The organism is Candidatus Pristimantibacillus lignocellulolyticus (assembly GCA_023639215.1).
GTDB classification, from domain to species: Bacteria; Bacillota; Bacilli; order Paenibacillales; family Paenibacillaceae; genus Pristimantibacillus; species Pristimantibacillus lignocellulolyticus.
The window spans coordinates 2,042,672-2,504,044 of sequence record CP097899.1; the positions used below are offsets into that span (position 1 = coordinate 2,042,672).

Genomic DNA, 461,373 nt, shown 5'->3' on the forward strand with positions numbered 1-461,373 from the left:
CTCGCAACGATGTCGGGTTTCCACATTGCTGCGGACTCTGCTACAGAAATCGGTGTATTCGAGAAAATATTCGTGGATATCGGTGATAATCAGAGCATGGAGAATGCGTTGAGTACCTTCTCATCACATATGAAGAATATTTCCGAGATTATGCGTCAAGCAAATCGGAGCACACTGTTGCTATTCGATGAGATTGGCAGTGGCACGGAACCGAATGAAGGAGCAGCACTCGCAATCTCGATTTTAGAAGAATTTTATCATATGGGGTGTATTACGATAGCGTCTACGCATTATGGTGAGATCAAGCAGTTTTCAGAAATGCACAGTGACTTCATGAATGCAGCGATGGAATTCAATAACGAGACGCTAGAGCCGCAATATAAGCTTATTATTGGTCAATCCGGTGAGAGTAATGCGCTCTGGATTTCGAAGAAAATGAACTTGAAAGAGCAAGTTCTAGAGCGTGCGAAGTACTATATGGAGCAAAAGGACTATCGTATGGATCTCCTTCACGAGAGTAAAGTAACAAAACCAAAAGTTATAGAAGAGGTAGCTGACAGTTTGATCGAATATTTCATGGGAGATAAAGTAAGAATGCTAGAGAATAATGACTCGGCTCTCGTCTATAAAGGGAGAGATTCACGTAATAACTTGACCTTGTTCTATCAAGGGGGGTTACTGGAAGTACATGCGAAGCGAGTCATGTTAGAGCTTCGGGCAAGTGAGTTGTATCCAGAGGGGTATGACCTGAACACGTTATTCGTAAGTTATCAGGAGCGCAAATTCCAGCATGATATGGAAAGAGGATCGAAGAAAGCGTTGCGTCAAGTGCAGAAAGAGATTCGCAAACAGCGTGACTAAGCATGAATAAGAATGTTGCTAGCCGACCGATTTTCGGGATTACCTCCTGATTATTGCTCGGCCTTTTTTTAGCTAGCGACACTTGTGAAATTAGGCGTGATTTACATCTTTTGGGTAGGATCGTCCATGCATTAAGTAAAATTATCCATCTATTTATATGAATAAATCGAAGTTTATTCATATAAATAATTAACCTACCACTACAAGTTACCGTATTTAACATATTTAGATAATATCATCCATAAAGTTGTTTCTTTTATTGATTTATTAACATTTAATAATGGTATAGCATTAATTGATAGCGCTTTCACTACAAAGGGGGAGAGATAGCAGTACTTGAAGCGTTATCTGATTAAGAAGAAAGGAAGGAATAGAACATGTTGTTTGATAAGAAAAAAGTTTACAGACGCAATCTATTCTCCTAACAAATGAATCAATAATTTGGAAAAGTACATTTGCGAGCTCTTACTTGTCTTGTAAGTCAAAAAAATCCCCAATATAGGAGGAATAATTCAGTGAGGAAAAAAGGTAAAAAGATATCCAAATCATTGATTTGGGCGTTGGTTTTGTTGATTTCTTCAGGTCCGGTCATGAGTTCTACAGGAAGTGTAGCTTATGCTACAACAGGAGAAACTGGCAACTTGCCGATTGTGGAACAAGAGAAAACAATTGAAAGTATTACTGCGATTGCGGTTAACACTACTGTTGGTGAGCCACCGGTGCTTCCTGAAGTAGTGCAAGCAGTATACAATGATACAACCACTGCAGAGGTTGCAGTGAACTGGGACCAAATTGATGCTTCAAGCTATGCACAGGTAGGTACGTTTAACGTCGCGGGAAGCGTAACAGGCACGACTATTAAAGCTCAAGCTGCAATTACGGTTGTTGAACAAGTTGAAACTACAACAGACATCGATAGTTTTCTAGATGATCTGAAAAATAATGTTCCAAGCGGTCAAGTAGCGGTTTCTTATACGAATAATTATCAGTCTATGGAACCGGAAGCGATGACTTTTGTTAAAGGAAAAGGAACAGCTTCTGTAAATAATGGTTTAACCGTAGCATTTAGCGATGTAAGTGGTGGAGCTGTTGCAACATGGGATAAAGCTCCTTGGTTATCTGCGGGAATCATTGATACAACGTTGCGCTACACAAGTGGAACACAAGGCAATGTTGGATTTGTTATAGGTTCTAAAGATAGTCAAAAAGGTATCTCTATTCGCTATGATAGTGGTACAGACTGGGTCATTCAGAGTCCGGATGGTTCTGACCCCTATAAAGTATTCAAAGGACCAGAATTATTAGTAGATACAGATTACCGAATCCAAATCGGATTTAATGGAAAAAGGCTATTAATTATTGTAGACGGCGAGACTTACTTCGATGAGGTTACAGATTTGTTAAGTCAATCTACTGGAATTGGTCAGGTAGGTCTATATAAACGTTACGCGACTGGTAGTGTTACGATTAAGAATCTACGTATCGAAGGCGTAGGTACGAAGGAAAAACCTTCAAACGTTGTTGATTACATTCAAGATTACGAAGATCCTAACTATGTTCCTAATTGGTCAGGACTAAATGCTCAAGTCGTAACTGATCTTACAGGTAATAAAGTATTATCCCTAAAAAGAGGAACTGGCGAACGTGGTGTGGATTTGAATTCACCACAAATTCAAGAGGGTACGCTTTCGTTAGATTTCAAACTGGTTAATCCGGCTAAGTTAGGTAGCGGACAAGGATTTGCTTTTGGCTTTAGAATGAACGATACAGCAAGCATATTTAACGAAATTGGGGTTGACCCAAGCCAATGGATACCAGAGTCGAATACGGGTTGGGGCTCTAAGTTAAACATTCCTTATCCGATTCAAGGTAGATGGAACAATCTGATGTTCAATTTTAAAGGAAAAACGATCACAGTTTACATGAATAAGAAGGAAATTGGTGATATTCCTTTTGATAAGTTTTCAGACGTAGCAGGACGCTTTGGTCTTCGCATTCGAAGCTCTGTAGAATTGCATATCGATAATGTGCGATATACGAATCAAATTATTGAACCAAAACAAATTGTTCAATACAGTAACGACTTCCAGGACGGAATTACTGGAAACTGGAGTAACGGTGCTACATCATCGATTATTACAGAAGGTAACAACAAAATTTTGAAACTTTCGAATATCAATGAAAGTACGTTGAATATGGATGCGCCATTATTGCGCAGTGCTACTTATATGTTGTCCGTTAAACCTGAAACTAATCACATTGGTTTTGTTATCGGTAATGATGCTCAGGTTAAATATGATGGTGCAAAGTGGATTTTGAAAAAGGGTAACAACAGCATTGACTTTGTTGCATCTGGTAGTACGGATTCAAGTCCTAAAGCTTATAGTTGGAATAAGGTTGGTATCCAGTATTCTGACTCAGCTGTAACTCTTAGCATTAATGGCGCTGAATTAAGAGCAAGCTTACTTGCTGGCGAGCAATTCGGAGAAGGACGTTTTGGGGTAATGGCTCAAGGTTTTGTATACGTCGATAATATTCTGTTTACCGAAGAATTTATCGATATGGATACAACCTCTTCAAATGCTGGCAAAATGAGCTATGAAGAATATTACGAAGGTCAGTCATTGACTAACTGGGAAGGCTTTAATGGTGCGCCACAGATTACCGATGGATACTTGCAAGGGACAATTGATGCAGGGAAAACGGTCATCAATAAGGATGTAACAGCAGTACCAAACGGGATCTATCAATTGAAACTACGTGCAGATGAAACTGCAGGGGTTAAATTAGGAAATATCGCTATTTATGCAGCTAGTCCAGGACAATGGAAATATCAGCTTGATGGTAGCAATGATCTTGTTGATATTGGCAATGCTAGTTTAGTGGAATCAGGTAAAGACTACACGTTACGTGTGCAAATCATAGAAAAACAATTAAGTTTATATGTTAATGGTATTTTAGTTGGTAATGCATCTGTTGTAGACGGATACTTACCAGGGGAATTTGGAATTTATAATTCTAGTAACCGTGCCATTCAGGTTAAGATAGACGCACTAACTGCAGAAGAGATCCGAATCTATGAACCGGATTATACGACACATAACTGGGGACCTCTCGATAGCAGTCAACCATCAGTACTAAGTCATGGTGAAGGTGAAATTCAGTTGAGTATGCCAGGTGTTGTAGTAGCCGTGGATAAAAATAGCCTAACGTTCGTTGATCAGAAGGTTTCCTTTGATTTCAAAACGAATGTATCCGCTGGCTCAGATGGTGGACGTTATGGCTTTGTAGTAAGAGGATCGGCTGCTGACAATTATGTGTCAGTTGTGCATGATATTAATGGGAATTGGAAGTTAACAGCAAACGGCAATGAAGTTTTCTTCCCGAATACTTATGAGATGAAAGCAAATACGTTCTACCGTATCAATCTTCAAGTGGTAGGAAAAACTGTTAGTTTCACAATTACGGATGTCGATGGTGTGATAACGGATATGGGTTCAGTATCTGAAGAAGAAATGACCTTACAACCAGGATGGTTTGGACTTCGCTCTTGGTATGGATCTAAGGAGATGACGGTTAGCAATTTGAAAATCGTTGAATTGGAATCGTTGCCTAAGCTTCAAATTGCTTCCGAAGTAGATATGATTAACAAAGATGGTTTGGGAGTTACGGTATATAAAGATTTCCCAGGCATTGTCGAATATCAAGTCGGTGATCGTAAGCTTCAGGCTAACGTGGAGCAAACGAATAGTATAAAGATCAACAATACAGAATATGTACCACAAACCGTCTCTACCAAAGAGGGGGATAACAAATATCTGTATACGATGACAATTGATGAGATTGGCGTCGTAATTGATGCACATATTGAAGTGAAAGAGAACCATGTGGTTCGTTTTGCAATCGATAAAATTACAGAAAAACCAGACGGTGTTGTCGTTCGCTCGGTACAATTGAACAATTCCCTAATCCATGTAAATAGTTCTATGGATGACGCTACGTATGCGTGGAACAAATCCGATGGAGCATGGCACGGACTTACGGAAGATATCGTTGAAAATATGTCGCTGATGAAGCAGAGCGGTACTACTGGAGTTACCATGGCTATGGTCAGTGCAAATGGTTTGGGAGCATCGGTAGAGAACAACGTATACAGCGGTGGTAACAAATTGATTGTGGATACTGAGAAGAAACCACTTGTCAATAAAGTTACAGTGAAACCAGGAACTTGGACTTATCGTCATCTGCAAAGTAATGAAATTGAAGAGTTGCCTTGGTACGAAGTTGTCGTGACCGGAGACCAGAATAATGATGGTAAAACAGATTGGCAGGATGCGGCTGTCGCTTATCGAACATTTATTTTCGATGAACCGTTTGGCGCACAAGATATTAAGAATAACATGATGTACATTGCTTTCAACTTTGCAAGCCAAGCAAATGATCCGTTCTTGAACACATTGGATACGGGAAAGGTGCTATACAATTATACAGACGGATTTGGCCAAATGATTCTTCACAAAGGCTATCAAGCTGAAGGGCATGACGATGATATTCCTTCCTACTCTAATATTGGCGTAAGACAAGGTGGATTGAAAGATTTCAACTATTTGATCGATGAGGGGGATAAGTACAACCTCAATATAGGTGTCCATATTAATGCAACAGAATATCAACTTGATGCGAATGAGCTAAACTATTCTGACTTAAATGGTGCTGCAACTAATAGATTGTCAAAAGGTTGGGATTGGATCGACACGGCTTACTATGTGGATCAGACAAAGGACGTTTTAAGTGGTAATCTGAAGAAACGATTTGAAAATCTATATAATTTGACGAAAGATCCTACTAACCCGAATGATCCTGCTTTAGATTTCTATTATATCGATGTTTATACGGGTAACGATTATAATGCTCGTAAGTTATTACAATATGCTAATGATCTTGGACTAAAAATAGGAACAGAATTTGCCGGCCCATTAGAACCAGGCTCAACCTTTGTTCACTGGGGTCCGGACTTAGGATATCCGAATAAAGGAAATAAGAGTGTCCTTTCAAGAATGGTAAAAAATAATCTAGATATCTTTGTAGGAAATGCATTGTTTAAAGGTCAGAAAATACCTGTTGTAGCTACTTGGGGTGATTCCAAACCAGATATGCAACAAGGTGTAACTGTATTTTTCAACGAAGTATTACCGACTAAGTTTATGCAACATTATGGCGTTCTGAAATATGAAGAAGATCAAATTACTTTTGAAAACGACGTAGTTTCAAAAAGAAACAAAACGACAGGTATGATTGAACTGTCCAAAGACGGAAAATTAATCTCTTCTTGGGCAGATTCTGGAACGACTACTGATGAAGCAGTCCGTCATACGGGCGAAGCAAATTCTTTAATTCCTTGGACTTGGGATGTTAAGGATAATACAACTCTAGGTATCAATGACGGAGCGAAGCTATATCACTGGAATACAAAAGGAAATGTGACGACTTGGGAATTAACAGATGAGTTTAAAGATGTGAAAGAATTCAATATGTATGAGTTAACTCAACAAGGTAAAGTGCTTGTTGACAAACTTGTTGCTGAGAATGGATCACTAACGATTACCCAAGCTAAGAAAAATACGCCATATGTATTGTACGCAGCATCTGCTAATGCGGAAAATATAGTACCTGCTGCTGGAAACTGGGGAGAAGGCAGTTTAATTAAAGATTTCGCTTTCAACTCAGAGGCGTTCAATACTCCAGGTTCATGGACAGTTGATGATTCTAGTAACATTGCGATCAAGGTAGTACCAGGTGATGTTGAATATGATACAACTAAAGAAATGAAAAATTCGAACTGGAATAGATACGCAGAAGTTGGAAGTAAGGCAGGCGTATTGTCACAAGAAATTACTGGTTTACAGCCTGGTCAGGATTATACTGTCGGTGTATGGACGTTGACAGAGCCGGGAAGAGAATCTTCACTTCAAGTTACAGTCGATGGCAAAACCTATACAAGTGTTGTTTCAGGGATAGATGGTACTCATCAATCATCCTTTAAGTATGTTGGTACGAAATGGCAACGGATGAACGTTGAATTTAAGGTTCCAGCTGGAGTTACTACTGCATCAGTGAAGCTGGTAGCGGAAGCGGGAACAGGTACTGTACAATTTGATGATGCCCGTATTTGGGAACATGTCACAGTTGAAAAGGATCCTACAAATAAAGGTTATATTGTGTACGAGGATTTCGAAAATGTATATGAAGGTTGGGGACCGTTTGAATATGGCGGCGGATCATTACAAATTCATATTGCAAGCGACCGAAGCAATCCGAATGATAATAATCCAATCGTTTCGAGATCCGAAAACAAAATTGGTCCGGTAATGACTTGGGTTCTAAATGGAGAAAATTCGTTAAAGCTTAACGAAACAGATGTTGGTAAATTAATTAAAACGAATGAGTCCAGTGTGAAATTGGAACCTAATAATGATTATGATTTAGGATTTATTTATACGTCGGAAGCGTCCGCAACTTATGAAGTTTCGGTAAAATCACGCAGTACAGGAGACATTGTACTTCAAGAAACGCTTACTAAACATGCTAATCCAGGTAATAAAGCTGGAGAAAATGGTGGTTACATCCGATTCCAGCAAAACTTTACGACTGGGAATCAAGATGATTACCAAGTGATTTTCAAATTGGTATCAAAAACAACGGGTACAGCTACTTCGGATTATGCATTAATTCTAGATGACTTCTATATTAAAGCTGATGATGTAAATATCTCGAAGGAACTTCTAGAGCAATCCATTGCTGATGTTTTAGAATTGAACAGCTCGGATTATACATCTGAATCATGGGCAAATGTAGAAGCAGCTCTTGCTGAGGCTGAGGAAATCTTAAATGATGCTAAAGCTACAGTTATCTTGTTAGATCAAGCAAGATTAAATCTTGAACAGGCAATAAAAGGTCTTGTATTGGTAGCAACTATTGTGGAAATCGAGAAAGTAACGGTTGATACAGAAGTGGGCTCAGCACCGAAACTACCTAGCGAGGTAAATGTGACTCTAAGTAATGAAGTGACGAAGAAAGCTTCGGTTGTGTGGGAAACGATTGATTCTTCTAGCTATGCACAGATCGGTACTTTTGAGGTGAAAGGGTCAGTTGCTGGAACGGATATAAAAGCAATTGCAACTGTTAATGTTAAGGAGAAAGATAGCGGCAATCCGGGTCCGGGAACGAATCCAGGAACAACACCTACTCCGACTCCAACTCCGACACCGACTCCAGATCCAGGAACTGGAACCAATCCGGATCCGGAAACGGGTACACCAAAACAATTTGAAGATACTGTAAATCACTGGGCAAACAAAGAAATTAGTGATTTAGTGAGCAAGGGTATCATCAAGGGCAAAACAGATCAGAAATTTGAGCCTAATGCTACAGTAAACCGTGCTGAAATCGCAACTATGCTAGCACGAGCATTCGGTCTTGAGCCAAGTGGAGCAACAACATTTAATGATGTTCCAGAAGATAAGTGGTATAGCGATAGCATTATTGCCGCGACGGAGGCGGGATTGTTAAAAGGATACGGAGGTAATTTGTTCGGACCTACAAATTCTTTAACTCGTCAAGAAATGGCAGTAATTATCGTAAGAGCACTTGAAATGAAAGGGAAGTTGCCAGATGTATCAGATAATATCGATACTACAACACTTGCTAAATATAAAGACGCAGATCAAGCTGCGCTATGGTCTAAGCAAGCATTGGCTATTTCTATTGAACTCGGTCTAATTCAAGGAACTCCGGATATGAAACTTAATCCTAAAGATAATCTGACGCGTGCAGAGGCAGCAGTCTTATTTAGCAGATTATTGAAGTATTTGTCCTAATAGATTGTTTGCTAAGTACACTTAGTACAATCTCAATATGAAAAGCGAGCTTTGGATGCAAATCCAGAGCTCGTTTTTTTTCTCGGATTTTTCAACTTTTATCACCAAACGGCAAGAATGGTAGGGCAATTTTCATTTATAATAATGATATACTAGCCGTAATAAAATTTTTGTTATCGGAGAAGGAGAGGTACTGATTTTGAAGAATAATATCATTGAATACTGTTTAAATAAAAACGGAGCGATTAAGGAATATCCTTTCGGACCCGAACCAATGGTGATCAAAATTGCAGGCAAAATGTTCGCGCTTATTTTTGAGAATAAAGGGGAAGATTCATATATCAATTTAAAGTGCGACCCAGTGATTGCGGAAAATTTGAGAGAGCAACATGAGAATGTTAGACCAGGGTACCATATGAACAAGAAACATTGGAATACAATAACAATGGATGGTTCTTTACCAGAGTCAGATGTTTTTGCAATGATTGACCACTCTTACGATATGGTTGTCAAAAAACTTCCTAAGAACCTTCGAGAATCTATACTAGAAATGAACTAAAGAGCATCCTGAATATTCCCATTTATAATAAATGCATATAATATTTATTCTAACGAAAGTTACACGACGGATAATATGGAGGAAGAACAATGGAGATATTAGAACTACCAATTGAATTTGAATTTAATGGACAAAAAAATTGCATTTATCCTAGCTTAATTATATTGAATAATGAATTAACTTTAGTTGATACAGGATATACAAATTTTCTAACTTTAATTGAAAATGAGATAATGAAAAATGGATTTCAAATGAAGTGTTTGAAGAATATTATTATTACTCACTACGATGATGATCATATAGGTTCCTTATATGATTTCAAAGAAAAGTATCCTTGGATTAACATTATAGCTAGTGATATTGAATCGAAATATATTAGTGGTGAAATGAAGTCAGAGAGATTGGTTCAAGCAGAAGAAATGCTAGAAAATATGCCAAATGAAGAAATAGAATTTGGTAAATGGTTTGTACAGCAATTAAACAATTTGAAGCATGTTGCTATTGATACAAAGGTATGTGATGGTGATATGATTCTAGAAAATAAATGTAGAATTGTCGCAACGCCAGGGCACACTTCTGGGCATATTTCATTATATTTTCCAAGTATTAATAGTGTAATTACAGGTGATGCAGCTGTTCATGAGAATGATGAATTGGACATTGCTAATCCAGACTTTTGTTTAAATGTTGAGAGTGCTGAACTGTCTTTGAAAAAGCTTGAAAATCTTAAAGCTGAAACCTACTATTGTTATCATGGTGGAAAATACTTAATGCAAAATAATAATTAATGTAGGGGGAGAACAGAATGGAAGTTTTCGCAGAGTATTTAGAGAAAATTGATAACCCGCAACACCGTGAACGAATGGAAGAAATTTTCACGTGGGTGATGAATACATTTACAGAATTAGAACCGAAAATTGCATGGAATCAGCCTATGTTTACCGATCACGACACGTTTATTATTGGATTTAGCATATCTAAAAATCATATGTCTATTGCACCTGAAATTCCTGGAATTAATCAATTTTCAAACGAAATTGTACAGGCAGGTTATGATCACACCAAAAATTTGTTCCGCATCAAGTGGACAAGTCCGGTTGATTACACATTACTTAAGAAGATCATTGAGTTTAATATTATGGATAAGGCAGATTGTAAAACTTTTTGGCGTTAATAATTAATCTTATAAAACAACTTTTCTGTACATGAAAGGGGACATAACAAATGAGTCAAGAAGTAAAGGATTTTATTGAAGCATTAGAACCATGGCAGTGTGTACTATCTACTAATCTTCGTGATGTTGTAATTGAAGCGATACCTGATGCACAAGAACGTATGCAATATAAGAAACCCCACTTTTTGAAAAATGGAAAATACGCAGCTGTTATATCTACCTCCAAGGATGCGGTCAGTTTTACGATTTTTAATACATCTGAATTACAACTTCCAGAAGATCTGTTCAGTGGACCGGTGGAACGGAGGACTTTGAAGCTAAGAAAAGGAGACACGGTTGATGCTACTCAGTTAGTATCTTGGGTCAGACAAGCTTCAAGCTCACTTTAGTGTTATCGAAAACATACTTAAAGAACCATAGCGTTAACCCTGATTATGTTCTTATTGAAATACTTTAATAATTTGATAAGTTTCGAGTAAGCTCCTCCCCAGTTAACGCTGGTGGGGAGCTTATTTTTATATGTTATCGGATGATGTGGTAGCATTACTTTAGTAGTATAGGTTTTTTGGCAGAGTGATACTCTTATGTAGGGTATCAGATTCATATTTGAAGAAAATATTGAGACAGTTGGTTGTTGCGGGGTTGGTAACATCAAGTGCTTCTAAAGATGGCGGGTATCAATTAGCACGATCAATTAAAAAAAGTTTACTTATCTGGCCTATTAGAAGAGGGAAAGTTTGAAAACGGTTGGATAGAATGGGATAAGGAATAGATATGACCTATACTTTCACATTTAGACAGTTTGAAATGATGGGTTAACAGTATTAATAATTAACTTCATAAACATAAAAATCCGAACGTAGTTGTAACATTATAACTACGTTCGGATTTTTATGTTTCAGACGGTTCAATTCGGTGCAATCACTTCTTTGAATTTAAATATTCTAGAAATATTCAGTGAAACTAAGCCTTCTAGGGATGATGTGGAGTCAAAGTTTTGTAAATCATTGTAATAAAATTCATTCAATTGTTCACGAGTTATTCGAAGCGTTTGATCCCCAATATTATATTGAACCCAGTCTACATTCTGTACTAACGTTATTAAATAAGTAGTATTATAAACCATTTGTGTGAAGCCTTCATTTGTAGTTGGATTGACACTAGAAGAATTATAACTAACTAAGATACCGTAAGGCTCTTCTTCTGTAGCTAGTTCAAAAGAGGTCAGCGATCCACTCAGTGGTAAGCCATTAAGAATATGACTAACAGCACTATTGTCACCTACAAAGCTGTTCTTATATTGAAATAAATCAGTATTTTCTGTTGATTGATTATTGCTTTGCGAACAGCCACTAATCATGAATAGGCAGATACAAGCAATCCATATAAGTCTTGATGATTTTATATGCAAAGGTATTCCTCCAAGTATGTTTGATAAATATAAGTATACAACTTATTTTGGACAAACTTTCTTAGCAAATATGTGAAAATAGTGATTTTTATTTGATATTAACAACAAAATATTATACACTATTTATCATTCGATCAAACTAGTTTAATTAAACTAGTTTGAATGTACTGATTATATTTGAAGAAGAGAAGGGAATCATATTATGAAATTTACACAGTTCTTAAAAACAAAAGGTGCTATTGGATCGATCTTTATGGGGATTTTCTATGCGGTTGCAATGTTAGGAATTTTCTTGCCAGGTTATACGGCAATTCCAGTCAATATCGATCAATTACCTATTGCGATTATTAATGATGATAAAGGTGAATATGGTGAAATGATCGCAGATCAGTTGCAAACAAATTTGCCATTCCAAGAAATAAATACGTCTATAACAAACGATCAAGCAATAAAACAATTAGAAAAAAATGACTTAGCTTTAGTAGTACACATTCCTGATACATTCTCTGAGGATATGCAAAATGGGGAAGTATCATCAAGCATTGATTTCACAGTTAATGAAGCAGGGGCAACAGTTGTTTCGTCAACGATGACATCTGTTGTTAATGAAATCAACAATCAATTAAGCTCACAGTTCTCACAGCAAACTGCTCAAGGCATTCTAATGAACTTTAACGTGCCAGAAGCTCAAGCTGCGGAAATGGCAGAAATGATTGAATCTTCGTATGTTGGTAACTTGGTGAGCATTAATGAAATTCCTGATGGGATGCATAATAATATGCTACCAATGTTTTTAACAATGGCTGGTTATGTAGGAGCAATGATTGCAGCACTGCAATTAGTAGCGGCATTTAAGGAGAGTCGCGGGAAAGCAAGCAGAAAAAAATTATTCCTTTACGTACAATTAACAGCATTAATAATTGCTGTATTGTCCTCATTAGCTGCAATGGGGATAGCTTATCTCGTAAATCAACCAAGCGGAGAACTTTTCTTTAGTATGTTTGGTCAACAAATCTTAAACTATATCGTAGCCTTTAACTTTACTGCGATGTTTGTTTTCTTAATCGGTGAAGGTGGAATGATATTGAACATTCCAGTGCTATTAATGCAAACACTTGCGAATGGTGCCACAATCTCACGTGATATGATGTATGCACCGTATGAGTGGATGAGTTATATTTCACCAATGTACTATTCTGTACAAGCGTACTACGCAAACTTATTTGGCAGTAATAGTGCATCTCCGTATATATGGGGAATGGTAGCTGTCGGATTAGGTGCGATGTTAATTAATGCTCTCATCATTACATTTGTACACAAATCAGTGCCAAGGGTGAACGAAATAACTGCGAAAGAAACAAAGAATGATCCAAAGAATGTGAAGAATAGTACTGAAGTAATGGCTTAGTTTTGCTACAATGAAGGTAATACTTGCCGCGAGGTAGTTTTTTACCGAAGGAGCGTAAAACATGGCAATTCAAATTTTTATCTTGTGCAGACTTATAGAGGGTAACAACTATCCTTATAAATTAAAAAAACAGCTCTCAGAGACCATTCCACTTGCTCGACTCGGTGGATTAACAGAAAGCAAACTATATTATAATTTTGAATCCTTAGTAAAACAGGGGTTAATTGAGCCCGTAGAAATTATTAAAGAAGAACATCGACCAGATAAACAAGTATTCGCGATTACAACAAAAGGGCGAGAAGCACTACCGAAAAAGATTTATAAGTTGTTTGAAAGTGCACAAGTGATCAGTGAAATGGTGGTTGGGTTAGTCTACATTAATTACGTGGATCGGGATAAAGTAGTAGCAATACTTGAAAAGAAATTATCAAATTTCAAGGAACGTTGGGGACAAATTGCTAAATTAGCTTTATTGACACCAGTGGATCATGAAAAAGAAAAGATTTTAGACTTTGTTGGAGAATATGCTTCTAGTAGGTCAGATCATACCATTCATTGGCTAGAGCAGTTAATTAAACTGCTTCAACAAAGAGAGATATAGAAGAAACTACAAAGGGGCACTTAAAGATAATTTATCTTTGAGTGCCCTTTATTCATTAATCTTTACTTAGTTCACATTATCAGTAGCTACTTAATCAATTTCTATTAGTAAGCAGTCCAACCTGCATCAGCAGCAATTACCTGTCCATTCACGAAGCTTGACTCATCAGAGCCTAGGAAAAGTGCAAGTTGTGCAATTTCATCTGGTTGACCAACGCGAGGCATTGTGCCATTACCAGTCATTTGGCGACCTGCACCAAATTGAGAAACACCAGTCATAGAAGATTGAATATTCGTCATTACGCCACCTGGAGCAATTCCGTTACAACGGATACCAGAATTAGCATACATATAAGCAGTATTTTTCGTTAAGCCAGCAACGGCATGTTTGGAAGCAGTATATGCTGCACCTGCACGAGCTCCACGCAATCCACCAGCAGAAATGTTGTTTACGATAACGCCATGGCCTTGCTCTAAGAAAATGTTCGTAGCGATACGCATTGCACGCATAACACCAGTCGTATTTACAGCAAATACGCGATCCCATTTCTCATCACTAATTTCACCAACTGGTTCCATACCGTCCATAATACCAGCATTGTTTACAAGAATATCTAGTTTGCCAAATGCTTCTTGCGTTTCAGCAAACATACGCTCTAAGTCTGCTAATTCGGCTACATTTGATTGGTTAGCGATTGCAGAACCGCCATTAGCATTAATCGCTTCAGCTACTGCTTTAGCACCTTCAAAATTATAGTCAGAGACAACAACTTTAGCCCCTTCTTTTGCATAAAGCTCTGCGATAGCTTTACCCATACCTGATGCTGCACCTGTTACGATAGCTACTTTGTCTTGTAATCTCATAATATATTCCTCCTAAATTTTTTGTAGCTCCCGTGGATAACCTCTTAGTGACAAGAAGTTACTTCGAAAGCACAAACTAGAATGTAGTGTATGTTATTGTACATCTGTATAATAAAATTATAGTATATTAAAGTAAGCGTATTCAATATACAAAATCCCCTCAAATTGTATGATATCCAACAGAAACTTCAAATATGTTCGATAAAGGAGAGAGTATATGAATAAAAATGATTTACGCATTGTAAAAACAAAAATTAATATACATCAAGCATTACTCAATATATTGAAAAATAAAACATTAGCTCAAATAAAAGTAACCGAGCTTTGTAAAGAAGCAAGTATTAATCGTGGTACTTTTTATTTTCATTATGAGGAAATAGGAGATGTCTTTAAGGAACTATTTGAGAAAATCATGTTAGATTTGCAAGACTCTTATAATGAACCTTATCGACATATTACTGTTCTAAATGTTGAAAAGCTAGATCCTAAGACAGTAGGTATTTTTCAACATGTAAAAAAATATGAGCAATTTTACAGAATTGTATTATCACGTGAAGTATCGACTACGTACTATTACATGCTATTTGATGAAATTCGGTCTAATTTTATATCTGATAAAAATACGCAAGTTCATGGAAAAGTTAATGACTATTTCTATTCGTATACAGCCAATGCGTTTATTGGGCTTATCATTGAGTGGCATCGTCGTGATTTTAAGGAATCTGTTGAGGAAATGAATGTGCAGTTACTTAATATTGTTAACTTGAAAGTATAGAATTAAAGGTGCTAAATGCATCTGATCCGAACGATTATCTGGATATATTGTAATTTACTATAAAGATATTATGAATGGAGCATTTTATGAAATACGATATTATTATGTTCGACGCTGATGATACACTGTTTGACTTTAGTATATCGCAGGACAATGCACTACATCATACATTTTCCCAGTTCGACCTACCTACGGGTTTCGTCGATTATGAAGCGGATTATAGAGAGATTAGTAGAGTATTATGGAGAGAATTAGAGCAAGGACTTATTACGACAACAGAACTCGGAGTAGAGAGATTTAGACGGTTATTCTTTAAACATAACCTTGCTATTGATGCACATAAGTTCGGCACCGCTTATCTTAATAACTTGGGCAAAGAATCTCATCTTATAGAGGGTACAGAAGAACTATTTACACAATTACCGGCTTGTCGTCTAGTCATCATAACGAATGGGTTCACAGTGGTGCAGCGATCAAGAATTGCTAACTCTCCTATCCGTAATATGTTTGAGCATATTATTACTTCAGAAGAAGCGGGATACCAGAAGCCTGATGTAGCGATTTTTGATTATGTATTTGCTAAGCTTCAAATTACGGATAAGTCTAAAGTGTTAATTGTCGGTGATTCTTTAACATCCGATATTCAAGGGGGCATCAATTATGGAATTGATACATGTTGGTTCAATCCTAATAGCAAGGAAAACAAACTTGCAATTAAGCCGACATATGTAATTCATGAGCTTATGGAACTTGTGAAAATAGTTGAAGGCTGAACTTATATCGTTCCACCTGTTTGTTAAGACTACAATGGAATGATAGCAAGTAATTAGAATGATAAGAGGCTGTCCCAAAAGTCATAAAATGACTAAGGACAGCCCTATTTTCAGGTGATGGAAGTTAGATAGAGATTAAATCTTTAACCGAGAAATCAATTTTTATCGTATGATCGCAATGTGGATTGTTATATTTAATTTGAGCTGTTTTTTGCTCAATATTAAAGTACCATCCATATTGACTTTGCTTCCACTGATCTTCATCTAAATATCTTTGTATGATATGATTTCCAAGTGTAATTGTGACTGGACTAACGTCCTTACAAATGAATTGAATCTCATAGGTTTCAATTGAAGATATAAAGTCACCTTCAGATTGGAAGGAAATTGTAGACTCATTACCAACTTGTAAAGAAATATTCGTTTTAACATACTGTTTGTCTGTATAGGATAGTGACATTCCATCATCATCGTAGTAGACGAACGTTCCATCGTTGGAGCCTTCAATGAGTAACTTTAAATGGTTAATATTATCATGATGAATATTGTTAAGCTGATGAGCTAAAGGAATAATACCCCCACTGCGAATGAACATCGGGATGGAGTCAAGCTGAACAGGAATTTCAATAGTTTCGCCTCCAGCATATCTCTTCTTAGACTTCCACTCAATCCAATCAGAACCAGAAGGTAAGTAAATACGATGTGTAGTTACACCTGGATCAACAACATTGGCTACTAATATTGAAGATCCTAGCATAAATTCAAAGCTCTCATCCCATACTTGTGGATCATTTTCAAATTCATAAACAAGAGGTCGCATCATTGGAGATCCTATTGTAGATGATTCATATAGTAAGGAATAGAAGTACGGTACCAATTCATATCGAAGAGAAATAGCGTCTCTAATATATTTTGTATAGCTTGGATACATCCAAGGCTCGGTCACTGTATTATCTGTATTAGATGAATGGATAGAGAATCTAGGCTGAAAAATGCCATTTTGTACCCATCTGACAAATAGTTCTGGTTCAGGGGCTGGTCCATAGAAACCTCCAATATCACAGCCTTGATTAGCAACACCTGAAAGACCTAAACCTAAAATTAAAGGAATATTGAATTTTAGACTGTTCCAACTTGTTAAATTATCTCCAGCCCAGGTTTGAGCATATCTCTGAATACCTGCATATCCAGCGCGGTTTACAACATAGGGCCTAATATTCTTATCATGTTCTTGAATAGCCTCTACAGCAGTAAGTGCCATTAAATTGGGCATAACTGATGATAATGCAGATATAGGCTTTCCTAGACCTTCATAATGACACTGTGCGTTAGATTGCTGGATTTCATATTCATTATTATCATTCCAGATGGCAGTTACACCATGATCCAGTAATTGATGTTTTACATATCCCTTCCACTGCTCTCTGGCTTCTGGATTTGTAAAATCAACAAACGAAGCTGGTCCGCCCCAATAGCGGTCAATGACAGGCTGATCGTTATTTTCGTCCTTAACAAACAATTGTTTCTCCGCAAATTCTTTGTAGTGAGGGTGAGTTAATAGCATACCGGGCTTAATATTAGGAGATAGCGTCGCTCCATGCTGCTCAGTTGATTGAACAAATGCTGCAGGATCAGGGAAGCGATCATAATTCCAATTAAATACGTATCGTTTACCATCTTCACCTGTTGTGTACCCTGAGGACATAAAGAAGCCATCACACGGAATTCCTTCAGCTTTACATTTATCGAGAAAGCCAATAATAGCTTCATCTGAGCGCGTTTCTAGTTCGGTATAGAACATTGTTGAGCCTAAATATCCTAATGAATACTTTGGTGTTAATATACTTTTTCCTGTTAGATCAGTATACCTTTTCACAACTTCTTTAATGGTCGGACCGTTAATAAAGAAGTAATCTAATTCGCCACCTTCGGTGGAGTAATAAGAATATTTTGGCCAATAGCCACTACGTTCGGAGCCAACATCAAAGTTAGAATTATAGGTATTATGATAGAACATTCCTGATGCGGTACGTTGTTTACTATTAAACTTGATATAGAAGGGTATATGTTTATAAAGAGGATCAGTGCTTTCAGAATTGTAGCCAATCGTATCAACATTATGCATACGAAGTCTACGGTTTTTCTTATTCAATTGTCCACTTTTTTCACCGAATCCATAGTAATAATCATCATCTTGCAAGGAAGAATAGTGATATTTTCGACCCAATTCATCCTGAACATAGCTCTTATTAGCAATATCCTGATGTAGTAATTGACCATTCATATCCTCTATCACAATAGCAAAGGGTGCTTTGTATATTTTTACGACAAGCTTGTTAGAAGACCAGGTATAATATTCATCTAGTTCCTGTAAATCAATCAACAGGGGTGTTACTCTAGTTCTATCTTTAATTACATGGTCCATTTCATCTTCCCATGCTGTCATTATTAAAGAGTAAGACGAATCTTTAGCGAAATCTCTCTCAAAACTACAGCGAATACGTAAGATGTCGTCTGTTAATGCAAACATTTGAAACTTAGCGGCATCAGTTATTAATTCAATGAAATTCGAGTGGTTTTTTATCTCTAATAATATTGTGCTAACCTGCATTATGTTTGCTCCTCTCTTATCTTCTGAATTAACACATAGTTGTTATTTCATTCCAGAAGTAGCCATGCTATTTACTAAATGTTTTTGGAAAATTAGGAAGACAATTAATACTGGAATCATAGTAATGACAGACATGGCAAGCAAACTGCCCCAATCCACGTTAAACTCTCCGATAAAGTTAGACAAAGCAAGCTGAACAGTATATTTGCTCGGATCACTAATCGCAATTAACGGCCATAGGAAGTCATCCCATCTCCACATGAAAGAGAATATTGCAAGTGCTGCGAGTATCGGTTGACATAATGGCAAAATAATTCTCCAATAAATTTTCCACTCACCTGCTCCATCAATTCTTGCAGCTTCTAGTAACTCATTTGGAATAGTGAGTAAATATTGACGAAGCATGAATACGCCAGTTGGTGTTGCAGCGGGTGGGATAATTAAGGCTAGCAATGTATTATATAATCCTAGAAAACTTAATACCTTGAAAATAGGAATCATAATCACTTCGAGTGGAATCATCAAGGTGGAGATGAAAGCTAGTAATATGAAAGTACCACCTTTGAATTTATACTTTGCTAGGGCATATCCAGCCATCGAGTTAATAAGCAACAGTAATATAGTAGAAGTAATCGCTACAATCGCGCTGTTAAGAAAATATTTACCGAAATTACCTTTTTCGAAGGCGTTAACAAAATGCTCTAAAGTAAATTGTTGTGGTAGAAAAGTAGGTGGGAACTGATAGAGTTCCGTATTATTTTTAAATGAAGAAAGGAATATCCATAATACAGGAAATAACCAAAGGGCAGAAAAAGCAATTAATAGAACATAAGTTAGTGTTTTTTGGAATTTTGAAGGTGTCATTAATTTTCTCCTCCTTTAGTCAGTTTGAACTGTAGAACGGTGAATATTGTAATAATAATAAACAGTACTACGGACATAGCACTAGCTAATCCCAATTCTTGTTTAGCAAAGCCTGTTTCATAAATGTATTGGACGATATAAGTTGTAGCCTTGTTAGGACCGCCACCTGTTAAAGCGAACATAAGCGGATATGCTTTGAATGCTTCAATCATGGATAGCATAACGACAAGTAGAGTAGTAGGTTTTAACAACGGTAAAGTTATATGGAAAAAAGCTTTTACTTTAGATGCACCATCTAAATGAGCTGCTTCATAAAAGTCTTTAGGAATAGCAAGCAAGCCTGCTACAAATAGCACCATAAAAAATCCTAACCGTGACCACACTGCAGCGATAATAACAGCCACTTTAGCAAAAAAGGGATTAGCTAAAAATGTAATTTGTTCATAGTCAAATGCAACCATTACGGCATTGATAATGCCTAGTTCCCCAAAAATCCATCTCCATGTTAAACCAACAATAATAAAGGAAATCATGGTTGGCCAGTAGAAAATAGCACGGAAAAAACCTTTCATTATTACTTGTTGAACAAGTAGAATGGCAACTCCGAGTGAGCATGCATAAATTAACGGTACTACAATAATTGCGTAGGTTAAGGTTTTTCCTAAAGTTGACCAGAATTTATCATCAGTGAAAATATATGCATAATTGTCAAACCCGCTGAATTTCATAGGATTCAAACCATCGTAGTTATGAAATGAATAGATTACTCCAAGTAAGGTTGGAACTACTATAAATACAGTAAAGATCAATAAATTGGGCAGTACAAATAAATAAGGAGCGATTTGTAGTTTTCTCTTCTTTTTAGTGATTAGATTAGGTTGTGAAGCAATAGACTTAGTTGACACTTTACTCAAACCTCCTCATTATCAATGTTAGGGCTACATAGCGAAGGTAGCCCTAACACTTTTAACTTTTAACTTTTATTTTGCATTTGCAATCGCTTCGTTAATACGATCGTTAATGTCATTAAGCATTTCTTCTGCTGTTGCACCTTCAGCAAGAACCTCAACTAAACCATCTTTCAGATCAGAACTGAATTTAGGAACAATTGTTTGTTTTGACCAATCTTCTGCAGCAGCGGGAATCGTATTATTAAGCTCATCTGCAAATATAGCAAACATTTCTTTACCGAACGCATAGTCCAGATCAGCACTGTCTTTACGAGGGCTCATAAATAGTGATTCCTGATTGAATTTGGAATTAACTTCTTTACTTGAAAGATAAGCAATAAAGTTAGCTGCTTCTTCTTCAACACCTGACTTTTGGAAAGCCATTACAAATTTGCCGCCTGGTACGGAAGAACGGTTTTTTGCTATTGGCATATACGTAACGCCCCATTCAAAATCAGTAATATCTTTATAGTTACTTACCATCCAGTTACCAGAAAGGTGAGCAGCAACGGTTCCTGTGCGGAACAAATTGTTTGGATTTTCTCCACCTAGCCATATAGACTTAGGAATGATGCCATCATCATGCATTTTTTTGAAGTAATTAACAGCTTCAATACCGGCTTCGTTGTTAATCGTTCCTTCTGTTCCTTCAGAATTAATCATGCTACCGCCAAATTGATACAGTAGAGTAGACCAACGATGCGGTGTGAAATCCCACACTAGACCATATTTTGCGTCAGACTTTTCCATTACTTCTTTTAGTGAAGCATTGAATTCATCCCAAGTCCAAATATCGTCGCTAGAAGTAGGAACAGCTACACCTGCTTGATCAAACAACGTTTTATTATAGATAATTCCGTTTGCAGTAACATCCATTGGAGAAGCTACAACTTTATTATCGATCACATAATAAGGCTTAATCGAATCGATAAACTGTGATGTGAATGTGTCAACACCATCAAGCTGTTCACCTAAATCTACCGCGAAGTTGGAGAAGGAACCAATCTCAGTAGTACTGATACGTGCTAATGCTGGGGGTTTACCACCAGAAACCATTGTTTTTAACTTTGTAGATAGATCATTGTAAGCGACTTCAATTAGCTGAATATCAACATTAGTATTTTCTTTTTCATAGTCGGCAATAATATTCTCCATAACTTTGCCCTCATCACCATCTGAGAACCATACAAAATCTAACTTAACGTTCTTCTTAGACGAATCACTACTATTTCCTTCGGTGTTGTTAGTAGATCCACAACCAGCTACAACCAAACTTAGAACTAAAGTAAACACTAACAATATCAAGCCTTTTGAATTTAATTTCATAATTTTCATCCCCTTAATATGTTTTCACTAGCTTTTCGAAAAGTTTGTGGTGAGAAACCTGCATATTGTTTAAATGTTCTACTGAAATGAATGGTGGAATTGAATCCAATCAATTCACCTATTTGATTAATTGAACGTTGACTCTCTACTAATAATCGCTTGGCTTCATCTACACGTTTACGCATAATATAGCTGTTAATAGTGTAGCCTGTAACTTCCTTAAAGCAATGGCACATATAATATTTACTAAGATGTAGATTAACCGACATGGTATCCAAGCTTTCGTTCTCTTTGTAGATTTGATTCACATATTGCAAAATACGTTGAACCGTCATTTGACTGTTAGTTGGTTGAGATGATGATGTAATTTCTACAAGATATTTTGACTTACGATAGATATGAATTAGAAACTGAGTTAAAGATGATTTGAGCATGTAGTCATAGCCTACTAATTCTTTTTGATTTTCGTTATACAGTGTTTCGAAATATCTCTTGATCTCTTCTCTTTCTTCAGGTAACCATTGAATGCGTAAACCGTTAGGATTTTCAAATACTTTAAGTAGCTTTGAATACAGTTCAGCAGGTAATTCTTCTTCGATGAATGTGGGTAAGAAATTAATGTAGCTTCTTACGTACTTCACATCATTGGAGGGGTTAACCCTATGGATAGTTTCTCCACTAAATAGCAACATATCCCCTGGTAGTAAGTCATAGATAGTATCACCAATAATATAATTAGCTTGTCCTTGAATAAAGTAGAAGATTTCTAATCCTTTGTGTGTGTGCAAGGGCCACTGATATTGCCATTCATCGAAGTGTGATCGCACATAAATTTTGTTATTACTAAGAGCAATATTTGTTGGTGTATGAATCATTAAAGAAATTTGAATCCCCCCTGATTTTATGATGAATGCAAGAGATATATGGATTTTGTTAAGATTAATTAAAATATTAACACATATATTTGTAAGCGCATACACTAATATTGCTACTAACTTAACCAATATTGCTGAAAATATTCATGAAATACTAGGGCAATATTAATATGTAATCGTAGATGTTGTTTAAGCATCATGCAAAATACATCAGAGGACGAACTAAAGAGTCGCAACCTAAGATATCGTTAAACAGCGAAAAGCATCTATAGAAGACTCGTAGTTGACGAGTTTTCTATAGATGCTTTTTCGTTTATTATTCAACCGATTAATCGATCTTTCTTACAGCGAACCATAGTTCAACGTAGTTAATCTCATCTTTGCCACCATAGATTTCGAATTCCATGCCATCAACTTGTTCATAGCCCGCCGTAGGTAACCATTCTGAGTAGAATCGTCGGTATAACGTCTCGATGGCGGTATCAAATGTATCCCATGTGAATGGATCCGAAGGGAATATTGCCCAAGTATGAGATGGGATTGTGACTGTAGTATATCCCTCTGTGTTACTAGACGGATTGTTGAAGGCACAAAGCATATACGGGAAAGTATTATCATCAGTTTTTCTGTAGCTGCAGAGGGCATGCACCTTATATAGATCCTGACTTACAAAAGCAGGTAGGTCACCTGCATTAGCAGCAAGTCTCTCAACTTCACCATTTGCATGACTTTGCCCCCAGAACTGAGCAGGCGTATCTATTTCTTCGCTGCCTCCGCTTGCTTGAAACACTCTTTCCATGCCAAACACCTGAAAAGACTCCTTTGTCTCGATACGATAATTCATCGCTTCTGCTCCTTTAATCGTAATAAGGAAGGAGAGCCTAGGATAAGCTTTGAGCGCAATTCCATCTTGGCGGGCCTTTGTAGGAGTAACGCCATGCACTAATTGGAATGCTCGAGCGAAAGAAACCGGAGATTCGTAGCCATATTTCAGAGCTATATCGATTACTTTACTGTCATCACTATTTTGGAATTCAAGTGCAGCTAACGTAAGTCGTCTACGTCGAATATATTCCGCAAGTGTTACATTGGTAATGAATGAAAACATTCTTTGGAATTCATGCGAAGAACAGCAAGCTCTATGAGCAACTTCCATTAATTCAATCTCTCCACATAAATTCATCTCGATATAATCCATCGCCCGATTCATTCTCGTAAGCCAATCCATCCCATCCCCTCCTCTTAATAAAAGTATAAAGAAGCTAAAGCATCGTCTCGCAACTAATTGTGCACAACTAAGTTGTTATAGATTCTACTGTATTATTATCACCATATAATTTATTCAAATGGTCCACATGATTTACTCCCCACTCATGGATTGCCTGTAAAGCAGTACTCATGCTTTTTCCATATTGTGTAATAGAGTATTCAACCTTTGGCGGAATTTGGCGATACACTTCGCGATGTATGATATCGTGATATTCTAATTCTCTCAATTGTTGGGTTAGCATTTTTTTTGATATGTCGGGAATTGCTCGTTGCAATTCACTGAATCTCATTGTGCCATTGGAGAAAAGTTGATACAAAATAACAGGTTTCCACTTACCAACAAGAATCTCTAAGGCGGTTTCTACTTTACAAGTATCGGACATTTCATATCCTCCTACAATTTTTCTAAGCATACTAGTTAAGCTTCCACGTACAGAAAAATACATCGGAAGTATAAACATATGAAACGAATATTGAATCAAGAAAGTAGGTTACTTTTTGGAGACTAGGTGAATTTAAAGTGCCTACTTACAATAAATAAACTTTGAGATTATTATAATACCGTGAGGAAGATGAATACAAGAGAACGTTATATCAAATAGATCTCATGCATATATTTAGATGTTTAATATGGGTTTTGATCTATTAGCGAGTAAACATAGAATCAACAAAGGGAGGTATTATGTATGAATATTGCATTATGGATCGTACAAGGACTTTTAGCTTTAATGTTTATTGCGGCTGGTTCGATGAAAGCTTTCCAGTATGAAAAAGCAAAAACTTCTTTGCCTTGGGTGAAAGATTATTCCAGAGGTTATGTCGCATTTATAGGGATTTCAGAAGTACTGGGTGGAATTGGCTTGATCGTACCTTTTGCTACCGGAATAGCATCTGTGTTAACATCGATTGCAGCAATTTCGCTAGCATTTATCATGGTTTTGGCTGCGGTGTTCCATGCTAAACGTAAAGAATATCCAGGAATGGTTATGAACATGATATTACTTGCGTTAGCCGTATTTGTAGCAATCGGTCGTTTCTAATTAGTTGCTTCAATAGTAGAAGAAGACTGAAAAAGCATAACATTCCTGTGCAGAAGAAGTATCGTGGATTAGATCATGGCGTTTTCCCGATTATGATGCATGCTTTCCCCGAAGCTGATATTCCGATTGTACCTGTTTCAGTTAATCCATTTTTACCTGCTAGGGAGCAAATTGCGATTGGTGAAGCATTACAAGGATTAGATAAAGAAGGGATACTCGTCATAGGAAGTGGTTTTCTAAGCCATAATTTCAATGAATTCGACCGCGATAAGGATGCACCTATTAAACCGTGGGTATTAGAATTTAGAGATTGGATCGTAGAGAAAGTGATAGCTAGAGATATTGAGTCCTTAAGTCGTTATGAAGATCTCGCTCCTCATGCTAAGTTAGCGGTGCCACGTGCAGAGCATTTTGTGCCGCTATTGATTGCACTTGGAAGTAGTACTCCAGATGGAGAGATTAGCGTATTATTTGATACGATTGAACATGGTAGCGGAACTACGCTTAGTCTTCAGTTTTAAACCTAGTGAGAAGAGGGAATAATCCTGCTTCTCACTAGGTTTTTTTGTTGTATCTTCTAGAATAAAGTACTGAAATGCATTTACAAATCGGTTATATTAAAATATACGGTTATTATTTTCTAATGCATATATGAAAGCAGTGAATAATATGAAATTAAAGAAGTCTATAGTACTACTTTTTTTACTATCTATCATTTTGGTAGGTTGCGCATCTAAGGATAATCGAATAGTTTACAAAGGCGAGAGTGAGAACTGGCTAGGTTCGTATACTATCAGCCAATCACCTAATAATGAATATTTTAACGTAGAGTGGCAATTCATCTATATAGGAAAGAGTAAACCCAAAGATAGTCTAATGACCTATGAGATTACCAGTAAACATGTGAATATAAAAGATGATGTAAATTTATTAGGAGATAGAATTAGAAATTCAAGTTCAACTTATAGCTATGATGAAAATGAATTAATACATGTATTAATTAATATCGATGGTAAAGATGAGTCATTGATTCTCCAACACAAATAACATCTGCAATCTGTAGTCTGATTTACATTATGAAAATGATATTCAATAATTCTCGAAAACTTTGCTGCAAATATTTAGATGAAGAATGCTATGGTATGATAAATCTAACCAGAACTTACATAATAAAGGGGGAGCGGAATGACTCATATATTATACATAGAAGATGAACGAGAGATTGGTAGCTTAGTATCTCAGCAATTAGTTGATCGGGGTTATGAAGTGACGTGGTTACAATCAGGTGAAGGTGCAGAAGGTCATGTGAATCAAGTAGATATCGTTATTCTTGATGTAATGTTGCCAGGATTGGACGGTTTTTCAATTGGCAAACGATTGAAGAGGGCAAGCGATTCACTGCCTATTTTAATGCTTTCAGCTAGAACGGCGATGGAAGATAAGATCGAAGGACTCAGCTTTGCGGACGACTATATTACGAAGCCATTTCATTTGGATGAATTGGTTGCGCGGATTGAAGTGTTACTTCGTCGTTTTCAGAAGCAAGAGCTAACGTTGATCATTCAGCATTTACACATTAATACAAAAGATATAAGTATTACGAATACGATAACTAACGAAGAAATTCAATTGACAGGTAAGCAATTTTTGTTATTCCAATGCTTTATTCGTCATCTTAATCAGATATTGTCTAAAAACCAATTGTATGAACAAGTATGGGGCGAAACTTATATTGAGGGTGATAAAACGTTAATGGTACATATTCGCTACCTAAGAGAAAAAATCGAAGTAGATCCTTCAAACCCGACAATTATTGAAACAATTCGTGGTATTGGATATCGGGTGAAGCAATGAGAAAACTATTCGGATCACTACAAGCAAAATATATGTTGCTTATCATTACTGCACTTGCCATTGTACAATTTGCATATTTATTAAGTGCAATGCTTATGTCAGGCATACAAAATCAATTCGAGACTAATGATTCTGCTGCAGTTTACTATGATGAGGTAGAGCATAGCTGGCATAACGATATTACTCGACTTACAGAAATAAATAGCGAAGCAATGAGTCGGATGTTCGAGAAGTGGTCTATTACGTATCCAGAAAGCTCAATGTTTTGGGTAGATGAGCAGGGAAACTTAGCTAGTAGCTGGCAAGTTTCTTGGGATATACCTAGTTATTGGACAAGTTCGTATACGGTGTCCTTTATGAAAGAGCGCTATGGTGGTGATCCGTTTACTGTCGTTTCGGTAGTAGGAGATCAGGCTAAACGAGGATTTGCTGTATTAGAAATACCGCGCTCGGTATTCAACCCACCATTAATGAAAATATATGATCAGTATGGACAGTGGCTTATTATCGGTGTGGTCTTAATTATTACGCTGTTCATTGTCATCTCCTATTTGTTTTTCAGAAGTATTCGCAAACGATTACTACATTTGCAGAAGGCGATGAATAACCGTAATGGCGATGGACTCCCCATTCCAATTGCAATTAGTCGTACAGATGAGATTGGCCAACTGGAGAACGCATTTAACCATATGGTTACGGAACTTAATGAAAGTAAACTTCGCGAACAGGAAGAGGAACGCATTCGTCAGGAGCTTATTGCTAATTTATCACATGATCTGAGAACACCATTAACGAAAATTCAGTCCAATGCGTATTCATTAACAAAGTTAAATTTACCAGTTGAAAGTGAACAAGCAGTACACTCGCTGCAACGATCGGTTGAGCAAATCGATACATTAATAGAAAATTTAATGTCGTATACGCTTTTAATGAGCCATAAGTATCGATTAGAGATGAAGGATGTTATGATGATTCGTTTCTTACGGGAGCATCTAGCTACTTGGTATGCGACCTTTGAGAAAGCAGATTTTGAGATTGATGTTTCACTTGACGGAATGCCAGAGTTTGTCTGGAAGGTTGATCCGATATGGCTAGGGCGAATTATGGATAATCTATTTCAAAATGTACTACGACATGCGAGTAGTGGGCGATATATTGGTCTAAAGGTTGAATCAAAACATGGCTATGATGCAATTATTATTGTCGATCATGGTGGTGGTATGGATAGTCCGTCTAATGAAAGTGGAGCGGGAATTGGTCTGTCCATCGTAGATATGATGGTTAACGGCATGAATTTGGTATGGTCTATGCAGTCTGATGAGCAAGGATTAACAGTAGAGATACGTAGAACACACCAGTAGTTAATAGTGCTAATTAACTAATAGTGGGAGTGTGAAATGTGAAAAAAATATTATTGGTTTGTATTATGATAATGTTGATGCTAGCATCGGCTTGTGGAAATGTTGAAATGACATCAACTTCAAATACTTCCAGTGAGCCTAAACCTGAAACGGATGAGTCTATTATTCCAAAAAACACATCCGAATATTGCACTGTAGGACGTATAAATTTGGATAGTGAAACTGAAAAATATTTCTATGGAACTTGGAAAGTTGAGAAGCTTTTAGGATTTGCAAATTCATATAATGATGCTTCTGAATATCCAACAGGGCAAAAATTTATTGGAGATGAAATTATCATTAAAAAAGACTTTTTTTCATCAAAAGGACTTAAAAACTATAGTGATTATCAATATGAACAAAAAAATCCATTATATGAGATTACAGCGACATGTTATAACTCTGACTCTTTTTATAGATTATATAAAATAGATATCCCAGACTTAAATATAAATGATGTAATAAAAGCAATAGATATTAACATACCTGTAAGTCTAAGTTTTTTAGCTGTTAATAACGATAGGCTTATCCTGTTATCAGAGGCAACTATTTTTGAGCTTGAAAAAATTACTGATTAAATGAAAATGCCTGTGAATATAATTTTTCAAACAAGAAAGGTCACCCTTTAGGGTGCTGCACCCCAAAAGTTAGATTTTAACTTTAACTTTTAGGGGTCACTACCTAGGCTGACCTTTCTTGTTTATGTCGTAAAACGATTAAACAATACTTGATATTTGTGAGTATACATACTGCATTTTCAGCGAGTTAAATCTTGAAATTCATGGTGGTCCATCTATCCGAACATTAGAAAACTATATATTAATGCATTGAACTTCCCAAGTTCGCTTTTTATTCGAAGTCGAATAAGCTTCGAAGTCAATTATCGTAATCAAAGCCCACGTTTTAAACAAAATTTAACCTTTGGCAACACCTCCCTTTAACCTTGACTCTCTATACTCAAATATGAGGTGAGAGAAATGGAATATATTATAGAGACAAAGCGATTATCGAAATCATTTGGAAAAGAACGAGCAGTAAATAGTATAAACATGAGGATTAGACAAGGTGAAATCTATGGGTTTCTTGGTCCGAATGGTGCGGGTAAGACAACGACGATCAGGATGCTACTAGGGTTAATGAAGGCATCATCGGGAAGTATTCAAATTTTCGGCAAAGACATTACGAAAAATAAGCTGGAAATATTGCGAGACATTGGTTCACTAGTAGAGAACCCCTCATATTATCCACATTTGACTGCATATGAAAACTTGGAAGTCATACGTAAAGTAATCAATGTACCAAAAGCACGTATTGATGAAGTATTAGAAATAGTAAGGTTAACAGATGTGAAGCGCAAGAAGGTCAAAGGATTTTCACTTGGAATGAAGCAAAGATTGGGAATCGCAGCGGCCTTATTACATCAACCTAAACTATTAATTTTAGATGAGCCTACGAATGGTCTTGATCCAGCTGGTATTATTGAAATTCGTGAACTTATTAAAAGTTTACCCTCTCGTTATGGGATGACTGTACTTATCTCAAGTCACTTATTATCTGAAATTGACCAAATGGCGACTTCGGTAGGTGTTGTGTCTAAAGGTGAACTTGTATTTCAAGATTCAATTGGACAAATGCGTCAAATAGCTAAAGCGAAAATCATTATTCAATGCAGTGATGTTATGCAAGCAAGTCAACTGCTGAAAGGTATAGAAATTCCACTCGAAGTTGAAGAGGACAGCATTCATTTGCTTGAGCCAACGAATGAATGTGTAGCTAATGTAGTTAGCACCTTAGTTCATAAAGGGCACCAAATCTATCGTGTGGAGGAAGTAAAACGCTCACTAGAAGAAATCTTCCTGCAGATGACTGAAATGGGGCAGAGACGATGATAACCCAATTGTTAAGTGCCGAATGGCTGAAAATTAAGCGCAAAGGGTTATGGTTTCTAGCATTGTTGGGACCAGTTGGCGTTGTTGCTCTACAGATGGTCAATTACGGTGTACGTAAAGACTATTTGTTATCGCAAAGCGATGATGATTGGAGCTATTATCTATCTAATGTAGCAGGATTTACTCCTTTGGCGTTAGTATTAGGCCTTGTTATTCTTACTTCGTTTATGGCTAGTATCGAGAATGAAACAAACGCATGGAAACAGTGGATCGCACTGCCAATTTCAAAAATGAGCGTTTATGTTTCTAAATTTATTATTGTAGCTATTCTTTTATTTGTTTCGTCTTGCATCCTTGCTATCGTAACATTACTGTATGGCAGGACATTGGGGCTTGGTGAAAATATCCCATGGTTACAACTTCTATCGAATAGTTTCTACCCATATCTAGCATGTTTAGCTTTAGTTGGACTTCATCTGTGGTTCGCTGTCATTATACCGAATCAAGGCGTTACAATTTCTATTGGCATTATGGGTGTGATTATATGTATGATGTCTTATTATTTGCCTGATTGGGTCATATGGAAGTGGCCAACGTTAATGAATGATTGGAATAATCCATTGATTAATGTAGCTATTGGTGTAGGCACAGCAATCATTCTATTAGTTATCGGTATGTGGGATTTCAATAGAAGGGATGTGGCCTAAGTGGGAAGATTGCTACTAGCAGAATGGTATAAGTTAAGAAAGACAAATATTATTCCATTCATACTAATCGGGCCAGCACTTGTGTTAGCTATTGCATGTAATGTCGAGTTAGATATGGAAGGTACCGAGAATTTTCAATATATTTATACTTCAATGATGGTTAACTTAGTGTATGCTGTTATGTTTCTGCCGCTTATGACGGGTGTTCTAGCTACTATTATATGCAGATATGAACATCAGGCGGGAGGATGGAAGCAATTATTCGCTTTACCAACGACGAGAGGAAAAGTCTATGTTTCTAAATTCGTAATCATTATCAGCATTACCCTTATTATGCAGTTGCTCTACGCACTAGTATTGCTTTCTGTCGGGTTAATGAAAGGTTATGGTGAACCTTTCCCGATGGTGCTTATTGTGAAGAGTATATTTGGTGGCTGGGTAGCGACATTACCACTCATTGCTCTGCAATTATGGCTATCTACTTTATTCAAGTCGTTTGCTGCACCTTTTGCAGTCAATGTTATTTTTACTATTCCGACTATTCTCGTTATGAATTCAGCGAAAGTTGCTCCTTATTATCCTTGGGCACAGCCCTTTGCGATGATGTACATTGCCGAGGATAAGCAGGATGTGTTTTTCATCCCATGGGAGCAACTCTTAACTGTAGTAGGTGGGAGTTTTATACTTTTCTTTGTCCTGGGTTATATATATCTACAAAGAAAAGAAGTTTGAGAGGTAGTTCAAAACATGCACTCGTGATCACGATGATTATGCTAACGCAGCACATTCGACATCGAATATGCCCCCCCATCGAAAGCCTGCGTGTGCTCACGTACACAAAACGTACGCTGTGCTACTCGTTTCCGCTGTGGGTCATCTTCTTGGTGCTGACAAGCGGATGTTTTGAACTTTCATTGTAAGAGGTAGTTCAAAACATGCACTCGTGATCACGATGATTATGCTAACGCAGCATATTCGACATCGAATATGCCCCCCCATCGAAAGCCTGCGTGTGCTCACGTACACAAAACGTACGCTGTGCTACTCGTTTCCGCTGTGGGTCATCTTCTTGGTGCTGACAAGCGGATGTTTTGAACTTTCATTGTAAGAGGTAGTTCAAAATGGGGGCTTTGATAACGATGACTGGCTCCGAAGTGGATTCGACATCGAATATGAATTGAACATGGGAAGAGAAGTAGAAAGACAGGTAATCACGCAGGTGATTCCTTGTCTTTTTTTGCAGTATTTTGCGATATGATTCCACAGAGTTTCCAGTTTCGTCAATTTCCGGGGAAATAATGTAGATGATTTTTCTAGTAAGTGTTCTCTTATTTGTGCATAATTAAGTGAAATGAGTAGTGTGACAAAGAAGAGATTAACAAGATTACCTCTATATGAGAAGATAATATTTAATAGAAATGAGAGAAAATCATGAACAACATAACATTTGAACAGATACATATATTGGGGCATTTAATTAAAGAAAATGAAATTTACCGACAATACCATTACCCAGAAATGCTAAATCGCTATGATAGCAATTTTATAGAGTGGATGAAGATGCCGACATTAACACAATTTCAAGATGTTGAACAATCATTAAAAACTTTTCATCAAGCGAATAATCAGCAACATATTAAATTCATTTTCCCCGCCAATGAAAAGATCTCAGAAGAGATTACGAAGTACTTAACGACAGAAAGCTATACGATTGGCTTTTTAGAATTGTACGCGATTCAACCAAGTGTGTTCACAGTTGCGAAAAATGTAGCCATCGACGTTGAGCTCGTTACAGATTCTAATATAGAGCACTTTTTGAAGCTGCAATATGATGAAGATTTGAAGTATGGTGAGGGCTTTGCCAAAGATAAGCAGCATTTACTCCTACGTCAATTTCAAGATAGAAGTAAGCAGCAAATCATTGCATACTATGACGGTATCCCCTCTGGATCAGCCGAAATTATTGAACAAGCTGAAACGGTAGAAATTGATAATTTATTTGTAATCGGAGAGTTGCAGCGTAACGGCATCGGTGGTCAGATTCAGCGATTTGTGATGGATAAGTATGAACATAAAACTGTTATTCTACTTGCAGATGGTGAGGATACAGCGAGAGAAATGTATCAAAAGCAAAATTATGAATATCAAGGATTCCGATTCGAAGTGTTGAAAGTTGAAAATTAAAGGTTTTATTTTTAATTTATAGTTACAAGGAAACAATGACTATGATATGATATCGAAGGCTGTTCAAGATAAGCCATATATAATTCTAAATAACATATCATTTTAATTAAAGCCGGGGGCAACTATGACAACACATTCAAATCAATCGGTAAAAATCATGACAGCAGATCCAGGAGCAATTGGCCTATTTGGATTGGCAATCGTAACACTTGTTGCATCTTCGCAAAAGCTTGGAATAACTTCAGGACTCAGCTTCGTTATTCCATGGGCTATTTTTCTAGGTGCATTCGCCCAGCTCTTTGCAGCAATCCAAGATGCGAAACATAATAATACTTTTGGTATGACAGCTTTCGCAGCTTATGGCTTTTTTTGGCTTGGGGTGGGCAGTAGTTGGTTAATAAAGCTAGGAGCGTTCGGTCCAATATTAATGGGCGACGTAGATAGTAAACAATTAGGATTTGCGTTTCTGGGTTATCTAATTTTCACTTTATTTATGACGATCGGTGCGATGGAAACACATAAAGTACTCTTTATTATTTTTGTGTTAATTGATTTTCTTTTCATAGGATTGACACTTGATGCATTTGGAGTCGCACCTCATATATTCCATACGCTAGCGGCTTATGCTGAGCTTGGAATTGCTATCATGTCATTATATGGATGCGGTGCATCTGTACTAAATATTCATTTTGGACGTACGTTCCTTCCACTTGGTTCACCATTTGGTATTTTTAAAAAGTAAATAAGGTAGCTAATTTTGCTTAGCTACGTTAAAAAACCTCTTATGTCCACTAGTAGTAGACATAAGAGGTTCTTTTCTATATGTATAGCAAAAGATCACTTAGCTTAAGAACTTTACAGACCTATAGCAATAATAATAGTGAAACCATTAATAAGACCGTGTACGATAATTGCGGGCCAAATTGAACCAGTGCGTTCATAGATCCAAGCTAATACTAATCCGTCTAAAAAGTTTATTGGCATCGTGTTAGTTGTTGGATAATGAGCGATCATAAAAATAAATGCACTTACAATCAATCCTCCACCAAAGCCAATCCTATTTCGAAGCCAGCGATAAATAAAACCACGATAAAATATTTCCTCATAAATAGGAGAGATGACTGCTGCCGAGATCAAAGCAATAGCTATTGAGAATGGGCTAAGATTTTGCATAAGACTTTCAGTTTTACTATTCTCTGTTGGATTACCAAGATAGCTTGTAATAACTAATATTACAGTTCCAATAATCATTAGAAAAGCCGTGGTCAACAAAATAGTTTTCCAATGTGCCGTCGGAAAGCGACGTAATCCTAATTCACCCCAAGTTAGACGTTGAGGATAAATAGCAATAAAGTACACACCGAGCATTAAAACGATAGCTATCGTTAGTCCCGTTAACGTTCCAGAGTATAGCGTGTTATCAAACCAAACATTATATACGGATTGTATATAAGTTTTTACGAAAAACATTACAATAATAAATTCAAGAAAAATAACACAGGCGAAAGTTTTCCAGTTCCAAGGATCATCATTTCTCAGTTTTGTAGTTCGTTGGGGCAATAATGTCATCGTAAGTTCTCCTCTATTGTTCATGATATAATACGACTATACTAGGTGACGTAGGGGAACCTGCAAGCTAATTTTGGAGGTAAGTATGAATTACTGGACGACAGGGCAAGTTTCTAAGCAACATCATGTTTCGGTGCGTACACTTCGCTATTATGATCAAATTGGTTTGTTGCAGCCAAGCTATAAGAATGAGATTGGACGACGCTTTTATTCAGAAGAAGATTTGTTTACTTTAGAGAAGATAACAGTTCTAAAATCTCTATCACTATCACTAGAAGATATTCAATCCGTACTATTAAACTTTTCATATCGAGAGATTTTGGTGGCACATTATAATCATTTACAAGTTCAGTTAGCTGATCTACAGCAAAGCATTGCCAATACTACCTCGTTAATTAATATTGCTGATATAGAAGGTGAACTTAGCTGGCAACATATTTCACATCTCGTCGAGAAGAGTAAAGATAGAGAACATCGATGGACAGATTATTTCAGTAAAGATGAGAATATTATCCTTGAAAAAACATTACCGAGTATAGAGCAGAACAGTTTACAAATACAACAATACATAAGGCTTATTAAGCAGATTGAAAAATACATGGCATTAGGCATTCCTCCAGAAAGTAAAGAAGGACATGCTATTGCGGAAGAATTAGTAATGATGTCCGATGAAACCTTTGGGGGAGACCAAGAACTAATAGAAAAGTTTTGGGAGATACGTAAGAAACCAACCGAGGAGACAGGACTATATCCTGTGTCGCCTGATGTCATTGATTTCGTTGAACGTTGTATTGTAAATTGGACGGAGTTGCATCAACCATAGTAACTTCAACAGTAATAATCTGATGGAAGGTACCTAGCTACTTAATAAGTAAAAAATGATCTACTTCGGGTGTAATTTTTTATTCGGAAAGCAATAATGTATAATGAATTAATGATCGAAAATCAGCTTTTATAAGGAGTGGTGTATGATGGGTAGACTAACAGGTAAAGTTGCGATTATTACAGGTGGAGCACGCGGTATGGGTGAATCTCATGTAAGAAAATTTATTGCTGAAGGTGCAAAAGTAGTAATTACAGACCTAAATGAGGAAAGTGGTAACGCACTTGCAAATGAATTAGGTGAAAATGCTACATTCGTAAAACAAGATGTTACTAGTGCTGCTGATTGGGAGAAAGTTATTGCTGAAACTGAAAATGCTTTTGGTCCAGTAAATATTCTAGTTAACAATGCTGGTATTAGCATGAATGTTTCTATCGCAGACATGACAGAAGCACAATATCGCAAAATTGTGGATATTAATCAGGTTTCTGTTTTCCTAGGCATGAAAGCTGTTCTTCCTTCCATGCAAAAAACTGAGAATGGCTCCATTGTAAATATTTCATCAATGAATGGTCTAGTTGCTGGTGCAATTGGCTACACTGATACGAAGTTTGCGGTTCGTGGTATGTCCAAAGCTGCTGCAATTGAATTTGCTAACTATGGTATTCGTGTAAACTCTGTTCATCCAGGTGTTATTGAAACTCCAATGGTTACACAAGGTGATGCTGCAGAAGTGATTAAGGAATTTGCAAAACATATCCCATTGAAACGTGTTGCGCAATCAGAAGAAGTTTCTAACCTTGTATTATTCTTAGCTTCAGATGAATCGAGCTATTCAACTGGGTCAGAATTTGTCATTGATGGTGGCTTAACTGCGAGATAATCTTTGATTATCGAATAGTTAGTAATCGTTATATACTTAGATCACATATAGCCGAGTAATTTTCAGGTTCGTATCTGAAGATTACTCGGCTTTTCTTGTGTAATAGCAGATAGCACGGCATATAATAACTCAATTATACAAAAAACCTCGTAATAAAAGAGGGATATTTTGTTATATATAGAAGTGTATTGTAGTTACATGTTTCGGATTCATGTAAGCCAGAAGTATGGCTGATCATCCAAACGTCTAACTGAAAATAAGAATGTAGAGGAGGAGTTTTATATGAAAATGCAGAGTATGGTTATTTTAAATAGATGTGAGGAATTAGGGAAAATTCGAGGAGGATTAAGAAATGAAGCTAGAAGATTTGGGGTGGAATCCCTACTTTGAAAACCAAATAGCGGAGAAAAATTATTCGAGAAATCAGTTAGGTCGTGTCGTTGCTGAATATAAGCATTTGTATAAAGTCCATTCAGAGGATGGGGAATATCTTGCAGAAGTAACTGGCAAGTTACGTCATCAGGCGACTAATCGAGCAATGTTTCCTGCTGTTGGGGACTGGGTTGTTGTAAGAGAGCTTGTAGGTGAGTCGAAAAAGCTAATTCAAGAGATTCTACCTAGGCACAGTAAATTTTCACGAAAAGTAGCAGGTGGAGTTACTGAAGAGCAAATTGTAGCTGCTAATGTAGATACGCTGTTTCTTGTTAATGCGCTTAATCATGATTTTAATGTAAGAAGAATTGAACGTGCCCTTATTCTTGCATGGGAAGGCGGAGCACAGCCAGTTATTATATTAAGTAAGGGTGACCTATGTGATGATATAGCCTCCAAAATTAGTGAGGTAGAGTCTGTAGCTTTAGGTGTCCCTACTCATGTAATTACGGCAATTGAAGAGGATGGTTGTGAGGCAGTTCGTCAGTATATTCAGCCTGGTAAAACGATAGCATTGATCGGATCATCGGGAGTCGGAAAATCTACTTTGATCAATCGAATACTAGGTGAAGAAATTCAACGAGTCAATGAAGTACGCGAAGGCGATGACCGAGGCAAGCATACGACTACCCATCGACAACTGCTGCTTATTCCTGAAGGTGGAATAATTATGGATACACCAGGAATGAGAGAGCTACAGTTATGGGATGCAGATGATGGTGTTACAAGTACGTTTGAAGATGTTGATAATTTAATAGCACAATGTCGATTTAACGATTGTAACCACAATAATGAGCCTGGTTGTGCTATAAATGCAGCGCTATCCAGTGGTGAGTTAGCACAGAGTCGCTATAATAACTACTTGAAAATGAATCGAGAACTAGCGTATATCAATAGCAAAGCATCTGATAACTTAAAGCATGTACAGAAGTCAAAAGGGAAACAGATTAGTATGTTTTTGAAAAGTAAGAACAAGGAGATTTACTGAACGGATTAAGCATTAGGGAGGGGAAAAATATGAACCATAAAAGGTACATTGTTACTTCATTTATTGGATCGTTAATTTTATTACTCTCTTTTTTTCTTGGCATATTTACAATTGTTATTATGATATTTCCGTTCGTTTGGTTTTATATTTACCGTATGTTAGATAAAGTTGGACGATCTGATACGCAGTAGAGAACCAACCTTAACAAAAAAGTAATTAATGCGATCAACATAATAGATGTTAAAAAGAAGTGTATCCATGTTAATGTAATGCAGCCCAATTGTTAATACCGTTAACAATTGGGCTGCATTTTTTTATGATATAGGTAATGTAATCGTAGACGTTGTACCTTTTCCCAGTTCACTTTCAACAGTAATCGTTCCACCATGCATTTCAACAATCTTTTTCACGATGGAAAGACCTAATCCATTGCCACCTTTGGAGCGTTCTCTTGCATGGTCTGCTTTGTAAAAACGCTCGAAAATATGAAGTTGGTCTTGCTTTGCAATTCCAATTCCAGTATCTGTAATAAGGATAATAGCTTGCTCTTCTGCTTGTCTTAAAGAGATCGTTATCGTCCCGTCAGATGGAGTGAATTTGATACTATTATGAATAATGTTAGTCCATACTTGGCTCATTAGATCCTCATCAGCAATGATTGAGACTTTATCCAATGAGATATCTAATACTAAGTTTTTCTGTGTCCAATTCGGTTCGCATGCCAAAATAATCGATTTAATTTGCTGATTGAGAAAATAGTGCTTTTTCTCAAAGGGATGTTGATCAGATTCAAGTGAAGTTAGTTTCATTAGATTATCACTGAGTTTAGATAGTCGTCGGCTTTCTGTCTCAATAATATTGAGATAATGACTACTTTCTTCGGTAGAAAGGTTATTATGTTGTAATGCTTGGGCAAACCCCACAATAGAAGTCAGTGGTGACTGGATTTCATGAGAGACATTTGAAATGAACTCTTGACGTAAATCTTCCATTTGCTGTAATTGCTTCGTCATATGATTGAAATGGTCTACTAGTTGAGTTAATTCACTTCGTTGGTTGACCGAAAAATCTAAAGATACATTGAAATCGCCACTTGCTACTTTACGTAAAGCGACATTAATTTCTTGATAAATGTAACGATGCTTATTGCGTGTGAATAAGTGAATGATTCCACTGAGTATGAACATCACGAATATGCCGGTGATCGTCATTGCGACAAAGCGTACATAGTCTGACATCTCAATCTGAATTTGCTGAACTAATAGGTAAGCGATTGAAAAACTCGCGATAATAAGGGAAAAGAAGAAAATCTGCATGAGAATATGTTTAAGGACATTTAAGGTTTTCATCCGATCAACTCCAAGCGGTACCCTAATCCCCAAATCGTTGTAATTCGAAAGCGGAATTCTTCCTCAGGAAATCGATTTCTCACTCGTTTAATATGAACATCAACGGTACGTTCATCGCCTTCGTAATCATATCCCCAAATATCTTCAATCAAATCTTCTCGGGAAAAGGTTTTTCCTGGATAACTACCGAGCTTGAACAATAATTCGAATTCCTTCAATGGAATGGTATACTGCTGTTCACGAAAGGAAATCTCATGCGTTTTGCGATTCATGCTCAGTTCACCAATTTGTAGCGTTTGAGAGATGGTGAGATTATAACGTTTCAGCAAGGCTTTTACACGCATGACTAATTCGATAGGTTCAAAAGGTTTTACGAGATAATCATCAGCGCCAAGATTGAAGCCTTTTACTTTTTGTGAAGTCTCACCCTTCGCTGTCAGCATCAATATTGGAATATCGCTAAAGCCTCGAATCTCCTGACAAAGCTGCCAACCATCCATATTAGGCATCATAATATCAATAATCGCTAGATCGATCTTTTTCTTTTCAAGTACAGTCATCGCCTCAATACCATCAGCAGCTTCGTAAAGGTCAAACCCTTCTTTTTTCAGAAAGAACTTTAATAGTTCACGGATATGCGCATCATCGTCTACAATTAAAAGCTTTGGCATCCTTCTTCATTCCCTTTTGACCAATTAGGCTATTTCAAGTTTGTGCAATTGTTGATTAGCAAATTCACGGTATAAGTCATGTGATTCATATAATTGTTCATGCGTCCCACTACCAGTAATAACACCCTTATCAAGGAATATAATCTGATCAGAATCAACAACAGTGGATAGACGGTGAGCAATAACAATCGTTGTACGACCTTTCATCAAGTCGTTCAAAGCTTGTTGTACTACATTTTCTGACTTGCTATCTAGACTTGATGTTGCTTCATCGAGCATTAATATTTTTGGATTTCGTAGGAATGCACGTGCTATGGCAATACGTTGTCGTTGACCACCAGATAGTTTCATTCCTCTTTCTCCAACTTCGGTATGATAACCGTTCGGAAGCTCAGCAATAAATTGATCTGCATATGCCATTTGTGTAACTTTTTTAATTTCATCATCCGTCACTTCGCGTTCAATACCGTACGTAATATTATCTCTAATTGTTCCTGCCACAATAGGGCTTTCTTGTGAAACGTATCCGATCTGAGTTCTCCAAGATAATAGGGAGAAATCTTGAATTGACTTACCACCAATGGAAATTTTCCCGTCATCAGGACGGTAGAAACGTTCAAATAGCGAGAATAGTGTCGTTTTACCGCTACCACTTGGACCGACTATCGCAGTTACTTTACCTGCTTCTACGTTGAAGGAAATATCTTTCAATATGTGACTATCACTATTATAGCTATAATTAACATTTTCTACTTTAATGGTTTCATTCATATTACCCACTTCAGCTGTTGCATTAGGCTCTGCATCCGATTCTAAAATAGTGATAATTCGTTCCGTAGCACCTGTAGCTTTCTGGAATTGGGTGAAGAAAGAAGCCATTTGTCCCATCGGCATAATGATTTGGAAAAGATACATAATGAAAGCAACTAAAGCGCCAGCAGATAGTGCACCAGAAGAAACGCGCATCCCACCGTAACCTAATAGTATAACAAGTAATGTCATCATAACTAGACTCATAATTGGTCCGATAGTGGATTGAACTTTTGCTTCCTTTAGACCAAAGCGAAACAGATTTGTAATGCCTCTTTTACCATTGTTGTATTCGATATTTTCAGCATTTGAAGATTTTACAAGACGAATTTCAGACAATACTTGCGTAAGAACAGAAGTGAATTTTGCTGTCTCATCTTGTGTATCTTTTGAAATTTTGTACATCATTTTACCTAACGGTACTAAGATTAAAGCTGCTATAGGAATAGCGATGAACATCATTAATGTCATTTGCCAATCGAGTATGAAAAGTACGATAATCGCACCAATAATAGAAATAGTACCAGATACAAAGTTTGATAAATGTTGTGAAATTAATTCCTTTACGACAGCTGTATCATTAGTCATCCGGCTAACCGTTTCTCCTGATGCGTGCTCATCGAAATAGCTTATCGGAAGCACAAGCAGTTTCTTCCATAATCCATCTCGAATACCTGCAACGACGGATTGACCGATTCGATTCAATAAATAAATCGAGAACCCACCTGCTAATGCTTGTAAAAGAATTGCAACAGCTAACAGTGAAATACTACCAGCATTTAATGAGCTAATCGAAAAGTCGTTAATGAGATCTTTGGTGAATAGTGGTACTAATAATCCAACACCTGCAGTAGATAAACTTAATATTAGAGCAATGGATATTAATAATTTAGATGGCTTAGTTTGCCCGACTAACTGCAAAAATTGCTGCCATCCTTTTTGTTTTTTCTGTTGTGTCATAATATTACTTCCTCTCTTTTCGTTTACAACATGAAGTATAATAACAAGTTGTGAACTGAATATGAACTGGAATGTTCGTTAGTTCGACTATAAACTATAACCTTACGTCAAGCTCAAGTATAAAAGCAAAAGATATATTTTAAGGATTTTCATATGAAAATTCTAGGGCCCATTAGTGTATCTTATCATCCCTCTCTTGAAAAAGCGGCTGAAATGTGTATAATTTATCGTAAATGAATATTCAAAATGTTTTCTAGGGTTCCGCAGCAGTATATGTTGGTCTGGTCCGAGAGAAAACTCACAGCTATCGCTGTGTCACGGAAGGATAAAAGCCTGGGAGAAACTGTTTATACAGTTGTCTCCCGGGCTTTTTTTGTTTTGTGGGTAAAATAAAATCGGAGGTGTTCATACAATGAATTCGAATTGGGTTAAAGTGTTTATTGCTGCTTTTTTTGAAGTGTTTTGGGTTATCGGATTAAAACATGCACACGACTTTTGGACTTGGGCAGGTACAATTATTTCAATTGTTATTAGTTTTTATGTACTAATTATGGCAGGACGAAAACTTCCCGTGGGAACGGTATATGCAGTTTTTGTTGGTTTAGGTACAGCTGGAACGGCAATTTCTGAAGTTATTGTTTTTGGAGAACCATTCAAATTAAGCAAAATGCTACTAATCTTATTGTTACTAGTAGGTGTCATTGGTTTGAAAACAGTCACCAAAGATAATGTGCAGAAGGGAGCTGAAAACTAATGGCATGGGTATCGTTAATTTTAGCAGGATTATGTGAGATGTTCGGTGTTGCTATGATGAACAAATTAAACAAGGATAAAAACTGGCAATCATTCGTACTATTATTCGTTGGATTTGGTTCAAGTTTTCTGTTTCTCGCTTATGCAATGAAATATTTACCAATGGGGACTGCTTATGCCATTTGGACTGGTATTGGAGCTTCTGGAGGAGCAATTCTAGGTATGATGTTATATGGTGAATCCAAAGATTATAGAAGAATTATTTTTATAGCAATGATATTAGGTGCAGCAGTTGGGTTAAAGCTTGTCTCATAACCGTCAATGTTATAAATAAGATATTATGTACTGTAGATCAAGCTCATAATAAGATATCAACTGTTTACTTAGCATAGCTAAACGGACATTAGGTACGTTATTTCTCATTACGGGTCATTTTCTATACAATGGCAGACATTGAGTACCTTATATGCTTCACATTACCTTCAATTATCGTTTTTCGAGAAATTAAGGTCTCTGCTGTCCGCTTACACCAAAATAGATGCAGATATTGCTAATTAGCGTACCCTATGTCCGTCTATTTTCGTCGATATATATTTTTGCTGTTGGGCCATATATGTTTTTATATATAGCGTAAGCCCTATAGTATAATATAGGAAAAGCGAAACTAAATGGAGGCTTAGCTATGGCAGAACCACTTAAAAATATGTACAACGAAAACTTTTTGCAAGAGTTTGGTAGAGTTATTCAAGCGACCTATTCACCATTTTCAATTGATGCTTTTGTAGGTAATGTTTTGGTAGATGAGTGGGAAGGACTTGCACTGAAAGAAAGAATTCGTAAAATTACTTTATCACTTGGAACATGCTTACCGGAAACATATGCTGATGCCATTAACATATTGTTGGTTGTTAATAAATCATGTAGTGGCTTTCCTTATCTTATTCTTCCTGATTTCGTTGAAGTATATGGGCAAGACGTTGAGAATTGGGAGTTATCTATGTTGGCATTAGAGAAGTTCACTTCTCAATCTTCGGCAGAATTTGCAGTTAGACCATTTATTATACGTGATCCAGAGCGGATGATGAAACAGATGATGGAATGGTCCAATAGCGCTGATGAACATGTTAGAAGATTGGCAAGTGAGGGATGCAGACCAAGGCTTCCGTGGGGACAAGCACTCGTCATGTTCAAAAAAGATCCAGCGCCCGTTCTTGAAATACTGGAACAGTTAAAGAGTGATTCATCGCTCTATGTACGTAAAAGTGTCGCTAACAATTTGAATGATATTGCCAAAGATCATCCTCAGTTAGTTATTGAAATTGCTCGTCGATGGCTTGGACAAAATAAAGATACGGATTGGATCGTTAGACATAGTTGTAGAACTTTGATTCGAAAAGCTGATCCTGAAGTACTCTCTTTATTCGGATATGCTGAATCTTCCGATAAGTGTGCGCTCATCGAGGATGCTGTGCTTGTGGTAGATCGAGCTACGTTATCTATTGGCGAAGAGTGTGTATTAGGATATAAGCTGCTTGTAAGAGATGGTGATCCTGTTCGCATCAGAGTTGAGTACGGAATTGATTTTGTGAAATCAGGTGGAAAAGTATCTCGTAAACAATTTTTGTTATCTGATAAAACGGTAGTAGGAGGGACTCGTCTTCAGGCTAATAGAACTCATCGTTGGTCTGATCTAACTACACGACGTCATTATCCGGGTAAACATCGCATTGTGCTATTGGTTAACGGCTTAGAGGTTGCCGCAACTGAATTGCTACTTAAAGTGTAAATTAGTACGTAATTGTAATTCAATCTCAACAGACTAAGCAAAACCCTCAAATAGTAAACACTTTATTAAAAGTGAAGCTATCTGAGGGTTTTCTCTTTTTTGTAGCGTAAAATTGACATGCATATCACTCATCTCACAACGGCATAATACTTATGGAGGTGATATTAATGAGTAATACCAACGTGCTTACAATTGATGCCAAAACACTAGTTAAGGCTTGGCAAGATGCTCTTCCTGAATTTATTAAGCCATCAGGTGAATGTTCAATTCAAGCGGATGAAAAGTTTGCTGATACGTTATTGATTCACATTAAGGATGATGGTCGATCTCACTATTCCTTCGATTTTAGAGTGAAGTATGTCGATGATCGTGAGATTCATGTGGAATTCATTGATGTAGAAAAAGCGAATGTACATGCAGATGAGCAAACAGAAATTATTCAATCATTAGTTAAAGATTATACAAGACACATTCGTGAATGTGCACAGAGTTTGAAGGGAGTGACCAAACAATGACCAAATCCATCCCAGGAATAGATAAGAACTTGCAAAATGTTGTGAAAGAACTAGAAAAACCTGATCTAGATGCACATGGTAACCAACAATTAAATCAACAGCATATGGACAATTTGAATGGTGACTCGTTGCACTATAACAAAAAGGCATATGAAACGGAACAAAACGAATAGATGCAATTAATCGTTTGAAGGGAGAATTACGATGAATAAAGATAAAAACGCACCAGCAAATCCTCATTATGCGGACACTCATGCCAAACCATCTAATCCTGGTAATGAGCCACTTTCAGGATCTAAGAAAGTGAAAAATAAAAATCACTCTCACTCAGCTCCCTCAGAGGGTGCAGGACATCACTAATTTAGTCTTTGTCGTAGCGAAAGCAAAAAGCTAGAAATTCATAAGGTTTTAACAAGAAAACCGAACTATAACGAAATTACTTAAAGTATTTCGTATAATAGTTCGGTTTATTTATTAGCTGATAATCAATTGTGCCATCCTCATAAATAGTGAAAGGGGGTGAATGAAAGATACATATTGCAATAAGGGGAAAATTTGGTATAATAAAATTAACCGGTGGTCAATAAAGGAGTATATCTAGTGGCAGCACGAAAAAAAGTAGTAGAAGAACTCACGAAAGAAATCATTATTGCAGAAGCTAATCGACAATTCTTAAATAAAGATTATCATCACGTATCGATGAGAGCCATTGCGAAAGAACTTGATTGTAGTCATGGTGCAATATATTATCATTTTGCCAACAAGGCAGAATTATTTTATGCAGTCATTTCACAGTATTTTGATGAAGTGAATGCGTTATTGAAAAGTGCCTTCCTTGCAGAAGGAGATTCTCGATCTAAAACAATGGCAGTGTTTACTGGTTTTATTGAATTTGGTTTGAATCATCAGAGTCAGTATCAATTTATGTTTATGATGCGCAACAATGAAGTAGATCCTCTTGCGCAAAAAGCTGCTAATGAAAGCTATGAGCAATTTGCTCAAACGTTACAGCAAATTCATCAGCAGAAACTATCAATCGCTAAAATATATTCAGTATTTATTTCTTTACATGGTTTTGTTTCATTTTTTCATGGCGGAGTTGAAAATTATAATGAAGCCAAGGAAACTGCAATCATGCATTCCAAATTTTTATTAGATGCTCTAGAGTAGGTTCTAGAGCTATTATTTTCGTGATTATTGACCAGTGGTTAATTAAAGGGAAAGAGGTGTTTTCGATGATGAAGGTATTAGTAGCAGGAGCAACAGGTGGTATTGGTTATGCATTGGTCCAACAATTAACGAAGCAAAATATTGAAGTTGTAGCTTTTGCGCGTGGTGCGGATAAACTACAATCAATGTTTGGTCATAATACGCTTGTAACATGTGTAGCTGGAGATGTATTGAATGTACAAAATTTACTTGATGCATGTGTAGGGATTGATACGATGATTCATGCGGTAAGCTTCCCATATCAACAATGGAATGAAACGCATATTCCATGTTTAGTTAATATGTTAGAAGCTGCAAAGATAAGTGGAAGCAAATTTATCTTTGCTGATAACATCTATGCATACGGCAAACAACCTCAAGCAGTAGTTGAAGATATAATAAAAATGCCACATACGAAAAAAGGGAAACTTCGATTGCAAATGGAAATGTTGGTCCAAGAAAGTGGAATTCCTTATTTAATTGCACATGTACCAGATGTATTTGGGCCAAATGCGAAAAATACGATACTGTATGGCACATTGCAAGGAGCTGTCCAGAACAAAGCTGCTTATTTTGTAGGAAGAACGAATGTAACACGTGAGTTTGCTTACACTATTGATGTAGCAGAAAGTATAGTCACCCTTGCCCTTAATCCTACTTCATTCAATCAACATTGGAACATACCAGGTTGCCTGAAAGTAACAGGAGAAGAGCTAGCGGAATTACTACAACAATTAGTAGGATATCGTCCTAAGATTCGTGTGGCCACATCTACGCATGTTGCTTTTCTAGCATTGTTCTCCTCTTTTATGCGTGAGCAAAAAGAAATGATGTACCTAACAGAAACGCCTGTCATCCTGAACTCGGCGAAACTAGAAAAAGCACTAGGTACTCTTCCTTACACGAATCGGATGGAGAGTTTGAGGGTAACGATGGACTGGATAAAGAAAAACGCCTAATATATATATAAAGGTAGTTCAAAATGCGGACTTTGATAACGATGAGTATGCTGATGATGATTAATCGACGTCGAAGATGTCCCCCATCGAAAGCCTGCGTGTGCTCACGTACACAAAACGTACGCTGTGCTACTCGTTTTCGCTGTGGGCCATCTTCTTGGTTCTGAAAGCCCACATTTTGAACCTCCATTATAATATGTAGTTTAGAATGTGGACTTTGATATCTATGAGTTTGCTTCGTCGTATATTCGATAAATAATAATAAGTTACAGATAGAGGGATTAACGATGAATTGGATTAAGGTAGAAACGATGGAGCAATTGAATGAAGCGATTGCTATTAGATTTAAAGTGTTTGTTGATGAACAAGGTGTGGATGCTGAGATTGAGAAAGACCATTATGACAAAATTTCTGCACAGTGTACGCATGTTCTTGTGATGCATGATGGAGTACCAGTTGGTACTGGTAGAATTAGTGGCAAAGATGGTGTTGGTAAAATCCAACGTGTATGTGCACTTCAACAAGCAAGAGGATTAGGTGTAGGAAAGTGTATTATGGACGCGTTAGAAACGATTGCACGCGAAAAGCAGTTGAGTAGCGTTAAGTTAGGTGCGCAAGTACATGCTTTACCATTTTATGAGAAGCTAGGATACTCCGTTATATCGGACGTTTTTATTGAAGAAAATATCCCTCATGTAACGATGCAAAAAGAATTAAAATAGGTGATCGCACAAGATAACACTGTTAATTTACAATAGATAAAATTAGATATTAATGTAACTTTAGATGTAACTAAGAGGTGATCATATGTTTTTGCGTAGCCTTGAGATTATGAATAAAACGAATATCAATAACTATCCATTTACCATTCCAGCTATTAGAAGTTTAGGAGCACTACAATTTGAGAAAAACGTAACTTTCTTTGTAGGAGAGAATGGTTCAGGGAAGTCAACGATACTTGAAGCAATAGCGTACCAGTGTGGCTTCAATACGGCAGGTGGAAGCAAGAATAACAGCTATGAGGTAGATGCTTCACACTCTGTGTTGGGTGATCATATGCGGTTATCTTGGATGCCCAAAGTTACAAATGGTTTTTTTATGCGAGCAGAAACGTTCTACCATTTTGCTTCACACCTTGATACGATGCCGGAGAGTTTGCGACATTATGGTGGTCGCTCTTTACACGAACAATCACATGGAGAAGCATTTTTATCTCTATTCAGCCATCGATTTGGTAAACAGGCAATATATATATTGGATGAACCCGAAGCGGCTCTTTCACCTGCGAGACAGTTGGCACTATTACGAATTATTAGAGAGATGGAGAATGATACTCAGTTTATTATAGCTACACATTCTCCAATCTTACTTGGCTATCCCAATGCACAAATACTGAATTTTGATGCGCAACCTGTACAGAATATTCGATATGAAGATACGCTGCATTATATTATAACTAGACGTTTTCTTGAAAATAAAGATAAGGTATTAAGTGAAGTATTTGATGACTAATTCTCCAAGCTATAATTAATCAGATTCCCTAGATTATAAATAGCTTGAATTCAATATATAAGTATATTATTATATACTTATATAAAGGAGTGGGATGATGGATAACGTACTATTAGAGAAACAACTAAAAGCTGTAGCAGATATTAATCGTTTGACATTACTTAGTTGCTTAAAGAAAGGCGAAGTCTGTGTATGTGACTTGGTTCCCGTACTAGATATATCGCAACCAGCAGTAAGCCAACATTTGAAAAAGTTAAAAGAAGCAGGAATTATTACGGAAAGAAAGCTTGGCACATGGAAACATTATCGTCTGGTGGAAGAACAAACAATAGTTATGCAATCCATCTTATCTCAATTAGATGAAAGAGATGTATGTTCATGTGAGTCGGGGTGCGAAGCAAAGTGAGTAATAATGCAGGCAGTAAACAGTTGTCCGTATTGGATCGTTACTTAACGTTATGGATTTTCATAGCAATGGTCGTCGGTGTAATCATTAGTCTACTCGTACCGAATGTTAATCATTTATTGGATACGGTGACAGTAGGTTCAATAAATATCCCGCTAGCGATTGGACTTATGATCATGATGTATCCACCTCTTGCTAAAGTGAAGTATGAGGAAATGTGGAGAGTATTCAAGGATGTAAAGATACTTATTCTTTCCCTCGTTCAAAACTGGATATTAGGTCCATTTCTTATGTTTTTCTTAGCCATTCTTTTTTTACGTGACTATCCACAGTATATGGCGGGCCTAATTATGATTGGCTTGGCTAGATGTGTTGCGATGGTAATTGTATGGAATGATTTAGCCAAAGGAGATAGAGAATACGTTGCAGGTTTAGTCGCATTTAATTCGATATTTCAAATATTCTTCTATCCAATATTAGCGGTACTGTTTCTTAATGTGATGCCTGGATGGTTTGGAATAGATAACTTCTCCATTAGCATTTCAGTATGGGAAGTTGCGAAGAGTGTACTCATTTATTTGGGAATACCGTTCCTTGCCGGATTTCTAACTAGATATCTTTGCTTGAAGAAGATGACAGAAGAACAGTACAAATATAAAGTACTGAATAAAATCTCTCCTTTAACGTTATTATCTTTACTATTTACGATTGTGATGATGTTTTCGCTTAAAGGTGAAACGATTGTTGAACTACCGCTAGATGCTGTGCGGATTGCTATCCCACTTATTATATACTTTATTATTATGTTTGCAGTATCGTTCTTTTCATCCTGTAAAATAGGTGCTAATTATCGAGTCACGGCTGCTTTATCATTCACAGCTGCTAGTAATAATTTTGAATTAGCGATCGCAGTAACGATTGCAGTGTTCGGATTACATTCTGGAGCCGCATTCGCTGCAGTAATAGGACCGTTAGTTGAGGTACCGGTATTAATTTTACTTGTAGGTGTTGCGCTTCGCTGGAAACATAAATACTTTCAAACTGAACGATGAAAGGAGAATTAATATGAAAACATTATATTTTTTATGTACGGGTAATTCATGTCGTAGTCAGATGGCCGAAGGTTGGGCTAGAAAGTATTTACCAGCTGATTGGGTCGTTAAAAGCGCGGGTATTGAAGCTCATGGTGTTAATCCAAAAGCGATTAAAGCTATGAATGAAGTAGGTATTGATATTACGAGTCAAACTTCCAATACAATTAATGAAGAGATTTTAAAGGCTGCGACATTAGTCGTTACATTATGTGGTGATGCTGCTGATAAATGTCCTTTAACTCCAGCTAATGTTCAACGTGAACATTGGGGCTTTGATGATCCTGCCAAAGCTATCGGGACAGAAGAGGAGCAATGGAAAGTATTCCAATCAGTTAGAGATGCAATTGCTGAGAGAATACAACAATTTGTGTTAGAACTTAAGTCATAATGATGGTTTTATTACAATGATTGCTGTGAACTCAATGATATAGAGAAGGAGACTATTTATGAAAATAAAAATAAATAAGCCGATTAATCTATGTTGTTCATCGAATGTAAATGTAGCAACAAGTTGTTGTGATACATCCGAAGAGACATCTCCTCATAAAGATCTGCCTATTTTAATTGTTGGCGGTGGTCCTATTGGTTTAGCAGCTGCAGCCCAGTTAACGGTCAGACAACAAAACTTTATATTAATAGAAGCGGGTAATACGATTGCGCACAATGTGGAAACATGGCGTCATGTGCAATTATTTTCACCGTGGAAATATAATTTAGATGAAGCTGCAAAGATATTGCTGCAAGAAATGAATTGGAATGAGCCGTTAGAAGATGAGGTACCAACAGGCTCGCAATTAATTGAACAATACTTGACGCCATTATCGCAGCATAATCGTATTTCACCATATATTCAGACCAATTCTACAGTTATCTCCATAGCGAGAATGGATAACGATAGAATGAAGTCAATGGAACGAACTGTGCAACCATTTGAAGTCTATGTAGAGAACAACGGTAAGATTTCAAGTGTTGTTGCTAGAGCAGTCATCGATGCATCTGGCACATGGGGAAATCCTAATCCCGCAAAGTCGAATGGAGTATGGTTGCCATCGGAAAAGCAACTATTAGATGATATTGAGTATGGAATACCTAATATAGCGAAGGAAAAGTCATTGTATGCAGGTAGAAAAATTGCTGTTATAGGTAGTGGTCATTCTGCAATAAATTCACTGATTCAACTTTGTGAAGTAATTAAGGAGTATCCAGATACAGTGATATATTGGCTTATTCGCAAAGAAAAAGTTGAACATGCATATGGTGGAGAAGAAAAAGATGAATTAATGGAACGTGGTAACCTTGGCAAACAGATACATGAATTAATAGATAGTGGTAAAGTAGAAGTTGTTAACCCATTTTTTGTGAACCAAATTGAACGAAGCGAGAAAATAATGATACACGGCACTTGGAAGGATGAAGTGGCAATACTATCTGGATTTGACAGAGTAATAGTTAATACGGGAAGCAGACCTGATTATACTATGAATAGTGAATTAAGAATTGCCATTGATGCTGCTACGGAAAGTGTATCATCACTTGCTAATCTTATAGATCCTAATATGCATAGTTGCGGAACTGTACCAGCTCATGGAGAACAGTTACTACGTCATCCTGAGGATAACTTTTATATTGTGGGATCAAAAAGTTACGGTAGAGCACCTACTTTCTTGATGGCAACAGGCTATGAACAAGTCCGTTCTATTACTGCCTATTTATGTGGAGATATAGAGGGTTCACAGCAACTTCAATTGGAGTTACCAGCAACTGGAGTTTGTTGTCTAAATCCATAGTATAAATTTAGTAAAACACCAACTACTATAATAGTTGGTGTTTTGTTATGATAAGGATATTAAATGCCATTGACGAGTCTTTCGAGAAAGTCAGATAACACTGACCACAAGTTGGAAAGGAGTCTTCATGCATAGCTATAGTTTTCTTGAACATCTCATGTTTCCACGAACATCTCTTAATAGGCAGAAGCTCAAGCGAGAATTAAAAGGGAAGACGGTACTTATCACTGGAGCAAGTTCTGGAATTGGCGAGCAACTTGCTTATATGTTAGCTGATATAAAGGTTCAACTCATCCTTGTAGCTAGACGCGAAGATAAGCTTCAATCAATGAAGCGGAAAATTGAGATGAAAGAGGCTACGGTCAAAATATTGTCAGCAGATCTAAGAAATAAAGAAGATACTGAGCGGGTAATAACCGTTCTGAATCTGTTGCCAGATGGGCTGGATATCTTTATTAGTAATGCTGGACATTCGATTAGACGACCAATTCTTCAATCATTGAAACGATACCATGATTTTACGCGAACGATGGCAATCAATTATTTTGCTCCTGTGGAGCTCATACTATCGATTCAGCCGCTCCTTGAGCAGAAGCAAGGACATATTATTAATATTTCAACGATCAATACAATGTTGTACCCATTCCCTCACTGGGCGGCCTATCAATCATCAAAAGCTGCTTTTGACATCTGGCTAAGGTCTGCTGCTCCCGAACTCAACAACTGTGGGATTTCAACCACATCGATCTATCTTCCTTTAGTTAGAACACCTATGATAGTACCAACCGTATCTTATGAAAAGTCTCCTGCCATGTCTCCACAACATGCGGCAGCGATCATATGTAATTGTATGTATACAAAGAAGAAAACATATAAACCATGGTGGTTAATTATTGGACAGCTTTCCTCTGTTCTGTTTAGTAGATGGTTGGAAACTTACATTTCAATCAAGGTGAAGAAAAAAGGGGGATAGAACATGAGAATATATAAGCTTTTCTATATATTTTATAACATTAAACTTTTTTCCCCTGTAGCGATCTTTCGATTATTTAATAACATTAATAAATACGGTGTTAACCTAATAGCACTGCTTTCTTTCTCTGCAAAAACATACGGTGACAGAATGGCTATTGCCGATGAGCAAGAGACGTTAACGTATCATCAATTGTTCACTCAATCCAAGCAACTATCGTTAACTATGCGAGAATATTTTGAGCTTACAAAGGGCAAAAAGGTCGGTATTTTGTGTAGAAACCATACTTCATTAGTTAAAGCTATTTATGCAGTTTCATATTCAGGTGCCGATCTCTATCTATTAAATACAGACTTAAGTAAGGATCAGCTACATAATCTACTGGATCGTAAAGATTTTGACCTCCTTATCTATGATCACGAGTTTAGTTTAATCGTTGAACAATCCACATACAACAAAGCCAAACTGCTAAGTTATGATGAAAAATTACCAGCCATTAATAATTTACAGTCTAAGTATAATCACAATCATAATATCCGTACTAGCTCAGGTAAATTAGTCATATTAACTGGTGGAACGACAGGAAATGCGAAAGAAGCATTACATAAGCCATCCCTATTCAACTATTTAGACCCGTTTGTCGCGTTACTTTCAAGGCTGAAACTTATTAAGTACGATAATGTATATATTGCTACACCTATATTTCATGGATATGGAATAGCGATTTTGCTTATGTTTGGAGCTATAGGAAAGAAAGTCATTATCGAGCGTAAGTTCAATGCCGAGCGAGCATGTGAGTTAATTAGCAAGCAACAGGTACAAGTGATATCAGTTGTTCCACTTATGTTACATAAAATGTTGATGACTAACGCTGAGGCACTTAAATCTCTTACATGTATTGTGTCAGGCAGCGCAGAGCTTAATCCAAAGTTAGTCAAAGTAACGATTAATCAATTAGGAAATGTATTATACAATTTGTATGGAACCTCTGAAGCAGGCTTAACTGTTATTGCAAAGCCAGAGGATCTAGTCTATTCCCCTAATACGATAGGTAGGAAAATAGAGGGCGTTCCGTTGAAGATTTTAGATGAGCGATATAGGGAAGTGGCAACTGGTACAGTAGGACAACTGTGTATTCGTAATAAATTTAGTAGAGGAAGTGGCAATTCATCTTGGATTGAGACGGGTGATCTAGGTTATCAAGATGAGAGAGGTTATTACTTCTTAAGTGGCAGAGTAGACAGTATGATCGTTTCGGGGGGAGAGAATGTCTATCCATTTGAAGTAGAGCAAATCTTGCTTACGCACCCCGACGTAGAAACTGCGGCATTAGTTGGCATTAGCGACGAGCAATTTGGTCAACGGTTGAGGGCTTATGTTCAGTTGATCCCTTATGCTGCAATGACAACAGAGGAGTTACAAGTTTGGTTACGCTCGAGGTTAGCACGGTTTCAGATTCCGAAGGAAATTATCTTTGTTGAAGAAATGCCCTATACAGCTATTGGGAAGCTGGATAAAAAGCAATTGCAATAATAGATAAGATAAACTAAATAGTGATGTTGAAGAAAAGTCTATTCGCGGTCATATTATGATCCTGTAATAGACTTTTATTTTATCTTTATTTTATGGAAAATTAAAAATAACAAATTTTGATACTCATTTGATGGTTTTTTACTGTTATATATTATATATCTGTTATATAATAGATATAACAGATATACAATGAGGTGTTGTGATGTTCTCTTATTTTTATCTCAAATATAGGAATTGATTTTGGCTTATAAAGTTTATCTTGTTCGGATCGTTAGCGGTTTCCAAGTTGTAATATGCTGAGAAGAGCAGAAAATAGAACTTAAAAGAAGTAAACCATTAGTTGATTAAATCCACTGAAGTACACGAATACTCGTTAGTATTACATTAAGTAATGAACTAATATGTAAATAGAAGATTATGCTTCCGAAGTAACTTTTCGAGGAGTAGAAGTTGCAATAATTACACGAAAAGTTGTAGGAGGGATACGATGCAAAACTTTCAATTCTCCAGTATCTTTGTACAAAGAAGAAAAGAGATGGGCGTTACGCAACAACAGGTAGCGGGGTATGTCGGAGTATCAAAGGCTGCAGTTTCAAAGTGGGAGCAAGGATCAAGTTATCCCGATATTACCCTGCTTCCAAAGTTAGCGACGTATTTCAACATCTCCATTGATGCCTTACTTGGCTACGAACCGCAAATGACAAAGGAACATATCCAGAATGTATATGCACAATTGGCAAAGAAATTTAGCGAACAACCTTTTGAGCAGGTTCAGTTAGAAATAGAAGAATTACTTTCAGAATATTACGCATGTTTTCCATTAATATTACAGATGGCTCAACTGTACTTGAATTATTACCAGACTTCAGAAGATCCACCTAAGATATTAGAACGAGTTTTACTGCTATGTGAACGAGTTATTGCATTAAGTAACGATTATAAACTTGCACATGAAGCAGAAATGATCATGGCTTATGTGATGTTACTTACAGGCAAACCTGAAGAAGTACTTCTTATTTTAGGAGATGACGTTAGCGTGCACTATGGTAAAGAGCAGCTTATTGCTACAGCATTAGGTATGACTGGTCAAACCGAGAGAGCAAAAGAAATAATGCAAGTCAGTATGTATCAATATATGCTCGGTACAATTTCCAGCGCTACCGAAAGCTTATTAATGGAAACAGATAATATTAAACACTATGATGAAACGGTGCATCGGATTGAAGCGATGCTAGAGCTATTTCAAGTAAAACAGTTGAATATTAATGCTGGATTAGTTTTTTATTTGAAGGCGGCAATGGGTTATATTATGCAGCAGAGAAATGATAAAGCATTAGAGATGGTCAGAAAGTATTATCGAAGCTGTTGTGATATTGAGTTCCCACTTACACTCCGTGGAGATAAATATTATTACTTACTAGATGAATGGATTGATAGAAATATTAATCTAGGTTCACAAGCACCTCGTGATGAGATGTCCATTAAGAAAGATTTGCTTGGTAGTATAAGTAATTCACCTCTATTCGAAAGCTTGAAAGACGATGAGGAATTTACAGCGATAGTCGCTAATTTGAAGCATTATTTGAAACTATAAGTCAGGTTTAGAAAAGTTGATTATGCTTACGATGTGATTTTTCATTTGCGAGAAGATTATCTAGATGAAAATGAAAAGTTTAGGAGGAATTATTATGCAAGAACTTATGGATATCCCTTGGGCTCTGATTGCCCCAGTGCTTGTCATTCAGCTTATCCTTATGGTCGTTGCGCTTATTGATTTACTGAAAATTCATGCAACGAGAGGTCCGAAATGGTTATGGTTAGTGATCATTATTGTAGGAACTTTATTTGGATCTATTGCTTACTTTATCGTAGGGAGAAAACAATCATGAGTTTACTTCGAGTAGAAAACCTCACCAAAAATTATGGAATCAACACTGTAGTTAATAATGTTAGCTTTACGATAGAACCATTTACTTCAACGGCGCTTATTGGTCCGAACGGAGCGGGAAAAACAACGACAATGTCGATGATTACAGGATTATTGCATCCTAGCAGTGGGAAAGTAATGATTGAAGGCAGTAAAGATATCCGTGAAGCTATCGGATTTCTGCCACAATACCCGCAGTTTTATCCGTGGCTCTCAGCGCTAGAATATGTGGAAATGGTAGCCAATCTAAGTGGTGTAGCTGCGAAAGAAATTAGAGCTCGCAGTATGAAGACACTAGAGTATGTTGGACTTGGTAAAGTCGTTCACAAAAAGACATCAACATTTTCAGGAGGGATGAAGCAAAGATTAGGAATTGCACAAGCAATAGTACACGAACCTAAACTTCTCCTATTAGATGAACCTGTATCGGCTCTAGATCCGATTGGTAGACAGGAAGTTATGGATTTATTGAAGGAAATTCAGCAAGAAACGACGATTCTTTACTCTACGCATATATTGCATGATGCTGAGAAAATGACAGACCAAGTGCTGTTCTTGAAGGAAGGAAAGCTAGTTGAGCAAGGTTCTTTAACGGACATTCAACGAAAATATGCAGAGTCTAAATATTTGATACAGTTTGCTAGTGAGCAGTCAGCGACGTCGTTCTGCAAGAGTACGAATGGAGACTTAGAACAGCAAGGTGTGTACGTATATGTCAATGCCAGTGAACAATTCCCATCTATTTCAGCTGTCATGCAACAATTACTTACTACACAAACTGATATTGTAAAGGTCGAGCGTGTCGTAGCTAGCTTAGATCAAATCTTTATGAAGGTGGCTGGTGTAAGTGAGGCAATTTAATACGTTGTTGAAAAAGGAATTTTTAGATTGCTCGCGCAGCTTTAAGTTAATATGGATCCCACTCGTATTTATATTGCTAGGTGTAAGCGACCCATTAACGAATTATTATATGAGTGATATTTTAGCTGCGGTAGGAAATATGCCAGAAGGTTTTGAGATGATGTTTCCAGAGCTTAAACCAGCAGATTTATTAGCTGCTTCGACTGGACAGTTTCAACTCATTGGCTTAATAATACTAGTTGCTGTCTTTGTAGGATCAATTAGTAGAGAACGACAAAATGGTACTGCCACATTACTTTATGTACGTCCTATTTCAGCAACTGCGATCTATATGAGTAAATGGGTGATGGCTTCCGTTGTAGGTATGTTAAGCGCATTGCTAGGTTATGCTGGTAGTATGTACTATATTTCAATTTTATATGGGACGGTTGATTTAACTGATTTCATAGCTATGTTATGTACTTATTTTGTATGGATTATATTTGTTATGGCATTAACTGTAGCGTTAAGTGCAGCATTCCAAACGAGTATAGCTTTAGCGGTAGCGATTTTCGCTTTGCCAATTGGCCTTGTTATAGATTCAATAATCGGTGGCTTTTGGCATTCTACGCCATGGAAATTAGCTGCTTATGGTGTCGGTTTTGTTGCTGAAACGATAAATATGAGTTACTACTGGAAGACACTATCGATTACACTTATACTAACGGGTATTTTTGTTGTGGTAGGTATTTTTGCTACAAAACAAAATAGGCAGTTGACTAAAGTATAGTGAGAACTGTAGTGCTCAACGATATAGCATAAATTGAATACACATGGAATAAAACAAAGAAACTGACGTTGGTAATTCAACGTCAGTTTCTTTGTTTTATACGAATATCAGTCTAGAGCTATAAGTAGATTATAGCTGGTTACGATGTTGTGTTATTCCGACTTCGGAATGAAATTAAAAATCTCTCCTGTTTCAAACGATTCAATTAAGCGTAGTAGCCAATTGTAATAGTTCAATGCATCAACTATTTTTTCCTCATCGAGCGCAATAAGTTGGCATAATACTTGATCATCTGCTTCTTGCTGCTTTATATTTTTTATTTCAATTAAAGTTTTTTTCAATACGGAAGAATTCATCTCAACAGCTTTACGCCATTTGATGGAAAAGAAATCAGTGAAATTCTGATGCCAATCAGGTACCACCTCATAAAGATCTTTCCGCGAGCCTTTTCCCCATACTTTATTAATCATCTTCAAATCAGTAAGTGTACGCATTCCAGTACTAATAGATGTCTTGCTCATGCCCATAGCCTGGCTCATCTCATCCAATGTTACAGGAGAACGGTTGAAATACATATTCCCATATAAATGACCAATAGAAAGTGTAATACCATACAAATCCATATTTTTCCCTATAGATTCTATGACACGCTGTCTGATCTTATTGATATGCACTTGTTGTTCATCTGACAGCTGTTCTAAATCTTTCATAATAAATTGCCCTCCTGCGGACCAAAATAACATATAAGAAACACTTTAAGTACAAGTTCAAAAAAGTGGCTTTTAGAACCGAGTCTGTTCGAACTTCTGATACAACTTCTTATCAATTAGTTTTAGCATTATGTCCTTGAGAAGTAAAGAACCATTTTATAACCAAATTGTAAGGAATACAGAGCATACGGCAATAAAAGTTTGTAAAGTTAAAACTGTTCGTACGTTATTAGCTTATACAAGCTTTGACCAAGTATACGCACAACCAATACAATTATGAAACAAGAGGCGATCGATAAGATCATCAAGGGGGATACAATGTCAATAATTAAGGTGAACAAATTAACCAAAATTTTCGGTACTGATACGAAGCGGGCCGTTAAATTATTGAATGAGGGTTGGAGTAAAGACCGGATTTTTCGAGAAACGAAGCTAACTGTCGGAGTTAACCAAGCGAGCTTTGAGATAGAGCAAGGACAGATATTTGTTATTATGGGTTTGTCTGGTAGCGGAAAATCTACATTGGTTCGACTTCTTAATCGACTAATTGAGCCAACATCAGGTGAAGTTCTTTATAATGGAAAAGATATTTTGAAGATGAATGCAGAGCAATTGCGTCAATTTAGACGTAAAAGTATGGGAATGGTATTTCAGAAATTTGCATTGTTTCCACATCGCACCATTATTCAAAATGTAGAGTATGGCTTAGAAATTCAAGGGATTGCAAAAGCTGAGCGCCATGAAATGGCGATGAAAACATTAGAACTTGTAGGATTGAAGAGTTGGGCAAACAGTTATCCGGCAGCATTATCTGGAGGTATGCAACAACGTGTAGGATTAGCTCGTGGCTTGGCTAATGATCCTGAAATACTACTTATGGATGAAGCTTTCAGTGCACTTGACCCGCTTATTCGTAAAGATATGCAAGATGAACTTCTTGAGCTTCAATTGAAAATGAAAAAAACGATCATATTTATTACACATGATCTTGATGAAGCTTTAAGAATTGGAGATCAGATTGCATTAATGAAAGATGGGCAAATTGTACAGATTGGATCACCTGATGAAATTCTAATGAATCCAGCTAACGAATATGTAGAACGATTCGTTGAAGATGTCGATTTGTCAAAAGTACTTACAGCAGCACATATTATGCGTAAGCCAGAAACATTGAGTATCGACCGTGGACCTCGTGTGGCATTACAGATCATGCGTGATAGAGGGGTATCTAACCTTTATATTGTTGATAAAGGGTTGAAGCTGATCGGAGTTATTTCTGCTGAGGATGCTATAGAAGCAGTAAGAGAAGGGAAAACTCTTGAGTCTATTGTTCAACATGAAGTTCCAAAAGTTAGTCCGGATACGTTGTTGAATGATTTGTTCGAACTGATGGGTGGAACGAGATTACCCGTAGCTGTTGTTACAGATGATGGCAGGCTGAGAGGGATATTAATTAAGGGAGCTGTTCTGGCTGCACTTGCAGGTAGTATGGTTCCAGAGGCAGGTGAACAACAATGAATATTCCAAAAATCCCAGTAGGCGATTGGATAGAGACATTAGAAGCATGGTTACAACTACATTTCGGTTTTTTCTTTGATTTTGTCAAAACAGTTATCGGAGGAATCGTAAGTGGACTTGAATTAATATTACGAGAACCACCTGCGCTAATTATTATCGTAATAATTACTGCATTGGTGTGGTGGCTTGCCAAATGGAGACTCGGCGTATTTGCGCTAATCGGATTACTATTTATAGTCAATCTAGGTTATTGGGATCCTGCCATGCAAACATTAGCACTTGTACTTACCGCAGCACTGATTTCCATCTTGCTCGGTGTACCGATTGGTATTTTAAGTGCAAATTATAAAACAGTGAGAAAAATTATTACACCAATTCTTGATTTCATGCAGACGATGCCAGCATTCGTTTATCTGCTACCTGCGATTACATTCTTTTCAGTTGGTGTTGTTCCAGGTGTTATTTCCTCGATTATTTTCGCGATTCCACCGACCATTCGTTTAACGATATTAGGGATTAAACAGGTGCCTGAAGAACTTGTGGAAGCGGCAGATGCATTCGGTTCTACTTCTGCTCAAAAATTGTTTAAGCTACAATTGCCAATGGCACTTCCTACTATTATGGCAGGGATCAATCAGACCATCATGTTGTCGCTTTCGATGGTCGTTATTGCATCGATGATTGGAGCGCAAGGTATCGGTACAGTCGTATTCGCTGCAGTTACGCAAACGAAAACAGGAGTAGGATTTGAAGGTGGACTCGTTATCGTTATTCTAGCTATTTTGTTAGATCGCGTTACGCAAAATCTAATTAAGAAAAAATCTAAATAAGTTAAATTTTAATAAAAAAATCTAGTTTCAAAAAGCGAGCTTTTTGTACTTTATCTTAAAGGAGAACATAATGAAAAAGAATTTAAAATGGATAGTTACAGCAACAATGATTCTAGCTTTACTTGTAGGATGTAGTAATAATGGTGCTCAAACTGGAGATAATAAGAAAATTAAATTGGCTTATGTTGCTTGGGATTCAGAAATTGCCAGCACTTACGTAATAAAGGAAGTATTGGAACAGAAACTTGGTTATAAAGTAGATATGCTTCAGTTAGATGCAGGACCAATGTTTGCAGCAGTATCTGAAGGTAGTGCGGATGCGTCACTTTCAGCATGGCAGCCGATTACACATGCGGACTACATGGAGCGTTATGGAGCCAAACTAGTTGACCTGGGATCGAATTTAGAAGGAGCGACACTTGGATTAGCCGTTCCTACTTATATGGAAAATGTAAATAGTATTGAAGATCTAACGAACAATGAAATCGGCGCATTAGTTGATCATCAAATTATCGGGATTGAACCTGGTGCTGGTCTTATGATGGCATCCGAAAAAGCACTTGATGAATATGGCTTGCGCAAAGATTGGACATTACTTGCTAGCTCATCAGCTGCGATGGCTAAAGAGTTGCAGAATGCTTATGCTGCAGAAAAACCAATTGTTGTAACAAGCTGGACACCTCACTGGATGTTTGCCAAAATGGATTTAAAATTCCTTGCAGATCCTAAAGGTGTATACGGTGCTCAAGAAGATATTCATACGCTTACTCGTCAAAACTTAGAAACTGATAAGCCAGAAGCTTATCAATTGCTTAACAATTTCCACTGGACACCAGAAGAAATGGCAGAAGTTATGGTAGCAGTTATTGATGGTGCAACGCCAGAAGAAGCAGCAAAACAATGGGTAGAAGCCAATGAAACACGTGTTAATGAATGGCTTGCAAAGTAATTAGCGTTATCTAATCACATATAGTCTCTAAAACATTAGCCTCATGAAACTTAATTGTTTTATGGGGCTAATGTTTTATCTTTTTTTGGAATAACTGTAACATTATTAGAAGTTAATCGTGTTAAGCTATAGTTGAAGAAAAGGGGGCACTATGAACAAACGATATGCTTTGGATGAATTGTATCGGCGATACGTCAAATCCCTCTATTTTTATTTGTACAAATTATGCGGTTCCGCTAGCTTAGCAGAGGATTTAACGCAGGAAACATTCGTAAGGGCCACAATACATATTCATACTTACAAGGATGAAGAGGCAAGAGCATGGCTATTTAAAGTGGCGCGAAATGTATATCTTGACGAATGGCGCAAACAGCAAAGATATAGAAAAATACCGTTTCTCTCTTCATTTATTAAAAGAGAGGATTCGATCAGCCCTTATGGATTGCCAGAAAAGAGCTTACTAGAGAAGGAACTAGCGCAGCAACTTGAAGATTTATTACAATACTTACCTGAAAATTATCGATCCATTATATATCTCAGAGAGTATGAACAATTTAGTTATGCAGAAATTATGGATGCTCTGCAGATGTCCGAAGATCAAGTGAAAGTAACGTTACATAGAGCGAGAAAACGATTAGCCGGGCTCGCGATGCAGAAAGGGTGGGATTATGACAGAGTGGAATAATAAGTTAGAGAAAAAGATATTATTTAAATCTAGATTTACATTAACGTTGAAAATAGCGCGTATTTTAATAATTTTCTTTATTATTTACGGGATATGGAGCAGCGTAATTTATCTTATTGTAGATTTGAAAAACTACGCTAAAGAAAATCAGTATTTCACCCAGCTTGCGGTTGAGTGGCAAATGCCTAATGTTAAAGGAAACCAAGTCCACATGATTAATGATGAGAAGATCTCAAGGATGGGAACACAAACATTTTCGTACAGTTTATTAAAGCGTGTTGGTCATGAGGATATTGTTATTGGAGAAACTGAAGTAACGAAAAAACTATTAAGTAACTTATCTAAAGTAGAGCATTCAATTCCTAATCAGCACCCAAATAAGAGACTTCACTTTTCGTTACCAGAAGATCCACGTAATAATCAGAAATTAACGGGTAATGCTGATTCGAATGTGTGGGAAACATTAGAGATGTTACCAGAAGGAACAGTAGGAGAACTGGCATTCTCTACTAAAAGTTTTATGGATGCTACACAATTATTAGATTTAGTAGAGGATTATAATATCGATGTTTTATGGATGCCTCTTTATACAGGGGAACTTGTAGATTATGAGGTTGGTTACACGTCTAGCGATGATTTAATTATTATTAATGGAATAATTGGGTTAACGGGTGGATTTATAGCATCCGATGATTATATGTCTATGTCTTCGATAGAGATCATATCTTCAGAGTCAGTAGCGAAAAGTGAGCAAATGATGCTGTCCAATATGGAGAAGTTACTAGCTAAGAAAGAGAACTATTATCAAGACCTTCTAGGTTTTTATCATCTACCAGAAAAATATAAATACATTAAAGAAAAAGGATTTACAGTATATGGTGCAGTGGTGACAGGACCAGTGAAAGAATTATTGAAGCTACAGGATGCGACGTTTGTCCAAGGAGAACAGCTCGGAGAAGTTGAACTGTGGAATTGGGATTTATCAAGATAACAAATCACTACAGAAAAGGAACTATGATGATGAGAACTAGCATAATCTACATTATAAAATTATTCGTTGTTATCAGTTTGAGTATTATTGTTGTCTCTTGCTCAGCAAAAGCGGAGCATAATGAATTATCCTCTCCAATTGAACCGACACCGAGAATAACTGATGAGCCTTTCAGTGAAGAAACTAACGAAAGTAAATCTTCGCAACTTCACGAACAATCTACTAAGGAAGTGTTAACTGATCTAGAAGAGGCAGAACTAGACGATAAGTTAGATAATAAACCTGATTCAAAGTCAGAGGAAACAAACGATAAAGCTAACTCTGATGAAGAAAAATCAGAGGAAGACAGTGCAACCAGAGAAGAAATTTTCAGTGAAGTCGTTGTCAAACTACGTAACTTGCCTAAAGGCTTTGTCTACTTGGATGAAGTGATACCTACTGCCCAATTTGAAGTACGCTATTATAGTGATTATAACTTTGTAGGTACACAGATCGATGGATATTTAGCACCGCTAGCGATTGGCACAAGTGAGATGGCTGAAGCTCTATTGAAAGTGAGTAAAGAAGTAGAGCCGATGGGATATCGACTTCTTATCTACGATACGTATCGTCCTGCGAAAGCAGTTCAGCAATTTCTTGCTTGGTCTAAAGATACGGATGATATAAGTATGAAGGAAGAATTTTATCCTAATATCAATAAAGCTACTCTGTTCAAATCAGGATACTTATCGAGTAAGTCAGGGCATTCACGAGGCAGTACGGTAGATTTGACGCTAATCCATTCGGATACTGAGAAGGAAGTAGATATGGGTAGTCCTTATGATTTGCTTGATGAAATTTCACATTTCTCAACTAAGCTAATTACAGATGAACAGGCCGCTAATCGCCAATTGTTGCAAGATGTTATGGTGAAATATGGATTCAAGCCATATCGTAAAGAATGGTGGCATTATGTATTGAAGAATGAGCCTTATCCAAGCACATACTATGATTTCGATGTTCAGTAGAGGGTATAAAATCAATATTCTGTAGGTAGAACATATATGATGCGAATGGAGTTGAGCGAATTGGAACAACGATTGCAAGTGTGGACGATTACCATTGTTCTCGGTATTATCGTTTGCGTACTAATGGCTGCATGGAGTCCTTGGTTAACCCCAGCTATTTCGCAAAAGTTAGTCGTCAATAAGATTGAGAAGTTAACTGCAAATGTAAGTGACGGATGTGGTATTGGTTGTACCGACTGTGGTACTAACGAAGTGAAGAAGGTACCTTTCGGAAGCGAAGTTGTGGTGGAATATAATTGTGGAGGTCCTCTACCCATTGATGAACATAACCCCAACCGTACAACGATTGCATATGTATCATTCATTGGTTATGTCGATGCTAAAGAATTTGTGCATTAGTTGTCATCACTTGATTGGGACTCGGAAGACAAAAATGTTACAATAGCTATAATGTCTTATTGTCGCGTTATAACAACAAGGTAAATACATAGCTGAATAAGGAAGGTACTATTACAATGAAAATAAGTAAGAACAAACTTATCTTAACGATAATATTAGTGTTCACATTTATAGTGTTTGGGATCTTTATGCTTATCTTCTTTATGAACAGACCTACACTTGTATTAAGTGATATGGTCAGTTACGCCCCAACTTCAATTGAGATTAGTACAGTAGAAGATACAAATAACAGAGCTTCGATAACGGATAATGTTGAAATTGAAAAATTCCTTTACATGATAAAAGCTCAAACTTGGGATCACAAATCTGATATTACATATAATAGTGAATCAGAAGCTAATTTCATGTGTGTTCCATCGTATTACGTACAGATCAATAAGTATCAAGTCGAGTTGTTATGTAAAGATGAGATTCAAGGCTACGGTAAGATTGATTATAACGGTAAAGAGTATCTATACACGATCCCATTAGAAGTATATACGGAGATCGAAACTTTTCTAGACAGTCATAAGGAAGTCGCATCAGGGTAGCTATTACCCTATGCGTCTTTTTTTGTTAAAATAATTAATCTCATATCGTAAGTAAAATACATTATAATGATGTGAGATGCTTATACAATTACATAGCTAGCAACAGGTGCCATTGATGATCAAGAAGTTGATCTATCGATTGGTTAAAAGGGAAGTGGGTGTAATTCCCACGCGGTCCCGCCGCTGTGAAAGAGTAGTCTATACGATATACCACTGGGAAACTGGGAAGGTTGTATAGATGATGATACTTGAGCCAGAATACCTGCCTGATTGCTTTCACCGATTTTCTACGAAGGATAGGAGGGTGTTTAGTTTGCATGCAATAATTTGCATTCTACTTAAATAGATCTCTTAACGATTTTGTTAAGGGATTTTTTATTTTCCATATATGTAGTTAATTTCAGCAATAAGCGAGGGTATGTAAATTATGAAATATAGTACATTCTCAACTTATCACCCTATTATTAATTTCACCTATTTTGTAGCGGTATTGTTATTCAGTATGATTTTTATGCATCCCATATTTCAAATAATATCGCTTATAGGCGCGTTTGTTTATTCAATCTTATTGAATGGGAAAAAGGCAGTATTATTTAATTTTGTATATATGTTACCGCTAATGGTAGTGATGGCCATCCTTAACCCAACATTTAACCATCAAGGCGTAACGATCTTATTCTATCTTAATAATGGCAATCCCATCACTTTAGAGTCGATTCTATACGGGGTTGCTATGGCTTGTATGTTCATAACCGTAATCATCTGGTTCTCTTGTTACAACGCGGTGATGAGCTCGGATAAATTTATCTATTTATTTGGTAAAGTCATTCCTGCATGGTCACTTATTTTATCAATGTCTTTAAGATTTGTTCCACGCTATCGTGAACAGATTAAAATAATCTCTAATGCTCAAAAATGTATCGGAAGAGATATTTCGCAAGGGAATTTGCTGCAAAGAATAAGAAATGGATTAACGATTCTATCGATTATGACGACATGGGCGCTTGAAAATGCGATTGAAACAGCAGATTCTATGAAATCGCGCGGATATGGTTTGCCCAATCGAACTAGCTTTTCTATCTATCGTTTTGATCGAAGGGATCAGAAAGTATTGGTCATTATGCTGTTGCTTATTGCAATGGTGATGTTCGGGGCAGTGACAGGAGAAAATAGTATTCGTTATTTCCCATCTATTAAATGGAGTGAGATGACAGCAAGTAGCGTGATGATATATATATCGTATTCGTTGCTATGCTTCATTCCTGTCCTATTACATATTGCGGAGGAATGGAAATGGAATTATATCGAATCAAGGAACTAAATTTTTCATTCCCTGAAGGAAGTAAACAGATACTAGCGGATATTAATATGAATATCCAAGAAGGTGAATTTATCGTGTTATGTGGACAATCTGGATGTGGTAAAAGTACTTTTCTAAGACAGCTGAAACCAGTCCTAACCCCACATGGCAAACGTACTGGTGAAATTTTATATCGAGGCGATGTAATAATGGATATTGATCATCGTACTGTTACATCAGAGATCGGGTTTGTACAGCAAAATGTTGAGAATGGCATTGTGACAGATAAAGTATGGCATGAACTTGCTTTTGGTCTTGAGAGCTTAGGTTATGATCAGTCTACGATCCGCTTGCGTGTAGCGGAAATGGCTAGTTTCTTCGGTATCCAGCATTGGTTTCATAAGGAAGTATCTGAATTATCAGGCGGGCAAAAGCAGTTATTGAATCTAGCGTCTATTATGGCAATGCATCCTTCAGTTCTTATATTAGATGAACCAACATCTCAGCTGGATCCAATAGCAGCAACAGAGTTCTTAACGACATTAAAGAAAATCAATCAAGAGTTAGGAACAGCTATCGTCATCTCCGAGCATCGATTAGAGGAAGTAATGCCTTTAGCAGATCGCATTATAGTAATGGATCAAGGACAAATCATCGTTGATGATACTCCTCGCCAAGGAGGACATCGATTAGCAGCAATGAACCATCCCATGTTCGCATCCATGCCAACTCCGATGCAAATACAAACGGTTGTTGAGTCGCAAGCAGAACTATCTATGACTGTAAAGGAAGGTCGTCAGTGGCTAGATCGTTATGTAGCAACTCGAACTGGTGTTGATGGTAAGCGAGTCTCATTTGTGAAAAGTAATGAAAGTAATGCTCTAATCAATACAGATGAGAGTACTACTCAATTGAGTAAGAGCATGAATTCAAGTATGAGACAGATGAATAAGAATGAGAATAAGTATGAGACAAATAAAGGAATTAAGCGCAAAAGATTATTCAGTAAGGCAAGAGCTGATCAACAGCTTCCAGTTATTCAGTTCCAAGAGGTATGGTTCAAATACGACAAACATGGTTCAGATGTTATTAAGGACCTTTCTTTTTCAGTTAAGCAAGGTGAGTTTTTCTGTATTGTAGGTGGTAATGGTGCTGGAAAAACATCAACTTTATCACTAATTAGTGGCATTCATATGCCTTACCGAGGCAAAATTATGCTTAGCGGTAAAGACATTCGCAAATGGAGTGAACGGGACAAGTTCAACAATTATTTAGGAGTATTACCACAAAACCCACAGACGTTGTTTGTAAAGAAAACAGTTAAAGACGATTTGTATGAAATGTTACAGCAATCTTCATTGACAAAAGAGCAGCAGGAACAGAAGGTTAATGAGATTATTCAATTTGCCCAGCTAGAGCATTTACTATCTATGCATCCATTTGATCTAAGTGGAGGAGAGCAACAACGTGCTGCACTTGCAAAGGTTCTTTTATTAGAGCCAAAGATTTTACTGCTCGATGAACCAACTAAAGGCTTAGATCGTTTCTTCAAGACGAAGCTAGCACAATTCCTCAAAAAACTTAACGATCAAGGTGTAACGATCGTACTTGTGTCTCATGATATAGAGTTTTGTGCAGAGTATGGAGAAACTTGTGCTATGTTCTTCGATGGCAGTATGATTACAACGAATAAAGCGAAGCCGTTCTTTGCTGGAAATAGCTTCTATACGACAACGGCAAATCGCATGACAAGGCATGTGTGGGATGATGCTGTAACGATAGAGGATGTGATTATACGATGTCAAAGCTTAGTATAAACAATGAAAGTAAGCTTAACGAATCCGATCAACAGAAACTTAGGCTGAATGACCAAAGCAAGCTTAGTCGTAGAACATTGATCTCAGCTGCATTAATACTTATTATTATTCCAGCTACAATTATGCTCGGAGTGTACGTGCTAGATGATCGGAAATATTACTTTATTAGCTTACTCATTATTTTGTATACGATGTTGCCGTTTGCTTTACGCTTTGAAAAGCGCAAGCCACAAGCAAGAGAATTGATTGTTATCGCAGTACTGGTTGCTATTGCTGTAGCGGGAAGATCAGCTTTCTTTATGGTTCCCCAATTTAAGCCTGTAGTCGCGATTGTCATTATAGCAGCAGTATGTTTAGGCGCTGAAGTCGGCTTTCTTGTCGGAGCGACGGCTGGATTTGTCTCAAACTTTTTCTTTGGACAAGGTCCATGGACTCCTTGGCAAATGTTCTGCTTTGGCATTATCGGATTTATTGCGGGTTTACTATTCCAAAAAGGGATGTTACAGAAAAATAGGCTGTCGCTTTGTATATACGGTGGATTAGCAACTTTTATTATATACGGAGGAATTATTAACTTTGGATCATTACTGATGGGAACTTCACAGTTCTCATGGTCAGCATTAGCAACTCTTTATATATCTGGATTTTGGTTCGATCTTGTGCATGCCGCCGCGACTGTTATTTTTCTATTGTTATTATCAAGGCCGATGATTGAAAAGTTGGAGCGGATTAAAGTGAAATATGGATTAGTGGAATAAATGATTTATCTAGAAAAAAAGTAGCACTGATTATTCAGTAGCTACTTTTTTTTCTATTTGCTTAGCTTTGAATAGAAGATGTGCAGAACCCCATTGATGAATCGTATCAAGTATCGGATCAAGTGAACGCCCATACTCTGTTATTGAATACTCAACTTTAGGGGGTACTTGAGCATATACTTTTCGATGCACAATATATTCTTCTTCTAGATCGCGAAGCTGCTGAGTTAACATTTTCTGAGTAATACCTGGAAGATGACGACGCAATTCATTAAAGCGCATAGTTCCATGTTCAAGAAGTAATAATAATATTTTCGGCTTCCATTTACCGACAATGATTTCTAACGCATCGTCTACCTTGCAAGCTTCAATCAGTTTTTCCATGTGATCTTATCCCATCTTTCTAGTTATTTTACAGTATCTTTTAGTATACTATACTACTTCAAAGTGCGTACTATCTAATTGATTATACATGATGCATAATTGACCTAACAACAGGATGAAAGGAAGAGGAAAATGGAAAAATATCGTATTGATCGAAGCAAAGGAATTGAATTTGGTTTATACACATTAGGAGATCATATTCCGAATCCAGAGACGATGGAGCGTATCTCAGCAAAGCAACGTCTTGATGAGATTATCGAGCTTGCAAAACTTGCTGAAGAATTTGGTTTAGATGTATTTAGTGTAGGTGAAAGTCATCAAAAATATTTCGCTACTCAAGCGCATAGTGTTGTTCTAAGTGCCATTGCGCAAGCGACTAAAAATATAAAATTAACAAGTTCTTCAACGATTATAAGTACATCAGATCCAGTACGCGTATATGAAGATTTCTCAACGATTGATCTTATTTCAAATGGGCGTGTAGAGATTGTTGCTGGACGAGCATCACGAGTTGGCTTATTCGAACTTCTTGGATATGATTTGAAAGATTATGAAGGATTATTCGAAGAGAAGTTTGAGCTGTTAAAGCTGATTAATGAGAATAAGATTGTAAATTGGGAAGGAGAGTATCGCGCACCGTTAAAAAATGCGGAAGTATTACCTCGTCCACTGCATAACACGTTGCCTCTATGGAGAGCGGTAGGTGGAGCGCCGGGTAGTGCCATTCGTGCAGGGAAACAAGGCGTTCCAATGATGCTTGCAACATTAGGTGGTCCTTCATCGAACTTCAAAATAGCAGTTGATGCTTACCGGAAATCTTTAAGTGACTCTGGATTTGATCCAGCAGAATTCCCTGTTGCAACGACAGGATTATTTTTCACAGATAAAGATTCACAAGTAGCAATGCGTCAAGCGTATCCGGGGGTAAATCTAGGTTTGCAATTAGTAAATGGACATGGTTTCTCGAAGCAACATTTTGCTCAAGCACAAGATGTTCGTGATGCTTTAATGGTTGGTAGCCCACAGCAAATTATTGAAAAAATCTTATATCAGTATGAACTGTTTGGACATCAACGTTATATGGCACAAATGGATTTTGGCGGTGTACCATTCCCATTACTTGTGAAAAACCTTGAGCTAATTGCCTCAGAAATTTTACCTGCGGTTAGAAAGTATACAAAACAATAATTCGAAATTACTCATAACAAAAATAATAAACCAACAAAAAATAGGAGTTGTTACGATGAAAATAGTCGGATTGTCTGGTTCTATTGTTGGCTCGAAAACAAAAACGGCGATGCTTGTTTTTGAAAAAACACTTCGCGATAAATATCCGGACGCGGAGTGGACGCTTATTGATTTGGCGGATTACAATGTACAATTTAGTGATGGACGCAATTATTTGGAGTATGAGGGAGATACAGCGTTCGTTACGAGAACGTTGATGGATGCAGATACTATTGTTATAGGTACGCCGATTTTCCAAGCGTCACTTCCAGCTACCTTGAAAAACATTTTTGATCTATTACCGATTAATGCTTTTCGGGATAAAATAATAAGTTTTTTCGTTACAGCGGGATCCTCTAAACACTATCTAGTGGCTGAACAACACCTTAAGCCAATACTAGCTTATATGAAGGCTCAAATTGTACAGACGTATGTTTTCATAGAAGATCAAGACTATATGAAGAAAGAAATTGTTAATGATGACGTATTCCTGCGAATGGAACGACTAGTTGAAGATACAGCTAATCTGACAGCAACGTACAAAATCATTAGAAAGCAGCAAGAAGATCAATATGACTTCTAACGATTAGATAATAGTTAACAATGTAAACAACCACTATTTATGCTAAAATTAGCACAAATAGTGGTTGTTTTGTTGAAATGGTTAATTATTATACAGGTCATGTGTATAGTAATCTATAATGTATGGTAATGGTAATGATGCTAGAGAGGAGCAAATGTGTGAACAAGGAACAGCTAAAGTTGATGTGCCAAGCACATCCAGGAGTTACATATGATTATCAAATGGAGTGGCAAGCTGATCGATTTTTTATCGGTGGTAAGATGTATGCGATGATTGGAACAGATGCGAAGGATATTTCTATTATTACGATGAAATGTGATCCTGAACGTGCAGAAACTTTAAGGGAAACAGTAGAAGGAATAGTCCCAGGATACTACATGAATAAGACACATTGGAACTCGATATACTTTGATGCGAATGTATCATCTGAGATGATGGAAAGCTTGATTAAGCATGCGTACGAGCTAGTATTCAACAAGCTAACGAAAAAGCAAAAACAAGAGATTGTTGGCTAATAACTTAGACATTAACTAGCTATGGATACTGAGCCTCACTACATTAATTAGATTATAATCTAATTAATGTAGTGAGGCTTTTTTAGAATTTATCTATAAGATGATCTTAAAGTAGTGGCTTCTTGATAGATGATTCTAGGATAGAGTGAAATGAAGGGTAAAAACGCCCTTCATCGGGCGCAACTAGTGGGATAGAGTGTAATGAAGGGTATAAATGCCCTTCATCGGGAGCAACTAGTGGGATGGAGTGTAATGAAGGGTAAAAATGCCCTTCATCGGGAGCAACTAGTGGGCTGGAGTGTAATGAAGGGTAAAAATGCCCTTCATCGGGAGCAACTAGTGGGATGGAGTGTAATGAAGGGTAAAAATGCCCTTCATCGAGCGCAACTGATAGGTGGAAATACCGTTTGGAGACTCTTGTAATGGCAACTTAATATTTGTATTGTTTGTAATATAATGTAATTGAATTTGTTACTCGGACCACGTTACATGCGAACAGTAGCGACTGATTATAAAAATAATTTCGGATTATGTCACAATCGATGCATTCGAATTGTTATATAGGTGAAATGATTACACACGGAAAGGAGAGTACATAGCATGAGTGAGCAGAAGCAACAATTGAGTTCTGAACAGATAGAAAGTATTGTGCAGGTGGTACAAGCCGGAGATAAAGAACAGTACCGTTTGCTCGTGATTCATTTTCAGAGGCAAATTCATATTTACTGTTATCATATGTTGGGCGATGAGACGGATGCAGAGGATGCTGTGCAAGAGATTTTTATAAATGCATATCGCGGTCTTGAAAACTATCGTCCAACGATCTCATTTTCATCTTGGTTATACAAAATAGCACATCATCAATGTATTAACATCATTAAACAACGTCAACGCAAACAGGGATTGGTTGCTTTTCTTAAGCAGGAGAGTAAGCACGCAAATTTAGATTATAGCTCAAAGTTAGTTGAAGAAGTATTAGCACCTTTGTCAATACCAGATAGACAGTTACTGATACTTAAGACGGTTGAGGAGCGTAGTTTTGCAGATATTTCAGAGATTATGAACATATCGCAACAGAATTTAAGGAAAAAGTTCGAGCGGCTGAAGAAAAAAATTCAAGCAAGAAGTAAACGAAAGGGGTTATCGTATGAAAAACAAAACGTTCTCCTCATCGACAAAAACGTTGAATCAATTTAAAGTTGCTGCCGAGCATAGTACTCCGAAATACATTGATTTTTCTAATCGTGTAATGGAGCAGCTAGATAATGATGTCACCTCCCAAGGAGGGAGTGTACGGTCAATGTCAACATCTAGATACATAAGAAAACCTATCTTTATGATAGCTGCAACACTGATCATTATTATGCTTAGTGGCTTTGGTTATATGAAATTTGGTTGGGGGTTATCATTAACTGACCAAGAAGGCAATGCTGTGATGAATATTAGAACCGGAAGCGGAGAGGTGCGTGACGAGGAAAACAACATTGCAAATAAGGTAAAGAGTACACTTGCGGTTAATGAAGGGGCAATGATTGTTTATGGTAGAGAGGCTATTGATGCAGCAAAAAGTGGCGAAATACCGATCAATTACACCTCAGTAACAAAGGGAGAAATCTTTACTAATGTGAACAAGTTATACTCCCAATTACAAGGAGTAATGAAGGAAGTGACTTTACCAATGGAGATCAATGATGCAAAGTATGTAGAATCAGAGTTAGCATATTCTCCTATAAGCAAAATTAACCCAGTTGCTAGTCTTTGGCAAGAAGTGACGGATAAAGAAAGTCATATGTCATATGCCTATCAGTCGACTGAAATGACGGATCAAATTTTAACGTTACAGAACCGTTACGAACAAGGAAATACAGAGTATCTACTTGATATTAGTCCGAGTGATCAACCGACAGCTGATTTTTATGTGGATAAGGTATCGTCTTCAAATGTATATAGGTTGGCAGGAGTAGCAGTATATCGTACTTCTATTGATGGTAAGGAAATGTTGATCTGGAATCGTGTAGTTGATGGGGGTAGTTTGTTATATTGGCTTTCTAGTGATTCTGCTAACATCAAAAAAATGAAAGCATTCGCTGAAGAAGTGATTAAAAGTTACAGTAGCATCAAGTAAGTAAGGATATTGAGCTTCGCTCCAATAATTAGATTACAATCTAACTATTGGAGGGAGGTTTTTTTTGTGAATAGATCATTTTCATTAATGCCCTCTATTAACCGCATTCAGTAGCGGAGAGAACTAATCGTAAGTGGAAAGAGGACCAAGACGATTGAAACAACGGTATATTCTCGCAGTTTGATACTAGCACAACAACAATTAGTTCTTGGAGTGTCTTATTATTCTCGCTATATGATACTAATTAATTCAGAAATCATATACAATATTTACAAGGTGCATATAAAATAGTGTAAGGAATAAGTGTATGAGAGGTGAATGATGGAAAAGGGTTTTGAAGTATTTGATTATGTACATCTGAATTGGCTTATCGCTATCGTGATAATAAGTATATTAATTACCTTCATTTATACTCGATGCTCACCATTACAAAGAGACTGGATGCGTAAAGGGATTGGCTATACACTGCTCATTGCAGAGATATGTAAAGTCATCGTAGTGTTAGCTACCGGGCGGAATCTATTATATTATCTCCCCATTCATTTATGCGGTCTTGCGATTTTTCTTGTTTTATTGCATGCATATCGCAAAAGCACAATGATTGCTGAAATATTATTTAGCTTGACGATGCCCTCTGCTTTCATTGCACTCCTATTTCCTGGGTGGGCAAACGATCCTGTAATGAGCTTTCTTCACATCCATTCCTTTGTCTATCACGCTTTAATACTAACGTATCCGATTATGTTATTAGCTACTGGTGAAATGAAACCTAGAATTCGTAGATTATGGAAAGTTATATTGTTCCTCATTATAACTATTCCACCTGTGTATCTCTTTAACAAGATTTACGAGACGAATTATATGTTTTTAAACTGGCCAATTGCTAACTCACCACTTATGAGTATTCAGCAATTTTTTGGAGAGAGTAGATATATATTGGGTCTTGTGGTTGTCTTGCTTGCCGTGTGGATTATTCAATATAGTCTATGGGGGCTATGGATTGTAGCAAGAAAAGCAAAGTAATAATGCATGTTGCCTAGTAGACTCTGGATTACTTGGTTTGTAATATGGGTTAAAGCTCTAATTTTTCATAAGAGTGGAGCGTAATTTCATAAAAATCAAAAAAACTTTGAAACGAGATTGCCGATTTCTACGTATTAATTGAGTACATCAACAATGATGTTGAAATTTCAAATATAGTTAAGGAGGATGGGTAATGGGAAGGATACGCTTTACAACAACAGGCTAGCAAATATTAATGGGATATGTAACATACCGCATGATTTCGATATGAGCATTGACTATTTGCTAGGAATACTTGCAATACCCATTACGTTTATTCCTTAAGTAACATATGTCATCTGCAATATGATCGAATGAAGCAAGTAGGATCATCATATTGTGGGAGGTGGAGTCTTACTATTATAGTAAGACGAAGAATTGACTCTAATTAACATTACTATATTTATTGTGCTTATTATATTTACTGCATTTTTTGTGGCAACTGAATTTGCCATTGTTAAGGTTAGACAGTCGAGAATTGATCAGTTAGTCGCTGAAGGTAAAAAAGGTGCGGTTTCTGCTAAACATGTCGTTTCGCACTTGGATGAATATTTATCTGCCTGTCAATTAGGTATTACAGTTACAGCGTTAGGTATTGGTATGGTCGGAGAAAAGACCTTTGAATTTATATTACACCCTGCATTCGAAGCATTGGGGCTTTCAACGAACTTAATTCATGTATTTACTATCGGTACAGCATTTATGATGGCTACATTTTTACACGTAGTTGTTGGTGAACTTGCTCCCAAGACAGTAGCTATTCAGAAGGCAGAAGCAGTAACTTTGCTATTTGCTAGACCAATTATGATTTTCTACAAAATATTGTTCCCGTTTATTTGGTTCTTGAACGGTTCTGCACGTGTCCTTGTCGGGATTTTTGGTTTGAAACCAGCAAGTGAACATGAGGTTTCTCATACACAAGAAGAAATTCGTATGTTAATTGCTGAAAGTAATAAATCAGGTGAAATTAACAACAGCGAGATGAAATTTGTTAATAATGTATTTGAATTTGATGACACGTTAGCTCGTCAGATTATGATCCCTCGAACTGAAATCGTTGGATTCAATGTGAATACGAAGCATGAAGATGTTCTGAAGCGAGTTTCTCAAGAAAAATATACACGTTATCCTGTATACGACGGTGATCGTGATAATATTATCGGTTACTTCAATATTAAAGATCTACTTATTCAACGATTGAATAATCCAGCTATAGAATATAAATTAGCGCATTTTGTTAATCCAGTTATTAATGTCATTGAAGCTGCTCCTATTAAAGAAGTTCTGCAAAAAATGCAGAAGGAACGTATTCAAATGGCAATATTAGTGGATGAGTATGGCGGTACTTCTGGATTGATTACAATCGAAGATATTATTGAAGAATTGGTTGGGGAAATTAGAGATGAATTTGATGGTGATGAGATTTCTCATATACGTAAAGTAGATGAAGGTCACTATATTATAGATGCAAAAGTGCAACTTCATGAAGTTGGGGAATTACTAGAAATATCGTTAGAGAATGAAAACGTAGATACACTAGGCGGCTGGATTTATACCCAAAATGCTGATCTAGAGAAGGATATGATCATTACTCATGGAGGTTATCATTTCTCTATTAAACAGAAGCGAGGTCTCGTTCTGCAGTTTATTGAGGTGAAGAAGCAGTCAGCGTCAGAAGTAATTGAAGATTTAGTTGTGCAGAAGTAATATGAAATTACTCCAATCATGTTGATATTTATTGTCATTAACCATTGCGAGTATGCACTTTATCAATGAACTAAATAACATGAAGTAAACATTAAGGATTGAGTTCTGTCTTGTACAGAGCACAATCCTTTTTGTATTAAGTTTCTTTTATTGATATTTAAGAAAAGAGTCGATTATAATTGATAGTAATAATAACCATATTTGGTATATAAAATGGTTAGGTAGAGGTTGGTGACCATGAAAAAATGGGTTAATTCAGGGATCACTTTTTTGATTGGTGCAGTCATCGTCATATTCATTGCAGTAAATCTAATGGGTGTATTGTTCTTTGGTTTATTATGGTTAGATGATATTTTCTGAATGAATGTATTCCTATTATTGCTGGTGTAGAACGGAGAGTTAAGATGAAGTTAAGTCGCTATGTAGTGGGAACACTGCTATGTTTCATTCTGACATCTTGTAGTACACAATCATCAACTAATAATACATTTGTTGCAAGTATATATAACGTTAATCTGGATGACTCCTTACAAACATTGAAAGAGATTGTTGATCAATCAGATTACATCGTAATTGGAGAAATTATAGGTTCATTGATGAATGAAGAAACTATTGATCAAGTTTCAATTAAAGTACTTGATCAATATAAAGGAATGGAAGATAAAGTAGGTCAAGTGATGAACATTCATTCAACAAAAGTGTTATCACATGAAGGAATGGCGTATCTTCTATTTATTAGCGAAAATAAACTAAACGATAATGGAAATATACGATATGAATCTCATGCTCATCCTAATCCGATATTGAATAATAGATTCATTGACGGTCCCTTTAATAATATGTCATTCAAGGATATTAGAAGAGATGTTATTTGCTGTGTGGAGAGTGTATAATTGCATAATGTTTAGGTGAAATTAATGTTGGATTGCAAAGCTCTGCCTGCATAGAGATGGAGATTATTATGAATATAAGAACTGAGAATAAGAAGGATTTTAAAGAAGTCTATCACTTAAATTATTTAGCATTTGAACATAGAGAAGATGAATCAAAATTAGTTGAAAGAATTAGAAATTCTGATGAATTTGTTTCTGATCTTTCCATGGTGGCTGAAGTAGATAATGAAATCGTTGGTCATATTTTGTTAAGTAAGGCAGTAGTAGAAGATCAAGATCAACAAACCGTAGTTATTGCCCTAGCACCAATAGCAGTTAAGCCAGGTCACCAAGGGCAAGGGATCGGTAGAATGTTAATTGAAGAAGGAACAAGACGTTGTAGAGAGTTAGGTTATGGTCTTATTTTGTTGATCGGACATCCTACATACTACACAAAATTTGGATTCCAACCAGCCAGACAATTTGGACTAGAATTGAAACAATTCGAAGTGCCTGATGAAGTATTTATGGTATATGAAGTGTTGGATGGACAACTACAATTGACAAAAGGTGAATTGAAATACTCAGCAGCATTCTTTGGTTAAATTGAAGAGAGGATTAATATGACCAGCTCGTGAGTTCATATCATTTGATGATCATTTTATAGAGGTGGAATCGACAATGCGATTCCACTTTTTTTGTTTTAGAAACTAGTTATGTCCCAGTCTCTTTTTATATGCAATTCTAAACATTTCACTAGTTGTTTTATTTGATTTTTGACATGCTGCAATAAGTATTTGCCAGCATTCATATAATACATTATAATATAACCAACGGTTAGTAACCATTGGTTATAAGGGGCGATATAATATTGGAATCATCATTACAAGCAAGAGAACGCATATTAATTGCTGCGCAAAAGCTATTTGCTACAAAAGGATATGAGCAAGTAACAGTGCGTGAGATCGCAAAGGAAGCAAATTGCTCACATACAAGTATCTATCTCTACTATCAAGATAAGAGGGAGCTACTTGCGCAATTAGCGGAAGAACCGCTAACGAAGCTAATACAACAGTTTGAGTTTATTCTTTCTGGCGAAGACGATCTAGCTAGGCAAAAACTTGTTGAAATTGCAATAGTATATGTCAAGTTTGGCATGTTGCATCGTAATTTGTACCAGACCTTCATGACAATTGAGGCAGGGCGTGTAGATGAGCCAGGTTCAGATTGGAAGCTTAGTATGCTACGCCAGCGAATTTTTGCGCTATTACAGACTTCAGTTAGCTCGCTCTTTATTCAACCTGAGGAAGCACAAATATTAGCGTTTAGTAGAATCTTATTTTATCAATTACACGGTACCATTACGACATACGCTAACTCTGTAGAAGATATAGAGCTAATTGAAGAAAGGGTACTGCCACTTGTTGAGATGAGTGTTACTTATTTAATGAATGGAGTGAGTATATATGAAGATAAGTAAAATATCACCCCATATTTACAAGTTAGAAAAATGGTTAGTTATTAAAATAAGTATATGGTTAGTGGTAAGTGAAGAAGGGGTATATATTGTAGATACGGGCATTGCTTCAATGAGTAAAGCAATTTTAACAGAAGCAAGAAAGTTAGGTAAGATTAAAGCGATCTTGCTGACTCATGGACATTCTGATCATACCGGTGGTATTCACAATATTTTGAAGGAAGAGAAGATTCCCGTCTATGTTCATCAGGACGAGATCAAATATATGGAAGGGAAAGAACCTTTTCCAAGGAGAAAGAAACCAGAAGTTCTTGTCCCTCCGCAACTAGTACAGCCATTAGAGGAGAAGGACGGCCAGTTATTGCCTTTCGGTGATTTTATTCCTTATCATACGCCAGGGCATTCTCCGGGGCATGTTGTTTATTATCATGTTAAAGACAAGGTGCTTATTGCTGGAGATCTATTCACTTCCAAGCGAGGAGAGCTGGCAAAACCGATGGCCATGTTTACTGCAGATATGACAGAAGCGGTCAAGAGTAGTAGAATTATCGCGCAGTTAAAGCCGCAACTTGTGACAATTTGTCATAGTAATGATGTAAGTAATGCGGCATTGCAACTAGATTCATATATAGGTAAATATTCTAAAAAGTACACATAAGCATCAGTTGATTTCTCAGTAATAGTCTTATGATCGAGTAAATAGTATGCTTGGAAATTAACGATGTATATATATTTTCTTTTAAGCTAGACCTGCACTTATTGGGGTCTAGTTTTTTTGCTATCTGAGTCTAGATGTCCGCTACATTCAAAATAGTTGCAGTTTTATCTAATTAGTATATCGTAGGTCCGTTCAATTTTTATTATGATCTGGTTTAGGTTTCTAAATCCTTTTTGAAAAAACATGAAACCAAGTTGCTTTAAACTGGGTATTATTGTAACATATCTAATAATTTACCAAAACTATCCATAAATTGTTGCACTAGGTAAATTACTAGAATCAAAAAAAAGAGATAGATAGGGGAGATGAAACATGTCAGCAATTGAACATACTTTAACGGTTAACAATGTCACTAAAAGCTTTGGGGTAGGTACAGGACAAGTGAAAGCTTTACAAGGAGTTTCTTTAACGCTCCATAAGGGAGAATTCGTAGCTGTAATGGGTACTAGTGGTTCTGGGAAAAGCACACTATTAAACATTATTGCAGGGCTTGAGAAGCCTAATGAAGGAGAAGTTGCATTACATGGTATTGTTCATAAAGATATGTTCACCGAACCTGCTGCAACACAATTCCGTCGTGAAAATATTGGATTTATTTTTCAATCTTTCAATTTATTATACAATATTTCAGTAGAAGAAAATATTGCATTGCCATTATTGCTAGATGGTACTTCGAAAGAAATTATGGCAGTAAAGGTAGCAGCTATGCTAGAGAGAGTAGGGTTAACCACTTGGGCGAAGCAACGACCATTCCAACTTTCTGGCGGACAACAACAACGTGTAGCCATTGCTAGAGCATTGATTAGTGAGCCACCAATTCTACTAGCCGATGAACCTACAGGTAATCTTGATGTGAACACGTCTAAAGATATTATGCGTGTATTAGTAGAAATGAAGGAACAACTAGAACAGAGTATATTATTAGTGACGCATGACCCCTATATCGCTAGCTATGCTGATCGTGTCTTATTCTTTCATGATGGACATATTGTGGAACAATTTAGCTGTCAACATGATGACACGGATATCGGGCAATTACTTGCTATCTTCCAGAAGGTAATGGGTGTACGCCTATGATTAGTTCAATTAAAGGTCTTGCTTATCGATTTCTGATGGGTAATAAAACATCATCGCTATCATCTCTTCTAAGTATTGTTATATCTATTACGTTAATCATTTCTATGGTTATGTTTGTAACGAACGAGCGACAATCATTTCAAGATCAGATGAAAAACTTATATGGTGATATGGATATGTTAGTTGGTTATGATCTAGAGCATCATAAAATTATAGATGAGACAATGTTGAAGGAGATTCACAATGTCGACAACAATATGACGATTTCACCAGTATTACTTACTAATACGAAGGTAGAGTCGATTAAAGATTCGATCTATACTGTTGGGCTAATGAATGATGATCTAGTTAAAAGCAGATATAAGCTTAGTACTAATTTAGATAGTAATGGCGTTGCGATGAATGAGTCATTGACGACAGCATTGCAGCTAGAGATCGGTCATACGGTTAATATTGATGGACTTCAATTCAAGCTTCAAGTGATTACTGCTGATGTACCCGGTGCGAGGCTAGATATGGTTTTACTACCACATGAGGTTGTAAAAGATATGATCTACAATAAGCAAGGGGTAGTTAATGAAGCTAACTTTGTATTAGTACAATTAGCTCAGAAAAACTTATCTGACGTAGTATCTTCATTGAAGTCGATAGATTCCCAATTACGAATAGATGTTGTAGAGCAGGATGAATTTTACGAGCAAAATTTACAAGCGATGAATGTATTCATTATAGTGATGTCGCTACTTATTCTGCTCGTGTCCATATTGTTCATTATTTCTAACAGTGAAGCGTTTTTATACAAATATCGTAAGCAGATGGCGGTTATGCGTTGTATTGGTGCTACCAATAAACAATTGTTCAGACTTATCTGGCTACAGTTATCATTTATCGTTATTATCGGTGGTTTACTTGCATTCCTCTTAGCGTGGAGTATCCATATCTTTGCACCACAGTTAATTGGGAATATGTTCTCCTATGAATCTGAGGTTTCATTTCATATGGGTAAGGCATTAATAACGACGGTCGCTGCAATGATCTTTATTCAGCTATTCATGATTATTCCTGCGTATAGTAGCAATAAGATATTACCAATGCAGCTCATGTCCACTAATGAGCATAATGCCAGTAAATTATCTAAGCGCAGAATTAGCCTTATCGTATGGTTAGGTAGTGTGGCATTACTAATTTCCGGGTTTTTCTTCTCAGTACCCGAAAGTGAGTTAGTGAGATGGTATCTCTTTTTAACAATATTCATTACGATTAGTAGTTTTCGATTGTTCCCTGTCTATTTTATTAAATTAATAAATATTATTTCTCCCGTAGTAAGAAAACGGATAGGTAATCTCCCATATGTCTCCTTGCAAAATATTGTTCCGCAAATCAAGAAAAATACATTTGCTACGTTACTAATTAGTGTAATGGTTATGATCGTTTGTATTGGTTCTGTCTTTTTTGAGACTGTGACTAATGGTGGAGAGGAATATATTCGACAAACCTATGCTACGAACATTAATGTAAGCTTGCGAGACCAGTCGACACTCAAGATAGATCCAGAACAATTGAAGCGGGAAGTTACTTCATTGACGGGGATAGACGAAATTGTCGTAGTAAATAACTACAATAATTTTGAAGTAACCGGTAAGGAAGGGGTTCGACATAGTTTCGTCTATAAGGCCCTGGATCTACAGATGCTTGATCATATGAACATTATGGAAGTACCTAACCAGGAGCAATTACAATCACATGTTATTATTAGCGAGAATTTTGCTGCGAAAAATGGCTATAGAGTAGGAGATCTTATTGCAGCAGAAATGTACTTGAACGAGGAGCAAGGATATGAAGTAGTGGACAAAGTGATAGTAAGTGCAATTTATGAAAAGCTACCAGGCAGCTATGCTGATATGTATGTTGACTTAAGTGCAACATCTTTCATTCAACCACATACGCAATTCGATGAGTTATGGTTAAATGCTCAAGATGAAACGTTGGTGCTAGAACAGTTGCAGGAGCTACAGCAGATGTATCCAGCACAGCTACGCATGAATAGTTTAAGTAAAGAATTAGCGATATCGGATAAAATGAAAGATGAGCGCTGGTCAATGTTCGTTGCTACTTTAACGATTATGATGGTTTCCGTTATTATGGGAATATGTAATACGCTGTTCCAGAACATTCATAGTAACCGTCGAGAGTATGCAGTCATGAGAATTATTGCAGTGACGGAGCGAGGGATATCATTCATGATTACGCTACAATTTATGCTATATATTCTATTCGGAACTTTACTGGGACTCATTCTGGGGACACTTGTTGTTTCATCATTAAGTAGAATAGATGAAGGTGTGCAAATTTTAATCAATCTAAATTTAATTGCATGGAATATAGCAATTCTTATCGTAGTATGTATGCTCATGCTTATTCCTTTCATTCGTCATATTAGAAAGCAAAGCCTAATTAGCGAATTAAATAGTAACTAATTAAAAGGCAAGGAGGCTGGAGCTATAGGTTGACTATAGCATATAGCATCCTTGCCTTTATTGATTCATCTTTGCCGATAGTGGTGGTTGAAGATTTTAATGTGGTTACATGTTACTACTTTCAGATCCAATGCTACTTAACTTTGAGCAGTATATTTTTTCACAGCGGGAATAATATCACGACCAATAAGTTCAATGTTTTTCATTACTTTATCGAATGGTACACCACCGAAATCAATTTGCGCCATAAACCGTTGCTGACCGAATAGTTCATATTGATATAGTAATTTTTCAATAATTTGCTGCGGACTACCGACCATAAGCGCATCACGATAGTCGATTGCTTGATCGAATTGTTGCTTTGGATATCCACTTCTTCTAATAGAAGTAAAGCCGGCATTAATATACGGATAGTATTCATTCATCGCGTCTTGTGAAGTTTCTGCTGTATAAAAGAGGCTAGTTGTTGCGATGGGTAACTGACTAGCATCATGACCATTATTCGTTGCAGCTTCACGATATGCTTCAACGGAAGCTCTGAAATTAACGGCAGGACCTCCAAGTGTAGTAAGCATCATAGGTATTCCAGCTTCTCCAGCTTTAATTGCACTTGCAGGAGGACCGCCAACTGCTCTCCATATCGGAAGATGACCATTAACAGGCTGCGGTAAAATCTCGGCACGATGTAATGGTGCACGGAATTGGCCTTCCCAGCTAACAGGACCAGTTGCTTCATTCAATTTCACTAGCAATTTTAATTTCTCTTCGAATAGCTCCTCATAATCGTTCAAATCGTAGCCGAACAAATCGTAGGCTCCAACACGTGAGCCACGTCCAGCGACAATCTCTGTTCGACCACGAGAGATTAGATCCAATGTAGCAAAGTCTTCATATATACGAACAGGATCAGAGACACTTAATACAGTAGCTGAGCTTGAAATTTTGATTTTGCTCGTAGCTTGTGCAATTGCTCCAAGTACAACGGTATGAGCTTGCGTTGTAAAATATGTTTGATGACTCTCACCAACAGCAAACACATCAAGACCAGCATCCTCGGCAAGTTTACTTGCATCTATAATTTCATGTAGACGTTGCTGAGCACTAATAGGTTGATTGATCATGGAATGTGTCATATGATCCCCCAATGTGTAAAGGCCAAACTCCATGCCGCTTTTTGGTTCAATACGATATTTTTCCATAATAATAACCTCCTAAAACTTTTTATTAACTTCTAGACAAACTTCATTGTGAATAAAAAGTAGCTTCGAAAGCATAAACTAAAACTTTTTATTATCTACTTGATAAAACGAGACTCAATAAAGTGTGCGGTACGAGTACACCAGCGGTAGTCGTTTGGCCCTAAGCTTCAAATAAAGGTTCGAAAAGTGGGCTTTCAGAATCGAGAAGATGGAGTGCTACTTGAGAAAGGTGGAAGCGCAAGTGTACGTTATTGGTACATGCGAACCTACAATGTTTCTGCAAGAAACATACATCGGAAGCTTATACTAGACTTTCCAAGTTCACTTTATTTTCGATGTCGAGTACGCTACGTCAGCATATTCAACGTTATCAAAGCCCATTTTTTGAACTGCCTCTTATAGCGGTGATAATGATGCTTCTATTTCAGCGCGTCGCGCTTCAAGAAACGGTGGTAAGTCTAGATGTTTGCCAAGCTCTGAAATGTCTGAGTCCACCATAAAGCCGGGACCGTCCGTAGCAAGTTCAATCATAATGTTGTTGCGATCACGGAAATACACACTTGTAAAGTAGTAGCGCTCAACGACACCGGTAGTAGAATAGCCTAGACCTCTAATTACCTCATTCCATGCTGCAAGTTCCTGTTGATTAGCGACACGAATCGCAAGATGATGGACACTTCCTTTTCCGGGGCGTTCACGAGTTCCCTCTTCTTGAGTCAATACGATTTCTCCCCACTGTTCGCCTTTTATAGCTTGCAATATGGCACTTGACTCTGAGCTTGATTTAACTGTGTAACCAAAAGTATCTCGGAATAATTCTGTCGTTGCATTCAAGTTGCGAACGGATATACCAATGGGTCCCATTCCAAGAATATGATGCTCTTCTAGTACAGGGGAGTCAGCCCAATAACGCCAATGTTCAGGAACGTCTAATCCTTCATTACTCAATAGAACAAGGCGTAGTCCGTCAGGATCTTGGAAGTGCAGTGCATCATATCCGTTATAGGTCGTAATGGAGTCATGTGTTACTGCCATATCAGTTAGTCGTTGCTCCCAATACAACAGACTATTGTATGAAGGGACTAACAATCCGATCAAGTTAATTGCATTAGTGCCTGGTTGTGTATGTCCTGCCATCGGCATTTCGAAGAAAGTTAGTTCTGTACCTGGGCTTCCAATCTCATCGCCATAAAATAAATGATACATATCTGGTGAGTCTTGATTGACAGTTTTCTTTACTAAACGAAGTCCCAATATTCCTGTGTAGAACTGCATGTTTTTTGCTGCATTTTTAGTAAGCATAGACGTGTGATGATGACCCAGTATTTGTGTCATATAAATCGCTCCTTTAACTGTTTGTTATTCAATTGATTAGTCAAGTGATGGGTATAAAGCAACTACGATAATGGTGGTAATTGCTTATTTTCGCTATTTTTATGAACCTTCGTTAGAAGGGAATACAATGTTTTTAATTCTTCATCAGTTAATGCTTCTTTGAAAAAAGAAGTTTGAAAGGCAAGTTGTGCAGGCATAGCTATATCTAGAATATCCTTACCTTTATCACTTAATACAATCGTTTTTGTCTTCCAATCTTGCTTTCGAGTAATGTATCCATCTTGCTCCAAGCGAGCTAACATTCGAGACATTCCTCCTTGCGTAACAATGACCTTTTCAGCAAGCTCAGATTGAGTTAATGGTTGGAAGGTACGTATTTGCATAAGGACATCAAATTGAGCTGTAGTTAGCTGAAATCTTTTCAGAAAATCATTCGATAATTGATTACTCTGATTACTAAATCGCATTAACCTTAACCACGTTAACGACCCAAGAGTATGCTGATCCATATAATCACTCCTAAAACTTTTCATATCATCCAGTGTTACTTCAATGCAAATGAAAAGTTACCTCGGAAGCATAGGCCAAACTTTTCATATGATCCAGTGTTACTTTAATGCAAATGAAAAGTTACCTCGGAAGCATAGGCCAAACTTTTCATATGATCCAGTGTTACTTCAATGCAAATGAAAAGTTACCTTGGAAGCTTAGGCTAAAACTTTTCATTTCATCCGACTTACCTCTATGCAAATGAAAAGTTGCATCGGAAGTATTGGTTGTTTTTGTTCTTAATATCACTTTACTACGCAAGTGATAGAAAAGCAAGAAAAAAATCTTAAATTTAAGATATTTATTTACACGATTACTTTGTGATCCACGATGAAAGCTAAATACAACAATAATCGACACTCAGTAGAGTACTTCATTCCATATATTAGTTCAATTATCTAAAGATATTACAATTTTTAATGCAATTAAATGTAAAATGGTACGATAGTTACTTTTTTTGTGATAAAAAATACAACATAATGTAATAAATACTGGTTAAATTATGAAATAAAAAGGGAGTGGAAGAAACTAATATGTACAAAAAAGTAGAGAGCGAGCTCGAACTTGCGATGTTTAATGGCATTTGGACAACGGTATGGAGAGAAAAAGGATTTGATTTAGAGTTTAGTGATGAGATACTTGAACAAAATTTAATTTCGACAAAAAAAGGAGAATTTGTCGGAACTGCAGAAATAAAGCCATACATAGCTGATGAACACCACAAAATAAATCAAATCGTCCCTTTTCATAAACATCCATGGATCTCTGAATCTAATGGAGGCGTAGGGGAAATCGATAAAATTGCATTATTAAAAACATTTAGAGGTAGAGGAGAATATATTGCTCTAATTCTCTCATCTATTGTACATAGTTCAGCACAACTTCAATTAAAATATTTAATTTCATTAATGGAACCGATTTTCATGAGAGCCTTGCGAATTACTTTTAAGGTTCCTCAACAGCAAGTAGGAGCAAAGATGTTCTATAAAGGTGATTACGTTATTCCTGTTATCTTTGATATTGGTTATATCGTTGAACATACAGAAGAATTTTCGTGGTATGTTAATCCCGCGGTAATGGAACATAGTTATTAATTTGAGTAGAGGCGGATGAGAAATGAATCAAGGACTAACAGAATTAGACAAAAGGAATCGATTGTTAGTTGGTATTATGTGGGCGGTTCTTGCACTAGGAGTTGTCACTGATATTAGTATTGGACTAGGGTGGCAAATGATTTTACTACTTATTGTTATTGGTTCTATTATGAATACTATTGCAACAGTCATGACTTTTATTAAACCAATAAGTGCTTATGTAAAGTATGTTTTACCGTTTGGGCTTAGCTCAATTGTTACGGTATTAATCGTATCTGACCCCCAGCCTGTAATAAGTACTTATTTTCTTATATACGTAAATCTAGGGATAATGACGCTGTACTCTGACTACCGACCACTTATTCTGACAGGAGTTTTAGGTGGAGTAGTTACAACTTACATTTACTTAGATCCCGTGCTACAACAAAGATTATTTCCTAATGAATCATTACTATTCCTTTTTTTATATTTATTTTTTGCAACATTGGCTCTTTGTGCATCGGCACAATTTACACAACGATTGCAACGTGAAGTCATCAAAAATGAAGCAGAGGCTGTTCATGCAAAAAATTTAGCGGAGCAACTTATTGAGAAATTGAAAACTTCAATTTTGATGCTTAATGTATTTAGTTCCTCGCAGAAGGAGCAGGTTCAGACGGCTAGCTCTATTTCTAAGGAAGTAACGACGACTTTTGGAGAAATGACCGTATCTGTTGAACAGCAAACGAATCATATTTTATCAATCAATGACTCAACTCAACGAATTGATCTCGATATTAAGGAAATGGCTGAGAGCTCTGCATTAATGAAGGAGTATGCTCAAAACAACGCTAATTTAAATGAAAGTAATACGATAAAAATGCAACAAGTCAGTGATGAGATGAAGCAACTTCGTCAATCAACCGAGCACACATTAGTGGAAATGAAACAATTAAGAGCGAAAAATGAAAATGTTAGTGAAATTGTTAATACGATTAATGAGATTGCAAGACAGATTCATTTGTTAGCATTGAATGCTGCGATTGAAGCAGCTCGTGCCGGCGAACATGGCAAAGGATTTGCTGTCGTATCTGGTGAAGTAAGCAAGTTAGCAGATCATACAAGACTTTCGGTTGAAGAAATAAGTGAGCTACTATCGAACATTCATCAAAGTATTGATTCTGTATATCAATCTGTTGAGCAGGGAAATGATTCTGTTGTTAGAAGTAATGAATCTCTTCAAAGTGCGAATGAAGTGTTAGAACTAGTGCAAACAAATACAATACTTTCTACTGAACAAACGAATAAAGTAACAGAATCAACAAAGCGTCTTGGAGATCAATCCTCAGTGCTTGCACATAGTATGAATAGTATTTCTGCTACGACACAGCAAAATATGGCTGCTGTTGAAGAAGTTAATGCAAATATGGAATTACAATATGCTAACATGGAAAGTATGGTCGAACAATTTGAACAGCTAGATCAATTACTTCATGAGCTTAAAGAATTAGTTGAACGTAAATAATATTATCAATGACCACATACTAACTTTAATGGACTGGGAACAACCTACCTTAATGAGTATGTGGTCTTTTTTTCGGTGGTTGTAAGAGCGATAAGAGGACATATAATATGCAATAGTGACCAAAATAGGAAGTTGAGTATATTCGATTGAAATTCTGCAAAACCTACTTATAAGCTAATATGCACTATTCATATATAAATAGTTAGAATATTTCCAAGATTAAGTTAATATCCAAATTAATCAAATCAAGCAATAAGTTGATATTGAACTGCATTCTTAAGAGGACTACAATAGGGATGTGAACATTCGAAATGCCCAATACATCATAGGAGATGATCTACATGAAAGCATTAAGATGGCATAACACTAAAGATATCCGTTTGGAAAATATCGAAGAACCTGTTGCTAAAAAAGGCGAAGTGAAATTGAAAATACAATGGTGTGGGATTTGCGGTAGCGATTTGCATGAATATACTGCTGGTCCTATTTTTATACCTACTGATACTCCGCATCCTCTAACAGGAGATGCTGCACCAATCGTAATGGGTCATGAATTCTCTGGAAAAGTAGTTGAAGTTGGTGAAGGAGTTACTGATATTGAGATCGGTGACCGAGTCACAGTTGAGCCTATTTATTCATGTGGAAAATGTGAAGCATGTAAACAAGGTAAATATAATCTATGTTCTCTAATGGGCTTCTATGGATTAGCAGGTGGCGGAGGCGGTTTCTCTGAATATGCATCTGTTCCAGCTCATATGATTCACAAACTACCTGACAATGTATCTTTCGAACAAGGTGCACTTGTAGAGCCGTCAGCAGTTGCGCTTCACGCTGTGAAACAAAGTAAAGTCAAGGTTGGCGATAAAGTAGCAGTGTTCGGGACAGGTCCTATTGGTTTATTAGTTATTGAAGCATTGAAAGCTGCAGGTGCAGCTGAAATATACGCCGTTGAATTATCTTCTCAACGTCGTGAAAAAGCGAATGAACTAGGTGCGATTGCTTTGGATCCAAGTGAAAGTGATATCGTTGAAAAACTGCATCAGCTAACAAATGGTGGAGTTGATGTATCATTTGAAGTAACAAGTGTACCTCAAGTACTAGTTCAAGCAATCAATGCTACGAAATTCAATGGTGAAACCATGATCGTAAGCATTTTCGAGAAAGAAGCTTCCGTTCATCCACAAAATATTGTAATGAAGGAACGTACAGTTACAGGTATTATCGGTTACCGCGATGTCTTCCCTGCTGTTATTAGCTTGATGGCACAAGGATATTTCCCAGCGGATAAATTAGTAACGAAACGTATTTCACTTGATGAAGTCATTGATGAAGGTTTTGAAGGTTTATTGAAAGAGAGAAACCATATTAAAATTCTCGTCAAAGCGGAATAGTTCTAATACAGTTCAGAAAAAATGGGCTTTACTAGTTTGAAGCTTAACATAGAAACTTCTTCTGCCGAGTATTTATTGGATAGTGGCTTCGCCATAGCAGTCCGATAGATGCTCGGCTTTTTTGCGTTTAAGTATAAATACGATAGATATTATAATATATAACGATTATGTGTCTAATATGGAATCGGTCAATCCTTATGATATTATTAGGCGAAGCGCAGTATTTAGTTTGTAGATATTAAGGAAGTAACTGCGTAGCCATCGTATATTACGAAATATAGGTGAAGTAAGGATCGAAAGCCAGCGATGAGTACAGAGAAGTTATTAACGGAAGCTACTACATTTATTACAACAATGTATAACGAATTACGATATAGTCCTCAGCAATTAGAAGAACGATTGACATCTATTTCAGCAAGTATTTCACAGAACGGAAGTTATCTTCACACAGATGATGAACTCCAATATGGTTCGAGAGTGGCGTGGCGCAATAATAGTCGTTGTATCGGGAGATTGTTTTGGAAGTCACTTATTGTTGCAGACTGTAGGCATGTAAGTGATCCAGATCAAATTTTCGACGCGTTACTCAGTCATATTGAGCAAGCTACGAATGATGGTCGAGTGCAGCCGCTTATTACGATCTTCTCACAAAGCAGTGCTGAGCTTACTGTGAGAATATTGAACCATCAGCTCATTCGTTATGCTGGTTATCAGATTGGAGACCAGATCGTTGGAGATCCAGACTCTATAGCTTTTACAACGTTATGTATGGAACTTGGTTGGCGTGGCAAGGGGACTGCTTATGATGTGTTACCGCTCGTTATTCAAATCAATAGTGAGCAAACTTATTATCGTAGTATTCCTCATCAATATGTTAAAGAAGTTAAGATAGAGCACCCTAGTCTTCCTTGGTTTCATGAACTTCAATTACAATGGTACGCGATACCGATCGTGTCTGATATGGAATTAGAAATAGGTGGCATTCGTTACACAGCAGCCCCTTTTAACGGCTGGTATATGGGAACAGAAATTGCTACTCGTAATTTTGGCGACGTGCATCGCTATAATAAGTTACCGATCATTGCAAAAAGTATGGGGCTAGATGTAAGTAGTAATCTAACGTTGTGGAAAGATCGAGCGCTTGTGGAATTGAATGAAGCAGTAATCTATTCCTATAAGAAAAATAAAGTTAGTATTGTGGATCATCATACAGCATCAGAACAATTCCGATTGTTTTGTGAACAAGAACAACAGCAACAGCGCGAAGTGAATGCTCGTTGGTCATGGCTTATTCCTCCTATGTCTCCTACAACAACGGTAATATGGCATACACGATACAATGAAACCGATACGAATCCTAATTATTATCGTAAAGCACAATGTCCTTTTCACAAATCATAACAATAATGAAAAACAAGAAAAATTCCTCTATTGATAATATCGAGGAGTTTTTCTTGTTTTTAAAGTATTTTATTTATCACTAAATAGTATAATATACTAATTAATATTATATTTATGAAAAGAATGGTTTGTAATTTGTTATTTTTTGGTTTATAATACAATGAATTTATTGCTATTTTTATGGGGATAGACCGTGAAATTTACAAATATGTAAAGGGGATAAATCTAGATGCCTCCACAAACCTTAAACTCTCAAATGTATAATGAAATGATCAAATTAAGTTACCTAAAAAGATATGAAAATGTTGATACTAAAGAAGTATACGGCAGGATCTTTAAGAAATCAGCCCAATTGGAACAACAACTTAAAAAGGATTTATACGATTTTAATGAAGAAGAGCTAAGGTTATTCGTGATGCAAATATTGCAACCCAAAACGAAAGAGAGTTCACGTTCTATTTATTCGACGATATCATCATATTTAGAATGGTCGATTAGTGAAAATTATTCACAACATATCTCAAATCCATGGAAAAAACGTGGACAAGATTATATATACGGATTAGTTATGCATGTGAAAAATTACATGTCATATGATGAGAAACAACATATTTTAAGTAAATTAATTAATGCTCAAGATAAATTTATTATCGAAGCGCTATGGAATGGTGTGCAGGGAGATAAACTCATTGAGTTAGTTACATTAATGATGAATAATATTAACGTTGAATCACGTACCATTGAACTTATGAATGAGAATAAAGATAGAACTAGAGAATTAATAGCGTTTGATGATCAACTTTGTAATTTTGCCATCCAGGCAAACGCTCAGCGACTGTATATTAAGAAGAATGGTCAATGTAGCGAGAACACGATATCAGAAAGTGCTGAACTAGTAGAATCTAATTATATAATAAAACGCTCAAACACAAAACATAAAGGTGATAAATCTTATACGACTCATTATACTGTATACAATCGTATAGAGATGTTTCGTGAGTTGAGAGATATGGATAAATTCTCTAATGTGCTTGTCACAAAAAATATTGTTAGGAGCGGTATGATCTACCATGCTTTATTGTTGTACAAGCGTGATGGGGTATTAGGTCGAAATCAAATTGAGGAAATTTGTAATCGCTTCAATGTGAAATTCAAATGGTCGATGAAAGATTTCTTGAATATTGATCATCTTACTCAGTTATATCCTGAAGAAGTAAAAGAGTTAGCAACGGTATAATAATATCTCTTATAACAGTAGTACATAGTATTCAATATAGTTAGTAGATCACCGTTATCAATAAGCCAGTTACGTATCGTAATTGAACTTAATAATCGGTGATCTACTTTTTTTTGAGAAACCAACGTATGAGGCAATGGATGAATAATATTACTAAGTATATTTTTTGCAGTATTATAGGTATTCTATCTCGATCATAGTATCATTATATTGGGGGTGAATTAGAATATGTTGGTTGGATTAATACTATTCGTAGTTGCAGGCATTGCTGAAATCGGAGGTGGGTATTTAATCTGGCTATGGCTAAGAGAAGGTCGTCCTACTTACTTTGGAGTTCTTGGTGGACTTTCTTTAGCGTTATATGGAATCGTTGCAACATTTCAAAACTTCCCGACATTTGGACGAGTATATGCTGCTTATGGCGGTGTTTTTATTGTGCTATCTGTCTTATGGGGATGGGGAGTAGACAAGAAAATGCCGGATTTATATGACTGGTTAGGTGCAGCGATATGTGTCGTAGGCGTTAGCGTAATGTTGTTTGCACCAAGAGGGTGACAGTAACCAAGGTTCATATTCAATTAATATTAGAGCTAACTTATTTAACAAACTTATAAATATATTTAATTTTAAAAGAAGATTCTTTAGATTGTGGGGTACTCATGAGAGGAAAAAACAATATACACTGGTTGTAATCGGTTACATTACGGTAGTAAGTATGAACACGTCATCCATGGCATCTGCTAATGCCACGTATATGAAGATAGATCAGCATAGATTATTTTTGAGATGCTACTACTTTTAATTATAACTAGCATCTTAAGAAGCCCATAATAAGGTTTTAGGGGGTTACATATGTATAAAGTATTAATCGTAGATGATGAAATTTTCGTTCGTAAAGGTATTATAGGATTAATGGATTGGAATAAGCTGCAATATGAGATATGTGGTGAAGCGGAAAATGGTCTTCAAGCAGTGGAAATGATCGAACTGTTGAAACCAGATCTAGTTATTGCTGATATTCGTATGCCGATATTAGATGGCCTAGCTTTAATTAAAGAAGTTAAGGAAAGTGGTAAACACCAACCAGTATTTATTATTGTTAGTGGATATCATGATTTCTCTTATGCAAAGCAAGCCTTACGCTATCTGGTATCAGATTATATATTGAAACCCGTCGATGAGAAGGAATTAGAAGAGACATTGCGTCGCGTAGCTAGTACATTATCAAAAAAGAGATTAACGACATTGACAGGTGAAAAACCGATAATAGAATCAGTTATTGAGACGTTATTAAATATAGAGTGTAGCGAAGAAGATGCTAAACAACTAGCGGAAGCACTGGACATTCCAGTTATCGGAAATTATTGTTATGCTACCGTAGAAGTACATGATTCTCAGTTACGCAACGGTGACTATAATCATGTGCTTCTTAGTCAACTGGAAAATTTACTGTCCGACATTACAGAAAAAGTAGACTATCATATACCTATTCATACACAAGCGAAAAATCAATTCGGTTTGATTATTCATACCGATAAATTAAAACAAGCATTGATGTCATTTACTCCAGAAGATGCATTGCGATTGTTACAGTTAGCGATTGTGAAAGGGATGAAAGTTCCTATAACGATCTATGTAGGGATAGAAGTTGATCGTCTGAGTACAATTACAAACTCTGCGACTACTGCGAAAGAAGCAATAAAATATAAATTTGCGGAAGATGGCAAGAACGTTATTTTCTCTAATGAAGTTAGCCGAACGGCATTGTATTATTTTGATGTTGAGACGTCTATTCATAACAATTTACTTGAACAAATTGAAGAGAATAAACATGATGCATACGAACAAACGATTGATCAAATGTTTCATCAATTTAGAACTATGCGTTTCGCGCCTAGTGCAGTTGCGAATACGTTGACCCGTAGTACCATCGGAGTTATTAATATTGTTCGTCAAATGGAAGGCAAGGAAGAAGAACTTAAGTGGCTACCTGAAATGTTAGATTGGCAGAAAAAGTATAGCAGACTGTCTGAACTACAGGACGTTTTCCTTAGTTTTGTTAGGGAAGCTTCTCAATATATATTGGATCGGCGCGGGGAACAAGGGAAAGGTAGTATAGAGAAAATTAAGAAGTATATTGATAATCACTATACTGAAAATATTAATTTAAAAGGAATTGCAGCTAAGTTCTATATGAACTCAGTCTATCTCGGGCAATTATTCAGAAAATCTTATGGGGCGTATTTCAATGAATATTTACTCGGTATTCGCGTAGAAGAAGCGAAAAAATTACTAAGACAGACGGATTTAAGAATGTATGAGGTCGCAGAAAAAGTTGGATTCCAAAATGCAGATTATTTTGTAACTCAATTTGAAAAATTAGAAAAAATGACACCTACCGATTATCGTAACAAAATATTAGGCAAAAAATAACTAGGTGGAGATTACAGATGCGAAGATTTCATATTAATAATCTCAAGCTTAGAAACAAGCTTGTATTGATTTATATTCTATGTGTATTTATCCCGATTTTGTTTGCCAATGTGGTGTTTTACAATGTGACGACAAATAATATTAAGAATCAAAAAGCGGTAGATGCGGAAATCGCATTAGAGCAATTGAAGAATGAATTAAAAGTTGTGATTGAAGATGCGGCAGGTATCGCCTACCTGTATTATATTGATCCTGTTCTAAATAATCACTTGAATACAAAGTATAATTCATATGATCAATATATTGAGTCGTTAGCTTCGATAAAAAGCATATTCAATCGTTCAGATAAAGAATACCAGACAATTAGTTCGGCACTTATTATGACGAACAATACGTCTATATTGTCTTCAGGTAACATTGTTCTAATGGATGAAGATATATTACGCTCACAATGGTATGTGGAGTTTTCTGAAAATGTAAACTCATATTCATATTTTTATGTTACTGAAAAAAGTATTAGCATTATTCAAAATCTAGATTATGAACAAACGGGGACGTTTGAACATCTTATTAAAATTGATTTGAATATGGAATATGTTAAACAACTTATGGATCTCTCTAACTTCCAAGGTAATGTTTACTTTGCGAATGATGAAAACAATGTGCATTATAGCACTGACCCAGAGTTAGTATTGACGGAAGGTCCAGTCGTTTTGTCAGAAATTAAACAACCAGAGAAAGCACTTACGTTTCTCAAAACTTATACTAACAACCGCTATCTTGGAGGATGGTCATTGTTTGGCGTGATAGATGAAGAGAAAATATTGTCTGAAGTACGTCAATCAGCACAGTTTATTGTTATTTTAGCAATCATTAATTTTGTAGTGCCAACGATTATCATTACGATGATTTCAAGTTCAATTCATACTCGAGTGAAAAAAGTACTAAATCATATGAAAAAAGTGAAAGGGAAAAACTTTGAACAAATTCCTTATGATAGCGCTCGGGACGAAATAGGTGAATTATCAGTTGAGTTTAATCGAATGATTGACCGGATTGATAACTTAATTAATGATGTGTATGTTGCTGATATTCAGAAGAAAGATCTTGAGATTAGACAACGACAAGCACAGCTGCATGCTCTTCATAGTCAAATTAATCCTCACTTCTTATTCAATGCGTTAGAGACGATTCGAATGCGAAGTCTTATGAAGGGAGAATCAGAAACGGCTCGAACCATTCAAAATATGGGGAAAATATTTCGAAAGTCGATCTCTTGGAAAAGAAGCTTTGTTACGATTAGTGAAGAGATTGAACTTATTGAAAGTTTCCTGGAAATTCAGAAGTATCGCTTTGGGGATAAGTTACAGTTTCAAATTACAGTAGAAGATGCTTTAAAGGAACAAATAATTCCTAAAATGACATTTTTACCTTTTGTTGAAAATGCAAGCATTCATGGCATTGAAAGCAATCCTGGAATAGGCCTAATTACAATTCAAATTGCACATGAAGCTCAGTATATTGTTTTTGTCATTTCTGATAACGGTATGGGAATGACTGAGCAAAAGTTGAATGAATTAGAAACCTATTTCAGTGATGATGAGCAGATGGGTGATAATGTTGGAATGAAAAATGTATTTACTCGTCTGCGTATTGTATATGGGGATGAATTTACTTATAAGATGGAAAGTGAAGAAGGATCGGGAACACGTATTATGTTAAAACTTCCAATGAAAGAAATCGAATAAATAGTAAATACTATAATAATATTGATATTTTATACATGTAAATTTTATAAATACTAAAAAAAGCATAGATATTTACTTAAATAAGTAAATATCTATGCTTTTCAAAGAACGATGTAAAGTTTATTGGGTAACGAGATAAACATATTCGAATTATAATGAAAGTGCTTACAAAATATGATTGCTAGAAGGGGGAACAAAGTTATGACCCAAAGAAAGTGGTTAAAGACAGGTCTAGCAGTAGTAATGGCATCAGTAATGATTATTGCGGGCTGCGGAAGTAAGGATGCGAACAACAAAGGAGCGAACTCCTCAAATGCAGGAGATGATACAGCACCAGTAACGTTTACTTACTTCAGCTTTAGTAGTAACAAAGACATACTTGCTAGCGACACAACAATCGGTAAGAAATTACAAGAACAAACGAATGTGGATTGGAAGATGGAATTTGCGGTAGGAGATATAAGTACGAAATCTGGAGTAATGATTACAGGTGGCGATTATCCTGACGTTATCGTTCCAGAAGGTGAAATCGATAAATTAATTGATGCGGAAGCTTTCCAACCATTGAACGAGTTAATAGAAAAATATGCTCCTAACATTAAGCGTGTATACGGAGACTATATGGACAAGTTTACAGATGAAGATGGAAATATCTATGTTCTTCCATTCTCTGCTAACCAAGGCTACATTAGTGATCCTAATATTTCTCAAGGTGCTTTCTGGATTCAACGTGGTGTATTGAAAGAGTTCGGATACCCAGAGATTAAAACTTTAGATCAGTATTTTGATCTACTTGCTCAATACAAAGCGAAATATCCTACTGTGGATGGTAAAGACACTATCGGATTTATCACTTATGCAGGTGTGAAAGACAACTTCTTCACGATTACTAATGCTCCAATGCACTTAGCTGGTTACCCTAATGATGGTGGTGTAACTATTGACATGGAAACTCATGATGCAAAAGTATATGCGGCTAGTGATATTGAAAAACCTTGGTTACAAAAGCTGAATGAAATTAATGCTGCTGGATTATTTGATCCTGAAACATTTACAGCTAACAAAGACCAATACCTTGCGAAATTGACTTCTGGTCGTGTTCTAGGTTACTTCAACTACGGCTGGCAAGTTGATGATGCAACAAACAACTTGAAAACTGCAGGAAACGATGATCTTCGTTATGTAGCACTTCCAATCGTATATGATGAGTCCGTTACAGATCAATACATTGATCCACCAGCGTTTGTTAACAATCGTGGTATTGGTATTTCTGTAAGTGCAAAAGATCCAGTACGTATTATTAAATACTTCGATAATCTTCTAACAGAAGATAATCAAAAACTAGTTCAATGGGGTGAAGAAGGCGTTACTTACTCCGTTGATGAGAATGGTCGTTACGTAATGAATAACGAACAAATTGCAAACCGTAATGACAATGAATTCAAACGTAGCTATGGTTGGTCATATTTCGAGTACAACTGGCCTCGTTATGGTAATAGCTCTGTGTTCGAAAATGGTAACTCTTATAGCGTAGGTAATCAATCTGAAGTAGCGTTTGCAGGATATACAGAAGGTGACCAAGCGATTCTTAATGAATATGGCATTCAAACATTTGCAGAATCATTCTCAGCACCACAAGATCGTCCTTGGTACCCAGCATGGAGTATCAACAAAGAACAAGGATCTGCTGAACAGATCTTCGAACAAAAATCTGGAGATATTCAACAAAAATACTTCCCTAAAATTGTATTATCAACTCCAGATAAATTTGAATCTGTATGGAATGAATATGTTGCAGAAATCAATAAGCTTGATGTAGCTGGCTACGAAGCGTTTGTAACAAATAAAGTTAAAGAGCGTGTAGCTGGTAACTGGTAAGAAGATACAAATAGATGGAAAAGCGTAGATTAATCTTCGCTTTTCCCTTCTCATAACAGTAACTCATTAACTCACGCAACTTTGTTTTGCCGGAAGGGAGACTAATCAGGTGGAGAAACATACTCAACTAACTGTAACAGCTACTGGTAACTCGCGTTTTCAAAGATATATGAAAGCATTGTCTAAGCAAAAAATGCTAATGCTAATGTCTCTTCCTTTTCTTATCTGGGTGTTTATTTTCAAATATGTTCCACTTTGGGGCTGGACAATCTCATTCCAAAAATTCAGACCATCAAGAAGTTTGTTTGAGCAAGAATGGATCGGATTAGATAACTTTAAGTTTCTATTCCAAGAAGAAGCTTTCTATCGTGTATTACGAAATACACTAGTAATGAGTTCTATTAACTTAGTGTTAGGATTTGTAACAGCAATTGTTCTGGCATTATTACTTAATGAACTTAGAAGTATTATGTTCAAACGTACAGTACAAACCATTAGTTATTTACCTCATTTTATTTCTTGGGTCGTTGCGGCCAATATTGTTCAATCAGCATTAGCACCAGAAGGTATTATAAATATTTTAATGTTAAAAATGAATCTGATTGATCAACCTGTTTTGTGGCTAGGTAAAGGTGAATACTTCTGGGGTATTCTAGGAGCTACAGAGGTTTGGAAGAGTGTTGGCTGGAATACGATTATCTATCTGGCAGCAATTACGACGATAGATCCTTCACAATATGAAGCAGCGGAAATCGATGGTGCAAGTCGTTTTCAACGTATTTTGCATATTACACTTCCAGGCATGAAATCAGTTATTGTAATCTTGTTGATCATGAATCTTGGGCATATTCTGGAATCTGGATTTGAGCCACAGTATCTGCTAGGTAATGGTATGAACGTGGATTACTCCGAAAACCTTGATATATTCGTTTTGAAATACGGGATGAACATGGGTAACTACGGTCTAGCGACAGCAGCCGGTATGTTTAAAACCGTTGTCAGCTTCATATTCCTCATGGTAGCTAACTCGGTAGCGAAGAAGCTAGGCGAGAGTAGACTGTACTAATCATCACGTAAGGAGGCTATAACGATGGCAAAATCCAATTCATCACGTAAAGTGTACTCAACTGTACCTGATAAAATATTCGATACATTTAATATAATCTTTATGATAGCTATTATGATTGTTACACTCTATCCATTTTTAAATATGTTCGCACTATCCTTTAATGAGGCGAACGATTCTATTCGTGGGAGTATCTACATTTGGCCACGTGAATGGACTTGGGCAAACTATGAATATGTTTTCAATGAATCATCTATTTTTGGAGCGACATTAATATCTGCTGCACGGACTATTCTAGGTACAGTGACTTCCGTATTTGCAACAGCGATGCTTGCTTATACGATTAGCCGTCCAGAATATCTACTCCGTAAATTTGTAACGATTGTGTTCATTTTTACAATGTACTTCAGTGGTGGGCTAATTCCTAACTACCTATTAACGAAACAGTTAGGATTACTAGACTCCTTCTGGGTATATATCATTCCAGGTCTAGTCGGAGTGTTCAATATGATTGTTATTCGTTCCTTCATTGAAGGTTTGCCTGATGGTATTATGGAGTCAGCAAGAATTGATGGAGCAGGAGAATTTACAACATTTATGAAAATTGTTCTACCACTTACTGTTCCAGCATTAGCTACTGTTTCTTTATTCGTAGCGGTATACCAATGGAATTCATGGTTCGACGTATTCCTTTATAACTCATCAAATATAAATCTTAGTACATTACAATATGAGTTAATGAAAATACTTTCAACTTCAACGACATCAACAGGTACAACTGCAGGAGATGCCTTTGCTAATGCGCAAGGTAATGCAACAGCGGTAACTCCAACTTCTATTCGTGCAACGATGACGATTGTGGCAAGCTTACCGATTATTATCGTATATCCATTCCTGCAAAAGTATTTTGTGACGGGGATGACGGTCGGTGGCGTTAAAGGCTAATAGGAGCTGACTTTAATAACGATGACTAACAGAAAGTACAATAAACTCACATGTTGCACGTGTATGAATAAGAGGATATCATCAAAATAGATTAAAAATATACTAGAGCTGTGTCCGTCCGATAGATTTATTCGGACTTAAGACACAGCTTTTAGTACTAGAGAGGATGAATAGGATGAATAACAATGGTTACCACGCTTGGTTAAGATATGATGCAATTGAGGATCAACAATTAATAGAAACATACCGTAAGTTTGCAAATGAAATCATTATTGCGCAGCAAGATGGAGCAGGTCCTATTCAATCAGCAGTAGCAGAGTTACAATTAGCTATTCCAAAGCTTGTTGGTATTACACCAACAGTTACTGAAGGTCAAGCAGTTAATGACTCTTTTCTAGTTGTTGGTACTACGGATAGTTTATCGTACATTTCAGATAAGATTGTTGGACCAATTGCTGCATTAAGTAGTGACGAAGGTTATATTATTAAAACAATAAAGAGTGATCAATTATCGTATATTATTGTGGCTGGTACGACAGAAAAAGCGACTTTATACGGTGTTTTCCATTTACTTCGCTTGATGCAACAATGTGAAAGTGTTGAAGCATTGAATATTCAAGAAGCTCCAAAATATGAACTCCGCATGATTAATCATTGGGATAATATGGATGGTAGTATTGAACGTGGTTATGCCGGTCAATCTATTTTCTTCCGAGATAATGAGTTGTTGGTAGATTCACCTCGTGTTGTTGACTATGCTAGATTAATGGCTTCGATCGGAATTAACAGTATTGTCATTAATAACGTTAATGTTCATCGCCATGAAACATTTCTAATTACTCAGAAATTATTACCAAATGTTGCCCAATTCGCAGCAATTTTTCGTGCATACGGCATAAAATTATTTCTTAGTGTCAATTACGCCGCGACCATTGAACTTGGAGAAGTAGACACGGCTGATCCTTTAGATGAACGTGTTCTAGAATGGTGGAAACGAAAAGCAGCTGATGTATACGCAGCAATTCCGGACTTTGGTGGTTTTCTAGTGAAAGCGGATTCAGAGAATAGGCCTGGTCCATTCACATACGGAAGAGATCATGCAGACGGTGCGAATATGTTAGCTATGGCATTACAACCATTCGGTGGTTTAGTTCTATGGAGATGCTTCGTTTATGATTGTCATCAAGATTGGCGAGATCGTACAACGGATCGTGCGAGAGCAGCATATGATCATTTCAAACCACTTGATGGTCGTTTCTTAGATAATGTTATTTTGCAAATTAAAAACGGCCCGATGGATTTCCAGGTTCGAGAGCCAGTTTCACCACTTTTCGGTGCAATGGAAAAAACCAACCAAGTGATGGAATTCCAGATTACTCAAGAATATACAGGTCAACAACGTCATGTGTGTTACCTAATTCCACAATGGAAAGAGGTACTACAGTTCGATACTCATCATAAAGGTGAAGGTAGTACTATACAAGAAATTGCAGCAGGTAATGTTCATCCTTATTCACATAGTGGTATCGCTGCGGTAACTAATATTGGAGATGACGACAACTGGACTGGACATCATCTATCACAAGCTAATTTATATGGTTATGGCCGTCTATTATGGAATCCAGAACAATCTAGTGAACATATTGCCCAGGAGTGGACAGCATTAACTTTCGGTACGAATCGACAAGTACAACAAATGATCAACACATTCTTAATGGAATCTTGGTCTATCTATGAAAGCTATACTTCTCCACTAGGCGTAGGTTGGATGGTTACACCACATTATCATTATGGTCCAGATATCGATGGTTATGAATATTCCAAATGGGGAACTTATCACTTTGCCGATTATAAAGGGATCGGTGTAAATCGTACAGTTACCAATGGTACGGGGTATATTGGACAATATGAACATGCAAATGCACAAGTATATGAAGACATTAATACTTGTCCGGATGAGTTGCTATTGTTCTTCCACCATGTACCATATACTCATGTGCTTCACTCAGGTAAAACAGTTATTCAACACATTTACGATACGCATTTTGCAGGGGTAGAACGAGTCCAGTATTGGATTAATCAGTGGAATGAACTTAATAAAGTAGTTGATGGCGAGCGTTATGCACATATACTAGGTAGACTTGAAGTGCAACTAGAAAATGCGAAGCAATGGCGTGATATTGTAAATACTTATTTTTATCGTAAATCAGGTATTGAAGATGCAGCTGGTAGAACGATTTACTAAATAATAAAAAGTTAGAGGAGTGACTTACGTGAACAATATTCCAAAGCTTTGTGAAGTATATAATGAGTATTTTGATATTGGTGCAGCAGTGAACTTGGAGACTATTGAAGGTTCTAAGAAACTACTAGCTACACATTTTAATAGTATTACAGCAGAAAATGATATGAAATTTGTTAGTGTTCATCCTAAAGAGAATAGCTATACATTTGAAGCTGGAGATAAATTATTAGCATTTGCTAAACAGCATAGCATGAAGATGAGAGGTCATACTTTAGTTTGGCATAATCAGACGACGGATTGGGTTTTTGAGGGAGAGGATGGGGAACCGGTATCTCGCGAATTATTACTAGCCCGCATGAAATCTCACATTGATACTGTTGTGGGTAGATATAAAGGCAGTATCTATGCTTGGGATGTTGTTAATGAGGTTATTGAAGATAAGAGTGATGTGTGGCTTCGTGATTCCCGCTGGCTACAAATTATCGGTGAGGATTTCATCGAGTATGCCTTCCGCTATGCACATGAAGCTGATCCTGATGCGCTATTATTCTACAATGACTACAATGAGTGCAATCCGGAGAAGCGCGATAAAATAATTAAATTAATAAAATCGCTTCAAGAACGTGGCGTTCCAATTCATGGAGTTGGTTTACAAGGGCATTGGAATCTTTCAGGTCCAAGTATTGCGGAAATTCGTGAGGCAATTGAGAAGTATGCAGCTTTAGGTTTACAACTGCAAGTAACGGAGCTTGATATTTCTATATTCGATTATGAAGATCGACGGACCGACCTTAATGCTCCTACAGCAGAAATGTTAGAAAAACAAGCAGATCGCTATGAAGAAATATTTAATTTGTTCCGTGAATATAAAGATGTTATTACTGCTGTAACATTTTGGGGTGCAGGTGAAGATTACACTTGGCTTGATGATTTTCCAGTTAAAGGTCGTAAAAATTGGCCGTTTGTATTTGATGAAAACCATGAACCGAAATCATCTTTCTGGCGTTTAGTAGACCATTCCAAAAACTAAAAACTGTTCCAATCGGAGACCGCTCCGAAAACTAATAACTGTTCCAATCGGAGATCGCTCCGAAAACTAATAACTGTTCCAATCGCCGTTGTCCTCGGATTTATTGATATAGCATAAGAGGTATAAATCCGAGGACAAAAACGACCGCTACCGCTTTTCCACAAGTGATTAGTTTTCTCCGCTATGCAGAGGGTATTAGTGATTAGTTTTCTCCGCTACAGGTGGGAAAATGAATAAAAACAAAACATAAATCATGTAATTGCAATGGAGCTCATACGGGCTCCATTGCTCTACCTGTAATTCTTCCGATGGCATATCAAGAAGCAACGAAAAGTTAGGTAAAGCTTACGATGTAACTTTTCGTTAGCAAGGTCGCATATCAAGAAGCAACGAAAAGTTTTTAGGAGGATATAAATATGACGAGATCCATTCAATATACGAACCCTGTTCTTCCTGGGTTTTATCCCGACCCAAGTGCGATTCGTGTTGGTGAAGATTATTATATGGTAACAAGTACTTTTGAATACTTCCCGGGAGTGCCGATCTTCCATAGTAAAGATCTTGTAAACTGGACACAAATTGGCCATGTACTTACAAGAGAGAGTCAAGTCAATTTACTTGCTCGTAATAGCTCAGAGGGGATATATGCGCCCGTACTTCGTTATGACAATGGCTTGTTCTATATGATTACAACGGATGTATACGGCATAGGGAATTTCTTCGTAACAGCATCTGATCCTGCGGGTCCGTGGAGTGATCCAATCAATATACCTTATGGTAATATCGATCCTTCCTTATTCTTCGATGACGATGGTAAAGTGTATGTATCTGTTCAAGCTGGATTTGGTAAAACCTCTCATATTATTCAATATGAAATTGAGCGTGAAACGGGTAAGGCATTAACTGAGCCTGTTGTTGTATTTGAAGGTGATGAGGGCCCATGGGTTGAAGGACCTCATTTATATAAAATGAATGGCGTTTACTATATGATGACTGCTTCTGGTGGTACTGGCCCGATGCATCGTGAAATTATTGGTCGTAGCAATCAACCTTATGGCCCATTTGAAATGTTAGATCATCCGATTCTTACACATAATGCAATAAAAGATCATCCGATTCAGTATACTGGTCATGTTGAGTTAATAGATGATATTGATGGTAACTGGTGGGCGTTATTTCTAGCGGTTCGTCTGCGAAATGATCGAGGAAGTGTTTTAGGTCGTGAAACATATCTAGCACCAGTAACTTGGGTAGATGGCTGGCCGATGATCGATAATAATGAAGGACATGTAGGTTTAGATATGTCTATTACCGTCCCAACATTAACAGCGCGTGAAGATGTCGTTATGCAAACGGCACTAGATAAAATAGTAACTACATTCTCGGCGAAACAACCACTCGATATGAATTGGATATATACTCGAGTGTTACCTTCTGAATCTGTAGTTTCTTTAATAAGCAACGATGGATATCTAACATTAGTCGGTAATGAATATAGCTTGAGAGATGGACAAAGTAATTTGTTCGTTTGCCGTCGCCAACTTCATCATGCCATGCGTATTGAAACTTATGTGGAGTTTGCTCCAGTTGTTGATGGTGAACAAGCAGGTATTGCGGCGAGACTTAGTGATCATACGTTCTACTCAGTTGGAGTCAGTCAACGAAATGGGCAATTCGGAATATCTGCTATTACGATGAAAAATAAGGAAGAAGAAGTTGGATTCGTAGCTGTTGCCAAGCAACCAGGTATATGGTTAGCTGTTTCTTCTACTGAAAGGCAATACGATTTGCAATATTCACTTGATCGTAAGCAATGGCATACAATCGTAAGTGCTAATGCTAGTGATATTTCACCAGATTCTGATGGTTCATTCACCGGAGTATGTGTAGGAATGTTTGCTAATGGAACGAAGCAAGGTGAAGCTGCTCCAGCTAAATTTGAGTATTTCCATTACGAGGCACAATAACGAATTAAATAAAAAAAGGAGTATTCGTAACGTTACGAATACTCTTTTTGATATGTTCTATCTATTTCATAATAGTTAGAAAGGGTTAACGACGTGGAAGAAGACGTTCGGCGATGCCATTCTATAATAATAGCTACACCAGCCGGCACCTTTGTTGTTGAATTGATTCGAGGAGCTGTATACTAACCGCTCTTCCTCGAGTTCCTCAATTCTTTCAATTCTTCCATCTACATAATCGAGAAGTCTTAGTGCCGCTGTATCGAGTCGGTTCATAACTCCACCGTAGCGAATGTCGAGAACTTCCCAGCCGAATGGCTTGAACATGTGTAGCCATTGACTGCGATGGGCTCCACGTAATTCGCGAATAGACTCTGCAATTGCAGGGAGTACATCTGTCGCTACCTGCCTTAACGTCACAATATCATTGGAATCATATGCCTGTTTAAGTTGTATCCCGATCTCGCTCTTACGTTTTAGCACGCTACATAATTTCTCGGGTACTTCGAACAAGTAGTCCAGCTCAGCAGACTTATCACGTCTATTGTGTATATTTTGTTCCAGCTGCTCATAATGTTTAGCCATATCCAAACCTTCGATCTGTTTGTCGAAGAGTCCGAGTAGCACATCCTGATAAAGTAGAAATTTCGATGGATTACTCTGCACATGATTGTCAGGCTCAGCTCCTGGCGTTTCATCCAAATATTTAAGCTGTAGAAAAGCATCTGCTTCAATGCCGGTACACCATTTAACTCGCTTAGCTACACGTTCGCGATCCGGTTTCTCTTCTGAATAGGCATGCTCCGCATAGAGCTGCAAGCCAAGAAGCGCTGCGAATGGGTTGCCTTCATTTCCGTCATCGCCCCACATTGTGGCATATACCTCGCGGATTCCTTCTTGTTTGCACACTTGTAGCGCGGTGTCGGATGCAGTTAATGACAAACCATAATTGACACCGAATGTATTGAATATCCATACAGCACCGGCGAAAACTAGATTGCAACCGAGTGGACGATGCTTAGCAATAAGGTTTTCATACTCATGTGTTTTCGTATGTGCATAATCCCAATAAACCATGTCAACATTTTTAGGGATACGCTGTGCCATTTCCTCAGGAATCTTAGTCTCGCTATCGTAATATTCGTCGCCTTTGTCAGAAGCAAGTTTGAGAAACATATCACTCCACATCATTGGCTTTAAGCCGTGACGCTGCGTACAAGCAAGCACCTTCTCCAGATGTTCCGTCATAATATCGAAGCGGTTTCTATATCCGTTGCGATCCAAGTACTTTCCTCGGCCAAGCTCCTCGGCCTCATCCATACCAATATGAATTTTTCGGCTACGGAACGGAGCACTGATCGTCTCTATCATTCTCTCAATCAATTGATCTGTATGATCTTCCCCGACGAGTAGAGCTCCTTTAGTATCTTTATAATTCCATACAGGCTGCCACTTAAGGAACTCTTCGAGATGTGCCAGCGTTTGAATACTCGGAAATGCCTCAATGCCGAATTGATCAGCATAATCATCGATTTCCTTCAACTCTTCTTGCGTATATCGACCCCTCATATAGCCAAAATAAGGCTCATTTTCGATGGCATACGTGTCTTCCATATACAGCATTACAGTATTTAAGCCCATTAACGCCATTTTACGAAGCATAAATTTGAAGCTGTCTAATGTGAGCACTGCATTGCGGGAAAGATCGAACATCGGTCCAATTGTATCGAACTGTTGCTTCTCCCGAAGTTCGAACGACTCATCGCTATGACTATGCTCTAGTAGTAGACCGAGTCCGCGATAGAATTGATGCTTTTGCCCATATTGAATATAGGCTTTGCCCTGCGTCAAACCAACCATTAATTCGTCTTCGCTTGCCGACAGACTGACTTCAACAACTAATCCATCCTCAGCAAGAGTGTATTCAAGCTCTTGGGATAATGCCAGAATACCATCACGTAAAGCGTCTACATCTCCTGTAAAGTGCAAATTCATCGTATAACCTCCCAAAAATAAGTTTCATAATTAATAACTCGCAAATAACATTATAACGTTATAACGTATTTATTCATTTCTATGCTATCCTATCTATATAGTTAAATGCAATACATTTAAGTGAAATTTCTGTGTTTAGCCATTTGCTAGAGCTATTCGCTAGAGAGAGTTATCGTAGCATTCTTTACCAGCGATTATCGATTCGAAAAGGACTAGCTCATCTTAGTAGACAGTTATCCTCAATATTTAAACTAAGCCAGTAAAGTAAAACACCAGTTTATATAAATCATCATTGCAAAGTATCATTTATTGTTGATTAGGCAAATAGTATGTGCTGCGTATCTGCCCTACAATATTAATATCAACATAGTAGCAAGGGGGATACATATGTCGCAGGTAACAACTAAGCAACAGCATGCAACGTCACTTCAACAACAACCAAAACGCAAACCAAATATATTCATGCGCTTTTTCAAGCAATGGGATATTCAACTAATGGTGTGGCCAGGAATTTTGTTGATTTTTACAATTGCATACATACCTATGTACGGAGTTTTAACTAGTTTTATGGATTATAACATCTTTACTGGTGGAAATATTTGGGCCAATCCCTGGGTAGGATGGAAGCATTTTGAGATGTTTTTCAATTCACCGGAGTTTTACACTGTGATGCGAAATACAATCGTAATTAGTCTTTTAAAATTTTTCATTGGCTTTCCGGCACCTATTATATTGGCGCTTATGCTCAATGAAATTCGCCATATGATGTTCAAAAGAGTGGTGCAGACCATTACGTATTTACCGCACTTTTTATCTTGGGTTATTGTAGCAGGTCTTGCAGGATCATTGCTCTCTACAGATAACGGTAGCATTAATATATTGTTAAGTTCGATAGGTGCAATTAATGAGCCGATTAACTTTCTTTCAATACCAAAGTACTTCTGGACGATACTAATAACTACGAACGTATGGAAGGAAATTGGTTTTGGTTCTATCGTATATTTGGCAGCAATTGCCGGTGTTGATCAGCATATGTACGAGGCAGCTGATATAGACGGAGCAAGTAAGTTCAAACAAATATATCTCATTACTTTACCTACAATTATGCCAGTCGTCGTCATCTTCATGATTCTTTCAATTGGAAATCTACTAAGTGCTGGCTTTGAGGATATTTTACTACTAGCAACCAATCCAGTGCTGAGACCAATATCTGATGTTATTGATACATACGTCTACCGAGTAGGATTGTCGAATTACCGCTACTCCTACGCAACAGCGGTTGGTTTGTTCAAAGCTGTCATAAGTGTTGGATTGTTAACGATGGCTAATTATATCGCCCGCAGATCAGGAAACAGCTTGTGGTAGTATGCAAAATTGACAAACAGGGAGGCGAAACGCATTGGTGCGATTAGGCTTTAGTGACAAGTTTATGATGATTTCTATTTATGTATTTCTTACAGCATTATCTTTCAGCGCTCTTTATCCATTCTGGAACGCTTTGGTCGTTTCGTTCAATACGGGTGTTGATACTTCAATGGGTGGAGTTACTTTTTGGCCTAGAGCCTTTACACTTGAAAACTACGAGATTGTTTTTAATGACAGTAGACTTCTTAACGGGTTTTTCATCTCATTCTCTAGAACGATCGTAGGTACGGCTACATCGATACTTATGACTGCTATACTAGCTTACGGTATGACCAAGAAAAATCTGATAGGCCGTAATCAATACATGGTATTCTTTATTATTACAATGTATTTTAGTGGCGGACTGATCCCTACATTTCTATTAATGCGCTCCCTTGGTCTAATGAATAGCTTTTGGGTATTTATTATTCCAGGGCTAATCAGTGTATGGAATATGATTATATTCCGAACATTCTTTAAGAGTCTTCCGAATGGGCTAGAGGAATCTGCACAGATCGACGGATGCACGAACTGGGGAATATTATTCCGTATCATATTACCATTATCGGGGCCGGTTATTGCAACACTTGCTCTGTTCACAGCTGTGAATCATTGGAATGATTGGTTTTTACCGAGTATTTATATCACCAATGAAAAACTCTTACCGATTCAGACGATGCTGCGACAAATATTGAACGCTAACATCGTAACTGACCAGGTAGCACAGCTAGATTCAGCATCACAAGCACGTATGGAGGCGATGAGAACGGTCACTTCCAAATCGTTAACGATGGCGACGATGATGGTCGTCACGTTGCCTATCATTATGGTGTATCCATTTGTACAAAAGTATTTCGTGAAAGGCGTGCTAGTTGGCTCGCTAAAAGAGTAGTACTTCCGAACGGTTTAAGGCGATATCTGCTTTGGACATATAAAAAATTGATGAGAGGGGTAGTAAGACATGAAGAAAGTTAGAAAACCGATGTTACTAATGGTATTGGCTATATTTGCTCTAGCTACAGTATTGGCAGGTTGTGGAAATGGTTCAAACAGTGGGAACAATGAGCCAAAACCTACATCCACGAATAATACTCAGGCAGCGAACAATACGGCAGAGGAGCCAGCATCAGATGTATGGGAGCTAGGTTCAGAAGCATTAGAATTCAGTATGTATGGTCACTATGACTGGTATGATGTACCTGCATGGGATAGCACAGTTGCTGGTAGATGGATTAAAGAAAATAAACTTGTAAATATTATTCCGGTATCAGCTGGCGGAAAAGCTGAGGCAAAATTGAGCACAATGATCGCTTCTAATGAATTACCAGATGTAATCTGGGGTGAAAGAGGAGTAGATGTGAACAGACTTTATGAGGCTGGTCAGCTTGTAGCGTTCGATGATTATCTTGATAAATATCCGAATTTGAAAAAATGGATGGGCCCAGATTTGAACTTACTTCGTCACCCTGATGGGAAAATTTATCAGTTCCCGAACTGGTATACAGGGCAACCATCTGGTACATCAGGCTATGTAGTTAACAAGAAAATTTATGAAGAATTAGGTTCTCCAAAACTTGAAACAACGGATGACCTTTATAGTTACTTAACTGCAGTTAAAGCGAAATATGGCGACGCAATTATTCCATTCGAACCGCATCGTGCAGAGGATATGCAAGGTCTTGGCGTATTATATACGGCATTCGGTGAAAATGTTTCTTATAGTTATTTGAACCAAAATATTCGAGCAGTACCGGAAGGTGATAAATTAACTTCTATATTCACTAACGATGTATTCCGTGAAGCTCAGAAGTATATCGCTAAATTGTTTAGAGAACGTCTAATTACTCAGGATGCCTTCACTCAAACTATTGACCAAGTAGAAGAAAAGGTTATGCAAGGACGTGTAGCAGTATTTGCAGGATCTAGCCCTACTACGATTGCTTCACAAGCACATAATGAAATGGTTAAGACTGATCCCAATTCTGGTTATTTCATGATTTGGCCAATTCATAAAGAAGGTTTGGATAAAAATAAAATTTACCCAGGTTCATATACTAGCTTAGGCTGGAATGTTAGCGTTATTACAAAAGCAGCAGAAGATCCAGAGAAAATTTTTGCATTCTTAGATTGGTATACAGGACCTGAAGGACAATCGTTATTATTCTTTGGTCCAGAAGGTAAAAACTGGAATGGATTTGACGAAGATGGTCATCCAATCTTTACAGGAGATTATGATGCAGAAGAAGTAGCGAAATTGCAAAAAGATCATGATCCTATTATGTGGAATGGTAACACAGGCTACATTGACCCTGCAAAAATGAAATATCAAGCAACTCTTCCTCCTGTAGAGCAAGATTGGAATGCACGTTATCAAAGTGAAATCACTTGGAAAACGTCTTCTAATGCAACGGAGTTCATCAACATGATACCACAACCGGACAGTGAACTAGGAATTATTAAACAAAGTGTAGATGATATTTTCATAGAAGCATATGCGAAATCAGTTATGGCAGCTAGTGACGAAGAAGTAGATAAAATTCTTGATAAGGCTGAAGCAGATGCACAAAAAGTAGGTTACAGTAAACTTCTTGAGTTCCGTACTGAAAGATGGCTAGAAAACAAAAAGTTACTTGCAATAGATTAAAATATTAATATCCATTATGTTACTTAAAAGAGTATACTATCCATAGTATGCTCTTTTCTCCGATTAATACTAAAAAGGTATACCTGCGAACTAGCATATAGAGTCTGGAGATGAAGCGGATGTACAAAGTGTTGCTTGTTGATGATGAAATTCTTGATCTAAAGGGATTGCAAGCATTTATTCCTTGGACAGAACTTGGAATGGAAATCGTAGCGACGGCTACAAATGGGTTTGCCGCAAGCAAAGTTATTGAGAGAGAACAAATTGATATTTTAGTGACCGATGTTCGAATGCCTAATATGTCAGGATTGGAATTAGCGAGGGAAGCACTCGATAAACAAAAGAAGTTAAGAATAATATTTGTAAGTGGTTATCAAGACTTTAATTATATTAAGCAAGCGCTTTCATTAAATGCTTGCAGCTACGTGCTTAAGCCAATGGATGATAATGAGCTCATTGAATCGCTCCGGAAGCTTCGTATTGAGTTGGACGAGGAGAAGAAACTTGCTGAGGCAGAACAATTGTATAAAAGTATGGTACCAATTGTTAAAAATGAGTCATTATTTCAAATGCTTGAGGGCACTTTAGATGCTAAAACATTAGAAGTATTAATTCGGGAGTATAAGCTAAATGCGATGCAGTGGCCTGTTCAAGTCGTTATTGTTGAACGGGATGATTGGATTATGAAGAGATCACAGGAATTAACGGTTGACGAGTCAGAATTGTCAGGCCTATTTTGGGATGTTCTGTTTAAGATGTGTGCAGAGTATCAGATTGAACATATGTGTAAAATTACAGAAAAGAGGTTAGCTCTCTTTATTGATAGTACGTTTGATTTAAGTAACATACATACCTTATTTGAACAAGATAAGTTAAAGGGATCACTTACTGTTACGATAGGTATTGGAAATTCATTTGAAAACGTTCACTTATTGAAAGAATCTTACCAACAGGCGAATGCTGCACTAGACTACAAAATGTTTTACGGTAAAAATCGAGTGATTCATTATAACGAAATACAATCCACAGCAAATATGGATGTTCAAAATCTTGATATACAACTAGACGCTCTATTTGAAGCAATGACGAATTATGATCTAGTAAACGTTCATGATGAACTTAATGAGGTGTACATTTTAGCAACGCATTTGCGATCAAAGTTAACGATTCAAAATTTTACGGTTTTTTTGTTGATGAAGTTGGATTCCCATTTGCAAAAAATAAATGAGGATTTATTTCAAATGCTAAAATTAGATATTCATGGACTAGATATTATTATGAAGTATGAAACGTTAGATGAAATTCATTCTTGGCTACGGTATAAGGTCTATGAGCTATCAGAGTTGCTTCAATTAAAGAAGTATAAGAAGAATTGGAAGCTTGTGCAGACGATCATTGATGATGTGAAGATGCGACTACATGAGAATTTTACGTTGAAAGACGTAGCGGAAAAGTACTCGTTTACACCTAACTATTTGGGGCAGATATTCAAAGAAGAAACGTCCACAAATTTTACTGATTACGTAATGATGCTACGAATGGAGAAAGCTAGTGAATTGTTGTTGCAGACCAAACTTAAAGTATATGAGATAGCTAATTTGACGGGGCATCGTTATCTTCCTTATTTTAGTAGAACATTTAAAGACTATTACGGCAAAACACCATTAGAATACCGTAGAAGGTTGTAACTATGATGAAAAATAAGTATATGCCATTTGGTTATAAGTTGATGTTGTCCTATTGCTTTTTTATTATCATTCCTGTGATGTTAATTGGCTATTTTGCTGATTCTATATATGTGAAATCGATTCGGGAGCAGACAGAAAGTAACGTCAATGGTACGTTATCACAGATGGGCGACAATATATCCTTTAAGATGAAGGATATTATACGAGTTTCAGACCTGTTGTATTATGATCATGCGCTGGCAAGAAATCTTAAAAGTTATGAGGAAGGCTGGGTAAGCTATTCAGCAACTACCAGATATTTGCTTCCGAAGTTTCAATCGTCCATTGAAGCAACAAGCCTACAAATGTGGATATCTATTTATTTACATAATGAAACATTTCCTGAGATTTATCGATCTTATAATGGTGAAGATCCACTGAGAATAAGTGAAAGATGGTATGACTTATATCATATATCTAGAATTATGGATAAGCGCTGGTATAAACAATTTCCAGAGGAGGACTACGGAATTACGATGCAATGGAAGCAGGTTGATGATGACCCAGAATATGGGTATATATCGCTACTTCGAAGAATGGTTAATGTGCAATCTGTACCTTACCCTCAGGAGATTGGCTTCTTGAAACTTAGTGTTTATCTATCTGATTTATTCGAGAGTGTAGATCATAATAAAATCGGAAATGGAGCTACCATTTTTATTACCGACGCAAGTAATGAAATAATGATGTCCTCCGGTGAGTCTGAATATGAACAAGATGTGCTTTGGGATGAAGAGTTATATAAGGATTATCTAATTATGGAAGAGTTTATCCCAGAACTAGAATGGAAAATAACAGCAGTTATACCGAATCAGATATTCACGGATAAAATTAGTGAAGTTCGTCTAATAACCGTCTTAATCTGTTTATTGTTCATTGTTTTTTATTTTGTTTCGGGAGCTGTTCTTTCGCGATACTTTTCGAGAAGAGTCGGAAAGATTGTGTCCGTACTAGACTCATTCCAAGAAGGAAATTTCCATAAACGTATTAATTTTAAGGGAAATGATGAATTCACTCGGATTTCATTAGCTTTGAACGAGATGGGGCAAAATATCGGTGAATTGATTCATAAAGTATATGTTGCAGAGCTGGATAAGAAGGAAACTGAGCTTGATATGTTACAGGCTCAAATTAATCCGCATTTTTTATATAACACGCTATCTTCCATTAATCGTCTAGCAAAGTTTGGCGAGCTGGATAAGCTTCAACTTATGGTGATGGATTTAGCTAAGTTTTATCGATTATCATTGAATGAGGGCAGGATTGTTCTTCCAATCAGTGAAGAGTTAGAGCAAGCAAATGCGTATATCAATATACAGAAAATCAAATACGAAGATCGTATGGGGGTCATTTTCGATATCGATCCTGGGATTATGAAATACGATACGATTAAACTAATTATACAGCCCTTTATCGAGAATATATTGGAACATGCTTGGTGTGCGGACCACATCAATATTAGAATCGTGGGGACCCGCGATGGGGATACCATTCAGTTCAAAATTATAGATGATGGCGTCGGTATAAGTTCAGAATTGCTTGAGCAGATGGCGGATAGTAATGAAAGTGCAAATGTCGGTTATGGCATATACAACGTTAATCAACGCATTAAGCTTTTTTACGGACCTTCTTACGGAGTTCATATCTACAGTAAACTGGGAATTGGAACAACAGTCTGTATAAGGTTTCCGATAGTAGCCCCTAAAAATTCGAAGGTAAACGAATTGAGTATAACTAGAAGTGGCGGAAGTTTTCGCTCATGATCGACGAGGGTATTGGTGTATTACAAAGGGATAGTGCTATAATTCATAACTTGTATATTAGGATTAATAAATGTATTGCAACGCAAGTAGCCTACAACCGATGATAAGGTTGTAGGCTACTTGTCGTTAATCATAGATGTACTAACATTGCTTGTACCTTTAACTCGAAGTTCGTAACTATAAGTGCAAAAATCGTAACTCATCACTCATTATTCATCACTCGAAGTTCGTAATTCGTAACTTATGACTCGAGATCGTAGCATCTAGTTCGTATCACATAGCTCAAATCTACATGCTATAGATGCTGCTTAATATATTGAAAGCTTGCGACCAGATCATCATGGATGACGATATCGAATAGATAGTCTAGATCGGTAGCTTCATAGTTAATAATAGCCAACTTAGGTTGTGATGTGCGATTGGCGTAGAACGGTAATTCTTTAACAGGATATACTTGTAATGAGGATCCTAGTGTAAGGAATAGATTACATTGCTCACTCGCCTCATAAGCTTCAGGGAGATGACGAACGATACCACCGAATAGTACAACATCAGGTTTTAGTATGAAATTATCTTGCTCACAACGTGGAATCTTCTCAGCCATAACATAAGGCAGATCGTAACTACGCTTGCATTTCGGACAGTGGGCGTGATCTATTGAACCATGAGCTTCGAGTATATGCCCACTACCAGCTTTGCGATGTAACCCATCTACATTTTGCGTAATAATCGTAACCTTTTTCCCTAGAGCTTCGAGATCTGCTAGCATTGTATGTGCAGGATTAGGTTCATATTGCTGCATTCGGTCCATTAGAAAAATGTCTTTGAAGTTTGTCCAAAAGTCTTTAGGATGTGTTGCGTAATATCCTTCAGATAATAAATATTCAACGTTATTAACTTTGGAGTAAATTCCATTAGGTGACCGAAAGTCCGGAATTCCACTGGCAGTGCTAATACCTGCACCTGATAATACAGTTATATTATTAGCTTGTCTTATTTGCTGCACTAACTGATCTAGCATCGACATGATCTCACCTCCATAGAATGACTTAACGCTTAATCCTTCTCAATTATCGCTTAATTACTGCTTAGATAGTACTTAAACCTTCTCAATTACTACTTGATTACTGCTTAGTTTGAGCTAAATAACTTCTCAATTATTGCTAAATAACATCTTATTTACGACTTGATTACTGTTCAATTTCCGCTTAATTATTGCTCATCAAGTTGTCTAGATTTTCTTTCGCGTAATACTACGCTTAATATTGTACCTACAATTAGTGACCATAATGCAGATGAAACACTAAAGAAAGATATATTAGCTGCAGAAATAATGAATGCAAATACTACGGGGAAGCTATTTTTTGTATCTGCAAAAGCAGAACTTATACTATTTAGAAAGATACCTAGTAAAGAAAAACCAATAATAGTTGCAATAAAGTATTGTGGAAGTGATGTAATATAAGGGACTAACTTCCAAGCAAAAATACCGAAAATAATACAAATTACACTGGAAACAACACCTGCCCGATAACGTTGTTTATGTTCGCCACTTTCGTCACTACTACAGACCGTTGTCATCATGCCACCGGTATTAATGGAATGACTCATGAAAAAGCTACCTAATGCAGAAGCAATACCTGAATAAGAAATAATTCGATTTATCGGTGGATTATAACCTTGCTTGGTTAATGAGGCTAATGAAACTGCTAGATCATTGCTTAAAATGAGCACAGCAATTGGAATAGCTACAGAAACTAAACCTTGCCATGTAAATTCAGGAGTAATCCACAATGGTAATTCGTATGCAATTGGTGTTACTTGTGGAAATGTATAAGAGAATAATAATCCTATAAGACCAAATACAATAACACCAATAATAGGTGGAATAGCTTTGAAGAGCCTAGGTGCTACAAAATATCCGATCAAGGCAAGTAAACCGACAAGTGGATTTGCTTTGAATGAAGGAATTAGCTCTAATATATATTGCATAATGATACCTGCAAGCATCGCATCAATAATTGATCTAGGAATATGTTTGAATAGAACGTTGAAAATACCAGTCAGTCCGAGCACTGCAATAATTAGTCCTGCCATTAGGAAACTTGCAGTAAGCTGCGGCAATGTTAATTGTATAGAAGCGGTACTCAAAAAGGCGACGGTAGTAATGGAGTGCGCTCCGGCAATTGGTAACTTATATCGTAAAGCAAGAATTAAGTTGAATAATCCTGCTACAGCATACGCAACGAATAACCAAGAAAGTAACTCCCTTCCGTTTAAACCTAGATGGTTAGCACTGTGAATCGTTAATATTGCTCCACCTGTACACGCCATTAATGCGGAACTCATGCCTGTTGCTAGTTGTTGTTGGTTTACGATCATGCTAGTTCAAACTCCTTATTGTTGTAATACAAATTTAGTACTTATTTAGTATATCAAAATATACGCTGTATTTTTGTAAATATTATCGAAGCGTTTTCTTGTAGGTTGAGTATTATATAGTTACTTTTATGTGTTCAGTATAATTACTAAAAATTAATTATTATCACTCTATTTTTATGTAATAGCTCCTATTTCATTGTTTTAAGTAGTTTCTTCTAATGTGTTGTTGTACATCATATTATTTATATAATCACTTCTAAAGTATTGTTTAATGTCATTTATTATTGGACGCTCTTACTGTCTTACATTAATGTATTTTCATCTTGAGTAATATGAATGTTTAGTCTAAAATGTAAATAACTACATAATTTTAAAATGAATTGTGACAAAGCATGTCCCATTTTCCTGTTAGCAGGGGAATGGGACTTTTTAGTTTAAATTTAAGGGAGCTGTTGTGATGGGATTTTCCGAAGTACACGAGGAATGGATGAAGGATCATTTGAAGCAAAGAACAGGTGAGCGAAAGGATCGGTTGAAACGTGGTCATAGTTATGGAGAGATGTTATTTCTTGAGAAAGTATGGTGGCCGCTAGTAGGGAATTTTAAGGATTTACATCCTGAATATGAAGTTGCTGATTGGAGAGGTATGAAATTTTTTGTGGATCTGATGTTGTGCTTAGGCGATACTAGAATCGCTTTTGAAATTAAAGGTTATGGTCCGCATGTCGAACAGGCTGATCGCACGCGTTATCGCAGAGAGCTGAATCGTGAATTGTTTTTACAGGCAATCGGAGTAAAAGTAATATCAATTGCAGTAGATGAGTTAGAACATAATGCTGATCTAGTGAAAGGTTTTGTGAAAATGATCGTATTGCCTTATTTAAGTAGAAAGGAGGAGATGATGAAATATCATCGAATTGAGCAAGAAATTATGAAACTTGCTATAACTAGTAATAGAGTAGTGCGTCCATTTGAAGTTGTGAAGATGCTAGGTATATCTAGAAAGACGGCTATTAAATATTTAACTAGTCTATGCGACAAAGAAAAGTTGAAAGCAGTTGAAGGAGGAGTATCAAAAAGAATTCACAAATATGAGTTTATGGGCTCACCTTTTCTATATTAGATAATTCCCCTCATTACCTCGAAAAGATGAAGAAATGCAGAATGAAGGGTAAAAATCCCCCTCATTAGGTTCTGAGTATAGTCCATAAAAAAAGACGCCTTTCACACCACAATATAGTGGGTAAAGGCATCTTTTGGCAAAACTATTTACGCAATTGACAAGGCGGGTAACTCCATAAAACTTTACGACACATATCCCAAATCTGATTGCATGCTCGTTGTAATTCCCATACAGATAACCCTAGCATACGAACAATAATGCCTTTTTCTCTAGCCAAGCTTGCACCTGCAAGTATGCGACTATCCGCAAATGAAGGGAATAATTCTCGAATCAATTGTAGTAAACCATCATTAGCTTGTGGTGAAAATATCCAGAAAACTGCTTGGTGAGTATAATGCTCAAGTGCACCAACTTCTTGATGCCTATGAATAGCAGGAATCAATTGATAATGATCATAGGCAATACGACTACCGTTGCGATTAACTTCTGTCATTGCAGAGTAATGCTTATATTGAAATATCTCATCACGATGAGTTCTACCGGGTGTTGTAATTTCACAATAAAGTAGTGAAGCACCTGCCTCCAAGTGAAATGTCGTACTTGCATGTAAAATACTATCTTTATAAGGGATTGTAGGTTCAGGCATATACTCAAGAATAGCATTCTCACCAATATTAAATTGATAGTCTGTCTTTGCTCCATCTCCTAAAGCAGGATGTACTTTAGTAAAAGATTGATTAGTTACAATAAGATGACTATGTTCTTCAAGATCGATAGTTACATTATAATGATCGCCATCCATTAGTCCAGGTGATACATCCATCATAATTAATATGAGTCCATTGGTCGCTGGCTCGCCAAACGTTTTTGTAATTTTCAGAGGCGATTCATGATAACGATCCACCAGTACAGATTTCCCATCTACTTGTCGGCATAGAGCTCGTAGAACGGAAGATTTATTGGTGAGTAGATTGGTGTTCATCGTTATGGTGATGATGGACGCGATGATGTGAAGTATGAGGTAGTTGATGTTCTAGCCAGTGAATAATCTCACTTACACCAACTTCATCTCGTAAATTAGAAAGGATATACGGGCGCGTGCCACGCATCATTTCTGTGTCCGTTTTCATGACCTCAAGACTTGCGCCGACATATGGAGCCAGATCAATTTTATTAATAATAAGGAGATCAGAACGCATAATACCAGGTCCGCCTTTACGTGGAATTTTCTCCCCCTGTGCCACATCAATAATATAGATGAAACGATCAACAAGTTCAGGACTGAAAGCTGCCGCCAAATTATCGCCGCCACTTTCGATAAAGATAATTTCAAGATCAGGGAACCGTTGTTCAAGTTCCTCTACAGCTTCAAAGTTCATAGAAGCATCTTCGCGAATAGCAGTATGAGGACAGCCACCTGTTTCTACTCCAATAATTCTTTCTTCCGGCAAAGCATTTTCACGTATTAAAATTCGAGCATCCTCAGCTGTATAAATATCATTTGTAATAACTCCCAAACTGTAGTGCTCCCTCATTGCTTTAGACAGTTTCTCTACCAAAGCAGTCTTTCCCGATCCAACAGGACCACCGATACCAATTCGAATAGGTCGATCTAAAACAATAGCGGGTGCTTCCCACTGATCATGAGAATGATTAGCTCCTTGACACATAATAATTCCTCCTAAAATTTTTCATTATCAACTCGATACACTTCTAGTAAATGAAAAGTAGCATCGAAAGCATAAACCTAATTTTTCATTATCAACTCGATACACTTCTAGTAAATGAAAAGTAGCATCGAAAACATATCTTACAAACTTTACGCCGCATATCGTTGATGCCATTAGCGGTTAGCTATATAAATAGTTAGCAATGATAACTATTTATAACATCAAACATTGCAATATCATTTATGACATAAATAATCTTGAATATAATGTTTCATGTTCCATTGCCAAAATATCATGTACTGCTGAGAAGCTAAATGGCTTCGAAATACTATGCTTACATAATTCCGACCATTCCTCAGTGGCATATTGTTGCATGCGGCGAATTAATAACTGCCCATCGGTTTGCCCCATCGACATTAATCGAATGCCACTATTGACCATTGTTTGAATACTCGTGTATAGATAGCCGTGGACAGCAGTATCAACATCGATATCGAGATGCCAAGTTATCCATGTAAATACAACGGGAAATGTTCCATAACCTCCATGAAGAGTAAGGAGTTGTTCTAACTCATCTAATTTAGCTTCAGGATATAGAGATTTACCAAGTTTAATTAATCTTCTGCCCATTTTGTACATACCATCTCGAGTCTCTCGTGGGGAACGCTGGGTATGAAATATACTATCTAGCTGAGCTATTTGCTTGTCATCATACTCGTGAAGTGCTTTATAGATGCAACTAATTGTGATTGCATCCATAGGGACGATAGAGCTATGAATTTGCCCAGCGATATATTGTTCTAATTGTTGAAGTGTGGTGACATGATGTCGTTGTACAAAAGTTTCCAAACCGAACGAGTGTGAGAAACCACCGATCGGAATTGCGGAATCTAATAGTTGTACATAGGAGAGTAAGGAAGTAGGAGAGGGGATCATAGGCAACTCCCTTCCACTGAAAGTAGCATCAGTAAATTTAGAATAAGTAATAACGTTGAGCCATTGGTAATACTGAAGCTGGTTCGCAAGTAATGTGCTTACCATCAACTCGAACCTCATATGTCTCAGGGTTAACTTCAATATGCGGAGTTTCACCGTTATGGATCATATCTTTTTTGCTAATCGTTCTTGTGTTATGAACAGCTGCTATCTTTTTCTGTAGCCCTAGTTGTTCATGCACGCCAGCTTGAAATGCAGCTTGTGAGATAAAGGTGAAAGAGCCTTGTGCAACAGCTTTTCCAAATGAGCCGAACATCGAACGGCCAAATACAGGTTGTGGTGTTGGGATGGAAGCGTTAGGATCACCCATCTGTGAGTAAGTAATGAACCCGCCCTTTAAGATCATCTCAGGTTTAACTCCAAAGAAGGATGGTTGCCATAGCACGAGATCGGCCCATTTACCAACTTCAATAGAGCCTACTAGATCTGAGATTCCATGTGCAATGGCTGGATTAATCGTATATTTCGCAATATAACGCTTAATACGGAAGTTGTCGCTTAGTTCTTCCGATCCACGTTGTTGCTTCATTTTGTCAGCAGTTTGCCATGTGCGAGTAATAACTTCGCCTACACGTCCCATTGCTTGAGAATCAGAGCTAATAATGCTGAATACACCGAGATCATGCAAAATATCTTCAGCAGCAATCGTTTCTGGACGAATTCTAGAATCAGCAAACGCAACATCTTCAGGTATGGAACTATCTAGGTGGTGGCACACCATTAACATATCGAGATGCTCTTCAATCGTATTAATTGTAAATGGACGAGTAGGATTCGTTGATGATGGAATAACATTCATATGTCCAGCTGCAGTAATAATATCTGGAGCATGACCACCACCAGCACCCTCAGTATGATACGTATGAATGGTACGACCTTTTATTGCTGCAAGTGTATCTTCTACGAACCCAGATTCATTCAATGTATCCGTATGGATAGCGACTTGAATATCGTATTGATCAGCAACGGTTAGACAAGTATCAATTGAAGCGGGAGTAGTACCCCAATCTTCATGAAGCTTCAATCCGATGGCTCCTGCTTCAATTTGCTCGATTAGCGGAGCAGTAGTTGAACAGTTTCCTTTACCAAGTAAGCCGATATTCATAGGGAATGCTTCTACAGCTAAAAGCATACGATGAATATTCCATGCACCTGATGTACATGTTGTAGCATTAGTACCTGTAGCGGGACCAGTTCCTCCGCCAATCATCGTTGTAATTCCAGAGGCAAGAGCTGTTTCAATTTGCTGCGGGCAAATGAAATGAATATGAGTATCGATACCGCCAGCAGTTACAATTCTTCCTTCACCGGCAATAACTTCTGTCGATGCCCCAACAATTAATTGTGGATGTACACCGTCCATCGTATCAGGATTACCTGCTTTACCTATTCCGACAATCACACCATCTCTAATTCCAATATCTGCTTTAATAATCCCCCAATGATCAATAATGATGGCATTAGTAATAAGAAGATCAAGTGCTCCTTCAGCACGTGTAATACGCGCGGATTGCCCCATGCCATCTCGTATAACTTTTCCTCCACCAAATTTACATTCATCACCGTATACCGTGTAATCTTGCTCAATCGTTGCCCATAGTTCTGTATCAGCAAGTCTGACTGCATCTCCAGTCGTTGGCCCGAATATCGAAGCATATTGTGTTTTGGTCATTCTAGCCATGGAATGCTTTACCCTCCTTCCAGTGCGTAAGACGTTCCTCTATCTCGGAATCATCTTCAAAACGTACTGCTTTTCCGCTTGTTAGATGATTCAGTCCATATACTTCTCTTGTTCCACCTAGGGAAACGAGTTCAACAGGTTTTTCTTCACCTGGTTCGAATCGAACGGCGGTGCCCGCGGGTATATTCAGACGCATGCCAAAAGCTAATTTACGATCGAAAGCAAGTGATCGATTAACTTCATAGAAATGAAAATGAGAACCGATTTGAATCGGGCGATCTCCTTGGTTAATTACGATAAGAGAGATAGTGCTACGACCACTATTGATTTCTATATATCCTTCGGCTACGCGATACTCTCCAGGAATCATATCCGTCAGCCCCTTTCGTCGTTACTGTCTAATCGGTTCATGAATCGTCACTAACTTTGTACCATCAGGAAAAGTAGCTTCCACTTGAACCTCAGTGATCATTTCTGGAATACCTTCCATACATTGCGCTCTTGTTAATATGGTTCCCCCATATGACATTAGCTCGGCAACCGTTTTTCCTTCTCTGGCACCTTCCATAACCTCAGAAATAATAATCGACATCGCTTCAGGGTAGTTAAGTTTAATTCCTTTACTCATTCGCATGCGTGAAAGATCAGCTGCGTAACTAATAAGTAGCTTTTCTCTCTCCCGATCAGTTAGATGCATGGTTGGAAATCACCTCCATATGTGTAATCAAATAGTATTATATGTCAACCTATATAACATGAGCATATAGTAATGAATCAATCATTTGCACTTTTATACCTATTTTTGATATAAATAAATAATTATAACCTAAAATTAGTTTTTTATGTAAACTATATTGACGTGAAGGGAAAACGTTCCTATAATTGGAAATACGAACATTAAACGTAAAAAGAGAGAGAATGTTCGATAAACAAGCAATATTAAATGGGAAAAGGGAGTGGAGTAATGAAGAGAAGAACATGGATTAGTTTGATGGCGTTAGTAGTTGTAGCATGCATGGTTGTAACAGGTTGTGGTAACAATGGTGCTGTTGCGCCGACTTCCACACCAGAAACAACAGATTCAACTACAGAATCAGGGGATACGATTAAAGTAGGGATTCTTCATTCATTAAGTGGAACGATGGCTATTAGTGAAGTTTCAGTTAAAGATGCTGAAATGATGGCAATTAACGAAATTAACGCAGCTGGCGGTGTACTTGGGAAACAAATTGAGGCAGTAGTTGAAGACGGTGCTTCTGATTGGCCAACATTTGCTGAAAAAGCAAAAAAACTACTTCAACAAGATAAAGTAGCAACTGTTTTCGGTGGTTGGACATCGTCAAGTCGTAAAGCAATGTTACCAGTATTTGAAGAGCTAAATGGATTACTTTGGTACCCTGTACAGTATGAAGGTTTGGAATCTTCGCCAAATATATTCTACACAGGTGCTACAACGAATCAACAAATTGTGCCTGCTGTTGACTGGTTACTTGAAAACCGTGGTACGAGTTTCTTCTTATTAGGTTCGGATTATGTATTTCCACGTACAGCTAACAAAATTATTAAAGCACAACTAGAAGCTTCTGGTGGAGAAGTTGTAGCTGAAGAATATACACCGCTTGGACATACAGATTACAGTACAGTAATTAGTAAGATTAAAGAAGCAAAACCGGATATCGTGTTCAATACATTGAATGGCGATAGTAACGTGGCATTCTTCAAACAATTGAAAGATGCAGGTATTTCAGCAAGTGATCTAACAACATTATCTGTAAGTGTTGCTGAGGAAGAAATTCGCGGTATTGGTACTGATGTTCTTGCAGGTCATCTAGCAGCATGGAACTATTATCAAACAACGGATACACCTGAAAATACTAAATTCGTAGAGGCATATAAAGCTGCATACGGAGCAGATCGTGTAACGGCCGATCCAATAGAAGCTGGTTATATTGCTGTTTATTTATGGGCTGCTGCAGTAGAAAAGGCTGGTTCAACAGATGTGGATAAAGTAAGAGAAGCTGCTGCTGGTCTTGAATTTAATGCTCCTGAGGGTAAAGTTACAATCGACGGAGAAACTCAACATATTTACAAGAAAGTGCTAATTGGTGAAGTTCAACCGGATGGTATGTTCAAACAATTATATAGTACTGCTGATCCAGTAAAACCAGACCCATATTTGAAGGGTTATGATTGGGCAACAGGATTAGCTGAATAACGAAAAACATAATGTGGGAGGTGGATTCCGTTATTGTACGGCGGAATCTACTTTCCTCACAGTAAGCTACATTCTGTGACAAGTAAGAAACTTGGCATAGAATCGCGATATTAGTCTTTCAAGAACTTAATCATCCTCGCATATTCACTTGTCAGAACCAAGAAGATGAGTTGAAGCTAGAGAGTGAGGAGCAGAGCGTACGTAGTTGGTACGTGAGCACCAGAACGAACGATGAAACTCATATTCGCAGTCGAATAAACAACGAAGCATATTCATCGTTATCACAAGTGAATGAGAAATAAAGTTCAAATAACTCACTTATCAGCACCAAGAAGACGGCAAGAAGCTAGGAAAACGAGGAGCAGAGCGTACGTTACTGGTACACGAGCACCGCAGTCTTCCGATGAATGCCATATTCGAAGTCGAATAAGCTTCAATAGCAAAATCATCGTGATCACAAGTAAGTTGGTTGAACATCCTCTAAGGAAGGGAGTCGATGAATATGGAGGTTCAACTCCTACAACTCTTCAACGGCATAAGTGTCAGTTCAATATTATTATTAATCGCGTTAGGATTAGCGATTACATTTGGATTAATGAATGTCATTAATATGGCTCATGGTGAATTTATTATGATCGGAGCCTATGCCACATATGTTACGCAACAAATATTTTCAGCAATTTTCCCTGCTAGCTTCTTCGGTTACTATTTCATCATTTCAATTCCTATCGCATTTTTAATTGCCTTTATTTTTGGTTATGTGCTTGAAATTAGTTTAATTCGTTTCCTTTATGGTCGTCCACTAGATAGCTTATTAGCAACATGGGGAGTAGGTTTAGTGCTGCAACAATTAGCAAGATCTATATTCGGTGCACCGAATGTAGCAGTTGCGTCTCCAGAATGGTTGAATGGCGGTCTTGAAGTGATGAGCGGTATAGTTTTCCCTTATAAACGTATATTTATCATTGCGCTCGTTGTAGTTGTATTAGCTGCTATGTATTTGTTCATATATCGTAGTAACGCTGGAAGAAGAATGAGAGCAGTAATGCAAAATCGTGAAATGGCAGCTTGCCTCGGAGTTTCTACAAGACGCGTAGATTCAGTAACGTTTGCCATCGGTTCAGGAATCGCCGGGATCGCGGGTTGTGCTATTACTTTACTTGGTTCTATCGGACCATCACTCGGTACGTATTACATTATTGATGCATTCATGGTTGTAGTATTAGGTGGAGTAGGGAAATTAATTGGATCTGTTGTTGGTGCATTTGGAATTGGGATTACGGGCACGTTCTTTGAATATTGGACAAATGCCTCTATTGGAAAAGTTCTCGTATTTATTGTCATTATTGCATTTTTACAGTGGAAGCCAAAAGGGCTTGTTGCTATGAGAACGAGGTCTTTAGATTAGAGGGGGACTTGAATTGATCCTACAAAATATTAACTCACCACTGAGGAAGAAAATAATCCTTTCGGTAACCTATAGTATAGTTGTAGCTTTATTATTATTTGCTCCGCTTATGCTATCAGACTTTCGTCTTGGTTTACTGGCGAAATTTCTTGCCTTCGCTATTGTTGCGATTGGATTAGATCTAATATGGGGTTACACAGGGATATTGAGCTTAGGGCATGGTGTGTTTTTTGGTCTAGGTGCGTATTGCATGGCAATGTTTCTGAAATTAGAGGCAACTGGTGGGAAGTTACCAGATTTTATGAGTTGGAGCGGTTTGAATAAAATTCCATGGTTTTGGAAGCCGTTTGAACATGCAGCATTTGCTATTCCAGCAGGTATTCTAGTACCGATGGCAGTCGCCTTTATATTAGGTTTTTTTACTTTTCGAAATCGGATACGCGGTGTGTATTTTACGATATTAACTCAAGCACTAGTTATCATCATGACAACGTTATTTATTGGCCAACAGCAGTTCACTGGTGGAACGAATGGTATTACAGGTTTTCAGACAATATTTGGCTTCTCGTTAAAGGAGCAATCTACAAAAGTTGTATTGTATTGGGTAACGTTACTGATGCTGATCGTTGTATTTTTCATATGTCAGAAGCTAGTGAAAAGTCGTTCAGGCCGTGTGCTTAGAGCGGTGCGTGATGCAGAGAATCGTGCCAGATTTATCGGTTATAATCCTTCTAGTTACCAACTATTCGTATTTTGTGTATCAGCGGGAATTGCTGGGCTAGCAGGTATGTTATTCGTATTACATGTAGGCATTATCTCGCCTACAACGATGGGAATCATTCCTTCTATTGAAATTGTCTTATGGGTAGCATTAGGTGGTCGAGGTTCATTAATTGGTGCAGTTATAGGAGCTATCGTCATAAACGCGGCGAAGAGTGGGTTAAGTGAAACCTTCCCTGATACTTGGTTATTTTTCATGGGAGCACTATTTGTCATCGTAGTTGTATTTTTGCCAAAAGGGTTAGTTGGATTGGCTCAACAAATTGTTGGGAAAATAAAGAGGAGGCTTGGTAAAGATGACAACAGTACCTATTCTGTCTTGCGAGAAAGTGACAGTAGCGTTTGATGGTTTTAAAGCGGTTAATGGGATGAATCTAGAGTTGATGCCTGGTGAACTTAGATTTCTAATTGGTCCTAATGGTGCAGGTAAAACAACGATGTTAGATGTTATTTGTGGAAAAGTTAAACCGGCTTCTGGTAATCTCCGCTTTAACGGTGGTATTGATATCGGTAGGAAGAAAGAATATCAAATCGCAGAGTTAGGAATAGGACGTAAATTTCAAGCCCCGTCGATCTTTTTTGGTCTAACTGTATATGAAAATTTAGAATTAGCAATGAGTCAAAATCGTAGTGTAATAGCTACATTGAGAGCAAAGTTATCACAGGAAGACCATATTCGAATTGTGCGTCAACTCGATATGATTGGCCTTTCTCATCGTGCAACAGCGATTGCTGGAGGATTATCTCACGGACAGAAACAGTGGCTTGAAATTGGTATGATGCTAATGCAAGAACCTATGCTACTACTTTTAGATGAGCCCGTTGCTGGAATGACGGATACTGAAACGGAGAAGACAGGTGAGTTGCTCCAAGAAATAACGAAAGAACGGACAGTAGTCGTTGTTGAGCATGACATGGACTTTGTAAGAAGTTTTGCGACAAAGGTAACCGTTATGCATGAAGGAAAACTGCTGAAAGAAGGGACGATGAAGGAAGTTCAAAGTGATAATATCGTGTCAGAAGTATATTTAGGACACGGGAGGGATAGCCTTGCTGTCAGTTAAACAAATCGAGTCAGGTTATGGTGAGAGCATCATTTTGCGTGATGTTTCTATTGAAGTAAAACCAGGGCAGGTTGTATGTATTATGGGGCGTAATGGTGTAGGAAAATCTACATTAACAAAAACGATCATGGGTGCTTTAAAGTCAAGAACGGGTAGCATTTCGTACAACAATCAGGATATTACGAAACTTCCACCCTATGAACGCTCACGCTTAGGTATTGGATATGTTCCGCAAGGTCGGGAAATATTTGCTCAATTAACGGTGCAGGAAAATCTATTACTAGGACTAGAGGCTAATGGCTCGGTTAAGGATGGAGTGCCTCAGTCTGCGATTGAGAAGTTTCCCGTCTTACCATCGATGTACAGTAGAAAAGGTGGAGACTTAAGTGGTGGTCAGCAACAGCAATTAGCATTTGCACGCGCGCTTGCTTCAAAGCCAAAGTTATTGTTACTTGATGAACCTACTGAAGGAATTCAACCTTCGATCGTACAAGATATTCAAGATGTCATTCGAGGGATTAAATCTCAAGGGGACACCGCAATTTTACTTGTGGAGCAAAGTATTGATTTTGTTAAAAGTGTAGCGGATTACTACTACATTATTGAGAAAGGGTCAATTGTTTCCGAAGGTACAATCGATACGTTTGATGATGCTGTCGTTCGCCAACATCTTGTAGTGTAACTCACTTTTGCAATAAAGACGATTATAGAAAGGCACTCGGATCTTAGCATCGAGTGCTTTTTTGCTAGTAATAGTAAGCTATAATAGGCACACAGAGCTCTAAAAGTGTATTTTTATATGAACTACAAAGTACCGCATATAAAGAAACATGCGATAACGATTAATTTTCGAGCACAAGTATGAACAACAAAAAGACCGTCTTATATAAGACGGCCAGTTCATTATAAATACTACAGCTTAGTATGAGCTGCTGTACGAATTGATTTGATGTGAGAAAGGTAACGGATGTTACTTGCTTCTTTCATCAATGTAGCAGAGATACCTTTAAGTGGAGTTTTACTACCACCAACTGTTGCTACAGCGTCTCTACGACCAAGTGATGCAAGCGTACCTGAATCAACTGGGCTAAATTCGTCCATAGCTTTATCGTTAAAGTAAGCATATAGATTGAAACCTACAAGCTCACCCATTTGCCAAGCGTTTTGTGCAGTTGGAGCATAAGGACGTCCGCCTTCAGCTGGGAAAGCAAGAGCAGAGTCACCAACTACGAATACATCTTTGTGAGATTTAGATTGAAGGAATTCGTTAACAGCAGCTTTACCACGGTCACATTCAAGACCAGAATCAGCTACGATTGGAAGAGCAGCTACGCCACCAGTCCATACGAATGTATTAGCTTCAATGGTTTCACCAGTTTTAAGCTCGATTTTATTACCAACAACGCCTGTAACAGGAACGCCAGTAATAAAGTCAACACCACGTCTAGCCAAGCTTTCAGTAGCGCGCTCGATCAAATGATCAGGAAGAACTGGAAGGATTTTCGGCCCAGCTTCGATCAACTTGATTTTAAGATCTTTGAAGTTAACGCCGTATTTTTTAGCGATTTTAGGGAAGTTATCAACGATTTCACCAACAAGTTCAACACCTGTTAGACCGCCACCACCGATAACGATTGTTGCATCTGCTTGGTTTCTGTTTTTAGCGTAAGCTTTAATACGGTCTTCGATATGTTTGTTGATTTGATTTGCTTCATAAACAGACTTAAGAACCATACTGTTTTCTTCAAGACCAGGGATCCCGAAGTAACCAGTTTGGCTACCAAGACTTACAACTAGAGCATCATAAGATAGAGTCGTACCATCAGAAAGTTTAATTTCTTTGTTATCCACAGAGAAAGATTCAACTTTTGAAATTTTTAAGTTAACATCAAGACCTTCGAAAAGTTTCTTTAAAGGAATAGCCACTGCTTCTTCATTTAAAGTACCACCAGCTAGGCGGTGTAATTCTGTAATAATTTGATGAGTTGCGAATTGGTTGATTACCGTTACTTTTGCTTGACTTTTGTCCATGTATTTACGAACAGTTTGAGCAGTAAGTACGCCACCGTATCCTGCACCCAAAATAACAATGTGTTTAGACATAGCTAGTCCTCCGTCTCTTACTTTAGATTCATTCAATTATTTTTTGTTCGAACGCTCGTTACTTACTTCTAGGTATGCATTAACAAAACGGAACATTTTTTGTGCTTGAGGATCTTTAAGCATTTTCATAAGACCAAAAATACCGATCACTTCTTGACTTTTTGCAGCACGATCTTTAGCTTCAATAGCATCTAGAGCAACACTACGTACGCCCTCAACTACTGGACCAACGATTTCTGTTGTAGCACTAACGATGTCATTTCTGAAAATTTCATCTGTAGCTAAAGTTTTTGTAACATCGTAAGACTTTGTTAAACAAGTAACTAACTCAGTAATTTTCGGCAGTTGCTCTACTAATGTAGATAGTGATGCCTGTACTTCCGGTTGCAACAATTGCTCAAGTAGAGCTTGCTGTTGTTGACTCGGAGTTACCGCTTCAGCTTGCGCTTGTGTGTTTGTTTCTGACATATCCAGGTCTCCTTTGAATAAAACTACTTTTTGGCGAGTATTAATCGTCATAAAGCTATTTCAGATTTCTTGTTTTAATTATACTATGGGAGCAAATGAAAGTATTGTGATAAATTTCACCTAACTCGAAAGTATTTGACAAGATTGCTATTTGTAAGCAATCTAACAGATCCTAACTTTGCTCACACGAAATTAGCAAATGCCAAAATTGCAATTGCCTGAGACGAAAAATGAGTGAAAATAGAATCGAAATCCAAAAGGGCTTAAGTTGTTATTTTTATTATAGCCTAATATCTTCAAACCGTCTCTATTCTAACATAATATTTCTCGTTATTCCCTGAAAATCACGTAAACTGTTCTAAAAATATTCAAAAATTAATAAACTATACATTATTGTAAAAAATAAGACTTTTGACATGTCTAAAATTGTTGAAAAAAGAAATATTTTAGAATTTGTCTTGAACTTATATATAGCATGTACAAAACGATTAATTTTTATTTGTTAAACAAATAGAAAAAATCTAAGAGTGATAAATAACATACTTTAAATTATTAGTAAATGTGTTAATATTAAGTAAATAAGACTAAAGTATCAATTTCTCTGCGTTATACGTTTGTCCATTTTCATATTATGTTCTTGATGTTAGACTCAGAATATGATATGGAAACTCTGGTAGACAATGGTTGTAACGATTGTTTTTCAGAGTCAAATCACATGCGGAGAGGAGCTGTTCTTTGCTATGAATGTCAATGACAAACACTTAAAGATTACTAAACGAGTAAAGATCAGTTTTGTTGCTATGCTTAGTGTTATGATTTTGTTCTCATATTTACCGATAGGTGCTAGTTCATATGATCACTTCCCTGGTAAGGTGTATTATGTATCGACAAGTGGTTCGGATTCGAACATTGGTACGATAGACGAGCCATGGCGTACAATCCAGTATGCAGCAAATACACTGAAAGCAGGTGAAACTGTTCTTGTACGTGGTGGCAAGTATGAAGAAGCCATTACGATTACTAATTCTGGTTCAGCGAGTGCAGGGCATATTACGTTGCAGGCGTATCCAGGAGAACAACCAGTTATTGATGTGTCAACAATAAAGGACACTAGCCATATTGTTCATTTCACTAATTCTCACTATGTTGTATTCGATGGATTCGAGTTAACTGGACTTGTATCAGATAGTTCTTCGAAGTATTTAGCTGGAATAAAAGTAACGAAGAGTGGTTCCAATCTCTATATTATGAATAACCATGTTCATCATATTGCAAATAATAATATAAAAGGAAATGCGAACGGGATTATTGTATACGGAGACGGAACACAAGCAATGACGGATATTACGATATCAGGTAATAACCTTCATGACCTAACTCTTGGTTCAAGTGAAACATTAACGGTTGTTGGTAATGTGGATGGATTTACAATTTCAAACAATCGCATTTACAACGTGAACAATATTGGAATTGATGTGGCGGGTCATTATGGTACTTGTTCAAGCCCATGTATTGATCAGGCAAGAAATGGAGTAGTAAGCGACAATATCGTGCACAGCGTTGATACAATTACTAATCCAGTATATCGTGGGGTGCGAGCTGCAGCAGCAATTTATGTTGATGGCGGAACAAATACTATTATCGAACGAAACATTGTTTACAATAATAATTATGGAATTGAGATTGCGAGTGAGAAGTTTAATCAAACTACAAGTAATATCGTCGTAAGGAATAATTACATTTATAATAATCATCAATCTGGACTTATTATGGGGGGATCTTCTACAAAAAATGGTTCTGCTTCGAATAATATTATTATGAATAATACATTTTATTATAATAATACGCTGAAAACTGGTGATGGAGAAATTACATTCCAAAACCAAGTCGTAAATAATTCTTATTTTAATAATATATTTTATGCAGATTCAAAGACGCCATTTTTCTATGATAATCGAACCGGTAATAATGGGAATTTTGTTGATTCTAATATGTACTATGTGTATGGAGCAATTTCTAATCACTGGGCTGTGAATGGAACCTCATACAGTTCATTTGAAAAGTATGTAGCTGCAACAAAAAGAGATGTACATTCTATATTTGCTGATCCATTATTCACTGATGCCTCATCGGGGAATCTCTCTATCCAAGAAAATTCACCAGCAATTGATGCAGGTACCGTAGCATATGGTTCAGGTGGAAATCTTGATATTAGATCACAGCAGCGTATTGTTGGAGCAACCATTGATATGGGTGCATTCGAACACAATAAACAAATAATAGAATATCCAGAGATAACGCCAACACCAACCACCCCAGAAATAACACCAACGCCATCTTCTCCTGAGATAACACCAACACCAACTATTCCTGTAATAACACCGACACCAACTATTCCTGTTGATGGTACTAATATTACAATTGATGGATTAACTGAAGACTGGACTGCTTACTCGGAAATAGCAAACAGTTCATCCAATGTGAAAACATTAAAAGGAATTATTGCAAATGACACATTACATGTATTGATTACTGGAAACTTATTAAATGAGAAGGGTCAATTGTATATCGATACAGGTTCAAGTAATTCACAATCTTTCGCATCTCCTCATTGGAATAATCAGTTTGCATCGTACTTGCTAGAGAATGGATTACTATATCAATATACAGGAACAGGAAAAAATTGGAGTTGGAGCAAAGTTACCGACTACAAGAAAACTAATGTAGCAATTTACTCTTCAGTTGTTGAATTAGCAATTCCTTTAGAATTGCTTAACGCAAAGAATAGTAACAATATAAAAATCGGGTATATATGGAAAGATTCGTCGAGTAATCAGCTTCCATCAGGTGGGGGAATGGCAACGGTAACTACTTCGGATGTAATTCCGACACCAACACCGACACCAACGCGAACACCGACACCAACACCGACACCAACACCGACACCAACACCGACACCAACACCGACACCGACACCAACATCGACACCAACACCAACGCGAACACCGACGCCAACACCAACACCAACACCGATAGTTAATAAAATTACTGTGGATGGTAAAGTTAGTGACTGGTCAGACGTCAGTTCGATTGCTACAAGTAGTAATAATATGAAGAGTGTGAAGGTAACCAATGACAAGACTAATTTATATATCTTGTTAGAGGGAAGTAAGTTAGGTGGTAAGGATCAAATCTACTTTAACTCTGATAATGATAGTAAAACGGGTTATCTAACTTCAAAATGGAGCTCTTCTGGAGTAGATTACTTGCTTGAGGATGGAAGACTATATAGTTATAGCGGAGATGGTAAATCTTGGTCGTTTGCTTTAAGTGAAAACTTGATAACAAGTAAAACGTACTTTACCTCTGCAAAAATAATTGAAATAGCTATTCCGTTACACAGTCTCAACTTAAGTGCTACAGATAAGATTTATTTTGGAATTATGCTTGATGATAAAAATGCTCAAAAGCTTCCTACAAGTGGTGACATGATTAGCTATACTCTGCAATAGGTAAAAACTCCCTAGATCAAGTTCAGCCGATATGGTTCGGCAACTGATTCTAGGGATTTTTTCGGGTAACTTCCAACAAGTAGAGTCATGTTTAGGAATGCTCAGCAATAGAATAAATAAATAATCTCAATATCGAGTTCAACCATTAAGGTACGGTCACTAATGCTAGAAATTTTTAGGATAACAATAATATCTCTACATAAATTTAATGTACATCGTACGTACGAAGTATGCGAATATGCGAAGGAAAAAATTAAGTAAGTGTTTGCCGGAAATAATAGGGGAAGTGGTGATTAGTGTGAAAGTGTTAATTACAGGAGGATACGGCTTTATTGGTTCTCATACTGCCGATCGTTTCTTTAAGGAAGGTTATGAAGTTTTTATTATTGATAATCTAGTATCTGGAAAGAAAGAAAATGTGAAAATTAAGCATAAAAGTTACATACTTTCGGTTGATGATGCAAAGTGTGAGGAAGTGTTTAAAGCCAATCGTTTTGATGTTGTCGTTCATTTGGCAGCTCAAGTAAGTGTCAAGAAATCTCTAGTTGATCCTAAGCTAGATACTGAATCTAATGTATTAGGGTTTGTAAATATGTTAGACCTATCTACTAAATACAAAGTTAAATCATTTATCTATGCTTCATCTGCGGCTGTATATGGACCACAAAATCAACTACCTTTGTCAGAAGATTCACCTTGTAATCCGATCTCGCCGTATGGAATTAGTAAACTTACAAATGAGATGTACAGTACGAAGTGGAATGATCTATATGAATTAAATACAGTTGGATTTAGATTTTCAAATGTATATGGTCCAAGGCAAAATAGCAATGGAGAAGGTGGAGTTATTTCGATTTTTATGGATCGACTTACTCAAGATAAATCTATTATTGTTCATGGAGATGGTACTCAAACCAGAGATTTCATCTATGTTGAAGATGTAGTTGATGCGATGTATCGCAGTGTAAATAGTTCAATTAAGGGAGTCTATAATCTATCAACCAATATACAAACTTCTCTAACCGAAATTATTGAATCTCTCTTATCAATAAAACCAATAGAGAAAATTGAATATGTTAATAAGCGAGAGGGAGACATTGATCATTCCGTTCTAGATAATACTAAAATAATGAAAGATTTAGATTGGTCTCCACTATATTCAATGCAGGAAGGTCTTGAACGAACAGCGATTTACTTTTTGAAAAGGCATTCTGAGGAACTAGTAGCAGCTACGGTAGTTGAAAAAACTCCCCCTAGAATTGCTTTAAGTTCCTTCAAGAAAAAAATACTGCCTTATGCAGAAAATCTTTTAGCATTTATTCTTACTGCTTGGATTACGCTTAATTATGTACATAGTGCATACGGGGTAGTTGATGTAAGTATTTTTTATATCACGATAATCGGGATCCTTTATGGTAACAGACAGGCTGTCCTCTCCGTTGTGCTATCCATTGGATTATTTACATATCAGAAGTTAAATGACGGTAGAGATATGATATCACTTACATACGATACAGACTTTTTCTTTCAAATAGCCATTTACATTTTTATCGGTCTAGTAGTCGGCTATTCCATTGAAAGAAAAAATGCCCGTATTTCGCAGCAAGAACAAAAAATATCAGAAGTTAATGAACGGTATGAATTTTTAGAGCATGTTTATACTGAGGTTCGTGAAGTAAAGGATGAGTTACAGCTTAGAATCTTAAATTCTGGTGATAGTTACGGGAAAATTTATAATGCTACTAAAGAGCTTGAAAGTTTAGAGCCTGAATTAGTGTTTAATGCTGCTGTTAATGTAGTGAAATCGATCATGAAAGTAAATAAAGTTAACATTTACACGGTCAATAAACATCAAAGTTTTTTACGATTACTTGCGAATTCAGGTTATAACAATGAGCAAGTAGCAAAATCATTAAAAGTACAAGATCATCCATATTTATCTGCTCTATTATCGAATGGACAAATGTACATTAATAAGAATCTAACCGAAAATGCACCACTTATGATGGCACCAATTTTTCATAAAGACCGCATATCAGCAGTTATTACGATTGACGACATGTCTTTCGAAAGTTTTTCATTGTACCATCAGAACTTATTCCAAATTACTGTGAATTTAATTTCCTCTGCATTAAGTAAAGCTTTTACTTTCATAGATGCGACAGAAGGAAAACGTTATGTTTCAGGTACAAATATTCTTCACAGTGATGTGTTTGGCGAAATATTAGAATCAAAAGTGTTGGCGAAACAGCAAAATCACGTTCCATATTTATTGCTAAGAAGTAAATTACAAGGAGTATCTATTGAAGAAGCATCTCAACATATTGCTCCTTTATTACGTGAAACTGATTATATTGGCATGAATGAGAAACAGCAATTAATGGTGCTATTATCGAATACGAGTGAATTAGATGGAGAAATTGTTCTTCAGCGTTTATCTCATTCATCTATTACGTTCACAGCAGTGAGTGAGGAGTGAACAAAATGTACATACAATGGTATGGAATTTATCTCATTGTATCCTTAGCCGTCATCATCATTCTAAATTGGAAGAATAAACGTAATATTGCTTTGAAAATGATTGTTGTAACCTTTCTTCCTGTCGTTGGTTGGGTATTACCGATGGTATGGTCGCGCATTCGATCGGAAGATTCAAGTAAAGAGTTTAACGATTATATCGAACGGCAGCAAGAAGAACATAAAGTTAGAAGGATAGGCATATATAACGAAGTTGAAAAGTATAAAGAGCTTAATGTTATTCCGATTGAAGATGCCCTCGTTGTTAGTGAGCATCAAGAACGGAGACAAGTAATGATTGATGTTTTGAAGCAAGACACAATTAATTATATTGAAATACTGCAACGTGCAGTAAGTAATGAAGATACGGAAACCTCTCATTATGCAGTTAGTGCAATCGTGGAGCTAAAGCGTAAACTACAAATATCTATGCAAGAATTGACGGTCAAATATGAGAATGATCAGTCCAATTTACATGTTGTCATTGCTTATGTTGAAGTGTTACGTGAATTTATGAATAGTGGTTTCTTAGATCACAGAACGCTCCGAAAATATCAATTTACTTATTTATCCGTATTGAATCGTCTAATCGTTTTAGCATACGAAACAAAGTGGGCATATATCGCTAAAGTGAATATGGAAATTAAACTAGAACTATATGGTGATGCTGAGAAGACTGCACAACTATTCATTGAAAACTTTCCTGACAATGAAGATGCGTACTTATCATTATTGAAAGTTTACTTTGTTACAAGATCCAAACAAAAATTACATCTTACATTAGATAAGTTAAAAAATTCACCAGTGAGGTTGTCGAATCAAGCATTAACAACGGTAAGGTTCTGGTCTGAAGGGGCATAGTATGAATAAGTCTATTAGGTTTCGGCGTAATGTTTACATCATTCTAATTTGTATTCTATTATTTGCAATCATTTCACAGATCGCTCGATCAAGTTTGATCTTAAAGTTTACAACAAATAATAAATTTGTTGAAAGAACAGAATGGATCGAAATGATGAACAAAGCTCAAAACATTGAGACGGTGTCAAATTCATCAGACAATCATTGTATGGTTACTAATTCAGAAGATACATTGAGTAATGAAATGCAAAACAATTTTGAAGAAGTATATCGATATATTAAACAACCTTATACGATTCAAGATGTGAGCAAAGAAACGATCAAAATGTCATCATGTACAGCAGTTATTATGTTATCTTCATTGGAAAAAATGGGAGGTTACATAGAAGATATTGAAAATTATGTTGCTAATGGTGGACATTTCTTCCTTGCTAGAATGGATCATCCTGGTAATGTGTTGACGCAAATGTATCGTAAGCTAGGTATTAATAATTATTGGTTTGTTATTGGAAATAATGATATTCGATTTACTTCTAATCTATTAATTGGACAGAAGGATGTAGTATTCGAAGATGATTACTTTTACAACGATTCACTATCTTTGGAATTAGATTCTGCTAGTACTTTATTGGCTACAGGTAAAGACCAGACGCCTTTAATATGGGAAGTTGACTATGGAGAAGGATCATTCATGGTCTACAACGGTAATAATTTGGGAATGAAAACTAATCGTGGATTAGTTGTTGGAAGTATTAGTTTAATGATCCCCAATTATATCTATCCTATTTTTAATTCAAAGATATTTTATATCGATGATTATCCTGCACCTATGAGTCAAGAAACAGACCCTGTAATATTCGAAGAATATCGTAAAAACATTGCGTCATTCTTCAAAGATATTTGGTGGCCAGATATGATAAAAGCGGCGAGAAAGTATAATCTCAAATATACTGCCGTAGCCATTCAAGACTACAATGATGACGTTACATCTCCATTCGGAGCGATGCATAAAGATGATTTTACTAATCTTATTGTTTATGGCAGGGAAGTATTGAAAAGTGGTGGGGAAGTTGGAATACATGGTTATAATCATCAACCGCTACAATTTCGCGAAGACATAGCGGATTTTTATGATTATGAAGAATGGCAATCCATTGATGACATTGAAGCTTCAATTGAAGAAATAGTGGATTATTTAGAACAAGCATTTCCAAATTACTCACCGGTCAGTTATGTACCACCTTCTAATATCATTAGTGAAGAAGGTAGGAAAGCATTAGTAGAAAAGTGGCCAGATTTCAGAGTCATTTCTAGTTTATACGAAGAAGATCCGAAAGATTATGCTTATGTGCAAGAATATGAAATTGCTAGTGATGGTATTATCGAAATGCCTCGGGTAACATCTGGATATTCTGATGCGCCAGATACAAAATGGTTAGAAGCAAATGTAATGACATCATTAGGAATTATTTCTCACTTTATTCATCCGGATGATATTTTTGATACACATCGTAGCGGTGATAAAAATTGGCGTCAATTATATGAAGACTTTGAATCGATGTTACACAGAATGGAATCAACTTATCCATGGGTTCGTGCTCAAACTTCTAGTGAAGCAGCATTAAGTCTGGGGTATGTATTAACTAGTCAAATGACTAAAACCATTTCTGAACATCAAGTTGATGTTAGTATTGAAAATCAAGTCGTTACCCAATCTTTCATTCTGAGGACGGAAAAAAAGATTGGAAAACTCGTAGACTGTAATGTGAAAAAAATTGATGAAAATACTTATCTAGTTACGGCTGATTCAGAGCATTTCACAATTGAATTGAAGTAGGTGTATTTATGAGGATTTGTATAATTGCAGAAGGCTCATATCCTTATGTTACGGGCGGAGTTTCCAGCTGGATTCATGAAATCATAACGCAAATGTCAGAACACGAATTTGTTATTTATTCGATTGCGGCTCAACGCAGTCAAAAAGGAATTTTCAAATACAAACTTCCAGACAACGTTGTAGAAATGAAAGAAACATTTCTCGATGCTTACTTAACGGAAAAGGGAGATTGGGGAAAAAGATTTAAATTAACGGAACAACACCGTCAAAATTTTATGAAGTTGCTCGGTGATCATGGTGATATTGAGTGGGATGATTTATTTACATTGTTAAGAAATCGTCAGTTTAAACAAGTATCCGATTTTTTGGCAAGTAAAGACTTTTTCGATATTTTAGAAAAATTATGTCATGACAGATATCCCTTAGTTCCGTTTACAGAGATGTTTTGGACTGTTCGTTCAATGATCTTACCTTTATTCTTGACGATTAGAGATGAGCTACCTCAAGCGGATCTATATCATAGTGTTTCAACAGGGTATGCCGGGATTGTCGGAGCCGTTGCCAAACATGTTAATAATAAGCCGTTTATCCTTACTGAACACGGAATCTATTCTCGTGAGCGTGAAGAGGAAATTATTAAAGCAGATTGGGTTAAAGGATATTTCAAAGATATGTGGATTCAATATTTTTATCGACTATCCACATGTGCATATGAGAACGCTGATCGGGTAACTACATTATTTGGACGTAATAAAGAGATCGAGATTGAACTTGGTTGCGATGGGAAAAAGATAGAAATTATTCCTAATGGTGTAGAGTTTAAAAATTATATGGGATTAGATCAGACTAAGCCAAGCAATCAAATATACATCGGTGCAATTATTAGAGTTGTACCAATCAAAGATATTAAGACAATGATACAAAGCTTTGCGTTAATTAAAGAAGAAGTACCTAATGCGGTATTTTTCATTATGGGTTCTTATGAAGAAGATGAAGAGTACTATGAGGAATGTCTACAACTAGTTAAAGCATTAAAAGTTAAAGATGTGAAATTTACAGGAGCAGTAAACATTAAGGACTATATCGGTAAAATGGATGTTCTCATGCTAACTAGTATTAGTGAAGGACAACCGCTAGCTATATTGGAAGGAATGGCTGCAGGAAAACCTTTTGTAGCAACTAATGTTGGTAGTTGTAAAGAATTACTAGAAGGTCTTGATGATGGAATTGGACCAGCAGGTTTTGTTACACCAGTTATGCATTACGAATTACTTGCGCAAGCAACAATTAAATTATGTGTAAATGCGAAGTTAAGAACTGAGATGGGGCAAAATGCACTCAGAAGGGTTCAATTACATTATAAACAAGAAGAAGTAATTTCAAATTATCGTAGATTATACTTCGACTTTGGGGGGGATTTGAATGGCAGGGATCGGGTTCGAGCTGCGCAAACTCTTTCATAAAGAAGGGTTAATAAACAATGTTAAGGCGTACGCATATTCCTCACTGACAACAGTAGGTCCAATGATATTATGTATGTTACTCATTATTGGTTTGCAACGAGTAATGTCCTACAACGGAAGTAGTTATTTAGAATGGGAGTTATATATCGCTACAGTTTCTTATTGCTTTATATTTTCCATTGTAGTTACTTCTGGAATTTCAATGGTGTTAACAAGATATATTGCAGATATGTTATATCAACGGCAGTATTCAAAATTAATGTCATCCTATTATGGGTCATTAATGATAATGATCCCGGTATGTTCAGTGATAGCAGCTACATTCTTAAATGGTGTTGAAGCTGATTTCTTATATAAAGTAGCAGCATATTTCTTCTTTATGTTCCTGGTCATTATATGGATACAAGGTGTTTATTTATCTGCATTAAAAGATTACATTCGGATAGCAAGAGGATTCATTATTGGTGCAATACTTGCGTTAATTGTAGGATGGTTAGTTATGTATTTCTTCAATGTATCTACTGTAGTGGGTGCTTTAATTGGCTTAGACGTGGGCTTCTTAGTTATTGCTATATTATCAGGTATTCACTTTCAACAAAAGTTTCCAAAAGCGGATATGAAATCATACTTTGAATTTTTAACGTATTTGAAAAAACATCCTACACTATTTTTAGCAGGATGTTTCGTATACTCAGGAGTATATTTGCATAACTTTGTTTACTGGTTGAGTGATCAAGGGGCAGTAATTGGAGAGCAATTTAGAGTTTATATGTTCTATGATGTACCCGTCTTTTATGCGTTTTTATCGGTGATGCCAACACTTGTTACCTTTGTTGTATCAGTTGAGACATCGTTTTACGAAAAGTTTAAAGTATATTACTTAAATATTTTATCAGGTGGGACGATTCAAGATATTGCAGCAGCGAAAAAACAAATGCAAAAAACGTTGACGAGAGAGATTAGTTTCCTAATGGAAATTCAATTGTTGTTTACTATCGTTTCTATCGGTTTAGGTATAAAGTTTTTACCTGCGATTGGTTTTACGATGGAGCAACTAGATCTATTTATTATTTTAGCACTAGCATATTTCTTATTTATAATGTTATTCGTATTTATACATGTACTAATGTACTTTGATGATCAAAAGGGTGTGTTTTGGACGGGACTTATATTCTTTATACTAAATATCGTTTGCACATATGTAATGATGAGTATCGGATATGATGGACTTGGAATTTTTATAGCTTCCTTTATTTCTATTATTATTGTTATTTCTAGATTATTGTATGTGCTAAGAAATGTTGACTACTTTACATTTTGTTCGCAACCTATCCATACTGTTGAAACTAAACAAAAAAGTTCGGTTAAGCATAAGTCTGGGGTTTTGCTATCTAGTCTGATGATTTTTATAGTGGTATTGACTGGGTGTAGCTATTTGGAAATTGAAGAAGCTGATGTACAGGTACAAAGTACAGCAAACTTAGCTACGATACCTCAAGAGATCGATACCACTTTAGTTGAAGACAAACGCATTTATGAACGAGATGACGATGGATCACTTAAGACGTTATATATTACCGTATTACCTTACACAGAGCGTGATGGAGAATTTGATTGGTATGCACTAAATCGTCAAGAAGATAAAGCTACGGGTAGAGAGTTAAATGCTATTGTTCAAGAGGGATTAAGTGACGGTAAAGGGCCAAAAGCAGGTATGTTTGGCTATGGTACTTCTATAGCTAATGCATCGATTGGTGTAAGGGGAAACTCTGCTTGGAGTCGAGTGCAAAAATCATATAAAATCGATTTGTTTGATGAAGCAGGACAATACATGGATCAAGAGCGACTAAATCTTAATAAACATATTGATGACTTATCTAGATTACGCAATAAGCTAGCTTTTGACTTGATGGAAAAAATACCTAACATGACAAGTTTAAGAACACAATTCGTTCAAGTGTATATTAAGGATTTGTCGAATGGACAAACGAATGCATCATATGAAGATTATGGTTTATATACGCATGTTGAGCAGCCTAACAAGCAATTTCTGAAAGCACATCTCTTGGACCCTAATGCTAACTTGTATAAAGTTAAGTTTTTCGAGTTCAATCGTTATCCTGACAATATTAAAGATGTTACTGATCGAGATTATAATGTAGCCAAATTTGAAGAAATCTTTGAGATTAAAGGTAGAGAAGATCATGCAAGATTAATTGAAATGTTAGAGGCGGTAAATAATTATAGTATTCCAATTGAGGAAACGATAGATAAATATTTCGATTTGGATAATTTCCTAACTTGGACCGCTATGAATATTATGATGGACAATATGGATACGGATGCTAATAATTTCTTCTTATATTCACCATTGAACATAGACAAATGGTACTTCTTACCTTGGGACTATGATGGAGGATGGGAATTACAACGCAATCTCGATTTCATTAGACCATACCAGGCAGGTATTAGTAACTATTGGGGTGTAATTCTTCATAATCGATATTTCAGAGATGATGCTCATATTGAGTTGTTGAAAAACAAGATGGATGAATTAGCACAATATATTAATAGGGATACAATTCAGGCTCAGCTTGATAAATATCGAGGTGTTGTAGAACCGTTCTTATATCGATTGCCTGATATGAAGTATCTTCCGGCACAAAACTCTAATTTTGAAAATGAATTAGCTACCATTCTTGCTACTCCAGAAAGAGGAATAGAAAGGTTCTTAGCTGATCTAGAGAAGCCAAAGCCGTTCTATATGAATGATGTTGTTCAGAATGGACAAACTTTACACTTCGATTGGGGTGTATCATTTGATTTGCAGGATGATAAATTACTTTATACCCTTACGATTGCGACAGATAAATATATGGAAAATATAGTTCATGAGAAAAAGGGCATTAAAGAAATCCAATACGAACTGAAAGGTTTAGCCAAAGGGAATTATTTTTGGAGTGTAATCGTTGAAGATGAACATGGCAACAAGCAAGATTCATTTGAGATGTATATTGATTCTCAGGAAGAGCTCTTTTATGGTATAAGAGCATTTGAGGTGGAATAGTTGTTATTTAGAGGGAAAAGGTTACGCACAGAACAGAAATACTATTTACATTTACATGATTATATCTCTCTTAGAAGTAAGCTAGCAAAGCAACTTCAACTAGATTCTCATTCGATAGATGTTGATGGATATAATATCCGCAGTTTGTACTTTGATGATCCGAAAAAAACATCATTAGAAAGAAAAAATGACGGGATATTCAAGCGAGAAAAATTCCGTATAAGAATCTACAATGAATCTGATAATTTCATCGCTCTTGAACGTAAAACAAAGTTGGGAGACTATGTTTGTAAAGAGTCGAAACGAATAAGTAGAGCAGAATATGATCAGATTATGCTAGGAGAATACGAGTTTCTTAAGCAACCTAATGAACCACTAATGATGGACTTTTATGCTGCTATTAACACGTATGGCTATAAACCGATGTCAATCGTTGATTATTGGCGGGAAGCTTATATCTATGAATATGGTAATGTCAGAATTACTTTTGATAAGAGACTTGCTGCAGGTGTGAACACAGTAGATTTATTCGATCCGCAGTTAGCTTTAGACGAAGTAGTTACGACTTCGTCTACGATAATGGAAGTTAAGTATGATGAAATGCTCCCTGAGCGAGTGAGACAAATTATTGCTCCAGCGAGTCATATTCGGTCGAGTATTTCTAAATATGTTCTTTGTAGAGAGAAAATATTGCAGCATTATACGCAATAAATATATTCCATTACGCATAAGAGTCGGAGGAAGACAATGAATTTTAATGATATTATTAAGCAAAGTGTAATAACACTGGAGAATTTCCGAGCGGTATCTTATTTTGATATGGTATTAGGATTATTAATTTCATTTTTATTAGGTATGTTTATATACGCGATATATCGTAAATCTTTCCGCGGTGTCGTATATAGTTACAATTACAATGTATCATTCGTACTTATGACGATGATTACTGCACTTATTATTATGACGATTAGTACGAATATTGTATTATCATTAGGTATGGTTGGTGCACTAAGTATTGTTCGTTTCCGGACAGCAGTGAAAGATCCGCTTGATATCGTCTATATGTTCTGGGCGATCTCCGTCGGGATTGCTGTAGGTGCGAAAATATATCCGTTAGCGATTGGTGGATCATTAATTATCGGTCTTGTTATTTATTGGTTAAGCAAAAAGAAAATTCGTGAGGAAGCTTATCTATTAATTATTCGTCATTCTGAGGAAGCGACTTCTGAATTACGTATAGAAATGAGAAAGTTAAGTGGTAAGCTAAAGTCCAAAACAATACGTAAAGGCTATACCGAAGTCACTTATGAAATAAAGTTGAAGGACGATAACACATCATTTTTACAGGCAATTTCTGAAATTGAAGGTGTATCAGACGCTTCATTAGTGAACTATACAGGTGACTACGCTCAATAAAATAAGACTACTGAAACATTTCGACTTGCTAAAATTGAACTTGAACTTATATAAAAACTGTTTTGTGCAGCTCTAATCAGACGTGCGCAAAACGGTTTTTTATTATTAATTTACACAGATAAGACCATTGTATCGTTAATATCATATATAATAGACATATAACAAATGACAACAACGAACGGGGGAGCAATATGAAATTAATAGTTTCGGACATGGATGGTACATTGTTAAATCAAACTTGGCGCATTAGTGAGGAAAATAAACAGGCTATTTTAGAGGCGCAAAAGCAAGGTATTGAATTTGTAATAGCGACAGGAAGACCATACACTAATGTAACTGCCATTCTAGAAGAAGCGGGAATTTCTTGTCCTGTTATTAGTTTAAATGGAGCGGAAACTCGTGATGTAGAAGGTAATCTATTAGCTAGTCAGCCATTGTCAAAAGAACAAGTACGTATTGTTCATAATATATTATTAGAGGAAGATATGTATTATGAACTTATGACAAACAAAGGTGCATTTAGTCCGAGTGAAGATCGATGTAGAGCAATTTCCAGATACATCGCTTTACGTGAACTTCCAGATCTATCAGAAGAAGAACGTGAGAAGTTTGTGAATTCGATGTTCGATGAACGAGTTCGCAATGAAAATTGTAAATTTGTAGATTCATTTGAACCATTACTTGAAGATGATGATATTGTTATCTTGAAAATGTTTGCCTTAACAACGTATGAGGATCGACTGGTTAAAGCAGATGCTAGATTACGTAAATTAGATGGTCTAGCGATTACAAGTTCTGGTCATGAAAATTTAGAAGTGAATAATTTGAATGGTCATAAAGGCTATGCAGTATTACAGTATGCGAAGAGCAAAGGAATTGATGCATCCGAGATTATGGCAATGGGTGATAGCTATAATGATCTCACGATGTTAACATCAGTTGGTAGAGGCGTCGCAATGGCTAATGCTTCAGAACATATTCGTAATCAAGTTGCATTTACAACAAAGCGTAATACAGAATCAGGCGTTGCTCACGCTATCTATGAAATGCTAGCTAGTCGAGTACAAAATGTATAATTTGCTATTATAAATGATTAATTATTAAACATTAATTAAGATATAACAAAGGGTCAATCAGCATCTGCTGATTGACCCTTTTGTATGAGGAAATATAAGTTGTAACTATGGTACTTATTGGTCATCCGCACATTACTGTGAGGTATTCAAGAGAAATAGCGTACTAATGCCATTGCTATAACTCCAATTAGTACAGTTAGAGATAAGCTCCTGCTCCATATAGCTACAATAACAGTAGGGAGTAAGGCGTAAATGAAGGGTAGGTCAATGGAAATAGCAGAAATGCCAGTTCCATCAACTATCCATACATGCTCCACAATTAATGCCGTTAATATACATATCGGAATGTAACTTAACCATTTCATTATCACTTCGGGAAGTTCAACTTTTTTCACCAAAATAAATGGTACGATGCGCGGTATCCAAGTGACAATGGCACATCCAATAACAATCCATAAAAATGTTGTACTCATCGTTCAGTCAACACTCCGATCGTTGCCGCTAAAATTGTAGCGATAATAACCGCTAGATGTGAGGGAAGAAATAGCATCAGTATAAACATAAAAATAATAGTGTACCCAACAACGAATAACATAGGTTTCAACTTGGAAGATGCAACTTGCTGTAGTTGTAATATAAGCAATGCTACAAACATTGCAATTAATGCGAAATCTAGCCCCAATATTTCAGGATTACTAATCCATTGTCCTAAGCATGCTCCAACAACGCTGGAAATGATCCAACATAAATAAGCAGTAATATTAAGTCCGTCCATCCAGCTGGCTTGCATACGTTGTTGCCCCATCAGCTTTGTTGAAGCAACACCAAATGTTTCATCGGTTAATAAAGTACCGATTCCTATATTGCGCCATATAGAATACGACTTGAAAGCCGGAGCAACTGTTAGTCCCATAAGAAAATGTCGCAAATTTACAATGAATGTAGTAAAAATAACTACAGATAGCGGCGTATGTGCGACTAATAACGCGCAAATAATAAATTGCGCCGATCCAGCATATACGAATATGGAAAGTAACATAATTTCGAGTATCGAAAGATTTGATGCAGAACCGACAATACCGAAAGCTCCACCAATTCCGATATATCCAAGTAAAGTAGGTACGCAATCTTTAACACCTTGCCAAAACAACTGTTTCTCGGAAGGTGGATTTAGTGTTGTTTCATTAATCATAATTTGTTCAATGTTCCTTTACAAGTTGTTATAAATTATATTGTAATGAATTATGATAATACCGTCTATGCATTGTTATCTTGCGGTACGGGTCTTGTTGTTGAGAAAATAGCTAGTCCAAGTGCGATTGCCATCACAAAACAAGCAGCCCAACTGTTCGTCGTTACATCATCTGTGAAATCAATAAGAAAACCACCTAATGCAGAACCACCAGCAATTCCGAATTGTAATGCGGAGTTATGAATACTTTGCTGAATATCTCCTGTTTTTGGGCTCGTTTGAATTAGATAAGCTTGTTGTGGTGGTGATACTGCCCAAGACATAATTCCCCATATAATAAGTAATGGGATAAAAAGATAGAAGTTGTCACGCGTCAATGATATCAGCAATAATGTCACTAGAAATGTCGCAACAATCGTTACTACAGCCCGTCGTGGATTGATTTTATCAGATAATATGCCGCCTAAAAATCCACCAGCAATTGCAGAGAAACCGAACACGAAGTAGATCATACTAACCTGACTTGCATTCAATCCGTAGTATTGCTGAACGTAAGGAGTTAAGTATGCATAGAACAAGTAGTGACCGCCAATCGCAAACATCATCATCAGATGTCCGGATGCAATTTTGATCTGTTTAATGGCTAGGAATTGTTCGCGAATCGTAATAACTTTACCGCCAGGTACTTTCTCAATAAATAAAACAATAATAAAGAAGGCTATAACCGTTAAAATGGAAGCGATTAGAAAGATAATACGCCAACTCCAAAAATCACTTATTAAAACACCAACGGGAATACCTATAACGATGGATGAACTAATTCCCATTGATACAAAACCAATAGCTCTAGCTCGATAGTTCTCGGATACAACTTTAATTGATAATGTCAACGCTAGTACGATGACGAGTGAGCCAGATGCGGCATTAACAATGCGAGCAATAAGTAATATGAAGTAATTTGGCGCGAGAAAGGCAATCATTGTCCCAACAAAGAATATAGTTAACGAGATTAATAATAACTTTTTACGCTCGATTTTAGATGTTGCTGATAATAATAATGGACCTGCAATAGCAAATACAAGTGAAAAAACTGTAATAAGTAAGCCAGCGGAGGAAATACTAACATTTAGATCTTCTGAGATCTGAGGAAGAATACCTCCAATTATTAGTTCAACTAATCCAACTACAAAAGCTGCAATCGTTAGTGCGATAACCTTGATGTTCATGTAATACTCATTCCTTTTCATAATGCTGTTATAATTAAGGTTCTTCTCATGTTCCTTGTATATTATAGGCAATAACCTCAACTCACAAAAGGACATATGTCCTAATTTACTGTGGCAATTAATTTTATATTTTGAAGTTGAGTAAATCGTAACGATTATAAAGCAATGAAAGTTTTTGGAGGTAATACGTATGACTCATGATGAAGAACAATTACAAATTAAACAATGGCTAACTAACAATGATATAGTGGAGCTATTTCATGAAACAACTTTTGCACAGATGAGCTTGAGACAACTTCAGCCCGGTGAGTTGCTAGTTGAAAATGGAGATCAGGTGCAACATTTATATATTCAAGTTGAAGGTAAATTAAAAATATCGACAGCTTTGCCTAATGGACGCACATTGTTATTACGTTTTTGCCAACCGATCTCATTGATTGGTGATATAGAACTTATTAATGGAGAACAAGCAAAGGTATTTGTTGAAGCAATTAATACTTCGACGGTTATCGCCATCCCATACCGAGCACTTCAAGAGTATGAATTGAAGCATGCCCAATTTCTAAGATATTTACTAGATCACGTTTCTCATAAATTAAATAGTATTTCGTTATCGGCAAGTGTGAATGTACTTACTTCAGTAGAAAATCGTTTTGCAAGTTATTTGATTTCTATTGCACAAAATACAGAACATTTAAAGTTCAAACGCGGTGAATTAGAAACGACGAAACTAACTGAAATTGCTGAATTATTAGGAACAAGTTATCGACATTTGAATCGAGTTATTAAAAAGTTCGTTGATCAAAAATTAATTCAAAAAAATTATAATGGCATCGTCATTATCGATATGGAAGGTTTACAAAAATTAAGTAACGGAAGTCTATATCAATAGCTACTTATTCAATGAAATAGCTATTAATATTGCCTGATTTATGTGCTAAACTAATTAGAAGTTATAGTAAAGGGTAACGCTTTAATAATCACTTCCAAATAATGAGGAAGAAGTAGCTATTGCAATTCCGTTTAAATGTAACTATAATAATTACATTGAGGTGAGACAAATGGTAAATCATCGTATGTCTGTCGCAATCCATGTGATGACTCTCATTGCTCTTACGGAGCAAAAGGAATTACTGACATCCGAATGGATTGCTGGTAGTGTCAATACGAATCCAGTTGTCATTAGGAGAATTACATCCTCCCTTAAGAAGGCAGGTCTGTTGCGTTCCGGTCGAGGAACGAAGGGAATGTCTCTAACAAAAGCTGTAAATGATATTACGCTCTACGAAATCTATGCTGCGGTAACACCTGATCATGAATTATTTGCTATTCATAAGGATACCAATATAGATTGTCGTGTTGGACGTAAGATCGAGAGTAGCTTGGGTGAAGTCTATGCAGATTTGGGAAAAAAGCTTGAGGATGAATTATCGAAAGTGACATTGGGAATGATAACAGATCGAATCTAGTGAAAGCTGGACGATCTTTTTTTCTCGCATTAAATGTAACAATTACAGTTACTAATCATCCGTAAATCAGGCTATGCTTTCGACGTATTTTTTATTTTCAAGAAGTAACTCAAGTAGTTAATAAAAAAAGGTAATGCTTACGTAGCAACTTTTATGAACAAGAAGTTGTTATAGGAAGCACCTAAAAGTCTTAGGAGGAATTATAATGAAAATCGCAGTTATTGGAGCAAGTGGTAAAGCAGGGTCTAACATCGTGGAGGAAGCTTTAAGTCGTGGGCATGAAGTTACTGCAATCGTGCGTGATGCATCAAAAGTAAACAATAGTAAAGTAAACGTTATCGAAAAGGATATTCAAGCACTTACGACTGAAGATATTAAAGGTTTTGATGCGGTAGTTAATGCATTTGGTGCGCCATTTGGTTCAGAGCAGTTACATGTAGAACTTGGCCAACATCTAATTGAATTATTCCAAGGCGTATCAACTCGTCTAATTGTTGTAGGTGGTGCTGGAAGCTTGTATGTTGATCCTGAATTAACACTAAAAGTAATGGATACAGCTGATTTCCCTGAAATGTTCTATGCAACAGCAAGCAATCAAGGACGCAACTTAGAAGATCTGAAAGCCTCAAGCATTAACTGGACATTTTTAAGCCCTGGTGGTTTCTTCGATCCTGAAGGTAAACGTAGCGGTAGTTATAAAGTTGGTGGTGATCAGCTAATTCTGAATGATCAACAAGAAAGCTACATTAGCTATAGTGATTATGCTATTGCAATCGTTGATGAAATCGACAATGCTAACCATGTGAAAGCTCGCTTTAGCGTTGTTGGACCTCATTAATTAATATATATAGAGACCCATATTCAAATAAAACAATGGCCCTACTACGAAATGCGCAATGCATAAGTAGTGGGGCTATTGTTTTTGGTTCTGTAAATTCAAGAAGATATTTTGAGAATGTTGAAATATGTTATAATTTCGTCTATGAGTTCATCGTTTGTCTAATATATTACAAGAGTTTTGAGTTGAAATCCCTAGGGAACATCAAGCGTTTTATAAAAAAAGATTTGAAATATTATGAGTTTGGAGATACATTTCCAAGCTCATTTTTAATTTAATTAATAAATTTGCTATAACTAGTTTTGTTCATAATTGTGTTATATGGACTTTGTGACTAGGAATAACCTTCTATGTATCTTTCTTTACTTTATAACCTCATTATTATTTGTCGATTTAACTTTCGAATTAATAGTTTTAATGTCGACAGTTGTAAAAACTAGTAGAAAAGATCTATTAATCTAGTTGATGTAAAATGATTTATTAGGTAAATTATATATATTGTTGTAAAAATATCAATTTGTTTCCTTTGATCATGATTTACTATATTGATAATTATGATAGATTGCAAATTGTATATCATCTTGGGAGGAAAGTAATGAGGATTAAACCATTAGTAGCAAGTCTAATCATTCTAGCAATGCTGGCGCCGTTTCACTATGCTGATGCAGCGGATGTTGTGAAACAAAAAAAAGAATATACATATGAGATGGTGAAAAGAGATCTTATCGCGCTAGAGAAGAGTTACCCTGATCTTGTTGAACTGAAAACGATAGGGAAGACTGAGTATGGTAGAGAGATTTATGCGATATCGGTTGGAAAAGGCACACCAACAGCATTTGTTAATGCTTCTCATCATGCTAGAGAGCATTTCACAACTGCTATAGTGATGAATCAGATTCAAGATTTACTTACTCGTTCTGAGACAGAAGATAAAGTAAACACATTACTTGATCACGTCACGCTATGGTTTGTATCTATGGTGAATGCAGATGGAGTTACACTTGTTCAACAAGGTGTATCGGCATTCCCAGAAGCAGATAGAAAAGCGATACTTGCGATGAATGATGGGAAAACGGACTTTTCCAGATGGAAAGCTAATGCAAAGGGCATTGATCTTAATAGACAGTATCCGGCAGATTGGGCAAACATCAAGTCTAATCCCGGTAAAAAGTATTATGCAAACTATAAGGGAAGCTCACCATTACAAACAAAAGAAAATCAAGCAATTATGACTTTTACATACGAAATCAATCCTCAAATGACGATGTCCTATCATTCTTCTGGACAAGTGATCTACTGGAATTTTCATAATGACGAGAGCGTCATTGCTAGAGATACAAAATTAGCTAGACAATTAGCACAAATAACAGGATATAAATTAATGACGCCGACAACGAATCCCTCCGGAGGCGGATATTCAGATTGGTTTATTCAAACATTCAAACGTCCTGCTTATACGCCTGAACTAGCAACAAGTAGTGGCGAAAGACCTGTAAAATTGAATCAGTTTGCCGAAGAGTGGAAGCGTAACAAAGAAGTTCCAATATGGTTAGCCGAAAATGCTTATATATTATGGAGAGATGAAGTTCAAAGCAAATTAATAGAAGAAGAAGTAGAAATCACGTTAACAGAGAAAACAAAAATCTATCATTCAATGAATAAGAGTGACTCTGCTTATTCAACAATTTCACCAACAACGATTAAATCTACTGCTCATTGGGATAAATGGTATCTTGTTGAGACATGGTTAGGTGAAAAATACATCTATGTAGCTGATGCAGAAATTGTAACTCCAGTAAAGACGGTGAACATTACGAAATCTACTAAGATGCATGCAATTCCTTATGAAAATTCAAATGTGAAAGGTTACTTATCTCCACAAACTATCAAAGTGATTACACAAACAGGGAACTGGTCAAAAGTAAACACATGGCTAGGAGAAGTATGGATACAAGTTAAGTAATCGACAGTAGTAATAGTTAAGCAAAACAAAGGGATTTCATTATAAAATCCCTTTGTTTTGTATTATTAACATTTACATAATGAGATAAAAGTATTATAGTTAGTTAGGCTAACTAACTATAATATAATTGAAGATGATTCACACAATGAACGTAGTAAGTTAGAGACTAGCAATTATTGGAGGTGTATTCATTTGAAACAAAGTTTAATGTCTAATCTTCGTTTAGTTTCTCGTTTGTACATTAATGGTTTGACTGAGTTGTTAATTCCATATAATTTTACTCCACTTCAATGGGCACTATTACGCTATCTTGTAGAGAATGGGGAGTCCACCTATTCGGATGTAGCTACAAAATGGCAAATGGAAAATCCAACGATTACTCCAGTCGCTCACAATCTTGTTAAGCGTCAACTAATCGAAATTCAAACAGGATTAGATAAGCGTCAAAAATTAATGGTGGTTACTCCGCTGGGGCAAGAGCAATACGATAATATTCAACGTACAATTTATCCGTATCTTGAAGAAGTTTTTGAAGGAATAGATGAACAGCAACAACTAGTTTTAGAAGAAGTATTTGAAAATATGTATAAAAACATGACGAGAAGGGGTTAAGAAGTGGAGAAAGAGAAATTATGGACGAAACAGTTCATGATTGTATCGTTAATCAATTTTTTGGTTGTCTTAATGTTTTATTTGTTAATGGTAACAATCGCGTCCTATGCAAAAATAGAATACAACGCTTCAACAAGTACAGCAGGCCTTGTATCTAGTATATTTATTATTGGCTCATTGATTGGTCGATTATTTTCTGGCCGATTAATTGTCTCATTAGGATCAAAGAAAATTTTGTGGATAGGAATTATTTCGTTCCTTGGCACATCATGTCTATACTTTATTCATATAGGTATTGGTTTCTTAATGATCACACGCCTACTACAAGGTATTGCAGTTGGTATAGTAGGAACGGCATCAGGTACAGTAATTGCTCAAATTGTTCCTCGATCCCGTAAAGGTGAAGGGATTGGTTACTATAGTTTAAGTGCAATTCTTGCTACAGCAATTGGCCCATTGATCGGGATTTGGTTACTGAAGTTAGATAGCGGATTTACTTGGATGTTTGCCCTTAACGTTATCGTTTCAGTTATTTCAATAGTCATCATTATAATTTCGAAACTTGAGGTACCCGTTATTAAATTAACAAAAGGAACAAGTCATGGATCCACATCTTTTGTATCTAAATTTCTTGAGATGCGTGCAGTTCCGATTTCTTTTGTTGCTTTATTAGTTGGTTTCTCTTATTCAGGCGTGATGTCATTTCTTTCATTCTATGCGGAAGATATTAATTTGGTAGAAGCATCGGGTTACTTTTTCTTAGTATATGCACTTATTGTTATCTTCTCTAGACCAATCACGGGTAAAATTTTTGATGCTCGTGGAGCTAATATTATTGTATATCCATGTCTTGTATTATTTGCACTCGGAATGATCTTATTCAGTCAAGCAACAGTAGGGTGGGTACTTCTTGTTTCTGCAGTACTCATTGGGGTTGGATATGGTAATTTTAACTCGGTTGCTCAAGCCGTTGCAGTAAAAGTTACACCTAGTCATCGCGTAGGGTTAGCAACTTCAACCTATTTTATTTTGTATGATCTAGGTCTTGGCTTGGGACCATATATTTTAGGTTTCATCGTGCCATCAAGTGGATATCGTACAATCTTCTTGTCGATGGCTGTGCTTATTGTTATTTGTATACCGATCTATTACATCTTACACGGTCGTAAAGACAAATTTTTATTGCGTTAAAAATCATCGAAATTTTCGCTGGAAAGCAAGAAACAATCGTGGTATGATAAAAAGCCTGCTGTATGTATGTGGATGAATATCACATATGCACAAAGCAGGCTTTTGTTATCCCCGTAACCCACAGCTTACTCACATATTCACCTCTTAATAAGCCAAAAAAACATTATCCACATGTGTACAACTGAAAAAAGTAGTTATAACGCTGTGGATACTGAAAGCGTTTAATTATTTTGTGAATAACTCTAGGAATATATCGCTAATCCATAGTAAGATCATAGATATACCATCATCTATATGGAGGAATAAAGCTATGATATTAGAAAAAGGTCAGAAACTATTATTTATTGGTGATTCCATTACAGATTGTGATCGTTCAAAGCCTGAAGGTGAAGGTTTATTCCATGCGATAGGTCGCGGATATGTATCACTTGTGGATGGATTACTTCAGTCAACTTATCCAGAACTCGGGATAAGAGTTGTGAATAAAGGAACTAGTGGTAATACTGTTAGGGATTTGAAAGCACGATGGCAAGAAGATGTTATATTGCAAAAACCAGACTGGTTATCGATCATGATCGGTATTAATGATGTATGGAGACAATATGATACACCATTTATTACAGATTATCATGTCTATATTGATGAATACGAAGAAACATTACGTTCACTTATTATTGAAACAAAGCAAACGGTGCCGAATATCATTCTTATGACCCCTTTTTATATAGAACCGAATTTAAATGATGCGATGCGTGCAACAATGGATCAATATGGAGCTGTTGTTAAACGATTAGGTGTTGAACTATCGCTTCCTGTAGTAGATACGCAAGCAGCTTTTGAAGGAGTTCTTCAGCATTTATATCCAGCAACACTTGCATGGGATCGAGTACATCCAACCCCAGCCGGACATTTACTGTTGGCAAAGGCCTTCCTTAAAGAAGTCGGGTTTGTCTGGGACCGCTAAAGGGGTAGTTCAAAACGCAGACGTTGATAACGAAGTGATGTAACGTAGCTTATTCGACATCGAATATGAAGCGAACTTGGGAAGTCCGGTACGCATGTACCAATAACGTACATTTGCGTTTCCTCCTTCCGCAAGTAGCGCTCCATTTTCTTGGTTCTGACCGCCTACGTTTTGAACCTCTATTGGAAGGGAAGTTCAAAAAGCAGACTTATCCACAGTCGAATAATAATGAAAGAATCAAGTAATAAGCCTCTCGCGTTGTACATATCGCTTGAGGCTTATTTATTGTTGCTACCCTGTCAACAGCGATCTCATTCTATAACTAAGCATTTCGGAATAACATTAAAAGTGCAAGCTCGCTTCAAGTTCGATACTGAATAAGCTAGGTTAGCATAGTCAGTGTTATCAAAGTTCGCTCTTTGAACTACCAAGTTAAAATGAAAGTTCAAAAAGTGGGCTTTCAGAACCGAGAAGATGCCATGAAGCTAAGGAAGTGAAGCGCACAACGTACGTTATTGGTACGTGAGCACTGGAGCAACTGATGAATGGTAGCTTCGATGTCGAATATACGACAAAGCCAATCATCGTTATCAAAGTTCGCTTTTTGAACTACCAAGTTAAAATGAAAGTTCAAAAAGTGGGCTTTCAGAACCGAGAAGATGCCATGAAGCTAAGGAAGTGAAGCGCACAACGTACGTTATTGGTACGTGAGCACTGGAGCAACTGATGAATGGTAGCTTCGATGTCGAATATACGACAAAGCCAATCATCGTTATCAAAGTCCGCTTTTTGAACTACCTTGTATCATCTTATTACCCCAATACTCCATCGCCTCACACATATATTGTGCTAATCCTGCTCCGTAGCGGTCAATGTTATTAGTAAAACGTTCATCCATTACATACATTTGACCTAATCCGATAAAAGCATCATAGGAATACTTTCCGAAATTATTAAGCATATGGAACCATTCCGCTGTAAGTTGCTGAGTCTCTGGGCTATCCACAGCTGTTCCGATTCTACTCGCAAGCTTTTGATATAGTTGTTCCCATTGCTCGCTAATGTCTTGTTTTTGCTCAGGACTGAATGAATCCAGTTTCTTTTTACTTTGATCCACAGATTCATTACCCCATTTTTCTCTAGCTTCTTGCTCATAAGGGTTGTGATCCCATTGTAATCCTGCAAATTGTTCTTTCGCTGACATATCTCGTTCTCCTTTCAAATGAGCCATCGTGTGCTCAATGGTCGCAATCATTTTGTCATATTGACTACGTTTTACAATTAGACTTTTTCGTTGTAGCTCCAAAGCATCCAAGGTATCGAAGGTAGCGCTTTGGATCATTTCTTTAATATGCTTTAAGCTGAATCCTAGCTCTTTGAAAAACAATATATGCTGTAATGTTTGTAAATTATGAGGTGAGTACTGACGATAACCGGCAGCTGTAAGTTGATCAGGCTTCAACAATCCGATCTCGTCATAATGATGTAAAGTACGTATACTAATACCAACCAATTGAGATACTTCTTTAACGTTCATGATCTTCAGCTCCTTCGATAAGTTCACTATAAAGTATACCGTAACGTGAGGGTCAATCATAATTTAATAAAGAAGTTGGTTTTTGTACATAGAATATTAACATAGTTAATGATAAAATTAGGTATTATTTGGAAGAGGTGACTGGGATGTTATATATTGACCAACTCCATAAGAGCTATGGCCAACAAGAAGTTGTGAAAGGCATGTCATTACATATCGAAAAAGGAGAATCATACGGATTATTAGGTCCCAATGGGGCAGGGAAATCTACGACGATAAGTATGATTAGCGGGTTGTTAAAGCCAAGTAAAGGCAGTATTACGGTTGATGGTATTAATATGATCGATTCACCAAAGAAGGCACAACAGCTGCTGGGTGTAGTACCACAAGAAATTGCATTATATATGCCGATGACGGCTAAGGAAAACTTGATGTTCTGGGGTAGAATGTATGGATTGAAAGGTGAATTTTTGAAACAGCGTGTACAGGAAGTACTATCTATTATTGGATTAACTGATCGTGCCAATGATAAAGTAGGTACGTTCTCTGGTGGTATGAAACGCAGAGTTAACATTGGTGCAGCAATATTACATAATCCAAACCTACTTATTATGGATGAACCTACTGTTGGGATAGATCCTCAATCTCGCAATCATATTTTAGAAACGGTCAAAGCTTTGAATGAGCAAGGCATGACCATTATTTATACAAGTCATTACATGGAAGAAGTAGAGTTTCTATGTCATCGCATAGGTATTATGGATCAGGGTGAATTAATTGCTGAAGGTACAATTGAGCAATTACAGCAAGTAGTAGGTAATAAAACGTCACTTACGATTACGTTACAAGAACCGATTCAACAAATGGATCGGTTCATTCAATCGTTGGAACATATTTGTCCAGAGGAGAACTTCGCCGTTCAAGAGCACAAGTTAACCGCGATGAGTGCGGATGCGCAACGTATTATCGTTACAGTTTTACCGTTTCTTGCAGAGCAAGGCTTGTCAGTAACCGCTATTGATCTAGTTCAACCTAATCTAGAAAATGTATTTCTACATCTAACAAGGCGCAGTTTGCGCGATTAAGCTTTCGAAGTAACTTTTCATATCTAAAAAGTTAAGTCTTTGCTTTCGTAGCTACTTTTCATTCGCAAGAAGTTGTAATAAGGAGTTAATGAAAAGTTTTAGGAGGATTCAATATGCTAAGTATGTGGATTGTGCAGAAGGATTTACTTCTGCTCATACGCAATAAAAAGGCGCTTCTTACATTATTACTTATGCCCTTAATATTAATTGCCATATTAGGTTCCGCTTTCAGTAATATGTTTGCAAGTGATGAAGATGAAACAGTAGCCATGTTTCATATCGGGGTAGTGAATGAGGATGGCTCTGAACAGAGTAATCGATTCGTAGAAGATGTATTACAAAATCAATTGAGTAACTTTATGACAATTGAACAACTATCACGTGCAGAAATTAACGAAGCGATGGATAGTGAACGAATTAGCGTTACACTCCTTATTCCGAAAGGATTTGGCGATCAGCTAATAAATAATAATTTACCAGAGGTAGAGTTGATTTCTGCAGGGGATAGCAGTATTCAAACGTCTATTATAGAGAGTGCATTAATTCAATACCAACAAGTGAACGCTGGAGTTACTGCAACCGTTACTACATTGACGAATCATTACACAGAATTAGCACAAAGTGGTGAAGCGATTAATATGGAGAGGTATGATGCCAACTCCGAGATGATGACGTTAGCGGAGCCGATACATGAGGTTACCGTTTCTGGTACGGAGAAAACGATAGGATCATTCCAATATTACGCAGTAGCAATGGGTGTTATGTTTCTTACGATGACCGTTGTTACACTTGTAGGAACGATGATTGAGGAGAAAAATGATACCGTATATGCCCGTCAATTGACAACGAGATTAGTAGCAGGGCAGTATGTTATTGGTAAATTTATAGGTCTATTAATCATTAGCTTAGTTCAACTTAGTTTAATTGTAGGTGGTACGTCATTGCTCTATGGAGTCGATTGGGGTGACTCTATCGCTGCTATATTGTTAACGATGTTCAGCTTTACTTTAAGTACAACTGGTCTAGGAGTTCTCGTAGGTTCATTTATGAAAACTGAAGAGTCATTCGGTTCGATTGGTATGATAGGGACACAAATTATGTCTGCACTTGGTGGAAGTTTTGTACCAATCTACATGTTCCCTGATTGGATGGTGGCCATTTCTAAAGTGCTTCCTAATGCACTTGCGCTCCAAATGTTTATGGATATTATGACAGGTGAGGGCGTAGCAACGATAGCAAATGAAGCTATCATCGCCACTGGAGTAGGATTGCTATTACTTGCGCTGGCATGGATGCGTCTAGCTCGTAAAGGGGGCATCGCATAACATGAATAAGTGGATATATATTGTTATTTTTCGTATGCGTTATATGTTAAAGTCTCCAGCGAATATTGTTCTTTTATTTATTATGCCAATTGCATTCAGTCTCATTTATGGAAATTTGAATTTTGGTGAAGGTAGTACAGCCCCGCCGAAAGTAGCTATTGTCGTTGCGCAGAATGAATTAGGGCAGGAAACAGCGAAGTTATTATCGCTTAATCCGCAATATGATTGGGTAGTAACCCAGTTTGAAGAAGCTAGAGAACTTGTTGCAGAGCAGCAAGTAATCGCTGCGGTCATTGTTCCAGACGATTTGACTGTGCGATTAAGTGAGGGGAATGCCCTTTTTGATGTTATTGTTAATAAGAAGGTAGAGCAATATATTGCTTTAGCTAATATTGTTAGTAGTACGTCGAATAACTTGTACAATCTAAATGGAATATTGCAAGAAATTGATGAAACAGCATTAATAGAAGCTATTAGGACGATGAATAACCAGCACATAGTACAGGTGAATGAAGTCACATATGGACAATATGTTGCAGAGCAGAGTAGTGGTGGGAAAGAGGCGGCTAGCCTAACGTTAACTGAAGAGTCATTATCGATGAATGCGACGCTTGCTATTGGTTTCTCGATTATGTTTATGATGTTTGCATTATCAGGTTCAGCAGCGATCATTCATAATGAACGGAGAGACTACACTTGGCAACGTTTGACGACAACTCCAGCTACTGGTGGAAGTATTGTCGGAGGTTACATTACATCATTCTGGCTTATAGGATGGTTGCAATTCGCAATTATTATGATATTTATGTCAATCGTCTTTGGCACAAGTTGGGGTAATCTAATATTATTAATACCATTCGTGTCTATAATGATATTAACTATCGTTGCGTATAGTATGATGATGGCAACTGTGGTACGTTCCAAGAAACAAGCGGATGCTGTTAATTCAATTATTATCGTGAGCACATGTATGCTCGGTGGAGTATATTGGCCAGTCGAGATCATGCCTCAATTCATGCAATTTATCGCTAATTTTATACCACAATATTGGATGATCCAAGGATTAGAGAATATTATGCTTGATCAAACTAGCGGGTTAACTAGTTGGCAACCGTGGGCTGTACTATGTGGAATAAGTGGCGCATTTCTTGCTATCGCCATTAGGCAACTTACAAAGGAGCAAAGAGTTTAGATGAAGTTAATGATTGTAGAAGATGATCGGACGATAGCAGCAGGTTTGCAATATTCGTTAGAGCAGGAGCAATATGAAGTCGTAATCTGCCATGATGCTACTTCCGCTAAGCAAATGATAGAGGAGCAGTATCAGCAATTAGAGTTATATATTTTCGATCTTAATCTACCCGATGGCTCAGGCTACGACCTTTGCAAATTAGTGAAGAGTTTACATGATGCACCTGTTATTTTCCTATCTGCTATCGATGAAGAAGTGAATATTGTGATGGGATTAGATATGGGGGCGGATGACTATATTACGAAGCCATTCCGAGTACGTGAATTATTGTCTCGTATGAAATCTGTTATGCGAAGATATCAAGTGCAAGCCCCAGCTCGAAATATGACTACACTACAAAATATTACGATTAATACAGCTGAAGCGAAAGTTTATAAGAATGAGCAAGAACTTGTACTTACGGCACTTGAATATCGTTTATTGCTTATTTTCGCTAATCATCCGAATCAAATCTTATCACGATCACAGTTACTGGAGCAGATATGGGATGTAGCGGGAGACTTCGTAAACGATAATACGTTAACCGTATATATTAAGCGATTGCGAGAGAAATTAGAAGATGATGCAGCCGATCCAAAGTTAATCGTTACTATTCGTGGGCTCGGGTATAAGTGCATTGTAGATTAAATGGTATAGATCTTGCTTACGAAGTAACATTTAGTCTCCGATAAATTCGCTATAGATTAATTGTTTTAGATCATGCTTACGAAGTAACTTTTGATTTTCGAAAAACAATCGTAAATCAAAAGTTTTAGGATATGCTTACGAAGTCAATAATTATTTACGTAAAGACATCGTAAATAATTAGTTTAGGAGAATACAATGTTAAGGAACAAGGAATTTTCGATATTTATTATGGGGTCTATTGTAGCGACCCTAATTCTGTTAGCTATTGCCTACATCATTTCATGGGAAGCATTCATTATGGTTGCATCAACTGCGATCATTCTTGGCATAATCTTTGTTATCTATACAAGATGGAGATACGGGGAAATTGAGAAGTTATCTTCTTTCTTACGTGAAATTAGTAGTGGTAATTATGGACTTGATGTTCGAAATAATCGTGAAGGTGAACTAAGTATTTTACGAAATGAAATATTTAAAGTGACGGAGCGACTCTCTCATAATAGTGAATTTCTAAAGAGGGATAAGATAAGAATGGCTGATGCCATTGCAGATATATCACATCAGTTGAAAACACCACTTACCTCGATGCAAGTTATGCTTGATCTATTAGACCAACCTACTTTGCCTAGAGATAAGCATGAAGAGTTTCTACGTAGTTTACAATTACAGCTAGAACGAATGGACTGGCTTATTACATCGCTATTGAAGTTATCTAAGCTAGATGCTGGTACGATTGATTTCAGCAGGGAGCAGGTGAAGGTAAGTTCATTGATCAAGCATGCAATGGAACCTATTGCTATTCCACTTGAATTGAAGGAACTTCAAGTAGAGTTACATGGTGATCTCGAGGCTGTTTTTCATGTAGATCGCAAATGGACAACAGAAGCGCTCATCAATATACTGAAAAATGCTGTGGAGCATACGCCAGCTAATGGTCGTATTGATATATCTATATTGGATACTTACTTGTATACAGAGGTTAGTATAGCCGATAGCGGCGTCGGTGTAGCGAAAGAGGATCTTCCGCATCTATTCAAACGATTCTATAAAGGTAAGCATTCAGGAGAATCGAGTATTGGCATTGGATTAGCTTTATCCTACAGCATTCTTCAAGCTCAGAATGGGATTATAGAAGTTCAGAATGGATCTCGAATCGGTACAGTTTTCACTTTAAAATGGTATAAAGTAGAGAAGTCAACATCGTAGCTAATCGTCTTGATTACAAATAGATGTATTGAACTAACTTACAATGAAGGTTCAAAACATTCGCTTGTCAGCACCAAGAAGATGCACTCTAGCAAAAACGAGTAGCACAGTGTACGTAATTGGTACACGAGCACACGCAGGCTTTTGATGGAGGGCATATTCGACGTCGAATATGCTACAGCTCGTTACATCGTGATCACAAGTGGATGTTTTGAACTACCTCTTAAAGTGACGATATTGTCACTTTAGAGTCACCATCCCGTCATATGGCTTATCTATACTACAGTTAACAACCATATTACGGAGGGTATTATAAATGGAAATTTTAAGAGTAGAGCATTTAGCGAAAGTATACGGCAAGGGCGAGCAAGCTGTACACGCACTAAATGATGTAAGCTTCTCAGTTAATAAAGGTGAGTTTGTTGCGATCATTGGACCCTCAGGTTCGGGTAAATCAACATTACTGCATATGCTTGGTGGTGTAGATAACCCATCTAAGGGGAAGGTATTCGTTGACAATACGGATATGTATGCACTTAATGAAACACAACTTGCAGTATTCAGGCGTCGTCAGATCGGCTTGATCTATCAATTTTACAACTTGATTCCCGTGTTAACTGTTGAGGAAAATATAACATTACCGCTTTTGCTAGATGGTCACAAAGTGAATAAGAAGGAACTACAAGATATTGTGAAAACACTGAATCTTGAAGAGCGTCTTGATCATTTGCCGAATCAATTATCTGGTGGACAACAGCAGCGTGTATCGATCGGTAGATCACTCATTAACCATCCGTCCATCATTCTTGCTGATGAGCCAACCGGTAACTTGGATAGTAAGAACAGTAAAGAAATTATGGATATGCTTATTTTATTCAATAAGCTATATAAGCAAACATTAATTGTTATTACACATGATGAGCGTATTGCATTGCAAGCAGATCGTATCATTACAATTGAAGATGGCTTGCTTGCTAAGGACGAGGTGATTCGTCCGTGAATATCGTCAATAAGCTAACGTTAAGACATATGAAGCAAAATAAACGTCGTACACTAGTTACGATTATTGGCGTTATTATTTCTGTAGCAATGATTACAGCAGTAATGACATTAGGTATTTCCTTTCAAGACTTATTGAAACGTCAAGTGATGGCTGAATCAGGTGAATGGCATACTCTGTATCATAATGCCAATTCCGAGCAGATAGATGTTATCGCTAATGATGAAGCAACGAAAACATTAATGCTTTCTCAAACGAAAGGTTTCGTTTCGCTTGAGGATATGGGATTAAAGGGAATGTACAATAAGCCATACATTACGGTGAGAGCTTACGATAATAATGGATTAAGTAAATTTCCGATATCAGTGGTGGAAGGTAGACTTCCACAAAATGAGAAAGAAATCGTAGTGCCACAGCATTATTTGACAGATGTAACAGGTGCCGAAATAGCTCCTGGTGATGAAATCGAGCTTTCGATCGGTACAAGATACCTTAAAGAAGGTACTTGGCCTAAAATGGAAGAGCGTTCGAACTTTGGGGATGACACCGCTGCTTATATGACAGACAGTAATACGTTAGATGAATATCTCGAAGTCAATGAGACCAATAAGTATACAGTAGTTGGCATTATAGAGAAGCCCGTATGGGAAAATTCATGGCAGCCAGGTTATACGTTCATTACTTATATTGATCAAAGCCTGTTAGCGGCAGATGAGACAGCTAATGTAAGTGTTATTACTAAAAAAGTTGAAAATAGTGTTTATACAAACACAGAGGCATTGGCAAGTGAATTGGGTTTGAAGTATAACGTCAATTATGAGTTGTTAAGATATGATTTTGTAAGTTCAAACAATGGATTTATTGCAGCGATGTATTCGTTAACTGTTATTATTATGGCGATTGTTATCGTCGGCTCAGTATCGCTAATCTATAATGCTTTCGGAATATCGGTTGCAGATCGCTCGCGCTATCTTGGCATGTTAGCGAGTGTTGGAGCTACACGTAGACAAAAGCGGAATTCAGTATTTTTCGAAGGATTTGTTATTAGTGTTATTAGTATTCCAATTGGATTGCTTGGGGGCTTATTAGGTCTTACGATTACATTCTGGTCTATTAATTCGATGGTCAAAGATCTATTCGGCGTATCTGAAACACTATTAGTAAGGGTCACACCTCTTACAATTATTGTTTCGGTAGCTATTTCATTGCTAACGATATTCTTATCGACGTGGTGGCCTGCGAAGCGTGCATCGAAAGTATCGGCTATTGATGCAATTCGTCAGACACAGGACGTTAAGCTTTCGAAGAAAAAGGTTAAGACATCAAAACTTGTACGTAAAATGTTTGGTATTGAAGCAGAAATTGCTCTTAAAAACTTAAAACGTAATAAGCGTAGATACCAGATTACCGTCTTTTCACTAGTCATTAGTATCATCTTATTTCTAACCGTTTCTTTCTTCACGAATACAATGACACAATCAATGGATATTAGTAATGATGGAATTAATTACGATATTGTAGTTGGAAGTCATAATAGTGATTCTACTGAAGTAATTGATACCGTTATTCAATTAGAAGATGTTACAGCATATAATTATTTACATTCAACGTATGTTCAAACAGATATACCGCTAGATCAGCTTCCACCGGCTGTAGTTAAGATGGTTGAACAAGATCCTACAATGCTAACAAATGGTAAGTACCGTTTCCACATTGATCTATATGCAATGTCAGATGAAGCGTTAACTAAGTATGCACAAGACAATAGAATGGATGTCGATGCACTTTTCGATGAATCGAAACGCAATGCGATATTGATGAATGTGAATAACTACTATTCGCAGTTAGAACAGAAAAAGATAAGTGATGTACCGATCTTGAATGGTAAAGGAACTACGCTAGATCTTAATACCCAAGTTGAAATTGAAGAGAAGTTAGAGAACGGGGAATCTGAATATCACTCAGAAGAAGTTGCACTTCCGTCACTTCATATTGCAGAAGTCACTTCCGAATACCCAATGGGTATTTTGAAAAGTAACGGCGGACCCAATTCACTAACTTTACTAGTATCTCAAGGGGTTATGCAACAATTAGTTGGAGATCAAGAAGGAACTTATATACGTCATGAAGTTTACTTATCTAGCTCTGATCCAAAAGAAACAGAGAAGCAGATCTCAGAACTAGACAATATGGATGGTTATTATATTAGCAACGTGTATGAAAGTAGACAGAGAGATCAACAGATGGTTGTATTAATCGGTGTATTCACTTATGGATTCATCGCATTAATAACATTAATCTCGATAGCTAATATATTGAATACCATATCGACGGGTATTCAATTGCGTAAGCGTGAATTTGCAATGCTTCGCTCGATGGGGATGACCAAGAAGGGCTTCTACCGAATGATTAATTATGAGAGCATTTTCTATGGATTGAAGTCATTGTTATACGGCTTACCGCTAAGTTTACTTGTCATGTATCTAATTTATAGAAGTATGAGCAACGCAATAGACTATAGCTTCCAGCTTCCGTGGGTAAGTATTGCTATAGCCATTATCGCAGTATTTATTATCGTAAGCCTATCGATGCTATATTCCGGATCGAAAGTGAAAAAGGGCAGCATCGTTGAAGCGATTAAACAAGAAAATATGTAGAGAAATAAGAATGATGGGTAGTAGTGAGGAGAAAATCATGTCTACGAAGTCTAAGTTCTTAAGAAAATATGAGCATACCGTATATCGCATGGCTATGATTCTACTGAATGATGATAAGAAGGCGATCGAAGTATGTAAGAGGGTGCTGTGCCAGCTATGGCATGACGATGAGTTTTGCTCTATGGATGAACGCAAACAGCATAATCGGATGATCTGGCTTGTCAGTTGTGCTTCTTGAAGGTTTGATCAGATTGCATAATCTGAATCGCAATGCGTCATACTAAAGTGTATGTTCACTTGTAATTTTCTATAAGATTTAAGATTTAAAGGGTGTAGTTATATTATGAAGAAGCTTTTATTCATTACATTTGTTTCAATTATGCTTTTATCCGGTTGTAGTACAGAAGATGAATACATTTACTGGACAGAAAAAACTGATAATCAGATGCAATGTTTAGATGGATCAAATATAAAGTATGAAATTAGAGACGGAGAAATATGGGTCAAAGAAAAAGATACGTCTAATGTAGTTGTATTTTGTTCTTAATGTTATGAGTAATCTTGTCAACTGAAGCCCAAAATAAAGAAACAAATAAGGTGCTGTCCTGATCCTATGATCAAGATAGCACCTTATGTTATAACTAACACTTAAAATAGGGTTCATAAAGTGGGCTTTCCATTGTTATCAAATCCCGTTTTTTGAACTACTTTAGATGGAGGTTCAAAAAGCGGGAATTCAGAACCGAGAAGATGGTCCACAGTGAAAAACGAGTAGCACAGCGTACGCTTTTTGTACGTGAGCACACAGATTTTCGATGGGGGACATATTCAATGTCGAGTAACCTACGAAGAAACGCATCGTTATCAAAGTCCGCTTTTTGAACTACTTTAGATGGAGGTTCAAAAAGCGGAAATTCAGAACCGAGAAGATGGTCCACAGTGAAAAACGAGTAGCACAGCGTACGTTTTGTGTACGTGAGCACACACAGATTTTCGATGGGGGACATATTCGATGTCGAGTAACCTTCAAAGCAACGCATCGTTATCAAAGCCCGCTTTTTGAACTACCTTACATGCAAGCTTTACGCCAATTCGAACGATTGAACATCCCCTTTTCAACGGAAATGCTCGTCCAAAATTGACTTTTAAATTCTGGATGTATAAATTCAGGAGTTAAGTATGTCCATGACTGACCTAGAAGTGATAAAGCATCTTTGAAGCTGTATACAATAATATTGTTGGAATTTTGCTCAACATTATCGTTGGATCGACAGTATTGCCAGCTACCATTCTCCTCCTTACGTGCGAGAAGATTGATCTTACCAGCGGCTCCTTTAACGATTAGTATCGTTTGCCATTGCTCCATAATTGCTCGTACACTCCCTTCTAGAATTAGAGAACATAGTGTTATTATACATCATTTACCATATAGATTTCATCCGTTTGCTGCAATATGGTACGATAGACAAGAATAAATAGAAGATGAGGTACGCCTGATGAAAGAAAAACAAATGATTGAACAGTATTTTCAAGATCACAAAGAAGCGTTTGTAGAAAATATACGAAGACTTGTGCAAATTCGTAGTGTAAAGGGTGAAGCGAAGCCCAATATGCCATTTGGTGAGGGGCCTGCAAAAGCTTTAGATGAGACGCTATTAATAGCACAAGAGTTAGGGTTATTGATTAACAATGTTGATAACTATGCGGGAACAATTAGTATTAATGAGCAGGAAACAAAGCTTGGTATTCTTGGACATGTCGATGTTGTAGGTGAAGGCTCTAATTGGAGTTTTGATCCTTATGAAGGTATTGTTAAGGATGGTAAAATGTATGGACGCGGTACTTCAGATGATAAAGGACCTGTCATTGCGGCAATGTATGCTCTAGCAGCTATTAAAGATTTAGCTATTCCGTTAGCATATAATACGAAATTAATCGTTGGAACAGATGAAGAGTCTGGCTGCGAAGACATAGAATATTACTTTACGAAAGAGCAAGCTCCGCCCTATGTATTTACGCCAGATGCAGAGTTCCCTGTTATTAATATTGAAAAGGGTGCTATCCGTACTGCATTCCGAGCACAATTCCAACCATCGCTAACTTTGCCGCGAGTTCGTTCGGTGAATGGTGGCTACAAAGTCAACGTAGTTCCTCCAGAAGCAGATGCTGTTATAGAAGGATTGTCTGTTGATGAATTGCAACGTTATGCACAGGAAGTGACTACAGCAACACGCGTTCAATTTGAATGTACCGAGCAAAGCGAAGGGGTAATTGCCATTCATGCCGTTGGCGAAGGTGGTCATGCCTCTACACCAGAAAGTGCTAACAATGCGATTACTGCATTACTGACTTTAATTGCGGCATTGCCACTTAGTGAAAGTGAAGGGCATCATGTGCTGAAAGGGGTAAACGCTATCTTCCCACATGGTGATCATGTAGCAGAAGCCGCTGGACTTGCTATGAGTGATGCGGAATCTGGTGCACTTACGATGAACTTCTCGATCATTTCATATGATGAACAATCTTTTGAAGGATATTTCGATAGTCGTGTACCTTTGTGCGCAACAGAGGAAAATACATTTGACGTGTTAGAGCAAAAGTTTGCTCCTTACAAGCTTGTGCTAGAACGAGATAATTTCGAACCACCACATCATACACCTGCAGATTCACCATTCGTGAAAACTTTACTTCATGTTTATGAGCAATATACAGGGCTGCAAGGTGAATGTATTGCCATCGGTGGTGGTACCTATGTGCATGATATTGAAGGTGGAGTAGCTTTCGGTCCAACAATGCCAGGTATCGATACACGTATGCATAGTAATGATGAATTTATTATTGTGGATGATTTGTTGTTGGCAGCGCAAATCTATGCACAGGTGATCGTAGAAATCTGTGGAGAGCAGAGCACGTTCTAATTTGTTGAAGTGTTTATACACAATTCATCAACATGCTGTGTATAAACAACAACAAATATTATTTTTATCGCAATATATAGTGGAATATGCGGATTTGAATGGAAGTTATACAGTAGCTATGCACATCATGTGTATAGCTACTGTATTTTTGTATGCAAAGAATTGTGAGAAATAAGTTATTAACATAACATTTACATCGTTAAATAAACTTTCATTGAGCTGATGGGGAGGTTTTTAAATAATAAATGATATAATAAGATATCTAATCTTTTTGGAGAGGAATTTATGAGAACAAATTTATATTTTGTACGGCATGCTCACTCCATATATACCCCAGAAGAATTAACAAGATCATTATCGGAACGTGGCTTTAGTGATGCTAAAATAGTCAATCAAATATTACAAAAAGCGAATATTGACCATGTCATTTCCAGTCCGTACAAACGAGCATTTCAAACAGTCGAGGGTATTGCTAATTACATAGGTGAAGATATTGTGATTGAAAAGGATTTTAAAGAAAGAGTCCTCTCTGAAAGACCAGTAGACGATTTTAACTATGCCATTCAGCGAGTGTGGGAAGATTATAATTTTTCGTTTGAAGGCGGAGAATCGAATAAAAATGCCCAAATGCGAGGGGTGAGACTAACTTTACAGATCTTAGACAGGTTCAATACTAAGAATATTGTTATAGGAACACATGGTAATATTATGGTTTTAATAATGAATTATTTTGATCAAAAATACGATTATAATTTTTGGAAACATCTTGATATGCCAGACATATATAAATTATCTTTCGACGGAACTGATTTGAAAGAGGTTATTAGGTTGTGGGAAAGTGATTAAAGCAAATACCAATAAGTTAACGGGAAATCGTTAGCTGAAGAAAACCGCCCAACATAGGGCGGTTTTCTTCAGGTTGAAACTGTAATTAACAGTAACTACTAGGTTGTAACATTCGTTTTACTAGTATATAATTGTCAAGACAACTAATTATAGAACGGAGCTTAAATATGGAAATACAAGGTAAAGAACCGCTGATGTCAGTTGGATTTTTGCTCGGAGCAACATACCGCAAAGTTACAGCATTACTAATGCATCGTTTAAAAGATTTTGATATTACACCGGAGCAATGGTCAGTGCTGTACCATGTCGCTGATGATGAAGGAATGATACAGAAGGAAATTGCAGCCCGCACTTTTAAGGATAAACCAACAGTTACACGCATTTTACATCAGCTTGAGCATAAAGGATTCATCGTACGAAAAGAAGATAATGTGGATCGTCGATCCGTTCGGATCTATGCTACGGAGCAAGGTAGGCAACTCATTGCAGACACCACAGCAATTGAAGAAAGTATTTCTGATGAAGTAAGGGCTTGTATTGGTATAGAGTCTCACGATCAGTTGAAACAGTATTTAATGGAGCTAAATAGTTATTTCGACAAAGAATTAGAAACTGAAGTGTAGATAGAGACAGAATAAAATAGCAGTCAAAGATAGCGATTGAAGATGGAGCTGAGACAACATGAATGAAAAACAAACAACACTGAATAATGGAGCGATGGCAAGTGAAAAGCCACGCTTATGGACGAAGCAATTTATTACTTTATCATTAGCTTCATTTCTATTATTTCTTAATTTACAGATGTTATTATCATCCTTTTCTATGCATATTAAAGGAAATTTAAATGGTGGAGATATGCAGGTTAGTCTTGCAACAAGCGCATTTGCGATTACCGCCATTATTGCGAGGCTATTGACGGGACGTTGGATTAAACGCTGGTCGAAAGACATTGTACTTACAGTAGGGTTAATGGTTGCCGCCATTTCAACTGTTTTAAGTGCATTGCCTGAGTCAGTAGCGCCACTATTAGTGATGCGCGCAATATATGGATTTGGCTTCGGTGTGGGTAGCACTATTATTCCTACATTAGTCACGCAAATTATTCCGCCCAAACGAATGGGTGAAGGCATTGGTTATTTTGGACTTTCAACAAGTCTAGCTATGTCGATTGGTCCTGCCACAGGGATGAGTATTATGAAAGCTTCGGGTTTTACCACATTAGCGACAATTGGAGCGGGAGCAGTCGTATGTATGATTCCGATGCTATTTATAGCAGGTGTTTATAATCTTCGATCTAATAAAATAAATACGTTAACTGAGTTAGCGGAGGGTCAGAACAACAACCGATTTGAGAAGGTTCCTCTAAATAAAGTATCTTCACAACAAGTTGTTCATACACATGCACAGCAACAAGAGAAGAAAAGTAGTCTACGAGATATTATGATCTTCCCGATTTATTTCCCAGCAATACTTAATGTTTTATTATCCATAACTTACAGCGGTATATTAAGCTTTATTGCAGTATATGGTGAGCAGTTGAATTTATCACAAGTTGGACTATTTTTCTTGTTCAATGCGCTAACAATACTAATGGTGCGCCCGATCGCCGGTAAAATATTTGACCGCAAAGGTCCGATTATAGTACTCATTCCTGCAGCGATCTTCGTTATTGTAAGTATGATTGTACTATCTTATACAACATCAATGGGATTACTTATTGTATCTGCATTATTATATGGGGTAGGATTTGGTTCCATTCAACCGACACTACAAGCATGGATGTTGCGCTCTACTAGCAAAGAGGATTACGGTACAGTGAATGGTTTATTCTACAACGCAACGGATCTTGGGGTATCACTGGGAGCAATTATTCTTGGTATTATCGTTACGTTTACTTCCTATGAAATGATGTATCGATTATCATCGATTTGTATGATTCTATTTGTAATTGGTGTGATCATCTATGCAAAGAAGCGTAAAAAATCATAATAAATATTATGATGGAATATGTCCCTATATAAAGCGATTGACGAAACACAGTTGAGCAATCAGGGGTGACAAATTTTAGATAACACCTACTATAACGATTTAATAATCATACTGAAGCTAATTCAAATTAAAGTGTAAAATTAAGAACTAGAAATTGACCGTGCGAAGGACGATCTATTTCTAGTTCATCAACACGTTATAATTATATTATTTTACATTTATGAGTTGTTCTATAATATTCTCAATTTCTAAGATAGAATCAGTTGGTTCGAAGCGCTTAATTACCTTTCCATCTGCATTAACTAAAAATTTTGTTAAATTCCATCGAATATTGTGTCCTAGCAAATAATCTGGATACATACTGTTAATCTTATCTATTAGAAACGCTTCTTGAACATTTGATTGATCAATAGGGCGAGGATCGACCTCATGTTTTAAGAAATTGAACAGAGGGTGTGTTGTTTCACCATTCACATCCACAACATCGTACATTGGAAATTCGACACCAAAATTTAGTTGACATGAACGTGCTGATTCAGCACCATCTTCTGGATTTTGATTGCCAAATTGATTACTTGGAAAGCCCAGAATCGTAAAGTTATTATTATTATATTTTTTATAAATACGTTGTAACTCTTCAAACTGGTATGTAAAACCACACTTACTTGCTGTATTAACGATCAGCATAATCTGCCCCTTGTATGTTTGCATAGAAACAAGATCGCCATTAGATTTTCTAGCCAAATAATTATAGATACTCATATTAATTCTCCTTTTTTAATAAATAAGTAATAAATATAACAGCGTCCCATGCTATTTATTTTAACAATTATCCCCTAATTAATAAATGGTACGTACGAAGATTAGTAGAATGCAAAAGGGTAAGTACAATATAGCAATTAATATCCATTTTAACAATCTTATTAATATTAAGTACTGATTCATGTAAAGTTAAATAAAAGCAGTAGTAAAATTGATATGTTTTGTGATTGCCGTTATGATGTTCATTTGAATTAAGATGTAAATTTCCACCGTTTCCTCACAACCTTCTAAATCTCTTACCATATGAATATATTTTATTGTAAGAAATAGGAAATAGAGTGAGGGAGGAAATGGGGAAATGAAAGCTTATTCAACAAGTTTAACTTTACATACAGGTAAGGCGCCAAGAAGACAATTAGTGGACAATCTTATCGCTTTAATTATTGAGGTTAATGAACTTCTTCAGAAGGAAGAAGATCTGTCTCCTACTAATCAAGTCGTAACGAACATCATTAATCAACTTTCATTGCAGTTACGATCTCACTATTTACCAGAGGAAATAAAATTAATTCTAAGCAACGAGTATATTCTTTTGAATCACAAAAAATTGCAGGATAAGTTGTCAGAAGCCGAATTTTTAGTTGAGCTAAGTGTTTCTCGTGAAATAGTGAAATCGAAGAGTTCCGCCTCTGATGTCTTAACAAAGTTACCTACCTGGAGTATTTATAAGTCGTTAGTTAGTCAGGAACTGTCCATGCTTCGTCAGTTCATTAGACAGAATGGCCATGCAGAAAAGTTGCCGATAATATTTGTAGGTAGTGGGCCTATGCCGTTAAGTGCAATTATTTTACACTTATTAAGTGATGTAGAGGTTATTTGTCTAGAAATGGATTCTGTGGCGTATGAGGCGTCATGCTTTTTACTTGAGCGCTTGGGCTTAGCCGATAAAGTTACTGTTGTAATGGAGAATGGATCACAGTTCGATTATAGCTCTTATAGTCGGATTTTTGTGGCTAGTCTCGTTCATAATAAGCTGGAAGTCCTAGAACAAATTATTCATACTACTTCAGATCCTATAGTAGCGGTTCGTACTGCAGAAGGAATAAAGCAACTCATGTATGAAGCAATTGATGAATCACAGTTGAATAAGCAGGGCTGGCGGATTGTTGAACGAACATATCCTGAGGAAAATCTGGTCATCAATTCAACGTTGTTTCTTGAATATCATAATTGACAAATATAGTAAAGTGAAAATACAATAAAAGTTAAGATACAAATATGCATAGATGTACCATTATAAAAATGAAGTGCCAGAAAAATTCCGCAATACATAGATTTATATATTATGATCTTAAAGACGGTATACAGGCGTTATATTTAACTTTAACTGCATCGGTTCAGCATCTTTTACATTGGAGTAAGACTTTTCATAGGGTAGGTTGGAGTGGAATAGTAAGAAATATTATTCCACTCCCTTATCTAATTAACCTTTTATGAAAACGCATTCAATTATACAGAAAAATTTAACCACCCTTGAGAGGGGAGAGGATCTGATGTATACCGTTCTGCTTGTAGACGATGAACCACTTGTTTTGGAAGGTTTGAGGTTCATGATTAATTGGGAAAGTTATGGTTTTAGAGTCTGCGGTGAAGCAAGTGATGGAGAAGAAGCACTGGAACGAATTCAGGAACTTAACCCTGATCTGGTCGTTACTGATATTAGCATGCCGATTATGGATGGATTACAGTTAATCGAGTACTCTAAACAGGTGCTGAACACGAAGGGCCATTTTTTCATTCTAAGTGGGTATGACGATTTTACTTTCGCTCGTAAGGCACTCACTTATGGAGTGTTTAATTACTGGTTGAAGCCGATCGATGTTGAGGAAATTCATACATCACTACTGAAACTCCATATTGAATGGTCGCACCGCGACTACGGTGAAATAGTAAGCTCGCAGTCTACCAACTCTAATTTGGGAGCGGTTTGGAATATCCCTGAAGTAGTTGATCCATTATTTGAAGCTGAGGATCGATTGTTACTTGCTATTATCAATGGAAATGGGGCTGCAATTGATGAAGCGGCACAATTACTGTGTCGTCAACTAGAGCTTTCGTTTGCTGACGATAACAAGGGAAGTAAGGTTTTTTTGTCCAATGTGCTGTTGGAATTATCATGGAAAGTATTAGAAGGACAACGAACATTCCCAGATGAAGAGGGTAAACGAGGTCTTCCACTTCCAATGCTACCAAATAGTTTGGACCGTTGGCTAGACGTATTGACAACTTTTGCTCACAAAGTAGCGGAACAGTTAGCGTGGCAGAGGTCCGTGAACGGTACTGCATGGGAAGCAGCCCGCTTAATCCGTGAACGATACCACGAGCCTCTACAACTTCAGACCATCGCAAGAATACTTCATTTTCAACCTGCCTATTTGGGGCAATTGTTCAAAAAGCAGATGGGCATGTCTTTCCTTGACTACGTTCATCGCACACGAGTTGAGGAAGGTCGAAAGCTTCTTCGACGAGAGGATATGAAAATAGCTGACGTTGCACGGGCAGTTGGTTACACAGATCCGGAACAATTTGCTTCTAAATTTAAACAATTAATAAAGATGACTCCCTCTCAATACAGAAATAGCCAATTTTAAGGAGGCTTCCTCATGCGTAAGCAGAGTAACTGGCCAGGATTCGTTGATAACATTCCACTCAAATGGAAGTTTACACTGATCTACATGCTTTGCGTTTTGGTGCCGATCCTTACGATAAATGTCCTCTTCTTCCGACAAATGTCTGATAATATTCAAACACATGAACAAACCATCCTTCAACTAGCAATTGAGCGAGCGGCAAAGAATGTGACGGACATGATTGAAGGTGGTGTAACACTAAGTTATTCCGTTGCAACAGATCGTGTGTTATATGAGGTACTGGACAAGGATTACGATGACATTGTGAATTTTTATGATAGCTCTTATGAATTATTAACCGGTAAAATGAGACCATTTATATCCGCATACACCTATGTAGAAAATATCTCGGTATTTACAGAAAATCCAACGGTTGTAAGTGGCAACAATTACTTTAGACTTGATAAAGAGACAAAGCGCAGTCCTTGGTACGAGGTAGTATCTAGGTCAAGTTCCGACGTTAATGTCATAATGTATAAAGACGTCGATCCTATGAACGCTAAAGCAAGTAAAGAATATTTCAGTATCGTGCGAAAACTGAACGAGTATCCGATGCATGGGAAATATAATAAATATTTACGTATTGATCTTAAACTTAGTAGCTTTAATCAGATTCTTGAGCTAGAACAGCCGTATATGATGCTAAAGATGCTGAATCCGCAGGGAGAGGTATTGTTTTCCTCCTCCAAGTTTATGGCACTGAACGATTCAATTGACAGTAGTAACGACAATCGATTAATATTCCAGAATCCCTTAGGTAGTCTATCTTATATTAGTGGATGGAAGCTCGTTGGTGTTGCGGCAGAGGATCGATTTCAGACGGCTGTTCAGAGTTCTAAACGCTTCATCTGGATGCTAGCCGCGATCAGTACAATACTTCCAACTTGGCTTATTTTTGTAATGCTACGTTCTTACAATTATCGGATTCGTCGATTATCACGCCATATGGACAAAGCTACAAATGAAAAGTTTGATTTAATTCAGCTTCGCGAAGGCAAAGACGAAATCGGCGGTCTTATTCGAAGTTATAATAGGATGGCAGCCCAGATAGAGTCATTAATTAACGATGTATACAAGTTGAATATCCAACAAAAGGACATGCAATTAGAGCAGATTCGTGCTGAAATGAAGCTGCTTCAAAGTCAGGTAAATCCTCATTTTTTGTTCAACACTTTAAATGCTTTGCTCGTCGTTAGTTCTAAAAATAATTATACGGAAGTTACGGTTATTATTCGTAACTTGTCTCAGTTGTTTCGCAGAATGCTTAGCTGGTCTGATGAAACAGTTACCTTGCAAGATGAGCTACACTTTACGGGAATCTATTTAAATATTGAAAAGTTTAGATTTGCCGATAAATTTGACTATAGCTTTGATATTGAAGAGGAGGCCGCAAAATGCTTAGTGCCAAAAATGTGTATTCAGCCACTTGTCGAAAATGCTTGTAAACATGGTTTGCAGGCTGTAAAAGGACAGCGCCTTATACGGATTGAAGCTATGCGAAAGGATAAGTATTTGTATGTGCGGGTTATAGATAATGGTAAGGGTATAGATGAGGAACGATTAACAGAAATTCGCAGCATGATGAACGAAAGTCTTGATTCTGGTGAAAATATCGGAATGCGCAACGTTTATAGGCGATTACAGCTTCATTATACAGATCGAGTAGATTTTTATATTGATAGCCGTCCAGACGAAGGCACTAGTGTTAGTTTTCGCATTCCAGCTTTTACATAAGACGAAGGGAGCATAAGAAATGTATTCGGTGCTACTAGTAGATGATGAACCGTTGGCTATCGAAGGTCTACGAATGTTTGTGGATTGGGAAGGACATGGTTTCCGTATTTGCGGGATGTGCGAGAACGGCACAGAAGCTCTTGCAGTTGCACAAAAACTTATGCCAGATGTTATCGTGACGGATATCCGAATGCCACAAATGGACGGATTGGAGTTAATCGGGCAATTACAAGGGGAGCGTGGGGTGGATTCTACCGAATTTGTAGTGATTAGTGCCTACAGCGAATTTTCTTTTGCCAAACGCGCCATGCAGCTAGGAGTTCATAACTTTCTAATGAAACCGATTATAGAAGAAGATGCGGATGAGGTTTTATCACGAATCCGCATTAGACTAGATAAGAAGAGGGCTATTCAGAGAAAAGTGGAAGGAAATCAAGAGTCATCTTTGCCAGCATTAATGGTACAAAAGTTGAAGAAAGTACTACAAGCAGTTGAAGAAGTTGATTGGAAGCGAGCTACTCAAGAGATTGATAGCTTGTTCCAAGAGAAGGGGAGCCAGATATTAGAATGCTCTGAGATTTTTTTAGGCTCATTGAGTGTCCAATGCAGTAAGCTAATTTTTGAATGTGGTGGAGATCCAGCTTTATTGATTATTCCCAATTCTTACCCATCCCACCAAGAACAAACCCAATCCGAATTCGTGCAGAAACGAATTCATTCATATGTGGAACAAGCAATTAGAACATTACAATCGCTTCGCAAACAAAGACCCAGTACATTAACAGAAATCGATCGATACGTCTCTAATTATTATCGTAATCCACTATCAATTCGAGATGTAGCAACGAAATTTTATCTAAACCCAGTTTATCTAGGTAAAGCATACCAGGAAAAATTTGGTTGTAGCTTAATTGATAGAATGCACAATTTGCGAATTTCAGAGGCTTGTGAGAAGCTTCGGGGAACCAACGAGCCTATTTCCTCGATAGCTGCTCAGGTTGGTTATACACAATATCATTATTTTCTACGACATTTTGAACAGCGTATAGGGATGAAACCTATGGAATATAGAATTGCACAAGGGTAAATTATCAACCATACATCAGTCACTAAAACCTATTTTTGAGGGGGTTACCCATTTAATATGTGAATTGCAACCGCCATTAAGAAAGCGCTATCATTAATTCAATAAGACGATAGCGCGCAGTCTTACTTCATATTCGTTAAGGAGGATTTAACATGGGGGTTCGAAATAAAAAAACGGTCCATTGGTTGTTCATGTTGATTCTGACGTTTAGCATTGTTGCGTCAGGCTGTTCTAGTAACGGAAACGGAAACGGAAACAAAAAAGATGAGTCAACTAAACCAAAGGGCACAAATGTTTCCACAGATGAATCTAACTCATCTGAAGCAAAAGTAGAGCCGTTCACGATTTCTTTATTTACGGCTGCTACGGGACCGATCCCGACAGAAGACAATAAGATCTATCAAGAGATTAAAGAAAAGCTAGGGATCACAATTAAGGAAGAATATCTGGTTGGTGATATTGAACAGAAACTTGGCGTCATGATTGCCGGTGGTGATTATCCTGACATAATTACAGCCAATACAAAGTTAACTGCGGCTAAAGCAGTTATTCCACTAGAAGATCTAATTGAGGAACACGCACCAAATTTGAAGAAACATTTCGGGAAAGTTTGGGAACAATTGAAAGATCCAGCGGACGGTCATATCTACTGGCTGCCAAACTATGGAGTATATCAAGGCGAATTTAAGCCTACAGACTATATGGGACCAGCTTTCTATATCCAAAAGGCTGTTCTAAAAGAATATGGTTATCCACAACTTAAAACATTAGATGATTATTTTAAGTTGATAGAAGATTATGCAACTAAATACCCGGAAATAGACGGACAACCGACAATTGGGTATACATCACTTGCTTTTGATTGGCGTGACTGGGGTCTTCGTAACGCACCACAACACTTGGCAGGTCATCCAAACGATGGTGGTGTTCTAGTAGATCCAAATTCAAACGTTGCCACTTTATATTCTGCGACTGATACAGCTAAGCCATACTATAGTAAGCTGAATGAAATCAATGCTAAAGGCTTGATGGATAAAGAATCATTTGCACAAAATTACGACCAGTTTTTAGCTAAAGTTTCCAGCGGCCGCGTCCTTGGTATGTTTGAACAACGTTGGAACTTCGGGCAAGCTCATGATTCACTTGTATCTCAAGGAAAAACTGATCGAACTTATGTAGGTTTCCCACTTGTTTATGACGAGAGCATAACGGATTACTATCTTGACCGTCCGGTAATTAATTTAGGTAATGGTTTCGGTATTACAGTTAATGCTGAGAATCCAGAAAAAATCATTAAATTTATCGATACAATGTTGTCAGAGGATTGGCAAAAACGTCTTAACTGGGGTGAAGAAGGTGTCGATTATCTTGTAGGCGACAATGGCCTATACTACAGAACTCCAGAGATGCGCACGCAACAAGAGGATGTAACTTGGAAACAAAAATATAAAGCTGAATCACTATGGGGTTATCTACCTAAGTTAGAAGGTAACTACCCAGATGGTAATGCTGATGGTCCTGGTAATCAGCCGGACGAATTCTTCGCTAACTTGAAGGATATCGACAAAGAATTGTTAACAGCATACGGTTATAAAACGTGGACGGACTTCTTCTCGAGTCCACCAGATAATCGTGTTTCTTATCCTGCATGGAACATTGACCTTATTGAAGGTTCACCAGCAAAAGTTGCCAATCAAAAAATGAAAGATCTTGATTTTAAATACTTGCCAAAAGCGATTTTGAGTAAACCAAATCAATTCGAAGACGTTTGGGCGGAGTATGTAGAACAGATGGGTAAAGTAGATACGAATGCTTACTTAGATCGAGTTAATGAACAACTTGAATGGCGTAAAAATGCTTGGTCGAGTAAGTAGGATGACAGAGAGCGGAAGGTTGGAGCATTAGTTCCGGTCTTCCGCTCGTTTAAGACAGGAGGCGGAAATGATGCCGCAAAATACGATCCAAAAGGTTGAAAGCAAACCTCAGTCTGCTTTGCGAACTAGAGATTTTTGGAATAAGATAATCCGCCAGCGACAATTGATCATTATGTCTATTCCAATGGTGATATACGTTATAATTTTCGCCTATTCTCCACTTTGGGGCTGGCTAATGGCTTTTCAAGACTTTAAACCAATGACAGGAGTCTCAATTTTTGAACAAAAATGGGTTGGTTTTGATCAATTTAAATTTCTATTTATGGACGAAGGCTTTACCCGGGTACTTCGCAATACTATAGCAATGAGCTTAATCTCGCTTATCCTCGGGTTTGTAACAGCGATTGGTTTAGCGCTACTGCTGAATGAAATTAAGAAAACAGGCTTCAAGCGATTAATTCAAACCATATCATATCTTCCTCACTTCTTATCTTGGGTTATTGTAACGGGACTAGTCTCAATGTCTTTATCCACAGAAGATGGCATTATTAATATTTTACTCGTGAAGCTTCACATTATTGATCAACCGATTCTTTGGCTTGGTGAAGGTAAATACTTTTGGGGAATTGTTGGTCTGACCAACGTCTGGAAGGAAGTTGGATGGAATACAATCATCTACTTAGCGGCTATTGCATCCGTTGACCCATCCTTGTATGAAGCAGCAGAAATAGACGGTGCAGGGCGTTATCGCAAAATATGGAACATCACGTTACCCGGCATCAGATCAATTATCGTCATTCTGCTGATCATGAATGTCGGCTGGATGCTAAATGGCGGGGGCTTTGATATACAATACTTCCTCGGCAACGGACAAGTGCTTGATTGGTCGGAGACAATAGACATATTCGTCCTCAAGTACGGCCTCAAAATTGGAAACTACTCGCTCGGTGTCGCAGCTGGTATATTCAAAACGGTCGTCAGCATTATATTACTCTACTGCGCAAATATAATCGCCACGCGTCTTGGCGAAGAACGACTAATATAAGGGGGGCTCCGCATGCAAACAACGATCAAAAAATTTAAAACGGAGCCATTTCTGTTTCATACGTTTAACGTAATATTCATGCTGTTCGTCGCTGTAGTCACATTATATCCGTTTCTTAACACGTTGGCAGTCTCATTTAATGCGGGTCTCGACACTACGCGTGGCGGCATTTACGTGTGGCCGCGGGAATGGACTATTAAGAACTATCAAGCCGTATTCGCATCAGGAAAAGTGTACGATGCTTTCTGGGTATCTGTTGCACGTACACTGGTTGGTACGTTGGTTAGCGTTTTTCTTACTGCTATGCTGGCGTATACGATTAGCCGCAAGGAGTATATATTCCGCAAACCTATTACGTTAATTTTTATACTTACGATGTATTTCAGCGCTGGACTCATTCCTTCGTATTTTTTAATTAAGGATCTACATTTGTTAAATTCGTTTTGGGTTTATATTTTGTTCCCTGGAGCTGGGGCAGGGATGATTAGTGCATTTAACATGCTTGTCGTCCGTACCTATATTTACACATTACCGGAAAGCTTGATTGAATCAGCGAAGATAGATGGAGCGACCGACTTCCGCACATTCTTCAACATCATTATGCCGCTTTGTACGCCAGTGCTTGCGACGATCGCATTGTTTACAGCGGTTGGTCAATGGAATACATGGTTTGATACGTTTATCTTTGCATCGTCTAGACAGGAATTAAGCACTCTTCAATTCGAGCTAATGAGATTAATGTCATCAACAGTAAATTCCAATGCCAATCCTAACATATCGTCCACAGCTGCGAGGGATACGGCAACCATGATTACACCACTGTCAATTCGAGCCGCCATTACGATGGTTGCATCTGTTCCGATTCTTATCGTATATCCATTTCTACAAAGGCACTTTGTCTCGGGAATGCAGCTTGGCAGTGTAAAAGAGTAATATCTTTAATCCGTTGATGATGGCTGGAATAACTGTAATATTTATATTTTTAACTTGTTCTTCGACTGATGGATGTATACTTCCCTCCAGAGAACAGCCTCCTTTTAATTGAAAGGGGGCTGTTTTTATTGTTAGGGCTAATACACTCAGATGATATATACGTTTTTGATAAAGGTGAATGGAAAAACAGTTATCTAACGTATTAAGAGAATTAACATATACTGAAATAAATCGGTTCAATCGTCAGTAGGTGAAAAAAGTGAGTAGTTCTAAAAGTAAACAGAAAAGATATAGCGACAAGTTAAAAAAACAGAATAATATATCAAATAGAACTACAAATCTAAGTATCCCTCATAATTCAAACCGTTCAACTGGATCAAGTAACGCAAACACTATTGCGATTATAGGTGGTTGGGTTGAGGCAATAGGAAATATTGTAGCAGCAATTGGTGATACACCCGTTAAGAACATATCAGAAAATATAAAAACAGACTTACGGTTAGTCGGAAATGTTCTTCAAGCTGTAGGAAGTGCCTTATCTGCTGATAATGAGCTAATATTTATGGATATAGTAGGAGATATTCTACAGTCTGCTGGTAATGTAACGGTTGTACTGGGGATATTGGACGAAAATGAACAGTCGAGTCAACGCTTAGAGACGATAGGTAATGAACTGCAATTATTAGGTGCAGGCGTGTCTATTAACACACAAGAAAATCTAACCATTAGTCAATCATTAGACAATGTTGGAAATGTAGTTCAAGTCATTGGAAATGGTCTTCAGGTCTATGCAAATCCTGATACGGAAGAAGGAGTACTTGTAAATGCTATTGGTAGTTGGACTCAAGCGGTAGGTACGGTTATTTCGGCTCTTGCTGCAGATTACAACGATTAAGATACTCTCGAATCCTTGTGGCGAAAGATTATTCGATTGAAAAAACATATATGATGGTCATCAGATTTATTTAGGGAGAATCGGTATTAATGAAAGAAGTGAGCTTTGTAGCTCACTTCTTTTTGCGTTCATAATAATGATCTCATCATGTAATTTATACGAGATCATTCCATCTACTGCACGGTAAGAAGTTACGCCTAGTATTAAAAAACACACTATTTCCCGATAAAGTGTACACTATATAATATATCTACTTTAAAATTTTACTTTTTACAATATATAGTGTACATTATTAATTATAAAGTGTAACTCATTTAGGGGGCTATGATATGAAGTTGGAGAGAGAACTTGCATTGGAAATTGTCAGAGTAACTGAACTTGCCGCTCTTGCATCGGCACCGTGGATGGGTCTAGGTGATAAGAATAGCGCGGATGGGGCTGCTACTGAAGCTATGCGAACGATGTTCGAAACTGTAAGTATGCAGGGAACAGTAGTCATCGGTGAGGGAGAAATGGATGAAGCTCCAATGCTCTACATTGGAGAGAGGCTTGGTATGGGTAATGGTCCAGAACTTGATGTGGCAGTTGATCCTTTGGAAGGAACGGAATTAGTTGCTAAAGGATTAAATAATGCAATGTCGGTCGTTGCTATTGCGAATAAAGGTAGTCTCCTCAATGCACCTGATATGTATATGGAGAAACTAGCCGTTGGACCTTCCCTTGTAGGAAAACTTAGCTTGAATGATCCGATCGAAGTTACTATTCAGAAAGCGTCTCAATACTTATCTAAGTCTTATAGTGATATGACCGTGATGATTCTCGATCGAGAGAGACATCAAGAAATGATCGATACGGTGAGAAACCTTGGGGTAAGAATTAAATTTCTATCTGCAGGGGATGTTGCAGGTGCAATTGCTCCATCATTTGCTGAAACAGGAATTGATATGTATATCGGATCGGGTGGTGCTCCTGAAGGAGTTCTTGCAGCAGCTGCACTTAAATGTCTTGGTGGCGAGATTCAAGGTAGACTCATACCTGAAAATGAAGAGCAGGAGCAACGCTGCTTGGATATGGGATTATTAGATCCAAGGAAGTTGCTAACTATGGAAGATATGATTGGACACGGTGATGTTATCTTTGCAGCAACAGGAGTCACGCAAGGAGAATTTCTTGGAGGCGTTAGATATTTGCCTGATCAACGTGCGGAAACTTTTTCTATGGTGATGAGAGCCCAAACAAAAACAATAAGATTTATTCATTCCATACACAATTTAACGGGAAAACCATATTTTCAACAGTAAGTATAATGGGGGAATAACTATGGAACAAACTTTTGTAATGATAAAGCCAGATGGTGTGAAATTAGGACTCATAGGTACAATAATTCAACGTTTTGAGAACAAAAGACTACGATTAGTTCGCTCAGATTTGCGTAGTTTAACTGTAGAGCAAGCGAGGGAACATTATTGTGATCTAGCGCAGAAGCCTTTCTTTGAGGAACTAGTTACATTTATTACTTCGGGAGAAGTTGTTGCTATGGTATGGGAAGGACCCGCAGCCATAAAAGTCGCGCGTAATTTAATCGGAGCTACGAATCCTGTCGAATCTTTGCCAGGTACAATTAGAGGGGACTTTGCTCTCGAACTAAAAAGCAATATCATTCATGGATCCGATAGCGCGGAAAGTGCAGTTAGAGAAATTAGTTTGTTTTTTCCGTTGTTAAGTGAAAAACAAGCAGCAGTAAATTCAATCGCAAAAGTGGTATAATGGTGAAAACGACTCCTAGAGGACAAAGGAGGTTATTCTAATTCAGTTAACACAAAGACAAGTTGATATATTTGAATTTGTTAAGAAGCAATCTCCAGTGACAAGTGATCAGATCGCAGATTTTCTTAAAGTAAATCGTGCTACCATACGATCAGATCTTGCCGTTCTTGTTATGATTGGGTATTTGGAGGCAAAGCCGAAAGTAGGGTATTTCCCTGGGGCCGGTTTAAGAAGCCCAATAATAGGATTATCTAGGTTGGAAAACATTAAAGTAAGAGACGTACAGGGCGTTCCTATTGTCATTTCGATGAATGCGACTGTTCAAGATGCAGTAATACTATTCTTTCTAGAAAACGTTGAAAGTCTTATTGTTACCGATCAACGGGGATCGCTTGCTGGTATGGTCTCTCGCAAAGATTTGCTCAAAGTAACGCTCGGTAATCAATCTGCTCCTACTATGCCCGTTAGTTTAGTTATGACAAGGCAACCTAAAATCGTAACTGTAGGTCCCGACGAATCCGTACTATCTGCTGCTAAGAAGTTGATGCAACATGAAGTAGGTGTTCTACCGGTTGTTCATATTAAGTCAGGGGAAGATGGCTTAGAAATCATTGAGCCGGTGGGCGGAGTGAGCAAGACGACGATGACACAAGTGCTACTTAATTTGGCTACGGAAACTGTTGCAAAGGACGACATGTAAAATGAATAATGAATCGCAACATTTAATCTATATTTGCTCTGACTCGGTTGGAGAGACTACGGAAGCAGTAGCCAAAGCAACCATCAAACAGTTTCATACCAATCAAGTAAAATTGAAACGCTACTCTCACCTACAAGATGAAGATGAGATTCGTAATGTAGTGAGTGAAGCTGCAGCAAGCAACGCGTTAATTATGTATACACTCGTTCAACCTGAGTTAAGGGAAATGATGCGGCAGGAAGCAGTTCGACATAATATTGCTACAGTTGATATTATGGGACCTGCGATGCAAGGTTTTATTGATGCATTTCACGGATCACCTAGTCGGCTGCCGGGTCGTCTTCATACGCTTGATGAAGATTATTACCGCAGAATCGATGCAATAGAATATACAGTGCGCAACGATGACGGGAAAAATTTGAACGAACTTCTTCAAGCGGATATCGTGCTACTCGGTGTTTCTAGAACTTCAAAAACTCCGCTCAGCATTTACTTATCGCACAAAGGATATAAAACAGCGAATGTTCCTATCGTCCCAGAAGTGTTGCCTCCAGATTCATTGTCTCACATTGATTCGAAACGGTTATTTGGGCTTACAATGCATCCGGAACAGCTTATTCATATTCGCAAGGCAAGATTACAAACGTTGGGACTTCTTTCTGGTTCGTTATATACTCAAAGATCAAGAGTTGAACAAGAGTTGAACCATGCCAAGCAATTTATGGAGCAAATTGGATGCACAATCATTGATGTGACGAATCGAGCTATTGAAGAAACAGCCGGAATTATTCTTGAATCTATGCAATAACAATATTTATAAAATGCAAATATTGTGCATTGACAGTTTATAAGCATCCGTGTAGTATAACATTCAAATCCATATTATCGTAACGTGTTACCGCAAGGGCATTAGTTATGAAGAACTCGTTCTTCTTAACTGGTGCCATTTTTTGTTTTACGGACACAACGATACATACGGGTTATACATATAGTGTTTATAAATAAGGAGGGTAATAATGAAAAAAGGGATTGTGTTATTATTAATTTTCACAATGATCATTGGTAGTTTTGCTGGAATAAATAGACCAGTAGCTGCCGCTGCCGCCGCAACAGTGCCGTATACCATTTATCCAAATCCTCACGATGTTAACTACCATGATAAGCAGTTTGAAGTAAGTGAAACGATAAATATCGTATATGAATCGAAAGTAGATTCTTATACGAAAAAAAGAGTTGAAGAAGTATTAGCTGTTAAAAATATTAAATTCACCGAATCAAGTGGCATTGTTGAAGATAAAACAAACTTTCTAGTTGGTGTTAATGGGTCAAACGAATATGTAGATAATTATTTTGAAAGTAAGAAATTAAGAGATGCAACGATACTAGCAAAGCTTGATGCCAATATTATTTCTATCGATAATAATGTCATTGCTGTGCTCGGAAAAGATGTTGATTCTGCGTTTTATGGAGTTACGACTGTAAAACATATTTTCAAACAAATGAATGGTCGTACAATTGAAGCGCTAACCATTAAAGATTATGCAGATGTAAAAGGTAGAGGTTTCATTGAAGGGTATTATGGGGAACCTTGGTCGAATGAAGATCGTGCCGAATTAATGACCTTTGGTGGCGAGTTCAAAATGAATTCTTATATTTACGCGCCCAAGGATGATCCAAAACATAATAGCAAATGGAGAGAATTGTATACGGAAGATGAACTTTTGAAAATTAGCAAACTTGCTGAAGCGGGTAATGCTAGTAAAACTAGATTTGTGTATACACTTCATCCATTTATGAGTAATGCGATTCGATTTAATACTGAAGAAAATTATCAAGCGGATTTAACGATTATTAAAGCGAAATTTACCCAATTGTTAAATGCGGGTGTTAGAAAGTTTGGTATTCTGGCAGATGATGCAGGGGTTCCGGCACAAGGGGCTCAAACGTATGTGAAATTAATGATCGATCTATCTAATTGGTTAGTAGAACAACAATCAACATACGATGGATTAGTTACAGATATGATCTTCTGTCCTAATGATTACATGGGATGGGGAGATAGTGCTCAAATACAAACCTTAAAACAATTACCAAAGTCCGTTAGTATCGTTATGACTGGTGGTAAGGTTTGGGGAGAAGTTTCGAATAATTTTACTCAGCAATTTACAAATAATGCTGGAAGAGGACCGTACTTATGGATTAACTGGCCTTGTACGGATAACTCCAAAAAACACTTAATTATGGGCGGTAATGAAACATTTTTACAGCCTAATGTTGACCCTGCTAATATTGAAGGTATTGTATTGAATCCAATGCAGCAATCAGAAGCGAGTAAATCGGCTATTTTCGCTAATGCCGATTATGCATGGAATATTTGGGATAATACTGATCAAGCAAAACAAAATTGGTCTGACTCATTTGCATACATGGATCATCTTAATATTAATGAAACTCCAGCTTCGAACGCTCTTAGAGAGTTATCAAAGCACATGATCAATCAAAATATGGATAGTCGTGTGGCAGTATTGCAAGAATCAGTTGAATTGGCTCCAAAGTTAAATGAGTTTAAAGCATTATTAGGTAAGGGGAAAATTACGGATAAAGCTCAGGCATTAATTACTGAATTTGAAGTTATTCGTGATGCAGCAATAACCTATAAAGCCAATCCGGGTAATCCAAGAACAAGAGATCAGATTGTCTATTGGTTAGATAGTGCTGTAGATACTGCGGATGCAGCGATTTTCTTATTAAAGGCAGAGATTGCTCATGAAAGTGGAAATAGCTCATCTGTATGGGAAAACTATAGTCAAGGTCAAGCTGCTTACGATGCTTCACTAAAGCATCCGTTCCGCTATATTGATCACTATGAATACGCTGAAGTAGGGGTCCAACATCTCGTACCGTTTATCAAAACATTATTAAATGACGTTTCGATTAAGGTGCAATCGAGTGTAAATCCTGATAGTAACGTTGCAAGAGTAATTACCAATCGCACAGATACTCCTACTGGTAACATAGACAATATATTAGACAACACTGTGGGTACGGAAGTAATCTATAAAAATCCTAATACGATTATGACCGGCACATATATTGGAGTACGTTACGAAAAATCTCTAACATTCAATACGGTACGCTTTGAATTAGGCCATGCGTCTAACAATGCTGATACCTTTGGAGCAAGTAAAGCCCAATACACCATTGACGGGGTAAATTGGATTGATATTGAAGGTACTCAATATGGAAACATCAATAAAATTGTTTTAGAAAATTTAAACCTGAAAGCTAGAGGGATTCGATTAATCGCAACGAATGATCGCACAAATACTTGGTTTGGTATTAAAGATATTGTTGTTAACGAGACAAAGGTAGTAAATGAAACATTGCAATACACGCTAATGGTTCCGAGTCATTTTACAGTGTATCAAGGAACTGGAGCCAATCTATTCGATGGTAATGACTCCACCTTTATTTGGTATAACCCTTCAGGAACAATTAAAGATACATCTGTTGTTGGAGATTATATTGGTGTAGATTTGAAAAAGGAGATTGATTTAGGTAAAGTTTACTTTGCTGTAGGCAGAGATAATGGTGACAAGTGGACAGAGTACCAGTTAGAATATTCAACGGATAATGTGAATTACACCTTATACAAGAAGTATACAGGAAAGGCTTCAGGCCTAGATAAGGTTGAGGAAGATTTAACAGGTATTAAAGCAAGATATGTCCGTCTAAAAAATCTTAAAAATGTAAATGTATGGATTAAGTTTAGTGAAATTCGTGTTGAGGTTGCAAAATTGTCTTCCGAATATACGTATACGAATAACGATAATTATAAAAATATTGCATCACAGCACACACTAGAAAATACAAGCTTAGCTGTAACGACTAATATTACATTGAAACCACAACAATACGTAGGTGTAAAATTAGAACGGATTAAAGAACTCGATCATGTAACCGTAAGCACAACAAGTGACAAATTAACGTTACAGGCTTCTGCGAATGAGGTAGAATGGAACACTCCTATTGAGGGAGCCATTGTAAAATACGTTAGACTACTTAACAACACGGATGAAGATATTACATTCAATCTGAATGAATTTAGTGTTTCTTCTAAGGAAATTTATGGACCAAGTTTTGTAGGGACGGACATGGGAATCTCTGCTGCCTATGGAGCTGACGATTCAAGAAACGCGGGTACTCTGCTAGCTCCTTTTGATAAAAAGTTTGGTACAAAAGCGATCTTTACTGATTTTCAGAGAAAGGGACAGTATATCACTTACTCAGTAGGTGAACCGAGAATTTTTAATAGTTTACGTGTTTATAATGAGGAAAATAATATTAACTATATTCGAGACGCAAAAGTCCAACTGTCAATGGATAACAAAACTTGGACAGATGTCATTACTTTAGGTGATGGTTTGGATAATCTTGCAGGTGGTAAACCAAATTACGCTGACATGATTGCCGATGGCTACACACATGATTCTGCTAACCCAGGAAATTATTATTATGGGAATGATAATATAGGCGGTATTGAGGCCAAATATATTAGAATTGTGTATACAGCAGATTTTTTAGCAAGATTTGCTCATATTAATGAATTCGTCATTAATGGTGGCGAGTACGTTGAAACGGAGAACAATCCAACCTTTGTTGTTGATCCAATTGAGGAAGAAGGATTCGGACCTGGACGTTTAATTGATGGTAACCTTACGACTGCATTTAAACCGAATATGACTAATCGTACAGATGGATCATTGACTTATCGGTTGTCAGACAAAACAGATGTAGCGGTAATCACAATTGTTCAAGGTTCAAATGCCATCTCAAACGCTACCGTAAGTGGTCGGGTTGGTACAGACCAATGGGTTGATCTAGGTATTCTAGATAGAAGTTTAACGACTATTTATAATTCAACCTATGATCATATTTTTGAAATTAAGTTGTCTTGGGGAAATGTGCAACCCCTCATTTATGAAATGAATATTTCAACTAACAAAGAACTAATCCCTGCAGAGGCGGATAAAATAGCTCTGTTGGAAGCGATTACAGAAGCGGAAAAGAAAGTTCAGGCTGATTATACAGTTGAAAGTTGGAACATATTCAGCCAAGCATTAACGGTTGCTCAGGCAATGAATAAAAAGCAATATGCGACCCAAGTAGAAGTGGACTCTGCAGTATCAGCTCTGATAGAAGCGCAAAGTAAGCTTGTGGAAGTTGCAAGCGATTCGAAGGAAATAACGGCATTTAGCTTTATGGACTTGTCTCCGGCGGTGACAGGAACGATTAACGGATCAAATATTAATCTTACTGTTCCTTACGGTACAGATGTAAGTGCATTGATTGCTACATTCACAAGTACTGGAACTTTAATACAGGTAGATGGAGTAGATCAAGTAAGTGGGACAACAGCGAATAACTTCATTTCGCAGGTAGCGTATACAGTAACGGCACAAGATGGAACAACGCAAATATATACAGTGACTGTAACAGTAGCCCCAAGTAATGAGAAAGAAATAACGTCATTCAGCTTTGCGGGCTTGTCACCTGAGGTAATAGGAACCATTAATGGGTCAAATATTGATCTTATTGTTCCTTATGGCACAGATGTAAGTACACTGATCGCTACATTTACTAGTACTGGTTCCTCAATACAGGTGAATGGAACTGATCAAGTGAGCGGCACAACAGCGAATGACTTTACTACACCGGTCACGTACACGGTAACGGCACAAGATGGAACAACGCAATTCTATACAGTGAAAGTAACAGTAGTGACAAGTAATTCGAAGGAGATACTCGCTTTTAGCTTCAACGAATTATCACCTGCAGTGATTGGAAAGATTAACGGGTCAAATATTGATCTTACTGTTCCTCACGGCACAGATGTAAGTGCACTGATCGCTACATTTACTAGTACGGGATCGTTAGTGGAGGTAGCTGGAACAACGCAAGTAAGCGGAACAACGGCGAATGACTTTACTATACCGGTCACCTACACGATAACGGCGCAAGATGGAACAACTCAAACGTACTCAGTAAGCGTAATCGTAGCTGCAAGTAGTTCTAAGGAAATAACGGAATTCAGCTTTATGGGCTTGTCACCTGAGGTTACAGGAACGATTAATGGAACAAACATTGCATTGACTGTACCTAATGGTACTGATTTAAGTGAGTTGATCGCTACATTTACGAGTACGGGAACTACGGTGGAGGTAGATGGAATAACGCAAGTAAGCGGAACAACGGCGAATGACTTTACTACACCGGTAACGTACATCGTAACAGCGCAAGATGGAACAACGCAAACTTATATCGTGACAGTGGCGGTTACAGTGGCCCCAAGTAGTGAGAAGGCAATAACAGCCTTTAGCTTTAAGGGTTTGTCACCTGAGGTTACAGGAACGATTAACGGAACGAATATTGCATTAACTGTTCCATACGGTACAGATGTACGTGCATTGATCGCTACATTCTCTTGCACGGGAACTTCGGTACAGGTAGATGGAACTGAGCAACTGAGTGGAATAACGGCGAATAACTTTACTTTACCGGTAACATACACAGTAACAGCGAAAGATGGAACAACGCAAACTTATACTGTAACGGTGAAAGTAGCCGCTGGTTCTACCAATAATGTAGATCCGGAACCTGTGAAGAAAAATGATGGTAAGCTTACTCTCCTCATTGGTGGTACTGGAACAGCTAATCTTCATGATGAAATTAAAGTAAATGTTCCTGTAGGATCAATCAGTCAACCATTGCAGCTGACGATAGAGAAGATTCTTAATCCGTCTAACTTAATTAATGACAACGATGTATTGATCAGTCCGGTGTTTGAAATTGTTAAAAACTTCTCTGATGAATTCATAAAGCCGATTACGGTAACTGTTAAATTTGATCCGAGCAAACTTGGTGACAATCAAAAACCATCGATTGCTTATTACGACGAAGAGAAAAAGACATGGATTGCATTAGGTGGCACAGTATCTGGTGATGAAATTACAGTAGAGGTTAGTGACGTTGCAACACTTGCAGTATTCGGAGTGAATGAACCTGTCGTACCAAGTGTTGAATTAGCGGATATTCAAGGACATTGGGCAGAAGAAGCTATTAACAAAGCGATTGTCCAAGGTATTGTGAATGGTTATCCTGATGGCAGTTTCCGTCCAGAAGCTTCGATAACGCGACAAGAATTTATCGTGATGTTGGTTCATGCGTTGAAACTTGAGGGTGATCAATCGACACTTCTATTCAACGATAACACGAAAATTAGCGATTGGGCGAAAGACGAAATATCGCTTGCTGTTCAAGCGGGTATCGTAAATGGGTATGCAGATGGCACATTTAGACCAAACGCACAAATTAGTCGTGTCGAGATGAGTGCTTTGTTGGAAGCAGCTATGCGCATCGTATATGGAATGAATGTGGAAACGGAAAACGAATTGACTTTCACAGACAACGAGAATATTCCGGCATGGGCCAAAGAAGCAGTTGCAGTGGTAGCGAGCAACGGTTTAATGACGGGACGCGGCGACAACAACTTTGTTCCAAATGAGGCGACAACGCGAGCAGAAGCAATAACGGTAATTATGAGATTGTTGGAACTTGAAAAATAATTATAGCGTAGAAACGAAAACAACTCGGAAATCCTGTAAAAAGGTTATCCGAGTTGTTTTCGTTTGTAATAATTACATTAAAAGTAATCGCTAGCTTCATAAAGAAATGATTTTTTTCACTGTTCGAATACAAATCTTTGTTAATGTATTATGATAATTTATGATTATAGTTATAGTTAAAAACTATAACTAGATATGCTTTTTAAGTGTTACTTGTACATTACCTCTACATGCTACAATCATTGCATTACTAATTGACATGTACTAGATTGAGGAGGTTTTTTTTATGTGTAATAAATTTCAAATCGTAGGTAGCTTGTTACGTCCGGCTGATCTACTAGAATATAAAACGCAAATTGAGCATCGTGATGACATTAATTATCCATTTTATCAACAATTTGAAGGATATGAGCAATGCGAAGCAAAGGCAATCCAAGCTGTAGTAGATAAAGAAATTGAGAATGGTTTGTCGATTATTACGGATGGTGAATATTCCAAATCCATGTGGCATCTGGACTTTGTCTGGGGCCTCGAAGGGGTTAGCCGCTATATTGCGGATCATGGATATTTTTTCAGAGACACAGATGGAACTTCGAAATACGAGACACGAAAAGATATTGGTCTACGAATTACGGGTGAATTAAGCGGAAAAAATCACCACTTTATTAAAGTATTTAAAAAGCTACAAGCTGCTGCAGGCGACCATGAAACAAAGTTATGTGTTCCTTCTCCATCGCATATTTTTGGTGAATTGTCATGGTCGGATAATATTGGTGGTAAAGAAGCAGTTTATAAAGATAGACATGAGCTTAAAAACGGTCTGGTCAAGGCATATAAGGAATTTGTTGAGCAATTTGCTACTGCGGGAGGGAAAATTCTGCAATTCGACGATTGCTTGTGGGAGCTTTTTGCTGATGACAACCCGAACTCTCCATATACAGGTGAGAACATCAATCAAGAGGAAGTACAAGCTCTTGCTACAGAGTTTATTGATATTAACAATCTAGTAATAGATTTTGGTCATAGTTTAGGCTTGAAGATGTGGACGCATAACTGCCGTGGTAACTATGATTCCCGTAATATGGGTGGAGGCTCATATGCCAAAATTGCTAACCTCTTCTTAAAGCAGCTTAAATATGATCGCTTTTTCCTTGAATGGGACGATGAACGTGCAGGTTCACTTGAGGCGCTTGCTGTGTTTAAGGATAAGCCTGAAACGGAAATTGTACTTGGCTTGTTGTCCTCTAAAACTAATACTCTTGATGATGAAGCTCGTGTAATTAAAATGCTTGATGAAGCATCGAAAATTATTGATAAGGACAGATTATTGCTTTCTCATCAGTGCGGTTTTGCGTCATGTGATGGTGGTAATGAATTAACTGAGGCTGAGCAGTGGACGAAGATTAATCAAGGATTAAAAATTGCCCAGCAATATTGGGGGTAAATAATACTCATTCGGTATCATAACAGTGATTAGTTGCGAAGGTGATATAAAAGGATGGCTCGGAAGGTGGTTAATAAACCAAAGAGCCATCTTTTTCTTTTAAATGTATATGCATAAAAAATTGTATGTAATTTATATAGTGCGAATGATTTTGGCAAAATCATCAATAATAGTAAGAGAGCATTGATTAATGAGGATGTTTAAATAATGGAAGTAATATTAACTATATAAAATAATAATAAATTAGTTTATTAATGTATAATAGTAGTTTGATTAATTATTTAATTTGAAAATAACAATAAGAAGGAAATATAATTATATATTAATCGTAATTATTTGTTATACTAATTCATATTGAAATCATCGGAAATGGATGGCTTCATAAATAGATACATTGTAAACTAGGTAACTGGTGTGCTAGGAGGATAAAGTTGATTGAACTAGTTGACTTATACAAGCTGTACAAAACGAATAAAGGCACAGTCGTTGGCGTCGACAACGTCAATCTTCATATTGCAAAAGGTGAAATATTTGGAATCGTCGGTTATAGTGGCGCAGGTAAGAGCTCAGTACTGCGTTGTATCAACCTGCTTGAGACGCCAACATCTGGCAGAGTGTTGGTGAATGGCGTTGACCTCACCACTCTGAATAAAAATGAGCTGAGAGTCGCTCGGCAAAAGATCGGCATGATCTTTCAACATTTTTATCTTGTCGGAAGTAAAACCGTATTCGAGAATGTCGCGCTTGCTTTGGAAGCAGCGGACAAGCCAAAGTGGTCTATTCCAAGCAAAGTTACGGAGCTACTTCAGCTCGTTGGTCTAGGGGATAAGGCAGACAGCTATCCTGCTCAATTAAGTGGAGGTCAAAAACAGCGTGTTGGCATCGCACGATCGTTGGCGAACGATCCGCAAGTGCTGCTATGCGATGAAGCAACGTCAGCACTTGATCCGATGACGACACAGTCTATACTGTCACTACTTCGCGAAATTAATCGCAAACTTGGGCTTACTATTGTGCTCATCACACATGAGATGGAAGTTGTGAAGGAGTTATGTCACAGGGTTGCCATCATGCAAAATGGAAAAGTAATTGAAGACGGTAACGTATATGAGATTTTTGCTAATCCGGTACAGCCGCTGACTCAGGAATTTATCAATAGTGTTTTGGAATTTAAGTTACCAGCTAAACTTTGGGAGAAGCTTGACCCATCTGGAAAAGTATTAAAAGTATTGTTCCGTGACGATGCTGCCCAGCAGTCTATTATTTCAGATTTACTGAAGAAGAGTGGAATTCAAGCAAATATTTTGCATGGGAAAATCGAGTATATAGGCGAAAAACCTCTCGGAACTTTCATAATGGAAGTAACCGGAACCGATGAAGAAGTCGATTCGGCCATTCGGTATTTGAATGAACGATCTTGTATTGTGGAGGTGGTTCATCATGTCTAGCTCATTCATCGAAATACTTCCCGATATGGCAAAAGCATTTTATGAAACACTCTACATGGTTGGTATCTCCCTACTGATTGCTTTTGTTGCTGGTCTGCCGCTTGGTGTATTGTTATTTATAAGCAGTAAAGGTCTATTTTCAGAGAATCGTGTTATTAATATGATTTTGGGTGTAATTTCGAATATTGTACGCTCAATACCGTTCTTAATTTTGCTTGTGTTACTGTTGAAATTCACTCAATTTTTACTTGGAACTACAATTGGTCCAACAGCTGCAGCTGTTCCGCTCTCTGTTGCAGCGATTCCATTCTTTGCGCGTTTGGTAGAAAACTCGCTTAGAGAGGTCAATAAAGGAATCATTGAAGCTGCTATTGCAATGGGTGCAAGACCTTGGTTTATTATTCGCAAAGTATTGCTACCTGAAGCGAAGTCGGGAATTATTTCAGGTCTTACTATAACGGCAATCAGCTTGCTTGGTTTCTCTGCGATGGCAGGTACGGTTGGTGGCGGAGGAATTGGCGATCTCGCTATCCGATTCGGCTATTATCGATATGATAATGAAGTACTGTTCACAACAGTTATTCTTCTAATCGTAGTTGTTCAAATTATCCAAATCGTTGGTGATTGGGCATCTCGTAAAGTAGATAAACGTTAAGGTGAAATATTATTACAACTCAGAAAAGGGGATAATTACATTGAAAAAACAATTAACAATCGTTACGGTGTGCATCTTATTGATGTCATTGCTTGCCGCATGTGGTAGTAACAACACGCAAGAAGGAACGAGTTCTAACGAAGGTGCTGCTGGGGAGAAAAAAACGTTAAAAATTGGTGCAACTGCAGGTCCTTATAGTGATATGGTGAACAAAGCGATTAAGCCTCTTATGGAAGAGAAGGGCTACAAGATTGAGATCGTGGAATTTAATGATTATGTTCAGCCCAACAGATCGCTTGATAACGGGTCGATCGATGCTAACCTGTTCCAACACATTATTTATTTGAATAAGTTTGCCGAGGATAACAAGCTTGAACTTAGCGCTGTCACTAGTGTTCCAACTGCGCCAATGGGTTTGTATTCTAACACAATCAAATCTATTGATGATATTAAAGAGGGAAGTTCGCTTACGATAGCGAATGATCCTGCCAATCTTGCACGCTCACTACTGCTGCTTCAGGATATTGGGTTAGTTACAATCAAAGCAGATGCAGATCCGGCAACAATTTCCGATAAGGATATCGAAACTAATGTTAAAAATCTTAAAATAACTTCACTTGAAGCTGCTCAGCTTCCGCGTACACTGGACAGCTCTGATCTGTCTGTAGTAGCAGGAAACTTCGCACTAGCAGCGGGTATGGACCTGACTACTGCATTGCAACTTGAGAATATGGCTGAAAACTATCGTAACGTTGTAGCTGTTAGAACAAAAGATATCGAAAGCCAATTCGCTAAAGATTTGAAAGAAGTTATTGAATCTGCTGAGTTTGAGAAAACGATGGACGAGCAGTTCCAAGGCTTCTCTAAACCTGAATGGATGACAAAATAAAAGAATGAAAGCAGTAGCTTTTCATTACTTTTCATAGGTAAGGACAAGCAACCTGATGCTCAAGCATCAGGTTGTTTTTTGGTATTTTTATTTTTATAATCACGATAATACCAAAGTTATTGAATAAAACTATAAATTTCTTTTTAATACTTGAAAACGAAATCGAAATAATAAGGGTAATATATATGATTACTTTTTAATGGGAACAGAAGGGAGAAGGAGCTATTGAATGATAATCAAATTATTGAAAAAATAAAGCAAGGTGAACAGCAATATTTTAGAGTGCTTTATGATAGGTACTTTGAATATGCAGTGAGGGTTTCAACCATTATTTTACGAAATCAGCAATCGTCAGCGAAAGATGTTGTTCAGGAAGCATTTATAAGAGTTTATCGAAAGTTAAATCAATTTGACATGGATCGCGAATTTAAACCATGGTTTTATACGATATTACTAAATGAATGCAAACGAATAAGCCAAAAGAACAACGATTCGGAAGTTGCAGGCGAACAAGTGGTGGAGCCATTGTATCAAGATCGGCATCCTTTCATTGAATATGAATCTCTTTATATCGCGATTCAGCAGCTAGAAGAGCATAATCGAGTGCCAGTTATTTTGAAATATATGCATGATATGAAGGATCAGGAAATTGCAGATATATTACAGGAAAATGTAAATACGATTAAATCACGGCTATACAAGGCTCGTATAAAACTGAAAAATTTGTTGAAGCATGAATCTGGAGGTGCAGTTCAATGAAAGAAAAGCAATTAGATGAGATGATTACGAATGCTTTGTATAATCATTCAAATAGCGACTCGTTAGATAAAGAGGAAATATGGAAAAGTATTTCGCAAGAGCTACAATTAAAAGAAAGCTCTAATGAAGATACGGTTAGTGAAGAAGGCACAAGTCCGGTGCAACATACACCAAAACTTCTGAGTAAGGAGAAGTATATGAAAGAGTCTAACAACAGAAAAGGGAGTAAATGGGGTTGGATTATTACTCTTGTTGCAGCAGCGAGTATAGTTGGTGTGATGGTGACAACGAATACTGGTCAAGCTTTTGTTAATCAAATTAAGCAATATTTTGAGCCAGAGAAAAAAGTGATTGAAGAGTACGAGGGCATGCCCGAAGAAAAGGACATTGTATTGCAAAATACAGAATCGGGTTATGTTATCTATATAGATGAAGATAGATATAAGCTTGTTCAAGAGGAAAATCAGGACGTAATCATGCCGAAGATCCCGTTGGAAGAGCGATACCCTGAGGTTTCGATGAGTATTAAGCAAGTGGTAGGAGTGTTACCTGAGCAGATTATTGCGGAGCAGCAGCAGCTTTTGGCTGAGAAATATGATAAAGTTGAAGCACCAGTTCAAGTTACGGAGCCTCTTGAAGCGACACTAATAGCGGCAAAGGACGGTCAAAGCTGGGATAGTCCAGTAGTGAAAGTTTATGTACTTTCTAATGGTTACGGGGGAAGTTTTGTCATTACGGAAAAATACTTTCTTGAGGCATCAGAAGGCCATGGGGCAAGATTTTACTACATGCTAGAACAATTTACGCTTGTAGATCCGAAGCAATAAAAAACATCCTAATCTGAATATGAAATAATAATCTATGCAAGACTTTATACTATAAGTGAAAAATAATAGCAAAGTAGAAGGAGTGTTAATCATGGATTTTCAGATGGTTATGCAGGAACTTGAAGCTCTAGGTAAGGAACGAACGAAGAAAATTTACCAATCTAATGGGGCACAAGAACCGCTTTTTGGCGTAAATACAGGAGAAATGAAGCCTCTTTTTCGGAAAATAAAACTTAATCAACCTTTGGCTGAGCAGCTTTACGCTACAGGTAACTATGATGCCATGTACTTTGCAGGAATTATTGCTGAACCGAAGGCTATGACCGAAGCGGATTTTGAACGCTGGATTGATGCTGCTTATTTTTATATGATATCTGATTTTATCGTAGCGGTAACTTTGTCAGAAACAGATATTGCACAACAAGTTTCTGACAAGTGGATCGAAAGCGGTGAAGAACTGAAAATGTCGGCGGGATGGAGTTGTTACTGTTGGCTTTTAGGCAATCGCCCAGATCGTGAATTTTCCGAAAGTAAAATAGCTAAGTTGCTTGAATTGGCAAAAAACACGATACACGATGCACCCGAACGAGCGAAATCCTCCATAAATAATTTTATTTACACCGTAGGAGTATCTTATTTGCCGCTTCATGATTTGGCGTTCGAGACTGCGAAGATAGTGGGTCCTGTATCTATTAAGAGTGAGAAGAAAAAGGAAAACGTTCTAATCGCATCAGAACAAATTCAAAAGTTTATAGATAAAAGAGATCCTGGTTTCAAACGCAAACATGTAAGATGTTAGATACAGTAAGTCATACACAAACTTATAATGGAGAGGGTAGTTCCTTGATGACCAATATTAGAACCAATGCTAAGGTTGATGAATTTTTAAGTAAGTCTAAAAAGTGGAAGCAAGAATATGAGCAATTAAGAAATATCGTTCTTGACTGTGATTTGACCGAGGAATTCAAGTGGATGCATCCTTGTTATACGTTAAAAAATAAAAACATTGTGTTAATCCATGGATTTAAAGACTACTGTGCACTTCTGTTTCACAAAGGGGCCTTATTGAAAGATCCCCAACATATTCTAATTCAACAAACGGAGAATGTGCAAGCGGCGCGCCAGATTAGATTTACTAATGTTCAACAAATAGTAGAGATGGAGTCCATTTTAAAAGACTATATTATTGAAGCTATCGAAGTTGAAAAAGCTGGGTTAGAAGTAAAATTGAAAGAGACCGCAGAGTACACAGTTCCTGAAGAATTTCAAAATAAATTAAATGAAAAAGCTGACTTAAAAACTGCTTTTGAAGCATTGACGCCCGGGCGGCAAAGAGCTTACATTTATTATTTTTCTCAACCTAAACAATCAAAAACTCGTGTTTCTCGAGTTGAGAAATATATGCAACAAATTCTAGATGGAAAAGGATTAGATGATTAAGGCTTGTATGCTAACCTAGCATTAAATGATCGTATAGGGATACAATGATATTTATATAATTTGACGGAATAAAGGACTGCCTTGTGGTAGTCCTTTATTCCGTTATTGGGCGTTATAATGACATATCTAAATTTGAACTTAGCGAAAATATAGATGAGTTGTTTGAAAGATTCAAACGTGGAGATACATCACGACAAACTGAAGGTTCTGGACTTGGACTTGCTATTGCCAAATCAATCGTAGATCTTCATGAAGGTAGTCTTAATATTGAAACGGAAAGCGACCTATTTAAAGTCACTATTTCATTAAAACTAGCGATATAGCGATTAGATGGTGTGAATGAAAGTAGTATATAGTATTCTTAGAGGGAATGGCTTGTTTGAATGGTTAGCTCTGAGAAATAACAATGCTCTAATGATGTTTACTAAATTTTGAAATCTTACAAAAACGAGGGTGCATACTATGCCAAAAAACGATAATATGCTATCGATTCTATGGATGCTGAATACGGGGGTAAAAGTTACAGCAAAACAAATATCCGAAAAGTTAGAAATAAATATAAGGACAGTTTATCGTTATATTGATGCATTATGTGCGAGTGGAGTACCTATTATATCGGAAACAGGTCATAATGGTGGGTATAGCTTGATGAACAATTTTATTAGAGCGCCATTGCTATTTGAGATGGATGAAAAGAAGGCACTCCTTCATGCTGCAATTTTTGCAAAAGAGACCGGATACCCTTTAAGCGAGGCGTTAGATAATGCAACATCAAAATTAAAGATGTATTCTAATCAAGAACAGGAAAGTATTCTTAGTCGTCATTTGGCCGGTTTTGAAGTGATAAACCATAGGGGAGACTCTTCAGTTCAGCAAGTGTTATTGGAATTAGAACAGTCTGTTGCAAACCAATTTTCTGTAGAAATTGAATATCGCCCAAACCGTGAAGAACAACCGAAAAATAGGGTGATAGATCCTTATGGAATGGTTTACTGGAACAATAAATGGTATACTGTTGCATTTTGCCACCTAAGGAATGAGTTTCGTAGCTTTCGAGTAGATCGGATTTTGCAAATCAAACCTACTCAAATAATATTTGATCGTCCAGAGGCATTTTCGCCCCGAGAATTTTTTATGCAAAATCTGTTACCTGATTTGGCTGGTAACAACGGATTAACTTCTTTAATTATCCGAGGTAGATCAGAGGCATTGGATGGCTTATGCCTACATTGGTTTTTGGGACATCATCTGCAAGAACGAACATCCAATCAAGCAATCTTTTTACTTGACGATAAATCAATTCATACCTTTGTTCCTTATATTCTCCTATCCTACGGGAAATCCATTCATGTTGTTGAACCACAGAGTTTGAAGGAAAAAATTGTCTCTATTGCATCAGAATTAATACAATATTATCAATCTTAATAGCTTCACTGACAGTAGATGTCAGTGAAGCTATTTTATAATGAGGATAATCATAGATAACTGATGGATGCTTAGTGTCATCTGATGAAATTGAAAATAAGGAGAATGTGCGAATGAATAAGGTATATCTATATGTGTTTGACACAATGGCAGACTGGGAAATAGGTTACTTAACTGCCGAATTGAACTCGGGAAGATATTATAAAAAGGGTCTGGCCTCATCTAAAATAGTTACTGTAGGTATTGAAAAGACTGCTGTAATTACAATGGGTGGATTAACAATAATACCCGACATTACACTTGAGAATTGCAGTATTGAAGGTACGGATACATTAATTTTACCCGGAGGAAATACATGGATGGAAACTATTCATCAACCAATATTGAAAATCGCCCAGCGATGTTTAGCAGAAGGGGGAATAGTTGCAGCGATTTGTGGTGCTACAATCGGACTTGCTCAGATAGGATTGTTGAATTCACGTTCACATACAAGTAATGATCTGGAATATCTTAAAATGGTCTGTCCTACGTACACTGGCGAAAACTATTACAAGATGGACTCTGTTGTAACTGATGGTAAGCTGATCACTGCATCAGGAATAGCTCCACTAGAATTTTCTGTTCATGTCTTGAAAGCTTTGGATGTATTCACTTCAGAAACATTAGAATCTTGGTATAGTCTTAATAAGACGCAACAATCGCATTACTTCTATGAGCTTATGAATTCAATTCAATGAGTATAATACGGCAGCGGCATGGGACATGCCGCTGCCGTATTTTTTTGCCTGTTCATATTCCGTTCATATTGGCGTTACAAAGGGTACATATTCTTCAGGTAAAATCTCCTTAAAGACTTGTAGATAATAAATAGGTGATGTCAGGGGTAGATATGAGTGAAACTAAGTGAGGTAATAAAACGAAAAAAGGATATGACTATAGATAGGAAACAAACTCCAATCAAGAAAAAATTACTTATCTTTATATGGAGAGCAATAGTAGTAGTAGCTATATTAGTAGTCTTATTTTTAGCTATTGTTTTTATCGTTGATAAGGTAGCTACCAATTCGGAGCAGGGAGAAATAAATTCTTATGGTCAATTAGTGTCTGTAGACGGGAAAAAGATGAATGCATTTATTCAAGGAACAGGGGAAGAAACAATTGTACTCTTACCTGGTTTTGGAACAGCGGCACCAGCCCTTGATTTTAAGCCTTTAGTAGAAGAATTATCTCCATTCTATAAAGTTGTAGTTATTGAGCCTTTTGGTTATGGATTAAGTGATCTAACTGAAGTGGAACGAAGTACAGACAATATTGTAAGCGAAATTCATCAAGCATTGCAAAGTCTACAAATTGACCGTTATATTCTAATGGCTCACTCCATTTCAGGCCTTTACGGATTAGATTACGTGAACAAATATGAAAATGAAGTGAGTGCATTTGTTGGGCTTGATACCAGTGTTCCAACTATAAAAGAACAGAAGGTTGAACCTTCAACATTAAAAAAATTAAACCTACTCAAAAAATTAGGTTTCGCCAGATTGTTTGTGAAACTAGGCGATAACCCGTATGCTTCATTACCATATGATGATGAAACGAAAGAACAAATGAGAATGCTTGGTCTCAAAAATATGTTGAATCCAACCCAACTAAATGAAATTGAAAATATGTATTCTAATTTTAGTGAAGCTGAAAGTTTGACATTCCCAAAGAATCTTCCCCTTCTTTTCTTTATACAAGCGAATCATCCAGTAACTGATAGATGGATACCAGAGCATGAAGAGCAAATAAAAGATTCTGTTCATGGTAAAGTGATGACAGTGGAAGCAGATCATTATTTGTATCGTACGGAAGCAAAAGAAATTGCTGAAAATTTCAGAAACTTTATGAATGAAATAAAATAGTTTATTTAGTTAGTAATGCAAACTTGAGACCGTCCTTTTGGATGGTTTTTCTTTTTTTACTTTGATTAGATACAAGTGTGTACCCGTCTAAAGTCTAGTTAAAGTCTGGTCGAGGGTCTGTTTTGCTTTTTCTAATTCATGTTATAATATAGAAAAATATGGTTGTAAATAGGAGAAGAGATCATGAGATCGTATCAAACGATAAGTAAGTTATTACTGGTTGTTCTACTTGCAGTTGGGATGACAGGTTGCGGTTCATTTGCTACAAACGTTGGAAATGTTGTTATCGGTGAAGGTTCTGGTTCGGGCGAACTTATTAGTTTACAAAAAGAGTCATTCAAGGTTGATGATTTTGATAAAGTTCAGATCAATGTAGCTGCAATGGTAATATTTGTTACAAAAAGTACAACTGACAATGCAGAAGTGGAATTACTGGTTGACGATAAGATCGAAAGCAAATTTACATTAGAAGCTTCCATTAAATCTAGCAAATTAGATATTAATGTAAAGGAAAAAGAAAAAAACAAGAGCCTTATCAATGACACAAGAGGTGAAAGAAAGCTAAATATCTCGTTGCCGGATAAAGTGTATGATCAATTAACAATTAATAATAATTTTGGATTAGTAGATGTTAATGATTTAAATACGAAGAGTATAGATATTACTGTAGATGCGGGATCTATCCAGCTTAAAAGTGTAGTTGGTGAGATGAAACTTGAAGTTAATGCTGGTCAGATCGTAGTAGAAGGATTTAGTCTGGAAAACGATTTGACTGCAAAAACTGATGCAGGAGCAATTAGAATTGATTTGAATGAATCTCCGAAATCAGCTGAAATCAAGCTAGTAAGCGAAATTGGTTCAGTGTCGTCGAACTTGGAAGGAATCGACTATAGCGTGAATTCATCCAATAAAAAGACAGGAACAATTGGATCTAATGGTTATCTTATCAAGGCATCTACATCAGTGGGAGACATTCAAGTTAATGCAAAATAAGGATGAATACGATTCGTAATCCGCAATAAAGAAGGCGAATTTTCATTCGGAATCGAATGGAAATTCGCCTGTGTTTTTTAGATCTGTAATAACACTATTGAGTAGCCTCACTAACTTTGACATTATACGCAGTAAATTGTTGATCGCCGTTTGTAATAACATCCGTTGAAGTGTAGGTCCCTGTAATAATAGCATATCCAGGATAAAGATTAGCCACATCCGTTAATAAAATATATTCGTCACCATATTGAACAATTGCAGTACTTCCATCTGTAGTTATAATTTCACAATGGAATCGAACTTTTTGGTTTTTATAATTGATTAGCTCACTTAGATTAATTTCCGTATAGTCAGGTTTAATAGCTGTAAAATAATAATTGCCATTGGAGAAATCGTACCATGATAATTGCTCACTACCTTCTCCAGTAGCGTTATTAACAAGTAGTTTTCCTGCAGACTCAATCGTATAACTATCTGCTTCAAGATCTAATAGATTACTGAAAGTATTAGATGAATATTGATATGCGACATAATGATTTTTTCTACTTGAAGAACTTCCTTCTAATAGAAACACAGTTTCTCCACTTGGAGATAATTTATTTTCTGTTCTCAAAGTCTTGACAGAAAATCCAGCAGGAAGTGATATTTCCTGCTGAGAAACCGTAAGTTCATCATTCATGGTTACAAGGACAAGCTTGTTATTGTTAGCAGCAACAACATAAGCAACTGCATTAAACTGGTTTGTACCATTTATCATCTCTGAGAAGGTTTGACCTGCATAAGCTTTTTCAAGTAAGTAATTAGGGTCATTTTTCGCCCATTTTATTTGTACATCTTTCACTTGCTTGCTAGTGTCCTTGTATACATCTAATTGATTGTACAGTTCAATAGCATCTGCATAGTTACTTTCCTTTACTAGCTGTGCAGCCTTATCTATAAAGGATTGATGACTTTTCTGTATATATGGGATAACAGAATTACTACTATTAATTAATAAATTTGATGATTCATACTTTTTAGCTACGTTGAGGAATGAAGCGATATTATTATCATCTACCATTGCTGTTAAACGTGCTAGTGCAACCTGTTCAATAAGCTCTGGAATCCAGTAGGCTTTAATATTATGGTCCTTGTAGAAAGTATGTATATTTACCGATTGATCCTGAACGTTACTATAGTTTGCATCTTGAGCTATTAATTCAATTCTCATAGTATCATACGGAATAAGGATTTCGGCAATGCGCGCTAGTCGTGTATCTTCACCGCCCATATACTCGGAAGGCATCGTAAAATAGGTGATAATTAGTTCTTGATTCGTTTCTTTTTTACTTGTTAAGTCCGAAATATTTTTCTCTATTGATGTAATACGTGCTATGAATTTTTCGCTAAATGATTGCTCTAATCCGTATTGTTCATCTATGACATGAAATATATTTACAATATTCCCTGTCTTTTTTAAGGTAGCATTTTTGTAGGATCTGTATTCATTGTATGTCTTGATTAAGATTTCATTAGAAATTGATTTAGAAGCAATAGCCTCACGCATAGCTTGAAGAGAGGTTTGAATATCTGCGACTGGCTGCAGCTTTGTTAATGCTTCCGTCGTTTCTTTTTCTTTATATTGAATCCATCTATTTTCATTTGCCTCTGTGTAATAAGCAAAGGCATCTACGAGGTTATTATCGCTCATTAATAATTCAGCTTTATTGTAATTGTCTATTTTATTACCAGTAGCAATTAGCTTATACCCTATAATTATGAAGAGAATAATAACGATAATGGTACAAAGTAATTGATAGAGAAATGATTTTCTTATCGTTGTAATGTGCATATCTTTATCCCAGCCTTCCTACAAGATCCCTTGGAAATCAGGATCAAATCCGTACTGTACTCTAACTGTTTCTTTGCATTTCATTTTAAGAAGATGTAATTCTACTAATTCAGAATTTGAGATATTGCTTAGTAATTTACATAGTCTTAATAATCTATCTCTCGGCATAAATTGTACAAAGTCGAGGATAAATGATGAGAAGTGAGTGACATAATGTTTCATTTTAACAGTACATGAAGCGATGCTAACTAAAATATCATGACCATTTGGTAATGCTTCAATGATATGACGATAGTTTACGATATAGTGAATGGCATCTTCGCGAATGGCTTGTCGATTAACTTTTGAAACTTCGTATATATAATTGACAAGATCAGCATTATAACGATTCGGAATAATCGTATCAAGCTCAAGGTCCATATCGTTTCGAATAATAAAATGCTTAAGGCAATCAATTTTGAGGAGCTTAATTTCATCGATATGAAGCAGTGAGCCGATTTCTCGTAAATCCTCATACGCCAATTTTAGTTGATTTTGTTCCATAAGTTCTTCAGATTTTTGAACTTCTTGTTGCAAGTAATCGCGAATGATAGGACTCTCTTTCATAACAAGTTGCTGCAAACGAGAACTTTTTTCGGAGTTTCGATAGGTCCGCTGTAATATCATATATGCAATTGTAATGGATAGTCCAATAGCCCCTGTTAACAATAGTTGTAGAAGATCTTGTGAAAATACAACGGCAAGTGCCGCCAAGGCAATAACGACAAGTAGTTCAGTTCGTTTCATACGAGAGTTTAAGATGTGAGCATATTTCTCGAGTGAAATAGTACTGTTTTTTGCATGGCAATTATTACATTCTGACTCGGATAGAACGGAATAACCATTACAAGATTTACAGTATTGCAGTCGTTCAAATTGATAACTCACCGTTTTAGATTTCCGAAATTGAACTGGTAATTTGTTTTGCATTAGTGATCACCTTGTTTACTTAATATAGTTATTAACTCTTCATCTAATTGTTTTAATGATATTAATGACTTTTTGTGATTATGAAGTGAACGCCACTTCATAAATAGGAATAATAGACTAACAAATAACAACACATATGCTACCAAAAATGATCACTTCTTTCTATATATAGATTAATGTAGTATGTTTGATAAATAAAATAAGACATGGAAATTTTTTCTCAAAAAGGGTATCATTATCATAGGAATTATATCACAATTCGTAGTTTTGTCCCTTATTTTACATCATTTATATTTTAATAGATTAATTCATCAAATGGAGGATTCATATGAGGGTGCCACACAATAAATGGAGATTAGGTTTTCTAGGGAAGACAGTCATTCTAGCAATTATTTTTTCATTAGTGTTAAGTCATCAAATGATTTTTGCTGTAGGTAATTCGAATCAGAAGATTGATGTCATGCTAGTTATAGATTCTAGTACATCTATGAATAATAGCGATAAAAATAAAGTAGCAAATGAAGCGATGAAGCTCTTTGTTGATATGTCATCTATTCAAGGGGATCGTATAGGGGTAATTTCTTATACTGATCAGATCGAACGAGAAAAAGCCTTGTTGCAAATTGATACGGTTGAAGATAAACAGGATCTAAAGGATTTTATTGATGATATTAATCGTGGTCCATATACCGATCTTGCTATTGGTGTTGCAGAAGCGGTAAAGGTATTGGAAAAGAGCAATTCAAACAGTCATTTTCCAATGATTGTATTACTTGCTGATGGAAATAATTCATTGCCTGAGGGACGAAAGCAAGCTGATTCTGATAAGGAACTTCAAGCTGCCGTACAAAAGGCAACTGACAACAATATTCCCATTTATACTATTGGTCTAAATGCGGACGGTAAACTCAATAAAAAAGTTTTAGAAGATTTATCAGCTAAAACAAAAGGAAAGTCGTTCGTAACGAGCTCAGCTGAGGACTTACCACGTATTTTAAGTGAAATATTTGCAGATCACATGAAGTTAAAAGTTATCCCGTTAAATACAGTAGTAGGAAATGGTCAATTTCAAGAAATTAATATTGAAATTCCTAATAGTAATGTAATTGAAGCTAATATTTCCATGATGTCAGCTCAGAAAATTGAAGTTAAGCTGATTGATCCATCCGGTGCAGAGATTGCTTTACCTTCAGACGATGTTGTGTATTCAACTTCTAATGCATATACATTACTAAAACTTATTAATCCACAACAAGGCGATTGGAAGTTACAAGTGAAAGGTGTAAACGAAGATAAAATTGATATTAATCTTATTTTCAATTATGACTTACAAGTTGATGTGAGTATAGCACCAGAGCAAGCTACCTATGCGGTTGGTGATATCGTTGATATTAAAGCAACAATGTCTGCCAATGGTGGGCAGATTACTGATACTGAACAGTATAAAGATTTAAAAGCGACACTTGTTATAACAGATATGGATACTCAGCAGGTTCAAGAGACGGAGCTTACTAATGCTGCAACAAGCTTCACTGGACAATTTAAAATTCCAGATGCACATGACTATGAGTTAATGATTAAAATCGAGGATGCTAACTTTTACCGTGAAAGCGAGCTGTTAACCATTAGCGGTAAAGGAGCAGCACAGCAAGCAACAGCGACACCTGCCCCGACGACTACACCGAAGGGTTCAACAACTCCAAATGAGGAAGAAAAGGAATTTCCTTGGCTACTGCTTATTATCGGTGTTGCAGCATTAATAATCATTATTATTGCGGCAATCTTGATCGCAAAGTGGATAAAGGAGAAAAATCGCGGGTTCTATGGTCAGTTGGTCATAGAAGTCTATGATCTTGATACAAACGAACGAACTAGTCCGCAATATAAAAAGCTAAATTCATTTAAGGGAAGTTTTAAATTACATCATGTATTACAACTCGCTCCTGAATTTATTGAAACGGAGAAGATCATGTTCAAACAAGGGAATGACCTGATTTATGTCTATAATGCATCTGATTGTTCAATTGAGAAATCAGGGAGAGCATTTGATGCAACGAAAGGTAAAGAACTAAGAAAAAATGAGCGTATTATGATTACGCTGCAGCAGGTTAATAAATCAATTTCATTAGAATATATTGTGTAGTTTATATGTTTGCGAGGCTACTTATTATTTGCAGGTAGTAACAGAACACATGAGTAAAAAAAGTTTTGGGAGGGTTTTTTAGGGATGAAAGCAGCGATCAGAGAACATATCCAGCAATTAGATGTATCACAGGGTGGAGGTATTGTCAGCGATAAGATTCGAGTAGATACCATTGATAATCCCATGCTAGTTATTGGTCTTGGGGGTACAGGTATTGATGCTTTGCTACGATTGAAATACCAGATTAATCGTCGCTTTAAATTACCTGAGGACTCTATCTCCAAAAAACGCAAAGAAAAACCAGATAATGTGGAGTTTATTGCTTTTGAAACGAACGAACATGATCGCCACAAAAAATATAAAGGTATCGGTCTTGATCCATTATCAGAATTTGTATTGTTATCAAATTCTGAAATTGGAGGTTTGCTGCAGGATCGCACGACGCTAGAGTCTTACATTACCGATTGGTTGTCACCTGAACTGCTAATTACGGATGGTATAAGTGGAGCATCAGGTATTCGTCAGGCTGGACGTTTATTACTATTCACAAAAATCACGCAAGTTGTGCAAGCATTAGAGAAGAAAATTCAAGGATTGTCTTTAGGAACGAATAAGAAGTTAATGGTGTTTATGTTAACAGGTATTTCTGGGGGTACAGGAAGTGGCTGCTTCCTCGATATTTCCTACATTGTGCGTGCCATTATGGAGCGTGAGTATGGTGCGGCAGGTGTAGATAAAGTTAATATGCTCGGTTATATTTTTATGCCCGACGTGAATCTAGCTAATAAAAGTTTAACGGACCATACGAAGGAATATATTAAGAAAAATGGCTATGCAGCGTTGAAAGAGCTTGATTACTGGATGAATGTAGATGAAAGAAATGAACGATTTAAGCAACGATATGGTAATGCAATTACAGTAAATTCACCTATGCCACCATTCAATCTTGCTCATCTTATATCGGCAACTAATATTGATGGTAAACTGCTTGAAAATTCGTATGATTACTGCATGAACGTAACGGCGGAAAACATTACAAACTTTATGGCTAGCGAGGACAAACAATCAGGCGAAGAGTTTGCTATTCACGATTATATTAGTAATATTCGTACAAACATTAATCAGATGCCACGTCCTTTTACTGCTAACTATAAATATAATATTATTGGTGCTTCCTCAGCAGTTTTACCTATTGAGGAAATCACAACGTTTTTAGCGTATCGTTTATTCAAAAAGATGGAGAAAATGTTCGACAGCACTCCTAATCAAGAAGATGTTGCAACACTAATGCGTAAAATCGGTGTTGATATGGATGCAGTGACGAGAGAGTTTGAAAGTCGTGTACCAGAAGCTATTCCTGGTTATCAGAATAATGATCACTTTAGCTACGACAACGTCATAAAAGGTCAGATCATTAACGTTGATACAGAGCTAGAGCATAGCTATCTTTCTCGTGCGCGTGAACAATATGTTAAAACAAAAAAACAATATCCAGCGCAATTGCTTGAAAATTTCAATGAACAATTAGATCGTATATTCCAAAATCCTTCACAAGGTCCGTTTTTCGCATCACGGATTATTTTAACTAATAAGGGATATTGCATCATTAACCAAATTAAATCTTATATTGAATCCTTACAGGCACAACTAGCACGTATTCCGCAAGATATTGATCAAGCAAGAAATATTTCAAATCAAAAATTTGGAGATGCTCGCTCAGCACTTATTTCTAAACCAAAGAAAAAAGATGCCTTTATCGAAGCGAAAATTCAAGAGTATTTGTTACTTGCAGATGAAGCTCGTATGGAACAAATGATTGAGTTTTATGAGGACATGATTACAGCAATCAACAGTCAAAACTCACGTATTTATGAAATATTTACGGAGTTATTAAACGCGCTTAATACAATCTTTGAAAATAACGGTCAAATCCTATTAAACGGAGATGAACAGGTCGACCATAAAGGTAATAAAACATATTACTGGAACATCGTAAATGTACCAGATGTTGAAAAAATAGTAGGTAATATTATTGATGATAAAGGTGTAGAAGAGTTGATTCGTGATTTCACGAGCAGCTTGCTTAGCCAATCACATCAATGGATAAAAGAAGATGAAATTGATGTCATTGGCTCTATTTCTGAGTTTTTGACAGATCAATTTGGTGATTTGATTACGAAATCAATGGAAGATTTCCTATCGATTAAATACGGTAAGGACGAATCTATTGATAATATAGTTGAGCGTATTATTGCGAAGAAACTAGATGAGGAAGCAGTACCAGTGTTTCACTTGAGCAATAGCTCTGGTCACTTTAACTTCCCTCAATGGGGCTTTGTATCTGTTCCTGCAGATGCTGCTAATATTTTTAAAGGAATTAAAAAATATCAAGACATTGCGATTGGTCAGGCACGTTATACGATCAAAGAAAGTCAGGTTAAGAATAGAATATTCTGGTTGAATACACGTAATGGTATTCCATTGTTCTCATACACTCCGATTAGACAATATGAAGAGAGTTATGAGCGTACTATTTTGGATCAAGAGGGCATCGGTCGTCATCTTGTACAGACTCAACAGAAAAACTGGGCGTTCTTGCCATCTCCAATACCTGAGAAATCATGGGGTGAAATATACGAGAATCGTCGTTTGCGACAGTATAATCGTGACATTCGCGAGCTATTTGATAAAGCTATTCAATTTGGTTGTATCAAAGAAAAGGCAGACACAGAAGCAACGACCAATCGTTATAAAACATTTTTTACAGTACCGTTCAATGCAAATGAAATATTCGCAAAACATAGCTTGAATTTGAATTCCGGAACGATTAATTTCACACAATTGAATAGCTGTCTACAGGAGTTAAAAGGGCTGCTTGAAAACGGTCTTGAAATGGTAGAAAGCAAAGATATATTTGGAAGTATTAATGCGGATTTTGCGAAGGAAAATTTAATTCGTACACCTGATATTATTGAGCGTCTACGTCAAGAAGTACTGAAATATGAGCAAATTAAGGTGCAAATTAGTGAACTTGAGGAAATCAGCAATAAGCATTCTAATGATAGAAAGCAGCTAGATCTATTTATCGAAGTGCTTTATACACAAAGTATTTACAAGAGGGGTGCACAATACGTCTACGATCATGATGTGAACGAAGATTCTTGGGAGTCCATTGTAAATCTAATGCAAGTAAATAAGTTCGTTGAGTATGAAATATTTAAATTCGTTAATGCTCTTGATGACAAACGCAGAAGCTTGCTCATGAATAAGGCTGCGAAGCGTAGTAGAGTATTAACAGCAGATGCTGACATTACACCGCTGCTTACACGCTTAAGAGATTTGTTGGGATCAGCTAGTGAGAGTAAAGAAGCTTTAGATTATGATCGTCATGAACTTGCTGATGGTGAGGCGATTTACAGCTTCTATAAGCAGATATTCGATAAAGTTAACAATATGTTAAAAACATTAGAGTAGAGGGATCGGTATGCAACAACAATTATACGCCTATGCAAATGATTACGATTCACATGTAGATCATATCTCTGGAGATGTAGATGGTCAGCTAATTATTAATAACCCGTTACTGTACGTCTTTATTGGAGATATGTCTGCAGAGGCATTGGACACCGTTCATGAATTGAATAATAAGAAGTGGAATAATAGCAAAGGTGTATTTTACTTTCATATCTACCACCAGCGTACCGTGAACAAAGCTAATGTTCTTTCGCTACAGCTGAAGTTTTTAAGTAATCAAAAACAGAACATGAGACCAGCTGTCTATTCTGGCTTTTTCGATGATACTGAAACTCTAGTTAGACTAAATCAGCTAGCTAGAGAACTCAGTAATCAGATTGCTGAGCATGGTAATGTATATTCTAATTTTGAACGGCTGAATATGGCAGTAGTAACGAGAGTAGATGATCCTTGTAACATCCTTGTTCCGGAGATTACGTTGTTACTCCGTAATTTGCTCTCGGAGTCATTTAAGCTTATTCAGGTTGATATGTATGGCTTGATCAAAGAAAAACAAACAGATGAATTTGCAACGGCATTGTCAATGAGTTTTTTGAAAGAAGTAGATGCCTTCCATAGCAGAACATTTCAATACAAGAAAATGCTTCGAGTTACTTCTGATAATCTAGAGCTTCCAGTTGAATATGGACCAGCACCATTATTCGATTTGGTGTATTTGTTAAGTGACAAAAACATTAACGGTACGTTTCCAGAACAAAGCTTCGAACAAATTTATCACGCGATTTGCAGCATTAATCTATTGAAAAGCAGAAAGGTCATCGATCATATCGATACCAAATACGAAAGTTATAGCAATCAGCAATTCAGACAGCAAATTACTTCAGCTGAAAATGATCAGGTTGTGTATGCTAGTGCAGGTTTTTCTAAGGTGAACAAACCAAACCAAGCGATCGCACTAACGATTATTTATCATCTGTTTCAACATATTATGAATATTCTCCAAGAGCAGAGTAAGGTTGAGCTTCGTCGTACTCGTGATTTACTCTTGGTCAGCTCAGAGGCTTTAGAACATAAAGCCTCTGAACTCGTTTCGAGCAAGGATCGCATTTTACCGGATATGGGAGCTTTGTTAAGCAAAAATGTATCCTCAAGTAGACTTGAAGATTTATCGTTAAAAGAAATTGAGGTTCAGTTATTTGACAATCAAGCTCAGCAATTTTTTGACACCAATATTTCGGTTCCTGCATTTCAAAAGATAGAAAAGTTGAACATTGTTGCTGATTTGCAGCAAAGAATGAACAGTAAAGTGATTAATGATTCTAGGTATGGAATGTATTGCGCGTACTTATGGACCTCTGAGCAAGATGAATATTCTATCGTGAATGAGTTGCAGAGCATGAAGCAGCATTTACTGAAAAGAAAAGATGAGGAACAACAGGAGCTTGAACGTATTGAACATAGACGTTTGGATAAAAAGGGTAATATTCTTTCTGTTTTGTTAGGTAATACACGTGTGAAGCAAGCAATTAACCAAATTTTTGAGCAAGTCTATACGAAAAAACATGATCTGTTAGTGCTTGATATTCAGCTAGAACTCGTTAGACAATACGAAGCTGCTTTACAGGAACAGCATACTCGTTATAAGAAATATTTTGATACGCTGCAAGCGATAGAAAAGGGAATGAAGGATGTTTCGCGACAAAGTGTAAAGGATGCTAATGACTACTTGGATCGCAATATCCCGGAGTACTACAGTGACATTGTTCGGAAAATATCTCAGGAGCTTGAACAGAAAAAGGGCCAACATATATATTTTGAATCACAATATTTAGGAAATATTGTAGAACATCTTAATGAGCAAGGCATGTCATTTATTGAACGATTAATTCTCCTCTGTAAAAAGGAGATTTTTACAAGTAATCATTTGAATTTATCATTTGAAGATGAACTTTTGAATCGTGCTAATATCACTGTATCGTATGAGGACAAGGAGAAGGTGCTTTCCAAGGAAGAACTTTATCGTGACTTATACTTGGCATTAGAGGAGCAGTCCACTGTTCATATTCATGTTCATAATTATAAACAAAAGTACAAATACGAAGAAAAGTACTTCTTTGCAGATTTTGAGAGCGAATTTATTAAGTACTCCTTTCATGTGGATGAGAAGTCTCGTACCTATAAGCTAGGTTGTGTACATGAGAAGGATTCTTCAGTAATTGAAAAGCTAAATATGATGGGTGGATTTAAACTAGCAGATATTATGTACGTCATTAATGGCATGAAATACTATGATGCCTATTTGCAAAATGGTTATCAATTTCATAGCGAAGAAAAATAATAGCTACAAGTTAGAGAGGATGTCGGAGTATGTACAGAAAAAAAATTAATCCGCTGCTCATCTTATTTAGCATACTTGGTGGAGTACTAGGATTTATTTCGGGAGAGTTTATTCTATATTGGGGAGAAGGCCAACTTCACTATATTGTTCTTATGGGACTATATTTTGGTGTGCTAGCATTTTGGGTAGCACTGCTATGTCTAATCGCGGAGATGATTTCTCCACAATTGAATGGGCAATATTGGCGTGCCACTAATTCGGGCGATGGATGGAAGTTACTTGTACCAGGCTCACTTGTAATGCTATTACTAGCAGGTATGCTCTTTCAGTTTATTTACGGCTTATATCTAGGTAACAGCAAGCCTCCACAGGATATTATTATTGCTATTGATAACTCGGAAAGTATGCTTGAAACAGATCCTAATAAATTGAGTATTACTGCTATTCAGCAATTGTTTCAAGGTATGGAGACTGATAAGCGAGTCGCTATTTTAGAATTTAACGATAGCGTCAACGTGCTCCAACCGCTTACTGCAATTAATCAACAATCTGTTCGTGATGAAATAATTATGAATCTTCAAAATATGGATGCTCCTTATTTCGGGACTGATATTGGTCTTGCATTACAAGAAGCAATGAATCAAATTAATGAAGCTAGTCAAGATGGACGTAAAAGTATGGTTATTCTTATCTCTGATGGCTATAGTCCAGTTGAACTCAATACAGCTTTAGCTGAATATAAGGACCAAAACGTAGCGGTTAACACGATTGGGATGAATATGTCTTTGCGCGAAGGTAATGATTTGCTTAAAGCAATCGCATCAGATACTGGCGGAAAGTTTTACGAGGTTTCAAAAGCACAAAGTTTATCTCTTGTAATGGATGAAATCTATCGTGCAACGCAAACTTGGCATTTAGTTGGCGAAAGAACTGCTAATACATTAGATAGCTTGTACTATGGCTTAGTACGCGTAATTAGCATCTTATTAATCGGAGCATTAATGGGACTTTCATTAGGTATTATTTATAATAATCGCTATCTAGCAAAAAGCTTTATGATAGGTGGTGCAATTGGAGGATTGCTAGCGGGATTACTATTAGAATTCGGTATTAAGTCATTATTACCAGATCTATTAGTGAGAGCATTTGCCGATATTATTTTGGCACTTGTGCTAGCACTATCAACAGCTGTAATTGCTTATAAACAATCAAATTCTGACGTAAGCAATGGGATGTATCAATCACGAAATCAACAACGTAACTATCAACAAATGGGCGGCAGACCCGAACAGGTATATAAAGAGCTTCGATAGGGACTAGGAAGGTGAACAGCATGGATCGTAATTGGACGTATGTAACGGATATACCAGACAATTATCATATAACTGACTTGAAACATTATATTCAAGAAAATCAATGTACACTCACATGGAAATGGCCTGAAAACATTCAATATGTACTTATGGTCTGCACTGTTGATAGTCCACTAGAGGAAGAGCAGCAACAAGAAAGTAAAGTGTATACGAGAGAAGAATATAAAGCAAACAAAGGCTATAAGATACAGCTCCATAATATGGGGCGGTATCATATTCGAGTATGTGCTTATCGTCATATTGATGCTCAAAAATGTGTCTACGATCAACAGGATGATCGTAATAGTATAGCCTTTAATTGGGGTAAATCTATCGTTAAATATGCGATTAAATATGGTAGTACTTTTTTGAAAAAGACAAAGACCACCAAGATTGAGTTATATAGTGAAATGTTCATTACGAAGGAAATATTGTGCTATGTGAAAAAGGAAGGCTCAATTCCGGCATCGATTGACGATGGAATCTCCTATCCATTTATTCATGATATTTTGCCAGGTATGAACAAGTTACCGGAGATAGAGATTGGTAAGCAAGATCAGATTAGAATTTTTTTGAATGATAGTAAGAAATATGGCCATATCTTTACACTAGTACCAATGTGAAGGAGAGAAGTATGATGTTTCAATTCATAAAAGATTTGTTCAATAAGCCTTCTATAAAGGAAAAACCACCTTATTATTCAATCGTTTGTCCATATTGCTTTGAGAAATTTGAACCAAATGATGTCGTTTTTCGTGCGGCACATTCCAAGGAAGATCACCAGGATTATGCACTGCAAGAGGATGAGAAACTCAATAAATATCGTGAAAAATTTAATCTTTCACCAATTGATGAAATCGAAGCCATTATTCATCCGCAATCGATTCCGCAAGAAAATCTAATCATCTCGGAAAATGTATTAGTAGGTTTACAAGATAATTATGGGATTGTTACGAGGAAGAGACTATGCCCTAGCTGTCATAATGAGCTGCCGGTACCCTCTGGTAAAGTGCCGAGTAATATTATTTCAATTGTAGGTGCAACAGCTTCAGGGAAATCTGTCTATATTGCTTCGCTAATTCATACTTTGCAGCATACAACGTCGACTAATTTCGCTGCATCCTGTATTCCACTTAATGCTGAAATGAGTCGGAGATACCGACAACAATATGAAGAGCCAGTTTTTGATCGTGGCAGTATGATACCTTCTACTCAAAAGGAAGTTATGCAGGAGCCGCTTATTTTTCAATTTAAATTTATTAACGATGAGATCCCGCCGATTACACTTGTGTTCTTCGATGTTGCGGGTGAAGGTATGGTTGATGAGAGTTATATTGAACTATATGCTTCTCATATAAAAAATTCATCTGGCATTATCTTTATGGTCGATCCACTTCAAATTCGGTCGATTCGAGATCGTCTGTTACTTAATTTTGGGAATAGTTCTGAGGAGTTTGCTGGTAAATATGATGATTCTCAAGAAATAATTGTTACCTTAAATTCTACCTTTATCGCTCATTTAGATAAAGGAGTTACTGATATTCCGACCGCTATAGTTGTAGCAAAGAGCGATATGCTAGAGCTATTAAAGGAAGAGGATGGGCAATATATAGGAACTAATAGTAATGTATTTAATAATGTTGTGCATAACAAGGTATTTAATCTCGATGAATTTAATAATATTAATGGTGAAATTGCTAGATTTATAGAAAAAGTTGATCGTCCTTTCAAAAATGCAGTTGATGCGTATTTTAAGAAAACAGCATTTTTTGCAGTGTCCTCATTAGGAGCAAATCCAGCGGATAAACAATTAACTGGTGTAGTTAACCCTATTCGAGTAGATGAACCGTTCTTATGGCTACTCTATGAGTTTGGGTATATTGAGGGGAGTCGCTCATAATGAGTATGGCAAGAAAAGTTCAACAGCAATATTATACACGGGGCCGTGAAGGGGTTTTTCGCACGAATGAAGGGCTAGATACGGTAGCCAAATCTAGCAATCTCGATAACAATTTTATTAAAAAAACGTTACATCCTTTTTGTACCTACTTTCCACCTGCGGAGTTAAGTCAACGTGGTGAAAAAGATGTACAGAAGTATCCGGAATCGATAACTGTATTTCATTCAGATAATGGAGATATGGTTATTGGTCGAGCGATGTATTTAGCAGCTGACTTTACTGGTCAACGCGAGACGATGTTTGTACACAACTATATTGTGCCCAGGGAGTTAAAGGAGGCCTATATTGTTGATCCAATAGCTATTTTTCATAACAATCAATTTGCTAGTCATTATGATCATACATTAGGTAAAGAACTTCCTGAACTAGATAGATTACCATATGATACTAAGGCAAGCTACAGTGGCCAACAAGAGTTACTAACAAAGTTGAAAGTTAATGAAAAGATATTCAAACAGCTAATGCGTGCAACGATACTTTCTATTGCTAGCAATAAGAAGGTGTTTATAAGTTTAGATGTTGATATATCAGAAAGCTCTTATTATGCGAAGCGACTTGTAGAAGTTATATATTATAGCCTACCTTATGAGCTACGGAGACATTTTGGATTTTCAACTTATCAAAATGTTCCACAAGCAAAGAAATATATTAATGTAATGTTTGTAGAAAAAGATAGCTTTAGACAAGCTGATCGATCGATTGATAAAGAATTTATTTTTGATTTTGTTAACGAACGTTATTTGAATGTGGATGTCGTTGAAGAGGACAACCATTACCTCAATCTTATTTGGGCATGTTTAACTTATCCAGATGTGAATAAGTCTTATTTTCAATTTGCGGAAGAAGCTATTCAAGATTTGGATAGCAATAAAACGTTGGCCTATGCAACTTACTCACAGTTGGGAGCTATTTTTAGAGTTGAAAAAGGTACATTTGACCCTTATGCAAAAAACAAGGAGGGTATGCTTAATAGCATACTAAGCTTTGTGAATGAACAGAACTTCGCTAAGAAAACTAAGCTGCTTACTTTATTCAATAAGCTTGTACAGCAAGAGAAGAATGAACTCTTATCAGGTTCAGTGCTAAGCGTTGCTTACATCAAAGAGTTGCTAGTCTATTGTCAGTATGTAGAAAAAGATTATATTCACAGTTATATCTCGGTTATTGCGCTATCGCTCTATAATAACCGCAAGACAGGGAAAGATGGTAGCTACACCAAGCAAGTACTACTACAACTTCAGGATCGTCCTCACTTATTCCAAGAATTGATGGAGCATTTGTGTGGTAGCCATGAATATGAAAATATTGCTGAAGAGCTAATCATTGAACGTGCAGCTTCCATTGTTACGGTAAAAGCACTTAATGAAGAGATTAACTATTGGAGAAAACTATCTCCGAATATTATTACAAGATTTTTCTTTATTGAACAAATTAATCTTACCGTTATTAATCTCTTAAAAAAGGATAAGGCTTATATTAGCAGAGGTAACGAGATACTACACTTACTTCACAAAATTGTAGAACAAGATAATCGCTATGAGCAATTTTCAGAGCAAATTATCCAAACAGTACTTAATCAAGTATTTAATAGTATTAAACTTGGGGCATTAAAACTACAAGATATTGATGAATTGAAATCTATGATGCAGCAAGAGAAAAAGCAGGTAAATACTATACTTACTAATAATAGGGAGCTACAGCAACTGCAATCTGAGTTGGAGTTAGCATTCAGTATTTTACATTCTAGTCATCGTAATAGTGATGATTTTTATGAGGATTTGGATGAGCTATCACCGAGGTCTTTCGAATCGGTACAACTATTATTCAAAAATATAATTAAAGACAATCCGAGTAAGCGACTTTTTTCTTTGGTGAAGTACGCCTTCTATATTCAAGGCAATGGTAACTATAGAAACAGGAATGATTATGAATATCGGTATGATGAGTTACTTATCTTTGTAGATCACTTAACAAATGGTAAGGAACAGGTTATTGATTTTCTGATGTTCGATAGTGAACTTATTGGTAGTTCAAAAAAATATCAGAAATATGTTCGGTCATATTTCTCGAAAAAAAATAATAAAGTGCTAAAGGATTCAACTGTAAAGAAAAAAATGCTAACCGTAAGAAGCAAAAAATTCAAAGAATTCATTAAAGAGCTATCACTTGAGCAATCTAATGGACTTGTACGCTTCTTACACAAATACCGAAAAATGATTGCATTAGGTGCTGCCATTGTATTTGTTATGGCCATTATTGGGTTAGTTCTATTGTTTATGTTTAAGGATAATGGACCAGTAGTTAATGATCCATTACCAACGTTAGAACCCTCCCCAACACCAACGATAGAACAAACTCCATTACCAACATCAACTACAGATCCTATAGACGGAAGTAATGGCCTCACTCCTGAAACAAGTGGATTACCAGGAAATTCGCCATTGCCAGAGGTTAGCGGGTCAACGGATAGTACTGGAGTTGATAATACAGAAGATAACTCAGAAGAACCTATATCAGAACCTACACCAGTAACTTCAACTGAATCTGTTGACGATGCTATTAATGAAGCAAATAATCCATAATACAAGTGAAAATAAGCGTCATAATGAAAGGGTTAATGTTGAAATGAATAAACCTAAATGGATCGTTACGTTTTGCATAAGTGTAATGATGACGCTATCTATCGTATTATCTGGTTCCGCAGCCGCACAAGAAACTGGGCAGTATACGGATGTTCCGAAAAAGCACTGGGCGTATTCCACTATACAAAATATGAGCAAGCAAGGAATTGTTAATGGGTATTCAAATGGAACCTTTAAACCTAATGAATCATTAACACGGGAGCAATTTGCCAAAATGCTTGCATTGGCATTAGATTTAGAGCCGAGTAGTAACCAAAAAGCTACTTTTTCTGATGTAGACGTCAAGAGATGGTCTTACCCATACATTGAAGGGGTAAAGGATTATTTGCAAGGTTATTACGGACCTATTGGCAAGCCATTCTATAAACCAGCAGCTATTATAACAAGGGAAGAAGTTGCTGTTGCACTTGTTAAATCCATGAAATTAGAAGTGAATACTAAAACTGGAGATAGTGTAGTCCGCAGTAAATTTAAGGATTCGGATGCTATTTCAGCAGGGCTTGCTCCATATGTTGCTGCTGCGATTGAAAACAATCTAATAACGGGATATGAGGACAGAACATTTAGACCAAAAGGACAATTGGATCGTGCAGCAGCAGCTACGCTGTTAACTCGATTTTTGGACTCATCATTAGTTCCAGATTTACAGGACATTCATCTAGATATACAGGTTGCTAGTCAAACAGAGGTCAATACTGTGGTCGCAACAGGTACAATTGAGACAAAAGCAAAGTTGTATATCAATAATGTCGAAGTATCTGTATCAAAAGATAGCTTTAAACACACGTTCAATCTCAAAGATGGAGAAGGATTTTACGAATATGAGTTTAAGGTTGTCAAGCCAAATGGTAGGTATAAAGTGGTTACTAAAACGGTTGAACGTATAATACCTGCACCAACCATTACAGCAACAGTACCTGAAAAGACGGAAAGTCAGAGAATGACAATTACAGGTCAAATAAATGACCGTAATGATAGCGATCCAACACTTTACGTCAACAATTCGAGGGTATATCCTAACTCATCTGGAAGTTGGTCTTACACATTGGATTTAAGTGAAGGACAAAACGCTATTAAGATTACTGGATCGAATAAATTCGGTAAGAAAACAGAGATTACTAAAAAAGTAACATTTACTGCTGCTGCTCCGCTTATAACGATTAATGAGATTGTAGAAGTAGTGTTTGTTGATAAAATTACGATAACTGGTAAGGTTACGGATCTGAATGATAGTAATCCGACCATATATATTAATAATCAGAAACGGTACAACTACAACAATAGCATTAATGAGACAATTACACTTAAGGAAGGCGAGAATACAATCATCATTAGTGCTGAGAATAAATTCGGTAAGAAGTCTACAATTACTAAGAAGGTGAATTATTATATCACACCTCCCGAAATTACAGTGTCTAATTATGAAGCTATATCATACAAAGATAAAGCAACGATTACAATTAAAGTTACTGATAAGTACGATACATATCCGACTATAACTGTAAATGATCAGCGTATGTATTCTAGTACTATTTCGTATACACAATCATTAAAGGAAGGCGATAACTACATCGTCATTAGAGCTAAAAATAGTAAAGGTAAAGAAAGTGTCTATACAATTATGATCAGTTATGTGAAGCTTCCACCTACATTAACAGTTAGCACAGTTGAGGAAACTACTTACAAAAACAAGGTAACGATTACCGCTAGTGCTACTGATATCGTTGATATATCTCCATCGCTATACCTTAATGGAATTTATGTGGGCAGAAGTAGCTTTACTCAAACAGTTACATTAATCGAGGGGATTAATGTAATAAAAATCAAAGCAACAAATGCACAAGGAAAATCGGTGGAAGTTGAAAAGACAATTACTTATATTATTCCACCTCCAGAGGTTACTATTAGTGATGTTCCTGAAATAACTAATTCTGGGGAGATTACAATTACAGTAACTGCAGTCGATATAAATGATAGTAAACCATCGATCTATATAAATAACGCATCGGTAGGGAAAAGTGTAGTTACTCAAACGATTCGATTAAAGGAAGGCGAAAATATAATCGAGATTTTTGCTGCGAATAATAACGGTAAAAAATCAACCCCAATTGTAAAAAGGATAATGTACGTCATTGAATAGTCAACATCTCGAAAGCAACGCAAAGATGCCGCCTTTTGTGTAACCATCGCTATATCAGACGTTCCTGCATGAAGAACAATTCTGTTTTGATGCATAAATTTTTGGTCAGTTGGCATATTAATGTTGAGGTGATTATTATGGCAAAAGCCGGTATGAGACGTCCAGATCCAAGAGAAAACATCAGTACAGAAAGTAATAAGAGACAGAATTTACCGAGAAACGATATGGCACCTGTGCCTGAAATTCAAGGTAAAGCAAAAAGCGGTAAAGAAAAAGCCAATCGAGCTCCTGAATGATGTGCTAATTATACACTGATAACGAATTTCAAGGTTTTAGACTAAAATACCTAAATTGTTAAGTAGTTTACTTACTTACAATTTAGGTATTTTAGATTTGGTTAGAATCTCACATAATTTTCCAATAATAATATATAAATTAGAAGGGAATAGTGAACCCCTATGAGTGTGATTAGTTTTATACTTGTAGCCATTGTTGCTATAGAGCATGTGTACATCCTAATTTTGGAGATGTTTTTGTGGACTAAGCCAAGGGCGATGCGTGCTTTTGGTACAACAGAGCAATTTGCAGAACAGACAAAATCTTTGGCGGCGAATCAAGGACTTTATAATGGATTTCTTGCTGCAGGGTTGATATGGGGACTTCTTCATCCGAATTCTTCATTTGGAAGTCAGGTTCAATTGTTCTGTCTTGTTTGTGTGTTAATTGCCGCAATTTATGGAGGCTTAATTGCGAGAAGGTCAATTATTGTTATGCAAGGTCTTCCTGCACTTATTGCTATTCTGTTTGTTCTTATTAGTACATAAACGATATGTTTCTGATTCGTATAGAGATATGGCGCGATGTTTCCATCAACTAATGCGAAAATTGTAATTCGTCTTAAAGTTATACTATATTAAGCTAAGCTAATAGAAACTCTGAATCTAAGGAATGTGAAACACTATGAAAAATAAGAGAGATATACACGAAAGGTTGGCAGATAAAATCCAATATGGAACAGGATTTTTTGCGAATTTCTTGAAAGTGACATTTTTCCCGTTGGCCTTGGCTCTTATGATGTCTTTATCTCTACTATTTAATAATATAGCCAGAAAAATTCAATCAAGTACTTTTTCTGATAGTAATAGTCTTTTATTTGTACCAGGTGATGCAACTAATAGTGCGGAAGGTTTAGTATTTATCTCATCTATTCTTTATATATTTATATGGATGATTTTCAAATTTAATTTTGATTCTAGAAGAATGAAAATTATTTTTAATAGTATTGTATCGTTTATGTTAATAGGAAATATATTATTTACAATTAACGCATCTTATGATTATTATGACGTAACAAAAGACCAAATTTTAATAAGGGAAAATAAAAATAGTGTAGTTAACGCGTATAATATTAGTGATATATCCTTTGTTGAAGTTACTTACAGAATTTTTGATACTGTAAAAGGCCCCGATACATATCATTTTGTTTATAAGGTTTATATGAAAAATGGGATTGAATTTGATATGGTAGATAGTCCGGATTTTGAAAAAAATATAATTAATGTAGATACCATGCTTCAAGCTAATCATGTAGAGTTTATTAAGGCACATAACGCTAAATATTTCCTCTATAAAATATGTGAAGATTCATGTTCTGATGATATATTAAAAATATACGAGGTATCTGAGATCATAGTAGAATAAAGTCCTTCTGTTAGATCATTATTGGTCACGCTATACTAGGAATTAAGGTAGGTGATGATATGTCAGAAGTAACTGCTAATAAATGCCCAATATGCAGTAATGATAATAAATGTGGCAACCTTGCAAATGAGCTGAATGAAAAATGCTGGTGCAGCAAGGAGTATTTCTCAAAAGAGGTTCTAACAATGATTCCAGCTAATCAGTTGGGTAAATCATGTATTTGTAAAGATTGCCTTGATAAATATAATAATCTAAAAACGTAATCCTATAGTATTCTGTCTTAATCTAAAAGTTTGACAATTAAAGTCTAATAAGAGTAGGATAGTTTTATGACTATTCAACAATTATTAGATGAAGATGAAATACGGGTAAAAATTTTTAAGGCTCTTGCAGAGAAAAAACGAATTGAGATTATTCGTTATCTACTTGCCGAACCTAGCCGTAATAGTTGTGGGGAGATTGGAACGATAATGAATACGGATAAATCCAACATCACTTATCATCTGAAAATAATGAATGATGCTGGCCTCATCCGAGTCGTTCGTGAAGGGCAGAAAAAAATGATTTATTTGCGTGATGATGTATTTCAAGTGTATTTACCAGGTTTCTTGGACAGTCTATAAGATGTCAAGAAACCTAATTTTTGAGTTGATAGTTTGAAAGTGTTACAACTATCTCACAATACTTCAGATGCTACCATCATTTAATTGTTAATATTATAAAGAAAAGAGTGAACGTACATGATGAACAAAATGATAACGTTGCGATCTCGTCCTCAAGGATTGCCAACCAACGAAACATTCGAATTTAAAGAAATGCCTGTAAACCAACCGGAAGAGGGACAGATCGTCGTTCGATCTTTATACTTTTCCGTTGATCCATATATGCGAGGAAGAATGAATGAGGGTAAATCGTATATTCCACCCTATAAGTTAGGTGAAGCAATCGTCGGTGGTGTAGTTGGAGAAGTTATTGAATCTCGTTCTGATAAGTTTAGCACTGGCGATAAAGTAATGGGTTATTTAGGTTGGAAGTTATATAACGTTGTTGATATAGCGGAAGTTCGCCTAATTGATGAAAACCTAGCACCTTTATCTGCTTATTTAGGTGTCATTGGCATGACTGGCCTAACTGCTTATTTTGGGTTAATGGATATTGGTAAACCAAAAGCTGGAGAGACGGTAGTTATCTCCGGTGCAGCTGGGGCAGTAGGATCGATTGTAGGTCAAATTGCTAAAATACAAGGAGCTCGCGTTGTAGGTATTGCAGGTTCGCATGAGAAAACCAAACTACTCACTGACAAGCTTGGATTTGATGCAGCAGTTAACTATAAAACTTCTCCAGATCTGCAAGCTGCAATTGCGCAAGCTTGTCCAGATGGCGTTGATGTATATTTCGACAATGTTGGCGGAGATGTAACTGATGCAGTAATGAGCTTACTGAACGATTATGCGAGAATTCCACTCTGTGGTGCAATCTCCTCATACAATAAGGAGCCAGGAACTGATTTGAGACCTAGCATATTGACGCAGCTCATTAAAACTCGTTCGATGATTAAAGGTTTCGTGCTTAGTGACTACTCCGACCGTTTAGGTGAAGGTGCAGAGCATCTTGGTAAATGGCTGTTGGAAGGTAAGTTGAAATACGAGGAGACAATTATAGAAGGATTTGATCGTATTCCTGATGCGTTCCTACAGTTATTTCAGGGAACGAATGTAGGAAAAATGCTTGTTAAGGTGACTCCCGACCAAGGTTAACTTCAGAAAATTAACGAACAGCCTCTCGGAAATTAATTTCTGAAGGTAAATTAATTTAAGAGATAAGGAATGATTAACATGATTATTGTTCACGCGAATATTCAAGTAAAACCGGATCAAGAACAAGCCTTTTTGGAAGAAATGAGAATTCTTCTTCCGCTAACAAGAGCAGAAGAAGGCAATATAAGTTATGAATTAATGAAAAATACGGAGAAAGACCATCATTATAAAATGGTTGAGCTATGGAAAGATGTCGAGGCAACTGCTTCACATAATACAAGTACTCACTTTACCGCTTTTGTTCAAAAGGCATCAGCATTTATGGCTGCTCCTATGGATCTTCAAATATTCAGTGGTGAGGCCGTAAATCGAAGTTAGCTCTCGCTAATTTTGATAGGGTAATAATTGTCTCCATTGGGCATTTTGCTTGTCTATAAATTATGAACTAATAAGCGTCTATCATGAAAGACTTCATGATAGACGCTTATTTACTTAGCTATATAATGCTCTTGCTGCCAAACAAGTTATAAATAACTTTAGTGGAACATTCCATTTTTTAAACGGATAAAAATCCCAAATAAATACAATAAGTATAATAATATTAACATCATTATTGACTTGCAATAAGATAAATAGTATATTATTTGTGTAACCGGTTACCTATCTAGGGTGGAGTGATAGCATGGCTTCAATTAAAGACGTTGCAAAGATGGCAGGAGTATCAGTTGCAACAGTATCAAGAGTGCTGAATAACAAGGGATATGTTGGACAAGATACAAGGGAAAAAGTTGAAAGCTCGATTATAGAATTGAACTACAAGCCGAATGAAGTGGCGAGAAGTCTTTTTAAGAAGCAATCTAATACGATTGGCTTAATCGTACCTGATATTATGAACCCCTTTTTTCCAGAACTTGCAAGAGCTGTAGAAGATACAGCTATTAAGTTAGGCTACAATGTTATTCTATGTAATTCAGATGCAAATAGAGAAAAAGAACAAGCATACTTAGACGTTTTACAACAAAAATATGTTAACGGTATCATTGTTTCTTCAAATACAATGACTGCTGATCAGATTATTGAAATTAATATTCCAGTAGTCAGCATTGACCGCGAAATAAGCAAAGGTCTACCAACGATTGTTGTAGAGAATAAGAATGGTGCCATTGCTGCTACTCGCTTTTTAAAAAGCAAAGGATGTAAAAGAATCGCCCACATAAGAGGTACTTATGGGATTGTTAATGCGGAAGAACGTTGTGAAGGTTATAAAGAAGTCGTAGATCAGGAACTGTGGTTTGGAGAGAGCTACATTGTGAATGGTAACTATGAAATGCAATCTTCAATTAAAGCGACGTTAGAGCTTTTGAGTCAACATCCAGAAATAGACGGTATTTTTGCAGCTAATGATATTATGGCAATAGGTGCTATAAAAGCCGCCCATCAGCTTGGAATAAAAGTACCTGAAGAACTTTCAATTATTGGATTTGACGGAATCTCACTTTCTGCAGCGACTATTCCCGAACTAACAACTATTGTCCAGCCTATCTATGAGCTGGGAGAGAAAGCAACGACATTGCTAGTTAATCTAATGGAGCAGAAGGCAGTGGAGGAAACTTTTTTTAAATTTGATGTTGAACTTATAGAGAGAAATTCAACTTAAGGAGAATACTGGGATGGAGCAGAAACCTAAAATAACTGTTGTTGGAAGCATTAATATGGATTTGGTTACAATCACTTCTCAAGTTCCTAAGACAGGAGAGACACTTATTGGAGATCAGTTTCATATGAATCCTGGAGGAAAAGGAGCCAATCAAGCAGTAGCGGTTGCTAGACTTGGGGGACAAGTGAAATTAATAGGTTGCGTAGGCACGGATAGCTTTGGTAATGATATTCTCCAACATCTTCAAGAGCAAGGTGTTGATGTGAGTGATGTGGAACCGGTTACACATATGACTGGTACAGCATCTATCATCGTTGCTAACCAAGACAACAGTATAATAGTTGTGCCTGGAGCTAACAATAATGTAACAGCAGCATTCGTAGAATCAAAACGAGATATTATTGCGGATAGCGATATTCTAATTCTTCAGTTAGAAATACCGCTAGAAGGTGTCCAGAAAGCAATAGAGATTGCAAAGGAAAACGGTGTTAAAGTCATTCTTAATCCGGCGCCTATTCAAAATTTGCCATTACAAGTCATTCAAGATGTGGATTATATAACCCCGAATGAACATGAATATCTTCTTTTGAAAGAAGAAAGAAACGAAGATCTTTTTGCTGAGAAACTAATAATCACTAAAGGCAGTAAGGGAGTTTCTATTGTTGAAGATGGCAAGGAAATTATTATTCCTGCTTATAAAATGAATGTAGTGGATACTACTGGTGCTGGTGATTCATTTAATGGTGGCTTGGCCATTGCGTTAAGTAAAGGATTAGATATAAAAGACGCATGTAAATACGGAAATGCTGTAGCTGCATTATCCACTACAAAACTCGGCGCTCAAACGGGAATGCCTACTGGCGAAGAAGTTGAATCTTTTATTGGTAATCAGGGTCAGTTAGTTTAGAAATTGAGAAACTATATCTGATTAGTTTATATGAAATTTCATACGTTTACATTACAAGGAGGAAGAGAAACATGACAAAAAGACCTATTATTATTGACACAGATCCAGGAATTGATGATGCAGTTGCACTGGCGATAGCACTTTATAGCGACAAATTAGATGTTCGCTTAATAACGACTATTGCCGGAAACGTTGGACTTGATAAGGTTACAACTAATGCACTTAGATTACTGAAGTTTTTCAATAAAAATATACCGGTTGCCTTAGGAGCGGATAGACCTCTTATTAAAGAAGCTATTGATGCAAGTGATATACATGGTTCTACTGGAATGGATGGTTATGATTTTGAAGAGCCAACTGAGGATCTTGTATTGAAAGAGAATGCAGTAAATGCCATGTATCGCGTAATTATGGCAAGTGAAGAACCAATCACTATCGTTCCAATAGGTCCTCTTACTAATATTGCTCTCTTGTTATCTATGTATCCAGATGTGAAAACAAATATCGCAGAGATTGTACTAATGGGAGGCTCCACAACGCGAGGTAATTTTGGAGTTATGTCAGAATTCAACATTGCTGCAGATCCAGAAGCAGCAAAAATGGTATTCCAAAGTAATCTACCAATTGTTATGGTAGGTCTGGATGTTGGATTGAAAGCTTTAGTGTATCCAGAAGATAGTGCGAAATTGAAAGAAATGAATAAAACAGGAAACATGATTTATCAATTGTTTCAAAAATATAGAGGTGGCAGCCTGAAAACCGGATTGAAAATGTACGATAGTACTGCGATTGCTTATCTGCTGCAACCAGAAATGTTCCAAGTTGTAGATACTTATGTCGATGTCGAGTTAAGCGGTTCCATGACTATGGGATGTACTGTTGTAGACTTGAAAGGCTATTTGAAAAAGCCTAACAATGCCAAGGTTTGTGTTGATATTGATCCACAAATGTTTAAACAATGGTTCATGGAAAGCTTGAGTAAATGTAATTAGGCTGTATTCATAAGAATTGGGGAGGAAATTCAATTATGAATTCCAATATAGTAATGTATGCGTCTGCTATTATCGCAGTATTAATAGTCATTTATATGCTTATCAAAAAAATGGACATTAAAATTACACTATTTCTAATGGGTATTATACTCATATTAATAAGTGTTGGTATGGGGAAAGAAATAGCGGTAAAAGATTTTGTATCCACAGGATCGTTATGGTTAGATCCGCTCCAGGTTATTGTTACACAGTTTAAGCAAACATTTGGAGCAGCTGGTTTTATCGTCCTTATATTGGGTGGTTACACAGCTTATATGTCATCAATTGGTGCAAATGATGTAACGGTTAATGCTTTAACAAAACCAATTGCAAAAATCAAATCTGTTTATGTTTTAGTTCCAATCGTGTTTTTATTAGGAAATGCATTGTCTCTTGTAATTCCTAGTGCTTCAAATCTTGCAATTATTTTATTGGCTACTCTATATCCAATTTTAAGAAAAGCAGGGATGACTGCACTAACAGCTGCTGCGGTAATCGCTACATCAGCAACGATCGTTCCAACTCCATTAGGTAGCGATAATGTGGCGATAGCTGAGGAATTAGCTAAACATTCCTTATTCGCTGGAATGAACGTAACAGACTATGTATTTAATTATCACGCACTTGTATCAATTCCTACAATTATCTTTATAGCATTCGTTCATTACTTCTGGCAGAAGCGAATGGATAAAAAAGATAATCTACGTGGAATAGCTGGAAATGATAATGATAAAGTTGAAGTACATGAAACAGTTGAAGTTAACGGTGGTTTACTTTACAAAACGGTGTACGCACTTCTACCAGTATTTCCGATTATTCTTTTATTAGGTGCTTATGCGGTTCAACTTACTACAGGTACTACAATAGATATTAGTGTTGAGGTTGCTACATTAGTATCATTGGTACTTGCTATTGTATGTGAATTGATTAGACATAAAGGGAATAAGAGCGTTTTAGAGAAGACTGAAGCATTCTTTAAAGGAATGGGCGGAGCTATTCCAATTGTAGCCTTGTTAGTTGCTGCATCTGTGTTCGTAACTGGCTTAAAATCGATTGGTTTAGTAGATCAACTTCAAGCTTCAATGCAACAAATGCAAGGTAATGGGCTAGACTTTATTCTCCCTCTTATATTAGTTGGTTTAACCGCTCTTATTGTAATATTAAGCGGAAGTGGTACAGCACTAATTTTTGCAATGGTACCGCTAATCGTTCCATTGGCTGAAGCAGCTGGAATAAGTCCTATCGCAATTTCTGTTCCACTTGGTCTATCAGGAAATCTATTCCGCGCTGTTTCTCCTGTAGCAGCTGTTATTCTAATTGTTGCTGGAACAGTTAAAGCAGATCCTATAGCAATCGTGAAAAGAACTTCGGTTCCGATGATTGCTGGTGTAGTGTTTATGTTCATATTGTCTATGATTCTATTCCTATAATGCTAATCTGAGATCAACTCACGAAGCAAAGGGAATGATTAACTCTCTACGATCAATGACTGCTGAATTTTCAGCAGTCATTGATCGTTTTATTTTTATATGAATACTTTTCAAGTGTGATAGATATTTGATAGTAAAGACATGTTTGTGTTAAAATTAAGGAAAAATATGTAAAGTAATTAAGAGTGTCATAAAATCTAATTTTTGATGAAAATAATTGAGGGTGATCATATGCTATCAAGTCTATCTAATATAATTAGAGATAACTTTATACATAAAGTTACTTTGTTAGGAAAGTATACAGACAAAATCAACGTAAGTGAAACTCAGGACTATATTAGAGTGGATAGTGGACTGCCTTCAGATACATTCAATAACATTGTATTGCTTAAGCAAATTGCGCAACAATCTAAATCAACCATTATCCAAGAAGCGGTTCACTACTTTACTCAGAAGAAATTGCCAATGGCTCTGTGGTCATGGGAAGACGGTATTGACAATACTGTTGAATATCTACAAGATATAGGTCTAAAAAAAGCAGAAACTAATATCGCTATGTATGCAAATTTACATACATTACTTCCAAGTATTAATTATCTGGAAGAGTATATTATGACCGAGGTTTCCTCCTCTAAGGAAATCGAACAATACGCGGAAGTACTAGCATCATTATTTGGTGATTCTGAAGAAGCGACTCAAGTCCGTGCCTACTATAAATATTTAACTGAGTTACCTTCACTTCATCATACAGAGATAAAATTATATATTGGTGTTTTTCGAAATGAAGTGGTTTCAACAGGATCTCTACTAATCAATAACAACAGTGTAGGTATCTATGATATTGCAACACGACAAGAATTCAGAGGAAAAGGTTTTGGTTCAGCAATGTTTAATTTTCTAATTACAGAAGCCCAGAAGCTAAATACCAGCCATTGCGTACTTCAGGCTTCAACTGACGGGATCAATATTTATAAGAAGTCAGGATTTGAATCCATCTGTAATGTCAACGTGTATGAAAATCGACATCTGTTCGAATAGTTAATTGAAAATGGAGGTAGAATTATGTTTAGTTATTACAGTTCACTTTGTACTGAAGTCTATGATCTCACAAAACCGGTTGGGTATTCATTAGCTGGAGATATTGAGTATTATCAAGATCGCTTAAAAACATGTCAGGGGCGTATTCTTGAAGCTGGAGTTGGCTCTGGGCGTTGTATCATTCCACTTCTTGAAGCTGGACTTACAGTGGATGGCATCGATTATTCGCCAGAGATGTTGGATTCCTGTAGAGCACGTTTTGAAGAGAGAGGATTAACTGCTAACTTATATGAAGGTCAATTACAAGATTTTTCGTTACCGGTTACTTATGATGCGATTATTGTTCCGTCGGGCTCTTTTTGTTTGATCGAGAAGCTTGAAGATTCGCAGAGTACATTGAAATCTTTCTATAAGCACCTTGTTCCAGGAGGTAAACTAATTATTGATCTAGTCTATCCTCATGGATGGAAAACGGGAGAGATTACTACTTCCACTTTTTCGCTACCTAATGGCGATGGGATTACGATGGAAAACAAATCTGTTGAAATAGACTGGATAAATCAATGTACTGTATCTTATCTTAGATACGAGAAATGGCGACAAGGTAAATTAATCCAAAGCGAGTTACAACGGATGGCATTGCGTTGGTATGGAATTGAGGAAATGAAATTAATTCTAGAAAGTAACGGCTTTACGGATATAACATATTCTGCTGATTACGTTTTCCAAAGGGAACCTTCTCGTGGAAGTGACATTATTACAATCGAAGCGGTACGAAAGCAAGATATACAAACCGATTAATATTTCATTAAAAGGGGAGTTGAAAGAAAATAAAAATTCATGAAATCGTGAAAGATATATATTTATTGCCGTTAGGAAATGTAAATGCCTATTTGTTGAAAGATCCGAAAGATAAGCAGATAGTACTGATCGATACTGGTGCTCCAGGAAGTGCGTCAAAAATAAAAGAAGCTATAAACTCCATTGGTCATCAACTATCAGATTTGAAGGCGATTCTACTTACGCATTGTCATGGTGATCATGCCGGAAGCGTCGCAGTATTGAAGCGGGAAGCTCCACAAGTGAAAATTTATGCTAGCAAGTTTGAAGCTCCAATTGTAGAGGAAGGTTTGAAGCAAAGAGCAATGACACCTTCTCCAGGGATTATGAACAAGCTATTATTTAAGCTGTTTGTCACTGACCATCCAATTGAAGCAGTTCCGGTTGATGTGAAACTTAATGGAGGAGAGAGCATCGATGTTGCAGGAGGAATAAACGTAATTGAGATTCCAGGCCATAGTCTAGGGCAACTTGCTTTTTCATTACCGCAGCTTGGGGGAATTATGTTTGTCGCTGATGCAGCATCAAATATGCCGAGACTTGGTTGGAGTATAGGGCATGAAGATATAATTACGGCTAAACAAAGTCTAAAAAAGTTAGCAAATTTAGATTTCGAGATCGCTTGTTTTGGTCATGGTAAGCCTATTATGACGGGAGCATCGCAAAAATTTCGAAACAAATGGGATAATAAATGATCCTTACCTGAAATACTTCAGATTAAGGTTATAAGACAGATGAGCTATATTGCAGAATTATAGAAATGAAAATAATATTAAAGGCTAAAACATGGATCAATTACCCATATTTTAGCCTTTAATATTAGGTGCCCAAATTAGGTTTCCTTTGCATCCATATTCCTTCGGACAACGTATAACAGAGCAATATGAGGAGGCAGAATAATGATATCGACGGATACGAAGCAGCAGCTTGAGATAGAGATACAAGAAGTCCAAGCATGGGAGCAAGATCAGAAAGATTTATGGTTTTGGGAAAAGCTAGGCAGACTGCCCTTTATGCTACTAGATAAAGTAACACCCAAATTTATTCAGCAGAAGCTTGGACAAGCAGTTGAAGAAATAGGTGGATATGTGCAAAATGGTGGGAAATATCTAATCTCGGAGAAAAGTATACTAGAACAAGTTCAACAAAATGCAATAACTGCTATGCAATCTGAAAAAAGTGAAGTCGAATCAATTAATCGTACGGAACCTCTAACGCTAGATCAATGTGCCACTTTACCAATGGCAGTTATGAATAAGACAGCTGACCAACTATCGACGAGCCGTTCTTCTATGGCCATGATACAAGGCGCAACAACTGGAATTGGAGGGTTTCTTACTTTAGCGGTTGATATCCCTGCTATATTGGGTCTTTCATTAAAAATTATTCAAGAAATCGCGATTAGCTACGGCTTTGATCCAAAACAGAAGGAAGAACGGATATTTGCAGTTAAAGTTATGCAGTTCGCTTCTTCTGACATCGTAGGCAAAAAAGCTATTCTTGAAGATCTTGAGGGTTTTGGTAATGGGGAACGTAATCAGCAAATGATATCACAATTACAAGGTTGGCAAGAAGTTATTGCTCTTTATCGTGATAACTTCGGTTGGAAAAAATTATTTCAACTCATACCAGTTGCCGGAGTGTTGTTCGGTGCTTTCATAAACAAAGGAATGCTGAACGACGTCGCAGAAGCTGCTAAAATGTTATATCGTAAAAGAAGAGCGTTACAGAAGTTAGAAGCACTTGGCGAATAATTTGAAATTTTAATTAAGGGAGTTTAAAAGATGAATTATAAAATTGTTGAAAAAGAAGCTTTTTCTATTTTTGGTGTTGAATCCATTGTTACTACTGAAAATGGAGAGAATCTAAGGCAGATCCCTGAGATATGGACTAAGGCCTTTGCTGAAGGAACAATTGACCGGATTATCAATGAGTTAGATCAACCTATTTCAAGCACCGGGATTTCACCTGTTAATGCAGTCATGTGTTATCGTGAAACTGGTGGGATGACATTCCCTTATATGCTTTATGCTAATAATCCAATAGGAGGCGCACCAGAAGGATACACTACTGTTGAAATTCCTGCACTAACATGGGTAATCTTCACTACAGTCGAATATACGAAAGATCAAACGACAGAGCAGGTTCAATTGTTGTGGAAGCGGATATTTAGTGAATGGTTCCCGGTAGCGAGCTATGAGCAAGTTCATGGTCCTCAGTTTGAAGTATACGGTACAGCTGAGAGTGGTAGAGAGTATTGTGAAGTATGGATTCCTGTTGTTAAGAAATAACAATAAGTATAATAAATGCTTCGCTACTTGCGAGGCATTTATTTGTTTTTCTATGCATCATAATCCTTTAAGATGAATCTAAAAATATATTATTTCATTATGTTGCTATTATGACCGGATACTTCTATAAAGTGATAGGTGCTGTTGTATAGTAGTAATATGAACCATGAAATTATAATTCATATTCGCTAAGAATAAGCTTGCTGAGATTGGAGGAGAAATTATGAAGACCGTTGAAACTCAAATGTTTGAGTATGGACAAGTAGAAATAGATTACTTAAGTGAAGTAGATGAAGTATTGGGACAAGCAATGACGAGGATCGGTAGAATCGAGCGTGTTATTATCCCAGATTTGTTTGCTGCACTTGTCCACGCTATTGTAGGTCAGCTTATTTCTGTCAAGGCAGTCAACACCATTTGGGAAAGAATGCAGTCTCGTTTTGGGGAAATCACTGCTCACAACATTGCACTGCAACATGTTGACGATATTCAAAAATTTGGCATGACGATGAAGAAGGCAATCTACATTAAAGATATTTCATATGCTGTGTCTCAAGATATAATTCATTTGGAGGAGCTTCATCATTTATCAGATAAAGAAGTGATTACATTGCTAATGAAATTCAATGGAGTTGGGCAATGGACGGCTGAAATGATACTGATGAATTCAATGAAACGGCCAAACATCGTAAGTTGGGGTGATATTGCCATTCGACGTGGCATGATGAAATTATATGGTCTTCAAACGATTACGAAAGAGCAGTTTGAACAATACCGAGAAACGTATTCTCCGTTCGGTTCAGTGGCTTCAATCTACTTATGGCATATAGCAGCTGAATAGTCATGGTTAGAAGAGAAATAAATAACCATCACTTTACAATCAGGAGTTACAAGTGTAAACTATAATTGGAGTTACAAGTGTAACCTTTGAGGAGTGATAAAACTGAACAAATTAGTAGCTAAAATAACGGATTCTGAGGCTGAAATATTACGTGTTATATGGGAAGCGGATGGTGAACTTCCTATTGCTGAGATTAGAAAAAAGCTTGAGCAGACAAGTTCATGGGATAGCTCTACGATTAAAACATTACTTCGTAGACTTTGTGAAAAAGGGGTAGTTTTAGCGACGCAAAAGGAAGTGTTTTATTATAGGTCATTAATAAGTGAGGCAGAGTATAACGAATATAATACTCAGAGCTTAATTGACCGTTTATTTGCAGGTAGTGCTAAAAATCTTGTAGCCTCTCTTTTAGGTAGCAAGAAGCTTAATGAGAGGGATATTGAGGAGCTAAGATCTATGTTTAAGGTAGGTGGTAGAAATGAACGAGATAATTAAACTTATTCTATCACTTTCCTTATCGGGTAGTATTCTTGCTGTATTGGTATTTGTAATAAAGCCATTTATTAAGCACAGATTATCCAAGACTCTACAGTATTACATATGGTTTGTAGTATTGCTTCGGTTAATCATCCCATTTTCATTTGAAGGAAGTATTATTAATCAGTTGATGTATAGTGATAAAACTACTGAAATGATAAATACTCAAGGTACTGTTCAACAAGTTGATAGTAATAGCGTTAGTATATTAAGTTCATTATTTATCTCTAATCCTCAGGGTAATGTAGCTAACGGTGTCTATAACAATGATATTGACCATAGTCGATACTTTACGAATCTAGTTATTGAATCTATTTTTTATATTTGGCTATTAGGTATGATCTTTGCCCTTGCAATAAATATAATGGGATATGCTAAATTTTCTAAACAGCTCAAGCAAAGAAATATATTAGCTTCAGATGATGAGAATAAATTGTTAGCTACGTTAACTAAAGGAAAAACAAACGTCAAGCTTGTAAGAAATCGCTTTACAACAACTCCACTATTGATTGGAGTAATAAGACCTCAAATTATTATACCGGATTATAAATTTAGCAAACAGCAACTTGAAAATATTTTACTCCATGAACTTACCCACCTAAGAAGATATGATCTCGCTATGAAATGGCTAATAATGATCATTACATCCATCCACTGGTTCAACCCACTTATGTATATCATCAAAAAAGCAATTAATCGAGCTTGTGAAATGTCATGCGATGAGGCTGTAATAAAGAACCTAAATGCAGAGCAAAAACAAAACTATGGCGATACGTTAATTGATGTTGTTGCAGAGCAAAAGTATGCTGTTGGAGCTCTACAGGTAACAATGTGCGAAGAGAAAAAGCATTTAAAGGAACGATTGTTTGCGATAATGGCTTATAAAAAGAAGCCTAGATTGTTCATGTTCATTTCAATACTTATATTTCTAGTTGTTATAAGCAGTGCTGTCGTATTAGGAGCAAATGTTGGGGTGGTCGATGGTGAGATATCAGAAAGTAAACAGCTAGATCAGTATGTAGTATCCACTCCTGAACATTGGTCGATTCTATCACAACCTCAATCTTCTATGTCTTTTGAAGAGAATGGCAAGGTCGTAGGTGGACTTGATGTAACTCCATATTACCCAGATCAGCCTCTATCTCAGTTGCGAGCAAATCATACAGAAGTAATTGAGTCTCATTCATTAGAGGGATTTTTTACGAAAGTTATACAGGAGAGATTGCAACAGACACCTCCTGCAGCATCTGGTGATACAACAGTAACAGAAACACTACATTTTTACTTTATCATTGAGGATAAAAATAAGGCATATCATCTATACTTCAACGCACAAGATGTTGATGAACAAGTTGCTTTAAATATTGCTAAAAGTTTTACATTACATTCAAGCAACATCTCTCCATGATTATTATCTGTTGATTTCATAGTTCATGTGTTCATGTCACACTATAAATAATTTATATTGTTAATCAACAAATAGCTGAGCAAGCATATTAGCTCCGGCTATTTGATTGATTTGCATACTAATTAAAGTCGCTAACTTTAATTCCACAAGCCAGCCGCTTCCAGTTTCTTTTTACCTTTGAAGGCGAAGATGACGGCGATCACATTGATAATCATCATAATAGCAACGGCATATAAGATTGCTGTATAGCTACCAGTTAGCTGTGCAATATATCCGTAAGCAGGTAACGCGACCATACCTGCAATGGCTAAACCGATAACTGCAGTCGAGTAGATTTGGCCATATTCTTTATTTCCGAATAAAGCAGTAGTTAGCAAAGGTCCTAACGTCCCGATGGATGCAACGATGAAGCCAAAGATAGCAATAGCAATATTAAACACTATGGGTTTAGTTGCTACCGTTAAAAGCATCATAACAGGAACTAAACCTAAGATCATTGCAAAAATCGCGGTGTTTTTTGCGCCAATCTTATCGGTCAATATTCCGAATGTTAAAGCTCCGATTAACGTACCGATTTGCCACCCCCCCATAGCAGAACCTGCAAAGGAAATGTTATAACCCAAATTCATCGCAAAAGGTGCTACAAATTGACCAAAGCTCCCTATAGAAGTAACAAAGAAGAAGAAGATGAGTAAAGCGTAAAATGCCGAGGATTTTAGTGCAACAGATGCTTTAACTCCTTTAGCTTCTACTTGCTTATTATTCTTTTCATCATTGTTTTTTTCTTCAGCAATACCAAGAGGTTGAAGTCCTTTTTGTTGTGGTGCCATCCTAATCGTTAGTAGTACTGTTGGAATCACAATTGCCATAACAAGTACACCTAAAAAGATGTAAGTATATCTCCAACCATTACTTGCGATTAAGTTACCTGCCATAGGCTGAAGAATCGCTCCGAACAAGCCACCAGATGCAACCATAATCCCCATGGCTAAACCATTATGTTTTTTGAACCAGTTATTGATTAGTATAGGGCCTGCCATTTGAGCGACAAAGACAGAGCCGATCGACATTGGTATACAGAACAAATACCAACCCCATACCGAATTCATAAGACCAAACATAGCAAATGATCCAGCCTGTAGAATAATACCGATAATTAACACTAGCCGAATGTTATATTTACTCATCAATTTACCAGCGATAGGTAGGAAAACCATCGTCACTATCGATGAAATACTAAAGTAAAGTGTTAAGCTTCCCATCCCAATACCTAAATCTTGTGTAACGGGTGTTAGAAACAATCCTCCGGCAGTCATAATCCCACCTTTGGCTAAACCTACTATGAGAGCTACTCCTAGCAATACCCACCAAGCGTAATGAATTTTCTTTTTTTGATGCGACATGTTGTATTCCTCATTTCGACAATTATAGCGTTTACCTGGCTATACAAAGGTAACGAATGTAATTTTATTTCAGCACATAAGTAAAAGCATTCGTTATTATGTGTTAAAAACTTTAAATTTATAGCGATATGGTATATAATTTCTCGTTGTACTAAATTCGAAGTTAGCATAGCTTATAATTCCGTAGTACATAATACGGACATCTTGCTTTCTCAAAATTCATTCGGACATCAAAGGAGATTTTCATAATGGGAAGAGTTAAGGGTAAAGTAGCATTAATAACAGGTGGAGCTTCAGGAATTGGATTGTCTGCAGCTACACTACTAGCCCAAGAAGGTGCTAAAGTAGTTATTGCAGATTTCAATGTTGATGCAGCAGTAGAAGCAGCAACGAGTCTTAAAAGTCAGGGCTTTGAAGCTTCTGGAGTTTTTCTAGATGCAGGTAAAGAGGAGTCCATAAAAGAAGCCGTAGAGTTTACGGTTGCAACATACGGAACAATTAATGTACTTCATAATAACGTTGGATTAACGAACTTGCGTAAAGATTTAGACGTAATCAATATGGATCTGGAAGAATGGGATCATCTAATGGATGTGAACCTTAAGAGTGTACTACTTGGTAGCCGTTTCGCTCTTCCTCATATGATCAAAGCAGGTGGCGGTTCTATCATTAATACAGCATCAATGGCTGGATTTGCTGGAGATATAACTCGTACAGCATATGGTGCTTCCAAAGGTGCTGTGGTCAATCTAACAAAATATATCGCAGCTCAATATGGTAAACATAAAATCCGTTGTAATGGCGTAGCTCCTGGTCTAATCTTAACGCCAGCAGCAGAGAAAAATATGCCGCCAGCAGTATTAGAAATTTTCGCGAAGTTTAATGCGCTACCTTATCATGGAGAAGCAGATGACATTGGCTACACAGTATTGTTCCTAGCTTCTGATGAATCTAAATTTATTACTGGTCAGACGATTCAAGTCGAGGGCGGACACTATGGTAATAATCCAACTATTGCCGATTTCTCAGAATATATGTTCCAAGCTCAAGCAAATAAGTAACTATCCTTAGAAGCGAGTGAAATTGACTTGACGGAAGTTAATGCCTAATTTCAATTACAATTGAGTGAAGTATTAATAAATTTAAGGGGATGTCTCTTACCATCATTAGATTGATGATAAGGGATATCCCCTGTTTTAATTATTTTGACTCTATTAATAATACTTGGAGCTTCTCGACTCTAATCTAAGTCGTTAGTGATTTAATGCTAGATCTCTACGCTTGTTTACGATGACATAAGTGGCAAATAGCAACAGAATGATACCGGTAAATATAAATCCTTCAGTGATAGTTATTGGCAGCCAACCTAAAACGGACGAACCTACAACAACTCCTAAAGAGAACGCAGCGTAAAAATAACCATAAGCTTTTCCTCGTAATTCTGCTGGAGTAGCTTTAATTAACATCGTATTAATGGATGGGAACAAGAGGGCAAAGCCTATTCCATACAAACCTAATACGATATGGAGTACTAAATTCGTCGTTGATTGGCTAATAAGTAGCTGACTTACTCCCATTAAACCAATTCCCAAAGCCATCGTTTTTGATGGAGCAATCCGATCGAAAATACGGTTAGTAGGAAGTACAAAAATTAGCACGGCAACGATACCAAAAGTACTCATTAATGTGCCACTTAAACTTGATTCATATCCTAGTGATTGGACATGCAAAGGTAGTAAATAAGCGATAACACCTTGAGAGAACATTAAGAAAAATGCCCCTAAATATGCTTTGAGTACTCCTGAATTAAGAAGTGTGACTAATGATTGACTAACTGCCTCGTCATTGGTTTTTTTCAATAGCTTGTGATTTCGAAGTAAAATGGCAGCAAGTATGACTAATAAAAATCCAAACAAGGCGACACATGTAAAGACAAAAGGAACGGATGTTTTACTTGACAATATTCCGCTGAAAGCTGGACCTATAATAGCAGCTAGTCCGACAAAAGTACCTGTAAAGGCAACCTTTTTTCCTTGTTGCTCATTGATCGTACTATTCGCAGAGAATGTAAATGCAGCAGGAACAATGAGACCAGCAACAAAACCATGTATGATTCGAACAACGATTAATAACGCAGGTGAATCGACGAATCGATAAAGTAGTAATGCAGTACTCGTTAATAACAAACCCATTAGAAGTACTTTGAAAGGACCTACTTTATCAGTCATAACACCAGATAAAATATTACCGAACGTGTTAGTTAATGAGTATAAGCCAACGATAAAGCCTACAAGAAAAGTACTAGCTCCAACGGAAGTTGCAAATGTACTCATGACTGGCAGTTGAGCGAATAAATCGATGAAAGAAAAAAACACAATACTATACACAATTAGCGCATAGTTAAAAGGTTGAACACTATAATTGACTTGCGCTTTTTTTAGTTTCCAATCAAGTACAAAGTTTGCGAAAGGTATAAAAGCTGCGATTAGTGCTACAACAGGCCATAGTATGCTCCATTTCACTCGTACTGCAGCAAATAGTATAGTGAGTACATAGGTTATGAAAATTGCACCATGAATACTTCCCATAATTGTTACCGCTAGGTCTATTCCCCAAATATATTTCAACGGCATAGCAATACCTAATAATACTAACAATGAAATACCATCAAGAATACCTGTGATACGCAAAAAATAAATAGGATGTGATTTCAATTAATATGCTCCTTATATAGATTTAACTTCGTAATTCTATTCTAACATTTGATAAGGTATGTAGAATAGGGCGGATTAAAGTACTTTATTACCATATGCATGACATCTCTATGACATATCTGTGAATATGACGAAAGAATTATGAAAGTTTTTTTAATGGTAAATATAGTTTCCGTCGATCTGTTTTATAATGAGTGTTCAAATAAATTATTATATGTTAGCATTGAACTCGTCTTATCATTTTGTTGTTAGAAAAGATAGTCATATTGCATACTAGAAGTAATGGAGATGGAGGAAATAGAAGTGAAGTCCGAACGACATGAGATGAATACAGCACATACGGGCTTAAAGGTTACAGGGTGGTTACTACTTATAGGTATTATACTAATTGCAATGAATCTACGTGCTCCGATAACTTCGGTAGGCCCTTTAATATCAATTATTCGAGAAGACTTGAATATTTCGAATACATTAGCTGGCTTAATTACTACGCTCCCATTAATTGCGTTTGCTTCGTTATCTCCGTTAGCACCGAAGATGGCTCGCAAATATGGAATGGCTAACGTTTTGTTTGGAGCGTTAGTATTGTTAGTTATAGGTATTGGTTTACGCTCAGCGTGGAATATTGGTTCAATGTTAGTAGGTACTTTGATCTTGGGGCTTGCAATATCTATATGTAATGTATTAATGCCGAGTTTAATTAAAGAAAAATATCCTTTAAGGATCGGCGTAATGATCGGTATATATTCCGTGGCAATGAATCTAAGTGGAGCTATTGCCTCAGGTATTAGTGTGCCACTGGCAAATCAGTCTGGATTAAGCTGGAGGGGAGCATTGGGACTTTGGGGAATATTAGCATTGATTGCTGTGCTCTTCTGGATTCCGCAAATCGGGCGCCCTTCACTTAAGGTGAAAACAGCGAAAACTAGTGAACAGCGAACGAGTTTGTGGAAGTCTCCATTAGCTTGGTATGTGACTCTATTTATGGGATTACAATCGATGTTGTTCTACGTTATCGTTTCTTGGCTACCAGATATACTCAAAACACAGGGGATAAGTTCGGATGATGCAGGATGGACACTTTCTATAATGCAATTAGCATTACTACCTGTAACTTTTATCGTCCCTATAATAGCTGGGCGTATGAAAAATCAAATCACACTTACCGTAATTACCGCATTGTCTTTCTCTGTAGGAATTGGAGGTCTATTATCTGGAAATGATCTTGTTCTACTATGGGCCATTTGTATCGGAATTGGTTCAGGATGTGCCTTCAGTATTGCGATGACCTTATTTGGACTAAGAACGACTAATGCACATGATGCAGCTGAATTATCAGGTATGGCTCAATCGGTAGGATATCTGTTAGCGGCGATAGGGCCAATATTATTTGGAGCTTTACATGATTTGACGAATGGATGGAATGTACCACTAATAGTGCTACTAGTTGTAACGATGTTACTTCTTATTATTGGTGTTGCTGCAGGCCGCAATCGATTGATTGGAGATGAAAACTGATTTAACTGAGTGAGCTGTAATAGTTATAAGCATGAACAAGATCCCCACTCAAGTTACTTTGAGTGGGGATTTAATTACTTTCATTCATTTTTTAATCCTTCTTATCATTCATTTTGCCATGAACGAATATAAGTTACTTCATCTTACTCAATATATGCTTTATATAGATTATTATTTACTTGAATTGCGATTGCCTCTTCTATATTGATATTCTTTACTTTGAAAATTTTATTGGGACTTTTATATGGGTTTTGGTCTTCAGAGTAAGACACAATCGTCACAATTTTAGTGATTTTTCCTATTTGCTCTTCAACTTCGCTATTAGATAAAACTTCATCGGTCATAAGATAAGTTAAATTATCTATTTTAATGATAGCGGGTGTAAGATTAGTAAATTCAGCGTTGCTTAATTTATGCGTATGACATCCTGAAAGCAAAATGGAAACTAAAAATAAACCTATAGTTATAGCTCGTTTCATTTTTTTTCACTGGTTTCCTCCTTTTAGATGACTATATAAATCTCTAAGTTATCCACTTTGCATATTACTCCGTTACATAATTAGAACGAGCAAGACGGAATCCAAGGTCATCGATGTGAAAAGTGGGGTGGCTGCGACGACGGCATGTAGCCCCGCAACCTCTGGCTTCTTCTGCCCAGCTACCACCTCGGAAAATTCGATATGTGCCATATACGTTTTCATCATATACATCCCAGCACCATTCCCATGCGTTGCCTAGCATATCGTACAGTCCCCATATATTCGGCTCCTTAGTCCCTACTTCATGGATATGGTCTCCTGAATTATCCTTATACCACGCAATACGATCAAGCTCTCCGTATCTATATCCTGTAGTTTCTGCTTTGCAAGCATATTGCCATTCTGCTTCTGAAGGTAGGCGATAGCCGTTAGATTGCCAATCACATATAATAGTTTCACCATCATTACTAATGGAATAGCATTCTTTCAGTCCAGCGCCCTGTGACATTAGATTACAAAAAGCAATGGCATCATTCCATGAAATATTAACCATTGGATGTTGGGCTTTGTCTAGTTCAATAGGCGATCTTCCAGTAATAGTATTGTATAATTCTATCGTAACAGCATACGGGGCAAGTAAAAATGGTTTAATGTCTGATGTCCATATGCTCTTTGTTCTATCGTCTCTTAATACGATTTTTCCACTCGGAATATTCACCATGGGATAATTAGAGCTATCCATTGTATTTGACACTTTACCTTCCTCCTAATAAATTTTCTTTGGAGAACCATGTGTGGAATGATATTCGTAGTTTTGCAATCTTATTACCTAACTATTTTTCAATATTCGCTCTGCAATGGAAGGAAACAAGCGATTAATAATAATTAGTAATTTAACTTTACCAATTGGAACTTCTAATCGATTCCTTTTGAAGAATATAAAAAATTGCGTCGACAGATCATCTGGTGAAATTTTATTATTTCCTCTGCCTTTTGTCATATTGGTATCGACTACAGGCGGAATAATCTCAAATACTTTTATATTCGTATTTTCTAGTTGGTAGCGAAGAGCTTTCGTGAACATATGCAATGCAGCTTTAGTTGCGCAGTATACAGGGGCGGATTTTTTCGGAACTAGACCTAATCCTGAGGTAATGTTAACGATCGCGGATTCTCGCTGACGAGCAAGTAATGGAAGTAGTTTCGACACTAGCAGAACTGGTGCGTTCAAATTTATAGCAATTTCCTCATTAACTTGATGAGAAGTATCATTTCCATCGATAAATGAATAGTTAAATTGTATACCTGCATTATTAATGAGTATATTGAGTTCAGGATGATTGTCATATAACTGCTTGATGAGTTGATCCAATTCGTCTTCATTTCCTACATTACAAATATACGTTGTGATGCTCGGATGCTGTACTTTTAACTGGTTCAATTTTTGTTCATCTCTGCCGACCACGATAATATGATTACCATACTGAATAAACTTTTCTGTTAACGCTAGCCCAATGCCAGAGGCGCCACCAGTTATTAATATGGTATTACCTGTAAGCTTCAATAAAATCTCCCCCTTCTCCACTCAAATGTAGAGGATGGAGGAGATTTTCTCATTAACCTAGGTTAATTTTCTGCGAATTCTGCTTAATGCGACAGGGGTAATTCCTAGGTAAGAAGCAATATGGTATTGTGGGATGATTTTTTTCATTTGTCCGTATTCTTCGAGAAACAGCAAATATCTTGCTTCAGCAGAAAGCAGCAACAGTTCACGCTCCCGTGTTTCTTTCTTGATGTATAACTGTTCAATTAATTTCCGCCCTAGTCTTTCCCAACAAGCATGCCTTATATACAATGACTGAAGGTCTTTATAACGGATCGTTATTATCTCACTATTCATCAAAGCTTGAATGGAGAAATAAGAAGGGATATTCAATAATAAAGAGCTGTACGAAGCAATGAAATCATTGTTGGAGCAAAAGCTTTTATTGAATTCATCTCCATCAGGTGTCGTATAGTAAAATCGAAACAATCCGCTTACGCAAAAACCGATGGAGTCTGAAAATTCACCTGCTCTAATAAAATGATTGTTTTTAGTGATAGTTGAATGAACAGACAATTCTTTGAAAGCTAGTAATTCCTCGTCAGGGAGTGGTGAGATTTTTTTCAACTGTTGAAATATTGCATCCCACATAGGTTCCATCGTGAATTTACCCCATTCATAATAGAATATGATTTATCCTGCAAATGTATTGGCTGGTGTACCTTTAATACCGAGCTTTATACTGAAAAGACCGCCAGCGTCAGGCTGTTTCAAAAGTTCTTCTTCACTAAGACCAACACGAGCAGTAGTAATATATAATGTGTCTAGTTCAGTTCCGCCAAATGTACAAGAAGTGACTTGGGAAGCCGGAACAGAAACTGTTTGGATCATCTGACCATTCATAGGATTCCATCTTGACACACACCAGCCTCCCCAATGTGCTACCCATAACATTCCTTCTGCATCGATTGTCATCCCATCAGGAAAACCGAGATGCTCAGGAATTTGAACGACAACTCGTTGATTAGTTATATGTCCTGTTTCTAGATCATAATCAAAAGCAACTACATTGCTAGTTGGTGTATCAATAAAGTACATCGTATCGCCTTCAGCAGACCAAGCTAGTCCATTGGATATACTTACATCTGTTAGTAACGTCGTAACATGATATTCAGGATCCAAACTATATAGTGATCCTTTTGCTAATTGGTTAGACATGGACATCGTTCCTGCTAGATACCGACCTTTTGGATCACATTTACCATCATTGAAACGATTATCTATTAATGAGGCCTCAACTTCTGCAAGAAGTGTTAACTCCTTAGTTGTTACATCATAGCTATAGAAACCATCCTTTAGCGTTAATACGATATTGCCTGATTGTCTTGGGATAACAGAACTGATATACGGCGGAATAGCTATGACTTCATCATCCTGTGGATGCTTAGGATGATGAATATGCAAGTTATGTTCTAATATATCAATCCAATAAAGTTGAGCTGTTGCCCTGTTCCATACAGGCCCTTCACCTAGAGAAGCTTTTTTATTACTTACTAGTGACACATTCATCGAAGTACTCATCGTTAATTCCTCATTTCCAATTGAAATTTCTGGTTACATACAATTGTGCAATATTAAGCTAGAACATACAATACATTATTACAAGCTAGAAACGCTGTGAGCATCACCATGTCCTCGAATGAACCTCCTTAATAATAATAAAACAAATTTTATATATAAATGAAATTTATGGAACAAATTCAAAACTTGATTCGTCTAACCTATGTACTATATAAAAAGTTTGCCATAGCTACTTTTTATACAACAAAGTGATTTGGAAAGATGGATGAAAATGTTTAGGAGGGATATTGTGCAAGTAGTTAAAAGCAAAAAGATTTGGTGGATGATTTCACTTTCGATTATTGTAGTTGGATGTATCGTTTGGGTAGTTATTCAAAACGATAAGGACAATGTAGTTACTGGCGAAGTAGAAGCGATAGCACCAACCTCAGATGTACCTAAAGATGGTAACGAGCAGAATGACACCGTTATTAGTGAAGAAACATCGACACCTGCTGAAGTTGAACCGCAATATTTAACTATTACATTACAAGATGATCCATCATATGATCCAGAAAAAGTTGAGTCAATTACTGTACAGTATGGAAGCAACGAACCTTATACTGTACCTAAAAATAGAGAATATGTCATTCTACAGAGCTTGTATTGGCTCGATCTAATAGTTGCGAAGGCAGAAGATCAAACGATATCAGCAGATAATGTAATGATCCATATTAATAGCACTGACAGAAAAGTTGCTATTCCGTACGATATTAACAATAATACTTTCCAACTTGGAGACTTGCTGTACTACGCTACTGATGAAGTTGCGAAACTAATGTATGGACAATATAAGCAAGAATCAGAGCTGGCGAACATTGATCGAATTTATGCTATCGCAGCGGAAGAGTCCACAGAAAGTGGAGTAAGAGTCGATGAAAGCTTTCGATATGATTTTGATCAATTAACGATTGATGGAATGGATTTCAATGCGTGGAAACAGCACTTATCGAACGATTCTAATTATGTTAATGTAGCTAACTATTATGATAGTGGTACGTATAAAGTTTCTAGTATTCAATATTACGAAGATATTGCAGTAGTTTCAGAGCGAGAAGTTTTGTTTTTATCAGATAGCGTAGCAACAAAGGATGGTATTAAGATTGGGCTTTCGAAAGAAGAAGTGGTGACAACACTCGGCAAACCGAATTTGGAAAACGAGTCTGAGTGGAGTTATCTTATCGGTGACTATTTGAAATTCCATCTTTATTTTGAAAATAATAAAGTAGTATTGATTAGTCTTACATTGCCGTTGTAAACAATGTCTGGAAATATTTAACGATCTGAATAACTAATTGAATGTTAACAATAAACAAAACCCTCCGCTATTGAAGTGTATGCTTAGCCTTTAGATGTTTGACTGGCGGTAGGCGCACTTCAATTGGAGGGTTTATTTATTGACATGACCAATGTTAGTATACGCCCCAATTTTAGCTTATTTAATATGTTCAATAAAACTACTTGCTGCACTGGAAAGTGGCATATTACGCATAATCATTAGTCCTACTTGAGATGGTGGGAGCTCTACATCTAATCTAATCTCAAATAGCGAGCCATCTTCTAGTTCCTTAGAAACAAATTCTCTCGTTACATAAGAAATTCCAAGTCCTTTACGAGCAAACTCAATCAATAAATCAACACTACCTACTTCAATGGCAGGTTTGAGTTCATAACCGTATCCTTGCATTAATTCAGTAATCGCCATTCGTGCTCGGCTATTTCGTGAGAACAAAATGAGTGGATATTGGATGAGTTTATCTAGTGAAAGTACGACATCTTTAAGCTCTGCATAATGAGCCCCAGCAACAAAGCAATCTTGAAGTTGAATCCCTTCTTTTAATTCCAATTGCGGATCGACGATTGGCATACGAACAACCCCTAAGTCGATTTTACCTTCCTTCAAAAATGAAATAATTTCTGGCGTTGTTCCATGAATCAGTTGAAGTTTAACAGCAGGGAAATTCTGATGGAATTGTTCTAAGTATCGCAACAAATAATGTTTGAACAAAGAATCACTTCCACCAATCCGTAATTCTCCGCTCTCTAAATTTTTAAGTGCAGCTAATTTCTCTTCTGCTAACGTAATTAGAATTTGAGATTGTTCAATATAGGAGTAAAGGATGTGACCTTCTTGTGTCAGGGCAACACCTTTAGAATTTCGATAAAATAAGGTCATTCCAAAACTCTCTTCAAGTTGTTTGATCGCATGACTCACACTAGGTTGAGTAATATAAAGCGATTTTGCTGCCTTAGTTAAGCTACCTGTTTTCGCGGCCCAATAGAAAACTTTATATAGCTCATAATTGGTCATAGACATGGTCTATAGCTCCTGTCCAATATATTAATTACTTGTATAGGTGTTATTAGTATTATAGTAGAACTAATGGAGAGAAGATAGTAGATACTGCACCTAATATATAACGTTTGGAAGGAAAGATGATAATGGAAGCAACAACGTTTGTATTGTTTGGAGCAACAGGCGATTTAGCGAAAAGAAAAATCTACCCTGCCTTATATAATTTATATATCGATCAAAAATTACCACAATCTTTCGCTGTTGTAGGACTAGGTCGAAGAGAATTTTCAGATGAAGTATTTCAAGCAAGTGTAGAGAAATCAATTCGTGATTTTTCAAGACGTGAAGCCAGTGACGATGTTATCATGAACAGCTTTTTACAAGCATTCCGCTATTGTTCGCTAGATATTGGACATACAGAAGATTATGTCAAACTACTACACCTTATTGAAGAGCAAGAAAAAGATATGGGTAGTTCGCCTAATCGGATGTTCTATCTTTCTGTTGGACCTGAGTTTTTTGAACCAATTGCTGCGAACATCAAAGAGAGTGGACTTGGTACAACAAAAGGTTGGAAACGTCTGTTGATTGAAAAACCTTTTGGACATGATTTGCAATCTGCTCAACATTTGAATCAACAACTTAGCGATTCATTTGAAGAAAATGAAATTTATCGCATTGATCATTATCTTGGAAAACCGATGATCCAAAAGCTTGAAATCTTGCAACAAACGAATCCTGTACTTCAAGCACTATGGTCCAATCGCTACATCTCTAATGTCCAAATCACTGCTAGTGAAACGGTTGGCGTAGAAGAGCGCGCAGGTTATTATGACCATGTTGGTGCAATTAGAGATATGTTCCAAAACCATATGCTTCAAATATTAATGATGCTAACGCTACATCTGCCGCAGAACAGTACTTCAGAAGTTGTACGTTTTAAGAAGAAGACAATTATGGAGTCTCTTGAGCCTCTGTACAAAGAGAATGTGAAGTCTAATGTTATCCGTGGTCAGTATTCAGCAGGTTCAATCGCAGGTTCACCGGTCGTTGGATATACTTCTGAGGCTGGCATTCCGGCTACATCGATGAATGACACATTCATTGCTGCAAGATTAGAGATCGATAATTCATTCTGGCGTGGCGTGCCTTTCTATATTAGAACAGGTAAACGAATGAATGAAAAATTCACACGTATTATTATTGAATTCAAAGAAGCATTTCAACAAAGCACGACTACATCTGAAAACAATCAGGTTGCCAATCTGTTGATTTTTGAAATTAGTCCGAATGAAGGAATTACATTCCAACTAAATTCCAGAGATCCGAAGAACAAAGAACAATTTATTCCGATTAATATTGATTTCCATTCAAGCAGTAACGATGTTCCAGAAGCCTATGAGAATCTCATTCATGATGCATTCCAGGGAGACGGTACGTTCTTTGCTCACTGGGATGAAGTTGAATTGTCTTGGAAATGGGTTCAACCAATTCTAAACGCATTTGAAGAAAATCTTGTACCACTTACGTTTTATGCAGCAGGTTCTAATGGTCCAGTGGAATCCGATGAGCTATTAGCTAGAGACGGTAATCACTGGTGGTTAGATGCCAAAGCTGATCAAAAAATACAAGCAACAGAAGGAGAACATTATGTCTACTCAAAACATTGATCAATTATCTATCGACACACTTCGTACTTTATCTATTGATGCGATTAACGCTGCAAACTCAGGTCACCCAGGTCTTCCTATGGGAGCTGCACCAATGGCGTATGCGCTTTGGGCAAATCAAATGAATTACAATCCTGGTCATGCAAATTGGTTCAACCGCGATCGTTTCGTACTTTCTGCGGGTCACGGTTCAGCACTACTTTACAGCTTATTACATGTAGCTGGTTATGAAGTATCTATCGATGATTTGAAACAATTCCGTAAAATGAACAGTAAAACTCCAGGTCACCCAGAATTCGGTCATACAGATGGCGTTGATGCTACAACTGGTCCACTTGGTCAAGGTATTGCAATGGCAGTTGGTATGGCAATGGCTGAAGCTCACTTAGCTGCTAAGTTCAATCAAGAACAATTCCCAGTAGTGGATCATTACACGTATGCACTTGTTGGCGATGGTTGCTTAATGGAAGGTGTTGCTTATGAAGCAATGTCTATGGCAGGTCATATGAAACTTGATAAATTAGTCGTATTATACGATTCCAATGATATTTCTCTAGATGGAGATCTAGGTCTTTCCTTCGGCGAAAACATGCAAAAGAGAGCAGAATCTGCTCAGTGGCAATACTTGAGAGTTGAAGATGGTAACGACGTTGCTGCAATTACTTCAGCAATTGCAGAAGCGAAAGCTAATACTACTCAACCAACAATTATCGAAATTCGTACAATTATTGGTTATGGTAGCAAAAAAGTTCAAGGTACGAACAAAGCTCATGGTAATCCACTAGGTAAAGAAGAAGCAATTGCAACGAAAGCTGTATACGGTTGGGAACATGATGAGTTCACAGTACCAGCAGAAGTTAAAGCACACTTCGAGCAGTTGAAACAACAAGGTGCTGTTAAAGAACAACAATGGAATGAACTAGTTGCAACTTACACTGCAAAATATCCAGAGCTTGGTCAAGAACTTGCTCAAGTGATTGACGGTAAAGTAGCTATTGATGCATCTGACATCCTTACTTTTGATTCTTCTAAAGCAATTTCAACTCGTATCGCAAGTGGTCAAGCGATTAATCACTTTATCAAATCAGTACCGTCCATCTTTGGTGGTAGTGCAGATCTATCTGGTTCTACAATGACAGATATTAATGGTGAGCCAATCTTCGCAGTGGATTCTTATGTTGGTCGTAATGTGTACTTTGGTGTTCGTGAGCATGCGATGGGCGCAGCAGGTAACGGTATGGCATTACATGGCGGAGTAAAACCATTCGTAAGTACGTTCTTCGTATTCAGCGACTATCTTCGTCCAGCTATTCGTTTGGCATCACTACAAAAATTGCCTGTAACTTATGTATTTACACATGACTCTATTGCAGTAGGTGAAGATGGTCCTACACATGAGCCAATCGAGCAACTAGCAGCACTTCGTACTATTCCAGGACTAACGGTAATTCGTCCTTCAGATGCGAATGAAACAGCGAGCGCTTGGGCGTATGTCCTGCAACAACAAGATGGTCCGGTTGCTTTGATTCTTAGCCGTCAAAATCTTCCTGTATATGAAGCAACGAAAGCAAATATTGCAGATGTAGCTAAAGGTGCTTATGTTCTAGCTGAAACGAATGCAACGCCTGATGTTATTCTAATCGCTACAGGTTCTGAAGTTTCACTTGCAGTAAGTGCTAAAGCAGATCTAGAAAATGAGAATGTATCTGTTCGTGTCGTTGCAATGCCAAGCAGAGAGTTGTTCAATGCTCAATCTGATGAATATAAAGAATCAATTCTACCTACTGCGGTAACGAAACGTGTAGCTATTGAAGCGGGTATCTCTCTAGGCTGGGAGCGTTATACAGGAGCTAACGGTAGTATCATCTCCATTGATACGTACGGAGCTTCAGGTCCTGGTACAGAAGTTATGGAATATTTCGGATTCTCATCAAGCAATGTCGTTTCTGTAGCTAAGCAATTATTGAATAAATAAAAAATAATTATTGGGGGTAATTTAATATGAAATTTTTCATTGATACAGCTAATGTGGTAGATATCAAAAAAGCGCATAAAATCGGAATTATTTCTGGAGTAACTACGAATCCATCGCTAGTTGCCAAAGAAGGTGTCAAATTCGAAGATCGCATTGAAGAGATCCTGCAAGCTGTTCCTGATGTTGAATCTGTTTCTGCTGAAGTTACTCCTGATGCTGTTACAGCTGAAGAAATGATTGCACAAGCGAATGAATTAATTAAAATCAACAATAATGATCCAAATGTAACGATCAAACTTCCGATGACTCTAGCTGGTCTAGAAGCTTGCCGTTACCTGACTCAAAAAGGCGTTAAAACAAACGTTACTTTAATCTTCACAGTAAACCAAGCATTATTGGCTGCTCGTGCTGGTGCTACTTATGTATCTCCTTTCTTAGGTAGATTGGATGATATTTCTGAAGATGGCGTGCAATTGATTGTGAAAGTTGCGGAATTGTTCCGTATCCATAACTTAGATGCTCAAATCATTGCAGCATCTGTACGTCACCCAGACCATGTCACTCGCGTTGCTATGGCTGGTGCTCATATTGCTACTGTTCCATTCAATGTGATCGAGCAAATCTCCAAACATCCACTTACAGATCAAGGGATGGAAAAGTTCGCAGCTGACTGGAAAAACACAGTGCAGTAATAACGTAATTGAGCATTTTTGAAATGATATTTGAGATTACAGACTGTAAGTAAACTAGAACATATCTAGTTCACTTACAGTTTTTTTCATTCCACCAAAGTGGAGTAGAAGCGTCGAATGAAGAGTAAAATTCCCTTTCATTCCACCAAAGTGGGGTGAAAACGCCGAATGAAGAGTAAAAATGCCTTTCATTCCACCAAAATGGAGTAGAAGCGTCGAATGAAGAGTAAAATTCCCTTTCATTCCACCAAAGTGGAGTGAAAACGCCGAATGAAGAGTAAAATTCCCTTTCATTTCACCAAAGTGGAGTGAAAGCACCGAATGAAGAGTAAAATTCCCCTTCATTCCACCAAAGTGGAGTGAAAACGCCGAATGAAGAGTAAAATTCCCTTTCATCCCACCAAAGTGGAGTAGAAGCGTCGAATGAAGAGTAAAATTCCCTTTCATTCCACCAAAGTGGGGTGAAAACGCCGAATGAAGAGTAAAAATGCCTTTCATTCCTCCAAAGTGGAGGGAAAGCACCGAATGAAGAGTAAAAATGCCTTTCATTCCACCGAAGTGGAGTGAAAACGGCGAATGAAGAGTAAAAATGCCTTTCATCTCACCAAAGTGGAGGGAAAGCAACGAATAAAGAGTAAAAATGCCTTTCATTCCACCGAAGTGGAGTGAAAACGCCGAATGAAGAGTAAAAATGCCTTTCATTCCACCAAAGTGGAGTGAAAGCGTTGAATGAAGAGTAAAAATGCCTTTCATCTCACCAAAGTGGAGGGAAAGCAACGAATAAAGAGTAAAATTCCCTTTAACTTCACCAAAGTGAAGACGCTTCGTTCAGTAGATGTTTCCAAATTAAACTTTCATGAATTATTCAAAATGAAGAGATACTAATTGCAAAACAATGCACGCATTGCAAAACGGTACACAGACAAAATAAAGTGCATACACAAAAAACCACCATGTACCGAATGCGGCACATGGTGGTTACATGAGTAGTAGCAAGTAAGGAATTTACTCTCTACTGGATAGCTAAGTGGTTGCTTCTTTTGTTTTAATTTCTAACTCACAAACCTCGACCCATTTGTGTATCGATACAATTACATCTTTTAATGCGTGTCCACGAGCAGTTAACTCGTATTCAACTTTCTTATTAGAATCATCAATTAAGGTCTTATTTATTAACGCAGCATTTACTAATTCATTAAGTCGCTCGGTTAATAGTCGATCTGATATTCCATCAATGCTTGAATGAATCTCATTATAACGTTTGGGACCAGACATTAATGTGTATAGAATCATACCCATCCAGCGTCTACCGAGAAATTCGATTGTACTATGAAAATCACGACAGGTATGTTGACAATCAGACTGTTTCATTAAGAGACCTCCCCGAACATTGCTTTCATTTAGTTTAACACAAATTCGTCGATGGAACAGTTGTAATCGCTAAATGAAGTAGAGGAATTACTTTCATATTGACTAAGTAACTTACTTATGGTAAGTTTCTAATATAAACTTACTAATGGTAAGTAAAAGAGGAGAATACATTATGAACACGACAACTCAATCCGATATATATTCAGTTATGGAAGCTCGAAAATCTGTAAGAGTATATGATCCGGCGTTTAAGATCTCAAAAGAAGAAATAGAAACAATTATTAAAGAGGCTACAACAGCACCATCATCAAGCAATCTTCAAGCTTGGAGATTCCTTGTTATTCAAGATCAAGAAGTAAAGAAAGAATTAAGAGCCATTGCTAATAATCAAGAGCAAGTAGAAACATCTTCTGCTGTAATCGCAGTACTAGGCGATATTGAAATGTACAAAAAAGTTGAACAAATTTATACGCAAAATGTGGCAGAAGGCCATATGCCAGAGGCCAGCAAAGAAGTTATGATTGCAAGTACAAATCGTTTGTACCCTAATGTGTCAGACGAAGTAAGAAAAAACATTGCTACTTTTGATGCAGGACTTATTTCAATGCAATTAATGTTGATTGCAAAAGAAAAAGGTTTTGATACAGTAACAATGGGTGGGTTTGACAAAGATAAGTTCGCTCAAAGATTCGAATTGCCTAGCAATGTAGTTCCAATTGTACTAATTGCTATCGGTAAAGGTGCTGCACCTGCATATGGTTCATCTCGATTGCCATTAGAAGATATTTTAAGTTTTATCTAAATTATTAAGCACTAATATATTGTACTATCTTCGATTAAATTTAAAGCTGACTCTATTCGGATATAATAATATCCGTACGAGTCAGCTTTTAACTTTTACTTTTATTATTAAGTTAGTAGTGCCTCTGCAATTATCCGATCAAATCTTCTAACATCGATTCCCTTTTTCAAATTCACTTTAATATGACCAGCTTTTGTCCATAACTCAACTTCCGCATTGAAATCAAAAGTTCCAGCATTTTCAGTAGACCACATATCAATTGAAGAATAAGGTAGCGAATAAATTTCAACTTTCTTCCCAGTTATACCTTGGGCATCTCGTACAATTAAACGCTTGTTAGTGAATATTGCTGAATCTCTAATTGTCTTATAAGCTGCAACAGCGACTTCGCCATTAACTAGTAAAGCATTAACATCATTAGGAATAGGACACTCACTTACTAAAGTCCATGCTAATATTTGACCAGTTTCCAATCAAATGCACCACCTTGTATATTTAGGGTTTAACAATGATGTATATGATTACTTATGTGTATATAAGTTACCACATTTTTCAAATTCGTGCGATTATTAATTAGTAGTAATATTAATGTTGCTTATTAACCCTTGTGTTGATGTCGATAGGTGGTTGAATGCTTGATAAAACCGTATTAAGATCGAAAAGCTGCTCGATATGATATACACCTGCCGGAAATGATTGACTATAGACGGAAAGAGCGATAGAAGAGGCAACTTTAGCCGTTATTTCTGCTTCAATCGTTCCATCCAAGAAGCATTCGACATTTATATTTTGATCGTTTTTTCTGCCATATGCATCAACTTTAACAGCAAATTGATTACTTCCGAACTTCATCTTTTCAAACAATTTCACAGTTAGATTACGAAGGAAAGGATATTTTAATATTCGTAGTATGCCTAATTTTCCTAATCCACCTAATAATTTTGTGACAAATGAGGAGTCGAAGCAAAGTCGTGTAGATACTAGTGGAATATGAAGGGTTTCGGAAAGGGTATGTTGGTCAGAAAAGTTAAATCGATAGGCGTCTCTAGAACCTAATGCTTGACCAAAGTTAATCTTCTTTCCATCACTAAAACCTGATACGATCGTCTTTTGCTTACCATTCATTGTAGAAAAGGGGGCAGCCAAATTTTCAACGGTCCATTTAATGGCAGACTTGCCATGATGATCGCCTAGTCCCAGCATGATAGAGATGTCGATTTGATCAGTTTGGTCCAATTGTTGTGATGCGTGTTGAGCCATTAAATTGGTCATGCCCGGTGCTAGTCCAACACTTATTACTGCTGTAGAGTCATTGAAAGTAGCTGTATCTTGTAATGTTTGCAATTGCGATAGGAATGCATAGTGAGCAGATATATCAACATAGTGTATTCCCATTGCTAAGCAGGATCAAACAAATGTAAGATCTGTTTGATCTAAACACATAATTACTAAACGTACATCTTCCCAAATATTGAAATTCACTTCTTTATTTATATCTAATTGTAAGGGCAATACTCTACCATTTGTCGTCTCACAAAACTGTTGAGCACGTTCCATACTTCTACCTGCTGCAATTACTAGTCCTGGATGATGCTTCCCTAACTCGGTACATATGATTTGACCTACATGACCATAACCACCAACCACAATAATTTTGTTTTTCATAGTTGACCTCACTTCATTACTTAAAAATAGTATAGTAACTAAACTAAATGTCTAAAAAAATTAATCACGCATTACATTAATTAAAGTACCGATACATTTTTCGAAGATCTTTATCTCTTCTTCGCTTAATTGTTCTTGAAGTTGACTATAAAACTTTAGGTGTGCTGCTTCATGTGCGCGATAAGCTTCTTTTCCCTCGTCAGTAAGCGAAAGAACAGCTGCTCTAGAATCAGAATGATGCGGAGTACGTTTGACGAAAGCTTTATGTTCTAATTTTGCAACTAACTGTGTTACTGCGCCTTTCGTAATATTTAGTCGTGCAGCAAGCTCATTCATCAATAAATTTCCGTCTATGCCAATTGCATCGATGGTATGAATTTCACTAGGTGTTAACGGCCCTATGTTTCCAAAGTGGCGAGGTTGTCGTTCTAATTGTCGAAGCTGTAAAAATAATTTACCAAGTAATAAACTTCCTGTATGAGTGTGATTGTCCATAGATATAGTATAGCTACTAAACTATATCTCGTCAATCAATGTTAAGTTAGTTTCCTATATTCTCCTGAGGATTCAGATATTTACTGTGAAATGTGTCTATAAAGTTACTTCATCTACAAATAAACGTTAATATGCTGAAATATATGATATTTGTCAATAGTACAATGAAGTTCATCATGCTAGTATAAATCAAGCCGTAAAACAATAGGCTATTCCAACTTAAATAAATCCCAAAATATTACATCCATATATAGATTTGCGTATTCGAAAACAAAGGATAGATGGAGGTTTCATATGACTTATCAAATCGTTGTAGACTCTTGTTGCGATCTAACTAGTGAAATTAAGCAAGCGCTTAATATTAAAGTTGTACCGTTAAACTTATATCTTGGTGATAAAGAAATTATAGATGATGAAAAATTAGATATACCAAATTTCATCGAGGATATGAAAGCTTGTACGCAAAAGGTTGGTTCTGCTGCACCATCACCGTCGCTCTATCATGAATTATACGAGCAATCGCCTAAAACTTTCGTAGTTACGTTATCAAGTAAACTGTCTAGTTCCTATTCTAGTGCAACACTAGGAGCGGATATGCTAGAAAATAGTGCGAGTAACGTTCATGTATTTGATTCTAAAAGTGCCTCAGCAGGTGAAATGTTAATCGCTTTTCAAATTCGTGATCTTATCGATAGTGGCATTCAAGGTGATGAACTAATTGAACGTGTTGAGAAGTTTATTGATGAAATGAAAACATATTTTGTACTCGATAATGTTGATAATCTTATGAAAAATGGTCGATTAAGTAAGGTAAAGGGTAAAATTATTAGCATTTTGAATATTAAGCCGTTACTTGGTTCAGATGGCGAAGGTAATATCGCTCAATATTCAACTTGTAAAGGGCAAACAAAGATTGTCAAGAAATTAGCAGAAACAGTGACCGATAGTGGTAAAAACACTGAGGGATTACGTGCTGTTATTTCACATTGTAATAATGAGCCACTCGCACTTCGTCTAAAGCAGCAATTAGTTGAACAATTCCAATTCAAAGAGATTGTCATCGTACCGACAGGTGGAGTAAGTTCACTTTATGCAAATGACAAGGGTGTTATTTTAGCATATTAATGAATCAAAGATTAATTTATTGAAGGTTAGAACTTCTACTGTTGTATTGTTGAAAAATATATAGAGGAATCATCTCAACGTCATTTATCATCATGACGTTGGGATGATTCTTTTTTATGATTTGGTAAATGCTATGGTTTTATCTCATTGTTAACATTTAATGACGATCAAAACATCATTGTAGTATCTTTTTTTAGTTGGAATAAGATTAGTATTCAATGTATAGGGCAATATCTTGTATAATAGAGAGTAGCAAAGAAAGTGAGGCGTATTTATGAATCCGATTCAGGTTGAAGATATACAGAAACATATTGATGCTTTTCGAAATACTCCATTATTTATTCATTTGGAATTAACGACTGGAGCGTACGCTGCACATTTGGATGCAACAAAGCATCCTGCAGCTAATTTTATTCGTAATGCAGTTATTACTTATTCACATGGTTCAATCGAAGGAAAAGGTCCATATCGAGTGGGATTAAAGCTTGAGCATGGTTGGGTATATGCAGAAGGATTAACACATTTCGTAGATGATGAGCAAGGTAGATTAGTGCTGGCAGGCATTAATAATAATGATGGGAAGCTAGTCGTTGCCCTACAACTAAGCACAACACCTTTTTAAGTGGTAAGTTAAAAAGTCCACTTTTTGAACTTTCATAATAATAGGTAGCCGGAAAACTCAACTGTGATCACGATGATTATGCTAACGTAGTTTAGTCGATTTCGAATATGCCATTCATCTTTTACACCTAATAATAGGAGGTTTCACCATGCCAGAAAAAATATTGGTTGTTTTACCGCATCCTGATGATGAAGCATTCGGATTATCAGGTACTCTTGCGAAATTCATTGAAGAAGGCGCGCAAGTCACATATGCTTGTTTAACATTAGGTGAGATGGGACGAGGTCTCGGTAATCCCTTAATTGCTGATCGAATTAGCTTACCCCATTACCGCAAGCAAGAATTGATTGCATCTTGCAAGGCGATAGGATTTGAAGATGTACGTATGTTAGGATTTCTTGATAAAACAGTAGAGTTTGAGCCGAAGGAATTTATTGATTCGGTTATAAGAGAAATCTATAACGATGTACAACCAACATTAGTATTTACTTTCTTCCCTGGATTTAGTGTACATCCAGATCATGATGCTACAGGCGCTTCAGTTATACGTGTGCTGCAAAGTATACCGGCCAATGAACGTCCACCAGTATGGTGTCTTGCGTTTGCACATGATATGTATGATGTTAACGGGGAACCTGATATTACTGTAGATGTTTCATCCTATCTTAATCAGAAAAAAGAATCCATTGTAGCACATGCTACTCAGTTCCAAATCTCAGAGATGTTTGGTAATGGAGATATAAATTCGCCAGAAGTAAAATTGAAATTTGGTAAAGAGAACTTCTGGACATACCATTTCAATAATTAAAATAACGATATAGTTGGTATAAGAAGAGTCATCATACGATGACTCTTCTTATGTCCTTACAGCTAGGAGAGATAGTATTGGAACAACACATACAGGTAAGAAACCCTGTGCAAATTCAAGCATTTAAGTATCCGAATCGATTACATTATGAATGGCAAGCAGATTTAATAGAACTTAATGAACAGTATGCAATGGTAGCATGTCATGCTGGTCGAGCATTTCAACATCATACGAAACAGAAGCAATTTATTATGCCTTATCCATCTATTGAAATATTTTTTTTCAAGGAATGGTATACGTTTTCGGTGTCATTTCGCGAAAATGAAGAGATGATGCATTATTGTAATATCGCAATGCCTGCACAATACAAAGATAATATTATATCATTCATTGATCTAGATCTAGATTATTTGCAAGAGCCTCACGAGGATTGGAAAGTTGTAGATGAGGATGAGTTCGCTCATAATCAACAAATTTTTAAATATCCTGAACATTTAATTGCTGGAGCACGATTAGGTTTAGCAAAATTACAACAAATAGTCGAAACCAATCAATTCCCGTTCGACGGAAAAATAGATATCCAAAAGTATGAAAGCGTTTTATAATAGTGATAATTTAATAGTGGATTGACAGTAGTTATTATCGTACTATTAATATTTTTTCTATGAATACAAGCGGGACGTTATGCCAAAAAAGCGTATAGAAAAACAACGGAGGTGTAGTTATGCAATATGAAATTATTACGCCAGGCCCGCTACTCAATAATGATGGTATGTTGAACCAAAAGGGTTATAGTACCTCCTCAATATTAACGTATAATCGTGAGCACATTAATGCATTTCCTTGGCAAATTAAAGAATGGGATTTCTATCAAGTTAATAATGCGGATTATTGTATGCAAATGACGATTGGTCATGTTGGTTATGCGGGTCATGTTTCCGTAAAACTATTTGAATTTGCAACTGGTCTGCATTATGAAATAACTAAAATGTTAGTTCTTCCTTTCAATAGATTGAAGATGCCTCGCTCTGCGGAACTAGGTGATTTACATTATCGTAGCAAAGATGTAGAGATGCATTTCGAGGTCTATACTGGAGGAAGAAGGTTACGTTGTCGTTCAACAAGTAAGAAACATCCCACGATTGAGGTTGATGTTACATTGTCTCAGCCCGATCTAACTTCACTAGTCATTGCTACACCTTTTACCGAGAAGAACACACAATTCTACTACAATCATAAGACAAATTGTATGCCTGCGACAGGTACAGTCAAGATTGGAGACGGTGAGAAGGAGTACATTTTTGAACCTGATACGGCTTTTGGACTAATTGACTGGGGTAGAGGAGTATGGCCATTTAGTCATGAATGGATTTGGGGAAGTGGAAGTAGTTATCTGAATGGAAAGCGTTTTGGTTTCAATATCGGTTTTGGTTTTGGAGATACTTCGGCTGCTACTGAGAACATGCTTTTCTATGATGGCAAAGCACATAAAATAAGTAAGATTAATATTACTCTCAATGAGAATGGCTTTATGGCTCCTAAGAAGATTACGAGTGATGATGGTCGCTTTGAGATGATATTCACTCCGATATATGATCAGCAAACAGCTACAAAAATGTTATTTGTCGATAATAGATGTCATCAAGTATTTGCCAAATTTGATGGTAAAGTAGTTTTGGATGATGGGGAAGTATTGGAGATTAACAATCTTGTTGGCTTTGTCGAGCACGCGATTAATAATTGGTAGATTGTGTATGAGTGGAGTGCAGGAAGTGATGTGTAGCTTCGCGGAAAGAATAATTTAGGATCAAGCACGCTGAATTGTATCATAAACTAAGGGCATTTTTTTTACCTGTGTAAAGTCGATTTAAGACATAGATTCCCTATCCCCTAAATCTATCCAATGCTATGATTTTACATATCAGGTGCGCACATGATGGCAGTGAGTTGTAAATCAAGTGAAGGAGATGAGAAGATGGGTAAAGACAATTTTTTGCGATCCATGCTATCCGATAAGGTCAACATGACCCCCAATGGATTCGTGGCCGATCAATTAAGCCCCGAACAATTCAGGGATTGTCACGAGCTGATTTTTGACAGTCTATTTGAAATTCATACGTCTGTCATAACGGGAGTAGAGGGCTACGGACGGTTTAACGAGGATGGCACACCGGAATTTGAGAGTTGTAGGGATTTTCTGATCAACACGTTTACTGAGGAAAAAGAAGGGTATTGGTATAACTGGAGGGAAATGTTCGGAACGACGGTTTTGCAACGAGATTTCTTTGAGCAGTACTACAAGGAAATGGAAGCCCGAATTTCTTATTGCGAGGGCAGACGTTATTTAGTGAATAACTTTACGTTTTTCATCAACATCATTACGGATGAAAAAACTATGGTGGGGTTTCCCGACTGGAGCTACTCCGGCATTGGAGACTTCCTGGTTGACTTTGCAATTATGGACTTAAACAAGCCTTATCTTCAAATACCCGAGCTTCTCATGGAGTACTGCAAGAAGAGGAATATCATTATACCCGACTTTAAGGAAAGATTTTTATGTATGGCGTATTATAAAGGGATAGATGGATTGCGTTGGCACGCATCAATTGACGATACAGAATCGTGTACCTCTATGATGAAATCCATGAGTGAACTAAAAGATCGAATATATGGTTTGTAGACGGTGATGACATGAAATATGAGAATGGTAGTGACATCCTTCCAGTGGAACTATTGCGAGAGGTTCAAAAGTACGCCTCGGGTAAACTACTTTACATTCCCGCGGGAGAGGAAAAGAGAGCCTGGGGTGCAGCCTCCGGATACCGGGAGCAGTTGCAGAGAAGAAATCGCATGATTCGCAACATGTACGCCCATGGCCGTACTGTATCGGAACTTGCTGACGAATACTTCTTGTCTTTGGACTCGATTAAAAAAATCCTTTACTCAAAGAAGCAGAATGACTACGCAGCGTATGCACCGACTATTGAGTCTGCTGTGAAATACGCGAATGGTGGGATGCTTGAAGAGTGGATGTACTGCTACTGGCAGCTTTCTAAGGACGCAAAGGTTGAAAAAGAAAATGTCGTGGCAAATCGACTCTATTTTGGCATCGTAAAGCTTCCATTGCGTCTTATTCAAAAGGATGAGCTCGATATTGGTAACTCCAATGCGAATGCAACCGAAGAGCATGAAGCGCAGCCTCTTATCATTGAGTATCATCAAGGAAAATTCTATTGTACCGAACAGAAGGCGTTATTGTCGGGGTTGATCCAACGCAAGGTAAATTCGTATCCGACCATTATCGTGTTGCGGGAGGGTACAGATTATAAAAGGTTTATGAATCATTTTGGAACCGTATTATTTTTCGTCAAATAAAGCATAAAAGTGGTTGTCCCGCAAGGTACAGCCTAAAAACTTGCCGTTACAGACAGCACGCTAAACCGTACCCTAAATAAAGACAATTTTTCTGCTGACTTTTTCGTGCAGAAATTGCAAGGTATTCATTTTTAATTTTCGATAGTATTACCTTGAAGGGAGGGAATACGATGGATTGGTTGGACAGGATGAATAGTGCCATGGAATATATCGAAACAAATCTAGCTGACACAATTTCATTTGATGAAATAGCACAGAGAGCCTGTTGCTCTACCTATCATTTTCAAAGAATGTTTCCATTTATTACTGGCGTATCGCTATCGGAGTACATTCGACGTCGGTGGTTGACATTGGCGGCATTCGAAATGCAGACAACAGACTCAAAGGTTATTGATGTAGCTATGAAATATGGATATGATTCGCCGGAGGCGTTTGCACGGGCCTTTAAGAATCTTCATGGTATTATACCTATATCTGCGCGCGATACAGGCGTTTCTCTAAAAGCCTATCCTCGAATGTCCTTTCATATTTCAATAAAAGGGGATGTCGAAATGAATTACCGTATTGAGCAAAGAGGTTCTTTTGAGATGTTTGGAGTATATGGAATTATAAATGCAGATCAGAAAACAGCTTTCTCTGAAGTTCCTCAATTTCGTATAAAATGTGATGATGATGGCAGCGTTGATCTTATGAATGACATACTGGGACGTTTTGGTGACACCATGTTACACGCTGCCCTTTACGATCACACTAGAGAATCTTTCAAATATATGGTCTGTTATCATTTACCTAAAGGTCTTGAAATTCCGGAGAGATTTACAAAACTTTCTGTCCCAACATTAACGTGGGCGATTTTCCCAGAGCCGCAAGGTGATATGCAAAAACTATGGGAACGAATCTATTCTGAATGGTTTCCGACATCTGAATACGAACAGGTTGAGGGCCCTAGTTTCGAAATGTATTATGGAATGGCACGTCATGGGAATGGTTCAGGAGAAATATGGATACCAGTGAAGCAAAAATAACGCTCTTATGCGAAAAGTTAAAATAGGTGATACGCAAAAAGGAGTTCCTGCGGAGGTGCTGCACCCTGCGGAGAACTCCTTTTTGCATTTCTAATATAGATTAATTATCTGCATCGACGGGCCTAACTTTTTCGTCATCAATCGCTTGTTGATCATAAACGTCTTGCAAGTCATCCTGTACACTAATTGGAGCTAGTGGTGTTCCGTACCGATGTGCAGAACGAGTAACAAGATGTCCAGCGACTGGAGCCGTTAGAAATACGAATACAATAGCTAGCAATAGACGAATACTTGAAACGCCATGTGTGAAAAAGAAATAGATAAATGCAGCCGATAAGATTGACAATATCCCTAATGTCGCACTCTTGGTTGTTGCGTGTGCACGATTATATACATCCGGCAATCGTATGAGTCCGAATGAACTTAACAAACTCATCGATGTGCCAAACAATACAAGGATAATGACAATCCATTCAATCACTCCGTTTACGCCCAATGACGACACCCCTCTCCATATATCTGCTTAATGCTATCGTGCTTAGAAATGCGAGTATACCTATTAACAAGATCGTCTCAAAATAAGCATGAGAATTGAGATGGATCGATAATATAGCTACTATTCCTATAATGATATAGGCAATAGAGTCAAGTGCTAATATTCGATCATGTATCGTTGGTCCTTTAATAATTCGATATAGTGTAATGATAAGTGAGATAGAAAGTAGAAACATAGCAAGTAACATAATTTTATCAAACATTATCGCATCACCTCGATAATCGCATTTTCGAATTTCTTCTTAGTTTTTGTAATGTTATTATGAAAATCTTTTGCGTCCATCGCGTGGATATACATTACTTTTTGTTTTGGATCAACTTCCATTACGACAGAACCTGGTGTTAAAGTCAGTAATGAAATAAGTAAAGTGATCTCAAAATCAGTTTCTAAAATCGTTTCGGATTTGAATATTCCAGGTTCGATCGTTAATCTAGGTCGTAGAATTTCTTTAAGCACGACAATACTTGATTTGAATAATTCAACGACAAATAGTATTAACAACTTTATGACAGAATACAACTTTCTCCCATAGAAAGGAGTAGGAAAAAAGCGTCTCATGGTTAGGATGATGATAAAGCCAACTACGTAGCCGACTGCAAAAATAACGATATTCCAGCTTTCATTGAGTAACATCCAAATAAAAGCAATTAATAGGTTAATTAGTATCTGCGTTGTCATTGATTAACACTTCCCTTTTACTTAGGCTGGGGTCAAGGACTAATCTGCTGGAGTACAGCCTCGATATATATACTTGGATTAACCATTACTTCGGTAGCTTGCGATATAAATGTCATGATCCATTCTGCACCAATACCCATACCAGCAATACAGATGACAAGAATTGTACCAGGTAATAATGCATTGGTTCCAGTTGAATACTCTTGACCTTCGCTCATTAGAGTCTCCCCCCAGAAGCTATGGATAAATATTTTCATTACGGAGTAAAGCACGAGTAGACTTGTTAATAGACCAATGATTGATACGATCAATTCCCCTGCGCTTACTGCACCTTTCAAGATCATCACTTTACCTACAAACCCACCTAGTGGAGGAACGCCTGCTAAAGCTAATACACCAATAAAGAATAACCACCCAAGTAGTGGACGGAATAGTATTAAGCCACTAAATTCCTTAAGTTTGTCAGTGCCGAAGATGCTAATAATGGCACCACCAGTAATAAAGATTAATGCTTTAGATAGCATGTCATGAATGAGATAGAAGAGAGAACCACTCAATGATTGATCTGTAGCTATCGATACACCGAATAGGATAAACCCTACGGAAACGATGACATTATAGGATAATATCTTTTTAATTTCCCATTGTGAAACGGCTCCTAGAGCACCGAGTATCATTGTAATAGCGGCCATCCACATCATCGCCGTATGTGTAAACTCTTTATCATGGTAGAAGATAAGCGTGAATACACGAATGACAGTGTACACACCTACTTTAGTTAACAATGCAGCGAACAAAGCTGCGATCGGTGCAGGCGGAGCGCTATATGAACCAGGTAGCCAGAAGAACAGCAATAGTCCTGATTTCAATCCGAATACGGTTAAGAATAAGAAGCTTATTGCTGTAAGTAAGCCATCTTGGCCAGCCATTGCAACACGTTCAGATAAATGTGCCATATTCAGTGTTCCAGTTACAGAATACAAATACCCCGTTGCGATAACAAACAATGTAGAGGAAATAACATTAATAAGTACATATTTAATTGATTCTCTCAGTTGAATTTTTTTGCCTCCTAGTACGATAAGTACGTAAGATGCAATCAACATAACTTCAAAGAATACGAATAGGTTGAATAAATCTCCTGTTAAGAAACTGCCATTTACTCCCGAAAGTAAGACTAGAATCATCGGGTAGACGAAATGGCGTTTATGTCCCATCTCGAATGAGTTGAAGCCAAAAAGTAAACACATCAGTGTGACGAAACTGGCTACCGTAACAAGTAGTACAGCCAACATATCTCCAACTAGTACGATACCATAAGGTGCTGACCAACCGCCAAGCTCTAGCACGACAATACCTTGCTCAGAAACATGATAGACAGTGAAAGCAGATATCGCAATAACTACGAGTACACTTATGCCAGTTAACCATTGTTGCAACTTAATGTTCTCACGGAAAAATACGAGCACCATTGCCATTAGCAAAGGGATGAGAATAGGGTAGATAACAATATTACTCATGCGATTCTCCTTTCAGCTTTTTCATGTTGTCCGTTCCAAGCTCAATATAAGTTCGATAGCCGAGCACAAGTAATAAAGCAGTAAGTGCGAAGCTAATGACGATAGACGTCAATATAAGCGCTTGTGGGATTGGGTCAGTATAGATATCACCATTTTCACTTAATAAAGGCGCATTACCTTTCTTAAGCCCGTTAATAGCCATTAACATTAGATGGGTAGCATGACTGAACAACGTTACGCCTAGAATAATACGTAAAAAATTCTTATTCAAAATAAGATAAACAGCAATAGTGTAAAGTATCCCAGAAATAATAATAATAAATGTTTCCACTAGATATCATCCTCACTTATGCTCGTAATGATCGTCATTGTTGTACCTAAAACTGCTAAGTATACCCCTAGATCAAAGATCATAGCTGTAGCAAGTTCAGTTTTTCCGAGGAATGGTAAATCTACGTAAGTGTAGGCTTGCGAGAGAAATGGGATGTTTAACACTAGTGATGCGACTCCCGTTAATAGTGCAATTAGTACGCCTGTCGCTCCAAGTTTTTTGAAATCAACAGGAATAATGTCACGCACCGATTGGAGATCAAAGGCAATATAGAGCAATATTAAAGCAGAAGCAGTAATAAGCCCCCCAATAAAACCTCCACCTGGATTATTATGGCCTGCAAACAGTACATATATAGAGAAGGTCATAATGATAAATACGAGAATTTTCGTAGCTGTCTGCAAATAAACATCAGTGAATTTCATATTTTAATCATTCCTCCCTGCATGTCTTAGTTTGATCAGTGTATAGATTCCGATACCAGCTGAGAACAATACTACAATTTCAAGCATTGTATCGAAAGCGCGGAAGTCTACAAGAATCGAATTTACAATATTTTTTGCTCCCGCTAATTTATACGAATCATGGAAATACTCTGCGATAGGTACGAAAATGCGATGACCATAAGCAGATAGACCAATTAAAGTTAGCGTTGTTCCAACTCCTAAAGCAATAATTGCATTAGTAAGTTTGAATTTTAGAGAAGTGATACTTGTCTTCAGCTTCGGTAAGAAGTAGAAGCATAATAAGAACAATGTCGTGGAAATCGTCTCAACAACTAACTGTGTTAAGGCAAGATCAGGTGCTCTGAAGATGACAAAGAACAGAGACACTGTAAAGCCGATAACACCAATTCCCATAATAGACATTAGACGCGATGTGGAGAATAGAACAAAAACGGCCGCAGCAACCGTTGCTATACCTAATACGAATTCATACCATTCGATTGGTGAATCATTGGATGTATCGAGGTAGAACGAATTGGTTACTAGCAATGTTCCAAGTACTGTAATAATTAAGAAACAGAAAATATACGTTAGATAATGTGTTGTAGAGCCGGTCATATAACTACGAGTAACGGCAGTACCGAATTTCTCAAGGTTTATCATACCTTTATCATATATCTGATTCAGATTATATCGTTTGGACATTAAGGAGAAAATCGGTGTTTTCCATTTCTCTATACTCAAGAATAGCAATATTCCGATAATAATAAGTCCAATAGTCATAAATAACTCTAAATTAAGTCCATGCCAAGCTGTAATATGAGCATGCCAGTCGGGATGCTTCGCAAAAACAGTTGGTGCCATCCCTTTAACGGTCGGTTCCAAGATAGAAGTCACAACAAGACCAGGGAATAAGAATAAGGCAATAGCTAGTATAGATAGAGTTGCAGGAGATGCTAACATACCTACCGGAGCCTCATGAGGCACACGTTCTAACAGATTGGCATGATACGTACCTGTGAACGATTTGAAAATAATAATCATACAGTAGATAAAGGTGAAAATACTTGCAATCCATGCGACAACAGGAATGATGTTAACCCATGAACTGTTATTCTCAGATAAAGTAAGCATGCTCGTAAAGAACATCTCTTTACTAATAAATCCGCTGAATGGTGGTAAACCTGCCATAGAGAAGGCGCCTACCATCGTCAATGTAAATGATATTGGCATAAGATGCATAATACCACCTAGTTTACGAATATCACGTGTACCTGTTTCATGATCGAGAATACCTACCATCATGAACAGACTGCCTTTGAACACAGAGTGATTAATTAGGTGGAAGATCGCTGCAAGAAATGCCCCCATAAAGAGCAAACTTTCATTTTCGAACCTTATGTTCATCCCCATTGAGCCGACTCCGAGTAAACTCATAATTAATCCAAGTTGACTTATCGTTGAATAAGCAAGCAAAGCTTTTAAATCGTATTGCTTAAGGGCATTAAAAGAACCCCAGAATAGCGTAACAATACCTACAACTATTATTGTCCATGACCACTCAAGTAGTGCACCGAAAATCGGAGTCATACGTGCTACTAAGTAAACTCCTGCTTTGACCATCGTTGCTGAATGCAAGTATGCGCTAATTGGAGTAGGAGCTTCCATAGCATCTGGTAGCCAAATATGAAACGGAAACTGTGCTGATTTCGTAAATGCTCCTAGTAGTATAAAGAACATCGCTGGAATGAAAAGATAATGCGTTGATACCGAATCACCCATTGCAATAATTTCACGAATGCTGAAAGTGCCGGAGGCTACATATAGAATAATGAAGCCTAGAAGCATTGAAAAGCCACCAGTCATCGTAATATACATTGCTTTTTGAGCGCCGTATCTTGAACGTTGACGTTGATACCAATAAGCGATTAGTAAAAATGATGAAACGCTTGTTAGTTCCCAGAACGTATACAATACAAGCAGATTATCCGATAGCACTGAACCAAGCATAGCGCCCATGAATAACATGAGGTATGCATAGAATAAATGCAGACGCTCACGGTCTTTCGACAAGTAGAAGATTGAATATAGAACTACTAATGATCCAATACCTGTGATTAACAAGGCAAATAGCAAGGAGAGGCTATCTAAATAAAGTGTAAAATGGATATCGATTGAGGGAATCCATGGGACTGAAACCTTTATTGGTTCAATCGCGTCATAAATCGAGAAGTAACCTGCGAAATATACAAACAAAGCAACTGGAACAATTAACGCAATCCAGCCTGTATGTATAGCAGTTGTGTATTTGTATAATAATGGGATTATTACAACGAATACAAAGGGAAGTAAGATCGCTAGATGTAAAGTAGACAAAAAGGCTTCCTCCTTAAACTTTTTATTTTCTGCTCTCGACGTAACTTCTTAAAATAAAAAGTTACATCGCAAGCATAAGCTTAAACTTTTTATTTTCTGCTTTAGGCGCAACTTCTTGTAAATAAAACGTAGCATCGAAAGCAGAAGCTGAATTAATTTCTATTAATTATACAATAACCACGTTGACAAGAGCACCCCAGTTATGTAGGCTAAAGCTATTATTAAGATGAGGTGAATGAATAATCATGAAGACTGCAGGTATGGATGAATGCATACTGGTCTGTGTGTATTATGGGCCAAACGGTGAACGACTTATTCGGAGAGGCGGCAAAATTGCAGAAATGCTAAACTGTCCTCTATATGTGTTGACAGTAGACGCTCAACCAGAAAGTGAATGGGATATTGAAAAGATTCATTATATCTCCGCTTGGAAAAAGATAGCACAAGAGCATGGCGCAGAACAATTTATTATTAAATACAACGAAAAACGACCAGTTGCAAAAGTTATTGCGGAAGTTGCAAAAGACAAAAAAATTACTCAAGTAGTACTAGGTCAAACAGCACAAAATCGTTGGGAAGAGATTACTCGTGGTTCATTTATCAACGTATTGTTGAACGAAATTCCTTTCATAGATTTGCACATTATTTCCGTTTCTCGAGATGTTAAGAACCAAGATGAGTTCTACGAAAAAGGAATAAGAGCATATCTGACATGTGTTGAAGGTGAGTATAAACTTTGCTTCAATCATACACATTATGCAAAATACGAAGGCATCTTCTATAAAGAGGTTGGAACTGACTTTAATAATGGGGTGTTTAAGTTTTTGAAAGAAGATGACATGATTGAGGTACGTATTGTTGATGATTATGTGAAAAATATCAACGAACGAATTAATGTGTAAATAAGAACCCATTATAAAAAAATAGCGAAAAAGAGTTATCAACGCAGTAATACGTTGATAACTCTTTTTCGTTTCAAAAATTTTAAAGAATATTCTTAAAAGATCAGGGAAATCCTAGTGTTAGAAGTAATTAATTACGAAATAATTTGGTCTTAATTTGGAAAAAAGGAGTGAGATGTAAAAAAAACGATTGTCATATATTAATGTCTGTGATACCATATGTTTGCAAGTGAAATCGTTTTCGGTATCGTTTCCGATAAGCTTTCCGGAATGCGCTTTCACAATATGATTTTCATTTTAGAGGGGGATTTAGAATGAAGAAGTTAAACAGAGTTTTGAGTATTCTTTTGGTAATGTCATTAGTATTTATCGCAGCTTGCTCAAATAATGCAGGCAAGAATGAGCCAGGAACAGATACCAATCAAGGTAATGATGGTGCCAAATCAAACGAAACAATTTATTTTTTAAACTTCAAGCCAGAAATTGCTGAAGCATACAAAAAAATTGCTAAAGATTATGAAGCAGAAACTGGTGTTAAAGTTAAAGTTGAAACTGCAGCTTCTGGTACTTATGAAACAACTTTGAAATCAGAAATTGCAAAATCAGAAGCTCCAACAATTTTCCAAATTAACGGTCCTGTTGGATACGCAGCTTGGAAAGATTATACACTTGATTTGAAAGATACGAAATTATATAGCTACCTTTCTGATCAAAGCCTTGCAGTAACTGAAGGCGAAGGCGTATATGGTATCCCTTACGTAGTAGAAGGATATGGTATTATCTACAACAACGCAATTATGGAGAAATATTTCGCACTTGGTACGAAAGCAACGGCAGTATCTTCAATGGAAGAAGTAAATAACTTCGATACATTGAAATCAGTAGTTGAAGATATGCAAGCTAATGCTGATGCTCTTGGCATCAAAGGCGTATTCTCTTCTACTTCACTAGGTGCTGGTGAGCAATGGAGATGGCAAACACATCTTGCGAACATTCCTTTGTTCTATGAATTCAATGATATGCAAGGATTTGACAATGCTACAAGTGCAGGACTTTCTGCAAATGAAATTAAATTCACTTATGGCAACAACTTCAAAAACATTTTCGATCTATACATCAATAACTCTACTGTAAAACCTACGCTTCTAGGTAGTAAAACAGTTGCAGATTCTATGGCTGAATTCGCTCTTGGTCAATCTGCTATGGTTCAAAATGGTAACTGGGCTTGGAACCAAATTAATGAAGTTAGCGGTAACACTGTAAAATCTGAGGATATTAAATTCCTTCCAATCTACACTGGTGTAACTGGTGAGGAAAAACAAGGTTTAGCTGTTGGTACTGAAAACTACTTTGCAATTAACAGTAAAGTTTCTGAGTCTAAACAACAAGCTTCTATCGCATTCCTTGAATGGTTGTTCACAAGCGAAACTGGTAAAGCTGCAGTAACAAATGATCTTGGTTTCATCGCTCCATTCAATACATTCGAAGACAATGAAAAACCAGCAGATCCACTTGCTAAAGAAATTTTAGCTTGGATGGAAAAAGATACAACTTCTGTAGCTTGGACTTTTGCAGCATTCCCAAGTGAAGATTTCAAAAATGACTTCGGTGATGCATTACTACAATATGCTCAAGGTAACGAAACTTGGGATAAAGTATCATCTGTTGTCGTAGATTCTTGGAAAAGTGAAAAAGCTAAGTAAAGAATAAGCAGTTCAAGCAGATGTCACTATACGCAAGCTTAGTATAGTGACATCTGTTATTACACGAGATAGCAGAACAGGAGAGAACGCCATGCAGAAAATGATTCAGAAATATTTTGCTCTTTTTGCATTGCCGACATTAATTGCATTTACACTAGCTTTCGTCGTTCCGTTTATTATGGGTATATACTTGTCATTTACACAGTTTACAACAGTAAATGATGCTACATGGGTTGGATTAGACAACTATATTAAAGCATTTGCAGACAAGGACTTTCTTAATGCCTTATGGTTTACAGCTAGATTTACAATTGTGTCAGTAGTATCAATTAACGTCTTCGCATTTTTAATTGCTTTATTGCTAACAAAAAAAGTACTAGGAACGAATGTATTCCGGACAATTTTCTTCATGCCTAACCTAATAGGTGGTATCGTACTAGGTTATATCTGGCAACTAATATTTAACGGTATTTTGTACAAATTCGATGTTACACTTACTAACGATCCAGCATTTGGTTTTTGGGGATTAGTTATTCTTATGAATTGGCAACTAATCGGTTACATGATGATCATCTATATTGCTGGTATTCAAAACGTTCCTAAAGAACAGCTTGAAGCAGCAAAAATTGATGGTGCTACAAATGGGGTTATTCTTCGCAAAATTATTTTGCCACTTGTAATGCCTTCAATTACGATTTGTTTGTTCTTAAGTATTTCAAATTCATTCAAACTATTTGATCAGAACTTAGCGTTGACTGCAGGTGCTCCTTCCAAACAAACGGCAATGTTAGCCTTAGATATTTTCAACACATTCTATGGTAAAGCTGGCTTTGAAGGTGTAGGTCAAGCTAAAGCAGTAATGTTTTTCCTAATGGTAGGTATTATTGTTATCGTACAACTTGCGATTACTAGAAGAAAGGAGATCGAAAACTAATGGATGATACACAACAAAAGCGACCGTTTCTCTTTCTCTTTCTTGTTGTATTGGCAGTAGCATTTCTATCCCCAATACTTATCGTATTGATGAACTCCTTTAAAGGTAAATTTTTCATAAGCGATGCACCGTTTGTATTCCCAAACAGTGATACGTACATTGGACTCGAAAACTATACAAGTGGTATTCAAAAAATTAATTTCTTTTCAGCTTTTGGAATGTCCTTGTTTATAACAATATGCTCAGTTGCATTAATTGTATTTTTCACCTCAATGACGGGTTGGTATCTAACTCGTGTGAAAACTAAATGGGCTAGCGCATTATTCTACATGTTTGTCTTTTCTATGATCGTACCATTCCAAATGGTAATGTTTACAATGACTAAAACAGCTAACGTAATAGGCTTGGACAATCCTGTTGGAATTTTGATTATTTATTTAGGATTTGGCTCAGGACTTTCGGTCTTCTTGTTTAGCGGATTTGTCAAATCAATACCACTAGAGATTGAAGAAGCTGTAATGATTGATGGTGGAGGACCACCACAAATGTTCTTTAAAGTTATTTTTCCAATATTGAAACCAATTGCTATTACAGTTGCTATTCTTAATGTTATGTGGGTATGGAATGACTATTTACTTCCTTATCTAATTATCGGTACAGAGTATAAAACGATTCCGATTGCTGTTCAATATCTTAAAGGTGGATATGGATCGATTGATATGGGTGCAATGATGGCAATGCTAGTTCTAGCTATTATACCTATTGTCATTTTCTATTTATTCTGTCAGAAATACATTATTGAAGGCGTTGTCGCTGGTGCAGTAAAAGGTTAATTCTCAATGGATGACGAATAAGTAGTAGTGTAGATTTTTGTTTTTCATTAATCTACATTCAAATAAGGCATAAAGGAAGTATGATTATGGCTTCTCTTACTATTATTGATATTGCGAAAATATGTGGTGTAGGTGTAACCACCGTATCTAGAGCAATTAACAACCATCCTGATATTAGCGACGAAACAAAGGCAATGATTATGAAAGTTGTGAAAGAGAACAATTATGTTCCTAATAACAATGCTCGTAATTTGAAACGTACTGCATCAAAAACGATCGCTGTATTAATTAAAGGGATGAACAATCCTTTTTTCATTCAAATGATTGATTTATTTGAAAAAGGAATAAAAGATAAGAAGTATACATTTATTTTACACCGTGTATACGAACATCAAGACGAAATTGATGTGGCGAATGAGTTAGTTAAAGAAAAGAAACTAAAAGGTATCATTTTTCTTGGGGGCTATTTATCTCACTCTCAGGATAAATTAGAGCGACTAACTGTACCTTATGTGCTATGTACGGTCGGTTTATCTTCTGAATTTGATACGTATAATTACTCTTATGTGTCCATAGATGATTTTGCAGAAAGTTATAAAATGGTTGATTACTTGTGTAACCAAGGACATAAGCGCATTGCGCTTATCTCTGCTTCTATGGAAGATAGAAGTATTGGTCAATTGCGATACCAAGGGTATAAGCAAGCACTAGAAGATCATGGTTTAACCATTGATGAGCAACTAGTACGTCCAATGAAGGCACATCTAGAAAGTTATTCAATGGAGAATGGTTATGCAGTTACAAAGGAAATGTTAGAAGAAAACATTGATTTTACCGCATTATTTGCTATTTCCGATTCTATGGCAATAGGGGCAAGTAAAGCTTTGTTAGAAGCAGGTCGCTCTATTCCAGAGGATTGTTCAGTTGCAGGTTTCGATGGACTTGATATGTCGTACTATTATCATCCTTCGATTACAACGATCAGGCAACCGATAGCTAAAATGGCGGAAGAAACAATAAAAATCATGTTTGACCTTATTAACAAGAAAGTGACTCATACACAGCTTAAATTTCCTGCAGAATTAATAGTAAGGGATTCAACCGGAGTTATTCATACGTAAAAGCTATGACAGAGAACTAATTGATCTCATACTTATGTGGGTGATCATTCATTGCACCGAAGTGGAGTAGAACCGTGAGATGAAGGGCTAAACTGCCTCTCATTCCACCGGTACAAGTGGCGCCCCCTTTTCGATAGGATTTCGAGAAGGGGGCGCCACTTGTTTATCTACAACCAGAATTAATTATCGAAGTTTGTTCCACAAACTGCTCAGAAACTTTTAAAACAAAAAAAGAGCCCCGAAGGACTCTGTGTCGTTAAAATAATGGCGGAGCTGACGAGATTCGAACTCGCGGTCTCCTGCGTGACAGGCAGGCATGTTAGGCCTCTACACCACAGCTCCGTATATTAGATATCTCTTAGAGACAAGTAGTATCTTATCACGCAGGAGCTATATAAAGCAAGAGTTTTTTGAAATAAATAAAATTATTGTCGAATTTCACGCAATTGTGTCGTGAGCAATGGTACAACTTCAAATAAATCTCCAACAATACCATAATCTGCAATAGAGAAGATGGGTGCTTCACGATCCTTATTAATAGCTACGATGGTGCGTGATTGACTCATGCCTGCAAGATGTTGAATGGCTCCACTAATCCCGCAAGCGATATATAGCTTTGGAGTTACAACTTTTCCAGTTTGACCAATTTGTAGTGCATAGTCACAATAACCTGCATCGCAAGCTGCACGAGAAGCGCCAACTGCTCCACCTAGCTCATCAGCTAGTTGCTTTAATATCGCAAAACCTTCGGGCCCACGAACACCTCTACCACCAGCAACAATAATTTCTGCTTCTGTCAGATCAATCTCTTCATTGATGCGTTTAACTACGTGTTGAACGATTGATGATAGCTGTATTCCTTCGCAATTGACCTGATGTATGTGCTCGTCTGGATTAGTAATTTCTACAGGTTCAACTAATATAGCAGGGGCATTGTTATTGGGTCGAATGGAAAGGACGTAAGGGGCAACTCCTTGAAAGTGTCTACGCTCAAATGCTTTTCCCGCATAGATCGGGCGTACAAAGCTAGCTTTGTCTGCAGATGATTCTATGGTTGTAACATCTGCAATATAGCCGCTATGTAATGCTGCTGCTAGACGAGGTGCAAGTTCGCGACCATGAGACGTATGCCCAATAACGACATACTTAGGCTGCAATTCTCTTATGACATCAGTTAGGGCAGGAAGAACAACTGTAGCTTGATAGGGTTCAAAATGTGCGTGTTTAGCGATATGTACTTCATGAACACCATATTGCAGTAGCTCATTAGCGGAAGAAATTAAGCTATTATCGTTATCACTACCTGAAAGGAACGCATGAATTGTCCCTGATTGTCCATGCAATAACGTGATTGCAGCAGTAATAGCTTCTAATGTAACTCTGCGTAATGTTGTCCCTTTTCGTTCAGCGACAATAACAATGTGATCACTCATTAAGAATCCCCACCTTTCTGGATAATAGAACGTTCTAACAATTGTTCTAATAGAGAAGATGCTTGCTCCTGGGCTGTCCCTGTAATGAACTGCCCAGGAGGTCTAGCGTTAGGAGAAAGAACTTGATCACAACTTGTTGCGCTCGCTGCGATTCGCTCTAATGCATCAGATAGCAATAGATCAGAAGAGAATAATTCTGTTAATGGCTTTTTCTTGGCCTTCATAATACCTGGTAAAGACGGATAGCGAGGATCATTCAAACCTTGTTGTGCTGTAATAAGAGCAGGGAGAGGAAGAAGTACCGTTTCTGTATCGCCTTCGACATCACGTTCTATTCTGGCAAGATTTCCGTCCCATGGTGACTCTTCTATATGTAGTTCCTTAGCATGACCAAGTTGGATCTTAATAGCAGCTGAAGCATGAGGTAACTGGAGTAATTCGGCAACTTGTAAAGCGACGCTGCCACTACCGCTGTCGACGGCAAAAAGCCCTGCTAGTATCAGATCAACTTTCATCGGTCGTATAGTGGCTGCTAGCAGATGAGCAATGGAACTACTATGACTTAAGTTTGTATGATCAGCAATAAGAATTGCTTGATCTGCTCCTACTGCAAGTGCGGAGCGAAGTGCATGAGTACTGCGTTCAGGACCAACTGAAATTACGATAATTTCTGCATCATGCTGCTCCTTAATTCGTAAAGCTTCTTCGAGTGCATATTCATCATATGGATTAATAATGAACTTTGCACCTTCCTCATTAACCGCCCCATTAACAATATGAATCTTTTCTTCTGTATCAAATGTTTGTTTCAACAAGACAACAATTTTGAACATACGGATGCCCCTCTCATATCGTTGTAAATTAGCTCTTAAAATGTCATAACAAAGAAGCATTGATCCGTATCGTGCACATGCTAATAGGGGTAGCATGTGCAAAGTAGGAACATATGCCTTCATTGATATTGTTAATTAAGCAAGTGTTAGTGCTACAATATGAAAGTTTATTAGAAAATAGACCGTAGCTACATTTTTCTATTATCCGAAATGTACTGTTATGAAGAGGCTATGCTTCCAAGGGCAAATAAATATGTATAATGTTATCTTCTTTCTCCAAAGAATCAATACCAGTCCAATACTCGAAATCAAAAGATCTGAAGACGGCTATACCTTTTTCACGAATTGAATGATAGGTTTGCTCTATTTCAGATTCTGGTCCTTTGTGAGTAACCTTCACATATGTACCAGTTGGTATTATTCTTCGAACGAATCCTTCAGGAATAGAATCAAAATCTATAACCTCCACTGCAACAACACTTTCGAAAGGAACATCTGGAGTCCATTCTTGATCGGGGTAAATTTGGACTAAGTAAATTCCGTGATGATCTGAACGATTGATTATTTTATTAACATTCTCAATGAGCTTTTCGCGTAAATTTACGACGATTCCAGTTTCTATATCTTCATTTAACGATACCGTCACAGTGTAACCAACCAGCTTCGTTTCCGTTCGTTCTACGGTTTGCATGTTTTCTATTGTCATTTATGATCGGGCTCCTTATCAATAACGAATTTGAATAACTGTAGTTGTCTAGCAAATAATTACCTCCAAAGATTATCACTGGTACGAAGTGGTTGCAATGGATGACAGCATTCAAGAAGTAACCAGTTCTTTGCCTTTATTGAACGCATGTTAACTCTTTAGTTCACATATAAATAAACAGTGTCATTTAATAATCAATGTAAATTCAAACGCATTTTTGCACGTAAATAATTGAAATTTGAAGAAATCGATTGTCAGCACAAAGTGGATGCCATAAAGCTAGTGAAAAGGGGGATGGATATGGGAACTGGGGATTACATAAAGCTGTTCATTACGTTATGTGTAGCTGGAGCCTCTATATGGATGTTTGTTGAAATAGTCAAGCGCAGAATTCAATACATAAAACTAGCAACACCAGTGACATGGAATTTTAGACAATCAGCCTCAAAAGCAACAACTGAAATTATTACTCACAGTAAATTACTCCGAGACGTTCGTAGTGGGTTACTTCATATTATATATTTCTATGGATTTCTTTCACTACAACTCGGAGCACTCGACCTAATGCTAAAAGGTTTATTTGGCGTACCATTAATTCCTTGGATGCCGCTATATGGCTATTTCAGCTGGTTGCAAGAATGGATTGTAATAATTGTGTTAGTAGCTATTATATTAGGGGCATTTCGTCGTTATGGAGAGCGACTTCCACGTTTAAAACGTGGAGCCAAGCCTTCACTAGTCTATTGGTTCATTGGATTGCTTATGTTAAGTGTGTTGTTCTCATTGAGTTTTGAAAGAGTAGCACATCATGAAGCTTCTACAAGTACTGTAGCAAGTGCTAATTACGCTCCGATTAGTCATGTACTTGCTACAGGTTTCCAATCAATAGGAGTTGATCAAGGAAGTGAGATTGCAGTAATCGGATTTGAGATTAGTTGGTGGTTACATTTACTCATTCTATTGAGTTTCCTTATCTATGTCCCGCAGTCTAAACATTTTCATCTACTAGTAGCGCCGATTAATTTATGGTATCGACGTTCTGTTCCAATCGGACAATTAAGTCACATCGATCTTGAAAATGAGGAAGCAGAAAGTTTTGGCGTAGGTCACATTCATGCATTTAACCAGAAGCAAATGCTAGATTTATATGCCTGTGTAGAATGTGGCCGTTGTACTAATGTATGTCCTGCAACTAGTACTGGGAAAATATTATCTCCCATGCATATGATTATTAAACTTCGTGATCACGCCACCGAAAAGGGTGCAGCCATTACTTCCAAATCACCATGGCTTCCGCAAGGACTTTGGAAACAACCACCATGGGGAATGGGTGATCTTACGCAAGGAGCACATGTGATGAACATGATGTGCAGTACAAGTGATCAGCGACAATCACAAGAAAGCGATAGTCAGACCAATAATGCTCAAGCTCGTGTTACAACTATGCCAGATTATATCAAGTGGAAAGCAGATATTTCGGCAACCATGAACAAGCAAAGCAAAGCATGGCAATATGATGAGAGTCGTAATCCGCTACAATTAGATTTAATTGGAGATGTAATGACGGAAGAAGAACTATGGTCATGCACGACTTGTAGAAATTGCGAAGAACAATGCCCTGTAGGTAATGAGCATGTAGATAAAATTATCGACATGCGCAGACATCTGGTGTTGATGGAAGGTAGTATGCCTGCTGATGCACAACGTGCATTACAAAACATTGAAAGACAAAGTAATCCATGGGGGATAAGTCGAAGCGAACGGGCAGATTGGTTGAACGATTGTCAGAAAAAGACGGGGATAACCGTTGAGACCATGAAGGAGCGCCAAGCTTCTGCCACAGAAACAGATATACTGCTTTGGGTTGGTTCAATGGGTTCTTACGATAATCGTAGTCGCAAACTACTCTATGATCTGATTAGGCTACTAACCCATGCTCGTATCAACTTCGCTGTACTAGGTCTAGAAGAGAAAAGTTCAGGTGATACTGCTCGCAGAATAGGAAATGAGATGCTCTATCAAGAGCTTGCGCAGCGAAATATTGAAACGCTCCATCGTTATAATGTCCAACGTATCGTCACACCTTGTCCTCATACTTTCCACACGTTTAAGAAGGAATATCCCCAGCTAGGACTTGCACCACATATTGAAGTTTTTCACCATACAGAACTACTCGATCAATTAATTCAGCAAGGCAACTTAAAGCCGAATTATCGTCTAGATGAAACGATTACGTTACATGATTCTTGTTACTTAGGCCGCTATAACGGACTATATGATGCACCTAGGAGAATATTGCAAGCGATACCAGGTGTCATTCTGAAAGAGATGGAACGATCTAGAGAAAATGCGATGTGTTGTGGTGCTGGTGGTGGATTAATGTGGATGGAAGAACATAGTGGTACTCGCGTGAACTATGCTAGAGCAGCTCAAGCACTTCACGTACAACCAACAATGATAAGCTCGGCTTGCCCTTATTGTCTAACGATGCTAGAAGATGGTGTGAAGGCATTAGTGGAGGAAGGAAGTATTGCAACGAAAGATATTGCAGAAGTATTAGCTACTAGCGTATTAGGTGTGATGGATGCCGAATAACTAACAAAGCCAGTCATCTTTATCAAAGTCCGCTTTTTGAACTTCCTCTTTCGATAAAAGTTCAAAAAGTGGGCTTTCAGAATCGAGAAGATGAGGCGCTACTTGTGGGAGGAGGAAACGCAAGTGTACGTAATTGGTACACGCGTACCGCACTCCCCAAGTTCGCATCATCTTCGGTGTCGGATAACCTACAAAGCCAGTCAACGTTATCAAAGTCCGCTTTTTGAACTTCCTCTTTCGATAAAAGTTCAAAAAGTGGGCTTTCAGAACCGAGAAGATGAAGCGCTACTTGTGGGAGGAGGAAACGCAAGTGTACGTAATTGGTACACGCGTACCGCACTCCCCAAGTTCGCATCATCTTCGATGTCGGATAACCTACAAAGCCAGTCAACGTTATCAAAGTCCGCTTTTTGAACTTCCTCTTATGTGAAGGAACCATCATGAGATATGCCCCCCTCACATACATATAGTAATGAGGTCGCCGGCTAAGCTGGACTGTGATTACGATATGCTGCTTTGTAGCGTAATTGGCGGCGTAACAATTGAAGAAGGAAAGGAGTGGATCTGCTATGAGTTCATCCATTGTGAACAATGAGAAAATAGGTCAGAACATTCGCAAAGTAGCTGTAATCGGTTCAGGAGTTATGGGAGCTGGAATTGCTGCACACATGGCAAATAGCGGTTATTCGGTATGGTTATTGGATATTGTACCAACTACGTTAACAACAGATGAGCAACTACAAGGTTTGTCTTTACAATCTTCATCGGTACGTAATCGACTTGCTAATGCAGCGATTGGAGCTATGGTGAGACAAAAGCCTGCACCGCTCTATGACAATAGTTTTGTCAAAAATATTACAGCTGGTAATTTAAGTGATCATGCGAAGCAGTTAAGTGAAGTAGATTGGATTGTTGAAGCAGTAGTGGAACGACTTGATATTAAGCAACAAGTATTTACGCTTATCGATCAAACAAGACGAGTAGGCACACTTGTCAGTACAAATACATCAGGATTATCCGCTCATCAAATGGTTGAGCATTGTAGCAAAGATATGCGTGAACACTTTGCTGTGACGCATTTCTTCAATCCACCTCGTTATATGAATCTCGTAGAAGTGGTCCCGACCTCAGATACATTACCTCAAGTTGTAGATACTCTTCATTACTTATGTGAACAAAAGCTTGGTAAAGGAGTTGTACGTGCGAAAGATACCCCTAACTTTATTGCTAATCGCATAGGTACATATGGCATGCTCGTTACATTACAGTCAACAGCGCAATTTGGATTAACGATAGATGAAGTAGATGCACTAACTGGTATCGCGATGGGTCGCCCGAAGACTGCAACCTATCGGATGCTTGATCTTGTTGGTCTAGATACATTATTACATGTTGTAGATAACGTACACAGTCGAAGTAGTGATGAACAAGAGAAAAAAGTATTCACGAAGCCACCAATATTAGAGTCACTTGTTAAGAGAGGTGCTCTCGGTCAAAAGAGTGGTGAAGGTTTTTATCGCAAATCCAAAGCACCAACAGGCAAAAGCATTGTAGAATCACTGCAGCTAGATTCACTCACCTATGATATAGCAGAACCGATCGAGTCACCAGTAATCGAAGCAGCGAAGAAAGGTAAAGGTGCAGCAGGTAAAGTAAATGCTCTACTCCATGCTTACCCAGATCATGTTCATGCTCTTTTTGCGTGGAGTACAATAAAGCCCATTCTACTTTATTCCGCCAAATTATTAGGAGAAATTTCTGATTCTATTGTAGATATCGACAAGGCTATGAAGCTTGGTTTCAACTGGGAACTAGGTCCTTTTGAATTGTGGGATGCTATTGGAGTGCAAGCCTCAGTAGCACGTATGAAGGAGGAAGGCGAGAATATTCCACTATGGGTAGAAACATGGATCTCTAATGGTCTTACTCATTTCTACAAGCAGGATGCGGGCTATACCTGGTATGTTCATCAACAACAATTTGAGCAATTAGAGGAAGATCCTAATGTAATTTCACTTAGTAAGTGTAAGGAACGCGGAGCAACCATCTGGAGCAATTCTGGTGCAAGTCTTATCGACATTGGCGATGATGTTGTCACACTAGAATTTCACTCTAAAAGTAATGCGATTGGATCGGAAGTATTGAGTGCGATTCGCTATGCTAGCAATGAAGTATCTCGTAATTGGCGTGGGCTCGTACTTGCCAATGAAGGTAAAAACTTCTGTGTGGGCGCTAATATTATGCTACTACTTATGGAAGCTCAGAATGAAGAGTGGGATGAAGTAGAAGACATTATTCGTTTCTTCCAGCAAAGTATGCTCCAGTTGAAACGACTAGATCGACCAGTTGTTGCTGCTCCGCATCGTATGACATTGGGTGGAGGAGTAGAAGCTTGCTTGCCAGCAGATGTCATTATTGCTTCTCCTGAAACTTACTATGGGCTAGTAGAGACAGGAGTAGGCTTAATACCTGCAGGTGGTGGTAGCAAAGAAGCAGCGATATTTGCAATGAATCGAGCTGCAGCGGGAGCAGGACCTAATGGAATTAGCGAGCGAAAGTTACTGGCTGGAGACTTACAGCCTCATCTTAATCATATGTTTGAAACGATTGCTATGGCCAAGACATCCACAAGTGGTCATGAGATTGCTCGGTTAGGCTTTGCAAGACCACAGGATCGTGTCATTATGCGTCAGGAAAATCGAATTTCAGAAGCAAAAAAAGAAGTATTAAGACTAGATCGTGCAGGCTATGAAGCTCCGAAGGAACAGTTAGTAACAGTAGCAGGCAGGGAAGGTAAAGCAGTATTAAAACTTGCGATTCAGTCGATGAAGCTAGGTAAATACATTAGTAGCCACGATGAATTAATAGCTACTAAGTTAGCCCATATATTAAGTGGTGGCGATCTTTCATCTGGTGCGATTGTAAGTGAACAGTACTTACTCGATCTGGAATGCGAAGCATTCTTGAGTTTATGTGGTGAAGCGAAAACGCAGGCAAGAATGAGCCATATGTTAAAGACAGGTAAGCCACTTCGCAATTAAGAAAAATAGAGTTAGAAAGGAGTAACAGAGATGCCAAGCAAATATTTCGAGGATCAGGATACAGATGCGGTTATAGTGGCTGCAGTAAGGACGGCAGTTGGGAAAGCGCACAAAGGAAGTCTATCCGATACACGAGCCGAAGATCTGGGGAAAAGTGTTATCCAGGGGTTGCTTGATACAGTTCCGACCTTATCAAAGTCATTAATTGACGATGTCATCATTGGCTGTGCAATGCCGGAAGGTGAGCAAGGTTTGAATATGGCAAGAATTATAGCTCTTCATGCAGGTTTAGAACAATCTACACCTGCGGTAACAGTGAATCGATTTTGTGCTTCTGGCTTACAGGCTATTGCGTATGCCGCTGAGCGGATTAAGCTTGGCGAAGCAGAAGTTATATTGGCAGGTGGCGTAGAAAGCATGAGCCATGTGCCAATGACAGGATTTAGATTATCTCCGCATCCAGATATCGTTGATCGTATTCCTGAAGTGTACATGGGAATGGGGCATACAGCAGAAGAAGTAGCTCGAAGGTATGGGGTAAGTAGAGAAGATCAAGATGAATTTGCTACTGGTAGTCATCAGAAAGCGGCTTGGGCGATTGCTTCAGGTGCATTTGAAGATGAGATTGTACCGATCGAGATAACGCGATCCGTTCGTAATGAAAAGGGTGAATATCGCGATAAAAATTATGAATTCAAGCTCGATGAAGGCGTTCGAGCAACGACATCTCCTCAAGGATTAGCAGCATTGAAACCATCGTTCACCATTGGCGGATCAGTTACGGCAGGGAATTCTTCGCAAATGAGTGATGGTGCAGCTGCTGTATTAGTGATGAGTAGAAGTAAAGCAAATGAATTAGAACTGAAACCATTAGCAACTTTTCGTCACTATGCAGTAGCGGGTGTAGCACCAGAAGTGATGGGGATTGGTCCAATTGCAGCGATACCAAAACTACTGGAAAAGGCTAAAGTGACGATTGAAGATATTGATCTATTCGAGCTGAATGAAGCATTTGCTGCACAATGCATTCCGATTATTCGGGAATTATCTATTCCGATTGAAAGGGTAAATGTGAACGGGGGAGCTATTGCGCTCGGTCACCCGCTTGGTTGTACAGGGACGAAGCTGAGTGTAACTCTCATACATGAATTAGCACGTCGTGGAGGTGGCTTGGGTTTAGTCACAATGTGTGTCGGAGGGGGAATGGGGGCAGCTGGGTTGCTCGAAGTTTACTCCAACTGAACGTTTCGCTTGTGATCGCGATGATTATGCTAACGTTGTGTATTCGGCATCGAAGATCAATTCATCGCTTGCTTCACTGCTTCTTCATAAATGGATAATGTCATCTAAAAAGTTTTGGAGGTGATTAGAATGTCTACAACGAAGGCAACTTCTTTCGGTGGACGCTTTGTTATCGAGAATAGTGATCCTATGTTAACTACGATTCCAGAGGATTTTACAAGTGAACAAAGAATGATGTCTGAAGCGGCCCAGCAGTATATGGATGCTGAAATAACTCCGAATGATGTGGAGATTGAGGCACTTAATTATGAATTAACGGTTCAATTAATGCGTATTGCAGGAGAACAAGGGCTGTTAGGTGCCGATATTCCAGAGCAATACGGAGGTCTAGGTCTCGATAAAGTAAGTACAACATTACTAGCTGAAACGTTAGCCAAAAGTTCATCATTTGCACTGTCAGTAGGTGCTCATACTGGCATAGGAACACTGCCAATTGTCTTTTTTGGAACAACAGCTCAGAAAGAAAAGTATTTACCGCTACTTGCTACTGGAGAAAAGATTGCTGCTTACTGTCTAACAGAACCAGCTTCTGGCTCAGATGCACTAGGCGCCAAAACGAATGCGAAGTTAAGCGAAGATGGCAAACATTACGTATTGAACGGTTCAAAAATATTCATTACAAACGCGGGCTTTGCTGATGTATTTATCGTCTATGCCAAAATAGATAATGAACATTTTACGGCATTCATTGTAGAGCGTGAAATGGAAGGATTCAGTATTGGGCCAGAGGAACACAAGATGGGTATAAAAGGCTCATCCACATGTCCATTGTATTTTGAAGATGTCCATGTTCCTGTTGAAAATGTATTAGGTGAAATCGGAAAAGGTCATCTTATCGCATTTAATATATTAAATATTGGCAGGTTTAAACTCGGTGCAGCATGCCTTGGCACTGCGAAGGAAGCGATTCAGTTAGCTGCTTCTTATGCTAATGTTCGCAAGCAATTCAATCAGCCAATCTCTTCATATCCACTTATTGGTGCTAAATTAGCAGATATGAACATTGCCACCTTTGTAACAGAGAGTATGGTGTATCGAATTGCTGGCTGGATGGATGCGATGCTGTCTGAAATTGATCAAACATCTTCCCATGTCGCAACTGATAGCGGTAAGCTTGCAGCTAAAGCAATTGGTGAGTATGCGATGGAATATTCAATGATAAAGGTATTTGCATCGGAAGCTTTAGATTTTGTAAGTGATGAAGCTGTGCAGATTCATGGTGGCTATGGATTTATAAAAGAATACAAAGTTGAGCGAATTTATCGAGATTCAAGAATTAATCGCATATTTGAAGGAACAAATGAAATCAACCGCCTATTAATTCCGGGAACACTCATTAAGAAAGCAATGAAAAATGAGTTGCCGTTACTTGATAAAATTCAAGAGTTACAAGCGCAGTTATTAGAGCCTCAAACACCCCCTCAACTGGAAGGGAACTTAAGCTTAGAAGGTCACCGCATAGAGCAAGCGAAAAAGCTATTTTTGATGATTGGTGGCATTGCTGTTCAACGATACGGCGTAAAATTGGAAAGAGAGCAAGAAATATTAGAGTCACTAGCTAATATGATGATTTTAACGTTTGCAATGGAGAGCGCTTACTTAAGAGCTCAGAAACGAATATCACTGGGGTTGGATAACGATGAGTCTTCGACTGTAGCAATGATGACTCAAGTTTATGTGCAAGAAGCGATGGATCAGATCGAAGGTATTGCCAAAAAAGCACTTGTGCGTATGGAATCAGGGGACGCATTACGAATGCAATTATCGATTGTAAAGAAATTAACGAAAGCATCTCTCACAGATGTCATTACATTGAAACGAAAAATCGCTGCAAAGGTTATCGTAAGTGAGCAATATATTGTGTGAAGGAGTGATCTGGTATGGAATCACAAAATCCTCAACAATCAAATGTTCATGATGAGACGCAGAAAGAGAGCGAAATAGAGGTAACAAGCGAAGAAGTAGTTGACAGTAATGAAGTAGTCGAGGATACTTTCGCAGAAGCAGAAGCAGAAGCAGAAGCAGAAGCAGAAGCAGAAGCAGAAGCAGAAGCAGAAGCAGAAGCAGAAGCAGAAGCAGAAGCAGAAGCAGAAGCAGAAGCAGAAGCAGAAGCAGAAGCAGAAGCAGAAGCAGAAGCAGAAGCAGAAGCAGGGCAGTCGTCGCACAGAATATGGCATGAGCATTATCCGGATGATATTCGCACGACAATCGATTACCCTGAAGTTAATATTGCACAGTTTTTAATAGATTCAGCTACAAATTATCCGCATAAGTTAGCAGTCTATTTCTTGGGCAAGACGATGACTTATCAGCAACTCTATATTGCAGCAGATCGACTAGCTAGAGGATTAGGCAGACTTGGTATCCAGAAAGGTGACCGAGTTGCGATTATGTTACCTAACTGTCCTCAAGCTGTCATATCATATTACGGAGTACTTTTGGCAGGTGCAATCGTTGTTCAGACGAATCCTTTATATGTAGAGCGTGAACTGACCCATCAATTGCAAGATAGCGGAGCAGTTGCATTAATTACTGTGGATCTACTTTACCCAAGAGTTGAGCGAGTTCGTGGCAAAAATCCAGAGAACGGTCCATTATCAAAATTAAAAAGTGTAATAGTCACTTCGATTAAGGATGGATTACCTTTTCCTAAAAATTTTTTATATCCGATAAAACAACGTAAGGAAGGTTTTAAGTCGGTCATTCCATATGGTCAGGATGGTTACGTTGCTTGGAGTACATTGCAATCCAAGAAATCTTTATCATTCGAGAGACCTACATTAGCGGAGCATCATGAACTGGCTGCATTGCAATATACAGGAGGAACAACAGGTACTCCGAAAGGGGTTATGCTTACTCATCGCAATCTCGTTACTAATACATTACAAACGATGGAATGGTGTAGTCGAGTTAAAATTGGGGAAGAAAGATATTTAGCGGCATTACCACTATTTCATGTGTTCGGGTTAACGGTACTAATGAACATGTCGGTAAAAACAGCAGGGTGCCTAGTTTTATTACCGAAGTTTGATGTAAATGAAGTATTGAAAACAATCGATAAGATGAAGCCGACGATCTTTCCAGGTGCACCAACGATGTATGTTGCCTTAATACAAGCGGCAAGTAAACAATTATCTCCATTAGATCTTTCATCCATTGAAGTATGTATAAGTGGTTCTGCTGCATTGCCTCTAGAAGTGCAAGAACAATTTGAAAACTTAACAGGAGGTAGATTGATCGAAGGTTACGGTTTAACAGAGAGTTCACCAGTCACTCATGCTAATCCAATATGGGGTGATCGCAAGATCGGAACGATAGGTTTGCCATTTCCAGATACGGATGCTGCCATTATCTCTATTGAGACAGGTGAGCGATTGCCATGGGGTCAATTAGGCGAACTAATTGTTAAAGGTCCTCAAGTCATGAAAGGATATTGGAATAGACAAGAAGCAACCGATCAGGTACTTAACGATGGTTGGTTGAAAACAGGCGATCTAGCCATGATGGATGAAGATGGTTACTTTATTATTATGGATCGGATTAAAGATATTATTATCGCAAGTGGATTTAACATATACCCTCGTGAAATTGAAGAGGTGCTTTTCGAACATCCTGCAATTGCTGAAGCTTCTGTGATAGGAATTAAAGATGCTTACCGTGGAGAAACAGTGAAAGCATATATCGTGTTGAAGGATAACTATATGGTATCCGAAGAACAACTAGATTCATGGTGTAGAGAACGTTTAGCTGCTTTCAAGGTACCTCATCAATATGCGTTCAGAGATAGCTTACCAAAGACAATGGTCGGGAAAGTACTTAGGCGCAAGTTAGCCGAAGAGGAGCAACAACATGAATGAACAAACAAGATATGAACAATTACAAGAACTTGCTAAGTCGACTTTTTGGGGATATTTAGGTTGTGAATTAGTTGAAGCTAACGAGGAACACGTCATTATTTCACTTGAACTTGCCGATCATCATAAAAATTTAATGGGCATTGTACATGGAGGGGTAATGATGTCTATGTTGGATAATGCTATGGGATTAATTATTATGCTTGGAACAGGAGAAAACACGGTTACTGCAACAATGAACACTCATTTTTTATCTAATGTTGCAAATGGTAAAATTTACTGCAAAGCGGAACTTTTACATTCTACTAAGCGTACTAATACTATGACAGCATCTTTATATAATGAACATAATGAACTACTCGCGTGGGCAAGTGGTGCTTATAGACTCATGAAGTAATTGTGAAAATAATGTAAAATAATAATAGGAAAAGGAGGAGGTTGAGTTGTGGCAAAATGTAGCTGCGCTAGTATTATTAACTTTTGGTGTAGTTGTAGCAATAATAATTGTAATTATTTATTTGCGTATGTATAGAAAGCCAAGGGAATCGCAAGAAACAGGTCATGATTCGACCTCCTTTGAACATTCTAGTGATGATGAACAAGTCTAATGAAGAGAATAATATTAGCTTTTAAATATCAATAAAATATTCTAATCATTGAACTACTTCTATATTGTTATCTGAAATGTTATAATAGTAAGAAAATTGAAACATTTGACCTAATCGCCGTGGAATGAATGACACCTAAGGGGGAACAAGAGCCGGAACGAAGGCGACAACTTCCTGTTGTTGTTCTCGAGTAGTACTATAGGACCGACCATCCATTGTATAAGGGAGGAGATTTCATGGCAAAGCACAGCCAAAATGAAGTCAAGGAAAGCCTGAAGGAATTGACGAGAATTTTCCAACCTAAGGACCCAAGGAAATTTGTTAAAGAGTATGTCCGTAAGTATCGTATTACTGGCGGCTATGAAGATGAATTAACCTCATTAGTTGAGGATGAACTTGGAAGAATGAACTCTTCGGCAGTGTAGGTCAAATATATGAGAAAGAGTCTGATGAGCTTTATACTTCAGGCTCTTTTTTTGCGTTCACAATGTACATTGATATGAACGCCCATCGTAGGAGACTTTAGGACATGCTTCGACACGAAATGAGAATGAAGCGAAGGTTCGTGGAATATATTTAAGGGAAGAGACGTTGCGTTAAGTATGCTTCGCTTCGAGAACAAATTGCTGTTCCACTCGCCGTTGTCCTCGGATTTATTGTAATAAGTAAATTGGAATAAATCCGAGGACAAAAACGACCGCTATCGCTGTTCCACTAGCAATTAGCTCTCTCCGCTGCGAAGCAAAGTCAGTGGTGGTAGTTGAGAAAAGAATGAAAACAGAAAAAAGAGTTGTTGTTCATACGAGTACAAAGGGAGATAGTATCATGCTACGAATTAACTTTTCATACCGAAAAGTTTTAGGAGGGTGTTAATGATGCAGTCGATTGTTCCGAAGACGGACGCGGAGATTAGACGAATTGCGAGAGCAGGTAAAATCGTTGCAGGTTGTCATAAAGCATTGGCTGATAAATGTGTCCCAGGAGCAACAACAGAGTCGATTGATCGATTCGTCGATTGGTATATGGTTGAACATGGCGCATATCCTGCACAAAAGGGCCATAAAGGTTACCCATTTGCGAGTTGTACCTCAGTAAATGAAGTAGCCTGTCATGGATTTCCTAGTTCCTATAAGCTCAAAAAGGGAGATATTATTACTGTTGATATCGTTGCAGATTATAAAGGATGGAAGGCGGATTCGGCATGGACGTACATGATTGGAGAAGTTTCACCCCAAGTCAGGCAGTTAGTTAAAGCGTCAAAGGCTGCTTTTCGTGCAGGTCTTGCCCAAGCAGTAGTTGGCAATGATATTTCAGCTATAGGTTCTGCAATAGAACAACGAGCAGAAAAAGATGGATTTCATGTCATAGGTTCATTTATCGGGCATGGTATTGGTAAGGAGTTACATGAGCCTCCACATGTTCATCATGTACGAACCCGAGCATCTGGAATTAAGCTTGAAGAAGGGATGGTTATTACGATAGAGCCGATTCTATCTGTAGGATCACCGCAAATATATATTGCACATGATGGATGGACAGCAAGAACTGTTGATCATTCGTTAACCTCACAATTTGAGCATACGGTCGCCATTACGAAAGCTGGGCCGAAAATATTAACGAAGTTAGGTAGCACAAAACGTAAAACGTAATGTAATGGAAAATAGCATCAATACATTTCAAAAAAACGTCAATTAGCAAATATTAACCAGTGGGATCTTAAAATCTCACTGCTTAGTAGCTAATTGGCGTTTTTATAATGAAAAAGAGAACATAGCATAAATACGAGAAAAACAAATTAATTTAAATTAAGTTAATTTTATATATAATTACTATATATTGGAGTTTTAGGGTTTGAATGAATTTGATTATATTAAGCGAATAAAATGCCTTTAAGATAGGAGGAGAAGAGTCAATTGTTTATTATCAAAAGATACTCATTCAGTATTACATTATGTTTGTTAATAGCTGGTTGTAATGTAGAAGTTAATGAAGAGATTACTAATCAACATCCTACTCAGCAAATTGTAGAAGATACTGAAACACCATTAGTACTAGAAGAATCTGTTGATCAAGGTTCAATAGTAGATCCACAAGTGCTTTATCTTGATATCCCAGTTACATACACAGATTATATTATACCTATAGAGCTTCCTCTTATAGATATTGATGAAGCGATGCTAACAGTCAGTAAACAGCCGATTGGTGATGCTGTCATTGTTATATATTCAATGGGGGAAGAGGACCAGCAATTATACGCATATGTTGAATATAACAATAAAACTTATGAATTGGGTCCAATTGGATACGGAACTACCAATAATGTAGATTATGAATATGCTACGGTAGATGCATTATCACAATCGTGGATTAAAGTAAGTGGAGCTTTAGGAGCTAATGCACCTCATATATATTATATTGATATTAATAAGGACACGCCTACTGCAATTGTCATTAGTGCACATGCTCGGGAATTTGATCTAGATGGTGATGGGATCCAAGAAATTGTTACTTCTATTGGTACAATTCCTTATACCACTATATATTCTATAGAAGACAAACAGATCGTAGTTAAGGATTTGAATAAATTAATGAATGCATTAGTCGTTTCCTATGATGACGTGGAAAATAACTTTGTTGTTCAATTTCAAATAGCCGAATCGACTTCAAGATGGATCTTAGAAAAAGACTTCTTAAAACAAATAGAAGATTAATCGTGGTTACTTAGGTAGATCTACATATTATCATTATTAATGAACATGTAATTTATAGTGGGGGTCGGGCAAATTGTCGTTAATGCGTAGCATTTGTATGCTGAGTATTACATTTATTGTTTTACTAGCGGGATGTAGCATGGAAGGTAATACACAAATGACTAATACACAACTACCAAAGTTAATAGCCGATGATACGAGCAATCAAGTAGAGTTTGAAAAACCACGTATTATTGATTCAATGGCAGAGACAGATGTGACATACGATACTATTCCAATTAATTATTCAAAATATATATCGGCTACAGAACTCCCCTTAATAGAACTAGAAGAAGAGATGACACCTATAATTAAGCAACCTATTGAAAATACGGTTATCGTCATTTATTCATGGGGAGAACAATTACAATTAAATGCTTATATGGAGTATGAGAATCAAACTTATGATTTAGGTGCTATAGGTTATGGGAAAGTTAATAATAGAGACTACCAATATTCTGTTGTGGAAGCGCTATCTACCTCATGGATTAAAGTGAGCGGATCAGTAGGAGCTAATGCTCATCATACGCTATACATCAATATTTCGAAGGAAAAACCAGTCGCTCTAACTATTAGTTCACCGACGAAAGAGTTTGATGTGGATGGAGATGGAAGCAATGACATTGTAGCTTCCGTAGGTAGTCCTACTTATACATCTATTTATACATTGAATGATCAGCAGATTGGGGTAGTAAATTTTAATGAATTGTTCAATGCTTTTTTAGTTCGCTATGATGATATTCAAAATAATTTTGTTGTTCAATTTGAAACTGCTCAACCGATTACACATTGGAAATTAGATGATAAATCGCTTATACAGATGAAAGAAGAATGAGAAGATTAATCATGATCGTTCTATTGCATACATACAATATAAAAGCTAGTACACCATTAATTAATGGAGTAAACTAAATGCATTATAGTGAGTTAACAAAAAGTTAGGCTTATGCTTACGAAGTAACTTTTTGTTACAGGAAGCATCTCAAGAAGTATTACAAAAAGTTTTAGCTTATGCTTTCGAAGCAACTTTTTGTTTGCAGGAAGCATTATAGTAAGCTAACAAAAAGTTTTAGGAGGAGCAATATGTCATATTTTATTAGTCAGCAAAGGTTGCAACAACAGTTAGAAGCTCAAGCATCAGGTGACGCCAAGCTTGTTATTGTAGATGTTAGATATGATTTATCTGATGAAGATGCAGGAGAATTCGCTTATCGTGAAGGTCATATTGATGGAGCACATTATGCCAATCTAAGCCATGATCTATCTAGCGGGAAACGACCAGATGGAGTAGGTGGAAGACATCCACTACCTGATCCACAAACGGTTGCACAATTCTTTAGTTCAATTGGTATTACAACTGGATCCATTGTTGTAGCGTATGATGATCAGGGTGGTGCGATGGCTTCACGACTTCGTTGGTTATTGCAATGGATAGGTTTTGATGGAGAGGTATATGTGCTAGAAGGTGGGTTCAAGTCTTGGAAAGAAGCTGGACATGCAGTTAGTACTGAAATTCCTGATCGAGTAGAAGGATGCCACTTACCTGTAGTATTGAATGACAGTATACTTGTCGATCAACAATATGTTCAAAGTAAAATTGGTGTTGCTGGGACAGTAATTATAGATTCTCGAGATGGTGCGAGATATCGTGGTGAAGTAGAGCCACTCGATAAAGCTGCTGGGCATGTACCCTCTGCAGTCAATTATTTTTGGCAAGAAGGTAAAAATACTGATGGATTGTGGAAAAATGCTGAAGAACAAGCAGAACGATTTTCAGCGATAGATAAGAATGCTGAAGTAATCGTCTACTGTGGATCAGGAGTAACAGCTACACCGAATTTCTTCGCATTGCAAGAAGCGGGATATAACAATGTGAAGCTTTATGCTGGTAGCTGGAGTGATTGGAGCGCTAATGCAGAAAATCCGATTGCGGTGGGTGTGGAATAGGGGTTGAAAGCTGTATAGCAATATATAAGATTTGAATACATCGCATTGTAGGCTAAGTGCCTCGGGCGGTGTATTTTTTATACTCGAAGTTAACAAGGAGTAAAGCTTAGCTCACAATGAATACCGGTACCCCCTCTTACGAGTGATATTCGGTCCAATTTTCAGACATTTCCTGCAAAAGAACGAAGTAAAAGAACTATCAATAGCGGTATTACAAGCCAAATGCCATGCCAAGCGTATTTTCTTCTGGCTGATCCTTTAGCACGACGTGGAATAAACTTTCCTCTAGATGGGCCACTATAGTAACCTCTTGGTCACCGATTTGAACCTAATTAAAGATAGCACAACGGTCCTTACTTAATCCGAAAGAGTAGAGCCCTATTGCTCAAAATCATCAATCGTATGAGGCATACTTATATAAAAAGACAATAGAACGTGCTTTTCCTTATAATTGACGTGTAAAAAGTAATTCTGGTATAATTTTCCTGAAATACTAATGTCATTGGAGGAATATTTCATGAAAAAACTAGATTTTGACTTTGAATATTTAAAAGATATGTATATTGATGGATACTTTCCTGATTTTCTAGTGGATAAAGTCAAAGCTGAACTAGTTAAAGTTGTTGAATTTTTAGAACAAGGTAATCAAGATATCGAAGAGATTCAATCTAAGCTTAATATTGCCATCAATGCAATCAATGATCTTGCAGAAGAGTTTGACGAAAATGACAGTGAAATTGAAACAGTAGGCAGAGAATCGATTGCACAAACTGTTGAAGATATTTTAGCCTTTTTTGGAATCGAAATAGACACAGAAGTAGCAATTCGTGAACGTGATTGGTAGTTTATTGGGGAAATTTAATGCTATTGAAATCATAATTTAATTAAGGTTAGAGGAGAGAATACAAAGATGGATCATGATCTATTGGATCAGCTCACTTGTTTGCATAACGAGGACGATTATGAGGGAATCATTAACAAAATTATGGGGATACCCGAAGAAGAAAGGGACTATGACTTAATTTGCCATTTAGGAAGAGCATTGAATAATCACGATAATTATAATGAAGGCTATCAAATGTTTTTTATCTGTGCAAGAGCAAGGTGAGCACGACCCTCTTTGGCATTTTCGAATAGGATATGCTTATTATTACCTTAAACAGTATAAGGAAGCGATCGTTGCTTTTAAACAATCTGTAGCACTAGATCCTGAAGATTCACAAGCCAGCATGTTTTTAGAAATGAGTCGGAATGCCGCTAGTAAAGCAGGAAATGAAACCATACATATCATGAACATTGAACAAGATGAGGATTTGTTAGAGGTTGAAGAAAAAATAATCCCATTTCAGCTAGTTGCGCATAGTGATGGAAGCATATCATTGATTTTAAATGTTGGAGAATATAAGCATGAAATTTTTCAAACACGAACCGAAGAAGGATTTGAGGGCAATGGCTATGATTGGGGTTCATTAGCAGCCGTATTTCTAAAAGAAAAAATGCCTCACTTAGTTGATATCTTACGATTTGATCCAGAAGCCGGTATGTTCGCTGCATATACAAACAATAAAGAAGCCATACTAAGTTTTGCAATCTCCTTTAGGGAAGCGTGTGAAGATGACTCATTAATGAAAGACCTATTTTCAAGAGCAGTATTAGATTGATTGAAAATATCAAAGTATATTAATATTCATTGTTGCATCGAAATGAAAAAATTATCTATCGGAATTTATATCTAAAAGTAATTTGCCACCTGAAATATAAATTTACTTTATCATTATGATACACTAACACAACCGCGGTCGACGTAACGGCAGCTGCCTTACTTTTCAATATCCCAGAGGCTTATACGGCGGCATTATCATTATTGACTGCGCCTTTTATCGTAACCGAGGCTCAATGCGTATAGCATTCACCGATATTAAGCAGAACTCTGAACCCGATTATAAAGATATTCTAGCTTCTCGTCTGACCAGCTTAAAGATCCATGAGCATACCGAATTAAAAATTGAAATCTACTTAGAAAACCTCACCCAAATTAAAATGACTTCCATAATACCTTAATAAGGTTTTGGACAAGAGATTTAAGAAGCCAACTACTAAGAACTTCTTAAAATTTAGAAGTTGGTAGTATCTTACTTGAATTGAAAGAAAAGAAAACTTTGATCCAATGTTATATCTAGGTATGTAAATAAGTCAAAAATGTACAATGCCTTGTATATTTTTGACTTGATGATAAAGAATTAGTTTATCACTAACATTTGTATTTGAAATTTGGCTCTGTCTGAATATAAAAAGCATTTCTTACTTGTGCACACCAATTTGCAAAGGCCGATCTCCATTCAGGAGTGTTAAAGAATTGCTCAACAGATTGAGTTTCAGAATGCCATACTATAAACAGGTTGAGTGGGGCAATTCCTCCCGCCCAAATCCCATTATTTAAGTCGGTATCTTCTTCCCTGACTAATAATAAGGGTAGACCAAATTGGAAAGCCATTGAGGGCTCAACTTGTGAATAAACGGAGCCTGTCCAGAATGGAGTGGAGGGTGGAGGGGGACCTACATTGACATCAACAGTTTGAATTTCAAAACGTCGAAGGTTTAATGCTAGCATTCCATAGCTTGATGAAACTAACCGACGAATATCAGTTAAAATGGATTCGGGATAACTTTCGCTTAAAGGTAACGTACGTGGAAAAAGCAAAGCATTTTCAATTTCTATAATTAGGCGGTTTAGAAATCGTTGTTGGTTATTATTTAAATGAGTTGTCGTACTTAAAAATATGGGAATACGATAAGCGCGGTCCATACACTCTTGGTGTGCAGATTCTATTTTTGCATGTTCTTTACCTAAAGAACGATACCCGCTATTACTAACTTTTTCTTCATCCTTGCGTGTAGACTTATATCGACTCACGCTCTCTTTATTCTTACGTATAGACTTATATTGATTTACTCTCTCTTTATTCTTGCGTATAGTTTTATATTGATTCATTTTCTTACCTCCTTAGCTTATTAGTATATGGAAAATAAATAAGTAAGCTTGGACTTTACTTCAGTTCTTGAAAATTCAGTCACTTTACCTAACCATTTTTAGAGAGAACGTTAACGTGGAGACAAATAGCCCTCCATATAGGCAGGTTTGTACGACGTTATATTGCGTAATTTGACATCATCCCCCCGTTCTTAAGAACCATTGACGGAGCTTAAATATTATCCTTATAATTTAAATCGATGTTAAATAAATCCAAAATTGGGAGGGTGTAAAATGTCCAAACGCGTACTTATTCTGACCGGAGACGGTGCAGAGGTTTTGGAGGTTTATTATCCATTCTATCGGGTGAAGGAAGAGGGCTACGAGGCGGTGATCGCTTCGCCAAGGAAGAAGACATTGAACACCGTATGTCACGACTTCATCGAAGGATGGGATACTTATACGGAGAAGCCAGCTCATCTACTACCGTCTGATATAGCCTTTGCGGACGTAGAGCCTGCTGACTACGATGCCTTGATCATTCCAGGCGGACGGGCTCCTGAGTTCATCCGCAATGATCAAGACCTTCCAAGAATTGTCCAGCACTTTCTGGAAGCGGATAAGCCTATAGGAGCGATTTGTCATGGTGCTCAGGTATTTTTAGCACTGCCCGATCGTTCTTACTTCAAAGACAGAAAGTTAACGGCATACAATGCGTGTAAGCTGGAAGTCGAATCACTGGGCGCAGAATATGCAAGTGAGACACTTCATGTGGATGGAAATTTAGTATCGGGTCACGCATGGCCTGATTTACCTGGATTTATGCGTGAATTTCTAAAACTACTTGAACGGACATCGAACAAGGAACTAACCTCAACCACGAAATAATTGTTAATATAACGAAAATACCAGTGCTCTTCAAGCACTGGTATTTCTCACGAATAGCAGTAAAAAAGACACCGCGAGGTATCTTATTTTTTGCATATGTGCACCTAGACAAGCTAAGCTACATCAAAATTTCTCCCACCCGAATGCCCTCCCCAGAATCTTGCGAATCCAATATGCGATTATCGTCTCTGGGGACCGATTGCTGGCTTTCTTCTGAATGTATTGATCGTTGATAATATAAGTCCTAGTGGAAGGAGGGTTCTTCAGTCCAAACTTTTTCCACATCGCAGGATCATTCGAACCTCCAAGCCTTGCGAGCATATTCGCCGACTCTCTATTTATTTGAGCTGAAATATGCTCGTATGCTTCAATAATTTGCGTATGAAATTCATCGATTGGATTACGATTAGCTAGACTCTCCAAATGGATGCCTTCGCGAATGTAAGAAGCATATGCCAGATGCTCAGCCCAGAACTTGTCGATATAAAAAAGCCGTACCCGTTGCTCCGAGGGGCTCATCGGTGTCTCGCCTTTTAAAATTCCAAGCCGCTCTTTATATAGAATACGTCTCTGATCCTCCACCATATCCGAATAACCGTTCAGTTCCTGGCGAATATGGAGGTTTTGGCCCATAATAACACGCTGAATATGTACGATTTTGCTGCGGAGCACTGACTCATTGAGAACCTCATCCTGCCTAAGATTGCGAATTGCTTTATTAATGCCGAACCGAAGGATCAAGTCGTCCTCCAAACTTACGAAAAATACGGAAGCACCCGGGTCGCCTTGACGGCCAGAACGTCCGCGCAGTTGGTCGTCGATCCTCACACTTTCGTTCACATACGTACCAATCACGTATAACCCGCCAAGTTTAGCGACAAGGTCTGCTTGCGTGTGGTCACCGCCGCCGAGTCGAATGTCAACGCCACGTCCCGCCATATTTGTAGACACCGTTACGGCGCCGATTTCTCCCGCTTTTGCGATGATCTCGGCTTCTTTTGCGTCGTTTTTCGCATTTAAAACATGGCAAGGTACGTCGGCAATCGCTAGCGCATCCGCCAGCATGACAGACTCCCCGACACTTGACGTACCAATGAGAATCGGACGTCCTGTTGCATGAATAGTCGAGATTTCTTGTACTAACGCCTTAAATTTCGCTTCTTTATGAGTATAAATGCGGTGCGGATGGTCGATTCGTATGTTTGGTCGGTTCGGCGGAATTTGCACGACCTGAAGCTCATAACCATCTTTGAATTCTATTGCAGAAACATGCGCGGTAGCCGTCATTCCGCAAATCTTAGAATATAGGCTAAGGAAATGCTGAAGGGTAATCGTCCCGAGAATTTCCCCGCCGGCTTTCGACTGCAGCCCTTCTTTAGCTGCAAGCGCGGATTGCAGCCCGTCAGGCAAATGCCTGTTCTCCGCCACCCGGCCAGTATATTCGTCAATCAGCTTGATTTGACCATCCCGGACGATGTAATCAACGTCTTTTTTCAATAACGATTCCGCATGCAAAGCGCAGTTTAACGACATTAACAAATGACTATTATGGCTTTCGTACAAATTACCGCACCCCAGTAGCAATTCTGCTTTGGCAGAGCCCACTTCATTTAAATAAACGTTACGTTTAAACTCATCGAAGTCATAATCCACATCTCGCTTGAACTGCCTAGCCACTTCTGCGAAACGAATGTCGACGTTACTGGTAAAACCCTGCTCGCCTGCGATGACTAGCGGCACTCGCGCCTCGTCGATTAGCAGTGAATCTGCTTCGTCGACGATAACATAATGGAAAGGACGATGTACGGTATCAGCTTCGTTTAGTGCGATCGTGTCACGCAAATAATCGAATCCCGCCTCTTTGGCCGTAACATAGGTTATATCCGCTGCATATGCTTCCCGTTTCTCGGACAAGCTCATGCCCGCTTGAACCGAGTTTACCGTTAACCCGAGGAAACGATAGATAGGTCCCATCCACTCCGCATCTCGATGTGCCAAATAATCGTTAAAAGTAAGCACATGAACGCCTTCGCCGGTTAGTGCATTTAGATATGCAGGCATAACAGCAGATAGCGTTTTTCCTTCGCCTGTATGCTGCTCGACCAAAAAAGACTCGTGCAAAGCGATGGCTGCCATGATCTGGACATCGTAAGGCTTTAATCCGAGCGTTCTCTTCGCTGTCTCGCAGACCAGTGCATAGGCTTCAACAAGTAGCTCGTCCAAAGGAGTATCTGATTTTGCTTTCTTTTTCAGCCGGAGAGATTCAGCTTGCAGCTGCTTTTGGTCCCATGAATCCAAATTCCGTTTCCTTATGAGCTCTACTTTGTCCCGATAGACTTTCAGCTTATGTGAGGTAACGTCGTTTACGATTTTTTGCATCAATTTGGCGACTAAATTCATAGCAATTAGATCCCTCCTTAGTAGAAATGCACTTAGTTTTGAATAAGATTTTCTTTGACCCGCAGCCTATCAAGTTTAGATATACTGTATTAATTTGAATTTATTGTAATTTACGAATTGCAAAATGTATACATTATATTACATTTAGTAGACTGTCATAGTCATTGATAAGCAAAAAGAAGACCGCGACAATTTCTCCTCTATTAATACAGTTAGTACAAGTTAAGGAAGAGACATTGATCCAATGTTCACCGTAAAGAAGAATGGCAACACTGATTTATAGGAGTGAATGGAGTATTACAGGAATATTTAAAAGAATGATTCACTGCTTTTCGTACTATATATAAATGGTGTTTGGAACTACAGCCAACTCTAATTTACCTCCAGTTGTTAACCGTACACTTTCGTAATGCTTGGCATCGCAAGTGAAACCCTCTCTCCTTAGGAAGGATGCAGTCGCTACTATGTGCTAGCATTGGTTTTCGAAGCATCTTTGCAGGGACGAAGTTATATAGACTTTACTTCCATTCTTTAAACTCTTTGACTTTGACCTTTCATTAAGCACATATTACGTTTGATTATCATTAAATCAAATTTGTCTATATACAAAAATAATAATTCTGCTAAACTTAACTATGAAAAATGCAGAACTAGGTTTTATATTATAAAACTTTATAGAGAGGAGAGCTTCAGCTTATTATGCCAATTATTCAAGCTATTGATCGTGCTTTAAAGATTATTGATTTATTCGACGAACAACAAACAGAGTTGAAAATTACAGAAATAAGTGAACAAATGTCTCTTCATAAAAGTACTGTTCACTCTTTATTGAAAACACTCCAATTGCATGGCTATATTCAACAGGACGAACAAAACGGAAAGTATCGCCTTGGTATGAGGTTTGCCGAGAAGGGGCAGTTATTTCTAAATCAGTTAGATTTACGGGATTTTGTACGTCCTTCCTTAAAAAAGTTATCTTCTTCTACGGGTCAAACAACACATTTGGTTACGCTAGAAAAAAATGAAGGTCTTTATATCGATAAGGTTGAAGGGGAGAAGGCTGCAATTCGTTATTCTCGTATTGGTAGAAGAGTACCCCTTTACACTAGTGCTGCGGGTAAAGTGCTAGCTGCATTTCAGAAACAGCCATTACGCCAACATTTAGTTATGTCCATTACGTTCGAGCAGAAGACGGAAAATACAATTCTTAATGCAAAAACCTATGAACAAGAATTAGAAACAGCCATTATTAATGGCTATGCAATTGATAATGAGGAGAATGAAGTAGGGGTTAGATGCGCCGCGGTTCCTATATTCAATCATAATGGTGAAATTCAGGGTGCTATTAGTTTATCGACGATGGTAGCATCGGTTGGAGATGAAGAATTGCAGGTATTTATTCAGCAGCTGAAACAGTCTGCGGATGAAATATCAGTAAAACTAGGCTATAGAGCGAAATAAATAGAATCTTGCAAAGCATAAAATCTAACTATTTAACGAAACACAGTTTTATATTATAAAACAAAAGGGGTAATAAGATGAGAATTATTCGTTATGTAGAAGAAGGAATAGTGAAAATAGGTTCAATTTCTGATGATTTATATTTATGTGAATTGGATGTACATGACGCGATGGACGTATTTGATCAAGCGCAGAAAGCAGGTCTATCCGCATTAAACTATATTGTTGCTGATCGTGAAGGAAAGGAAATTAAACAGGTGAATTGGGATGAGTTGGAGATCACTTTACCTTTGGATGCTCCAGAAGTATGGGCGGCAGGTGTAACTTATGGTCGTAGTAAGGAAGCAAGAAATTACGAGGCAACGGATGGCAAGCTAAATGAATTGACCTTTTACGATAAAGTATATGATGCAGAGAGACCAGAGCTATTTATGAAGTCAACTGCAGCTAGGACGGTAGGACCAGGTCAGGATGTATGCATCCGCAATGATTCTAATTGGCAGGTCCCTGAACCAGAGCTTGGACTTGTACTGAGTTCTTCAGGTGAAATTGTTGGTTATATCGTTGGAAATGATATGAGTTCGCGTGATATTGAGGGAGAAAATCCATTGTATCTACCGCAAGCAAAAGTTTGGCGCCAATCATGTTCAATTGGTCCAGCAATACGAATTGCTGAAACAGTAGGCAATCCTTACTCACTAGAAATGACTTTGCGTATTTATCGGGATGGTCAAATGGTTGTGGAAGAATCAGCGAATACATCGCAATTGAAGCGAAAGCTTGAAGAGCTAGTATCGTTTCTAATTAGAGACAACGTGGTCTTTAATGGGACGGTATTGCTTACGGGGACGTGTATAGTTCCGCCAAACCAATTTACTCTTATAGAGAATGATGTGATAGAAATTGATATTGAGAGCATTGGTAAGCTAGTGAATAGAGTGGCAAGAGCTTAATTATCTCTGTAAGAGGTAGCTTATTATTCGATATGGAGGAGTTTAAAATGACAAAAACAACTGAGCAAGTATATGGGAATTATGTTAATGGGGCATGGCAACTGCCTCAACAGGATGAAAGACAAAAAAGCATAAATCCAGCTAATCGAAATGAAGTAGTTGGCTGGTTGCCGAAAGCGACAAGTTCCCAGTTAGATGAAGCAGTCCAAGCTGCTGTCAATGCGAAGCAGGCATGGAGAAAGTTAGCAGGTGTGGAGCGAGGTAATTATTTATTCAAGGTAGCGAATATTTTAGAAGCTAGACTTGATGAAGTGGCAGAGTCGATGACGAGAGAAATGGGAAAAACATTCCCAGAAGCAAAGGGAGAGACAGCTAGGGGCGTTGCTATTCTTCGCTATTATGCTGGAGAAGGAATGAGAAAAGTAGGTGATGTCATTCCAGCCTCTGATGCTGAAGCTTTAATGTTTACAACGAGAACTCCACTCGGTGTTGTAGGTGTTATTTCTCCGTGGAATTTCCCAGTTGCTATTCCGATCTGGAAAATTGCTCCTGCATTAATATATGGGAATACGATTGTATGGAAGCCAGCAACTGAAACGGGTGTCACAGCTGCTAAAATTATGGAATGTTTCCACGATGCGAAGCTACCATCAGGGGTATTAAATATGATTATTGGAAGCGGTGCCACGATTGGTCAAGGAATTGCCGAGCATCGTCTAATAGATGGAGTTACCTTTACAGGCTCTAATAATGTTGGTAAGCAGGTTGGTCAGGCGGCACTTGCACGTGGTGCAAAATATCAACTTGAAATGGGTGGAAAAAATCCAATTATTATAGCTAATGATGCGGATATTGATCTAGCAGTAGAAGCTACTATTAGCGGAGGTCTGAAATCCACAGGTCAGAAATGTACAGCAACGAGTAAAGTCATTGTAGAAAAAGGAATTTATGATGAGTTTAAACAAAAGCTTGTAGAAAAAGTAGAACAGCTAAAAGTAGGCGATGGCATGGACGCTACAACATGGCTAGGTCCATGTGCCAACGAGAATCAGCACAATACGGTGCTACATTATATAGAGCAGGGTAAAAAGGAAGGTGCTACTCTATTAGTCGGTGGAGTCGTTCCGACCGATGAGAGCTTGAAGGATGGCTTCTTTGTAAAGCCTACTATTTTTGAACATGTCACTTTAGATATGAAGATTGCTAAGGAAGAAATTTTTGGACCGTTTCTAGCATTGATCGAGGTAGATAGCTTCGAAGAAGCAATTAGAGCTGCTAATGACTCCGAATTTGGCTTAAGTGCTTCAATTTATACACAAAATATTAGTAGAATGCTTTCCTTCATTCATGATATGGAGGCAGGTATGGTACGTGTAAATGCCGAAACAGCGGGTGTTGAATTACAGGCTCCATTTGGCGGAATGAAGCAATCTAGTTCCCATTCTCGTGAGCAGGGGCAAGCGGCAATTGAATTTTATACAGCAATCAAAACAGTATATATAAAAGGGTAATTGTCATTTGAGGTAGATAAATTGATCATTCGCTATATCGGTTAAGGAGGATTATCACTATGGGAATAGACGATATTATGGGTTCACCTACAGAGAAGCAATATCAATTGTTCACTCATGCAGCTGGGCCATCGGGAAAGCTGCCACTAACTCCAGAAATGCTGTTGCATTCACCAAGCGGCGATTTGTTCGGAATGTCACAAAATGTGGGAATGGGCTGGAAGCCAAGTAAATTGCTTGGTAAGCAAATGCTCATACTAGGCACGCAAGGCGGCATAAAGGATGAGCTAGGTCAGCCGATTGCACTTGGCTATCATACTGGGCATTGGGAAATTAGCGACTTAATGAAATCAGTTGCTAATGAAATCAATGAGAGTGGAGGAATACCGTTTGCTGGTTTTGTCAGCGATCCATGTGACGGAAGATCCCAAGGGACTACAGGGATGTTTGATTCCTTACCATATCGCAACGATGCAGCCATTGTGCTAAGAAGATTAATTCGATCTCTACCTCAGCGCGCAGCAGTCATTGGTGTGGGTACATGTGATAAAGGGTTACCAGCTATGATGCTTGCAATAGCAGGCTCACCTCAGCTTCCTGGTATTATTGTGCCTGGAGGTGTTACTCTTCCTCCAACATCAGGGGAAGATGCAGGTAAAATTCAGACGATTGGTGCAAGGTATGCCAATGGAGATTTGAGTCTAGAAGAAGCTGCTGACTTAGGATGTCGTGCCTGTGCAACACCAGGAGGAGGGTGTCAATTTCTGGGTACCGCTGGAACTGCCCAGGTTATTGCTGAAGCGATGGGACTGACTGTTCCTCATGCTGCTTTAGCACCATCTGGGCAAGAAATTTGGCATGAAATGGCTAGACAGTCTGCAAGAGCGGCTACTCAAATGGTGAGTAGTGGGCTCAAAACGAAAGATATACTTACGGACGATGCAATCTACAATGCAATGGTTGTCCATGCTGCATTCGGTGGTTCTACAAATCTACTATTGCATATTCCTGCAATTGCACATGCTGCAGGACTTCATATTCCAACAGTACAAGAATGGGCCGAAGTTAATCGTAAAGTTCCTAGACTTGTAAGTGTACTACCAAATGGCCCACATCCGCATACAACGGTACGTGCTTTTCTGGCAGGTGGCGTTCCAGAAGTGATGCTTCATCTTAGGAAACTAGGTGTATTGCGTGAGCATGCATTGACAGTAACAGGTCAAACTATTGGCGAAGTACTGGATTGGTGGGAGAAAAGTGAACGTAGAGTAGTTATGAAGCAAACGTTGATTAAATTAGATGGCGTACAGCCTGAAGAAGTCATCTTTGCTCCAGAGCAGGCAAAACTAGCAGGATTAACGTCAACGGTAACCTTCCCGCTTGGTAATATTGCACCTGAAGGATCTGTCATTAAGTCAACAGCGATTGATCCATCTAAAGTAAGTGCTGAAGGTATTTTTCATCATGTCGGTAGAGCAAAGGTATTTACAACAGAACGAGCAGCGATTACTGCAATTAAAAATAAAGGTATTGAAGCCGGAGATGTACTCGTATTGATCGGTCGTGGTCCCTCTGGTACAGGTATGGAGGAAACGTATCAGCTGACATCGGCATTAAAGCATTTATCTTTCGGTAAAGATGTTGCTCTAATTACGGATGCTCGTTTCTCTGGTGTATCGACAGGTGCATGCATCGGTCACATAGGACCAGAGGCATTGGCAGGAGGACCAGTTGGCAAGCTCAGAACGGGAGATTGGATCGATATTCGTATACAATTACGTACGCTGGAGGGTTCCATTCATATGGTTGGTGATGGTGAAGCTCCTGTGAGTATGGATGAGGGTACTACAATATTAGCACAAAGAGAAGCGCATCCCGAGTTAAGAGCAGATCCTGATCTGCCAGATGATACGAGATTGTGGGCAGCTCTGCAAGCAGCAAGTGGCGGTACATGGCGTGGCTGCATCTATGACGTAGAGCGTATCAAAGCTTTTCTTGATATTGGCATGCGCTCCGAGGAAGGTCAGCAATTATTACAATCCTACTTAGAAAGTGACGGTGTTTCATAATGAAAATTACAAATCCAATCCTGCCAGGGTTTCATCCCGACCCGTCTATTATTCGCGTAGAAGATGATTATTATATTGCAACGTCAACCTTTGAGTGGTTTCCTGGTGTTATCATTTACCATTCTAGGGACTTAGTAAATTATCGTCCATTAACGACTGTGCTGCGCTCTGCTTCTCAGCTAAATATGGTTGGAGATCTTGATTCTGGTGGGGTTTGGGCACCTTGTCTAAGCTATAGCAATGGGATTTATTATTTGATTTATACTGATGTAGTAAGCAGAATGGGTGCATTTAAAGATACACATAATTATATGGTTACAGCAACCGATATCATGGGACCGTGGTCCGAGCCTATTTATCTAAATAGCAGTGGTTTTGATCCATCGCTGTTTCATGATGATGATGGTAAGAAGTGGCTAGTCAATATGCTGTGGGATCATCGAAAAGGAACCAATTCCTTTGCTGGTATCGTATTGCAGCAATATTGCACTGAGCAGCAGCAATTGGTTGGTGAGCGTAAGCTAATCTTCAAGGGAACGGAATTGAGATTAACAGAAGCCCCTCATCTATACAAGCGAAATGGTTATTACTATCTTATTACGGCAGAGGGTGGCACTCAATATGAGCATGCTGTGACGTTAGCACGCGCAGAGCATATTGATGGTCCTTATATTGTATCACCGAATCATCCGATCTTAACTTCTATACATAAGCCAGAGATTGCGCTACAAAAGGCAGGCCACGGCTCACTAGTAGAAACGCAACACGGAGATTGGTATATGGTTCATTTGGTAGGTAGACCAACTGTAGATAAATATTGTACGTTAGGTAGAGAAACTGCGATTCAACGTATGAGCTGGACAGAGGATAATTGGCTGGAATTAGAAGGTGGCGGTAATGAACCAAAAGCCGAAGTTACTGCGCCGAACTTACCATTACACTCGTTTCCTGTGATACCTGAGTTAGATCATTTTGATGAGCAGGAGCTAGGGCTTCAATGGTGTTCACTACGTATTCCAACAGAATCAACATGGGTGTCATTAAACGAGAGAAGGGGATACTTGCGAATAAAAGGCCAGGAGTCGATGAGTTCCGTGCATCGGCAAAGTATTATTGCAAGAAGGCAGCAAGCTTTTAATTGCGAGATTGAAACAATAATTCAATTTGAACCCGAGCATTTTCAACAAATGGCAGGCTTGATTTTATATTATAATACAGCAGACTATGTGTATTTGCGAGTGACGCATCATGAGCAATTAGGTAAATGTCTAGGCATCGTTCAATCGGTCGAAGGAGTTTACGATGAATGCTTAACAAGTGATATCCCATTGCTAGCAAATACTGAATATCGATTAAAAGCAGTTATTCTTCGTGAAATGGTACAATTTTATTATGCAGCATTAGACGAGGAGTGGCAGCCAGTAGGGGAAGCGATTTCTATTGTTCACTTGTCTGATGAGTTTGGAAATTATATTCGTTTTACAGGTACTTTTTTAGGAATGTGTGCTCAGGACTTAAGCGGTATGAGAAAACATGCAGATTTTGATTACTTTATATACAAAGAATTAAGCTGACGTTTGCTTGTTAACAGCGCTGCGAACATACATGAAGAGCAAAACTAAAATCGATAAAAGTAAGGCGCTACTTAAAATACACTGCTTCCTATAGTCTGGATACTTGAAAAAAGTGTTCAGACTATAGGTGTTTTTTTATTAACCGAATGTATTGCAAGTGCAACATTTGGCAACAAATGTTGCAACAATATGAATTCAAAATAAAGCGAGCTCATATTAAACTCTATTTGTAAGCGCATACATCAAGTGCTTATTTCTAAAAATCAATCTATCCGCTGATCAAATTGTTTTTGTTAGTTTTAATTTTGACGGATATACGAAGGCATATGATATTGTTGGCTTTAAAAATTTTGTGCGATATTTGTTGGTGATGCAATTACATCCATTTCCTACACGTTATTTTTGACATTGCTTAGCATAGGCAATGTCCATCGTCTTATTTCTAATTGTATTAGCGATAGCGATCTTCCAAGTTACAGTAATGCAACGAAGAGAGTAGTGCTTACAATGACAAAAACCTCTGAAAAACAGTTATGGATTCTAGACATACTTTGTAGCATATAGTCGCCTCTGGCGCTGTCAAAGGCTAGAACACACTTAAGCCAAGTCATATCTATTATTATGCTGGGGGGGTGATTAGGTTCGTTTTCATTTTGTAGGCGATAGTCATGTTGTCAAACTGTAAGGAGTGGAAAAAATTCAAGGTGTAAGAGAGGAGTTGTAGGTAATGCGCAAAATAAGATCAGTTGTGGCTCTCATGGCTTGCTTTATTATGGTAACAGGTCTAATGGTATTCAACTTACCTGAGACCAAGGCGGCGGCAGCGCCAGAACCAAACGATACGTGGAGGCAGGTTGACCCTACTGAAGTCAAGATTGGAAAAAGCTATCTCATCGTGTCCGAACACGGCGCACTTGTTAACGCTCAAGCGATAATCAACACACCTGGCGACGTAACTGGCGACACTAATATTGGCATGGCATCTAAGCCCGTGACGATTGAAGACGGTTTCGTTACTTCCGAAGTGACGGATGACATGATCTGGCAGTTTGGCCTTGGCGCAAACAATGCGGCGGCATCTGGCGGACTTGGTGAAGGCAATGGCTACTATGTATTGAATAACGCTCCTGGCGCAGGCGGAGGCACGGAACCACTGAGAAGAGAATCAAGCTTCAACGCGCAGCATGCACCCCTCAACACGGTCGGTGCAGCCATCAATGGCAACCAGCAGAGCATGTTGCTGCATGTTTTGGATGAAGCGGAAGGCACAGTGTCAATGTACATTTGGGGCGGGAACAACCAGTGGAACTTTGCCCTGACGAGTACGGTGGACGGCTTTATTGCGAAGAGCAAGGCAGCGAACACGACGAGCGCGGCTCAACTGCTTCAGCAGATGCAGGAGTCACCGTCATTGCGACTATATGAACCAAACGTGACTGTCGGCACTCAGCACTACGTCATGGCGTCATCTGGCGAGAACGGCAGTATAAGCCCATCCTCCCTGGCAGGCCATGTTTGGGTAAATGATGGCGATGATGTGACCTTCACGTTACAACCAGCGTTCGGGTTTGAAGTTAACAAGGTTATGGTTAACGGCGTAGAAGTGGCTGTAACAGACAACACATACACAATAGAGAACGTAACATCAAGCGACACAAAGATCCACGTGACATTCAAGCCTGTTACAAACGCAGCGGATTTACCATTCACAGTGTATAACGACATATTCTCTGTCGGCAACGTCACTACAGCCGTCATCATCGATCTTGGCGATGACAACGCGGCAAACCTTGCCGATCTGAGTGCCGACATGTTCAAGGCGGCCGCAGTGAACACCAGGCTTGATGGCTCGACCATGATATTTGACGGCTTGCGCAAAATCACCAGAGTATATGTAAACAATGATCCTGAGCCGCTTGGCTACATATCGCCTGCACCAGGAACTGACAACCTCGTAACTGATATGCCTCTGAGCGGACGCTACATCATCGTTGAATTTGAGTTTTGGAATGCCAATGGTTATACATCTGGCGCAATGGTTTCAGGAAACTTGCAAAACGCATTCTCAACGCTCCTTAATTACCGCGTCAATGTGGATCGTGAGATCAGGTTGACAGACGGCTCCACCATAACTCCGAGATTCACTCAAGCAGCGGTAGTAAACCCAGCACTCGACAAGTTTGTCTCCGACAAAACGAACCCAGGCGAAACAAACAACATGGACATCCTAATTTCAATCGATGAATCATGGGAAGACAACGGTCCTCTCCCGTTGTTCATCTACAATCATGGCGGTGGCCGCGGCGGCCCTTCGGGGGACTACTTCGCCCCAATGCAAACCGCGAACGGTGCAGCAGTGCTTTCTAAGCTCCAACTGGATAACCCTGGAAAGTACAACGCTCATATCATAGCTACACAGAACCACACTAACAATCAGGCTAACAACGAGGCTCTTATGGCATACGTGGAGGGACTTGCTGCTGAGGGCAAAGTAGATCTGAGCAGAATCTACATGTCAGGCTTCTCGATGGGCAGCATGTACACAATTGGTTTCTATGAACGCAATCCTGAGTTCCTCGCAGCAATCGTTCCGCTTGCAGGGGGCACCTTGCCAAGCGTGGCACAGCTTACAGCGAACCCAGAACTTACAAAAACTTCGATATGGGCGCATACACATAAAAATGACGGCGCTGGTAATTCATGGACTTCGTATTTCACAACAGGCGCTGGCGCAAGCGGTTTATATTTAGAAGCTAACGTGAATGTTCTGGAAACCAACCAAGCTTTTAATTTCCCGTACTACGGCTTTGACTGGACACCGCACGAAACTGAAGCCCAAGTGTATAGCAACCTTCTTGGTCAATCAAACGCCAGCTTCAGGTATGGCCCAAGCCAAGAAGAGTACGCAGATAAGAACATTTTTGATTGGATGTTCGATCAGAATAGAAACTCGACTACTAGCTCAGCAACTTTGTCAGGTCCAGCTTTAGTGCAGTTTGGTGATACATTCGATGTGACCTACGGTCTTGAAAGCTTGAAACAAGAAGTGTATGCACAAGACATTACGATTGAGTACGATGCTGATAAGCTGGAGCTTATAGGTGAGCCAGTGTCTGTGGATACTGAGAAGTTTGTTATTGTAGAAACGGATAAGCAAGAAGGAATTATTCGGATACTCGGTATTCATTTGAATGAAAGCGCAAATAATCCAAATCAGGATTTCATTAAACTTAGCTTCAAAGCCAAGGCTACAGCAGGAATAGCAAATATTGAGGTGACGCAACTTTTGCTTGCCGATGGTGAAGGAGTAGAAGGGAACATAGATGGAAATACGCATTCAGTTGAGATTCGCAAACCTGTAGTACCAGGTGACGTCAATGATGACGATAGAGTAAGCGTTGGTGACTTGGCTCTACTTGCTAAAGCCTATGGTAAATCTTCTAGTAGTCCAGATTGGAATCTAGTGAAGCAGTACGACTTGAATAAAGATGGCACAATCGATATTGAAGACCTTGTTCAATTGGCTCGTCTCATTCTGAATAAATAATTTCTAATACAGCCCAAGGGTATCGTCTAAGCTTTATGCGGTCGATACCCTTGGATCTGTTCCTCTACTAACCATTCTAAGAACAAGGGAGACGATTCAATTGAAGATTCAAAAATTGGGGTTGCTGCTGTCCAAGCTTTTGTTGTCTATGCTTCTGCTATTTACGATGCTGCCGATCATAGCGAACGCTGAGGTAAATCCCTCTTTTTCATTAAGCAGCTCTATCAGCAATGCAAAAATTGGCGATGAAGTGGTAGTCAATGTTGAAGGCCATAACGTGAAGAACATTTTTGGATATGAACTTCGACTATCCTACGACTCTAATGTATTAAAATTCCGTCAAGCATCTACTACTTGGGAAGGCTTTACGGTCCCATCGATTGTTGAGGATGGGAATATTATATTCGCGCATACTAGGGTTGGCAATGCTGCGGGCGAAAGCGGCGATGTACACTTTGCCTCATTGCGATTCGAAGCTATAAGTCAAGGCGATGCTTCCATTCAATTAAAGCGCGTCAAGCTGGTTGACGACGGTGGTAGCAGTGCAACATATGAACTTGGTCAATCGTTGAAGGTCGCCATTTCGGGTAACTATCTTGATACGAAAGGCCATTGGGCAGATGAGAACATTGTAAGGGCGACGGCAATGGGGTGGATTAAAGGATATCCAGATGGCACATTCGCTCCAAACAAGGAGGTTACTCGGGCTGAATTCACCACAATGCTTTCAAGAGCGCTGGCTTTGTCTTCTCCAACTGACCAAGCACAGACATTTGAAGATGATGAACAAATTCCACAGTTTGCAAAATCCCATATATCGCAAGCAGTTGCTGCTGGATTGGTGAAAGGGTATGATGACGCCACGTTCAGACCTTCCCATTGGATTAACCGCTCTGAGATGACTGTCATGCTCGTGCGTGTATTAGGGTACGACAAGTTGAATAATTCGAGTCCGACACTCACCTATGATGATGCAGAACAAGTTCCAGAGTGGGCTTACTCAGCCATTGCAACAGCTACGGATATGGGCATAGTCAAGGGAAGGGGCAAGAATAAATTTGCTCCAAGCGGTTACTCGACCAGAGCCGAAGCTGTTACCTTGATATTGAGAATAATAGACCATATTGCCTCAACGTCTAAAGTCAACTGATATTGAATGGTTCACCCAATAGCCTGTCTATAACAATGACATTTAGCAGGGTTAGTCTTGTTACAGACAGGCTATACATAGTTACAGTCTGGATATTGCCTAAGACTACTTTATCAGATTCAAAGGTTATAATTTTCACCGTAACCGTGTTCATCCGACAAGAAGCCTGGCAGCGGACACAGTAGTACGAAAATAAATTTATGAAGGAGAAATTCCATGTCTGTAAGTACGACGGTCATTTTACGACTAGAAATGGATAAAAATGCAGTGACGTTTGGAGAAATTGTTAATGCGATTAGCCAAGCAAGTGGAGATGTTGTTGCAATAGATGTAATTTCATCAGGTAAGCATATGACGACTCGAGACATTACGGTCAATGTATCTGATAGTTCTTTTCAGCATGTACTTGATTCGGTTAAAAGCTTACCCCATGTTCGATTAATTAATGTGTCTGACAGTATTTTTCTTGCTCATCTAGGTGGAAAAATCAGTGTGGAGCCAAAAACACGTATTAAAAATAGAAGTGATCTATCAAAAGTATATACGCCCGGTGTTGCAAGAGTGTGTAAAGCGATAGAAGAAAATCCTGAGAAAGCCTTCTCATTAACAATTAAACGTAATACTGTTGCCGTTGTGACGGATGGTACTGCTGTACTTGGGCTTGGTAATATTGGTCCGCTTGCAGCGATTCCTGTTATGGAAGGTAAGGCGATGCTGTTTAAACAGCTAGCGGATGTTGATGCATTTCCTATCTGCTTAGATACACAGGATACTGAGCAATTGATTACAGCGATTAAGCAATTAGCTCCCATTTTTGGTGGGATTAATTTGGAAGACATAAGCTCGCCGCGCTGTTTCGAAATAGAAAAGAGATTGTCTGCAGAGCTAGATATTCCAGTATTTCACGATGATCAGCACGGAACAGCCGTTGTAGTACTAGCAGGCTTAATTAATGCTCTAAAAGTAGTAGGTAAATCAATAGAAAATATTAAAATTGTTGTGAATGGAATTGGCGCTGCTGGCGCTGCTTGCTGCAAAATGCTGTTGGCAGCAGGTGTACAGCATCTAGTCGCAGTAGATCGGCATGGTGCACTAAATCCGCAAGAAACCTATGACAATCCAATGTGGCGGTGGTTATCCAAGCAGCCACAATTACATTACGTGGCGGGTGGTTTGTTGGAAGCGATGGACAATGCTGATGTATTTATCGGCGTTTCTCAGGCTGGTGTTTTAACAGTAGAACATATAGAAAAAATGGCTGCCGAAGCGATCGTATTTGCCATGGCCAATCCAGAGCCAGAGATTGAGCCAGACATTGCCGAACCACTAGTGCGCGTGATTGCAACAGGGCGCAGCGATTATCCGAATCAGATTAACAATGTGCTTTGTTTTCCCGGCATATTTCGCGGTGCCCTTGATTGTAGAGCAACAACTATTAATGAAGAAATGAAATTAGCCGCTGCTGTTGCTATCGCCTCAGTTGTAACAGACGATGAACGGAGTGAGCAGTACATTATCCCAAGTATATTCAACGAAAGCGTTGTTGACAAAGTACGCAATGCAGTAATCAGGGCTGCAATTGAAACGAAAGTCTCCCGCCGTATTCCTCTTGAGTACCGTCTTGAACCATAGCAGAGGTACAAAAGCAGTTGGAGGAAAACAAATTTTTTTCCCAACCGCTTCGTGTGCGCTTATCAGCACAATCGATTATGGAGCGACGGTCTATATATCTGGCTGCTGAAAAGTGGAATTTTCTATAATGAGAGTGAGAAGAAGTTTTGTATACGGATAAATAAGTAATGGTAATAAATGGGGTTATAGCATATAAGATAAAAGCCTTTAGCTGATCTGCTAAAGGCTTTTATCTTTTTCATAGATTACATGGGGGTTCAAGTGTTGTCGCTCTTTTGTATATTTAAAAAGATAGTAGACACCTTATATTGTCTTTGCTATTATTTATTAATATTATAGAAAGCGGATTATAGTATAATCAGTGTAGTGGGAAGGGAGCACGAGAAGGATATGCCGATCATTAATTCAAGTATTGGATAAATCGGTAAAAATTATTGTATTCGTCATTGAAAGCGCTTTAATTACATAAAAGACTACGATTACATCAATCATTCTTGAAATGAGAAGAAACAAGCTGATTTGTACGATATTATAAGAACTATGTTTTATATTATAAAACATTTAGAGGTTAAACTAAGATTTGATCAATGTTAAGATGGCGACGACCAACAAATGGTAGTATCAAGATTAGACATGAAAGAGGGGAAGAATGATGAACAACACAATCAGATTTTTAATTCGTTTCCTAACGGGGAAAACCATCATTCGCACGATCATGTTTTCCTATATGGTCTTAAACATGCTGCTCTTATTACTTCTTGGGCTATTATCTGTTCGCGATTCAACTACAAGTCTAACCAAAGAAGTCACTCAATCCAGTTATAAAGTAATGGAACAAGCAGCGCGCGGGCTTAGCTTTAATTTGGAAGAAGCGACTCGCCCACTCGTTCTACTTGCAGGCCATTACTCAGTTAGAAGCTTGATGAGTCCAGGAAGAGAAATGGATATCGGTGGGCGCATTCAGCAAGAGAGGAATATCGCTGACGTAGCATTTGGCGTAACGTCATTGCAATCCATAGTAAGTGATGTATTGATATTGGGTAAAAACGGATATGTGAATAATCTTGATGGCAGAAAATCACTTCGTTGGGATTATCCATTCACCGAACAGACTTGGTTTAAGCAAGCCATTTCAGATACTCCAAATAAAGGTTTTATCTCACTTGGTCTCCATAAGCAGGACTACTACTTAGAAAATAATATTTCAAAATATAACATGCCGACGTTATCAATCGCCCTTCCAGTTAAAGATTACACACTTAAAACTATCGGGGTTGTCATCGCGAATGTGGATTTAGCCAAAATCAACGGAATGTTTGAATTAAGCTCCTATCAAAACAATGAAAGTATTTTTATGATCGATAATCAGCAGATCATTATCGCCCATAAAGATGGTGCTGCAATTGGCACAAGACTTCACTTTACAGGTGTTGAGCATATTTATGAACGTGATTCGGGAAGTTTCGTTACCTTGCTCGATGGTAGGGAGACGCTTGTCATTTTCCACGCTACTTCTGTTAAAGGTTGGAGAATGATCTCGACTATTCCAATGTCGGTCATTAAAGGACAAGCAGACTCACTGAAATCAAATTTGATCGGATTCATTTGTCTTTTTTTATTTCTCAATATTCTAATATCCATCTTAATTACGGCCCGAATATCCCGCCCATTTGGACGACTTCTCTCAACGTTGGACAAAATTGGGGAAGACAGTATTTATATTATTAAGAATAAATATAAGTATCGCGAACTGAATTTGATAAGTGATAAATTTAGAGAACTGGTCATCCGGATCGAATCGTTGGTCAAGCAAAATTATCAATCCGATATTGCATTGAAAGAAGTAGAACTCAAAACGCTGCAGTCCCAGATTAATCCACACTTTCTATTCAACACGTTGCAGTTGTTGCAAACCGAAATTGTATGTGGCAGCACTGAGGACTCCAACCACCTAGTGTTGTCATTGAGCAGTCTATTAAGATATTCCATGAAGCAATCAGAAGAGATGGTGGAACTCGAACAGGAAATTCAGAACGTCAGGGATTACCTATATATTGTGAACAAAAAATATGACGATCGAATTGACATCGAGTTTCTTATTCAAGACGAGGCGATTCTTAAAAACAGAACGATCAAGCTGATCCTGCAACCACTTGTTGAAAACGTCATCTTTCACGGATTTGGCGAGAACCCACAGTCGGCAAAAATGACGATTAGGGTTATGAAAGTCAAGAAGGGAATGATGATCGTTATCCAAGACAATGGTAAAGGCATATCGAAGAGCAGAAGCCGTCAATTGGCCAGACAACTGAAACAACAAGACTTTAGGGGCGAGAGCATAGGTCTATTCAACGTCAATCAGCGTATCCGATTAAAATTTGGACCTGATTACGGTCTGAAGATTAGAAGCAGGCAAGGGATATTTACAACGGTATATATCGTGTTGCCCATAACATAACATCTTCGGGAGGGAGCGAGTATGAAGTTACTTATTGTGGACGATCAATTATCTTTGCATAGATATTTAGATAAAGTAATGGATTGGGGGGAACTGGGGTTTTCTGAGGTGCAACATGCATATAACGGAGAAGAAGCAACCAAGATGATCGAAACCTTCCGTCCCGACCTGTTGATCATGGATATTCATATGCCGTTGCTTGATGGGATCGAATCGTTGAAGCGGATTCAACATTTTGAAAAAATTCCACGTACAATCATTTTAAGTGCGTACGATCAATTCAATTATGCCAAGGAAGCAATTCGGCTTCAAGTTTCCCAGTACCTGTTAAAACCAGTCGATGCCGAATTGCTTAGGGACGCTTTGCGCGAGCTGATTCAACAATCCATATCGGATGCTCAGCAATCGATACGCAGCGAACTTGATCGAACGATATACTCTGGACAGATCGAAGTAGATTCGTTAATAAAATTCCAAGATGGTCTAGAATCTCTCTCTATCCATCGTTTTGCTATTATGACATTCGAAGACAGTGTACCATCGGAAAATGATTATTCCTGTTTGCTGCAAGAGCATGCGGCCATTAGAATCCACTCTGTTATGTGTTATAAAAAACCTAAGGAGCAAGTGGTGCTAGTTGGTGGGGGAAATGATCTAACTAACAGTCAATTACGGAAGTTTCGTATATCTGTAATGGAAAAAGTAGAGGCTTCAACACCAGCATACACATTATCTGTGGGAATCAGTTCCATTGCCCAAGATGCTGCGTCTCTGCCGCAGCTAATTGCCGAGAGCACACGAGCAATAAGATCACCTGCTTCAGAAAATATTTCTAAGCTTCAGGATGCCGTGTGGCGGATTAAACCGTATGTAGAAAGCGGATATCAAGAGGATTTATCTTTGCAATCAGTAGCAGATCTCTTTGAAATAGACAAGTATCAATTAAGCCGTGCGTTCAAACAGGAATTCGGAGTGAACTATTGGGCTTATGTGACTCAAGTGCGGATGAATAAAGCCGCAGAACTGCTTGTTGCAACGAATTGGAAGAACAATCACATCTCAGAACATACTGGTTTTTTGGATGAGAGCCACTTTAGCCGCGCTTTCAAGAAGCATTTTGGTGTTACACCTAAAGAGTTCCGCGCTTCATCCATTCGTCCAAATTAACTGAATATGCTACAAGTGCAACATTTGGCAACAAATGATGCAACAATATGAATTCAAATTAAAGGGAGCTCATATTACACTCAATATGTAAGTGCTTACAACAAGTGCTTATTACAAAATAAGATTACATGGGGGTAGTCAATTATGAAGAAAACGTCTCTGTTGCTATTAATCACTGTCCTATGTTTGTCAGTTGTGCTCGCTGCATGCGGTAGTAACAACAAGAACAGCAATACAGGTAACACGAGCAATGAAGGTTCGACCAACAATGCTGCAAAGGGAGAAAGCGAACCTAAACCAGTAAAGCTAAGTATTCTTGCCTGGAACAATGAAAAAGAAATGAAACCTCTTATTGACGGATTTAAAGCGAAATATCCGCATATAACATTCGATTTTCAATTTGTTCCACCGGTAACAGATTACATAGCTAAGTTGCAGACAATGTTGTTATCTGATACGGCGCCTGATATTTTCATGATCGCCGCAGAAAACCGCAACGAGATTATGGATGGCGGTTATGCACTCGATTTAACTGACGAGCCATTCATGTCCGTTATGCTGGACAGCAACAAATCGATGGTCAGCAAAGATGGGAGAACGTATGCCTTTTCCCAAAGCGGATGGGCAGGTGGCCTGTTTTATAACAAACAATTGTTCCAAGAAGCCGGCATCACTCAATTGCCTCAAACATGGGATGAGTTCATTGAGGCTAGCTTGAAGCTAAAAGAAATTGGCGTCATTCCGCTTTATGACAAAATGACGGATATTACTATTATTCATTCGGCCTTGTTTGGAAGCAACGTACTTTCGAAAGACCCAACATTTGACGAGAAGCTGTTTAAGGGCGAAGCAACATTCGCTGAAGGCTGGACTGAAGTGTTAACGATGTGGAAGGAAGGGCTTATCGATAATGAAATATTGACGCCAGACATGATCGGAATGACAAGTGACCAACTTATGAACGAGTTCGCCCTTGGTAAAGTCGCTATGTTCCCGGGCGGACCTTGGAACATAGGTCCAGTTGAAGAAATAAACCCGGATCTTGAATTTGAGATCATGTCGATTCCGGGTAAAGAACCTGGAAACAACTATTACAACGGTGCTCCTGGTGTAGGTTTTGCTGTCAACAGTAAAACGAAAAACAAGGAAGAAGCTCTTCTGTTTCTTGAGTATATGACAACCCAAGAAGGCCTGAAGCAATTCGAGGAAGGTACAGGCGGCATAATTACGGTTCACGGCTATGAAAGCGTAGTACATCCGGCATATGAACCTGCCTATAGAGATGGACTTATGACAGGGAAAATTTATTTGCCAATGGTATCATGGAACAGGCATCAAGAAGCGTTACGCGTCCAATTCCTTGTATCATTTCAAGATATAGCAGTTAACAAAATAACACCTGAGCAAGCTACGGCTTCACTGGATAATAAACTGAAGGAAATGGATAATAAATAATAATCGGAGTTAGGTGAAGTAGAGGGTAAAGGGAAACCTACTCCCTCTATTCAACCCTATACACTCTAGTCCATATTATATAGGTGCTTCTGATTCAAATTTATCTACTACCGACATAAGCAATCAAAGTTTTAAAGGAGGCAAATTATGGCCAAATATGTTCGTCAACTACAGTATCTTTTGTTTTTGCTTCCGATTCTAGCTATATACTCATTGTTTACGATCTATCCGCTGATCAAATCGTTTTTCTTAAGCTTTACTAATTTTGACGGATATACGAAGGCATATGATTTTGTTGGCTTGAAAAATTATGTGCGGATCTTTGTTGATGATGCCATTACATCCGCCATTTCCTATACGTTATTTTTTACATTTGGTAAAGCTTTACTTGTTACTTTATTAGCAATCCCGCTTGCTATGATATTGGATCAAAAGTTTTTAACGAGAAATATCCATCGGGCTATTTTTTTCTTCCCTTCGATTCCAAGCGGCTTGCTGCTTGCCTATATTTGGGGATTTATCCTTGCACCGATTAGTTCAGGTATATTGAACACCGTCCTTAGAGAGTTGTTTAATATCGGCCCTCAGCCTTGGCTGGCCGACCCGTTACTAGCGAAACTTTCTACGATCGTCGTGGCAACATGGGCGATAACAGGGTGGCACGCAGTGTTGTATTTGGCGTTTCTGCAATCCATTCCGAAAGATTACTACGAAGCAGCCTCTATAGATGGGGCGAACCGTTTACAGCAAATCAGATTTATAACTATTCCGCTGCTCGCACCTGCGATGACGGTCAGTGTTATGTTGCTGCTTACCGGCGGTCTCAAAGTTTTTGAGATTCCATTTGCATTGACAAAGGGCGGGCCAGGCTATGAAACTTACTCGATAACTCAGGTAATTGTACAAAGGGGAATTTCTGAAACACAGTACGGTCTAGCATCGGCAATGTCTATCGTCTTTTTCGTAATTGTATTGGCGATAGCGATCTTCCAAGTTACAGTAATGCAACGAAGGGAGCAGGGCTTACAATGACAAAAACTTCTGAAAAACGGTTATGGATTATAGACGTATTGATGCTCCCTGCCGGATTGATTGCGTTTTTCCCATTTTATATGATCATTGTCAACACATTTAAAACGATGCAAGATGCTGCAAAAAGTCCTATGGCTCTCCCTTCGAAGTGGATTTTCACAAACTATGTTCAGGTTTTTCAGGAAACATCGATCATACGCAGCTTTTGGAATAGTCTTACAATCACCACCTTTTCTGTGGTATTGATTGTTTTAATTGGTGCGATGGCGGCATACCCGATAGTTTTCAATGCAAATCGACTAACAAGGTTTGCTATGCTTTATTTGCTTGCCGGATTTATGATTCCTTTCCAAACGACACTCATTCCTTTATTCCAACTGATGAGTGATTTGCGCCTGATCGACAAAATATACGGTTTAATTATTCTTTATATGAGCGGATCTGTATTCGTCTTCTTCCTAATGATGGGATATATGAAGTCGATTCCGCGGGAGCTACCCGAAGCGGCCGTCATTGATGGTTGCAGCGTATGGGGCATCTTCTGGCGAATCATCTTTCCACTGCTTAAGCCCATTACGATTACGAGTATTATTTTTCAAACGATGTGGATATGGAACGACTTTTTAGCACCTATGCTGTTCTTGAATTCATCCTCTAAATCGACACTTGTTCTGCAAATATATAGAGCCAAAAGCGAATTTACCGTAAATTGGCCGATGTTCATGACACTTACGGTTATCACATTGGTGCCGATATTTATCTTCTTTATTATTATGCAAAAGCATATCGTTAAGGGGATCGCCGCCGGCGCTGTTAAAGGCTAAAACAGGCTAAAACATACTCAAGCCAATTCATATTTAATCCTTTGGGTTCGATCCCAAAGGATTTTTTTCAATATCAAAAACTAAACTTTTTAGTAGAGTTGGTTAACATATAATTATCATTAATTTCTTTTAGGATACAGCTAATAAGCCGGAATCACGCGAATTGATCTACATTCTTATTGTGCACATGCACAGAAATATTCGTTGGTTTATCAATTGTTACTATGACAGTTCGGATCTATACTGAAAACGTATTCATAAAGTTAATTAACGAAAAAAAGTAATTAATGAAAACGCATTCTAACATCTAGGGGAGGACATCATATGACAGCAGCAATGGATATTAGCTGGATTGGTGCATTAGCTGGTTTAGCTCTTGCAATCGCTTTAATTCTACTTAGACTTGCACCCACATATGCACTAATTTTAGGAGCAATTATTGGGGGATTTATAGGTGGAGCAGATTTCTCAGAGGTACTTAGCATTCTTATTTCAGGTACACAAAGTGTTCAAGGAACAGTTATTCGTATTATAGCTGCAGGAGTTTTTGCTGGTGTTATGATGGAATCAGGAGCAGCAGAGACGATCGCCAAAGTTATTGTAGATAAACTTGGTGGTACAAAGGCAATGTTATCACTTGCTTTAGCAACAATGGTTATTACAGCAGTAGGTGTTTTCATCCCAGTAGCCGTTCTAATTGTTGCACCTATTGCACTTACTGTAGGGCATAAAATGGGTTATTCTAAAATTGCAATTTTAGTTGCACTATCTGGTGGCGGTAAAGCGGGTAACATTATATCGCCCAATCCTAATACCATTGCAGCAGCAGGTGGATTTGATTTAGATGTTAATCAGGTGATGCTAGGTGGTATCGTGCCTGCGATTTTCGGATTACTGGTAGCCGTATTATTAGCATCCGCTTTAAAATACAAGGGAACAAAGATAACAGATGAAGAATCAAAAGAATTAGAAAAAAATAGTGTTGATCATTTGCCTACATTATCTAAAGCGTTAATAGCTCCAGTCATTGCGATTGTTCTACTAATGGTTAGTCCAGTTGGTGCAATCCTTGGTATAGATTTTCTTGAAGCGATTAAAATTGATTCCTTATTTATATTACCATTTGCCGGAATTTTAGGTTCTGTAGCACTAGGAAAGTCAAAACAGATTATGAATTATTGTTCAGCTGGATTAAATCGTATGACACCAACGATTCTTATTATTATAGGTGCGGGTGCAATTGGTGGTCTGATCACAGCATCCACCTTACCTACTGCGGTAGTTAATCTTGTAGAAACATCAGGTATTTCTGGTACATTCCTTGCTCCAATTGCAGGGATGTTAATGGCAGCAGCAACAGCATCTACATCAACAGGTGTTATTCTTGCAACAGGTTCATTCTCAAGTGCGATCTTGAATACAGGTGTAACGCCATTGTCAGCTGCTGTTATGACTCATACAGGTGCTACAGTAATTGATCACCTGCCACATGGTACGTACTTTCACGTTACACGTAATGCGATGGGCATGAGTATGAAAGATCGTATGAAAGTTGTACTTTATGAGAGTTTAGTCGGTTTAACGATGACAATAGTCGCGATCATTTTATTTGGATTTATGTTATAGAAGCGGAGGTAATTGATTTATGGGGAAATTATTCATGTTGGCACCAGACTCCTTTAAAGAAAGTATGACAGCTAAAGAAGTATGTGATGCAATGGAGATAGGTATTAGAAAAGCTATACCTGATGCAACATTTATTCATGTACCGATGGCTGATGGTGGAGAAGGTACGGTTCAGTCTTTAATTGATGCAACAGGTGGAGTATTGATTCAGAAGGAAGTTACAGGTCCACTTGGTGTTACTGTACAAGCTCATTATGGTATTTTGGGAGACGGAAAAACTGCTGTCATTGAAATGGCATCAGCTAGTGGAATACATCATGTTACGAAGGAAACGAAAAATCCATTGATTACGACAACATTAGGGACAGGAGAATTGATTAAGGAATGTATTGAAAAGGGTATTACAGATATTATCCTTGGCATTGGTGGTAGTGCAACGAACGATGCTGGTTCAGGAATGGCTAAAGCACTTGGCTATAAATTTTTAGATAAGCAAGGAAATGAGCTTCAGCTTGGTGGTGGATATTTGGGCCAGTTAGATGTAATCGATACGACGAACGTTATTCCACAACTTAAAGAAGTAAATATTATTATTGCATCGGACGTAACAAACCCTTTATGTGGTGAACGTGGAGCTTCTGTAGTATTTGGACCGCAAAAAGGCGCAACACCTGAAATGGTCGAAATATTGGATGCCAATTTACAACACTTTAGCCAAATTGTAAAGCAACAACTTGGTATCGAAATCGCAGATGTACCAGGTGCAGGAGGTGCAGGTGGACTGGGTGCAGGATTAATGGCCTTTACAAACTCTCGAATGAAGAGAGGGGTAGAAATCGTTATAGAATACACCAAACTGGAAGAACAAATGAAAAATGTAGACTACTGCTTTACAGGTGAAGGTGGTATAGATTTTCAAACTAAATTTGGTAAAACACCATATGGTGTAGCTCAGGTCGCGAAACGTGTGAATGAGCAGATCAAGGTCATTGCTCTAGCTGGTCATATAGGTAAGGATGTAGACAGTTTATATGAACATGGATTTGATGCTATATTTGGAATCGTTCCAGGTGCAGCGGAACTAGAAACCTTATTAGCGAGTGGTAAGGAGAATGTGACACGTACAGCAGAGAGTGTTGCTCGATTGTTAACATAAGAATAGAGGATGTTCCTTGAATAAGGGACATCCTTTTTATTATATGCGATAAATGAGCATGAAAATTAGCTCGATGCGATCTAATAGTTTTTTTGGATCTTTACCTGTAATGGAATGAATTTTATTTAAGCGGTAACTCAAAGTATTGCGATGAATCATAAGTTGACTAGCCGTCTCATTCAAGTTTAAGTTACAGCTTAAATAGATCTGAAGTGTATGTATCATTTCCTCATCAAGTTTTAATAATTGCGAAGCAAGATCAATCTGATTGTTATTCTTAAGTGATGTCAACATATCTGCGATAAGCTCACAGTTGGAGTAGTAGATGAGTCGTTCTTCCATATTAAGCCCTCTTAAAATACGAATGGCTGATTTGGCTTGTAAGAAACCTTCGGCTATGGTTTCATTCCATTTACTAACGGATAGAAAAGCTTTTGAATTTTTCATTCTAATTGCTTGTATGATATTATTCAGTTGATTATCATCCTGAATGACGACACATAACGAATATGTTGATATTTTAAAAGTTGAAATATAGTTAGTTATTTGCTCAGAAATTTTAGTGAATGATTCTACATAGAGTACTTGTGACGGTTTGTTGAGCTCAATTTCGTATTGCAAAGCACGTTGAATAAATTCGTTCGTATAGTGGGTGTCGACGTTGATCATAAGATGAAAAAATTCCTGTTTTAGACTATTTTTTGAGGTTTCCTTTTCTAAAGCAATGCTTTGGTTAATTAATAAAATAACGGCAGATTTTAAAAGGTTACCGAAGGGCTTAGTTTCAGCTACCTCCCCACTAATTCCAACTACTCCAACAATCTCACCATTCAAATCAATGGGGACGTTAATACCCTTTTTTGCAAACTCTTCATCTTCATTTATTTCGACGGTATGACCCTGTTTGATTGCCTTTACGGCACCGTGGTGGACTGAACCAATTCTTTTTGGATTGCCACTGCCGATAATAATCCCGGTATGATTCATAATATTAATATTGTAAGGAATGTCCTTCATCATTCTATCCACGATGGTTTGAGCTTGCTTTTTTGATAATTTATACATGTCAGTTCTCCTAAATAAGGTATTATTAATTTTTCCAAAATCGTCTAACAACAAACAATAGTAAGAAATAAGTTTAAACATTAATTCGTTCTCCCTCAATTGTAAACAATCATTAATATTTGATGAATAAAACGATGATAACTAAAGGATCCATAACACGCATATAATGAACTACACGTTAACCGTGTAAGCTACTGAGTTAACTATAATCCAAAGAGAGGTCAACTAAAAAACTGTATATACAATGGTAGAGGGATTATTTCTGTGCTATGCTAGATCAGAATTATAATTTTGGAAATTAATTGAAATAGAAAATGATAATGGAGTGAGGGATTACTATGTGGGATCGAAAAGAGCTGAAACAAAGAGCCAAAGATGTGTTACGGACATCGTACTGGCAGGCATTTCTAGTAAGTATCATTCTTGCATTTGTCGGTGGAGGCAGTAGTTCCCCAAGCTTTAACTTTGGAACATCCCGTTCTTCATACACGGATGTGGATTGGGGGATGCTAGCACCCTTCTTAGTTTTATTTATATTTATTTTTATTGTTATCTTTTTGTTTGCACTTGCGTTTCGTATTTTCCTTGGTTTTCCCCTTGAGGTCGGTTCGATGCGATACTTTAAGCAGGCTGCAGAACATGAAGTGAATCTAAATCATTTAGGGTATGGATTTAACAAGAACAGATATTTGGATATTGTGAAAGCTATGACTTGGAGAGGTCTTCTGAATTTCTTATGGACCTTGCTTCTCATCATTCCTGGTATTATTAAATCCTACGCATACAGTCAAGTGCCATTTATTTTGGCTGACAACCCGAACATTGGGTATAGAAGAGCAGTCGATCTAAGCAATAAAATGACACGGGGACATAAATTTCGTATATTTGTGCTCGATCTAAGCTTCCTTGGCTGGATTCTTCTAGGTTTGTTAGCATTATTCGTCGGCGTCCTATTTGTATTGCCCTATATCAATGCCACGAAGGCTGAACTCTACCTATCATTACGACAGCTAGCATTACAGGATGGTCTGACATCAGAGGAAGAGTTGGGGCTGAACCAGAGACCTCATTATTAATACTTAAATGAGCTAAGCAACTACCTATATCAGTTGTTACAACATATATTTTGACAAGTTTTCTCTAATGAGAGAGCTTGTCTTCTTTTTTAAGTATGTGTACCAATTTTTAATTGTTTGCATTATCGATTATTTACATCCTACATATACTCCTAGTAGTTAAACTTATAATGATAATCTATGCATATATTTGTTGAAAACGTTGTTAATACATATTATAATGCGATTGCAGTTTGCAAATAGGACTAGAAATTTACTTTGGTAGTTACTTTGAATAAGTAAGCCAGGGATCAATGTTGATAGTTTATTTAAATTGGAGGAGTAAGTTAAAGTGACACCAATTACGGATCAAAGTAAGAAAAATTGGAAACGAGATATTATTATCTTTCTGAGCAGTCAAACATTTTCTCTATTTGGCTCTGCACTAGTTCAATATGCGATTATGTGGCATGTTACTCTCACAACACAATCAGGAATGATGATGACGTTATTTATTATTTGCGGGTTCATTCCCACATTTCTATTATCACCATTTGCAGGTGTGTGGGCGGACCGTTTCAATCGAAAATATCTAATTATTATAGCAGATGCCATGATTGCTATTGTTACACTAATTTTAGCTATTACATTTTTGGTGGGATACGAGGAGATATGGTTGTTGTTTGTCATTGCTGCAGTTCGCGCGCTCGGAGCAGGAATTCAAACGCCCGCAGTTGGGGCGATATTACCCCAAATCGTACCAGAAGATAAGCTGACGAAAGTCAATGGAATAAACGGTAGTCTTCAAGCACTGATGATGTTTGTTGCACCTATCGTAAGCGCGTCGTTGCTCACATTCTCAACAATCGAAGTTATTTTATTTATCGATGTTATCACAGCAGCTATAGCGATCTTTACAGTATCTATCTTCTTAAAAATACCGTTGCATAAGAAAGCGATTGATACGCAAACGACCAGTTACATGGATGATTTTAAGCAGGGATTAAACTACATTAAAAACCATAGTTTTCTAAAAACATTTTTTGTGTTCTTCGCGTTTTTCTATGTATTAATGGCTCCGGCTGCATTTTTGACGCCGCTACAAGTGACACGTAGCTTCGGAGATGATTATTGGCGATTGACATCAATTGAAATTGCTTTCTCTGTCGGTATGATGGCGGGCGGTGCAATTATTGCATCATGGGGCGGCTTCCGCAATAAAGTGTATACGATGACTTTTGCGAGTATTATTATGGGCGTTTGTACGATTGCTTTAGGAATTATACCTGTATTTTGGGTCTACCTAGTTATGATGGCTGTATTTGGTGTTGCTATGCCAGTCTTTAATACACCGACGATGGTCATGCTGCAAGAGAAGGTAGACCCTGATTACATGGGTCGCATATTTGGCGTATTCGGTATGATATCAACTTCGATGATGCCAATAGGGATGCTCATATTCGGTCCGCTTGCGGATGTAATCCAGATTGAATGGCTACTTGTTGGAACAGGGTTGTTTACTGTAATATTGTCCATCTTCTTCATTCGAAATAAACGATTGGTTGAGGCTGGGATGCCTTTAATAAAGGAAGCATCACAAGAGTAAGAGTACGAGTAAGAAAACGCTGTGACTTTTTGCTTGAGTCAGTTGCGAGGTAAGGGCTGTGACATGATATTGCCTGTTGGCACATAGTCACGGTCCTTTTTTGTCGTTTCTTACGTGTAGGATCTATTGTTTAATAATTTATCTAATGACATATTAGATAACATTAATTATTCATTTAATGCGACGGGTTAATGCCCAGAAAAGAAGAGCCAAAGCACTGATAATTGCTCCTAACAAGCATACTCCATTCCAACCCGAGTAAGCATAAATACTGGTAGATGCGATTGATCCGGTGGCGCTACCAATGGAATAGAAAATCATGTAACCAGCAGTAATCCTACTGCGAGCTTCAGGGCGCAAATTAAGGATCATGCTCTGGTTGGTAACATGCACGGCTTGTACTGCTAGGTCTAGAAGGATAATACCGACGATTAATGCCAGAAGCGAATGTTGAGTGTAACTTATAGGCAACCATGATATAAGTAACAGAATCAATGCCACCCCTGTGGTCCTCTGCCCGAAACCTCGATCGGCAAGACGACCTGCTCGCGCTGCTGCTAATGCCCCAGTAACTCCAGCGAGACCAAACGCTCCAATCGCAGTATGTGAAAGAGAAAGTGGCGAAGCGCTGAGAGGCAGCACTAGAGAGGTCCATAATATACTGAAAGAAGTAAAAATCATCAAACATAGTGCAGCACGAATTAGCAGGATTCGTTCTTTTGCGAACAACGTGAACATCGAACAAAGAAGCTCTAGGTAGGATAATGATTCTCTTTTGTGCTCAGAATGCGGCAGTATTCTAAACAATACACATGCCACGATTAGCGTTAATACCGCAGAAACTAGATAGACAGAGCGCCAACCTGCTAAATCCGTTAATGTGCCAGCAAAAGTTCGCGCCAGTAGAATACCGATTACGATTCCGCTTGTCACAACACCCACGGTGCGCCCACGTTCAGCTGGGGCAGCTAAATTTGCCGCAAACGCAACGAGCGTCTGTGTCACTACGGCAAGCAATCCAACCGTAGCTATGCCCATGAATAACACCATGCTGGTGGGGGCAATACCAACCACAATCAAAGCCAACACGGATACTAACATCTGTCCAGCGATCAGCCAACGTCGATTTAGTAAATCGCCGAGGGGCACTAGCAATAGCAGTCCAAGTGCGTAACAAATTTGAGTAATTGTAATAACAATGCCGACTGATGAATGAGTAATGCCGAAATCTTTTGAAATAGCATCTAGTAAGGGTTGCGCGTAATATATGTTTGCGACTGCCAGTCCGCAGGCGATTGCAAATAAGAGTGCAACATTGCGAGACATTAAAGATGTGGGCACTGATTCTAATGCTATGAGTGCTTCTTGAGCTGTTTCAACGTGTTTGCCTGTATAATCCACGGTAATGACTTTCGGTTCTTGAACAAACTTTCTCAAAGATAAAGCCTCCTTAAATTTATGCTTAACAGAATAATATAATACCGTTAGGTATGAAATTTATTGATAAATATAACTCTAAAAAAATATAACTGTCAAGAGATTACCGTAGAGGAAAGGTAGGGATGGAGCAATAACTCTTTGTTATTTTAATATTATAAGGGAATTAATAGCTATAAAATCGTAATCTTATTGACAGGGTAATCTTCATACAATAAAATTATATCATACCGTTCGATATGAAAAGAGGGAGATACTATGGCTCGACGACGTGAATTTGATGAGGAAAAGGCTTTGGATGCAGCTATGCAACTATTTTGGGAAAAAGGGTTCGAAGCTACCTCTTTAAGCGACTTAACATCAAGAATGGGTATTCAGCGTCCAAGTATATACTCCACCTTTGGAGACAAGAGAGGATTATTTGAAGCTGCGTTGCGAAAATATACGAGTTCCCATGCTGCTCTTGTTCGTAGCAATCTTCAAAACAAGTCTTCTGTTAAAGAGGCATTCCGTGCATTTTTTGAAAATATGGTGGCAAAAGAATATGAGAAAAGCCCGAATTGGGGGTGTTTTTGCATAAATTCGATGGTGGAACTTGCACCTCATGATGAAAAATTTGAAATTCTCACAAGAGAACATCAGATGTATCTCTCGGTAATATTTCAAGAAACGATTGAACGAGGTTTACGCTCAGGTGAACTTGATACCGATATTAACGCAAAGAGTTTAGCGCAGACACTAGTTATATCGTTAATAGGGCTTACTGTGTTCATGAAATCTCGTCCTGAACAAGTATTTGTTGATAATTGTGTGAAAGAAATACTTTCAATGTTAAGATAGAACCCCAAAATAGGGGAGTAACATGCTGATATCAACAGAAGTAGTACGCTACATTTTTGGAGAAGATTAGTTCTGGTCGAGAGTTAGTTGAGATACACAGTTTTAGTTTTATGGCAGACCGCACAATTGCCCATCAGATTCTTCTTTGCAGAGAAGGCACCTGACAGAATGCCCTCAAATTCGCTCTATAGATGTAAGGAGGAGCATACTTCATGGCTCGTAGTCAACAGGCATTTTAATGGATTATTTAATAAAAAAATGACGCTCCCCCATTAGTAGCATGGAGGGAGCGTCATTGATTATAGATCTGTCGGTTGGATAAATTTTACTTCAGCTTCCACAGGGCAGGAACGTTGGAAGGCTCCCAGCCTAGCAGAGAGGTATGATTCTGTCGGCAGATATAGGTGCTACCGCCGTAGGTCACTTCATCGTCAGTCTTGTAGCTGATGCCTGCAACCCAAGCTGTAGCGTCACCGCCGCTACTGGCGCTGTCGGTCGCCGCTTGGATCGAAGTGCCTGCCGATACGTTGCCCGACGCATCCTTCGCCGTTACTGTAAAAGTGTACGTTGTACCAGCAGACAGGTTGTTAAGTGTCGCGCTCGTTCCCGTCACATTGACGGAAGTGCTACCGTAGCTTACGGTGTAGCCGGTGACACCAGTTGCATCCGTGGATGCTGTCCAGCTCAAGCTAACGCTCGAAGTGGACTTGTTCGTTACTTGTAGATTGCTCGGAGCCGTCGGAGCCGTCATATCATTGCCTCCGCCTGAGCCTGAGCAGTCGCTGATATATTTCCAGACACCAGACGAGCCGCTTAAGTCAGGGCGATCGCCTTGTGTCCACCACTTAGCTTCATACACTTTGCCGTTGTAGGAGATACGCTGCCCTCCTGTGTAAACCGAGCTTGCATTCCATGTAGCTTCCGTACAGGTGTTGCCGTTACCTCCGGAGCTGTCGGTCGTCGCTTGAACCGTAGCTGCCGCGGATAAGTTGCCCGCCGCATCCTTCGCTGTTACCGTGAAAGTATATGTTGTGCCGGCAGACAGACCATTAATAGTTGCGTTCGTGCCCGTTACGTTTACCGATGTGCCACCATACGACACGGTATAACCGGTCACGCCCACATTGTCCGTGGATGCCGTCCAGCTCAGGTTGACACTGGAAGTGGACTTACCCGTTACTTGTAGGTTGGTTGGTACAGTCGGTGCAATTGTATCTACAGGTGGGAGAACCGTTTTCACCGTCACGGCATTGCTTGCATTCGACAGGTTGCCTGCCGCATCTCTTGCTTTTACCGTAAAGGTATAATCCGTGTTCGCCGCAAGCCCGTTGATCGTTGCGGTTGTGCCGCTGACGTTCACAGTGGAATTACCGAACGACACCGTATACCCCGTTACGCCCACATTGTCCGTCGAAGCATTCCATGCTAGGCTAACGCTGTTTGTCGTGACGTTCGTCGAACGTAGGTTGCCAGGAATTGTTGGTGCTGTCGTATCTCCGCCACCATTACCACCGCTGTATTGATCCAAGTACGTCCGATGATTGCTAGAGAACTCAAAGTTGTTGAATTTATCCCAGTTAATAGACCAAGTCATCAGACCTCTCATACCGGGATGAGGACCATTTTGCAACTGGTAGGAACCTCCGAACGACTTGCCTTTCATTAAGTAGTCTAACGCTTTTTGAACCTCCGCCACACCAGTAAAACCTCCGCCAGCATTCACATTCGCTGGTAGACCAATAACTACTTGATCTGAGCGAAGTGCCGGGAACATTTGATTGTTATTTCCAGCAACCGGGAATCCGTTCAACATCATGTCAGCCATTGCGACATGGAAATCGGCATTGCCCATCGGATAGGATATGCCGTCTAAACCTTTAATTGGGCCAGAGTTATAGTGTTGGACTTGCAACCAATCTAGAATATCCAATAATCCATAGATGACGGGTAAATAAGAGCCGGCTCGATTGTCGCAGCTTAAACAGCTCCCACCATAGAATGAATATCCGAGTTGAACAAAAAATGTTTCTGGCGCCATCGTCAGCATAAAGTCATCGCCAAACGAGGTATGAAGCTCTCGAACTGCAGAAATCACATTGGTGATTACCGGCGTTGTGGGATTGCGAAAATCGCTGTCTCCTGGGTTTAAGTAGAAGGAGTGTCCTTCAAAGTCAATATCGAGCCCATTAAAGCCGTATTTGGATATAATACTCTTCATGGATGAGACGAAATTGGTGCGGGCTTGATCATTAATCAACTGCACTTGACCGTTCGCACCGCCGATCGAAATGATGACCTTCTTGCCAAGGCTTTGCAAATACTGAATGTCCGAGATGAATTCGTTATCTGTAGCGTTATATGGTGCGAATCCAATAGTTCCTCCCTGTGGGCCGTTCGTCGGCTCCGCAAACGATACGTTAATCACGTCGAAATCTGGCGATACATCGCGCAAACGAATTTTGCCCGATCCGTTATCAAAATTATGCCAATATCCAACGATAATTTTCTTATCGGCTGGGAGTGGTGCTGCCGAAGCATTTGGAGCTGTTGATAAGAACATGGATATGATGAGTGCCAATACGAGTGTAACGCTGATTAGTTGTCCAAAGGGGCGATGTGCGTTCTTACGTGTGTACATTCACATACCTCCCTATTTCAGCTTCCACAGGGCAGGAACGTTGGAAGGTTCCCAGCCTAGCAGAGAGGTATGATTTTGTCGGCAAATATAGGTGCTGCCGCCGTAGGTCACTTCATCGTCAGTCTTGTAGCTGATGCCTGCAGCCCAAGCTGTAGCGTCACCACCGCCACCACCGGAGCTGTCGGTCGCCGCTTGAATCGAAGTAGCTGCCGACATGTTGCCTGCCGCATCCTTCGCCGTTACTGTAAAAGTGTACGTTGTACCAGCAGACAGGCCGTTAAGTGTCGCGCTCGTTCCCGTCACATTGACGGAAGTGCTACCGTAGCTTAACGTGTAGCCGGTGACACCAGTTGCATCCGTGGATGCTGTCCAGCTCAAGCTAACGCTCGAAGTGGACTTGTTCGTTACTTGTAGATTGCTTGGTGCAGTCGGAGCCGTCACATCATTGCCTCCTCCTGAGCCAGAGCAGTCGCTAATATATTTCCAGACACCAGACGAGCCGCTTAAATCAGGGCGATCGCCTTGTGTCCACCACTTAGCTTCATACACTTTGCCGTTGTAGGAGATACGCTGCCCTCCTGTGTAAACCGAGCTTGCATTCCATGTAGCGTCCGTACAGGTGTTGCCGTTACCTCCGGAGCTGTCGGTCGTCGCTTGAACCGTAGCTGCCGCTGATAAGTTGCCCGCCGCATCCTTCGCTGTTACCGTGAAAGTATATGTTGTGCCGGCAGACAGACCATTAATAGTTGCGTTCGTGCCCGTTACGTTTACCGATGTGCCACCATACGACACGGTATAACCGGTCACGCCCACATTGTCCGTAGATGCGGTCCAGCTCAGGTTGACACTGGAAGTGGACTTACCCGTTACTTGTAGGTTGGTTGGTACAGTCGGTGCAATTGTATCTACAGGTGGGAGAGCCGTTTTCACCGTCACGGCATTGCTTGCATTCGACAGGTTGCCTGCCGCATCTCTTGCTTTTACCGTAAAGGTATAATCCGTGTTCGCCGCAAGCCCGTTGATCGTTGCGGTTGTGCCGCTGACGTTCACAGTGGAATTGCCGTACGACACTGTATACCCCGTTACGCCTACAGCATCCGTCGAAGCATCCCATGCTAGGCTAACGCTGTTTGTCGTGACGCCCGTCGAACGTAGGTTGCCAGGTACTGTTGGCGCTGTCGTATCTCCGCCACCATTCCCGCCGCTGTATTGATCCAAGTACGTCCGATGATTGCTAGAGAACTCAAAGTTGTTGAATTTATCCCAGTTGATAGACCAAGTCATGAGACCCTTCATATCGGAATAACCAGCTGGATTACGTAAAACATAGCTGCCGCCAAACGATTGTCCCTTGATCAAATAATCAAGTGCCTTCTGAACGTTTGCCACGCTCGTATATCCGCCACCCGCCGCTTGCGGAGAAGCTGGCAAACCGATCAAAATTTGATCTTGTCGCAAGGCTGGGAACATATTGTTAGGATTTCCTGCAATCGGAAAACCTGCGAGAAGCATTTCGGCCATAGCCACTTGGAAGTCTGCCGTACCCTGTGAATAAGACTTGCCATCAAGACCAGTTAAAGGACCCGAATTATAGTGTTGGACGTGCAGGTAATCAAGTTCATTGCGCAGACCGTAAATTACCGGCAAATAAGCGCCCCATGGTCCGCCGTAAGCGGTGTATCCGCCTTGCACATAGGCTGTTTCTGGTGCCATTGTTAGAATAAAGTCCGAACCGGAGCCGCTCATAATTTCCTTAACGGCTGAAATCAGATTTACAATTTTCGGCGTGGTTGGATTTTGAAAGTCATTATCTCCGCTATTTAGGGATAAAGAGCTACCTTCTAGATCGATATCCATGCCATCAAAGCCATAAGTGCTTATCAGGTTTTTCATCGTCGTTACAAAGTTTTGCTTTGCTTGAGTCGTTGTCAATTCAACCGTACCATTCGCTCCACCGATCGAGATGAGTACTTTCTTACCGAGGCTTTGCAGGTAAGCAACATCGGTTTTGAATTCACTCTCCGTTGCGTTATAAGGCGTAAATTCCATGTTGCCGCTCAAAGGTCCGCCCGTCGGTTCAGCGAATGCGACTTGGATGACATCAAAATCTAAAGAAATATCACGTAATTGAATATTGGTGGATCGATTATCGAAGTTATGCCAATAACCTACAATAATTTTACCGTTGGTAGGTGATAGTGCCGAAGCCTGAGGAGCAGGGGCAGCAACCATTACAGTAGTGAATAGGAATGCCAAGACCAGTAACAAGATTAATAAGCGATGAATCCGGGAAATCATAGGAACAGACATGAGCTTACCTCCAATGTAAAATGATTACAAACCTCCCGCGGCGATCACCAAGACAACCAAGCTCAAATGTCGGACGGTAGGTGTGTTTGATTACTTCAAAATCCACATGGCAGGGATATTGGAAAGCGCTCCTAGCCTTGTAGAGAGATGTGATTTTGCCGGAAGTTATATGTTTTGACGCTGTATGTCATCTCGTAGTTGTCTTTCAGCTGATAGCTGCAGCCCATGCCGTAGAGCTACTGCTGCCGTCACTCCCGCAGGAGTAGTCGATCACCGTTTGAACAGAAGTACCCATCAATACGCTTACAGCGTCAGTCGAGGAGTTCAAGCCAAGCTAACGAATTGAGAGCTTATCTGGTTTGAAAAACCATGACGACTATACTCCTTTCATCAAAATGACAGCGCTTTCGTAATGATCGGGATTACATCGAAGTTTTGATCACCTCCTTTTGAGATAAGGTTCAAACACTCGCAAGTGCACGAAAATTCCAAGAATACTAGCGCAAATATTGGATTAATGAAGGCTGGAGTGCATTTAGAAAGTGAGAGAGTTGATTTCGGAAATGTTAGAGGACTCATTGCATAAAATCGAGAGGGTCTACCCTGTTGTAAATACTATTTTCTGTAAAAAGATAATATAATTAAAGGGATAAGTTCTGACTATTGGTGGGATAAATTTAGACAATACTGGAAAGATATTGATTACGATGGTGGAATCTAAAACTAAATATAAGAAGGCTTGCAGCTTATGTAACGGGCTGCAAGCCTTTTTCCTGTCTGGACTAATTAAAATTATTTTTGTGTATCGAAACATAAGAGTAACACCAAGAAAATGATACCATTAATGTGTGGTGAGTTATGTAACAGGAAAGGGTATCATTCTTCGACGTGATGGGCGTAGTAAGACGATTAGTGAAATGATTTCATCTATGTTCAAACAAACTTACTGGAAGTTATATTGTGATGCATATGAGTTTACAGGATGGCCTTTTGTGAATGTCGATTTAGCGTATATCAATCAGTTAATTAATTAGTAATATCCCGGTTTTCTTAAAGACAGTGCCCGTTGTAATTATTTCTACGATTCCATCTAAAAACGACCTAGATAATATTCGCGAATAACTACTTTTATTTAAACGCAAGAAGTGGTTTATATTTGTTTGGCCAATTTTTTTCCGTTCACTACGTAGAACTTTGGTCTAGTTTGTTAAGGTTAAAAACCTTATGCTCAGTGTAGTTTCGGAACTAAATTCTTAATGGCGAGTGGAAGCGAATTCAGCAAGCAAAGAAAGGGAACAATCCTTTTGCAAATGGTCGAAATCGCTTTTAATACAGTCATTGAAGGCAAAGGTATGATAACGCGCTGGTGTAAGAAGGAGAATGAAAAAATGAAGGTAATACTGTCTGGATTACAATGGATGATTTTCATGATTGCCGGTGCTATTGCTGCACCAATTGCCATTGCAGATTTATATAACTTAACACCAATTGAGACATCAGAACTCATTCAGAGCACAATAATTGTATTAGGGATTGCTGGATTTTTACAAGGTCTGTTGGGCCATAAATTTCCTATTCATGAAGGACCTGCAGGGTTATGGTGGAGTATTTTCACGATATACGCAAGTTTAGTGGGGGTATTGTATTCTTCTAATATAGCTGCCTTACAAGCTTTAAGTGGAGGAATGATTATAAGTGGAGGGTTATTTGTCCTTATTTCGGTATTTAAGCTTATGGATAAAATAGCCCGTCTATTTACACCGACAATCACTTTTATATATCTATTCTTATTGATTTTTCAATTAAGTGGTTCGTTTATGAAAGGAATGATGGGGATCACATCCAGCCATACGTTATTAGATGTTAACGTGCTCTTGCTAAGTGTGATTGTGATTTGCATTACCTTTTGGTTAGGAAACTGCCGATTGGCATTGCTGCGCCAATTTTCTGTCATAGTTAGTATATTGATCGGTTGGCTATTGTTTATGATTTGCGGTAAGGTGCCAGTAATAGTACAGGCAGATGCATTAATTAAGTTGCCGAACATCTTCCCGTTTGGGTGGCCGCAATTTGACGGCGGGACGATGACTACAGCGTTCTTGTTAACCCTGTTATTAATCACGAATGCGATTGCATCAATTCGATTGATGGAGACCGTTATGAAGCACAAGCCAATGGATCATAACCGTTATTTGCGTGCCGGATTTGTCTCAGGAATTACACATATTATTAGCGGTTGTTTAGGGGCGATCGGCTCCGTGCCTATTTCGGGGGCCGCGGGATATGTTGAACAGACAGGGACAAGGGAGCGTAGATCATTTTTAATTGGGTGTAGCCTTGTGGTCTTCATTTCCTTGTTTCCGCCAATAATGAACGTTATTTCAGCCATTCCCGCACCTATAGGCTATGCTGTTACATTCGTTATTTTTGTAAAAATGGTTGGATTAGCCTTGATGGAGTTGAAGAAGGTTTTTCATGAGAAGCGAACGTTTATCATTAGTGGGGTTTCTCTTATCTTTGGTGTCGGTCTCATGTTTGTTCCTTCATCAGCGACGAGTCACATGTCTCCGGTCTTGATAGCCATTTTGAATAACGGCCTAATTAGCGGAAGTTTATTAGCAATTATTTTGGAACAAGGATGGATATGGAAAGACAGATTTAATGCTAAGAATTCTAAGAAAATTAATCCTTAATTTGGATGGAGTCTCCTACGGGAATAAGTTTTAATGTCAAAGACACAGGATGCCCAACTCACATTAGGTGAGAGGGTATTCTGTTTTTTTGTGTTAAAAGGTGTATTTAGAATATAGTGTTCACCAATCCATGGTTTAATACAAGATAGTCTACGAGAAATAGGCTGAATAGGTGTATACTACAGAAATAGTTTATAAGGTAGGTGAAAGTGAATGGATAAGGAATTTACATTAGCTAGCCAGCTATTAATATTGCTAGATACAGAACGAAGATGGTTTACCTTGGCTGAAATAGAGAAAAGCTTAGGGATTTCCTATAAAACAATTCGCAAAATGGTTGAGGACATTAGCGAGCAACTACCATCCGCTGTTACCATTGAGGTTTCCAGAGGAAAGGGAATATTTCTTCAACGTGAACGAAGTAAGGCGATTCAAGAAGTGATTTCTACGATGTTCAGACAAACGGTCTTTTACCGTCTAATGAATATATTATTTACGAGTGTAAGTAACCTCTCCATGGAGGAGCTTGCTGCGGTTATGTTTATGAGTACCTCATCTTTGAAAAAGCTGATTGTGCAATTAAATAATCACGATCTTAAGCCGTATAAGCTACGCATAACATATTCCACTCCCACGATTAAAGGGAATGAAATGAACATAAGAAATTTTTATTGGAAACTATATTGTAATGCTTACGAGTTCACAGGGTGGCCATTTGAAAATATAAACTTTGAAGATGCTAATCAGTTAATTACGAATATAGAGCAAGAGAAGAATATTGTATATTTTATAAATTCAAAAAGGAAGTTATCATTTTTGCTGGCGATTGTTATCGCAAGAGTTACGAAAGGGAAATATGTCAAGATTGATGAGTTTGGTTACCCATGGGAAAAGGGAATATTTTATTTGCCCGTGAAAACCTTAGCGAAGGAACTTGAAGAAAAGTACGTTATTCAATTCCCTAATAGTGAAATATTTTTCATACAATCGCAAGTTAGCCTCAGCCAATACCACTATTATGAAGGATCAGACATAACACCAGTGAAAGAAGTCAAACTGCACGAAGATAAAGAAGAATATCAAATGGGCAATCTGCTTATATCGTTATTGATCAAGGCATACCCCGCATTGGATAAGGAAGAACGATTTATATTGGAGATATACGGATTTTTTGACAGGCTATTAATTGATAATGCTATTCCCGATTGGATGACAATATCCAAAAGTCATTTAACGTCATATGTTCAAAAAGAGTGTCAACACATGATTCAGGAATTGCAACTCTGTATGCAAACGTGGAATAAAACCTATCCATCCATTTCGTATAATGATTTTCATATAACTAAGTTGACTTTAATTGTCCGTTCAAGTTTACGCTATCAAACGAAGAGGGCTTTCTTAGTAGTGGGGGAGGAGTTTTCCATTCGTCATTACATCGCAGATTTGATTAAGAAGGAGATAGGTGATCAGTTAATCATAAATACTTCCATTATGAAAGGGCTAACTGACGAAATTATGCAAGAAAATCAAATTGATCTTGTGATTAGTAATATCCCGGTTGCATTAAAGCAGGTGCCTGTTGTGATGATTTCTACAATTCCATCTCCAAGAGATCTAGATAATATCCGCAAAGCGTTAGTCGAATTATAAGCTTATATGTAGAATTATTATCATTTGGTCAAATTTTTCCCATACTCAATATAGGTTTTTGACCTAGTTTATTAGAGTGTAAAACCTTATGCTAAGTTTAGTTTCGAAACTATTCTTTGTTGGCGAGTGGAAGTGATTTCAGCAAGCCTATTAAACAATATAAGGTTGGAGGACAAGGCATGAGCAGGCATTTAAGTGCACAAAAGGGAGAAATAGCGGAACGTGTATTACTTCCTGGAGATCCTTTACGTGCAAAGTTTGTAGCAGAACATTTTTTAGATGAGGCCTATTGTTATAACGAAGTAAGGGGCATGTATGGCTACACGGGATTATACAAAGGCATACCGGTATCAGTTCAGGGAACAGGGATGGGAAATCCATCGATGAGTATCTATGGAACGGAATTGGTTGTTGATTATGATGTGAAGAAATTGATACGTATCGGTACATGCGGTGCAATGCAGGAGGAAATAAAAATTCGTGATATTATAATGGCCCAGGCTGTGTCTTCTGATAGTAATTTGACGGAGAAGGTCTTCCATGGCTGTAATTATGCACCTACAGCAGATTTTACATTGTTAATGAAAGCGTTTCATCAGGCACAAGATAAAAATGTAAATGTCTTTGTTGGTAACATTTATAATTCGGATGAATTTTATCGTGAGACTTTAGAACGACTGAATAAATTTATGGAATTTGGTGTATTGGGCGTAGAGATGGAAAGTACAGCCCTATATACGTTAGCCGCTAAATATGGTGTGAAGGCACTTACCATTTTGACAGTGGGCAGTCAATTGTTAAGACAGGAATTCTTAACCCATAAAGAAAGTGAACAATCTTTTTATGAAATGGTTGAAATTGCACTGAACACTATCATTGATTAGTTAGAGGGCCGAATAAGGAAGAAAATTGAGGGGAGTCATGTAAAATGAAAAAAAGTATAAAAGGTAAGTTTGGCGTAGTACTGTTAGCTTTTGCAATTATTCTAGGGGGCTGCGGTGTAGCTAATACTGGCTCAAAGGGCGAATCAACGAACAAGGATAAACTTTCAGTAGGCTATTATGTAAACGGTAACTTGGGTGACAGTGGGTTCTTCGATTCTGCTAATGCAGGCCTTGAGAAGGCAACGAAAGAGCTAGGTATTGAATTCAAGGCTGTACAAGGCGGAGGGAACCAATCTGACTGGCCTATCGGATTTGAGTCCATGGTTTCAAGCGGCAAATATGAGCTAATCGTTGTTGGTACAAGCCAAATGAAAGAAATTGCAATAGATCTTGCAAATCGTTATCCAGATCAGAAGTTCATTTACTTCGATGAAACAATTGTGGATGTACCTAACATCTACTCTGTAAAATACAACCAACGTGAGGGTTCTTTCCTCGCAGGTGCATTCGCAGCACTCGTTACGAACAGTAATGAGCTCGAAAATGCAAACCCGGAAAAGGTAGTAGGTTTCCTTGGCGGTATGGATATTCCAATTATCAAAGATTTCAAATCAGGTTATGAGCAGGGTGTAGCATATGTTGATCCTGAAGTGAAGGTAATTACTTCTTTCGTGGGTGACTTTATTAATGCTCCAAAAGGTAAAGAGCTAAGTATGGCTCAATATAATTCACAACAGGTTGATATTCTATATTCGGTTGCAGGTCCGTCAGGAATCGGAGCTCTAGAAGCTGCTAAAGAAGTAAATAAATATGCAATTGGTGTGAACAGCAACCAGAACAACGTACAACCAGGCAACGTGCTAACATCTATGCTTAAAAATGTAGATAGCTCAATCTTCCGTGCGATTGATTTATATAAGCAAGAAAAGCTTCCATTTGGAACAAATGAATCCCTGGGCTTTAATGAGGATGGGGTAGGTCTTGCAAAAGACGATCTTTACAATCAATATGTACCGCAAACAATCCGCGATCAAGTAGATGAAATTCAAGCGAAGCTGGTTAGCGGTGAAATCAAAGTACAATAGGAGGTTCACGATGGCAGACCTGCTGGAAATGCGCAATATCCATAAAGTATACCCGAACGGTACAAAAGCCAATAAAGGTGTGTCCTTCTCCGTACGCCAAGGCGAAATTCATGCCTTGGTTGGCGAGAATGGCGCAGGCAAATCAACACTGATGAAAATTTTATTCGGTTTGGAAGCGCCTACAGAAGGAGATATTTTGTATCAGGGTGAGAAGATTACACTGAAAAGCCCAAAGGATGCAATAAAATATGAAATTGGTATGGTTCATCAGCATTTTATGCTGGTACCTTCTTTCACTGTAGCAGAGAACATTGTGCTTGGCATTGAACCTCGTAGAGGTGTAATGTCGGACCGAGGGAAGGCCGTAGCTGAAACCGAGCGACTCATTCAACAATTCGGACTCAAAGTAGATCCAATTGCTAAGGTGGAGAATATTTCAGTAGGACTGAAGCAACGTGTCGAAATTTTAAAAGTATTGTATCGTGGAGCTCGGCTTATCATTCTTGATGAGCCGACCGCGGTTCTTACGCCGCAAGAAACAGATGAATTGTTCCAGTCACTTAAGAAGCTTGTTCAAGAGGGTTATACCATTATTTTTATTACGCATAAGCTTAATGAAGTTATGGGTATTTCCGATCGAATTACGGTTCTGAAATCAGGTAAAACTATTGCAACACTAAATACATCTGAAACGAATAAGGAAGAAATTTCGAGATTGATGGTCGGTCGTGACGTTCTGTTACGTGTTCAAAAAGAGCCAGCTAATCCAAAGGAAAAGGTTTTAGTTTTTGATCAAGTAAGCTGTTTATCGGATACAGGAAGCCAAGTGCTTAAGGATGTGTCATTCCAGATTCGAGCGGGTGAAATCTTTGGGATTGCCGGTGTTGAAGGGAATGGGCAGACGGAGCTGATTGAGGTTATTACTGGTTTTAGAAAAAACTCAAAAGGTAAGATAACTTTCTTGAATCATAATTTGGCGGATCATACGATTCGTGAAATTCGTAATATAGGTATAGGGCATATTGCAGAAGACCGCCAAACACGTGGCGCTTGCTTAACCTCCTCGATTAAGGAAAACTTGATTCTTGACTTGTATCGTGATCCTGCATTTCGTAAAGGACCGTTCCTGGATCAAAGGAAAATCCGCGAGCATGCTCAGCGACTCATTCAGGAATTTAACATTTTGACGCAAAGTGAAGAGACATTAGCGGGTTCACTATCTGGTGGAAATATTCAAAAGATTGTTGTTGCTCGTGAAATTTCAAAAAATCCGAAGTTACTAATTGCTGCCCAGCCTACTCGTGGTGTAGATATTGGCTCCATTGAGTTCATTCATAAAGAAATTGTTAAGAAACGTGATGAGGGAACAGCCGTGCTACTTGTATCTGCTGAGCTAACTGAAGTAATGAGTCTGAGCGATAGAATTGGCGTTATCTATAATGGAGAACTAGCCGTTATTTTGGAAAATTCCGATGATTTGACGGAAGAAGAGCTTGGATTCTATATGCTAGGTATTAAAAAACAAGAAGTGAGGGTGAACGCCACATGAAACAGAGAAATGCAATCTACCTTGATCTGCTAGGTATACTTCTGGCAATTGGGGCTGCCCTGTTCATTGGAATTATCGTAATTTTAGCTATAAGCAATGAGCCGGTAGCGGCATTACGATCATTGTTTATTGACCCTTTTACAAGCTTGTTCAGCTTTGGTTCTGTACTGAATCGTATGGTGCCACTCGTATTTACTGGGCTCGCGATTGTAGTCGTATTCCAAAGCGGAGTATTCAGTATGGGGGCCGAAGGTCAGCTGTATATGGGGGCATTAACAGGTGCACTGGCAGCAGTATATATTCCTGGGTTATCTCCATGGATTCACATTCCATTAGTTATTATCGCTTCAATCATCGGCGGAGGATTGTTTGGATTTATTCCGGGTTTTCTTAAAGCCGTATTTAAAGCCGATGAAATTGTATCCACGCTAATGTTTAATTTTATTGCAGTGCTATTCGTTTCTTTTTTGTTGAACTATGTTCTTAAGGATCCTAATAGTGGTGGTTTTGCTCGATTGCCTTATGTCCAAGGCAGTGCTAAGCTAGGTCAAATTATTCCAGGTATGCCGACGCATGCAGGCTTCTTGATTGCAATCGTAGCATCTATCGTTGTGTATTTTCTAATGTATAAGACGAAAATGGGATATGAGCTGCGTACAGTCGGTAAAAACCCTTTATTCGCTGAATATGGTGGTATTGCAACGAAAAAGGTTATTATGTTGAGTATTGCGATCAGCGGGGCGCTTGCTGGTTTGGGTGGAGCCGTTGAAGTAACGGGTATGCATGGCACGCTTAAAGAAGGCTTCTCTGTAGGTCTTGGCTTTGACGGTATTATTGTCTGCTTGCTTGCACGTAACCATCCGATTGGTGTATTGTTGTCTGCATTCTTCTATGCGTATTTACAGGTTGGCGGACAAGCGATGCAGGCCAACAGCGACGTCCCGCGTGATATTGCTATTATTATTCAGGCATTGCTAGTTCTATTTATTTCTTCACAAGCAATCTTTGCTTATTTGAAGCAAAGAAAATTACGTTCCGCGCAAGGAGGTGCTCCAGTTGCTAAGTAATATTTGGGATCAGACAGCAAATCTAACGCTGATTGTTATACTACTTCGTACACTGCCGCCAATTTTACTAGGAGCCTTGGGCGGACTCATGACAGACAGGGCAGGCGTTATCAACATCGGTATTGAAGGTTTGATGCTCGTATCGGCCTTTGTGTCAATTGCAGTTGGTTCAGCCACAGGCAATTGGTTCCTTGGAGTCGCAGGCGGCACAATGGCATCTATGCTGGTCAGTTACGGAATGGCCTTCTTCTCCTTAAAGATGAAGGTAGACATTATTATTGCCGGATTTGTTGTCAACATTTTTGGTGCCGGGATTACCGTCGTGCTCATGAGTATCTTTTATAATTCACATGGTAGCTATATGCCCTCTGTTCCAGTGAAGATACCGAATGTTGTAATTCCATTTCTGGAAAACATCCCGGTCATTGGCAAACTACTAAGTGGTCATAATCTTATGGTTTGGATTTCTTTTCTAGCTGTTGTTTTTTGTTTCTTCTTGTTGTATCGAACTCCTTATGGTGCACATTTACGAGCAACAGGCGAAGAGCCAAGCGCAGCGCGTTCGCTTGGAATCAATGTTAACCGCATTCAATATTCTGCAATCATTTGGAGCGGCTTCTTCTCTGGTCTTGCTGGCGCATACTTATCCATGGGTATGACAAGCATGTTCGTCAGAGATATGACAGCAGGCACAGGCTTTCTTGCTTTGGCAGTCGTTATTTTTGGTAATCGTCATCCGTTTGGCATATTGGCGGGCTCAAGTGTATTTGCGCTTGCGAGTGCTTTGACGATGATCATTGAGACAACACCAGGCAATGTTATACCAACCCAATTTATTAAAATGGTTCCCTATGTAGTTACAATCGTTGCGTTAGTTATTTACGCAATTAGAAAGAATAGAAAGGCAACGTTAGCATCCTAATTCTTTGGAGGTCATGCATATGTCAGCAGTACACAAAATGATTATCGACGCGGACACAGGCATCGACGACTCAATTGCAATCTTACATGCTTTGAAAGCAAAGGATGTAAGATTGGAAGGGATTACCACGGTATTCGGTAATTCGAGTGTAGATCAAGCTACAGAGAATACGATTCGTCTGATTCAACTTGCCCAGCCAGGTTATGAGGTTCCGGTTGCTAAAGGCGCTGCCAAGCCATTAGTACGCGAATGGGCGGGGCCGGTGGTTCATGTCCATGGTAATAATGGAATCGGTAATGTCGAGCTGCCGCCATCAGGGCAGCAACCGATTGCAGAATCTGCCGCACAATTTATCGTTCGTAAAGCAAATGAAATGCCAGGTGAAATCACATTGGTGACACTAGGACGCTTAACCAATGTAGCACTAGCGTTAGAGCTTGATCCTGATCTCCCTCAGAAGCTAAAGCATGTTGTCACAATGGGCGGTACCGTATTTGCTCCAGGTAATGTTACCCCTGTCGTCGAAGCAAATTTGCGAGGGGATCCGGAAGCGATTGACCGTGTTATTCGTTCTGGTATATCCATGACACTTGTTGGGCTAGATGTAACGATGAAAGCGAAGCTGAATAAGCAGCATTTGGAAAATCTTGCACAGGTGTGCCGTTCTGAAAACACTGCAATTGTGCAATATATGCAAGATGTGATTCAATATTATTTTAGCTACTATAGTCTTGAATGTAATTTAACGGACACTTGTCCGCTTCATGACCCATTGGCCATTCTCGTTGCTCGCATTCCTGAAATCGCAAGGATGCAGCAAATGAAAGTGCAAATTGAATGTGAGGGAACAATTACGGCAGGAGCTGTAATTGCTGATTTGCGGACAAATCCGAGTAATGGAGACGACATTATGGTATGTTTGGATGTCAATCCAGAACAGGTTGTTAATGAATTGCTTTCTGTGTTTTAGTAAAATATCATTGAACTGGAAATGGAGTTGTCCCCAAACGTTTAGAAATTTGCGGGATAACTCTTTTTTCTGTAAGGAGGAGTATTAACATGAAACAAACACCTCGGTTTAAGCGAATTTTCGTCATCGTTATGGATTCTGTAGGCATTGGTGAGGCTCCAGATGCTGAGAAGTTTGGTGATATAGGATCACATACATTAAGGCATATTGCAGAAAGCATGAAGGGGTTACATGTTCCTGTTTTATCTAAGTTAGGGTTAAGCCATATTGAGCAAATACCCGGAGTACCCAAAGTAGCGCATCCTTTAGCTTATTTCACCAAAATGCAAGAGGCTTCAAATGGGAAGGATACCATGACAGGCCACTGGGAGATTATGGGCTTAAGAATTGATGTTCCTTTCAGAGTGTTCCCTGATGGATTTCCATATGAATTAATTAACGAATTAGAACAAAGAACGGGACGAAAGGTAATTGGGAATAAGCCAGCTAGTGGTACAGCTATTCTTGAGGAACTTGGACAAGAGCATTTGAATACTGGAGCACTTATTGTCTATACTTCAGCAGATTCAGTGATTCAGATTGCTGCTCATGAAGAAGTTGTACCTTTGGAAGAGCTGTATCAAATCTGTGAAATTGCTAGAGAAATTACGTTGCGTGAAGAATATATGTTAGGAAGAGTGATCGCTAGACCATTTCTCGGACAGTCTGAGAATTTCAAGAGAACATCGAATCGACATGATTATGCCTTGAAGCCATATGGAAGAACCGTGATGAATGAGCTTAAGGATGCGGGGTTCGATGTACTAGCGATTGGCAAGATTTCAGATATATATGATGGTGAAGGTGTCACCCAGTCTTTGCGCACAGTGTCTAACATGGATGGCATGGATAAACTAATGGAGACAATTCATACTGATTTTACGGGACTTAGTTTCTTGAATCTTGTTGATTTTGATGCACTATATGGACATCGTAGAGATCCGATCGGGTATGGGAAAGCGCTAGAAGAATTCGATAAACGCTTAAACGAAGTTCTCACGGAGTTGAGTGAAGATGATCTTCTTGTAATTACGGCAGACCATGGCAATGATCCCATTCATATGGGTACAGATCATACCCGTGAATATGTTCCTTTACTTATCTACAGCAAGAGTTTCACCGGACAAAGTGAACTACCAGTAAGTAAGACATTTTCAGATATTGGAGCAACGGTTGCTGATAACTTTAATGTAACATCTCCACAATTTGGACATAGCCTATTACAGAAGCTTAAATAAATATAATATAAATAGAAACAGGATATCTCACTTGTATGTGGTGAATATCCTGTTTTTCTGTAAAATAGAACTATATCATAATTATATTAGGAGAAATTAGCTATGAGCAAAAAAATAGAATATAGAAAAGATTTTAAGCACATATACCTGCCAACAACTAACCCCGTTATTATTGATATGAATACGATACCTTATGTAATGGTAAGTGGCTCAGGCGATCCAAACGGTGAAGAGTTCTCCCTTGCGACAGAAGCACTATATCGCTTAAGTTATGCGGTGAAAATGTCTTATAAAAGTGATAACGTACCTGTCGGTTACTATGAATATACAGTTTTCCCGCTTGAGGGAGTTTGGGACTTAGTCGATAAGTCAAAACCGGCAACAGATAAGAGTAATTTAAAATACACGATTATGATACGCCAACCAGACTTTCTGACAGATGAATTATTCATAAAATTTGTTGAGCAGGTTAAAAAGAAAAAGCCAAATACATACCTTGAGAAGTTAGTATTTGGTGAAATGCAGGATGGTTTAAGCTGCCAAGTAATGCACATTGGAAGTTATGATAATGAACCGGAAAGCTTTGCTAAGATGGAAGCATATTGTCAGGAAAATGGATATTTACGTTCAGCTAAAACTCACCGGGAAATTTATCTTTCCGATCCACGCAAGACTGAAATGCAGAAATTGAAAACTGTTTTAAGATTTTCTATAGAAATGCGCTAGGAGGATCTCGAATTTCTTGACACGCACTACTTCTTTAAAGTAGGTATTGAAACTTCATATATAGATGAAAGGCATCATAATCTGATGCTAAATCCATTAAGAATTCATTAAGATTTAACGAGCTAAATAATGGTAATATAATCAAGGGTGTACTAAATAAATCTAGAAGGTAGGTTGAGTAATAGTTATGAAAAAGATATCATTTATTAGTTCTATTTTATTGGTTATTTGTTTAATAATCTCGATGTCATTTGGCGGTAATATAATTACCGCAAAAACGTCAGCTGATTTCACAGACCTTAAAGATTTGGATGCAGCGACGAAGGCTAAGTTTGATGCATTATTTGCTGCAGGCGTTTTTGACGGTGTATCTGATACCACTTTCGGATTGAAAGAAGAAATGAATCGTGCCCAATTTGCGAAAGTAGCAGCGTTAATTACCGGTATTCAGGTTAAACCAGATCTCAAGACATCATCCTTCTCAGACGTAAGTGCAGACGATCCCGGTTACGGATATGCGTTACCATATATTGAAGCGATAAAGGCAGCAGGAATAACGGATGGCGTGGGAGAGGGTAGATTCGACCCTGCGGGTCAAGTGACCAAAGAGCAATTAGCTACATTTCTAGTTAAGATATTAGGTAAGGGAGACGAAGCAAAGGATGCCACAGGTAATATTCCGACCGTTTCAGATTGGGCTCAAGGGTACGTTGCTACGGCTCTCAACCTTGGATTAGTTACTCAGGTTCCTGGTGGTACGTTCGATGGAGGAACACCAGCAGACCGAGGAACTCTAGCTGGTGGTGCCTTCGAAACCGCTAAAAAGATTGAAGAGATTAAACCTCCGAATTTTACTGGAGTAAAATTTGAATCAGGAAGTGTTTTACATTTGGAGTTATCAGCAAAGGTCGATCCAAAGTCTATTGACCTATCTAAGCTAAAAATTGGTGGTATACCGTTTGATCCAACATTAGACAGCTTCAAGCTGTCCGACAATCTGAAGACGATTATTATTAAGTTGCATAATACTTTACCATTCGCTCCGGGCAACATGCCGTTAGTTGATATTAGTGAAGTTTTTCTGAAGACTCTATATGGCACTTCGGTGAAGAATGAGAATCCAAACCCAGGTCCAAGTCCAAGTCCGATCCCAAGCTGGACCCCAAGCCCGTATCCAACGGAAAATCCGTATCCAACGGAAAATCCGAATCCAACGGAAAATCCGAATCCAACGGAAAATCCGAATCCAACGGAGAATCCGAATCCAACGGAGAATCCGAATCCAACGGAGAATCCGAATCCAACGGAAAATCCGAATCCAACGGAGAATCCGAATCCGACAGAGAATCCGAATCCAACGGAAAATCCGAATCCAAACGAAATTCCATATCCTACTGAAGGTCCGAATCTGGACTAAAATCACGAATGACAAAGTGAGTAGTACGGTGGTTGTTATGCAAATAAAAAGGTATGAAGTCGGTATTGCACCGATCTCATGCCTTTTTATTTGTCTTATTACACTTGGAATTACAGTTCATTTGAATCTAATAAGAGGCACATATCATCCTATATGGCATAAGTAGATTTTGAGTAATGATGTATTTTACACCTTATTGTCGAACTTTAGCACATTATCGTACTATATTAACTTTTCGTAAATAATTCACCCACTAGTGATAATTTGTCTCCCTCTCGCTGACTATAGAATCATGCTACGATGGACTAGAAATGTCCCTAATATGATTAATCATATTGTAAAGCAGGTGATAAATAATAAAGAAGAGTAACTCACTACCCTCTGTAATAAATCGTTAAACCTCACTGAAAGCGTGTACATAATGCATCCAGTTTTATACTAGGAGGACGCATATTCGTACTGACATCTTTGAAACTTCATCGTAAGCCGTCCTCGACGTTAAAGTTTCTCATCCTAGACACAGCACATCATCATTAGAGCATCGTACGTGAACGATTAATATGATAGAGGTGATCTCGTGTATTCAATTTCCCGAAAAAAAGTACTAATGATCTTTTTAACTTTTGCACTACTTATAGGAATGTTTTCTAACACAGTTGCTGTTTATGCTAATGAACCTGCTGTTCCAACTGCTGTTGTTCCCGAAGCGCCACAAAATCTTAGAATAGTAGAAGGTTCTATTACCCACAATACTGTCACATTAGATTGGGATTTAGTAGGGGATGAAGAAGCTCCGAACCATATTCAGATCTTTCATGAAGCTGAGGACAAATATTTAACTTACGGCAATCGATGGAATAAAATTGTGGGTGGTCTCCAACCAGAGACGACTTATCGCTTATACATTACTTGGGATAGCAAGAAACCAAAAAGTAATGTTATTGAATTTACTACCCTTGCAGATGCTTCAGAGTACAAGGAAGCACCTTTACCCGCGCCACTTAATTTTCAGGTTACCGATGTAACAGCATCTACGGTATCTTTTAAATGGATAGGAAGTCCTAGCGCAAATGGTTATGATTTTTATGCGAATGGTAAGTGGATTACAGGAATATGGGATGGTTCAAATACGTACACTTATACATTGACTGAAGAGCAGGCAATTGCTAGCACGGAATTAGCTTTTCATGTTGGTGCTCAAAGTGCAGTAGAGGGTCAACCTACAATAACATCCGTGCCTAGTAATACGATAAAGTTTAAATGGGGCGAGCTCTCTGCTCCTCAAGATGTGCAAGCTGTTACAGCAAACCTTACGACAGCAGCGTTAGGCTGGGCACCGGTGGCAGGAGCGACAAACTATAAGATTTATCAAAATGATGAATTAATCGGATCTTCTTCCGAGAATAGATACACAGCAACTGGGCTTCAAGAGGGAGAATCTTATTCCTTTACAGTCGAAGCTAGCAATCCATTATGGCAGTCGGCAAAAAGTAATGCTGCTGTCGTTGTACCTGGAGCCAACTATACGAACGTAACTTATTTTGCGGCATGGTCGGTGTATGACAGACAGTTCCAACCTGCTGATATGGATGTTTCCAAGATTACACATATTAACTATAGTTTCGCAGATGTATGCTGGGAAAAGTTTGGAACAGGATCTACTCCTTGTCAGGTTGAAATTGACGAAGAGGACGATAGTACAATCATTCCTTTACAAAACAGATATGTTTATGATGGAGAAATTGTATTAGGCGATCAAGAAAAGGATATTGAAAGTCTACAAGCCTTCACAAATTTGAAATCAGTTAATCCAGATTTTAAGCTACTAGTATCGGTTGGTGGATGGTCTTGGTCCAAACACTTCTCAAATGTAGCAGCTAGTGAGCTTACGCGCAGAACATTCGCTAAGTCCACTGTAGATTTTGTCCGTGAGTATAATCTTGATGGATTGGATATTGACTGGGAATATCCAGTAGAGGGTGGCGAAACACATAATATTCATTCACCCAACGATAAAGAGAACTTTACGCTACTTATGCAAACGGTACGAGCAGCGTTAGATGCCGCAGGCTCTGAAGATAACAGATATTATTTGCTGACTATAGCTTCGGGTCAAGGTGATAACTTTGTTGTTAATGCTGACTTGGCAAACTCTAGTAGTTACTTGGATTTCATTAATATTATGACTTACGACTATGGCGGCACTTGGGAGAACATTGCTAACCATAATGCTCCGCTTTACTATGATACTAACCTACCAAAGCCAAACAAAGCACGGAATAATGTACTTGGTGGTGTCAATGGTCATCTTGCTGGAGGTGTTCCTGAGCATAAGCTAGTATTGGGTGTACCATTCTATGGTAAGGCTTGGAGCGGCTGTGAGGCACCAGGACAATATGTAGAATGTACTAGTTTCCCTGCAGGTTCATGGGAAAGAGGCGTTTATGACTATAGCGATATTATATCATTCATAGGCAAAGACGGTTTTGAGCGATATTGGAATGATGCTGCTAAAGTAGCATATCTATATAGTCCAGATAAGGAAGATGGAACTTTTATTACGTATAATGACCTTACTTCAATGTTGTATAGTTCATCGCTAGTTAAATCCAAAAATTTAGCTGGTGTAATGAGCTGGGAGGTTACGGGTGACCGCACTGAAGATTTGCTTACACAATTGAATAGGGATTTACCGATCAACGGCATAGCCAATGAAAACGCGCTTGCTGCACCTGAAGGAATCGAATTAACAGCGGTTGACTATACCTCACTTACAGTGAAATGGGATAGCGTTGCGGATGCAACAGACTACGAAGCTTATATCGATGGGCGTTATGTAGGATCTACGGATAAGACAGAATTCAGATTCGATCAGCTTACATCTTCTACCTCATACAATCTTCATGTGCTTGCTGTGAGCAAAGAAGATGATAACATTACAGCAGTTTCCGCATACAGCGATGTGTTGAATGCTCGAACATCGACAGTAAGCAGCGGGGGTAGTGTGACTCCACCAGCTAATCAGCAAGAACTGAAGAATACTGTTGATAAGCAAAAAGATACATGGACAGTCTCTGTTGATAAAGATGCCGCTGTATCAGCAATTAAGGCGAGTACTAATCCTTCCTTTACATTGACGGTAGATAATGGAGCACCTGCAGTTAATGTGAATATACCTAAAGAGGTAGCAGCAGCTTTAGCAGCAGCAGGAGCGAAAGCTGAGCTGATCATAAAATGGAACGGGGTTTCATATGTATTCCCTGCAAAAGATTTAGGTCATAATGCAGATATTCGTATTTCGCTAAATGTAGAGGATCAAAAATCTGCTGGGGCAGTACTTAAGCCTGGCATGAGCGCGTTAACTGGAGCTATTGAGCTTACTGTTGCAGCTGCGGGAGCGAATGGAACTTACCATGCCGTACCACAACTTGACGGTGCGAAAATTCTATTAACGTTGCCTGCCAGCAACATTGCTGAAACACAGTTAAGCGGAATTGTATATTTACCAGATTCTAATTCTTTCCGACCTGTAGCGACTAAGATTGTTAAACAAGCTGATGGTAGCTTAAAAGTTGAGTTGGACGCTCCAGTAAGCGGGATTTATATGGTCGTAGCAACTTCATTTAATTATACGGATACAAATATTTCATGGGCAAGTGATGCGATTAATCGTGCATCTAGTCAATTAATCGTATTTGGCGAAAGCACTGAGATTTTCGGCTCATCATCACAAATTTCGCGTGCAGAATTTGTTTCCATTATAGTACGTGGGCTAGGTCTTCTGCCTAATAATGCAGAACAGCAGACTTTTGATGATGTAGACGATCAGTCGTTGTATGCAGAGGATATTGCGATTGCTTCAGCATTAGGTCTTGTGAACGGCAAACAAGCAGGCAAGTTTGATCCAGATGGTACGATTAGCCGTCAGGAAATGGCTGTAGTACTATACCGTGCTTTAGTGCTTAGAAACCAAGCTGGAAGTGCACAAGACAATGTTCTTGATCATTTCAATGACAATGCTCAGTTCTCAACATATGCCATTGATGCGATCGAACAAATCGTCGCACTAAACATTATGAATGGCGTATCTGCTACACGCTTTAACCCAGAAGGTAACGTAACAAAGGCGCAGGCTGTTGTTGCGATCATGCGCTTGCTAGATAAGCTTGAGTCATAAAAAATAGGCTTTAACACAGTTAATCTGCTCCTCTTATAGTAGACCGGTTGAATAATTTAACCGGTCTATAATAAGGGGAGTTTATTTTTCTTTACTTCAGATTCTAGGGGTAGTGATAAAGTTAGTATAGGATCGTATATAAACAAAAAAATACAAATAAACCTAACTCTTCAATAGGTTGAAGTAGTATAATAGGCAAAGTTGCAACACTTATGTTAGGTGAAAGGAGGAAAGATAATAGTATGGCTTCCGCATTATTTGCAATAGCAGCATTTATATTATTTTCTTCCGTATTTACTTTGTCCAAGGGCAATACAAGCATGTCAATAAGTCTACTAATCATTACTTGCATAATTGCATTCTTTGGTTTTCTATTGTATAGGGATGAAAAGCAAGGTAAGCAGTTTAAGGAGTGGTTATTGTCCAACTCTGATCATATTAGAACGCATGGAGATACCTTTAACGGAGTTAGAATAGATAACCAGACACAGTTTATGCAATATGAAATATGTTTTTCCTGGGTATTGATTTCCTATCGAATAAAAACTAGTTATTATGTGAAGGAATATCATCCCACTGCAATGTTGAATATCCTTTTTTGCCTATTCACTTGTTTATTTGGTTTGTGGGCGATGCCACTGGGGCCTATTTATACGTTTCAAGCTGTTAATCGAAATGTTATGGTACGCCCTAAATTGTTGGATACCGTAATACGTGAGCTTCGACAATCAACAAGATATTGAAGGGAAATTTAGTTGGAAGTAGTAATATCAATATTCGGGCAAGGTTAAAAAATAGCAACTACTACTTCTCTTTACTCTGTAAGATAGTGCTTTCTATTAGATAAGTAACATTATATTGAATGGCTAATTGCTGTAAAAAGCAAATAAGTGTTGTAATATTGCAAGTTTTAAGCAGTTCTTCGTATTTTTGCTTTTCCTCGGGTGTGGCTACTTTACTGAAATACCCCCACATATGCTGGCAGGCATTGCGCATGCTACCTTCGGTTGCAGTTTGTTGCAGTGCATCATTGATCAATTGTTCAATTTGTTCATAACTAAGTTGATCACGCATTGCCTTACGAATTTGGTCATAATGCTTTTGGCTATGGAACATGACACGGTATTTTTCTTCGCGCCATAATTTTTCTGTTAGTTTACGTTTCATATCATCACCCCTAAAAAATGTTGCTAAATCATAGATGGGAAAGAGTAAGCATTTAGATATCACGCTTACTCTTAGGTAGCTGGATTTCGAAGGTTGTTTCATTGCAAGGAACACTCAATAGACTAATAGAACCGTTATGAAGAGTAATAATTTCTTTGACAATGGAAAGTCCTATGCCTAGACCTTCACCTTTTCTACTGCTATTGACACGGTAGAATCGTTCAAATATATGCTCTTGTTCACTTAAAGGAATTCCGATGCCTCTATCGGTTATCCTAATAAAAATGGTGTTATCCTTTTCAAATATTGCGATTTCAAAATAATTACCGTCTGCTCCGTAACGGATCGCGTTGTCCAATAGATTGCGTACTGCTCGTTCCATTAAGGAAGCATCGATCCCAATTTCAATATCCTCATCAGGAATATTTACTTCTACAGTAATGTTTTGCCCCTCCAAAAACATGATGTAATCCGCCGCAATTTTTCGCATCATCTCAGATAAATTATGAACCACAATATGAGGTTCTATATTTCCCTCATCTTGCCGCGTTATATCTAATAATTGATCAAGTAATCTATCCATATACCGAGAGCGCTGCAGTATAACTTTGGCACTAGCTTGAAGCTCTTTATCATCCTTATACAATCCTGCCCGAATCGTTTCAGCATAACCTAAAACCATAGTAAGTGGGGTACGTAGATCATGGGAAAGATTAGATAGAAGCAACTTACGTCTTTTATCAAATTGTAATATTTGTTCCGCTTGATGGTGAAGACGGTGGACCATAGCGTTGTAATGTGTAGTGAGCTCGCCAATCTCATCTTTTTCCTTGTCCTCTAACACTGAAATCTCACTTTGTATGTTGAGTTTCCCTATAGCATAATTGAGCTTTTTAAGTCGTTTGTTTGTAGAAGAGAAGAACCATAGAGATAATAAATATGGAACTAAGAAAGCAACAAATAAGGGTAATATAAATACTGACAAGACTGTAAAGGTCCGCATATAGAAGTAAAATTGCCCTTCCTTCATGGCGTCACTGGACATGCTCATTAGTAGATAATAAGATTGATCGAATTGGCTTAGAGAGTAAGTAAGCGTAATTGGCTCATCGTCCCCCCAAAGATTCTCAGGCATATATAGCATACGATCTGCTAATTGTTGAAAAGTATAGGTAACATTTTTACCGAGGGTATCATAAATGGTTGATCCATCAGCAGCAATCCATTCAAAACGAATATCAGGATATTTACTGTGTGTATCACTGAGTATGGATGCTATTTCTGCGGAATGAAAATCTGGTTGCTGTTCAATGGTATCAAGTAAGTCAGTTGAGATGGTAGCTAGACTATTCAGATCGTAACCAGAATTACCTAAATCGCCAATGAAGTTACTTATTGGAATAAATAATACAACACTGACGATTGGACTAATGATCATGATCAGCCAAAGTCTAAATTTAATTTTCATTGGCCGTCACCAGAGAATCTATAACCGATTCCACGTATAGAGTGAAGATAATTAGGAGAGTCTGCAGTAGGTTCAAGAATGGTTCGAAGTTTACTAATAAAAACACTTAAGTTATTATCATCAAAATTCTCATGATTCCATACTTGCTTATAAATTTCTCTCTTAGTTAATACGCGATCAGGATTTTGCATGAACATCGCTAATAGTTTACATTCTACTGGTGTTACATGAAATGATTTTTCCGCATTATGAAAGATATAATTATCAATATCTAGCATTAATTTATTTAAGTGTATAACTGTTGCAGGATAAGATGAATGAGGGCGATGTCTTCTTAACTGTGCTTGCACGCGAGCGATCAGTTCCATTGGACTAAATGGTTTAGTAACGTAATCATCCGCACCTAGCCCAAGAGTTAAGATTTTGTCTTGTATTTCTCGTCTTGCACTAAGGGTAATGACCAATGGCGCAGTATTAACAGAACGTAAATAGTGCAGGACATCAAATCCATTGCCTTCATCCATCATAAGGTCGAGAATCATTAATTCTATGTTATATTCCTTTAAGTATTGTATCGCTTGTCGTCCAGAATCCGCTTCTATTACAGTTAGATTTGCTTGCTCTAAATGCATTCGAATTAACTTACGAATATCCGGTTCATCATCCACAATTAAAATTTGACTGTTGATACATCATTCCTCCTTGACCAGCGCATTGAAATGAATTACAACTATGCTCAAATTATACCAATTTGAAAATAAGAAATATATACGTACGAAAAAGCATTAAGAATACGTTAAGAAAAGTATAGAGGAGAGAAATTTAATGCAATCTAAAAGATTGAAACTAGAATCATATATTAATAAATACTTAGAGTTATGGGATTTTTATGGCGTAATTAAGGTCATTAGCGGTGGCGAAGTGCTTTTTGAAAATGCATACGGATATGCAAGTATCGAGTTTGGAATTAAAAACGATATGAATTCGTGCTTTTCAATTGCTTCCTTATCAAAACAGTTTACTGCCTTTGCGATTATGATTCTGTATGATAAGAAAAAACTGGATATCGATAAATCTGCACAATTATACCTCCCTGCTCATATGAGGATTGATGATTCGATCACTGTACATCATCTACTATCACACACTTCTGGTTTATATAATTTTTATAATTTCGAAAATGATTTTTTTGCTGAATACAATAGAATGGAGTATTCTCAAAACGATTTCATCGAAAGGTACATCAATAAAAAACCTGTGAATCCACCAGGCAAGGAGTATGATTACAATAACTCAAACTATAATTTGCTTGCATGGATTATAGAATATGTTTCAGGAGAAAAATATGAAGATTATATTCGAAACAATGTATTTCAGCCTTTGAATATGATGAACAGCGATGTTGATGACGGATGTAAACCAATTCACAACAGATCAAGTAATTATGTAAAAGATTTTAATACAAATATCAAATGTCCATATTATAACGAAAAATTTAGCATTGGTGCAGGTGCCATAGTTTCAAACTGCGAGGATTTATACAAATGGTATACCTGTTTACGAGACCGTGAAATGTTATCAGAAAAAACGTACACTAGGTTTTTCAATGAGAATATCAACAATTACTGTTATGGACTGGAACATCATCATGTGTATGGAACCTATAGATATTCCCACGGGGGAGATCACCTAGGGATAAGTGCATATATGCAACAATATTTTGACGAAGGTATTTGTATTATCATTCTTTCGAATAATGAGGCTATCAATCAGTACAGATTGGGAAATGCAATTTCAGATATTTTGTATCAAGTTGATGTAGATGTACCGGCGAAACATGAAGAAATCATGATCAATGAAAGAAATTTACAAGAGTATTGCGGCACATACTTGAAAGATAAAATAGAAGTAGAATATATTAATGGGAAATTATACTTTACGAGATTTACTGGCAATCTTCATATTGAGATTTACCCGGTAGGTGAAGGGAAGTTTGCACGCAGATATTATGATCAAATTCAGCCGTATAGTATTACTGATGATGAAAACGGTAATAAGTCTTTTTTCGGATATGTCAAAAATAACTTTTCAAACTTGTCATTTAATTCCTAGTTATATGAAGCTGCACGGAATAGCATAAAAATATCGACTTCTGATTTACAGAAGTCGATATTTTTATGCTAAGTGTATTTATTACTTCAATAGAATTGGATAACATTATTGAATCATTTCTTGTAAATAATAGTGCTTTTTAATAGTTCTCATTACTTTCCGATGTACTTAAGCGAATACATATGAGTTTTCGATAAATCAATGACTTCTTGAATAAATTCCTCTCGATTTTCCTTAAAATCGGTTTGAATCCAATTTAAAATAAGACCATAAAAGCCATAAGCTGTATAACGTTTAAAATAATCCATGTTGACAGGGATATGGTTGATTGTTTCAAATATAAATTGTTCATTATAGATTTTTAATATAGTTTGAGGCAATTTTGTGTGTAATCCTGGCAATGTATCATTGATCTTAATAAGTTCAAAGAAATCCCGATGGTCATAAATGTAAGTGATAATATTCAATGAAGGTATATCTAGCTTTTCCGTATATATCGTTTGTCCAGGAGCATATTTTTTGCCTACTGAATCTTCTAAACCTTGAATCATAGAGGTAAGTAAATCTTCAGCCAAATCTATTTTATCTTGGTAATGAACGTAAAAAGTACTCCGATTATAAGCGGCACAATCTACAATGTCTTTTATAGAGATAGCATGGTATCCCTTCTCTTTTATAAGTTTTATAAACGCTAACTTAATGTGATCTTTTGTTCGATTTCGACGTTGAGATGTCACGCTATGTTCATTATTCATGAAAAGACCTCCCTGTTAAGTAGACAATTTTTATATAAGTGTATATTAATTAGACGATTCGTGATCCTTTAATGATTGTTAAATGTGAACAGAATAGTACAATTAAGTTGTTAACAAAATATCCTTATATTATTTAGCTAATTGCAAATAATATTATTGAAAATATTGTACTGGAGGAATTTATTGTGGACAAACTAAAAGATAAAGTAGCTGTAATTACTGGAGGAGCTTCTGGTATCGGTGCAGCAACAGCACGTTTATTCGTATCTGAAGGAGCAAAAGTGGTACTTGTTGATCTGAATGAAGAAAAAGGTAAAGCATTTGAGCAAGAGCTAAAAGCGCTTAATGCTGAAGCTCTATTTATAAAAGCAAATATTACGAGTGAAGAAGAAGTAGCTGGAATTTTCAAACAAACGATCGAAGCTTTCGGAAAAGTTGATACTGTATTTAATAATGCAGGGATTGGACGTGTTCATTCTTCTCATGATTTAGAATACTCCGAGTGGCGCAACACAGTAAATGTCGACTTAGATGGAGTCTTCTTGGTAGCACGTGAAGCAATCCGTGAAATGTTAAAAGCGGGCGGAGGTACGATTGTAAATACCGCGTCTATGTACGGTTGGGTTGGTTCACCAGGTTCTGCAGCCTATAATGCAGCAAAAGGTGGCGTAATTAACTTGACGCGCTCACTTGCGCTTGAATATGCAGAACAAAATATTCGTGTAAACTCATTATGCCCAGGTTTCATTGACACACCAATTATTCCAGAAGAAAGTAAACAAGTATTAGCCGGGCTTACTCCGATGAAACGTCTCGGAATTGCTGATGAAATGGCAAAAGCTGTACTATTCATGGCTAGTGATGATTCTTCATTTATGACAGGCAATAGCTTAACTGTCGACGGTGGATATACAGCACAATAATTGAGTATGAACGATCGTATAATATTGATTCTATATTTTAGGGAGGTAATTACTCATGGGAAAATTTGATGAAAAAGTAATAATCATTACAGGTGCAGCTGGTGGAATTGGTAGTGCTACAGCGAAAAAATTGGCAGAGCAAGGTGCAAAACTTGCTCTAGTAGATATGAATTTAGAAGCAGTTCAAAAAGTTATTACTGAGTTAGGTCTTGATGAATCAAGAGCAATTGCTCTTCGAGCAAATGTCGCTGAAGAACAAGAAGTGAAAGCTTATGTAGACGCAACGGTTGAAAAATTCGGTAAAATTGATGGTTTTTTCAATAATGCAGGGATAGAAGGAATTACTGCAAATGTCGAGGATTATCCTACTGAAACCTTTGAATTAGTGTTTAATGTCAATGTTAAGGGTGCTTTTCTTGGGTTGAAATACGTTGTTCCTGTCATGAAGAAGCAAGGATACGGTAGTATTGTAAATACTTCTTCAGGAGCAGGGTTAATGGGTTCACCTGGGTTTGTTGGTTACAACAGCTCCAAACATGCAGTAATGGGAATGACTAAAGTAGTTGCATTGGAAACAGCTCCATTTGGAGTTCGTGTGAACGCAGTGGCTCCTGGTGTAATCAATACACGTATGATGCGTCAAATTGAGAAAAATACTGTACCACAGGATGCAGAAGGAGCAAAAAAAGCATTTGGTGCCGCAGTGCCTATGGGAAGATATGGAGAGGCAGAAGAAGTAGCTAATGTAGCAGTATTCTTGTTATCAGATGACGCTTCATATGTTTCTCAATCGATTTATACTGTTGATGGCGGTCAATTAGGACAGTAAATTATTCAGCATAATAATTTATAGATGACAGTAAATAGTCACTTCAATAAGAAGTGGCTATTTTTTATGGCTTTATAATAAAAACGGAACTATATAAAATGCGAAAAATACTAATTATTGTTTCGATTATAATGTTTAGCTTCGGACTTTTCTGCAAAAGATAACAGATAATCTGGCAATATGAAAGTGAGGTGCTGAATATGAAAAATACAGATGAACTGGATCAAGAGGCAATTGAGACGGTAAGGAAATTAATTAAAGGAATCGACATAGCGATGTTAACATCAGTTACTAAGCAAGGCTTAGTATCACGTCCTATGAAGACTCAAGAGGTTGAATTCGATGGTGATCTATGGTTTCTGACAATGAAAGATACCAATGTACATGATGAACTTGTTAACTATCCGAATGTGAATGTATCTTATGCAGGTAAATCCTATGTTTCAATTCGAGGAAAGGCCGAGTTAGTGAATAGCAGGGATAAAATAAAAGAATTTTGGAACATAGCTTATGAAAAGATGCTAAACACAACTAGTGATGATCCGAATTTAATATTAATTAAAGTTACAGCTGATACTGCAGAGTATTGGGATTTAGGAAATTGGACTAAGGTAGTAAAGCAGTTAATTAACAAACTAACTGGTAAAAAGTCAGAAGAATCCGATATGAACCAAGTTGTCGATCTAAGTAACTAAATATTAATTTATATAGCTTCTATATATGATTAGAGGGATTAATGAGGAGGTATATCAATGTCAATGAAAGAAATAAACCATACTAATTCGAAAGATGTTTCAATTATAAAAGAAAATAAAGCAAAGAAGAGTACTAATAACAATTCAAGTTTCAATGACTCAAATGAGGAGTTTGCTTCTGAAATAGGCATTGAAGATAATTCTAGTGAGGGTAAGCCAGTAAGTGAACGAAGTGCTTGGAATTAGAGTTATATTAACAAACGGATTAGATATTTCTAGTCCGTTTTCTTATGCAAGCAAAAAGTAAAAAGTCTAAAGAAAATTGCTGAAATTTGAATTAGGTATTCACCTAATTCTTCTCCAATGAATATGTTACTGTTATTAAAAGTTACATTATCGGAGGAATTGGCGTGGGAAACTATGTAACCGTAGAACCGGGTGTAAGTGTTTATGTAGAAGACATAAACCCAACGGGAAAGAAAACAATACTCTTTATACATGGATGGCCTTTGAGTCATAAACAGTTTGAATATCAATATAATATTCTTCCTGCAATGGGATATCGATGTATAGGTATGGATTGGAGAGGTTTTGGGAATTCGGATAAACCGTTCACTGGATACAGTTTTGATAGATTGGCAGACGATGTTCGTGCTGTTGTGGATGCTTTGCAATTGAAAGATTTTGCGTTGGCAGGTCATTCTACAGGAGGTGCGATTTGTATTCGCTATATGGCGAGGCATCAAGGATATGGAGTGTCTAAGCTTGTACTTATAGATGCTGTTTCTTCACATCCAGTTCCTGCAGATGTTGCAAATCACTTTATTACAGAAACTCTTAATGATAGACCTAAAATGTTAAGTGACTTACCTGCACAATTTTTCTTTCAATATATTTCGCCTCCATTATCAGATTGGTTTTTCCAGTTAGGCTTGCAAGCCGCTGGTTGGTCCACCGCTGCAATTATGGAAACATTAAGAGATGAGACTGTAAGCGAAGATTTGAATAAAATAATGGTTCCTACACTAATTATTCACGGTATCCATGATCAAGTCATCCCATTTTCTGATGCTGAGGAAACTAATAAATTGATTAAAAACAGTAAGCTTGTTCCTTTCCAATACAGCGGTCATGCATCTTTCTATGATGAACGTGATAAATTTAATAAGTTATTAATGGAGTTTATCGGATAACTTTTCGCGTAGCTTAAATACATCGTTTTATGGGTGAATGCTCATAAAACGATGTATTTTTTTTGTCATCTAGGATCTATTTCTTGCGATTATTATTTATAGGTGTGAGGGTGATTATCTTTATTTTTTCACCTATTCTGGTTGATTTCTTCACCTGTTAGCTTTTAGACAATACCTTTAATGTTATCAGTAGAGAATATGAGAAGGGAGAAGATTCGAATGGAGACTGACAAGAATGTAAAAAAGGCTGTGCCCAATAAGCATAGACGCTCAAAAAATGGCTTGAATAACTTAGCAGGTTATATTTTCATATCTCCATGGTTGATTGGATTTTTATTACTTACATTATGGCCGATTTTGCAGTCATTCTATCTTTCTTTCACAGACTATTCATTACTTTCAGATCCAGAATGGTCAGGACTAGATAATTATAGAAAGATTTTTACTAGAGACGATGATTTTACCGCATCTTTATCTGTGACCTTTATCTTCGTATTAGTATCATTACCGTTAAAATTAATATTTTCACTCTTAGTAGCATTAATGCTTAATCAGAAACTAAAAGGTATGAATTTTTATAGAACGGTGATTTATTTTCCATCGCTAATTGGCGGAAGCATTGCAGTATCTTTACTTTGGAGAAATATATTTGGCGTCGATGGTTACGTCAATGAAATGCTCTCATGGTTTGGAATTCAAGGAATTGGATGGGTCTCCAATCCTGATACAGCACTTGGCTCACTCGTTTTACTTAATGTATGGCAATTCGGATCAACGATGGTTATTTTTCTAGCAGGACTTAAGCAAATTCCTTCTGAGCTGTATGAATCGGCTTCTGTTGATGGAGCAGCAAAAGTACGGAAGTTTTTCCATATTACATTACCAATGCTATCTCCAGTCATGTTCTTTAATTTGATTTTAGGAATCATTGGTTCCTTCCAAATGTTTACTGCTGCACTCATTATTACAAAGGGTGGCCCAATGCATTCCACATATATGTATGCTCTGTTCCTCTACGAGAAGGCATTTAAGCACTTTCAGATGGGCTATGCATCAGCGCTTGCTTGGGTGTTGCTAGTTATTGTTGCTATTATTACGGCACTGAATTTCTTTGTCTCTCGTTACTGGGTGTTTTATGAGTCAGATGGGAAGGGAGACCGATGATGAATCAACTCAAAAATAAGCGGAAACATTTCGTGCTCATATTGTTTTCTATCTTTATGATTTATCCAGTGTTTTGGTGGTTAGGCGCATCATTGAAGTCGATCGAGGAAATGAAAAGCCCGTCCCTTTGGCCAACTGAACCAATTTGGGACAATTATATACAAGGCTGGTTATTCTCACCATCCGAGCATACCTTTGCTCATTTCTTCAGTAATACATTACTTATGGAACTTTGGAATGTGGCTGGGGGAGTTATTACCGCAGCAATCGTAGCCTATGGTTTTGCTCGGTTGAACTTCCGGTTAAAAGGGTTATGGTTCTCAATTCTGCTAATGACGATGATGCTTCCGACACAGGTTACTATCGTGCCGCAATATATTCTCTTCAATAAGCTCGATTTAGTTAATAGCTATGTCCCATTAATATTGCCACATTTTTTCGGTGGTGGTGCGTTTTTCATCTTTCTTCTTGTACAATTTATTCGTGGAATTCCACGAGATCTTGATGAAGCAGCGAAAATCGATGGTGCATCTGTATACGGAATTTTCCTTCGAATTATTTTCCCGCTTATTAAGCCTTCATTAGTTACTGTAGCAATTTTTACATTCATCTGGAGCTGGGATGATTTCTTTGCACAGGTGCTTTATTTAACCTCAGTCGATAAGTTTACAGTAGGTCTTGCATTGCGGATGTATATTGACCAATTTGAAATCCAATGGGGGCCGATGCTTGCGATGGCTATGGTATCAATTATCCCCTCTGCGATTATATTTTTTCTCGCACAGAAGCATTTCGTCGAAGGTATTGCAACGACGGGAATTAAAGGTTAGTTAGCTTCATCTATTTGAAAATTGAGAGGGGATCAATGTAATGAAGAGAAAATGGTCAAAAAGTATGGGGTTGTTAATGCTAGTCATACTACTTACGTTTACGGCTTGTGGAAGCAACAACACTAACGAAGGTAAAACGACAAATACACCAAAGTCAGCGGATAATAGTTCAGTGATTAATAATACAGATGATAATTCGAAACCACTCGAGTTATCAATTATGTGGTGGGGTCCAGATACAAGACATGAAGCGACCTTAAAGGCACTTGAAATCTATACAAATCAGCATGCTAACATAACTTTTAAGCCTGAGTATTTGGCTTGGGATGCTTTCTGGGCTAAGCTACCAACGTTAGCAGCATCTAAATCCATTACTGATGTGTTACAAATGGATGCAGCATACATTCAAGAGTATGTTGGAAAGGGAACATTGGAGGATCTATCAGATATAGATTTATCAGGTATTGTTGATTCCAACGTGCTTGAGAATTTGAAAATTGATGGCAAGCTTTATGGTATTCCATTAAGTCAGAATGCTCAAGGTATTGCATTTAACAAAACAGCACTTGAGGCTGCTGGTGTTGATCTACCACAAAAGGATTGGACCTGGGATGAGTATTTTGAATTTGGCCGTACAGCTAAAGAAAAATTACCAGAAGGTCAATACGGTATCTCTGATACGTCAGATCTTTGGGACTGGTATCTATGGTATCAAACCGGAAATGGAGGCCAACCTCTAATGACCGATGGAGGAAAAACGTTCACTTTAGATAGAGATCTATTTTTCGAATATCACAATACGTTTGCACAATTACGTCAAGATAAGATTGTACCACCAGCAGAACAACAGGTAGCTTTATTAGAAAATGATCCCACATCAGATCCAATGGGTTCAGGAGTAGTGATGACGCGTGGAGCAACTACAGGTTCTGTCAATGCACTTGAGAGTATGCTTCCAGGTCAGGTTGATGTTGTGAACCTCCCAATAGGTAAAGCAGGCGGCGGTTGGGCGCAATCAACAATTTTCTTATCTGTTAGTGCTAATTCAAAAAATAAAGAACAAGCAAAAGAGTTTTTGAAATGGTTTATAACAGATGCTGAAGCTGGTAAAGCACTTGCATTAACTCGTGGTATTCCAATTAATCCAGAAATTTATGAGGTGCTAGAGCCAGATCTTACACCACAAGAAAGGCTAGGTAAGAAGATTTATGATGTTGCATTAGACAAAGCGTTACCTTTCTATCCAATAGCTGAAGGATACTCGGAATGGGTAGATACTTATAAGGCAACGATGCAATCCGTTATGTTTGGAAAATCTTCAGTTGAAGATGCATATGAGAAGCTGAATAATCTTGGATTAGAGATTGCAGCTAAGAAATAGTCTGGCTAAAACTCCAGCAAACCGCCTGCTATTACCTAACCGTAATGAGGCGGTTTTTGCTAACTATTAAGTTTTATAGATAAGAAAGAACATGAAAACAACATCCATTAATAAAAGTTGATATTGTGAAAAAAATGTAAATATAGGATAATCTTAATTAACAACTTTTGGTATTTTTATCCATAATAATATTGGTATTCAAGATCTTAAGTCAGTAAGTCAAGGAGAGGGCAAAATGAAAATAATATTTCATCGAACGATTGTGCTGCTCATCTCCAGTATGCTACTTACCAGCTGCAGCCTCACAGGAAAGACCAATGATGTGATAGACAATCCGCAACCTATTAAGCTTACAATTATGCATAATTGGATTGTTCAAGATGGAAAGGCACTTGCGATGCGAACTATTCTCGAGGATTTCCGAGCAACACATCCAAACATCATAATTGAGGAGGAAGGACTATCCACAGATGGACTAAAGTCTAGACTGCGCACACTTGCAGCAGCAGATGAAATGCCTGATCTGTTTGTTATGTGGCCAGATGCAATGACCAAGGATTTCGTTAAGGCAGGACATCTTCAGCCAATTGATGATTTCTTAGCGAATAAGCCAGAATGGAAAAATAACTTTCTACCAGGAGCTTTTGATGGTTACACCGTAAACAATCAAATTTACACGGTTCCTATGAATTTAGCCCCTACTTCATTTATATATTACAACAGGGCGATATTTGATCAATATCAGGTTAAAGTTCCTACTACATGGCAAGAACTACTAAATGCAATTGAGATTTTTAACCGTAACAATATTATTCCGATCGCATTAGGTAATAAGTCAACTTGGGTGGTGCAGTCCACAATTTTCAGTACATTAGCCGATAGAATAACTGGATCTGATTGGTTCAATAGAGTGAGGAATCAGGATGGAGCGTCATTTACCGATCCAGAGTTTATACAAGCTCTTGAAGTATTGCAAAACTTGAAAGAGGTTGGAGCTTTTCAAGCCGGTTACAACAGTATTGATGAAAATGAAATGATGCAATTATATTTGAATGGAAAATCTGCGATGGTTATTAATGGTGGATGGGCAGTATCCTCCATCGTAAATAATGCAACGGCTGATGTTCTGGAACATACACATGTTATGATTCTTCCTCCAATTGAAGGTGGAAAAGGGGCTGCACTATCGACTTCAGGTGTCGTTGGCACAGGACTTGGAGTGAATATTAATTTAACCGGAGAACGTAAAGAAGCAGCAATGAAGTTGTTCTATGCTTTATCAGGACCGGAAGGTCAACAAGCTACACTCGACAGTAATACTTTAATTAGTTACAAAATTTCACTCGATGAGAGTAAGTTAAGTCCTCTCTTTATTGAATTAAATGAGCTTGTCCAAAGTATCAACATTAGTTCGGTTTACGATAGCAGCCTTAATTCTGAAACAGCAGATGTACTAAATAATGGACTTCAAGAAATATTACTTGGTGGCGATCCTGTCATTATTGCTCGAAAAATACAGGATGCACAAGATGCATCGCTAGCGAAGTAATCTAATTTCTCTGGAGGATAACGAAATGGTTAAATGGATGAGTACCTCACTTGGGAGAAAGCTATCAGTCATTATTATGATCTCTACATTGGTTCCGCTATTGTCCTTGGGAGTTTTTACTTATTCAGTTTCTTCTATTGTAACCGAGGAAAAGGTAAATCAATCGGGAATTGATACGCTGAAGCAAATGGAGGATAAGCTACGTTTTATTATTGATGACATAGAGAATATTTCCTTATTTATGATTGGACAGAGTGATATTCAAAAATATCTTAGTGCACAAGAGGATGATATTCATCTTCAAGCAAGAATACTCGATTTTATGATGAACTTATCTACCTCTAAAAAATATATATCAAACATTTCACTTTATTCAAAAAATGCCAATGCTCCTCTTTCTAATACAGCAATCTACTCTTCAAATTTATCCGACCTAGTTGATTTATACAATGTGACTGATAAAATCTGGACCGGTGTATATACTGTATCTGATTTTTCAGGTCAGCATCAAGTCATGTCACTTATTAGACCTATGCGAAGTATTTATTCATATGAAACTCTAGGTTGGCTTGTCATTAGTCTAGACGAGGACGTACTTTCGGAATATTGGTCAGAGGCTAATCTAGGTGAGGGGAATGGTAAAGTCGCATTAATTAATGAACATGGTACGGTCATTTCATCTACTGAAAAAGAGTGGCTTGTAAGATCTTTTGATGAGTTATTTCCAGGTGCTTTGATTCAATTTAATAAAGGGCTACACGGGGAAACGGTATATGGAGAAGGATCGGCAAAGAAGACCATACTTTACTACAGTCAGAATTCAACGGGATGGAATTTTATTGGTATGATACCATACGATCTATATAGCTCTCAGAACCGCTTTATATTAATTTTAACAGCAGTTGCCGTACTATCTTCTATTATTATTAATGGTGGACTTGTCCTCTTTGTCATCCAACGAGTGACTAACCCACTACGTATGCTAACACGGTTGTTAACGAAGGTGAACACCGATGATCTAATGCCCATCTATCATTCTCAATCAAGAGATGAGATAGGAAGATTAGGAGATAGCTACAATAAGCTCGGTTCTCGTATTAAGGAACTGAAAGAGCAACTCATAAGAGATGAGACGCGTAAGAAGGAGGCAGATATTCGCGCTTTGCAGGCGCAAATTAATCCTCATTTTTTGTACAACACATTATCATCTATTCATTGGATGGCGCTTATGTCCGAAGAAAAACAAATTTCAGATATGGTGGGAGCATTAAGTGATCTTCTACAATTCAGTTTAAATAAAGGAAATGAATTCTGTCCCGTACATCAAGAGCTTGCACATATTCGAAATTATACAGATATTCAATCTATACGTTATCCAGATAAGTTTGAGGTAGATATTATTGTTGATCCGGGTTTACAGGATAAATTCATGTTGAAGCTAATATTGCAACCACTTGTTGAAAATGCCATGATTCATGGTATTCAGAAAAAGGCAGGTAGAGGTAGCATAGGGATTTATATAGAACAGCAAGGCAATTATATGAATTTTCTTGTCATCGATGATGGTATCGGTATAACGGAAGATAGATTAGCTAATGTACGCATTCAATTAGAAGAGTCAGCCGTTGTGTATGGTCCAGAGGCTAGCTATGGTTTGAGAAATGTAAATGAAAGACTTCGTCTACACTATGGTCTGCTGTCTTGTTTACAAATAGAGAGCAGACCTAATAACGGTACTCGAATATCATTCTCTATTCCATTCTTGGAGGGTCCTTATGAAAATTATGATCGTGGATGATGAGGTAATTATTCGTACAGGGTTAGAAAAAGTAATAAAGTGGGGAGACCTTGGTCTCACTTTACTTCCTCTTGCCTCATCGGCAGAAGAGGTATTAGATCGAATTGAAGTAGAAAAACCAGATATTTTAATGACGGATATTCGGATGAGCGGTAAGACGGGATTGGAGTTATCAGAGGAAGTGAAAGAGTTATTTCCTAATCTTGAAATCATTATATTGACGGGATATGACGATTTCATGTATACACAGCAGGCAATTCGTCAACAAGTTAGCGATTATCTGCTAAAAACGAGTCGTCCGGAGGATATTATTCGAACAGTGTTAAAGGCAAAGCAACGAGTAGAGGAGCGCCAGGTCACCCAGAGTCAGGACTACATGAGGAGTAGAGAGCATCGCCATAATCTCTTAAAGCGCTACATTATTGATGGGGAAGAATTGCAGCAAGAGGTCGAAACTCTTTTCATACATGGTTCTCCTATAACAGAACAACATAATCAAAGTTGGCAAATTATTGTCATATCGGCTGAGGGCTGGGGGCAATCTGCTATGGAACAAGATTTACTTCTATTTGGTGTTGATAATATGGTTGCAGATCTACTTCCTTGCATTAGTTTTGTATATAAAGATAATGTAGTTGTTGCTATATCATTGGGGAAATTAGACGGCGATAAGCAGATACGTCGTGCGATTTTTGAGAAGATCAGTCGTTTACTGAAATGTCAGCTAACTGTGGTTGGCGGTCAACTGATTGAAGATCCTAGTCATTGGCATGAATCGTATTTGACAGCGATAACGGCCAAAGCATATCAATCGTTGCTGGAGCAAGATCAGTGGGAGTATGAGGATATTAAAAATCGTAAGGGCGGTACTATGGTCTGTTCCTATGATGAGGAGATGGAACTATCATTACAGCTGCTTGAAGATGACCCAATAGCACTAAAACTTTGGGTTCAAAGATATATTAATCATCTACTTGTTGATCCAGAGGTTACTCCTCAATCATTTGAGAGTGCTATTCAGTCGGTTGTAATTGCGGCACATCGATGGATTAATCGTGTTCTCTCGGCAATTGGCAGGAAGGTATTGCTGGAAGTGAATCTACCGTCCCTACAATATACGCTTGATCGTAATCCAAATGATACTCTATTTCAACATCTGCATATAATTATGAAGCTCTATCATCATTACTATGCAGAAGGAAAGACGGCTCATATTCAAAAAGCGATTGTGTACATTGAGGAGCAAATTGGAAAAGATTTGAGATTGCAACAGGTAGCTGAGTTCGTACATCTTCATCCGAATCATCTGAGCGAAATCTTTAAAAAGGAAACCGGCATGAAATTTGTTGATTATGTGACTGGTAAGAAGATTGGGCGTGCTACTGAAATTCTAGCAACTTCACCTGCTAAAGTTAGCGAAGTTGCCAATAGAGTAGGATACGAAGACGTAAAGTATTTCGGACAGATATTTAAGAAGTATACAGGACTAACTCCTAGTGAATATAGAGATCAGAGTAGGTAAGAGCGACATGGTGTGGAACGTTGAATATTATGAATGGCTGTCCAGAAACCTTCTGTAAGAAAGGTTAATCATGAAGCATTTGAAGGAGAAGGTGAAATTTCAATGCCTTCAGCATTAAATTTGACAAACTATTTAATGGCGTGCAAACAGTGGAGCGTTCATAGCTTCCTTGTTTGCAGTACAGCTATAGTTTAACAGCCAAGCAATAATTCACATTATCAAACGCAGTTATTTTATGTGCAGGCTGATTTTCATTATAAATTTGAAACAATTCTGCAGTAATTTCAGCAGGAGTCAGATGCTGGTAGATAAGCAGATTAGCTGATGCTAATATCTGCTCTAGTTCATAATAGCTATAACTTGCTTGCATAGGCTCGCCTGCTCGAGCAGCCAGCATAACCTGCTTCTGTGCACGTTCACCTGCGAGAGGCGTGAATGTATATTCATCAGGATAATCAAATACAATGCTACTTCCGCTCGGAAGAAAGGAAGCAATAGTAGATAAAAAATGTTTAAATACATTCTTAGGTAAATAATAGCTTATACCGAGCAAGCTACTAAAACTGATTATACTCGGGTTAAAAGCAGGACAGGCTAGTACATGGTTCTGCCAATCAGTTTTTTGAAAGTCGGCTGAAATGCAGTGTAGATTTGACGGAGCATTCATACCTATACCCAATACACGTCTGCATTTATCGGCTGCAGTATAAGGATGATCAATCTCAAAGATTTGTAACTTTGTTGCCCACTCCGGCTGGCGATAAGCGAAGGTATCATACCCCGCGGCAAAAGCGAGATATTGTCTGGCACCGAGCGTGACTGCAAGCTCAAGTGCCTTCTCTGCAAAAGCAGCCCTACCAATTGGAGAAGGAGATAAATGATGATCAACTATACGACGTAGCGCTTGCTCATGTGTACCAACGAATTCTGGTTGGAAGAAAGCTACTGCTTGGGACATATTGCTTGAAATATTATCATATTCTTCATCGGTTAATAACTGTCTAGCAATATGATCATCAAAAATTTTAGTCTGATTATGTTCAGTATGATACGCTCTTGAGAATGCACTGACGAGTGCAGTTAAACTCTATATATAGAAACTATTTACAAATAAGGCATGAGAATGTAGAATATATAAAATTCATAATTCGAAAAACAATGAAGAGAAAAGTAGATAAAAGTATGGACCTATACAGAGAGCTCCGGTTGCTGAAAAGGAGCAAGGTTTATTTATCGAAGCAAGCCTCTGAGTTTCATATTGGATCCCAGTGTGGTGATAGTATGACGGTTACTTCCGTTAACAGGTTAGGGTATAGATTCTTGTACTTGAAAAGATTAATGTGGCGACATATTAATGAACTGGGGTGGCACCGCGGATTACTAAAATCTCGTCCTCAAGATAAAATCTTGGGGGTGAGATTTTTTTTGTTTTTCTAATAAGTATTTTTATATTATGAAGGGGTGAAAGTATATGAAGGCAACTTTAAGTAAATGGAAATATCCTTCTATATTACTTTTTGGTATTGGTGTTTCTAATCTCGGTGAGTGGATTTATTTTATAGCATTTAACTTAATCATTCTAGACATGACTGGGTCAGCATTTGCTGTGTCTATGTTATATGTAATAAGACCACTTGCGACGATTATGACGAATTTTTGGGCGGGGAGTGTTATTGATAGGTTTAATAAAAAAAAGATGATGGTACTATTAGATATATCCCGGGCTTCATTAATTGCAATATTACCATTACTAGACTCTGTATTATGGATTTATTTCTGGATTTTTATTATTAGTATGGGTAACTCTATTTTTGGAACGACCTCTATGACATACATAACGAAATTAATACCACTTCATCTAAGAAAAAGGTTCAACTCACTACATAGTTTAGTATCTTCAAGTGCGTTTCTAATTGGTCCAGCAATAGCTGGTGTATTATTTATCATTGGTTCCCCAACTATGGCTATTTTTGTTTATGCAATCGGATTATTTTTATCTGGTCTAATCACTTTGTTAATGCCCGATGTTGAGAAAAATGAAATCCTTACAACAGAGGACAATAAACTCACATTAAGAAAAATAAGACTAGATTGGAAAGCTGTAGGAAGCTTTAGTAGCAAAAATAAATATGTTATGCTGATATACTTTTTATTTACTTTTATCACAATAGTTTTAGCTAGCGGGGTAGACTCGTTAGAAGCAGCTTTCTCTAAGCAAGTCTTGAGTTTAACAGATAGCGATTATAGTTTTCTAGTCACTATAGCTGGAGCAGGAGCTATAGTAGGAGCCCTAATTAACTCTGTCATTGTAAAAAATATAAGTATTTCTTTGTTAATTGGTTTGGGTACCGTTTTTATATCAGTTGGATACAGTATTTACGCATTTTCAAATACTTTTACAATGGCTGCAGCTGGATTTTTTATTCTTTCGTTTTTTAATGCCTATGCAAATACTGGGTTTCTTACTTTTTTTCAAAATAACATTCCAGTTCATATTATGGGGAGAGTAGGAAGTGTATATGGTCTAATTCAATCTATATTTGTCATAATAATAACTATTTTAATGGGATTAGTAGCTGAAGTAGATATGATTCAAATGGTAGTTATAACAGTCGTATTACTCATGTTAGTCATTTCATTAATTCTTTTATTAGTTGCAGGTCTACCTTCTAAAAGAGAAGTTTTCAAATCCGAATTTGTAAATGAAAAATTTAATATCTAACCTTACGCTCGCTCGAAATAATTCAGCAATACTTTTTTCCAAGTCATATTGTAATTGTAGATGAACGAAAAGATGGATAGAAATTCAGATATAATCTGAAATCTCTATCCATCTTTTTTGCCTTATGAAGGGGTTCTCAAAGAATTATTTAATTTTCGATAATGATGTTTGCTAATTTAAGATTAACTGGGTTAGCAATGGTATCTCCAACTGGACATTTACTCTCCAAAAACTGTACAAATTCATCTACTTTTTCTTTCGGCGAATCAGTTTTAATTGTAAATGTATAACGAATATCAGAGTAGCCTGGTCTAACATCAGATTTATTAAAGAAACCATCTAAATCAAGTTCGCCTTCAACGTCCACTTTGAAATCGTCTAGTTTCACACCAAACTTAGGAGCATAAACTCTAGCAACAATAGCTTGGCAAGCTCCTAGTGAAGCAAGTAATGCTTCAACTGGATTCATACCAGTATCTGTTCCGCCTAGACTCTTTGGTTCGTCAATTGTAAGTTCGAATTGTCTAGAAGTAGTTTTAACTTTGACCCCATCTTGTAAATGAGCAGTCGCTTTAAATGTAGTAACAGCAGCCATTATAAAATCTCCTTTGAGGGAGTAGTTGAGGATCGATTCCACATCTAATCCATACTAATCCACTGTGTTTTATAAGTATTATATTTTTTAATATAAATTATGTCAATTTATTTATGATTTACTAGTTACGTAAAAGAGCTTACTTGGTAAACACCCAAGTAAGCTCTTTACTGTTAATAAACTATAATTACCAGTTGTTCCCTGATACTTTTGTCACTGTGAAGTTTGGACTTCCACTTTGTCCGTAAATAGGAGCAACGCCTGGGTTGTTAATCTTCACATTTGTAAAGCTTGCTCCGCCGATAACTGGTCCTTGACCTTGTTCTGCTCTGACAACAAGTTTAATACCATAACGAGTTGGATTATTAATATTTACGTTCTCTACACGAACGTTTTGCATAGCAAGATTTTCAGGAGATTTCGTTTGGAACATTAAGCCATAGTATACAGGATCATTGATGTCGACATTTTTCACTAAAATGTTTTTGAAGGTTCTATCTCCACCAAAGAACCAGATTGCTCCAAAGTTTTGATATTCATTAATTTTGTCATCTGCACCGACACTAGTCCAGAAATCTCCGCCTGTGCGATCTAATGTAACTCCGTCGATTACAGTATCTTTATCGCCAAAACCTAATGTGTTGTAACCGAAGCTCAAGCTACTAATTGTCATTCCAGGGTATGTTAATGTATCAGCACCATAAAGGTTTTGATAAAGATTGTCTGAGCCACCATATACGGCGAAAGCTGCTGCACGTCTTACGTTAGTCGCCGTAAGATTGATGTACTTATTACCTACATTGTAGGACCCACCAGAATCAATAGCGCTGAATAAAGCGAAAGCATCATCTCCAGCACCTCTAGAATAGTTGTTATCAATAACGTTGTAAGATGAACCATTTGTCATATTAATTCCATCAGCGAACGTGTTCTTAATACGGTTGTCTTTGAATGTATTGTAGGATGAGTTGACCCCCCAATATAAGCAAACAAAATGCTCTACCCAAACGTTTTGAACCGTTACATTTTGCATGCCATTACCATCAATAAATTTACCAGGTCCATCTGTTCTGTAAATATAGTTACCCCATGCAGATAAATCTTTAATCGTTGAACCATTAGCAGTGGCACCAATATTAAAGCCTACATCTGTATTCGATTGGTTTTGTGGTGCGACTAATTTGGTATGCCAAGGTCCTGCACCGATGATCTCGGTTGCACGCCCATATAAAAAGATTTTGCTATTAATCGTCCACTCACCGGCAGGGATAAAGATACCTTTTTTCGTAGTATCTTGTCTGAATTCATTGAGTGCTTGCTCAATGGATTTTGTAGCGGAAACTTGAACATATTTACTTGGATCTGGGTTAGATGCTGGAGGAGCGACATTTTCAGTTTCAATCATATCTACATAGATTGAAGATACATCTCCTACATCTTTTTGAATTTTGATTTTTGTTCCTGCTGGATATACTTGATCAAGTAATAATTGTGAATCTTCATAGAGCCAGTATGCTGTTAAGCCTGCTCCAGGACTATTGTCATATCCTAATCTACCAAGTGTACTTGGTGTCGCATAAACGTAAGAAAATTTAGAAGTTACGTTGAAATCACCTCTATTTACACCATCAGCATAAATACTAACCGTTCCGGTCGTATTCTCAGCAACAGCGTTACGAAGAACGAAGGCATTAGCAGGAGAAGTGAGCGTAAACTCTACATATTCACCTGTCGCATCAAGAAGCACAGCGGAACGTCCTGAAGCCTCACCAGCAAAGTCACCAGGTTTGAAATTAGGAGTTAACAGCGTACCGTTTGTAGTATTAGAGAGTGATTCTGCTTCGATAATAGTAAACGGCATATTAGCTCCACGACCTGAATATAGACTGGACGTACTTGTATTGTTTGCTTGTTTAATACTTACTTCGTTAGCATCAGCTGCCACGGTAGCTGTTACTGAGTAACTACCATTGATAGCTGTCCAAGTTCCCATATTGACATTAACAGATTGACCTGCTGCTAGTACGCCATTATAAGATTCGGTAAACGTTTTGATCGTTGTACCAGCAGTATCTTTAAGAAGTAAAGTGACGGCGTGAGCTCCACTTGCGGAAGGGCTATTTCCTTGGTTTTTGAGGTTTACTGTAAATGTTACGGTGTTGCCTGCACTTGGATTACTTGGATTCCATGTCGTTGTTGTAATCAAATCAGAACTAAGAACGGGAGTGACAGTCAAAGAAGTGGGATTAGTATAACTGTTGTTATTTTTATTCTGTTCAGTAAATACGTTACTTTCATTAACTTTGGCGATAGCAACATATGATCCTGCATTTCTCTTTCCTATGTTTAGCGAAACAGTTGTTGAAGCAGCAGCATTTAATCCAGTTACTGGAGCAGATCCAACAAGCTCATTACCAAGATAGAAATTGACTGTGCTAGCAGGGGAGTTAACGTTTCCGATATTTTGAACAGTTGCATTTAATATAATGTTATCTGTTTCAATAGCAGTTGTAGGTGTCCAAGTTAATGCTGTAATTGTAAGGTCCGGGTTCGGCGCTGGTGTTCCGTATATTTCGAACTCAGCCACTTGTCCTGCAGGAGCACCTGTGTTGCTTGTAATGTTCAGTCGAACTTCTTTCGCAGTAGCTACAACTGGAATTGTTACGGAGTTACCTGTTGCAGGGTTAAACGTATAGGATTGTGCGGAAAGCAAGTTAGTAAAGGCTGCTGAGTTTTGTGTGTTGCCTAGTACTTGAATAGTCTGGGAGCGAGTTGCCCATTCACTAGCAGCATTTAACTTCACAACAATGGATGTAATATTGTGGTTGGCACCAAGATCAACAGTTAACTGACTAGGATTACTCCCACCTTCCCAGTATGTTGATGTACTGCCATCGTTGCCGTTCGTAGCTGTAAAAATATGAACAGATGAGCTAGATGTAATTGATTTACCAAGAGCTAAGTTGGAACCAGTTGGAGGTGTAGGTGTAGGTGTAGGTGTTGGTGTAAGTGTGGGTGTAGGTGTTGGTGTAGGTGTTGGTGTTGGGGTTGGAGTTGGAGTAGGTGTTGTAGTCGGTGTAGAAGTATAGATCTCAAATTCGGAAAGTTGTGCAGCTGGCCAACCTGTGTTTGCCGTTATATTAAGTCGTACGAAACGTGTGTTAGTTGCTGAAAAGTCGATTGTAACTGTATTGTTATTTATGGAAGGATTGAACGTATAGGAAGCAGAATTCACAATGTTAAAATATGTGGAACCATTGTTGCTACCTTGTACCGCCAATGTTTGTGTGCGTGTTTCCCAACCCGTCGCTGGTAGCTTCAGTACAATTTGATCGATACTGTTGCTACTACCTAGATCGATTTGTACCCACTGTGGAAAGGTATTGTTTGTACTTTCCCAATATGTGCTTTGACTATTGTCGTTGACATTTCCCGCCCCATATACATCGGCAAATCCGCTAGCTGTAACACTTTTTTCAAGTGCTAGATTAGCTCCTCCAGCAGCTGAGGATGAGGAAGGATACAGTGTGATTTGTGATAACAATACAACTAATGATAGAAACAAGATGACATACGGATTTCTTTTTTTTAATTCCCTCATTGAGAACATAAAAAACCTCCTAGTCAGATAGTCTAACACTCGTTAATGCGCTTTCATATTGTGCATTGACATTATTCTATCCGTTATCCACCTCCTTAATTAAACGGTGTCTCTAATTCTACCAATCTCTTACTGATATAACTTCCCAGTAAGGTAAAATATTGGAATAGAATTATGATTCTAGCATAAATCAGTTTAACTACTTACTGAAGATGTATTACTACGATTATCGTGTGTAATATTATTGTATCGGACGTAGAGATTAAGCTATTTAGACAATTAGATAATGTAGTATTTAGAATATCATTGAACTTTCCCAACATTTCTTTTAAATGGTAATATTAATTTGATAGATGATAGTTAAAGGAGATGTAGATTACTGTGACTCAGCAATTACTTATTAACGGTAACCATCAAAATCAATATCTTGCAGATTGCCAACAATGTTTCGGTTTATGCTGTGTAGCGTTACCTTATGCAAAGTCAGCTGATTTTGCTTTTAATAAAGATAGTGGGTCACCATGTCATAATCTTCAAGCGGATTATCGCTGTGGAATCCATCAAAAGCTAAGAAGTAGTGGCTTACGAGGATGTACAGTTTATGAATGCTTTGGGGCAGGTCAGAAGGTTTCTCGAGAAACGTATAGCGGGAAAAGTTGGCGAGATAATCCAGAGTTAGCGAAGGAAATGTTCGATGTATTACCTATTATGCAACAGCTACATGAAATGCTGTATTACTTAACAGAGGCGCTTAGCTTAGAAGATGCTAAGCCTATTTATCAACAAATACAAATGGCTATAGATGAAATACAGCAACTTACAGATCTTAATACGACTTCACTCTTAGCACTTCATGTACCAACTCATAGAGCATTTGTGAATGACTTACTACTGCAAACAAGCGAATTGGTACGAGGCAAAGTTAAAGTCAGCACTCAAAATAATAAACATAGTAAAAGTATTAAAGGTAGAGATTGTATTGGTGGAAAGTTAAGAGGAGCTAATCTTAAAGGTAGCAATTTGCGAGGAGTACTATTTATTGCGGCTGATCTTAGAGACTCCGATCTGAGAAAAACCGATATGATAGGTGCAGACTTTAGAGACGCAGATCTAAGTGGGGCAAATCTTATTGGTAGTATCTTTCTTACGCAAGCACAAATTAATTCCGCAAAAGGTGATCGTAAAACTCGATTACCATCCGCTCTAACACTTCCAGCTCATTGGTTAAATTAATTCTGCTTTTTGATAATCCAAGGATGAATGATAGGTGATGTAGGTTGTCTTGGTAGCGTATACATGGTAACTTAAGAAAGAACGAAAGCAAACTATGATTGAGAAAATACTTTGGAGGTGGACAGATGAAAGCACTATTTATTGGAGGAACAGGAACGATCAGCTCCGCAATTACTAGCCAATTATTAGAACAAGGACATGAGTTATATTTACTAAATCGAGGTAACCGTAATAATGCTTTACCAGCAGGTGTTAAAGTTATTCAAGCAGACATTAATAATGAAGAGCAAGTATCAAAGCTAATTGAGCATTTAGAGTTTGATGTTGTTGCTGATTTTATAGCATTTGAACCAACGCAATTGGAAAGAGATTATCGCTTGTTTAACGGTAAGACAAAGCAGTTTATTTTTATTAGCTCAGCGTCTGCTTATCAGACCCCACTATCTGATTATAGAATTACTGAGGGCACACCTTTATCGAATCCTTACTGGGAATACTCGCGTAATAAGATCGCTTGTGAAGAGTATTTGATCAAGCAGTATAGAGACAATGGCTTCCCAATTACCATTATTAGACCAAGTCATACATACGACGAAAGATCGATTCCACTAGGTGTGCATGGTAGAAGAGGATCATGGCAAGTTGCTAGGCGTATGCTAGAAAACAAACCAGTAATTATTCATGGTGATGGTACTTCATTATGGACAATGACACATAATAGAGATTTTGCTAAAGGTTTTATTGGGTTAATGGGTAATATTCATGCCATTGGTGAAGCAGTGCATATTACTTCAGACGAAACGGTCACATGGAATCAAATCTATGAGATCATTGCGGATGCGCTTGGAGTTAAGCTAAATAGCGTTCACGTTTCATCACATTTTTTGGCGGCATGCGATGATGAATTTACTGGTGGATTACTAGGTGATAAGGCCAATTCCGTCGTATTTGATAATTCTAAGCTAAAAAGACTTGTACCGGAATTCGTTGCTACCACTCGCTTAGATCAAGGGATTAAGCAAACGATTGAATATATACTAGCTCATCCTGAACATCAGACGGATGATCCTGAATTCGATAACTGGTGCGATAAAGTTATTGGCGCTGTGAATGTTGCGATTGAGTCGGTCAAAAACTAGCTAGATCATATAGATATCGGAAAGTGTGCTGAATGCAGCACACTTTTTTATTGGAGAAATATTGTATTGTAGCAGAATATTAGATTTTGAAGTCAATTAGTCTACTACAGTCAGTATTTTTATACTAAATTATGTCTATTATGATTAATAATTGATATGCCAAAACTTCAAAGATATTGGCGAATGAAAGGTTTTTCGGGCAGAGCTTCAACAAGTATGAGAAGATTAGCTTGGTTCGTGTTATAATAGAAAGCACTAGTATGTAATTCATCATTATGCCATAGCGGCGATGATTAAGGAGATTGAATTTTGAATAATAAAAATTATGAAGCAGTTAGTGAGCTTCCGGAAAATTTTGAAGAGCTTAAGAAAGCAGTTAATCGTACAGCAAACTGGAAAGAACGTTTGAATGCTGTTAATGAATTGGCTGGATGGAACTCTGATGAGACAATTAAAGTCTTACAACATGTTATGACGGGCGATCAAGTATCTCAAGTTCGTGAAGCTGCATTCCGCACGCTTAAGAAAATGGGCGAAGAAGTACAAATGCCAGCGAAAAATAAAGGCGAGCTATTCAAAAATCTTCGCAAGATTTTGCTAAGAATTAAAAAGAGTTTACCTGATGGTCATACTTTCGAAGAGTTTAAAGAAAAGCTACAAAAGACTCGCGTAGATATTTATGACACTTACGAAGGTGATAAAGGCGATGGCTTTGACGCTTGGCTTAAAGATATGTGGGAAACAACGACTAGCAAAAGAAAGTAGTCGTTCAAAGTATATGTAATGTATAGAAGAGGGGCATAGATGATATCTGTGCTCCTTTTTTGTGTGGTAATCTTAGTATAATCTCTTCTTGAATTTTCCATTTTTATGTATAATTGAGAAAGTGATGAGCAAGCTAATTTATTAATTTACAATGAATACGGGGTGTTACTTCTTAATAGGAGGTTATTTCTTGTTCAAATACAATACAAATATCTTAATAGAAAACAAACTAGACCAAATCAATGCTAGTCTTCAAAAAGTGTTTAATAGTGAACGAATAGAAATTTTATCTGTAATTTGTGATGATATTGGTTATGCAACTCCCAATTTCACAACAGCTGGTATTTATCATTTACATGGCAATGTAATTTTAGAAGGTAAACCAATGCCTTGGTCAATCATTTTGAAAATAATAAAAGCTGATAGTTCAGAGAAAGAATTGAGCTCTCATCATAATTATTGGCGAAGAGAAGCATTGGTATTTGAGTCGAAGTTACTAGATGATCTTCCCGATTCTATTCAAGCACCCAAATGTTATCTTATTGAGGAGCAGCAAGATCAAACAATCTGGATGTGGATAAAACATATGATTAGTTGGGAGAAACTCGGCTATCGTGTGAAAGGTCATAAAATAAAGTCTGATAGAACTCATCGAGATGATGATTTAACACAGTATAATTATTATATTTCTATCTCAAATGGAGAGGATACTAAAGAGTTCGGAGGCATCACTATATTTGGTAACAATGCTGGTCTGTTCCATAATATAGGTGGTGGATTCCATGATGCGGAGCAAACGTCGCCCAAGTTATCAAGTTTCTTTCAAGCCTTCAATATATCTGACTAAATTTACTAGCCTTTACTTAACTTTAACGTTAAATAAACATAGAGATGACAAATTCCCCCTATTATTGAGACTATCAATGTTAGGGGGAATTTATTCATGTACGCAGTTAAACATCGAAAAGGAATAGCTATTTTGTTACTGGTAGCGCTCATTTTCAGTATGGCACCAGTTGGCATGAGCTTTGCAAGTGAAAATAGTAAACCAGATTTACTTATTACAGAATTGGTGCCTGATTCTGCGAATGTAGCGTCGAAAGATGCTTATGAATTTGTTGAAATATATAATAATACGGACGTGGCGATTGAGTTCAAAGATTATGAACTACGCTATCGCCACGGTACTACTGATACACACTGGAATGTCGGTGCTGCTTACAACAGTATGACAATTCCTGCCCACGATGCTATCGTAATCTGGGTTCTTACTGAAGATGTGAAGAACGTTACACTTGAGCAGTTTAATAACAATTACAGCACTTCGCTTGCAGATGGAACGAATCTTTTCAAAGTTATGACAGATGGCGGGATGCACAATAGCGCGGCAAGAACGTTAGCAATTGTTGATCCAACAGTCTTAGATGGAAACAATAAAGGTACAGTAATCTCTCAAGCATCATATGATAACGATGATCAAACAAAACCGGACAAAGGTATTTTCTATCGTATGCCTAATGCGGGTGATACAGCTATGGTTATGATGGACAATCCCGGTACAATTAACGCATCTCCTGGGATTATTTCGCCAGATCAACTAGTACGACTTGACGAGATTGTTACAGCTTTACCAATTGAGATACAACATACACCAAGTACATATCGTTTGATTACTACTAATGATTTTGCAATTGACTTAGCTATATCTAATGCGATTAATACAGTAAGTGGTAAAGTATATTACAAATTCGATGATGAGACAGCTTATACAGAAATGAGCATGACAGGCACATTAACACAGCAAAATGCTACGATTGTAAGTAGCCAATTAACATCCCATAATAAGCTAACGTACTACATAGAAGTAGTAGGCGATAACCAAGCACCAATTGTAACTCCAGTCTATGACATTACAATAGTTGATCCTGCAGCAACTAGTGAAGAAGCTCCAATTATGCTCGTTACAGAGCTATTGCCGAACAGTAATAATGTAGGCGGAAGTGATGCATATGAGTTTATTGAAATCTACAATAATACAGATAAAGATATTAACTTCAAAGATTACAAATTGTATTATGTCTATACCGATTCCGGAAGAGTAGCAGACGTTGTATGGCCTACAAATCAAGAAGATATTACGATTAAAGCAATGGATACGATGGTATTTTGGAATATTAATTCTGCAAATGGAAGCTTAACTGTGGCAGACTTTAATAAAGAATTTAAGACAAGTCTAGTTGAAAATGAAAATATCGTTAAATTGTATAATGATGGACTAGCGAATAGTTCTAGACGTGGTATCGCAATTGGTACCAATACGCATCAAGATATTTCTGTAGCCTATTATGATGGTTCAATTACGAACGTTGTTAACAAAGGCAGTCACTATCAGTATCAAGTTGGCAATACAGAGATGTTCGAATTTGCAGTAGGAACGATTGATGCTTCACCTGGTTACGTATTACCGAATCAAGTACCTGTAGTTCCTTTGAAAACTATCGAAGATAACGAAGTTCCTGTATTTACTGATCTAACGAATGTTACTGAAGTGGATGAAATTACTGATCTTACGATACAAGCAGAAGTAACAGATAACGAAAGTGTAAAATCAGTAATCTTATATTACAAGACGGATAAAGATGCCGCTTATTCTAAACGTTATTTGTACGATGAGAATAGAACGAATCAATTTACTTATACGATCAATTCGACTGAGTTTATTGGACGAAATAATGTTATGTATTATTTCGAATATTCGGATGGTCCGAATAGCTTAACGTCACCAATCTATACTGTAAATATTAAGAATAGCGGGACGAACGATAGTTTACGTCTAAACGTGAAAGACAATCAAATCATAAGCGGAACTACAACATTGAAAGCTGCTTCTGATACATTAACTCCAGACCAATTACTACTAGCCATTGATGGACAAGAGGTAGTGGATACGTATGCGGCATTAGAATCAGAAGCATATTTTGTATTTGAAGCTACCGATGTCAACTATTACTTTAAAAACGGAGTTACGATGGGTACGGAAATTCTTCATACGTTCCTTGATCCTATTAACACGTACACAACAATTAAAGTGCCTATTTCAGCAGAGCGACTTGCGCTAGGTAATAATGAAATAGCTGTCCGTGCAGGAACGAAATCAGGTCCATTCGATGACCGCCCTGAAGAAAATAAAGATGATTTCAAAATTCGTAATGTACGTCTAATATTAGCCGATGGAACTAATATTTATGATCCAGCTTTCAATAATAAAGATACTATCATCAAAATGGGCGATAGTGCAGGAATGCATGAAGCAATTGAATTCAAGTTTGAATTGACAAGTGCTAACTTACAGTCACTTGCTTATGACTGGAACACACTAGAAACAGAAGATGGCGCGCATCATGTTATAGTAGTAGCGGGTAATGAGCAACTTGAACAAACGGTTATTGTTGATAATACAGCACCAACGATTGTTCCTTCGATTACTAATGAAGAGGTATTACGTAGTGAATTTACACTAGATGCAGTAGTTACTGATAACTATGCTGGTGTAAAATCTGTTGATGCTACATTGAATGGTGACAGTATCGAGTTGCCATATCAGACGTCCACAGGTGCATTAGCTTCTGGGACATATTCATTTGCAGTAACTGCAATTGATACTGTAGGTAATCGTTCAGTAGAAACGGTCACATTTACAATTGATAATGATAACCCATATGCTGTAGAGGTTATTACGCCACAATCAGGTAGTAAAAATGTTGATCTATTACCGACATTAAAAGTTAAAGTGACTGATCCGCAAGAGGATGAGATGTCTGTCCTATTCAAACGTGGCTTCCAATATGATAGTAACCGTGCTGCTGGTTTCACCGCATATTACGGTTCATCTACTGTAGAGCCGCCAAAACAAAAAGTTCCTTCATCTGAGACGTTGATGGACACATCTGCATTAAGCAATATTAGTGCAGTAGATAACAAATACTATACAACTGATGCTACAGAAACATTCCCTTACCAACGTTTTGAGATCGAACTAGATTCATCTGTTGTTGCAACGGATGAAGTCGAGATCAAATGGCAAGGTAATTCATTAGAAGGAAGAAAAGTTAGTTTATACGCTTGGAATCCTACTGCTGGCAAATGGAATCTACTAGATAACTATGTTGCTGAAGTAGAAGATTTTGAGCTTGAAGCGAAAGTTCTTGCAGGCGATTATAATGACAATGGTGTCATTAATGTCATGGTGCAAGATGAAAGACCTGTAACTGAGGATGAATATGATTTCTCATTTGTATGGATGTCAGATACACAATATTACTCAGAGAGCTATCCTGAAATCTATTCGAATAATACACAATGGGTTGTAGATAATCAAGAAGCAATGGATATTCGTTATATTATTCATACAGGTGATATCGTTGATGATGCAGATCAAGCATACCAATGGGAAGCTGCGAATAAAGCGATGGAAACTATCGAAAAAGCAAAAATTCCTTACGGCGTATTGGCAGGTAACCACGATGTTGATCATCAAACCGGTGATTACTCCTACTATTGGCAACATTACGGTGAAGATCGCTTTAAAGATACAGAAACATACGGTGGATCATATCAAAATAACCGTGGTCACTATGATCTGATCTCTGCTGGCGGTATTGATTTCATCATCGTATATATGGGCTGGAACATCGGCGATGAAGAGATTGATTGGGTTGAACAAGTTGTGAAGGATCATCCAGATCGTAAAGCTATTCTAGCTTTCCATGAATATTTGCTAGTTTCTAATAATCGTGCACCAATTGCCGATGAAATCTATGAGCGTGTAGTTGTTCCGTATCCTAACGTTATTGCCACGTTGAGTGGTCATTACCATGATGCAGAAACTCTTGTAGATGAAATTGATGATAATGGTGACGGCATTGCAGATCGTAAAGTGTATCAAATGTTAGCTGATTATCAAGGTGCTGAAAAAGGTGGATTAGGTTATATGCGTCTACTGCAATTCGATCTAGATAATGACCAAATTCATGTTAAAACGTACTCACCATATTTAGATGATTATAATTACTACGATCCGACAGAATATCCTGGTAAAGATGAATTCGATATGGATGTAGACTTAGGTGTAATGAACAAACGAGTAGCTACTGATTATTTCGAAGTGAATATACACACGAAACAAATCATTGGTGAAGTTAACAATATAACTAGTGGTTCAGAAGCTTCAGTTCAATGGGATCAATTAACGCAAGGTACAAACTATGAATGGTATGTAGAAGTAACTGATCAATTCTCTGGTAAGACAGTTTCACCAATTTGGAACTTCACAACAGCTGGTGGTTCAACGGGTACGAATCCGCCAACGCCAACACCAACGCCAAGTGAAACGCCAGAAACTTCTAATAATACAATTACGGTAGAGCTTGATGATGTTGGTTCGAAGGAGTCTGACAAAACTTCTATTACTGTTAATAGTACGAACGGAAAAACGTTAGATGTTGTTGTTACGAGAGAAGCTATTGCACAATTAGCTCAGAACGGACATGATCTAGAAATTGCAATAGGGAAACAAAAGATTACTATTCCTGCTACAACTTGGAGTGGATTAGCTAGCAATGAGACATTAAAAGTTACTTTGGCATCGAAGGAACAATCAGAAGTTGCTCCTAACTTAGCAAAAGAGTTCCAACATGCAAGTCATGTATTAGATGTTACGATAGTAGCTACTAGTCAAAGTAATGCAACTGAGACTAGAAACGTTGATGGTAACATCTCACTGACATTTGATATGACTGCATTAGATGCTGATCTTGTTGGTGTATATCAACTTGTTAATGGTCAACCAGTTTATGTAGGTGGTAAAGTGAATGGTGGTACAATTCAAGTGGATGTTAAACAAGCGGGACAATATTTTGTAGCTGAATATGTGAAGTCATTCCAAGATACTGTTGATCATTGGGCTGAGCATAGCATTTCCATTTTAGCTGCTAAACATATTGTAAATGGAACATCAGCTAACAATTACAGCCCAGCATCAAATGTTATACGTGCAGACTTCACAACGGCTCTAATCAGATCATTAGGTATTTATGATCCGGAAGCTAGTAATCAATTTGCGGATGTTAATGTGAATGCATATTATGCTGGATTTGTTAATGTAGCAAATGAGCTAGGCATCGTGCAAGGTAGCAATAATGCATTCCGTCCAATGGATAAAGTAACTCGTGAAGAAGCTATTGTTATGTTAATGAGAGCATATCGTCATCTTAATCCAGATCTGACGGTAAATGTAGGAGAACAAACAGAATTTACTGATATGGATGACGTATCAGCATGGGCTGTGAAAGATATTCGTGAAGCTCAAGCTTTATCCTTAATTCAAGGGAAGAATGGTCATACTGTTGATCCTCAAGGACAATTAACAAGAGCTGAACTTGCTCAGATGATCGTAAATTTTCTTGCAGTAACAAGTAAATAATAGAGAGCTAGATTTACCTTAAATGCACTTCTATTGGTTGGAAGTTTCTAACCAATAGAGGTGTATTTTTATTGAAAGAAAATGTAATTACAATTAAGGGTCGGACCAGGTGGTTAGGATGTATATGGTACTAATGTTATTGCCCGACATGCGTATAGTTTAGCTGAGAATGGTGCGCCAAAGCTGTTGATTAGTGATTTGTATTGGGATTAAAATGGTTGTCCGTATTATTGATTGAGACTGAGCATCATTAGTATTATTACGTCATAAATAAGTAAGCCTACTATGTCTTAACGTTATTAACGTTGGACACAATAGGCTTTTGTTGTTTTACACGTTATAAAGCTCGACTAGTATCATTATTCCAAAGCAGCAACTTGTTCAGCTGATAGGGCATAGTCAAAGATTTTAAGCTCGTCAACAAATCCTCTTGCTGAAGCATCCCAGTAATTCACACCTAGAGCAACTGTTGTCGTATCGCTAGTAAATAAATTTTTAAAATTGCTGAAGCTTTTTACAAGTGTATTGCCATAGTAGATAGAAGCTGTTCCGTTATTAACGGTAATAGTAACTTGAACCCATTCTGTTGTAGAGAACTTTTGATCCGTTGATCCATCAAACCAATCCGCAGTACCATTTGCTCCGGTATTGTTTGCCCAAAGGAATGCATTTCCATTAGTGTGATCTGCCCCTCCAGGAACGAAGCTTAACCATTGATCATTTTTTTGGAATGCAAAGAATAGAGCGCTATATCGATCTAATTGATTCATCTTCACATTAAAACGAATACTGTAAGTCTGATCATTAAAATAATAGTTGGGCAGTAAAACACCATGTGAACCGTCTAATACAATACCTTGACCGTTATCGAATACGGGAGTATCTGTCGTGCTGAGATTAATTCTGTTACCTATATATGTAGCGCCCTGACTACCTGCCACTGTACTATTATCAAGATTATTATTGAAGTTAAAGTGCGCGATTGCTCCTTCAACAACATGTAGTACATAACTAGTGCTAGCATTTCCGCCATCCGTGGAAGTAGCTGTAATGGTTGTTGTACCAGTGCTAACACCTGTTACTGTTCCAGTTATTGCATTCACAGTAGCAATTATTGGATTTGAACTTGACCATGTTAGTTGCTTATTATTAGCAACGACAGGTACTACTGTAATATTTTTTGGTGTAAATGTTTGATTAAGCGAGATGATTTGCTCACTAATAGCCAATTGAATCGTATCAACCTTACTATCACTTGTAAGCTTGGCGCTAATCTCTTGTTGTGAAAGAACGCCAGTATAAACTTCAAGCTCATCGATATATCCTTTAAAAGGAATATCCCAATAGTTAACTGCTAGGGAGAAGATATTATCAGTGTCACCAGAGAATAGATCAGATAAGCTCTGGCTACTATGAAGAAGTTTTCCATTAATATATAATTTCAGATAGCCTTCTTCCACCGTGAAGGCGATGTGACTCCAAGTATTATTCGGAATCGTTGTATTTGTACGAGCGTCGAACCATTTGTCAGTTGTATTATTGCGGTGCCAAATCATAGTACCATCAAGAGCATTACCCTTTGGAAGTAGACTAATCCAGTGATCCGCATCACTTCCTGCAAAGAAAGCAGTAGTGAATTGTGTTAGTTGTTCTGGTTTTAACCAAAGTGATACAGAATAAGTATTGCTATTGATAAGGTCAGAAGGAAGAACAACCCCACTTGCTCCATCGAAATAAGCAGCTTTTCCGAACATTCCAGATCCATAGCTAATATTACCTTTATCGGTATCTGTAATTTTACCGCCAACAAGCGTTCCTTGCTTATTAGCATTCTGACTATCAATCAGCTCGTCCTCGAATGAGTACTTTGCAGCTAGCACAGCTACTTCAATTGGTTTTACTGTAACATCTATTGTTTTTGAATGACTAGTTCCATCTACTATAATAGAAGCAGTTAATGTTACTGCAGCATTATCAGTTGAACTAGGTCTAGTAACTACCCCATTATTACTAATTACAGCAGAATTAGAGGACGACCAGCTAATTACAACATCTCTTGTAGCTTTAGTAGGTAATGATAGATCACCGATTATATTAGTCGCAGGAGTAATTGTAATATCATTCAAAATATCTTGAGCAAGAGCAGTAGTAGACTTCAACTTACCGCCCCATATATTTTTCCCTTCATTATCCATCGCTGTAAATGCTATCACATAAGCTTGCGATGCTGAATCCCATTGTTCAATAAATGCCCCAGTATATAGACTGCCATTAACCGTTATTTTTGCAGTATAATCGTTCGCCAATTCCCAAGTTCCAGTAATTGCACCTGAGATAGTATGGTCGGAATTCAGCGAAATATAAGATGATGTATGAACAGTTTTGGAACTATCTTGTTCATGATTAATATATTTATAGTCGCCAACTAATTTACTCTCAGCAACTGCTTGAAGTGATTCACCTGCATAACGATAAGGAGTAGCAATTAACCAATTATCTTCAGTCATAATAAGTTGGTGAGTTCTTAACTCAAATCCATCTATTTGCTGTGAGAAGCGAGTGTGAAAAACAACAAATCTTTCGCCAGTTTCATCATCGATATAGACCGAGTTATGACCAGGAGATACATATTGAATGCCTGATCCGCTACCCTGTTCTCCAATATTGCGTTCAAAGTTATAATGTCCCATAATTTTGTTACCAATGGAATCGTGAACTGAAGTTGCAGTTAGAACAGCACTATCTCCATTAGCGTCAACAAATGGCCCATTAGGAGATTCTGATCGGAATACACGCATATTGTACTCACCATCAATACCTAACCATCCGTAAGTAACAAATAAGAAGAAGTATTCGGACTGTGCATCATATTTCACATATGGGCCTTCTCCAGATTTACCATAACCACCTGCAATTTTTGTGCCGAAGTAACGATCAATTAGTCTGCCATCTGATGTGGTCCCGTCTTTTCCAGGGTATTTCGCTGCTCCTGTAGCAGGATCAATTTCAAGCACGAAAATTCCGCCTGACCATGAGCCATATGACATCCACAGACGATCGTCTGCATCACGGTATAGATTGGCATCAATAGCATTCGGGAATGTCGCATTGTTGTAGGAACCATCGGATTTGAACCAGCCTGGTCTTGCATCTGTAATGATTCCATTGGTTTTAAGATCAGCTAGATTTGTATTTTCCCAATACTTATTAATTACACTTTTAGCATCATAAGCTTCATTGTTAGTAAATCCAGAGTACATAATGGTATCAACATATTGATATGGACCTTCGATATTTTGTGAAGTAGCAATGCCGATAGCAGAACGAATAGCGGTAGAAGAGACGCTATAGTACATTAAGTAAGCACCCTTTGAGCCATCTTTATTCTCATATTCGTCTACCCACATAATGTCTGGTGCCCATACAGAAAAGCCACCAAGATTATCTGCATCATTTTCTCCTGCCCAAGCAAAAGATTCTTGTAAATTTTCTGAAAGATTACCGAAAAGTTGGTTATTCGTTGTTGTATAACCATTAGTGAATCGATCCCAGCTCATTAAGTCAGAAGATTTTGCAGCTTCAATATGAGAACCGAATACATAATATTCGCCGTCTTTTGATTTAATAATAGAAGGATCATGTATACCAACTTCTTTGTAAGTAGGAGGTACTAGTGATGGTTCAGGTGATGTAGTTGGTTCAGGTGTTAATGTTGCCGTAGGCGTCGGAGTAGGTGTTGATGTTGGTGACTGTGTTGATACAGGCGCATTCGTAGGTGAAGGTGTTGTTGTTGGAACAGATGGGGCAGTCACCTGTGGTTGTAGTGCTACTTCATTCGATACGTTTGAAGATTTGAGTGTGATCAATGAAACAGCGATATAGCTGAACAATGTACCACCAACAGAGGAGCCTTCAATCGAAATATTGCCTTTTGCAGCAGAACCAGTAACATAGATATTACCTGTAATGTCGCTATCTATAATGGTGACATCGGGACTAGCGATAATAATGTTTTTACCAGTAAGATTTGAATATACTCCTGGTTTTGTAATAATGACCGGTGCAATATTGTTGAGCATTGTAATAAATTCTGCTAAGGATACCGATTTTGCTGGCTTGAATGTTTGATCTGGATAACCTTTGACATATTGATCGTGTAACAATGCTCCTACGGCAGCAATGCTCCAGTCATGAAGTTTATCTGAATCTAGCAATTTGTCTAATCCATCAGATTGACCAACTAACTGAAACACGCGATGTAGAATAACGGCTACTTCTTCTCTTGTAACCGCTCGATTGGGGCGGAAACTACCATCCCCATATCCTTTTATATAACCAGCTGTAGCTGCAATATTAACTTGGCTACTTGCCTCCGAATTATTTTCTAGATCTGTGAATAATACATCACTTGTTATCGTGAGATTGAAAACTTTATTAAGAATCATAATGATTTCAAGTCGTGTCATTGCTTTATCAGGCTTACTTGTATCGGAAATGTAATCCTGCTGTTTCCATTTGTCTAGTTCTGCAGATGCCCAATGATTGTTGGTATTACCAGTTGAAGCTAATGCAGCAGTAGGCAAGCATAACAATATTGCTAAAAAAGCACAAAGTATAGGGGAAAGCGACTTGAACTTCATTTAATAAACCTCCTCTTAAAATTGGTATAGCATTGTGCGTAAATACAATGGTAAAACATTAATCACCTCCAATATATAAAGCGTTTTCATTTTGCGGTTGTTTAAAACGTAATATTTACATTAATGATTAGTGTATACATTAATGTAAATATATAAGATGATTATTTTTTCGTCAAGAACAACTTTTTGAATAAGGAAATTTGAAAGGAATAATCTGATTAAGGAGGAGGGATTTATGTAATTAATGATTATATTAATGCCTATATTAATTAGTTAATATAATTGAGCTGTTCTCATATTTACTTTTTTCTTATCTTTACATAGCGTTGACTAGCTTCATTTATAGAAAAAAACATAATTAGCTTTTGAAATGAATAGTTTTACAGTGTCGGAATGATTAGCTTAAACGTATTGTCTGAATGAAGAGGAGTTAACGAAGTTCTTGCACCAATTAGTGAGTCTATTATGTTTCAAAATGAAAATGGGCTCACTATTTCAACTATTTAATTTACGATATAACATGGTATGATATCATATGAAAACCTATATTTCTGTTGTGAACATAGATAAAAGTATATGGGGCTATTTATAGAGTAGAGGAAGTGCAGTATGGTTATCGTTGTAAGCATTATAGTAGCGGTCATTCTAGCATTAATATGGACTCAAATGCTAATGAATAGACGTAATCAAGATAAATTTCATTATGCAGGTAAATTGCATAATGTTGGTCATAGAAAATTACATATCCATGTATCAGGCCAAAATGAAGCGCCTACCGTTGTATTCGATCACGGCAGTGAGTATGGGGCATCTTCATATACATGGCATATGGTAATTGAGCGGGTGCAACATTTTTCAAAAGTCGTTACATATGATCGTGCGGGCTATGGTTATAGTGATGGAGGCACCTATCCAAGAACAAATATGAGTCATGTTGAAGATTTACGAGAATTGCTACAAGCTGAAAATATTAAAGGTCCTGTTATAATTGTAGGTCATGGTTATGGAGCTATTAATGCTCGTTTGTTCGCTCATCGCTATCCGAAACAAGTAAGCGGGCTGATCCTTGTAGACGCATTACATGAAGATGAGTATTCTGGGAAATTTCCTGAACAGTATGAAGTGGAACAACTTAAAAAACAGAAGAAGTATAAGCTTTATACGGTGTTAACTTATTTCGGAGTGGTAAAAGGATTGCTTAGATTACAATCTTCATTGCGTCAACTACTAAATCATTATCCACGTGAGATACGCAAACAAATATGGACATTAATCGCTTTGAACAAGACCGTGAAAACAATAGCGAATGAGCAAGCTTATATCGAACAAGGATTTAACCAAATTCGTAAAGTAAAATCTTACAAAAACATACCTGTTACCGTTATTATTGGTGGAGGAATAGATGATGACTCCAATGATCTGAAGCAAGCAAGATACGACACAGCAGCAAACATGAAAAAACTCTCTGAGCAAGGTCTACTCATTGTAGCCCCAAATAGTGATCGAAATGTGCCGATCGAACAGCCAGAAGTGGTAGCAGATGCTATCAGGCGTATGATTAATCTAATAAAAAAAGAATATGTGTAATAGTAGTTCAAGAACAGTACATCAGTAGTACTGTTCTTTTATTTTGTAGTAGCGAATTTAATAGATAAACATATATGTGGAATATTGTGATAAAATGGAAAATAACTTATATGTCACATATTTGTTGAACTCAAAGAAAGGAAGTGAGTTTTTGGAATTTTTTCCAACTTCATTATTTTTCACAATATTCGCTATTCTATTATATTTAGGTTTTTTTGTTCTAGTTATCTATTGTATCGTACTATTTATTAAACTAGCTCGTCGAGGAATTAAAGCATTCGATTTGTATATCGAGGAAAAACGAGAAATCGTTTCTAAATTAGTCCATAATTTACTATATTTACGTTGAGGAGCCGAATATATGAATCGATTACATAATATTGATGAACTATTAAAAGAGTTTGTAGACCAGGACATCGTCGGCTGTGGTTGTGTAGTTACGAAAAATGGTCAAATGATGTATGAAGGTTACTTTGGCTATGCTGACCGTGAACAAAAAGTATCGATGAATGATCGTAGTATTCACCGTCTTTATTCAACGACTAAGGTTATTGTATGTACAGCAGCGATGCTACTCTTTGAACGTGGTAAGTTTCTATTGAATGATCCATTGCATCTATATTTACCAGAATTCAAAGAGATGCAAGTCGTTCATAATTCTTCAAATGGTAATGTACATGTGAAACCTGCTCAAAATCCAATACTTGTGAAACATATTTTCGCAATGACTTCCGGAATTCCTTACGAATGGGGCGAGTCGAAAACACATCAAGAAATAACTAGACTGACTGATGATCTAAAATCGAAAGGTCCTCATACTTTAGAGCAAATGATTAAGGAAATTGCGAAAGCACCATTATTATTTGAACCTGGAACTCGCTGGGCATATGGATATTCCCATGATATTGTCGCGCGCTTAGTAGAGGTAATAAGTGGTATAACGATTGAGCAATTTATTCAGAAAGAGCTTCTTGATCCCCTTCAAATGAATGATACTGGGTATCGTTTCAAAGATGATGTACAATCACGTTTTGTACCGTTATATGCTTTGAATGATAATAATGAACTGGCACCTACATGGGCCCGTGGAGATGAGAATTTCGATCCTTTAGCAATCTACAACGGTGGTGGTATAGGAATATATTCTACGCCAAGAGACTACACGAAATTTGCACAGATGCTTGCCAATGGTGGCATGTCCGGTAATTATCAAATTATTAGCAAGAAGACGATAGATCTGATTCGTAGTAATCATCTTAATGCTGTTCAACTAGATGACTTTGCCAATCCCTACACTGCTGGATATGGATATGGCTTAGGAGTAAGAACATTAATTGATCCTATTGCAGCGCATTATGGCGGTTCTATAGGTGAATTTGGTTGGACAGGTATGTCAGGAACTTACGTATTAATTGATCCTGCAGAGCAACTCTCGATTGTATATATGCATCAACGTTTGCCTAATTTGGAAGTTGAGCATCATTTACGCCTACGTAATGTTGTATATAGTTGTTTATAAAAAGAATCTTATTTTAAAACAGATGAAGTTCCTCGGTAGAATTCCGAGGAACTTCATCTGTTTTATTACACTATAATTTACTATTTCCCAAGAAAACCATCAATAAATAGTTGAAGTTGGAATTCTAAAGTAATTGGATCGTTAAAGAAGAAATCTGCTGCATTAGCTTCAATAACATGACCATTACTTACTGCAGGAATGTTTTTGTAAGTATCAGTTTCTTTGAATGAATTATCAGAACCGTCATTACTTAGTACAATGAAGTCACCAGCATATTCTGGAAGTACTTCTAAAGATAGTGAATAGTATCCATCAGCAAGTGCCATCTCGGTTACTTTATCCGTCATACCAAGACCCATTTCTTGATAGATGACTTCTGTTCCACGTCCCCAGTTATTTCCGAACACAGCCATCTGTTTTGCATAGTGCTCAATAACAGTCACTGTCACATCGTCACCGTGCTTAGCTTTTACATCTTGCCCAGCTTGCTTGGCACGAGCTTTAAAGTCATTAACCCAGGCCTCAGCCTCAGCCTCTTTGCCTACTAGTTTACCTATCTCGACATGTTGAGATAAATAATCAAAAGCATTATAAGTATAAGTAATCGTCGGAGCAATTTCCTTAAACTTTTCCAAATTTGCTGTAGTAGAAGAAGCAATAATTAAATCTGGTTCAAGATTAAGAACGCCTTCCACATCATCTTCTGATATAATTGCTACATCTTTCAACTTATCCGCGAAAAGAGAGCTTCCAATCGCCCAACTATCAACACCAACAACAGGGATACCTAATGCTAGTACATTACCAACATAACCAGATGAGAGCATTACAACACGCTCTGGCTTAGCAGGTACTTGAATTGGACCATTCTCAGATTCATAGGTTACAAATTCCGGTTCTGTAGTAGTAGACGCTTCTTGTTGTGTAATATTATTTACATTGGTATTACTATTGCTGTTACTTGAACTATTAGTTGCGTTATTACTACCGCACGCGGCTATGATAAGCATGAATACGATTAATAATGGCATGAATACTTTTCTCAATATGATTCTCTCCTCTTTTAACAACCTCTTATGATAACTTCTAGGTATGCAGATAGATAATTACTCTATTGCAGGCTCTTTATTTACACTAAATTTTCTTCATAAGTAAATACACGAAGTATGGCGCACCAATAAGGGCTACCATAATACCTGCTGGTAAACTCGTCGGTTGAAATAATAAACGGCTAAGCAGATCAGCTATTAACAATAATAGACCTCCGAGTAGTAGACTTACAGGCATAAATAATTGATGTCTTGGACCAACAATAGCCTTAGCGATATGAGGCGCCATTAATCCAATAAAAGCTACACTACCGGCTACGGACACAGCAGAAGCAGCTAGTGCAACAGCAGTTAACATTAATGTTATTCGTTCTCTATTCAAAGAGATTCCAAGTCCAATGGCTGTTGGCTCACTCATTGTTAAAATGTTGAGTCGATTTGCTTTGTACAAAGTAAACGGAATTAATAGTAGCAACCACGGCAGTAAAGCCCATATATACGGCCAATCGGCTCCCCATATATTACCCGTCATCCATTTCGTTATAAATTCAACTTTGAACGGATCAACAGCTGAGAAAATAAAGATCATAATGCCTGACAATGCCATAGAGAAACCGACACCAATCAGTATTAAGCGGATAGGTTGTAGTCCGACACCTCGCTCGTAAGAGAAGATATAGATAATGACCGCTGTAATAACTGCTCCGCCGAAAGCCGCGAGTGGTAGTAGAAATGTTAAGCTTAATATTTGGGCAGGAACGTATATGTAGAATAATGCAACACCGATACCAGCACCAGAATGTATTCCTATAATTCCAGGATCAGCGAGATCATTGCGGGTTACACTTTGCAATATTGACCCTGAAAGTGCAAGTGCCATTCCTGCTAACAACGTGACGATAATTCTAGGTAATCTCACTTCGAATAAAGTAAAGTTTTCCTTAAAGCTACCGTCACCGAACAAAGTAGGGAATAGACGAGCAAAACCAAGTGCAGATGATCCTGTTCCTATACCTACAATAAACGTAGCAAATAATAGTACTATAAGGATAAGCAAAGTAAGACGTTGTTTTCTTTTTTGACGGGCAAGTAGCATTAGAAGTTTCGACCTCCCTTGCGAACGACTAGTAAGAAGAAAGGAAGTCCCATAATTGCTACAATAGCAGCTGCAGGTGCTTCATATGGTGCAGTAACGATTCTACCTAATAAATCTGCAAGCACCATAAAGGTTGAGCCGATGAATATTGACATTGGTAATATATATCGATAATCATTGCCTACAACCGCTCGCACAATATGAGGAATCATAAGGCCAATAAAGGCCATATTACCAACAAGTGCGACGGAGGAACCTGCTAGAATGACGACAACAGTGAAAAGAATAATTTTCACTTTAGTTACATTCTGACCTAATCCAGTAGCTGCTTCTTCATCAAGACTCAATAGTGTCAGTGATCTGGAGTAGTAGAGTGCAACAATTATACCCACAATGATAAAAGGTGATATCATACTTATCTGTGACCACGTAGTACCAATTAGCCCACCTGAAGTCCACATGGAAACACGTTTTGTAATTTGAAAGTGCAACCCAATTCCTTCAGTAATCGCGTTAAGAAAGGCTGTAATTGCGGCACCAGCTAATACGATGCGCAATGGGGAGAATCCTCCTCTTTTGGCTGAACCTATACCAATAACAAGTAGAACGGCAATACCTGCTCCTATAAAACAAACCCATACGGTTGTTAAAGTGCTGATCGTAGGAAGGAGCACAATAGAGATAGCGAGAGCTAAGTTAGCTCCCGCAGATAATCCCAATAAGCCTGGATCAGCTAAGGGATTGCGAGTCGTTCCTTGCATAATAGCACCTGCAATGGCAAGTGCTCCGCCAACGAGCATTGCTGCGACTGCACGAGGAATACGAATTTCTTCAAGCATCGTTATTTTGTCATTGCTAACTGTTGTGAATAGAGCATGATATACATCGCTAAGCGTAGTATCAGCTGCACCGAACGTTATCGCAATAAGAAATACGACAATAGTTAAGCAAGCAGCAAAAATTAATTGCAAAGCAAAGGGTATAGCTTGTAGCCATGAATGCTTCATAATAACTTCCTATTCTCCAAGAAAACCATCAACAAAAAGTTGAAGTTGGAAATCTAAAGTAATAGGATCGTTGAAGAAGAAATCAGCAGCATTTGCTTCGATCACATGACCATTACTTACAGCTGGAATGTTTTTGTAAGTATCTGTTTCTTTGAATGAATTATCAGCGCCATCATTACTCAATACGATGAAGTCGCCCGCGTATTCGGGTAGTACTTCTACAGATAAAGCATAGTAACCGTCAGCTAACGCCATTTCAGCTGTTTTATCTGTCATGCCAAGACCCATTTCTTGATAGAGGATTTCAGTACCACGTCCCCAGTTGTCGCCAAACACGTACATTTGCTTCGCAAAATTTTCAATAACTGTAACGGTTACATCATCACCATGTTTTGCTTTAATATCGTTACCTACTTGCTTGGCACGAGCTTTAAAGTCATCTACCCAAGCTTGAGCTTCTGCCTCTTTACTAACTAATTTACCGATTTCAACATGTTGAGATAAGTAATCTAAAGCGCCGTAAGTGTAAGTAATCGTTGGAGCAATTTCTTTGAATTTATCAAGATTTGCTGTCGTTGGAGCAGCAATGATCAAATCGGGGTCAAGATTAAGAATTCCTTCAACATCACCCTCTGATACGATGGCTACATCTTTTAATTTGTCAGCATAGTTAGAGTTGCCAGCTGCCCACTCATCTACGCCAACTACAGGAACATCTAATGCTAGTAGGCTACCAGCATTGAAAGCAGCAAGTACTACGACACGTTGTGGATTAGCAGGTACTTCAATTGGTCCAGTCTCAGATTGATAAGTTACGAATTGGGGCTCAGTATTAACTGGTTCTTCTTGTTGACTATTATTCGTAGTACTTGGAGTGTTATTGCTAGCATTGTTAGTTGTGTTATTACTACCACAAGCAGCGATGATAAGCATGAATACGATTAATAGTGGCATAAATATTTTTCTCAATTTAATTCTCTCCTTATAGTGTAAGTCTTATTTCTATTCGATGTCGTTTAAGCCTTCTGCAACACTTCGTTATCAACGTCTACGTTTTGAACTACCTCTTATAATGAAGGTAAACCTATTTAAGTAACTCATATGTAACACATATTGGCTTCCCCGTCCTCGGATCTGTCCCGATCTCAGCATCGATATGATAGACTTCCTTCAAAACTTCATGTGTAATTACTTCTTGCGCAGTACCACGTTTCACAATGTGACCATCTCGCATGGCGATGACATAATCAGCAAAACGTGCAGCATGATTCAAATCGTGTAATACCATTACGATCGTTCGTTGTTGATTGACATTAAGTTGTTGCAACAGTTCAAGCACTTCTAGTTGATGAGCCATATCAAGATAAGTTGTTGGTTCATCAAGGAAGATCATATCTGTTTCCTGCGCTAGCGCCATTGCAATCCAGACACGTTGTCGTTGACCACCTGACAAGGCATCCACACTGCGGTGTTTGTAATCTATCGTGCCTGTTACCTCAAGTGCCCAATCGATTACATCATAATCTTGCTTTGAAAGTCTGCCAAATCCAGATTGATAAGGAAATCGTCCATAAGAAACGAGTTCTCCTACAGTTAGACCAGAGGAATGCTCTTGTGTTTGGGGAAGAATAGCGAGCTTCTTCGCTAGTATCTTTGTATGCTCTGAAGCGATCGTTTTTCCGTCTAGCACAATTTGACCAGATTTATGCGAAATAATTCTTGTCATTGCTTTAAGTAATGTAGATTTTCCACATCCATTAGAGCCAATAATAGCGGTGATTTTCTGATCAGGGATTTCCACTGAAAGATTATCAATAATAGTATGTTCACCATATGCGACAGTAAGTTCATTGGTAAGCAGGCGAACCATTTTATTTCCTCCTTATGAAGATTGTTTATATATAAACTAATGAATAAAAAAATAATTGATAACGATTATCATTTGCAGTATAATAATATAAAAATGTTTCGGTTATTGTCAATGATAAATTTTGGATGTTATTATACCCACTCAAATAGGGAGTTTTGAATAATGAACAATATAGAGCTATACGACATCACTATTATCGGTGGGGGTCCATCGGGATTATATTCTGCTTTTTATAGCGGTTTACGTGAAATGAAGACCAAGATTATAGATTTCCAATCAGAGCTTGGTGGGAAGTTACATGTATACCCCGAAAAATTAATATGGGATGTTGGTGGGATTCCGCCAATTCCTTGTGCACAATTGATTCAGCAATTAACGAAACAAGCGATGGTATTTAGTCCGAAAATTGTACTTGATACAAAGGTTGAACGTATTGAAAAGGTGGAAGAACATTTCATTATTTACACATCTACTGGTGAAAAACATTATTCCAAAACAGTGTTTCTAGCTACTGGGAGCGGAATATTAAAACCGCAAAAGTTAGAAATAGAAGGTGCGGAGCGCTTTGAAATTAGTAATTTACATTACACCATCAAATCATTTAAACCTTTCCATAAAAAAACGGTAATGATCTCAGGCGGTGGAAACGCCGCTCTAGACTGGGCAAATGAATTAGTAGGCGTAGCTGACCAAGTAATACTAACGTATCGCAAAGATCAGATGAAGGGGCATGAAGCCCATGTTACGCAGCTTATGGAGAGTAATGTGCAATGTTGCTTCAATACGACAATTACAAAATTGATAGCAAATGATGAAAAGTCAGCTATTGAGAGAGTGGAGTTAACAAACGCGGATACTGGCGAAAAACAGATGGTTGATATTGATGAAGTGGTCATTAGTCATGGATATGAGCAGGATATTTCGTTAATGGAGAATAGTCCACTTCAATTAGAATTGAAAGATAATTACTATATAGCTGGAAACTCACATTGTGAAACATCCGTTGCTGGTGTATTTGCAGTAGGAGATATCGTGTCCTATGATGGAAAACTCAATCTCATTGCGGGTACTTTCCAAGATGCTGCTAATGCGGTTAATAAAGCGAAAAGTTATATTGAACCTAATGCTAATACAAATGGTATGGTTTCTTCACATAATGAATTGTTCAAAGAACGGAATAAGGAAATTGTTCAACATATGCTTGTGAAACAATAGGAATACATCATATTCGACTAACAGTATATGTGACCTTGTACATTCTGTACGTAGTGACACACACAAGAGGGCATCTCAAAAGTCATGATAAAATGATTTTTGAGATGCCCTTTATTAATACTATTTAAATGCGTAGTAACTGTTTCTCTCGATATTGAGAAGGAGAGTATTTCATCGTTTTCTTGAACATTTTCGAGAATAGAAGAGGATCTTCGTATCCAACAGATCTCGCAATATCACCAATCGTTAACTCGACATTACTTAATAATTCACATGCTTTACGCATCCGAAAAGTAATGAGATATTCTTGTAAGCTACTATTCATAACCTCTTTGAATAACGAGCTTAGATAGCTACGTTGTAAGCCGATGAAGCTAGCAATAGATTGGACAGAAATTTTATTAGCATAGTTCATTTCAATAAAATGAACGACTTGGGCGATATAGTGTTCTTTACTATGTTCTCGCAGCTTTAAGGAAAGTTGTGAACCTCGGCATTCAACTAAGATGGATAGCCATAAATAAAGCAAACCCGTTAGTTTTAATTCTCGTCCAGCTTCTACATGTTTAGATTTTATCATTTGATCAATACTGCTATTGAAAAAATCAGCTTTGTCACAATCATATATAGGTGCTTCATCTGACAGTTCTGCTTGTTTCAATAAAGTAGGAGCTTTAATGCCATGGAATCCGATCCAACAGTACTTCCACGGATCATCTTGATCTGCTTGATAAAATGTAATGGTTCCAGGACAAACTAGAAATCCTTGTCCAGCATGTAAATGATATCTTTTACCGTTGACCTCAAATACACCTTTACCTTCAAGGATGTAGTGGAATTTATAATATTCTCGCATTGCAGGTCCAAAGGAATGACCAGGCGTACATTGTTCCCGCCCATATTGAATTAAGTACAGATCAAGTTGATGTAGATGCTGTGGTAAAAATTCGATCATTGTATACTCCTAAATTTTTTCTATCAACGCAGCTTAACTTCTTCGTATAGAAAAATACTACGGAAGAATGAACTTAACGTGATCTAAATATATGGATGATATTATTGACCTAGAGAGATCGCATCGATACGAGCAAGTTCTTCACTAGTAAATTCAAGATTTTGAAGTGCCGCAACGTTTTCTTCAATTTGACTTACTCGACTTGCACCAATAAGAGCAGATGTTACTTTCCCGCCACGTAACACCCAAGCTAATGCCATTTGTGCTAAGCTTTGTCCACGTTCAGCTGCAATCTCCTGTAATTGTATCGCAATATTGATTTTCTTTTCAGATATACTATCCTCATGTAAGAAGATAGAATGACCTGCGGCACGAGAATCAGCAGGAATACCAGACAAATATTTATTAGTTAGTACACCTTGTGCTAGTGGTAAGAAACCAATTGTGCCAATGCCTTCTTCAGCTAATACATCTTGTAATCCATCTTCGATCCAACGATCGATAATAGAATAGCTTGGTTGGTGAATTAAGCATGGTGTGCCTAACTCTTTCAATACTTTAGACGCAGCAGCTGTTTGCTCAGCGTTATAGTTAGATAGACCAACATACAATGCTTTCCCTTGACGAACAAGTAGATCAAGAGCTGTCATCGTTTCTTCAATTGGTGTATTTGGATCTGGACGGTGGTGATAGTAAATATCTACATAGTCTAAACCTAGACGTTTCAAGCTTTGATCTAAGCTTGCTACCATATACTTTTTAGATCCGAAGTTACCATATGGACCAGCCCACATGTCATAACCTGCTTTTGTCGAGATAATAAGTTCATCGCGGTATGGAGCCATATCTAATTTGAGAATTTTCCCGAAATTTTCTTCTGCAGAACCATAAGGAGGTCCGTAGTTATTAGCAATATCAAAATGAGTAATGCCAAGATCGAAGGCACGACGAGTCATAGCTCGTCCATTCTCGAAAACATCTTTTCCTCCAAAATTATGCCAAAGCCCCAAAGAGATTGCAGGTAAAAGTAAACCACTATTACCGCAACGATTGTATTTCATATCTGCATAACGCTGTTCATTAGCTGTATAAGTCATCATAATTCCTCCTAAAACTTTTTGTGAGTCTTTGCGAACAAAAAGTAGCTTCGAAAGCATAAACCTAACTTTTTGTGAGTCTTTGCGAACAAAAAGTAGCTTCGAAAGCATAAACCTAACTTCTTGTTAATTCCTGAATTACTGCTGAAAATAGCAAGTGAAATCATAATAAATAAGTATGGCTTACCCATTTATTATGATTAATTTATAGTGAAAAACATATAGCTAAACGTCTTATTGATATGGCATAATGCATGATTGTTCTATCGTAATCTATTTAATACGTTACTTCAAACATTAAGGAATATATAATTATAAGAGCATATTTTTTATTAAGTTAACATTCAGAAAGCATTAAGTGTAAGTTCATATTGTAGTGTTATTATTTTAGAATATAATTAATTATTTGTATTATTTTTGGGTATTTTACATTAATTAATTCGAATAATTATTTGATTATATTTATTGAATGGGTGTATCATTAGAATAATGTAAAATATTAGGTGCATGAAAATGACTAAGGAAAGCAACAAGAAAGGAACTCACAATGAGCCAGTTATTAAGTACAAAGCGAGAGAGTATTCCACAGTTATCAATAGTTCGAGCTATTGCGATTTTAGGAGTACTGAGTATTCATTCTACTTCTGTTGCAGTAAGTACAGGGATGATAGATTCTAGTTGGTTTTTTCTATATAATTTTGCAAATATCTTTTTGAAGTTTGGTACAACAACGTTTATCTTTTTAAGTAGTTTTGTATTGTTCTACAATTATTATGATCGGCCTTTAATAGGTAAATTAGTTACGAGTTTTTACAAGAAGAGATTAATGTATATTATTGTTCCGTACATCACTTTTTCTCTATTTTATTTTCTATTGAAATTGTATTTATATCCTGAAAGTTACCCATTAATTCTAGGTAATGGTTTCTCATTTGGTGAAATGATGTCTGCATTAGGCGACCGGTTGATACATGGTACTGCACATACGCATCTATATTTTGTCTATATAAGCATTCAGTTTTATCTGCTATTTCCGTTATTTTTATGGTTTTTCAAAAAGTATCCGAAGCTTACTCATTGGTTGTTATTGATCGGAATCATCGTTCAATGGGGCTTCTTCCTAGTGAATAAATACGGTTTAGAAACACAAGTTACTGCTCGTGGTAGCTGGTCATTAAGTTATTTTACGTATTATTTATTAGGTGCCTACTTAGGAATTTATTATGACAAATGGAAACAGTGGATCAATATTGCGAAAGAAAATGTAACGAAGAAACGCGTCATAGGTTGGAGTGTATTTGCTCTAATATGGTTAAGTTCGGGTTTATTGCATGTATATATGTGGTATGAGACTAGATTAAAACTAGATAGTTATAATTCAACACTATTTGATCTCGTATGGAATATTCATACGTTAACGACAGCAATTATATTGATGCAAATAGCTTTTATTCTTTATAGAAAATCAGCAACATCGATTAAAAATTTACTAATAAGATTAGGTGAAGTATCGTTTGGAGTATACTTATTCCATCCATACTTATTACTACTATATCGACTATACCCGCCAGAAAGTGGGGCTAGCATTGTTCATCATGCTTGGTATGTAGGTGGTTTCCTATTTGCATTAATCGGTTCTTGGATCGTTGTAGAATTAGTTGTTCGTTTTATTCCGCAAAGTTGGCTTATTTTTGGGAGTATTAAGAAAAAGAAACCTTCACAACCAAAAGCCAAACATAATGCGTCTAATGTTCAAATGTAGGTTGCCCTATATTTTACCCTTCATACAAGGAATATAATAATGAGAAAAGCCTTATCTACACAGCAAATGCTGCATAGATAAGGCTTTTTTTGTGTGGTGTTAAAGTGTTTCTACAGAAGCATACGCACCCTAACTATAAACGAAACCCAGCAAAGTGTACGGCACGAGTACACCAGCGGACAATCGCTCGATACTTTCAATAAAGGATTAAATGCACGAAACTTTCAATGAAGATTCAAATAGTGGGCTTTCAGAATCGATGTCGAATAACCTACGAAGCCAATCATCGTTATCAAAGTCCACTGTTTGAACTACCTATCGATTCCAGAAACGTTGTTGGGCTACAGCCTCAACAAACTGTGAGCCGGTTTTCTTACCTGCTGTAGAGGCTTGAATGACTCCTGGCTGATCAGTAATTTGTAGTTGCGTTAATATCGATTCATATTGTTGCAAGGAAGCAATTGGTTTATATTGCTGATACGTTTCAAGAATAAACGGTTTGATGAGTTGTGGATGCTCCAATCCTCCAGCAATAATCAATCCATCGAATAGGCATGGATCTGTGTTGAAGAATGTATCTTGTACCATCCATTCGCCGTTATTTTGATCCAGAACATTACCTAGACGTTCACCAACAAATCGATATTGAACCTTATCCTTGTTCAGTGCATCTAATACGGGTTGCAATTGCTCTGAAAGCACCATATCCGAAATAACGATGGCAACTTTACGAGTACGAGCTGACTTAGGCGATTGATCTACACTTAGAGCAGGTGAAGCTTTTGTATTCAACTTCTCTGGCGCTTGTTTTTGCTTGTCAACGTAAGTAATGCCAATACGCTCCGCTACATATTCTACAAGTTCTGAGCTGACGTTAGCAAACATATTTACGACCTGTTGCTGTACGGATTTACTTTTCACTTTACTCAATTCAAAGGTGAAAGCGTCCTTTATATGTTGCTTCTCAATGGTACTCATACTATTCCAAAACATCGTCGCTTGCGAGAAATGGTCTTTGAAGCTATCAGCACGATCTTTTATAACGCGACCTTCAACTTTCTCTTGATAATGTTCAAAACCACCCTCAGCTAATGTAGCAGGTCTGGGTGTATGGTTAAACAACGAATTGCTATTGTAACTTACTTGGCCAACATTAATTGTCTGTCTTCCGAATCCATCGCGGAAATTGTTATGGAATGGACATACTGATCTGTTAATAGGCAACTCATGAAAATTAGGTCCGCCAAGACGGATAAGTTGTGTATCTGTATAAGAGAACAACCTTCCTTGCAGAAGTGGGTCATTAGTAAAATCGATTCCAGGTACGATATTTCCAACATGGAACGCTACTTGCTCTGTCTCCGCGAACACATTATCGACATTGCGATCAAGTGTTAATTTGCCTACGATTTGAACGGGCACATCTTCTTCAGGCCAAATTTTTGTTGCATCAAGAATATCAAATGAGAATTTGAATTCTTCTTCTTCTGGGATAATTTGCAGTCCAAGTTCATATTCCACAACATTGCCCATGTCAATATTTTCCCATAAATCGCGACGATGGAAATCAGGATCGTAACCAGCAACCTTTTGATACTCTTTCCAGATTTGCGATTGTCTGCCGAGTAGTGGTTTCCAATGGAATTTTACAAAATGTGCTTTACCTTGGTCGTTGATAAGTCTAAAGGTATGTACTCCGAATCCTTCCATCATCCGAAAACTACGTGGGAGAGCTCGCTCCGACATGACCCACATAATCATATGTGCAGTTTCTTGATTGTTAGCTACGAAATCCCAAAATGTATCGTGAGCAGAAGAGGCTTGAGGGATTTCATTATGTGGTTCAGGTTTCACAGCGTGAATAACATCTGGGAATTTAATTGCATCTTGAATGAAGAAGACAGGTATATTGTTGCCTACTAGATCATAATTCCCTTCCTCAGTATAAAATTTAGTAGCGAATCCACGTACATCACGTACGGTATCTGCTGAACCTTTGGAACCTGCAACCGTAGAAAAGCGAGTGAAAACTGGAGTAGTAATAGAAGGGTCACATAGAAATTTCGCTTTCGTATAACGTGCTAACGATTCGTATACCTTGAAATGTCCATGTGCTGCAAAACCGCGAGCGTGAACAACACGTTCAGGGATACGCTCATGATCGAAATGAGTCATCTTCTGTCTAAAGTAGAAATCTTCAATAAGAGTAGGACCACGAACACCGGCTTTTAAGGTGAATTCATCATCGGTAACTTTTAAACCTTCATTAGTTGTTAGTATTTTTCCTTCATCATGAGCTCTATAGTGCTCTAATTGTTCATCCTTGCTATTGCTCATCTTGATACCCCTCCAATGACTAAAATGGTATTAGGGATATTATGGCTTAAGTAGGAATAATTATTCTTCACGCAGTGTTACTGCTTTTGCTATAATGAGAAGTCCTAATAACTTAATAAAATACATATCATCTACGAGGGAGATCATCATGAACAAACATCATCGTTACCTAACGGAGATGAATTTGGTTAGAGCATTTGCCATTATTGCTGTATTGCTTATACATTCAACTAGCTCAGCAGTTAATAGCGCGAACGTAAATTCAAGTTTTTATTTCCTATATGTACTCATCAATAAGATGTCTACATTTGCAGTTCCATTATTTCTATTTCTAAGTGGATTCGTTCTCATGTATTCCTACCAGCATCGGGAAGTGACTCTATCGTCTATCAATACGTTTTACAAACGAAGAATGACGAACGTTATTATTCCTTATATTATCTTTTCTTGTATCTATTTTACGTTGACACATCTAACATCACTGTCATTATACTCGTTTGCAGAGCTTGGTGAGGCGATTTTAATTGGAAAAGCGTACGCTCATTTATACTATATCTTTGTTATGGTGCAATTCTATCTACTATTTCCAATATTGTGGAAATTAATAGCGACTAGGAAATCAACAGCGATCTGGATTTGGCTAATTGGTTTTATTATTCAATGGGCATATTTCTATATTAATCGTGAGTATATATCGCAACTCGAAGGTCTTCCACAATTATTTAAGAGGACAGCAAGCTTATTTGTGTCCTATACAGCGTACTTTGGTTGTGGAGTGTGGATTGCAACGAGATACAGTCATATGTTACAGTTTCTTGAAAAACATACTGTACAATATCGAGTTTATCGCATCGTAATATTAGTCGCTTGGATTTGTTCTGGGGTCTATTATGCTAATCTATTCTACCGTGGATGGGTATATAAAGATTGGGAGTCTTCACCACATTTTGCTTGGACATGGTTTATATTTATTATGATCTCTATAGCACTTAGTATTATAAGTTCTAGATACTATGAACTGAAATGCCCTACCTGGTTACAGCGAATAATAACTTCTTTAAGCGACCACTCATTTGGAATTTATCTCATTCATCCACTTTTACTATACATGTATCGAAGATTACCGATGAGTGGGGATCCGATACTATTCAATCTTTATTTTGTAGGTCAATTTTTGTTTGGGTTGATCGTTGCTTGGATACTAACGATCCTCATATCAAAGTATGTTCCTTATGCAACCTATATTGTAGGTAATGGGAAGAAGCGTTCAGCGAAATAATATGATCAACTTCTATTGGTTATTATTTATAATTTGAAATGATTATCTAATCGAAAAGCTCGAAGACCATGCCTATTGGACGCGGTCTTCGAGCTTTATTTGTATGAAATAGAATATAGCAATCGCCAAATCTCTTTTTCCATTGCATTTCCTTATGAATCTATGGAGCTTGATAGACCATACAGTACACATTTCTAATCGGCTGATCGTTCCTAGAGGGTAGTTCATACTGATCTGTAATGAAAAAGCCAGATCGTACGTAGCTAGTAATGGCACGTTCGTTCCATGTTTCAACTTCTAGATCTATTTCAAAGTTAGAATATCGTTCATTAGCCTCACGAATTACTAATTGCATAACTTGTTGACCAATTCCGAGTCCGCAATATGCTGGGGCAAGAAAGAGTGCTATTCTAACGGTTGTTTGCATTGCGAAAAATTGAGCAAATCCAATTAAAGTATCATTTGCATCTATTACGCTACGATACTGTTTCGAACGAATTTCAGTATCTCCAAACTCAATTTCTTGTTTCTTCATAATGTCCCATGCAGGCCAATGGTATATATGATAGGGGGAAGGATAACGCCACTCGGTGATACATGATGCATCATCTTCCGACATTGGGATGAGAGAATAAGGTAAGGCTATAGTCATCATCATTTACGAGCTCCAGTCGTATAAAAGTAACTTCTTAGTAAAAATTCTCATTATTTACTAATGTGTAGCAACGGTCTATAGTTATAAGAAAGTAATTTTAACATGAATCAACGATTATTATATGAATAAGTTGGATGAAATATAGAGCAAGGACAACTAATGATGATAGAGGAGATTAATAACCTACATGATTCATAGATTACAAAAACTTCCCTTATTTCAGCAAATGAGTGCTAATGAACTACAGCAACTATTACCTTACCTATCCAGCGTTAGTTTTCAACAAGATGTACCTATTATACAACAAGGGCATGTTGGAGCAAGCTTGTACATACTTGAAGAAGGAACGGTAGACATTTGTTTAGAACATCCAAATAAAATACATATTGCCACACTCTCGATTGGAGCGTTTTTCGGTGAAATGTCTTGTATGACAGGAGATCCGATTAGTGCGACCGTAATGGCTAAGTCAGTAGTAAAAGCATTCTCACTAAGTAGAGACGGTATGCTTAATCTTATGGATCGTAGCGAAAGTTTTCGACAACATATGATCGAGGCAATGGTAAAACGTATTCAGCAATCTAATGTAAGAGTAAGTGAAGAATATTCAAAAAGTTTATATTTGATGAAGCGCAATGAATTAGATGATCGAGACCGATATGGAGAGTTAATAGGCGATAGTGATCATATTGTGTATTTACGTTCGCAAGTAGAGCGTTATCGCAATGAAGCGGGTAATATACTCATCGTAGGTGAGGCGGGAGTAGGTAAGAGACATGTAGCTCGGCGAATCCATTATACATCCAATCGCCAATATGAACCCGTTATCTCTATTGAAGCGGAGCAATTCAATTGGAGTGAATGGGAAGCGCTCGTATCGGCGAGTCAAAGAGGTACATTAATAATTGAAAATATAGAGAAATTAAGTGCGGCAACCATTCATGAATTAGTGGAACGTAATCAACAAATGCATCTAATAATGACTTGTAACGATGAACGAACAATAGCTGGATGTCATATTATTGCGATAGAACCATTACGTGAACGTGCCGAAGATATACCGCTCTTAGCAAAACACTATTTGCAGAAAACAAAAGATGAAGGAATAAATGAGTATTCATTAGACACTATTTCTGAAGAAGCGCTTAGAATGCTTGCGCTGTTCCCTTACTTAACTCAAAACATTACAGAGCTGATTACGATTGTTGAAGCAGCCTATATTGTGAGTGAAGGTCGAACCATTCAAAGCTCTCATCTGAAGTTTAATCGTTTTAGAAAGCCCGGCACTAGACCTACAGTAGGATTAGCACTTGGTAGTGGATCACTACGTGGAATGTCTCATATCGGTGTCATTCGCTCATTGCAACAAGCTGAAATTCCAATTGATATTATTGCAGGAACAAGCGCGGGTTCATTAGTTGGTGGAGCTTTTGCAGCTGGTATGTCCGTCGATGAGTTAGAAAAAGCTGTGACTAAGTTGAAATGGAACAATATCGTTAGTCTCACCTTTCCCAAAAAATCAATTGTCCATAATGAACCGTTGATTGGTTTTATTGAAAGTTACTTAGGTGATGTTCAAATTGAGCATTTAAAAATGCCATTTGCCGCAGTTGCGTCTGATTCTAATACTGGTGAGGCGCATATTATGCGTAAAGGTTCACTTGCTAAAGCGATCGCTGCAAGTACAGCGATTCCAGCAGTGATGCGTCCTGTGCAATATCAAGGTAAAACACTTGTAGATGGCGCAGTCGTTCATCCAGTCCCTGCTGCGTTAGCCAGAAGTATGGGAGCGGATATAGTCGTAGCCGTTAATGTATGTTCACAAGATTTCACGAAAGGTGCACCAACGAATTTTGTGAAATCATTGCTCAATACAATAGATATTATGAGTGCAAAGCTAGTAAAGGAAGAATTACAGATGGCCGATGTTGTCATCCGTCCAGAGTTAGATAATATTCAAAATGGATTCAAAGATTTTAAGCAATACATTCATGCTGGAGAACAGGTAACGAGAGAGCATGCTAGTCTTATCCAACAGCAAATGTTGCTTCTTAAATAAAGGTACTGTTATGAAGATCGAACTTGGGTATGTGATTGATTAATATAATTACTATTGCATTGGGGAGTGTAGGGGTTTGAATAATTCTTGGAATAAAGTTATATATAAAATTGGTTCTCCAATTTATGATAAGTTTTTTAATTCGGGTATCTTTTTAAATGCTCGGAAACAAATACTCCAATCAATACCATTTAGTGGAGAACAAAAAATATTATTTGTCGGTGTAGGTACGGGTGCTGATTTAGAGTTAATCAATTACTCTGACTTAGATATAACTGCAATTGATTATTCACCTGATATGCTTGGAAAGGCAAAAAAAAAGTTCAAGGATTCTACGATTAAATTTTTAGAAATGGATGCTCAAAATATGATTTTTGAAGACGAAGTATTCGACTATGTAGTAGCAAGTCTAATACTTTCAGTTGTACCAGATGCTAATAAATGTTTTCAAGAAATTACGAGAGTTTTAAAGCACGAAGGAAAAATAATTATTTTTGATAAATTTGCTCCTAAAAATAAAAAGCTTTCGTTACTAAAAGTGCTTTTAAGACCAATTATTAGCGTATTAGGAACTGATATTGGTCGAAGTTTTGAAGAAATAATTCCAAAAAATAATAAAAGTTTAAAAGTAGAAGAGGATTCACCAGTTATGATGAATGGAATGTATAGGAAAATAATAGTTGCTAAAATTCATTGATTATTGTTATTCAGCTAACGGGACACGTTAGCCCAAGAAATCACCCCCAAGTAAGGCGGTTTTCTTCAGGTTGATAATCAAAATTTAGATTTAATATAGCCTAAATAAAATGGAGTTCACATGATGAAAAACATCATGTGAACTCCATTTTGCTGTGCTATGAATATGAGCTTTATCAAAGTTTACTTTTACAATACTTGTTCAAGGAAACGAATAGCACGTTCACTTTTAGGCTTTGAGAAAAACTGTTCAGGAGTAGCTTTTTCAACTAGCAATCCTTGATCCAAGAAGTAGATCGTATCCGCAGCTTCACGTGCGAATTTCATCTCATGCGTTACGATTAGCATCGTCATCCCACTGTCTGCTAAGTCTTTAATAACATTAAGTACTTCTTTGACCATTTCTGGATCAAGTGCAGATGTAGGTTCATCGAACAACATAATTTCAGGTTCCATAGCTAGAGAGCGAGCAATAGCTACACGTTGTTTCTGACCACCCGAAAGTTTTGAAGGATAACTGTTTGCTTTGTCGGACAAGCCTACTTTAGCGAGCAGTGCCATACCTTTTTCTTGAGCTTCTGTAAGTGACATACCTTTCACTTGAGTTGGAGCAAAAGTAATATTTTGAAGTACGGTCATATGTGGGAACAGGTGAAAATGTTGAAATACCATCCCAATATTTTGTCTTATGGCAGCTACATTAGCTTTCGGAGCAGTTAGTTCATCTCCGTTAATCGAAATAAATCCACTAGTAGGAACTTCTAATAGGTTAAGACAACGTAGAAAGGTCGATTTGCCTGATCCTGATGGTCCAATTAAAGCAACAACTTCGCCTTTTCTAATCGAGGTCGTAATTCCTTTAAGTACTTGATTTTTACCAAATGATTTAGTTAATTGATCTACATTAATCACTACGACGTAATCTCCTTTCAAGCATGCGAGCTAGTGAAGTCAATACAAGAACAAGCACATAGTAGATCGCTGCAATGAGTAATAATGCCTCAAATGATCGGAAAGTAGAAGCACGAACAACATCGGCACGACGCATCAGATCGGCAACACCAATGACAGACACGAGTGATGATTCTTTTATTAATGCTACACACTCATTCACAAGCGCTGGCAATATATTACGTAATGCTTGTGGGAAGATAATCGAGATCATCATCTTACGGTATGGAATACCAAGTGCAATTGCTGCTTCACGTTGCCCTTTATCAACTGCCATAATTCCTGCACGAATTGTTTCTGATAGATAAGCTGCAGAGTTTAATCCGAAGGCAAGACCTGCTGCTAATAAAGCAGGAATATCATAACCTGTTAACTGTGGTGTAGCATAATAGATTAGCATTAATTGTACTAGCAATGGTGTTCCACGGAATATCGATGTATAGGCGGTGGCAAACCATTCTAACGGCTTAATACCAGAAATTTTGCAAAGGGATAGTAGACTTCCTAGTATAAATCCAAGGACAGCGGACACTAATGTGAATAGTAGTGTAACACCGACACCTTTCATAATATAAGGAACATAACCTTCTAATACGCTAAAATCGATCAGTTTCTTATTAACAGCTGACTCAGCATTAGCATCAGGAAACCATTTTAATAATAGCTCATCAAGCTTACCGTTTTCTTGCATTTGGGCAATAACGGTATTGAATTCAGCGACATAGGGTGATCCTTTCGGAAATGCTATCGCATATCCGTTATCGTTGCTATCAGATGGAAGGAAATTCATCTCTAGTTGGCCATTTGCATTGGTCATCTCAACGGCTACCGCATCTTCTACGATGGCGGCATCAATCCGATTAGAATTAAGCTCTTGAATAAGATCAGCGATTTTATTCAGTTTACGAACTTCGGCAGCATCTTCAACGCTATAGGCAACCGCCTCTTGTACAGAACCGAGTTGCGCTCCAATAATTTTTCCATTGAGAGATTCAATGCTGTTATAGTTCGAATCTTTTTTAGAGACAATTGTATTCCGTGCGAAATAGTACGGATCAGAAAAATCTACGCTTTGTTTTCTTTCTTCGGTAGCTGACATACCGGACATAATGAAATCAACTCGACCTGATTGCATCGCAGCGATTAGTCCACCAAAGTCCATACTAGCAATTTTTAATTCATAGCCAAGTTCGTTCAAAATATATTTGGCTATATCGATATCTAATCCAATGATTTCACCATTATTTTTGGCATCGACGCTTTCATAAGGTGGGAAATCAGGTGATGTACCCATTACTAACGTTTTTTTCGGTTGCTCAGTTGCTTCTTCAGCAAAAACAGATAGTGCAGGCCCGAAAGAAACAATTAGAAGCACCATTGTTAGGAGCGATACATATAATACGTGTAACTTATGCTTGTTCATGTTGTCCTCTCTTCTCAAAAAAATTCAATCATCCAATTATAGAGGGATAATAATGCATTGTAAATGTATAAATATAAGGTAATCCTTTTTGTGAAAGAAATGTCATAAGTAGTATGTTTCGCGGCTAATTATTTATGTATGTTACAAGAGGAGATGATAACTATGGAGCAAGATAAAGTGGTGACAAGACTATCGTTACTGATCGTTATCGCTACAATAGGTATCTATTTTCTGCATCGTCAATTTATGATTCATTCCACTGCTTATCATGTTCAAACTGATCAACGTATTACGTTATCATTAGTGTTAATTCCTGCATTGCTCTATAGTATTACTTGGGCGCTATCTAGATGGAATAAGAAAAGCGCATCTATATCATGGCTTAATATGCTGACATTAACCTTTTCAAGTATTGGAATGGTAGCAGCAGGGAATGGGATGTTGGAGTACCACTTTTCAATTTTTATGGTGCTAGCGATGATTAGTTACTATGAAAACATTAAAGTTATTCTAGTTATGACTATTATATTCGCCGTTCAACATGTGTTAGGCTTCCTTGTATTTACGGAGTATGTGTTTGGTGTTCCAGTTGGAGAGTATAGTTTAACGATGGTGTCCTATCATGCAATATTTCTAGTTGCTACTTCAGGAGCATTAACTTGGCAAATCTATCATAAGCACAAATTGCGATTAGAATTGGATGCAACGGTGAGGGAACAAGTACAATTACAAACGATTATGCAACAAATGATTGTTAGTTCTGAGCAATTATTAGAAGCATCCGAGCAGCTACACACACTCTACAACAATACACAACATGATCTTGTTCAAATTGTATCAGAAATACAGCGTATATCTAGTGATGCTGAAGCCAATAGTCAATTTTCTTCAAATGCTTCAACAGCGGTATACAATATTTCTACTGGACTTACGGATATTTCTAATAGCAATATTGACGTCGTTCAGCTTGCTAATCATATGACGTATAAAGCCGGTCAAGGGCAACAGATGATGGATTCCATTTTAAAGCAAATGGATCAATTAGATCTCGCATCAACCACTTCATCCGCTACAATTAGCAATTTGAATGAAAGATCCAATGAAGTGCAGCAGATTGCAACGTCGATAAAAGCAATTGCGAGGCAAACTCGATTACTTGCAATTAATGCGGCAATTGAAGCTGCACGAGCAGGTGAGTATGGAAAAGGGTTTGCAGTAGTAGCGAATGAGGTAGGGAAACTTGCAGATCAAAGTAGTGATGCTGCAAGTCATATTAGTAAACTTGTTAGCGAAATAGAGTTTGAGACGAATCGATCCGTAGAAGCGATGAAATCCGTTATGGATGAAGTAGAGCAAGCGGTAGAACGTATCGATAAAATGGGCCAGTTACTGCAGGAGATGATCACGTTAATCGATCAATCGGTGACAAAGTTCCATCTCGTTTCAAAATCAACAGAAAGGGTAGCAGCAAGCACCGTAGAAGCCTCTGCATCACTTATTAAAATGAGTAATTTCGCATATGAAATTAAAGAGAAGACGAAATCAGTAGCTGCCGCAACGAATCGTCAATACGATTCAAATGGTCGCTTAGCACCATTAATAAGAAAACTAACTGAAATAAGTTATAATTTAAAAAAGTAGGAGATATTCAAAATCGCTTTTACCTATTTCTATAAATGGGTAAAAGTGATTTTTTTAGTTTAAAGTGGGGGAATGATAATATGAAAAATCTATATTGTGAAGCGTATTTCCATAATTCAGCTGAACTGTACTATACTAAAGGCTATGTACTTTTGCAAAAGTTGAAGTTGCCATATGTCCATTGATATAATTTGGTTATTAGGGTGTTCTGCTCTGTATAGAAAGTGATTGAAGGAAAGCTAATGGATAAATGCATTTCAGGAGAGAAGAAAGAAGGAGTGTTTACTTGCTAAAGTTATTTCGATTCTTAAAGCCTTACACGATCACAATCATCTGTATTTTTGTGTTGATTCTGTTGCAAGCTTTATCTGATCTATATTTGCCTACTTTAATGTCAGATATCGTTAACAGAGGAATTATTAAAGGCGAAACAAGTTATATTTGGAGTATGGGTGGAGTGATGTTGCTCGTCTCCATTGGAGGAACGATCGTAGCTATATTTGCAAGCTTTTATGCATCTAAAGTTTCATCGATGTTCGGGAAGATTGTTCGGAAAAAAGTGTTTACTAAAGTTGAAGGTTTTTCACTACAAGAGTTTGATCAGGTAGGAACAGCTTCACTTATTACTCGTACAACAAATGATATAAATCAAGTCCAACAAGTGTTACTAATGATGTTAAGAATGATGGTTATGGCTCCAATGATGTGTATTGGTGGTCTAATTATGGCATTCTCGAAAGATAGTCAACTTTCATTAGTACTATTAGTCTCTATCCCAGTGTTAGTCGCTGCAATATTGTTAATTATTCGTAAAGGTATGCCATTCTTCAAAATTATGCAGAAGAAACTAGATCGTATTAATCTAGTTCTACGTGAAGGGTTAACAGGGATCCGTGTCATTAGAGCGTTTAACCGTACTAGTTATGAGCAAAAGCGATTCACGGAGTCCAATACCGATCTGATGAATACAGCTGTTAAAGTCAATCAAATTATGGCATTTATGATGCCACTAATGATGCTCATTATGAACTTATCTACGATTGGTATAGTATGGTTCGGTAGTCAACGTATTGATATGGGAGAAATGTTTGTTGGTGATCTAATGGCATTTATCCAATATGCGATGCAAATTATGTTCTCGCTTGTCATGATGTCTATGATGATCGTTATGTTACCTCGTGCACAAGTTTCAGCTACTCGTATTAATGAAGTATTGGATATAGAGCCAACGATTACAGAACGTAATTCACGTTCAGTTAATGCTAATCAGTTATTAGGTACGGTCAAATTCAACAATGTTTCATTTACATATCCTGGAGCAGAAAAACCAGCTATCGCAAACATTGATTTCGAATGTAAGCCGGGAGAAATAACGGCTATTATAGGTGGAACAGGTTCAGGTAAGTCAACCATTATTAACCTTATTGAGCGTTTCTTTGATTGTAATGAAGGTTCAATCGAATTTTCAGGTGTTAATGTGAAAGATTGGTCAATAGAACAATTAAGGAGCAATATTTCACTCGTACCTCAAAAAACAACGATTTTTAGTGGGACAATTGCTGAAAATATTCGCCAAGGAAAGCAAGATGCCTCAGATGCGGAGATTCGCGAAGCAGCAACAATTGCTCAAGCAATTGGATTTGTTGAAAAGATGGAACAAGGCTTTGAAACAATACTAGCTCAAGGTGGGACGAATATATCAGGAGGACAGAAGCAACGTCTGTCTATTGCTCGTGCACTTGTTCGACGCCCAAGTTTATACTTGTTCGACGATAGCTTCTCAGCATTAGATTATAAGACAGATTCAACGCTTAGAGCTGCTTTGAAAGAGGAAGTATCTGATGCCGCAATGATTATCGTTGCGCAACGGATTAGTACCGTGATGAATGCAGATCAGATTATCGTACTGGACGAGGGTGAACTTGTTGGTAAAGGAACTCATGCGGAATTGTTAGCGTCGTCAGACGTCTATCGTGAAATCGTTCAATCCCAGTTAACAGAGGAGGAGAGCGCATGAGTAAGAGTGAAAGAGCATCTCACACAGGTAATAGGCATGGCGGAGGTAGACCTCCGGGCGGGCCAGGTGGTGGTCCTCCAGGTATGATGATGCCAGGAGCTAAGGCGAAAAATTTCAAAGGTACATTTAAACGATTAATTCAATACTTGAAGCCGTATCAAATAAGATTGTTTATTGTATTTCTGACAGCAATATTAAGTACTATCTTTTCAATTGTAAGTCCAAGAGTATTAGGTGAGGCTACTGATATTATTTTAGATGGTTGGTTAAGCAAGGAAAAAGGTATTGCAGGTGCGGGCATTGATTTTAAAGGGATCGCGTTTATACTAGCAATATTAGCGCTTCTTTACGTCATTAGTGCGGTATTTGGATTTATTCAACAGTTTCTGATGGCTAAAGTAGCACAAAAAGTTGTATACCAGCTTAGAGAAGATGTGAATCACAAACTGGGTAGATTACCACTTAAGTTTTTTGATTCTCGTTCCAATGGTGATATTCTAAGTCGTGTCGTCAATGATGTAGATAATGTAGCAAATACATTACAACAGAGTTTAACGCAAATGATCACCTCTGTAGTAACGATTATTGGTATCATCATTATGATGTTAACGATTAGTCCTTTGTTGACGCTTATTCTCATTCTTACTTTACCGTTAAGTTTTGTTGTGATAGCAGTTGTTGCTAAGAAATCACAGCGACATTTCAAAAATCAACAGAATGAATTAGGCGATCTTAATGGTCATGTGGAAGAAATGTACACAGGACATACGATCGTAAAGGCATTTGGACGTGAGAAGGAATCAATTCAACGATTTGAAGAGATGAACGACAAGCTTTATGAATCCAGCTGGCGTGCACAATTTATGTCTGGTATTATGATGCCTTTGATGGGCTTTATCGGTAATATTGGCTATGTACTCATCTGCGTCGTCGGCGGGATTCAAGTGACAAATCAAGTCATTACAGTGGGTAATATTCAAGCATTTATTCAATATGCTAGACAATTTACTATGCCTATTACACAAACAGCTAATATTGCGAACATAATTCAATCGACAATCGCATCAGCAGAGCGTGTATTTGAATTGTTAGATGAGGTAGAAGAAGAAAAGGATATAAATCCTAACTTGAAAATAGCTAATCCACAAGGTAATGTATCATTCCAACACGTGAAGTTTGGTTATAAAGATGATGCTGTTCTTATGGAAGATTTGAATTTAGATGTGAAAAGTGGTCAGACGATTGCGATTGTTGGTCCAACAGGTGCAGGGAAAACAACGCTTGTTAATCTGTTGATGCGCTTCTACAATATTCAAGGTGGAGCAATTACAATTGATGGTAAGTCTATTGATCAATTGGAACGTTCATATGTTCGTTCATTGTTCGGTATGGTTCTACAAGATACATGGTTATTCAATGGTACAATTCGAGATAATATCGCTTATGGTCGAGATGGTGCTTCAGAAGAAGAGATTATTGCAGCGGCGAAGGCAGCTCATGCAGATCACTTTATTCGTACACTACCAGATGGCTACAATACGATTCTGAATGAAGAAGCATCGAATATTTCTTCAGGTCAGAAGCAATTACTAACGATAGCGCGTGCTATTCTCGCAGATCCATCGATGCTTATTCTAGATGAAGCAACAAGTAGTGTAGATACACGTACAGAGCTTCATATTCAGCAAGCGATGAACAATTTGATGGAAGGTAGAACAAGTTTCGTTATCGCCCATCGTCTATCGACAATTAAAGATGCGGATCTTATACTAGTTATGAATCAAGGTTCGGTAATTGAGCAAGGTTCTCATGATCAATTACTGGCAAGTGGTGGATTCTACTCTGAGTTGTATGCGAGTCAGTTTGCCAATGGAGGTTCAGCCGAAGTAGAAGATGTTCACTTGTGATCACGATGATTATGCTAACGTAGTGCATTCGACTACGAAGATGCCATTCATCGTTTGCTCCAGTGCTCGTGTACCAATTACGTACACTCCGCGCTTCGCTTCTCTAGCTTCATGGCATCTTCTTGGTGCTGACAAGCGAACGACTCCGATGCTGAGACTGCGAGTGATGCTCCGAAGTAGTGCAGAGTCGCTGACAAGCGAAGTCGCTTGTGTCGCTGCGAGATGCTTCGGAGATATAATTGAATAGATTTGAGTGATCACGCAACTTCGCTACGTGCTGACAAGTGAACGCTGCTCTGATGCTGATACTGCGAGTGATGCTCCGAAGTAGTGCAGAGTCGCTGACAAGCGAAGTCGCTTGTGTCGCTGCGAGATGCTTCGGAGATATAATTGAAAAGATTTGAGTGATCACGCAACTTCGCTACGTGCTGACAAGCGAACGCTGCTCCGATGCTGAGACTTCAAGTGATGCTCCGAAGTAGTGCAGAGTCGCTGACAAGCGAAGTCGCTTGTGCCGCTGCGAGATGCTTCGGAGATATAATTGAATAGATTTGAGTGATCACCCAACTTCGCTACGTGCTGACAAGCGAACGCTGCTCCGATGCTGAGACTTCAAGTGATGCTCCGAAGTAGTGCAGAGTCGCTGACAAGCGAAGTCGCTTGTGCCGCTGCGAGATGCTTCGGAGATATAATTGAAAAGATTTGAGTGATCACGCAACTTCGTTACGTGCTGACAAGCGAACGCTGCTCCGATGCTGAGACTTCAAGTGATGCTCCGAAGTAGTGCATTTTCGCTGACAAGCGAAGTCGCTTGTGCCGCTGCGAGATGCTTCGGAGATATAATTGAAAAGATTTGAGTGATCACGCAACTTCGTTACGTGCTGACAAGTGAACGACTCCGATGCTGAGACTTCAAGTGATGCTCCGAAGTAGTGCAGAGTCGCTGACAAGCATCTTGTGCTGCTGAGTGTTACTTTGAAGGTGACAGAACAAATTCCAGTGAACATGTAGCTTCGCTACATGTTACAACCGGATAGAACAATTTAATGATATACTGAATGAACTTACAAGACAGATTGGAGTTATTGAACATATGTATGAGGTTGAAATGGATCTGGTAGCAGATTGGATAAGCATTGTGAAGGAAGTATTTCGTGGTGGAGGTATTGTCCTTGAGGATGGTCTCACTTCAGAAGATATTGCACAAATATATTTTTTACAGAGTTTGCCTGAGGAAGAGGCTAATTCTTTAGCTCAACAAACGATACAAAAGCTGCAAGATATGGAACAAGTCATTCATTCACATTTGGAATCAACGATTGTGCCGGATATACGTCAGCGTACTGAATATGAAGGGAATCAATTTCATTTCAGTTGGGTTTTCGATCAAGGAGAACATATTGTTGAAACCCATTCGGAATATCGTATTCCATTAGCTTAGTCGGACAACTAGTTGAGCGAGCTACCATATAGCATACTCATTACAAATGCCCTTGGCAGTAGGAATTAATATCCTACCACCAAGGGCATTTTATCTGCATGTATATTAGATAGATAGCATATTCGATGCCGAATACGGTACGATAGCATTACTTCGTTATCAAAGTCTACTTATTGAACTACATCTTCCAATGAAAGTTCAAAACGTAGGCTTTCAGAACCGAGAAGATGAAGTGCTACTTTTGAAAGGAGGAAGCGCAAGTGTACGTGGTTGGTACACGCGGCCCGGACTTGCCAAGTTCGCTTCATATTCGATGCCGAATACGGTACGTTAGCATTACTTCGTTATCAAAGTCTACTTATTGAACTACATCTTCCAATGAAAGTTCAAAACGTAGGCTTTCAGAACCGAGAAGATGAAGTGCTACTTTTGAAAGGAGGAAGCGCAAGTGTACGTGGTTGGTACACGCGGCCCGGACTTGCCAAGTTCGCTTCATATTCGATGCCGAATACGGTACGTTAGCATTACTTCGTTATCAAAGTCCACTTATTGAACTACATCTACAGTAAGTGTTACTGGGCAATGATCACTGCCTAGTACCTGATCCTCAATCGTCGCTTCGATAATATGATCACTAAGCTGCTCAGAGACAAGGAAATAGTCGATTCTCCAACCGATATTACGTTCACGAACTTTTGGCATAAAGGACCACCATGAGAATTTATCTTCGACGAAAGGATGAAGATGCCGGAAACTATCGGTGAAGCCTGCTTGAAGTAAATTACTCATACAAGCTCGTTCTTCAAAAGTGAATCCTGAATTGCCTATATTAGACTTCGCGTTTTTCACATCATGATCTAGATGTGCAACATTCAGATCGCCGCAAATGATAACAGCTTTATTAGCTGCTAACTTAGTAACGTAATCTTTGAAACGTTGTTCCCACTCTAATCGATAAGGTAAACGTGCAAGGTCGCGCTTAGCGTTAGGAGTATAGACGGTCAGAACATAATAAGTATCATACTCAAGCGTTATTATTCTACCTTCATCTTCACAATCATCCTCTAAGCCATACCAGACGGAAAGCGGTTGATGCTTCGTAAAGATCGCTGTACCTGAGTAACCCTTTTTAATAGCATAATTCCAATACTGATAATAAGAGTCACCGAGGTCAAGCTCGATCTGACCTTCTTGCAACTTAATTTCTTGTAAGCAGAAAAAATCTGCCTTTTGATCGTGAAAAACATCTAGAAATCCTTTTGTAACACAGGAACGTAAACCATTTACATTCCAAGATACACACTTCAGCTTCATCTTGCTGCTCCTCAAAATCTTTAGTAATACATATTATTAGTTGATTCCACAAATACAAATAAACCTATAAGAAAGATAAAGATAATACCATATAGAAGTGTACCAACGATACTAGTAATTAGACCACTTATTGCTAATCCTTTTCCATCTTCCTGCTTACGAGCAATTTCTTTTAACGCCATAGCGTTCAATATAATTCCCGCAATACCGAAGAAGAAACCGATATATGGCGCAATAATCGCAAGGATACCAAAAATTAAACCTATAATAGATTTTGTATTTGTTTTGTTACTACGATATATTACAGTTTGTTGTTGGAGAGGGTTGTTCGGGTTGTTACCGTTCTGTGCTTGCCCATAATATTGATCTTGCCCATTGTACGGCTGCTGATTATTATAGTTAGGTGGAGATTGTTGATAGCTTTGCTGTTGTGGTTGTTGATATGGTTGAAAGTTCTGTTGGACAGGCTGTTGATATTGGTTGTTATAAGGCGGTTGTTGATTATGTCCGTTATTTACATATGTTGAATGTTGACCATTAGATTGGTCATAGCTGTTATAGCCATCAGTACCATTGCTATTAGCAGTAGGTTGGTTAGTTTGTTGATCTGATTGTTGGCTCTGAGAATCTGTTAGATCGTTGTTACCTATTGGATTTCCGTAAGGGAAATCTTTTTGATTCGACTGATCACTCATTATTTGCCTCCTTAAATTTGTTCGCAAATTTCTAACTTCTATCATAGCAAATATTCACGATGTCAACAATCAATTAGTAGCAATTAATCGTTAAGCTTTCATCGAACGCTCAATTGCGATAAGATATTACTATTGTTGTTAATTTAAAGTGACAATAGTCGAGAGAAAAAGTAATGAATTAAGCTACATTCGTAGCCAAGGAGTGGTCAGAGTGAGAAAGTTTGTACAATGGTATGCCAAATACCCCGCGATACTATTATCAATGCTTTTGTTGATAAAAATAGTTCTATTTCGGCAATTAGGCATCCATGATCTATCGCTGTGGGGTGTTGTATCTGACATAGCCGCAATGATATGTCTTATGGCATTACCTGCGATATTTTTACGCGGAAAATCGAAAGCGGTTCTACAATATATAATCGCTGGGTTGTTATCACTAATATGGTTTGCTACATCAATATACTATAGTTACTATGGAAGTATTCCAACCTATTTAACTTTGACTCATATGAATCAAGTAAGCCAAGTTAGTGAAAGTGTAACTTCAGCTATTGAACCATATATGATTTTCTATTTCGTTGATTTTATTATATTAGCATTAATGACGATGATATGGGGTAGAAAAATAGAGGTTAGGTCTCATTATTGGACGGCAACAACTAGAAAACAACGTCCGAAATTAAGAGCTTTGATTATTTTTACGTTAAGTTTAATTGTGTGCGGAACGATCGTTTTTACTGCGAGAAATATTGAAAATGAACATGCGCTTGCGAATCGATTAGGAGTAATTACTTATCAATTTGTCGTTTTAGGGCAAGGAAAGACTAATTCAGGCGGTGGAATGACTGAGAAAGAACGTGCCGAATCACAAGCACTGATTCAGGAATGGTTTGCTGATCGTGATGTATCGGATAATGCAACGTATCATGGTGTAGCTGAAGGTCGTAATTTGATCGTAGTGCAATTAGAATCTTTCCAAAATTTTGTTATCGGATTGAAGGTAGGAGATCAAGAGATTACGCCTAATTTGAACGCATTAATTAAGGATAGTTTCTATTTTCCACGAATGTATCAACAGATTGGTGAAGGAAATACATCAGATGCAGAATTTATACTGAATACAGGGGTATATCCGCTTGGAGCTCCGAATATGAGTAGCTTCGTAGGAGGAAAGGAAGTACCGAGTTTACCACGAACATTAGCTACACAGGGATATGATTCCTATACTTTTCACGTTAATGACGTATCCTTCTGGAATCGTAATGAAATGTATCCAGCTTTAGGCTTCGATAAGTACTTTGATTCGGAGAGTTTTGTAAATGATCATTTCAATAGCTTTGGTGCTTCAGATAAAGAATTCTATAGGGTTATTATGCAAGAGTTTGAACAATTCAAGAAAAAATCAGAGCCTTTTTATGCTCAACTTATTACGACATCAAGTCATCATCCGTTTATTGTTCCTAAGGAGGATCAGCATCTAGTATTACCAAGCTCTTATGCTGAAACACAGCTAGGCAATTATTTGCAGGCTATTCGCTATACGGATGAGCAACTAGGTATTTTCATTCAGCATTTAAAAGATGCAGGGATGTGGGAGCAGTCAATGATAGCTATATATGGTGATCACTCTGGCTTGCAGCCCAAAGAGAATGATCCTGATTGGGTCAGTGAGCAATTAGGAATTCCTTATCATGACACAATAAGTCGGTTGAATATTCCATTTATCCTATCCATTCCAGGGGTTGAGGGAGAAGTCATTGATACAATAGCTGGACAAGTGGATATGCTTCCAACGATTTATAATGTTTTAGGTATCGATACAAATGAACATGCTCAGGCTCTCTTCGGGACGGATCTATTGAATACAGAAACGAATATTGTTGGAACAAGATATTATATGCCAACAGGTACGTTCTTCAATGATAATGTATTATTTGTACCAGGACTTGGATTTAATGATGGAGTAGCAACTGATTTGAAAACATTTGAGAATGTTGAAGTTGGAAGTAATCTACGGTCGGACTATGATTATATAATGGAACTAATGGAAATGTCAGATCTCTATTCAAGGCAGTTACCTATGAAATAGTTATCAAGTATAGGATATGAAGGGGTGAATGGTATGGGAAATGTAACGGAGTTATTGATTACGCAATGGGTTGAGCAGCAACAAGCATATTATGAAAGTGGAGAAACTCGCAACGTTCAATTTCGAATTCAACAATTAAAGAAGTTGAAGCAAGCGATTATGAAACATGAGAACAATATACTAGAAGCATTGCATGTCGATTTGCGGAAAAGCAAAACAGAAGGATTTGCTTCGGAACTTGGGCTAGTGCTATATAGTATTTCTCACATGATCAAAAATCTTCATCGGTATGCAAAGCCTAAACGTGTTAAGACTCCGTTTCCCCTTATCGGAACTTCAAGTTATATTGTATCGGAGCCATATGGCTCGGTACTCATTATCGGTCCGTTCAACTATCCTGCTTCGCTTATATTGGAGCCGTTAGTTGCGGCAATTGCTTCTGGGAATTGTGCGATTATTAAACCTTCAGAATATACGCCGAATGTATCAGCAGCACTTAGAAATCTTATAACAGAAACATTTGATCCGCATTATGTGCGACTAGTAGAAGGTGCCCAACAAGAGACAAGTTGGCTTATTCATGCGCCTTTTGACTATATGTTCTTCACTGGAAGCACTAAAGTTGGGAAAATTGTAATGAAAGCAGCTGCTGAAAGATTAATACCCGTAACGTTAGAACTTGGTGGGAAAAGTCCAGTTATCGTTGATCATACTGCCAAAATTGAGATTGCAGCAAAAAGAGTCGTATGGGGGAAATTATTGAACAACGGTCAGACTTGCATTGCTCCAGATTACATACTTGTTCAGCAATCGATCTATGAACCGTTTATGAAATCGGTTATTGAAGCCATTCATCAGTTTTATAGTGAAAATCCGATGGAAAGCGAAGATTATGGTCGTATTGTAAGTGATCTTCATTTCTCTAGATTGAAGGCAATGTTAGAAGGTATAGATGAGCAATACATATATGGTGGGACGTATGATGAGCAACAACGCTATATTTCGCCAACATTTCTTAATGGAGGTACTTGTAAGCAACCTGTCACGCTTAAAGCGATGCAAGAAGAAGTGTTTGGACCGATCTGTACCGTTATTCAATATGATAATTTAAGTGAAGCAATAGCCTATATAAAGCAATACGATAAGCCACTTGCTTTATACGTATTTACAGAAGATAGTGCTGTTGAACAAAGAATTGTTGATTCTGTATCATTTGGTGGTGGTTGTATTAATGATACATTAAGTCATTATATCAATTATGAGCTACCATTTGGTGGTGTTGGACCATCTGGTATTGGTGCTTATCATGGTAAACATAGCTTCGAACAATTTTCCCATCGAAAAAGTATTTTGAAGCGAACAACTCTATTTGAACCGGGTATTTTGTTCCCTCCTTACAAGGAAAAATTGAAGCTTTTAAAGAAAGTATTAAAGTAGCCGGAAATTATGGAAACAATGCAACCTTTTTCCTTGCTCGTACGTTAAATGAATGTAATTATTACAACCGAGGAGTGTAACAAAGAGATGAGAAAATGGCTTAAGGGTGGAATTGCACTATGTTTGACCGCTGCTATGTTAACAGGATGTAGCTTTGGATTTGGAAAAGATGGCTCTAATGACGGAAATGCAGCACGTACACTGAAAGTTATGTATTATGACGAAGGAAGTTTCTTCCAAGAGTATGGCATGCTGTATAGCGCACTCTATCCTAATGTTGAAATTCAAGTGGTAGAAACTAGTCAGATTCAGAATACACTTTTGGAAGAAAATGAAAACGATTATGACAAAGCACTAGCTGCATTTATAGAAAAAGAGCAGCCGGATGTCTTGATGCTAGAGCCAACACAGTTAGAAAAACTGGGTGTAGAAGGTAAATTATATGATATTGAAAGCTATGTAACAGATAGCAAATATAATGTAGATGGACTTGTCCCAGGTGTTATTGATGCTATGAAAGGTTATGGTGGCGGAAATTTGTATGCTATCCCGACGAATTTCTCTACTCAAGTGCTTTTCTATAACAAAGATCTATTCGATGAATATAACGTACCGTATCCAACAGATCAGATGACATGGACTGAAGTTATCAATCTAGCGAATATGTTCCCTAAAGATGGAGATCCACTTGAACGTGTATTCGGTCTAAAAATGGGTTGGAATAAAGAATTGAGTACCCTGGTAGATACACTTGCAAATACGGAAGGCTTGAAAGCTTATGATGAAAATACATTACAAATGACAGTCGACACACCAGCTTGGGCTAGTATTGTAGAGCAAGCGCAATCTGTATTGAAATCAGATGTATTATTCTTTGACGATATGATGTATGGCGGTGGCAGAGACGGAATAATGTATTTTGATCAAAGTATTGATTCCTATGGTCAAAATCCATTCTTCACAGGTAGACTAGCGATGAGCGTAGATAGTAACTATTTTGTAAGTCAAATTGAAGACGCAAAACAATACGCTAAAAATCCAGAAGATATTGTTGAGAACTGGGATATGGTTACTGCACCGGTAGGATCACAAAATCCAGATTCATCTTATTACACTAGCTATTATAATTTATTTGCAATTAATGCTGCGTCAACAAATGTCGAAGAAGCATGGAAATTCATCTCTTATATTACTGGAGATGAATATGCACGCGTAAAAACTAAAGTATCATATGGTAACTTACCGTTACGTACGAAATATATGCAATTAGATAAAGACCGTAATTATGCTGCATTCTATAAGTTAAAACCGATGAACCAATCGGTGGACTATAACAAAATTCCTGAAAGATACCTTTATGAGTACTACAATGTTTCTACTGAAACATTCAATAAAGTAACTGAAGGTAAAATTACCATTGCAGAAGCATTAGCAGAATTGCAATTGCGTGGTAATGAACTGTTAGCGACAGGTAAGATGACAAAAGAAGAGCAAGAGAAATATTGGGAAGAACAGAATCAAATGTACATGGAAGACTCTGGATCTGTACAAATGCTTCGTTAAGCATCCGACCAAGCAATAACTTCTAATGAAATAATGACGGAGTTTTTGACTAGAAAACAATAGATTAATTAAAAAGGCTAACAGATGATAATATCTGCTAGCCTTTTTTTTGATTTCAGTGATATTTTGAGATGATCTTCTTACCATAGATTGTTAGTTATACTCGAAAAATGAAAATATTTAAGGAAATATTGGAAAATATGAAACTATTTACATATGTATAACGTAATATATATGTAAATAAAAGAATAGAGGGGTGTAACTGGGATATGAGAAGTTGGTTTAGAGGTGGAATTATACTTTGTTTGACCTTAGTTATATTAACGGGATGTAGCTTCGGTTTTGGAAAAAATGATTCTAAAAATGCGAATGAAGCACGTACATTAAAGGTTGTGTATTATGACGAAAGTAGTTTCTTCCAAGAATATGGTATGCTTTATAGCGCACTTTATCCAAATGTTGAAATTGAAGTTGTAAACTCGAATGTGATACATAATACATTAATGGAAGAAAACGATAATGATTATGACAAGGCACTAGCCGCATTTATAGAAAAAGAGCAGCCTGATGTTCTGATGTTAGATCCATCTCAATTAGAAAAATTGGGCACTGAAGGAAAATTATATAATATTGAAAGCTTTATTGTAGATAGCAAATATGATGTAGATGGACTTATACCTGGTGTTATCGACACAATGAAAGAATATGGTGGTGGTAATATATACGCTATACCTACGAACTACTATACACAAGCACTATACTATAACAAAGATTTATTTGATGAGTATAACGTCCCGTATCCAACAGATCAAATGACATGGAAGGAAGTTATTGATCTTGCCAATATGTTCCCTGCGGATGGTGACCCACTAGAACGTATATTTGGTTTGAAAATGAGCTGGAGTAAAGAATTAAGTCAACTTGTTAGTACGCTTGCTAATACAGAAGGATTGAAAGTTTTTGATGAAAATACATTGCAAATGACTATTGATACACCAGGTTGGGCAAGTATTGTAGAACAAGCACAATCCGTATTAAAATCAGATGTATTATTCTATGAAGATATGCTGTGGGGGCGTGGCGGAGAAGAGGTCGTTTATTTTGATCAAAACTTGGATCATTATAGCAGAAATCCGTTCTTCTCAGGTAGACTTGCGATGAGTGTAGATAGTAATCATCTTGTAAATGAAATTAAAGATGCAAAAAAATATTCTCAAAGCCCTGAAGATATTATTGGTAATTGGGATATTGTTACCTTACCAGTAGGATCACAAAATCCTGATGTATCATACTCTACCGGTTACAATAATCTTTTTGCTATTAATGCAGCTTCAACAAATGTGGAACAAGCATGGAATTTCATATCCTATATTACAGGTGATGAATTTGCACGTGTGAAATCAAAATCTTCTTACGGTGGATTATCGTTACGTACTAAATATATTGAATTAGATTCAGAACGAAATTATGCTGCATTCTATAAGTTAAAACCGGCAATCCAAAATGTCGATTATACAAAGATTCCTGAAAGATTCCAATATGAGTACTACACTACTTCTAACGAAATATTTGGTAAAGTGAACAATGGTGAGATTGCGATTGCAGAAGCATTAGCAGAATTGCAATTACGTGGTAATGAATTGTTAGCGACAGAGAGGATGACCCCGGAAGAACAAGAGAAATACATCGAAGAACAACAGAAAATGTATATGGAAAGCTCCAGTGGAGAAATAATGGTTCCTTTTGAAGTTGAAGAAGTAACTACTGAGGATGCAACCGAAGAGGCAGTTACTGAATAGTAAGCCATAACTTAACGAAGAAGGCTAGTAGATGATATTATCTGCTAGCTTTTTAATGGTTTGTATGGTAAAAGACTAATAAACCCAAAAAAGCTAAGATATTTTTAGTTGTTCTAAAAATATGGTAAAAATGCAACCTTTTACCTTTGTGAAACGTTATGATAGTGTAAGTATTCCAATTAAGGGGTGTAACCAAGAGATGAGAAAATCGCTTAGAGGTGGAATTGCTCTATGTTTGACTTTAGCTATGTTAACGGGATGTAGCTTTGGCTTTGGAAAAAATGGATCTGAAGATGAAAATCAAGAACGGACATTAAAGGTCATGTATTACGACGAGAACAGTTTCTTCCAAGATTATGGCATGCTTTATAGCGCACTTTATCCTAATATTGAAATTGAAGTTGTAAACACAAATAATATCTATAATACAATTATGGAAGAAAACGATAATGATTATGAAAAAGCACTAGCTGCATTTATAGAAAAAGAGCAGCCGGATATCCTTATGATTGATCCAACTCAATTAGAAAAAATGGGTACTGAAGGGAAATTATATGATATCGAAAGCTTTGTAACAGATGGCAAGTATGATGTAGATGGACTTATTCCTGGTGTGATTGAAACGATGAAAGGCTATGGCGGTGGTAATTTGTATGCCATCCCAACAAACTTCTCGACACAAGCACTTTTCTATAACAAAGATTTATTTGATGAATACAACGTACCGTATCCAACAGATCAAATGACTTGGACGGAAGTTATTAATCTTGCGAGTATGTTCCCTACAGATGGAGACCCGCTAGATCGTGTCTTCGGTCTGAAGATGGGCTGGGGTAAAGATTTGAATGAAATGATTAATTTGCTTGCTAATACAGAAGGTTTGAAAGTATTTGATGAAAATACATTACAAATGACAATTGATACACCAGCTTGGGCTGCTATTGTTGAGCAGGCACAAACGTTGTTAAAATCAGATATTTTATTCTATGATGAAATGCTTTGGGGTGGCGGCGAAGACGGAACCGTATACTTCAAACAAGATGAATCAAATTATGGCATGGATCCATTATTAACTGGTAGACTCGCGATGAGAGTGGATGGTAACTATTTTGTAAATAACATTGAAGACATGAAAAATTACGCTAAAAATCCTGAGGATTTTACTGACAATTGGGATCTTGTTACTGCTCCAGTAGGATCACAAAATCCTGATGTTTCATATTTCATGAGCTATTATAATTTGTTTGCTATTAATGCAGCTTCAACAAACGTTGAAGAGGCGTGGAATTTTATCGCATATATTACTGGTGACGAGTATGCACGTGTAAAATCTAAAGTTTCATATGGTAACCTACCACTTAGAACTAAATACTTGAATCTTGATACAGAACGCAACTATGCTGCATTCTATAAGCTAAAACCAATGAATCAAAATATAGACTATACAAAGATTCCTGAGAGATATCAATATGAGTACTATAGTATTGCTTATGAAACGTTTAATAAATTGAATACTGGTGATATTACTGTTGCAGAAGCGCTAGCAGAATTACAATTACGTGGTAATGAATTACTAGCGACTGATAAGATGACGCCAGAAGAACAAGAAAAGTATTGGAATGAGAAGAATCAAGGATATATGGAAGGAAACGTAACAAGTGAAGAGCTAATTCTTAAAGCAGCAGCTGGCGAATCGGTTACAGTTGAAGAAGTTCCCACCCCTACTGAAGAAGCAGCTTCTGATGATGTAGCGACTGAGGAAGTCGTAGAATAGTTAACAGTAGGGAAGGAGAAAAAGCTAGCAGATTATGGATCTGCTAGCTTTTTTCATAATTAGTCGGTTATATAATATTAGTACGATAATAATAATCATAGAGCAGGTGTGTTTGTGTTAAGGAAAATCGTTAATATTTTGCCGCAAAGTTTTCTTGTTTACTTGTATACACACATTCCATTTGCAAAGCTGAAAAATTGGCTTGTGTACAGAGCTCAACACAAATTTCTTGTTGCTGTGCTCGGTGTAATCACGAATGAAAGAGGACAAGTGCTACTATTAAATCATGTATATCGGACTAAGCCATGGGGAATTCCAGGAGGCTGGATGGAATTAGAAAGTCCAGAATTAGGTTTGGCGAGAGAAATATATGAAGAGACAAAACTTAAGGTGAACATTACGGGCTTAGCAAAAGCTATCTATGGTAAAATTCCAAATAGAATAGAACTTGTGTATAAAGGGACGATCAGTGAAGGAGAATTTGAGCCTAGTGCTGAAATATCTAATATGATGTATTGTAATGTTGGAGAATGGCCTGAGGGCTTACCAGATCATCAAAAAATATTAATCAAAGAAGTACTGACTTAATGGTAAGAGGCGAACTAAAGGAATACATTAAGAAGTAAGTGATCATAATTCCATTACATGGTATGATATTTAATAGTCATTGCTTAATAAGAAAGCTAGTAACCAATCATGATCAGCTACTAGCACGAAGGTTTATTTTGTTTGAAGGTAATCCATAAAAATTTGTAATCTTACCCCAATGGAAGCTGGAGCTTGATCATGACCATAGTAGCGATATACAGCGATATCTTTTTTACACTGCAAATGATTATATGCTGCGAAAACAGTGGATGGAGGAGTAATATCATCTATTAGTCCAATAGTTATCCATGTGTAACAATTAATTCTAGGGGCAAGGTTCATCATGTCAAAGTAACTAAGTGTCTTCTTAGCATTCTCTTCTATTTCTGGTCTATCACTATATCGACGGAAATATTCATTGAGTTCATAGTAAGGACCAGTAGGTGCAACATCAATTGCGCGTTCAAAATTCGAAAGATAAGGATAATCAGCTACCGCTACAAGTGGTACAGTTGAAAGTGCAGCTGCTGCTAATGTAATTGCACCACCTTGACTACCACCTGTCACGGCGATACGCGAAGCATCTACTTCAGGCATGGAAGCAAGAATATCAATGGAACGCACAGCATCCATATATACAGCTCGATAATAATACTCGTTTTTATTTTGAATACCTTTTGTCATCCAACCAGAAATATGACCATTACTGGAAATGACATTATCAATAGAACCTGCATATTGACCTCGACAGAACATACGCATAACTGCATAGCCTTTCAATGCAAGATTAACGACATCATGTTTATCACGATCATTCACCCAGTTATACCCGTGAAATTCTACTATTCCGGGTAGCTTCGTATCAGTGATAGGCATAGCAAGTACCGCTTCAATTTGAGCATTATTAAATCCTTTGAAGAACACTTGATAGACTTTCATATTTTTTACCGGATATGAAATCTCATGTCGCTCATATGTAAGAGGCACTGTATGAAGTTCTTGAAGCGTTTCTTCCCAAAAACTATTAAAGTCTTCAGCTGAAGTTGCGGCTGGTTTATACTGCTGTAGCTGTTCTAAAGGCATATCATATGGTTGTGGCATTATTCAAAAACATCCCCTCTTGAACTTAATTGTTTTAATAGTAAAATTGTGACATATCTAATCTATCATTTCAATATATAAGATAGAAAATAAAAATAATGTATTAATTTCCTGTTGTTTCAAAATGTGAAATGAAGTAAAATTCTATTGAGTTGTAAATATTTGGTTTGTTTTTGGGAGTCAATTAGACTTAAGTCTAGTATCTGCTATTACTTAAGAAGGTTACAGCATTTCCCACATCGAGTTAGACTATTAATATGAGTTTATATGTTAGGGAGGTAACTATGGCGAAAGAAAGAGAATTATATATTGTTCTTACGAATACTGGCACTGTTCTAGCCAATGTTATTTCATATTGTACAAAAGAGCATCTTAGTCACGTATCCATTGCGTTTGATAGTGATCTAAGAGAAGTATATAGTTTTGGACGAAAGTACCAACGGAATCCTTTCATTGGTGGATTTATTCGTGAAGACATTACAGGTCCAGTATTTTTACGTTCACAATGTGCGATATATCGAATTAAGGTTTCACAGCAATCGTACGATACAATTCGCACTCAGATAGATCACTTTATTCATTACTCTCATCATTATCATTATAATTTCCTTGGAATGATAGCCGTATATTTTAATATTCCATGGGATCGTCGAAATCATTATTTTTGTTCGCAATTTGTTTCTACAATACTACTTAACGCTGAACTTGAACTATTCAATAAAGAAACGACTCTCGTTACTCCGGGTGACTTTCTCGATGCACAATTAGAACTTATCTATCGTGGCAGATTAAGAAGTTATCTAGGTGGTCTAAAGCATGATATTGGTGATAGTTTTCAACCAGCATATAAGCTAGTTCAAAAGTTATGAGAATAACGCTGAACTAGCTTTTTTATATACATTTCTGACAATATACGCTAACATCATTGTAAGTATGTTTGTAGAATATGATGCTTAATTGTACAAACTATAAAATATTGTTCATGAAGAAATGCTTGATGCTTCCGATGCTACTTTTCATTACAACGTAGTATTTCAGGAAGCATATGAAAAGTTTTAGGAGGCAATAAGATGAAAAGTCAATGGATGTTGTTGTTAGCATTTGTATTTGCACTAGTGATTGCAGTATTTGCCGTCATAAATGTGGAGCCTGTAGAAGTTAATTTCTTTTTTGGTCATACTTCGACCCCACTTATTCTCGTTATTCTATTCTCTACATTATTTGGTGGACTGACTGTAGGGGCATTAGGACTTGTGCGTGTATATGTTCTACAACGTAAAGTAAAACAGTACGAGAAACAATTAGCGGGTTTTAATGTTGATGGTCATACAGACTATGAAGAAGTTATCGTAGAAGATAAGAAAGAAGCGGCAACAGAACAAGAAGATTTGAGTAAGTAGTGTGCATTGATTTTACATATACTGAAATAGAGAGTGAGTATTCTTCACGAATTGAAGGATGCCCTTTCATTCGAGTATCAATCTGTAGTAAAATATAATTAATGTTCGATTAACTTTCCTGCATCACTTCGTTATCAAAGTCTGCTTTTTGAACAACCATATAAAGGTAGGTGGACATATATGTCTAATGAAAACACTCAACAACCAGAAGAACAAGTAGAAGTAAAGCAACTTTCACAAGCTGAACGTGCTAAGCAACTTCTTGCTGCTCGTAAGCAACAAAAAGGCGGACCTGGCAAACAAGATTTGTCGACTGGTACTAAAAAATTAACTAGTCAAAATACAAAAAAGGTTAATAATCAACGTAAAAAAATGGGCGTATAATGATGCGAATCATTTGCAATCAATTGGTTAATAACCGCTGATTACTGGGTACTTAAAAAGCCATGAAAGACTACATTATTGTAGTCTTTCATGGCTTTTTTGAAGTCATTATATTTCTTACCGTTCACGAAATTCTTGAGGAGTTACACCAAAGCGATCCTTAAACAATTTGATGAAGTAGCTTGTTTTCATATAGCCAATTGTCGCAGCTATCTCATAAATTTTATCTGAGGTTGAACGGAGTAGGTGGGCAGCCGTTTCCATCTTTAATCTAGACAAATACTCGCTAATCCCTTCGCCCGTTTCTAATTTATATACTTTAGATAAATAAGATGGGTTCAGGTGAACGTGATCTGCAATCGTTTGTAGAGATGCTTCGGTCAAATGTTGAGAAGCATATTCCTGTACTTTTTGTATAATACCCGTTCGTGAATCTTGTACACGGTCAAGCATAACAAGTTTATAGGCTGAATATACTTCATCAGTCCAAGATTTCAATTGAGCAATCGTATGGAAGTGTGGGCCATTCATTAATTGATTGAATTCTGCCCCAAGGCAGTCTACTAACCGCAATTTGTTTTTATGAATGGAATAACTTAGTGAGCTTACGATACAATAATATGTTTCTAAAATATACTCGTGCGAATCTCCACGATCTTGCTCTAACTCCTCGTAAATCAATGTTAACTTTTGATCTACTGCATCCCATTGACCTGTTTCTAACAAATGATTAAGAAGTGGTGGGGTATACAAGTGTGTCAATGAGTGAGCATTCTCATTTTCATATTGCTCGTCCTCATTCAATGTGAGCAAAAAATCTCTTTCACTCCCAATGCGCTGACGAAAACTTCTAATTAAATCTTCATACTGAGCTGATAAATGTACAGGAAATATTCCAATCTTGCTTAGTACTAAAGAAATAGTCCCCTTCAAATATAATTTCACATAATGTTGGAGCTGAGCGGCCTTTTGTTCGACAGCTACAGGATTCATTAATTGTGAGATTCTCGAGGTTGATAACCCCTCTCGAGGTAGTATGAGGAATACATAATAGCCGTAGCTATCTTTGACATACCAAAGTCGATAATCTTCATTAAAAATTTCTTCTGCTATATTACAAACTGCATATTCAAGCAATGAGATGTCACTGTCACTTTGATCGTAAAAATAATCCTCCATACGCATTAGCATCATGTAACAAGTTAATCCACATTCAATCGGTAACTCCAACATTTTAATACGCTTTTCAAGCTGCTCCTTACTTATCTGCTCACCATTAAGTAAGGAGTTTAATAGATGGGATCGTAAGATAGGTAGATTTATCTGAATAGATGCCAATGCTTTTTGGTGAGAACTAATCTCGTTCCAACGGCTCTCTAACTCGTTTATGGCACCTTGAACAGCTTCAAGTAGCTCGTCGTCTTCGACTGGCTTTAATAAGTAGTCGCTAGCTTGATTTTGGAGAGCTCGTTTTGCATATTCGAAATCATTGTAACCAGAAAGCAAAATGCATTTTATATGGTCCCAGGATGCTCTAATAGACTCTATTAGGTCAAGGCCGGATATTCCAGGCATGCGAATATCGGTAATGACGATATCAATCGGAGTCATTCTCAATATATCAAGAGCCTCAGATGCTGAATGAGCCTGATAAACAGATGATATATTGATGCTGCTCCAGTCTAGATTAGTTGCAAGATCTTCAACCAAATCTGGTTGATCATCTACTATTAATAATTGATACATGTCAAGCAACTCCTTCGACACTTCATGATGGTTAAACGTTAATATTGTTATTCCTTACTAGGACTAATCCACGATAGACGAACGATTAAGCCGCCGCTTGGTCTGATTGAGAAATTAATGGAAGCCTCGGGCCCAAATTGAAAAATCATACGTTGTCTAATATTCCACAATGCGCAACCACTGTTATCATCTGGTGTGTCAAACAATTTATGTTCAAGCATCTCTAATTGTTCTTCTGTCATACCTACCCCATTGTCCTCTACAATAATGGAATGAAAGTTCCCGACGGTTTCAGCTGAAATCGTAATTATACCATCACCATCATATTGCTCAATCCCGTGCAGTACAGCATTCTCTGCAATTGGCTGAAGTAACAGACGAGGAATTTCAAGATCAAGCATATATTCGGGAATTTCTATATGGTAAGACATGTGTTGAATATGAAATTGTTGAATTTCGAGATAGCTTCTGAGTAACTCCACTTCTTCAGTAAGTGTAGCTGTTAGCTTCTCAACCCTAGTTGTATATCGATAATATTTAGAAAGATGCATCGATAAGGTCATAACGGATTCCGTCTTATTCAATCTTGCTAGACTTCGTATTAATGCAAAGCAATTGTATAGAAAATGAGGATTAATCTGCGATTGCAATTGCTTTACATTCGCTTCTCTTAGACGTAACTCCTCCATATATACTTTCTCAATTAATCGTTCAGTTTCTGCAGTCATATCGTTAAACCGCTCAAATAAATATGAAAACTCATTTTTCGGATTAACTTTTATTCGAGTAGAATAGTCACCATCTTGAAGCTTTCTAACATTTCGAATTAACAAAGCAATGGGACGTTGAACATTACGATACAATAAGTAACCAGCAAGTAGACTCATAACAAGCAATAAGACAACAGAAACATAAAATAAAATTTGAGTTTTAACAATCGGTTGTAACATATTATCAATCGGTACATAGTCAACGAGATACCAACCTAAAGTGTCTATAGGTGCAAACAATACTAAGTATTCTTGTTTTGAAATGTTAATGATTTGATTACTGGATGTAGGAACAAGTTTTTCGGACTGAATAAGATCACTTATTGTTGTAATCGTTGTTTTATCTGAATTTTTATTTTGAATAGAGCTGCCGTCCATATTATATAGGAAAGGGTCACCTTTTCCTGTCTCTTTGAATGTGTCCAAATCTTTAATAATATGTTCTTCAGGGAAAGAAATCTCAATAATAATACCAGCTTCATTAAGATTAGCAATTTTATTTTTGGGTCTTACAATATGACGAACAAAACGCTTCTGGGAAATATTTTGCGTAATGACTTCCTGGTACTTCCATTCTGGCGCAAGTAGACTTTTCACTTTATCTAAGTCATATGAAAGATATCTATTCGTAGAGACAAACTCTTGGTTGGAAGGGGCGAGAATACTATACTGAGTATCCCAGCGCTGGGATACATTAAGTAACCGCAAACGCTCCATTATTCGAAGCCGCTCATTATTACGTTCGTAAACGCTATCTGTTAAATGGAGTGTTTGTAGTGACTGAATATGTATGTCCTCATTTAATAAGAAGCCTAGAGAGGTTAACGTTGTGACACTTTTATCAAATTCATTAGCAAGAAAATTAATATCCTTTTGCTTTAGAGAGCGAACCTCATCCTTAATAACTTGAATACTTGTTTGCATAGATAATGTATAAAGTAAAATAATCGGAATTAACAACAGAATGATAAGCGATATGATTTTTGCGAATGTGTTTTCTCGTAACCTCATCTCATAACCTCTCTTTTCAAAGCAGTGGTGTTGCTAGAATTATGATACAGCAATGAGTAAAAATTACAATTTAATTTTATTGAATTCATCGATTGCTATTGTTTCATAATTTACATTGGTCATGCATTGGAATACTTGATTTGATGGGTTATTATAGATCTGGCTAGTAAAAATATCCATTAACTACATAACTGCTGACAATTGATCTTGAAGCTATGAAAGAGTGGGTAAGATAATGGCATCAATCTAAAGATAATAGCATTTCAAATAGTTATTGCTAATACTATGATTAATTCATAACAAATGGTATTAGTCATTTTGATTTCATTTTACATATAGGGAGCGAAATAATGAACAAAATATTATCAGTACTATTGATTTTGTCATTTGTTATAGTAATTACTTCATGTTATGGGGTAAACACTGATGATGAGGAAAAGACAAATAATAACTCCAAATCAAAGGGGATTATCGACAGTGGAAATAATGAAATATTTGTAGATGGTAAATATTCAACTCCAATTACGTTAACAACAGTATGGGGTATTCCTGAGAACGGTGCTGTGTTCAAAGAAGGAGAGAGTATTGAAAACAATGTGCATACACAAATCATCAAGGATCAACTAGGCATTGAGATCAAGTATGATTGGGTTGTTACGAATACCAATGACGCTTACAAAACAAAACTTCGTCTGATGCTTTCTTCTGAGGAGAAAATGCCAGATGTTATTTCGTACCGTGGAGATTTAGAAACGGTTAATATGCTAATCGACTCTGGACAATTTATGTCAGTTGGTGAGTTAGTAGAAAAATATGCTAATGACACTTATAAAGAAGGTCTTGCTCTTGATCCTGGGATTTGGTTGCCAATTACTCGCGAAGGTGAAAAGATGGCACTTCCAATTTTAGACTATGCTTATAACGACGATCATGTTATGTGGATTCGTCAAGACTGGTTAGATAAGTTGAAAATTAAAGCACCAACAACGATCGCTGAGCTTGAAACAGTGATGGAAGCATTTGTGAACGATGATCCTGATCAAAATGGTGTAAAAGATACGATCGGTTTGGCAACAGGATTTAAAAATGGATTTAGTACTTGGATGTCTGATATTGGCTTCGTATTTGGTGCATATGGCACAATGCCTAGTCAATGGAATTTGAACGATGAAGGAACATTAGTAAACGGTTCTATAGATCCAGCAGCGAAAGATGCACTAGCTACGTTGAAGTCTTGGATGGAAAAAGGATATATTTCCGAAGATTCTACTTTGTATGATGAGATAAATGGAACTGAGTTATTTACTAAAGGTGAAGCTGGAATTATGGTAGGACGTAACTGGCTTCCAGAATGGCCTTTCCCAGAACTTCTCACTAACGTACCTGGTGCAAGCTACAAGGCATACCCAATTCCTGCCGGTCCCGATGGGAAAATTGGTTCGGCTGGAGGTAATCCTCCTGTAAATGGATATCTCTTTGTTAACAAAAATGCTAAGCACCCAGAAGCAATTATTCATTACTACAACTGGTTCTTCGATAATTTGGCTGACCCGCAACCAGGCAGTAAATTCGAGAACGGTTTTGCAGAAGGTTATGATTACGCGGTACTACCTGATGGAAGTCTAACGGCTGATGCTGAGTTATATCCAGAGCTATTTCCTGGTTTGAAGGGTCAAACTGCTCCAGTACTTTACTATACATTAACTTATGAAGGTGCACGTATTCCGACGCTATATGCTGACACTCATATTAAACTTGCCAATGGTGAGGCACCTGAATCACCTTACGAAAAACAAGTGTTTAATACTAGAAGGAAAGAAAATATAGATGCAATGAAAATTATTGTTGATCAAAAAAACATTCGTATGAAAGGCTACTATTTGGGACCGATAACCGAGACAATGCAAAGTAAAAATGAGCTTCTTAATCAGCTTGTTAACGAAACATATAGTAAAATAATATATGGACAACAGCCAATTGATGCGTTCGATACGATGGTAGGAAATTGGTTGATATCTGGTGGAGAGGAAATTACAACAGAAGTTAACGACTGGTATAAAAGTACGCAATAAATCGATAATGTTCGTTTTGTTAAAGGAAGTTGGCTCGTATGAAATAGAGCAACTGTGAATGCAATTAGTTAAAGCATTTGTTATAATACTTTTTAGTTAATCCCCCTTACTAACTATAAAAGGTGAAAGTCCATGTTATCATTTTCTAGACTAATTAAGTGCAAGCCTGTAATCCCTTAATTTATTCCTAACTTATTGAGATTTTAATTGATAAGGGGGAAATAGGCTGTGAACCAAAAAATCTCAAATCCTTCATTACTGTTATTAATTATTCTTGTGGCTTTTCCACAAATTAGTGAAACGATATATACTCCTTCTTTACCAGATATCGCTCAGTCCTTAGGAGCGAGTAATAATATGATCCAACTTACGCTCAGCATTTATTTTGTAGGTTTTGCAGTTGGTGTATTTTGTTGGGGAAGGTTTTCAGATTTCATTGGAAGGCGCCCAGCTATGCTGTGGGGCATTCTAGTTTATGGGATAGGGAGTTTCTTCTGCTATCTTTCTAATTCAGTCGAGTGGTTGTTGATCTGTAGATTCATTCAGGCTTTTGGTGCTAGTGCTGGATCAGTAATTACACAAACGATCTTGCGTGAGAGTATAGAGGGAGCCAAGCGTCATGCGGTATTCGCTCAGATTTCAGCAGCACTTGCATTTACCCCTGCTATAGGTCCACTTCTTGGTGGATGGATAGACCAATTGCTAGGTTTTAGAGCAGTGTTTTTCACATTGGTATTGATGAGTATTGTCATTCTAATGTATACGTGGACTGCTTTGCCTGAAACCAAGGTGACAGCAAGAGTGAAAATAGACATCTTATCTATAGCTAAGCGTCTAATTACAGATCGAAGAGTTTTGGGGTTTGGTTTTCTCATTGGCGCAACCAATGGAATATTGTTTAGCTATTATGCTGAAGCACCATTTATATTTATAGATTTTTTTCAAATGGAGCCTGGTTGGTTTGGTTTTTTTGGAATCTTTGTAGCATTGTCATCTATAGTTGGAGCAATGTTATCGAAAAAACTAATCTTAAATTTGCGTCCTGAGAAAATAATAGTGTACGGATCTATTATTTCAATGATAGGTGCTATTACTTTACTATGCTTTGCTATTATTGGTATAAAGGTATCCACGATTGATCTACTGATAATGGTAGTGTGTATATTTATTATTCTCCTTGGTATCGGTATGTCAATTCCGAATTGTCTTAGTCTAGCATTAGTCAATTATGGTGATGTACTTGGAACAGCAGGAGCAATCTTCGGATTGGGTTATTACATTATAGTTAGCCTTATTACTACAGGAATGAGTCTTCTACACAATGAATCCTTGCTGAGGATGCCAATGTATTTTGTATGTTTGACTGTTGCTATGGTACTAGTGAGCCATAGGCTAGTTAAATATGAGTCGAGGTAGATTGGTTCTCCCTAAATTCGTTAACAATTAATTTCATATGCATGGAACGAAAGTTGTCCTCTGGTTGAATACGAGAGGACAACTTTTTTAGTAAATGAAGCAAGCTATATAAGAATTTGAAAAATTGGATTTTTCTTTTTGATGTGGTACCGTTTTTTGCTAACAAATGGTTGAATGAAAAAGTGTAGCTCCTAGCATAATGTAAAGAAGAGAATGAATTGATAAGCATACTAACGGAGGGCTTAATCATGCAAGCTAGTCAATCACTAAAAATATTTTTGCTAGCGGGTGTAAAAACATCACCGTCGGCCTTTCATGCACTTGAACATGCATTAGTCGATAATTTACAACAGAAAGGCATTACACCTGATATCGAACTTTTATTTCCATATGGAGATGCTGAGCGCAGTTTAATGCGCCAATTATATGAAGTACGTGCTGATCTTTCAAGAAAAGCAAAGCTCGCAGGTTATGGCGGTAGAAAAGTCTGGGAACGCATTAACTCGTCTTGTGAGGTCCCAAAACTATTGTTGATTGGACATAGTGGGGGCGGAGTCGCCGCGTATCAGATAGCTAGGAAACTCCATGAAGATCAATTACCCATTGATTCTAAAGTCGTTCAAATAGGCTCACCGAAAACGAGAATTATTCCGCAACTAAAGGAGCGGGTTGGTTATATACATTCAATAGATAATGACGGTAAAGTTAAAGATCCTATTAGTCGTCTAGGTAGCTGGGGAGGATGGAGTTACATTACACCAGAAATTCCGTTACCCCATTGGGATTCACAAAAATATGCTCCGGGCTACATAGAGGGCATTCGTACTTTAGGTGGTCATGCAGATTATTTTCGGCAGAGTGAACAATTTAGTGATGAACATCGTGCGTGTAATTTAGACAAGACGATGTCTAGTCTCAACGCTTACTTGAAGGAATGGCTGTAATCCGATACACTTAATAGATATTGGATAATAGTTCATACTTCCGTTGTTCTTTTCATTAAAGTGAAGGATAACGAATAGGTAGTGAAGAGTTTAGGGGTGGAAAATTGGCTAATACGCATACCTATTCGAAAGGTGAAGAAATTGCTAATGCAATAACTCACGGAATTGGTGCATTATTGAGCATCGCAGCATTAGTTATTTTAATTGTGTTTGCTGCGTTGAAGGGAACGGCTTTGCACGTAGTAAGTTTTTCGATTTATGGTTCATCCATGCTGCTATTATATATAGCATCTACGCTAGTACACAGCTTCCCAGAAGGAAAGGCAAAGAGAGTGTTTGAATCATTAGATCATTCATGCATATATATTTTCATTGCGGGTACGTATACTCCCATCTTGTTTCATACGGTCCAAGGGACTCTTGGTTGGGTGCTATTTGGAGTTGTATGGGGAATTACGGTAGTAGGTATCGTGTTCAAATCAATGTTCGCTAATCGTTTCTTATTTACCTCTACCATTCTTTATATATTAATGGGTTGGTGTATCGTTTTTGCTTGGAAGCCACTAACTGCTAATTTAGCAGCTGAAGGAATCACTTTATTGGTCGTAGGCGGGATTCTATACACTGTAGGAACTGTGTTTTACATGTGGCGTAGCTTTCCTTATCATCATGCAGTATGGCATCTATTTGTACTTGCTGGTTCGATTGTCCATTTCTTTGCAATTTTCCTATATATTTTACCGGCTTAAGTTATTTCAACATTAGGACAGAAACCTAGTGGTGATGCACAAATAGCTGAAGCGATTTGAGGCATATCTTCGGATAAATTATGGAAATAACTCGATAGCAGATGATTGGACGCTACTGAGCCTTGTCGGAATGTACGTTGAACTTCGCCTTTCACATGTAGATAGAAATAAGTTTCCTCAGTTTGTGGTGAATGATAGACTAGTGTAGGTAAATGTGGAACGATATCGAATTTGTTCTGTATTCTCCAGTGAATGGGAACTGTAGAGTTATAAGATTTAACAAATGTAGGATCTCCAACTCTAGGTGCACCAAATGTATAAACGATTGGGCTGTTAAAGTTAGAATTAGTAGCAATATCAATGGCTGCTAGTGTCGCTAACGCTCCGCCTAGACTATGCCCAGTAATGAACAGTGGTAATTCGGGTTGCAGTAAAGTTAACATTCGAAATATTTGCTCACGAAGAGCTAAATAAATGTCGGTAAATCCTTTATGGGTATTGCCGACATTTTTTGTTGGTGTAAACTCCATTTGTTGTGCTTTAAAGTCATAGGCCCAGTCCAAGGCAGTACTCGTACCACGAAATGCTAAAATAGAATATCGCTTAGAAGTGATGATAAAACCATAACGATCATTTTCAATTCCCATATCTGATGTACTGATCGCCCCAACGAGTCTGTATTCATCAGGAATAACAAAGAGTCCTGTTTCTTTGTTTGTAAATTGCACATGTGTTTGTCCGCAAATGGCTGCAAGAAATAATGCGCTTGGTAGATCAGGCTCTTGCACTTGTGCTTGTAGCTGTAGTCTACTCATATTTAATTACCTCCGATTCTAAGGAGTAAGTATTCTTTATAGTATGTAAGGAGGTAACAATGGGTAACTGCACAGACAAAAGAATACACAACATTCAGACAAAGTGATAATATATGAACACATAGAGGTAATATTGAGTACGAAAAGATTAAAACTATGTTCGGGAGGAATTTAATATGTCATTAAACGTAGGTATCATCGGTACTGGTTGGTTTGCTGATAAACACGCGCATTTATTATATGGACAAGAAGGTGTAAAAGTTACTGCAATAGCAGGCAGTTCTCAAAAGAAAGCTGATCAATTCGCTAGTAACTTTAACGATGCGAAGGGATACGACAATGTAGATGATATGCTTGATGCAGGTGAATTAGATGCTGTATACATATGTACTCCGCCATTTGCACATGGACATTTTGAGCAATCATTGATCGAGCGGAATATTCCTTTCCTAGTAGAAAAACCTCTTTCATCTGAAGCAGGCCTACCAAAGCAATTGCTCCAGCAGATCGAAGACAAACAATTAATTACATCAGTTGGTTATCATTTTAGATATATGGACAGTGCACTAAAAGCTAAGCAGTTACTTGCTGAACGAAATATTGCGGTATCACTAGGATATTGGATGGGTGATGCTCCAGGCGGTACATGGTGGCGTAGACAAGAACTTTCTGGTGGTCAATTTGTGGAACAAACGACGCATATCGTTGATTTATTACGTTATCTTGTAGGTGAGGTAACGGAAGTCTATGCAGCTTATAGTGAAGGGATTTTATCTAAACAGGATTCTAAGGCAAATGTAGCAGATGCCGGCACTGTAACATTGAAGTTGAGTAATGGTACAATCGCAACGATTAGTAATACATGTATTGTTCCTGCAGGTCACGAGAGTGGTCTACATATTTATACAAATGCTGGTAAATTAGAAATAGGTCATGGTGGCGTGAAAGATATTACTACAGCATCAACAACGGTGTATCACAATCAAAGTAATCCCTATGAGAACGAAGCTATAGCATTTTTACACGCTGTTCGTACAGGTGATGTTTCACTTATTCGTTCTAATTATAGTGATGCATATCGCACTCACCAAGTAACTATGGCTGCAAATGAGTCTGCTTCAACTGGTCAAGTGATCAAATTAGTCTAATGTAGAATGTATAAAAAGGGTCAATCTAAAGTCGTTTAGATTGACCCTTTTGTTCATCTATCGAAGTTTCCTAGAAGGTAATGGCTTATCATTGGCATATTCGGTAACAACTGATTCCAAGTTTCCAAGGTTCTTTTCTTTTTTATTACGCGATTTCCGAGAAGGTAGTTGAGAAAACTCCTCTAGTTCTAACGGTTTAAGTATATTTATGCTTAGCTTAGAAAGTTGCTTGCTTTTTTTGCGATGCATAAGAATATCACCTGTCCAACCACGTTTCCATAGTAGGAAGTATATAAAACTGGTAATAATTAAGATTGCACCTAATGTATATAGAAAACCAAGAGGTTCATTTTTGAATGGTAACCATATAAAATTGCTACCCCAAATAGCTCCAAATAACGTAATAGGTAAGCAAATAACAGTAAAAATAGTTAAGGTTCTAATGATCTCATTTCCTCTAAAATTAGAAAGAGCATCATCAACGGAGATGAGGGTATCAATTTCCATAGCATAGTGCTTTAATAAACTATCAATGCGGTTAAATCGATGCTGTATTCGGATATAGCTAGCTGAAGCAGTAAGTGTATCTAGGAAAGCTTCTTTTGCTAATCCTTCTACCTCACGAATAGGTAAATATAAATGGCTGTAATGTAGAAGTTCATATCTTCGTTCAATAATATCATCTAATAAATCTTTACGGTTTCGTTCACGCATATCCAATTCTAATTGCCCTAATCGTTCTTCGAATTGGTCTAAGCCAATATCTAAGCTTTCAAGTAGAATACCAATCATACAAAAGAAAGCCTCAGGGGCACTATGACACTGTTCATAGAGAGGAAGATGATCTAAGTTTTGTAATCGTAGTGGAATTCTTGTATCTGTTTGCATCGTAATCAATTTATTAGAAGATAACCAGAAGTGAAAAGGAGCAATATCTTTCGTATCCTCAGACAACTGAATAAGTATCGTACCATGAACAACAACTCCATGATTTTCAACATGTTGCATAACGATATTGTTAGTGATCCGATCATAACTTGATTCGATCCACTGGGATACATCAGGATGTGTTCGCATTAATTCATATTTTTCACCAGAAAAGCGTTTGTCTTCTTTTATTTTATTAGACTCAAATTTAATTTGAGGCTCATGAGTTAATGGTTTATGTTGAAGCTGCAGAACATGCCATTCCCAGCCCGTCATATAACGAAGATTTCGATGGATCAAATGATCTGCCTCCCCCTTCTATATAGATCTTCTCTAAATTACATCATAACGTAATGATAAGTCCTACACAACCTAATCGAACAAAATATACAATCTTAGAATAAATCTCTAAAGTTTCGACATTTTGAGTGATTGTTTCCTCTTTGGGGAATAGTAGTTAATAAAAAGTTAGGCCTATGCTTTCGATGCTACTTTTTATTTGCAAGAAGCATATTAGATAGTTAATAAAAAGTTTTAGGAGGTTTTTTACTTTGATTAGTCAAGTATTATTGTTTCAAAGTCAGCATGAGGTAGCAGAAGCACTGCAAAAACTAGAGGCTAATGGATTTGCGAAAGATCGTCTAAAAATTTTGGTGAAGGATTTGGAACATAGCAAACTACTCAATGCAGAGACATCGATTCACATTGATCTGCTTTCTGAAATTGCATCTGCTAATTCAAATGGAGATAGTGATAACGAAAATATCTTTATTACTCCATTTTTTGTTTCACAAGCTTCAATGCAAATACCAGTGAATGGGATGCCGGGTGTAATCGTTGGTGACTCTAATGAGCAGCATGGTATGGAAGCACTGCTTGCCTATGGTCTGAATGAAAGTGTAGCTAGTACTTGTTTGCATGCATTACGACAGGGGCAGTTTTTATTATGTATTAACAATGAAGCTGTCGAAAGCTCATTGTTTGATAGTTTGTACATGTCTTTCTCAGACAATGACGACTGGATTCCCGATACGAATGCAGTGCAAATATTGAATAATCTATAGTTAAGCCAAGTTCGTCGTATATTCGATGTCGAATATACGACGAAGTCGATCATCGTTATCAAAGCTTGCAGTTGGAACTAACTAATTCAAATGAAGGTTTTGAACTACCTAATTTCAATGAAAGTTCATAAAGCGGGCTTTCAGAACCGAGAAGATGGAGCGCTACTTGCGGAAAGAGGAAACGCAAGTGTACGTAATCGGTACACGCGTACCTACAATGTTTCTGCAAGAAACATACATCGGAAGCCTTTACTTTACTTCCCTAGTTCGCTTCATATTCAATGTCGACTAAACTACGTTAGCCAAGTCATCGTTATCAAAGTCCTCTTTTTGAACTACCTCTAACGGTCGAGCTTCACAATATCTGCTAGATCATCCATCGCCCCCGACCCACAAATCATGTTCGTTAATAATTCTGCTCCGAGCATACTTGAGACAGTGCCGTTTCCGCCATAACCAAGGATATACATAATGTGCTGATCATCAGGATCTACACCGAGATAAGGAAGTTGATCAGCAGTTTCTGCAAATGTGGCATTCCAACTATAGTCAATCTGGAGATCATATTCCGGAAATAGTTTGCGTAACTCATCTAACAATTTATCATTAAGTGCTTCTACAGATGCGACATTATGATTGGGAGTTTGAATAGTTTCATCCAGTCCACCAACAATAATTCTATTGTCTACCGTCGTTCGCAAATACAAATAAGGACGAGCAGTTTCCCAAAGCATATATTTTTCATACCAACTCGATAGATCGTCAACAGGGTTTGATACAATAACATAAGAACGATTCAATATCGGTTGAAAGAGCTTTTGGTGGAGTTGTTCAGGCTGATAACCAATGGCATAAACGATGTATTCAGACTGCACTATATAGTTATTATTAACGGTAATTCGATAGGAGCCATTAGATAAGCGTTCATGATCACTAACTAATGATTTCTCATACAAATGACAGCCCTCTTCCGTTAAGTATTGTGCAAGACTTAACACAAATAGATGAGGATTAACTTCGGCATCGCCATGTGTCACTAATCCAGTACCTTTTGAGAAAGGGAATTGTTGCTCTATTTGATGACTTCCCCATAACTCACATGGCAATTCCAAACTTAGCAAAGCTTCATATTCTTGTTGTAATTTAATGATGTCCTCATCAGTAGAACTAAATTGCATACTTGTCCGTGAACGGAAGTGTGCATCACCAACATGTTTTTGAAGATTTGAAGCGATATGCTTTAACTGGTCTAACGCTCGATAACAATATCGATAAAATGTATCTGCCTTTTCACGACCTATGGCACTTCGTAACTCACTTAACATAATATCATTGCAATATTGTAATAAACCTGTACTAGCTAATGAACTACCTTCAGCAATCTGATCTCCTTCGAGAAGTATAAAATCGATACCTTGTTCATGAAGCATATAAGCCATTAACAGGCCTGACATACCACCGCCAACGATAAGTACCTTTGTTGTTAAGTCTTTATTTAATGTTGACCATTCTGTTTTTTTAGTATGAAACGTATTCCAATAATAATTCCCGGTATGAAGCTCCTTCATAATATTCACCTCGGAACTTAGTATATCCATTATTTCATTCGCTCAATGATATGTTTGCGATATGAAGTAGGAGATTGATGGTAAAGTTTTTTGAATTGTTTTGAGAAGTATAGAGCATCTTGAATACCTACCGAAGCAGAAACTTGCTCAATCGTTAATTCTGTTCTTTCTCTAAGCATTCTCCTTGCATTATCTAGTCGTAACTGTAACAAAAAAGTACTAGGAGTAACGCCGATTTTTTGTTTGAATATACGGGAAAGATAAGCTCGATTGTATCCAAGTGCTTCTGCCATATGTTCAATGGAGACTGGATGTGTATATTGAGTTGTTAAGTAATGGACCATTTGGTTATGCAACTGATGTTCATTCGCATGTTGTCGATGCAAGTAATAATCTGAAGGTTGTTGTGCCCTGCCATATTCAGTCATGATCATATGAAGTAAACCAGAGGCGTATATGGATGAAGTAGGGTGGTTGAAGCGGAACGCTTCTAATATATCTTGATAATAGCTCCCTACTGGTTCAAGTGGAACGCTAGTCATTACTTCACGACCAGATACGAAGCCAGCCAACGTTATGAGATGTTCTACTTGCTCACCACGAAAAGCGACCCAGCGATAGTGCCAAGGATCATGATTGTCGGATTCATAGGAAATTAATTCATTAGGGCGAATAAGAAAGGTATCCCCTGCATGTAATTCGTAACGCTTATGCTCTGTAGTAAAGCTTCCACTACCTGATAGGACCACATGCATGAGATAAAAGTCATATACTTTTGGACCAAGTCGATGATTAGGTTTCGTATGACTTTCACCTGCAAACAACACATGAAGCCATTGTTTGTTAGGTTCTGTCATATTAGGATTAGAAGCTACACGATACGATTCTTTCGTAGATTCATCGTCTGCGTAATGTTGGTTTGACTTCAGCAGTTCATGAGAGGGATTCTCCATAAATTCACCTATCCTTTCTTGTTTTAGTTTATCATGTAATAAGTACAAAAGTCACATTAATCCATATAGATTTCACTTACCACCATTTTGTTAGTATTGAAACTACTATATACTGAATGCAATATCACTTAACAAATTTGATGAAAAAGGAATGTGATAACAATGGCAAATATTCAACAACTTAAAGAACAATTTTTGCAACGCTTCGGAACTTCTAATGATGATATTAAAGTATTCCACGCTCCAGGTCGCGTTAACTTAATTGGTGAACATACAGATTATAATGGTGGTTATGTTTTCCCAGCTGCCTTAACTTTTGGAACAACATTACTTGTACGTAAACGTGAAGATAAAGGTCTAGGTCTTGCATCTACAAACTTTGAAGAAACAAAAGTATTAAGTATCGAAAGCGTTGTTTTCGATGAAGCAGATGATTGGATGAACTATCCTAAAGGAATTGTTAATGAAATCCATCAAACGGGTGTCGTGTTCGGTTCTGGTTATGATCTTCTATTCCATGGTGAAATTCCTAATGGTGCTGGACTTTCTTCTTCTGCTTCGATTGAAGTAGTGACTGCTTTTGCTTTGTTAACATTAGAAAATCAACCGGTTGACACTGTGAAGATTGCTCTAATGTCTCAAAAATCAGAAAATGAATTCAATGGTGTACAATGCGGTATTATGGATCAATTTGCAGTAGCTAATGGTAAAAAAGATCATGCGATTCTACTTATGTGCGATACGCTTGAATATGATCTTGTACCGTTTAACTCAGGTGAATATAAATTAGTGATTGGAAATACGAATAAACGTCGTGGTCTAGTGGATTCTGCATATAACGAACGTCGTGCACAATGTGAGCAAGCTGTTCAAGATTTACGTGTTGACTATCCAGAATTAACATTGCTTGGTCAATTAAACATTGAGCAGTTCAATGCTTCGAAACATCTAATTAAGGATGAAATTGTAATGAAACGTGCGCAACATGTTGTAGAAGAGATTGATCGTGTACTTCAATCGATGACAGCATTAAAAGCAAATGATCTTGTTCTATTTGGTCAACTAATGAACGGTTCTCATGATTCACTTCGTGATTTGTATGAAGTAACTGGTCATGAACTTGATTCACTTGTCGCAGCTGCTCGTAAAGTACCAGGCGTATTAGGTGCTCGTATGACAGGTGCTGGCTTCGGTGGATGCACGGTTTCCCTTGTTCATGAAGATTCTGTTGAGCTATTCAAAGAGCAAGTGGGTAGCGAATATACAGCTGAGACTGGGTTGGTAGCTGACTTCTATGTGTGCACAATCGGCAACGGCGTAGAGCAACTAGGGTAGTTCAAAAAGCGGATTTTGATATCGATGACTATGCTAATGTAGCGTATTCGACATCGAATATGTCCCCCATCGAAAGCCTGCGTGTGCTCACGTACCAATTACGTACGCTGTGCTACTCGTTTTCGCTGTGGGTCATCTTCTCGAATCTGAAAGCCCACTTTTTGAACCTTCATTGTAAGTTAGTTCTAAAAAGTTAGTTCAACAGCGAACTTAGATAACGCTGTTATCGCTGTTCTGAAATTAATCAGTACACAAAAAAGCAATATGCTTCCGATGTATTTTTAATAGCAAGATGCTATATCAAGAAGTAAACAAATTTTAGGAGATGATAACATGGCAGTTCTAGTTACAGGTGGCGCGGGTTATATTGGTTCTCATACGGTTGCAGCTTTGCATGAGCGTGGAGAAGAAATCATCATTCTTGATAATTTACAACAAGGTCACAAAGAGGCACTTCTAGGCGGTAAGCTCTACGTTGGCGATCTTCGTGATAATGATGTTCTAGATAAAGTTTTTACTGAAAATGAAATTGATGCGGTTATTCACTTTGCAGCTAACTCTCTAGTTGGTGAGAGCATGAAAAACCCAGGTAAATATTATAACAACAACGTATTTGGAACACTTTGCTTACTTGAAAAGATGAATGAATACAATGTTAAGAAAATCGTATTCTCTTCTACAGCAGCAACTTATGGCGAGCCTGAAAGTGTACCTATCGATGAGTATGATCGTACTACTCCGACAAATGCATATGGTGAAACTAAGTTAGCTATGGAAAAAATGATGAAATGGTTTGACGTTGCGTATGGCGTAAAATATATTTCACTTCGCTACTTTAATGCTGCTGGTGCACATGATAGTGGAAAAATTGGTGAAGCACATGATCCTGAAACTCATCTTATTCCAATCGTACTTGAAGCCGCACTAGGTAAGAGACCACATATTTCTGTATTCGGCGATGACTATGCAACTGAAGATGGTACATGTATCCGTGACTATATCCATGTAAGTGATCTAGCAGATGCTCATTTACGTGCAGTAGATGCATTGCGTAAAGGATCTGACAGCGCTGTATATAATCTTGGTAGTAGCCATGGCTTCTCAGTTAAAGAAGTTATTGATATTGCTCGTGAAGTAACTGGTCGTGAAATTCCAGTTGTTATGGAACAACGTCGTGCAGGTGACCCTGCGGTTCTCGTTGCTTCATCAACTCGTGCACGTGAGGAACTTGGTTGGAGTCCTGACCGTAGTAACTTGAAAGATATTATCGCAAGCGCTTGGAGTTGGCATGTTAATCATCCAAACGGATATAACGAGTAACATTATTGCACAGCAGGAAGGAATGTCGTTATGACAACACAAACTATTACATCTGCAGAGCAAGCATTATTACAAATTGAACGTTTAGTCCAGTTTGCTCATCAACAGCAAATGATTCAAACAGCAGATATAGATTATGCAAGAAATGCATTATTAGATCTTTTCAAATTTGATGAGCCATATGAGGGTGTTGTTCCTTCAGAACAATTAACTTCTCCTGTAGAGGTATTGGAAGGTTTACTTGATTATGGCTTTGAAATTGGCTTAATTGCTGAAGAGTCATTAACATATCGTGATTTACTTGATGCAAAGATCATGGGATTGTTAATGCCTCGTCCGTCAGAACTTATTAGTATTTTTCATAAACTTGCTGAAGAAAAAGGGATTTCTGCAGCAACAGACATGTTTTATAAATTAAGCATTGATAGCAATTATATTCGTATGGATCGTATCGCGAAAAACCCAAGTTGGTTACATCCGACTAATTATGGCGATTTACAAATTACTGTTAACTTGTCTAAGCCAGAAAAAGATCCTAAAGAAATTGCTTTGATGAAAACATTACCACCTGCAAAATATCCTAAATGTTTGTTATGTGCGGAAAATGTTAACTACGCGGGACGTGTTAATCATCCTGCTAGACAAAATCTAAGAACGATTCCAATTGTTTTGCAAGAGGAACAATGGCATATTCAATATTCGCCATATGTGTACTACAATGAGCATAGTATCGTATTTAAAGGTGTTCATGAGCCAATGGTTGTATCTCATAGTTCAATGGCACGTTTGCTTGATTTTGTAGAACAATACCCACATTACTTTATTGGATCGAATGCAGATCTTCCAATCGTTGGCGGATCTATTCTATCTCATGACCATTTCCAAGCTGGAAAACATGTCTTCCCTATGGAAACAGCGCCAATGGATTCAAGCTTTACTTCTGAGAAGTACCCGAATGTGAAACTTGGAATTGTTCAATGGCCAATGTCGGTAATCCGTCTGCAAAGTAGTTCGAAAGAAGAAATAAAGCAGTTAGCTGCTACAATTCTGGATGAGTGGAGAGCATACAGTGATCCATCGGCGGATATCTTTGCATTCTCTGATGCTATACCTCATAATACAATTACACCAATTGCACGTTTATTAGACAATGGTGAGTATGAGCTTGATCTTGTACTTCGTAATAACCGTACAAGTGAAGAGTATCCAGACGGTATCTTCCATCCACATCAACATTTGCATCATATTAAGAAAGAAAATATTGGGCTAATTGAAGTGATGGGACTTGCAGTATTACCTGGTCGTTTGAAAGAAGAACTTGCTCAAATTGCAGAGTTATTAAGTAATAATAACGCCTCTGCTATTGAAGCTACACAAAGTGAAGAACATGCTCTTCATAAACATTCCCAGTGGATTGTTGAACTAGCAGAGCAGCATGGTACTAGCTTATCTGTTGCCGAAGCTAATGCATTAGTACAATCACAAACAGGTGAAAAATTCCTAGCTGTATTGCATGATGCAGGTGTATATAAACGTACAGAAGCTGGTCAATTAGCGTTCAAAACGTTCATTCAGTCTTTAGGATTTCAACAATAATGTGTTAAAGTGATAAATTATTAAAAAAATTCCCATTTGTTTCTAACAAATGGGAATTTTTTTGTTGTAATTATATATGGGATATGGTATTTTTTATGTAATTATGAAATTTCATAGTTAATTTTAGTATAAATGGCTAGGCTTGAGCTTTCGATGTTACTTTTATTTACAAGAAGTCGCATCCAATGAAGTACATAAAAGTTAAGGATGGAGGGGTTGTAATGGCTGAAAAGATGTTACCACTAGATGAATTTCTAAAACTTGATTCTGATGATCAGGTTGAAAAGCTTAAACGTTGGAAAATGGATTACACGCTCAAAGATATTCGTGAAACGTGGAACTTCAAGCATTCTGCGCAGTATTATATGCTACTTAAAAAATTGCGTATTTACGAGCGTGTTGTGAATAAGTCAGATAAATTTTATCCGCAACCAGATACGCAACGATTAGGTGCAGATGGCATCTGGAGAAATTATAACGGTAATGGATTCAATACACCAAGCGATCATTTTAACTTCCATCTGAACACAAAACTTTCAGGTACTGAACTAGCAGATAAGTTAGAAAGAATTGCGTTCTTCTTACGCGGTGAACCGAAAGAAGTCGATGTAAAGTTTTCAATCATTGTTACTGAAAACGGAAGTTCTGAAGCGTAATATAATGTATAAGTATAATATAAATATCGCATTTTTTTAAGTAGAATACTTAAAACTATACCCTAGAGTGTGGACGGAAAACGTCTACGCTCTAGGGTATTTATATTTTCGATGAGTTATAAATCCTTAGAATAGCAGTAACCAAAATTCTGTAATAGATTTACTACAGATGGTAAGACTATGCATATGCAATCATCAGAAAGAGGGTTGGTTCTCTAAGATGTACATAAAAGATAAGGAAACTGACTCTGGAAATATAGCTGAAGCCCAAGAAGAATTAATGGAAGAAGTACTATCAAAAGACATGGAGCAAACTGTACAACAAATTAAGAATTCTTTGGGGCAAAGTACGGATTTGATGATAAGGGAAATATGGCTTGGTACTGAATCTAAGAAGTGCGCGACTATTGTTTATATAGATGGTCTGGCGGACACGACGATGGTGCAAGATTTTATTATTAGACCACTTACAACAGATTTTTCGAAAATGGAAAACCAAAATGATTCTACTGGTGATGAACTATTTAAAACTGTAAAAGAATATGTAATTTCAATAGCCCAAATAGATGAAGTTAACAGCTATCAAGAGATCACACTCTCTCTACTAAATGGAGATACGGTAATCCTCTTAGAGCATAGTAGCCGAGCTCTTAAAGCAGGTACGGCAGGCTGGGAACAACGTAGTGTACAACCACCTGAGGATCAGGCTATCGTTCGGGGACCACGAGAGGCATTTACTGAGAATTTGAGGACGAACACAGCAATGATCAGAAGGAAAATAAAGAATCCGAGTCTGTGGTTGCAGTCCAAAACTTTAGGGTCCGTATCTCGAACAAATGTCGCCATTATGTATGTTAAAGGAATTGCTGATGAACAAGTTGTTGAAGAAGTAAATAGAAGATTAGATGGGATTGATATTATTGGTGTTTTGGAAAGTGGTATCATCGAACAGTTAATCGAAGAAAAAACGTTGACTCCATTTCCTACGATGTACAATACAGAACGACCTGACGTAATAGCTGCAGGACTAATGGAAGGACGTGTTGCAATATTAGTAGATGGCACTCCATTCGTTTTAATAGTACCATCACTTTTCATTGAATATTTCCAAGCGTCTGAAGATTACTATCAGCGGGCAGATTTTGGCTTGCTGCGACTATTGCGTGTGTTATCGTTCTTTATAGCCTTACTTGGACCGTCCATTTATATCGCGATTTCT

At 37.6% G+C, this 461,373-nt stretch carries 388 protein-coding genes, 1 tRNA gene, 2 pseudogenes, 2 riboswitches and 1 other annotated feature (2 of these 394 only partly in view); of the genes and pseudogenes, 295 read left to right on the forward strand and 96 right to left on the reverse strand.

Annotation, left to right across the window (positions count from 1 at the left end; translation table 11 throughout):
- The 7 genes from NAG76_08605 to NAG76_08635 form a co-directional block, all read left to right on the forward strand.
- Positions 1–861, forward strand: partial view of an endonuclease MutS2 gene (locus NAG76_08605; GenBank protein URN96257.1) — the end only. Its footprint begins 1,041 nt before the window's first position; only the last 861 of its 1,902 coding nucleotides appear in the window; the start codon falls outside the window, past its left edge; it ends in the stop codon at positions 859–861.
- Positions 862–1,376: 515 nt separating this feature from the next.
- Positions 1,377–8,738 (forward strand): endo-alpha-N-acetylgalactosaminidase family protein, encoded by a 7,362-nt coding sequence (locus NAG76_08610; GenBank protein ID URN96258.1) that lies wholly within the window; start codon positions 1,377–1,379, stop codon positions 8,736–8,738.
- A gap of 199 nt (positions 8,739–8,937) precedes the next feature.
- Positions 8,938–9,297 (forward strand): MmcQ/YjbR family DNA-binding protein, encoded by a 360-nt coding sequence (locus tag NAG76_08615; GenBank protein URN96259.1) that lies wholly within the window; start codon positions 8,938–8,940, stop codon positions 9,295–9,297.
- Positions 9,298–9,386: 89 nt separating this feature from the next.
- Positions 9,387–10,085, forward strand: coding sequence for an MBL fold metallo-hydrolase (locus NAG76_08620; GenBank protein URN96260.1), 699 nt, complete (start codon positions 9,387–9,389; stop codon positions 10,083–10,085).
- Between the two features lie 17 nt (positions 10,086–10,102).
- The gene (locus NAG76_08625) at positions 10,103–10,471 is read left to right on the forward strand and encodes an iron chaperone (protein URN96261.1); all 369 of its coding nucleotides are present in this window, start codon (positions 10,103–10,105) and stop codon (positions 10,469–10,471) included.
- Positions 10,472–10,521: 50 nt separating this feature from the next.
- The gene (locus NAG76_08630) at positions 10,522–10,860 is read left to right on the forward strand and encodes a DUF1801 domain-containing protein (GenBank protein ID URN96262.1); all 339 of its coding nucleotides are present in this window, start codon (positions 10,522–10,524) and stop codon (positions 10,858–10,860) included.
- Positions 10,861–11,044: 184 nt separating this feature from the next.
- Complete coding sequence (locus tag NAG76_08635) at positions 11,045–11,212, forward strand: Rrf2 family transcriptional regulator (GenBank protein URN96263.1); 168 nt, start codon at positions 11,045–11,047, stop codon at positions 11,210–11,212.
- 166 nt (positions 11,213–11,378) lie between these two features.
- On the opposite strand, the gene NAG76_08640 is transcribed toward NAG76_08635, so the two are convergent.
- Positions 11,379–11,882 (reverse strand): DUF4825 domain-containing protein, encoded by a 504-nt coding sequence (locus tag NAG76_08640; protein ID URN96264.1) that lies wholly within the window; start codon positions 11,880–11,882, stop codon positions 11,379–11,381.
- 202 nt (positions 11,883–12,084) lie between these two features.
- Between NAG76_08640 and NAG76_08645 the strand changes: the two genes are divergently transcribed.
- Both NAG76_08645 and NAG76_08650 read left to right on the forward strand, forming a co-directional pair.
- On the forward strand, positions 12,085–13,290 hold the full coding sequence (locus tag NAG76_08645) for an ABC transporter permease (GenBank protein ID URN96265.1): 1,206 nt from the start codon (positions 12,085–12,087) through the stop codon (positions 13,288–13,290).
- Between the two features lie 61 nt (positions 13,291–13,351).
- A complete protein-coding gene (locus NAG76_08650) occupies positions 13,352–13,891 on the forward strand; it encodes a PadR family transcriptional regulator (protein ID URN96266.1) in 540 nt (179 codons plus the stop codon).
- 104 nt (positions 13,892–13,995) lie between these two features.
- Here the strand turns inward: NAG76_08650 and NAG76_08655 are convergent, their stop codons facing one another.
- A complete protein-coding gene (locus NAG76_08655) occupies positions 13,996–14,754 on the reverse strand; it encodes an SDR family oxidoreductase (GenBank protein ID URN96267.1) in 759 nt (252 codons plus the stop codon).
- A 217-nt stretch (positions 14,755–14,971) separates the two neighbouring features.
- Here NAG76_08655 and NAG76_08660 point away from each other — a divergent pair, with 217 nt between their 5' ends.
- Together NAG76_08660 and NAG76_08665 are read left to right on the forward strand one after the other, a co-directional pair.
- Positions 14,972–15,529, forward strand: a complete 558-nt coding sequence (locus NAG76_08660; protein URN96268.1) for a TetR/AcrR family transcriptional regulator — start codon at positions 14,972–14,974, stop codon at positions 15,527–15,529.
- An 86-nt stretch (positions 15,530–15,615) separates the two neighbouring features.
- Positions 15,616–16,302: a YjjG family noncanonical pyrimidine nucleotidase gene (locus NAG76_08665; GenBank protein ID URN96269.1), complete on the forward strand. Its 687-nt coding sequence runs from the start codon at positions 15,616–15,618 to the stop codon at positions 16,300–16,302.
- 124 nt (positions 16,303–16,426) lie between these two features.
- On the opposite strand, the gene NAG76_08670 is transcribed toward NAG76_08665, so the two are convergent.
- The 7 genes from NAG76_08670 to NAG76_08700 form a co-directional block, all read right to left on the reverse strand.
- Complete coding sequence (locus tag NAG76_08670) at positions 16,427–18,913, reverse strand: DUF4968 domain-containing protein (GenBank protein URN96270.1); 2,487 nt, start codon at positions 18,911–18,913, stop codon at positions 16,427–16,429.
- A gap of 42 nt (positions 18,914–18,955) precedes the next feature.
- Positions 18,956–19,777, reverse strand: coding sequence for a carbohydrate ABC transporter permease (locus tag NAG76_08675; GenBank protein ID URN96271.1), 822 nt, complete (start codon positions 19,775–19,777; stop codon positions 18,956–18,958).
- Positions 19,777–20,667 carry a sugar ABC transporter permease gene (locus NAG76_08680; GenBank protein ID URN96798.1) on the reverse strand — a complete coding sequence of 297 codons (891 nt, stop codon included), beginning with the start codon at positions 20,665–20,667 and terminating at the stop codon, positions 19,777–19,779. The genes NAG76_08675 and NAG76_08680 overlap by 1 nt, the downstream gene beginning before the upstream one ends.
- Before the next feature lie 90 nt (positions 20,668–20,757).
- On the reverse strand, positions 20,758–22,053 hold the full coding sequence (locus NAG76_08685; protein ID URN96272.1) for a sugar ABC transporter substrate-binding protein: 1,296 nt from the start codon (positions 22,051–22,053) through the stop codon (positions 20,758–20,760).
- A gap of 5 nt (positions 22,054–22,058) precedes the next feature.
- Positions 22,059–22,928: an AraC family transcriptional regulator gene (locus NAG76_08690; GenBank protein ID URN96273.1), complete on the reverse strand. Its 870-nt coding sequence runs from the start codon at positions 22,926–22,928 to the stop codon at positions 22,059–22,061.
- 328 nt (positions 22,929–23,256) lie between these two features.
- Positions 23,257–24,156 carry an AraC family transcriptional regulator gene (locus NAG76_08695; GenBank protein URN96274.1) on the reverse strand — a complete coding sequence of 300 codons (900 nt, stop codon included), beginning with the start codon at positions 24,154–24,156 and terminating at the stop codon, positions 23,257–23,259.
- Between the two features lie 67 nt (positions 24,157–24,223).
- The gene (locus tag NAG76_08700; GenBank protein ID URN96275.1) at positions 24,224–24,580 is read right to left on the reverse strand and encodes a helix-turn-helix transcriptional regulator; all 357 of its coding nucleotides are present in this window, start codon (positions 24,578–24,580) and stop codon (positions 24,224–24,226) included.
- Positions 24,581–24,883: 303 nt separating this feature from the next.
- On the opposite strand from NAG76_08700, the gene NAG76_08705 reads away from it, so the two are divergent.
- The 11 genes from NAG76_08705 (at position 24,884) to NAG76_08755 (ending at position 34,013) form a co-directional block, all read left to right on the forward strand.
- A complete protein-coding gene (locus tag NAG76_08705; GenBank protein URN96276.1) occupies positions 24,884–25,237 on the forward strand; it encodes a DoxX family protein in 354 nt (117 codons plus the stop codon).
- A 47-nt stretch (positions 25,238–25,284) separates the two neighbouring features.
- Positions 25,285–25,758 (forward strand): dioxygenase, encoded by a 474-nt coding sequence (locus NAG76_08710; protein URN96277.1) that lies wholly within the window; start codon positions 25,285–25,287, stop codon positions 25,756–25,758.
- A gap of 148 nt (positions 25,759–25,906) precedes the next feature.
- Positions 25,907–26,284: a hypothetical protein gene (locus NAG76_08715; GenBank protein URN96278.1), complete on the forward strand. Its 378-nt coding sequence runs from the start codon at positions 25,907–25,909 to the stop codon at positions 26,282–26,284.
- A gap of 138 nt (positions 26,285–26,422) precedes the next feature.
- Entirely contained in the window at positions 26,423–27,091 is a 669-nt protein-coding gene (locus NAG76_08720; GenBank protein URN96279.1) for a response regulator transcription factor, read from the forward strand.
- Complete coding sequence (locus NAG76_08725) at positions 27,088–28,452, forward strand: HAMP domain-containing histidine kinase (protein ID URN96280.1); 1,365 nt, start codon at positions 27,088–27,090, stop codon at positions 28,450–28,452. The genes NAG76_08720 and NAG76_08725 overlap by 4 nt, the downstream gene beginning before the upstream one ends.
- A gap of 38 nt (positions 28,453–28,490) precedes the next feature.
- A complete protein-coding gene (locus NAG76_08730; protein URN96281.1) occupies positions 28,491–29,069 on the forward strand; it encodes a hypothetical protein in 579 nt (192 codons plus the stop codon).
- A 399-nt stretch (positions 29,070–29,468) separates the two neighbouring features.
- Positions 29,469–30,380 (forward strand): ATP-binding cassette domain-containing protein, encoded by a 912-nt coding sequence (locus NAG76_08735; protein ID URN96282.1) that lies wholly within the window; start codon positions 29,469–29,471, stop codon positions 30,378–30,380.
- The gene (locus NAG76_08740; GenBank protein URN96283.1) at positions 30,377–31,087 is read left to right on the forward strand and encodes an ABC transporter permease; all 711 of its coding nucleotides are present in this window, start codon (positions 30,377–30,379) and stop codon (positions 31,085–31,087) included. Before NAG76_08735 ends, NAG76_08740 begins: the two co-directional genes overlap by 4 nt.
- Entirely contained in the window at positions 31,088–31,819 is a 732-nt protein-coding gene (locus NAG76_08745; GenBank protein ID URN96284.1) for an ABC transporter permease, read from the forward strand.
- A gap of 699 nt (positions 31,820–32,518) precedes the next feature.
- Positions 32,519–33,271, forward strand: coding sequence for a GNAT family N-acetyltransferase (locus tag NAG76_08750; protein ID URN96285.1), 753 nt, complete (start codon positions 32,519–32,521; stop codon positions 33,269–33,271).
- A 124-nt stretch (positions 33,272–33,395) separates the two neighbouring features.
- Positions 33,396–34,013, forward strand: a complete 618-nt coding sequence (locus NAG76_08755; GenBank protein ID URN96286.1) for an acetate uptake transporter — start codon at positions 33,396–33,398, stop codon at positions 34,011–34,013.
- Between the two features lie 113 nt (positions 34,014–34,126).
- On the opposite strand, the gene NAG76_08760 is transcribed toward NAG76_08755, so the two are convergent.
- Positions 34,127–34,840, reverse strand: coding sequence for a CPBP family intramembrane metalloprotease (locus tag NAG76_08760; protein ID URN96287.1), 714 nt, complete (start codon positions 34,838–34,840; stop codon positions 34,127–34,129).
- Positions 34,841–34,925: 85 nt separating this feature from the next.
- Between NAG76_08760 and NAG76_08765 the strand changes: the two genes are divergently transcribed.
- From NAG76_08765 to NAG76_08780, 4 genes are all read left to right on the forward strand, one after another.
- The gene (locus NAG76_08765) at positions 34,926–35,663 is read left to right on the forward strand and encodes a MerR family transcriptional regulator (protein ID URN96288.1); all 738 of its coding nucleotides are present in this window, start codon (positions 34,926–34,928) and stop codon (positions 35,661–35,663) included.
- A 148-nt stretch (positions 35,664–35,811) separates the two neighbouring features.
- Positions 35,812–36,546: a glucose 1-dehydrogenase gene (locus tag NAG76_08770; GenBank protein ID URN96289.1), complete on the forward strand. Its 735-nt coding sequence runs from the start codon at positions 35,812–35,814 to the stop codon at positions 36,544–36,546.
- Positions 36,547–36,898: 352 nt separating this feature from the next.
- A complete protein-coding gene (gene rsgA, locus NAG76_08775; GenBank protein URN96290.1) occupies positions 36,899–37,966 on the forward strand; it encodes a ribosome small subunit-dependent GTPase A in 1,068 nt (355 codons plus the stop codon).
- 29 nt (positions 37,967–37,995) lie between these two features.
- Positions 37,996–38,157: a hypothetical protein gene (locus NAG76_08780; protein ID URN96291.1), complete on the forward strand. Its 162-nt coding sequence runs from the start codon at positions 37,996–37,998 to the stop codon at positions 38,155–38,157.
- A gap of 123 nt (positions 38,158–38,280) precedes the next feature.
- Here NAG76_08780 and NAG76_08785 read toward each other — a convergent pair whose 3' ends face one another.
- From NAG76_08785 to NAG76_08795, 3 genes are read right to left on the reverse strand one after another with little or no spacing between them, the layout of a single operon-like run.
- Complete coding sequence (locus NAG76_08785; GenBank protein ID URN96292.1) at positions 38,281–39,315, reverse strand: HAMP domain-containing histidine kinase; 1,035 nt, start codon at positions 39,313–39,315, stop codon at positions 38,281–38,283.
- The gene (locus NAG76_08790; GenBank protein ID URN96293.1) at positions 39,312–39,986 is read right to left on the reverse strand and encodes a response regulator transcription factor; all 675 of its coding nucleotides are present in this window, start codon (positions 39,984–39,986) and stop codon (positions 39,312–39,314) included. Before NAG76_08790 ends, NAG76_08785 begins: the two co-directional genes overlap by 4 nt.
- 24 nt (positions 39,987–40,010) lie before the next feature.
- Positions 40,011–41,756: an ABC transporter ATP-binding protein/permease gene (locus tag NAG76_08795; GenBank protein URN96294.1), complete on the reverse strand. Its 1,746-nt coding sequence runs from the start codon at positions 41,754–41,756 to the stop codon at positions 40,011–40,013.
- A 242-nt stretch (positions 41,757–41,998) separates the two neighbouring features.
- A riboswitch (guanidine-I (ykkC/yxkD leader) is annotated at positions 41,999–42,098 on the forward strand.
- Between the two features lie 70 nt (positions 42,099–42,168).
- Between NAG76_08795 and NAG76_08800 the strand changes: the two genes are divergently transcribed.
- The 20 genes from NAG76_08800 to NAG76_08895 all read left to right on the forward strand — a co-directional run bounded on the left by NAG76_08800 (position 42,169) and on the right by NAG76_08895 (position 57,840).
- Positions 42,169–42,510, forward strand: a complete 342-nt coding sequence (locus tag NAG76_08800) for a multidrug efflux SMR transporter (protein ID URN96295.1) — start codon at positions 42,169–42,171, stop codon at positions 42,508–42,510.
- Positions 42,510–42,824, forward strand: coding sequence for a multidrug efflux SMR transporter (locus NAG76_08805; GenBank protein ID URN96296.1), 315 nt, complete (start codon positions 42,510–42,512; stop codon positions 42,822–42,824). The genes NAG76_08800 and NAG76_08805 overlap by 1 nt, the downstream gene beginning before the upstream one ends.
- Before the next feature lie 367 nt (positions 42,825–43,191).
- Positions 43,192–44,295 (forward strand): DNA alkylation repair protein, encoded by a 1,104-nt coding sequence (locus NAG76_08810; protein URN96297.1) that lies wholly within the window; start codon positions 43,192–43,194, stop codon positions 44,293–44,295.
- A gap of 167 nt (positions 44,296–44,462) precedes the next feature.
- Positions 44,463–44,810: a hypothetical protein gene (locus NAG76_08815; GenBank protein URN96298.1), complete on the forward strand. Its 348-nt coding sequence runs from the start codon at positions 44,463–44,465 to the stop codon at positions 44,808–44,810.
- A complete protein-coding gene (locus NAG76_08820; GenBank protein URN96299.1) occupies positions 44,807–44,983 on the forward strand; it encodes a hypothetical protein in 177 nt (58 codons plus the stop codon). The genes NAG76_08815 and NAG76_08820 overlap by 4 nt, the downstream gene beginning before the upstream one ends.
- Positions 44,984–45,014: 31 nt before the next feature.
- Positions 45,015–45,170 (forward strand): small acid-soluble spore protein P, encoded by a 156-nt coding sequence (locus NAG76_08825; protein ID URN96300.1) that lies wholly within the window; start codon positions 45,015–45,017, stop codon positions 45,168–45,170.
- A gap of 240 nt (positions 45,171–45,410) precedes the next feature.
- Positions 45,411–45,980 carry a TetR/AcrR family transcriptional regulator gene (locus NAG76_08830; protein ID URN96301.1) on the forward strand — a complete coding sequence of 190 codons (570 nt, stop codon included), beginning with the start codon at positions 45,411–45,413 and terminating at the stop codon, positions 45,978–45,980.
- A 65-nt stretch (positions 45,981–46,045) separates the two neighbouring features.
- Positions 46,046–46,978: an SDR family NAD(P)-dependent oxidoreductase gene (locus tag NAG76_08835; GenBank protein ID URN96302.1), complete on the forward strand. Its 933-nt coding sequence runs from the start codon at positions 46,046–46,048 to the stop codon at positions 46,976–46,978.
- Between the two features lie 287 nt (positions 46,979–47,265).
- Positions 47,266–47,700, forward strand: coding sequence for a GNAT family N-acetyltransferase (locus tag NAG76_08840; GenBank protein URN96303.1), 435 nt, complete (start codon positions 47,266–47,268; stop codon positions 47,698–47,700).
- 85 nt (positions 47,701–47,785) lie between these two features.
- Positions 47,786–48,490 carry an AAA family ATPase gene (locus tag NAG76_08845; protein URN96304.1) on the forward strand — a complete coding sequence of 235 codons (705 nt, stop codon included), beginning with the start codon at positions 47,786–47,788 and terminating at the stop codon, positions 48,488–48,490.
- Positions 48,491–48,587: 97 nt separating this feature from the next.
- Positions 48,588–48,896, forward strand: a complete 309-nt coding sequence (locus NAG76_08850) for a metalloregulator ArsR/SmtB family transcription factor (GenBank protein URN96305.1) — start codon at positions 48,588–48,590, stop codon at positions 48,894–48,896.
- Between the two features lie 68 nt (positions 48,897–48,964).
- Positions 48,965–49,948: an ACR3 family arsenite efflux transporter gene (gene arsB / locus NAG76_08855; protein ID URN96799.1), complete on the forward strand. Its 984-nt coding sequence runs from the start codon at positions 48,965–48,967 to the stop codon at positions 49,946–49,948.
- A gap of 7 nt (positions 49,949–49,955) precedes the next feature.
- Complete coding sequence (gene arsC, locus NAG76_08860) at positions 49,956–50,378, forward strand: arsenate reductase (thioredoxin) (protein ID URN96800.1); 423 nt, start codon at positions 49,956–49,958, stop codon at positions 50,376–50,378.
- A 58-nt stretch (positions 50,379–50,436) separates the two neighbouring features.
- Positions 50,437–51,777 carry an FAD-dependent oxidoreductase gene (locus NAG76_08865; protein URN96306.1) on the forward strand — a complete coding sequence of 447 codons (1,341 nt, stop codon included), beginning with the start codon at positions 50,437–50,439 and terminating at the stop codon, positions 51,775–51,777.
- A 127-nt stretch (positions 51,778–51,904) separates the two neighbouring features.
- Positions 51,905–52,750, forward strand: coding sequence for an SDR family NAD(P)-dependent oxidoreductase (locus NAG76_08870; protein ID URN96307.1), 846 nt, complete (start codon positions 51,905–51,907; stop codon positions 52,748–52,750).
- Positions 52,751–52,753: 3 nt separating this feature from the next.
- Positions 52,754–54,283, forward strand: coding sequence for an AMP-binding protein (locus tag NAG76_08875; GenBank protein URN96308.1), 1,530 nt, complete (start codon positions 52,754–52,756; stop codon positions 54,281–54,283).
- A 487-nt stretch (positions 54,284–54,770) separates the two neighbouring features.
- Positions 54,771–55,877, forward strand: a complete 1,107-nt coding sequence (locus NAG76_08880) for a helix-turn-helix domain-containing protein (protein ID URN96309.1) — start codon at positions 54,771–54,773, stop codon at positions 55,875–55,877.
- A 91-nt stretch (positions 55,878–55,968) separates the two neighbouring features.
- Positions 55,969–56,172 (forward strand): PLD nuclease N-terminal domain-containing protein, encoded by a 204-nt coding sequence (locus NAG76_08885; protein URN96801.1) that lies wholly within the window; start codon positions 55,969–55,971, stop codon positions 56,170–56,172.
- A complete protein-coding gene (locus NAG76_08890; GenBank protein URN96310.1) occupies positions 56,169–57,071 on the forward strand; it encodes an ABC transporter ATP-binding protein in 903 nt (300 codons plus the stop codon). Before NAG76_08885 ends, NAG76_08890 begins: the two co-directional genes overlap by 4 nt.
- Positions 57,058–57,840 carry an ABC transporter permease gene (locus NAG76_08895; GenBank protein ID URN96311.1) on the forward strand — a complete coding sequence of 261 codons (783 nt, stop codon included), beginning with the start codon at positions 57,058–57,060 and terminating at the stop codon, positions 57,838–57,840. The genes NAG76_08890 and NAG76_08895 overlap by 14 nt, the downstream gene beginning before the upstream one ends.
- Before the next feature lie 152 nt (positions 57,841–57,992).
- Here NAG76_08895 and NAG76_08900 read toward each other — a convergent pair whose 3' ends face one another.
- A complete protein-coding gene (locus NAG76_08900) occupies positions 57,993–58,550 on the reverse strand; it encodes a GbsR/MarR family transcriptional regulator (protein ID URN96312.1) in 558 nt (185 codons plus the stop codon).
- A 318-nt stretch (positions 58,551–58,868) separates the two neighbouring features.
- Between NAG76_08900 and NAG76_08905 the strand changes: the two genes are divergently transcribed.
- The 11 genes from NAG76_08905 (at position 58,869) to NAG76_08955 (ending at position 69,394) form a co-directional block, all read left to right on the forward strand.
- Entirely contained in the window at positions 58,869–60,068 is a 1,200-nt protein-coding gene (locus NAG76_08905) for a glycine betaine/L-proline ABC transporter ATP-binding protein (GenBank protein URN96313.1), read from the forward strand.
- Positions 60,065–60,898 (forward strand): proline/glycine betaine ABC transporter permease, encoded by an 834-nt coding sequence (locus NAG76_08910; protein URN96314.1) that lies wholly within the window; start codon positions 60,065–60,067, stop codon positions 60,896–60,898. Before NAG76_08905 ends, NAG76_08910 begins: the two co-directional genes overlap by 4 nt.
- Positions 60,899–60,968: 70 nt before the next feature.
- On the forward strand, positions 60,969–61,847 hold the full coding sequence (locus NAG76_08915; protein URN96315.1) for a glycine betaine ABC transporter substrate-binding protein: 879 nt from the start codon (positions 60,969–60,971) through the stop codon (positions 61,845–61,847).
- Positions 61,848–61,998: 151 nt separating this feature from the next.
- Complete coding sequence (locus NAG76_08920; protein URN96316.1) at positions 61,999–62,532, forward strand: sigma-70 family RNA polymerase sigma factor; 534 nt, start codon at positions 61,999–62,001, stop codon at positions 62,530–62,532.
- A complete protein-coding gene (locus tag NAG76_08925) occupies positions 62,516–63,523 on the forward strand; it encodes an anti-sigma factor (GenBank protein URN96317.1) in 1,008 nt (335 codons plus the stop codon). Before NAG76_08920 ends, NAG76_08925 begins: the two co-directional genes overlap by 17 nt.
- Before the next feature lie 29 nt (positions 63,524–63,552).
- Complete coding sequence (locus tag NAG76_08930; GenBank protein URN96318.1) at positions 63,553–64,530, forward strand: M15 family metallopeptidase; 978 nt, start codon at positions 63,553–63,555, stop codon at positions 64,528–64,530.
- A 60-nt stretch (positions 64,531–64,590) separates the two neighbouring features.
- The gene (locus tag NAG76_08935) at positions 64,591–64,929 is read left to right on the forward strand and encodes a hypothetical protein (protein ID URN96319.1); all 339 of its coding nucleotides are present in this window, start codon (positions 64,591–64,593) and stop codon (positions 64,927–64,929) included.
- A 116-nt stretch (positions 64,930–65,045) separates the two neighbouring features.
- Complete coding sequence (locus NAG76_08940; protein URN96320.1) at positions 65,046–65,519, forward strand: hypothetical protein; 474 nt, start codon at positions 65,046–65,048, stop codon at positions 65,517–65,519.
- 87 nt (positions 65,520–65,606) lie between these two features.
- Positions 65,607–65,804, forward strand: a riboswitch (cobalamin riboswitch).
- A 142-nt stretch (positions 65,805–65,946) separates the two neighbouring features.
- The gene (locus NAG76_08945) at positions 65,947–66,840 is read left to right on the forward strand and encodes an energy-coupling factor transporter transmembrane protein EcfT (protein URN96321.1); all 894 of its coding nucleotides are present in this window, start codon (positions 65,947–65,949) and stop codon (positions 66,838–66,840) included.
- Positions 66,813–68,636 carry an energy-coupling factor transporter ATPase gene (locus tag NAG76_08950; GenBank protein ID URN96322.1) on the forward strand — a complete coding sequence of 608 codons (1,824 nt, stop codon included), beginning with the start codon at positions 66,813–66,815 and terminating at the stop codon, positions 68,634–68,636. Before NAG76_08945 ends, NAG76_08950 begins: the two co-directional genes overlap by 28 nt.
- Complete coding sequence (locus NAG76_08955; protein URN96323.1) at positions 68,618–69,394, forward strand: ECF transporter S component; 777 nt, start codon at positions 68,618–68,620, stop codon at positions 69,392–69,394. Before NAG76_08950 ends, NAG76_08955 begins: the two co-directional genes overlap by 19 nt.
- Before the next feature lie 30 nt (positions 69,395–69,424).
- On the opposite strand, the gene NAG76_08960 is transcribed toward NAG76_08955, so the two are convergent.
- Entirely contained in the window at positions 69,425–69,778 is a 354-nt protein-coding gene (locus tag NAG76_08960; protein ID URN96324.1) for a helix-turn-helix transcriptional regulator, read from the reverse strand.
- Between the two features lie 132 nt (positions 69,779–69,910).
- On the opposite strand from NAG76_08960, the gene NAG76_08965 reads away from it, so the two are divergent.
- The 14 genes from NAG76_08965 (at position 69,911) to NAG76_09030 (ending at position 83,618) form a co-directional block, all read left to right on the forward strand.
- Complete coding sequence (locus tag NAG76_08965) at positions 69,911–70,966, forward strand: LLM class flavin-dependent oxidoreductase (GenBank protein URN96325.1); 1,056 nt, start codon at positions 69,911–69,913, stop codon at positions 70,964–70,966.
- A gap of 55 nt (positions 70,967–71,021) precedes the next feature.
- On the forward strand, positions 71,022–71,588 hold the full coding sequence (locus tag NAG76_08970) for an NAD(P)H-dependent oxidoreductase (GenBank protein ID URN96326.1): 567 nt from the start codon (positions 71,022–71,024) through the stop codon (positions 71,586–71,588).
- 158 nt (positions 71,589–71,746) lie between these two features.
- On the forward strand, positions 71,747–72,103 hold the full coding sequence (locus NAG76_08975; GenBank protein ID URN96327.1) for an MmcQ/YjbR family DNA-binding protein: 357 nt from the start codon (positions 71,747–71,749) through the stop codon (positions 72,101–72,103).
- Between the two features lie 201 nt (positions 72,104–72,304).
- On the forward strand, positions 72,305–72,526 hold the full coding sequence (locus NAG76_08980) for a hypothetical protein (protein ID URN96328.1): 222 nt from the start codon (positions 72,305–72,307) through the stop codon (positions 72,524–72,526).
- Between the two features lie 177 nt (positions 72,527–72,703).
- Positions 72,704–73,300, forward strand: a complete 597-nt coding sequence (locus tag NAG76_08985) for an RNA polymerase sigma factor (protein URN96329.1) — start codon at positions 72,704–72,706, stop codon at positions 73,298–73,300.
- A complete protein-coding gene (locus tag NAG76_08990; GenBank protein URN96330.1) occupies positions 73,251–74,228 on the forward strand; it encodes a hypothetical protein in 978 nt (325 codons plus the stop codon). The genes NAG76_08985 and NAG76_08990 overlap by 50 nt, the downstream gene beginning before the upstream one ends.
- Positions 74,229–74,549: 321 nt before the next feature.
- Positions 74,550–75,251, forward strand: coding sequence for a YwaF family protein (locus NAG76_08995; protein ID URN96331.1), 702 nt, complete (start codon positions 74,550–74,552; stop codon positions 75,249–75,251).
- A 417-nt stretch (positions 75,252–75,668) separates the two neighbouring features.
- Positions 75,669–76,997, forward strand: a complete 1,329-nt coding sequence (locus tag NAG76_09000; GenBank protein URN96332.1) for a hemolysin family protein — start codon at positions 75,669–75,671, stop codon at positions 76,995–76,997.
- Positions 76,998–77,401: 404 nt separating this feature from the next.
- Positions 77,402–77,890 carry a hypothetical protein gene (locus NAG76_09005; protein URN96333.1) on the forward strand — a complete coding sequence of 163 codons (489 nt, stop codon included), beginning with the start codon at positions 77,402–77,404 and terminating at the stop codon, positions 77,888–77,890.
- A 68-nt stretch (positions 77,891–77,958) separates the two neighbouring features.
- Positions 77,959–78,474: an N-acetyltransferase gene (locus tag NAG76_09010; protein ID URN96334.1), complete on the forward strand. Its 516-nt coding sequence runs from the start codon at positions 77,959–77,961 to the stop codon at positions 78,472–78,474.
- 266 nt (positions 78,475–78,740) lie between these two features.
- Complete coding sequence (locus NAG76_09015) at positions 78,741–79,349, forward strand: TetR/AcrR family transcriptional regulator (GenBank protein URN96335.1); 609 nt, start codon at positions 78,741–78,743, stop codon at positions 79,347–79,349.
- Positions 79,336–80,004, forward strand: coding sequence for an MBL fold metallo-hydrolase (locus tag NAG76_09020; GenBank protein URN96336.1), 669 nt, complete (start codon positions 79,336–79,338; stop codon positions 80,002–80,004). Before NAG76_09015 ends, NAG76_09020 begins: the two co-directional genes overlap by 14 nt.
- Positions 80,005–80,376: 372 nt before the next feature.
- Positions 80,377–81,141, forward strand: coding sequence for an ABC transporter ATP-binding protein (locus tag NAG76_09025; protein URN96337.1), 765 nt, complete (start codon positions 80,377–80,379; stop codon positions 81,139–81,141).
- A complete protein-coding gene (locus tag NAG76_09030) occupies positions 81,138–83,618 on the forward strand; it encodes an ABC transporter permease (GenBank protein URN96338.1) in 2,481 nt (826 codons plus the stop codon). The genes NAG76_09025 and NAG76_09030 overlap by 4 nt, the downstream gene beginning before the upstream one ends.
- Before the next feature lie 137 nt (positions 83,619–83,755).
- Here NAG76_09030 and NAG76_09035 read toward each other — a convergent pair whose 3' ends face one another.
- The 3 genes from NAG76_09035 to NAG76_09045 all read right to left on the reverse strand — a co-directional run bounded on the left by NAG76_09035 (position 83,756) and on the right by NAG76_09045 (position 86,661).
- On the reverse strand, positions 83,756–84,817 hold the full coding sequence (locus NAG76_09035; GenBank protein URN96339.1) for an LLM class flavin-dependent oxidoreductase: 1,062 nt from the start codon (positions 84,815–84,817) through the stop codon (positions 83,756–83,758).
- 396 nt (positions 84,818–85,213) lie between these two features.
- On the reverse strand, positions 85,214–86,152 hold the full coding sequence (locus tag NAG76_09040) for a ring-cleaving dioxygenase (protein URN96340.1): 939 nt from the start codon (positions 86,150–86,152) through the stop codon (positions 85,214–85,216).
- 62 nt (positions 86,153–86,214) lie between these two features.
- Complete coding sequence (locus tag NAG76_09045; GenBank protein URN96341.1) at positions 86,215–86,661, reverse strand: MarR family transcriptional regulator; 447 nt, start codon at positions 86,659–86,661, stop codon at positions 86,215–86,217.
- 573 nt (positions 86,662–87,234) lie between these two features.
- Here NAG76_09045 and NAG76_09050 point away from each other — a divergent pair.
- The 14 genes from NAG76_09050 to NAG76_09115 all read left to right on the forward strand — a co-directional run bounded on the left by NAG76_09050 (position 87,235) and on the right by NAG76_09115 (position 106,640).
- Positions 87,235–87,795 carry a hypothetical protein gene (locus NAG76_09050; protein ID URN96342.1) on the forward strand — a complete coding sequence of 187 codons (561 nt, stop codon included), beginning with the start codon at positions 87,235–87,237 and terminating at the stop codon, positions 87,793–87,795.
- Positions 87,796–87,817: 22 nt separating this feature from the next.
- Positions 87,818–89,299: a methyl-accepting chemotaxis protein gene (locus tag NAG76_09055; protein ID URN96343.1), complete on the forward strand. Its 1,482-nt coding sequence runs from the start codon at positions 87,818–87,820 to the stop codon at positions 89,297–89,299.
- A gap of 341 nt (positions 89,300–89,640) precedes the next feature.
- On the forward strand, positions 89,641–90,690 hold the full coding sequence (locus NAG76_09060; GenBank protein ID URN96344.1) for a 2,3-butanediol dehydrogenase: 1,050 nt from the start codon (positions 89,641–89,643) through the stop codon (positions 90,688–90,690).
- 306 nt (positions 90,691–90,996) lie between these two features.
- Positions 90,997–92,091: a nitric oxide synthase oxygenase gene (locus NAG76_09065; protein URN96345.1), complete on the forward strand. Its 1,095-nt coding sequence runs from the start codon at positions 90,997–90,999 to the stop codon at positions 92,089–92,091.
- 229 nt (positions 92,092–92,320) lie between these two features.
- The gene (locus NAG76_09070) at positions 92,321–93,328 is read left to right on the forward strand and encodes a hypothetical protein (protein ID URN96346.1); all 1,008 of its coding nucleotides are present in this window, start codon (positions 92,321–92,323) and stop codon (positions 93,326–93,328) included.
- A 228-nt stretch (positions 93,329–93,556) separates the two neighbouring features.
- The gene (locus tag NAG76_09075) at positions 93,557–93,883 is read left to right on the forward strand and encodes a YnfA family protein (protein URN96347.1); all 327 of its coding nucleotides are present in this window, start codon (positions 93,557–93,559) and stop codon (positions 93,881–93,883) included.
- 297 nt (positions 93,884–94,180) lie between these two features.
- The gene (locus NAG76_09080) at positions 94,181–95,761 is read left to right on the forward strand and encodes a response regulator (protein ID URN96348.1); all 1,581 of its coding nucleotides are present in this window, start codon (positions 94,181–94,183) and stop codon (positions 95,759–95,761) included.
- Positions 95,762–95,778: 17 nt separating this feature from the next.
- Positions 95,779–97,509: a sensor histidine kinase gene (locus NAG76_09085; GenBank protein URN96349.1), complete on the forward strand. Its 1,731-nt coding sequence runs from the start codon at positions 95,779–95,781 to the stop codon at positions 97,507–97,509.
- Between the two features lie 201 nt (positions 97,510–97,710).
- Complete coding sequence (locus tag NAG76_09090) at positions 97,711–99,387, forward strand: ABC transporter substrate-binding protein (protein URN96350.1); 1,677 nt, start codon at positions 97,711–97,713, stop codon at positions 99,385–99,387.
- A 169-nt stretch (positions 99,388–99,556) separates the two neighbouring features.
- Positions 99,557–100,453, forward strand: coding sequence for an ABC transporter permease subunit (locus NAG76_09095; GenBank protein URN96802.1), 897 nt, complete (start codon positions 99,557–99,559; stop codon positions 100,451–100,453).
- 24 nt (positions 100,454–100,477) lie between these two features.
- On the forward strand, positions 100,478–101,398 hold the full coding sequence (locus NAG76_09100; GenBank protein URN96351.1) for a carbohydrate ABC transporter permease: 921 nt from the start codon (positions 100,478–100,480) through the stop codon (positions 101,396–101,398).
- A 175-nt stretch (positions 101,399–101,573) separates the two neighbouring features.
- The gene (locus tag NAG76_09105; protein ID URN96352.1) at positions 101,574–103,643 is read left to right on the forward strand and encodes an alpha-glucuronidase; all 2,070 of its coding nucleotides are present in this window, start codon (positions 101,574–101,576) and stop codon (positions 103,641–103,643) included.
- A gap of 19 nt (positions 103,644–103,662) precedes the next feature.
- Positions 103,663–104,673 carry an endo-1,4-beta-xylanase gene (locus NAG76_09110; protein URN96353.1) on the forward strand — a complete coding sequence of 337 codons (1,011 nt, stop codon included), beginning with the start codon at positions 103,663–103,665 and terminating at the stop codon, positions 104,671–104,673.
- Between the two features lie 416 nt (positions 104,674–105,089).
- Complete coding sequence (locus tag NAG76_09115; protein ID URN96354.1) at positions 105,090–106,640, forward strand: glycoside hydrolase family 43 protein; 1,551 nt, start codon at positions 105,090–105,092, stop codon at positions 106,638–106,640.
- Positions 106,641–106,715: 75 nt separating this feature from the next.
- Here the strand turns inward: NAG76_09115 and NAG76_09120 are convergent, their stop codons facing one another.
- Complete coding sequence (locus NAG76_09120) at positions 106,716–108,632, reverse strand: beta-N-acetylhexosaminidase (protein ID URN96355.1); 1,917 nt, start codon at positions 108,630–108,632, stop codon at positions 106,716–106,718.
- A gap of 387 nt (positions 108,633–109,019) precedes the next feature.
- Between NAG76_09120 and NAG76_09125 the strand changes: the two genes are divergently transcribed.
- The 5 genes from NAG76_09125 to NAG76_09145 all read left to right on the forward strand — a co-directional run bounded on the left by NAG76_09125 (position 109,020) and on the right by NAG76_09145 (position 116,170).
- The gene (locus NAG76_09125) at positions 109,020–109,997 is read left to right on the forward strand and encodes an ABC transporter permease subunit (protein ID URN96356.1); all 978 of its coding nucleotides are present in this window, start codon (positions 109,020–109,022) and stop codon (positions 109,995–109,997) included.
- A gap of 34 nt (positions 109,998–110,031) precedes the next feature.
- Positions 110,032–110,928, forward strand: a complete 897-nt coding sequence (locus NAG76_09130) for a carbohydrate ABC transporter permease (GenBank protein URN96357.1) — start codon at positions 110,032–110,034, stop codon at positions 110,926–110,928.
- Between the two features lie 69 nt (positions 110,929–110,997).
- The gene (locus NAG76_09135; GenBank protein ID URN96358.1) at positions 110,998–112,680 is read left to right on the forward strand and encodes an extracellular solute-binding protein; all 1,683 of its coding nucleotides are present in this window, start codon (positions 110,998–111,000) and stop codon (positions 112,678–112,680) included.
- Positions 112,681–112,799: 119 nt separating this feature from the next.
- Complete coding sequence (locus NAG76_09140; GenBank protein ID URN96359.1) at positions 112,800–114,368, forward strand: response regulator; 1,569 nt, start codon at positions 112,800–112,802, stop codon at positions 114,366–114,368.
- A 2-nt stretch (positions 114,369–114,370) separates the two neighbouring features.
- Complete coding sequence (locus NAG76_09145) at positions 114,371–116,170, forward strand: histidine kinase (protein ID URN96360.1); 1,800 nt, start codon at positions 114,371–114,373, stop codon at positions 116,168–116,170.
- Positions 116,171–116,465: 295 nt separating this feature from the next.
- On the opposite strand, the gene NAG76_09150 is transcribed toward NAG76_09145, so the two are convergent.
- Positions 116,466–117,197 (reverse strand): NAD-dependent protein deacylase, encoded by a 732-nt coding sequence (locus NAG76_09150; protein ID URN96361.1) that lies wholly within the window; start codon positions 117,195–117,197, stop codon positions 116,466–116,468.
- 185 nt (positions 117,198–117,382) lie between these two features.
- Positions 117,383–118,552 carry a benzoate/H(+) symporter BenE family transporter gene (locus NAG76_09155; GenBank protein ID URN96362.1) on the reverse strand — a complete coding sequence of 390 codons (1,170 nt, stop codon included), beginning with the start codon at positions 118,550–118,552 and terminating at the stop codon, positions 117,383–117,385.
- Positions 118,553–119,009: 457 nt separating this feature from the next.
- Between NAG76_09155 and NAG76_09160 the strand changes: the two genes are divergently transcribed.
- Positions 119,010–119,675 (forward strand): hypothetical protein, encoded by a 666-nt coding sequence (locus NAG76_09160; GenBank protein ID URN96363.1) that lies wholly within the window; start codon positions 119,010–119,012, stop codon positions 119,673–119,675.
- A gap of 142 nt (positions 119,676–119,817) precedes the next feature.
- On the opposite strand, the gene NAG76_09165 is transcribed toward NAG76_09160, so the two are convergent.
- The 6 genes from NAG76_09165 to NAG76_09190 all read right to left on the reverse strand — a co-directional run bounded on the left by NAG76_09165 (position 119,818) and on the right by NAG76_09190 (position 124,719).
- Complete coding sequence (locus NAG76_09165; GenBank protein URN96364.1) at positions 119,818–120,579, reverse strand: urease accessory protein UreD; 762 nt, start codon at positions 120,577–120,579, stop codon at positions 119,818–119,820.
- 52 nt (positions 120,580–120,631) lie between these two features.
- On the reverse strand, positions 120,632–121,345 hold the full coding sequence (gene ureG / locus NAG76_09170) for an urease accessory protein UreG (protein URN96365.1): 714 nt from the start codon (positions 121,343–121,345) through the stop codon (positions 120,632–120,634).
- Between the two features lie 240 nt (positions 121,346–121,585).
- Entirely contained in the window at positions 121,586–122,386 is an 801-nt protein-coding gene (locus tag NAG76_09175; protein ID URN96366.1) for an urease accessory protein UreF, read from the reverse strand.
- Entirely contained in the window at positions 122,319–124,022 is a 1,704-nt protein-coding gene (gene ureC / locus NAG76_09180; GenBank protein ID URN96367.1) for an urease subunit alpha, read from the reverse strand. Before ureC ends, NAG76_09175 begins: the two co-directional genes overlap by 68 nt.
- A complete protein-coding gene (locus NAG76_09185) occupies positions 124,015–124,392 on the reverse strand; it encodes an urease subunit beta (protein ID URN96368.1) in 378 nt (125 codons plus the stop codon). Before NAG76_09185 ends, ureC begins: the two co-directional genes overlap by 8 nt.
- Before the next feature lie 21 nt (positions 124,393–124,413).
- A complete protein-coding gene (locus NAG76_09190; GenBank protein ID URN96369.1) occupies positions 124,414–124,719 on the reverse strand; it encodes an urease subunit gamma in 306 nt (101 codons plus the stop codon).
- Between the two features lie 267 nt (positions 124,720–124,986).
- Here NAG76_09190 and urtA point away from each other — a divergent pair, with 267 nt between their 5' ends.
- The 5 genes from urtA to urtE all read left to right on the forward strand — a co-directional run bounded on the left by urtA (position 124,987) and on the right by urtE (position 130,171).
- Positions 124,987–126,237, forward strand: a complete 1,251-nt coding sequence (gene urtA, locus NAG76_09195) for an urea ABC transporter substrate-binding protein (GenBank protein URN96370.1) — start codon at positions 124,987–124,989, stop codon at positions 126,235–126,237.
- Positions 126,238–126,739: 502 nt separating this feature from the next.
- Positions 126,740–127,645, forward strand: coding sequence for an urea ABC transporter permease subunit UrtB (gene urtB / locus NAG76_09200; GenBank protein URN96371.1), 906 nt, complete (start codon positions 126,740–126,742; stop codon positions 127,643–127,645).
- 109 nt (positions 127,646–127,754) lie between these two features.
- Entirely contained in the window at positions 127,755–128,771 is a 1,017-nt protein-coding gene (gene urtC / locus NAG76_09205) for an urea ABC transporter permease subunit UrtC (protein ID URN96803.1), read from the forward strand.
- Entirely contained in the window at positions 128,722–129,489 is a 768-nt protein-coding gene (gene urtD, locus NAG76_09210; GenBank protein ID URN96372.1) for an urea ABC transporter ATP-binding protein UrtD, read from the forward strand. The genes urtC and urtD overlap by 50 nt, the downstream gene beginning before the upstream one ends.
- On the forward strand, positions 129,476–130,171 hold the full coding sequence (gene urtE, locus NAG76_09215; GenBank protein ID URN96373.1) for an urea ABC transporter ATP-binding subunit UrtE: 696 nt from the start codon (positions 129,476–129,478) through the stop codon (positions 130,169–130,171). The genes urtD and urtE overlap by 14 nt, the downstream gene beginning before the upstream one ends.
- Before the next feature lie 230 nt (positions 130,172–130,401).
- Here urtE and NAG76_09220 read toward each other — a convergent pair whose 3' ends face one another.
- Both NAG76_09220 and NAG76_09225 read right to left on the reverse strand, forming a co-directional pair.
- Positions 130,402–131,592, reverse strand: a complete 1,191-nt coding sequence (locus tag NAG76_09220) for an NAD(P)/FAD-dependent oxidoreductase (protein URN96374.1) — start codon at positions 131,590–131,592, stop codon at positions 130,402–130,404.
- Positions 131,593–131,628: 36 nt separating this feature from the next.
- Complete coding sequence (locus tag NAG76_09225) at positions 131,629–132,060, reverse strand: DUF1641 domain-containing protein (protein URN96375.1); 432 nt, start codon at positions 132,058–132,060, stop codon at positions 131,629–131,631.
- Positions 132,061–132,800: 740 nt separating this feature from the next.
- Here NAG76_09225 and NAG76_09230 point away from each other — a divergent pair.
- The 9 genes from NAG76_09230 (at position 132,801) to NAG76_09270 (ending at position 147,809) form a co-directional block, all read left to right on the forward strand.
- Positions 132,801–135,572: a right-handed parallel beta-helix repeat-containing protein gene (locus NAG76_09230; GenBank protein ID URN96376.1), complete on the forward strand. Its 2,772-nt coding sequence runs from the start codon at positions 132,801–132,803 to the stop codon at positions 135,570–135,572.
- A 289-nt stretch (positions 135,573–135,861) separates the two neighbouring features.
- The gene (locus NAG76_09235; GenBank protein URN96377.1) at positions 135,862–138,051 is read left to right on the forward strand and encodes a GDP-mannose 4,6-dehydratase; all 2,190 of its coding nucleotides are present in this window, start codon (positions 135,862–135,864) and stop codon (positions 138,049–138,051) included.
- Positions 138,052–138,056: 5 nt separating this feature from the next.
- A complete protein-coding gene (locus tag NAG76_09240) occupies positions 138,057–138,950 on the forward strand; it encodes a hypothetical protein (protein ID URN96378.1) in 894 nt (297 codons plus the stop codon).
- Between the two features lies 1 nt (position 138,951).
- On the forward strand, positions 138,952–140,787 hold the full coding sequence (locus NAG76_09245; GenBank protein URN96379.1) for a DUF2194 domain-containing protein: 1,836 nt from the start codon (positions 138,952–138,954) through the stop codon (positions 140,785–140,787).
- A gap of 8 nt (positions 140,788–140,795) precedes the next feature.
- A complete protein-coding gene (gene pelF / locus NAG76_09250) occupies positions 140,796–142,250 on the forward strand; it encodes a GT4 family glycosyltransferase PelF (protein URN96380.1) in 1,455 nt (484 codons plus the stop codon).
- A complete protein-coding gene (gene pelG / locus NAG76_09255; GenBank protein ID URN96381.1) occupies positions 142,210–145,317 on the forward strand; it encodes an exopolysaccharide Pel transporter PelG in 3,108 nt (1,035 codons plus the stop codon). The genes pelF and pelG overlap by 41 nt, the downstream gene beginning before the upstream one ends.
- Positions 145,318–146,028 (forward strand): polyphosphate polymerase domain-containing protein, encoded by a 711-nt coding sequence (locus NAG76_09260; GenBank protein URN96382.1) that lies wholly within the window; start codon positions 145,318–145,320, stop codon positions 146,026–146,028.
- A gap of 36 nt (positions 146,029–146,064) precedes the next feature.
- Positions 146,065–146,733 carry a DUF4956 domain-containing protein gene (locus tag NAG76_09265; GenBank protein ID URN96383.1) on the forward strand — a complete coding sequence of 223 codons (669 nt, stop codon included), beginning with the start codon at positions 146,065–146,067 and terminating at the stop codon, positions 146,731–146,733.
- Between the two features lie 191 nt (positions 146,734–146,924).
- Positions 146,925–147,809: an HAD family hydrolase gene (locus NAG76_09270; protein URN96384.1), complete on the forward strand. Its 885-nt coding sequence runs from the start codon at positions 146,925–146,927 to the stop codon at positions 147,807–147,809.
- A gap of 146 nt (positions 147,810–147,955) precedes the next feature.
- Here the strand turns inward: NAG76_09270 and NAG76_09275 are convergent, their stop codons facing one another.
- From NAG76_09275 to NAG76_09285, 3 genes are all read right to left on the reverse strand, one after another.
- Positions 147,956–148,282 (reverse strand): AzlD domain-containing protein, encoded by a 327-nt coding sequence (locus NAG76_09275; GenBank protein URN96385.1) that lies wholly within the window; start codon positions 148,280–148,282, stop codon positions 147,956–147,958.
- On the reverse strand, positions 148,279–149,001 hold the full coding sequence (locus tag NAG76_09280) for an AzlC family ABC transporter permease (protein URN96386.1): 723 nt from the start codon (positions 148,999–149,001) through the stop codon (positions 148,279–148,281). Before NAG76_09280 ends, NAG76_09275 begins: the two co-directional genes overlap by 4 nt.
- Before the next feature lie 65 nt (positions 149,002–149,066).
- Positions 149,067–150,227: an MFS transporter gene (locus NAG76_09285; protein URN96387.1), complete on the reverse strand. Its 1,161-nt coding sequence runs from the start codon at positions 150,225–150,227 to the stop codon at positions 149,067–149,069.
- A 190-nt stretch (positions 150,228–150,417) separates the two neighbouring features.
- On the opposite strand from NAG76_09285, the gene NAG76_09290 reads away from it, so the two are divergent.
- The 7 genes from NAG76_09290 (at position 150,418) to NAG76_09320 (ending at position 157,264) form a co-directional block, all read left to right on the forward strand.
- Complete coding sequence (locus NAG76_09290; GenBank protein URN96388.1) at positions 150,418–151,119, forward strand: cyclic nucleotide-binding domain-containing protein; 702 nt, start codon at positions 150,418–150,420, stop codon at positions 151,117–151,119.
- A gap of 169 nt (positions 151,120–151,288) precedes the next feature.
- Positions 151,289–151,696, forward strand: coding sequence for an Rrf2 family transcriptional regulator (locus tag NAG76_09295; GenBank protein URN96389.1), 408 nt, complete (start codon positions 151,289–151,291; stop codon positions 151,694–151,696).
- A gap of 205 nt (positions 151,697–151,901) precedes the next feature.
- On the forward strand, positions 151,902–152,534 hold the full coding sequence (locus tag NAG76_09300) for an NAD(P)-dependent oxidoreductase (protein ID URN96390.1): 633 nt from the start codon (positions 151,902–151,904) through the stop codon (positions 152,532–152,534).
- Positions 152,535–153,129: 595 nt separating this feature from the next.
- On the forward strand, positions 153,130–154,497 hold the full coding sequence (locus tag NAG76_09305; protein URN96391.1) for a gamma-D-glutamyl-meso-diaminopimelate peptidase: 1,368 nt from the start codon (positions 153,130–153,132) through the stop codon (positions 154,495–154,497).
- Between the two features lie 192 nt (positions 154,498–154,689).
- Positions 154,690–155,109: a MarR family transcriptional regulator gene (locus tag NAG76_09310; GenBank protein URN96392.1), complete on the forward strand. Its 420-nt coding sequence runs from the start codon at positions 154,690–154,692 to the stop codon at positions 155,107–155,109.
- A gap of 3 nt (positions 155,110–155,112) precedes the next feature.
- Positions 155,113–156,300, forward strand: coding sequence for an MFS transporter (locus tag NAG76_09315; GenBank protein URN96393.1), 1,188 nt, complete (start codon positions 155,113–155,115; stop codon positions 156,298–156,300).
- Between the two features lie 310 nt (positions 156,301–156,610).
- Positions 156,611–157,264 (forward strand): SGNH/GDSL hydrolase family protein, encoded by a 654-nt coding sequence (locus tag NAG76_09320; GenBank protein URN96394.1) that lies wholly within the window; start codon positions 156,611–156,613, stop codon positions 157,262–157,264.
- Positions 157,265–158,039: 775 nt separating this feature from the next.
- Here NAG76_09320 and NAG76_09325 read toward each other — a convergent pair.
- A complete protein-coding gene (locus NAG76_09325; GenBank protein URN96395.1) occupies positions 158,040–158,801 on the reverse strand; it encodes a MerR family transcriptional regulator in 762 nt (253 codons plus the stop codon).
- Between the two features lie 146 nt (positions 158,802–158,947).
- On the opposite strand from NAG76_09325, the gene NAG76_09330 reads away from it, so the two are divergent.
- The 9 genes from NAG76_09330 (at position 158,948) to NAG76_09370 (ending at position 168,500) form a co-directional block, all read left to right on the forward strand.
- Positions 158,948–159,886, forward strand: a complete 939-nt coding sequence (locus tag NAG76_09330) for an ABC transporter ATP-binding protein (protein ID URN96396.1) — start codon at positions 158,948–158,950, stop codon at positions 159,884–159,886.
- A gap of 113 nt (positions 159,887–159,999) precedes the next feature.
- Complete coding sequence (locus tag NAG76_09335) at positions 160,000–161,211, forward strand: ABC transporter permease (GenBank protein URN96397.1); 1,212 nt, start codon at positions 160,000–160,002, stop codon at positions 161,209–161,211.
- Between the two features lies 1 nt (position 161,212).
- Positions 161,213–162,403, forward strand: a complete 1,191-nt coding sequence (locus NAG76_09340; protein URN96398.1) for an ABC transporter permease — start codon at positions 161,213–161,215, stop codon at positions 162,401–162,403.
- Positions 162,404–163,090 (forward strand): response regulator transcription factor, encoded by a 687-nt coding sequence (locus NAG76_09345; GenBank protein URN96399.1) that lies wholly within the window; start codon positions 162,404–162,406, stop codon positions 163,088–163,090.
- Between the two features lie 195 nt (positions 163,091–163,285).
- Positions 163,286–164,296, forward strand: a complete 1,011-nt coding sequence (locus tag NAG76_09350) for a HAMP domain-containing histidine kinase (GenBank protein URN96400.1) — start codon at positions 163,286–163,288, stop codon at positions 164,294–164,296.
- A 316-nt stretch (positions 164,297–164,612) separates the two neighbouring features.
- Positions 164,613–165,296, forward strand: coding sequence for an ABC transporter ATP-binding protein (locus NAG76_09355; protein ID URN96401.1), 684 nt, complete (start codon positions 164,613–164,615; stop codon positions 165,294–165,296).
- A complete protein-coding gene (locus NAG76_09360; protein URN96402.1) occupies positions 165,293–167,953 on the forward strand; it encodes an ABC transporter permease in 2,661 nt (886 codons plus the stop codon). Before NAG76_09355 ends, NAG76_09360 begins: the two co-directional genes overlap by 4 nt.
- Before the next feature lie 37 nt (positions 167,954–167,990).
- Complete coding sequence (locus tag NAG76_09365; GenBank protein URN96403.1) at positions 167,991–168,191, forward strand: hypothetical protein; 201 nt, start codon at positions 167,991–167,993, stop codon at positions 168,189–168,191.
- Between the two features lie 105 nt (positions 168,192–168,296).
- Positions 168,297–168,500, forward strand: a complete 204-nt coding sequence (locus NAG76_09370) for a hypothetical protein (protein ID URN96404.1) — start codon at positions 168,297–168,299, stop codon at positions 168,498–168,500.
- A 522-nt stretch (positions 168,501–169,022) separates the two neighbouring features.
- On the opposite strand, the gene NAG76_09375 is transcribed toward NAG76_09370, so the two are convergent.
- The gene (locus NAG76_09375; protein URN96405.1) at positions 169,023–169,319 is read right to left on the reverse strand and encodes a hypothetical protein; all 297 of its coding nucleotides are present in this window, start codon (positions 169,317–169,319) and stop codon (positions 169,023–169,025) included.
- A 130-nt stretch (positions 169,320–169,449) separates the two neighbouring features.
- Here NAG76_09375 and pepV point away from each other — a divergent pair, with 130 nt between their 5' ends.
- From pepV to NAG76_09395, 4 genes are all read left to right on the forward strand, one after another.
- Complete coding sequence (gene pepV, locus NAG76_09380) at positions 169,450–170,871, forward strand: dipeptidase PepV (protein URN96406.1); 1,422 nt, start codon at positions 169,450–169,452, stop codon at positions 170,869–170,871.
- A 285-nt stretch (positions 170,872–171,156) separates the two neighbouring features.
- Positions 171,157–171,717 carry a phosphoglycerate mutase family protein gene (locus NAG76_09385; GenBank protein ID URN96407.1) on the forward strand — a complete coding sequence of 187 codons (561 nt, stop codon included), beginning with the start codon at positions 171,157–171,159 and terminating at the stop codon, positions 171,715–171,717.
- Positions 171,718–171,884: 167 nt separating this feature from the next.
- A complete protein-coding gene (locus NAG76_09390; protein URN96408.1) occupies positions 171,885–172,340 on the forward strand; it encodes a MarR family transcriptional regulator in 456 nt (151 codons plus the stop codon).
- A 58-nt stretch (positions 172,341–172,398) separates the two neighbouring features.
- On the forward strand, positions 172,399–173,706 hold the full coding sequence (locus tag NAG76_09395) for an MFS transporter (GenBank protein ID URN96409.1): 1,308 nt from the start codon (positions 172,399–172,401) through the stop codon (positions 173,704–173,706).
- Positions 173,707–173,913: 207 nt separating this feature from the next.
- On the opposite strand, the gene NAG76_09400 is transcribed toward NAG76_09395, so the two are convergent.
- Complete coding sequence (locus tag NAG76_09400) at positions 173,914–174,468, reverse strand: glutathione peroxidase (protein ID URN96410.1); 555 nt, start codon at positions 174,466–174,468, stop codon at positions 173,914–173,916.
- A 358-nt stretch (positions 174,469–174,826) separates the two neighbouring features.
- Here NAG76_09400 and NAG76_09405 point away from each other — a divergent pair, with 358 nt between their 5' ends.
- From NAG76_09405 to NAG76_09530, 26 genes and pseudogenes are all read left to right on the forward strand, one after another.
- Positions 174,827–175,702 (forward strand): hypothetical protein, encoded by an 876-nt coding sequence (locus NAG76_09405; GenBank protein URN96411.1) that lies wholly within the window; start codon positions 174,827–174,829, stop codon positions 175,700–175,702.
- A gap of 319 nt (positions 175,703–176,021) precedes the next feature.
- Positions 176,022–177,119: a response regulator gene (locus NAG76_09410; protein URN96412.1), complete on the forward strand. Its 1,098-nt coding sequence runs from the start codon at positions 176,022–176,024 to the stop codon at positions 177,117–177,119.
- A gap of 12 nt (positions 177,120–177,131) precedes the next feature.
- Positions 177,132–178,892, forward strand: coding sequence for a sensor histidine kinase (locus tag NAG76_09415; GenBank protein URN96413.1), 1,761 nt, complete (start codon positions 177,132–177,134; stop codon positions 178,890–178,892).
- A gap of 19 nt (positions 178,893–178,911) precedes the next feature.
- On the forward strand, positions 178,912–179,979 hold the full coding sequence (locus tag NAG76_09420; protein URN96414.1) for a response regulator: 1,068 nt from the start codon (positions 178,912–178,914) through the stop codon (positions 179,977–179,979).
- Between the two features lie 152 nt (positions 179,980–180,131).
- A complete protein-coding gene (locus NAG76_09425; GenBank protein URN96415.1) occupies positions 180,132–181,853 on the forward strand; it encodes an ABC transporter substrate-binding protein in 1,722 nt (573 codons plus the stop codon).
- 70 nt (positions 181,854–181,923) lie between these two features.
- Positions 181,924–182,898 (forward strand): ABC transporter permease subunit, encoded by a 975-nt coding sequence (locus NAG76_09430; protein ID URN96416.1) that lies wholly within the window; start codon positions 181,924–181,926, stop codon positions 182,896–182,898.
- Positions 182,899–182,910: 12 nt separating this feature from the next.
- The gene (locus tag NAG76_09435; protein URN96417.1) at positions 182,911–183,831 is read left to right on the forward strand and encodes a carbohydrate ABC transporter permease; all 921 of its coding nucleotides are present in this window, start codon (positions 182,911–182,913) and stop codon (positions 183,829–183,831) included.
- 259 nt (positions 183,832–184,090) lie between these two features.
- On the forward strand, positions 184,091–184,726 hold the full coding sequence (locus NAG76_09440) for a hypothetical protein (GenBank protein URN96418.1): 636 nt from the start codon (positions 184,091–184,093) through the stop codon (positions 184,724–184,726).
- Between the two features lie 335 nt (positions 184,727–185,061).
- Positions 185,062–186,027 (forward strand): class II fructose-bisphosphatase, encoded by a 966-nt coding sequence (glpX, locus tag NAG76_09445; protein ID URN96804.1) that lies wholly within the window; start codon positions 185,062–185,064, stop codon positions 186,025–186,027.
- A gap of 19 nt (positions 186,028–186,046) precedes the next feature.
- Positions 186,047–186,493, forward strand: coding sequence for a nucleoside-diphosphate kinase (gene ndk, locus NAG76_09450; protein ID URN96419.1), 447 nt, complete (start codon positions 186,047–186,049; stop codon positions 186,491–186,493).
- A 97-nt stretch (positions 186,494–186,590) separates the two neighbouring features.
- Positions 186,591–187,193, forward strand: a complete 603-nt coding sequence (locus NAG76_09455; GenBank protein URN96420.1) for a CBS domain-containing protein — start codon at positions 186,591–186,593, stop codon at positions 187,191–187,193.
- A gap of 1 nt (position 187,194) precedes the next feature.
- Positions 187,195–188,001 carry a kinase/pyrophosphorylase gene (locus tag NAG76_09460; GenBank protein URN96421.1) on the forward strand — a complete coding sequence of 269 codons (807 nt, stop codon included), beginning with the start codon at positions 187,195–187,197 and terminating at the stop codon, positions 187,999–188,001.
- Positions 188,002–188,209: 208 nt separating this feature from the next.
- Positions 188,210–194,818 carry a beta-N-acetylglucosaminidase domain-containing protein gene (locus tag NAG76_09465; GenBank protein URN96422.1) on the forward strand — a complete coding sequence of 2,203 codons (6,609 nt, stop codon included), beginning with the start codon at positions 188,210–188,212 and terminating at the stop codon, positions 194,816–194,818.
- A gap of 286 nt (positions 194,819–195,104) precedes the next feature.
- Positions 195,105–196,262: a cobalamin-independent methionine synthase II family protein gene (locus NAG76_09470; GenBank protein ID URN96423.1), complete on the forward strand. Its 1,158-nt coding sequence runs from the start codon at positions 195,105–195,107 to the stop codon at positions 196,260–196,262.
- 431 nt (positions 196,263–196,693) lie between these two features.
- Positions 196,694–197,710, forward strand: a complete 1,017-nt coding sequence (locus tag NAG76_09475) for a methionine ABC transporter ATP-binding protein (GenBank protein ID URN96424.1) — start codon at positions 196,694–196,696, stop codon at positions 197,708–197,710.
- Positions 197,703–198,365 carry an ABC transporter permease gene (locus tag NAG76_09480; GenBank protein URN96425.1) on the forward strand — a complete coding sequence of 221 codons (663 nt, stop codon included), beginning with the start codon at positions 197,703–197,705 and terminating at the stop codon, positions 198,363–198,365. Before NAG76_09475 ends, NAG76_09480 begins: the two co-directional genes overlap by 8 nt.
- 40 nt (positions 198,366–198,405) lie before the next feature.
- Positions 198,406–199,254, forward strand: coding sequence for a MetQ/NlpA family ABC transporter substrate-binding protein (locus NAG76_09485; GenBank protein URN96426.1), 849 nt, complete (start codon positions 198,406–198,408; stop codon positions 199,252–199,254).
- A gap of 225 nt (positions 199,255–199,479) precedes the next feature.
- Positions 199,480–200,013: an RNA polymerase sigma factor gene (locus NAG76_09490; GenBank protein ID URN96427.1), complete on the forward strand. Its 534-nt coding sequence runs from the start codon at positions 199,480–199,482 to the stop codon at positions 200,011–200,013.
- On the forward strand, positions 200,010–200,840 hold the full coding sequence (locus NAG76_09495) for a hypothetical protein (protein URN96428.1): 831 nt from the start codon (positions 200,010–200,012) through the stop codon (positions 200,838–200,840). The genes NAG76_09490 and NAG76_09495 overlap by 4 nt, the downstream gene beginning before the upstream one ends.
- A gap of 91 nt (positions 200,841–200,931) precedes the next feature.
- Positions 200,932–201,639: a DNA alkylation repair protein gene (locus NAG76_09500; GenBank protein URN96429.1), complete on the forward strand. Its 708-nt coding sequence runs from the start codon at positions 200,932–200,934 to the stop codon at positions 201,637–201,639.
- A gap of 47 nt (positions 201,640–201,686) precedes the next feature.
- Positions 201,687–202,280: a YdeI family protein gene (locus NAG76_09505; GenBank protein URN96430.1), complete on the forward strand. Its 594-nt coding sequence runs from the start codon at positions 201,687–201,689 to the stop codon at positions 202,278–202,280.
- A gap of 158 nt (positions 202,281–202,438) precedes the next feature.
- A pseudogene (locus NAG76_09510) lies at positions 202,439–202,603 on the forward strand (ATP-binding protein).
- 139 nt (positions 202,604–202,742) lie between these two features.
- Entirely contained in the window at positions 202,743–203,705 is a 963-nt protein-coding gene (locus NAG76_09515) for a YafY family transcriptional regulator (GenBank protein ID URN96431.1), read from the forward strand.
- A gap of 113 nt (positions 203,706–203,818) precedes the next feature.
- Positions 203,819–204,442: a glutamine amidotransferase gene (locus tag NAG76_09520; GenBank protein ID URN96432.1), complete on the forward strand. Its 624-nt coding sequence runs from the start codon at positions 203,819–203,821 to the stop codon at positions 204,440–204,442.
- Between the two features lie 192 nt (positions 204,443–204,634).
- On the forward strand, positions 204,635–205,606 hold the full coding sequence (locus tag NAG76_09525; protein ID URN96805.1) for an alpha/beta hydrolase: 972 nt from the start codon (positions 204,635–204,637) through the stop codon (positions 205,604–205,606).
- A 183-nt stretch (positions 205,607–205,789) separates the two neighbouring features.
- Positions 205,790–206,599 carry a DUF4097 domain-containing protein gene (locus tag NAG76_09530; GenBank protein ID URN96433.1) on the forward strand — a complete coding sequence of 270 codons (810 nt, stop codon included), beginning with the start codon at positions 205,790–205,792 and terminating at the stop codon, positions 206,597–206,599.
- A gap of 94 nt (positions 206,600–206,693) precedes the next feature.
- On the opposite strand, the gene NAG76_09535 is transcribed toward NAG76_09530, so the two are convergent.
- Together NAG76_09535 and NAG76_09540 are read right to left on the reverse strand one after the other, a co-directional pair.
- A complete protein-coding gene (locus tag NAG76_09535; GenBank protein URN96434.1) occupies positions 206,694–208,430 on the reverse strand; it encodes a hypothetical protein in 1,737 nt (578 codons plus the stop codon).
- An 18-nt stretch (positions 208,431–208,448) separates the two neighbouring features.
- Positions 208,449–209,399 carry a hypothetical protein gene (locus tag NAG76_09540; GenBank protein ID URN96435.1) on the reverse strand — a complete coding sequence of 317 codons (951 nt, stop codon included), beginning with the start codon at positions 209,397–209,399 and terminating at the stop codon, positions 208,449–208,451.
- Positions 209,400–209,727: 328 nt separating this feature from the next.
- On the opposite strand from NAG76_09540, the gene NAG76_09545 reads away from it, so the two are divergent.
- The 27 genes from NAG76_09545 (at position 209,728) to NAG76_09675 (ending at position 240,886) form a co-directional block, all read left to right on the forward strand.
- Positions 209,728–211,542, forward strand: a complete 1,815-nt coding sequence (locus NAG76_09545; GenBank protein URN96436.1) for a VWA domain-containing protein — start codon at positions 209,728–209,730, stop codon at positions 211,540–211,542.
- Positions 211,543–211,626: 84 nt separating this feature from the next.
- Positions 211,627–215,016, forward strand: coding sequence for a tubulin-like doman-containing protein (locus tag NAG76_09550; protein ID URN96437.1), 3,390 nt, complete (start codon positions 211,627–211,629; stop codon positions 215,014–215,016).
- Positions 215,017–215,026: 10 nt separating this feature from the next.
- The gene (locus tag NAG76_09555) at positions 215,027–217,354 is read left to right on the forward strand and encodes a hypothetical protein (GenBank protein URN96438.1); all 2,328 of its coding nucleotides are present in this window, start codon (positions 215,027–215,029) and stop codon (positions 217,352–217,354) included.
- A 29-nt stretch (positions 217,355–217,383) separates the two neighbouring features.
- Complete coding sequence (locus NAG76_09560; GenBank protein ID URN96439.1) at positions 217,384–218,667, forward strand: VWA domain-containing protein; 1,284 nt, start codon at positions 217,384–217,386, stop codon at positions 218,665–218,667.
- Positions 218,668–218,687: 20 nt separating this feature from the next.
- Positions 218,688–219,329 (forward strand): beta-mannanase, encoded by a 642-nt coding sequence (locus NAG76_09565; GenBank protein ID URN96440.1) that lies wholly within the window; start codon positions 218,688–218,690, stop codon positions 219,327–219,329.
- 14 nt (positions 219,330–219,343) lie between these two features.
- Complete coding sequence (locus NAG76_09570) at positions 219,344–220,606, forward strand: hypothetical protein (protein URN96441.1); 1,263 nt, start codon at positions 219,344–219,346, stop codon at positions 220,604–220,606.
- Positions 220,606–223,248, forward strand: coding sequence for a hypothetical protein (locus NAG76_09575; GenBank protein ID URN96442.1), 2,643 nt, complete (start codon positions 220,606–220,608; stop codon positions 223,246–223,248). Before NAG76_09570 ends, NAG76_09575 begins: the two co-directional genes overlap by 1 nt.
- A gap of 43 nt (positions 223,249–223,291) precedes the next feature.
- The gene (locus NAG76_09580; GenBank protein ID URN96443.1) at positions 223,292–225,448 is read left to right on the forward strand and encodes an S-layer homology domain-containing protein; all 2,157 of its coding nucleotides are present in this window, start codon (positions 223,292–223,294) and stop codon (positions 225,446–225,448) included.
- A 137-nt stretch (positions 225,449–225,585) separates the two neighbouring features.
- Positions 225,586–225,744, forward strand: coding sequence for a hypothetical protein (locus NAG76_09585; protein URN96444.1), 159 nt, complete (start codon positions 225,586–225,588; stop codon positions 225,742–225,744).
- A 162-nt stretch (positions 225,745–225,906) separates the two neighbouring features.
- Positions 225,907–226,272, forward strand: coding sequence for a DUF1304 domain-containing protein (locus NAG76_09590; GenBank protein ID URN96445.1), 366 nt, complete (start codon positions 225,907–225,909; stop codon positions 226,270–226,272).
- A gap of 136 nt (positions 226,273–226,408) precedes the next feature.
- Positions 226,409–227,149, forward strand: coding sequence for a hypothetical protein (locus tag NAG76_09595; protein ID URN96446.1), 741 nt, complete (start codon positions 226,409–226,411; stop codon positions 227,147–227,149).
- A 59-nt stretch (positions 227,150–227,208) separates the two neighbouring features.
- A complete protein-coding gene (locus NAG76_09600) occupies positions 227,209–227,412 on the forward strand; it encodes a cysteine-rich CWC family protein (GenBank protein ID URN96447.1) in 204 nt (67 codons plus the stop codon).
- 66 nt (positions 227,413–227,478) lie between these two features.
- Positions 227,479–227,772 carry a helix-turn-helix domain-containing protein gene (locus NAG76_09605; GenBank protein URN96448.1) on the forward strand — a complete coding sequence of 98 codons (294 nt, stop codon included), beginning with the start codon at positions 227,479–227,481 and terminating at the stop codon, positions 227,770–227,772.
- 117 nt (positions 227,773–227,889) lie between these two features.
- On the forward strand, positions 227,890–228,906 hold the full coding sequence (locus NAG76_09610; GenBank protein ID URN96449.1) for an NADP-dependent oxidoreductase: 1,017 nt from the start codon (positions 227,890–227,892) through the stop codon (positions 228,904–228,906).
- Between the two features lie 78 nt (positions 228,907–228,984).
- Entirely contained in the window at positions 228,985–229,284 is a 300-nt protein-coding gene (locus NAG76_09615) for an antibiotic biosynthesis monooxygenase (GenBank protein ID URN96806.1), read from the forward strand.
- 304 nt (positions 229,285–229,588) lie between these two features.
- Complete coding sequence (locus NAG76_09620) at positions 229,589–230,563, forward strand: LacI family transcriptional regulator (protein URN96450.1); 975 nt, start codon at positions 229,589–229,591, stop codon at positions 230,561–230,563.
- Positions 230,564–230,576: 13 nt separating this feature from the next.
- Complete coding sequence (gene rbsK, locus NAG76_09625; GenBank protein ID URN96451.1) at positions 230,577–231,470, forward strand: ribokinase; 894 nt, start codon at positions 230,577–230,579, stop codon at positions 231,468–231,470.
- A gap of 71 nt (positions 231,471–231,541) precedes the next feature.
- The gene (gene rihC, locus NAG76_09630; protein URN96452.1) at positions 231,542–232,462 is read left to right on the forward strand and encodes a ribonucleoside hydrolase RihC; all 921 of its coding nucleotides are present in this window, start codon (positions 231,542–231,544) and stop codon (positions 232,460–232,462) included.
- A 35-nt stretch (positions 232,463–232,497) separates the two neighbouring features.
- Positions 232,498–233,931, forward strand: a complete 1,434-nt coding sequence (gene dcuC, locus NAG76_09635; GenBank protein URN96453.1) for a C4-dicarboxylate transporter DcuC — start codon at positions 232,498–232,500, stop codon at positions 233,929–233,931.
- Positions 233,932–234,162: 231 nt separating this feature from the next.
- Positions 234,163–234,969 carry a GNAT family N-acetyltransferase gene (locus NAG76_09640; GenBank protein ID URN96454.1) on the forward strand — a complete coding sequence of 269 codons (807 nt, stop codon included), beginning with the start codon at positions 234,163–234,165 and terminating at the stop codon, positions 234,967–234,969.
- Positions 234,970–234,993: 24 nt separating this feature from the next.
- Positions 234,994–235,770 carry a class I SAM-dependent methyltransferase gene (locus NAG76_09645; protein ID URN96455.1) on the forward strand — a complete coding sequence of 259 codons (777 nt, stop codon included), beginning with the start codon at positions 234,994–234,996 and terminating at the stop codon, positions 235,768–235,770.
- A gap of 65 nt (positions 235,771–235,835) precedes the next feature.
- The gene (locus NAG76_09650) at positions 235,836–236,504 is read left to right on the forward strand and encodes an MBL fold metallo-hydrolase (protein URN96456.1); all 669 of its coding nucleotides are present in this window, start codon (positions 235,836–235,838) and stop codon (positions 236,502–236,504) included.
- A 204-nt stretch (positions 236,505–236,708) separates the two neighbouring features.
- Positions 236,709–237,563, forward strand: a complete 855-nt coding sequence (locus tag NAG76_09655; GenBank protein URN96457.1) for an EcsC family protein — start codon at positions 236,709–236,711, stop codon at positions 237,561–237,563.
- A 30-nt stretch (positions 237,564–237,593) separates the two neighbouring features.
- Complete coding sequence (locus NAG76_09660; GenBank protein ID URN96458.1) at positions 237,594–238,100, forward strand: GyrI-like domain-containing protein; 507 nt, start codon at positions 237,594–237,596, stop codon at positions 238,098–238,100.
- A 223-nt stretch (positions 238,101–238,323) separates the two neighbouring features.
- Positions 238,324–238,941, forward strand: coding sequence for a DNA-3-methyladenine glycosylase 2 family protein (locus tag NAG76_09665; GenBank protein ID URN96459.1), 618 nt, complete (start codon positions 238,324–238,326; stop codon positions 238,939–238,941).
- A gap of 93 nt (positions 238,942–239,034) precedes the next feature.
- Positions 239,035–239,436 carry a BlaI/MecI/CopY family transcriptional regulator gene (locus NAG76_09670; protein ID URN96460.1) on the forward strand — a complete coding sequence of 134 codons (402 nt, stop codon included), beginning with the start codon at positions 239,035–239,037 and terminating at the stop codon, positions 239,434–239,436.
- Positions 239,420–240,886, forward strand: a complete 1,467-nt coding sequence (locus NAG76_09675; protein URN96461.1) for a M56 family metallopeptidase — start codon at positions 239,420–239,422, stop codon at positions 240,884–240,886. Before NAG76_09670 ends, NAG76_09675 begins: the two co-directional genes overlap by 17 nt.
- Before the next feature lie 137 nt (positions 240,887–241,023).
- Here NAG76_09675 and NAG76_09680 read toward each other — a convergent pair whose 3' ends face one another.
- On the reverse strand, positions 241,024–242,289 hold the full coding sequence (locus NAG76_09680; protein ID URN96462.1) for an MFS transporter: 1,266 nt from the start codon (positions 242,287–242,289) through the stop codon (positions 241,024–241,026).
- Positions 242,290–242,537: 248 nt separating this feature from the next.
- On the opposite strand from NAG76_09680, the gene NAG76_09685 reads away from it, so the two are divergent.
- The gene (locus tag NAG76_09685) at positions 242,538–243,350 is read left to right on the forward strand and encodes an SDR family oxidoreductase (protein ID URN96463.1); all 813 of its coding nucleotides are present in this window, start codon (positions 242,538–242,540) and stop codon (positions 243,348–243,350) included.
- A 192-nt stretch (positions 243,351–243,542) separates the two neighbouring features.
- Here NAG76_09685 and NAG76_09690 read toward each other — a convergent pair whose 3' ends face one another.
- Positions 243,543–245,003, reverse strand: coding sequence for an MFS transporter (locus NAG76_09690; GenBank protein URN96464.1), 1,461 nt, complete (start codon positions 245,001–245,003; stop codon positions 243,543–243,545).
- A gap of 324 nt (positions 245,004–245,327) precedes the next feature.
- Here NAG76_09690 and NAG76_09695 point away from each other — a divergent pair, with 324 nt between their 5' ends.
- Positions 245,328–246,521, forward strand: a complete 1,194-nt coding sequence (locus tag NAG76_09695; GenBank protein ID URN96807.1) for an MFS transporter — start codon at positions 245,328–245,330, stop codon at positions 246,519–246,521.
- A 143-nt stretch (positions 246,522–246,664) separates the two neighbouring features.
- Here the strand turns inward: NAG76_09695 and NAG76_09700 are convergent, their stop codons facing one another.
- The 5 genes from NAG76_09700 to NAG76_09720 form a co-directional block, all read right to left on the reverse strand.
- Positions 246,665–247,000: a hypothetical protein gene (locus NAG76_09700; GenBank protein ID URN96465.1), complete on the reverse strand. Its 336-nt coding sequence runs from the start codon at positions 246,998–247,000 to the stop codon at positions 246,665–246,667.
- Between the two features lie 64 nt (positions 247,001–247,064).
- Positions 247,065–247,742, reverse strand: a complete 678-nt coding sequence (locus NAG76_09705) for a formylglycine-generating enzyme family protein (protein URN96808.1) — start codon at positions 247,740–247,742, stop codon at positions 247,065–247,067.
- 87 nt (positions 247,743–247,829) lie between these two features.
- Positions 247,830–248,564, reverse strand: a complete 735-nt coding sequence (locus tag NAG76_09710; GenBank protein ID URN96466.1) for an SDR family NAD(P)-dependent oxidoreductase — start codon at positions 248,562–248,564, stop codon at positions 247,830–247,832.
- A gap of 57 nt (positions 248,565–248,621) precedes the next feature.
- Positions 248,622–249,203, reverse strand: coding sequence for a Crp/Fnr family transcriptional regulator (locus tag NAG76_09715; protein URN96467.1), 582 nt, complete (start codon positions 249,201–249,203; stop codon positions 248,622–248,624).
- Between the two features lie 33 nt (positions 249,204–249,236).
- The gene (locus NAG76_09720; protein ID URN96468.1) at positions 249,237–250,124 is read right to left on the reverse strand and encodes an SMP-30/gluconolactonase/LRE family protein; all 888 of its coding nucleotides are present in this window, start codon (positions 250,122–250,124) and stop codon (positions 249,237–249,239) included.
- A 289-nt stretch (positions 250,125–250,413) separates the two neighbouring features.
- On the opposite strand from NAG76_09720, the gene NAG76_09725 reads away from it, so the two are divergent.
- A complete protein-coding gene (locus NAG76_09725; protein URN96469.1) occupies positions 250,414–251,421 on the forward strand; it encodes a hypothetical protein in 1,008 nt (335 codons plus the stop codon).
- Between the two features lie 177 nt (positions 251,422–251,598).
- Here the strand turns inward: NAG76_09725 and NAG76_09730 are convergent, their stop codons facing one another.
- Positions 251,599–252,474, reverse strand: a complete 876-nt coding sequence (locus NAG76_09730) for a LysR family transcriptional regulator (protein URN96809.1) — start codon at positions 252,472–252,474, stop codon at positions 251,599–251,601.
- 131 nt (positions 252,475–252,605) lie between these two features.
- Between NAG76_09730 and zwf the strand changes: the two genes are divergently transcribed.
- From zwf to fsa, 3 genes are read left to right on the forward strand one after another with little or no spacing between them, the layout of a single operon-like run.
- Positions 252,606–254,129: a glucose-6-phosphate dehydrogenase gene (gene zwf / locus NAG76_09735; GenBank protein URN96470.1), complete on the forward strand. Its 1,524-nt coding sequence runs from the start codon at positions 252,606–252,608 to the stop codon at positions 254,127–254,129.
- Positions 254,110–256,104 (forward strand): transketolase, encoded by a 1,995-nt coding sequence (gene tkt, locus NAG76_09740; GenBank protein URN96471.1) that lies wholly within the window; start codon positions 254,110–254,112, stop codon positions 256,102–256,104. Before zwf ends, tkt begins: the two co-directional genes overlap by 20 nt.
- A gap of 26 nt (positions 256,105–256,130) precedes the next feature.
- A complete protein-coding gene (gene fsa / locus NAG76_09745) occupies positions 256,131–256,796 on the forward strand; it encodes a fructose-6-phosphate aldolase (protein URN96472.1) in 666 nt (221 codons plus the stop codon).
- Between the two features lie 54 nt (positions 256,797–256,850).
- On the opposite strand, the gene NAG76_09750 is transcribed toward fsa, so the two are convergent.
- Both NAG76_09750 and NAG76_09755 read right to left on the reverse strand, forming a co-directional pair.
- Positions 256,851–257,549 (reverse strand): hypothetical protein, encoded by a 699-nt coding sequence (locus NAG76_09750; protein ID URN96473.1) that lies wholly within the window; start codon positions 257,547–257,549, stop codon positions 256,851–256,853.
- Positions 257,550–257,819: 270 nt separating this feature from the next.
- A complete protein-coding gene (locus NAG76_09755) occupies positions 257,820–258,167 on the reverse strand; it encodes a helix-turn-helix transcriptional regulator (protein URN96474.1) in 348 nt (115 codons plus the stop codon).
- Positions 258,168–258,339: 172 nt separating this feature from the next.
- Here NAG76_09755 and NAG76_09760 point away from each other — a divergent pair, with 172 nt between their 5' ends.
- Positions 258,340–258,969 (forward strand): nitroreductase family protein, encoded by a 630-nt coding sequence (locus NAG76_09760; GenBank protein URN96475.1) that lies wholly within the window; start codon positions 258,340–258,342, stop codon positions 258,967–258,969.
- A 107-nt stretch (positions 258,970–259,076) separates the two neighbouring features.
- On the opposite strand, the gene NAG76_09765 is transcribed toward NAG76_09760, so the two are convergent.
- The 4 genes from NAG76_09765 to NAG76_09780 all read right to left on the reverse strand — a co-directional run bounded on the left by NAG76_09765 (position 259,077) and on the right by NAG76_09780 (position 261,129).
- On the reverse strand, positions 259,077–259,442 hold the full coding sequence (locus NAG76_09765; protein ID URN96476.1) for a PH domain-containing protein: 366 nt from the start codon (positions 259,440–259,442) through the stop codon (positions 259,077–259,079).
- 112 nt (positions 259,443–259,554) lie between these two features.
- A complete protein-coding gene (locus tag NAG76_09770) occupies positions 259,555–260,364 on the reverse strand; it encodes a saccharopine dehydrogenase (protein URN96477.1) in 810 nt (269 codons plus the stop codon).
- Positions 260,365–260,376: 12 nt separating this feature from the next.
- Positions 260,377–260,634 carry a hypothetical protein gene (locus tag NAG76_09775; GenBank protein URN96478.1) on the reverse strand — a complete coding sequence of 86 codons (258 nt, stop codon included), beginning with the start codon at positions 260,632–260,634 and terminating at the stop codon, positions 260,377–260,379.
- Positions 260,635–260,694: 60 nt separating this feature from the next.
- Positions 260,695–261,129: a MarR family transcriptional regulator gene (locus tag NAG76_09780; GenBank protein URN96479.1), complete on the reverse strand. Its 435-nt coding sequence runs from the start codon at positions 261,127–261,129 to the stop codon at positions 260,695–260,697.
- A gap of 294 nt (positions 261,130–261,423) precedes the next feature.
- On the opposite strand from NAG76_09780, the gene NAG76_09785 reads away from it, so the two are divergent.
- The 8 genes from NAG76_09785 to NAG76_09820 all read left to right on the forward strand — a co-directional run bounded on the left by NAG76_09785 (position 261,424) and on the right by NAG76_09820 (position 268,084).
- A complete protein-coding gene (locus tag NAG76_09785; GenBank protein ID URN96480.1) occupies positions 261,424–262,254 on the forward strand; it encodes a DegV family protein in 831 nt (276 codons plus the stop codon).
- 274 nt (positions 262,255–262,528) lie between these two features.
- Positions 262,529–262,876, forward strand: a complete 348-nt coding sequence (locus NAG76_09790) for a YojF family protein (GenBank protein URN96481.1) — start codon at positions 262,529–262,531, stop codon at positions 262,874–262,876.
- 148 nt (positions 262,877–263,024) lie between these two features.
- Complete coding sequence (gene bshB2, locus NAG76_09795) at positions 263,025–263,684, forward strand: bacillithiol biosynthesis deacetylase BshB2 (GenBank protein ID URN96482.1); 660 nt, start codon at positions 263,025–263,027, stop codon at positions 263,682–263,684.
- A 77-nt stretch (positions 263,685–263,761) separates the two neighbouring features.
- Positions 263,762–264,289, forward strand: a complete 528-nt coding sequence (locus NAG76_09800) for a DUF402 domain-containing protein (protein ID URN96483.1) — start codon at positions 263,762–263,764, stop codon at positions 264,287–264,289.
- Between the two features lie 119 nt (positions 264,290–264,408).
- Positions 264,409–265,431 (forward strand): DUF2804 domain-containing protein, encoded by a 1,023-nt coding sequence (locus NAG76_09805; GenBank protein ID URN96484.1) that lies wholly within the window; start codon positions 264,409–264,411, stop codon positions 265,429–265,431.
- Positions 265,432–265,659: 228 nt separating this feature from the next.
- The gene (locus tag NAG76_09810; GenBank protein ID URN96485.1) at positions 265,660–266,364 is read left to right on the forward strand and encodes a hypothetical protein; all 705 of its coding nucleotides are present in this window, start codon (positions 265,660–265,662) and stop codon (positions 266,362–266,364) included.
- An 11-nt stretch (positions 266,365–266,375) separates the two neighbouring features.
- Positions 266,376–267,059 (forward strand): CD3324 family protein, encoded by a 684-nt coding sequence (locus tag NAG76_09815; protein ID URN96486.1) that lies wholly within the window; start codon positions 266,376–266,378, stop codon positions 267,057–267,059.
- A 170-nt stretch (positions 267,060–267,229) separates the two neighbouring features.
- Positions 267,230–268,084 carry an AraC family transcriptional regulator gene (locus tag NAG76_09820; GenBank protein URN96487.1) on the forward strand — a complete coding sequence of 285 codons (855 nt, stop codon included), beginning with the start codon at positions 267,230–267,232 and terminating at the stop codon, positions 268,082–268,084.
- Between the two features lie 100 nt (positions 268,085–268,184).
- Here NAG76_09820 and mnhG read toward each other — a convergent pair whose 3' ends face one another.
- The 7 genes from mnhG to NAG76_09855 are packed head-to-tail and all read right to left on the reverse strand — an operon-like array spanning position 268,185 to position 273,991.
- Positions 268,185–268,580: a monovalent cation/H(+) antiporter subunit G gene (gene mnhG, locus NAG76_09825; GenBank protein URN96488.1), complete on the reverse strand. Its 396-nt coding sequence runs from the start codon at positions 268,578–268,580 to the stop codon at positions 268,185–268,187.
- Complete coding sequence (locus NAG76_09830; GenBank protein ID URN96489.1) at positions 268,558–268,842, reverse strand: Na(+)/H(+) antiporter subunit F1; 285 nt, start codon at positions 268,840–268,842, stop codon at positions 268,558–268,560. Before NAG76_09830 ends, mnhG begins: the two co-directional genes overlap by 23 nt.
- Positions 268,842–269,318 carry a Na+/H+ antiporter subunit E gene (locus tag NAG76_09835; protein ID URN96490.1) on the reverse strand — a complete coding sequence of 159 codons (477 nt, stop codon included), beginning with the start codon at positions 269,316–269,318 and terminating at the stop codon, positions 268,842–268,844. Before NAG76_09835 ends, NAG76_09830 begins: the two co-directional genes overlap by 1 nt.
- 32 nt (positions 269,319–269,350) lie before the next feature.
- Positions 269,351–270,838, reverse strand: coding sequence for a Na+/H+ antiporter subunit D (locus NAG76_09840; GenBank protein ID URN96491.1), 1,488 nt, complete (start codon positions 270,836–270,838; stop codon positions 269,351–269,353).
- Complete coding sequence (locus tag NAG76_09845) at positions 270,831–271,169, reverse strand: Na(+)/H(+) antiporter subunit C (GenBank protein URN96492.1); 339 nt, start codon at positions 271,167–271,169, stop codon at positions 270,831–270,833. The genes NAG76_09840 and NAG76_09845 overlap by 8 nt, the downstream gene beginning before the upstream one ends.
- Positions 271,169–271,594: a Na(+)/H(+) antiporter subunit B gene (locus tag NAG76_09850; protein URN96493.1), complete on the reverse strand. Its 426-nt coding sequence runs from the start codon at positions 271,592–271,594 to the stop codon at positions 271,169–271,171. The genes NAG76_09845 and NAG76_09850 overlap by 1 nt, the downstream gene beginning before the upstream one ends.
- A gap of 3 nt (positions 271,595–271,597) precedes the next feature.
- Complete coding sequence (locus tag NAG76_09855; protein URN96494.1) at positions 271,598–273,991, reverse strand: Na+/H+ antiporter subunit A; 2,394 nt, start codon at positions 273,989–273,991, stop codon at positions 271,598–271,600.
- 245 nt (positions 273,992–274,236) lie between these two features.
- On the opposite strand from NAG76_09855, the gene NAG76_09860 reads away from it, so the two are divergent.
- From NAG76_09860 to NAG76_09880, 5 genes are all read left to right on the forward strand, one after another.
- Positions 274,237–274,893 (forward strand): universal stress protein, encoded by a 657-nt coding sequence (locus NAG76_09860; protein URN96495.1) that lies wholly within the window; start codon positions 274,237–274,239, stop codon positions 274,891–274,893.
- 314 nt (positions 274,894–275,207) lie between these two features.
- Positions 275,208–276,596: an ABC transporter substrate-binding protein gene (locus NAG76_09865; GenBank protein ID URN96496.1), complete on the forward strand. Its 1,389-nt coding sequence runs from the start codon at positions 275,208–275,210 to the stop codon at positions 276,594–276,596.
- Between the two features lie 91 nt (positions 276,597–276,687).
- The gene (locus NAG76_09870) at positions 276,688–277,530 is read left to right on the forward strand and encodes a sugar ABC transporter permease (protein ID URN96497.1); all 843 of its coding nucleotides are present in this window, start codon (positions 276,688–276,690) and stop codon (positions 277,528–277,530) included.
- Positions 277,530–278,363 carry a carbohydrate ABC transporter permease gene (locus NAG76_09875; GenBank protein ID URN96498.1) on the forward strand — a complete coding sequence of 278 codons (834 nt, stop codon included), beginning with the start codon at positions 277,530–277,532 and terminating at the stop codon, positions 278,361–278,363. Before NAG76_09870 ends, NAG76_09875 begins: the two co-directional genes overlap by 1 nt.
- An 86-nt stretch (positions 278,364–278,449) precedes the next feature.
- A complete protein-coding gene (locus NAG76_09880; GenBank protein URN96499.1) occupies positions 278,450–279,484 on the forward strand; it encodes a LacI family transcriptional regulator in 1,035 nt (344 codons plus the stop codon).
- A gap of 265 nt (positions 279,485–279,749) precedes the next feature.
- Here NAG76_09880 and NAG76_09885 read toward each other — a convergent pair.
- The 4 genes from NAG76_09885 to NAG76_09900 form a co-directional block, all read right to left on the reverse strand.
- Positions 279,750–279,826 (reverse strand) — tRNA-Asp (locus NAG76_09885).
- An 83-nt stretch (positions 279,827–279,909) separates the two neighbouring features.
- Positions 279,910–280,917 carry an electron transfer flavoprotein subunit alpha/FixB family protein gene (locus tag NAG76_09890; protein URN96500.1) on the reverse strand — a complete coding sequence of 336 codons (1,008 nt, stop codon included), beginning with the start codon at positions 280,915–280,917 and terminating at the stop codon, positions 279,910–279,912.
- Entirely contained in the window at positions 280,917–281,750 is an 834-nt protein-coding gene (locus NAG76_09895; GenBank protein ID URN96501.1) for an electron transfer flavoprotein subunit beta/FixA family protein, read from the reverse strand. The genes NAG76_09890 and NAG76_09895 overlap by 1 nt, the downstream gene beginning before the upstream one ends.
- Before the next feature lie 229 nt (positions 281,751–281,979).
- Complete coding sequence (locus tag NAG76_09900) at positions 281,980–282,456, reverse strand: GyrI-like domain-containing protein (protein ID URN96502.1); 477 nt, start codon at positions 282,454–282,456, stop codon at positions 281,980–281,982.
- Between the two features lie 300 nt (positions 282,457–282,756).
- Between NAG76_09900 and NAG76_09905 the strand changes: the two genes are divergently transcribed.
- The 14 genes from NAG76_09905 (at position 282,757) to NAG76_09970 (ending at position 300,214) form a co-directional block, all read left to right on the forward strand.
- Positions 282,757–285,051: a (Fe-S)-binding protein gene (locus tag NAG76_09905; GenBank protein ID URN96503.1), complete on the forward strand. Its 2,295-nt coding sequence runs from the start codon at positions 282,757–282,759 to the stop codon at positions 285,049–285,051.
- A 569-nt stretch (positions 285,052–285,620) separates the two neighbouring features.
- A complete protein-coding gene (locus tag NAG76_09910; GenBank protein URN96504.1) occupies positions 285,621–288,092 on the forward strand; it encodes a 3-hydroxyacyl-CoA dehydrogenase NAD-binding domain-containing protein in 2,472 nt (823 codons plus the stop codon).
- Between the two features lie 30 nt (positions 288,093–288,122).
- Positions 288,123–289,334: an acetyl-CoA C-acyltransferase gene (locus NAG76_09915; protein ID URN96505.1), complete on the forward strand. Its 1,212-nt coding sequence runs from the start codon at positions 288,123–288,125 to the stop codon at positions 289,332–289,334.
- 129 nt (positions 289,335–289,463) lie between these two features.
- A complete protein-coding gene (locus tag NAG76_09920) occupies positions 289,464–291,260 on the forward strand; it encodes an acyl-CoA dehydrogenase family protein (GenBank protein ID URN96506.1) in 1,797 nt (598 codons plus the stop codon).
- A gap of 14 nt (positions 291,261–291,274) precedes the next feature.
- On the forward strand, positions 291,275–293,251 hold the full coding sequence (locus NAG76_09925; GenBank protein URN96507.1) for a long-chain fatty acid--CoA ligase: 1,977 nt from the start codon (positions 291,275–291,277) through the stop codon (positions 293,249–293,251).
- On the forward strand, positions 293,244–293,645 hold the full coding sequence (locus tag NAG76_09930) for a PaaI family thioesterase (protein ID URN96508.1): 402 nt from the start codon (positions 293,244–293,246) through the stop codon (positions 293,643–293,645). Before NAG76_09925 ends, NAG76_09930 begins: the two co-directional genes overlap by 8 nt.
- Before the next feature lie 46 nt (positions 293,646–293,691).
- A complete protein-coding gene (locus NAG76_09935) occupies positions 293,692–293,856 on the forward strand; it encodes a hypothetical protein (GenBank protein URN96509.1) in 165 nt (54 codons plus the stop codon).
- A 236-nt stretch (positions 293,857–294,092) separates the two neighbouring features.
- Complete coding sequence (locus NAG76_09940) at positions 294,093–294,281, forward strand: hypothetical protein (protein URN96510.1); 189 nt, start codon at positions 294,093–294,095, stop codon at positions 294,279–294,281.
- Between the two features lie 447 nt (positions 294,282–294,728).
- Entirely contained in the window at positions 294,729–295,505 is a 777-nt protein-coding gene (map, locus tag NAG76_09945) for a type I methionyl aminopeptidase (GenBank protein URN96511.1), read from the forward strand.
- Between the two features lie 264 nt (positions 295,506–295,769).
- On the forward strand, positions 295,770–296,567 hold the full coding sequence (locus NAG76_09950; protein ID URN96512.1) for a hypothetical protein: 798 nt from the start codon (positions 295,770–295,772) through the stop codon (positions 296,565–296,567).
- 139 nt (positions 296,568–296,706) lie between these two features.
- Complete coding sequence (locus NAG76_09955; GenBank protein ID URN96513.1) at positions 296,707–297,441, forward strand: hypothetical protein; 735 nt, start codon at positions 296,707–296,709, stop codon at positions 297,439–297,441.
- 248 nt (positions 297,442–297,689) lie between these two features.
- Entirely contained in the window at positions 297,690–298,553 is an 864-nt protein-coding gene (locus NAG76_09960; protein ID URN96514.1) for a sulfurtransferase, read from the forward strand.
- Between the two features lie 517 nt (positions 298,554–299,070).
- Positions 299,071–299,397 carry a DUF5713 family protein gene (locus tag NAG76_09965; GenBank protein ID URN96515.1) on the forward strand — a complete coding sequence of 109 codons (327 nt, stop codon included), beginning with the start codon at positions 299,071–299,073 and terminating at the stop codon, positions 299,395–299,397.
- Positions 299,398–299,617: 220 nt separating this feature from the next.
- On the forward strand, positions 299,618–300,214 hold the full coding sequence (locus NAG76_09970; protein URN96516.1) for an Imm51 family immunity protein: 597 nt from the start codon (positions 299,618–299,620) through the stop codon (positions 300,212–300,214).
- 590 nt (positions 300,215–300,804) lie between these two features.
- Here the strand turns inward: NAG76_09970 and NAG76_09975 are convergent.
- Complete coding sequence (locus NAG76_09975; GenBank protein ID URN96517.1) at positions 300,805–301,545, reverse strand: hypothetical protein; 741 nt, start codon at positions 301,543–301,545, stop codon at positions 300,805–300,807.
- Between the two features lie 273 nt (positions 301,546–301,818).
- Between NAG76_09975 and NAG76_09980 the strand changes: the two genes are divergently transcribed.
- Positions 301,819–302,412 (forward strand): DJ-1/PfpI family protein, encoded by a 594-nt coding sequence (locus NAG76_09980; protein ID URN96518.1) that lies wholly within the window; start codon positions 301,819–301,821, stop codon positions 302,410–302,412.
- Positions 302,413–302,535: 123 nt separating this feature from the next.
- Here NAG76_09980 and secA2 read toward each other — a convergent pair whose 3' ends face one another.
- The gene (secA2, locus tag NAG76_09985) at positions 302,536–304,812 is read right to left on the reverse strand and encodes an accessory Sec system translocase SecA2 (GenBank protein ID URN96519.1); all 2,277 of its coding nucleotides are present in this window, start codon (positions 304,810–304,812) and stop codon (positions 302,536–302,538) included.
- A gap of 699 nt (positions 304,813–305,511) precedes the next feature.
- On the opposite strand from secA2, the gene NAG76_09990 reads away from it, so the two are divergent.
- The 15 genes from NAG76_09990 to NAG76_10060 all read left to right on the forward strand — a co-directional run bounded on the left by NAG76_09990 (position 305,512) and on the right by NAG76_10060 (position 328,427).
- A complete protein-coding gene (locus tag NAG76_09990; protein ID URN96520.1) occupies positions 305,512–306,273 on the forward strand; it encodes an IclR family transcriptional regulator in 762 nt (253 codons plus the stop codon).
- Positions 306,274–306,350: 77 nt separating this feature from the next.
- Entirely contained in the window at positions 306,351–307,226 is an 876-nt protein-coding gene (locus NAG76_09995) for a fumarylacetoacetate hydrolase family protein (protein ID URN96521.1), read from the forward strand.
- Between the two features lie 47 nt (positions 307,227–307,273).
- Entirely contained in the window at positions 307,274–308,737 is a 1,464-nt protein-coding gene (locus NAG76_10000; protein ID URN96522.1) for an aldehyde dehydrogenase family protein, read from the forward strand.
- A gap of 59 nt (positions 308,738–308,796) precedes the next feature.
- The gene (locus NAG76_10005) at positions 308,797–310,806 is read left to right on the forward strand and encodes a YjhG/YagF family D-xylonate dehydratase (GenBank protein ID URN96523.1); all 2,010 of its coding nucleotides are present in this window, start codon (positions 308,797–308,799) and stop codon (positions 310,804–310,806) included.
- A complete protein-coding gene (locus tag NAG76_10010; protein ID URN96524.1) occupies positions 310,806–312,380 on the forward strand; it encodes a glycoside hydrolase family 43 protein in 1,575 nt (524 codons plus the stop codon). Before NAG76_10005 ends, NAG76_10010 begins: the two co-directional genes overlap by 1 nt.
- A 727-nt stretch (positions 312,381–313,107) precedes the next feature.
- Positions 313,108–315,927 (forward strand): cohesin domain-containing protein, encoded by a 2,820-nt coding sequence (locus tag NAG76_10015; protein ID URN96525.1) that lies wholly within the window; start codon positions 313,108–313,110, stop codon positions 315,925–315,927.
- A gap of 100 nt (positions 315,928–316,027) precedes the next feature.
- Complete coding sequence (locus NAG76_10020) at positions 316,028–317,077, forward strand: S-layer homology domain-containing protein (protein URN96526.1); 1,050 nt, start codon at positions 316,028–316,030, stop codon at positions 317,075–317,077.
- Positions 317,078–317,293: 216 nt separating this feature from the next.
- The gene (locus tag NAG76_10025) at positions 317,294–318,709 is read left to right on the forward strand and encodes an NAD-dependent malic enzyme (GenBank protein URN96527.1); all 1,416 of its coding nucleotides are present in this window, start codon (positions 317,294–317,296) and stop codon (positions 318,707–318,709) included.
- 652 nt (positions 318,710–319,361) lie between these two features.
- Positions 319,362–321,167 (forward strand): histidine kinase, encoded by a 1,806-nt coding sequence (locus NAG76_10030; GenBank protein ID URN96528.1) that lies wholly within the window; start codon positions 319,362–319,364, stop codon positions 321,165–321,167.
- Between the two features lie 21 nt (positions 321,168–321,188).
- Positions 321,189–322,334 (forward strand): response regulator, encoded by a 1,146-nt coding sequence (locus tag NAG76_10035; GenBank protein ID URN96529.1) that lies wholly within the window; start codon positions 321,189–321,191, stop codon positions 322,332–322,334.
- Between the two features lie 144 nt (positions 322,335–322,478).
- Complete coding sequence (locus tag NAG76_10040) at positions 322,479–323,789, forward strand: extracellular solute-binding protein (protein ID URN96530.1); 1,311 nt, start codon at positions 322,479–322,481, stop codon at positions 323,787–323,789.
- A 147-nt stretch (positions 323,790–323,936) separates the two neighbouring features.
- Positions 323,937–324,821 carry a sugar ABC transporter permease gene (locus NAG76_10045; GenBank protein URN96531.1) on the forward strand — a complete coding sequence of 295 codons (885 nt, stop codon included), beginning with the start codon at positions 323,937–323,939 and terminating at the stop codon, positions 324,819–324,821.
- Positions 324,818–325,645: a carbohydrate ABC transporter permease gene (locus NAG76_10050; protein URN96532.1), complete on the forward strand. Its 828-nt coding sequence runs from the start codon at positions 324,818–324,820 to the stop codon at positions 325,643–325,645. The genes NAG76_10045 and NAG76_10050 overlap by 4 nt, the downstream gene beginning before the upstream one ends.
- Positions 325,646–325,969: 324 nt before the next feature.
- Positions 325,970–327,271 (forward strand): TRAP transporter large permease subunit, encoded by a 1,302-nt coding sequence (locus tag NAG76_10055; protein URN96533.1) that lies wholly within the window; start codon positions 325,970–325,972, stop codon positions 327,269–327,271.
- Between the two features lie 19 nt (positions 327,272–327,290).
- On the forward strand, positions 327,291–328,427 hold the full coding sequence (locus tag NAG76_10060) for a glycerate kinase (protein ID URN96534.1): 1,137 nt from the start codon (positions 327,291–327,293) through the stop codon (positions 328,425–328,427).
- Between the two features lie 39 nt (positions 328,428–328,466).
- On the opposite strand, the gene NAG76_10065 is transcribed toward NAG76_10060, so the two are convergent.
- On the reverse strand, positions 328,467–329,492 hold the full coding sequence (locus tag NAG76_10065; GenBank protein ID URN96535.1) for a helix-turn-helix domain-containing protein: 1,026 nt from the start codon (positions 329,490–329,492) through the stop codon (positions 328,467–328,469).
- Between the two features lie 338 nt (positions 329,493–329,830).
- Between NAG76_10065 and NAG76_10070 the strand changes: the two genes are divergently transcribed.
- Positions 329,831–330,568 (forward strand): DUF975 family protein, encoded by a 738-nt coding sequence (locus NAG76_10070; GenBank protein ID URN96536.1) that lies wholly within the window; start codon positions 329,831–329,833, stop codon positions 330,566–330,568.
- Between the two features lie 331 nt (positions 330,569–330,899).
- Positions 330,900–332,153, forward strand: a complete 1,254-nt coding sequence (locus NAG76_10075; protein ID URN96537.1) for an MFS transporter — start codon at positions 330,900–330,902, stop codon at positions 332,151–332,153.
- Between the two features lie 171 nt (positions 332,154–332,324).
- On the opposite strand, the gene NAG76_10080 is transcribed toward NAG76_10075, so the two are convergent.
- A complete protein-coding gene (locus NAG76_10080; GenBank protein URN96810.1) occupies positions 332,325–333,479 on the reverse strand; it encodes an MFS transporter in 1,155 nt (384 codons plus the stop codon).
- A gap of 369 nt (positions 333,480–333,848) precedes the next feature.
- Here NAG76_10080 and NAG76_10085 point away from each other — a divergent pair, with 369 nt between their 5' ends.
- A complete protein-coding gene (locus NAG76_10085) occupies positions 333,849–334,430 on the forward strand; it encodes a TetR/AcrR family transcriptional regulator (GenBank protein ID URN96538.1) in 582 nt (193 codons plus the stop codon).
- A gap of 325 nt (positions 334,431–334,755) precedes the next feature.
- Here NAG76_10085 and NAG76_10090 read toward each other — a convergent pair whose 3' ends face one another.
- Positions 334,756–337,068, reverse strand: a complete 2,313-nt coding sequence (locus tag NAG76_10090) for a fibronectin type III domain-containing protein (protein URN96539.1) — start codon at positions 337,066–337,068, stop codon at positions 334,756–334,758.
- Between the two features lie 12 nt (positions 337,069–337,080).
- On the reverse strand, positions 337,081–339,378 hold the full coding sequence (locus tag NAG76_10095) for a fibronectin type III domain-containing protein (GenBank protein URN96540.1): 2,298 nt from the start codon (positions 339,376–339,378) through the stop codon (positions 337,081–337,083).
- Between the two features lie 1,388 nt (positions 339,379–340,766).
- On the opposite strand from NAG76_10095, the gene NAG76_10100 reads away from it, so the two are divergent.
- The 13 genes from NAG76_10100 (at position 340,767) to NAG76_10160 (ending at position 358,538) form a co-directional block, all read left to right on the forward strand.
- Positions 340,767–342,071 carry a purine/pyrimidine permease gene (locus tag NAG76_10100; GenBank protein URN96541.1) on the forward strand — a complete coding sequence of 435 codons (1,305 nt, stop codon included), beginning with the start codon at positions 340,767–340,769 and terminating at the stop codon, positions 342,069–342,071.
- Positions 342,072–342,284: 213 nt separating this feature from the next.
- Positions 342,285–343,721 (forward strand): helix-turn-helix domain-containing protein, encoded by a 1,437-nt coding sequence (locus NAG76_10105; GenBank protein ID URN96542.1) that lies wholly within the window; start codon positions 342,285–342,287, stop codon positions 343,719–343,721.
- Positions 343,722–343,900: 179 nt separating this feature from the next.
- Complete coding sequence (gene deoD / locus NAG76_10110; GenBank protein ID URN96543.1) at positions 343,901–344,605, forward strand: purine-nucleoside phosphorylase; 705 nt, start codon at positions 343,901–343,903, stop codon at positions 344,603–344,605.
- Between the two features lie 44 nt (positions 344,606–344,649).
- Complete coding sequence (locus tag NAG76_10115) at positions 344,650–345,690, forward strand: BMP family ABC transporter substrate-binding protein (GenBank protein URN96544.1); 1,041 nt, start codon at positions 344,650–344,652, stop codon at positions 345,688–345,690.
- Between the two features lie 10 nt (positions 345,691–345,700).
- Complete coding sequence (locus NAG76_10120) at positions 345,701–347,239, forward strand: ABC transporter ATP-binding protein (protein URN96545.1); 1,539 nt, start codon at positions 345,701–345,703, stop codon at positions 347,237–347,239.
- On the forward strand, positions 347,236–348,306 hold the full coding sequence (locus NAG76_10125) for an ABC transporter permease (protein URN96546.1): 1,071 nt from the start codon (positions 347,236–347,238) through the stop codon (positions 348,304–348,306). The genes NAG76_10120 and NAG76_10125 overlap by 4 nt, the downstream gene beginning before the upstream one ends.
- Positions 348,296–349,228, forward strand: a complete 933-nt coding sequence (locus NAG76_10130) for an ABC transporter permease (GenBank protein URN96547.1) — start codon at positions 348,296–348,298, stop codon at positions 349,226–349,228. The genes NAG76_10125 and NAG76_10130 overlap by 11 nt, the downstream gene beginning before the upstream one ends.
- A gap of 19 nt (positions 349,229–349,247) precedes the next feature.
- On the forward strand, positions 349,248–350,198 hold the full coding sequence (locus NAG76_10135) for a nucleoside hydrolase (protein ID URN96548.1): 951 nt from the start codon (positions 349,248–349,250) through the stop codon (positions 350,196–350,198).
- Between the two features lie 89 nt (positions 350,199–350,287).
- A complete protein-coding gene (gene deoB, locus NAG76_10140) occupies positions 350,288–351,475 on the forward strand; it encodes a phosphopentomutase (GenBank protein ID URN96549.1) in 1,188 nt (395 codons plus the stop codon).
- A gap of 102 nt (positions 351,476–351,577) precedes the next feature.
- Positions 351,578–352,201 (forward strand): GyrI-like domain-containing protein, encoded by a 624-nt coding sequence (locus NAG76_10145; protein URN96550.1) that lies wholly within the window; start codon positions 351,578–351,580, stop codon positions 352,199–352,201.
- A 187-nt stretch (positions 352,202–352,388) separates the two neighbouring features.
- Positions 352,389–353,618, forward strand: coding sequence for an S-layer homology domain-containing protein (locus tag NAG76_10150; GenBank protein ID URN96551.1), 1,230 nt, complete (start codon positions 352,389–352,391; stop codon positions 353,616–353,618).
- A 577-nt stretch (positions 353,619–354,195) separates the two neighbouring features.
- Positions 354,196–357,795: a glycosyl hydrolase family 18 protein gene (locus NAG76_10155; protein URN96552.1), complete on the forward strand. Its 3,600-nt coding sequence runs from the start codon at positions 354,196–354,198 to the stop codon at positions 357,793–357,795.
- 242 nt (positions 357,796–358,037) lie between these two features.
- On the forward strand, positions 358,038–358,538 hold the full coding sequence (locus tag NAG76_10160) for a hypothetical protein (GenBank protein URN96553.1): 501 nt from the start codon (positions 358,038–358,040) through the stop codon (positions 358,536–358,538).
- 61 nt (positions 358,539–358,599) lie between these two features.
- Here the strand turns inward: NAG76_10160 and NAG76_10165 are convergent, their stop codons facing one another.
- From NAG76_10165 to NAG76_10175, 3 genes are read right to left on the reverse strand one after another with little or no spacing between them, the layout of a single operon-like run.
- Positions 358,600–358,962: a YbgA family protein gene (locus NAG76_10165; GenBank protein URN96554.1), complete on the reverse strand. Its 363-nt coding sequence runs from the start codon at positions 358,960–358,962 to the stop codon at positions 358,600–358,602.
- 52 nt (positions 358,963–359,014) lie between these two features.
- Positions 359,015–360,430, reverse strand: coding sequence for a HAMP domain-containing histidine kinase (locus tag NAG76_10170; protein URN96555.1), 1,416 nt, complete (start codon positions 360,428–360,430; stop codon positions 359,015–359,017).
- A complete protein-coding gene (locus NAG76_10175; protein URN96556.1) occupies positions 360,427–361,098 on the reverse strand; it encodes a response regulator transcription factor in 672 nt (223 codons plus the stop codon). Before NAG76_10175 ends, NAG76_10170 begins: the two co-directional genes overlap by 4 nt.
- Before the next feature lie 157 nt (positions 361,099–361,255).
- Between NAG76_10175 and NAG76_10180 the strand changes: the two genes are divergently transcribed.
- Positions 361,256–362,542 (forward strand): beta-lactamase family protein, encoded by a 1,287-nt coding sequence (locus NAG76_10180; protein ID URN96557.1) that lies wholly within the window; start codon positions 361,256–361,258, stop codon positions 362,540–362,542.
- A 152-nt stretch (positions 362,543–362,694) separates the two neighbouring features.
- Here NAG76_10180 and NAG76_10185 read toward each other — a convergent pair whose 3' ends face one another.
- Positions 362,695–363,297 (reverse strand): TetR/AcrR family transcriptional regulator, encoded by a 603-nt coding sequence (locus NAG76_10185; GenBank protein ID URN96558.1) that lies wholly within the window; start codon positions 363,295–363,297, stop codon positions 362,695–362,697.
- 185 nt (positions 363,298–363,482) lie between these two features.
- On the opposite strand from NAG76_10185, the gene NAG76_10190 reads away from it, so the two are divergent.
- The 11 genes from NAG76_10190 (at position 363,483) to NAG76_10240 (ending at position 375,181) form a co-directional block, all read left to right on the forward strand.
- A complete protein-coding gene (locus tag NAG76_10190) occupies positions 363,483–364,220 on the forward strand; it encodes an SDR family oxidoreductase (GenBank protein URN96559.1) in 738 nt (245 codons plus the stop codon).
- Between the two features lie 55 nt (positions 364,221–364,275).
- Positions 364,276–365,049: an SDR family oxidoreductase gene (locus NAG76_10195; protein URN96560.1), complete on the forward strand. Its 774-nt coding sequence runs from the start codon at positions 364,276–364,278 to the stop codon at positions 365,047–365,049.
- Between the two features lie 200 nt (positions 365,050–365,249).
- The gene (locus NAG76_10200; GenBank protein ID URN96561.1) at positions 365,250–365,744 is read left to right on the forward strand and encodes a pyridoxamine 5'-phosphate oxidase family protein; all 495 of its coding nucleotides are present in this window, start codon (positions 365,250–365,252) and stop codon (positions 365,742–365,744) included.
- 57 nt (positions 365,745–365,801) lie between these two features.
- Positions 365,802–365,990: a hypothetical protein gene (locus NAG76_10205; protein ID URN96562.1), complete on the forward strand. Its 189-nt coding sequence runs from the start codon at positions 365,802–365,804 to the stop codon at positions 365,988–365,990.
- Between the two features lie 164 nt (positions 365,991–366,154).
- Entirely contained in the window at positions 366,155–366,937 is a 783-nt protein-coding gene (locus NAG76_10210) for an alpha/beta hydrolase (protein URN96563.1), read from the forward strand.
- A 219-nt stretch (positions 366,938–367,156) separates the two neighbouring features.
- Positions 367,157–368,101, forward strand: coding sequence for a sugar ABC transporter permease (locus tag NAG76_10215; protein ID URN96564.1), 945 nt, complete (start codon positions 367,157–367,159; stop codon positions 368,099–368,101).
- On the forward strand, positions 368,101–368,931 hold the full coding sequence (locus tag NAG76_10220) for a carbohydrate ABC transporter permease (protein ID URN96565.1): 831 nt from the start codon (positions 368,101–368,103) through the stop codon (positions 368,929–368,931). The genes NAG76_10215 and NAG76_10220 overlap by 1 nt, the downstream gene beginning before the upstream one ends.
- 40 nt (positions 368,932–368,971) lie before the next feature.
- Entirely contained in the window at positions 368,972–370,312 is a 1,341-nt protein-coding gene (locus NAG76_10225) for an extracellular solute-binding protein (GenBank protein ID URN96566.1), read from the forward strand.
- Between the two features lie 235 nt (positions 370,313–370,547).
- Complete coding sequence (locus NAG76_10230) at positions 370,548–371,861, forward strand: extracellular solute-binding protein (protein URN96567.1); 1,314 nt, start codon at positions 370,548–370,550, stop codon at positions 371,859–371,861.
- Between the two features lie 25 nt (positions 371,862–371,886).
- A complete protein-coding gene (locus NAG76_10235) occupies positions 371,887–373,659 on the forward strand; it encodes a sensor histidine kinase (protein URN96568.1) in 1,773 nt (590 codons plus the stop codon).
- A complete protein-coding gene (locus NAG76_10240; GenBank protein ID URN96569.1) occupies positions 373,637–375,181 on the forward strand; it encodes a response regulator in 1,545 nt (514 codons plus the stop codon). Before NAG76_10235 ends, NAG76_10240 begins: the two co-directional genes overlap by 23 nt.
- Before the next feature lie 184 nt (positions 375,182–375,365).
- Here NAG76_10240 and NAG76_10245 read toward each other — a convergent pair whose 3' ends face one another.
- Positions 375,366–376,205, reverse strand: coding sequence for a class I SAM-dependent methyltransferase (locus NAG76_10245; protein ID URN96811.1), 840 nt, complete (start codon positions 376,203–376,205; stop codon positions 375,366–375,368).
- Positions 376,206–376,330: 125 nt separating this feature from the next.
- Positions 376,331–376,580 (forward strand) — a binding site (T-box leader).
- A 72-nt stretch (positions 376,581–376,652) separates the two neighbouring features.
- Here NAG76_10245 and NAG76_10250 point away from each other — a divergent pair.
- Complete coding sequence (locus NAG76_10250; protein ID URN96570.1) at positions 376,653–377,903, forward strand: MFS transporter; 1,251 nt, start codon at positions 376,653–376,655, stop codon at positions 377,901–377,903.
- 148 nt (positions 377,904–378,051) lie between these two features.
- Here NAG76_10250 and NAG76_10255 read toward each other — a convergent pair whose 3' ends face one another.
- Together NAG76_10255 and NAG76_10260 are read right to left on the reverse strand one after the other, a co-directional pair.
- A complete protein-coding gene (locus tag NAG76_10255) occupies positions 378,052–378,498 on the reverse strand; it encodes an OsmC family protein (GenBank protein URN96571.1) in 447 nt (148 codons plus the stop codon).
- Positions 378,499–378,685: 187 nt separating this feature from the next.
- Entirely contained in the window at positions 378,686–382,108 is a 3,423-nt protein-coding gene (locus tag NAG76_10260; protein ID URN96572.1) for a discoidin domain-containing protein, read from the reverse strand.
- A 372-nt stretch (positions 382,109–382,480) separates the two neighbouring features.
- On the opposite strand from NAG76_10260, the gene NAG76_10265 reads away from it, so the two are divergent.
- The 6 genes and pseudogenes from NAG76_10265 to NAG76_10290 all read left to right on the forward strand — a co-directional run bounded on the left by NAG76_10265 (position 382,481) and on the right by NAG76_10290 (position 391,930).
- Positions 382,481–383,332: a pentapeptide repeat-containing protein gene (locus NAG76_10265; protein URN96573.1), complete on the forward strand. Its 852-nt coding sequence runs from the start codon at positions 382,481–382,483 to the stop codon at positions 383,330–383,332.
- Between the two features lie 125 nt (positions 383,333–383,457).
- Positions 383,458–384,471: an SDR family oxidoreductase gene (locus NAG76_10270; protein URN96574.1), complete on the forward strand. Its 1,014-nt coding sequence runs from the start codon at positions 383,458–383,460 to the stop codon at positions 384,469–384,471.
- A gap of 309 nt (positions 384,472–384,780) precedes the next feature.
- A complete protein-coding gene (locus NAG76_10275) occupies positions 384,781–385,236 on the forward strand; it encodes a HEAT repeat domain-containing protein (GenBank protein ID URN96575.1) in 456 nt (151 codons plus the stop codon).
- Between the two features lie 190 nt (positions 385,237–385,426).
- Positions 385,427–386,083: a hypothetical protein gene (locus NAG76_10280; protein URN96576.1), complete on the forward strand. Its 657-nt coding sequence runs from the start codon at positions 385,427–385,429 to the stop codon at positions 386,081–386,083.
- A gap of 96 nt (positions 386,084–386,179) precedes the next feature.
- Positions 386,180–391,717 carry an S-layer homology domain-containing protein gene (locus tag NAG76_10285; protein ID URN96577.1) on the forward strand — a complete coding sequence of 1,846 codons (5,538 nt, stop codon included), beginning with the start codon at positions 386,180–386,182 and terminating at the stop codon, positions 391,715–391,717.
- A 102-nt stretch (positions 391,718–391,819) separates the two neighbouring features.
- Positions 391,820–391,930: pseudogene (locus NAG76_10290) on the forward strand (arabinan endo-1,5-alpha-L-arabinosidase).
- Between the two features lie 146 nt (positions 391,931–392,076).
- Here NAG76_10290 and NAG76_10295 read toward each other — a convergent pair.
- Positions 392,077–396,357: an S-layer homology domain-containing protein gene (locus NAG76_10295; GenBank protein URN96578.1), complete on the reverse strand. Its 4,281-nt coding sequence runs from the start codon at positions 396,355–396,357 to the stop codon at positions 392,077–392,079.
- A 609-nt stretch (positions 396,358–396,966) separates the two neighbouring features.
- Between NAG76_10295 and NAG76_10300 the strand changes: the two genes are divergently transcribed.
- The 3 genes from NAG76_10300 to NAG76_10310 all read left to right on the forward strand — a co-directional run bounded on the left by NAG76_10300 (position 396,967) and on the right by NAG76_10310 (position 399,463).
- Positions 396,967–397,944, forward strand: coding sequence for an alpha/beta hydrolase (locus tag NAG76_10300; GenBank protein ID URN96579.1), 978 nt, complete (start codon positions 396,967–396,969; stop codon positions 397,942–397,944).
- A gap of 151 nt (positions 397,945–398,095) precedes the next feature.
- Positions 398,096–398,293, forward strand: a complete 198-nt coding sequence (locus NAG76_10305; GenBank protein ID URN96580.1) for a hypothetical protein — start codon at positions 398,096–398,098, stop codon at positions 398,291–398,293.
- Between the two features lie 12 nt (positions 398,294–398,305).
- The gene (locus NAG76_10310) at positions 398,306–399,463 is read left to right on the forward strand and encodes a beta-lactamase family protein (GenBank protein ID URN96581.1); all 1,158 of its coding nucleotides are present in this window, start codon (positions 398,306–398,308) and stop codon (positions 399,461–399,463) included.
- An 80-nt stretch (positions 399,464–399,543) separates the two neighbouring features.
- Here the strand turns inward: NAG76_10310 and NAG76_10315 are convergent, their stop codons facing one another.
- From NAG76_10315 to NAG76_10335, 5 genes are all read right to left on the reverse strand, one after another.
- Positions 399,544–400,509: an iron-hydroxamate ABC transporter substrate-binding protein gene (locus NAG76_10315; protein URN96582.1), complete on the reverse strand. Its 966-nt coding sequence runs from the start codon at positions 400,507–400,509 to the stop codon at positions 399,544–399,546.
- Positions 400,510–400,597: 88 nt separating this feature from the next.
- Positions 400,598–401,608, reverse strand: coding sequence for an iron ABC transporter permease (locus NAG76_10320; protein ID URN96583.1), 1,011 nt, complete (start codon positions 401,606–401,608; stop codon positions 400,598–400,600).
- Entirely contained in the window at positions 401,608–402,615 is a 1,008-nt protein-coding gene (locus NAG76_10325) for an iron ABC transporter permease (protein ID URN96584.1), read from the reverse strand. The genes NAG76_10320 and NAG76_10325 overlap by 1 nt, the downstream gene beginning before the upstream one ends.
- Before the next feature lie 9 nt (positions 402,616–402,624).
- Entirely contained in the window at positions 402,625–403,584 is a 960-nt protein-coding gene (locus NAG76_10330) for an iron-hydroxamate ABC transporter substrate-binding protein (protein ID URN96585.1), read from the reverse strand.
- A 115-nt stretch (positions 403,585–403,699) separates the two neighbouring features.
- On the reverse strand, positions 403,700–404,485 hold the full coding sequence (locus NAG76_10335; GenBank protein URN96586.1) for an ABC transporter ATP-binding protein: 786 nt from the start codon (positions 404,483–404,485) through the stop codon (positions 403,700–403,702).
- A gap of 162 nt (positions 404,486–404,647) precedes the next feature.
- On the opposite strand from NAG76_10335, the gene NAG76_10340 reads away from it, so the two are divergent.
- On the forward strand, positions 404,648–405,700 hold the full coding sequence (locus tag NAG76_10340) for an NAD(P)/FAD-dependent oxidoreductase (protein ID URN96587.1): 1,053 nt from the start codon (positions 404,648–404,650) through the stop codon (positions 405,698–405,700).
- A 124-nt stretch (positions 405,701–405,824) separates the two neighbouring features.
- Here NAG76_10340 and NAG76_10345 read toward each other — a convergent pair whose 3' ends face one another.
- The gene (locus NAG76_10345; protein URN96588.1) at positions 405,825–406,655 is read right to left on the reverse strand and encodes an AraC family transcriptional regulator; all 831 of its coding nucleotides are present in this window, start codon (positions 406,653–406,655) and stop codon (positions 405,825–405,827) included.
- A gap of 101 nt (positions 406,656–406,756) precedes the next feature.
- Positions 406,757–407,752, reverse strand: a complete 996-nt coding sequence (gene mgrA, locus NAG76_10350) for an L-glyceraldehyde 3-phosphate reductase (protein URN96589.1) — start codon at positions 407,750–407,752, stop codon at positions 406,757–406,759.
- A gap of 547 nt (positions 407,753–408,299) precedes the next feature.
- Here mgrA and NAG76_10355 point away from each other — a divergent pair.
- Positions 408,300–409,514 carry an acyltransferase gene (locus NAG76_10355; protein ID URN96590.1) on the forward strand — a complete coding sequence of 405 codons (1,215 nt, stop codon included), beginning with the start codon at positions 408,300–408,302 and terminating at the stop codon, positions 409,512–409,514.
- A 315-nt stretch (positions 409,515–409,829) separates the two neighbouring features.
- Here NAG76_10355 and NAG76_10360 read toward each other — a convergent pair whose 3' ends face one another.
- Entirely contained in the window at positions 409,830–411,851 is a 2,022-nt protein-coding gene (locus NAG76_10360; GenBank protein ID URN96591.1) for a catalase, read from the reverse strand.
- Between the two features lie 148 nt (positions 411,852–411,999).
- Here NAG76_10360 and NAG76_10365 point away from each other — a divergent pair, with 148 nt between their 5' ends.
- A complete protein-coding gene (locus NAG76_10365; GenBank protein URN96592.1) occupies positions 412,000–413,130 on the forward strand; it encodes an acyltransferase in 1,131 nt (376 codons plus the stop codon).
- Between the two features lie 160 nt (positions 413,131–413,290).
- Here NAG76_10365 and NAG76_10370 read toward each other — a convergent pair whose 3' ends face one another.
- On the reverse strand, positions 413,291–413,788 hold the full coding sequence (locus tag NAG76_10370; GenBank protein URN96593.1) for a GNAT family N-acetyltransferase: 498 nt from the start codon (positions 413,786–413,788) through the stop codon (positions 413,291–413,293).
- 184 nt (positions 413,789–413,972) lie between these two features.
- Between NAG76_10370 and NAG76_10375 the strand changes: the two genes are divergently transcribed.
- On the forward strand, positions 413,973–415,844 hold the full coding sequence (locus NAG76_10375) for a patatin-like phospholipase family protein (GenBank protein ID URN96594.1): 1,872 nt from the start codon (positions 413,973–413,975) through the stop codon (positions 415,842–415,844).
- 76 nt (positions 415,845–415,920) lie between these two features.
- Entirely contained in the window at positions 415,921–416,541 is a 621-nt protein-coding gene (locus NAG76_10380) for a class I SAM-dependent methyltransferase (GenBank protein URN96595.1), read from the forward strand.
- Positions 416,542–416,729: 188 nt separating this feature from the next.
- Here the strand turns inward: NAG76_10380 and NAG76_10385 are convergent, their stop codons facing one another.
- Entirely contained in the window at positions 416,730–417,452 is a 723-nt protein-coding gene (locus NAG76_10385; protein URN96596.1) for an amino acid ABC transporter ATP-binding protein, read from the reverse strand.
- Positions 417,445–418,914, reverse strand: coding sequence for an ABC transporter permease subunit (locus NAG76_10390; GenBank protein ID URN96597.1), 1,470 nt, complete (start codon positions 418,912–418,914; stop codon positions 417,445–417,447). The genes NAG76_10385 and NAG76_10390 overlap by 8 nt, the downstream gene beginning before the upstream one ends.
- Positions 418,915–419,076: 162 nt before the next feature.
- On the opposite strand from NAG76_10390, the gene NAG76_10395 reads away from it, so the two are divergent.
- The 4 genes from NAG76_10395 to NAG76_10410 all read left to right on the forward strand — a co-directional run bounded on the left by NAG76_10395 (position 419,077) and on the right by NAG76_10410 (position 425,920).
- Complete coding sequence (locus NAG76_10395; protein URN96598.1) at positions 419,077–420,555, forward strand: methyl-accepting chemotaxis protein; 1,479 nt, start codon at positions 419,077–419,079, stop codon at positions 420,553–420,555.
- Between the two features lie 286 nt (positions 420,556–420,841).
- Entirely contained in the window at positions 420,842–422,572 is a 1,731-nt protein-coding gene (locus NAG76_10400) for an ABC transporter ATP-binding protein/permease (protein ID URN96599.1), read from the forward strand.
- Positions 422,569–424,479 carry an ABC transporter ATP-binding protein/permease gene (locus NAG76_10405; protein URN96600.1) on the forward strand — a complete coding sequence of 637 codons (1,911 nt, stop codon included), beginning with the start codon at positions 422,569–422,571 and terminating at the stop codon, positions 424,477–424,479. Before NAG76_10400 ends, NAG76_10405 begins: the two co-directional genes overlap by 4 nt.
- Before the next feature lie 1,093 nt (positions 424,480–425,572).
- Positions 425,573–425,920, forward strand: a complete 348-nt coding sequence (locus NAG76_10410; GenBank protein ID URN96601.1) for a hypothetical protein — start codon at positions 425,573–425,575, stop codon at positions 425,918–425,920.
- 546 nt (positions 425,921–426,466) lie between these two features.
- Here NAG76_10410 and NAG76_10415 read toward each other — a convergent pair.
- Entirely contained in the window at positions 426,467–427,228 is a 762-nt protein-coding gene (locus tag NAG76_10415; protein ID URN96812.1) for an exodeoxyribonuclease III, read from the reverse strand.
- 26 nt (positions 427,229–427,254) lie between these two features.
- Positions 427,255–427,929, reverse strand: a complete 675-nt coding sequence (locus NAG76_10420) for a DUF4190 domain-containing protein (GenBank protein URN96602.1) — start codon at positions 427,927–427,929, stop codon at positions 427,255–427,257.
- A gap of 211 nt (positions 427,930–428,140) precedes the next feature.
- Between NAG76_10420 and NAG76_10425 the strand changes: the two genes are divergently transcribed.
- From NAG76_10425 to NAG76_10450, 6 genes are all read left to right on the forward strand, one after another.
- Complete coding sequence (locus NAG76_10425; GenBank protein URN96603.1) at positions 428,141–430,018, forward strand: LTA synthase family protein; 1,878 nt, start codon at positions 428,141–428,143, stop codon at positions 430,016–430,018.
- A 33-nt stretch (positions 430,019–430,051) separates the two neighbouring features.
- A complete protein-coding gene (locus NAG76_10430) occupies positions 430,052–431,455 on the forward strand; it encodes an aldehyde dehydrogenase (GenBank protein URN96604.1) in 1,404 nt (467 codons plus the stop codon).
- 87 nt (positions 431,456–431,542) lie between these two features.
- Positions 431,543–433,018 (forward strand): extracellular solute-binding protein, encoded by a 1,476-nt coding sequence (locus NAG76_10435; GenBank protein URN96605.1) that lies wholly within the window; start codon positions 431,543–431,545, stop codon positions 433,016–433,018.
- Positions 433,019–433,287: 269 nt separating this feature from the next.
- Positions 433,288–434,817 (forward strand): extracellular solute-binding protein, encoded by a 1,530-nt coding sequence (locus NAG76_10440; protein ID URN96606.1) that lies wholly within the window; start codon positions 433,288–433,290, stop codon positions 434,815–434,817.
- A gap of 199 nt (positions 434,818–435,016) precedes the next feature.
- Positions 435,017–436,591: an extracellular solute-binding protein gene (locus NAG76_10445; protein ID URN96607.1), complete on the forward strand. Its 1,575-nt coding sequence runs from the start codon at positions 435,017–435,019 to the stop codon at positions 436,589–436,591.
- A 114-nt stretch (positions 436,592–436,705) separates the two neighbouring features.
- Positions 436,706–437,179 (forward strand): NUDIX hydrolase, encoded by a 474-nt coding sequence (locus tag NAG76_10450; GenBank protein ID URN96608.1) that lies wholly within the window; start codon positions 436,706–436,708, stop codon positions 437,177–437,179.
- A 132-nt stretch (positions 437,180–437,311) separates the two neighbouring features.
- Here the strand turns inward: NAG76_10450 and NAG76_10455 are convergent, their stop codons facing one another.
- Entirely contained in the window at positions 437,312–438,280 is a 969-nt protein-coding gene (locus tag NAG76_10455; GenBank protein ID URN96609.1) for an acetylxylan esterase, read from the reverse strand.
- A 284-nt stretch (positions 438,281–438,564) separates the two neighbouring features.
- On the opposite strand from NAG76_10455, the gene NAG76_10460 reads away from it, so the two are divergent.
- The 3 genes from NAG76_10460 to NAG76_10470 all read left to right on the forward strand — a co-directional run bounded on the left by NAG76_10460 (position 438,565) and on the right by NAG76_10470 (position 440,064).
- Entirely contained in the window at positions 438,565–439,149 is a 585-nt protein-coding gene (locus tag NAG76_10460; GenBank protein ID URN96610.1) for a hypothetical protein, read from the forward strand.
- Between the two features lie 201 nt (positions 439,150–439,350).
- The gene (locus tag NAG76_10465) at positions 439,351–439,680 is read left to right on the forward strand and encodes a lipopolysaccharide assembly protein LapA domain-containing protein (GenBank protein ID URN96611.1); all 330 of its coding nucleotides are present in this window, start codon (positions 439,351–439,353) and stop codon (positions 439,678–439,680) included.
- A gap of 180 nt (positions 439,681–439,860) precedes the next feature.
- The gene (locus NAG76_10470) at positions 439,861–440,064 is read left to right on the forward strand and encodes a hypothetical protein (protein ID URN96612.1); all 204 of its coding nucleotides are present in this window, start codon (positions 439,861–439,863) and stop codon (positions 440,062–440,064) included.
- Positions 440,065–440,181: 117 nt separating this feature from the next.
- Here the strand turns inward: NAG76_10470 and NAG76_10475 are convergent, their stop codons facing one another.
- A complete protein-coding gene (locus NAG76_10475; protein ID URN96613.1) occupies positions 440,182–441,810 on the reverse strand; it encodes a response regulator in 1,629 nt (542 codons plus the stop codon).
- 47 nt (positions 441,811–441,857) lie between these two features.
- Positions 441,858–443,591 carry a histidine kinase gene (locus tag NAG76_10480; protein URN96614.1) on the reverse strand — a complete coding sequence of 578 codons (1,734 nt, stop codon included), beginning with the start codon at positions 443,589–443,591 and terminating at the stop codon, positions 441,858–441,860.
- A gap of 350 nt (positions 443,592–443,941) precedes the next feature.
- On the opposite strand from NAG76_10480, the gene NAG76_10485 reads away from it, so the two are divergent.
- The 4 genes from NAG76_10485 (at position 443,942) to NAG76_10500 (ending at position 448,772) form a co-directional block, all read left to right on the forward strand.
- Complete coding sequence (locus NAG76_10485; protein URN96615.1) at positions 443,942–445,663, forward strand: extracellular solute-binding protein; 1,722 nt, start codon at positions 443,942–443,944, stop codon at positions 445,661–445,663.
- Between the two features lie 228 nt (positions 445,664–445,891).
- Positions 445,892–447,079 (forward strand): multidrug effflux MFS transporter, encoded by a 1,188-nt coding sequence (locus NAG76_10490; GenBank protein ID URN96616.1) that lies wholly within the window; start codon positions 445,892–445,894, stop codon positions 447,077–447,079.
- A 248-nt stretch (positions 447,080–447,327) separates the two neighbouring features.
- Positions 447,328–448,023: a hypothetical protein gene (locus tag NAG76_10495; GenBank protein URN96617.1), complete on the forward strand. Its 696-nt coding sequence runs from the start codon at positions 447,328–447,330 to the stop codon at positions 448,021–448,023.
- Between the two features lie 104 nt (positions 448,024–448,127).
- The gene (locus NAG76_10500) at positions 448,128–448,772 is read left to right on the forward strand and encodes a hemolysin III family protein (protein ID URN96618.1); all 645 of its coding nucleotides are present in this window, start codon (positions 448,128–448,130) and stop codon (positions 448,770–448,772) included.
- Here NAG76_10500 and NAG76_10505 read toward each other — a convergent pair.
- Complete coding sequence (locus tag NAG76_10505; protein ID URN96619.1) at positions 448,769–449,587, reverse strand: lipase family protein; 819 nt, start codon at positions 449,585–449,587, stop codon at positions 448,769–448,771. The two genes, NAG76_10500 and NAG76_10505, sit on opposite strands and share 4 nt — an antisense overlap.
- 176 nt (positions 449,588–449,763) lie before the next feature.
- Here NAG76_10505 and NAG76_10510 point away from each other — a divergent pair, with 176 nt between their 5' ends.
- Entirely contained in the window at positions 449,764–450,735 is a 972-nt protein-coding gene (locus NAG76_10510; protein URN96620.1) for a Gfo/Idh/MocA family oxidoreductase, read from the forward strand.
- Positions 450,736–450,792: 57 nt separating this feature from the next.
- Here the strand turns inward: NAG76_10510 and NAG76_10515 are convergent, their stop codons facing one another.
- Positions 450,793–451,962, reverse strand: a complete 1,170-nt coding sequence (locus NAG76_10515; protein URN96621.1) for a magnesium transporter CorA family protein — start codon at positions 451,960–451,962, stop codon at positions 450,793–450,795.
- A 251-nt stretch (positions 451,963–452,213) separates the two neighbouring features.
- Here NAG76_10515 and NAG76_10520 point away from each other — a divergent pair, with 251 nt between their 5' ends.
- Positions 452,214–452,726: a hypothetical protein gene (locus NAG76_10520; GenBank protein ID URN96622.1), complete on the forward strand. Its 513-nt coding sequence runs from the start codon at positions 452,214–452,216 to the stop codon at positions 452,724–452,726.
- A gap of 341 nt (positions 452,727–453,067) precedes the next feature.
- On the opposite strand, the gene NAG76_10525 is transcribed toward NAG76_10520, so the two are convergent.
- Together NAG76_10525 and NAG76_10530 are read right to left on the reverse strand one after the other, a co-directional pair.
- The gene (locus NAG76_10525; protein URN96623.1) at positions 453,068–454,294 is read right to left on the reverse strand and encodes an FAD-binding oxidoreductase; all 1,227 of its coding nucleotides are present in this window, start codon (positions 454,292–454,294) and stop codon (positions 453,068–453,070) included.
- A gap of 29 nt (positions 454,295–454,323) precedes the next feature.
- Positions 454,324–455,247 carry a helix-turn-helix domain-containing protein gene (locus tag NAG76_10530; GenBank protein URN96624.1) on the reverse strand — a complete coding sequence of 308 codons (924 nt, stop codon included), beginning with the start codon at positions 455,245–455,247 and terminating at the stop codon, positions 454,324–454,326.
- A 162-nt stretch (positions 455,248–455,409) separates the two neighbouring features.
- Between NAG76_10530 and NAG76_10535 the strand changes: the two genes are divergently transcribed.
- The 5 genes from NAG76_10535 to NAG76_10555 form a co-directional block, all read left to right on the forward strand.
- The gene (locus tag NAG76_10535) at positions 455,410–456,582 is read left to right on the forward strand and encodes a galactokinase (protein ID URN96625.1); all 1,173 of its coding nucleotides are present in this window, start codon (positions 455,410–455,412) and stop codon (positions 456,580–456,582) included.
- 333 nt (positions 456,583–456,915) lie between these two features.
- The gene (galE, locus tag NAG76_10540; GenBank protein ID URN96626.1) at positions 456,916–457,902 is read left to right on the forward strand and encodes a UDP-glucose 4-epimerase GalE; all 987 of its coding nucleotides are present in this window, start codon (positions 456,916–456,918) and stop codon (positions 457,900–457,902) included.
- Positions 457,903–457,932: 30 nt separating this feature from the next.
- On the forward strand, positions 457,933–459,498 hold the full coding sequence (locus tag NAG76_10545; GenBank protein URN96627.1) for a UDP-glucose--hexose-1-phosphate uridylyltransferase: 1,566 nt from the start codon (positions 457,933–457,935) through the stop codon (positions 459,496–459,498).
- Between the two features lie 221 nt (positions 459,499–459,719).
- Positions 459,720–460,154, forward strand: a complete 435-nt coding sequence (locus tag NAG76_10550; protein URN96628.1) for a hypothetical protein — start codon at positions 459,720–459,722, stop codon at positions 460,152–460,154.
- Positions 460,155–460,374: 220 nt separating this feature from the next.
- A protein-coding gene (locus NAG76_10555) for a spore germination protein (protein URN96629.1) crosses the window boundary here: on the forward strand, positions 460,375–461,373 show its 5' portion. The gene runs 537 nt beyond the window's last position; the window shows 999 of its 1,536 coding nt (coding positions 1–999); it begins with the start codon at positions 460,375–460,377; its stop codon lies beyond the right edge, outside the window.

Bases quoted from the DNA above. Each gene is read 5' to 3' on its own strand.
- NAG76_09925 (URN96507.1), top strand. From the start codon at position 291,275: ATGGAATCACAAAATCCTCAACAATCAAATGTTCATGATGAGACGCAG.
- NAG76_08820 (URN96299.1), top strand. From the start codon at position 44,807: ATGACCAAATCCATCCCAGGAATAGATAAGAACTTGCAAAATGTTGTG.
- NAG76_09410 (URN96412.1), top strand. From the start codon at position 176,022: ATGTATACCGTTCTGCTTGTAGACGATGAACCACTTGTTTTGGAAGGT.
- NAG76_10115 (URN96544.1), top strand. From the start codon at position 344,650: ATGAAAAAAAGTATAAAAGGTAAGTTTGGCGTAGTACTGTTAGCTTTT.
- NAG76_09780 (URN96479.1), bottom strand. From the start codon at position 261,129: ATGGACAATCACACTCATACAGGAAGTTTATTACTTGGTAAATTATTT.
- NAG76_09770 (URN96477.1), bottom strand. From the start codon at position 260,364: ATGGGAATACACTATGTTGATATATCTGCTCACTATGCATTCCTATCG.
- NAG76_10220 (URN96565.1), top strand. From the start codon at position 368,101: ATGAATCAACTCAAAAATAAGCGGAAACATTTCGTGCTCATATTGTTT.
- NAG76_09990 (URN96520.1), top strand. From the start codon at position 305,512: ATGCCAATTATTCAAGCTATTGATCGTGCTTTAAAGATTATTGATTTA.
- deoB (URN96549.1), top strand. From the start codon at position 350,288: ATGAAACAAACACCTCGGTTTAAGCGAATTTTCGTCATCGTTATGGAT.
- NAG76_09645 (URN96455.1), top strand. From the start codon at position 234,994: ATGTTTAGTTATTACAGTTCACTTTGTACTGAAGTCTATGATCTCACA.
- NAG76_09430 (URN96416.1), top strand. From the start codon at position 181,924: ATGCCGCAAAATACGATCCAAAAGGTTGAAAGCAAACCTCAGTCTGCT.
- NAG76_10485 (URN96615.1), top strand. From the start codon at position 443,942: ATGAACAAAATATTATCAGTACTATTGATTTTGTCATTTGTTATAGTA.
- tkt (URN96471.1), top strand. From the start codon at position 254,110: ATGTCTACTCAAAACATTGATCAATTATCTATCGACACACTTCGTACT.
- NAG76_09010 (URN96334.1), top strand. From the start codon at position 77,959: ATGAATATAAGAACTGAGAATAAGAAGGATTTTAAAGAAGTCTATCAC.
- rsgA (URN96290.1), top strand. From the start codon at position 36,899: ATGAAGCTAGAAGATTTGGGGTGGAATCCCTACTTTGAAAACCAAATA.
- NAG76_10545 (URN96627.1), top strand. From the start codon at position 457,933: ATGACAACACAAACTATTACATCTGCAGAGCAAGCATTATTACAAATT.
- NAG76_09065 (URN96345.1), top strand. From the start codon at position 90,997: ATGAGTACAGAGAAGTTATTAACGGAAGCTACTACATTTATTACAACA.
- ureC (URN96367.1), bottom strand. From the start codon at position 124,022: ATGGCTAGAATGACCAAAACACAATATGCTTCGATATTCGGGCCAACG.
- NAG76_08665 (URN96269.1), top strand. From the start codon at position 15,616: ATGAAATACGATATTATTATGTTCGACGCTGATGATACACTGTTTGAC.
- NAG76_09870 (URN96497.1), top strand. From the start codon at position 276,688: ATGCAGAAAATGATTCAGAAATATTTTGCTCTTTTTGCATTGCCGACA.
- NAG76_09840 (URN96491.1), bottom strand. From the start codon at position 270,838: ATGAGTAATATTGTTATCTACCCTATTCTCATCCCTTTGCTAATGGCA.
- NAG76_09760 (URN96475.1), top strand. From the start codon at position 258,340: ATGAACACGACAACTCAATCCGATATATATTCAGTTATGGAAGCTCGA.
- NAG76_09265 (URN96383.1), top strand. From the start codon at position 146,065: ATGAATTTTAATGATATTATTAAGCAAAGTGTAATAACACTGGAGAAT.
- NAG76_09555 (URN96438.1), top strand. From the start codon at position 215,027: ATGCAACAACAATTATACGCCTATGCAAATGATTACGATTCACATGTA.
- NAG76_08685 (URN96272.1), bottom strand. From the start codon at position 22,053: ATGAAATTAAATTCAAAAGGCTTGATATTGTTAGTGTTTACTTTAGTT.
- NAG76_10060 (URN96534.1), top strand. From the start codon at position 327,291: ATGGGGAAATTATTCATGTTGGCACCAGACTCCTTTAAAGAAAGTATG.
- NAG76_09655 (URN96457.1), top strand. From the start codon at position 236,709: ATGATATCGACGGATACGAAGCAGCAGCTTGAGATAGAGATACAAGAA.
- NAG76_09940 (URN96510.1), top strand. From the start codon at position 294,093: ATGGCAAAGCACAGCCAAAATGAAGTCAAGGAAAGCCTGAAGGAATTG.
- NAG76_09515 (URN96431.1), top strand. From the start codon at position 202,743: ATGCCAAAAAACGATAATATGCTATCGATTCTATGGATGCTGAATACG.
- NAG76_09665 (URN96459.1), top strand. From the start codon at position 238,324: ATGAAGACCGTTGAAACTCAAATGTTTGAGTATGGACAAGTAGAAATA.
- NAG76_08915 (URN96315.1), top strand. From the start codon at position 60,969: ATGAAAAAGAATTTAAAATGGATAGTTACAGCAACAATGATTCTAGCT.
- NAG76_10460 (URN96610.1), top strand. From the start codon at position 438,565: ATGGCGAAAGAAAGAGAATTATATATTGTTCTTACGAATACTGGCACT.
- NAG76_08950 (URN96322.1), top strand. From the start codon at position 66,813: ATGGAATTATATCGAATCAAGGAACTAAATTTTTCATTCCCTGAAGGA.
- NAG76_08875 (URN96308.1), top strand. From the start codon at position 52,754: ATGAGAATATATAAGCTTTTCTATATATTTTATAACATTAAACTTTTT.
- NAG76_09005 (URN96333.1), top strand. From the start codon at position 77,402: ATGAAGTTAAGTCGCTATGTAGTGGGAACACTGCTATGTTTCATTCTG.
- NAG76_09785 (URN96480.1), top strand. From the start codon at position 261,424: ATGACTTATCAAATCGTTGTAGACTCTTGTTGCGATCTAACTAGTGAA.
- NAG76_09880 (URN96499.1), top strand. From the start codon at position 278,450: ATGGCTTCTCTTACTATTATTGATATTGCGAAAATATGTGGTGTAGGT.
- NAG76_09965 (URN96515.1), top strand. From the start codon at position 299,071: ATGAAAAAACTAGATTTTGACTTTGAATATTTAAAAGATATGTATATT.
- NAG76_08995 (URN96331.1), top strand. From the start codon at position 74,550: ATGGAAAAGGGTTTTGAAGTATTTGATTATGTACATCTGAATTGGCTT.
- NAG76_08735 (URN96282.1), top strand. From the start codon at position 29,469: ATGGAATATATTATAGAGACAAAGCGATTATCGAAATCATTTGGAAAA.
- NAG76_09365 (URN96403.1), top strand. From the start codon at position 167,991: ATGTCTACGAAGTCTAAGTTCTTAAGAAAATATGAGCATACCGTATAT.
- dcuC (URN96453.1), top strand. From the start codon at position 232,498: ATGAATTCCAATATAGTAATGTATGCGTCTGCTATTATCGCAGTATTA.
- NAG76_08785 (URN96292.1), bottom strand. From the start codon at position 39,315: ATGAAAACCTTAAATGTCCTTAAACATATTCTCATGCAGATTTTCTTC.
- NAG76_09090 (URN96350.1), top strand. From the start codon at position 97,711: ATGACCCAAAGAAAGTGGTTAAAGACAGGTCTAGCAGTAGTAATGGCA.
- NAG76_09140 (URN96359.1), top strand. From the start codon at position 112,800: ATGTACAAAGTGTTGCTTGTTGATGATGAAATTCTTGATCTAAAGGGA.
- ureG (URN96365.1), bottom strand. From the start codon at position 121,345: ATGTGTCAAGGAGCTAATCATTCTCATGATCAGTGGGAAGCACCCGCT.
- rbsK (URN96451.1), top strand. From the start codon at position 230,577: ATGGAGCAGAAACCTAAAATAACTGTTGTTGGAAGCATTAATATGGAT.
- NAG76_09810 (URN96485.1), top strand. From the start codon at position 265,660: ATGGGTAAAGACAATTTTTTGCGATCCATGCTATCCGATAAGGTCAAC.
- NAG76_08985 (URN96329.1), top strand. From the start codon at position 72,704: ATGAGTGAGCAGAAGCAACAATTGAGTTCTGAACAGATAGAAAGTATT.
- NAG76_10550 (URN96628.1), top strand. From the start codon at position 459,720: ATGGCTGAAAAGATGTTACCACTAGATGAATTTCTAAAACTTGATTCT.
- NAG76_09775 (URN96478.1), bottom strand. From the start codon at position 260,634: ATGAAAAACAAAATTATTGTGGTTGGTGGTTATGGTCATGTAGGTCAA.
- NAG76_09520 (URN96432.1), top strand. From the start codon at position 203,819: ATGAATAAGGTATATCTATATGTGTTTGACACAATGGCAGACTGGGAA.
- NAG76_09550 (URN96437.1), top strand. From the start codon at position 211,627: ATGAAAGCAGCGATCAGAGAACATATCCAGCAATTAGATGTATCACAG.
- NAG76_08840 (URN96303.1), top strand. From the start codon at position 47,266: ATGAATTGGATTAAGGTAGAAACGATGGAGCAATTGAATGAAGCGATT.
- NAG76_09695 (URN96807.1), top strand. From the start codon at position 245,328: ATGAATACAGCACATACGGGCTTAAAGGTTACAGGGTGGTTACTACTT.
- NAG76_09955 (URN96513.1), top strand. From the start codon at position 296,707: ATGGAAGGTAATACACAAATGACTAATACACAACTACCAAAGTTAATA.
- NAG76_09500 (URN96429.1), top strand. From the start codon at position 200,932: ATGGATTTTCAGATGGTTATGCAGGAACTTGAAGCTCTAGGTAAGGAA.
- NAG76_10395 (URN96598.1), top strand. From the start codon at position 419,077: ATGGAGCAAGATAAAGTGGTGACAAGACTATCGTTACTGATCGTTATC.
- NAG76_10260 (URN96572.1), bottom strand. From the start codon at position 382,108: ATGTTCTCAATGAGGGAATTAAAAAAAAGAAATCCGTATGTCATCTTG.
- NAG76_09055 (URN96343.1), top strand. From the start codon at position 87,818: ATGAATCAAGGACTAACAGAATTAGACAAAAGGAATCGATTGTTAGTT.
- NAG76_09540 (URN96435.1), bottom strand. From the start codon at position 209,399: ATGCAAAACAAATTACCAGTTCAATTTCGGAAATCTAAAACGGTGAGT.
- NAG76_09530 (URN96433.1), top strand. From the start codon at position 205,790: ATGAGATCGTATCAAACGATAAGTAAGTTATTACTGGTTGTTCTACTT.
- NAG76_09640 (URN96454.1), top strand. From the start codon at position 234,163: ATGCTATCAAGTCTATCTAATATAATTAGAGATAACTTTATACATAAA.
- NAG76_10160 (URN96553.1), top strand. From the start codon at position 358,038: ATGGCTTCCGCATTATTTGCAATAGCAGCATTTATATTATTTTCTTCC.
- NAG76_08925 (URN96317.1), top strand. From the start codon at position 62,516: ATGACAGAGTGGAATAATAAGTTAGAGAAAAAGATATTATTTAAATCT.
- NAG76_08800 (URN96295.1), top strand. From the start codon at position 42,169: ATGAATTCGAATTGGGTTAAAGTGTTTATTGCTGCTTTTTTTGAAGTG.
- NAG76_10235 (URN96568.1), top strand. From the start codon at position 371,887: ATGGTTAAATGGATGAGTACCTCACTTGGGAGAAAGCTATCAGTCATT.
- NAG76_10480 (URN96614.1), bottom strand. From the start codon at position 443,591: ATGAGGTTACGAGAAAACACATTCGCAAAAATCATATCGCTTATCATT.
- NAG76_09545 (URN96436.1), top strand. From the start codon at position 209,728: ATGAGGGTGCCACACAATAAATGGAGATTAGGTTTTCTAGGGAAGACA.
- NAG76_10145 (URN96550.1), top strand. From the start codon at position 351,578: ATGAGCAAAAAAATAGAATATAGAAAAGATTTTAAGCACATATACCTG.
- deoD (URN96543.1), top strand. From the start codon at position 343,901: ATGAGCAGGCATTTAAGTGCACAAAAGGGAGAAATAGCGGAACGTGTA.
- NAG76_09680 (URN96462.1), bottom strand. From the start codon at position 242,289: ATGTCGCATCAAAAAAAGAAAATTCATTACGCTTGGTGGGTATTGCTA.
- NAG76_10070 (URN96536.1), top strand. From the start codon at position 329,831: ATGTGGGATCGAAAAGAGCTGAAACAAAGAGCCAAAGATGTGTTACGG.
- NAG76_10300 (URN96579.1), top strand. From the start codon at position 396,967: ATGGTTATCGTTGTAAGCATTATAGTAGCGGTCATTCTAGCATTAATA.
- NAG76_09930 (URN96508.1), top strand. From the start codon at position 293,244: ATGAATGAACAAACAAGATATGAACAATTACAAGAACTTGCTAAGTCG.
- NAG76_10225 (URN96566.1), top strand. From the start codon at position 368,972: ATGAAGAGAAAATGGTCAAAAAGTATGGGGTTGTTAATGCTAGTCATA.
- NAG76_10135 (URN96548.1), top strand. From the start codon at position 349,248: ATGTCAGCAGTACACAAAATGATTATCGACGCGGACACAGGCATCGAC.
- NAG76_10090 (URN96539.1), bottom strand. From the start codon at position 337,068: ATGTACACACGTAAGAACGCACATCGCCCCTTTGGACAACTAATCAGC.
- NAG76_10150 (URN96551.1), top strand. From the start codon at position 352,389: ATGAAAAAGATATCATTTATTAGTTCTATTTTATTGGTTATTTGTTTA.
- NAG76_09190 (URN96369.1), bottom strand. From the start codon at position 124,719: ATGCATCTAACTGATCGGGAGAGAGAAAAGCTACTTATTAGTTACGCA.
- NAG76_10180 (URN96557.1), top strand. From the start codon at position 361,256: ATGCAATCTAAAAGATTGAAACTAGAATCATATATTAATAAATACTTA.
- NAG76_09295 (URN96389.1), top strand. From the start codon at position 151,289: ATGGTAAATCATCGTATGTCTGTCGCAATCCATGTGATGACTCTCATT.
- NAG76_10050 (URN96532.1), top strand. From the start codon at position 324,818: ATGACAAAAACTTCTGAAAAACGGTTATGGATTATAGACGTATTGATG.
- NAG76_08930 (URN96318.1), top strand. From the start codon at position 63,553: ATGAGAACTAGCATAATCTACATTATAAAATTATTCGTTGTTATCAGT.
- NAG76_09160 (URN96363.1), top strand. From the start codon at position 119,010: ATGGGATTTTCCGAAGTACACGAGGAATGGATGAAGGATCATTTGAAG.
- NAG76_09290 (URN96388.1), top strand. From the start codon at position 150,418: ATGACTCATGATGAAGAACAATTACAAATTAAACAATGGCTAACTAAC.
- galE (URN96626.1), top strand. From the start codon at position 456,916: ATGGCAGTTCTAGTTACAGGTGGCGCGGGTTATATTGGTTCTCATACG.
- NAG76_09890 (URN96500.1), bottom strand. From the start codon at position 280,917: ATGAGTGATCACATTGTTATTGTCGCTGAACGAAAAGGGACAACATTA.
- NAG76_10040 (URN96530.1), top strand. From the start codon at position 322,479: ATGAAGAAAACGTCTCTGTTGCTATTAATCACTGTCCTATGTTTGTCA.
- NAG76_10025 (URN96527.1), top strand. From the start codon at position 317,294: ATGTCTGTAAGTACGACGGTCATTTTACGACTAGAAATGGATAAAAAT.
- NAG76_10345 (URN96588.1), bottom strand. From the start codon at position 406,655: ATGATCGAATTTTTACCACAGCATCTACATCAACTTGATCTGTACTTA.
- NAG76_08945 (URN96321.1), top strand. From the start codon at position 65,947: ATGAAATATAGTACATTCTCAACTTATCACCCTATTATTAATTTCACC.
- NAG76_10335 (URN96586.1), bottom strand. From the start codon at position 404,485: ATGGTTCGCCTGCTTACCAATGAACTTACTGTCGCATATGGTGAACAT.
- NAG76_09580 (URN96443.1), top strand. From the start codon at position 223,292: ATGAATAAACCTAAATGGATCGTTACGTTTTGCATAAGTGTAATGATG.
- NAG76_09150 (URN96361.1), bottom strand. From the start codon at position 117,197: ATGTCGATGCTAGATCAGTTAGTGCAGCAAATAAGACAAGCTAATAAT.
- NAG76_09070 (URN96346.1), top strand. From the start codon at position 92,321: ATGCCTCCACAAACCTTAAACTCTCAAATGTATAATGAAATGATCAAA.
- NAG76_10120 (URN96545.1), top strand. From the start codon at position 345,701: ATGGCAGACCTGCTGGAAATGCGCAATATCCATAAAGTATACCCGAAC.
- NAG76_09275 (URN96385.1), bottom strand. From the start codon at position 148,282: ATGAGTACAACATTTTTATGGATTGTTATTGGATGTGCCATTGTCACT.
- NAG76_09085 (URN96349.1), top strand. From the start codon at position 95,779: ATGCGAAGATTTCATATTAATAATCTCAAGCTTAGAAACAAGCTTGTA.
- NAG76_09850 (URN96493.1), bottom strand. From the start codon at position 271,594: ATGAAATTCACTGATGTTTATTTGCAGACAGCTACGAAAATTCTCGTA.
- NAG76_10010 (URN96524.1), top strand. From the start codon at position 310,806: ATGAAAATTACAAATCCAATCCTGCCAGGGTTTCATCCCGACCCGTCT.
- NAG76_10430 (URN96604.1), top strand. From the start codon at position 430,052: ATGGGAAATGTAACGGAGTTATTGATTACGCAATGGGTTGAGCAGCAA.
- NAG76_10185 (URN96558.1), bottom strand. From the start codon at position 363,297: ATGAATAATGAACATAGCGTGACATCTCAACGTCGAAATCGAACAAAA.
- NAG76_09305 (URN96391.1), top strand. From the start codon at position 153,130: ATGAGGATTAAACCATTAGTAGCAAGTCTAATCATTCTAGCAATGCTG.
- NAG76_10310 (URN96581.1), top strand. From the start codon at position 398,306: ATGAATCGATTACATAATATTGATGAACTATTAAAAGAGTTTGTAGAC.
- NAG76_09020 (URN96336.1), top strand. From the start codon at position 79,336: ATGAAGATAAGTAAAATATCACCCCATATTTACAAGTTAGAAAAATGG.
- NAG76_09750 (URN96473.1), bottom strand. From the start codon at position 257,549: ATGAAAGGCATTTTTACTCTTCATTCAACGCTTTCACTCCACTTTGGT.
- NAG76_10255 (URN96571.1), bottom strand. From the start codon at position 378,498: ATGGCTGCTGTTACTACATTTAAAGCGACTGCTCATTTACAAGATGGG.
- NAG76_09730 (URN96809.1), bottom strand. From the start codon at position 252,474: ATGACCAATTATGAGCTATATAAAGTTTTCTATTGGGCCGCGAAAACA.
- NAG76_09045 (URN96341.1), bottom strand. From the start codon at position 86,661: ATGGATCAGCATACTCTTGGGTCGTTAACGTGGTTAAGGTTAATGCGA.
- secA2 (URN96519.1), bottom strand. From the start codon at position 304,812: ATGAATTTAGTCGCCAAATTGATGCAAAAAATCGTAAACGACGTTACC.
- NAG76_08770 (URN96289.1), top strand. From the start codon at position 35,812: ATGGGTAGACTAACAGGTAAAGTTGCGATTATTACAGGTGGAGCACGC.
- map (URN96511.1), top strand. From the start codon at position 294,729: ATGATGCAGTCGATTGTTCCGAAGACGGACGCGGAGATTAGACGAATT.
- NAG76_09220 (URN96374.1), bottom strand. From the start codon at position 131,592: ATGTCTAAACACATTGTTATTTTGGGTGCAGGATACGGTGGCGTACTT.
- NAG76_10270 (URN96574.1), top strand. From the start codon at position 383,458: ATGAAAGCACTATTTATTGGAGGAACAGGAACGATCAGCTCCGCAATT.
- NAG76_09995 (URN96521.1), top strand. From the start codon at position 306,351: ATGAGAATTATTCGTTATGTAGAAGAAGGAATAGTGAAAATAGGTTCA.
- pelG (URN96381.1), top strand. From the start codon at position 142,210: ATGGCAGGGATCGGGTTCGAGCTGCGCAAACTCTTTCATAAAGAAGGG.
- NAG76_08825 (URN96300.1), top strand. From the start codon at position 45,015: ATGAATAAAGATAAAAACGCACCAGCAAATCCTCATTATGCGGACACT.
- NAG76_10405 (URN96600.1), top strand. From the start codon at position 422,569: ATGAGTAAGAGTGAAAGAGCATCTCACACAGGTAATAGGCATGGCGGA.
- NAG76_09575 (URN96442.1), top strand. From the start codon at position 220,606: ATGAGTATGGCAAGAAAAGTTCAACAGCAATATTATACACGGGGCCGT.
- NAG76_08765 (URN96288.1), top strand. From the start codon at position 34,926: ATGAATTACTGGACGACAGGGCAAGTTTCTAAGCAACATCATGTTTCG.
- rihC (URN96452.1), top strand. From the start codon at position 231,542: ATGACAAAAAGACCTATTATTATTGACACAGATCCAGGAATTGATGAT.
- NAG76_10410 (URN96601.1), top strand. From the start codon at position 425,573: ATGTATGAGGTTGAAATGGATCTGGTAGCAGATTGGATAAGCATTGTG.
- NAG76_08645 (URN96265.1), top strand. From the start codon at position 12,085: ATGAAATTTACACAGTTCTTAAAAACAAAAGGTGCTATTGGATCGATC.
- NAG76_10365 (URN96592.1), top strand. From the start codon at position 412,000: ATGAACAAACATCATCGTTACCTAACGGAGATGAATTTGGTTAGAGCA.
- NAG76_10355 (URN96590.1), top strand. From the start codon at position 408,300: ATGAGCCAGTTATTAAGTACAAAGCGAGAGAGTATTCCACAGTTATCA.
- NAG76_09895 (URN96501.1), bottom strand. From the start codon at position 281,750: ATGTTCAAAATTGTTGTCTTGTTGAAACAAACATTTGATACAGAAGAA.
- NAG76_08620 (URN96260.1), top strand. From the start codon at position 9,387: ATGGAGATATTAGAACTACCAATTGAATTTGAATTTAATGGACAAAAA.
- NAG76_09470 (URN96423.1), top strand. From the start codon at position 195,105: ATGTGTAATAAATTTCAAATCGTAGGTAGCTTGTTACGTCCGGCTGAT.
- NAG76_09595 (URN96446.1), top strand. From the start codon at position 226,409: ATGAAAAATAAGAGAGATATACACGAAAGGTTGGCAGATAAAATCCAA.
- NAG76_10170 (URN96555.1), bottom strand. From the start codon at position 360,430: ATGAAAATTAAATTTAGACTTTGGCTGATCATGATCATTAGTCCAATC.
- NAG76_08760 (URN96287.1), bottom strand. From the start codon at position 34,840: ATGACATTATTGCCCCAACGAACTACAAAACTGAGAAATGATGATCCT.
- NAG76_08715 (URN96278.1), top strand. From the start codon at position 25,907: ATGAAATTAAAGAAGTCTATAGTACTACTTTTTTTACTATCTATCATT.
- NAG76_08750 (URN96285.1), top strand. From the start codon at position 32,519: ATGAACAACATAACATTTGAACAGATACATATATTGGGGCATTTAATT.
- NAG76_09460 (URN96421.1), top strand. From the start codon at position 187,195: ATGAATAATGAATCGCAACATTTAATCTATATTTGCTCTGACTCGGTT.
- NAG76_09865 (URN96496.1), top strand. From the start codon at position 275,208: ATGAAGAAGTTAAACAGAGTTTTGAGTATTCTTTTGGTAATGTCATTA.
- NAG76_09245 (URN96379.1), top strand. From the start codon at position 138,952: ATGAATAAGTCTATTAGGTTTCGGCGTAATGTTTACATCATTCTAATT.
- NAG76_10250 (URN96570.1), top strand. From the start codon at position 376,653: ATGAAGGCAACTTTAAGTAAATGGAAATATCCTTCTATATTACTTTTT.
- NAG76_09040 (URN96340.1), bottom strand. From the start codon at position 86,152: ATGACACAAATACTGGGTCATCATCACACGTCTATGCTTACTAAAAAT.
- NAG76_09525 (URN96805.1), top strand. From the start codon at position 204,635: ATGACTATAGATAGGAAACAAACTCCAATCAAGAAAAAATTACTTATC.
- NAG76_08670 (URN96270.1), bottom strand. From the start codon at position 18,913: ATGCAGGTTAGCACAATATTATTAGAGATAAAAAACCACTCGAATTTC.
- NAG76_09790 (URN96481.1), top strand. From the start codon at position 262,529: ATGAATCCGATTCAGGTTGAAGATATACAGAAACATATTGATGCTTTT.
- NAG76_08980 (URN96328.1), top strand. From the start codon at position 72,305: ATGAAGGGTATAAATGCCCTTCATCGGGAGCAACTAGTGGGATGGAGT.
- NAG76_09480 (URN96425.1), top strand. From the start codon at position 197,703: ATGTCTAGCTCATTCATCGAAATACTTCCCGATATGGCAAAAGCATTT.
- NAG76_10125 (URN96546.1), top strand. From the start codon at position 347,236: ATGAAACAGAGAAATGCAATCTACCTTGATCTGCTAGGTATACTTCTG.
- NAG76_08900 (URN96312.1), bottom strand. From the start codon at position 58,550: ATGAAAGATTTAGAACAGCTGTCAGATGAACAACAAGTGCATATCAAT.
- NAG76_09835 (URN96490.1), bottom strand. From the start codon at position 269,318: ATGACAACGCAGATACTAATTAACCTATTAATTGCTTTTATTTGGATG.
- NAG76_08850 (URN96305.1), top strand. From the start codon at position 48,588: ATGGATAACGTACTATTAGAGAAACAACTAAAAGCTGTAGCAGATATT.
- NAG76_09080 (URN96348.1), top strand. From the start codon at position 94,181: ATGTATAAAGTATTAATCGTAGATGATGAAATTTTCGTTCGTAAAGGT.
- NAG76_09505 (URN96430.1), top strand. From the start codon at position 201,687: ATGACCAATATTAGAACCAATGCTAAGGTTGATGAATTTTTAAGTAAG.
- NAG76_10035 (URN96529.1), top strand. From the start codon at position 321,189: ATGAAGTTACTTATTGTGGACGATCAATTATCTTTGCATAGATATTTA.
- NAG76_10440 (URN96606.1), top strand. From the start codon at position 433,288: ATGAGAAGTTGGTTTAGAGGTGGAATTATACTTTGTTTGACCTTAGTT.
- NAG76_08965 (URN96325.1), top strand. From the start codon at position 69,911: ATGGAAAAATATCGTATTGATCGAAGCAAAGGAATTGAATTTGGTTTA.
- NAG76_09335 (URN96397.1), top strand. From the start codon at position 160,000: ATGCTAAGTATGTGGATTGTGCAGAAGGATTTACTTCTGCTCATACGC.
- urtA (URN96370.1), top strand. From the start codon at position 124,987: ATGAAGAGAAGAACATGGATTAGTTTGATGGCGTTAGTAGTTGTAGCA.
- NAG76_08905 (URN96313.1), top strand. From the start codon at position 58,869: ATGTCAATAATTAAGGTGAACAAATTAACCAAAATTTTCGGTACTGAT.
- arsB (URN96799.1), top strand. From the start codon at position 48,965: ATGGTCGTCGGTGTAATCATTAGTCTACTCGTACCGAATGTTAATCAT.
- NAG76_10095 (URN96540.1), bottom strand. From the start codon at position 339,378: ATGTCTGTTCCTATGATTTCCCGGATTCATCGCTTATTAATCTTGTTA.
- NAG76_10015 (URN96525.1), top strand. From the start codon at position 313,108: ATGCGCAAAATAAGATCAGTTGTGGCTCTCATGGCTTGCTTTATTATG.
- NAG76_09815 (URN96486.1), top strand. From the start codon at position 266,376: ATGAAATATGAGAATGGTAGTGACATCCTTCCAGTGGAACTATTGCGA.
- NAG76_09720 (URN96468.1), bottom strand. From the start codon at position 250,124: ATGAGTACTTCGATGAATGTGTCACTAGTAAGTAATAAAAAAGCTTCT.
- NAG76_08810 (URN96297.1), top strand. From the start codon at position 43,192: ATGGCAGAACCACTTAAAAATATGTACAACGAAAACTTTTTGCAAGAG.
- NAG76_09700 (URN96465.1), bottom strand. From the start codon at position 247,000: ATGAAACGAGCTATAACTATAGGTTTATTTTTAGTTTCCATTTTGCTT.
- NAG76_08805 (URN96296.1), top strand. From the start codon at position 42,510: ATGGCATGGGTATCGTTAATTTTAGCAGGATTATGTGAGATGTTCGGT.
- NAG76_09615 (URN96806.1), top strand. From the start codon at position 228,985: ATGATTATTGTTCACGCGAATATTCAAGTAAAACCGGATCAAGAACAA.
- NAG76_10080 (URN96810.1), bottom strand. From the start codon at position 333,479: ATGTCTCGCAATGTTGCACTCTTATTTGCAATCGCCTGCGGACTGGCA.
- NAG76_10215 (URN96564.1), top strand. From the start codon at position 367,157: ATGGAGACTGACAAGAATGTAAAAAAGGCTGTGCCCAATAAGCATAGA.
- NAG76_08815 (URN96298.1), top strand. From the start codon at position 44,463: ATGAGTAATACCAACGTGCTTACAATTGATGCCAAAACACTAGTTAAG.
- NAG76_10375 (URN96594.1), top strand. From the start codon at position 413,973: ATGATTCATAGATTACAAAAACTTCCCTTATTTCAGCAAATGAGTGCT.
- NAG76_10535 (URN96625.1), top strand. From the start codon at position 455,410: ATGGCAAATATTCAACAACTTAAAGAACAATTTTTGCAACGCTTCGGA.
- NAG76_09585 (URN96444.1), top strand. From the start codon at position 225,586: ATGGCAAAAGCCGGTATGAGACGTCCAGATCCAAGAGAAAACATCAGT.
- NAG76_10360 (URN96591.1), bottom strand. From the start codon at position 411,851: ATGAGCAATAGCAAGGATGAACAATTAGAGCACTATAGAGCTCATGAT.
- NAG76_09400 (URN96410.1), bottom strand. From the start codon at position 174,468: ATGAGTATCTATAATTATTTGGCTAGAAAATCTAATGGCGATCTTGTT.
- NAG76_09605 (URN96448.1), top strand. From the start codon at position 227,479: ATGACTATTCAACAATTATTAGATGAAGATGAAATACGGGTAAAAATT.
- NAG76_10525 (URN96623.1), bottom strand. From the start codon at position 454,294: ATGAAGGAGCTTCATACCGGGAATTATTATTGGAATACGTTTCATACT.
- NAG76_09025 (URN96337.1), top strand. From the start codon at position 80,377: ATGTCAGCAATTGAACATACTTTAACGGTTAACAATGTCACTAAAAGC.
- NAG76_08970 (URN96326.1), top strand. From the start codon at position 71,022: ATGAAAATAGTCGGATTGTCTGGTTCTATTGTTGGCTCGAAAACAAAA.
- NAG76_09340 (URN96398.1), top strand. From the start codon at position 161,213: ATGAATAAGTGGATATATATTGTTATTTTTCGTATGCGTTATATGTTA.
- NAG76_10320 (URN96583.1), bottom strand. From the start codon at position 401,608: ATGCTACTTGCCCGTCAAAAAAGAAAACAACGTCTTACTTTGCTTATC.
- NAG76_09300 (URN96390.1), top strand. From the start codon at position 151,902: ATGAAAATCGCAGTTATTGGAGCAAGTGGTAAAGCAGGGTCTAACATC.
- NAG76_09915 (URN96505.1), top strand. From the start codon at position 288,123: ATGCCAAGCAAATATTTCGAGGATCAGGATACAGATGCGGTTATAGTG.
- NAG76_09240 (URN96378.1), top strand. From the start codon at position 138,057: ATGTACATACAATGGTATGGAATTTATCTCATTGTATCCTTAGCCGTC.
- zwf (URN96470.1), top strand. From the start codon at position 252,606: ATGGAAGCAACAACGTTTGTATTGTTTGGAGCAACAGGCGATTTAGCG.
- NAG76_09715 (URN96467.1), bottom strand. From the start codon at position 249,203: ATGGAACCTATGTGGGATGCAATATTTCAACAGTTGAAAAAAATCTCA.
- NAG76_10420 (URN96602.1), bottom strand. From the start codon at position 427,929: ATGAGTGATCAGTCGAATCAAAAAGATTTCCCTTACGGAAATCCAATA.
- NAG76_10100 (URN96541.1), top strand. From the start codon at position 340,767: ATGAAGGTAATACTGTCTGGATTACAATGGATGATTTTCATGATTGCC.
- NAG76_09660 (URN96458.1), top strand. From the start codon at position 237,594: ATGAATTATAAAATTGTTGAAAAAGAAGCTTTTTCTATTTTTGGTGTT.
- NAG76_10530 (URN96624.1), bottom strand. From the start codon at position 455,247: ATGGAGAATCCCTCTCATGAACTGCTGAAGTCAAACCAACATTACGCA.
- NAG76_09415 (URN96413.1), top strand. From the start codon at position 177,132: ATGCGTAAGCAGAGTAACTGGCCAGGATTCGTTGATAACATTCCACTC.
- NAG76_10435 (URN96605.1), top strand. From the start codon at position 431,543: ATGAGAAAATGGCTTAAGGGTGGAATTGCACTATGTTTGACCGCTGCT.
- NAG76_09970 (URN96516.1), top strand. From the start codon at position 299,618: ATGAAGGCTATCAAATGTTTTTTATCTGTGCAAGAGCAAGGTGAGCAC.
- NAG76_09345 (URN96399.1), top strand. From the start codon at position 162,404: ATGAAGTTAATGATTGTAGAAGATGATCGGACGATAGCAGCAGGTTTG.
- NAG76_09370 (URN96404.1), top strand. From the start codon at position 168,297: ATGAAGAAGCTTTTATTCATTACATTTGTTTCAATTATGCTTTTATCC.
- NAG76_09270 (URN96384.1), top strand. From the start codon at position 146,925: ATGAAATTAATAGTTTCGGACATGGATGGTACATTGTTAAATCAAACT.
- NAG76_09285 (URN96387.1), bottom strand. From the start codon at position 150,227: ATGAACATCAAGGTTATCGCACTAACGATTGCAGCTTTTGTAGTTGGA.
- NAG76_09355 (URN96401.1), top strand. From the start codon at position 164,613: ATGGAAATTTTAAGAGTAGAGCATTTAGCGAAAGTATACGGCAAGGGC.
- NAG76_08780 (URN96291.1), top strand. From the start codon at position 37,996: ATGAACCATAAAAGGTACATTGTTACTTCATTTATTGGATCGTTAATT.
- NAG76_10465 (URN96611.1), top strand. From the start codon at position 439,351: ATGAAAAGTCAATGGATGTTGTTGTTAGCATTTGTATTTGCACTAGTG.
- NAG76_10105 (URN96542.1), top strand. From the start codon at position 342,285: ATGGATAAGGAATTTACATTAGCTAGCCAGCTATTAATATTGCTAGAT.
- NAG76_10005 (URN96523.1), top strand. From the start codon at position 308,797: ATGGGAATAGACGATATTATGGGTTCACCTACAGAGAAGCAATATCAA.
- NAG76_10370 (URN96593.1), bottom strand. From the start codon at position 413,788: ATGATGATGACTATAGCCTTACCTTATTCTCTCATCCCAATGTCGGAA.
- NAG76_09620 (URN96450.1), top strand. From the start codon at position 229,589: ATGGCTTCAATTAAAGACGTTGCAAAGATGGCAGGAGTATCAGTTGCA.
- NAG76_09405 (URN96411.1), top strand. From the start codon at position 174,827: ATGAAAGCTTATTCAACAAGTTTAACTTTACATACAGGTAAGGCGCCA.
- NAG76_09675 (URN96461.1), top strand. From the start codon at position 239,420: ATGAACGAGATAATTAAACTTATTCTATCACTTTCCTTATCGGGTAGT.
- NAG76_09830 (URN96489.1), bottom strand. From the start codon at position 268,842: ATGTTTGATAAAATTATGTTACTTGCTATGTTTCTACTTTCTATCTCA.
- NAG76_09320 (URN96394.1), top strand. From the start codon at position 156,611: ATGATATTAGAAAAAGGTCAGAAACTATTATTTATTGGTGATTCCATT.
- NAG76_09175 (URN96366.1), bottom strand. From the start codon at position 122,386: ATGGTAAGCACATTACTTGCGAACCAGCTTCAGTATTACCAATGGCTC.
- ndk (URN96419.1), top strand. From the start codon at position 186,047: ATGGAACAAACTTTTGTAATGATAAAGCCAGATGGTGTGAAATTAGGA.
- NAG76_10045 (URN96531.1), top strand. From the start codon at position 323,937: ATGGCCAAATATGTTCGTCAACTACAGTATCTTTTGTTTTTGCTTCCG.
- NAG76_08695 (URN96274.1), bottom strand. From the start codon at position 24,156: ATGGATTGGCTTACGAGAATGAATCGGGCGATGGATTATATCGAGATG.
- NAG76_10200 (URN96561.1), top strand. From the start codon at position 365,250: ATGAAAAATACAGATGAACTGGATCAAGAGGCAATTGAGACGGTAAGG.
- NAG76_10445 (URN96607.1), top strand. From the start codon at position 435,017: ATGAGAAAATCGCTTAGAGGTGGAATTGCTCTATGTTTGACTTTAGCT.
- NAG76_10325 (URN96584.1), bottom strand. From the start codon at position 402,615: ATGAAGCATTCATGGCTACAAGCTATACCCTTTGCTTTGCAATTAATT.
- NAG76_09155 (URN96362.1), bottom strand. From the start codon at position 118,552: ATGATCGTAAACCAACAACAACTAGCAACAGGCATGAGTTCCGCATTA.
- NAG76_09330 (URN96396.1), top strand. From the start codon at position 158,948: ATGTTATATATTGACCAACTCCATAAGAGCTATGGCCAACAAGAAGTT.
- NAG76_10240 (URN96569.1), top strand. From the start codon at position 373,637: ATGAAAATTATGATCGTGGATGATGAGGTAATTATTCGTACAGGGTTA.
- NAG76_09385 (URN96407.1), top strand. From the start codon at position 171,157: ATGAGAACAAATTTATATTTTGTACGGCATGCTCACTCCATATATACC.
- NAG76_08845 (URN96304.1), top strand. From the start codon at position 47,786: ATGTTTTTGCGTAGCCTTGAGATTATGAATAAAACGAATATCAATAAC.
- NAG76_09035 (URN96339.1), bottom strand. From the start codon at position 84,817: ATGGAAAAATATCGTATTGAACCAAAAAGCGGCATGGAGTTTGGCCTT.
- NAG76_09185 (URN96368.1), bottom strand. From the start codon at position 124,392: ATGATTCCTGGAGAGTATCGCGTAGCCGAAGGATATATAGAAATCAAT.
- NAG76_10285 (URN96577.1), top strand. From the start codon at position 386,180: ATGTACGCAGTTAAACATCGAAAAGGAATAGCTATTTTGTTACTGGTA.
- NAG76_10230 (URN96567.1), top strand. From the start codon at position 370,548: ATGAAAATAATATTTCATCGAACGATTGTGCTGCTCATCTCCAGTATG.
- NAG76_09135 (URN96358.1), top strand. From the start codon at position 110,998: ATGAAGAAAGTTAGAAAACCGATGTTACTAATGGTATTGGCTATATTT.
- NAG76_08890 (URN96310.1), top strand. From the start codon at position 56,169: ATGAGTTTACTTCGAGTAGAAAACCTCACCAAAAATTATGGAATCAAC.
- NAG76_08655 (URN96267.1), bottom strand. From the start codon at position 14,754: ATGAGATTACAAGACAAAGTAGCTATCGTAACAGGTGCAGCATCAGGT.
- NAG76_09560 (URN96439.1), top strand. From the start codon at position 217,384: ATGTACAGAAAAAAAATTAATCCGCTGCTCATCTTATTTAGCATACTT.
- NAG76_09125 (URN96356.1), top strand. From the start codon at position 109,020: ATGTCGCAGGTAACAACTAAGCAACAGCATGCAACGTCACTTCAACAA.
- NAG76_10295 (URN96578.1), bottom strand. From the start codon at position 396,357: ATGAAGTTCAAGTCGCTTTCCCCTATACTTTGTGCTTTTTTAGCAATA.
- NAG76_09980 (URN96518.1), top strand. From the start codon at position 301,819: ATGTCCAAACGCGTACTTATTCTGACCGGAGACGGTGCAGAGGTTTTG.
- NAG76_08630 (URN96262.1), top strand. From the start codon at position 10,522: ATGAGTCAAGAAGTAAAGGATTTTATTGAAGCATTAGAACCATGGCAG.
- NAG76_09920 (URN96506.1), top strand. From the start codon at position 289,464: ATGTCTACAACGAAGGCAACTTCTTTCGGTGGACGCTTTGTTATCGAG.
- NAG76_08790 (URN96293.1), bottom strand. From the start codon at position 39,986: ATGCCAAAGCTTTTAATTGTAGACGATGATGCGCATATCCGTGAACTA.
- NAG76_09975 (URN96517.1), bottom strand. From the start codon at position 301,545: ATGAATCAATATAAAACTATACGCAAGAATAAAGAGAGAGTAAATCAA.
- NAG76_10340 (URN96587.1), top strand. From the start codon at position 404,648: ATGAACAATATAGAGCTATACGACATCACTATTATCGGTGGGGGTCCA.
- urtB (URN96371.1), top strand. From the start codon at position 126,740: ATGGAGGTTCAACTCCTACAACTCTTCAACGGCATAAGTGTCAGTTCA.
- NAG76_09435 (URN96417.1), top strand. From the start codon at position 182,911: ATGCAAACAACGATCAAAAAATTTAAAACGGAGCCATTTCTGTTTCAT.
- NAG76_09495 (URN96428.1), top strand. From the start codon at position 200,010: ATGAAAGAAAAGCAATTAGATGAGATGATTACGAATGCTTTGTATAAT.
- NAG76_08865 (URN96306.1), top strand. From the start codon at position 50,437: ATGAAAATAAAAATAAATAAGCCGATTAATCTATGTTGTTCATCGAAT.
- NAG76_09420 (URN96414.1), top strand. From the start codon at position 178,912: ATGTATTCGGTGCTACTAGTAGATGATGAACCGTTGGCTATCGAAGGT.
- NAG76_08660 (URN96268.1), top strand. From the start codon at position 14,972: ATGAATAAAAATGATTTACGCATTGTAAAAACAAAAATTAATATACAT.
- NAG76_10085 (URN96538.1), top strand. From the start codon at position 333,849: ATGGCTCGACGACGTGAATTTGATGAGGAAAAGGCTTTGGATGCAGCT.
- NAG76_09105 (URN96352.1), top strand. From the start codon at position 101,574: ATGAATAACAATGGTTACCACGCTTGGTTAAGATATGATGCAATTGAG.
- urtC (URN96803.1), top strand. From the start codon at position 127,755: ATGCTATCAGACTTTCGTCTTGGTTTACTGGCGAAATTTCTTGCCTTC.
- NAG76_10510 (URN96620.1), top strand. From the start codon at position 449,764: ATGTCATTAAACGTAGGTATCATCGGTACTGGTTGGTTTGCTGATAAA.
- NAG76_10455 (URN96609.1), bottom strand. From the start codon at position 438,280: ATGCCACAACCATATGATATGCCTTTAGAACAGCTACAGCAGTATAAA.
- NAG76_09095 (URN96802.1), top strand. From the start codon at position 99,557: ATGAAAGCATTGTCTAAGCAAAAAATGCTAATGCTAATGTCTCTTCCT.
- NAG76_10000 (URN96522.1), top strand. From the start codon at position 307,274: ATGACAAAAACAACTGAGCAAGTATATGGGAATTATGTTAATGGGGCA.
- NAG76_10030 (URN96528.1), top strand. From the start codon at position 319,362: ATGAACAACACAATCAGATTTTTAATTCGTTTCCTAACGGGGAAAACC.
- NAG76_09705 (URN96808.1), bottom strand. From the start codon at position 247,742: ATGGATAGCTCTAATTATCCCATGGTGAATATTCCGAGTGGAAAAATC.
- NAG76_09325 (URN96395.1), bottom strand. From the start codon at position 158,801: ATGAACGTTAAAGAAGTATCTCAATTGGTTGGTATTAGTATACGTACT.
- NAG76_08675 (URN96271.1), bottom strand. From the start codon at position 19,777: ATGACACCTTCAAAATTCCAAAAAACACTAACTTATGTTCTATTAATT.
- NAG76_09120 (URN96355.1), bottom strand. From the start codon at position 108,632: ATGAATTTGCACTTTACAGGAGATGTAGACGCTTTACGTGATGGTATT.
- NAG76_08955 (URN96323.1), top strand. From the start codon at position 68,618: ATGTCAAAGCTTAGTATAAACAATGAAAGTAAGCTTAACGAATCCGAT.
- NAG76_08835 (URN96302.1), top strand. From the start codon at position 46,046: ATGATGAAGGTATTAGTAGCAGGAGCAACAGGTGGTATTGGTTATGCA.
- NAG76_10505 (URN96619.1), bottom strand. From the start codon at position 449,587: ATGAGTAGACTACAGCTACAAGCACAAGTGCAAGAGCCTGATCTACCA.
- NAG76_09570 (URN96441.1), top strand. From the start codon at position 219,344: ATGTTTCAATTCATAAAAGATTTGTTCAATAAGCCTTCTATAAAGGAA.
- NAG76_09910 (URN96504.1), top strand. From the start codon at position 285,621: ATGAGTTCATCCATTGTGAACAATGAGAAAATAGGTCAGAACATTCGC.
- fsa (URN96472.1), top strand. From the start codon at position 256,131: ATGAAATTTTTCATTGATACAGCTAATGTGGTAGATATCAAAAAAGCG.
- pepV (URN96406.1), top strand. From the start codon at position 169,450: ATGAAAGAAAAACAAATGATTGAACAGTATTTTCAAGATCACAAAGAA.
- NAG76_08795 (URN96294.1), bottom strand. From the start codon at position 41,756: ATGACACAACAGAAAAAACAAAAAGGATGGCAGCAATTTTTGCAGTTA.
- NAG76_09565 (URN96440.1), top strand. From the start codon at position 218,688: ATGGATCGTAATTGGACGTATGTAACGGATATACCAGACAATTATCAT.
- NAG76_09115 (URN96354.1), top strand. From the start codon at position 105,090: ATGACGAGATCCATTCAATATACGAACCCTGTTCTTCCTGGGTTTTAT.
- NAG76_09350 (URN96400.1), top strand. From the start codon at position 163,286: ATGTTAAGGAACAAGGAATTTTCGATATTTATTATGGGGTCTATTGTA.
- NAG76_10470 (URN96612.1), top strand. From the start codon at position 439,861: ATGTCTAATGAAAACACTCAACAACCAGAAGAACAAGTAGAAGTAAAG.
- NAG76_08910 (URN96314.1), top strand. From the start codon at position 60,065: ATGAATATTCCAAAAATCCCAGTAGGCGATTGGATAGAGACATTAGAA.
- NAG76_09905 (URN96503.1), top strand. From the start codon at position 282,757: ATGGGAACTGGGGATTACATAAAGCTGTTCATTACGTTATGTGTAGCT.
- NAG76_08725 (URN96280.1), top strand. From the start codon at position 27,088: ATGAGAAAACTATTCGGATCACTACAAGCAAAATATATGTTGCTTATC.
- NAG76_09875 (URN96498.1), top strand. From the start codon at position 277,530: ATGGATGATACACAACAAAAGCGACCGTTTCTCTTTCTCTTTCTTGTT.
- NAG76_09425 (URN96415.1), top strand. From the start codon at position 180,132: ATGGGGGTTCGAAATAAAAAAACGGTCCATTGGTTGTTCATGTTGATT.
- NAG76_09600 (URN96447.1), top strand. From the start codon at position 227,209: ATGTCAGAAGTAACTGCTAATAAATGCCCAATATGCAGTAATGATAAT.
- NAG76_09755 (URN96474.1), bottom strand. From the start codon at position 258,167: ATGAAACAGTCTGATTGTCAACATACCTGTCGTGATTTTCATAGTACA.
- NAG76_10195 (URN96560.1), top strand. From the start codon at position 364,276: ATGGGAAAATTTGATGAAAAAGTAATAATCATTACAGGTGCAGCTGGT.
- NAG76_09610 (URN96449.1), top strand. From the start codon at position 227,890: ATGATGAACAAAATGATAACGTTGCGATCTCGTCCTCAAGGATTGCCA.
- NAG76_10495 (URN96617.1), top strand. From the start codon at position 447,328: ATGCAAGCTAGTCAATCACTAAAAATATTTTTGCTAGCGGGTGTAAAA.
- NAG76_09860 (URN96495.1), top strand. From the start codon at position 274,237: ATGAAGACTGCAGGTATGGATGAATGCATACTGGTCTGTGTGTATTAT.
- NAG76_09375 (URN96405.1), bottom strand. From the start codon at position 169,319: ATGGAGCAATGGCAAACGATACTAATCGTTAAAGGAGCCGCTGGTAAG.
- NAG76_09050 (URN96342.1), top strand. From the start codon at position 87,235: ATGTACAAAAAAGTAGAGAGCGAGCTCGAACTTGCGATGTTTAATGGC.
- NAG76_09225 (URN96375.1), bottom strand. From the start codon at position 132,060: ATGTCAGAAACAAACACACAAGCGCAAGCTGAAGCGGTAACTCCGAGT.
- NAG76_09030 (URN96338.1), top strand. From the start codon at position 81,138: ATGATTAGTTCAATTAAAGGTCTTGCTTATCGATTTCTGATGGGTAAT.
- NAG76_09960 (URN96514.1), top strand. From the start codon at position 297,690: ATGTCATATTTTATTAGTCAGCAAAGGTTGCAACAACAGTTAGAAGCT.
- NAG76_09075 (URN96347.1), top strand. From the start codon at position 93,557: ATGTTGGTTGGATTAATACTATTCGTAGTTGCAGGCATTGCTGAAATC.
- NAG76_10205 (URN96562.1), top strand. From the start codon at position 365,802: ATGTCAATGAAAGAAATAAACCATACTAATTCGAAAGATGTTTCAATT.
- NAG76_08940 (URN96320.1), top strand. From the start codon at position 65,046: ATGAAAATAAGTAAGAACAAACTTATCTTAACGATAATATTAGTGTTC.
- NAG76_09535 (URN96434.1), bottom strand. From the start codon at position 208,430: ATGCACATTACAACGATAAGAAAATCATTTCTCTATCAATTACTTTGT.
- NAG76_10065 (URN96535.1), bottom strand. From the start codon at position 329,492: ATGTATAAATTATCAAAAAAGCAAGCTCAAACCATCGTGGATAGAATG.
- NAG76_09685 (URN96463.1), top strand. From the start codon at position 242,538: ATGGGAAGAGTTAAGGGTAAAGTAGCATTAATAACAGGTGGAGCTTCA.
- NAG76_09145 (URN96360.1), top strand. From the start codon at position 114,371: ATGATGAAAAATAAGTATATGCCATTTGGTTATAAGTTGATGTTGTCC.
- NAG76_09820 (URN96487.1), top strand. From the start codon at position 267,230: ATGGATTGGTTGGACAGGATGAATAGTGCCATGGAATATATCGAAACA.
- NAG76_08690 (URN96273.1), bottom strand. From the start codon at position 22,928: ATGATTCATACACCAACAAATATTGCTCTTAGTAATAACAAAATTTAT.
- urtD (URN96372.1), top strand. From the start codon at position 128,722: ATGACAACAGTACCTATTCTGTCTTGCGAGAAAGTGACAGTAGCGTTT.
- NAG76_09280 (URN96386.1), bottom strand. From the start codon at position 149,001: ATGATTAATGAAACAACACTAAATCCACCTTCCGAGAAACAGTTGTTT.
- NAG76_09395 (URN96409.1), top strand. From the start codon at position 172,399: ATGAATGAAAAACAAACAACACTGAATAATGGAGCGATGGCAAGTGAA.
- NAG76_08700 (URN96275.1), bottom strand. From the start codon at position 24,580: ATGTCCGATACTTGTAAAGTAGAAACCGCCTTAGAGATTCTTGTTGGT.
- NAG76_09060 (URN96344.1), top strand. From the start codon at position 89,641: ATGAAAGCATTAAGATGGCATAACACTAAAGATATCCGTTTGGAAAAT.
- NAG76_08920 (URN96316.1), top strand. From the start codon at position 61,999: ATGAACAAACGATATGCTTTGGATGAATTGTATCGGCGATACGTCAAA.
- NAG76_08720 (URN96279.1), top strand. From the start codon at position 26,423: ATGACTCATATATTATACATAGAAGATGAACGAGAGATTGGTAGCTTA.
- NAG76_09465 (URN96422.1), top strand. From the start codon at position 188,210: ATGAAAAAAGGGATTGTGTTATTATTAATTTTCACAATGATCATTGGT.
- NAG76_08625 (URN96261.1), top strand. From the start codon at position 10,103: ATGGAAGTTTTCGCAGAGTATTTAGAGAAAATTGATAACCCGCAACAC.
- bshB2 (URN96482.1), top strand. From the start codon at position 263,025: ATGCCAGAAAAAATATTGGTTGTTTTACCGCATCCTGATGATGAAGCA.
- NAG76_08880 (URN96309.1), top strand. From the start codon at position 54,771: ATGCAAAACTTTCAATTCTCCAGTATCTTTGTACAAAGAAGAAAAGAG.
- NAG76_09805 (URN96484.1), top strand. From the start codon at position 264,409: ATGCAATATGAAATTATTACGCCAGGCCCGCTACTCAATAATGATGGT.
- NAG76_08755 (URN96286.1), top strand. From the start codon at position 33,396: ATGACAACACATTCAAATCAATCGGTAAAAATCATGACAGCAGATCCA.
- NAG76_08990 (URN96330.1), top strand. From the start codon at position 73,251: ATGAAAAACAAAACGTTCTCCTCATCGACAAAAACGTTGAATCAATTT.
- NAG76_08650 (URN96266.1), top strand. From the start codon at position 13,352: ATGGCAATTCAAATTTTTATCTTGTGCAGACTTATAGAGGGTAACAAC.
- NAG76_09100 (URN96351.1), top strand. From the start codon at position 100,478: ATGGCAAAATCCAATTCATCACGTAAAGTGTACTCAACTGTACCTGAT.
- pelF (URN96380.1), top strand. From the start codon at position 140,796: ATGAGGATTTGTATAATTGCAGAAGGCTCATATCCTTATGTTACGGGC.
- NAG76_08870 (URN96307.1), top strand. From the start codon at position 51,905: ATGCATAGCTATAGTTTTCTTGAACATCTCATGTTTCCACGAACATCT.
- NAG76_09390 (URN96408.1), top strand. From the start codon at position 171,885: ATGGAAATACAAGGTAAAGAACCGCTGATGTCAGTTGGATTTTTGCTC.
- NAG76_08740 (URN96283.1), top strand. From the start codon at position 30,377: ATGATAACCCAATTGTTAAGTGCCGAATGGCTGAAAATTAAGCGCAAA.
- NAG76_08705 (URN96276.1), top strand. From the start codon at position 24,884: ATGAATATTGCATTATGGATCGTACAAGGACTTTTAGCTTTAATGTTT.
- NAG76_09900 (URN96502.1), bottom strand. From the start codon at position 282,456: ATGACAATAGAAAACATGCAAACCGTAGAACGAACGGAAACGAAGCTG.
- NAG76_09230 (URN96376.1), top strand. From the start codon at position 132,801: ATGAATGTCAATGACAAACACTTAAAGATTACTAAACGAGTAAAGATC.
- NAG76_10390 (URN96597.1), bottom strand. From the start codon at position 418,914: ATGAACAAGCATAAGTTACACGTATTATATGTATCGCTCCTAACAATG.
- NAG76_10165 (URN96554.1), bottom strand. From the start codon at position 358,962: ATGAAACGTAAACTAACAGAAAAATTATGGCGCGAAGAAAAATACCGT.
- NAG76_10475 (URN96613.1), bottom strand. From the start codon at position 441,810: ATGTATCAATTATTAATAGTAGATGATCAACCAGATTTGGTTGAAGAT.
- NAG76_08960 (URN96324.1), bottom strand. From the start codon at position 69,778: ATGGAAAAACTGATTGAAGCTTGCAAGGTAGACGATGCGTTAGAAATC.
- NAG76_09590 (URN96445.1), top strand. From the start codon at position 225,907: ATGAGTGTGATTAGTTTTATACTTGTAGCCATTGTTGCTATAGAGCAT.
- mgrA (URN96589.1), bottom strand. From the start codon at position 407,752: ATGACTTATACAGCTAATGAACAGCGTTATGCAGATATGAAATACAAT.
- NAG76_10055 (URN96533.1), top strand. From the start codon at position 325,970: ATGACAGCAGCAATGGATATTAGCTGGATTGGTGCATTAGCTGGTTTA.